The organism is Bdellovibrio bacteriovorus HD100 (assembly GCF_000196175.1).
Lineage (GTDB): Bacteria > Bdellovibrionota > Bdellovibrionia > Bdellovibrionales > Bdellovibrionaceae > Bdellovibrio > Bdellovibrio bacteriovorus.
In genome coordinates, this window is sequence record NC_005363.1 from 2,700,450 (window position 1) to 3,161,822 (window position 461,373).

The window sequence follows — 461,373 nt, forward strand, 5'->3', positions numbered from 1 at the left end:
ATCTATTTTTACTGCTGACACAATTGGTATGGGCCGCTCCGCAAACGGCTCTTTATGAACGTCCTTGTTACATTGACGAAGGCGACGCGCTGACGACCCATCTGCAAGTTGCAGACAGCCAGTGGATCATGACTCATGTGGCTTATGAAGAAGATGCGTGCAAACAGCCGTATCTGACGTTTGAGATCCAGTACAACACCGTCACGGTCGGCACTGCCGTTGACATGACTGTAACAGAGTCCTCTTACACTCCGCTGACGGAGGAAGTGGCTGAGGCTTTGAATATGGTGAGATACTGCGACTACACCGACTGGAAACGCGGTGAAAAGAAAGTGGTTTCCGGTTACTTGTGTGACGAGTACAAGGCACCGAACGTGGGAGACAAAACTTATTCAATCTTCAAGGCGGAACAAAAAGACGGAGCCGAATTACTTTATATCGGAACCGCCTCGGCGGACGGAAGTGGCAAGACACCCTCCCAACGTCATAAAAAGTACGAACCGCTTCCGTTCTTTAAGAGATAAAAAACAAAAAACCGGATGAAAATCCGGTTTTTTATTAACGCAATCCGCCTCCGTAGCGATGGCGGTTTGCGCCAAGCCGATCTGACTTCCCCATCAAGGGTTACTTCTTTTTGGTTTTCTGAACTTCAAAGATGTACGGATAGAAAAGACTCACGACTTTCCCCGCTCTTTGACTTTGCAGTTTTTCGAACTTCGCCTGACGAATGGAATTTTCAATACAAGAGTTCAAAGCTTCAGAGGCTGGACGAATACGGTTTTCCTTGAACTGGAAGTTCGTCACTGTGCCTTCAGAATCAAAACTGAAATCCACAACCACTTTACCCACCGGAATCGGCTGATTTGCAGCTTTGGCTTCAGCCATGGTCTGATCGTGACACTTTTTTAGCTCGCCGATCACAACATCTTTATTCGTGTGATGAGCGGATTTCAGATCCACCGTTGCTTCCCCCTGAGGGGCCGTCAAAGTGATGTTTTCAGAAGGCATCTGCTCTTGGATTTCAGAACCTGGAACGGGTTCAACCGCTGGAGCCTGAGCCCCCGCCTGCAAGGCCATCAAAGTCACTGAAGTCACAATCAAAGATTTCATTTCTATTTCTCCTCGACCGCGGACACCACCGCGGTCAGAACTTTTTTAGCATGATCCACTTGGGATTTCATGGTTTCTTTTTCTTTCATTTTGCCCAGCATCTCTTCCGGCGCAAAACTCAGGGTCTGGAAGAATTCAAAACTTTTTGCAATGGCGTCACCGTGATCACGGCGAATGCTTGGCGGAATGATCTCAAGCAATCGTTCAATCTCCATGGCCGCACCACCTGTGCCGGACACTTCACCCAGAACTGTGTAGAAGGTGTTGGTCATTTCCACACCCACTTTGCGGTAATCCGTTTTTCCCAGAGCGGAGTCGACAACTTTAAAGCGTTTTTGCACGAGCTCTTTCAAAGTACGGCGACGTCGGCCCCAGCCGAACTCACGCTGAGCTTTCACCAACAACACCAACGACGCTACAGAATACAATACTGCCCACAACCACGGACGATACAGGACGCTGGCCTCTGCGGCCGGCTGCCACTGCATCAAAGGATCCGGCAGACGGTTTTCAACCACTTTCGGAGCGTCGGCTTTTTTCCCGGCGTCGGCCATGCGTGAAGAAGAACCCACGGGCGCATTCGGATTGTTGGACACTGTCAGATTGATAGCTTGAGTGGTGCGGGTGTAGTACTTCTTCGTCTGAGGATCAAACATGCTGACACTCAATCCCGGCAAAACCATCTGGCCTTCCTGACGAGGAATCACCAGCACTTCAAATTCCTTATAGCTGCGCCCGTTTTTAAAGAACTTGGATTCCGACTTGCTGTCGTACTGCTCAAGGCCCGTTGGCAGGTTCAAAGCCGGAAGATCAATCATCTTCGCATTGCCAGCACCCTCAAAGCGGATTTTCAGACTGAACGGCTGATTCACCAACACCTGCGGATTTTCGACAGACGCATGCAGTTCAAACTGCCCCACAGCTCCGGTAAAGTCCGCAGGACGCCCTTCCACTGGCAAAGGTTTTACTTTCACCGGCACCGCGGCCGAGCTTTTGGTGTATTCGTAGGGCTTGCCATAGAAGCCAAACCCTTGAGTCGGCAGACGCACGCGGGATTTGATCTTGTATTCATCAATTGTCGCCGTCCCCGGTTTGATCGGGAACAGGGCGTGGGACGCCAGCAGGGCCTTTTTCCAAGGCGTGCCGTTGACGATTTCTTCTGTGAACTGGATGGAGGGAACTTCCTCGATGATCTCTTTCCAGTAGCCTTTCAGGCTTGGGAACTTCAGGCGATCCAGGGTCTCCATCTGACCACGGGTGTAGATGTACCAATTCACCGTAACCTGCTCACCTTCAAAGACTTCCGTTTTATCGACTTCAACAGAAATGAAAAAGGCCTCGTTCGGGTTGGTCGGCAGGCTGCGGAAAGCGGCCTCTGGCAAACCTGTGGAATTCGGATAACCACCATAGTCTTCCTGCTGCTGGCCTTGCATTTGCTGCTGCAAAAGTCTTTGGCGCTGACGCAACAACTGATCAAAGATCTCTTGTTCGGCCTGATCCATGGATTCAAACGGATCATCAAAGCCCGGAGGCGCCATTGACGGACGCTTCGGCGGTTTGCCGGCCCCCATGCTTTCCTGACCGACTTTGATCACGATGGGTTGGGTGCGGTGAACTTTGCCACCGATCACCACTTCAAAGGACCCCACACTCAGAGTGCCGGTCTTTTTAGGGCTGAGCTGATAGTGAAATTCTTTGCGACGCTGGGTCTGAAACTGCATCCCGGACGGCGTGTTCACCAGCTTCTGAGCTACGGCATTGCTTTGCCAGTTGTTCAAAAGATCAAACCCGTCCAGATCCGGCAAACGCGGGTCCTGGATGTCGACATCTTCACTGGAAGTCACCGCCACACTCAACGTGAACGTGTCGCCCAGGCCCATCTCGGTGCGATCCACAGTGGATTGCACGGTGGTGCCCGCGGCTTGGGCAAAAAGCCCGAAGAAAATAAAACTTAGAAAGAACAGGAAATTACCAGTCTTTGTCACGAGGCTGCTCCTTCACATCTTTGCGATTGTATTCAGCACGGATTTTTTCTTCCTGCTGTTTCAATTCGCCCAGGATCTTTTTCACGTCCCCTTCAGTCAGCTCTTTCCCGTTGAACGGACGAGGCTTGTACTTTTGGGACTGCTGAGGGGTTTTCCCCTCTTTTTGTTCCTGATCCTTGTCGCCTTCTTTAGGATCTTTACCATCCTGATTTTGATTCTGCTGATTCTTATCACCGTCTTGCGGCTGATCTTGTTTGCCTTCACCGCCGCCCTGACCCTGCTGTTGCTGGGTCAAAAGCTCGATGTTGGTTTTCACTTCCTTGGAAGAAGGAATGATCTCCAGGGCCTTTTGATAGACGGCCAAGGCTTCGTCCACTTGTTTAGCTTTGCCTAAAAGCTGCGCCTGATTAAAGCGCGCCATAAACACCAGCTCAAAATTCTTGTCGACCAAGGCCAGCTTCTCAGCTTCACGATAAGACTGCAGTGCCTTTTCCGCCTGCTGCATACCTTCAAAGCTCAAACCCAAATTCAAATGCAGCTGACTGACAAAGGGATCATAACGAAGCCCCTCAAGATACTTTTCCATAGCTCCCGGATAAGTCTGCGCCGTCAGGGCTTTATTCCCCTCACGATTCAACTCCAGAGTTTTAAGATGAGGCCTGCCCGGCCCACACCCTGTCAAAGCAACTGCGATTATGGATGCACCAACCAAGTGTTTCATGCGGGGGGCACCTCGTAACGACCTTTCCAGAACAGGAAAGAGTTTCTGCGTTCACCCAGGAACAGTTCTAGAAGCGCGATGATAATTCCCAACATCAACACTGTCTGGAAGCGTTCTTCGTACTGGGTGGCCATAGTCGTGTCGAACTGGGCTTTTTCAAGTTTGCTGATGTCTTCGACAAGCAACTTAGTCTGCTCGCCCCCAAATGTGGCGAAATAGAAGCTGCCCTGACCGGCTTCAGCCAGCGCGCGCAAGGCATCGCCTTTGACGGTCGTCAGGATGGTCTGACCTTGACGGTCTTTTTTATAACCTTTTAAAAAGCCCATGCCGTCACGAACGGGAATCGCCCCGCCTTTTTCCGTGCCGTAAGCCAGCGAGAAGATTCTGACACCTTCACCAGCCATTTTCTTGGCTTCATCCAATGCACCCTGCTCGTGATCTTCCCCGTCGGAGGCAATCAGGATCACGCGCGTGACTTTCACGGTTTCATCGGTGGAAACCCCACCGCGCTCGAAGGCTTCTTTGGAGATCTTCAAAGCTTCTGTGAAGTTTGTCCCTTGCGAGGACACAGAGCTGGGCTCCAGGGATTCCAGATACATTTTGATTGCGCCCGGATCGTTTGTCAGGGGCGACAACAACGCCGCCGATCCGGCAAAGGCCACGATGCCCACTTTATTTCCCGGCATCAGATCCACCAGACGGCTCAGTTCGGCTTTGGCTTGTGCCAAGCGGGACGGTTTCACGTCTTCGGCCATCATACTTTCAGAAACGTCGACGGCGAAGATGATCTCAACCCCTTCACTTTTGACTTCCTGTTGGGATTCACCCATTTGTGGGCGTGCCAAAGCCAGCACAAAACACAGCACGGCCAAAACCTGCAAAGTGGTTTTGATCGAACGCTTCTTGCGCGATACAGAACTTGAAAGGAACGGATACAGTCTTGAACCGATGGCGGCTTCCATCTTTTTTCGCGACATGCGATCAAAGATAAAGCCCACAATGATAATCACCGGGATCAGCCACAAATAATTAAATGCCGCAAGGTTTTCAAAGCGGAACATTATGGCACCCTCCTTAACCAGGAACGGCCCAAAAGCAGTCCGGCCAAATAAAGAACCAAAGCCCAAATCAAGAAGGGCGGGAATTTTTCAGTGTAGTTGGTGAACTTGTTCACATCGATCTTGGTTTTTTCCAAAGTGTCGATGTCACTAAAGACCTTTTGCAAAGCCCCTTCCGTGGTGGCGCGATAGTATTTACCGCCCGTATCAGAAGCCATACGACCCAGCAGGTCCTCGTTCACCGTGCTTTCAAATGGCTGATAGGTTTTTACCTTCTGACCAAAGATATCACGGGAATAAACCGGGATGCGCGTCGGACCGTCTTTACCGATACCGATGGAATAAACCTTGATGCCGTAACCCTTGGCGATCTCAAGACCCGTTTCAGGATCGATGGTGCCCGAGTTGTTCTCCCCGTCCGTCATAAAGATCATGACCCGGCTGCGGGCCTGGGAGTCTTTCAAGCGGCCGGCGGCATTGGCCATCGCCACACCCAAAGCGGTTCCGTCTTTGATTTTTGCACTCGACGCACTGGAGATTTCATTCACCCGCTGCAAGATCATCTGATAATCCAGCGTGGGTGGAACCATGGTGAAGGATTCACCGGCAAAGACCACCAGACCGATACGATCTGAAGTCCGCGCGCTGATGAATTTCGCGATGGTTTCTTTTGCGGCTTCCAGACGGTTTAAAGGTTTCATGTCTTCAATCAGCATTGAATCAGAAACATCCAGACAGATGACGATGTCGATCCCTTCCACATTCTTGCGGATCTTGGTGTTCATTTCCTGCGGACGCGCCAATGCGACAATCGCAAATACCAAAGCCAGGGATTTTAAGATCACCGGCAGGTGCATTAAACGCGTGCGCACAGTCGGCGTCACAGACTTTAACAGCTCAACCGAGCCGAACTGCAATGTCGGCGTCTTCTTTTTTCTTTTCCAGAAGTTCCAGATCAGAATCAAAACCAGCGGAAGCAGGAACCACAGGGCCCACAAGGAATGATAGATCATGAGGACACCCTTTCCATTTTCTCTACCAGAGTGCGGCAGTGGGTGGCCAGATTCAAAACGTCGCTGCTGGAAAGGTTCTGCTTATCCGCGAACGCGTGCTGATATTCATGGAACAGCTTCAGCAGGCCCTCGCCCGCTTCCACATAGACGTTGCGATGATATTTTTTAATATCCTTGATGACCAGACGTTCGCTCCACTCCAAAGCCGGCACGCGGAACTGGCGGGTCAGGAAAAGCTTAAACATCTTGTTGGTTTCAACCAGCACCTGTTCGATTTCTTCTTTTTTGGCGTCTTTGCCAAAGAAGACCGGATTGGTGCGCTGAAGACGGCGATAGTTTTGATGGAATTCAGACAGCGGTGTTAAGGCCGAGTCATGTTCACGCAGGCGTTCCAGCATATTGCGTCTTTGAATCACGCGATAAATCTTGGTGATGGCAATCAAAGCAATCACACCCAGGAATGCCGCTAAAATTCCCCAATAAAGCATCGGCACCCCAATGCTGGCAGGCCCGATCGGACCATAAGGTTCTTGTTTCACGGGCTGTTCACCCGGATTTTGCGGTGGCGGCGGAAGCACCGAGGTCACCGCGTATTGTATCGGCCCCAGATCCAGAGTCTGCACGCCGTCACTCAGTTGCAGGTTTTCAAAGGGAATGTTGCCAGCCGTGTAAGCGGTGGCCTTGATGTCGGCCACGGTCGGCGAGCGAAACTCAAAACCCAGAAGTTTAATCTGGTATTTTTGTTCCGGCTTCAGGACAAAATGAAGTTTTTCCTGTTGAAGATCGCGCGGGAATTCCCCGTCACACACCAAAAGAAACTCGCGCCCGACGGTGAGCTCGTTGTCTTTCAGTCCCTCGACTGCGGGAATTTCTGCCTTACACTGAATTAAAGCCATTATCTTCTCTTCTTAAAGAAGGCCACCAAAGGATTCACATAATCCTCACTGGACTTCACATCCACACGCTCCACCTGAGCCAGGCGAAGCAGACGATCCCGAGCCTCTTTGCGTTTGGCCACGGCCTCTTCATACTGGGCACGGAACGATTGCGAAGACGTGTCCACGGTGACGATCTCCCCGGTCTCGGCATCTTGCACTTCGATCACACCCATGGAAGGCAAAGAATACTCGGCCGCATCGTTCACCACACAGGCCACGACGTCATGCTTTCTTCCCAGCAAACGCAAGGACTGTTCAAAGCCTTGATCCATAAAGTCACTGAATACAAACACCGTCGCGCGTTTCTTCAAAATCCCCTGCAAATAAGAGAATCCGGAAGAAAGCTTCGTGCGATGGCTTTTGGGTTTATAATAGAACAAATCACGCAGCAGACGGTGCACGTGGCCCCGCCCCTTTTTCGGTGGAACGAAGTGTTCCACCTGATCACTGAAAAGCAACAAACCAATCTGGTCGTTGTTCTTCACCGCAGAAAACGCCAGGAGCGCTGCCATGTGGGTCATGACTTCGCCCTTAAAGTAAGGCCCGGTTCCAAAATCACTGGAACCACTGACGTCCACGGCCAGAATCAGGGTCAGCTCACGCTCTTCCTCGAAGGTTTTGATGTACGGCTTTCCCGTGCGCGCGGTCAGCGGCCAGGAGATCGAACGAACATCATCGCCCGGAACGTACTCCCTGAAATCTGCAAAAGTCATCCCCTGCCCTTTGAAGGCCGTGTGGTATTCACCGGCAAAGAGATTGTTCACAAGCTTTCTTGTGTTGATCTCGAGCAGTTTGACTTTCTTTAAGACCTCAGGAGGCAAGCTCACTATGGCACCTCGACCTGACTTAGGATTTCTTTGATGATGTCATCGGTTCTGATGTTTTCAGCCTCGGCTTCGTACGTCAGAATCAGACGGTGGCGCAGAACGTGGTACGCAATGGCTTTCACGTCTTCGGCGGTCACATAACCGCGACCCCGCAAGAACGCGTGAGCTTTCGCCGCACGATACAAGCTGATCGTCGCACGCGGAGAACCACCCACGTTGATCAGGTTCGCAATACGGCTCAAACCGTATTCACCCGGCTTACGGGAGGCCATGATCAATTCCACGATATAGTTTTTGATTTTGTTATCAACATAGATCTGATCCGCACGGTGAGCCGCACGTAAAAGGTCTTCTTTTGAAATCACCGGCTGCACTTCCGGTTTTTCGTTGGTGCCCATGCGGTTGAGGATTTCAAGCTCTTCGCCTTTACCTGGGTAAACGACGTTGATCTTGAACATGAAACGGTCCATCTGGGCTTCCGGCAGCGGATAAGTACCTTCTTGTTCCAACGGATTCTGAGTCGCCAGAACTAAGAACGGGCTTGAAAGTTTGTAGGACTCATCCCCGATGGTGACTTGTTTTTCAGCCATGGCTTCAAGCAGGGCGGATTGCACTTTCGCCGGCGCACGGTTGATCTCATCCGCCAGAACGATGTTCGTGAAGATCGGTCCTTTGCGCGGAGCAAATTCACCGGATTTGGGATTGAAGATCATGGTACCAATCAAGTCCGTTGGCAGAAGATCCGGCGTAAACTGGATGCGTTGGAAATCCAATGAAATGGATTTTGAAACGGTCGCGATGGTCAGCGTCTTCGCCAAGCCAGGCACACCTTCCAGCAGGATGTGGCCGCCGGTCAGAAGGCCCATCATGATGCCCTCCACCATTTCCTTTTGCCCAACGACAACCTTGTTGATTTCAGCCATCATTTTATCAATGAATTGGCTCTCTTGCTTGATTGCGGCATTCAGGGCCATGATATCGACTTCACTCACGTTCTTGCCTCCAGAGTAGATGAACCTCTCTATTTCACAATTTGCTCTGAATCTTCGCAAGCTTAGAGTGAAATCCCGACGAAAAACTATGCGCCGTTCCTGTGCTTGCCAAGGGTCGGGTTTAGTGGGACTAATTTTATATGATCAACAACAATACAAAAGTCTGGATATTCATTCTATCAAGCTCTCTGGCCCTGCTGGTTCTTGGCTACCAGTTCGGGGAACGTCTGGGGTTGTTGATTGGTTTCTTCTTTGCGGTTCTTTTGAACTTCTTTGTGTTCTTTTATGGCGAAAGCCGCGTGCTGGCAAAACTGAACGCACAACGAATCAAGGGCCAGGATTCTTGGGGCCTGATCGACAAGGTTCAAAAGATGTCAGCCCAACTGTCCATGCCGCCACCCGCGGTCTACATCACCCCACATGCGTCCGTGAATGCCTTCTGCGTGGGGCATTCCTGGAAGCGCGGATCTTTGGGTTTCACTGCGGGCCTTTTGCAAAAGCTGAGCGATGAAGAGCTTGAAGCCGTCGTCGCCCATCAAATCTGCCACATCCGCCGTCTGGATACGTTCGCATTCAGTGTCAGCAGCACAATGGCCAATTCCGTGGTAGGTCTGGGACAGTTCCTGGACAATCTGATACCTTATAAGCTTCAGTTCTTTATGCCCCTGCTGTCCCCGATTGGCTGGCTGATCATCAAGCTTGTGGTGGTGGAAAAGTCCTTCTTTGAAAATGATTTGATGGCTTCCGAACTTTTGGAAAGCCGCAACCGTCTGGGTGAAGTTTTGTGGCGCATGGAGGGTCTGGCTCAGACCCAGCCGCTGGACATCCCGGCCTGCACCAGCCACCTGTTTATGGTGAACCCGGAAGGTTTTAGACAAAAGAATCTGTTCCTGAAATCCCACCCGGCCATTGAGGTCCGTTTGCAAAAGCTGATGGGTTATTACCCCATCTAACTTGACAGGATTATCAGGGAACTCACATTCACAAAGAGGGTATTTATGAACGAAAAAATTGAAGCCTCCTTTTCAGTCCTAATTATGTCCGTCGCCTCTTCGGCGATTATGGCTATGGGTCTGGCTCCAAATCCTCAAAACGGCGAAGTGAGCAAAGATAAAAATATGGCTCGCTTTAACATCGACCTTTTGGTGGTCCTGCAACAAAAGACCAAAGGAAATCTGACTGGCGATGAAGCCAAATTTTTGGAAAACTTAATCAGTGATCTGCAAATGAAATTTGTGTCTATGTAAGGAGAAAACTGTCTATGAAGACGCTGTTGGTTCTTATTCTGTCTGTCGCAATGACCGCTCAAGCCCAAACGGGCGCGAAGGAACTCCCGAAAGATCCACCGAAGATGAATCTGAGCGCCGCCCTGCCGGGGAATCTGTTTGTTGAACTGGCCAAGGCCATCAACCCGGCGGTCGTAAATATCTCCACCACGGCAATTCCCAAGAACTCTCCGCGCATGCGCGACCCGATGCTGGATATGCTGGAACAACTTTATGGCTTCCGCATGCAGCAGCCTCAACAGCAGCAACAGCGCCCGCAGCAAATGGGCCTGGGCACCGGTTTCATCATCCGTGAAGACGGCCTGATCGTCACAAACAACCACGTGATCGCCGGAGCCGACATCATCAACGTTCAATTGAGCGAAAAATCCACAGACGTGTTTGAGGCAACCCTTGTCGGCAGCGACGAGCGCACGGACATTGCTTTGATCAAGATCAACCCTAAATCCAAACTGCCGGTGGCGGTTCTGGGTTCTTCCAAGGACGTGGAAGTTGGTGAATGGGTGGCGGCCTTCGGGAATCCATTCGGTCACGGTCACTCGATGACCAAGGGGATTATTTCCTCCAAAGGCCGCGACATCACAGAGATCAATAAAATCCCTCTGCTTCAGACTGATGCCAGCATCAATCCGGGGAACTCGGGCGGTCCGCTGGTGAACACCAAAGGTCAGGTGATCGGTGTGAACTCGGCGATCGATGCGCGCGCGCAAGGGATCGGTTTTGCGATTCCGATTGATGAAGTCAAAGCCATCTTGCCTATCCTGGAATCCAAGGGCCGCATTGCCCGTGGTTTCCTGGGCACAGCATTGGGTGACTTGGATCCGGAAGCGGCCGAGTACCTGGGACTGGGCGAACTGCGTGGAGCGGTGATCACAGCGGTGTCCCCTGGCAGCCCGGCTTTGAAGGCGGGTTTGAAGATGTATGACATCGTGACGGAGTTTAACGGCAAGAAAATCAGAACCTCTTTGGATCTGATGGATGCGGTGGCCGACGCCCCTATCGGTCAGCCGATTAAAACCAAGATCATCCGCAACAACAAGGAAATGACCCTGAACGTGGTGACGGCGGAACGTATCGAAGAAAAGCGTGCAGTTCGTGCAGCGACAAAAACCTATGCAGGTCAGAAAGCTCCGTTTGATCTGGGCTTCACGGTGATTGATCCAACCACAGAGCTTCGCAAGGAATGGGGCCTGCCGGATGATATGAAGCAGCCGGTGGTGATCGAGACGGAAAGAAACTCCAACGCTTCAAAGGGCGGTTTGCGCGTGGGTGATGTGATCTTGGATGTTAATAAACAGCCCGTCGACACCGCCAAGGACGTTTTAAAGGCTCTTAAAAAGGGCAAGAACACCCTTAGAATTGCCCGCAACACCCGTATTCAGATCATCAACATCGAGTAATTCTAAGCTCAGAAACTTTAATAAAGAGCAGCGCTTCAAAGCCCATCTTCGGATGGGCTTTTTTATTTTGCCGCTATATAAGTAAACACCTGCCTCAAATTGAGGCAGATCGCGGAACTTCCGTAAAAATATAAATAAATCCTCGACCTAGGTCTTTAGTTTTTCGCGGGTCCACCGAGAAGAAATACGGACCATAGTTTGGCTCCAAGATTGCGACAAAAAGGCCGGTCAAGCGGCTTTTAGAATGAGCAACTGTTATGGCAACAAGAACGGCAACAAGAAAGGGACTGTATGAAAGTCACCGAGGTGAAAGTTTTCCCCGTCAATGAGGACCGGCTGAAGGCCTACGTCTCGATCACTCTGGACAATTGCTTTGTCGTGAGGGATCTGAAGGTCATCCAAGGAACCAGCGGTTTGTTCGTGGCTATGCCCAGCAAAAAACGCAAAGACGGTCAGTTCCGCGATATCGCCCACCCCCTGAATCAGGAGACCCGGGCGATGATTGAAGACCTCATATTTGAGGCCTACGAAAAAGAACTAAAATCCATGGGCGAAACCCTGGTCAGTCTAAAACGCCAAAAAGCTCCTGGGAGCGACTACGGCAACGACGACTACTAGGTTTGACTTGATTCACCCTAGGGCCATGGGGCCGGGGTCGAGTTCCCTGCTCACGCACACCTGGCTGCCTAATGTGGAGGCAACCAGCAACGGCGGCTTCAAGTAAACCCCCTGGAATTCTTAGCCCGTCAGATCCCTGACGGGCTTTTTTATTAAAAGGTTCCCGGTTCTTTTCTAGGCCCATGGCGCGTTATCTTTCAACGCATAAAGTCTTTTCTTGATTTTGGGCCGCAATATCCGTAATTTGGGCCTTCGAACGCATCATCTTGCTGGGGTATCGTCAAGTTGGTAAGACAACAGATTTTGATTCTGTCATTCGCAGGTTCGAGTCCTGCTACCCCATCCATTTTTCCTTTAAAAAATAAGACAACATAGACACCAGGAAACTCGCTTCGGGCATTGCTACGTCTTCAGGGTAGCAGGACTCGAAGAGAGCAATCGTACCCGTTTGCGATCCGACCAACGGGAGGATTGTAAATGGGGCGGCAGGCCCGGATGGCCTGACGAGATTGCGGCCCCGGCTCTGGAAGGTTGGGCAGGAGCCCAACCTGGGAAGACCGAGTCCTGCTACCTCATCCATTTTTCCTTGAAAAATCAGACAACATAAACCTCAAGAATTCCACTTCGACAAAACTACAAGTTCGGAGTGCAACGATTCAAAGACAGCAGTCAGCTTTTAAGTCGCTCCTTAGTGTAACTCGCGTAAAGATTTCCCAACAAAGTCCTTAAAATTGCCAAGCCTAGCGGTCCTATATATATACTAATGTTTACAGGAAGCTGAAAAAGTAATGGACGTAACGTACGACGAGCTTATCCAAAACATTGAACACTGGCATGCAGCGACTCCACATGAAGCACTTGCTGAGGCCGAAGAGCGCAAACAGAACAAGAAGTTTGTGGGAACAACAGGATCTCATTTTGATGTCTCCGCCGAGCTAACACCAGTTGACATCTATTGCATTCTCAAAAGTAAATTTGGGGAGCCTAATGGCATTCAAATGCTCTTTAAGAAGAAAAATGATGTAGACAATCTTATTCATTGGGCTTGGGAGCTTAAATACAAAAATACCTACATACACATCACTGGTTTCTTCTTCCATTTTAGTGTGTTGATAAAAGGATCTAAAGATCCAAAAAATGATGATCAACAAAAGTTCCTAAAAGCTTTTTTAACTCTAAAAAAGAAGGTGAAACCTGAGATTGAGACAGTAAAATCCACCCTAGAAAAGTGGCTCATTTTCTCCAATCCTTACGTTCAATTCTCAGACATGGTAGAGGAAATTATTGACGAACTTGAAGCGGAGCCAAAACTCAAAAGAATCGAAAACAGACCCGCAAGATTCACGTCTTCTTTTCAAGAAGACGTGACGGCAAATTCAAAGCACTTTGCTGACACATTTAGAAGAAGAATTACATTAAAACTAATAATTCCAATTTGGATTGAGTCTTTTATTAATCTAATAATATTCCTCTGCGCAAAACCAAGTATCCGCGAAACTGAAGAGCTCACCAATTTCAAAATTTCCCCATGGAGAAATCGACTTAAAAATATCCATTCAATGTGCATGCACGTGTCTAAAGTCGATATGAGTTCAGAGAAAATTAAGCAAATTGAGCCTCTGTTCAAAAATAGGAACAGACTCTTACATGGAGGTATTGCACCTACTATAACTGGTAAACAAATGTATTTTGCTCAGGGGCACATCCCTCTGCTTGATGAAAATCTTTATATGACAGACTTTTTCCATGATATTTCGCTTCACGGCTTAGATGTAGATGAACTTTATAATGAAGTCGAATTGGCGCGGAACTTCATCGCTTTCATGCTGGAATTGATTGAACCAAAATTTGTTCGCATGATGTTACCAATTCTAAATGACTCGACACCTGGTTGGGATGAAAAAAGAAAGATCGCCGGCCAAGTTATTCCGAAGCATATAGTTGATATGTTTCCAGTGTTTGACCCCATCTCCACCGAAAAAGAAAAAAGCTAATGTCGAAAACCTTTAAGCTAACAAAATGAGAAATCAAGATAAAGGCTACTCAACCTCTCTTTAAAGCAACTCGAGCCCTATAAAAACCTAACTGCATTAGTTAGCAAAACACCCTTTGAGTGAAACCTTTCGATCACAACTTGCCCCCTCCCAAATTTACAAAACCCACCCCCTTCACCCCCACTTTCAAACACTTAATTTGCGTTTTTCCGGGATAAACAATAAATCATCTAGCAACCAAAACCCTGGAGAAACCTTTGAAAACCTTCAAACGTGCCCTGACTGCGATCGTTCTGTCCCTGGCTCCGTTCGTAAACGCTCACGCTGCTGTTTGCACTATCACCACGAGCGAAACCCCGTTTAAAGCCTCTAAAGAACAGCCGGACCGCGAATACGCGACCCTTGAAAAAGGCTCTGCCAATGGAGTTGATTTTTACCTGCGTGCCGCCCATGGCGTGGTTCGCCTGGAAGCTTGGAAGTCCGGGAAACTCGTAGTCAGCACCTTTGCTCAGGAAGGCGCTCAGTCCCCTTATGGCGATGCCCTGAACCTGGCGATCCAAACCCCTGCGGGCCCGGTTGAGGCTCAATGTGAAGGCTTCAACGCCCTGCTTGGCTATTAGAACCAGTTAAAACTACAAAAGGACCAAAAGCCCTTGCCCATCCCCCCGTTTTTATGGGAGTTTCGCCCGTCATCCCCTAAAAACAGGAAATACGTTATGCAAGACTTCATCCCCCCACAGCCCCCAAAATCCTTCCGCATCGTTCTGGAGCTGTTTAAGTCTGCTAAACGCCTTGATGGCGTCCTGCTTACGGCGATTAAAAACCAAAACGAAGACCTGAACCTGCGCGAGATTTCCCGCACAGAATTCAAAGAGCTTTTCAATACCGGTAAAATTCAGATCAAAGGCCAAAGAGCGACGCCATCTTCTTCAGTAGCTAAAGGCATCACTTACGTAGACATCCTGGGATTCAAAAACAAATAGCCCGCCTGAAGCCCGATTGCGGCGGTTTTAGGGTCTGCACCCATGAAGTCGCCCGACGGCATTTTTAAATTCATTTTCAGACTTATAAATCGCCAAGGCATTTTCAACCATCTCGTTGGCGGACATCGCCTGCTGATTGATATCTATCAAGCTGCGCAGCTTCTGCGCTTCCCGGGACGCTCGCTGCTCCCCTGCCGTCATCGCAATCCCGGCATAAACCTGCTTCACATCGGCCATTTCAACGGCGCTAAATTCTGGAAGCCGAGGATCCGTCCCGATATACACAAACGCAGTCTGCAAGGATTCCTCTCCACAAACCACATCCAGGTCCGAACGCCATACATATTCGGCCATCATGATGTTTTCACTTTTCAGGGCTTTTTGCAGAAGCAAGCGGAAGCGTGCGTTTTCGGGCTGAAGAATCATCGCCAAAGTCATCTCTGAAATCCGCATCGTGTCTGGAATGCCGTTGTCCGGGTCCGCCACCAGATGACCTTCCTGATAAATAGCCTTCACCGTGTCTGCGCTAAGATAAAGACCACGAGCCAAGCTGATATAATAAGAATCAGGCTTTACCGTGAATTCGATCATCATCTTGCCATAGCTTTCAGAAATATGGGGATCGATGGCCAGATAAAGGCCCTCCCCGGCAAACAGCCCTTTGCTGCCAGAGGTTTTGGACCAAAACTTGGAGGTCGCATAAGAAATGCGAGTCTGCAAAACCTGCTTTCGTCCTTGAGGCGTCGCCATCAAAGCCTGCGTGGCCGGGGCGTCTTCCTGATAGATGTCGAAGTAATGATATAGCCGCTGTTCGTGGCCAAAGGTGATCTTGGCATTTCGCAGGTCACGAGCCAATAAAGACTCGGCAGAGGACAAAGCCCCAGCCTGGGCTGACCAAGAAATAGACAACAGACAAATTGCGACGAAAAACGTCTTCACAGAATCTTCCTATTGAAAGAGTTGGCTTTTACAGCAAAGCACTCCGCACGCCTTCGAAGGAATGCAAAGCCCAGTCCAGCGACAAGTGAACATTACTAGCATCCAACCCTGCCTAACGCCGTGAAAACCGCATCTAGGGCCAGTCTTAGGCTCGATCTTCAACAAATTTATTATAAATCAGCAAAGTTCTTTACACTGTACTCTGACAAGGAGAACTGATGCGTCTATCCTTCAAAACGACCACGAGTGCCGCCCTGCTACTGACTCTGACAGCCTGCTCAAGCATGCCTGCGAAAAAAAACACCGAACCAAAAATGCAAAGCCTAGTGACGCCGTCATCCGCATTGGATCCCGTCAACGTCCGTGCAGAGGCTGACTATAACTTCATCATGGGCGATGTGCTAAGCCGCGAAGGAAAGTCCGAACAAGCCGTGGCCCTTTTTGAAAAGGTCGCAGCGCTGGATCCAAATTCGGCAGCCGTACAAATGCGCCTGTCAGCCGAATATCTCAAAGTGGGCAAGGTGAAAGAAGCCATCCTGAAGGCCGAACAAGCCGTTGCCAAAGATTCCAAAAATATCGAGTCCCTTTTGGTCTTGGGTGGGCTGTATTCCGCCGACAAATCCTATGACAAGGCGATTGCCCAATATAAAGCCGTCTTGCACCTGGAGCCCAAAAACAGCGAGGCGCCGATTTACATCGGGTCTTTGTATGCGGATAAAAAAGAATTCAAAAAAGCAGAGCAGTACTTCCACTCGCTGCTGAAAGACCCCGGCTATGAGACGCCGCACGAGGTTTACTATTACATTGGCCTGACCCATCTGGATCAGGAAGGTGTGAATCATCAACAGTCCGCAGAAAAAGCCCTGAAGAAGGCCCTGGAGATCAAACCCGGCTTTGAAGACGCGTTGATCTCGCTTGCGAATCTGTACCTGCTGCAAAACAACCGCGGAAAAGCGCTGGCTTTGTGTCTGGAATACCAAAAACAAGAAAACTTCAGCCCCAAGGTCGCTGACCTTATTGCGCAAATTTACATCGAAGACGGCGATTCGGAAAAAGCCTATTCCCAACTGGAGATGATCTCCGGAAATTCCGAGTCCTCGTTGGATGTGCAAATGAAGATGGCCCTGCTGTTGATTGAACAAAAACGTTTTAATCAGGCCGGAGCCAAACTGAAAGACATCGTCGCTCAATACCCGACGGCGGATTCGGCGCGCTATTACCTTGCGGCCGTTCAGGAAGAAACCGGTGACATGGAAAATGCCATCCGCAATTACATGCAGGTGCCGCATTCAAGCAAACACTTCAGTGAAGCGATCGTGCATGCAGCCCACCTTCTGAAGGGACAGGGCAAATTGAACCAGGCCCTGGTCATCACCCAGAAAGGCCTGCAAACCAAGGCGGACAAACCGCAGGTTTATACCATGTATGCCTCTTTGCTGGATGCAAAAGCAGACTATCTGGGGGCGGCCCAGGTGCTGGAACAGGGACTTTCAAAATACTCCAAGAATGTCGAGCTGCTGTTTCAGCATGCGCTGATTTTGGACCGACTGGGCAGAAAAGACACCATGATCGCACAGATGAAAAAGGTTCTGGAGATCGAACCCAATCACGTGCAGAGCTTAAGCTATCTGGCCTTTTCATTGGCCGAACTGAATCAGCATCTGCCAGAAGCTGAACGACTGGCAAGACGAGCTTTGGAACTGGATCCTAAAGACGGCTATGTGCTGGATACGCTGGGCTGGGTGTTGTTCAAACAAAAACGCTTCTCTGAATCCATTCAAGTCTTGGAGAAGGCCCACGAATACCAGGCTTCGGCCAGCATCATTGCCGAGCATTTGGCAGACGCTTATTCCATGCATTCCCAGGCAGACAAAGCCCGACAGATGTATGAAAAGGCGGCAAGCCTGACCACGGACCAAAAACGAGTCAGCAAGATTCGCAGCAAACTGCGCGAACTGTCGCTGTCGGTTTCTTACTTAAAATAAGCCTTACGAATCGCGCGTCCACACAGGACCGAGTCCCAGTACGCCAGTTCCCCTCGGCCCTCGCGGGCCACGATTCCGTAGGTTTTTTTATCGGCACTGATCCAAGGGTAAAAACCAAAGGCCCCGGGGCTGCTGTAAGCCTCGACCGGGCCGCCGTTGGTTTCAACCCAGTGATGGTAAGAATACTTCCAGTCTTCTTTGGCCGGAGAAAATGCGGCCTGCTTGCAGGTCGCCGGATGGGTGCAAACCGCATCAGCCCCCAACAGATCCTTGATCAGATAGGTGCCTTTAAGTATTTCCTGCAGGAAACGAGCGTAGTTTTCGACGTTCATTTCCGCACCACCGGCCAAAGCCAGATTCGAGTAACTGAGGCTGAATTTGTTCTTCAGTGTGCCTTCGATTTCTTTGCTCAGTTTTTTGCGGTTCAATTTTCCCAAGCCCGCACCGACCGCCAAAGCCTGCGCACTGCCCCCGCCGTAATAAAATTTACCCACATTGCCGGGGTTCACCGTGCTGTTGCTGCGGGCCTGGAAGCACGCCTCTACGGTCAGGCGCAAAGCACAGGGCATGACGTTGAACTGATCATACCCTCCGCGCATCAAGAGCAAATTCTTGTCTGGCTCTGCCAACACAGCTTTTTTTAGTTCGATGTAGTAGGCTGCAAAAATCCATTTTGAAGCCGAGGCGATTTTCATTTCATCTTGGCGTTCGTACTTTTTGCCTGGTGACCCCGCAACCAGAAGCCCTTGAGAGTTTCCAATTTCCCAGTAAAAGGGCTGAATGGATTTGCACTCTGGCGCCTGCAGGGCCACGCGCTGAGCTTCGGGCGCACCGGCCATAGAAAAGGAACCCGTTAAAACCAACTGCAAACCGATCCATAGTCTGGCGTATTTCATGATCACTCCCCATTTAAGGATAGTACTATTAAACTTGAACTGTTAGATTTAATTTCTGATTCGGAGAACCCATCCATGCTTCATCATTTCTTTCCTGAGCACTCTTTTAAAGCTCTGCTGTTTGACTTCGACGGCACGGTCGCCGACACCATGCCTGCCCACCTTGCAGCCTGGAACAAAGCCCTGGACAAGTATGATCTGTCGCTCAGTCGCGAGCAACACCTGTCCTGGGCCGGCCGACCCACGGCCCGCATTGTTGAGATGATGAATGAACTGCACCAGACCCGGATTGATCCAGAGCAGTTTGTGAAAGAAAAAGAATCCCACTATCTGGCCTCTTTGAACGATGTCACCCCCATCACTTCCGTGATGGAGATCATCGAGCACTATCACGGCAAACTGCCGATGGCGATTGTCACCGGCAGCCGCCGCAAGATCGTGGAACTGACGATGAATCAACTGGGCATTCAGAAGTATTTCGACACCCTGGTGTGCGCCGAGGATTACACGCAGGGAAAACCCGCACCGGACTGCTTTTTACTTGCCGCTGCGAAAGTCAACGCGGCTCCGACGGATTGTCTGGCTTTTGAAGATGCTGTGCTGGGAATTGAAGCGGCCCACACCGCAGGGATGAACTGCCTGAAGGTCACCGACAGTTACAGTCTTGTTCACACCCGCTAAAGACGATTCAAGAACGGCAGCAGCAGACGCAGCAAGGCCGTGGTCGTACGAACTTTGTCATATTGTTGATAGGGAATATTTACGACGGTCTCGCCGTGGTCGGCGCCATCCAGACGGACAAAGTCCACATCAGGAAGCTTGGAACTTTCAAATGGCACCATGCCGTCACTGAGGTCATAAGGTCCTGAGTAAAGTCGCACCACACAGTGGCCGAAGACTTGCTCCAGACATCCCATCGCCATAATATTGACGGCCGGAGTGAACAAACTCTTCTGCCCGTTTACAACTCCGCCCACGGTGATCATCGGAATGCGTGTGAGGGACAAGATCGCTTCGCTGTTATCTTTCATGAACTGCGAACGACTGGCAGTTCCCAGATAACGAATGGTGTCTGGCGAGGTGTTGAAAAAAGGAATCACCGTGCCCAGGAGCTTATCCAGATAAAGCGGATTATCAAAATACGCATCCGCAATCGGCGAACCATAGAACGGGCTTTGCAGAAACACGATCCCCGCCACAGAGTCCCTGTGATGGGGGAAATCCACCAGTGACTCTAGCAGTGCCAGGCCACCCAAAGAGTGTGTCAGTAACACGGCTTTTCTGCCAGCACGGGCGGACTGATCTAGTGCCTTGCGGATGTTTTCTTTGATTTCAGAAACCGATTTGGAAGAACTGGAAAGTCTGACCGAATTAAATTTATACACTTTCTGCAACAGATCCTGCTGGGTTCCCAGATAGTCCCCGGTCAGGCGGGCAAAACTGACTGAGGATCGGTCGTCCTCTTTCAAGAAGGCTTCAGACAAAATGCCCGGAACCAGATAGAAATCAAATGGGCGAAGTTGAGCTTGCTCGGTCAGACTTAGCTGCGAATTATCGGCGTAGGCCTTATGAAAGACCGAGGTCAGGTCGGCAGCCCGGCCCCACAGGCTGACCACAAGACCGAACATTAAAATAAAAACGGCTTTCAAACGACTTGGAACCATTCCCTGCTTATAGCGCAAAATGTGCCAGGCTTGCAGAGTTATTTATTCCATTTAAACTTAATAAAACGCCGTTCTACGTCACTCGACGACGCCATTGCGCCTTCAGATAGTCCCAGCCTCCGGTGCACCAAAGCGCCCAGACCACCAGAACCGGCTGAAAGAACAACCGAATCAGCCTGGCGGTGTCCGTGTTCAGACCGAAGGCATCGATCTGATAAACGTACTGATTGATGTTTCCTGGGAAGATCGCAATAAAGAACAAAGCCCCGGCCACGCCGACCTGTGCTTTGTAGCGTGTCAGCAAAAGAAAACCAAGTCCCAGCAAAATCTCGACAACACCGGATGCCACAACCACGAAGTCAGGATCAAAAGGCTGCCACTTTGGAACTTGTGCCAAAAACTCGGTGCGCAGCCAGGTCAGATGCCCCAGTCCCGCGTAGACCAAAAATAACCCCATCAGAATTCGCAATGCTAACTTCATCTTGCCACTGTTCATGTACAAACCTCGCAAGACAAAGCGTAACTGAGAAGAGCATCAAGAGGCACTTATAAAATCTGCATTTTGTCATACTTAGGAAGGCACCCTAAACTTTTTCCTATTTTCTGCGCAGTGACTTCCTTCGATGCCTATTTACCTGAACCGTCGATCAATGAGACCATGGCGTGGTAACCATCATCAGAGGAGCTATTATGTTTGCCGCAAGATATGTCCCTGGAAAAAAAGAACTTTCATTGGTCGAAGTTCCCAAACCCACACCCGGCCCACTGGATGTGATTCTGAAAATTCGCGCTGCCGGCATTTGTCATTCGGACCTGCACGTCTTGCACGGTGAGGTGCCTTACAAAGAAAGCTTCACCATGGGCCATGAAGCCTGCGGCGAGGTGGTGGAAAAAGGCTCGGAAGTCTTCGGCACTTTTAATCCCGGCGACCTTTACGCTGTTCACGGACCGAATCCATGCGGGCATTGCAACTATTGCCGCACTGGTCATGACAATCTTTGCAACGACCCCAGCAGAACCTTTATCGGTCTGGGACAAGACGGAGCTTATGCCGAATACCTGAAGGTCCCCGCCCGCAACATCGTCAAAGTCCCCAAAGGTATCAGCCCTGAAGTCGCGGCCGTCGCCACGGATGCGGTGCTAACTCCTTATCATGCCATCAAAACAAAGGGCGGCGTGGGCCTGGGATCCAAAGTGCTGGCGATCGGCTTGGGTGGCCTGGGAATGAACGGCGTTCAAATCGCCCTGGCTCTGGGGGCGGAAGTCACCGCCGTGGATTTAAAAGACGCCAATCTGGAAACCGCAAAATCTTTTGGTGTGCAAAAGGTTTTAAACTCCAAACAGATCTCGTCTTTGACGCCGCTGTCTTTTGATGTGGTGGTGGACTTTGTCGGTCTTGAATCGACCTTCAAGGATGCCCAGAATTTCGTAAAACCCGGCGGCACCATTTTGCTGATAGGCCTGGGATCCGCCCAAGTGCCACTGACGACGGCCACGGCCATCACCTTTGAAACAAAAGTGCAAGCGTCCTTCTGGGGCACTCACGTCGAAATGCAGGAGCTTTACGAACTGATCGCGGAAGGTAAAATCAAACCGCAGGTTGAAACAGCACCGATGAAAGAAGTGAATCACTGGCTGCACGAGCTGGAAGCCGGGCGAGTCAAATCGCGCATGGCATTGATTCCGTAACTTTTTTTACTTTCCGGATTTTTTGGCGATGGAAAGAAAAAAGGCGTTTTCTTTCTTTTTGTCTGTTTTGGCTTTCCGCGGGGTTTTCTTCGCGGAAGTGCCTTCGACCTTTTCAGACAGGGTTGATTTCACAGGCAGCCCCAGCAAAGGATTGCCTTTGCTGATTTCGCGCATCAACTGCTTCACCTCGTCTTCGAAATCCTCGGACTGGGCCGGAATGTACAACCAGTCCTTGTTGGCCGGATGATTTTCCAAAAAAAGATACTTTAAAAAGAAGGCACTTTGTTTTTTCTTTTCCACCGGAATGATGCAGCCATTCCACAACTCAAAGGGATAACTGACACCTTTATGTTCGTAAAGACCTTTGCGCTCTACCAAAATCAGCACCAGCTTCATATCCAGATAATACGCAAGCCCGCCGTGCTTCGGCAGACACTCGTAGCCGGGTGGCAAAAGGTCCTCGATCCAATAAAGATCATTCAGGGGCTGTTTCATTTCACCTCAATAAAGTGCCTTAAGGATAGATCCTTGCCTCAAATTTACCAAAAGGATACCGTTGAGTCATGAACAAACCCACCACAGACTTTTTCAACAAAGAAGCGGCCCAACGTTATGACGAGCGCAACAGCAAACTAAGCCGCATTTCTGACTGCATGCACTTTCTTTCCACGCTGATTTTAAAAGACCTGCCTGAAGAATCAGAAATCCTCTGCGTCGGTGTCGGCACCGGGGCTGAGATCATGACGTTGGCGGAAGCCTTTCCACAGTGGCGGTTTGTGGGGGTGGATCCCTCTGCCAACATGCTGGATGTATGCCGCGAAAGAATGACAAAAGCGGGTTACGCAAATCGCTGCGAATTCATCCACGGTTATGTGCAAGATGCACCGACAGACAGAAAGTTTGAGGCCGTCGTCAGCCTTTTGGTAAGCCACTTTGTCCCCCGCAATGAGCGATTGAACTATTTCCAGCACATGACGGACCGCCTGAAAGAAGGCGGCTTCCTGGTGAATGCGGAAATCAGCTTTGATCTGAATTCCCCCCAGTTCCCCGCCATGCTGAAAGGCTGGGAGGCGGTGCAAACGCTGATGGGAGCCACGCCTGAGTCGCTGGCCAATTTGCCAAAACAATTAAAAGAAGTTCTGACCGTCCTGCCCCCGGAAGAAACCGAGAGCCTGATTCGTCAAAGCGGCATCAAAGAGCCTGTTCAGTTTTTCCGCGCCATGATGATTTGTGGATGGTTCGGCAGAAATATTCGCGGTTCTTAGTTTGTTTATTGATCCAGCTCCCGGCCGCGTCTTTCGTGCTGTGAGAACTGCTCCGCTTTCACCAGCGACACGTCGATCCTTGGGTAAGGCACCAAGATCTTGTTTTCGCGAAAGCGGGCTTCAATCGTGGTGCGGATGTCGCTGGTGATCGTTTCGATCCTCCAGATATTGCGACACCAAAAACGCAGGTCAAACACCAATGCCGATTCACCAAAATCCTTTAATAAAGCATTCGGTAAGGGATCCTGCACCACTTCGGGGTGCTGCAAAGCCGCTTCAATCAGCACTTGTTTTACCAGGGCCACATCCGAACCATAGGCCACCCCCACCCTGATATGCTGACGGATTCTGCCCGAGGCCAGACTTTCATTTGTCACCTCTTCGGCTATGAACTTGGAGTTGGGAACAATGATTGTGACTTCATCCCGGGTTCGGATGATCGAAGAGCGAACGCGGATATCAATGACTTTTCCGGAAGTGTCCCCAACCTGAATGATATCCCCCAATTTAATGGGACGTTCAATCAGCAGAATGATGCCGGCGATAAAGTTCTGGGTGACATTCTGCAAGCCAAAACCAATACCCACCATCAAAACGGCCCCCACCGCCGCCAAAGAACTGATGGAAATACCCATATTATCAAGGGCAAACAACACCCCCATCACAACCAGCGCATAGCGCACAAATTTCGCGATAGAGTCCCGCACCCCACTGTCCACACTCCGTCGCGATAGCTGGTTCACCACGATCCTGCTGATCAGACGCGATCCAAAGACGGCCCCCACCAACAACAGAATGGAGATCAACACACTGGCCACTGATATTTCAGCCTCTTTAATCCGAAAAAGAGGCTCGTTGAGCATTTGCCAGATCTGTCTTAGCTGCTGGTACAATTCGGAATTTTCCATAGCCATCATTTTATGAAAGATCGCTGGTGAGGGCACCCTTCGCGCCACAGTTGTGCTGCCATCTTGTCACAAATCACTGTCACAAAATGAGACTTTACACAAAGTCCGGTTGATTCAGGTCCAGTTTCGACCGATATCTTTATTCTATGAGACGTATTTTTTCACCCGGCATAACCCTGCTTCTGATCTCTGCCTTCAGCCTGCCGATCTTTGCGCAAATTGCCGGTCCCATTCAGCGCCGCCCCTTTAGCGGCGACACCTTGGGGAAAAACGCCGTGATGTGCCTGATTGCCAAAAACATGGAAGTCCATGGCCACCGGGGTATTGATGGTTATCCCAACAACACCGTTGCTTCTTTCAAAGCCGCCTATGACGCCGGGGCTGACACCGCCGAGCTGGATCTGATGATCACCGGCGACGATCAAATCGTGACCGCCCATGATCCAATTCCAAATATCAAGGCCGAACGCTGCTCCCTGCACGGAAAGTCCCTTGAAAAAGCCGCGCTTCGAAACATGAGTTCCACCGAGGTGGCACAGATTCGCTGTGGAGAGCGCCACTTTTCTGAAGCCCGCACAGAGCCAATACCGCTGTTGCGCGATGTCTTTGATGCCTTCAAGGACTCGAAGGTCGCCGGAAAGCCCACCCGTCTGAATATTGAAATCAAATACTTCAAGGATCAGGTGCAATACTTCCCACCAGAGGATCAATATCTGGATCTCATTATCAAGGAAATCCGCCAGAGTGGCTGGAGCCAGGACCGCTTCTTTGTGCAATCCTTCAATCATCAAACGCTGAAGAATCTGAAAGCCAAAGCCCCGGACATCGAAGTGGTGCCTTTGATATGGGATGCCCGCGGAGCCCTGGATGCCGCCACCAACCTGGGCAGCCGCCTGGTCACGACCGGCTGGCCTCAACTGACACCTGAAGTGGTCTTTGGCCTGCATCAAAAAGGCATTCGTGTGGTGGCGTGGACGCCGAATACGGTGGAAGAATTAAAATGGGTTATCGCCTCTGGGGCCGATGGTGTGATCACGGATCGCGCGGACCTGTTCATGAAAATCCGCGACGAACTGTGCGAATAACGACGGCAGAATAGAATCAATAGTGATTAATACGGTTGCGATGACCTTCGCTGTCGATGACTTCGGACCTGTCACCGTCTTTTTTGTCCCAGCGTCTTTCCAGATACTCTTTGCTTTGATGATCCTCGATGTCCCCTTGGTTGAATTGCACGCCGTTCTCAATAAGGGGATTTTTTTCCTTGCTGAAATTACCCGCAATTGGAGACACTTCGGTGTTTTTCTTTTCATCCATAGACACCTCGCACCCTTCATCATATCAAATAAGTTCAGGTGCTGGCTCGGGACTAGTGGCAAAAAGCATTGCTGACGGGCGCGGCTCAAACATAGGTAATTACCTATGTTTGGTATAATGAACATCGTATTTTACATATAAAAACCTCCGTAATAGCTTGCATTTAACAAATTGGAGGTATCCTATGAAATCAATTTTCTTTGCAGCCGCTCTTCTTCTTGGTAACTCAGCAATGGCCTTAAATCTGGAGTGCACGGACAGCCCCTCTTTCACACAACGTAACTTCTTCATCAACCGTGACGGCGCCATCGGCTTTGACGGCACCTACATCACTCTGAACGCAGACTTCGGCTACTGGGGAAGTCATGGCAACTACGACCTTTCTCAAGTCACAGGGCGTGCAACGGATGCCAATAAAACACTGACTGGCATGACCTTGGCCATCAGTCCGAAGGCCGCGTGCACGAATCCTCACGGTGATCTTATGACGACGTCGTTCACATGCGGCCCGGTACAAGCCACGATCATTGCCAAGGGGGAAAGCACCTCCAATGAAAATGGAATCTTTGACCGTACCACCATCTCCAGTCAGCTGAAAGGTCAGGTGACGGCGTCATTGTCCGTCAATCCCAATGGATCTATGCTGCTAAAAGCCACCGTGACTTCTTTGGGTAACACCCCGATTGAACTGGAAGTTCCGGTTCGCGCCCCCAAATACTGCAATATCACCGGTGACAAAGTCAGCCAGGACAATTAATACATTTTCCAGAAAATCCACTAGGCACCTGCTGTCGGAATAGGCTAAAAGCAAGCCCTCAACAGACAGCAGGTTCCTATGAAAAAGATCCCCAAAAAACACCAGCCCCGCGGCTTTGAAATTCTTCACGAAGACCTGGATGTCATCGTCGGCAACAAAGCGGCCGGGGTTCTGACGGTGGCCGCGAAATGGGATCGTGACAACACCGTTCACAATCTGCTGAATCTGTATGTCCGTAAGGGCAACCCCCGCTCCAACAAGTGTGTCTATGTTGTGCATCGTTTGGATCAAGCCACCACCGGTGTTTTGATCTTTGCAAAAACCGAACAGGTTCAGCACTTTCTGAAAGACGACTGGAAATCCACGATCAAAACATACTACGCGATTGTTCACGGCAAGATGCCAAAGAAAAGCGGCACGATCACCAGTTATCTGGAAGAGGATGAAAACTATGTTGTCCATTCCAGCAAGGATTCCGACAAAGGGAAACTGGCGATCACCGAATATGAGGTTCTGAAAGAAACTGAGAAGTTCAGTCTTTTGAAAATCAACCTGCTGACCGGCAAGAAAAACCAGATCCGCGTGCATCTGGCTGGCGAAGGACATCCCATCGTCGGCGATCCCAAGTACGGAAAGCCCACGACGAACCTCAAAGAACTGCGTCTGCATTCTGCCAGTCTTGAGTTCACTCACCCGCACAGCAAAAAGCGCATCACCATCAAGGCTCCTGTCCCGAATTATTTCCGCACGCTCATTGATTACGAATATTAAAAGGCCAGTCTGATCCTGACTGGTTTGGCAGCGTAAATTCCCGGTGCTATTTTGAAGCCATCAGCTCCACACATTCGTACAAGGAGGTGGTTATGCGTTTCAAAATAATTTCACTTTTTGCGACGTTGTTATTGTCTTCATTCTCGGCTCAAGGGTACGTTCCCAACTCGCCCCTCACGACAAATGATCCTTCGTTCGGTATGACCGGAAAGTTCAATCCCGCCGGGTGGTCGGACTGGATCACCATTGGTGGTATTGGCACATCTGATCCAGCCAGTTGTTCCCTTTCAGGGTTTCGCAACATCGTGTTTGTAAAAGGCACCGACAATGCGCTGTGGTCGCGTTACTGGAACGGAGCCGAATGGTCTGAATGGTTTTCTTTAGGGGGCGTGCTGACGTCTTCACCTGCGGCGGCCTGCCAAGGTGAACAGATCTATGTCTTTGCCCGGGGCACCGACAACGCCCTGTGGGCGCGTTACTGGTGGGGATCTCAGTGGAGTGAATGGATCAGCATCGGTGGTGTGCTGACATCAGGGCCGGCGGTGACTTCATGGGAATTTGGCCGCGTGGATGTCTTTGTTCGCGGTACCGACAATGCCCTCTGGCACAAGTGGTTCGCCAGTGGCGCGTGGTCTGAATGGGAGTCCTTGGGTGGCATTCTGACTTCCGACCCTGCGGCGGCGTCATGGTCCGCCGGAAGAATTGACGTCTTTGTCCGTGGCACTGACAACGCCCTCTGGCACAAGTGGTTTGCGGGTGGCTGGTCCGGCTGGGAATCTCTGGGCGGCATTCTGACCTCTGATCCCGATGTGGCTTCTTGGGGTGCAGGAAGATTGGATGTTTTTGTTCGCGGCACTGACAACGCCCTTTGGCACCTGTGGTGGGATAGCAAATGGAGCTCGTGGGAGTCCTTGGGAGGCATTTTAACCTCCGGCCCCGGAGCTGCCGCATTGGCTCAGGGGTATCTGATCATTTACGTGAAAGGAACTGATCAGGCCCTCTGGTTTAAGACCTTTGCACCTTAACAACCTATTCATCACAAAAAACTGACACCAAGTGCTCCGTCGGAATCTGACGGAGCACACAATTGAAGAATCCCGTGAATAATTTTTATCCGGCCCTCTGCCCCCATAGTGATTCGTATTTGTCTGTGCTAAAGAGGGCTCTTAAAAAACCACGGAGTTTCCCATGAAATCATTGATTCTTGTTCTGATGACCCTCGTTTCCACTTCCGCGATGGCTGCTAAACTTGAAAAACTTCCCTGCGCTCAGTTTGCACAAGGTGCCGCGGAAGCTGATTATCTGCGTGACGCCACGGGCATCCAAGGCCACGAATTTGAATCTTCCATCATCGGCTACACAAAAATTGACAACCGTCAGTCTGCCGTGACAGTGGAAATTACTGGCGCCAACGACGAAGGTGACACTTGGACAACTCAATATGAAGTTGTCGTGCAGGCTCCGGCTTGTGCCCTTGTTGAAATCAGCGCGAAGTAAATAACCGCCGTCATAGTTCTGTTAAAAATCTGCCGACTCCACCTGTGGGGTCGGCTTTTTTTTTGCTTTCAACCCGGGTTGGATTGAAGAGCCCAGTGTCGGAATAAACCTACCCAACTATTGAAAAGTAATTGATAATCCGTTTATGTCCAACTTTAGCAAACTCAACCTGCTCATATTGGTTCTTTTCGGTGTTGTCATCGGCTTGGGCTGCTACTCCTTCATTTATGCCAAGGGTTATTCGTACATGTCTGACGATCCCAAGGCCTGTGTGAACTGTCATATCATGCGTGAAAACATGGATTCCTGGCAGAAGTCCGCCCATCACCACGTCGCCAAGTGCAATGACTGTCACCTGCCCCACAACATTGTTGGCAAATACGCTGTGAAAGCCCTGAATGGCTGGAACCATTCCGTCGCCTTCACCCTGCAGAACTTTCATGAGCCCATTCTGATCAAAGAACACAGCCTGAAGGTGGTGAAAAGTTCCTGCCTGAACTGCCATCAGCCCATGGTTCAGGCCATGGATCGCACCGATAAAAATCACAACGAGGAAGCCAACTGTCTGCACTGCCACCGCGGTGTGGGACACGTTCGATAGGAGTCTGGTATGAACAAGAACAAATGGATGTTTCTGGCCGTCGGCGGCGCCGCCATCGTCACGGTGCTGGTCACAGCCCTGCTGGTGAACATCTTTGAAAGAAAATCTGAAGAGAAAAATCCCTTCTATCGCGTTGTGGAAATCACAGATGATATCGATGATCCGGCAGTCTGGGGTAAGAATTTCCCGCACCAGTATGATTCCTATCTGAAAACCGCTGACATGACCCGCACCAAGTACGGCGGATCTGAGGCCTTCCCCCATATCCCCACGGACAAAGACCCCCGCGACGTGGTTTCAGCCCAGAAGCTGGATGAGGATCCCCGCCTGAAAATCATGTGGGCGGGCTATGCCTTCTCCAAAGACTTCCGCGAAGAGCGCGGTCACGCTTACATGCTGGTCGATCAGATTTTCACAGAACGCCAGAATGTGGTGAAACAGCCCGGCACCTGCCTGAACTGCCATGCGTCCACTTATCTGCTGTATAAAAAACTGGGTGACGGTGACATCACCAAGGGCTTTGAAGAAATGGGTAAAATCCCCTACAAGGACATCGTGCACTCCGTTCAGCACCCTGTGTCCTGCATCGACTGCCATGATCCTTCCACCATGGCTTTGCGAGTGACCCGCCCGGCCTTTATGGAGGGCATCAAGCTGGTCAAAGCCCAGCAGGGCATCAAAGAATACGATGTGAACAAAATGGCTTCCCGTCAGGAAATGCGCAGCTTTGTCTGTGGCCAGTGCCACGTCGAGTACTACTTTAAAGGTGAAGAAAAACGCCTGACTTATCCTTGGGCCAAGGGTCTGAAGGCCGATCAGATCGTGGAATACTACAAAGAAAACGGATTCAAGGACTGGGTGCATGCCCTGACCGGCGCCGAGGTATTAAAAGCCCAGCACCCCGAGTTTGAAATGTTTAATCAGGGCACACATGCACGTGCGGGTGTGGCTTGCGTGGACTGTCACATGCCTTATCAGCGTGTCGGCGCTATGAAAGTCACCGACCACCAGGTGCGCAGTCCGCTTTTGAATATCAACAAAGCCTGCCAGACCTGCCACAACGTGCCGGAAGCGGAACTGAAGGCCCGAGTTGAAACAATCCAGGATCGTCATATCTCTTTGCGGGATGTGGCCTTTGATGCGCTGGTGGACTACATCAATGATCTGAAAGAATTTAAAGACGAAAAGAACCCGTCGGAGACCCTGAAAAAAGCCCGCGCCCTGCAAAAAGAAGCTCAGTTCCTGTTCGACTTTGTCGAAGCTGAGAACTCGTCCGGCTTCCATGCTCCGCAGGAGTCTGCGCGCATTCTGGGCCTGTCCATCGAAAAAGTCCGGGAAGGCCAGAAGCTGCTAGCCACCCTTCGTAACAGCAAAGTGGCCGGAAAGTAGTTTCTCGTGCTTCGATCGGTCCTACGTTTTTTTGCTTCCCTGAAACTGGCGGTGGTTATCATCGCCAGTTTAGCTTTGCTGATCTCGGTGGGCACTTTCGTTGAAGCCCGCTTTGATGCGTGGACCGCCAAACAACTGGTGTATAACTCTGTCTGGATGTACGGCGCTCTGGGGTTGTTGGTCACAAGCCTTGTGGCGGTGATCGCCGATCGCTGGCCGTGGCAACCGCGTCATGCGGCTTTCATTTTTGCCCATGTCGGCATCATCATGATCATCTTCGGCGCCCTGCTGACTCAAACCTATGGTGTGGATGGCATCATCCGCCTGACCCGCACCGCTGAAGCCGTCAACGAAGTACAGCTTCAGGACACGCAGCTGACCGTCTATCGCTCGCGCACAGGTGACGGCTATGACAAGGTTTATTCCGAGGATGTGAACTTTCTAAAAAATCCCATCACCGCCAAAGAACCTTTTCTGATCAAAGCCAAAGGGCTGCATTTTGAACTGCTGGAGTCGATCCCTTATGGCCTGGCGCAAACCCGCATCGAAGCATCTCCGGCGGCGCAAAGCGGTTCGGCCGTGCGCTTTCAGCTGGCCAATGCCAATGTCAGTGAAATCGACTGGCTGATTCAGCGAAACGCCTTTGAGCGCGCCGAAAAACAAATCGGCCCCGTGCTGCTGACCATGGGAGGCCTGTGGGAACGCCGTCCTGAGATCAACGAAATCCGCCTTTACCAGAATGAAGACCAGCAGCTAAGCTATGCCCTTTACAGCAAAAACAGCCAGAATCCCTACAAAAAAGGCACCCTGGCAGAGGGCGATCGCATACAGACCGCGTGGATGGGACTGGAGCTTCGCACCCTGCAATTCCTGATCAAAGCGGTGCAAAAGTACGAAGTCCGCTCTATGGACCGCCCTACACCGGCCACCCGCGCGTCCCTGAAAGTCCGCTATAACGGACAGGAAAGTTTTCTGGTGCTGAATGATTACATCAAAGTCTTTACCGATGACTGGGTTTATCTGATCGCCTATCACAACAAGAAAATCCCTTTGGGTTTTGATATCGCCTTAAGAAATTTCAAAAAAACAGACTATCCCGGCACCATGCGGGCCATGGCCTATGAAAGCGAAGTGCAATTCGCCGATCAGCGCGCGACCATCTCGATGAATGAACCATTGAAGCATCAGGGTTACTATATTTATCAAGCCAGCTTTGAAGAGTCCCCAAATGGCGGCGTCACCGCTTCGATCCTTTCGGTGAATCGTGATCCGGGCCGCGTCTGGAAGTACCTGGGTTCACTGGTGATGTGTGTGGGAATTCTTCTGTTGTTTTACTTCCGCTATCGTCCGCATGTTCGTCCACGTTCCACCAACTAAGTGACTGAATACATATTGCCGCCGCGAGTGTTTCATACACAATAAACAGCTCAAGGAGGATTCATATGAAAAATCTGGTTATGGTATTGATGATGGTTCTGGGCCTTTCAGGCTTTGCGCACGCTGAAGAGCAGACCCTGGTGTCTTTGCCGGTTGAAATCGAATCGCTGGTTGAGATGTCCACCGCCGAGATGCCAGCAGAGACTGAGCTGCAAGGTGGCGGCGGGTCTACATCCCGTTACTGCTGCATGAATCGCGGCAACTATTGCGACATGGGTTACACAGATCGCTTTGGTCAGCCGTGCAAATGTTATACTGGAAACAACGTCTATCACGGGCACGTCTGTCGAAATTAAGGATTTATCCCCAGGCAGGCGGTGGGCCTGCCTGGACTATTCAGGCCGCACGGACATCCAGACGGTTCATCAGCTCTGGAACATCCAGAATCATGAATGTCTTCTTCACTCCGGCAAGGTCTGTGACTTCGACAATCTCTTTCATATGTCCTTGCAGGGTTTTGGTGGCCTCCGGAGCCAGGATGGTCGGAATACGGGCTTTATTGGCTTCATCCACGGTGTCAATGGACTCCACGGAATCCACCAGCAACCCGAACTTGCTTTGCTGACCTTTGACGATCAGGATCCTCGAATTCAAAGGATCTGCCGCCGGTTTCATGCCATAGAAGGCGCGCAAATCAACAATCGTCACGACGTCCCCGCGCATCTTCATCATGCCCACGACATACTCCGGATAACCCGGGGGCCGCATCAATTCCCCCTCGACTTTGGCGATCTCGTCAATGGAGCTTAAGCGTGTCGACAACAGAAAATCCAGACGGAAAGAGATGTAAGGTTTTCTTTCCGTCTTCGCCTTGGCGGCTTCGGCCTCTTTTTCCCGATTCCCGTAAAGTGAATCATGACCGCGGGTGATGGCGAGAATTTCCTGATCTGACAAAATTTTACTTTCATTCAGCAGAACAACGTTGGCCTTGTTATCCTGTGCTAACAAGCCCCGCATCATTTCCACTTTTTCCTGGGCAAACATCGGAATAGGCAGAACTTCCTCTTCAAAGAAGGTCACAATGCTGTCAACGCTGTCGACCAGGAATCCGACCTGAACCTTTTGCAGCTTCAAAATAACAATACGACGGGACTCCAGGTCCCTGCACTCATCGCCTTCAATTTTCAGGAACATGCGGAAGTCCAGAATAGGAATGATCGTGCCACGCAGGTTCACCATGCCGATACAATAGTCCACGGCCAAGACGCTGCGTTTGATTTCAGGAACACGAATGATCTCGCGAATGCCCGAGATGCTCAGTCCGAACTCCAAAGCCCCTGAGCGAACCGTGATGCACTGGTCCCGTTTGGAGGACTTGCGGGTCAGTTCCGTCGCGGTGCTGCGGCTTTGTTCCAGAATCTGCGGGATGTTTTCAATTTTCACCAGCGCTTCCGGATCCAGCACTTCAACGATGCGATCCCCGCCATTGAGCTTCAGCACGCTGCGGATGACCGACTTGCGTCCCTCTAAATGATTGTCGAACCGCGAGATGTCCCCTGTCTGAACATTCAGAATTTCTGACGTGGAGTCAAAAAGCAAACCGATGCGCACGTTATTGACATGCACGATCGCCACTTTTTTGACGCTGCCAGAGTTTGAAGTTTCAACATCCAGCAGGCGACCCATATCCACTATCGGAGTGACCGTGCCACGCAAATTGAACAGCCCGGTCAGATAATCCGGTGCCAGCGGCACCAGAGTGATTTTTTCGGGATAGTTGACCACTTCCTGCAAAGATGAAATCGAAATGGCCAGCTCCGCCGGACCCAGTCGGAAAGAAGCAAACATCTGCATATGAGAAGAATTTTTCATAGTTCCTTCCTAGGCCGTCTTGGGAAGTTTTTCGATGGAGTAGTCACCGTCCCCGGCGATCCTCATCTTGGTTCCCTGTTCCCCGCCGGGCTCAAAAGCCACAATGCGGATGCGGTGTTTTTCCAGCACTGCTTTTGCCGCCTTCAGATTCTCATCACCGACGACAAACTTGATATAATTCTTATCCCCGTCCATCATGCGTCCGCCTCCGGCCACAATGGCCTCCAGCTCTGACACATCGGCCATGGTCGCGCCCATTCTTTCCAGCATGCGGGGAATGGTCTGACTGACGTAGCGGGCCTCTTTGTCCTCTTTGAAGGTTTCCGGGTACGGCAGCAGACAATGAGCCAAAGCCCATTTGTTTTGCCGTCTCCACACCAGAGCAATGCCGACACAAGAACCCAGAACAGTCTTAAGCACCTCGCCATTTTCAGCGATCAGGATCTGACCAATTCTGACGTGGTGTTCGACCGGCAACATATCAGCCCTTCATATAGATCAGAGGTTTTTTGAAAATGAATTGAGTCTTGTGGCGGGCCAAAGACTCGGATTCCCCCAGAATCAGCATGCCTTCAGGCTTCAATGAACGGTGCATGTTTGAAAGCACCAGTTCCTGATCCTGATCATTGAAGTAAATCAAAACATTGCGTAAAAAGACGATATCAAACAACAGCCCCTTCGGGGCCGCCTTGTGCAGATTGTGCTGGAAAAACTCCAGATTGGCGCTGATCACCGGACTGATGCGGAAAGTTCCATCCGCCTGTTCGCGGAAGTACTTTTCGACAAACACCGGATTCCGTTTTTTCAGTTCATCCAAAGTCCGGTCTTTAAAGACTCCTGAACGGGCTTTCGCCAGAACGTTGGTGTCAATATCCGAACCCATGATTTTGTATTTAAAAGAGGGATGTTTAAAACGGAACTCTTCGCAAACCATTCCCAGGGAATGAGCCTCTTCCCCGGTGGAAGATGCGGCAGACCAGATTCTTAGAATTGTATCCGGGTTCTTTTTATACCACTCGGGCAGGTATTCGTTCTGGAAATAGTCCCACACGGTCTGCGTGCGGAAGAAGTGGGTCTCATTGGTGGTGACCAGATTCACAAAATCCTGAATCTCGACCTTGCCCTGTTCAAGCTGGTCAATATAGTCTTCCAGGGATTCAAGCCCCAGAAGACGCAGACGCGGTTTGATACGAGCTGTGAGCATATCACGCTTGCGCTCTTCCATCGTGATTCCGGTGTGTGTCTTTACCAAAGTAAGCAGCCTTGTCAGGGCGGCTCCTTCGAGTTTCTTCGCTGCTTCTGCCACGTTTACACCACAAATCTGGACACTGTTCTGTTCAGGTCATCGGCTTCCTTCACCAGGATGCCGGTGTTGTTGGCAATCGTCTCGGACGACTGCGCTGATTTTTCGGATTCAGCGGCAATATGCTGGATTGAGGCGCTGACACCTTTGGCGGCTTCGGACTGCTCTTCTGCTGCCAGTGTGACTTCCGAAATGGACTGGGTGGTCTTTTCGATACCCGCCACGATTTTACTGAAGGCTTCACCTGCCTGCTTGGAAATAGAACTGCCCTGTTCCACGCGTTTGGTGGATTCATTGATCAACTTGGAAATTTCTTTCGTCGCCTGGGAAGATCTTTCCGCCAGCTTACGAACTTCATCCGCAACCACCGAGAAGCCCAGTCCGTGTTCACCGGCACGAGCAGCCTCGATCGCGGCATTGAAGGCCAGAAGATTGGTCTGGCTGGCGATCTCGCTGATCACCTTGATGATCTCGCTGATGTCTTCCGAGGACTTGTTGATCAGCTCCATTGCTTCGATGGATTTGGAGATGGCCTGACTGCCCTGTTCAGCTTCTTTCTGAGTGATTTTGGCCAGTTCATTGGCCTGTTTCGTATTATCTGCAATCGACGCGATGGAAGCGGTGAACTCTTCAATGGAAGCGTTCATTTCTTCGACCGTCGCCCCCAGGCTCTGGGCCCCGGCGGCCACAGACGTGGACTGCTCCGCGATGGACTTGGAGGACGTGCCAAAGTTATTGGCAGAGGACACAACCATGGAGATCACCCCACGCAGGTCCACCATCATTTTCTGAATACCGTCCGCCAGCTGGCCGATGGCATCCGCACCTGAAACTGTGATCGGCGAAGTCAGGTCCCCCGCCGCGGCTTTATTCACCGTCAGCAACAAAGCATCGACTTTCATTTGGTCTTCTTCGGCTTTTCTTTTCACGGCTTGTTCCAGCTCTACCTGCTGGGTGATGTCACTGGCAAATTTCACAACCTTATAAGGTTTGCCATTCATATCCATGATCGGATTGTAAGTGGCCTGGATCCAGATGGATTTGCCACCGGCACCCACGCGCAGGTAACGACCGGAGTCGAACTCTCCCCGATTCAGTCTGGCCCAGAAGTTCGCATAGTCGGGCCCCGCCGTGTATTCGCTGTTACAGAACATGCGATGATGTTTGCCCTGGATTTCAGACAGACCATAACCGACGGTTTTCAGGAAGTTTTCATTGGCGGTGATGATCGTGCCATCCATGTTAAATTCAATCACGGCCTGGGCTTTGCCGATGGCCGAGATTTTTCCGGCATCTTCCGCAGCTCTCATTTTTGCGGCTGTGATGTCTGTGGCGAACTTCACCACTTTGAAGGGCTTGCCATCGGCATTGAAGATCGGGTTGTAAGAGGCATTGATCCACACTTCGCGACCGCCCTTGGCAAAGCGTTTGAATTCACCCGCTTCAAACTCGCCCCGTGCCAGCTTTTCCCAGAACATTTTGTATTCTGCAGAACTGGCATAAACGGGGTCACAGAACATGCGATGATGCTGGCCCTGGATATCACCCAGCCCGTATCCGACGGTTGCCAGGAAATTATCATTGGCGTTGAGGATGGTTCCGTCCAGATTAAATTCAATCACGGCCTGAGCGCGGCTGATCGCCGTCACCTTGCCTTCGTACTCGGATGTTCTGGCTTTCACCGCAGTGATGTCTGTGGCGAACTTCACCACTTTGCACGGATTGCCTTCATTATCAAAAATCGGATTGTAAGAAGCATTGATCCAGATTTCTTTGCCGCCTTTGGCGATGCGTTTGAATTCGCCGGCCACAAATTCACCTTTGGCCAAAGTCTGCCAGAATTTTTTGTATTCGGTGCTCATGCCATACTCAGGTTCACAGAACATGGAATGGTGATGATTCTGGATTTCGTCCAAGGAGTATCCCGAGGTCTTCAGAAAGTTTTCGTTGGCTGTGATGATTGTCCCATCGAGGTTGAATTCAATCACCGCCTGCACGCGGTGCAGAGCCTTGATTTCTTCGCGAAGGCTGTTGAGTTCATCAAGCTGGGGACTTTGTTCAACAATTTTACGTGCGGTACTCATCGAAGGTCTCTCCTTACAAATAGTCGACCTACAACTGTTCGGTAGGATCCCTGACCAGGAAGAGAGGAACATTTTGTTTTGTCTGAATCTTAATCTTTCCGCCCAATGGCGAGAAAATTAGAAACCAGCAATCAAACAAACTAATAAACATTTTATGGGCTTTAAGTTCCTAGAAATTTCAGAAAACAGGCTTAGTCTTGCCGGGCTGTAATAAATCCCCCGGAACCCGAGCATAAACTCACACGGACGGGGTACTTTTTTTCGTTCGAAAATATTTTGTTTACCGGTTTTTTACTGTTATTTTTTGAGACTTTAAAGCGCCGCCGGCAGCACGACTCGACCTGTTTCCTCATACGCCTTCAACAAATCCCGGCCCTGGTATTCTTCCATCCCCGTTTCACCGGAAAGAACCTTCAGCAGGGCCTCGCGGAAGGAGTCATTCAGAATCTGCAGATCCCGCAAAGCCGCACTGGCTGTATAACCCTGCAAAACCGCCTGAACGGCCTGGGTCTGAACTTTGTTTTGCAGCGCCTGGGGATTTTCATGAATCAGGGCGATGTTTTCATAATAGTCGGCATTGATGCTGTAACCTTCGTTGCGATACACACAGGCCAGCAACCGCGCATACCGGGTTTGTTCTGCATTCAGCAGATACTGCGCACGCAGGGATTTCATTTCTTCCTTGGACAGACTGTTTCTGGATTTGCACACTGACTGGATACGGGGGCTTAAAGCGGAAGAGTCAAACAGATAGTTTTGACGCTTGTCCATCTGGGCCTGAACACAGGAAGCACTGGTGCCACACACCGAATGCAGGCGCTGCACAACCTTAAAGAATCGATAGGCATTGAAAAGGCCGGCTTTGTTTTTCTCGGAATACAGACTGTGGAAAGAACGAATCGCGGTTCTTTCGATCAGGCTTTCAATCTGAGCCCGGGACAGGGACGGAATCAAGGCCTTGGCATTGGCGATAGAGCCGGAAACCAAAGGTGTCGCCCCGCTGGTTTCACCAAACAGAACCTCCTGCCCGTGGCCATCGATCGCCGCCTGGTATTCATCAGCCGGTGCCAGAATGTCCAGCTGTTCAGACTCCTGGGAAGACAACGTCTGTAAACCCCGAGGTGAATAAGAACCCACGCTGATCACCGGAGCAGCTCTTTCGTGCGCGGCAATTTCATTCGGGTGATCATTCCCCGCAGCCATGACCCAAATGATGCCCATCTGATCCACTTCGGTGGCCAGCTCCAGCACGGATTCGGAGGTCCAGCCCATGGAATTGGAAATCACCTGCGGTTTGACCGGAAGATCCTTGAGCTCTCTGACCGCGCCAAAATAAAACACCGCCGGAGAAACTCTCTTCAATTGCACATAGTTCACAACTTCTGAAACAGAGACCATGCCCTGGCCGTTGATTAAAGAGGCCACGCTGGTCCCGTGATGCCCCTTCATTGGGCGATTCCCGTTCATGGCGCGATCCACCGGGATATCAAAGGCCAGATTGATATGCTCTTTTTCAAACCCCACATCGTAGACGGCCACAGGAACACGCGGCAGATTCGGCATCTGCCGCATTTCTTCTTTCACCAGATCGGCTCCGATGTATTCCTGCGCCCAGAAAGGCGTCAAACGGCCGTCTTCCACTTCCACCGGGTGGCGTTTTTCCAACTCCACAAAAGCGCCGGCCCGAAGGGTGTTTAAAAGCACCAAAAGACAAGCCAGAATGCGGGATTTTTTATTTTTCATGGAAAGCCCCCTATGGGCCTTAAGAATGCACTGGGCATGCCCACCCAGAGCCAACACAACAAAGCCCAGACTCAGAAGCTGTCTAGCCCCGTGAATCCCGGCCGGATTTGTCACCGGGGACTGTCTCAGTCCGGGACAGCGGGAAAGACCAACTTCACCGTCGTGCCAGAAGCAGGACTGACCGAATGGTGCACAGAGGACACTTCCACCTGACCACCGAACAACTGCATGTATTCCGCAATCAGCGAAGTGCCAAAACCAGTTCCCTCTTCATTGCTGGTGCCTTTGTGCGAAAACAGTTTATTTCTTTTAAACAACAAACCGACTTCATTCGGATGTATCCCCGTACCCTGATCGCGGATTTCAAGCACCACGCAGTCATCCTGCTTCTGTGCCAACAGGCGTATTTCCCGCCCCGGTTCACAGAACTTGATGCTGTTGGAAAGAACATTGGAAAGCACCTGATTGATCAGCGCCGAACGGTCGGCGCGCACACAAAGATCGTTAGCAATTGCAACTTCGATCAGCAGTTCTTTTTCTTCAATCTGCCAGGAATAGTGGTTCACGGCCTCCCAACATGCCGAGGCCAGCTCGACCCGTTGCATTTCGGCGTTCTGCTTGAACACGTGATAGACTTCTTCCTGCCGGACAGATTTCAGAATTTGATTGAGTTTGTTGGTGGAACTGTTGATGCGGTCCAGATGCGCATCCGCGGCCTGGGCACTGACATGATCCTTGAGCATTTCTGAGTGATACAAAAGACCTGAAACCGTGTTCGCCACGTCATGGGACAGCACTCGCACCAGCCGGTGATAGCGCTCTTTGTCCTCGGCCGCCTGCTGGGCCTGACGCTTTTCTTCATCCAGCACGCGAATTTTGTAAGCCAGGCCCAAAGACAGCACAATCATCTCGCCGAGATTTGCCAGCAACAGCGAATACTGGGTGTAGATGTTGCCGGTGATGAAACCGTGAATCGAGGCAAACCAGATAAAGGTTCCGATCAACACCACCAGCCAGCTCAGCAGGAAATAAGACGCCAGCCTGTGACCATAGCGGATCAAAGAATAGAAGCCGCAGAAGATAAAAAACAGAATTCCCGCACCGATCGAAATGTCGATCAGATATCCCAGGAAAAAGAGCTCCCGGTATGTCGGCGCAAACAGACTTCCCACCATGGTCACCACCGACAAGGCGGCAAACAGGCGAAGCCCCCAATAACCGACCGTGAACTCTTTCTTGATGCTGAGGAATCTTTCAACAAAAAGACTGGCCGAAAAAAGACTGACCGAAGAAAAGAACATCAGATAGTTGGAAAAAACAAACTTGCTGTTCGGAAGCAGATAGCTGTCAAAGACCCCGTGCAGAACCAGGGCCGTCACCCCGAAACTGGCCGCGAAGAATGAATAGCTCAGATGATCTTTTTGCGTGGTGAACAGCCCCAGCAAAAGATTGTAGACCACCAGCGAAAAGATTCCGCCCAGATAGAAGTAAAAAATTGTGCGGGAAAGATCGTCCTGATGTTCCAGATCTGACGGGTCCGCCAAAAAGACCCGGGTGTTCAATGCGTGGTGCGAATCTCGTTTGATAAAATAGGTCGCGGATTCCTGGGGAGCCAGCTCGATGGGGAAAGCGCCGAAGCGGCTTTGAACGGCCCGTTCTGCCATCGGCAACCCGGGGCCAGAGGACCGCTGGCCAGGCTCGCCCTGCTTTTGCAGATACAAACGCCCCATCAGAGGGGCATCGAAATAGAGCACTTTGGATTGAACAGAGTCCTGATCATTGTGCAAAGAAATCTTAAACCACTGATCCAGTTCCGTGTAACCTCGCGCCAGCTCTTTGGCGCCGGCTCGATTAAAAACCACCGAGGCCGCAGTCTCGACGCTGGCGGCGGCCTCGCCCATTTCAACCTGGCTGGTGATATCCATCACGGCCGCCTGGGCCTGGAAGGCAATTAGAATAAGAAACGTACAAAAGAAACGAATGGCTGGCTCCAAATTATGTCAATTGACGCTAGTTTAGCTGTAATGACGAAATAGCAGCCAAGGATTGCAAGTTCAAGCTAAGCCTCAGTTAAGACTATTACAATCCAGCCACACTAAGACGACGCGTGCTTGTAGCTGCGATACTTCGGATACCAGTAGTTCTTATCGATCAACGACAAAAGCTCTTCATCAGAAACTTTCACCGCCACCTCGTCGGCCTGAGCCGCCTTCGCCACGGCAAAAGCGATGGTGCGAGAAACCTTTTCGATCTGAGAAAGCTCTGGCAGCAAAGCCCCTTTGCCATTTTGAGCCAGCGGAGAACAATCCGCCAAAGCACTGCTGGCCGCCATCAACATCGAGTCCGTCACACGACGAGCCCCGCAGGCCAAAACCCCCAGACCGATCCCCGGGAAGATGTACGAGTTATTACATTGGGCAATCGGGTAAATCTGGTCATTCATATGCACCGGCATGAACGGACTGCCCGTGGCCACCAAAGCTTTGCCGTCCGTCCAGCGCAGAATATCCGCCGGCGTGGCCTCCACACGCGAAGTCGGGTTAGACAGCGGCATCACAATCGGATGCTCGCAGTGGCTTTGCATGGTGCGGATGACTTCTTCGGTGAACAGACCCGGCTGTGCCGAAACACCGATCAGAATTGTCGGTTTGGCATTACGAACTGTGTCCAGCAAAGAGATTTCGTCGTTCGTAACTTCCCACCCGGCCAGGGTTTCAGTCTTTTGCACCAAAGGGCTTTGGAACTCGAGCAGATTAGGCATCTTGTCGGTCAAAAGACCGAACCGATCCACCATGAACACCCGCTGACGGGCCTGTTCATCACTGAGTCCTTCATGCTTCATTTCGGCGATGATCTGTTCGGCGATTCCACAACCCGCAGAACCCGCCCCCAGGAAGACCACGCGCTGATCGCGCAGACGGCCCCCGTTGGCGCGGCTGGCAGCAATCAGACACCCCACCGTCACGGCAGCGGTGCCTTGAATGTCGTCGTTAAAGCTGCAAATTTCATCACGATAGCGCTTCAGAATCGGCGAAGCGTTTTTCTGGGCGAAGTCCTCAAACTGCAACAGCACATCCGGCCAGCGGCGTTTCACTGCCTGCACGAAAGCATCGACAAAGTCCTCGTACTCTTTTCCCGTGATGCGCGGCTGACGCCAGCCCATATAAAGCGGATCATTGAGCAAAGCCTGATTGTTCGTGCCCACATCCAGCACCACCGGCAGCGTGTACGCCGGACTGATACCACCGCACGCGGTGTACAACGAAAGCTTTCCGATAGGAATACCCATACCACCGATTCCCTGATCACCCAGACCCAGGATGCGCTCACCATCGGTCACAACGATGACTTTGACTTTTTGTTTGGTCACGTTGCGCAGCATTTCGTCGATACGGTCCTTGTTCGGATAAGAGATGAACAGACCACGCGAAGCGCGATAGATTTCTGAGAAATGTTCGCAGGCTTCACCCACCACCGGCGTGTAGATGATCGGCATCATCTCAGTCAGGTGATTCACCACCAGGTGATAGAACAAGGTCTCATTGGTGTCCTGCAGGTTGCGCAGATAAACGTGTTTGTCGATGTCGGCTTTCAGCAGACGATACTGGGAATACACACGCTCGGCCTGCTCTTCGATGGTTTCAATGGTCTGAGGCACCAGACCGTGCAGATTTAAATGCGTGCGTTCCTCTTCGGAAAAGGCACTGCCTTTGTTCAGCAAAGACATCTCCAACAAAACAGTTCCAGAGTACGGAATATAAACAGGGCGCGCGTATTTATTGTCGGTTTCCACGAATAATCCTCAAGTAAAGGAAGGGTCGTTATGAGCATGAACCTACTCCTAGCCCGCGCCATAAGCAAGCGGTGGCCCGTGCATAATTTACCCAGTGAAATTCGTAAAAAGGCGCCGGCGGCCCTTGCCAAACCGCAGCCAGAGGACTATGCATGGGTCCATGATAAAAAGCCTTCTGTTGTCGCTATTAAGCCTGTTGTTTTCAGTTCAAAGTTTTGCGGCAGTGTTGCATTTTTACAGCAATCCCCGCGTGCCACAGCCTCTGTTCCACGTAACGCTGGAATATAAATCCTATGTGTACGAAGCCGACACCCGCGCCGGCGGCCGCCGCGTCCCGGCCCATCACCTGCCCGCCGGTCACATCCGCGTTGAAATACCCGATGAGCTGGTCAATGAACAGGCCCTGCTGGGGCAACTGGGACTGCCTTTTGATTATCAGTTTGTCTGGGACAATCAAAAGACCTATTGTTCAAAGCTGGTGGGAATTGCCCTGAACATGAAGCCCCTGCCAATGAGTTTCGCCGGGACCCACTATGTAAAATACTATCCGGACTGGATCCATCGCAATGACCCGGGCATTTCCCCGGATCAGATTCTGGAGTTCGGCCTGGAGCACGGGCGGCAGATTTACCCGCAATAGCTTCAAAACAGGACAGTTCCATTATTGCAACAATCAGTTGCAAATATGTCTCCTTACGCAACAATCCCAGCCATGGCAGGATGAGTCCATCACGAACACTCATCCCCTTGAAGGAGGATTTTATGACTGCAAGCAAATGGAACATCGACCCCATGCACTCCAGCGCCAACTTCACCATCAAACACATGATGATTGCGAAAGTTCACGGCGGCTTTGAAAAACTCTCTGGCAGCCTGAACCTGGATTCATCGGACATCACCAAGTCTTCGATTGAGGCTGTGATTGATGCCGCCAGTATCAACACCCGTGAAGCCCAGCGCGACACGCACTTAAAAAGTGCTGACTTCTTTGATGTTGAAAAATATCCGACCCTGAATTTCAGATCCACGAAAGTGGAAAAAGATGGCGATGACCTGAAAGTCACCGGAGACTTGACCATTCATGGCATCACCAAAGAAGTGGTTCTGGCCGTGGAAGGCCCGACGGCTGAAATGAAAGACCCCTATGGAAATATCAAAATCGGAATTTCTGCGACGACCAAAATCAAACGCAAGGATTTCGGCCTGAGCTGGAATGCGGCTTTGGAAGCCGGCGGTGTGCTGGTCGGTGACGATGTCAGCATCTCGTTGGATGTGCAGTTCGCGAAACAGGTTTAGTTGATTAAAGAATCTGGGGCCTTTAAGCCAGATTGCGCTTCAGGGCCCAGACGCTGATTTCAACGGCGTTTGAAAGATTCAATTTTCGCATCACATTGGTTTTGTGAGTTTTGATGGTGTGTTCAGAACACTCCAGGCACGCCGCCACTTCTTTGTTGGTTTTTCCTTGTGCGATCATGCGCACCACTTCCAGCTCGCGCGGAGTCAGCACATTCGTCAGGCGGGGCTCCCCCATTACTTTTTCAAGTGCCGGGCAAACATAGTCTTTGTCTTCAAGCAGAGACTTCACCGCGTCTTCCAGAACATCCATGGCAGAAACTTTGGACAGCATCACCTTCACACCCAGGCGTTGATATTGCGCCAGAGTTTCAGCGTCCTCGCACTGAGTGACCAGCATGAACTTCAGATCCGGACGAGCCGAAGCGGCCATCGTCAAAAGCTCCAGTCCGGATTGCCCGGGCAGCAGATGATCCAGCACCACATAGTTCACATCCAGGCTTTTCAGATTCTGCATGGCTGAGCCTACGGTGGAGGCTTCTCCCAGACACTGGATCTTTGCAGACAACGACGTCAACGCCACACGCATCCCCTGACGGGTCACCGGATGGTCATCAACAATAAAAAACGATACGGGATTTTGAAGAGTGTTCTCTAGTGTGCTCATGTCTTTACCAACTATTCTCTGCTCAGAGTAACAGGTCAACCAAATAACGGCAATTGTACACGGACCAGAGTCCCTTCTCCCTCTGCGGATTCTATGCTGAGCACACCCCCCATTTGGGTGATAAAGTCCTTCGTGAAGTGAAGACCGATTCCAAAACCACCACCTGCTGCCATCGATGGAGCTTTGGAACTAAACAATTCGTCGATCAGTTCCTGGGACATGCCAAGGCCATAATCCTGAATACTCAGCTCTACGTGGCGCTCGAGCATCCGGCCGGTGACATGCACCACTCCTTCACGAGGGCTGAAGCGAATGGCATTTGAAAGAATATTGCGAACAACCGCTTCCAGCACTTTGCCAGAACCGGACAGAAGAATTTCGTGCGCAGGAAGTGCCGTGTGCAGCTGGATATTCTTCTGCAGAAGCTGCGGCGACAACTGCTCGATGGCGGCCTTCACCCGGCCTTTGAAGTCGATGCCACGCTGACTTTCATCCTCGTGACTCCAGGCCAGCACATCCCGCAAAAGTCCCATCGAAGATTTGTTGGCGTCATGAATCCTCTGCAAAGACTCGACAGAGGATTGATCTTCACTTTTTCGCATTTGTCCAATGACCCCGGTCAGCAGCATCTGCACTCCGGAAAGCGAACCGGTCAGGTCATGGGAAAGAACCGTCTGCACCTTGCGGCTGAAACGGGTCATTTGAAGAATCTGCGCATTCAGCTCCCGCAGAGTGCGATTGCTTTCCTCCAGATCCGTCACATCCATCAACACATAGATTTTGGCGGTTTCAGGGCCCTTTTTCTTTAATTGCACCTTGTGCTCAGCAATGCGGAAAGTGCGACCGGCATAGGCAAAGGACTCTGCACAGTCAATAATCTCCTGAATCACCGGAATCTGACTGGCACGCTGGCCAATGTCATCTTCGCTCAACTCAAGGATCTTTTTAGCCGCCTGGTTGCAGTCCCAAAATTCACCATGGGTGTTTAGAACAATCACCGGATTGGGCAAATGATCAAACACACTTCTTTGCGCCAGAGTGCTGATTTCAAGAACATCCCCGCGCGCCACCGCATAGTTCAAAGCCAGCATGGAAGGCCAGATCCCTGCCACCGTCAACTGCATGAACTGCGGCTGCAGTTTGAACACTGTCTGCCCAAGGATTTCGGCTCCCACCGGAACTAGACTTGCCAGGAACATCACAAATGCGTGCCAGCGTCGCGGGCCTTTCTGGGTGGCCATCACCCAGAAATAAACTCCGTACAAGGCAAAAATCCAAAAGAACGAATACATCAGATTGGCTTTTTGCAGCGGACTTCGTTCAAAGATAGGAAGCCCCTGAAAACCATCCACCAAGCGGAAGTTAAAGAAGATCCATTCTTTCGCAAAAGGAAAGCCCATCATCGAAAGGGCATTGGCGACAATCACCACCGCCGGGAACAGATAAAGCACCCCATACCAACGGCGCACTTTTCCCCAAAGCTTGGGAAGGAAAATGGCCGTCCCCACCAGAGCCCAGGTCGCACACAGCGGTGGCAAAATCAGCTGCCGCATGTGAGTCAGGAAAATTTTAACAGACATATCATCAATCACCAGAACAGTGATGACGGAAAAAGCCCACACTGCATAGGTCACCTGAATACTCAGGATCAGGCGATGCAACAGCTGACGGCGATAGGGCCAAAGAAAACAGCTTAAGACCGTACAAACCGAGAACGACAGCATCAATGAAAGAAAAACCAGAAGAAACACCATGTTTAAAAATTCTAACCACGGGGCCCTGTGGGGGCAATTTCATTGACAGCTGACGCTGGGGGCCTAATGAGCCCCGCGACGGACTTTAAGATCCTTGATTATTTCTTGAGAGGATCTGGTGTCAGGCCGCTCCGTGCGAACGCCCCGCTGGCTTTCCAGAGGTTTGGTCCCGATCAGCTGCGAGATGAATTGGGACGTTCGGGCCACTGTATTGAAAATCGCCACCGGATTTTTATTCGGTGAACCTGCCAGCTCCGTGTCCTTGGCCAACATCCCCGCTGCCGAGCCCACGGCATAGATCGGCAGTTTCTCGCCGCCCGCATCAGCATACTGGCGAGCCAATACAGTCTCGGACAGACTCAGTTCTTTCAACGGGCCCAGGACGTCCACCAGTTCGGGACTCTTCACCACATTGGACAGCAGCTGGCCATTCAAATTTGTATACCCCGTGGAATCAATGATCATGTCGCCTTCAGCCTGGCTCACGATATTGTTTTTTGCATCCCGCACTGTCACCAGATAGCGGCCATTTTTAAGAAGCTCCACCTTTTCAACGTGACCAGGCAAACCTGAAACGCGGTTCTTCTGGTACTGGGGCACGATCATATCCACATAACGATCCCAGCCGTTCTGACTTTGGATGTATTCTTCCGCTGTACGGAAAGTATTGCCGATCCAATGAATCTTGAAATCTTCTTGAGTTTTAACATGAGGATTCAAAAGTCCTTCAATAGCGATGCGGGACCCATCTCCATTTCCAATAATGATCAGATCGCGCGGCATGTGCACCCCCTGCTTCTGCAGACGGCTTTCGCGCAAGGAAACCAGGAAAGCATCGGTGCTCATGATCGGGCGCAGGACTGCTGGCTCTGCCTGGTGTAGCTTTTGATATTCAGCGAAGGCCGTCTGATAGGAAGTGTCTTTAACCTTGGTGCCAACTTCGCCAAGGCCTGTTCCCAGGATTACGTTTTTGGCGCGCAGAGTGACACCCTGATCGGTCACCACTTCTATCATCACCTTGCCATCAACCAAGACCTTGTTTGCGGCAACCACGGTGGTTTCAAGCATCACGGGAACTTTTGAGACATACTGCTGGCTTTGAATGTGGGTCGCCAGCTGGGTCGAATGCGCATAAGTCTGCGAGGTCAGATGCGACAGACTGCCCACTCCTCCCGGGAAGTCATGCATGGACAGCCGATGAGCTTCGATACTGTTGATGTAAAAATCTTTTTCGGCAAAGGTCTTTGCCACCAGATCTGTTTTTTCAACCACCAGGGACTTCAAGTTGGTTTTTCCCAGCACCAAAGAAGCCGCAGCACACTGTGGGCCGGCGCCCAGGCACAAAACATCCAGTTCAATGGTTTTGCCTTTGAATTCCTTTTTTAGTGCCGTCGACTGACGGGTCATTTCCTGCATCAGGAATTCTGACACCTTCAGACTTTCCTTCTGTTCTTTGGCGACACGTTTTAAGGTCGCTGGGTCCTGTGGGAAGGGCTTGCCGCCACTTTCCTTCCAGACACTCGGCGCAAACACAGACTCACAGGTCAGTGCGGCCTGCGCTGCGGGCACCACCAGCATCAGCGAAATCAACAGGGATAAAAAACGTGTCTTGCTCACGGGAACCTCAAAAGCCAACGGGCAAAATCGCCCGAAGCCCTTAAAGCAACCGCTATGCCACCTCAACAACCATCTGAACTCGTCCAGAAGACACGCAACTGTTCAAGGTTTTTACAGCAGGCCCGTTTTCAGCCGAAGATCCGCCCGGCAAACAGAAGCCTTGCCGTCCTGAAGAAGCTGCCGCTGACTGCGGTCCACTGGTTATTTTCCTGAGTCACGTCAGCATTCAAGGTCAGAACCCCCGAGGGCATTCCAATCTGCACTTCATTTGAAATACCATTGGCCAGCTGACTGACCACGGTTCCGGGAATCTTCGCAGCCACCGCGGCACACAGTGACACCGTCAAAGGCAAAGCCTTGTGTGGCTGTCCGCTGGCAATCACCCGCATCGAGAAATTCATCTGGTCTGAGACCGGCGCACTGACCAGGGCGAGATAGGGAATGGCGATTGAATTTTTCGCTGCTTCCAGATCCGGCGCAATGCCCATTTCAACCGAACCCCGTCGGCGGATCAGATCCAGTTTTTCCAGCAGATCCACCGAGGCCTCCAATTGCGCTGGCGTTTCTGCCCCTGTCAGTCCCACATCTTGAGCCCGCACAAAGACACACGGATTTGCAGCATCCAGCAAAGAGACTTCGATGGATTCTGATTCGGAAATTTTCAAAGTGTCGCGCACACTCCCCGTGGGCAGCAGCTTCCCGGTCACGGCACCTCCGGGATGCTGGAACTCCAGGCGCACCGGGGCCGCCGTCCCGCTGACTCCGGGAATGGCAAAGTCACCTTCAAAAACCACCTCGCCGTCTTTCACGGGGAAATAGGAATGAATGACTTTGGAGGTGTTGGTATTAAAGATCCGCACACACGCCTCGCTGCCCGATGGTTTCACCCAGCCGGCCATCACCGCAAAGGGACCCACCGCCGAACTGACATTGCCACAATTGCCTTTGTAATCCACCTTGGCCTCGGTCACCGACACTTGGGCAAAGGTGTAGTCCACATCGGCCTCTTCACGTTCCGAAGGCGAAAGCACACAGACTTTGGACAGCGAAGAAATTCCGCCGCCCATGCCATCAAGTTGGCGACCGTGACTGTCCGGGCTTCCCATGCAGGAAAGGAAAATCTCATTCCAGAGCGCGGGATCCGAAGGCAGGTCGTCTTTTTTGAACACGACCACACGACTGGTGCCGCCTCGCATGTAAACTGCCGGGAAAGATCGCTGTGCCATTCATACGCTCCTTGGAAATACCTTAAGAACCCCGACCATCATCCAGTGATCTGACTTATGCCAGCAGGGAGTCCTGCCGAAAAGACTCCCATGGGTAAGATCATTTTGCCACTTCTTTTGCTGTTCTGTCAGGCGGGCTTTGCCGCTGATGATCTGTCGTCCTTTGCGGCTAACCTGGACACCACTTTGCGCTATCTGAACAACCGCGAAAGTGTGCCGTGCAAAACCGAAAAACCCACTCAAGCCAAGGTGACCACGGCGACCCTACAGGGTGACAAGGCCACTGTGATGAGTGAAGCCGATGCACAAAAATTGTTCAGCGAACTTAAATCCCAGGGCGACATTCCTTTCGAGTTTTCCATCGCCGGATGTGAAGAGCGCGCCCATGAAATGTCGCGCCTGATGCTGCTAAAAGGTATCACACCACTGAAGGTCTTTGCGTCGGTGAACGAAGATGAATCCCCCCGCCTGCGCCGCCCGAACCCCACCAAGAACGGCATGACGGTTGACTGGAAGTACCATGTGGCCCCGGTGGTGCTGGTTAAAAAAGGCTCGGAACTGGTGCCCTACGTGATGGACCCGTCTTTGGAAAAAAAAGCCGTGCCGGTTTCCGAATGGCAGGCCACCATGACCCGGCATAATCCCAAAATGAAGGTGAACCTGAAATTCACTCCGGCGGCGACTTACAACGACGCCGGCACCATTCGTGTGAACTTCAAAGACAATGATTTCAACAAATCCGTTCAGGGCACTTTGAAAGAATACAAAGTGCGCAGCAAGGACGTCGATGGCGAGGACAACCTGTGGTTTGAACTCATGCGCAACGAAGAGCGCATGATGATGATCGACGAAGGTTACTAATGCAGTGACCGATCACTTTGCGGATGACTGCTCAGTTCCACCAGACTGCGAATCAACTGGGGCACGGCAAAGGGTTTTCCCATAAAGGAATCAAACCCCTCCCCCAGGGCCTTGGCTTGGCTGCCCTTGTCCACAAACGCCGTCAGGGCCATCATCGGCACCTGCCGGGAAAAATGCGTTTCCCCGGCGCGTATTCTGTGCACGAATGAAAAGCCATCTTCCCCGGGCATACTAAGATCACAGACAATAAGATCGAACGCGCCCTCAAAGCGCAGGGCCTCTTCCACCGAGTCCGCCGCCACAACATCGGCACCATTGATTCTTAAAACAGTCTCCATGACCTGGAGTGAGTCTTTATCATCATCGACCACAAGGATGTGAGCTCCCAGCAAAGGCTTCATGTTACGCTGTGGCGGCGCCGGCACAGGCTCTTTGACAATCTCGCCTTGTTTGCTTAGTGCCGGAATCGAAAAGGAAAACTCAGAGCCTTTTCCTAGGCCCGCGCTGTGGGCGACAATCGTCCCCTGGTGCGCCTCAACCAGATGCCGGGAAATGGAAAGCCCCAGTCCCAGCCCGCCAAACTTTCGTGTGGTGGATCCATCAGCCTGACGAAATCTTTCAAACGCCCGAGGAATGAACTCAGCATCCATCCCCACACCTTCGTCTTTCACCGACACAGTAAAACTGGGGCCCTGGCGCAGAACCGCCACTTCAATGCGGCTTTGGGCGTGTGAAAACTTAATGGCATTGATCAGCAGGTTATTGACGATTTGTTTCAAACGTTCAAAGTCCCCTTGGATCATCGCCGTGGTCACACCTTTGGCGATCTCAATGTGTATTTCTTTTTTATCCGCCATCAGTCGAACCGCATCCACGGCCTGAGTGACCACGTCGACCAGATCCACCGGTTTCTTTTCCATGTGAAAACGCCCCAGCAGAATGCGTGAAGAATCCAACAGATCCTCGATAATGCGGGTCTGATTACGCGCATTTCGTTCGATGGTCTCAAGTCCCAGGCGGGCGTCCTTGTCCCCCGGACTTGCCTCCAGCAGAATTTCGGCCCAACCCATAATCGAATTCAAAGGCGTGCGCAGTTCGTGGGACACTGTCATCAGGAATTCATCTTTGGAACGATTGGCTTCTTTCAGTTCTTCGATGCGTTTTTGCAGATCGTTGTAGTTGTTCAGGTTCTCGATACTGACTGACACAGAGTCTGCAAGCGCCCGCAACAGCTCACGCTGTTCATCGGTGGGAAGCCTTTGATCCTTCCAGTAAGTGCCAATGGCTCCGATGGGGTCTTCGCGACGAATCGGCGTCATCATCAGGCTTTTCACAAAGGTCGGACGATAGGCGTCCAAAGGCACCCGCGGATCACGATAAATGTCTTCGATAATGACCGTTTCTTTGTGCAGCACGGCCCAGCCGGAAACGCAGGACTCCAGCGGGAAACGCTGTCCCTTCCATAAAGGACTGATGGCATCTTCGTCGGCATAAAAGCAGAAATCCCCGTCCTTTAAAACAAAGGTGGCACCGTCGGCATCGGCAATCTCCCGAGCTGCTGTGCGCACCAACTTTGTGATTTCATCTAAAGACCGGGCTGCAGACAGGTTCTGAATGACCTCCACCAGCTTTCTGACTCCACCATCATACGACATGAAACCTCCGAACAAGTGCAGGTTTCAGACTATGTGGGTTCAAAAAATTGTCCATCAAAGACAATCTTGAGAATCTTGAAGATGTAAACAAACAAAAAACTAGCTATCAAAAGCCCGTTGTAATCAAGAAGCTTTAACACCCACCTGGACAATCGTGGGCCGCAGAATCCTTTGGACATCCTGCGGTTTCAAGGAAACCAGAAATCCTCGCTTGCCACCGTTGATGTAAATAATATCCAGATCCAAAATGGTTTTTTCCATATACACAGGCATCTCGCGCTTGGTTCCGAAGGGCGAAGTGCCTCCCACCTGATAACCCGAATGACGGTCCGCCACTTCAGGTTTGCAGGGTGAAATCGTCTTTACGCCCAGCTCGCGCGCCAGTTGTTTGGTAGAGACCTGCAGATCCCCGTGCATCAGAACGACCAGGGGTTCCTTCTTTTCATTTTCCATGATCAGAGTTTTGATAACATGATGCTCGGGCACGCCAAGCTCTTTTGAGGAATGAGCAGTTCCACCTTTTTCTTCATAAGGAAAAAGATGTCCGGTGTACTGCACCTGATGTTTTTGCAGTTCACGAATAGCCAGAGTCACGGGGAATTTATCTTTGTCGCTCATGGGGTTAGTGTAACCCCGAAGGTCCGCTCAAATCATTCATTTTTCAGGCACAGATGACTCATTAAGTCCCCGGCGACATCCAGCCGGCGCTCTTTGCCATACATGCTTGCGACGTGATCAAAGACCTCCTGGTTCTTGGTGACCGGATAAATCTCGGTGCCTTCCCGATAGGTCGGCGTGTAGGAAGCCCCAAAGATTTTCACCCGCCCGGCGGTTCGGGCCAGCCCCAGGTACACCACCAGACCGGTTTTTCGCGCCAACCCCGCCTGTCCTGCCACGAAATTCCCCAAAGAGTACGCCACCAGAGTTTCACGGCCATCCTTGGTGACATATTTTTCCCACGGTTGCAGCACATGAGGATGAGATCCCAGGATCGCCGTCACCCCGGCCTCCAAATAACGTCTGGCAAAAGCTTTCTGCCGGGAATCCGGGGAATGTTTGTATTCCTGTCCCCAGTGCGGCAGCAGAATCAGCGCATCAACACTGGAATCTGACGTGATGTTTTTAATGAGCTCCACCATCTTGTCCGGATTCTTATAACAAAACAGCACCTGGTCTTTGCTGTCTTTGTGGCCGTTGCTCATTTCCGTGCAGCCCAAAAAAGCCACGCGGAAACCACCGATGGAGGCAATATGATGAAAAGCCCCGCTGCGCTCTGATGACATGCGAATGCCCACTGTGGGAATTCCCACATTCCGCGCGGCGCGGATGGTTTTATCAATTCCCAGCCAGCTGCGGTCCAACGAATGATTGTTAGCCACGGTCAGAAGATCATAACCCGAACGATAAAGATCCGACAAAATGCGCGGATGATAATTGAAGGAAAAGTTCGAGCCTGAATACACCACCTCGTCATAGATGAAACCGACATCACCGTGATCCTTGCCACGCTTGTCGACCCCCAAGGCGGCGGGCCCTTCCAGATTCCCGACACTGAAATGAGCTTTGGACATCAGTGGATCCGTACGCCGCCAGATCTGGTTGAAGTGCTGGGTGCCGTTCACCACCGCCCGGTACAAAGCCTCATGAACAAGAATGTCACCAACAAAGGACAGACCGATGCGCTCCTGACCGTCCTGACACTCGGTTTGAAAGCGCACCTGAGGGGCTGCCAAAGCCTGAGAGGTTTGAATGAAAAATAATGAAAACAATAAAAGAATCAGATGATGTCTTTGCATAGACACCACTTTTTACCGATTTCTTTAATGAAGCAAAAGAGCGCTGCCGGTGCTGAAGAAATACAGCGCTGGCAACGGGCAGTACACTAAAGCTGGGATCTGCCTTTCGCCATCTTCTGCGCGTACTTGAAAAACGGATTGTCAGAGCCCAGCTTCTTTTCCAGGAAAGCTTCGGCCTTTTGTGGATCGAGGGACTGAGACTGCAACCACAAGTCTTCAAAAAGATTTTGCGCCGCTGCCATGTTCAAAGAAGGAAAGCTGGAATCCTGCACTTCACCATAGCCCACCAGAAACAGATAGCTCCATAACGGCTTCATCGCCCGGTTGTAATGGCTTTCCATCAATTTTCCCTGCCAACCCAGATTTTCCTTGATCACCTTGGTCGACTGCGGCGAATCCAGCAGAAAACTGTCCAAAGCCTCCTGGCTGGAGCGCGGCAGCTGGATGCGCCCCTGCGAGCTTCCCAGATACGCCAGCATGTTCAGAAAAACTTCCTTCGAAAAAAAAGTCGCGCGGTTGCGGAACCACTTGGCATAAATGACCTCTTCACTGCGCGAAAGCTCTTCACGCAGAACCCACATCTCCGCCACGCGGTTGTCACCATCCTGGTCCCACTCCCAGCGCATTTTGGTGCGCGGGTAAAGTTCGGACCACAGGCTGGCGGGTTCTTTGCGATTTTCCAGCGGATACACCAGCAGGCATCCCCGCTGGTTGATTGCCTTCACCATCTGCGTTTTCTTCTTTTTTGAACTCATGGGGAAATTCTAGTCTGCACCTTGCAGAGGCGCAACCCTCTGAGCAGCGGAAAGTTTAATTGGCGGATTCGTCTTCTTCGCTGTCAAACTTCAGATCCAGAAAGTCCAGAAGTGAAGCATCGGCTGCCTTGGGAATGGCGGGAGCCACGCGATTCAAAATGCGGCGCTGACGACCGACAACATAGTTAGAGGGGCGATCAATTCTAAAACGACGCGGGTTCGGAAGTACCGCAGCAATCAAAGACGCCTGATAGGGATTCAGATTCTTGGCGCTGCGCTTGAAATACTTTTGCGATGCTGCCTCGACCCCGTAAACCCCCGGGCCCAGCTCGATCACATTCAGATAAACTTCCATGATGCGCTCTTTGGGCCAGGTTGATTCAATCAGGATGGTGAAGTAGGCCTCAAGACCTTTGCGAACCCAATCACGCTGGGGCCACAAAAACACGTTCTTTGCGGTCTGCTGGGTGATGGTGCTGGCCCCTTTTTTCCGTTTGTGGGTCTTGTTGTACTTCATCGCCTTTTCAATGGCGTCAAAGTCAAAGCCGTTGTGCTCAAAGAAACGATAGTCCTCGGCTTTCAGCACAGCCTTTTGCACGGAGGGGGCAATCTCTTCCAACGGCACCCAGTCCTTGTGAATGCCGACAAATTCTTCCCCCCACACCGAACTGACCGAACGAATTACCATCAAAGGTGTCAGCGGCACCGGTACGAAGCGATAAAGCAAAACGAATCCCAGACTGCTCACAAAAAAGAGCAGAACAGCTTTCACGATCCATTTTCTAAGAGTTTGCCAACGACTGCGCATGTTTTTACAAAAGACCTGGTTGAACCACCTCAATCCAATATTGATCCGGATCTTTGACAAAAGCGATGTTTTTCATACCACCCTCGCCCAGACGTTTTTGGAAATTCACACCCAGGGATTCAAAGCGCGCACAGGCCTGTTGAATATCCGGGACTGAAATACAGATATGGCCAAACCCGCGAGGCTCGGTATTGCCATTGTGGTACGGGGTGGTTTCCTGTTCTTCGGTGCCCCAGTTATGGGTCAGTTCCAGAACAGCCTCCCGACCAAAGGCATAACGGGCATTGGCTTCATTTTCAGTGGGAACATCGGTGCCTTCCGGAACATAAGCCAGGAAGTACAAAGAAAACTTCCATTCCGCAAAATCCAGTTTGCGCACCAGCTTCATCCCCAAAACGCGGGTGTAGAAATCCAACGAGGCTTTAGGATCTTTGATTCTAAGCATGGTGTGGTTGAATACATACTTCTGTGTTTCTTTGTCGGGGCTCACGCACACCCCAGGGATGTTTGACATGGAATTCTCCTAACCGTGGCCTATTCATAACATGCTTTTGACAACAGTACAAAAAGGCATTTGGTAGAGGGTAAATAGGTATAGATTGTTTCCCCTCTGGAACACCGATAAAATGGGTTTATGTTCCAACGACTTTTAAAAAACTGGGCTGTTCAGATCTTTCTTATTTTTGTTCTGTACTATTTGACAGGACGCCTGGGACTTTTGTTGGCGCTTCCACCCGGTTATGCGTCATTGGTTTGGCCCCCATTTGGTATCAGCATCGCGGCCCTGTTGCTTTTAGGAATCAATCGCTGGCCCGGAGTTCTGATTGGGGCCTTCCTGGTCAACGCCCGCCACATGGAAAGTATTTCAAATCTGCTGCTGCCCCTGGGGATCTCCATGGGCAATACAATTTCAGTGATTGTCGCGGCCCTGCTAATCCGACGATTTCTCCATTTCCCCAAACGCTTCTATCTTGAACGCGAAGTGATTCTGTTTTTGTTTCTGGCCGGTCCCGTCGCCGCCCTGCTTAGCGCCAGCGCCGGCGTGGGACTGCTCTATCTGAACGATGTGGTGTCGCAGAAAAACGCCTCGATGAACTGGATCTACTGGTTCGTCGGCGATGCCATTGGCGGGCTGATCTTTGCCCCGCTGGCCCTGATGTTCTCTACCCAGTCACGCCGCTACTGGCTTAAATCCGTCACCAAGGTTCTGGTCCCGGTGTGTGTGGCCTTTGCACTGATTCTTTCGGCTTCCCAGTATTTGACTCTGTCAGAGCAAGAAAAACAATCCGCGGAGTTCACCCGCAAGGCCGAGTTCACCTTCAACGTTCTGGAAAAAGATTTTAACGGCAACATCGATATGCTGGAGTCCTTAAAAAGCTTCTTTGACAGCTCAACATCTGTGACCCGTCAGGAGTTCCGGGACTTTTCAAGCACCCTGCACTCTCGCCGCCCCGAGGTTCAGGCTTTGGCTTGGATACCCTATAACCAGGACAAACCAGAAACTTTGCGCATCGAATACATCGAACCACTTCCCACCAACAGTCAGGTTCTGGGAACTGACTTTGGCACCCATCCCGACCGCCAGGCCCTGCTGAAAAAAGCCCTGGAAAAAAGACGCCTGATCACCTCCGGCCCCATGAATCTGCGCGAGTTCTATCCCCAGGCCCGCGGCATCTTTTTGCTTCTGGCCATTGGACGCCCCGAAGGAGTGCTGCTGGAGGTTCTTCGCCTGGATGGAATTTTACGGGATCTGACCGGTGTGCTGAACGATCCCAGCTATCGGGTGCTGATCGAGGATGTCACGCAAACCTCCAACCGGGAACTGATGGTGGATACATTAAGCGGCGGCCGCGACTTCCACGCTGACTTCAGATGGAGTTCCCACCTGGAGATCGGCGACCGCCTTTGGGAGGTCACCATCCAGCAGGACACGTCCCTGCGCCAGGGCTCGGCGTTCAATACCGCGGTGTTTTTGCTGACATCGCTGGTGTTCGTCTTTCTGATTTGCACACTGCTGCTGACCATCGCCAACCGGATTATCACGGTGGAAGAAATCGTGGATGAAAAAACCCAGCATCTGATTGATCTGAACGTGCAACTGAAAAAAGCGTCAGAAACCAAGTCCGAATTCCTGGCCAACATGAGCCACGAAATCCGCACTCCGCTGAATGTGATCGTCGGCATGTCCGATCTGCTGGAAGAATCCCCGCTGAACGAAGACCAGAAACACTATGTGGATATTTCAAAAAAGGCCGGTCACAACCTTTTAAGCATTATCAATGACATTCTGGACATATCCAAGATCGAGGCCGGCCTGCTGACGCTGGAAAAGACTGAAGTCGATCTGCACAGCCTGGTCAACGATATCACCGAGATGTTTGAGCTGAAGGCCCGGGAGAAAAATCTGGAGCTGTCCGTCTATCTGAGCGAAGACACGCACAGCATTTTCATGGGGGACCCGACCCGCATTCGCCAGGTGCTTTCCAACCTGATCAGCAACTCTTTAAAGTTCACCACCGATGGCTCGATCCGGGTGGAGGTGATGAAGAACCAGACAGAAATGGAAGGCAATCTGATCTTCCACGTCAGCGACACCGGTATTGGCATTCCGCGCGACAAGATCCCGCAGCTGTTTCAGCCGTTCACTCAAGCCGACTCCACCATCACCCGCAAGTTCGGCGGCACCGGACTGGGACTTTCCATCTCCAAGCGTCTTGTTAAGATGATGAACGGAGACATCACCGTTGAAAGTGAACTGCACCGCGGAAGCCGCTTTTCCTTCAGTCTGAATCTGCCATGGCTGCGGGACGTGCCGGCGGAAGGTGAACACACCGCCGAAGAAATCAGCCAGGTTCCAACCGGCCCTGCAGCAGAGCAGGAGCCCCTGTCCATTCTTATTGTTGATGACACGGAAGACAACCGTCTGCTGATCAAGGCGTACCTGAAAAACACTCCCCACCAGATCAGCGAGGCCTGCAATGGACGCCAGGCATTGGAACTGGCACAAAAGCAGCGCTTTGATCTTATATTGATGGATATGCAGATGCCAGTGATGGATGGTTTTACTGCCACCCAGAAGATCCGCAAATGGGAACAAGACCACCAGCGACCTGCTTCCACAATCTGGGCCCTCACTGCCTTTGCACTGAAAAATGAAATTGATCGCAGTCTTTCGGTCGGTTGCAATCTGCACCTGATCAAACCCCTGCGCAAAGCCGATCTGTTAAATCATATTCAAAAACTGAGCGAAGAACGACACCAGCATCGCTAGTGCGTCACGACAACGGTGGAGCCATGCTGCCACCGCCAACGCTGGCCCGACCCTTGCTATATGGATTCCCAGGTGACCGATGTCACCAGTTTCCGGGGGGAAATATTATGATCTGGCGGGGAATCACATCATTAATAGGAATGTCTTTATTATTATCGGCACCAGCCGCTTTGGCTCAAACGCCACCCGGCATCCGTATTCACAGCATTCAGGCCGTTGGCACTGGCTGTCCGGCAGGAACTTACAACGCCACAATCTCTCCGGATGCGCAGACGTTCTCTTTGCTTCTGGATAATTTTATCGCTGAATCCACCATGCACCGCCCGATTGTCCGACTGAACTGCGAACTGAAGGTGAACTTCCAGGTTCCCGCAGGATGGACTTTTGCTGTGACCTCTGCAGACTATCGCGGCTTTGCTTATGCAGAAGCCGGAACGATGGTGACTCATCAGGCGCTTTATTCATTCGACGGCAGCAAGCCCCGCAATGAGCGTCCGGGCTATGAAAACGGCGGCACTTATAATTTCCGCGCGCAGGAATTCCGCGGACCTTACAACGACACTTACTACATCCGTCACCAAGTCGACACTCGCGTCGCACCGTGGGCGGCCTGTAACGCCAACTCCATTCAGTCTTTGTACATCACAACATATCTGATGGCGCGCAACTTGAATCTGTCGTCACTGCTGACGGCCCAGATCACTCTGGACAGTATTGATGGTCAGGTGCAGTCACAAAGATACCAGTTGGCCTGGAAGACCTGCCGACCAAGCAATGGTGGGGTCCATCAGCCACCGGGGCGTGATCCTGGGCCGGGCCGACCGAACAATCCGGGAAGACCACCGCGTTTCCCATAACGGCTGAAGCACCGGCAGGTGCGCAAACTGAAACAACTTAATTTTTAACGAACTAACAATGTCATAATCACAAGGGGGATTTATGAAAGGTAAACTATTGATCGCAATCGCGGGGATGATCTCTGCCATGAGTCTGCAAGCCAACGCTCAGGAAATTCGCCTGGGTCAACCAGCCTACGGTGGTACCGGCTGTCCAGCAGGAAGCGCCAGTGTCACAGTCAGTCCGGATGCTTCAGCACTCAGTATCCTGTTTGACAACTATGTGGCGGAAGCCGGCAACGGCCGCTCCATGGATCGCAAATCCTGTAACATCTCTGTTCCAGTGACAGTGCCAAGCGGTTACAGCGTGGCGGTGATCCAGGTCGACTACCGTGGATTCAACTTCGTGCCTCGTGGCGGTATGTCCCGCTTTGATGCGGAGTACTTCTGGGCCGGCGCCCGTGGTCCTCGCGTCAGCCGCACATTCATGGGTCCGGTAAATGACAGCTACACGATCTCTGACGGCCTTCTTGCCAGCACTATGGTTTGGACGCCGTGCGGAGCGAACGTGAACTTGCGTGTCAACACATCCATGATGGCAAGATCCAACGGCCGTGGCGAACAGACCCTGGCAACAGTGGACAGTGCCGACATCAGCTCAGGCCTGGTCTACCACTTGCAATGGAGACGTTGCAGATAGTGACGGTGCAGGCAGTGACGTTGCAGATAGTGACGTTGCCGCTAATTTAAGAACCCCATCTGGGCTCCTGCAGAGCTGCTAAAAGTAGATGTCAATGGCGATAAAATACGCTAGGATCGGCTTTTAAAAGTGAACCAGGAGCCCAACCCCATGACAAAAACCGCTCATCATTCAGCCACTCTTCAAGTCCGCCAAGCCCTTTGGGCCCTGCAAAAAGAAGTTTTGAATTCCCTGAAAGAGCAGTTCGACCGCGAAGTGGGTTATCAGGCGGCTCCGACAGAATGGTTCCAGGTTTTGATGACCGCAGAACGATACATGTGGCTGCGCGAACTGACCTCCCTGATGGCTGATATCGATATTCTGACCGAGCTGGAACACATTGCGGAAGAAGATGCCGGTGTCGCTCGTGCGGAAATTGAAAAACTTCTGATTGATCACGTTGAAGAAGGATTCGGAAAGCAATACCGCGATCTTTTGATGTCCGGTGCCGGTTTGCTCCCGCTGCATTCCCAACTGAAGGCGCACCTGCAACAGTTGCCTGAAACCAAAATGGAAAAACATCAGACTGTGCATCACAGAAAAAACTGGCAGGAAACTCACCGCCAGCAGTCCCGCAAAAAACGCAACTAGCCTTTCACACACAGTACCTGTTTTAACACCGCCATGACCTCGACCAGATCTGTTTGATTTTTCATCACCTGGTCGATGTCCTTGTAGGCTCCGGGAATTTCATCAATCACCCCGGCATCCTTGCGACACTCCACGCCCGCTGTTTGTTTCTGCAAATCTTCAAGACTGAATCGACGTTTGGCTTCAGAGCGTGACATCCGCCGGCCCGCCCCGTGCGAACAGGAGTCAAAAGATTCCGCATTGCCCTTGCCGCGCACGATGTACGACCTTGCCCCCATGGAGCCAGGGATAATCCCCAGATCATCTTTACGCGCACGCACGGCCCCTTTGCGTGTGACCAGGACGTTTTCGCCATAGTGAACCTCCCGCGTGGCATAGTTGTGGTGACAGTTGACCTTGAGCGAGTGCGGCAGCGGGGCCCCTTTTTTGCCGACGTGATGAGAGATCACCTCCATCACCCGACGAAGCATCTCTTCGCGGTTTTCCAGAGCATAACTTTGCGCCCATTCCAGATCACGCATGTAATTTTCGTATTCACTGGTGCCTTCCAGATAATACGCCAGATCCGGATCCGGCAGTTTCACCGCCAGACGCGAAATTTCACTTTTAGCACCCCGGATGTGTTCCTCAGCCAGGCTTTTGCCGACATTGCGGGAGCCTGAATGCAGCATCACCCACACCGAGCCCTCTTCGTCCGTGCAGATTTCAATAAAGTGATTGCCTCCGCCAAGACTTCCCAACTGATGGGACGCGCGGTCTTTCAGGCGCAACAGCGACACGGACTCTGGCATGTGCTTCCAGCCCTGCCAGCTTTGCACCTCCTTGGTGAGGCGTTTGTTGGACTCATGCCCCAAGGGAATCACACTTTCAATGCCTGCACGCAACCGATCCAAATCATGCAGAACCATCTCGGGATTTACGTTCAGACGTGCCGCGATCATGCCACAGCCTATATCCACACCGACCGCCGCAGGGATCACCGCACCTTTGGTGGCAATCACGCTTCCGACAGTGGCTCCAATTCCCAGATGCACATCAGGCATCGCAGCCACGTGCTTAAAAACAAATGGCAACGATGCAACATTCTGAAGCTGCTTCAGTGCTTGTGACTCCACTTCGGAATCCGGAGACCAGATTTTTACCGGAACATGAGCAGACTTGATATTCGACAGGACTGGCATATTGCACTTCCTCCACCGGTGTTTGATCTGTGATAAGATTATCACATGTCGCAGCTGTTTTTTTTGATTATTTTTTTACTGCTGCCACTGGGGCAGGCAAGCTTTGCATCACAATCCTCACTAAGAATTGTGACCGAGCATTGGCCGCCTATTACCTATGAAAATTCCGGATCAGCTGAAGGCATGGCCGTGGATCTTACCCGCATGATTCAAAAGTCGGCCGCCCTTTCCCAGAGCATTGAAGTCCTTCCATGGCCCCGGGCCTACCATCTTGCGGTGACCCAGCCGAATGTTTTGCTGTTCACCGTGGCCCGCAATCCCGAACGCGAAAGGCTTTTCACTCTGGTGGGTCCCATCGCCAATGGCGAAATCGCGATTTACGTGCGCGGCACTCACGACCTCAGCAAAGTGACCCTGCAATCACTGAAAAAAAACTTCCGCATCGCCACCCATCGCGGCACTGTCTTTCAGAATACTCTGGAGCAGGAAGGCTTCCATAACATCGTGCCTGTGAATTCGTCCGTCAATGCCGCCAAGATGCTGATGGCGGGACGAGTGGACGCCATCTGCGATGATGAATTAGTCGTCACAGAGCTTTTCCGTCGGGCCGGATACAACTCCAACCCCTTCACCAAAGTGCTGTCGCTGACTCACAGTTCCTTTTACTTTGCATTTTCCCGAGGGACATCCCCTTTGACTATCACAAAATGGAAGACGGCCTTTGAAGAAATCAAACGCTCCGGGCAATTTGAACATCTTTATAAAAAATGGTTTCTGAATCTGAAGGCCCCCCCAGAGGTTTTTCTTTCACTGCCTCCGGCACACCCCGCGCTCTGGCTTGCTGAAAAGCCTGTTAAAGAACCTCGCGTGGCTGAGCTCCTGAAATTTCAGCCTCCCGAATTAAAATAAGAAGCATATTCACATCAACGTCATGCTCAAGTTTGATTTTCTTTTTCATAAGGCACCGGACCCGGAGTATACTGACGTCTATGAGTTTGCGCGAACATGTCGACGAAGTGCTGCGAATCAATCCGATGCCATCCCCGTGGCCTCGCATGTTCGTCTGCGCCTTCTCCACCACAATTCCACTTGTGATCGGTCTTTTCATGGGCCAGCTGCCGGTGGCAATCTTTGGTTCGCTGATGGGATTTCTGCTTCCGCTCAATGACCACCTGGGAACCCTGGGGCATCGACTGTGGACGATCACTCTGACCTTCCTGATGATGGCCGCGGGCCTGTCCCTGGGAATTCTAACCCACCAGCACAATGCCCTGTTCATACCCATTTTGCTGGGCCTGGTGTATTGGCTGGGACTGATGGGCGGAGGCAAAGGTGCCGAACTTGAACGGGCCCTGCTGTTTTCAATCTTTCAGGTTTTGGCGGGGGCCTATTCCGGAGCCCTGGAACATTACTTTGTGCCGATCGTGTCCTATGCTTTCTTGGGATACCTGTGTGTTGTCGTGACACTGGCGACTCTGGTTTTTTTACGCCGGCACAATCCAAATCCCTTCACCCGCCTTCGCACAACACTGAAAGAATCCATCACCACCGAAAAGTCCCGGCATCTGTATGCCGCCGGATATGCACTGGCAATTTTGTTCAGTTTGATTGCCGTGGATATTCTGAAGGTGGACCATGGCTACTGGGCCGTGGGGACGGTTCTGATCATCATGCGCCCGGAAATCAAACAAAGCGTTTACCGCAGCATCCAGCGTTTTTTTGGAACACTGGTCGGCGTGATTGTCGCAGATCTGATTATCTATTCTGTTCACTCACCCTGGCTGGCGATAGTGATTCTGGGTCTGGTCAGTTTCTGGGGGCCGTGGTCTATCATCCGCAGCTATTGGCTGGGTTCTGCGGTCATGGCCGTGATGCTTTTGATAATTCTGGATATGCCGAACTTGCAGCGGGGTGATTTGCACACCCCGACGGTGCGTTTGACAGCCACAGGCATCGGCTGCCTGCTGGCGCTGGCGGGCATCCTGCTGGTGAACCCGCAGGTGCTGTTCCGACGCCGCAGCTAGTGCTTCTTGCCGACGTATTTCGGGTTCAGCAGATTTTCCATTGAGAACAGTTCATCCAGTTGCGCCTGAGTCACCACGCCTCGCTCCAGGGCCACTTCAGCCACGTTGCGACCGGTCTCCGCACAGATTTTTCCGATACGGTCGCCTTCATCGTGACCGATGATCGGATCCAGATAAGTCACAATACCGATGCTGTTCATGACGTAGTCCCGGCAGCGTTCTGCATTGGCCGTAATACCCTTCACACATTTATGTTCCAGGGTTTCACAGGCATTCTTCAAAAGATCCAAAGACTCAAACAGACTGGAGGCGATCACAGGTTCCATCACATTCAGCTGCAGCTGCCCTGCTTCGGCCGCCAGGGTGATCGCCAGGTCATTGCCGATGATTTTGAAGCTGACCTGATTCACAACTTCCGGAATCACCGGATTCACTTTTGCCGGCATGATGGAAGAACCCGCCTGCATTTCAGGCAGGTTGATTTCTTTCAAGCCCGCACGCGGACCAGAACTAAGCAAGCGCAAGTCGTTGCAGATTTTCGAAAGTTTCACTGCCGTGCGTTTCAGTGCGCCAGAGATAATGATGTAGGCACCACAGTCGCTGGTGGCTTCGATGTAATCTTCCGACTGAACAAACGGATGCCCGGTGACCTCAGCCAGCTTTTGCACCGCCAAAGACGCATAACCCGGAGGTGTGTTGATGCCAGTCCCAATCGCGGTGGCCCCCAAGTTCACTTCCAGCATGAATTTCTGAACAGTGCGGATCAGACGACCGTCTTCTTTTAGTAAAGTGGCAAAAGCGTTAAACTCCTGCCCCAAAGACATGGGAACTGCATCCTGCAACTGCGTGCGGCCCATTTTCAAAACGCTCTGGAATTCTTTGCCTTTTTTCTCGAAGGCCAAAGCCAAAGAATCCAGCGCCGCCAAAGTTCCGTTCAGGTGTTCATACAGCGCCACTCGGAAAGCGGTCGGATAAGCATCATTCGTGGACTGGCACTTATTCACGTGATCATTAGGGTTGATCACCGCGTAGGTGCCTTTTTGCAGACCGCGTTTTTCCAATGCGATATTGGCAATCACTTCGTTGGCATTCATGTTGATCGAAGTCCCCGCGCCGCCCTGATAAACGTCGGATGGGAACTGCTGACCCCATTTTTTCGGGTCCTGCAAAACGATGTCACAGGCTTCAACCAAGGACTTGGAAACATCCGCCGGGATTGTGCCCAGTTCACCATTGGCCAACGCGCAGGCTTTTTTCACCAGTGCCAGACCACGCACGAAACTTTGATTGGCTCCGACAGGGATGCCCGAGATCTGAAAGTTCTCCATCGCCCGCAGGGTATGAATGCCGTAATAAGCTTCCGCAGGGACTTTCTTTTCACCCAGCAAATCTTTTTCTACGCGGAACTTTTCCATCACTAACTCCAAATCTATTTTCTATTGTCCAATTTCAAAACTTCACCGTGCATCATCACGCGGAATCCACTTTCGCTGATTCCGGCCCGTTCCCTTGCCGCTGCCAATTCCAGAGGCGGTTCAGCCAAGGGCTCGTCACTGAGGCGGAAAGTGCCCCAGTGTACCCCAATGCTCAGGCGGGAATGAAGGTCCTTGTGAATTTTAACTGCTCCATCCGGATCCACATGCTGCTGACCCATGAACCAGCGCGGCTCATAGGCGCCAATCGGGATCAGCGCCAGATCAACATTGCCAAACTTCGTGTGCACATCTGAAAAATCTTTCGAATACCCGGTGTCCCCGGCATAGAAGAATTTGAATTTTTCCGACTGCACATGCCAGCCGCCCCATAAACTCTGGTTGCGATCCCAGAGAGTGCGCTGAGTCCAGTGCTGGGCAGGAGTGAAGGTGATCGTCAAATCATCCAGAGTGATCTGATCCCACCAATCCAGTTCTTTGACGTTTTCAATCCCTTCGAATTTCAAAAGATCGGCATTGCCCAAAGGAACCAGGAACAAGGTCTTGCCTTGATTCTGTTTATTCAGATCACGCAGGGTCTTTAAATCCAGATGATCATAGTGGCAGTGAGATATCAGCACCACATCCACCGGAGGCAGTTCTTTTAGTTCAAACGGCAACGCGACCAAACGCTTCGGCCCCATAAAACTCACTGGGGACACACGCTCGGAAAACACCGGATCGGTGACAATGTTTTTTCCCTGAAGCTGCAGCAGAAAGGAGCTGTGCCCAATCCAGGTCAAAGTGGTTTCGTTCTTATTCTGACGCAAAAAATCCGTGTCGGTTTTTAACACAGGCGGATTGAACGGCGGCTCTTCGTGGCGGGGCCCCGTCAGACGTTCCCACTGCCACTTCCAGAAGCTGGCTTTGGGGGAATTGTCATAGTTATTGTAAAACTGGGTTGCTCCGCGATGCGGCTTCTGGGGGTCGTGATAACGGAAACTTTGGCACCCCAAAAACACAAACAACCCGGCCACAGTGATCATGGTCAGTTTCATGCCCCGCAGAGTCTCACCGAGCGGCTTTGTAGGCAAGAATTTGGTTGCCACCGACGCCCCAAGATAATACGACAGAGCTTTGACAAAATGACCGAACTCCCCAGCAAGGACACCCCTGTGATTCGTGAATTCTGGAAGCAGCAAAACCTCTCGCAAAAAGTCACCATCCTGTTCATTTTGACACTGATTTTCCGAGCTTTTTTTTCGCTCAACATCGGTCTGATTGATGACGAGGCTTATCACTGGTCCTGGGCTAAATGGCCCCAGCTTTCCTATTTCGACCATCCGGCCATGATTGCGTGGCTGGAGGCCATCACCACCAGCGCCTTTGGTGATACCTACCTGGGTGTGCGCCTGCCGGGCTTCCTGTGTTTTGTCGGCACAGTGATCCTGCTTTACAAACTGACACGGGATTTGTTTGACGACTGGGCGGCGATTTTTGTCGGCGTTGTTTTGCTTTGGTCTCCGTTCTGGGGCTTTGGCGGCTACGTGGCCTCGCCAGAACCTCCGTTCATGTTCTGCTGGGTGGCGGCGTCCTACGTGTTCTGGCAAGGCGTGCGTGAAGACGGCAAAGCCTGGAGTGTGAAAAAAACCTGGATCTGGCTGGGCATCCTGATGGGACTGGGCCTGAATTCCAAATTTATCATCGCACTGTTGGCGCCGGGTTTTGGCTTGTACCTGCTGGCAACACCTTCCCGCCGCAAAGACCTGCTGACACCTTGGCCGTGGGTGGGCTTGCTGATTGCAACTGTGCTGGCAACGCCGATCTTCCTGTGGAATCATCTGCACGAGTGGCCGGGCTTCAAGTATCAGTTCCACGACCGTCACACCGGCGCTAAATTTGACATCGGCCGCTGGCTGGTGTTCTTTGGTGCTCAATTGCTGTTTGCAACTCCGTTCCTGTACGTGATGATTGCGCTGGCGTTCGCTACTTCGTTCATCAAACGCCACGAGGCGCGCTGGAGATTCCTGCTGTGCCTGACCCTGCCTTCGATTGCGATCTTCTATCCACAGCCGTTGTGGGCTGAATACAAACCTCACTGGAGCGGTGCTGCGTACACCCTGCTTTTGATGGGCGCCGGAGCGATCTGGTCTCAAGGTTTGGTGTGGGGTCGTCGTCAGATTGTCCAGGCGCGAAGCAAAGTCTTCACCTGGGGTGTTGGCGTCTTCTTTGTGTTGCTGGCTTTGATCAGCTACACGCCGTTTGCTTACCCGTGGATTCCTAAAGCCTACAAACTGTTCAATCCGAATGGCGAGTGGCAGACCACTTATGATTTCAGCAATGAGTTCACCGGCTGGGAAGACCTGGGACGTTTTGTGAACCGTCGTCAGCGCGAAATCCACGCTGAAAGCGGCAGCAAACCCTTCATCGCGGCTCACCGCTATGAAAACACCGCGCAGACCACCTGGGGCACAAAACAAAAAGTGTACATGCTAAGTTCCACCGTCAGTCACTACACCGTGATGCAATCCCCAGAGGAAATGAACAACCTCAAGGGACAAAACGCGATCTTCGTCAGCACAGAAAAGTATCCGGCAGATCCGATGGAGTGGGCGGCCTGGGATGGCTGTGACAAGGAAACACTGAAGACGTTCCGCAACGGCATCCACGCGCGAACCTTCAACGTGTATTTCTGCCGCAACTTCCAGGGCATCACGAAGTAAAGCCGCACCAAATTAACGACATAAAAAAAGCCGCTCTGCAAAGCGGCTTTTTTTTTAGTTCAAAACATATTCAATTGGAACTGTGATCGACCAGGAACCTCTTTGAATTTCCTGCGGGAAGGGCTTTAAACCATGAATGCCTTTGACCAGATCCAGAGCCGCCTGGTTCAAAGAATCATAGGGTGTCTTTTCCACGATCTCTGTGGTCAGCAGCGAACCGTCCTGCGCCAACGTAAAGCGCATGGTGACCTTCCCCGTCTGACCCATTTTCTTGGCCAGCATTGGATAACGCTTACGGCGCTCCAGCAGCTTTTTGATCTCGTACAGGTAACGTTGCTCGGGGGACACTTCGATCCCGTTGGCTACCCCTTCACGGCCTTCCAATGCACCCTGCGCAGAAGTTCCCGCCAAAGACCCCGCCGCCTTACCCATCGGGACCGGCTCAGGAGCTGCTTCACTGACTTTTTCAGTTTTGATGGCCGGGCCTTCCGAGTTGTCAGCAACAACCGGGGCCTTCATCTTGGCGGCTTTGATCTGGGACTCTGGTTGCGGCGCCTGAACGCTGCCGCCATCCCCGTACTGGAGCTCCACACCGACTGGCAAAGGAACCACTTCCGGAGCCGCCATGCCCACCGCCAACGCAAACAACCCGCCATGCAGAAGCACCGACAGGGTCACGGAACGGTTGATAGTGAAAGATAATGAGAATTGTTTCTTGAACATGGCCTTGGGCAATTTATAGGTTCTTGCCCCCAAAAACTCAATACGGGGACCAAAAAATGGGCTCAAATGTAATTAATTTAGATCTGAGCTTTTGCTAATGAAAGCGAAATGAAAAAATGGACATTTAACAAGGGTGCTTCTAAAACCTAGGCCCTGATGACTTCCCTAAACCCGCACTTCACCTTTAATTACTCCCAGCCCGAGGAATACCGTTTTTCCCATGATTCGGTGTTTTTGGCGCGCCAGGTTTTTGAGTTTTTGCCGGAAGACCTGAGCAAAATGACGGCGCTGGATCTGTGTTCGGGTTGCGGGATCGTGGGCCTGGACTTTCTGTATCACTGCAAACAGGAACAGCGTGCCTACCCCGCCCGCTTTGATTTTATGGAAGTGCAGGAAGTTTACCGCGATCACTTTGAAAAAAACCTGACAGCCTTTGCACAGCAAAAGCCTGCAGTGAATTTCGTGAATCTGAACTACGAAGCCCTGCTGACACCTGAATTCAGCAGCCGCTATGATCTGATCCTGAGCAACCCACCCTACTTCCGCACCAATCAGGGAAAATTGTCGCCGTCAGAGTTTAAAAACCGCTGCCGCTTCTTTATCGATTCTGATTTTACTAATTTGATTCGCGGGATTGATGCCGCTTTAAATCCCGGGGGCCGGGCCTTTGTTTTACTGCGCGATTTGCAGGATCACGGTTGGAATCCGCTGGAAGAAGCCCGCAAAATCCTGAGCGGGCGCCGTGAAATAAAAAAGGTGGCCGATATTCGCGGCACACCTTTGATTTTGATCAACTAGCGGCAGAACACGGAGCCAATTGTCAGTGGCTTCAATGGGAAGATCTGCTCATGCTGAATCTGCCCGACCAGGTGACCGCTGATACCGTACACCAGATTGATAATGTACTTGCCGTCACCCGCGCGGTTTTCAACGCACTCGTAAGCCGGAGTGTTGTCCGGTTTGTGCAGAGAAGGTTTTAGTTTTTCACACACCATGTTCACCGCAAAATCACCGTCGAACGTCGCCAGCACACCCTGCTTCAAATTCACAACAGCGGTGTCCAGCATCTCAAATGAAACTGCCGTGTCGTCACCCAGATGACCGGAACACTTGGCAAAAACTGAAGGTGATACATCCGCCTGAGCGGAAACAGATACAAACAAAGCGACAAAGGCAAATACGATGGCTTTCATGGAAAACTCCCGGTTTTTAAAAATTCGAGGTTTATTTAACAAAATTCACCCTACTCCGAAAGGGCTTTTCCCGAACCCTACCGAAGTTTCATCTTTCTAACCGCCTAAATGACGGAAATAGCTGGGGGAATTGAAGAGTTTATAGTGTTCCGGCGGTAGCCGGGAGTGCTGAAGCTGCTCCAGCTTGCGCGCCTGCCGGCGCTCCAGCTCTGCCGGCGGGGCCGACTGCCGGGCTGCCGACAATAAAAAAGCCCCCATCCGTGAGGACAGGGGCTTTGGGTGTTTTTTCGTTTTACTGAAAAATCTTAAACGTAAGATCCGCGTTTGATTTTCTCAAGGATCAGTTTTTCTGTCTTGATTGGATCTTTCGGGTCAACGGAGAAGAAGGACTGCTGCTCGCAACGAATCTTTTCTTTGATCAACCAGCGCAGGATGTCCGCCAGATTTTTGTTCTTTTTGTCCAGGAAGAACGGATCGTTTTCCAAGGCATCTTTGGCTTTTTTCAAAGCGCGTGCTTCGGCAGGATCGGATTCTTTCACTTTGTAGTGAGGCAGATCGTATTTTTTCACGTCTTCCGGCAACACGCCCAGGAACTTCACGTTCGGAGCAGAGAAGTCGGCATTACGGATCAAAGACGCCGCGGAACCGGCTTTCAAAGTACGGAAGATGTTCTGCATGGTGTACGCATCGAGATCCCCGAAGAAGTACATTGGAACATCCAATTCTTCCTGGATCAGCTTTGCCCAGCCACGCACACCGTTGGATGGAACCCCTTGAGCACCCATCACGATACAGTTGTTACGTTTGGTGAAGCCCATGGTCACCAGCGTATTCGCGGTACCTTCGGACTCTACGATCAGACAGAAGTCGATTTTCTTTTTCGCCTTCAGTTTCAAAGCCTGAGGTTTGTTCTTTGGCTGGAACGGTGAAGTTCCCAAAGTGGAAAGGTCGATCACGGCCTTGTCCCCGTCTGTCAAAGTTTCCGTCACAACCAGCTGCTGGGAATAGGTCTGTCCACCACGGTCATTGGCGAAAACGTTCAGTTCTTCACGGTACACTTCCAGCATATCACCGATAAAGTCGATGATTGCATCCGATTCCGGCTGATCGTCGAAATCCAAAGGTTTCAGACGAGGGTTGCCTTTGATCTCACCTTTACACATGTAATAAAGCTCACGCTTTGTATTCACAGTGCCGGTTTCAAGATTGCGCAAAAGCATTTCCAAAAGGAACACCACACGCGCCAGTTTTTGCACGGAAGAAACGTTCAGCTCAGTACGGACAACTTTATCACCCGGAGTCAGGTAACCCACTTTGGCGTTGTACAAAGAGTTGTCCAAAGAAGTTTTCACTGCCTCAAGAACCGGACGCTTGGAAGACTCAAGATCTTTCAGCATCTTGTCCGCAAGAATGCGGGCCTCTTTAGGAATATCAATTTTCAAATCGCGAATGCTGAGTAGTTTTGCCATTACGCTTTTTTCCCAGTGGTTTTCTTAGTGGTTACAGTCTTTTTGGTGGTGGTTTTCTTGGTTCCTTGCGGCACCTCGGAAGCCTCTTCCACCAGGTCACTGGAGGAAATCACATCGATTTCTTCCTCGTCACCGTGAGCGATGCCTTTTTTCTTGTCGCGTTTTTTCTGCTCAAGAAGTTTGGATTCCGCCGCTTCCAGATCCGCCATCGCGTCTTCGGAATCACGGCCCAGAAGTTTCTTCAAACCCTCTTCGGCTCTTTTCTTACGGGACTCTGGCGCATTGATGATTCTTGCCAAACCTTCAACCAGGATCGGACCGAACTGTTCAATGTGGGCCAGCTTTCTTTCCAGATCCGCTTCCTTCACTTCTTTTTTGATGTGACGGGACAGCTTTTGACCAGCTTGGATCAAAGCCAGACGGATTTCCGCAACCAGTTCCTCGGAAGCGTCGATCGTTTCTTTGGAGGCATTTTTAAACTTGATGAACGGAGACACGATGGAAACCGCGAAGATGTACGGGCCCAGTGGCAAAGAGTCTTTAGGCTGACCCAGGCCATAGGCTTTCCAGTTCACAGATTCAATGGCCCATGTGATCGCGCAACCGGATTTATCAAATTGCAGCGGAACACGGTTGGCAAAACGAAGCAAAGTCACTGGAGAATCGTTTTGCTGATTGCGGTCTTTGAAACGCGCCAATGCCACTTCCACCACAACCGGCTTGAAGTCACAAATAGTCGGTTTACGAGTCACAACCGCAAAGAAGTCGATTTCGCCCAGACGAGTGATGGATTTGGACAACGCCTCTTCACCCACGGTCAGAACGGACTTGGTGCTTGGAGCCATCAAGTCTGTGTTTTGCACAGCCTGGAAGACTTTTTTGAAGTCTTCTTCGCTCAAGGCGGTCAAAGGCTTCTCAAGAAGACCTTTTGGCAGACCTTTTTTCACGAAATCAGAGATGGACTGATCAGAAATACGGGAAAAACCCGTTTTCAGGAACTTGGACAAAGTCGTTTTACCGAACAAAGTGGAGTGAGTGATGAACTCCCCCAGTTTGAAAGTGTGAGGATGCGGCAAAGACGCTTCCGGAACTTTCGGAACATCCGTGCTTACGCGAGTCACGGTTACAAAGTCCGCGTCCGTCAGCTTGTACGTGATGGTCATGTGAGGATTCACCAGGATAGTGCCCTCAATGTAGGTCAAAAGACCGCCGTCACCGTTCAGTTGAATACGTCCATCAAGAACGAATTCAACACGCGTGCCGTGTTCACGATCCCAATCCAAAGTTTCTTTATTCTTCAGAACACCTGTATTGGATTTGATGTCGACATCCACTTGCGCGGAGATCGCTTTACGCATTTTTTTGGTTTTGGAAACAACACTGACCCCACGGGCGTTGGTCATCTGCGCCCACGTCGTCGCCGCAGAGATACCGATACCTTGCTGACCACGGGAACACTGACCACGACCGAATTTGGAAGAAGCCAGATACTCACCGTAAACCTTGGCCAGGTCTTCACCTTCGATACCAGGGCCGTTATCCTCAACAACGATGCGAATCAAATCAGTATTTTTAGTTGAGCCTGCTCCCACTTTGGAGATCTCAACCAGTAGATCAGGCAGAATGCCGGCCGACTCACACGCATCCAATGAGTTATCCACGGCTTCTTTCAAGGTCGTCAAAACGGCCTTCAAAGGAGATGAGAAACCCACCTGCTGGAGGTTCTTAGCAAAATATTCAGCTGTGCTACTTTTGGTAATTTTGCTCACAGTTGCTTGGTCCTTACACGATGTTAACGAATTTTAATGAATGACTTTCATAGGTTAAGCCGAACGCAGGGGGTCAAAGCAAGACTTAAGGCTCGGTGATGCTTGGCGTAAATTTAAATGCGAGGAACTGGTAGGCTTTAAAAAGGGGGTCTGGAAGGGTCTAAAAACCCCCCTTTTTCATAGCTATCGATAGGCTTTTCCACGCCCATTTGACCAGATTTTCAGCCCGGAAGGACTGTTGACGTTCTGGCTGGCCGTAGATGAGTAGGTCAACACACGATTGTTGATATCCGTGTCACTCGCCACATTTGAAAGGTAAACACCTGAAATATCATTCCACACGCAGCCGGCAATCTGACTGCCGCCACCCGGAACAATAGAGATCGCAATATCCGCGGGCACACTGACAGCACTTGGAACTTCAATAGCTGCGCCCCCATTGCCGCCGTTGTATCCGTTGGTATCGGTGTTCAAATTGCCCGCGTCATTCATGTCAGCAAGACCACCGGCACCACCACCACCACCGAAGTGACCGCCACCGCCGCCACCGCCGAAGGTGACATCACACGCTCCGGCACCACCGCCAAAGCCCGCACCGAATCCACCGCGCCCGAAGAAGGCTTCGCCGGGATTGTTCCCCAGGGCTGAACCAATCAAACAAGTGCTTCCCCCCTGTCCGGCAGCTCCCTGAATGCGTGCGACTCCGTTAGATGGGGTGTAATCCCCCGCCGGAGAGGCTCCCCCCGCCACAGCGGTTGCCGCAGACCCACCACTGCCACCACTGGAGGCGCCGGCAGCTCCACTCACGGCTGCGGCGGCAGGTCCTTCCCCTGCACCTCCGGCTCCGCCGGCACCGGCATCACTGTCATCAGTGCCGCCGCGACCACCGCCACCACCACCGCCATAGATCATGCCGTTATTCAGAATAGTGACGTTGGCGTATTGAGCTTCCACTTTGAACGCTGTTCCTCCGTGCTGCCCCATGCGCAAAGAACCTGCAGTTGCCGCCGGAGCCAGTCCGCCCGCACCCGCAGCGCCAATGATCAAACCATCGTTGATCAAACGAACCCGCGCCGTTGCCGCCAAAGAACCCGTGCGCATTGCTGGCAGTGCGGGATCGTTGCTGGAGACTTTCACCGTTGGATTGACTCGCACGACAAAGGTGCGAGGCGAAGCTGCCACAGCTCCACTGTACTGAGCCACGGCCTGGTCATAAATATTGTAATTCAAAGTGTCCGCCGCAATCGGCGCCAGCACCACCGCATCGGTCATCGACACCGCAATGCTGGCTACGGATGATTCATTGGTACCGCCACCGTTATCCCGCACCTTCACGGTCACTGTGGCCGCAGCATCGACACCGGCACTGGCCGACAGATTCACCGTCAGACTGCCATCCCCCACCCGCGTCTGCGTGCAGTCGACGGTCAGGCGCGAAGTGTTTGAGTTGGTGCAGATCAATTCTAAATTCTGCGTGTCTTCATTGGCGGGGCCCACATCCACCGTGAGTGTGAAACTTGAAGCCGTCGCCGAACCCGGTGTCAGCAGGATTTCATGTGTGGTGGGAATAGACGTAATCACCGGAGCATCATTCACCGGCTGCACGATAACAGCAATTTCCTGCTCGACCACAGAATTACCCGCGCCGTTGCCGTCATCAAAGCGAATCTTTGCATAACAGGTTCCAAAGTATTCAGCACGCGGCTTGATACTGACGGCCCCTGTCGCCGCACTGATCACAAAATCTGTCGCCGGCGTCACCACCACCGAGGTGTCATTGCAAGCGGTGCCGGTCAGGCCCGTATAGTCCAAAGAATAAGTGCCGAAGCCTTCATCCAAAGAACTTACCGCCGCGGCGCCTAGCACATCCACCAGGGCCGAGAACGCAGGATCATCTTCGGTCAGCACGGTTGGTGTTCCAATCGTCAATGTCGGTTCTGTATTGGCAATAGTGATATCGATGAACTGCACATCGCTTGCAGCTTGAGGATCTTCTGCATGAATGGCCAGACGGCATGTCCCCACGTCCTCATCGCCTGGTATGCCTGAAATCGTCACCACTCGGCCATTTCCTGATGGCGTGGCCGTCAGCCAGGTGCAGGTGTCTGAAACATCCCGGGAGACAGTCACTGTCTCCGGATCAGGATCTGTGATCGCCACAATGCAATTGTATTCATCATCTTCATCCACATTGGCGGCACAAGGTGCAAGGCCCACTGCAATCAGAGGCGCATCCTGAACGTTGTTCACCGTGACCGCCACGTCGGCATAGCCGGTGGAAGGGAAAGAGTCCGTCAACGCAATACGGATCTGGCAAACACCCTGATAGTCCGCGGCCGGCCGGAATGAAAAGGCCCCGGTCACTGGATCAATGCTGTAATTTGTCGCTGTCGGAACCATCGCATGGTCCTCGCAGCGATCGCCCGCCACCGTCGGTGTCACCAAAGAATAAGTGCTGCCGGCCTCTTCAATGGAAGAAACATTGGCGCCTGAAATCACCTCGGCCAGCGCGGCGTCTTCAGAAATACTGTACGGACCGCCCGTCACGTTGATGATCGGTGGAGAATTCGTCACCGCTAATTCCCAGGCAAAAATCGCTGACTGTCCGGCAACGTCATCTTCAGCATACACCGCCACATGACAGGTGGTTCCGACTTCGGCAGCGGAAGGAGTTCCGGTCACAGCCCCGCTGTTGGCATCAATGCTCAACCAAGGTCCGCAGGTGGTGGCGGTATCCAGATGATAGGTCAAGGTCAAAGGCGAAGGCAGATCCACATCGGTGGCCGTGATCCCGCAGGCGTAAGCGTAGTTTTCACCGATACTTCCGGCACAAGCCAGGGTCGTGATGACCGGCACATCGTTCACCGGCTGCAGATCCAACGTCACTGTGACCAGTGCTGTTTCGTTCCCGGCCCGATCCACGACTTTGTAAGTGAAGCTGTCATCTATGTCGTTATTCAACGAGGGTATGTAAGTGCAATTCAAAACACTGCTGCCCCCGCAACCCGACACAGCCCCCCGGGTCGGCGCGGTCACAATCTGAATCTTGTACTGGTCATTGTCGCTGGGAGTATTCAGCACAAAAGGCGCGGACATGTCCTCGGTCACAGACACCGTCTGATCAGCGCCGGGTACCGGAGGCTGATCATCGATCAGGAACGATCCCAGTTGCAAAGTTTCCCGGGCATCGCGAACGACGGCAGTCAAACGCAGATGGTGAGTGCTGCCATCGGCCAGATGAGAAATATCCCAGTCAAAAGAGCCCGAGTTCGTCAGACGATCTTGGATCACCATCCATGTGGACCCACCATCAGCCGACGCCTCCAAACGCAAATAGTCCGGGGGCACATCCGCATCCGCGGTGGACCAGCGAACCGGAACAAGCGATGTTGACTTATAGGCCGCATTCAGGCTTTGAGTTTGAGTGAGCTTACTGGTGAGTATAGCCAAGTCGGCGTTCATACACGCCGCAAGTGACAAAAGAAGGATGATTGATAAACTAAGACGTACAATTATCATCATTAATATTATCGGAATTTTCTGGTAAAACTGGATTGTTTTGATATTAAAAAAGTGCCATGATCTATCTCACAATGAGAAATCGGTTTTTTTCTGGATGTCTTTTCATTGCTCTGCTTTATTCCAAAATGGCTCTGGCAGCTTCTTTGAGCGCGTCTCCTTGGAGCGGTCAAAAAATGATCAAGCTCGAGTACAACGAAAAACCTCTGGCCTATTCTCAAGTGATCAACACCACCTTTTTGGACAGCTCTTTGGCCCAGAACACCTGGATGCAGATCGCTCTGACCAACTCCCGCTTTCTAAACACCCGACTGAGCGGCACACAAGCATCCAAGTCCGAGTTCAGCGATCTGGTGTTTGAAAACTCTGACCTGAGCGGCTTTAAATGCACTCTTTGCACATTCATCAACACCACTTTCAAAAATTCCAATTTGGATGGGGCGCACTTTCTGGCGGGATCTTTTAAGAACACCCACTTCGTGGATTCAAATCTGAGCCGCGTTGATTTTGTCAGCACCCGCTTTGAAAACTGCAGTGTCGATTCCAAGACGGCGAAAACCGTGCACCCGGCAATGCTCATAAAATGGAAAATTCCCGTAAAGGAGCAGCCATGAAAGAAATCCTGCAATCACGGGCCTTGCAGATCTATGGCGCATTGCTGGCGCTGACTCATGTCTTGTCGGCGTACTTCTGGATGGACCGCTCTCTGGATCTGGTGGTGACTTCAGGTGAACGATCCGCCACCTTGTGCTGGCCCCTGATGCCTTACTGCCAGGATTTGCGCTTTGCCACCACCGCATCCGCAGCGAACTTTCTGCAAATTTATGCAGCTGTGGGACTGATCACCGCTGTTTTATTCTTCATCAAGAAAGTCAAACCCGCGTACTTCCTGCTGGCAGGACTGCTGGCAGTGAAGCTCTATTTCACCAGCTTGTCCTATGGGTTGATGGGAAACTATCACTACATGAGCTTCTTTGTTCAGGTGGCGTTCCTGTTTTTGCCTTTTAAAACCACGCTGATTCCGTTCTTTATCGGGGTCTTTTATTGGGGCGCTGGCATTTTGAAACTGGATCCGGAATGGCTTTCCGGTGTGGCCCTGATCACCCCGAGCTTTCTGCCTCCGACCCTGCAGCACGCCAGTTTGATTTATGCCGTCATTCTGGAATGCATTCTGGTGCTGGGACTTTTCAGCCAACGCGCCTGGATTCGCAACCTCATTTTCGTGCAGTTTGTGTTGTTCCATGCTTTCTCATGGCACATTGTCGGGTACTTCTACCCCCTGACCATGTTCCTGCTGCTTTCGATCTTTGTATTGATTCCCCTGAACAAAGAACCCTGGCAGGCCCTGTGGGATCGCTCCCTGCTGAATAAAAAATCCACGCTGGTGTTCACCGTCGTGCTGGCACTTTTGCAGGTGCTGCCACTGCTGCTGGTGAAGGACAGCGCAGCCTCGGGGGCTCCCCGTCTGATGTCATTGAATATGCTCGATGCCCGCATGGAGTGTGAAACCCTGTTGATTCGCCACCAGGACCGCGCGCAAGCAACCTATGATCCATTTGTCAAAGCCCCGTCGACGCGCACACAATGTGATCCGCTGGTTTTTCTTTCGCAGATTGAATCCCTTTGCCGTGACTCAAAGGAAAATTTTGACTTCTGGCTGCAGTCCCGTCGCACAACAGAAAGCGCCCTGCAAACGCGTTTGATCGTTCGCGATGCCTGCAAAAAGTCCCGCAGTGAACTTTTATGGGCAGAGGTGCTATGAAATCACTTCTGATTGGAATCTATTCCGTTCTGATCCTCACACTACTGATCCGGGCGGAATTAAAAACCTTACCCCTGCTGGAAAAAGATCTGAGTTTTCAGGAACTGGGAACGCCGGTTCAGGGCGCCACCCTGACCTATGAGCTCAGTGCAAGGGACGATCGTTCCGCCCTTTCCACGTATCGTGGCAACGCCCCTCGCACGGGACATGCCCGCTCGTCCCTGGAGCAATTCAAACCCTTCCAGTTAAAATGGCAGGTTCCGCAACTGAACAACGGCATTCACCGGGCCAGCAAAAGTTCTCCGGCCGTGGATGATTCAGGATTCTTTGCCGCTGATGACACTGGGTACTTGCGGGCCTATGACTGGAATGGAAACTTGCGCTGGCAGTTTTATTCCGGGGTCAGTTCGCGGGGCTTTCATTCCACCCCACTCACAGATCAGGACAGCATTTATGCCGGGGATTATGCGGGTTATCTGTACAGCCTGAATAAAGACACCGGCGCTTTGCGCTGGATCACCAAGACGGGGGTCACCATCGGAGCCTCGCCGCTGATGAACAACGGCATCTTGTACACCGGCGTGGAATTAGCTAAGCCTGACGGTTTTTTGCTGGCCATTTCCGCCCGCGACGGACGGTGGCTTTGGACTTCGCCTTTGATCGGCAATCACCCACATTCGTCGCCATCATTGAATCTGCCTCAAGGTCAGATACTGATGGGTTCCAACACCGGTGAAATGCAGGGATATGACCTTAAAAATGGACAGAAAAAATGGTCCTTTGCCACTGCCAGTGACATCAAATGTGCCGCTTTGATCCACGGGGACCGTGCGTACTTCAGTTCCTGGGACGGGAATTTTTATGCGGTGAAAGCCGGTACGGGTGCCTTGATCTGGAAAACCGCTTTGGATGAAGGTGGCAGCATGAGCTGCCCTTCGTTGAGTGCTGACGGATCTTTGCTGGCGGTCACGGGATACAAAAAGAATTTTGTGGTGGCAACCAGTGACGGGAAAATTCAATGGGAAAAACCAATTCTGGAGCGCACGACCCGGGCGCAATCAAGCCCGTTGATTATTTCCTATGCCCATCAGGAAGTGGTGGTGCTGCTTTGTGAAAATAAAAAAGTCTGTATTTATGATCTGAAGTCCGCGCGCCTGCTGCAGTCTTTGCCGCTGCAGGGGGATTTTTCGGGGGCACCGGTGTTTTATAAAAATCATCTGTTCCTGGCCACCACGGGCAAGGACGGCCTGCTGGTCTTTACTCAATAGCGATTCCGGCGGCTCCCAAACGCAGCTTGTAGCCATTTTTTTGAACCATTATATCTCCGTACTGCGAACCCACTGAACCCGTCATCTGCCAACCACTGGGATGCGTGGCCACGGTGACTTCGCCACCGGAACTGACTATGCGAGTGGCTTCTTTCACAATCGCATCAAACAGCAGATCTTTTTGTCCCTGATAGTCAGCAAGATTTGTGACCTGCAGAGTTTTAATGCCCGGCTCGGACGAACGAATACTGCAAACTGAGAACCCATATTCGTCGCTGGCGGTGCAAACCACCGGGACCGTACCCAGCCCTTTGATCACAGTAAATTGTGGCACGTAGCCTTGCACCACGGTGTTGTCCGAGTTCATTAATTGAATGGCAAATTGAAGTTCCGTGACGCCGTCGGCTTTTCCTGACGGGCCCACTAAGATTTCTGATTTGGCAAAATCACAAATCGCAGGATCCGTCACGACACCTGCAATAGGCTGTTTGTTGGTAATATCAATTCCCGGGGGCAACTTGGGCCCGCGCAAACCGGCTAAATCCTGCAGACTGGCTTCAATCGAACAGCCCGTCAGCAGCAGCATCAGCGGAAAAAGACATATCGAAAGGTTCCGAAACATTCCCTGCCTCCGATGGATCTGTCTATTATATCGGCAGGATTCCGGACTTTCTGTATATTACACTGCTTTCAGATTTCAGCGCCAATTCAAGAATTCTTTTGAAACATCCGAAATATCAAAGGTCTATGAGCATTCGGAACGTCATCTTTATTATTGCCGGGACTGTCGCCATCTCCGTTATTTCGGTGGTGTTGACTCTGCGTTTGACTCAAACCAAAACAGATTCCCATGTTGTTCCAGCGGCGGTTTCCACGGAGCTCCCTCAGCAACAGACACCGTCTTTGCCGAAGGCATCGCAACAACCAGCACCGCCTCCTGCGAAACCTTCCGTGGCACCACAAGTGGCAAAACAAGAAAGCTCTCCCAGCCTTGAGGCTTTCATGAAACCTGCGGCTTTCAAATCCGGCCCGGCAGAACAAAAGCCACTTTCCACTGACAAAGTCATCAGCACACTCATGAAAGACACTCCAGCTTGTCATGATGAATACAAAGAACACTGCACGGCCAACCGCTTTCTCGCAGAACATCCCCTGGCCTGCCTGCGCAGCAAGAAAGACCAGCTGTCCCGGGCTTGCTTTAATCAGTTGGCTGCGGTTCGGGACCGCTTCCATCAGGCGTGCGGGACCGATATCAAACGTTTTTGCACAAAAGAAGCCAGCTACTTTGTCTGCCTGAAACAACACATGGATGACCTGTCTGCCAGCTGCAAAAACAATATAGAACAGTCTTCGCGCCAGTAGTGTCTCGCTTTGATATAAAATCAGTATAAATGGGTAATACTTTTTACTCTGGACTAATGTCCTCTCTGAAATAACCCGATAAATAAGGTATTGAGCGACTATTCAACCTTGTATTGAACGTTTCGGAAGGACATAAGGTATGGATTTTTCAACACTCACTAAACTCACGGCCACAGTTCTGTGCAGCTTCAGTGTCTCTGCCTATGCCAGCGTCTCTTTGACAGAAGTGCCCCAGGGGTTGACCGTCCAAGGCCGCATCATTCAGCCCAACGGACTTCCACTGGAAGATTCGCATGTCTCATTTAATATCAAAGTTCTTTCTCCGGGGCCCGAAGCCTGCGTGCTGTTTGAGGAAAACCGCACAGTGAATATGAGTAACAGCAAAGGGATCATCAATTTCACTCTGGGGGCCGGTGAAAACGGCGCCACGGTCGTGAACACCGGTCCTTTGTTGGCGATCCATCAGATTCTGAAGAACTCGGCGGCAATCAACGGCCTCAGCTCTTGTGCTGCCGGATACACGGCCTATGTTCCACAGCCAGGGGACGCGCGCAAGGTGCGTGTGACCTTCACAGTCGGATCTGACACCATCACCCTATCCCCGGATTTCCAGATGCGTTCGGTGCCATTCGCACTGGAGTCTGAAAATGCCGTGGCCTTGAACGGCAAAAAAGCCGCTGACTTTATCCAAAAGAGCGCCAACGTGACTCAGGAAAAGGCCGACACTTTGTTCCTGCCCGCGAACTTTGACGGTTTGTTGGCTTTGCTGAATCCTGCGGCCAACGCCCCAAGCGTGGGCTCCATTGGCATTCCAAATTCCGATGGTTCAGCCGCTCCTCCGGCGCGGGACGGTCTTATGCGCTATGATGAAAACACCCAGACCGTGCAAGTCTCTGTCGGTGGCCAGTGGCAGCCGATCGTAACGGGCAACACAGCCGTGGGCTCCTCTAATATCGAGGACGGTTCCATCGGCACGGCAGATCTCGCACCCAATGCAGTGACTGCGGCTCAGATCACCAACAATGCCGTGACCACTGATAAAATTGCCGATGAAGCCATCACTTCAGACAAACTGATGAACATGTCGATCACCAATTCCAAAATTGCCGATGGTGCCATCACATTTAATAAGATCGCCAACGGCGCCATCAGCACCTCTAAAATCGTGGACTCTGCAATCACCTCCGCAAAAATTCTCGATGGCAGCATCGTGACTGCGGATATGGCGGATGCGGCCATCACCAGCGCAAAGATCGCCGATGGCACGATTGTGACATCGGATGTGGCAGACGCGGCTATCACCAGTGCCAAGATTGAAGACGGCACTATTGTCACATCTGATATTGCTGACGCTGCCATCAACAGCGCCAAAATCGCCGATGGCTCCATTGCCACCGCCGACATGGCAAACTCTGCCGTCACCACAGCAAAAATTGCGGATGGCAATGTGACGGATGCCAAGATCAACTCGGTGTCTGGCAGTAAGGTCACCGGAAACATTCCTGGCAACGCTGCGGGCTTCTATGGTTCTCTAAGTGGTGACGTCACTGGCGGACAAGCGTCCACCGTCGTTCAGGCCCTGCAAGGTCGTTCTGTCGCGAACGTAGGTCCCGGAGCAGGTCAGGTGTTAAAATGGAATGGATCCCAGTGGACTCCGCAAGCCGATAACAACTCCGGTGGTACTATCACAGGTGTTTGGCCCAGCACGGGCCTGACCGGAGGTGGTGGTTCCGGAAGTGTTTCGTTGGGTCTGACCAACACCGGTGTTGCCGCGGGCTGGTATGGTGGCTCCACGGCGGTGCCTTCCTTCTATGTCGACTCTCAAGGGCGCATCACGTCTGTCAGCAACGTTGCCGTCGCGGCCGGGGCCGCTTGCGGGGGCACTCCGCACGGCCGGGTCTATTTCTCCGGAGGAACGTGCAGTTCCGTCGGTATCTATCAGTGTTTCAACGGCAGCACGCTGTCCCTGGGGACCGTGTCTGTGCCGAGCAGTTGCGATGGTGATGGCGACGGATTCTAAGTGAAGGCACTGGCAACTTACTATTTAATTTTGATAGCGGTTCTGGCGGGCGGATATTTTCTGCCCCGGGGCCCGGAACTTTTTCCCCTGCCTAAAAATCGCCACCTTGTCTTCCCCTCCCAGGATCAGATCTTCAATCCCTCGTTTCCGGTTCTGGCGTCAGGAACGCAACCGCAGTTTCCCGCTTCTGAAATCATATTGCAGGAAAACCTGTTTGCCCCCTTCGTCGTTTTGCGCGATCAGAATCTGTCAGGTAAAAATCTTTCCAAATCCAATCTGAGTTTTGCAGATCTGCGCGGAGCCAATCTGCAAAACACCGATCTTTCTGCAGCACTGTTGTACGGAAGCAAACTTGACGGCGCCCTGTACAACCAATCAACGCGTCTGCCATTTTCATTTTCAACAGCCAGGGCCCTGGGCATGCGGGAGCAGCCGTGAAGTCCCTGCGCCTGGAACTTGAAAAGACGCCGCAACTGTGGCTGGTGGGCCTGAACCTCAGCCTGGAGCATCTGCTGACGGTTTTTTTCTGGCTGACCGAGCGGCCGATTCTATGGATTCTTTCCCCCTCCACTCCATCAGTGTGTTGGCCGCTGTTTTCACAGTGTGAAGTTTTCAAACCCGGACCTGTGACACTGCAAATACTGCTGGGGCTGTATGCAGGCCTCGCTGTGATATCGGGAACTCTTTGGGCCCTGAAAAAGAAACCGGCGCTGGCCATCAGTCTGATTTGGATCTTACTGGCGATGAAAATAGGTTTTATCCTGCAGGACTATCGCCTGACCGGGAACTATCACTACATTCCAACGATGGTGACGCTGGCCTTTCTGTTGATTCCACATCGCGCTCTGGCGCTGCCAATGACTTTCTTTGTTCTCTATTTTTCAGCCGGCATTCTTAAGCTGGACACCCAGTGGCTCAGTGGTGCTGCTATCAATGAACGCCTGTTCCCGACGTGGCTCACGCAAGTGGGAGTGTGGTATGTTCTGGTGCTGGAACTGGGACTGATTTTTTTATTGTTTGCGAAAAAAGACCGGTGGTTTTATTTCGTCTTTGTCCAGTTGGTGGTGTTTCATCTGTATTCCTGGCACCTCACCCGGTTCTTTTATCCGTCGGTGATGCTGCTGCTTCTGGGAATTCTTTTGATCACCCGGCCCCTGATTGCGGACTGGAGTGTGCGTCAGGCTTTCAGAAAAGTATTTCAGTCCCCGGTGGCGGTAAGTCTCACCGTGATATTTGTGGCCCTGCAACTGCCCCAATACTATCTGCCCGGCGACGCCGCCTTGACTGGCGAAGGACGCATGTATGCGCTGATCATGTATGATGGCCGTGTCCAGTGCGAACCCCATGTGACCCTGTGGAAAAAAGATCAAAGCAAAGACACTGTCCCACTCATGCCCCCTTGGCTCATGACCCGCACCGCGTGCGACCCGCTGGTTTACATGCGTTTGTCGGAACAGATATGCCAATGGGCCGCGAAAGACACGACGATTGTTCAAGCCGACTTCACCCTGCCCGTGCGCTATCAGGGCGACAGCGAATGGCAGCCGCTGGTTTCGGCCACGGACATCTGCAAAAAAAGACTGACCTACTCCAATTTCTTCCCCAATGCCTGGATTATGAAACTGCAAAAGGATTTCTCTGTCAGCGGCTCAAAATGAGACGTCTTATGCAAGACCCGCTCCTGTTTCAGAAGAATTCGTTTACCTTCACTGTTAAAACTCCGATAAGAAAACATGCTACCTGGACGTACCTTTACAGCATATAAGGCCTTGGCTGCGGGAATTCTATTCCTGCTGACCGGCTGTAATCTGACGGCCCAGCTGGAAAACCTCACGGCCTCTTCCGTGGCGCTGGAGTTCAACCCCAAAGTCAAAGGGGGCGAAACGCACCCCGTACGTCTGAACATCGGCGGCAATCCTCAGTACAACTCGGCAAAGATTTTCTACACTCTCGACGGCACGACCTGGAGTCTGCTGACGGAACTGCCTTCTGGTGTCACCGAATATTCCTGGGCGGTCCCGGCGGGCGACTATCCGTTGGCCTCTTTGCGTGTGATCCTGACAGACTCCAGCGGGAAGACGCTGGAGACCGAAAGTGGTCTGGCGATTGACTCCACACCTCCGGTCATTCCAGCCATCACCGACGAAACTCCGGCACTGTCGCGCGAAACCATGGCGCATTTCACACTGGCGGACTGCAGTGATGCGAAGTTCGTGAAAATCACAGAAAGCGCCACCGTTCCGGCATGGGATCAAACCTGGGTGCCTTGTTCAACGGTGAATTCGGCCCTGGCCACAGCCATGGACAGTGATCGTGCTTATCCGCTGCATCTTTGGTTTGCGGATGATGTCGGAAACGTCAACACCACGGTGACCTCGTTCACAAAAACCCGCGATCGCACTCCGCCGGATGTGGAGCTGACAAGTTTTCTTTCTGCCCAAAACATCAACGGTGGCAGCACACAGGATATTTCCTGGAACTACAGCGACGCCCATCCCGCAGCCAACCCGGTGTCCTTCTATTATTCACTTAACGGCGGCACCGACTGGACTGCCATTGCAGTGGATCAGCTGAACACCAGTCCGTATTCCTGGACAACCGGGGCTCTGAATTCAAATCAACTGCGTCTTAAGATCATCGGCAAAGACTCTTTGGGCAACGTGACCGAAGATGTTTCGCCTGTGTCACACCTGATTGACAGTCTGAATCCTGTCATAACTTTGAATATCACTCCGGATCACACTCAAGCCCACAAAGGCGGTGAAGTTCTGGTGTTTGACTGGCTGGCCACAGACGCCAATCTGGGCCCCAATCCGGTTGTTATCGCTTACACCGTCGACGGCACCAACTGGATCATGGTGAATAGTATTGCCAGCCACCCTTCCAGTGGCACCATGAATGTCGTTGTTCCAGCAGATTTGAACACATCGACCCTGGTGTTCGCAGCCCGGGCGACAGACAAAGTCGGCCGTATCACTGACGTCTTCAGCCAGGCCTTCACCATCGACAATGGATCTCCGGCCCTGACCTGGGCCAGCCCGGCTGACGGCAGCAATGGCATCAATGGAATCACGGCTTCCGGCGCCTGCGGAAGCGCCTCGGGGGACGGCGCTGTCGTGACATTGACTGGAGACATCGTCGGAGCCCCGGTGAACACCGCTTGTACGGCGGGCAACTGGAGCGTGGCTGTTGTCTTCAATTCAGGTTTTGGGGCAAAATCCATCACGGCCACACAAAGCGATCACGCTGGAAATTCCACAGCGGTCAGCCGCGCCTTTACACGCAATCAATTGGCGGCAAAGAATTATGACCTGAGCTTTATTGATCCTATGTACCGTAAATCCGGCGACGCTGTGGCTTTTGACTTCAGCAGCCTTGCTTTGGATTCAGAGGTCGCTTCGTGGAAAGTCTATTTCGTGGATGATGCGGATTCAGCCACCGAGGTTCAGTCTTTGACGGCGCCGACCAACAGCTACAACTACACCTTTACTTCCGGATCACAAAGACATGCCAAAATGCGTGTCACAGTGACAGACGTCCAAGGCAATGTCACAACAACAACATCCAACCCGTTCCAGGTCCTGACTGAAGTTGTGACAGTAATTGGACAGGAACCGGTCAATGGCAATGCGGCGGATGGTCTGCCGGGAATTGCCAGACTGGATGCCCCTTACGCCTTGACCCGCCTGGGTTCAAATTTGATTCTGGCAGATCGTTATTATATTCGCAGTATCGACACAACGGTTCCGGCAATGCCCATAGTCAGCACTCTGGTGGGTTCGGGTTACACTACGGCAAGCGCTGGTCCGGGCCGTGAGGTTTCCATCGGACATGCTGTCGGTATTGCCACAGATGGCACCTATGTTTATTTCTCTGATCATACGCGCCACTGCATTCTGCGCTACAATCCAAGCCCCATGGTAAAAACCGTGGAGGTTTTGCTGGGTGCCTGTGGAACTGCGGGCCGCCCTGCCGCCAACGAAGACCAAACAAAAGCCACCTCTCGCTTCAGCAGTCCGGGTGACATCAAATACCACAACGGTGCCTTGTACATTTCTGACACCGTCAACAGCTGTATTCGTCGGTTTGACATGAACGACACCGTTTCAGTTATCGCGGGCTGGTGCGGAACTGGCGGTTACACCCTGGGAAATCTGGGAACCAACCGTATCCGAAATATCGGTATTGATATCGACAACTCGGGAAACCTTTGGATTGCAGGCAACACCAATGGCACTCTCAGCTATATCTCCCTGACCGCCCCGTATGAAATGAAGGCATTTGCAGCAGGTCCCATGATCGGCGCCGACGTTCTGCAACTGGGCACGCCGTCACAAACCTCCATTCGATCTCCTTACGGAGTCAAAGCCTACAACAATGGCGCACGCAACAGTCTGTTTGTGTCGGATCAGTATTCCCAGGTCGTGATTGAGATTCCTTATGACCCCGCCAATCCTCAAAGCTTCATCGGATCCTCGGCCATTGTTGCCGGCCAACCGGGCCTGGCCGGAAATCAAGCCGGAGCTTTGGGCAACAACAAGTTGTTTGTGCCTTCCATGCTCTATATGGAAGGCAACGAATTGTATATTTCAAGCACCCTTGGCAGTCAGATCATGAAACTGAATGTGGACACCTATGATCTGACCACGTGGTTCGGCATTCCAGCTGAAGTCACAGACTTCAGAACAGCCGGAGGCATGCCAAAAATATCCAGTCCCCGATTCATAACTTCGGATGGCACCAATGTCTATCTGTCCTCTGCCAATTCCCTCCGACTGGTGCACCTGGCAAATCAAACCGTCACGACAATTGCCGGTAACAGCAGCCTGGGCGGCATCACCGACGGACCCTTGGGCACATCGCGCTTTTCACAGCCTTGGGGCGTTTACAAAGTCCCGGGTGGAATTTACAGCATTGATCGCTCTGCCGCGACCATTCGCTTCACCACCAATGCAGGCGTGACTCGCACTGTGGCAGGAACACCGAATGTGCATGGCTTTATCGAAGCGGCTTCCCAAGGAGACATCTCCAGATTCAACGGCCCGACGGACCTGTGTGCCATCGGAAATTCAATTTATCTGGTGGACAACGACAACGCTCGGGTTCGCCGATTGGACGTGATCGACATCAATGATCCGGTTACAAATCCTGCGACGGCTTCCATTGCGGGCGGTACCGTTGGATATCAGGATGGTGCTGGGGCCGCCGCACAATTCACAGAACCCATCGGAATTGGCTGCATCACGGGTGGAGCTCATGAAGGCGTTTACGTCAACGACACCCGCGCCGTTCGCAAAGTCACTCTGGCCGGAAACGTGACCACCATTGCCGGCAGTCTGACCCTGACAGGCGGCAGCGATGGCGTGGGTACTGCGTCCCGCTTTGATTCTCTGGTCGGGATGGATGTTGTCGGCAACACTCTGTATCTGGCAGAAAACACGGGCCGCCTCAGAATGATGGATCTGGACTCGGGAACGGTGACTTCAGTTATCAACAAAGACTTTGCCACTTCAACCCCGGCCGGGCGCATGTGGACGTATGTGAACAAAAGCGGCTTCTATGACGTCGTTATTATTGGAACTTCAGCGTATGTCACGCAGATCAACTTAAACACCCTTCTGCGTATCAGCCTGGTCAATGAAGAGATTGAACAGATGGTCGGCTATGGCCTGATTCGTGACAACTATAAGGCGGACAATGACGGATCCTATGCTCGCAATATCGCCTATGCCCGCGGCACCAATCAGGTGAAAGTGGGCGACGATCTTTATGTTGTGAGCTTCTACGACTCTGCAGTTTATAAGGTCGACATCAATGGCGTCGTCAGTCTGTTTGCCGGAAAACCCGGCACCCCCGGCAGCATTGATGGCCCTCGCTTGAGTGCTCGCTTCCACTCGTCTCATTACATCACTCACTACAATGGCAGTCTGATCGTTTCCGACTATGAACTGAACATCCTGCGCAAAATTGACCTGACCTCGGGAGTTGTTTCCACTCTGGCCGGCACCCTGGGTGAGTCCGGCAGCGTTGACGGGGATGCTTTGACAGTCGCGAGATTGAATCAACCCTATGGAATTGCGGTACAAGGGAACTATTTGTATTTCGCGGAAAGAACAGCGTCTTTGGTGCGAGCCATGAACCTGACGACAAATGAAGTTTTCACAGTGATGGGGACGGCAAATACCAGCGGTGCTGACGATGGCGACAAAACAACGGGACGACTGAACGATCCTTACGCTTTGACGGCACTTGGCAACTATCTGTATGTCACTAGCAACGATTCAGGAACTTTAAGAAAGATCGATATCACTGATCCGTATAACGCGACAGTCACCACCATTGCGGGCACAGATGGTATTCAGGGCTATGCCAATGGCACCGGAGCCGGAGTGCGCACATTCGCTGGCACGGGACTTACCAATGACGGGAAATATGTGTATTTCACTGAACGAGGCAGCAGCACAGTTCGCCGCCTGAATCCTGCCACCAACGAAGTCACTCTGTGGATGGGGAATCCTGACTTTACAGGCCATCGCGACGGTCCTATGCCTGATGCTCTGCTCTTAAAACCCATCCAGCCGCACTTCACTCCAGAGGGAATGTACATCTCCAGCGGTGACCATTACAATGTGCGATTGGCTAAATAAGATGCAACTTCGACTTAAATAAACTTATCCAGCACACCGTTAGCAATCTAAATACTGTCTGTAACTTGGCAAAACCAAAGAGTTGTGCCTAAACTCTTTTATATGCAGTCTTCATCCGGGCTCAGTCGTCATGCACGTTTTAAAATTCTGAGCGAGAACATCAGTGCACTTATCGAAGAAGAAGGACTTTTGGTGCGCCCTTATGGGCACGCCACCCTGCCTTACTTCAATCTCCTCACCGCTGAAGAGCAAGAGCAGGTTCTACGAGACATCCTGATTTACTTTCAAGTCTGCACCGACGTGAAATCCCAGAACGGCAGTTTGAAGGACACCCGATTGTTCACGGAAAAAGCCATCCATCGTCTGGGCGTCAGCGTGGATCCGTTTATTCTGGAACAAATTCAGCCCCATCACCTGATTGAAATCTACACGCAGGCGCAAACTCAGATCTTCCGCAGTCTGAAATTCTTTGAAGTATGCAGCTATTCACTTGAAGACCTTTATTGCCGCAAATGGTATCATCTGTACCAGCGCTCTCCGGAGGATCAGGAAAAACTCGAGTCAGACATCGGACTTTTCTATTCGCAAAGTCCGATGCGCACTTTAAAGGCGACCGCCCCGGAACACACCATCCGCGCAACCACTTCATTGGAAAGAAACGAAATCATTACGCAAATTCTGTGGCTCAGTCCCTTGTTTTCCAACACCAAGGCGGATTCCTATATTCTGGCAGTGGTAACAAGCCGACTTCCATAATATATAAAATACTTCCGGAGGAATTCCCATGGCGGTTATAATGAGGATGCTTATTTTAGCGCTGTTCCTGTCTGCGAACACATCTCATGCGACCAGCAAAACTACCATCACCCTCATCACTCATGAGGCTCCCCCTTATATGGCCGAAGCCCTGCCCGACAAGGGGGCTATTTTCTTCGCTCTTGCCAAGGTACTAAAGAAAGGCGGCTATGAGCTGAATGTGGTCTTTGCCCCCTCTTGGGTCCGGGCAAAAATGAAGGCGCAGACCGACCCGTTGATCGATGGTTATGCCCCCTATCGCGCCATTGAAAACGCCGATCTCTTCGAGTTTTCAGAATACAATCTTGAAAGCCCCTGGGTCTTGGCCGAGCGAAAAGACCATCCCATTGAATGGAACAAAGTGCAGGACTTGAGCAAATACGTGGCCGGAAATGTGCAAGGAGTCGAACTTCGCCCCGGAGTCAAAGAGCTGGCCGATCAGGGCAAACTGAAAATTGAAACGACCACCACCCAGAACAACAACATTCTGAAACTGGCGACCAAAAGAGTGGACTATATATTTTCAGATGCGTTTGTTTTTCGTTATTTGCTGGCCACCGACCCGAAGCTGAAAAAGTATCGAAACAAGCTGCAGATCAACTCCAAACCCATCGTCATTGAACGCTATGGGGTGGCCCTTAAAAAAACCAAAAACTCGGCAAAAATTATCAAGCTGATCAATGAGGGTTCGGACGAATTCAAGAAGCACATCGAAGACTATCTTCGTCAGATTGAAAAGGAAAAAACGCCTTAATAGGCATTTCTATTCTTGGTCGTCTTGTTCATTTTGGTCCTCAGAGGGGACCGGAGCAGAAGAGTTTTTTAGTTCCTCCAGCGCCATTTCCGCGCGGGTCTTATAGCCCTTCTTGCTATTGCAGTCCTTGCAGGATGGAACGCAGTTGTTCTTGTTGGATTTGCCGCCGCGGGCAATCGGAATCAGGTGATCCATTGTGAGATCGGCCGGTTTGAAACGCTTACCGCAGTGATAGCACAGACCTTTGCCCAGTTCCTGCTTCCACCATTGGCTTTGGCGAAGCTCCCGGGCCTTGGCTTTTTCACGTTTTTGATGCTCCGGAGGAGCGGCCGAAAAGAAGTAATCCATCCGCCTCTTTATAACGTATGAAACTGGACCTCGCAAGCCCCCGCCCGAACTCAATTTTAGGGCCCTTTCAACCGATATAAGCATGTGATTTCTTTAAGGAGTGGGATTTTATGTCTGTAAAAACCTTTAAAAAAGGCGAAGTGATCTATAAAGACGGCGATAAAATTACGGCCGTTTATCTGATCCAATCCGGTGGTGCGAATCAATGTTTGATCCGCGGGAAAAAGACCATCGACCTTTTCCAGTTGGGTTCTTCTCACATTCTTGGTGATCAGGTGATTCTGGGGCAAGCCACTCACCCCACGTCTGCGGTTGCGACCACTGAAACCAAGGTGCTGGAAATTCCGGTTGAAACCCTGAAGCAACAATACGAAGGCGCCCCACAGATGCTGAAGGTGATCATCAAGTCCCTAGCAGACCGCCTTCGTCTGGCGATGAATGATGTTCGTTCCAGTAAAATGGAAAAAGATTCGTCCCCTTGCCCTGAAGATCAGGTCGCCAAGGTGTACGGCGCGGTCTTCCACACCGCCAATCACAAAGGTGACAGATCCCAGGCCGGTCGCGTGATTGTGGACTGGAACATGATGAAGCAATACTGCCAGCGCGTGATGGGGGATTCCCCGAAACGCATCGAGCAGGCTATCAACATTCTGGTGAAGCTGAAGCTGGCGTTGTATGAAATGGGCAAAGACCCGACAAATCCGGATGGACCGGAGGAAATCCAGAAGGTTCACTTCCTGGATCTGGGCCTGGTCGAAAGCTTCTTTGAATTCTATCAGTACTACTATTTCAAAGGCGGAAGATCCGACCTTTTGAAGGTCGATGAACTGTGCATGCAGATGCTGGGCGCGATCCTGAAGCTGTCCGAAAATGAACAGCCGGACCGTTTTGGTATCGTCGGTGTTGATTTCGCCAAGTTCAGCGAATTCTGCAAAGAGGAAATCGGCATCAACCTGAACAACGACCACTTTGCCCGTCTGGAAGGCAAAGGTGTCTTCATGAAACGCAAAAACGCCGGTTCAGGCGTGGTCCTGCAATTTGAAGTCAAAGAGTTCCGCTCGATCCTGCAAAGCTGGAAGATGCTGCGCGAGATTGAAAAATGGAACGAAAAAGGCTTCGTCGACATGGACGAAAAAGAAGAAAAGCCGAAGAAAAAATCCAGTGGTCCGTCCTGCCCTGCGTGCAGTGTCGAGGTTCAGGCCGGAGCCAAGTTCTGCCACGAGTGTGGACATAAGATGACAGCGGCGGCGTAAAATGAGTGAATCTCTGATCGTTTTCAAAGCCATTCATAATGAAGCTGAAAAACAGAACCTGCTGCAGCGTCTGGTGAACAGCAATGAGTCGATTGTCCTGAGGGACAAATTCGATCGCAGCATCACCCTTCGCACCATGGGCGTGAACGACAAACTGCAGATCAAATGTCACCCCCCGGAATCCACAGCCATGAACACAGAGGATTCCGCCAGGTTCACCGCCAGCTTTTCAATCAAAGGTGAAAAATACCTGTTTGAAACCCATCCGGTGATCAACGACAACAATGTCACCCTGACGGTCCTGAATCTGTTCCATCTTCAAAAAAGAAAAAACTATCGCTATGTGATTCCGTCGGACTATTCCGCTGAGTTTGTGGTGACTTACCTGAATCAGTCCGTGTGTTCACACACCTGCCGTCTGCTGGATCTTTCCACCGAAGGCTGCGCTGTGGAAATCCCTCAGACCGAAGCTGATCTGCACCTTGAAGATCTTGTGGAAGCCGAAATCTTCCTGGGCGACCGCGACCCGATCGTCGTTCAGGGGCTGATTAAAAACATCCGTGTCAAAAATGACGAGACCCTGGTTTTAGGCGTGGAGTTCAACCACATGGCCAATGCCAGCGAGGGTAAGATTGTGGCCTCCCTCACCGACTTGCAACGCGATATCTATTTCCGTCGTACGGGTTAAGCCACACCCAGATAGGCCCACAGGGAAATCCCCGTGCCGACCATTCCCAAGATACACATGCCTGCAAAAAACACGTTTTGCAGGCTTTCTTTTTTCAGGATCAAGCTCATCGCCCCCAGCACCAGGCACAACTGGAAGAACAAACTGGACATATCAAAGCGGTCCCCGGCAACCGACAGCGTCGCCAGATGGGATTCCATTTCCTGGGCGCCGATAATTTTGCCCAGCTCGCCATTGATGTCCTGAACCCAGTTGTCCTGCCCCACGGTCTGAGACCCGCGAAGGATTTCATTTTTTTCTTTTTTATAGCGCAGAATGCGTTTCTGCAAAGTGACCAGATGATTGTCGATGGCCTTTTCAGTTCCCGGCTTCAAAGCTCCGGCCTGTTTCAGGCTTTCCAGCAGGGACTTTTCCCCTTCGACCAGCGTTTCTTTCACACTTTTCGACTGGTACCACATGTAAGCTGCGGCTTTTTCATTGGTTCCGATAATCTCATCATCCCCGTACTTGCCCGCAACCAGATCACTCACCGCCATGACCGCGGCAAAAACAGCGATCACAACACCACAACGAATTTCAAAATTAGAAGAATTATCGTCTGACATGACGAAAGATTTAAAAGCATCCTCTCTGTGTCAGTCAACTTTTTCTTGCCCCTTGAAATGACAAAATACACCGCTGCCTTTTCGGCAAAAGAAATATCATAGGGACTCAACCAAAAAGGAGTTTCCCATGAAAGTAAAAGACGTCATGCATGAACGCGCAGAATATATCAACCGGGACCGCACGGTGCGCGAAGCCGCCGAAATGATGGCTCGGGGGGATTACGGCTGCCTGCCCATCGAGGAAAACGACCGGATGATAGGCATGATCACCGACCGCGATATCACCCTGCGCGTGGTCGCCAAAGGGTTGGATCCGAACGTCACCAAAGTCAGCGAATGCATGAGCAAGGGAATTGAATATTGCTTTGAGGAGGACAACCTGCTGGATGTCGGCGAAATGATGGCATCCCAGAAGATCCGTCGCATGCCGGTGATCAACGATAAAAAAAGACTGGTGGGAATGCTCAGCCTGGGGGACATCGCCAGCAAGGCGCGGGACCAGAGCCTGTCCCACGAAATCCTGTCCCATGTTTCCCATTAGACTATTTTGAAGGATAATAAAGCTTATTGTCCCACATGCCTTCGTTGAAGTACTGGATGGTGGCTTTAAGCTTTTTTTCCAGCGCATGCCGGCGTGGTGAAGTCCCGGGCTGCTCCGCCGGGATCTCGTGCTCGGTCGCGCGGTCAGCCATGGCAAACATTTGCGGGGGGCCCTGCCCGGGCGTCCAGCGCAGGAAATAGTCTTTTGCAAACAGCAGATAGCGGCCGTCGATGAAGTTCACGGCCGTCTTGTCACCCGGGACGAAAATGGAACTTCCCAGGTAGTTCTGATCCTTGTCTGAAATTCCCAGGAAATCCAACACCGTCGGCAGAATATCGATCTGCTGCACGACCATCTTCGTGTCCACTTGCGGGAACTTAAAGCCCGGGTGATACAGGAACAGTGGAATGCGATAGCTCCCCTGTTCGTTTTCAAATTCGGGACGGTAGTGCATGGAGGCGTGGTCCGCTGTCACAATGAACAGCGTGTTTTTGAACCACGGTTTTTTCTCGGCCTCGGTAAAGAATTTTTCCAGGGCAAAATCGGTGTATTCAACCGTTTTCAGGATCTCAATCGGGCCTTCCTTGAAGCGCTCCTTATACTGTGGCGGAATCTTGTACGGCTGATGCGAGCTCAGCGTGAACACCGAAGTCATAAACGGCTGCGGCAGCTGATCGACCTGGGTCAGCATCCATTGCAGAAACGGTTCATCCCAAATGCCCCAGACACCGTCATCATCGGCAACATTGCCGTATTCGCGCGCACCGAAATACTTTTCCACCCCGGCACTTTGCATGAAGGAATCAAAGTACATGGTTCCATTGTGCCCGCCATGGAAAAAGCTGGTGGAATATTTGGCTGGTGCCAGCAGTGTGCCCAGGCCCAGGAAATAGTTCGAGGTAAAATGCGAGGAAATGAACGGCTCGTTCATCAACGCCGGGATGCCACCCATGATCGCCCCGACCCCTTCGATAGAGCGGCGGCCATTGGCATAGGCGTTTTCAAAGCTGAGTGATTTGGCTTTTAAAGAATCCAAAAACGGAGTGTAGGACTTTCCGTTCACCGGTCCGATGTATTCTTCACCGAAGCTTTCCAGAATGATGATCACCACATTCTGGGGGGCTTTCGGGCGGCGGCCTTCCATCAGGGAACCACGCAAAGAACCATTCAGCAAAGACAGCATTTCGTGTTTGTCGTCGAAATACTTGTCTTTGCTAAGGCCCTTGGCGCCGTAGCTTTTGATAAAAGTGAAAGTGGAATTCAGCACCAGATTGTTCAACAGCGGCGCGGTAAAGACATTGGCATTCACAAAGCTGACGGGTTTGGCCTGAAGCCCGCCACGGATACCGATCACAGAAATTGCCAGCGCCACGAAGCAAAGGAAGCCATGGGCCAGCCACAGCTTGGCTTTTTCTTTTCCGCCGTTCGCACTCCACTGCAGTTTTTCAAAACCTGACAGCGTCACTTTGCGCACCAGAAGAACAAACAACAGCACAATCAATGAGTTCACCAAAAACAGCAGCCAGTAGCTGCTGACGAAGTTCCAGACTTTGCCGGGGATCTCATTGACCACAAACAAGCTGTCAAAAGTGAAACGACGACCCACAAAATTGATGAACTCAGTATCCCCCAAGTTCAGAATCAAAAACGGCACCTGCAATAAACTGAAAATCACCCAGGTCTTCGTGGCCCAAATCCCGTTCCAGGCCCGTGGCCACGGCACAAAAGCCAGCAAAATCAAAGGAGCACTCAAGGTCAGAATGGCTGCCACATCAAAGCGCAGACCCACAATAAAGGACCACAAAATGTCCTGAACGGGTTTGTTTTTGAATAAACTCCAATTCCAAATAAGGAACTCGGCCCTTGCGAAGAAATAGAAGAGCACAGTCAGCAATACCAGAGAGAATATCTTAATCAGGCGATAGGACGGTCCAAACATGAAGCCATAGTACACTGGCTTAGCGCGTCATTCAATCCTCCTACACCAAAGCTTCGGCTGGCAGGTCCGCCTTTTCGGCCTGCCAAGGCGAAGGCTGGACAGAGAAGGGCCCCTCTGCTAGTTTCCCCTTCTATGACAGCAGAACAAATGAAAGAACGTTTAGAGAAGCATTATCCTCAATCCACGATCGAAGTTTTCGATCTGACCGGAACTCAGGATCACTGGGAAGTGTTCGTGGAAAGCACTGTATTTGCCGGCATGACCCGCATTCAGCAGCACCAGAACGTCATGGCTTGCTTTGGTCCAGAATTGAAGACCGGAGAGGTTCATGCCCTTTCAATCAAGACTAAGATTAAATCATAAAAAGGACCGTAAAAATGGCAACGACTCACGAAAGAATTGATCAGATTGTTAAAGGTAACAAAATCGTATTGTTCATGAAAGGGACTCAACAGTTCCCTATGTGCGGATTCTCTGCTCGTGCATGCGCAATCCTTCAGGATATGGGCGTTCAGTTCCACGATGTGAACGTACTTGATGACGACGAAATCCGTCAGGGCATCAAAGAGTACGGCAACTGGCCGACAATTCCACAGCTTTACATCAACCACCAGTTGGTTGGCGGCAGCGACATCATGATGGAAATGTACCAGTCCGGCGAACTTCAGGAACTTCTGAAGTAGTATGAGATGCAATGTCGCCCTGTGGGACCGCATTCTAAGATTTCTGTTCGGCGTGGGTTTGACCGCTTACGCTGTGGCAGGCGGTCCTTTCTGGGCGTACATTGGGGTCTATGGTCTGATCACGGCCGCTTGGGGCTTGTGTCCCGTCTATGCTTTCTTTAGAATCAGAACTCTGAAAGATTATCACCGCCCGATCAACGAAGAATAGGATTGTAGCACATGTCCACCACAGCTCTCCGCGACCTTGAAAGCATCTTGAAGAAAGACCAAATCAAAACCGACGAAGAGAGTCTGAAATACTGGGGCCGGGACTGGACAACCTATTTCGACATCAAAGCCAGCGCCATTGTTTTCCCTCACTCCACCGCTGATGTGGTTGCGCTGGTCCAATGGGCCCGTCAAAACAAAATTGCTCTGATCCCTTCCGGAGGCCGCACAGGTCTTTCCGGCGCCGCAGTCGCCACCAACGGCGAAGTGGTCGTGTCTTTTGATCAAATGAACAAAATCAAAGAGTTCAATTCCGTGGATCAAACCGTGGTGATTGAACCGGGTGTCGTGACTGAAGCTTTGCAACAGTTTGCGCATTCCAAACAGCTTTTCTATCCGGTGGATTTTGCAGCCCGCGGATCTTCCCAGATGGGTGGCAACATCGCGACCAACGCCGGCGGCATCAAAGTCGTTCGTTACGGCCTGACTCGTGACTGGGTTGTCGGACTGACGGTGGTGACCGGCACCGGGGACGTCCTGGAGCTGAACAACGGCCTGGTGAAAAATGCCACCGGCTATGATCTGCGCCACCTGTTCATCGGCTCTGAAGGAACTTTGGGCTTTATCACCGAAGCGACCATCAAGCTTGCTGCCAATCCCCCGCCAATGAATGTTTTGGTGATGGGTGTGACCGGCCTGGATGCTGTGATGAAGATCTTTGCGGAATTCAAAACGAAAACTCCGCTGGTGGCGTTTGAGATGTTCTCGGACAAAGCTTTGCGCAAGGTTTTGGACAGCACGGGTTTGTCGGCTCCGCTGGCGACCGAGTGCCCGTTCTATGTTCTGGCGGAAGTTGAAACCCGCAATGAACAGGACCAGGAACATGCTTTGGGTGTGTTTGAAAAGTGCCTGGAAGAAGGCTGGGTTCTGGACGGCGTGATTTCCCAGTCCGAAGTTCAAGCCAAGACCTTCTGGAGATACCGCGAGGACATCTCTGAATCTTTGGCGAAATATTCCCCGTACAAAAACGACATCGCGGTGGCGATTTCCAAAGTGCCGCCATTCATGGAAGACCTGGACCAGGTCCTGTCCAAAGCTTATCCGAACTGGGAAGTGGTCTGGTTCGGCCACATTGGCGACGGGAATCTGCACATCAATATCCTGCGCCCCGAGGGCATGACCAAGGAAGAATTCGTCAAGGAATGCCGCAAGGTCGACGTGATGGTCTTTGATGCGGTTAAAAAGTACAAAGGATCCATCTCGGCTGAACACGGTGTGGGCCTGACCAAAAAGACCTTCCTGAATTACACTCGCTCGGAAGCTGAAATCCAGCTTATGCGCGGGATTAAGAAAGTCTTCGACCCGGACAACATCATCAATCCGGGCAAAGTTATCTAGACCCACCCTAGGACCTGCACCCATGGCTCTTTCCCGTCTGCACTGATAGACTGAAAGGGCTGTGCGTAAGTTTATACTTCTTCTATTTTTGTTGTGCGTTTCGTGTACCAAACCGTTAGGTGAGGAAGATCCGTTGAATCAACCTTCAACGGAAGCTCCGGGCGCATTCAATCTTGCGACCATTCAGCGTTTTGATTCACAGTTGCTAGTTTCCTGGAGCACCTCCAAGGGCGCCTCTTCTTACGAATTAAAATACGGAACTGCTGCTGGCACTTACACAAACTCCATCAAAGCCAGCAAATCCCCGGTCGTGATTGAAAGCGGACTTGTGCCGGGCACGACTTACTATTTCCGCGTCACGGCCAGCAATGACATCGGCACGGTGGATTCCACTTCTGAAAAAAGTTATCCGTACATGGGTGCGCCCGGCGCCTTTGAGTTGCAGACTGTGATTCCAGGAAACACCGAAGTGACGCTGACCTGGGACGCCAGCCCGGAAGCTTCGTCCTACACCGTGATGTACGGCACCAGCGCCGGCAACATCACCACCTCGGCCGGAACCTCGCTGACCACGGCAAAGACCATCACTGCCCTGACCAACGGCACGACCTACCACTTCTCGGTCACCGCGAAAAATGCCGCCGGCACAGCCACATCCACGAACACCCTGAGCGCCACACCCAGCCCTCCGCCGTCCGCCCCTCTGAACCTGACGGCGACGGCAGACTCCAGCAAATGCACCCTTACTTGGGGAGCACCGACAACTGGAACGGCTCCCTTCCTGTACACCGTCCGTCGCATCACCAGCCCCACCACTGACGTTGCAGTTTGTACCGACACACCCCTTCTGACTTGCGAAGAAACCATTGCTGCTGGCACTTACGAATACACAGTGGAGGCCACCAACACCTCTGGCACCGGGACCAAATCCAGCGCCGTGTCGTGTGCTGTGGGCCTGCCGGGATCTTTTCAGATGCTGACGGCTTCTCCGGGCAATGGAACCGTGGCACTGACCTGGGAAGCCAGCAATCTTGCCACTGCTTACACCGTTCGTTACGGCACCAGTGCCGGTGATATTTCCACTGTCGCTTCGGCGGCCGCCACTTCGCCGTACACGGTGACTGGCCTGACGAACATGGTTCCTTATCACTTCTCGGTGACGGCGACCAATGCGCAGGGATCAAAAATTTCCACCAACACACTCAGCGCCACTCCGAACATTCCTCCGACAGTGCCACTGACTCCGACGGTGACAGTTCCCGAGGTTGGCAAATGCACCTTGAACTGGATGCCCCCGGCCAGCGGTGCCCCACCCATCACCTACACCGTTCGCCGCATTGTGAATCCAAGTGTGAATGTTGTTATTTGTGAAAACATATCAACCAGAACCTGCTCGGAAGAAGGCCTCTCCGGCGGGACTTACAACTACACTATCGAAGCGATCAATTCAGTGGGCACGGGCCCTGCCACCAGCAACATCGCCTGCAGTCTTGCCGCGCCGGCGGCCGTTACACTTTCTTCGATTACAGGTGGCAGTATTGGCAACAAAAAGATCACACTCACCTGGACTGGCGGAAGTGGCTCAAACTCATTCACGGTTAAATATGGCACCACGAATCCACCCACAACTGTGGCTTCCACCTCTGCCACCTCACCGTACATTGTCGAAAACCTGACCAACGGCACCCTTTACTATTTCCGCGCTGAAGCCGTAAATGCCTATGGGACGACCGCCTCTGCAAGCCAGTCAGCCACTCCTGTCAGCACGCAGCCGAACATCACGATACAAGGCCCGGCATTGGCAGTAAACACAGCCTTTAATGCCGTTACTTTTGGTGACACCTACACCAGAAAATTCACCATTGCGGACCCGGATCCTGAAGATACCATTGACTGCAGTGGCACCTCTGCGACCAGCTCAAACACCGGAGTCATACCCAACGGAAATATCTCCATGGGTGGCTCAGGATTGAACTGCTCTGTTTCAATTGCATCCAGCCCCGGAATCTATGGACAATCCGGTATCCTGCTGAATGCCACTGACGGCCAAGCGACCCGCACTCTGAACATCAGCATGCAGGCCCTGCCGACTCCGAGCCGAATCTACTCCTGGAGAAAACGTGGCAACTATTCTGGCCCGGCACTGACGGTTCGTCGCATCTCCGACAATAACACCACTGACATCTATTTTGATTCGCATGGAATGGTCGACCCGTATTTAACAACCTTTGCTGGCACGACCGGGCGTTTGGTGACATGGTACGACCAGGGTTCTCAGGGAAAACACGCCTACCAGACCGATCCAAATCGCCAGCCCGTTGTCACCCTGTCCGGCGGAATCCTGCGCATCACAGCCGACGGTGTTGATGATTCCATGATTGTTCCTGATTTTCCGACGCCAACTGCGATGACGGTTTATACACATTTTACCTTTACCACCCAGGCGACTGCAGCTTCACTTTTGTCATTTGGAAAAAAAGAGGCCCTGGGGCTGGAAGGGTTTGAAATTGGTCGCACGGCCGGAGGTGCCTGGACAGTCACTTCGGCACTGAACTCCTCCACACTAGAAACCACCAACGGCCCTGCCTTGAGCACAAGCTCGCCTGGCCAGGCGATGATACTGAATACTGGTGGGTCGGCGAAAAGAAATCTGATCACTTCCACGGCAACAACAGCAACCCCAACGACCTCAACAGGAACTCTATCGGGTTACGAGCCTTCCACAAATACGGATGCCTATCTTTTCTCAGGCGGAACGTCGGGGACGAATTTGCCAATCAAAGGCTACATAAGAGAACTCCTGATTTTTGATCAGGAGCTTTCCACTTCAGAAGTCAAAGCACTGACGACTCAGAACTAGTAAACCACGCGTGTGCGGATGGAACGGGAAAGTTTCTCGATATCCGCCGCCAGTGTGTGCGCCTGACTTGAATGCAAGTCCATGACCAGATAACCGATCTTTTCATCCGTCGACAGATACTGACCTTCGATATTCGCACCGGCTTTGGAAATCAAGCCGTTGATTTCACCCAAGACACCCGGCTCATTGCGGTGCACGTTCAAAATACGGGATGTCCCTTGCTTCACGGGCAGATCCACATTCGGGAAATTCACCGCCCCCGGCGAAGAACCGATTTTCAGATAACGACGGAAGCTTTCCGCCACTTCAAGGCCGATGGCATACTGGGCTTCTTCCGTGCTGCCCGCGATGTGCGGAGTCAGAATCACGTTGGGAATTCCCTGCAATGGGGATTTGAATTTTTCTTTGTTCGATGCCGGCTCTTCCGGAAACACGTCGATCGCACAACCCGCCAGATGTTTTTCCTGAAGGGACTTCACCAGATCGTCAATCACCACCACGGTGCCACGGCTGGCGTTGATCAGGAAGCTGCCTTTTTTCATCATCGACAGTTCACGGGCGCCAATCATGTCTTTGGTTTCCGGAGTTTCAGGCACGTGCAATGTCACAAAGTCTGAACTGCGCAAAAGATCTTCCAGCGAGTTCTGTACCATGGCATTCCCCAGTGGAAGTTTCTTCAGCACATCATAGAACAGCACTTTCAAGCCCATGGATTCAGCCAGAATGCTGACCTGACTTCCGATGTGACCATAACCCACGATCCCCAATGTTTTGCCACGGACTTCTTTCGAACCCACGGCAGACTTCACCCACTCGCCCAAATGAGCTTGGGTGTTTCGGTCGCCCAGTTGACGGGACAATGAAATCATTTCCGCAATGACCAGTTCCGCCACGGAACGAGTGTTAGAATGAGGAGCATTGAACACCGGAATACCCCGCTCGCGCGCGGTCAGAAGGTCCACTTGATTTGTTCCAATACAGAAGCAGCCAATGGTGACCAGATGCTTGTTGGAATCCAGAACTTTTTTGGTGACTTCCGTTTTAGAACGGATCCCCAGCACATCATAGTTCGGAAGAATTTTCAGCAGTTCGTCCTCGGAAGGAGCATGTGTGATAAGATCGACTTTGTAGCCTTCTTCCTCCAGCCTTTCCTTCGCAACGGTGTGAATGTTTTCAACCAACAAGATTCTTTGAGCGCTCATAGGGCCTCCACTAGAAAATGGTAACTCTGTTCCCGTCCTTCGTCACTATTCACGGTGACGAGGCGTGCTAATGATGGCTAATTAAGGGCCGTGGGGTATGCTAAAGTCCTATGGCAACAACTCGAGTATTCTCTCTACTTATCGTCGATGATGATCCACTGATTCATCAGTCGTTGAAGCTGTCCCTGCCGAACCATTGGAAGGTTTTCTCAGCTCCCACTTTGGAAGCCATTCAGTACGAGCGTTTTTATCATGCGGCTTTCGTCGATATGCATTTGGAGCCGGGCTCTACCAAAGCCGTGGGCCCGACGGTGATCGAAAAACTGGTCAAGCACAACAATCAACTGGAAGTCGTCGCGATGTCCGGGGACCTGAGCCGTCCCCTGATGGAAAGCTGTCTGAAAGCCGGCGCCCAAAGATTTTTAGCCAAGCCCCTGATGCCGGAAGAAATTCTGCTGGTGCTGGAAAAAATCGAAGCCCTGTGGGATCTGCGCAGTGTGGACCCTGCTGCCAACCGCAAATCCACGCGTTGGGTGGGAACGTCCCAAGCTTCACAAAAAATCAAAAAACGCATCGCCGATCTGCGGGGTGAAACCAGCCCTGTTCTGATCGAGGGTGAAACCGGCTGCGGTAAGGAAGTTGTTTCCCGCCTGCTGCATGAACAAGAAGGCGAACGCCCGTTCATCGCGGTGAACGTCGCCAGCATCCCCGAAAATCTTTTTGAATCCGAAATGTTTGGTCATATCAAAGGCGCCTTCACGGGCGCGGACCAAAATAAAGTGGGTCTGACTGAAGCGGCCCACGGTGGTGATTTGTTCCTGGATGAAATCGAGGCTCTGCCTCTGACCCAGCAGGCAAAACTTTTGCGCTTCCTGGAAACCGGTGAAGTTCGCAAAGTCGGCGCGAAAGAAACAACACAGGTGAAAACCCGCGTGATCGTGGCCAGCAACAAACCGCTGGAAAAAATGGTCGCCGCCGGAGAATTCCGCGAAGACCTTTTGTACCGTCTGGCGTCCCAGCGCATTCAGCTGACTCCGCTGCGGGACCGCCTTGAAGACATCAACGAACTGGCCGCGCACTTCCTGGATGCGGAACGCCCGCGCCGTAACAAGTCTTTCACTGAAGACGGACTGGAAGCTTTGAAAAAGTACAACTGGCCCGGAAACGTGCGTGAGCTAAAACGCGTGTGCGAACAGCTAAGCCTGACTTCGCCACTGCCTTTTATTCGCGGCGAAGATGTGGCGGCCTGGCTGAAGCCGGCAGCGACTGCGCCCAGCGCCCCGTCTTACACAGTCATTGATTTCAACAAAGGTTTAAACAATCTGGTCGAGGAATTTGAAGCCCACGCCATCAAGACCTGCCTGAAACAGACCACGGACATTGAAGAGGCTGCGCGCGTCTTGCAAATATCGCGTTCCAGCCTTTACAAGAAAATCAAAGACTACAAAATTGAAGAGGAACCTTCGTAATGGATTTTTTTGCTCTGGATCTTCCCATCCGCATTGCCATGCCAACGGCCTGGGAAAACCACATTTACCGCCAGACAGTTCTGATCGTTCTGTCGATCATCTTTGCTTCGGGCCTGATCGTCTTTTTCTTCCGTCAGAAGAACTATTACTTCGTTCAATCCTGGGCCAGCATCAAATCCTGGCTGATTGCCGCGCCACTGATGTTCCTTGCCATGGGGATGCCGGAACCTTGGCCCTTGGTGGCCCTGACCGCTCTGGCCATTCTGGGGGCGAAGATCTTCTTCCAGATCATGGGGATGTTCCATCGCAGTTACTTCGTGATGATTTGTTACGCCGGCATTATCGGATTGGGTATCTGTGCATGGTATGACCGTCTGGATGTCTATAATGCCATGCCAATGGTGGTGCTGGGGCTTTCCTGCCTGGTGCCTTTGGTGAAAAACTCTTACAAGCGCATGATTCAGTATATATCCCTGACCTTGCTGGCATTTATTTTCTTGGGCTGGTCGTTCATGCACTTGGGTTTGATTATGAAAATGCCGAACGGCGTTTTCCAGGTGATGTACCTGGTGATCCTGACTGAGTTCTGCGACAACACCAACTTGGCCGTCAGCCGTTATATTGGCGGCTGGAAAATGTTCCCGGGCATCAACCCACGCCGTACCGTCGGCAGTACCATTGTGTCAGCCCTGCTGACGCTGTTCCTGGCGGGCTGTATGCGCTTCTTGTTGCCGGATGGCTCTGAGAAGTACTGGTTGGCTTCAGGTTTGGTTGCATCTATGGGTGGTTTCGTCGGGGATTACCTGATGACGGTGGTTCGTCGTGATGCCGGCATGAAAACCGTGGGGCCGTTCATCATCGGCCGTGGTGACTTCCTTCACCGCATGGACCGTCTGATCTTTGTTGCCCCGATTTATTATTACGTGATGACGGTAATTCTATGAAGGACTGGAACTACGAAAACGAACAGTGGACCAAGCTTCCCACTTATCTGAAGCATCTGCCGCTTTTCACCCGCCACATTGACCTGTTCAGTGTGTGCATGCGTTTTCTGTGGTCTGTGATCCTGAAGAACATCCTGTACAAGTTCTATATCCGCCTGGAAGTCCGCGGCACCCCGTTTGCGGAAATTTACAGAACCCAGCCGAAACTGATCATTATCAGCAACCACGCCAGTCACCTGGATGCGGTGTCCATCGCCGCCTCCATTCCAAGACGTTACTGGCTGAATCTGTACATCGCGGCGGCGAAGGATTATTTCTTCAGCAACCCGGTGTTCATGTTCTTTTCCCAGCACTGCCTGGGTGCGATTCCGATTGACCGCAAAGACCGTAAGGGTGAGGCGATCAATCTGATTCTGAAACTTCTGACAGAGCTGCCACGCATGTGGCTGATCATCTTCCCGGAAGGCACCCGCTCCAAAGACGGTAAGATTCAGGAATTTAAACGGGGCGTTTCTATTTTTTCGGAACGCACCCAAACACCATTGCTGTTCACCTATTTGGATGGCGTGATGGAACTTTGGCCCAAGGGTCAATCCATGCCCCGCCCGGGAAAACTGATCCTGCACGTAGGTCCGGTTCATCCCCCAGGTCCGATCCAAGAGGTGTATGCTGCTTATAAGAGCTGGGTTCTGACAATCAACCCAGATGCTTTCCCAGCCGTTCCCGTGGAGGAAAAACCCCATGAGCCAGACAACGATTCAAATTGAAAACAAGAAGCTGAAAATCGGGCCCTATGAAGTGTGCCCGATCCCCACAGGCCTTTTCGGCCTGGATGGTGGTGCGATGTTCGGCACAGTTCCCAAAGTCCTTTGGGAAAGAAGCAATCCCCCGGATGAAAAGAACCGCATTTCCATGGAAGCCCGCGGTTTGCTGCTGAAGTCCCCCGGTTGCAACATCCTGATCGACACCGGCAATGGTGGCGACTTTGTCGCCAAGTACGGCGAAAAAATGGGCAGCAAATTTGCGGACCTGTTCAATATTCATTCTGACGGACCTTCTTTGTTGAAGTCCTTGGATTTCCACGGCCTGAAGCCGGAAGACGTTCACCACGTCATTCTGACTCACCTGCATTTTGATCATGCGGGCGGCGCCACCACCGAGAAAAATGGCAAGCTTGTGCCGACATTCCCGAATGCAAAATACTGGGTGCAAAAAGGCAACCTTGAAACCGCCAGTCATCCCAACGTGCGCGAAAAAGCCAGCTACTATGCTGCGAATTTTCAGCCGTTGCTTGATGCGGGTGTTCTGAACATCATGGACGGCGCCAAAGACAACTTCCTGCCGGGTATTTCCGCGATCATCAGCAACGGCCACACCCAGGCGCAGCAGGTGGTGAAAGTCACCGACGGCGCAACGACCTTGCTTTACTGTGGCGACATGGTTCCCACCAGCACTCACGTGAAACTGCCGTGGGTGATGGGTTACGACCTGCACCCCCTGACACTGATCGAAGAAAAACAAAAGTATCTAGGTGAAGCGGCCGACCAATCATGGTATCTTTTCTTTGAGCACGATCCTTACTGCGATGCTGCTCAGATCGAAAGACAAGGAAACGACTTTGCCGTTAAAACGAGATTTTGGCTTTAAAAGACTGTGGAGCGTACTGAAGGACACCGTCCAGCAGATGCGCGATGGCGAGCTGCAACTGGTGGCCGCCTCCCTGTCTTTTTCAACCGCTCTGGCCCTGGTCCCTTTCATCGCCGTTGTTCTGGCGACCTTTCAGTCCATCGGGGGCCTTGAGGCCTTTTACCCTAAAGTCGAAGCTTTGTTGCTTTCCAATATGAAGGAAGCTGCCGGCAGCGGTTTCACGAAAATGATGAAAGTCGTTTTAAAGAATGTGAACGCCGGCAAACTTGGAACTGCGGGTGCCGTGTTCCTGTTCATCACATCCATCCGTCTGATCCATGACATGGAAGTCGGCATTCACCGCGTGTGGAACCAGCGTAACACCAGACCCTTTTACAAGCGCCTGATCTATCATTGGGGCCTTGTCCTGGCGATCCCCGTGTTCCTTGCGATCTATGTGGGCTTTACTTCCTTGGAGCAGTTTCAGTTCGTTCACCGCGTGATTCCAGCAACAGTTTCAAACTCTCTGGTGCTGGTTGGGACTCTGTTCCTGGTTTACAAAATGGTGCCGGATGTGCGCGTACGCGCCAAGGCGGCGTTCATCAGCTCATTGTTAGCCTCTGTGACCCTGTTCGGAGTTCACAAAGGCTACGTGCTTCTGGCTAAAAAGTTCTTTGCTTACAACAAGCTTTACGGCTCATTCGCGGCCCTGCCCCTGTTACTGCTATGGATTCTGACCTTGTGGTACGTGATTCTGGGCGGCGTCGCTTTGTGCGCCAGCCTGCAAAAGCGTCACGTGGCCTAAGGGAAATCCCCGCCCCACAATGAAACAGCCACGCGATAGTTCATTTTTCTTTGCGAACGCAAAATGGAAAGTGCGGTATTAAGGCCACCTCAAAAGGCACCGAAATCTAGACCATGAAAGATCACCCGTGGAAACTGCTGAAGAAGTCAGATGGAAACACTCTGATCACGGTTCTGATAGGGCTGGGGCTGACGACTTTGATCGCCTTGAGTTTGGCTGATGTTTTCGCAGGCGCCTTTAAAACAAACAGGTCCATCACCCAAGCTGTTGAGGCCGAGCAGATTACAAATCTAATTCAATTATCGATGTCAAAGAAAGAGGCCTGTGAACAAGCCCTGTTACTGGATGCCGCCGGAACTCCACTTCCCTCGCGCACAGTCACTGAGATCAAAAGTTCCTTTTCTTTGACGGATTTAAGAATTCCCCAGGCCAGCGGCGGCAGTGTTTCGTTAGTTAAATCCCTGACGGATGCCGACTGCCAGCTGCCGCAGAATGCGGGGGCATGCAATGGAACCGTCGTTTCTAAAATCGAAGTTCGTCCCAAAAAAGATCCTGCAGGCAATGATATTTCTTCTATATCAAGTGACTTTCTAATTGGTGAGATTGCCGTGACCTATCGCAAGACCGGAGCCGTCACCGGAGCCTCAACCCTTACCCGTACCATCCCAATAGGCTTCAACGTAGACCCAGCCACTCAAAAAATCATTTCTTGTCAGGCCGGAGGTGGATCTACCACCGTGCAAATTCCGGGGGCCAATCAACCCACCAACTCCAACCCCAAACGTCGATGTGCAGCTGCTATTTACGCCGATCGTCCTTGGGCAAAAGAAAGATTATATTGTAAAACGCGTTGGGGTGGCGTTGCGGTGCTTTCCTGGGCTGGCGATAATTTAAAGGGACTGTCTAATTCGATTGCTTATTCCTCTCCGCATGGGGATAAACCGATGACTATCATTTACGATTCCTCGAGCGGGGCATTTCGGGATGCTCAGTGGGCCGATGATGGAGATGCTGAATCCTGCGTGGGAAAAAACTTAAAGGAAGTCGCTGTGGATGCAGAAAATCAGTGTGTGGATTAAACTCGTCAACCCGGCCCAATATCCACATTTATCCATGTGCGCCCTAATTTCATCCGAAAACCTTGTTAAAATACGCAGATCCTAGTCTGGTCGCCAGGGGCTGGGTTGAATATTCTAAAAAAGAAGACTTGGAGCCACTGAGTTCACCCAATTTGAAAGGGGGCTTTTATGGCGCGCATACTCATCGTCTACGAATCAAAATACGGTCAAACAGAAAAAATCTCTCGCTTCATTGCCGATAAAATGAAAGCTCGCGGACACAGTGTGGACCTTCTGGAGGCTCACGCCAAGAGCACAGACCTGTCTCACTATCGAACTATCATTGTCGGAGGCCCCGTCTATGCCAATGGCTATCCTCGGGCTTTAAGCAAATGGGTAAGAAATCATTCCGGTGATTTAAATATCAAACCGACTGCGTTCTTTTCGGTTTGTTTGGGGGTTATGCAGAAGGATCAAACCGTCCAAAGAAGTGAAGCCAGAATCGTGCAAGGCTTCTTCCGCAAAACAAATTGGCTGCCAAAGAAGTGGGCGATCTTTGCCGGAGCGCTGAATTATTCGCGCTACGGATGGTTCACAAAAAGAATCATGCACACCATCGCGAAACGATCTGGCGCTGACACGGATTGGAACCGGGACTACGAATACACAGATTGGAAAGAGGTTTCCCAATTTGCCGACGATGTTCTCGCAATACAAAACGAAGAACCCATGAATATGAATCTCGTATTTTAATACAGGAAGCTGAGATGATGAAAATGGTGATTCCGGTACGACTCGAACGTACGACCCTCTCCTTAGAAGGGAGATGCTCTATCCAGCTGAGCTACGGAACCACGGTCTCACTTGAAGTGAGGTTCCTTTATAGGGGTTTTACCCCGTGTTTTCAAGCACTTCTTTGGGCTTTCGGACTGTGGGGAATACTTTCCCCCCATCCAACAAGGCCCGACAAGGGCTTTGCGCTAATTTCTAATTTTATAGAAATATCAATAGCTTAAGCCAAAACCCAAGAATTCTTCTTTTCTGATCAGCGAGCCGCCAACAGACAGATTTTTTCCGCCAGTTCATAGGACTTCACAAAGGAAGGAATTGGCAGGAACTCGTATTTGGAGTGAAAATTCAAAGCGCCGGTGAAGAAATTCGGAGTCAAAATTCCCTTCGCGGAAAGTGCCGCCCCATCCGTCCCGCCACGCATGGGGATGACTTTGGGTTCTACGCCGATTTCCTTTAGTCCCGCAAAAATCAGATCAATCGCACGGCGGTCCTCGCCGATCGCTGAACTGATATTGCTGTAGGTGTCGGTGATCTTCAGTTGCACCCGGGCTGTCGGGTACTTGGCTTGAATCGATTCCGTGGCCTTTTGCATCTGCTCTTTTCGTCTCGCAAACGAGTTCAGATCGAAGTCCCGAATGGATGCCGTCAGTTTGGCTTCCTGTTGAGTCGCCATCATCCCGTTAAACCAGATATACCCCTCACGACCGGCGGTGTTTTCCGGCGTTTCAGCTCGATCAAAAAGTCCCATAAAATCCTGAGCCATCAGAATCGGATTTACCAGAACACCTTTGGCCGACATCGGATGAGCGGTCACTCCGGTGAAAGTCATGTCAGCCGTCGCGGCGTTGAAGTTTTCATAAACCACCTCACCCAATTCACAGCAATCAATGGTGTAGGCAAAGTCCACATCAAACCGGGACAGATCCATTGCTTTAGCCCCCAGCAGGCCAATTTCTTCATCGGGCACAAAGGCCACCACGATGTCGCCATACTGCTGGTCCTTACGCAGGTTCGCCAGCAAGGTCATCACCACACTGACGGCGGCTTTGTTGTCAGCCCCCAGAACACTGGTGCCATCGCTGAAGATAATGTCCTGCCCCTGGTACGGAAGAATCTCGGGGTGTTCAGAAACTTTAAGATAGATGTTCTCTTTTTTATTCAGACAAACATCTTCGCCGGTGAATTTCAGAATCTGCGGATGAATATGCGGGCTCAGTCCAACATCCACGGTGTCAATATGAGTTATGAAACCGATGCGCGGGCCGCCCTTTTTGGTTCCCGGCTTCACGGCTGTGACTGTGGCTTTTTGATCAACCACAATATTCTGCAAACCAAGGTCTTTCAGTTCCTGCGCAAGAAGTTCCGCAAGCTTTTGCTGCCCCGGAGTGCTGGGCAAAACCAGGGCATTGTCATCACTTTGTGAGCTGACTGCCAGATAACGAAAGAAACGATCGACCAGTTGTTTTTCAATTTGTTTCATATGCCGCCATTTTGACACAGGACTCGACCGAGCCGAAGCATTATCTCGACATTTTCCCCAGGTAAATATTGAAACCCCGTTCGGCCTGCTATGAGCTAGAACCTGGCGGTCATGGATGACCCAAGGAGAAGCCAATGAAAACAAAACTTATTCTTTCCGTGTTTTTGTTTGTGGGTATGGCGGCGACTTCAGCACAGGCCTGCAACGCCCCGATTTCATGTGTGATCAAAACTTATCTCGGTAACTATGTCACTGCCGTCGGTGGTGGTGGGCGCATTACCGACGTCATTCACACCGATGCGACCAAGGTGGGCTCGTGGGAGCGCTTTACCCTGGTGGATTCGTGCGATGGCAGCTCTGTTATCAACTATGGAATCAAAACGTCCAAAGGCTATTACCTGACAGCGGTTGGAGGAGGCGGTCGCATCACTGATGTAATCCATTCCGACGCCACACAATTGCAGGCTTGGGAAAAGTTCAAGCTGATCTCATTGGGGTATGGAGCCTATGCGATTCAAACCATCTCGGGTCACTATGTGACAGCCGTGGGTGGTGGCGGACGAATCACCGACACAATACACACCGATGCCACCCAAATTAGAAACTGGGAAAAATTCCGCTTTATCTGCCAATAACGGAGCACCAGCATGAAGTTGATTTTGATATTGATCACAATCGCCCTTCTCGGCTCACCGGGACAGGCGGCTGTCTGGACCGACACCAACCAATGGTCGGCAGAATGGGAAAACCAATACTCGGCCTGGGTGAAAAGTGAGTGGAACAGATACTTCTTTTCACGCAGGCTTTTGCCCAACGGACAGGCCAATCCCTACTATGGCCTGCGCGTGGATTGCGCCGACGCTGTTTATTCCATGCGCTTGATCTTTGCGTATGAACACCGGCTGCCTTTTGTCATTAAGGATCCGACTTATTCCAGTTCGCGGATCTCAAACAAAATGAGCCGCTGGGACCGGCTGCGCGAAATCGAACGCGTGCGCAGCTTCCTGCTTTATGTGCATGAAACCACCAGCACTCGGTCTTTGCCCGGGGACACCTATCCAGTTGCCATCAGTCGCAAGACGATCCGCTCTGGCGGGATTCTTGCGACCACCGCGGTCAACCACCACTCTTGGACCGTCAAAGAGATTCTGCCCGTCGGAGTTCCCTATCTTGTTTACAACTCGGTGGTAGGGTCCCACTCTGGATTCACAATGCAGGAAAGAAAGTCCTGGCCCAATGCCAACTGGGTCTTTGAAGGGAACTACAGTTCATCCAGCGGGGCGGGATTCCGCGCCTGGCGTCCGATTGCAAGCCTGAACCGACCGGTATGGGAAGTTCCGGGTTACAGCACCGAACAGTTCCAGATTTCATTGCAAAAATGGACGAAGACTCTGCAGTCCCGTCTGGCCACCCAGCAAGAGGGTGACACCGAAATGGTCAGCCGCCTGGTTGACAACGTCTGCGTGGGCTTTAAAGACCGGGTTTCCTATGTCAACGAAGCCCTGTCTTACAAACGCCAATACCCTTCTTGCATGTCGTATGAGGCCTTTGACATTTACTCCTCCCCCAGCCGGGATGAACGCATTTTCGATGATCTGATGCTGCTTAGACGCTCGTACAAGGAAATCCTGCAGCGCAATTCCGGCAGAGATCTGACATCTGAACAAAAGGACCAACTGGCAAAGATCTTTCCTTATATAAATCAAAGCCCCGCCAGCGAAGCCCGCCAGATGCCCGCTCAGAACATCACCGAAGATTCCGTCTGTGTGGTGAACTATCTTGCCAGTCGCAGTATGGATATGGCCGAATTCAAACGCCGGCTGTTTTTAGGCTGGCTTTCGAACAACCCCAATGAGCGCGGTGAATACCGCTGGGGCGTGCTGCGAGGCCCGTCGGATCACGCACGCTACTGTCCGTCCTGGGGTGGCTGGTCCCCGAGCCTGTGACCGCTAACCTTTGACGGGGCCTTTGTGCAAATTGACGTTGAATGAAATCACTTCGGTATTATAGCTGACATCGACTTCGTCCGCAGAGCGAATCGTCTGAAACAGCAGCTCAAGATGCGCCAGCAGGATATCACTTTGGCGCGGGGAGATTCGTTTGAAGAACGAACCGCGCTTGACTTTCTCCAGCTTAAAAAACGCCGCCCGTTCCTGGTCATAGACATCCAGCAGGGCGTAAATCTTTTTAATGGATTCCGTGCTGGCTTTGGGGAAGACAAACTCCGGGAAGGTCGCACTGAAAGCGCCGCCCTCTTCCATCAGCAGCTTTACGTCCTGCAAGTCCTGCAAAGCAGTCCCAAGATCCACAAAGCCATAGGCTTCGATCTGTGCTCTGGTCAATGGCGCCCGCGCCAAAGTCAGAAGCAAAAACAAAAAATAGTGATCGCGAGTCCTGCCCACTTTGGACACCTGTCGTTCGGTCAATTCCTGCTGGAAACCTTTTATGGAATTTTTTCCCGTGGCCCTGGACAACGGCCTCACTGCCGCATTCGGGGAAATAATACGGTCCATCTGCTTGGGGAAAAGCTCACGGCAATAGGCCGCAACCAATTCATCGCCATCCGCCTGAGGCAGCAATACCGCCAGTTGATTGATCACCTTGTCCGAAGGAGCAATCTGCCCGCCTTCGATCTTCATGTAATAGGAATAGTTGAAAACCAGGTCGGCCCGGCCCTCCAGGGCCATATAGAAAGAACGGGCACTAAGATAGCCCATCTTTTTCCGGATTGATTTAAGGGTTCCACCGACTGTTTCAGCCATGTTTCTCTTATCGGTAGAATGTCTAAAAATTTGAGAGATGCGCTGGCGTCTCATATTGAGATAGAAACTCAGCAATCAAAACGAACAGATCCCCGCGGGGATCCAATACATGGGGAATCACTATGAAAAAGATGATGATTGCAATGGGGTTGCTGCTTTCTGCTCAAAATGTCTGGGCCTTGACTGACACCAAAGGGGTTCCATGTGAAGCCCGCGTGGCCCAGATCACCAAGGCTTACTTCAATGTCGTGGACACCTCCAACCGCTTCGACTTTGTTGTGAGCAAAAAAGACAAGATCGAAGTGACATCCTATGATGTCATGACACCGGGGTCCTACAATCAAGAGTATATTGCCGATCTGGTGATCAAGTTTGACCGCTCCAACTATCGTTCGCCGGAAAAAGATCAAAAAATCCGTCTTAAGCTGACCGGAGAATTCGACTGTGACTATCTCAAAGTCCGCAGTATCAAATCTCTGGGTGGCGTTGAGCGCGTCGACTGACCGAACATAAAACAAGCCGGTTCCTGCGGGGGCCGGCTTTAATCCCTTACCAATTTTGCTTTTTTATCTCTGCCGACAGATAGTCAATGAACAGTCTCACTTGCGGAGCAATGAACTTTCGGTTGGTGAAAACGATATGCAGGCCGAATTCCGGCAAACTCCAATCAGACAGAACTTCGACCAGTCTCTTGGACTTAAGATGATCCTGCACCAGATACCTGGGCATCATTGTAATACCCAGATCCTGCGTGGCGGCCTCCAGCAACAAAAGTGTTTCGTTGGAACTGAAGGCGCTGGTGAACGAAAGCTCTTCTTGGCGGTCACCTTTTCTTAAGGAAAGCTTTGAATTTTTAAAGTGATCGTGGGCCATCAGACGGTGCTTGCGCAGGTCTTCCACTTTGCGGGGGGTGCCTTTGGCTTTCAAATACTTGGGTGTGGCCACCAGACAGCTGTGACAGACTCCCAATTGCTTTGAGACAATTCCCGGATCCAGGCTGTTGGTGATGCGGATGGCGAAGTCCACTTTCGATTCAATCAGATTGACCTGACGGTCGGTGACGACAAAATCAATCGAGATTTGAGGATAACGCTCCATGAACGGGGCAATCAGTTCGCGGTACTGTGACATAGCGAAGGAAACACTGGATGCGACACGAATCACACCTTTGGGTTCATCCAACGCAGATTTTGAGTTCACTTCGATATCAAAAGCGATGTCCTGAATCTGCCGGCATTTTTCCAAGTACATTTCACCACTGGAAGTTAATGAGACGTTCCTTGTGGTTCTTTGCAACAAACTGGTGCCGACCCAGTCTTCCAAAATCCCCACATAGCGCGTGACCATGGGCCGGGACATATTCAGATTGTCGGCCGCCTTGGTAAAGCTGCCCGTCTTGGCGACCTCTAAAAACACCTGTATTGCCGTTAATCTATCCATTGTTTCAATATATGAAACATTGTATTGCCAGCAAAGCTATTTATCTGAACAAATCAAGAAACTATACTGAGAACGTACCTAAACACTTCCAAAGGGGTTTTCTATGATTCTCGTTACAGGTGCTACTGGCCAACTGGGCCAACTGGTGATTCAATCTTTGCTTAAAAAAGTTCCCGCCTCTGAAATTGCGGCCGCCGTTCGCAATGTGCAGAAAGCGCAAAACCTGAAAGACCTGGGCATTCAGGTTCGTGAAGCCGACTACAACAATCCCGAAGCCTGGACTGCAGCATTGAAGGGCATTCAAAAGGTTCTGCTGATCTCTGGCAGCGAAGTGGGTTCCCGCATCCAGCAGCACAAGGCCGTGATTGACGCCGCGAAAAAAGCCGGCACCGTCGAGCTTCTGGTTTACACCAGCTTGCTACGTGCTGACACGTCCCCACTGGTGCTGGGCCAGGAACACAAGGAAACCGAAAAAATGATTCAGGCCAGTGGCCTGCGCTATTCCCTGCTGCGAAACGGCTGGTACACAGAAAACTATGTCGGCTCGGCGAAGTCCGCGGTCGAGCATGGAGCCGTTCTGGGCGCCGCTCAGGATGGTCGCATTGCTTCGGCTTCGCGTGAAGATTACGCCGAAGCCGCGGCCCAAGTGCTGACCTTGCAAAATCCAAAAGCTGTCTATGAGCTGGCTGGTGACACCAGCTATTCCCTGAAGGAACTGGCGGCGGAGATTTCCAAACAGTCCGGCAAGGAAGTAAAATACAACAACCTTTCCGAGGCCGACTATAAAGCTTTCTTGATTCAAGTGGGTTTGCCTGAGGGATTCGCCGGGATTCTGGCACAGTCCGACTCTGCGGCAGCGCAAGGGGGCCTGTACGATGAAAGTCATGAACTCAGTCAGCTGATTGGCAGAAAGACCACACCGCTGGCAGTCACACTGGCCGCCGCGTTGAAATAAAAAAGAGACCGTTATTAAAATGAACAACCGGGACTTTAGGTCCCGGTTGTTCATCATCTTTGCTTGCAACACCTGTTAATAGAACATTGGGTGACCAAAGGTTTCTTCAGACAGAATGTTCAAGTAGCGCATCGCCACCGCCTGCGGGAACTCGTTGTTCGAGTTGTATTTGGCCTGATACTCGACGATCAGCTGATACTTCTGCTCGATGTCCATCATTTTGACTTCCACCTTTAAGGCCTGCTCGGCGATCATGAACGCGTAAGCACTCATATTCTTGTTGGTGTCTTTCAGGAAATCACCGTCTTTGCTGCCCACGTACATCTTGTAGTACTTGGTGCCCTCGGCGTCCGCTTCTCTGAAGGTCATGTTGGCCGCCGCCAGTTCTTTGCGATACTGATCCGGCGCATAGTCACGCACTTTGGCCATCATGGTCGCAAACAGTGTGCGACCTCGGGCATCCGCAGGCATGGACTGATGCTTTTTGCTGAAGTCCATTGCCATTTTGATCAATTCCGCACTTGGGAATTTTCTGCACGGCAATTCATTCTGGATAGCTACAATCAGCATGTCATAGGTTCCGGTCAGAAGGCTCTTATAAGCTGGCTCGGATACACCGCCGCCACGAACCGCATTGTACTGATCAACAAAGAAGTTCATCAGAGTCAGAATATACGGCGTGGATGTGAAAGTGCCGCCGGTGTTCATGGTGGCGATAAAGTCCTTCACCTGATCACGCAGCTGATTGCCTGCAAACTTTTCCTGAACTGAACCTGGAGCTGCTGCTTCTGCACGACCCACCCACAACTGCACTGGATCCAGCTTGTCTTTCAAGAGCGCATCAAGATTGCGCTTGCAGGAAAATGCCGGAATGCGGGACCCCAGGGCCAGACGTGGCGCTTCTTTGGTCGAGAAGGCTTTGATTTCCAGGGCGGCCTCACCACCCATGGCTTCAGCCAGAACCTCGATCGCGACGATTCCAGTTTTTGTCTGGAAGATTTCGGAGCTGATTGGCGCCATCGGCTCATCAACATTCACACCCATCAACTGACGAACCGGAACTTTTTCGTTCTTGTCCGTCACCAGTGACACAGAATAGATTTTCAAGCGTCCCAGTTTGGATTTTGCTTCGATTCTTACCAGCGGCAAAGTCTTGATCAAATCCAGACGGTACAAGTCCCCGCCTTTTTCCCGCGTCACCTGATCAATGCGCCCCACGCCCTCATACTGAGTTTCACCAGGAGGAGGAGTCGGCTCAGACGGCGGTGCCGGTGGCTTTGGAAGATCCGGCTTAGTGCCAACCTCGGGCGCCGCAAAGCTGATTTGCGCCCCTGCCAAAACGAACAAGAGTACTCTACTCAGTAACATTTTCGAACCCCTTTCACTATTGTGATTTTTCGTTGTTAAGTTTTCCTGCTTCTTTTTTGCTCCCACAGGAGCATGTATTCACATCTAAAAACGTCCATCCAAGTGCCGCAGAACAGCCGGGTTCTGTCCGTAGATATCATCCACAAAGCGCACCACTTCGTCTGAATTCATCATCGAGGTCAAATAGGCCGTGTACACCGGCATGCGCTTGTAAGACGGCACCGGAATCTCGGTGGGTTTTGCCACCACCTCTCCAGGCCGGGCCATCATCGAAGCTATCGTCTGACGGTCCCATGGAGTGTCCTCCAGAAGGTATTCCGCCAGATCCAATGGTTTTTCCAGGCGCACACAACCGGAACTGAGCTGGCGCATCGGCGTATCAAACAACTCGCGCTGATTGGTATCATGCAGATAAATCGCAAAGCTGTTGGTCAAATCAAACTTCAACACCCCCAGGGCATTTCCCAGATGTGGAAGCTGCCGGATGATAATATCCGGGTCCACCGTACCAGCCGCAATCCCCTTCCAGTCAATCGTGGTCGGATCCACCTTGCGGCGGAAGCCACCAACCCACGCCTCATAATGGTGGGAGTCAAAGTACTCCCGAATCTGCTCACTGGTCAGATCCTTCAGATCGTTGACCTTGTCCTCATAAAAAATCGTCGGCGGCACCACCCAAAATGGATTGATGATCACGTTGACGATTTCATCCCGCATCGTCGGAGACTTGCGCGCCGGGCGTCCGTTGATGGTGCGGAAGCTCATCACCCGGGGCCAGTCGGTCGACTGATCCATCATAATGAAATACGACATCGCCAGATTCACGAAGATGTACTTTTTCTCGAAATACTGTGGAAACCAGCGCATCTTTTCCATGTCCACCTGAATCTGGCGCACTCGGTCCATGCAAGACACACTCAGGAAAGACCAGACCTTGCCTTTGGGCGAAATTTCACCATCCGGTCGGATCCTCATATTCCACTGAATATCTGTCACAGCCTTCAACAGATCGCCATCAAAGCGATCATCCATGTTCCTCATCGTGTATCCCAACAGCGCCAGCCGGCTCTTGATCTCGCGAATCACCGGATGAATCGAATACAATCGCAAAGGTGTCGTCACCGGCACAATGTCCTGCCAGGTGCCATCGATACAGTGTGGATAAATCTTCTGGATCGCCGCCTGCACACCTATATAAGGAGCGTTCTGCGGAGCCACCAGATCCACAAAGCTTTGGGCATTATTGCCCGCCGCCAATGCGATCATCTGAAACTGTTTGGGCGTCAAAAAATCCCTTCGCACCAGCTTTACATCACGACCCGCATTCACCGGATCGACACTGCCAATTTGCAGGTCACGCAACATACGCAAAAACGCCTGGTTGGCCTGAGGGCGCAGAGTCTTTTCCAGATTCCCCCCGTTGCGATACAAAGTTTCCAGTCGATCATTCCAGTAAATTTTCGGGTTCAAACCATGCTTCCAGATTCCCAAAGCGGCCTGGCGCATTTCCGAAAGACTGAGTTGGCTTAATGCCGAGCTATAGTCAACGGCTGCGCTTGCGGTCGCGGAAACAAGCATAAATAAAGTAAGAACCAGTGACGACACTGCCACTCGCATGATGTATCCCTCCTTGGACGATCAAGTTGATAGGCTATTGATGCCGTTTGATTCTGAACGTTTTATTATTGGTTGCTAAAGAGAATATGAGTCAGTTGCCCAAAATCAGTGGGGCAACTGATGGATGCGTGGCGCTCAGCACGAGATGCGGGCCGAAGCGAGGTTATTGCTCGGAGTTCTTCTGTGGACGCAGATCTTCCACCGAGGTTTTAGTCTCTCGAGGAACGGGCTTGCGGCGCGGTTCTTTTTCCTCGTAAAAGTCCCCTAGCAGACGGCGCATGGGCATTTCATCCATGGCCTTGAGGAAGTCATAAAATTGCACCACACGATTCTTCAGTTGATTGAGCTTTCGGATCATTCTCACCCCTTCACGGAAAGGAACGCCCTCTCAGTCTAACTGTCGCCAAGCAATTTCAGTGAATTACATCTGACAAGTCACAGGATCTGGACTGCGCTCTGGTCCAGACGCGCAGCCAATTAAAAGTATACTTTGATTTGAGACGGATCAAAGGCCGTAGTAATCAAAAACTCTACGCACAAAGAAGAATTCACTTTCTTCCATATCCAGCGGATCCTCGGGCAGATACAGAGCATCTTCCTCTGAGTCGGCATGCATATTCTGAAGCTTGGCAGAAGCCATCTGCCAGTATCTCTCTTGCCACAAAGGATTCGTGACCCGGGTGAAAAGTTCACTCAGCTCAAGCCCGCGGCGAACGGCGTCCTTATTCATTTTCTTCTGTCCTGGAAGAACATAGTCCACGGCTTTAAGAATATCTTCGGGATTGATCATCTCCAAAAGATAGTAAGTGGAAACACAGAGCGCCAACAGATACTGGCGGTATTCGGCCTTGGACTTGTTCATCCATGCATCTTCACCGCCGGATCGATAAATGACTTTCATGCGCTCATAAGCCGGAGATAGTTTTTTACCCAGCTGATCGCCCAAAGCCAGATCCAGGGTGACCACCAGGCTTTCCGCAAAGTTCAGGTAGCGGCTGATGTCCCTTTGTTCCGTCGGTGCCGGAGGCAACAGACGCCAGATCACGCGGTGATTCTGCTCATGAAAAAGAGAGATTTCATTAAAACGCATCAGGGATCGAATTTCATCCAGAGGATCTGCCACCTCGTGATGAAAATCCCGGAACCACACAAGCTCGGCGGCTGTCGGAGTGAACTCGATATTGTCCTTGAAAAGATCCTGAGCACTTAGCGAGCGCATGGTCGAACACACTCTGGCGGTGAAAGCACCCCCTAAGGAAAGATAAAGCTCGCGGCTTTTACGATACACCGAGCTGGCATTGAGCATGGCGCCATCAAATGGATAGTCTTCCAACAGCACTTTTGTGTGCTTTCGGGACACAGGCTGCTCACCCAGGATTTGCAGATCCTTGACGAACTGATTGATCTCTTGTTGTGTTTCAGACACCGGCTTTTTAATACTTGTGCGTTTTGCCATGAGGCTACATTAATGCAGCCCCTGGTCTATTTTCAACTTAATGTAAAGGCGGCGTGCGAGAATCCTCGTCCCGGTCCCGCTTATAGCGAGGGCGATCGACGGATGTCACTTTTGAACTTTTCAAGCCGGCTTCGCGAAGTTCCTGTTGGACCTCTTTGATCGAAAGGCCCAGTCCGATGGTGGCGATACCCGCAGCCACCAGATCCACCCCCACCAGCGTTCCAATAGTCCAGAAGGCTGACACAGGGAACGTCGCCATAATCAATCCCCCCAAAAGAAGCGAAATCAAACCACTGCCCGCGAACCAGCCCCAGCCCTGAGTACGCTCTGTCACCGCGCCAATAAATTTCGTCAGCCCACTGGCGATCAGCAGAAAGCTGACAGCCAAGGTCAACCCCAGAGTGTTTTCAATCGGATTTCGGGCAATCAAAGCCGCACACACCAAAGCCAGACATCCCAACCCCAAATGAGGCCAGAGCTGCCCGTCCTTGCGCCCTTGGATACCGTACACAATCTGTGCTACCCCCACGCAGAACAAAACCACCCCCAGGACCATCACCGAAGCCAGCGTAGCCGCCGAAGCAAACGCCAGAGCTGTGGCCCCCAGAATCAAATACACACTCCCCAAAAAAATAAGCTGAGTTGATATTCTTCTCATCGCAGACCTCCCGCTTTTTTACTCAATATAACAACGACAGGAGGAGCGGTATTGCAGATTGTTGACACTGTCGCCGGCTCAGGATCATGACCAGGACATTCGCTGCTTCCAAAAATGGAAACGGGCCCCGACCCTTCGGCCAAGTCCCGTTTCGGACGATCCCTTTTGGAAAGAAAACTTAAAAGATACAAATTAAGAAAAATCCAAATTTGCGCTTCAACTCCAAAAGTACCGTTTCATTTATAGTATAACTGAAAACCATCGGTGCAGTGATTGTGCTGCCAACAAGCACAGCTTTTTATCCAAGAAAACTCAGATCAGACCTCATCCACCTTTATACCTTCAGCGGCCATAATTCTCAGGGCGTTGGTCGTAGGACAAGGGCCCTGATTCAGATGATAGTGGAAAACCATTTTACCCGCGCTGTCGATATCTTCGCGGAAGTGCAGATTCATCACGGAAGGACTGCTTTGCTCCAGCACGGTCAGCTCCAGATCATGGGTGGAAATAAACCCCAAAGAGGTCTTTTCATTGGCCAGAGTCTGAATCACGGCGCGTGAACCAATTTGACGTTCCCGGTTGTTGGTGCCGCGGAAGATCTCATCAATCAAATAAAGCACCGGGGTGTCCGTGGCCGCCGTCAGCAAAATATCCCGCAGGCGACGAACTTCGGCATAGAAATAAGAATACCCATCCCGCAGGGAATCGCTGACCTCAATGCAAGTTTCCACTTTCATTGGCACGGTCTGATAGCTGTCGGCAAAAACAGGCGCCCCCATATTGGACAGAATCTGATTGATGCCCATGGTGCGCAGGAACGTCGACTTGCCTGACATATTTGATCCAGTCAAAAGCCCCAGTGATTTACTGTGCGGGAATCCAAAATCATTGGCCACGGCCTTGTTGCGATCCAAAAGAGGATGGAAAACCTGCTTGCACTGAAGATTCATCGCACCACTCAGCACCGGATAAGTTTGTGTCTGATACTTATCAAAGATCAACAAAGATCCCAGAACTTCAAATTCAGAAAGCTCTTCCACACACTGCGGAAAGTCTTTCACCATTTTCTGGCGCAGACGCTCCAGAAAATAAACCGACGTCACTGTCCACGGCAGCATTGCATTCAGAATGAAGTGTAAAATGGGATTCGTTTGTGTTCCCACAAACCCCAGCACGGTATCAAGCTTCTGAGAGGTTCGAGAAGGGCGCACCTTATAAATCTGCCCGCACAGCTGCGCCAGGGCCGGACTGCTTTCACATTTTTTTTCAATGGCCAGAAACAGGGGCGCCAGCGCCGAAAGATGGTGGGACAGCCCTGTGCCTTGCATAAACGCCCGCCCCACCGAACCCAGACTGAACAAGCTGAGCAATGGAAAGGCCGCAAACAAAAATGACGGCAAAGCTGTTTTTGTGGTGACGGCAAAAACCAAAGCAAGCACCGTCAGAACCCATAAGACGAGATTCGCCACAAGCAGCTTTATAAACTGCGGGCCGACGAACGAATTTTTCAAAAACTCCTGAATCTGCAAAGTGGAAAGATTCAGCTCGTTGGAATTGGCCTGAATCCCCAGGCGCGTAAAGAACCAGGCCTGCGGGCGAAGCGCTTGAATCTGCTGCTGTCTTTGTTGCAACTGCTCCGAATTCAAAGGTCCGACACTCATCCAATGCAAAAGACGGCGCAAACCACCTTCCGAAAAAGTTTCATCCAGCACAGTCCACAGGGAGTGCGACCCAACCAACCCCAGATCGCGGATCATTGGATACTCTGCAGAAACTTCCTGAGCCTGCTTCCAACTTCTGCCGGACATCTGTCCCAGGCAGCGTTTTTTCTGGCGCACCACGAACTGCTGCAGTCTTTGTAAATGCTGCAGATGACGGGCGATATTTCGAGTCCGAACAACAAGATATATGAAAACCAACAGAACCACTGCCGGCACGGCAAATCCGGCTCGGGCCTCAGAATTCATTGACAGTGGAACCAAGCTGGCAAAGAAAAGAAGTCCGGCCATAAGACGCCCACTCTGATGACGTTGCAGTTTCGCCTGCCATCTGGCCAGCAGCAGATTCAAACGCTGCTCTTTACGGTGCAGGACCTGGGCGTTATTCAAAGACTTTGTCATAGTGCCGGAAACGGATGCTGTGTCTGTCATGCCCTAATGATGCCGACCCCATTCCACACAGGCAACTCCAAAAGAAAAAACCCACCTTCCGAAGAAGGTGGGTTCACACATATTTTTACAAAAGCTGGCCCAGTTCATCTTGAGTCACAACCGGATAATCCTCGCCGTCGACAATCGGAGTATAATCCCAACCATCGTCCGCAGGATCATTCTGTTCCGGCTCAGTCACAAGTTCTTCTCCCTCAGAAGACTCACCACCGGAGACATCTCCGCTGCCAGTTTCTTCACCAACGCCTGGCTCCTCTGGTTGTTCAACAACAGGCTCTTCAACAACAGGTTCGGAAGGTTCTTCACCACTGCCACTGCCATTGTCTTCTCCACCAGAACCGGTGTCACCGCCGCCACTGCTGCCATCACCACCACCGTTATCAACTGGAGGTTCCGGCTGCACAATCGGAGTTTTGTAAGCAGACTTCAGCTTCAGCACAGGTTTAAGCAGACATCCACCATTTCCCTGCACCACCACGGATTTCAGCGCATCGAAGTCCACCACAATATTGTAGTGATGACCGGCCTCAAACTGCACCTTATTGGTCAGAATGATCTTCACGCCTGTTTTCTGGGCACTGGGCGTTTTCAACTCGCAGATGGAATCATCGCCTTTCACTGCGTAATGCCCCGAGGGCTTAAGAACCAGCCGAATCTGCTGAATGCGAATGCCCGCCGGAGCCTCCACATCCTGCAATGGCAGGGTCACCCCATTTTGCAGCTGCAACAAGTCCACCGGCCCCAGGCCCTTTGCCAGAATCAACCTTCCAGCCTTGCCTGCTCCGGCGACCACAACTTCCATGTGGTCAATATCAACCACCACAGATTTGAGGTCCTTGTTGGGCGCATCCGTCAGATTGAAACTGACGATAGCCTTTTCCGCGTTGCTTTGTCCCAGCCCAGAGGCTGACGAGTCTGACGGGGACTCTGACACTTTCTGACTGCAAGCGGCGATCACCACCATCGCGCCCAGGCTTACGGTCTTCATGAACACATTTTTCATACTACCCTCCTGGCAGAATCTTTCCCTCAATGTACACCCCACGGCCAAAAAATCCTAAATTGCCCGAAGTGGTCCATTCATTCTGGGAAGGCTGTCAATGACCTGGACAGTTTCTGGAACATTTAAGCCTTCCGTAGGAGTGAAGAAAATGCCCTCACTCTCCCCGGTGGATTTCGTAGATCCATTCACATTGCAACCTATCGTTTGCAAAGCGGAAGTTTTAGTCCTACTGTGGCCGCATTCAATGAATCGGAGACGCCATGGCCCTTTTACTCGTGAGCATCTGTCTAGCCGCCGTCATCTTTTTGTATTTCAATAACAACCCTCTGAATCACTCGAAAAAATTTATCTTCAGGCGCTTCGTCAACTGGTTCCCCCTGGGCATGAGCTATGCTTTTCTATACATGGCCCGCTACAATCTGAATGTGTCAAAGAACGCCATGGGCGACATGATGACGAAAGAACAATTCGGGATCATCTTTGCCGCCGGAACCATCGTTTATGGTTTGTCCTTTCTGATCAACGGTCCCCTGGTCGACCGCATCGGCGGCAAAAAAGGCATCATCATCGCCACCCTGGGTTCCGCGCTGATGAATCTGCTTATGGGCGGCGCCACATACCTCTATCTCATGGGCCGCCTGAAAACCAATATGGTTGTGGCCTTCTCGGTTTTGTATGCCTTAAACATGTTCTTCCAAAGTTATGGCGCGGTTTCCATCATCAAAGTGAAAGCCTATTGGTTCCATGTGCGGGAGCGCGGAGTCTTTGGCGCGATCTTCGGAACATTGATTTCATTCGGTGTCTATTTCGCCTTCGACTGGGGTCAGGCCATTGTTGATGCCTCCAAATTAAATCCGGAAGGACCGCGCACGGCCTTCCAGAATTTTATTCAGCACATCTTCGCCATTGATACCGGAGCCACCGATGCGACCTGGCTGGTCTTCACTATTCCGGCCTTCATTCTGATCGTGTGGGCCCTGATCGACATGGTGCTCTTGAAAGACTCTCCGAAAGAGGCCAACTTCGACGAGCTGGACACGGCTGACGCTTCCTCCGGCGATGACGACGACGTCAAAATCACCCTGGGCTTGATCTTCAAAAAGGTTTTTGCCAACCCCGTGATGATCACGATTGCTTTGGTGGACTTCACCTCAGGAGTATTGCGCAACGGAATCATGCAGTGGTATCTGATCTTCGCCAATGAAACCAAAGAGACCAACCCTGCTTTCTATGCCGGATCTGAATTCTTTATCAAAAACTGGGGTCTGCTGCTGTGTCTGACCGGAGTTCTGGGTGGATTTATCGCAGGCCTTGTTTCAGACAGAATGTTCCAGTCCCGTCGCGGGCCTCCGGCGGCGATTAATAACTTCATCATGATTTTCCTTCTGATCGCGATGTGTTTCTTCCTGACTAAAAACCCCACCCTGTTCGGACTGTCTGCCGTGCTGATGACCCTGGCGGTGATCGGCGTGCATTCCCTGATGTCCGGGACTGCGGCGGCGGACTTTGGCGGAAAGAAAATGACGGCGACAGCTTCGGGTATTGTTGATGGCTGTGTTTATCTGGGGTCCGGCCTGCAATCACTTTCCATTGGCTACCTGTCGGCTAAGAACTGGCACTACTGGCCCCTGTTCCTGATCCCTTTTGCGGCACTGGGATTGTTCCTGGCTTTGCGCATGTGGAAAGAGCTGCCGGAAGCCACCAAGAAGTACATTCTGGAAGTGGAAAAAGCGGAGGCCCTAAAACAGCATTGACTCTCTGGTCCAAAGGCTCTTTTTGTTACCTTTGTGCTAGTGATTGTGAAGCCCGTCTCTGGTAAAAAGCTCTAAATTGTTCTATATTGAAGGCAGCAAAAGGAGCTTTATCATGGAATTATGGTTTGTACTTGGATTTTTGGCAGTTGCCGGAATCTCCGTGATCATCTACTTCTGCCTTATGGTGTTCTTCCCTGAATGGGTTGGTATCACGGGCAAGATTGCCCTGCGTGCCGAACAAAGCCACCGCGAGGGTGAATCAGAAGACACTGGCAACACTCCTATCAAAGGCTAGGTCGCAGTTCTTGCGACCTAGTTGTTTTTATCCCTGAAGGCCCCCGGACTGAACCCGGTTTTCGCCTTAAAGAACCTGCTGAAATAATTCGGATCCTGGAAGCCCAAAGCAAGGCCCACTTCCGCAACAGGCATCGATGTATATCCCAGATAGCGCTGGGCTTCGAGCAAACAACGGTCATGAATCATCTCGCGAGCAGACTTTCCCAACAGACGATGCACCCGCATCGTCAAAGCTTTGGGTGAGAGTCCCAGCGCTTTGGCATAGAATTCAACATTGTGCTGACGACTGAAATTCAATTCAATCAAACGCTCAAAGTTGCCGAGGAACGCCCCTTCACTTTTTTTGACCACTGTTCTGCCAGAAAGACGGAACAAGGACAGAATCAAAATATTCAAATGACTTTTCAGGGCGCTGACATACCCCTGATCCCGGGATAAAAACTCTTCACACATCTTTTCACAATAGAAATAGAACTCTTTTTGCTGAGCCGCTGAAGACAGCCTGAGGTGCCCTGGCAATTCATGCAGACTCTGAAACAGCTCCCGGTCCATCGCATCCAGATTCAATGACTCCACATAAAACTCGAGGACGTAACCCTTGGCCCCCTGCAGATCCCAACGGTGCACCTGCCCCGGTTTTACGACAAAGACCGACCCCGCCTTGATGGGATAAGTTTCAAAATCGATTTCGTGCTGACCTCTTCCTCCGGCCACAACAACGACCTGAAAGAAATCATGACGATGAGGAAAGGGCACCGCCGGTTTTACGCGACCCTCCAGACGCTCGGCGCGAATGTCACCCCGCTCAGCTTTGACCACTCCCAATGACTTCATGGGATGAAGTGTCTTTATCGGTCGAATCGCTTTCGGCATGTCAAATCACCTCTCATTGTAAAACCTCACAGATCCGGGTTTTATTTTGTCCGTCTTATCATAACCCCGGTATAAAAACTCATCAACCAATGGAGGGTATCACAATGAAAAAGTATTTTTTATCTGCAGCCATGATCTTCAGCGCCGCCAGCCCCGCTTGGGCCGCCGAACTGACACCAGGAAATCTGGTGGGACGCTACAAAGTAGAGGCCCGCGCCGGGTTCCAGAAAGTTTATGCGAATTTCCGCGTCGTCAACACGACCGAATTCGAAGTCCAAAGAACATATCCCAATGGAAATGTGGATGAAGTCTGCAATGGCACTTTCAATCTGCTCAGCAGTGTAAAGTGGGATGAGGAGTTCCTGATGATGGCGGCAAAGAAGAGTTTCAAAGGCAGCTTCACCTGCCCGAGCGACCGCTCCAAAGAAGTCAGCTTTAACATCGACTTCGGCACCACGACAACGGAAGACCTGGCCCGCGGCACCAACGTGACAGTGACCAGTTCAATCGCACCCGGCATGCGCCTGAATGCCTACGTGAAAAAGCAGTAGGCTCAAAGATCCCAGAAATAAAAAAGGCGCCCTCTTTCGAGCGGCGCCTTTTCTTTTGGCTGTTTATAAAAACTTAGATCGGAGTCACTTCTGGTTCAGAGATCGCTTCGATATAAAGCTTATCCACACCGACCTGTACGCCGATACCTTTCAGAAGTTGCAAAGAGATATTCATCGCCAGTTGCGGCAATCCCACTTTCACAGCCGTGAACGCGCCCACACCACCGATGATGGCTGCCTCGCCCTGTGCCACCAGGTATTTACCCAGAATCACTTCCGGACTGGAGTTGAACAGGCTGATTTCTGAAGAGGCCCCTTTAAGTTTGAAGTAGCCGATTCCGGCTGTTGCGCCAATCCAATGATGCCCAATCGTCACCATCACATCTTGTCTGTAATGGGTTCCCTTGATGCTCTTACAATGAAGCGTCCCGTAAGCCACAGTTTTAAAATGGCCGACAATAACTTTGATACCCTTGGATGTCCCTTTAAAGGTCATACCGCAACCCCACAGGCGATTCCCCATGATACTGGCATCATTGTCCATGGTCACCGCATCCGTGTTGGCCTGGGCAAATGCTCCTGTCAGACCGATCGCCAAAAATAGAATCAACTTTTTCATACTTTCTTCCTCCTTGTTTCGTACAATGAATTGTCCGCTGTTCTCTATTCGGAAGTAATTCGCGAAACTAGGCAAGCTGTCAGACGAAACACATATCTTTACCGGCAAACACCTGCGTTTTTCCATACTTCCTCTGGTAACAGCATGCTGGACTCCTGTTGTCAGACAGGATATTGTGATCTCTCACATTTAGTTACAATCCGGAGCACCTATGATTGAAAACTGCAAGAACTGGCTTTCAAAAGATGTCCTTCCACTTTGGCTGAACAAAGGGGTTGATTGGGAACGCGGTGGCTTTGTTGAATCCTTTTCTTTAGAGGGCGAACCTCAGGATGTTCCACGTCGTTCGATGGTTCAAGCCCGCCAGATCTACAGTCTGCGCCTGGGTATGGAACTGGGCCTTTGCGATCAGCAGAAATCGCGCAAAGCCATTGAAATCGGCGCGGCAGCATTGATCCGCAATTACTCTTTGCCGTCCGGCGGTTTCATCCACTCTGCCACCAAGGAAGGCGAAGCCAAAAACACCACGCCGGATCTGTATGCCCAGGCTTTTGCGCTGTTTGGACTGGCGCACGCTTATGCCGTGAATCCACTTCCCGAGTACAAAGAGCGCTCCCGTCAACTGGTTCAATATCTTTACAACGAACGCCATCTGCCCCAGGGCGGCTTCACCGAACTGAGTGACAAAGGTGTGCAGTACGAAGCCAATCCGCACATGCACATGTTTGAATCTGCCGTTGCCTGGATGGCTGTTGACAGCGATCCCCTTTGGAAAAAGCTGGCCGACGAAATTCTGAATTTGTGTCTGACAAAATTCATTGATCCCAAATCCGGCACTTTGGCTGAACACTTCAATGCCGACTGGTCGCCGATTCTGGAAAATGGCAAATTTGTGTTTGAACCCGGCCACCAGTATGAGTGGGCGTGGCTGATGGGCCTTTACCAAGGCCTTACCGGCAAAGACCTGACGGCCGTGCGTGAAAATCTGATTGTGCTCAGTGAAAAGCATGGCATCTGGTCGGAGCGCAAATCCGTGATTGATGAAGTGTGGAGTGATTTGTCAGCAAAAACGAAGACATCCCGTTTCTGGCCTCAGTGTGAACGCATCAAAGCGGTTCTGCAAATGGGTCTTGAAAAGAAAGACCAGCGTGCGCAGTATGCACAAGCTGCTGATGAAGCCATGGCGACATTGTTTAAATTCTTTGAGACCCCACAAAAAGGTCTGTGGTTTGATACCTGGCAGGAAAGCGGCGAATTCCGAATTCAGCCAGCCAAAGCCAGCTCACTTTATCACATCATCGGCGCCATCAACGAATACGTGCGCCTGCGCCCGCAGCTGTAAAGCAAAAACCGCCCTGCCTAAGGGCGGTCTATTCTGATCAAAATATCCTCGACGATACTTTCCACCGACGATCCCCGGGTCATGCCCATGCGGTTCAGAACCACAATACTGAGTCTGTTTTCAGGACAAAGCCTCATGCAGGAAACCGTACGCAGATTCCATTCCACATCCGGGCGGCGCGCCTTCAGTGCCTCTTGAACTTCGGCCAGAAAAAGTTTGCGGGATTCCACAGCACTGTCAGCTCTGGATTCCGTCGATCTGGCTATGCACCCTGAACAAATTTCAACATTCTGCTTCAAAAAAATCGTCCCCTTTTGCCAAGTTTCTGACTATAGTGCGCCTCATGCAAGATCTTCTTATTATCCAGCACGAAAATGACACTCCTCCGGGCACCGTTCTGCTTTGGGCGAAACAACAGGGACTAAAACCCCACGTCTGGAATATCGCCACCGAACCGGCTCCGTTCAAGCCTGAAGACATCAAGGCTTTGATCATTTGCGGCGGCACCATGGACACATTTGAAGAAGATCTGCACCCGTGGCTGATTGACGAAAAAGTCTTTATCAAAAAATGCGTGAAGCTGGGAATGCCGGTCTTCGGTCTTTGCCTGGGCAGCCAGTTGCTGGCGGAAGTTCTGGGCGGGCGCGTGTATGCTGCCGGCAAATGGGAAATCGGCTTCGTGCCGGTGACTATGAAAGATCAGACCACTCCGTACACGATGAACGTCTTTCACTGGCATCAGTGCACTTTCGATCTGCCTCCGGGCGGCGAGTTGATGGCGACAAATGACTTTTTCCCGAATCAGGCTTTCCGCTGGGGCACCCATGTGGTGGCCACTCAGTTCCACCCCGAATCCACTTTGGAATGGATCCACGAGTGTGCTGATTCCGTGACACCGGAACACACGGGCCTGGTACAAACAAAAAAGGAGATGCTTGAAAGCATCTCCTTGCAACAGCCCATGCAGGACTGGTTCTTTAAAACTTTGACTCAATGGTACCAAGTCTAGTGATTAAACACGCGGCCGCACAGTCGTGCCGCACCCGTTTCACGCTGCTTATCCATAGAAACCATTTTTAGGAATCCGTTATCCACTGACAGTAATTTATAGTCACGCGTGAAGTAACCCATCTTGTGCTTCACTTTGGTTTCTGGATCTTCGTAGATACTGCGATCGATCACAGTGCGTGCAGGAATGTCCACACCTGTTTGACGTTTTACCTCAGCTTCAAATTCCGCAAAGAAGTCACGGCCCCACTTATCATAGCTGTCCGCCGAACTCTTGTCGTTGCGATAGTCGATCCAGCTTGGTGGCTTGTTACCATGCAGGATTCCGACAGTCATACCCATGTCGCCCCTCATGATATTGCCCTTTTCCCAGATATCAATGATATCGGTGCGTTTGATGGCCTTGAAAAATTTCTCGTACAAATAAGAATCACCGAAATCGCGCAGAACGATTTTACCCGTCGGCTTGTTACGCTCATCCAGCTCCACCAGGAAGTTCTGAGAGTGCGGGGAATCATAACGAATCCCGGTCGCCACAAAGAACTCTGCCAGCGCGCGCGCCAAAGGCTTATTGTAGTTTTCGTTCCAATAAGACGCCGGATCTGAAGAACCGTTGGCTTTTGCCAGCTCACGGCCCAGGTTTTCGTGCATGATCGAGAAGCCCGGAACATAGCGTTTGCCTGTGCCCGGAAGTTCTTCGTAAGAACGCACAATCATACCCATATCAAAACGTTTGATACCAAAAGCGATCGGTTCATCCAATACGATGGAATGCTGCAACGGCGGCTGCGACTTCAGACGCTCGATTACATAGTCAGAAATTTTACGGATCTGAGAAGCATCATCCCAGGTTTGTTTCTTGTCGGCCCAGTAGCCACCTGTCCGGTTCGTAGAAGTCTTCAAAGAAAACTCGGCCCCCGTCACAGGGTCCACCAGGATATAGCTGCGGGAAGCGGTCATATAACCTTCAAAATAGGCTTTCTTAACAGGCTCAATGCCGTTGCGAAGCAGGAATACCCGAACCGCCTTTTCCCAACGGGTGTCCTCGGGGTTTAAAACCCAACGCACATATTTTTCGCCATCACGCTCAAAGGTCAAAGCTTTGACGTAATCGGCATTGGCGTCAATCTTCAGATCGGCTTCCAGAATTCTGAGTGGAATTTCATAGTGGTGGATGACTTTCTTTTCATTGCTTCGTGTGGCCACCGCATTGGCCTTGGTTTCATACAAAACCAAGTCGCGCATCTCGTCGGTGATGGCCAGGGCAAGTTGAGACCACAGCATCGATGCAACAACAGCCGAGCCAACAAAAGTCTTGAATACTTTCATCTCAAAATCCTCCACGAATGGTTCGACAGTCAGGATTTCAAGTGTTGTTCCAACCCAAGCCTCAAAAAAACGGGGGAACAGCTTTCACTGTTCCCCCGCAGAAGTTTTTTTGTTTTACAGATGTCAGATTCCTGACAGTCTCAGAATGAGACTATCGCATTTTTGGCATCGTGGATTTGATCCAGTCAGCATAATAAACGGCGTTGGTGTAAACACCCACGCTGTCGCACAATGCACTGCCACGGCTGGTAACACCGAACAAATAAAGCTGCCCGTCTTGTTCCACGTAAGCCGGCCCGCCAGAATCCCCTGAACACGTGCCGTGACCTTTGGATTCATCCAGACGAACTTCAGTTTCTTGCACAGAAGAGATCGGCGCATCTGTTTCACGCAGGATGCCGTCACCAAACATTTCAACTGTCATGCAGTGTTTCAGGTCTTCATCGCAGATCACTTCACCGTACTCCAGAGCCTCGTCCAGATTTTTGACCTTTTTTGCATCTACCGGCTCAGTCACGACATCATTCACGCCATAACCCGCCAAATGCACCTTCAGACCACGACGAAGAATGCTGTCATCCTTCAAAAGCGGAACGGGCTTGTATCCCGGTGGCAAATCTCCACGGAATTTAATCAGAGCAATATCGCCGTAGTCGGTTTCTTTCTCTTCCTGCTCTTCAGGTTTGTAACTGCCATGGATTTTATAGTCCGTGACCGAGCGGGTGTAGAGCTGAACAATGTCCTGCTCTCGGGCCGCCATCAGTTCATCCGCGTTAACACCGAAAACCAGGCGAATTTTGCCAGGCTTCAGGCCAATCACACAGTGTGCTGCCGTCAAAACATAGTTTTCAGCGATAATGGAACCCGTGCAGATGCCGTTATTTTGCAGGTCCATAATGGCCACGATACCTGATGCCACTTTAGAACCTTCAGCAACCAAAGTTCCGCCCATAATACCTGTGGAATCTTTGGAACCAACCTGAGGACGATCAGAAAGTCCACAGGAAGCCAAAACAATGGCTACCAATGCCAATAGAATACGATTCAAATGTGCCTCCCCCAAAAGAGCGGCTCTTATATGTAGGACCTTACCAAACGGCAACACTTTTTTAAAAAAAGGCGAGGTGCCCGACATGTTCTTGAGTTCTCCCTATGAAAGAATAAAATTCAGGGTATGAAAAACTTTTACCAAGACGGCCCCCAGCTTTCGAACACCTTCCGCTCCGATGAAGCTCTTCAGAAGATCCTGAAGTCCCTGTTACCTGCTGACGCCCAGAAAGTGGCACTTCCTCACCTTGAACACCTGGGTGAACGAGCTGTCACCGACATGCTGACTTGGGCCCAAGAAGCTGAATCCCAGCCGCCGGTTCACGTGCCTTTTGACCCATGGGGTCGAAGAATCGATGACATCAAGACGTCGCACGGCTGGAAGGCCCTGGAAAAAGTCGCGGCGGAAGAAGGCATTGTAGCCACCGCTTATGACCGACGCTTTGGCGCCGCCTCTCGCGTATATCAAATGGCACTGCTGTATCTTTATTCTCCAAGCTCGGCGATCTTTTCTTGCCCGCTGGCGATGACCGATGGAGCCGCCCGTGCGCTGGAGCTTTACGCTGACGCCGATTTAAAAGCCCGTGTCCTGCCTCATCTGCTGTCCCGTGATCCCAAAACCTTTTGGACTGCGGGCCAATGGATGACAGAAAGAACCGGCGGTTCTGATGTCAGTGGCACTTCCACCGATGCGCACCCCTTCACCGGCACCAGCGAGTTTGGCGCGACCCATTCCCTGCATGGGACCAAGTGGTTTACTTCGGCGACAACGTCACAGATGGCGCTGACTCTGGCTCGTCCTGACGGGGCGGCCCCTGGGTCCCGCGGTTTAAGTTTGTTCTTCCTGGAGCTTCGCAATGACAAAGGCGAACTGAATCATATTCAGATTCACCGCCTAAAAGACAAGCTGGGCACCAAGGCCCTGCCAACGGCGGAACTGAGCCTGCAGGGAACACCGGCCCGCATGATCGGCGGCGTGGGCGAGGGTGTGAAACGCATAGCCAGCGTTTTAAATATCACCCGTATCTACAATTCCATCTGCGCTGTCGGTCACATACGACGCGCACTGGATCTGGCTCAGGATTACTCCGGAAAACGCCAGGCCTTTGGCAAACTGCTGAAAGACCACCCCCTGCACAAATCAACCTTGGATTCGCTGGAAGCAGACTTCCGCAAATGCATCGCTTTTAGCTTCTTTGTGGCAAATCTTCTGGGACAAGAAGAAGTCGGCGAAGCCTCCGCCTCTGAAAAAATTCTGCTGCGGGTCCTGACACCGATTCTGAAACTTTATACCGCCAAAAAGTCCATTCATATTTCCAGTGAGGTCGTCGAGATGTTCGGCGGCGCAGGTTATGTGGAAGACACCGGCATTCCCCGCCTGCTGCGTGATGCTCAGGTTTTCTCTATCTGGGAAGGCACCACCAACGTGCTGTCTTTGGACATGCTGCGCGCCTTTGAAAAAGATCAGGCCGGCCAGATTCTGGAGCAGTTCCTGGTTCTGAATGAGGCGGGCTCTGAAGAGCTGGTTCGCCTGCAAAAGCTTCTGACCCTGAGTGGGGAACAAAAAGAGCAACATGCCCGGGAAATCGCGTTCCTGATCGGCAACGCCGTGGCCCGTATCGCTATGAAGAAGTATTCTTTATAGTTCGCAGCTGTCCTTGGTCCTTTGGGATTAAGGGCAGCTTCCTTGTTTGCACACGCGGATCTTCCCAGTGAAATTGCCACTGGAGTGCTTTGGATCTCGCTTTAGCTTTGCACCACTTTTTTCGCGGAACTTGAATTCAAAAACACAAAATCTTGGAACCTGCGAGCTGTCCTGATTTAAAATCAGCTCTTCCTTTACAAAGCGAACAGCATCACCACTATTTGCCCCGGCGCCATAAAACAGGGTTTCATAGCTGCTGTCATCTTCAACACGTCCTGAGGGAGGGGCGGTGTCGCTTTTCTTCCGGGGTTGAGTATGATTGCCACGGTCACGTTGGTCGCAGACATACGCGAAGCTGACTTCATCCAGGGCCCTGCCATAGTTTGATCCCGCCAGGGAAACATCCAGACGGTACTTTCCTTCGGACAAGTCCTGTACCTGCTCATCCTTGCTGGTTTTTTGCTTCAGCAATTCTTCCGGGCCCGCGTAACAGAAAGTCACGGCATACTCGGCCCCCAGGGACTCACTTCCCAACGCGATATCAATATTGCGAAGCTGGTTGCCAAAAGAGTCTGTGGACGGAACAAGGCTGTCCCACTCGGGACCTCCTGCCACGCTTTGAACTTTGCCATTTTTGGTCTCTGCCACCAGCAGATCCCCATGATTTGATTTGCTACGACAGACACAGGCAGCATCCCCAGGCTTGATGTTTTCAGGATGGCAGACTTCCCCTGTGGAAAGGCTGAAGCACTCCTGCTCGCTGCCCGTTGAAACATGTCGAATACGGGCGTTACAGGCATAAAGCTGCTCGCCGGTTACACTGTCCACCACAGTCTGAATGTCCGTGGTGGTCCCTGATGCGGAAATAACGATGAAAACACTGAATAAAAACACCAGGAGCTTCATGTCTTACCTTTCACAGCGCAGACTTGGGAAGTCCCCTGACTGCATAGGATAACTTTTAAAGACCGGCGAATTCTTCTGCATCCGGACATCTGTCAGCTCAACATTTCCACCCGCAGGCTCCATGGTGGCCGTGAATTCCAGGACCAAACGCTGATGAAACTTACTTTTCCCCAGGCGCATGCAATTTGCGCCATCCGCGCAGGCACGGTCGTAATAAGGCGGCCAGACGGTCGAGGCGATAAGCCCTTCCAGACCCTCCATGGTTTGGGACAGACTGACAGTCTGATTGTTGCTGTGAAGACCGCCCATTCCTGCAAACGTCGGAATGATGCCCAAATCTCCCAATGTGGAGATGGCAGGAATGACATCCACACCGACGGTGGCGCCTTCAGTGTCAAACAGACGCACCAGCATCTGCTTTAGACCGTTCAAATAAATCGCATAGTCGTCCGTCGGATCCTGAAATGTCGCCACCAGACGATACTTGGCACCAGCTTGGAAAAGGCGATCCGGAATACGATAACTGACACCCTTCATCACGCCTTGCCAATTCGGAGGCACCAGCCCCCCGTCCCACCATTCTTCAATCAGCTCTGGGCGGGCTGATTCACGCAGGCGGAACAACTCAACCTGGCCCACGAAAGGTTGCATAAAGTTGGAGGAACTGGAACAGGTGACACCCGCACATGAACGGTCCGCTATATTTGACACCAGGAAGGAAAGATCAATCTGAGTCCTGTCTTCGCGGGAGCGAATAAACACGGGTCCCCAGTCACCATCCACCGTATAACTGGTCGTGAAACGAGGCACCCCAGCGCCAAAGTCTTCGGACAAGGGCAAAAGCCCGGGTTTAGGAGTGATACTAATATGAACAGGACGGCTGCCGACGTGGCGAACATCCGTTGTGGTCCCGGAATCATCTCCGGTCACAAGAGTGTCGAGGTTGGCATAGATGTCCTGAGCCTCAATGCCCATGGCATCAAGATAGGATGGATCCAGACATTCTTTTTTTAGAAGTGGCTGGACCGCATAGTCATTTTGCGCACGAATTTTAACAAAGCACATGCTTCCACGCATCAGTACAGCACTGCTATCGATACGGGTGACTTCGCAGAAAGGTTGCTTTTCATTTACAACCAAAGCACCACCACGGGTGTCGGCGACACGCAGGTCTATACAGCTGCGCAGGAATTTATACTGTCGCTCAAAGTTATCTTTGGTCACTTGCGGCTTGAATGAAGAAATAGATCTGGAATTTTGCAACTGACAAGAGCCTGGATCATAGGAATTGAAGATATAACTGTCTTTGACTTCGGAAGATGCGCCCCATTGGACAGCCCCCAGGGACAACATCAGAAAACGACCCGCTTCTTCCTGGCACTTCACCACGCGAGAACCCGTGATCGTTTCTTGTCCTTTATAATCCCCCCAAGAGTTCGTCTCGGGGGAAATATTGATTTGAATTTTGTCTTCATTTTCAACGATGCAGGCAGCACGGCCCCAGGGCCCGGCCAGCATTATTGTAAGACCCAAAAGGAGAGACAGGTGTCCCCTGCTTCCATGGCGTTTTGACGCTTTAACTTCCACATTCAACATACCTATCTCCCTTTTTAAATTCAGAACCTATGACTAATTAGTGACAGTCTTTGCAACCGTTTTCCAAATGAGCCATTTCAACTTTTGTGTGAGTGCAGATATCTGCACCATGCTTTTGCCATTTTCTGTGTTTGCCGTATTTGCTCAAACCGTCTTTTTCCTCAAACACATAACGGATTTTGCAGTACTTCGCCGCGCCACCTTTGTAGTCCAGCTCTTTGTATTGCTTGTCGATGATCTTCTTGAATGTAGAAGAATTTGCCGTCCAGGAATCAGACTCATACTCGTAGTCTGTGTACGTTGGGTTGAAGTTGGTCAGGAAATAGTCGTTAAACTGTGGCACGTAGTGCAGTTTATCGTCTTCATCTTTACAGTAACCTTCTTCACAAGATCTGTCTTGGGTATTACAGATGATGTAAGCCTTCATTTTCAGATCAGCAAGATCGCTGTAGCCATCGCCTTGAACTTTCAGACCGTAGTCTGTCACAGAAGCTTCAGCAAGAAGGTTCCATTTGGTTTCGAAGTGGCTGTAGTCGATCTGAGATCCACGATAGCAGATATCAACGAAGTACTTGGCATTGTAAAGCTCACTGCCCAGGTTGAAGGAAAGCTTTTCCAAAACCTTGTGGTAAGCTGTTTTTTCGTCAAACAACTTGTTGAAAGTCGTGCCAGAGCCGGAAACCACATCTGTGTGTGGATCCACGGAATCACCCCAAGGTCTCCAGTTCGCATGGAAATAGTTTCCATTTTTGCGGCCTTTGGACGTCGTGCACACGCAGTTGTTTTTATCATCTTCCTTGCCGCCACCTGGACCACCATGGCCAGGTCCACCGTGACCACCGGACCAAGTCATGAATTCAGGAAGTACAGATTTTGGTTTTGGACCGTGATGATCATCCTTTTCCTCTTCACCACCTTTACAATCCAAACCCACGCAATCTCCAGAGCACTTCTCATGAGTGATTGCAGTGTAACACGCGACTTTGTCGCCTTCATGTGGATCATGAGTGGTCAAACCAGCATTACACGGATAGATACTAGGACCTGAGCTGTTGACTCGGAAGCTGTAAGTAACCTGGATGGCGTTTGCCTGCATTGCCATCAGGGTGACGGCTGTCGTAGCCATCGCTGTGAACAAACGTTTCATGTTGTCTCCTTCCCATTTAAGGGTGTTGTTGTAATAAACTGAAAAATCAGTTCAGTTTAAAAATAATAGGTGCACTCAAAGGACGATTTCCGATGCCAGGCTGACGAGGCTGAACCTCGAAAGCGGAGGTCTGTCCGGCATTGTTGCGGCAAAGCACATAGCTAAGCGCCATCGGCTGATGAACTTCATCCAGTTTCACGGCCAGCAAGGCTGACTCGGCCGCGTCCCCACAGAAGGCGCCAAGCTCTTTGGCAAAAGCTTCACCACCAACGGGCGTGTAATAGTTAAAAACACTCTTAATATCCAAAAGAACATACCTCTCAGTTCCCAGATACTTCACAAGAACCTGCCGGTCGTTCAGCTCTTGAGAGATCGCATAGGTCTTGGAAATCTCTGTGAACAACTGCCGCAGCAGCGGAGAGGTCGTACCCGCGCAGTTGCGACAGTAAGGCTCTGGACGCTGACAGGCCGTCGGGTTCTGGCACAAGCTTTGGCAGTGTGACGACGTAGCGGTTTCACAGCTGATTTTCGTCATCTTCACATACTGACCGCCGGGCTGTTTTACGTAGCCACTTTCCACCAGGAAGGCCGATGCCGGCACAGTCAGAAGCACTATCGAAGTCAATAGAAGAACCGTCCACTTTTTCACTAGAAGCCCCAGAAGTTATGGCCGATGGTTTGACGGCAATCTTTGCTCATGCCGTACATGCCCCCGAACTTTTCATATGTTTTGAACTTTTTCCCATCTTCAGAACAGCTGTACTTCACACGCACTTTGCCATTGCAATAGTCCGACTGAATGATCACTGCCGATGAAGGTGTCGTGTTACCGTTGGCATCGGTCAGCTCTTCCATTTCCAGATGTTTCACTTTCTTCCCAGTGTATCTCTCGAAATAGTCAGCGGCCTTCGCAGCACAGATGTTCTGATAGCAGCCAACACCCGCCGCCAGTTGATCCACGCAATGATCTGGAATGCCACCATAGCGCTTGTAGGTCTCGACCACCCTGTTTACATCCACTTCCTGCAGTCGAGGGATATTGACTTTGTCTTTCTTGGCCGTGATATAGCGATGGATACTGCGGAAAAGATAAACGCCCAATTTGATCGGATTCAGAGGCATGCCACCACTGGATACGGAGGCACCGCCTGCCACGCCCACGAAGTTGATAGAACAGCCTCCGCAATAGGACTTGCTTACTGGAGGAGTGCTGACCATATCCCCTGGAGAACGACCCACGACATCGCCACCATCGCGAATTTTGCAATAGTTCACGGAAATTCCGTTAAAGGCATAGAAGCTAAAGTCCTTGGCACTGTTGGGAGCAATGGACACCGCACAGGGGGCTCCCATCAAAGGACCGAAGTCCGCCAGCAGAGCGACCTCCATTTTTTCCTTTTGAATCTTCGGATCAAACTTCACCGCACCGTTTTTAATAAGCGCATTCAAACTGGTCACTTTGGGTGGTCGGAAGTCCACATCAATGTACAAAGGCAGCGCGTTCCAACCGAACAGCGCGGTGCTGGCCAGATCAGCCATCAGGCGCTTGTTAGCCCGACGTGTCTGAAACCAAGGATCATAAACCTTACAAGCCTTCAAATCAGCATAGGGATTGAACACATCCGGAGTCGACACTGTGGAATTGACAGGCAAAAACGCATCCGCGTATTTTGCAACTGCGTACAGGTCGACCATAGATTTTATAAGCTTGCGCGAACAATCGATGGCCGAAGCGCAAATTGAATTGCCCGGCTCACTGACACGGGTTGCATCCCACACCAGCAAGGGCGCACCAAACTTCATCGGCTGCACATCCGCAGCGGCAATCGTCGCAGGAGGCGGAAGCTGAAGTAATTCCCGAGCCCACGCGTGGAAGCCATTTTTATTAACAGTGTAACCGGTGGCATTCCAGACTTTTTCACGCTCAAGGCTGTCACAGAAAGAAACGATGTTTTCAGCGACTTTATCAAAGTAACGAGTTGCATCGGCCAACTGGACCTGCGAGCCCTGGAATGAGCGCTGCATGACCTCCAGCTGCTGAACCTTGTCGATCCCGGTTTTCATAAAGTCCAGTCGCTGATCACCTGCCAAGCGAGCCTCGGTGCAAAGATAGTAAAGCTCATCACGATGCTGGTTGGAATAGGTCTTGGCAAAGGCCAGTGGACGCACAAACTCTGTCAGCTCCGCCGGAGTCATGGCCCCGCCAATGATATTTAGGAACTGGATGGCACTCTGAACACGGTTCTTCATCGAACCCCGCGCAGTCACATAGTTCTTGCGGAAGTTTTCAACCCAGTCAGACGCATCATCATAACTGCGGGTTCCCAGGAAATCGTCATTTACATCCCGGGGTCCACGATTCAACACGTCGTCTTCGGGACCTTTCGGAACTTCTTTACGATGTTCAGTTTCATCGCCATCGGGCCGAGCCAGTTCACGGATGCTGTTCATCGAAAGAGTGGCAGCATCACACTCGGGCTTTTCAATACTTTTACACCCGTTGGGGATCATCATGATGGATTCTTCAAGAGCAATGGAACGGAACATCTGGCCGTACTCAGGCGCCACTTGAAGTGGGATATTGGAATATCTCCAGGCAAAGGAAAGATAGATTTTCACACTGTTCCAGAAATCGAACCCTACGCGGCCGAATTCAACGGACCGAGGAATTTTCAAATCAAGCTGAATGATGGAATTACGCGAATCCAGCGTCGCATCAGCACTTTCACAGTCCGTGATGTACTTGTCCCTGGCAATAGCGGCCTGAGCCACAGACAACAAGACTGACTTGTCGACCTCAACAGAGTTCAACTGTTCCTGAAGTGCTGAAAATCTTTTGACATAAAAGCAGGCCACACGATCGACCTTTTTCATGGACATGAAGTGACTGCCATTGAACTTATCAAGACTTTCCCAGCGCAGACCGGCCCCTTCCGAGTTGTCCCAGATTCTGGAAAGATAACCGTTCAGCTCGGGGCAATAGGTTTTGTTCTGGCATTTTTCGGCAATGGCGTTATATCCGGTCAAGGTGGACGTCTTAAGGTTGGTCGGAAGCAGCGGAAGCTGCCCGGCCATTAGCTTATTCATGATCACTTTGGTCAGGCGGGTCACGGCAATACGAAACTGCTGCATGCCCTCTGCACTCATTGCTTCCGCATTCGAGCCAATATTTTTACCCAGGGAATACACAAGCTTCCCGGCATTGTATCCGTCCACCACAATAAAGGCGGACTCTGTGGGAACTTCAGAGTCTACGGCACATTGCGCACGATTGGTAATTCTCAACTTGTTCAGCTGAACCGGAGTTGACGTCGCCTGCGCATCTGCGCCCGATGCCATCATCCAGATCACCGCCATCAATATCACTTTGCCCATAGACCCTGCTTCCTTCATCTAAAATCTCTAGTTAAGACCACTGCTGCACGTGCTGACTTTGTTCAGCATCGTTGTATAGAACAACACGACCGTCTGATCAGCCGGAGAGAAGTTTCTTTTCACGGAGCCGTCAGAGTTCACCATGTTGTACAGATAAGTATTCACGAAACGATAGACTGCCGGAGTCACCAGAAGATTGGAGCGGCATTTGTAGTTCTTGTAAGTCACGGTGATGCTGGCATAACCGTTGTTGTCATTGCCGTTGTCATAGTCACCGATATAGATCGTGTCACCATCACCACCGTTGGCACGGCCATAACCAACCTGGAACTGCACAGTCCATCCCGAACCACTGCTGTCCTGACCTACGATTTTACAAAGATTGCCAGAGCAGGCGATTGCCATTTCATTCTCAATCTTTTTCTGCAACTCAGCTTCAGAGTACTGAGGCAGCGGTCGTGGATCAAACTCACCCGTGCCATCATCAAATTCATTCGCAGTCGCCTGGAAGGCTGTTGCCACCAATACCGCTGCAAGAAGCGCCTTGAGTTTCATACTTCACCTCGCCTTTCATTTTCCTTTTCCGTTTCCATGATTGGAAATTTTTTAGTGCGAGATCATTTCTACCAACGTGCCAAAAGCGTATTCAAACTACAGATCAGCAATTAAACAGAATGTAATTATCGTTCGCAGATGTTCGGCGAAAAAAAAGAAAAGGCCGCTGGTGTTCACCAACGGCCTTTAGCGAGAACACTTCTCTAACCAGGGGTTAGAAAGTGACTGGCATCATGTGAGGAATTTTCCCAGCGTCGGAATTTCCGATGATCATACCACGCACTTTGGAGTGACGAGTGGCTGGCTGGAATGGAAGTCCTTTGTAGTTCGGAGATTGAACTGCCGGCACCCAACGGCCGGAACCATTCACCATCCATTCGCGGAAGTACATGTTGATGTGAGTACCTTCAACCAAGTAGTCGATTGTGGTGCCCGCACCCGCAATGGCCATCGCCGCACGGAATGTGAACAGATTCTCTGCCATGCCTTCACCGAAGCTGCCGTATGCAGCCGCAAAGGCCTTAGGATCGGAGTTCATCGTTTTGTACATGGTTTTCAAAGCATAGTACATTTTGCTTGCTGCTTCGGCCGTTTTCTTGGTCGTGACGTTCACGCAAGAGCCAGGAAGACGTGCCCCACCATCCATCAAACACAGATCGTAAGGATCGTTGCGCTCGTTGAAGTAAGAGTAAATCTGATCCGTGGACTTGTCGATGAAGGCGTCCTGACTCATGGTCTGCGCCGCTCTCATCAGTCTCATGGTGTTTTCGTCACTGAAGTTCACGTTGAATTCAATGCCTGTATAACCAAGATCTGCATCTGGAACGCCCACCATCAGGGAATCCAGGCCGGTCTTTTTAACCAGAGCATAGATACCGGATCTTAGACGTTTGCCATTGGAGCTTTCATGCTTGAAGGCATAGGAATAAGTACCGAACATGCTTTCCATGCGCGCCTTGCTGTCCCAGTTTTGAACAGAGTACTTGGCACCATAGAACATGAAGTCTTTTTCTTTATGCTTGAACCAGAAGCGGCTGTCTTCGGAATCAGAGTAGATACCGTAGTGAACAACAGCGGTGTTGCGGTCCAAATGCATTTCAGATGTGGTGTAAGAGTTGATCTTACCTTTGCTGTACGTTTTGTCCCAAATGATTGGCAAAGCCAAAGATTTGCTGACAACACGGCCCGTCGCCACGGATCTGAATGTTTCAACCTTAACAACTGGTGCACGCTCAACCAAGTTTCTTGGTTTGTCGGCTGACAATGTCTCTGACGCCAAAACGTTCCCGCGGATCACGTCTTCGTAGGCTTTACGGCCGGTGTCGGTCGTCAAGTCAAACAGGAACGAGAATCCGTCGTCTGAAGATCTGAACTCACTCAAGCTCAGGGTCAGGATGGATACGTTGGTGAACATAGAGAAGCTGTTCAGCTTACCTTTGGACATTTTTACGTAAGCACGGTCAGAGCCGACTTTTTCCACGTAAGTTTCCCAAGTACCGTTCGCCAGCTTCGCAACCCCTGCGCCCACCGGACCGAAGCCCGCGCCTGCAGAGAAGATGATTCCACCGTGACCGATGTAAGTGATGCTGTCACCCGGATCCCAAGTGTCAAGATCGGCAGCATCCTTAGGAACAGACCAGCGACCACCCATATTACGGGCTTTGTCCAGAGTGCTCACATAGCGAACAGACTCTGTCTCTTTACCCATGATTGGCAGAACGCCGACATAACCCCAGAAGTGCTGACGCAAACCTGTGGCATTGTCGAACCAGAAGCGCACTTGCGCACCCAGCCCCACTTCGATCGCGCCGTAAACGGTTTTTTGGAAACCATCACGATAATCGCCATAGATCAGAGTATCGGAAGTTGGACGGTAGTCGTACTTCACAATAGAGCTTGGCTGCACGTTTCTGAAGTGTGGAGTCAGATTCACGATGTACTGACCATAATCGAAGCTCAGGTGGAACAGAGGCTTCAATTTGGCTCTGAGTTTGTTTTTCTCTTCTTCTTTGAATCCAGTGGAGCTGGAGGACGTCGCAGTGGACTCTCCGGTCGTGGACGTAGAAGTAGAGGATGATGAAGAACTGGAGGACGACGTCACTTCACCTGTTGTGGACGTCGTCACAGAAGTGGACGTTGCCGTCGTCACTGTGGTTGACGTGTCTGGATTGTAAGTGGTTGCAGTTGAAGTCGGTCCGTATGTACTAGTGCTTGGACCATAAGTCGTCGCAGTAGTGTATCCAGTTGAATAGCCGGTCGATGTATAACCAGTTGATGTATAACCAGTTGACGTATAACCGGTCGTGTAGCCCGTTGAGTAACCAGTCGTATAGCCCGTAGTATATCCTGTGCTATAGCCGGTGGTGCTACCTTTATGGCCATTGTGCCCATTGTGGCCGTTATTTCCGTTGTTTCCGTTGTTTCCGTTGTTTCCGTTGTTTCCGTTGTTTCCGTTGTTTCCGTTGTTTCCGTTGTTCCCGTTGTTCCCGTTATTCCCGTTATTTCCGTTATTTCCGTTATTTCCGTTGTTTCCGTTGTTCCCGTTATTTCCGTTATTTCCGTTATTTCCGTTATTTCCGTTGTTTCCGTTGTTCCCGTTATTTCCGTTATTTCCGTTATTCCCGTTGTTCCCGTTGTTCCCGTTATTCCCGTTATTCCCGTTATTCCCGTTATTCCCGTTATTCCCGTTATTTCCGTTATTTCCGTTATTCCCGTTATTCCCGTTATTCCCGTTATTTCCGTTATTTCCGTAAGAACCATTACTGCCTTTGGTTCCGTTCGTGCCGTAATTACCGTTATTACCGTTGTTACCGTTATTACCGTTATTTACGTTATTACCGTTATTACCGTTATTTACGTTATTACCGTTATTACCGTTGTTGCCATTATTTACATTGTTGCCGTTATTACCGTTGTTGCCATTATTTACATTGTTGCCGTTGTTGCCGTTGTTACCAAGAACCCCGTTGTTTCCCAGTACAGCATTATTGCCGTTGTTGCCATTGTTGCCATTATTACCGTTGTTACCATTATTGCCATTATTGCCGTTATTACCTAGAACCCCGTTACTACCGATAATTCCGTTATTACCGTTGTTACCGTTGTTGCCATTGTTGCCATTATTACCGTTGTTACCAATGGCCTGAATAACCTTGGAGTTAAGATTTACGAATCCTCCGCGGCCCCCAACTTCAACTACTTGTGTGTCTTTCTTGACGGTATTATTTGCCGGTTTATTCGCAAACGCTACGTTTGCAATCATCGACATACCCGCCAGGAAAATCACTTTCCCTGACATCCCACCCATTACGTTCTCCTTTTTTGCAGCCTTCGCCCGCGACAATGGAAAACAATCCACCGCTGCAGACAATGACCGGTTTAATTTTTCTTCGAGCTGACAGAATTTTTAGAACGCAGAAAATATTTTTGACACTTAAATAAATCATAATTTCAGCCATTTAATTGACACTCCAGAAATGTGTTATCCAACACTTCAATTTCCGTACTGCCTCGGGCTTATAAGCGGATAACTTGCAAAAGCGTAAAGAACTATTCCAAGAATTCTATGTTAAGAACCATATCCAATAATTTTTTAAGGAAACTTCACCCAGAGGAGAAAAGCGATGAAACTGAAAGAAAAGCTGAAGTTTGCGTTCAATCAGTCAAAAAAAATCATCATAATGACCTTCTTTACTCTGAATGTCGGCATCATGGTCGTCGATGGACTGCCGGACCAGAGCAAACTTGGCGAAAAATTCATGTCACTTGTGAAGCGTTATCAGGCCTTGGTGATGCTTTATCAGCCCTGGGCGATGTTTGCCCCGAACCCGATGAATACCAACGCATTCATAGAAGCAGACCTTAAGTTTGACGACGGCTCAACGGGCGTCTGGAAAATGCCACGTCCTCTGATTATTAAGGGCCCCCGCAAAGTTCTGACCGGAGACCGATATCGGCTGCTGGGACAAGAAACTCTGCTGCCCAATCAAAATGAGCTGGTGTGGTTTGATGTTTCACGATTTGTCACCCGGGAAGTAATGCTTGCAGAAAGCGCCGGAAAAAACCGCATCCTTAAAGAGATCACTTTTAAAAGATATCAAAGCCGAGTCACGCCTCCACCAGAAGCCCCCATGATCCCGCATGGAACTCTTAGCAACAAATACGATATTGAAACAATCTTCGTCTATACACCGACATTTGAAAGGATCCGCCATGAAGCTACGAACAATCACCAATAGCATTGACGAGTTTCTTTTCAAACCGCAGCCCGTCTACAGCGTCGCCCTTTTGCGAATTGGCCTGGGCCTGCTTTTGTTGTTCAACTGGCTGATGATCTATACGGACCTGGAGATTCTCTTCGGACCTGATGGGATTGTTTCACTGCAGACTGCACAACAATACGGAAACCCACTGCGCTTTTCCTTATTTGACTACATGCCGAACACGTACAAAGTCACAGCCACACTTGCCTTCGTGCATCTGCTGGCGGTCCTAGCTTTGACCTTCGGCGCGTGGACAAGGACGTCCATTCTTATAGCCTTTATCACGTTAATTTCTTTTCATCACCGCAATGGCTTTATCATGAACAGCGCTGACTCTGTTTTAAGGGTTTTTCTGTTTCTGCTCTTGTTCACGCCGTGTGCCGACGCCTTTTCTGTGGACCGCTGGAGACTCCGCCTGAAAGGAAAGGCACCTGAAGTTCCTGCCGAAAAGGCCCCTTGGGCCTTGCGGATGATTCAGATTCAGTTCTGTATCATCTATATCGCCACGGTTCTTTTCAAAATCAAAGGGGATCGCTGGGTGGACGGCACCGCGGTCTATATCGCCACCCGTCTAGACGACTTTGTCCGGTTCGAACTGCCCCTTCTGAACAGCATGGTTCTGATCAAATGCATTACTTGGTCAACTTTGTTGGTTGAGTTCGCCCTGGGAACTCTGGTGTGGGTGAAAGAGCTGCGCTATTGGGTCCTTCTTGCCGGCGTCGGTCTGCATTTGGGAATTGAGTTCACCATGTCCATTCCGGTTTTTGAATGGGCCATGATCGTAGTGATGATCAGTATGGTAGACTCCCGGGATATCGAACGGTGGATCGAAAGACTTCAAGAACACCGAAAAGCCACAACAAACCTTCCAGAGTCAGCAGTTTCATAGAATCCAGATACAAAAAAAGCCGCTGTCACCAGCGGCTTTTTTGTTTTTACTTGGCTTTAGCCATTATCTGCGGATGCCAGGACAGCATACTTGAAAACAACTTTCCCTCTTTCGCCAGAGTCAGCCAATCTTTCAAATCCTTCGGGTCCACCATGCAAATCATTGTGATAATCATGATCCATTCAAACATCGGGATATTCATCGAAAGCTCAATACCCAAATGCAGACCTATTCCCGCCAGAATCACCCAGTAACGCAGCTCCCGAATCCAGATCAGCGTCCCCAATGCCAACTCCACTGCCAGGGTCGACCAGGTCAAGAATTTGATGACCGCAAGATTATTTAAAAGTCCCAACGGCATTCGCACAAACTCGTCAAGACGAGTGGCAGTATAAACGGCTGTCCCGTCCGCCCACAGCGGACCCTTCATCTTGAACATCACAGTCGCGATATAGATGATGCTGAATTGAATCTGCATTAGACGCAGACCCCAGGGGGCCTTTTCCAATGGCTCTGCCGGCGCCAGGCCCTGCCGCACCTTCCACCAGCGATCCACCGACAGCCAGTCCCCACAAGGGGTCAGGAACAAAAGAAATAGGAAGTTGCGAATCACGATATCCGAACTGTTCAAAACAAAGACATTGCGGTTGTGGAACGAAATCAGGGTGAAAAATGCCACAGCAATTGAGGTGCGGGTAAAGATCCCCAGCAGGACCCCCATCACCGCCCCCAGATGAACCAGTGCCAGCAACGCCGGCACCCGCGGATCTGGCGGCAGCAGTTCAAACAGACTGAAGCGGAACGCCCCGCCCATCTTCAAAGAAGTCTCCAAAGAAAAGATGCCCTCCACACCCCAGAACGTGTCCAGATGGCTCCAAACCATGATCCAATTGATCAACAGAACCACTCCGAACAAAACTCTCAGCAGCGCCACAGTGTGCACGGGCTGGGGTTTAAAAAAGAAGTCATTCAAACCACTAGTGAGAGTTGCTAGCTTCATAACGAGGTCCTCCGGTGGGTTTAAAGTGGAATACACTTTCGCTGCTGTAAGCAGTGCTCAGCTGTCCATGAGGGATAAACACCTGGGTCGGCGGCTGAACGACGTTGGTGTGGCGATAGAAGTAAAGCTGTTCAAATTCGCGCTTGCGACCGAGTTGTTCAAGTTTGGCCACTTCACGCGCCACATAGCGGGAAAGATCAAACCAAAGCTCTGATTTTTCCATCGGCAACAGATTGTCCTGCTGGTACTTGCGATAGCGTTCACCGGCGGTGAATCGATCCCAGCTGTCCAGCTGTGACGCCCGCGGGAAGGTCCACTGTTCTGTTGAACCATCTTTGAATGTAATCGTCGCGGTTAAATAAGAATTTATCGACGCCGGATTGGGTGCAAACATGCTCCAGGGCTGATCCAGGCCAAAGAAAACCTGATACGGTGAAAGAGCCTGCAGAATGCGATCACCGACAGCGCTCCGGTCTGGCAAGGCTGACGTGACCACCATCACGATGTGCCCCATAATAAAGGCTGAAATCAGAACTTTCTTGAGTGCCGCCATGGCGAACCCCCCTGTTGTTGTTGACCAACATCAGGGTTTATCCGAGGCTCCCCGCCTTACACAACAGCATTCACCTTCATCTTAATTAAGAATTCATCAGCTAGATTTCAGCACTTTAAGATTACTCAAAAACTACTTCTTTTTACTGTCACTTTTGATCTCAACAGAATCAGCGGCCATTGTGTATTCAACGGTCACCTTCTGACCGACCTTTAAATCCCCCATCACCTTGGTGTTTGGGTTTCTTTCAATCTCCCAGCGGTCGTTGCCTTTTTGAACGATGATACGAGAATCAGAAAGCTCTACAATCGGACCCGTCACCTGATAGGTCTTGGCAGCAAAAGCATTCATCGAAAGCAGCAAAGCACCCAGCAAAACCATGTTTTTCATATCAGTTCCTTGAATAAGGTGTGTTTGATTACTATTAAAATCAGTCTTGGAAAAATCTCAAATGTGAACCATTAAAAGTGCCTAAGAACAGAGAAAGTGGAGCTATTCTGGAACGCCACCGAACAGGCGTCAATTTTATAGACAGGGGGACTTTTAACGGCACCTTCCACGGGCTCATCTCAAATTTAGGACACTGAAACAGTCAAAAACGCTGGCACATGCCTTGTAAGGAAGGTTCATGGAATTATTGAATGCTCCCGTAATTGAAAGTTGGAAATCATGAAGAAAATTGCAACCGCCCTCTTGATCACCTTCGTAGGACTTCAGAGTTTTGCTGAAAGCCTTTATGACAAAAAGATCAAAGACGTTCGTCTTTATGACATTTTTAAAAAAGAAGGCGTGCCAGAGGCGGCTTTGCAAAGAACTTTCGAATTCCTGGATGTTAATTCCGGCAAAACCATCAAGGTCAAAGCCAAAATTCGTGGTCGCGAAAAGACCTATATGAGCACCCGCGATGTGACGATCAAGTCTGACTTTGTAGCGGTCATTGATTTCTCAAAACCTTCCAGCCAAAGACGCCTTTACATCATGAACATGCAGACGGGTGCCGTGACCAAACACTTCGTGGCCCACGGTAAGGGTTCGGGCGTGAATATCGCGGCAAAGTTCTCTAACATCGACGGTTCCAAGATGTCCTCCCTGGGTCTGTATCTGGGCGGAAACACCTACTATGGAGGTCATGGCGAGTCTTTGAATCTGTACGGCTTGGAAGCTTCCAACAGCAATGCGGCTGAACGTGACATTGTCGTTCATGCTGCCAGCTACGTTTCTGAAGACTACGTAAAAAGCCAAGGCCGTTTGGGCCGCAGCTGGGGTTGCCCGGCAGTTGCTCCCGGCATTATCAAAAGAATGCTCAACAACTTTAAAGACGGCGGCTTGGTGTACGCTTACCACAAGGATCTGACAGCAAGCACACTAAAAGACCCCACCCTGCAAGTCGTGCAAGAGCACGTGGAAGAAGAAGACATTGATCTTCCGGAAGAAGAGGAGAGCGTTCGCAAAAACCCAACGGCGGCTACTCCAAAAACCAACAGCCTGCCAACCGGAATCGCCGAAGTTCAATCGGTTCCACTGGAACAATCCAGAGACTAAAAAACAAAAGGGCTGCAAACGCAGCCCTTTCTTTTTTCCTAAATCCAATCTCAAATTTCCAATATCTAATTTCTACTGTAGTCGTCCTGGTAGCGGACGATATCATCTTCCCCAAAGTAAGTTCCCAGTTGAACCTCCACAAACTCCAGCATTTCACTGGAATTGTTGCGCATGCGGTGCTTCGCCCCCAACGGGATGTGAACGTGACTGCCAGCCTTCACCGGAATCACCTGATCATTTAAAACCACTTCGCCGGACCCCTGAGTGATCGTCCAATGTTCCTCACGTTTGGCGTGAGACTGATACGACAACTGGGAATGCGGATTCACACGGATGATTTTGGATTTAAAGTTTTCGGTGTCCTTCAGAATTTCGAAGTACCCCCAAGGGCGATACTCATAGACATGCTCTTTCACCAGCGGGGACTTGGCTTGAGTCAAAGTCTCTACCACATGGCGCACATCCTGGGACTGGCCTTTTTTTACCAGCATCAGGGCATCCTTGGTATCCACAACAATCACGTCTTCCAAACCAATCATAGAGTAGTTCTTGGTCGGTTCGCCAAAGACGAAATTATCCTTTCCTTTGACATTGATGATGTCCTGACCTTTTTGCAAGGCGGCCACAGCATCCCAGGAACCCACGTCACTCCAGCCAAAATCCGCTGGCACACAAGCCAGCTCAGCTTCGCTCAGCTTTTCCATGATCGCATAGTCGATGGAAATGCTTTGCACCTGCGCGTAAATGTCTCCCAGATTAGAAGCATCGGCCTTCAGCGCGGAAATCTGATTCCACAAAGTCGGCTGATGTTTTTCAAACAAACTGGCCATGTGAGAAACTTTGAAAACAAAGATCCCGGCATTCCAGCTGAAGCCACCTTGAGAGATAAATTCTTCGGCTTTTTTCAGATCCGGCTTTTCATGGAACTTCACCACAGAATAAGCCTTCAATCCCGCCTGATCCTTCAAGCTGGTTGTCTTGGTCTGAATATAACCGTAACCAGTCTCTGGATAAGATGGTGTGATCCCCAATGTGACCACACGGTTTTCTTTCGCCACCGCAGAGGCAAATTCCACAACTTTCAGAAATGCATCTTCTTTGGTGATCAGGTGATCTGACGGGAAGACCCCGACGATCTCGTCCCCTTTTCCCTGATCCAGCAAAAGCTTGCACAGAGCTGCCACGGCCGGCGCGGTGTTTTTGCCCACAGGCTCGTAAACAACCTTAACGGCTTCGCCTTGGTTGGCGCCATCGCCTTGGTTGGCCTTCAGGTTTAGTTCGGTCAACGTCTGCAGGGCCTTGGAGGTTACAATCCATGGGCTTCCCATACGCAAACATCTTTTCAGGGTCAGAGTCTGTAAAGGCTCCCCGAAAATGTCGCAAAACTGTTTGGGCATCTGCTGACGGGATACGGGCCACAATCGTGTTCCGCTTCCTCCCGATAATATAACCGGTATCAAAACTACCTCCGAGATCAGTCCTCAATCTATATCACCAAAGGCAGTTTATGAGTAATTAAGACCTTACAATGGCTCAATTCGTCAAAAAACTGAGGCTTTTTAGCTGCTTAAAAGCCCGCTTCAAATCGAATTAAAGCCCCCCTAAATCTTTGCACACCCTGACTTCGAGGTAGAGTTCTGCACCGATTTCAAGTAAGACAGTCACCATGGTTAAACACACCAAAAAGCTTTTGGTTCAGTCCACTAAGATTCTTTTTTCGGCCGGCATCATTTACTGGCTGATCCAATCCGGAAAGCTGAACTTCTCTGCACTTAAAAACCTGCTGACACCGACCACGGCGTCTGTGGCATTGCTTTTGGTTTTGCTGAACCTGTTCCTGGCCAGCGAAAGATGGCGCACCCTGATCCGTTCCCAGGGCATGAGCGCTGGCCCCTTGAAAGTCTTTAAGCTCAGCCTGATCGGGTCGTTCTTTAACTTTGCCATGCCTGGCGGGGTCGGTGGCGATGTCATCAAGGCTTACTATCTCACCCGGGCCAATCCCGGCTCCAAAGTCATTGCCGTGACCAGCGTCCTGATGGACCGGGTTCTGGGTTTGTTTGCCATGGTGCTGTTGGCGCTGTTGGTGATGCTTTATGATCTGAACCACATCATGACCATCCCGACCCTGACGACCCTGTTCTGGTTCATTCTGTCCCTGTTCTTTGCGTTCGTGATCGCGCTGGCACTGATCTTTTCCCAAAAGATCTATGAAACCTCCCTGCTTAAGCGAGTCATCCATAAGCTGCCTTTGTCCGAAAAGTTCATGAAGCTTTATGAAAGCATGCATCTTTATGGCAAGGACGGAAAACGCTTCATGCTGGTGCTGTTCCTAAGCCTTCTGTCCCAGGGCTGCTCGATTGTGTTTTTGATCATTGCTGGTAATGCGGCCGGCTTCACAGAAGTTGCGGCGAAAACCTATTTCCTGGTGGCGCCACTGGGATACATGGCGACGGCGATCCCGATCTCGCCTGCCGGTGTGGGTGTCGGTCAGGCGGCGTTCTATTTCCTGTTTAATATCTATAACGGATCAACATCTGAAGTGGGTCCGACTGTGATAACGGCCTTCCAGGTCACCACCTTTGTGGTGAGCTTGCTGGGCGCCTTCTTCTATCTGCGCATCAAAGAACGTGTGGATGCCTCCACACTAGAGGACCTGGGCTAAATTAAAGCGTCAGGTCCGAGAGTTTTTCCAAAACAGTGAATTTGAAATGGGAGTACACGGCCTGATGGGCTTGCAAAGACTTTATCTCTTTGTCGGTCTTTTCTGAAGCCAACAGGTACAAACGCCCCACCCCGGCAGCAAAAGCCGCTTTCAGGTCCGAAGCACTGTCCCCAACCATCACGGATTTTGCCATATTCACACGCAGCTTGTTGTTCACTTTGAGCAGCATGCCATTGCGAGGCTTGCGAAGCCCTGCCAGCAAACGCCCGCGGGGACTGCCTGCCTCGTCGATAAACGCCGACCACTCACAGTCATCAATCCACGCCCCTTGTTGAGCCAGAAGCTGCATCATACGTTGATGCACAGACTGATACTGAGTCCAGCTGATCCAGCCTCGTCCCAAACCGGACTGATTCGTCACCAGCGCCACCCAATAAGACTGCGCATGGGCCTTGTTGATCAATTCGCAAATTCCCGGCAGCAACTGAACGGCTTCAGGGTCTTTGTTATAAGGAACGTTTTTAACAACCACATCATCACGATCCAGGAACAAACATCCTGCCCCGTGCTCACCATCCAGTCCCTGCAGCGCCGACCATTGTCCCCAGTGGGCTTTCAAACTCTGCAAAATCAGCTGCCACTTGTGCAGACTTAAGTCAGCAAAGGCATAGTCCCATTGATGGGATTCAGCCGACGATGCTTCCGCCCCCAACAAGACCCGTTGACCATTCAGAATTGCATCCAACGAGGTCAGGACCGATTTTTGATTGGACTGGAACATGACCAAATCTTCAGGACGTGTGACATACTTTTGCGCCAGCAGATCTTCCGCCGTGCGCGTGACGAACGGAATCTCCCCGGCAAAGTCCTGCACCAATGGCTGCTGCCATTGCGACAATGTGGCCGGATTCTGATCAGCAATAAAGACCAGACTTCCACCCAATTGAACTGTTTCAACAATCAAAAGCTCCAGGGGATGTGACATAGAGGCCCAGTTTACGACAAACCGCCCCTTGTGTCCTCGGGTTTCTACTTGCCGCCTTGCATTTATGCTTATTAAAATTCCTGCAGGAGGAAATCCATGACGGCCTTACTGAAGCAGATTTTTAATTTTCTAAAACTCCTCAACTCGGACACGGGGACCAACCAACTGGCTTCCGGCTTGTCCCTGGGAATGATTCTGGGATTCGCCCCTTTTATTTCCATCCAGACCTTTGCAGTCTTTGCGATCATCTTTATCTTCCGCGTGCAAATTGGTGCGGCATTCCTGGCGGCGTTCTTTTTCAAGTTCGTGGCCTTCATGTTTGACGGACCGGCTCACCACCTGGGTAAAGCCGTGCTTGAAACTGAAAGCCTGAAGCCGTTGTTCACCACCATGTACAACATGCCGCTGGTGCCGATGACCCGCTTCAACAACAGCATCGTGATGGGATCCATGATTGTTTCCATCCTTCTTTTGCCGTTTGCATTCTTCGCCTTCAAAGCGCTGATCCTGAAATATCGCGCCACCGTGGTCGCAAGATTTAAAGGCACGAAGTTCTGGAAGGCCTTCACTGCGACCAAGCTTTATAACTGGTACTGCACCTACGACAACCTTTACGGCTAGGACACACAGCACATGACAACACCTGAAACAACACCCGTAAAAAAGAAAAAAGAAAAAGGCCCGATCCGCTGGGAAGCCATCATTCCGTTTGTGATCATCTGTGCGGTGATTGGCCTGTACTTCCACTTCTTCTTCGATGCTCACCTGCGCAAGGGCATGGAATGGGCCGGATACAAAGCTGTCGGCGCAGAAGTGAATATCGCCAAAGTGGAAACCAGCTTCTTCGAGGCCAGCCTGCGCATTCAGGGTATCGAAGTCACTGACGCAGAAAAGCCAACCCACAACTCCCTGAATATCGGCGACATCCGCTTCTCAATGCTGTGGGATGCCTTGTTGCGCGCCAAAGTGGTTGTGAATGAAGCCGTCGTTGAACAAATCGCCTTTGGTGTGAAGCGTGCCCGTCCGGGCCGCGTGGCTCCACCAGAGCCGGTATCCAACGAACCCGGCTTTGCTGACAAACTGAAAGAACAAGCCATCAGCGAAGCCCAACAACAAGCCGGCGACAGCGTTCTGGGTGACGTGATTGCGATGCTGACCGGGACTGACGCGAACGTGCAACTGCAAAAGCTTCAGGATTCTTTGCCGTCCAAAGCCATGCTGGAAAGTTTTGAAAAAGACCTGAAAGCCAAACAAGCCACTTGGGATGCCCGCATGAAGTCCTTGCCTCAAGGAAAAGACATCGAGGCTCTGAACAAGCGTCTGAACAGCATCAAGTACAAGGACTTTAAAACTCCGCAAGAGCTGCAGTCTTCTTTACAGGAGCTGGATAAAGTCTTTAAAGACGGTGATGCCATGTACAAACAAGTGCAGGGTGCCGGCAATGATCTGCAAAAAGATCTAAAAGCGCTTGAGGCCCAGTACAAGGAAATCGAAAAGCAGGTCAAGACCGACATCAAAAGTCTTGAGCAGCATTTCCGCATTCCTAAGCTGGATGCCAAGTCCATGTCGATGGCGATCTTCAATCGTTATCTGGGACCGTACAAAGCCAAGTTCTTCCGCTACAAGGCCATGGCTGAAAAGTACATCCCGCCAAATCTGCTGAACAAGAAGGAAAAGGATCCGGAGGATATTCCACTTCAACCGCATCCGCGTGAAAACGGAATCAGCTATGAGTTCGGCCGTCCGAATTCTTATCCTCTGGTATGGATCAAACGCACGGCGGTCAGCTCTCAGGCGGGTCTGACTCCGGATGCGGGGAACATCAAGGGTGAAATCCTGGATATCACGACTCACCAGAAACTGATCGGCAAACCCACTGTGGCCTCTTTGTCCGGTGATTTCCCGTCCAAGGAAATCATGGGCTTCCTGGTGCGCCTGTCTTTGGATAATACCAAGCCTGACAGCATCGTTGATTATCGCTTCAAGGTGGATTCTTATTCCATCACCGGTAAAGAGCTGGTGCAGTCCCCGGATGTGCAAATTGCCTTTAATAAAGCCAAGGGCAGCATCGGCATCGAAGGCAAGATCGTGGGCCTGAAGGACATCTCTGTGAACATGGATAACAAGTTCACCCAGATCGAATACGCTGTTGGATCCAAGAACGAAATCGCCGACCAGATCCTGAAAGCAGTCTTTGCCGGCATCCCGGTGGTGACACTGACGGTGGATGGTCAGGGCATCTTCCCGAACATCCCCTTGTCGATCAATTCCAATTTGGGGCCGGAACTGCAAAAAGGATTTGAAAAACAAATCCAGGCCAAGATTGACGAAGCCCGCAAAAAAATCGAGGCCTACGTCAATGAAGAGATCGGCAAACAGCGCGCCCGCGTGGAAGCCGAGATCAACAAACTGCGCGGTGATCTGGATAAGGAAATCAAAAAAGCCGAAGGCCAGCTGAACGAGCAGAAAAAGCAAGCGGAAGCCCGCGTGAATCAGGCGAAAAAAGACGCCGAAAACCAAGGCAAGAAGCAGCTTGAAAAAGAAGGTCAGAAAGCTGTTGATGAATTGAAGAAAAGATTCGGACTTTAAGATTTCAAATTTTCTGACAACGCAAAAGACACCCCCAAAAAGGGTGTCTTTTTTTGTCTAAGATTTCAGCACGGTCCTGTAAAGATCTTCGACGGTAACACGTAACTTGCTGTTTTCACTTATCAATTTTCCTCACTTTTTCACTTTGCCTCTGTTTTAAGCATTCATTTTCATGCTAGCCTTGACGATGAGGTAGGTATGAAAGCATCGTTCAAAACACATTTAGCAGTTTTAGGTTGTGTGATTGGAACCCTTTCCGCGGGTTGCGCGAAAATGAATTTTGCGCCCGTCCCTGAGCAGGACACCACCGCGGTGACTCCACCGACCACAACTCCCAGCAAAACCATCTCGACCAGTGAGGTCGTGGCTTACGGCAACAAGCAGGTCGACTTCCTGTTTGTACTGGATGATTCCAATTCGATGCTTCCCGAGCTACGAAAGCTCGCGGCCCGGATGGCCACCTTTGTAAGCTCACTGGATGCCAGCAATATCGACTGGCAGATGTGCCTGACGACCACCAGAGGCGTTTCTTCCGGTGGCTCCCTGGTCTATGGCACCCCCTACAATTGGGCCAATTATACGCCCGCTGGCGGGGCTCCGGCTTACATTCTGAAAAAAGGAACGGCCAACCTGAATACCATCTTTAATTCCACCATTGATGTCCTGACCATCGGTGGAGGCAGTTCCGGTGATGAGCGCGCCATCAAAGCCGCCCATGACCATTTTGAAGCTGCGGGTACCCATGGATGTTATCGCCCGGGCGCCGCGATATCCGTCATCGTGATTTCAGATGAAGACGAACGTTCTGTGGGGGGCGTGGCCTCCCGAGTGAAAGCCAACGATGCTGCCGGCGTGCTGTTGCCCATGGAAGCTTCCGACTTGCCTGCCAATCTGGTGGCAAAATCCAAAAGTGTCTTCGGCCCGGATGTGCGCTTCACTTTCAGTTCAATCATCGTGAAACCCGGCGACAGCGCCTGTGAAGCCGAACAGGATAAAGACACTTCTCCAAGTCACCCTGGCCACTTCTATGAAGAGGCCTCCAAACTAACAGACGGTGGCGTGGGCAGTATTTGTGATTCCGACTACAGCGCCAACCTGAACACGTTCAAGGACAAGATCGTGAACTCGCTTTCCAACCTGAACCTGGAATGCGAACCGGTTCCTGAAACCCTGAAGGTCAGTATCGACGGCTTGAACATCCTGAACTACAAGATTGAAAAGAGCATTTTGAAATTCACCTATGCGCTGATTGAAGGGACGAAAATCGACCTGCAGTACGACTGCGTGGAAGGAATCCCTTAAACGAAAAAAGCCGCTCTACGGAGCGGCTTTTTTATTGGGCCTTACTGAGCAGGCTTGGCGGCCAGCAAAGACTGGACATACGCCACCGAGTCTTTGTTAAACCACTCGATGGATCCCACGACCTTTTTGACCAGCTTGTGGTCTGTGCCCAACACCAGGGATTCCGGCAGACGCGCCACCTGGAACTGTTTCATCAAAGAGCGGTCTTCGTCATAGACGATATGGATGTTGGCACCCTTCATTTCCGGGAAGGACTTCATAAAGACATCAATATCATTGCGACTGCTGTCTCCGGAAACTGCGATCAACTGCACGTCACCCTTGAATTCTTTGATCAACTTGATCAGAGAAGGCACTTCCTCAATACAAGGCCCGCACCACGACGCCCAGAAGTTCAGAATAACCACTTTGCCCTTGAAGGATTCCAGCTCCACCGGTTTGCCATCCAGATCCTTGGTCACAAAGTTAGGAACACCCTCTTTTTCCATAGCTTCGATCGTGGCATAGCCAGCAGGCGCCTGGTTGAGTTTGCTGGCAAAGAACTGTGTGTAGGCCCACAGGCCCGCTGCTGCCAGGATAAAGACAATGCCGAAGGCTTTAAGGTGCTGTTTCATGGGACTCCCCTTCCAGCTCAAAGAGTTAAGTGATCAAGGTAAAGACTGTCGCTGGGGATGGCAAGACGCAGTGGTGATAAATCAGCGAAACAAAGGGCTGCAGAAGCGAATCACAAATTAAAAATAATCTTACATTTGAAGCCGACTAATCCCGGCAGATCGAAATCAAGGATGGCGGAAAATAAAAAAGGCCCAAGTTTCCTTGAGCCTTTTTTGAAGATCTTAATCAGATCCCAGAATTAAGCGCGAGCTGCAGATGCTGCTCTGTCTTTTTTCTGAGCCTTTTTAACAGCTTTTTTCTTCGCTGCTACTGCTTTAGTGGAAGCTTTTTTAGCAGTGGCTTTTTTTGCCGGAGCTTTTGCAGCTTTCGCAGTTTTAGCGGACTTTTCAGATTTCTCTGCAGTGTCAGCTGTTTTAGCTTCGAAATCGTAGTCTACGAACTCAAGGAATGCCATTTCAGCAGTGTCACCTGGGCGACGACCGATCTTGATGATACGAGTGTAACCACCAGGACGTGTTTTGAAACGAGGAGACAAATCCTTCATGATAGTTGCAACTGCTTCTTTGTTAGGGAAACGGGACAACAACAATCTTGTTGTAGACAAATCACCTTTTTTGCCAAGAGTGATGGCTTTTTCAACGTGGCGACGTACTTCTTTAGCACGGTCAACAGTTGTAGTGATACGGCCGTGCTCGATCAAAGAAGTCACAAGACCTCTCAACAAAGCTTTTCTTGGGCCAGATTTACGATCGAAATGTTTTACTCTTCTTCTGTGTGAACTCATTTTATTCTCCGGTTAAACGGGCTGACCGTATCAGGTATCAGCACGATAGAACACTCTTTGGTTAGTTGGTCGAGTGTTGCTTTTTCAGGGCTCCGAGCCCTCGCAGCCCCGCAGGGCCGCGTGTTCAAACACCATTCGTGGTGTCTATTTTTTGGTTACTGTTGAGTCTCTCTCTTTTGAGGAGGTTGACTTGGATCCCAACCAGCCGGTGGCCAGCCTTCGATCTTCATGCCAAGGCCCAATCCCATTTCGCCCAGGATTTCTTTGATTTCATTCAAAGATTTACGGCCGAAGTTTTTGGTTTTAAGCATTTCCGCCTCAGAACGTACTACCAACTCGCCGATGTAGCGGATGTTAGCGTTTTTCAAGCAGTTCGCAGAACGAACAGAAAGCTCAAGGTCATCAACAGAACGGAACAAGTTCTCGTTCAGAGTTGGAGAACCAAGCTCGCGTGCTTCTTCCGCAGGCTCCATAGTCTCGTCGAAAGTCAGGAAGATTTGCAGTTGTTCTTTCATGATTTTGGATGAAAGAGCTACAGCTTCTTCTGGCTTCAAAGAACCGTCTGTCCAAACTTCAAGAGTCAATGCATCGTAGTCAGTTCTTTGACCAACGCGCGCATTGGAAACATTGTAGTTCACTTTTCTGATTGGGCTGTAAAGAGCGTCAACGCCGATAAAGCCAACTGGAAGATCAGTTTCTCTGTTCTCAACTGGTACATAACCACGACCGAAACTTACAACGATTTCCGCGTTGAAGTTTGCGTTCGCGCCCAAAGTAGCGATTGGAAGATCTGGGTTCAAAACTTCGATCTTATCGGTAGTTTGGATGTCCGCTGCAGTTACTTTGCCTGGACCTTTTTTGGAGATCTTCAAAGTCAAAGAATCTGCAGTGTACTGTTTAAAGCGCACTTCTTTGAGGTTCAGGATGATGTCAGTGACGTCCTCAAGAACATCTGGGATCGTAGTGAACTCGTGCAATACGCCTTCGAACTTAACAGCTGTAATTGCAGAACCCATCATGGAGCTAAGAAGAATTCTTCTTAGGGAGTTACCCAAGGTAACGCCAAACCCTCTTTCAAGGGGACGGATAATGAATTTAGCGTAGTCATCACGAAGAGAATCACGATCAACCTCAAATCCCTTTGGTTTGATCATTTCTCTCCAAAACTTATAATAGTGCTCTTGCATAGCTCCCCCGAGAGGTAAAATTATCTTGAGTAGTATTCAACGATCATGTTCTCTTCAACAGCAACTGCTACGTCTTCACGATTCGGAAGATCTTTAACAGTTCCAGTGAACTTAGCATGATCGGCTTCAAGCCATGCTGGCACAGAGCGTCTAGCTACCGCTTGGATAGCAGACTGGATCTTAGCCATTTCGCGGCTTGATTCAGCAACTTGAATAACATCGCCTTTATTCACAAGAATGCTTGGAATGTTAGCTCTTTTACCATTCAACAGGAAATGGTTGTGCTTAACAAGCTGTCTTGCTTCGCGACGAGAATTTGCGTACCCCAAAGTGTACACAACGTTATCAAGGCGAGTCTCGAGGAATTTCAGAAGCGCATGACCGGTCAATTCTTTTGCACGGTTGGCTTCTCCAACATATTTCACAAATTGTTTCTCAGAAACGCCATAGTATCTCTTGGCTTTCTGTTTTTCACGCAATTGAAGCGCAAATTCAGAGAACTTCAAACGAGATTGACCATGTTGTCCTGGCGGATAAGGTCTTCTTTCGAAAGAACACTTATCTGTGTAACAACGGTCACCCTTCAAGAAAAGTTTCACGTTTTCGCGACGGCAAAGCTTACAAACGCTTTCGTTAATGCAGCTCACGATATACTCCTTAGATTCTTCTACGCTTAGGTGGACGGCAACCGTTGTGAGGAACTGGAGTCACGTCTTTAAGAGACAAGATTCTCATTCCAGTAGCAGCCAATGCACGAATTGCAGGCTCACGACCAGCGCCTGGTCCTTTCAAGTAAACGTCCACAGATTTCATGCCTGCTTCCATAGCTTTCTTTGCAGCGTCTTCTGCCGCGACTTGAGCTGCAAATGGAGTACCTTTACGGCTTCCTTTGAAACCGAGGTGACCTGCAGAGGACCAGGACACGGTAGCACCGGTTGGATCAGTCATCGTTACGATAACGTTACCGAACCCAGCTTGGATATAGCAGTTCCCTTGAGGAACGTTTCTTTTTACTTTTTTCTTTGTAACAGCTTTTTTATCAGTGTTCATTTACGCAACCTCAATTATACGGCTTTTTTCTTGTTAGCTACCGTCTTCTTAGGACCTTTGCGAGTACGTGCATTAGAACGAGTGTTCTGACCACGAACAGGCAAGCCTTTACGGTGGCGGATACCACGGAAGCAGTTCAAATCCATCAAACGTTTGATGGATTGACCGATTTCACGGCGCAAGTCACCTTCTACTTTGAAGTTTGCTTCAACGATGCTACGGATTTTAGCAATGTGCTCGTCAGTCAGGCCTTCAGTTCTTAGTTCAGAAGGAATACCAACTTGCTTGCAGATCATAGCAGCACGAGGACGGCCGATGCCGTAAATATAAGTCAGTGCGATTTCAACGCGCTTATTTCTAGGTAAGTCGACACCAAGGATACGTGCCATGATTAACCCTGCCTTTGCTTATGTTTAGGGTTCTCGCAGATAACGCGAATAACGCCTTTTCTTTTAATAACTTTACACTTGTTACAGATAGCCTTAACTGATGGTCTTACTTTCATAATGTCTTCCCATACGCTTATAGTTTTCACCTTTATTAAAAAAGTGAAAATTCCAGCAAAAACACGAATGCGGTCCGGCACGCTAACACCGAAAAAACACAAAGTCTAGAGATAAAAATAATACAGCCGTCTATTTTATTATTTTTTCGATCTCTTTATAGACTTCTTCGGTGTCCCTATTTCCGTCCACTTCAGTATATTTGCCTGATTTTTTATAAAACTCTTTTAGGGGGCTTGTGAACTCTTCATAAGTCTTCAGGCGGGTCTCAATAACCTCTGCCTTGTCATCATTCCGTTGAATGACCTCACCACCGCACAAATCACATTTGCCCTCTACTTTGGAGGGCTTACTGACTATATGATAGACAGCGCCGCAATTTTTACAAACGCGTCTGCCAGTCAGCCTATCCATCAAGATTCTCATTGGAACCTCAAGGAAGATAGCCTTCCCGATGGATAGATTCATTTTTACAAGTAATTCATCTAGAGCCTGAGCCTGAGCCACAGTTCTAGGGAAACCATCTAAAATAAAGTTTTGGACGCCTTTTTGAAGGACTTCTTCAACCATGCCGATAACGATGCTATCCGGCACAAGTTGACCCTTATCCATAAATTCCTGGGCCTTTTTACCAAGGTCCGTCTGCCCTTTAATGGCTGCTCTGAATAGATCGCCAGTGCTGATCTGTGTCATTCCCTGGCGTTTAATCAAAAGCTCAGACTGCGTACCTTTACCGGCCCCCGGGGCTCCAAACAGGATCAAGTTCATTAGAACTGAACCCTTCTGCTACGGATCTTAGCACCCTTAAGGAAGCCCTCATATTTCTGAGTGATCATATGAGACTGGATCTGTTGAGCAGTATCCAAAGCAACACCCACCAAGATCAACAAACTGGTACCACCGAATTGGAATGGCACGTTGAACTGGCTAACCATGATGCCTGGAAGAATACAAATAGTACAAAGATAGATACAACCAACTACGTTCACACGCTCCAAAACTCTTTGGATATAGTCAGCTGTGGACTTACCAGCGCGAACGCCCGGAACAAAGCCACCGTATTTTTTCAGATTTTCTGCCACGTCGTTAGGATTGAAAACGATCTCCGTGTAGAAGAAGGAGAAGAAGACAATCAAAGCCACGAACATGATGTTGAAGATAGCGCCAGAAGGATTCAAAGAATCCTGAAGTGCTTTCAACCAAGGCGTGTTCACGAATTGAGCCATAGTCGCCGGGAACATCAACAAAGAGCTCGCGAAGATAGGCGGAATCACACCAGAGATATTAAGTTTGATAGGAAGATGGCTTGTCGGAGTCTGCATGGACTGCATACCACCGCCGCCTTGTCTTTGAGAGTACTGAACTGTGATTCTACGCTGAGCCACTTCCATATAGATAACGGCCGCGATAATTGCCACCATGAAGGCAACCAACAAAAGAACCAATGCAAAACGCATTTCACCAGTACGAACAAGCTCCCAAAGCTGTTGAGCACCACCTGGGATCGCAGCAGCGATACCAGTGAAGATGATCAGGGAAGTACCGTTACCGATACCACGCTCTGTGATCTGCTCACCCAACCACATGATAAAGCAGGTACCTGCTGTCAATGTGATGATAGTCATGATTTGGAACGGAAGGAATGCCACAGTCGGAGCAATCACAAGTGGATGTCCATCTGGGCTTGTGGAATTCATCAACCAAGTGCTGATACCATAACCCTGGATAATCGCCAGAGCCACAGTCGCATAACGAGTGTATTGGTTGATTTTACGACGACCTTGCTCCCCTTCTTTCTTAAGAGCTTCCAGATACGGAATCGCGGAAGTCAAAAGTTGGAAGATGATGGAAGAGGAGATGTAAGGCATGATTCCCAGCGCAAAGATACTGAACTGGGAAAGCGCGCCACCTGTAAACGTGTTAAATAGGCCGAAAATCCCCTGGCTTTGAGCCTGGAAGAATGAGAGCACCGCTGAACCATCCACGCCCGGCGTCGGAACGTGTACACCAATTCTGTAAATGGCCAAAAGAGCCAATGTGAACAAGATGCGTTTACGAAGATCAGAATTTTTTGCGATGCTCTCAATTGCAGACACTACTTAATTACCTCGACTTTGCCGCCAGCAGCTTCGATAGCTTTCTTGGCGCTTTCTGAGAATTTATGAGCTTTTACAGTCAAAGCTGTTTTAAGCTCGCCATTTCCCAAAATCTTAACAGCGCCTTTGGAAATAAGTCCAGCAGCGTGTAGAGATTCAGGAGTGACTTCTCCAGAAAATTTAGCAAGTTGTCCTACGTTTACAATCTCAAAGTTGTTAGCGAACGCTACGTTGCTGAAACCGAACTTAGGAAGACGACGGTGAAGTGGAGTTTGACCACCCTCGAAGCCTCTACGCACTGTTCCACCGGTACGAGCCAACTGACCCTTGTGACCTTTAGTAGCTGTGCCGCCCATGCCAGAACCGATACCACGACCGATTCTTTTTGGAGCATGCTTGGACCCAGCTTTAGGTGCCAATGTTTTAAGCAAGCTCATGATTACCCCTTAACTTCAACATCAATAAGATGTTGAACTTTCATGATATTACCACGTGCCGCAGCAGAATCTTTCACCTCAACAGTTTGGCGAATTTTCTTAAGACCAAGGACACGAACTGCATCCTTTTGATCCTGCGTGCATTTGATAGTTGATCTTTTCAAAGTTACTACGAATGTTTTAGCCATTTTTGCCACCAGTCCGCGTATTAAAGCTGTTGTTTCAACTGCTTCAAGCCGTCGATTGTTGCTCTTACAGCGTTGTGCGGGTTACGAGTACCAACACATTTAGTAAGAATGTCTTTTACACCTACAGATTCAAGAACGGCACGAACCGCACCACCCGCGATGACACCAGTACCTGGAGCTGCTGGTTTCATGATAACCTTTGCAGCACCAAATTTACCGATAACTTCGTGAGGGATCGTACGACCTTCCTTCAAAGCTACAGATTTAGCAGATTTTTTAGCGGATCTGCTTGCTTTACCGATTGCTTCTGGAACTTCACCAGCTTTGCCGGAACCGAATCCAACATCACCAGCTTTGTTGCCTACAACTACTAGAGCTGCGAAAGAGAAGCGACGACCACCCTTAACAACTTTCGTTACGCGGTTGATCGCTACTACACGCTCTTCTAATTCAGCTGCTTGAGCTTGAACTTTCTCCACACATCACTCCTTAGAAATTCAGGCCGCCCTCACGAGCGCCGTCAGCAAGAGATTTAACACGTCCATGATAGAGATAACCGTTTCTATCGAATACTACGTCCTTGATGTTTTTGGCAGTAGCAGCTTTAGCCGCTTCCATACCAACAAGTTTCGCCATATCGATACCGGATTTGTCCTCTTTACCCAAAGAAGAAACAGCCACCAGAGTGTTGCCATCTACGTCATTGATAATCTGAGCGTAAACGTGCTTACCGCTTCTGAATACGCAAAGACGAGGTCTTTCCGCAGTTCCTTTAACGGTCTTGCGGATTCTGATCTTCTTCTTGAGGCGATTTACTTTTCTTTCGCTTGTATGCTTACTAAATTTCAATTTCATACTTTACCTCAATTATTTACCAGCAGACTTACCGGCTTTACGTCTGATCTGCTCACCAGCGTAACGAACACCTTTACCCAGGTAAGGCTCTGGTGGACGGAAGGAGCGGATTTTCGCTGCTACCTGACCAACAAGCTCTTTACTTGGACCATTCACGGTCAAGCTGGTTTGCTTCTCAACTTTAATTTCAATACCTTCTGGAATATCGAAGATAACAGGGTGAGAGAAGCCCAAAGAAAGCTCCAACTTCTTACCTGCTACGTTCGCACGATATCCAACCCCTTGAAGCTCCAAGCCTCTAGAGAAACCCTTAGTCACGCCAGTTACTGCGTTTTGAATAAGAGCTCTGTAAAGACCGTGCATCGCGCGGCTTTCTTTTGTGTCGTCATTCGGAGTCAAAACCACTTTGTTGCCGTCGATTTTCGCGGAAACATTTGGTTTCATACCGATTGTCAAAGAGCTTTTCGCGCCTTTAACGACAACTTCGTTAGCAGGGGAAACACTCACTTGTACTGTGTTATCAAAAATAACGGGTGCTTTACCAATACGAGACATGATTCACCTACCAAAGTGTCGCAAGCAATTCGCCACCGAGCTTTTGCTCTGTAGCTTGCTTACCGCTCATGATTCCTTTGCTTGTGCTGATGATGGACATGCCCATACCAGAACGAACAGTTGGAATCTTGTCAGATTTAACATAAACGCGACGACCAGGACGGCTAACACGGTCAATATTATTGATCGCGTGGCCACCAGCTTCGTCATACTTCAAATAAACACGCATAATGCCTTGTTTGCTGTCTTTAGCAACTTTAAAGCTTCTGATGAAGCCTTCGTTTACCAAGATCTGAGCAATACCGGCTCTTACTTTTGAAGCAGGCATGTCCACTTTTTCGTGTTTTGCTGCTCCAGCGTTTCTGATCATTGTAAGGAACTGAGAAATTGTATCCATTCTGAACCTCTTACCAGCTGGCTTTCGTTACGCCAGGCAATTTACCGTCAAGGGCCAATTGTCTGAACGCAATACGAGACAAACCGAACTTTCTGTAGTTACCACGAGGGCGACCAGAGATCACGCAACGAGTGATAGTGCGGTTTGGGTTAGTGTCACGAGGAAGAGCCTGCAGCTTAGTGCGTGCAGCGGCTCTTTCTTCGTCAGAAAGCTTCATATCAACAGCTTTAGCTCTCAATTCTGCTCTGTATTGAACATACTTAGCAGCAAGAGCTTTTCTTTTATTATTTTTTTCAATGCTTGCTTTACGAGCCAAGTGACACCTCTTATTTTCTGAAAGGCATGCCAAGCGCTTCAAGTAGCGCTCTGCCTTCAGTATCGTTCTTCGCAGTTGTACAGATAGTGATGTTCATCCCACGAGTTTTATCTACTTTATCGTAGTTGATCTCAGGGAACACGATCTGCTCTTTCAAGCCCATGTTGTAGTTACCACGACCGTCGAAGCCTTTGTTAGGCAAACCACGGAAGTCACGTACGCGAGGTAGTGCCAACGTGTTCAAACGATCCATGAAAGACCACATTTTCTCTCTTCTCAAAGTCACACGAACACCCAATGGGATGCCAGCGCGCAATTTGAAGTTGGAAATTGCTTTCTTTGCTTTAGTGATAACAGCTTTTTGTCCAGTGATCGCTGTGATTTCATCAACCACAGTGTTCAAGATCTTTGGATTCTGAACAGCTTCGCTCAAGCACACGCTAAGAGTGATTTTCTCCAAGCGAGGAACTTGCATCACGTTTTTAACTCCCAGTTGATTCTTCAGAGCGGGAGCGATCTCTTTATTATATCTTGTATGTAAGCGATTCATCTCATACCCCTTATAGAACTTCCGGAGCCAAAGATACGATCTTAACGAAAGACTTTGCTCTCAATTCTCTGGCTACTGGGCCAAAGATACGTGTTCCGATTGGCTCTTTAGAAGCATTGATCAAAACTGCAGAGTTGTCGTCGAAGCGGATGTAAGATCCGTCTGGACGACGAAGTTTTGCTACAGTTCTAACAACAACAGCTTTAGCTACGTCACCTTTTTTAACTTTTGCATTTGGCAGAGCTTCTTTGATGGAAACAACGATAACATCACCAATGGATGCTACACGACGTTTAGAACCACCAAGAACCTTAACGCACATAACTTCTTTTGCGCCGGAGTTGTCTGCTACATTCAGTCTGGTTTGCATTTGAATCATAACAGTCTCCTATGCCTTCGCCGTTTCAACGACTTCAGCCAAAGCCCAACGTTTAGTTTTGCTCAGAGGACGAGTTTCACGGATCTTAACGATGTCACCAATTTTTGCCTGGTTCTTTTCGTCATGAGCCTTGAATACAGACGTCTTCTTAACGTACTTACCGTACTTAGCGTGCTTAACCATGCGGTAGATCAGAACAGAGATGGTTTTATCCATCTTGTCACTGATAACTTCACCTACGACTTCAATTTTACGGCCTCTAGAATTAGTTTCAGTCATTTCCTACCCCTATCTCGCCACTTTTTTTACGATCGCTGTATTGATTTTAGCGATGTCGCGGCGAAGACCACGGATTTGCACTGGGTTAGAAAGTTGCCCAATGGAATTCTTGATACGTGCCTGGAACAACTCTTCAGAAAGAGCTGCTCTTTTCTTTTTCAATTCTGCAACAGAAAGATCTTTGATCTCTACGAACTTCATACAACTACTCCCTTACCAAGAAACGAGTTTTGAAAGGAAGTTTGTGAGCTGCACGTTCGAAAGCTTCTTTAGCTTGTTCGCGTGTCACACCGTTCATTTCGAAAAGAACTTTTCCAGGAAGAACACGAGCAACCCATAGTTCTGGGTTACCTTTACCGCTACCCATACGAGTTTCAGCAGGTTTCTTAGTTACCGGGATGTTTGGGAACACACGGCACCAGATTTTACCACCACGCTTAACAGAACGGGAGATAGCGATACGACCAGCTTCCAACTGACGAGCAGTCAGACGACCTTCCTCAACTGCCTGAAGACCGTAGTCTCCGAAGTCAAGGTTAGCGCCTCTTACTGCAAAACCAGTAGCGCGGCCTACAAATTGTTTACGCCATTTTACTCTTTTAGGACTTAACACGACCTGCCTCCTCAACTTCGCGAGCAGATAAGATATCGCCTTTATAGATCCAAACTTTCAGACCGATGATACCGTATGCTGTCAGGGATTCTGCTGTACCGTAGTCGATATCAGCACGCAATGTATGAAGAGGAACGCTCTTCTCATTGTACCACTCTGAACGCGCAATCTCTGCACCATCAAGACGCCCGGAAACACGGATCTTGATACCTCTCACGCCGCCTTTGATCGCAGCTGCAATAGATTTTTTAAGAGCTCTTCTCCAAGAGATACGTTTCTCAAGTTGTTGAGCAATGCTCTCAGCAACGAGCTGAGCATCGAGGTCTGGTTTGCGCACTTCTTGGATGCTCAGGAAAACTTCGTTGGGTGTAAGTTTCTGAACTTCCGCTTTAAGAGCGTCGATACCACTACCTTTTTTACCAATAACAACACCTGGGCGAGCTGTGGAGATGATGATTTTAATCTTCTTCGCAGCACGTTCCATTTCAATTTTCGCTACACCCGCGTTCTTAAGTTTATCCTTAAGGAACTTTCTCAAACGGATGTCTTCGTGGAGGTTTTCATAATATTGTTGACCCTTCGCATACCAGCGAGAATCCCAAGTTCTGATAACACCGACTCTTAGACCAATTGGATTAACCTTCTGACCCACGACTATTTCTCCTCGAGTACTACGTTAATGTGGCTGGTCTTCTTACGAACACCGAACGCGCGACCTTGTGCACGAGGACGGAATCTTTTAAGAACTGGACCTTGATCAACCCAGATAGCTTTAACATAAAGGCTGTCTACATCCATAACCTTTTTGTATTCAGCATTGGCAACAGCTGATTCGATTAGCTTTTTTACCATACCTGCAGTTTTTTTGTTCAGGAAAGTAAGGGTTTTAACTGCCTCGTTCACGTCTTTACCGCGAACCAGGTCAGCAACCAATCTTGCCTTCTGAGCGCCAACTCTTGCATATTTCAAGCTTGCTTTAACTTCCATAATAAACCTCTATTACTTCTTCGCAGCAGGAGCAGCGGCTTTCTTCTCAGCGTGACCATGGAAAGTTCTGGTTGGAGCAAACTCACCGAGTTTGTGACCAATCATGTTCTCTGTGATGTATACAGGAACGAACTTTCTTCCGTTATGAACTGCGAATGTCAGTCCAATTGTCTCTGGAAGAATTGTTGAGCGGCGAGACCAAGTTTTAATAACTTTTTTATCATTTTTCTCAAGTGCATTGTCGATTTTCTTCTGAACATGAGTATCGACGAATGGACCTTTTTTAATTGAGCGTGCCACCTTTTACTCCTACTTACGTCTCTTGATGATTGAAGAGTTGGTTCTCTTATTGTTTCTAGTTTTGAACCCCTTACAAGGTTGACCCCAAGGAGTTACTGGGTGATGCCCTTTACCAACGCCTTCACCACCACCGAGTGGGTGATCAACTGGATTCATGTGCATACCACGTACAGAAGGACGGATACCTCTCCAACGAGAGCGACCTGCTTTACCTAGATTGATGTTTTCATTGTCAGTGTTACCAACTTGACCGATAGAAGCACGGCAAACTGTCAACACTTGTTTCAACTCACCAGATGGCATACGTACTTGGCAGTACTTGTCGCCTTTACCAGCAAGAGTCGCGCTTGCACCAGCACCACGGCAGATTTGACCACCTTTGCCTGGACGCAATTCGATATTGTGAATAACAGTACCAACCGGAATAGCACCCAAAGTCAGGGAGTTACCTGGTTTGATATCGGCTTTATCAGAAGAGATAACAGTATCGCCAACATTCAAACCTACTGGAGCAAGGATATAAGCCTTAGCGCCATCGATGTAGGAGATCAGAGCAATACGGCAAGTTCTGTTCGGATCGTACTCGATCGCGATAACTTTTGCTGCAACTTCAAGCTTGTTACGCTTGAAATCAACCAAACGGTATTTTCTCTTATGACCGCCACCTTGGTGACGAATAGTGATTTGACCGTGATTGTTACGCGCAGCTTGTTTCTTAAGAGGAGCTAGCAAAGACTTCTCTGGAGTAGTCTTAGTGATTTCTTTGAAATCGAAACCAGTCATTCCTCTGCGACCATGAGAGCGTGGGGCAAATGTTTTAATACCCATCTTTATACTCCCTCAAAAAGAGCGATCTTCTCGCCTTCAGCAAGCTTAACGTAAGCTTTCTTCCAGTAAGCGACCTTGGTTAGACCGAATTTAGTTTGCTTAGAGTGACCGCGGCAGACGCTAGTTCTTACGCTATCAACTTTAACTTTAAAGTTTTTCTCAACAGCGGCTTTTACTTCTGTTTTAGAGGACTTCAAGTCCACTTCGAACACGTATACGCCAGCAGCGTTGTGATAAGTATTTTTCTCAGTAATGAGAGGGGCTTTAATTACTTGTTTCATTACGCCTTCTCCAATGAACAACGATCTACGATTTTAGCCACAGAATCTTTAGTGATAACAGCAGCGTCGTACTTCAATAGATCAAACACGTTCAAACCTTCAACTGGGAAGTATTTGAATGTTGGAAGATTCTTGGAAGCACGGTTGAATTTGTCATCAACTACAGAGTCAACCAATACAGCTTTTTTCAAACCGAAAGCTTGCAAACGTTTGTTAAGCTCAGCAGTTTTACCTTCAGAAGCCATGCTGTCCACGATGAACAGTTTGCCTTCTTTTTGAAGGTGAGAAAGTGCCATGCTCAGACCCAAACGACGAACTTTTTTAGGCAGAACGAAAGCGTAGCTGCGAGGCTGAGGACCGAAAGCGGTACCACCACCAGGCATCAAGATAGAACGGCTGGAACCTTGACGAGCTCCACCAGTACCTTTTTGTTTAAACGGCTTTTTACCACCACCAGACACAAGACCTTTAGTCTTAGTCATGTGAGTGCCTTGACGACGAGCCGCCAATTGCCATTGAACTACTGTGTGAAGAACTTCCTTTTTAACAGGAGTTTCGAACACGTCAGCAGCAAGCTCAACGGAACCAACTTTTTCTTTTTTCCAGTTCAATACATTTACTGTAGCCATACTATTCTCTCACCAACTTAACCAAAGTGTTTCTAGCACCTGGAACTGGCCCTTTTACCATCAGAACGTTTTCTTCAGCGATGATCTGAACAACTTCTACGTTCTTAACAGTGACAGTTTCAGCACCCAAATGACCTGGGAATTTCTTACCCGGCATTACGCGACCTGGCCATGTTCTGTTACCAGAAGAACCCGGACGACGGTGGAATTTAGAACCGTGGGATGCAGGACCACCTGCGAAGCCCCAACGCTTCACGGAACCAGCGAAACCTTTACCTTTAGACTTGGAAGTGATTTTTACGAAATCACCTTTAGCCAAGCTGTCGATAGAGATTTGCGCGCCAACAACAGTGCCTTCTGGAGCAGCTTGACGAAGTTCTTTTACGAACTGAGCGCCATTTTCGAAGCCAGCTTTTTCAAGGTGACCTTTTTCTGCTTTGTTGGAGTTTTTAGCTTTTTTAGGGTGGCAAGCCACCTGGATAGCCTCGTAACCATCAGCTTCGTTAGTTTTGATTTGAGAAACAAACCAAGGCTCGTAACGAAGAACAGTAACAGGAACAGCTTCGCCGTTCTCGTTATAGATAGTAGCCATACCTTCTTTGAAGGCGAACAGGCCGTTCAATTTAAGACCTGCAGTATTTTGAGTTTCTGTAGTTTCGCTCACGTCTTACCTCTAAACCGCAGAAAGTTTGATTTCAACATCGACACCAGCAGAAAGATCCAGCTTCATAAGCTGATCTACTGTCTGTTGAGTTGGTTCTAAAATATCGAGCATACGCTTGTGAGTTCTCACTTCGAATTGTTCACGAGATTTTTTATCTACGTGCGGAGAACGCAATACAGTGTAGCGGTTGATGCGAGTAGGCAAGGGAATTGGACCCGCAACTTTTGCGCCTGTACGACGAGCAGTCTCAACGATTTCTTTCGTCGACTGGTCAAGCAATTTATGATCGAATGCCTTCAATCTGATTCTAATCTTCTGACTTTGCATATGGACACTCTTCTCTTTTATAAAGTATCGTAATTACTAGCAAATTTGTTAACGTTCAACGTCCTGATCCCATCGAAAACTTGCCCCGAATTAGCCCTTGCGGCCTGAATCGCCTTCAACGCGGGGGGTTTTTTGTAGATATAGACGCTATGAGTGCGCGAGTATGCGCACTTTGAAATATAATGTCAAAGGGAAATATTATTTTTTTTAATATCTTCCCATTTTATGGAGAATGTCCGTTTTTACCTTCGCAGGCACAATGGCATATTCCAAAAATTCCATACTGAAGCTGGCTCGCCCTTGGCTCAAACTGCGGACATCCGTCGCATAACCAAAGAGACTCGCCAGAGGGGCTTCGGCCGAAATAACCTGACCACCACCCTGCTTCACATTCATCGCCAGGATCTTTCCACGGCGGGCATTTAAATCACCCACAATGTTCCCGACGAAATCATCCGGACAAGTCACCTCTAGCTTAAAGATAGGCTCTAAAAGCTCTACAGAGGCTGCCTTAACCGCATCCCGGAATGCCAGGGAGGCAGCCGCCTTAAAGGCCATCTCACTGGAGGAATCGGGACGAACTTCAACTGAATTTAAGGTCCCCTTAATACCCAACATCGAGCAGCTTGCCAAAGGACCGACCTCAGCAGCTTCACGGAAGCCCGATTCGGCAGCCTTCAACATAGGGGCTGTAAATTCTTTAGACACAGCCACTTTACTGATGAACTGGATGCCATCCGCCTGAGAAATAGGCTCGATGGAAAGGGAGACTTTGGCAAAGTGAGTTTCGCCAGCAATCTCACGCTCGTAAACGTGCTCTGCTTTGGCGGCAACCGTGATGGTTTCACGATAGGAAACCTGCGGCTTACCCACGTTGGCCTGGATCTTATGCTCACGAAGCAAACGATCCACAAGAATTTCCAAATGCAACTCACCCATGCCAGAAAGCAGGATTTGCCCTGTTTCCGGATCCGTGCGCAGACGGCAGGATGGATCTTCTTTTTCAAGTTTAGCCAGGCCAGCCAGCATCTTTTCCTGGTCCGCAGAGGACTTCGCCTCTACCGCCACGGAAATCACCGGCTCTGGGAAAGTGATCGTCTCAAGAACCACAGCATGAGAGCTTTCACACAGAGTGTCCCCTGTGCCTGTGAACTTAAGACCGATAACCGCGCCGATATCCCCCGCCTTCAGGCTGTTGATTTCTTCACGGGAATTCGCATGCATTTTCACCAGCTTCTGAATGCGCTCTTTTTTCTGAGTGCGCGGATTCAAAAGCTGCTCCCCGACTTTCACTTCACCGGAATAAACACGGATATAAGTCAAAGTGCCGGCAAACGGATCATTGGCGATTTTGAAAGCCAAAGCAGCCGCGTGAGCATCAAATTCAGTTTTACAGATGATTTCTTTATCAGGACGCTCAGGATCGTGACCCACGATTGCAGGCACTTCCAGAGGCGACGGAAGGTAGTCAATGACCCCATCCAACAAAGGCTGAACACCTTTGTTTTTGAAAGCGGCTCCACAGAATACCGGGAAGGCTTTCAATTCAAGAGTCCCTTTGCGCAAAGCACGTTTAAGCTCTGGCACAGTGACTTCTTCTCCATTGAGATATTTCTCAAGAAGTTCGTCTTCAAATTCAACGATCTTCTCAATGACCTCTGTGCGGAAGCGGTTTACTTCCTCTTTCATGTCATTGGGAACATCGGTAATTTCGAAATGGTCACCCATTCCGGACTGATCCCACATGTAGGCTTTATTTTCGAGCAAATCAACAACACCACGGAAGGTGTCTTCCATGCCGATTGGAACCTGCACAGGGATTGGGTTCGCGTTCAGCTTTTCTTTGATCGTCCCGAAGGACATCACAAAGTCAGCACCAACACGGTCCATTTTATTTACGAAGCAAATGCGGGGAACTTTGTATTTATCAGCCTGTTTCCAAACGGTTTCGGACTGAGGCTCAACCCCATTCACGCCGTCGAAAACTGCGATCGCGCCATCCAATACACGCAAAGAACGCTCAACTTCAATAGTGAAGTCAACGTGGCCCGGAGTATCGATGATGTTGATTCTGTGATCTTTCCAGAACGCCATGGTTGCAGCAGACGTGATAGTGATACCGCGCTCTTGCTCCTGAACCATCCAGTCCATGGTGGCATCACCATCATGGACCTCGCCGATTTTATGACTTTTACCTGTATAGTAAAGAATGCGTTCGGTGGTGGTCGTCTTACCGGCATCGATGTGAGCCATGATGCCGATATTACGAGTGTACTTGAGATCAGCTACAACTTTAGGATCTTTAGCTGACATCTGAACAGATTACCAATTGTAGTGAGAGAATGCCTTGTTGGATTCAGCCATTCTGTGAACGTCGTCTTTCTTCTTAATAGCATTTCCTCTATTATTGTACGCGTCCAAGAATTCGCCAGCCAAACGTTTCGCCATGTCTTTCTCACCGCGCTCGCGAGAGTACTCAACCAACCAACGCATAGCCAAAGCCAAACGACGGGATGGACGAACATCTACTGGAACTTGGTAAGTAGCACCACCTACACGGCGGGAGCGAACTTCGATAGACGGTTTAACGTTCTCAAGAGCTTTTTTGAAAACTGCCAAAGGCTCTTCACCTTGAACTTTGCCTTCAAGCTCTTTCAAAGCACCGTAGAACAACTTTTGAGAAGTTGCTTTTCTACCTTGAATCATCATTTTATTGATGAACTTAGCAATTACTAGATCCTTGAAAACCGGATCTGGAATGATTTCTCTTTTAAAGGTCTTTTTACGACGTGACATCTCTCAATCCTTATTTCTTAGGTCTCTTAGTACCGTATTTAGAACGGGCGCGCAGACGACCGTTTACACCTTGAAGGTCCAATACCCCACGAACGATGTGGTAACGAACACCCGGCAAATCCTTCACACGACCACCGCGGATTAGTACAACGGAGTGCTCTTGAAGGTTATGGCCGATACCAGGGATGTAAGAGATAACTTCGAAGCCATTGGAAAGACGAACTTTTGCAACTTTACGAAGTGCGGAGTTCGGCTTCTTTGGAGTCGTTGTATAAACACGTGTACAAACACCGCGACGCTGAGGACAAGAGTCCAAAGCTGGTGATTTTGTTTGGTTTTTTTGAACAGTACGCTCACTTTTGATGAGCTGATTAATTGTTGGCACTTTATATACCCCTTAAAAACAATTATGCGGTTCTGGACGCTGGAACTTACATTTCGGTGACGCCCAGGTCAAGACTTTGTTGTTAAAATTACATTTATCCATGAAAAGCGGCGTGAGGTCCCCAATCCATGAGCTTTTTACCCTACGCCGGCCTGTGAAGCCGGCGATCAGGTGGTCTTACTTTAGCCTTGAGGCTGTACGGAAGACGTCATACCCGGCAATGCGACAAAGCCGATATCGTCATCTTCATGCACAGACACTTTCCAGCGTTTGTAAGATGTCAAACCAGTTCCCGCAGGAATCAGACGACCCATGATGATATTCTCTTTCAGGCCACGCAAATGGTCTGTACGAGAATTGATCGCTGCTTCCGTAAGAACTTTTGTAGTTTCCTGGAAGGACGCTGCTGAAATCCAGCTGTCAGTGCTCAAAGAAACCTTAGTAATACCAAGAAGAAGTGGGCTGCAAGTAGCAGGTTGACCACCCTCTTTGTTAATACGTTCGTTTTCTTCCATGTAAGCGTATCTTTCAACTTGCTCACCAGCCAGGAAGCGGCTGTCGCCGGCATCACGGATTTCTACTTTACGTAGCATCTGACGAACAATGACTTCGATATGCTTGTCATTGATACCAACCCCTTGAAGTCTGTAAACTTCTTGGATTTCATCTACAAGGTATGCAGACAAGGCTTTAGCACCCAGAACCGCCAGAATGTCATGAGGATTTGTTGGACCATCCATCAAAGCCTCACCGGCTCTTACGTACTCACCTTCTCTTACAGCAACGTGCTTACCTTTAGGGATGAGGTATTCTTTTTGCTCACCCACTTCAGGAGTTACGATCACACGTTGTTTACCTTTAACGTCTTTACCGAATGTCACATAACCATCGATCTCAGAGATGATAGCTGCTTCTTTCGGTTTACGAGCCTCAAACAATTCGGCAACGCGCGGAAGACCCCCGGTGATATCCTTCGTTTTCGAAGCTTCACGGTGCATCTTCGCGATTACGTCACCCGCATGCACTTCCTGCTGATCCGCAACTAGCAACTGAGCCCCAACTGGGATCAGGTAACGAGCCGGGATGTCACGACCAGGAAGATTCAATGTTTTACCAGCGCCATCCACTAGGAAGACAGTTGGTTTAACATCGGAAGACTTGGATTCCATGATAACTTTGGTCGCGAAACCAGTTACCGCATCCACTTGCTCCTGCATTGTGGAACCTTCTTCGATATCCTGGTATTGGATCTTCGCAGAAACCTCTGCGATGATTGGATTCGAATATGGATCCCATTCCGCAACAGTCTGACCTTTGGCAACTTTGTCGCCTTCTTTGAAGTTCAAAACAGCGCCGTATACGAGCTTGAAGTTTTCACGCTCACGACCTGCTTCGTCAATCACAAGAGCAGAACCGTTACGATTCATCACAGTCAACTTACCGTTACGGTTCGTCACTGCGTGAACGTTTTGTAGTTTAACAACACCGTCATAACGGGATGTGTGAACAGATTGTTCAACCGCACGAGAAGCCGCACCACCCAAGTGGAACGTTCTCATCGTCAACTGGGTACCCGGCTCACCGATGGATTGAGCGGCGATAATACCCACTGTTTCACCCAGGTTCACAGTCGCACCACGGGACAAATCACGTCCGTAGCACTTCACGCAAACACCGCGTTTAGACTGACAGATAAGAGCAGAACGGATGTCGACTTTGTCGATACCACGGCCTTCGATGATCTTAACGTCATTTTCAGTGATTTCCTGGTTAGCACGAACCACAACTTCGTTTGTCGCTGCATCAACAACGTCTTTCAAAGCTGTACGGCCCAGGATACGGTCACCGATGTTTTGTACGATTTCACCCGCTTCGTAAATCGGAGTGATTTCCAAACCATCTTCAACACCGCAATCGATCTCGGACACAACAACGTCCTGAGCAACGTCAACCAAACGACGAGTCAGGTAACCGGAGTTCGCTGTTTTCAATGCGGTATCGGCCAAACCTTTACGCGCACCGTGCGTGGAGATGAAGTACTGGATAACTGTCAAACCTTCACGGAAGTTTGCAGTGATCGGAGTCTCGATGATCTCACCGGAAGGTTTCGCCATCAGACCACGCATACCACCCAACTGACGGATCTGAGCTGCGGAACCACGGGCTCCGGAGTCAGCCATGATGTAAATTGGATTGAAGGAAGGACCCACAACCTCTTTACCATTCACGTTGAATGTTTGCTTTTCGATCGCGTTCATACCTTCTTTAGCAATTTTGTCTGCAGTCTGCGCCCAGATGTCGACCACTTTATTGTAGCGCTCACCATCTGTGATCAAACCTTCGTCATACTGCTGCTGAATCTCAGTAACTTGTTTTTCTGCGTCAGCGATCATCGGAGCTTTCGCCGCCGGGATCACCATGTCATCGATACCGATGGACATACCTGCTGCAGTTGAATACTTGAAGCCGTATTCCATGATCTTGTCAGCAAGGATGCAGGTCGCTTTTGCACCGGCAAGACGGAAAGTCTTGTCGATCAGGGCCGCGATCTGTTTTTTACCCATTGTCACGTTCACTTCGTTGAACGGAACTTCTTTAGGAACGATATCAGAAAGGATTGCACGACCCACTGTGGTCTCTTGCAGAGTTCCGTTGATACGAACCTTACATACTGCCTGAAGGTCTACCAGACCTGTTTCAAACGCGTATTGAGCTTCCTGAACGCTGGAGAAGGCTTTGCCTGATCCTTTGGCGCCCGGACGCATACGAGTCAACCAGTACATACCCAACACGATATCCTGGGAAGGATTGATGATAGGTTTACCGTTGGCAGGAGAAAGGATGTTGTTCGTGGACATCATCAGAACGCGTGCTTCAACCTGGGATTCCACAGAAAGTGGAACGTGAACTGCCATCTGGTCACCGTCGAAGTCGGCATTGAACGCCGTACATACCAACGGGTGCAGCTGGATAGCTTTACCTTCGTGAAGAACAGGCTCGAACGCCTGGATACCAAGTCTGTGCAGGGTTGGTGCACGGTTCAGAAGAACCGGGTGCTCTTTCACCACGTCAGCAAGGATATCCCAAACTTCAACTGTTTCCTGATCAACCAAGCGTTTGGCTTGTTTGATAGTGGTCGCAAGACCTTTTTCTTCAAGTTTGTTGTAAACGAATGGTTTGAACAACTCGAGAGCCATTTTCTTCGGAAGACCGCACTGATGAAGTCTCAGAGTAGGTCCAACGGTGATAACGGAACGACCAGAGTAGTCTACACGTTTACCCAAAAGGTTTTGACGGAAACGACCCTGCTTACCTTTCAACATATCAGAAAGGGAGCGAAGAGGACGTTTGTTCGGACCAGTGAAGGTCTTACCGCGACGACCGTTATCCAACAAAGCGTCCACTGCTTCTTGAAGCATACGCTTTTCGTTTCGGATGATGATGTCTGGAGCGTTCAGCTCCTGAAGACGTTTCAAACGGTTGTTACGATTGATAACACGGCGGTACAGGTCATTCAGGTCAGACGTCGCGAAACGGCCACCATCAAGAGGTACCAATGGACGAAGATCAGGAGGAAGAACCGGAAGTGCTTCCAACATCATCCACTCTGGCTTGTTGATGGAACCTTTGAAGGCCTCAACAACGCGCAGGCGTTTAGTCAATTTTTTGATACCAGCTTCAGACTTGGTGTCTTTAACTTCCAAGCGAAGTTTGCGGGAAAGGTATTCAGGATCGATTTTTTTCAAAAGATCACGAACTGCCTCGCCACCCATTCCGTATTTGAAGGATGGGCCGAACTCATTCAGAGCCGCTTGCAATGCTTCTTCAGTCAGTACCTGGCCTTCTTCCAATGTAGTTTCCATTGGATCGATAACCACGTGTGCTTCACAGTAAAGGACCTTTTCAACGTCTTTCAAAGAAAGATTCAAAAGGTTACCAATACGAGAAGGCAAAGAACGCAGGAACCAGATATGGGCTACTGGAGTCGCCAATTCGATATGACCAAGGCGCTCACGGCGAACCTTGGTCTGAGTCACTTCAACGCCGCACTTTTCACAGACGACGCCACGGTACTTCATACGTTTGTACTTACCGCACAAGCACTCATAGTCCTTGATAGGACCGAAGATTTTCGCACAGAACAAGCCGTCACGCTCAGGCTTGAAAGTACGATAGTTGATAGTTTCTGGCTTCTTAACTTCACCAAATGACCATTCACGAATCATTTCAGGTGACGCCAACGAAACTCGTACGGCGTCAAACGAAAGTGGATCTTTTGGTTTATCGAAAAAATTCAACAAGTCTCTCAAAGAACACCCCTGTTGTTAAATTATTAAACTTAGTGCTGCTCTGGTTCGTCTTTAGACGCAACCGGCGCAACTGGTTCTACCTCGATCACTTCTTCGTCACCAAAATCTTCATCTTGGTCACGTAGAATGTCAGACTCCATCAGCTCCACGTTCAGTGCCAGAGATTGAAGCTCTTTCACCAATACGTTGAAGGATTCAGGCAAGCCTGGCTCAAGGATGTTTTCACCCTTCACGATGCTCTCGTACATACGAGTTCTACCTGCAACGTCATCTGACTTAACAGTCAGGAACTCTTGCAGAGAGTATGCAGCACCGTATGCTTCGATCGCCCAAACCTCCATCTCCCCGAGACGCTGACCACCGAACTGAGCTTTACCGCCCAGAGGCTGTTGAGAAACGAGTGAGTAAGGTCCGATAGAACGAGCGTGGATCTTCTCTTCCACCAAGTGGTGAAGTTTCAGCATGTACATGATACCGACAGTTACCGGATTCGTGAACGGCTCCCCTGTACGACCGTCGAATAGAACGGACTTACCGGAAGAAGGCACTTGCGCTTTTGCAAGCAAACCTTTCACGTCAGATTCACGGGCACCATCAAACACCGGCGTACCCACGTGGATACCGTGCTTCATGCGCTGAACCATGGACTTCAATGAAGCATCGTCTGCTTTATCAAGTTTCGCGGAGATATCAGAGTCGCTGAAGATGTCTTTCATCTCTGTGCGAGCGTTCTCTGCATTCCACTTCTCAAGATGAGCACCCAGTTGTTTACCAAGGTTGTGCGCTGCCCAACCCAAGTGAACCTCAAGGATCTGACCGATATTCATACGAGAAGGAACCCCTAGTGGGTTCAGAACCATGTCTACTGGAGTACCGTCAGCAAGGTAAGGCATGTCTTCCGCAGGCAATACTTTGGAGACAACACCCTTATTTCCGTGACGACCGGCGAATTTGTCACCGACTTGCATTTTACGTTTGATAGCAACGTAAACTTTAACCATTTTGATCACGCCCGGAGGCAATTCGTCACCTTTACGAAGACGATCGATCTTTTCATTGAACACAAGTTTAACTGCATCCAACTGGTTACGAGCATTGTCGATGATTTTGTTCACCTGGAACTCAAGGTCTTGCTCAAGAGGGATGTAGTTCAACAATTCGAATGGAACTGTCTCTAGATCCGCCTCTGTGATTTCCTGACCTTTGTTCAACAACTTCTGAGAACCGTCTTCATTCAGAAGAACGCCTGTAGTGATTTTACCCACCAGGATGTCACGAAGTTTGGAGATAGCGTTATTTTTGATAACGTTCTGCTCAACCGCCAAGTCTTTTTCAAGCTTGCGTTTTTTCTCTTCGATGATCAACGACAAACGCTCATCGCGGTCTGCGCCTTCACGAGAGTAAACTTGAGCATCGATAACAGTTCCGTACACGCCGGATGGAGCGCGCAAAGATGTATCACGAACGTCGCCGGCTTTTTCACCGAAGATCGCTCTCAAAAGTTTTTCCTCAGGAGAAAGCTGAGTTTCACCTTTTGGAGTCACTTTACCAACCAGGATGAAGCCAGGGCGAACTTCCGCACCGATGCGGATGATACCAGAGCTGTCCAGGTCTTTAAGAGCTTCCTCACCTACGTTGGCGATATCGCGAGTGATCTCTTCCTTACCAAGTTTTGTATCACGAGCCACGCACTCGAATTCTTCGATGTGGATGGAAGTGTAAACGTCGTCTTTCAACAAACGCTCAGAAATAAGGATGGAGTCCTCGAAGTTGTAACCTTGCCATGGGGTGAACGCCACAAGGATGTTCTGACCCAATGCCAATTCACCAAGCTCAGTGGAAGGACCGTCAGCGATGATGTCGCCTTTGGAAATCTTGTCACCAACAGTAACGATTGGTTTTTGGTTGAAGCACGTATTTTGATTCGTACGCTGATACTTCGTCAGGTTGTAGATGTCCACGTTCGCACCCAGCTCGCCGCCTTTGGCGAAACGACGGATAACGATACGGGAAGCATCAACTTCCTCAACGATACCATCGTTTTGAGCAACGATGGAAGTACCGGAGTCACGAGCAACCAAACGCTCTACGCCTGTACCAACAAGTGGTGCGCGAGAACGAAGCAGTGGAACCGCTTGACGTTGCATGTTCGATCCCATCAAGGCACGGTTGGCGTCATCGTGCTCAAGGAATGGAATCAGGGAAGCTGCGATGGAAACCAACTGAGATGGAGAAACGTCCATCAAAGCAACTTTATCCTTGTCTACGATCTCATACTCACCGTCACGACGAGTGATGGTAGTCGCAGTCTGGATAGCTTTGTTTCCAGCTTCGTCACGAGCCGCCGGAGCGATGTGGTGACCAGCTTCTTCCAATGCAGAAAGATAGTTGATGTCTTTGGAAACCTGACCCGCTTCAACTTTACGGTATGGAGTCTCAATGAAACCATAGTTGTTGATACGAGCATAAGTAGCCAAGGAAGCGATCAAACCGATGTTTGGACCCTCTGGAGTTTCGATAGGACAGATACGTCCGTAGTGCGTAGGATGTACGTCACGTACTTCGAAACCAGCGCGATCACGAGTCAAACCACCAGGTCCAAGAGCAGACAAACGACGTTTGTGCGTGATCTCGGAAAGCGGGTTCGTCTGATCCATGAACTGAGACAACTGGGAAGAACCGAAGAATTCTTTAACTACGGCGTTCACAGGTTTCGCGTTCACAAGATCGTGAGGCATCATTGTTTCAACGTCCTGAAGGGACATACGTTCACGGATAGCGCGCTCCATACGAACCAAACCGATACGGTATTGGTTTTCAAGCAACTCACCTACGGAACGAACACGACGGTTACCCAAGTGATCGATATCGTCGATAACACCACGACCATTTTTCAGATCGATCAAAGTTTTGATGGTGCTCAGGATATCCTTGTGAGTCAGTGTTCTGTGAGACGGTGGGCACTCGTCCATGGAGATACCGAATCTGTGATTGATCTTGATACGACCAACTTCAGAAAGGTCATAAGTCTCTGGATCGAAGAACAAACGGCCGAAGAATGTCGTAGCCGCTTCCAAAGTCGGAGGCTCACCAGGACGAAGACGCTTGTAGATCTCAACCAAAGATTCTTCTTTGTTGGAGACTTTATCAACCAACAGGGTGTTGCGCAGGTAAGGACCCACAGTCAAACCGTCGAAGAAGATCATGAAGAAGCTCTCGATACCAGCTTCGATGGAACGCTTGATGATTGCAGCGTTCAGCTCAGCATTCGCATCAGCGATGATCTCACCAGTGGATTCATCGATCAATGGCTTCGCCAGAACTTTGCCTTCCAGATCTTCCGGAAGAACATCAAGCTCTGTGATATCAAGATCTTTGATTTTCTTAACGATCGCACGAGTGATACGACGACCCGCTTTAACCAGCGCTTCGCCAGTTTTTGGATCAACGATATCAGTCAATGCTCTTTGACCGGACATACGCTCGATGTCCAACTTACGGAAGAGCTTGCCGCCCTTAACGTAAACTTCATCAAGATCGTAGAAGTATTCCAGAAGCTGCTCAGAGTTGTAACCAAGAGCTTTAAGAAGGATTGTAACTGGGAACTTACGACGACGGTCGATACGTACGTGGATAAGATCTTTTTGGTCAAACTCAGCATCCAACCATGAACCACGATAAGGGATCACACGTGCAGAGTAGATCAATTTACCAGAAGCATTGTTTTTACCACCATCGTGATCGAAGAACACGCCTGGAGATCTGTGCAACTGGGAAACAACAACGCGCTCAGTACCGTTGATGATGAAAGAACCGTTGGCAGTCATCAATGGGATTTCGCCCAGATAAACTTCCTGCTCTTTCACGTCACGGATGCTGCGTGCTTCAGTTTCTTCATCAACATCGAAAACGATCAGACGAAGAGTCACCTTGATAGGAGCAGCGAAAGTCATACCACGCTGACGGCACTCGTCCACGTCGTACTTAGCTGGCTCTAGAGTGTAAGATACAAACTCAAGGCTTGCTGTATTGTTGAAATCTGTGATTGGGAAAACAGATTTGAAAACGCCATTAAGACCAGCATCGCCGCGACGATCTGGATCCATATCTTTTTGAATGAAAGCTTCGTAAGAAGACTTCTGCAGTTCAATCAGATTTGGAATATCAATGACTTGCTTATTTTTCGCGAATGACTTTCTAACTCGAATGTTAGAAGCCGTAACTGGAGTTTTTTCCAATGTACTCTCCGTGATAAGAAAATCGGACATTCGCTTCGGGGGGAATGTTCCAAGGCCCACATTAAATAAAAACGCAAGTATCTCAAACTACCCTAAGTTTTCAATAAAGCAAGTGATTCTAAAGGTTTTTGGCGCCTTTCCAAAAACTTCAGGCACTCCAAAAATGGCCGGTTATTGCGTCGTGTAAAGTCGAGTTTTGCAGCTAATCAGTAGCCCATAACAAGGACGCATCATAGGCTTAAAAAGTCGAAGGAAGGACCCCCATGTTTAGAGCGTTGTTCGCCTTAAGTTTGCTTAGTTTATCAGCATGTTCACACTCCATCAGCATGCGCGCCTCCCATTTCAACATGCCGGTGGTATCCAACGAACAGTGGCAAGGACATGCCGCCGTGGTCATGGCCTCGGAAACCCGAGTGACCCTGGTCAACGACATCAACTCAAACCCACCCCTGCGCGACAAGGTTCTGATCAACAGCGACATTGACGCCAGCGACTTCGTGACCGGCGCAAACAACGTCGGATTCGACGCAAGCGTGAGTGTTTTCAAAGGGATAGAAGTCTATCTGGAAAACTTCCTGTGGGGCGCAAGATTCCAGTTCCTGAACCACGGAACTCAAAACCGAGTGTGGGTCGGCTCCCTGATGGGCGCCTACGGAACAAAAAGTGAAACCACAACCGACGCATTTTACCTGGGCAACAACACCACCGACGCCAAAGCCGAGTCAGACATCACCACCTCCCAAGCCGGAGTCAGCCTAGGGTACAAATACGAGTACCTGGTCCCCTACTTTTCCTACATCTACGAATTCCACAAAGTCAAAACAAGCATCACCAGCACCAACGGAACCTTCGGCCCCTATGACGACGAAGGAAATCACAGTTACTATTCCGTGGGCCTAAGCACCCATCAAAAAGGCCTCCGAGCCGCCATCGAATACAGCCACATAGACATCAAATGGGACAGATCCGACCGCGAAAGCCAAGAAGCCTTCGGCGTAAAACTAGGTTTCGCCTGGTAAAAACAACCACCCAAAAACAAAAAAGGCCCCAACAGGGGCCTTAATAATTTCAAAAACCAAAAATCTAAGTCCAAAGCACCAAACGAAGGGGCTTTTTCGCATTTTGGCCACCGCAAGCCCCGTTAGGATTGGGCTGGGGGCTTAAGGGTGCAAAACCTGAGTTCCACAGCGCCCGAAAATCCAATCCAGCACTTAGAAAACTAAAAATAAAATACTACCGCAAAACAAAAAGCCCCCACCGCGCGAGGACTGTCCGAAAGGTTTTGCACCCCTAAGCCCCCAGCCCAATCCCAACGAAGGGTAAAGCGAGGGCCAAAATGCAAAAAGCCCCGTGTTTCCACGAGGCTTTCGGCATTAGTATAAACTAAGTGGCAGAAATTACTTAACAGTAACTTTCGCGCCCGCAGCTTCAAGAGCTTTCTTGATTTTTTCTGCGTCTTCTTTAGTAGCGCCTTCTTTAACAGCTTTGTTACCAGCTTCAACAAGGGCTTTAGCTTCAGCAAGACCCAAACCAGTCAAGCCACGAACTTCTTTAATAACGTTGATTTTGTTGGCGCCAGCGTCAACAAGGATAACGTCAAAAGCAGTTTTTTCTTCAACAGCAGCAGCAGGACCTGCAGCAGCAGCAGCAACTGGAGCAGCAGCGGAAACGCCCCATTTTTCTTCCAAAGTTTTTACTAGTTCTGCGATCTCAAGAACAGTTTTCGCAGACAACGCTTCAACGATTTGATCGTTAGTCAGAGACATTTTATCCTCCAGGGATATAAAAAATTATTTAAAAATTCAAATATTCAGCACCATCAGTCCCGAACCTTCGGGATTCAAGCAATTACGCTTGTGGAGCTTCTTCAGTACCAGCGGCTGCGCCGCCGCCCATTTTCTCAGCGTAAGCGTTAAGACATCTAGCAAGTGCAGAACCTGCACCCAACAATGTACCCAACAACATAGCGCGAAGCTGGTCTTTGCCCGGAAGTGTCGCCAAGAATTTAATCTTAGCATCATCCAAAGCAGCGCCGTCCATAACACCGGACTTGATTTGCAGAACTTCTACGTCCTTAGCGAAATCAGCCAATGCTTTTGCAGTCGCGTTCACTTCACCGTAAGAGAATACGATGGCGTTAGTACCTTTCATTGAATTAGCAAATGCTGTTTCAATAGCTGGGTGATCTTTGAACGCTCTTTTTGCAAGAGTATTACGAACAACTTTCATCTCAGAATCAGCAGCATTCAATTTTTTACGCAAGTTAGTTACTTGCTCAACCTTGATGCCTTTGAAGTCGACGATGAAAGCTCCCTTAGCCTTTCCGAATTTCTCCGTGATTAGCTTAATCTCCTGCTCTTTATCTGCGCGAGTGATCATATGTGAGCCTCCTTTCATTAGACTTTTTGCCCTTCTTGCGAAGGGGCCTGTGCGAATCAGGTCGGTTTGGAGGTCGCATGAACCTTTTTGCCTTATCTCGGTAGGCCCCTCACAAACGAGGGATTACATCCACTGAAAGAAACCTACTGTCTCTGATCGCAATAATTTTATGAACTAATACAAAATAACCAGATAAAAAACAAGGCCCTGAGCACGCTCAGAGCCTTAAAATTTACTAGTTAGCGCCAGTTGCAGCAGCTGCCGCATTTGGCTCGATCTTAACGCCTGGGCCCATAGTGGACGCTACAGCGATAGAACGAAGGTAGATACCTTTGGAAGATGCTGGTTTAGCCTTAACGATAGCTCCCAACAAAGTCATGAAGTTATCTTTAAGTTTAGCATCGCCCATGGATTTCTTACCGATACCAGCGTGTACGATACCTGCTTTATCAACGCGGAAGTCCAACTTACCTTTTTTCTCGGCAGTTACAGCTTCACCAACGTTCATAGTTACAGTACCGATTTTTGGATTCGGCATCAAACCACGAGGCCCCAGGATCTTAGCAACTTTAGAAACAGTCGCCATCATGTCCGGAGTCGCGATACATTTATCGAAATCCAACCAGCCGCCCTGGATTTTAGCTACCAGGTCGTCTGCGCCTACGAAGTCAGCGCCAGCTGCTTTCGCTTCAGCCTCTTTCGGGCCTTTTGCGAAAACAACAACTTTAACTTCTTTGCCCAAACCGTGAGGAAGAGCGATAGCTCCACGCACTTGTTGGTCAGATTGCTTAGGGTCAATACCCAAACGCAATGCTACGTCGATAGATTCATCAAATTTAGCTGGAGCTGTTTCAACAACCAGTTTGAATGCTTCTTCAACAGTGTACTTTTTTGCAGAATCAACTTTTTTAGCGACTGCTGCGAATTTTTTGCCTGCCATCTTATACCACCCTTACGCGATGTCGATGCCCATGCTTTTAGCCGTACCAGCAACTTGTGACATTGCGGATTCAACTTTCAAGCAGTTCAAGTCAGGCAATTTCGTTGTAGCGATTTGCTTGATTTGATCGTTATTGATTTTGCCAACTTTGTCCTTCTGAGGCTGCTTGGAACCGGATTCCAGTTTCAACGCCTTTTTGATCAAAGAAGACACCGGTGGTGTTTTTGTGATGAAAGTAAACGATCTGTCTTGGTAAACAGTGATGATGATAGGGATGATGCTATCACCCAACGCTTGTGTACGAGCGTTGAACTGCTTACAGAATTCCATGATGTTTACCCCATGCTGTCCGAGCGCCGGTCCAACGGGTGGAGCTGGATTAGCTTTCCCTGCCGGTATCTGCAGCTTGATCATTCCTGTAACTTTTTTTGCCATGACCCACTCCTGCAAGAGGTTGTGTTAATTAATATCCATCGGCCGCCCTATGCGGCTTCTGGTTATGGTTTTTCTACTTGAATGTAATCCAACTCAACTGGAGTCGGACGACCGAAGATGCTCACAAGAACTTTAAGCTTCGCTTTGTCCTCGTTGATCTCTTCAACTGTTCCCTGGAAGTTGGAGAATGGACCGTCAATAACAGTCACGTTCTCACCCACAGCGAACTTCACTTTCGGTCTTGGTTTTTCAGCAACGCCAGCCATCTGCTGGGTCACACGAAGAACTTCAGCCTCAGGAACTTCCGGAGGACGGGTTTTAGTGCCGCCCACGAAGCCCGTGACTTTAGACGAATTACGTACCAAATGCCAAGTCTCATCATTCAAAAACATCTGAACGAAGATATAACCCGGGAAAAATTTACGTGATTTGGTCTGTTTTTGACCTTTTACCAGCTCCACTACGCTTTCCGCAGGGATCAGGATTTCACCAAAGAACTCTTCCATTTTGGAAGATTTGATCTTTTCTTCGATGGCTTTTTTAGCTGTGTTTTCACAGCTTGTCTGAACGTTAACGATGTACCACTTTTTTTCCATGGTTCCGTCCTTACTTCATAAGAAAGTTGATTAAGAAGCCAGAGATCAGATCGAAGGAACTGATGATAACACTGGAGATAAGAACCATAACCACGCAAGCGATAGTCATGGCCGTTGTGTCCTTGCGAGAAGGCCAAACAACTTTACGGATTTCAGAAACTACTTCTTCGCCCCAAGTCTGAACGCGTGGGTTGAACTGAAGAGCGGCAAACAACGCGAAACCTGCCAAAACAGGGATCCCGTGGCGAACCATATCGGAGTCAGCAGCACGAGCCACAACACCGAATGCGCCGGCGAATGCCTTGATTAGAAGAGAGACGGTCAAACCGACCAAGATACCTGCAAGTGCAAAGCTGATAGTCAAAATCTTAGAGTTGGCCTTTTCCATTATTCCTCATCCTAAAGTTATGGAGTCAAAATTGGCAGGGGCGGAGGGATTCGAACCCACGACCTAACGATTTGGAGTCGTTCGCTCTACCGCTGGAGCTACACCCCTACTGATCTTATTGATGACAACCGACCGCACAGGATCGTTTCTCATCAATAATCTCCCTTGCGATACTATTTATGGGAGATTTTAGGACCAGTAAAAGCCATTTTTGACTTACTTTTTGGTACTGCCAAGAAACACCGAGGGGGACCCTTTTGTCAAGGAGTCCCCCGGGTGATTATTACTTAGCTTACGCTGCGTTATTACTCAAGGATCTCAGTAACAACACCAGCTCCAACTGTACGACCGCCTTCACGGATCGCGAAGCGAAGCTCTTTTTCCATAGCGATAGGAGCGATAAGTTCAACAGAAACTTCGATCTTATCACCAGGCATAACCATTTCAGTTCCAGCTTTCAAAGTACAAACGCCAGTAACGTCTGTAGTACGGAAGTAGAACTGAGGACGGTAACCGTTGAAGAATGGAGTGTGACGTCCGCCTTCTTCTTTAGTCAGGATGTACGCTTCAGCTTTGAATTTTTTGTGTGGTTTAACTGTACCTGGTTTAACAAGTACTTGGCCACGTTCAACGTCTTCTTTTTTAGTACCACGAAGAAGAACACCGCAGTTGTCCCCTGCTTGACCTTCGTCAAGAAGTTTACGGAACATCTCGATACCAGTTACAGTAGTTTTTTGAGTTGGACGGATACCAACGATTTCGATCTCGTCACCAACTTTAACAATACCACGCTCTACACGGCCAGTAACAACTGTACCACGACCAGAGATAGAGAATACGTCCTCTACTGGCATCAAGAAAGTTTTGTCTACTGCACGAACTGGAGCTGGGATGTAAGTATCACAAGCTTCCATCAATTTCATGATAGCTGGACGACCGATTTCGGAAGTGTCGCCTTCAAGAGCTTTCAATGCAGAACCTTTAACAACTGGGATATCATCGCCAGGGAATTCGTATTTAGACAGAAGTTCACGAACTTCAAGCTCAACTAGCTCAAGAAGTTCTTTATCGTCAACCATGTCAACTTTGTTCATGAATACAACTAGAGCAGGAACACCTACTTGACGTGCAAGAAGGATGTGCTCACGAGTTTGTGGCATTGGACCGTCAGCAGAAGAAACTACCAAGATAGCTCCGTCCATTTGAGCAGCACCAGTGATCATGTTTTTTACGTAGTCAGCGTGACCCGGGCAGTCAACGTGAGCGTAGTGACGGTTGTCAGTTTCGTACTCAACGTGAGTAGTGGAGATCGTGATACCACGAGCTTTTTCTTCTGGAGACTTATCGATTTGATCGTAAGCCATCGCTTGAGCTTTACCAGATGCTGCAAGAGTAGTCGTGATAGCAGCAGTCAAAGTTGTTTTACCATGATCGACGTGACCGATAGTGCCGATATTTACGTGCGGTTTATTACGTGTAAATTTCTCTTTAGACATTTATTCCTCCTGCAGAGATTTTTTATTTTATCTTAACCTTAAAAATTAAAAGCCAAATAAGTGGAGCCCATGATCGGAGCCGAACCGACGACCTCACCCTTACCAAGGGTGTGCTCTACCACTGAGCTACATGGGCACAAGCTCTGAAATTTGGAGCGGGAAACGGGTCTCGAACCCGCAACCCTCTGCTTGGAAGGCAGATACTCTAGCCAATTGAGCTATTCCCGCCCTTTCAGAACGCCCGAAGAAAATTTCTTCTCTTCTGTTTCAAAACTTTTCCGGGAAAACATTCAAAAAAAATGGTGGGCAGGGAAGGATTCGAACCTTCGTAGACATAAGCCAACGGATTTACAGTCCGTCCCCTTTAGCCACTCGGGCACCTACCCACTTGTGAATGCTTACCCAGAAAAATTTGGAGCTGGTTATGGGACTCGAACCCGCAACCTGCTGATTACAAATCAGCTGCTCTACCAATTGAGCTAAACCAGCCTTACTGAGATAACCGAAATGTTGTACGGAGAAAAAGAACGTCCGTCAAAGATAATTATTCGACAGATTACGATTTTTTTCGATTTCCGCGCGGCGCATGCTGTCTAAGGGTCTCAGTTAGTGCCATGGCCGTCGCCACTGAGGCATTATAACTCGCCGAAGAACTAGCTTGCGGTATGAATACTAATTCATCACAAAGACGCTCCGTTGTCACTCTCATTCCTTTGTCTTCGGAACCAATCGCCCAAACAACCTTGTCCGGCAGCTCTAATTCGAAAATAGATCGCTTTCCACGCGGGCTTAACCCATAGATCCAATAGCCCTGTTTTTTAAGTTCTTCCGCATAGTTAGCGAAGTTCGTCGTCTCTTCAACCGGCACATGCTCCACACCACCGCAGGCCACTTTATGTACCGTAGGCGTCAAACCGACAGCGCGGTCTTCCGGAATCAGAACACCTTGAGCCCCCACCAACCAGGAGGTTCTGAGAATCGCTCCCAAATTGTGAGGATCTTCAATGCCATCCAGAATCAAAACCATGGATTTATCCAGACCTTCCAGACTAGCCATATCAAATTCCGGGGCGCCATCCACAAAGATCGCAGCTCCCTGCTGGGACGGACCGAACTTTTCCAGCGCGGCTTCGGCCTTCAGCTCCACTTTGATATGATTTTTCAAAGCCAGTTCGTTCATATCACGCAGATCGCCCGAGTTCTCAAAGCCCTGGCGGAGCCAGAAGCCCTTAACCTGCTTAGGACGCACCTTCAGCACCTCGTTAATCGCATGCGTGCCGATCACCACACGCCAGTCACGCGGGATCTGATTTTCACGAGGAGCGTGAGCCTGTGGACGGCCCCCTTGCGGACGACCCGCGCCTTGAGGACGACCATGCTGTGGGCGACCACCCTGCTGAGGACGTTGAGAGTTGTTTCTGCCAGAGGGACGAGAGTTATTTTTCTTCATACATTGCCATCACAAAATCAGTGGCCGCTTCCTTGATGTTGGAAGCTTCCAGAATAGGGCGACCCACGACCAGCGCGGAAGCACCTGCACGCAGTGCCTCTTTGGGTCCCATGATACGTTTTTGATCGCCGGAATCCTGCATACTAAAGCGAATTCCCGGAGTGACAAGGTAAAGATCTCGGTTTTGTAAAAGGTCCAATTCGTGAGGGGAACACACGACACCGGACAAACCCGAATCCTTCACCAAAGAAGCCAGCTCCGTCACGTGCTGGGCGATCGGTTGAGATTTCATATTCACTGGCAGCGAATTTTGATCCCAGGACGTCAGAATCGTCACCGCCAGAATGCGGAACGGACGCTGTTGATTCAGCTCTTTTTCCACCGCTGCCATGCGGGTCAGAGCCTCTTTGCCACTCAGGGCATGCACCGTCACCAAAGACGCCCCCGCCTCAAAGCTGGCGCGCACAGCGGCCTCCATGGTGGAGGGAATGTCGAAGTGCTTGTTATCCAGAAAAATCGGGGCTCGTTGCGCCATTTCTTTGACGAAATCCATCCCGTAACGCAGGCACAGACGCGGCCCCAGCTTGATCCCCCCGACGATATCTGAAAGATCGTCGGCAATTTTCAGGGCCTGATCGCGGGTATCCACATCCAGAGCCAAAATAATCGGATTTTTCATGGGGTGAGCACGCAGATTTTTGTTCATGGAAACTCCTGGGAAGACGAACCCATCATAAATGCAATCCCCGCTTATGTAAAAATTATTCCTGCGGCATCAAAGATTGTATTTCATGTCCTGCGTTAGTAGGTTCGTCCCGAAATCAGAATTCATTAACTTACCAAGGAGATTACCCATGAAAGCTCTTCTTATCGCATTGGCCATCGTTGGCGCTGCTTCCTCTTCCCAAGCCGCTCTTTCCTGCGGTCAGTTGGTTTCCTACAAAGCCAAACTTGCTGAAGAAATGAACTGGATTCGTGAAAAAATGAGAAGCACAAGAAACTCTGACACTCTTGAGCTTTACATGGATCAGTACGAAGAGCTTTATGCTCGTTATCAGAACGCTGATAAAGCCATCAAAAACGAATGTCAGTAGTTCGTTAAGGAAAAGGCTGCCCGATTGGCAGCCTTTTTTTTGTCACTTGGTCTTTTTCTGCAAAACCACGTTGATGTCCTGGGCCAGATCCTGGAAATAGTCATTTTCACGCAGATGAATCTCGACTGAATCCAGGTTTTCGTCCGCCATGCGTTTGACGGTGCGTTTGATGTTAAAAAGCGGCCCGACAATTCTGCGGGTCATGCGGTTGAAGTACCAGAAACCCACCACCAGCCCCAGCAAAACCGGGATCAGCTGATAAACCAGGAACACAGTTTTGTAGCGGGATATAAACTCCTGCACCGACATCAGTGAAAAAGCGCCCGTTCCGGCCAGTTCCTGAATCTTTCCAATGAACATCCAGGCCGCGAAGAGCTGCCCCAGAAACAACACGGCCACAAAGACACTGACGTGCATAACCACATCAAACTGCACTTCACGATTGACGATCAATTTGCGGCGCGGACGGAATGTTTTCATAAGAAAATTATATCCCAGCCAAGCAGGTTAAACTCGTTAATTATAAGCAAGCCCCTCTGGAACGTTTCTGATTGAGAAACGTCCAAAAGTTCTTCAGTTCATTCAGCGGATGCGACTTAGGAAAAACTGCGCCAGCGCCTCGCGGTTGTATTTGCAGTGCCCCCCGGCCAGTGGCAGCCACGTCGCTGAAAACCCTGCGCTTTGAGCGGCCTTCACAAACTCGGCGGAGCCTTCTTGAAAGCCGAACTCGTCCTGCAAGCCCGTAGACACAAAGAACACCGGCCTGATCAGACCTGGGTAGCGAGTGAGCAGATTGAAGGGATTGTGGCTTTGCCAGTCCGCCTCATCAGCAAAGACCTCGCGGGAAATCCCCAGCATCAGATTCACCCGGGAGCGCAGGGCCTTGGTGCGGGCAATGTATTTGTCGATGTCTTCCGGGGAAGAATAGGGTCCGATCACGGTCAGCGCCGGACACAACAGGGCCACCTTGGAAAAGGTCGCCGGCAACTGCAGCGAGGCTTGTGAGGCATTAAAGCCCCCCATGGATTCCCCCATCAGCAGACGGCGTCCGCCGCCCAGGCCTCCGACTTTGCCTTCCAGAAACGGCATCATCTCATTTTGAAAAACCGGCAGCAGCGGGAACTTCTGGTTGTTGACCAGCAGCCAGATTTCACCAAACGAAATAGTTACGACAGACGGCTCATAACCCAACTGAGCCCAGCGCTTCAACACCCACGAAGTGTCGCGACGCTGATCAAAGAACTGCCGGGCATTCCCCCACAGACCATGGAAGTAATAAACCACATCCTGGGTTTTCGCCCGATTCCCGGTATGAACACAATAGTCATAAGAATCGCCCAAAGAAGTTGTTTGGGTTCCACAGACCGGCTGCGTCCCTGCAAATCCATTTGAAGCAAACACCACCAAAGAAAACGCCAGCATCCCTACTGCGAATTTCATCAGTCACCTCCGCACAAGAATAAGGCTCGCCGAATCAAGCCCAAAAGGCAACCCACGACCGCCACCCCAATTCCTGAACCTGCCCCCCAACACCAGACAAAGGAACAACCCAAACCCCAAAAAACAAAAAGCCAACCAAGGTATTACCCAGGTTGGCTCCCAAACAAAAAAAGGCCCCGCAGGGGAGCCTTTTTCAAACTTAAATATCCTCAACAAAGTCTTTTCCGCGCGCGCCCTCGAAGCCAACTCCTCTTCCCCAAAGAACCGGGAACCAAGGTTGGTCAAAAAGGTTCAGATCCGAGGCGGAGGTCGGCCCTCGCAGCGCAGGCGTGCTCCAAGCACGTCGGAGCGAGAAGGCCGATCTCCAACGAAGGAGATGGGCCTTTTTCACCGACCGGTATTAGAACAAGTTTAGGTTTGCGCTAAGAGCAACATTCGTTCTGTCTGCGCGGATGTCTTTTGGTGTGAACTGTACGTTTGGATACAGGTAGATATCACGAGTGATAGAGATACCGGTACCAACAGACTGATATGGCTCCAACTGGAAGTTGTCAGCATAACCTTCGTAGCGTGCGAACTGGAAGTAACCAAACACGGTTCTGAAAGAATAACGGTCGTTGAAAGTATACTGAAGGAACGGGAACAAACCGAAGCTCATGTCAGAGCGTTTGTATTTACCCGCTTTGGCTGCCGCAACCATGTTTGGATCATCCAGGTCCCCAGTGTAGAAGCTCTTACCCAAAGTAAAGCTTGTTCCACCATTCCACTTGGATTGACCGAAGTTCGCCAGAACTGTCTGGCTGAAGCTTGCTGCACCAAATGTTTTGGTCAGGTTGATAGAATCACTGTCTGTCGCATGGCTGTACTGCATGCTGGAGATCATCTGAGTGTCGAACGCGCGGTAACCACGGCTCCAGCTCAGGTAAGGAGTGGAAACTTCATAACGAGCCAAAGTGCCTTTACGGCCTTTACGAGTGTCTTCGGCAGGCTTCACGATATCACCGTGAAGAGGATCCACCACGGTCACGCCCGTACCGAAGCTGATATTGTCACGCTCACCCAAACGGTAGTTGACACCAACATCACCAGACAGAGTTGTCATGGCTTCGATAGTTGCGGAAGCACGGTAGTTTGGACGAACACCACTTAGAGGCTCTTCAACAGAACCACCAGAGTACGCCAGGCTGGATTTGAAAGACCATTTGGATTTGGAACCCAATTGAGCTCTCATGCGGGCGTCAGTGATTTCACTGTCGATGTCCTTTTCTTTTTCGTCAGCCTTTTTAAGGTCTTCCATTTTCACTGTGCTGGAATTTGTATTCACAGACGTGGTGGAAGTTTGTGCGAAACCAGAAACAGGGGCCATCAACAACCCTGTTGCCGCCAATACCAAGTAAGCATTCTTATTCATCATTTTAAACTCCGTTTGTAATGAACAGGCGACTGGTATAGCCCACTCCCAGAATGTGAGTCCATATTAAAAATAGGATATGAAAGAATGGTCCCAGTGATCAGGATTTAGACAGGGGATCTGCAGACGGAAAAGCTGTCTCTGCCAATATAGGCAAGGCAGAGACAGCAAATCCCTAGTGACGCGCGGGGGCGATTTGGCCTGAGCCTTTTTGTATGGAGCCTAAGCGCCAGTGCTTCTCGCCTTGGGAGGCCAACCATGTTTGTACGGCATCCGCCTGCCCTTTCTTAATCAACAGAACCAGCCCCACCCCCATGTTGAAGGTGCGATAGAGCTCTTCACCCGAAAGACCTGCGCGCGGAATGATTTTGCCAAAGACCGGAGCCATTTCATTCAATGCCGGCCAGCCGGAAATATCATAATCAAACTTTTCACTCATGCGCGGGATATTGTGAATGCCCCCGCCTGTGATATGGGAAGCCCCCACCATCGCCATCGGGAACCTACGGCGAAGCTCATTGACCAGCTTCACGTAAATACGTGTGGGCGTCAGCAGTTCCTGCATCAGATCGGTTTCATCTTCCTGCACCAGTTTTCTAAGCAAAGAATAACCATTGGAGTGAAAGCCTGACGACGCAATCCCGATCAGCACATCGCCTTCGTTCATGTCTTTTTCATCGTACAGATCCGCCGGTGACATCTCGCCCACGCTGAAGCCGGCAAGGTCATATTCATTCCCCTGATACACGCCGGGCATTTCGGCCGTTTCACCACCGATCAAGGCCATGCCGGACTGACGGCAGCCGTCGACCATTCCGGCAATCAGCTCTTCACTGACTTGGGTGTCGAGCTTTCCAAAGGCCATGTAATCCAAAAAGAACAGCGGTTTTGCACCGACACACAACAAGTCATTCACACACATTGCCACCAGATCGATTCCGATACCGTGGTGTTTGTTCAGGGTTTGCGCCAGTTTCAGCTTCGTACCCACTCCGTCAGTGCAGGAAGCCAGGTACTTTTCTTCGGTCAGCTTGTAGACAGCCGCAAAGCCGCCAATGCCCTGAAGAACCTGGTCATTGAATGTGGTCGGCACCAGGTTTTTGATTCTTTCAACGAAAGCATCGGCCTTGGTGATGTCAACTCCAGCATCTTTGTAGTCCATCAATTGCGTCGTCATAGCTCAATCTCCTAGTGTAAAAAGTGGCGGCGGCCGGTAAAGATCATGGATACACCCAGGCGATCAGCTTCAGCGATCACTTCCGGATCTTTCACAGATCCGCCGGGTTGAATGATGGTTTGAACTCCCAGTTTTGCAGACACCTGAATGGAATCAGCAAACGGGAAGAACGCGTCTGAAGCCAGTACCACGCCGGTAAGATCGGTGATGCCCTTGTCTGCCAGGCGCGAAGTGATCAGTTTTTCGATGCAGTCGATGCGGTTGGTTTGTCCTGATCCCATGGTCAGAAGCTCAAACTCGGGCCCGTCCTGACGGCAAAGGGCGATGGCGTTGCTTTTCAGGTTCTTCACCGCCAGCATCGCAAAAGCCGCCAGACGCTGCTGTTCCGGGCTGACTTGTTTTTGCGTGACGGTTTTCATATGGCTTAAATCAAAGCCGTCTGCATCCTGCAGCAGCAGTCCGCCCTCGATGGAACGCACCTGCATGGAGGGATTTGGCTTTAATGAAACCTCCATCACGCGGCAGTTCTTTTTCAGCTTTTCGCGAGCGCCTTCAGTGAAAGACGGTGCCAGAATCACTTCGACAAATTTTTCAGCAAAGAACGCGGCAATGTCTTCAGTCACCGGAACGTTCAGGGCGATGATCCCACCAAAGGAACTTTTCTCGTCCCCTTTCCAGGCTTTTTCCAAAGCCCGCAACGGGGTTTCGGCGACGGCCATTCCGCAAGGCGTGTTATGTTTCACAACCACCGCGGCTGGCAGGGCTTTTTCACCTTGCCAGCGGTGCACATCCTGCAAAGTCTTTAGGGCAAAGTCGGCGTCCAGATAGTTATTGTAGGACATCTCTTTGCCTTGCAGGGATTTGGCGTGGGCCAGACCGTCAGCAAACGGGTCTTTCAGCACCACCGCTTTTTGATGCGGGTTTTCGCCGTATCTTAGAGCCGCCCCGGAATTTTGCGTCAAGAATCCGGCGATGGCCATGTCATAGAAAGCGGTCATGGTGTAAACGGCAGCGGCACATTTTTGACGGAACTCCCAAGTGGTGGATCCATTGTTGCCGTTGAATTCTTTTAAGAATTCACTGTACTGGGACGGATCACACAAAACTGTGACCGAATGAAAGTTCTTCGCCCCGGCACGCAGCAATGTCGGGCCCCCAATATCGATGTTTTCGATGCACTCCTCAAACCCCGCCTGCTTTTGCAGGGTCGCGTGGAAGGGATACAAATTCACCACCACCAGATCAATGGGTTCAATCCCCAGCTCGGCGGCCTGGCGCACGTCATTTTCGTCCTGACGACGGAACAGAAGACTTGAGGCAATTTCAAAGCTGATGGTTTTCATGCGGCCGTTGAAGGCTTCGCCTTTGCCACTCAAAGTTTCCACCGCGGTGACTTTCAATCCGGCCTCAGTCAAAGCCTTGGCGGTGCCGCCGCTGGCAATCAGCTCGACATTCTGAGCTGCCAGATTTTTTGCAAGCTCCAGCAAACCGGTTTTATCAGAGACGCTCAACAGAGCTCTGCGGATTGGATTCATACCGTCACTCCCATTTCCTGATTCAGATAATTCACAGCACTTTTAAAAAATTCCAAACCCCAGGCTTCGCCTTCGTAAGGCAGGTGCCAATCATGCACGGCCGCTTCAGGGTGAGGCATCAGGGCAAAAACCAAACCGGACGGATCACAGACACCGGCGATCTGCGCCTGAGCGCCATTGACGTCTTCAGTGTAACGAAGCACTGCCTGATTCTGGGTCAGCAGACGCTGTAACAGACTTTCATCGCGACAGACAAAGCGTCCTTCGCCATGACGAATCGGCAGAGCGAATCTGGCGGGAAGATCGCGGGTCCAGATGCAAGGGGACTTTTCGTTTCTTTCCACTTCAATCCAGCGGTCAATGAAATGACCCTGCTCGTTTTTCACCAGGGCACAGCTGCGCTGAAAGTCAGCGTCCGGCAACAGGCCCAGCTTGATCAGTGTCTGAAAGCCATTGCAGATGCCCAGCACCGGGCGGGTTTTCACGAACTGCTTCAATTCGTTTTTCAGATTCATTTCAAGCTTCAAAGCCAGCACTTGACCGCTGCCCAGGTGATCGCCAAAAGAAAAGCCACCCGGGATCACCAGTGCCTGGTATTCATTCAAGCGCCCTGGGTTTGCCAACAGGTCATTGACGTGGACTTTGTCTGCTTCACCACCGGCCAAAGATACGGCTCGGGCTGTTTCATTTTCACAGTTGATTCCATCACCCCACAAAACCAGAAACTTAGGCTTGATAGACATTCAGAACTCCTTCAGACCAGATTTTTTGCAATTCGGACAAAGCGGTGTTTTGAGTGGCTCCCTGATGCTGCCAACTCATCACAGGATTCTCCTGAACTTCCCCCAGCAGTCTTTGCTGATGCGTGAAAAGTTCTTCAAACTGAGACTTATCAGCAGGCTTCACACTGACCACAAACAAGGAACCCGTTTCAGACCACAGTTCATTCCAAGTGAATGATTCCAGATTCAGCTTCATTCCCAGATTGTTGCCAAAGCCGCTTTCCGCCAAAGCAGTCATCAGACCGCCCTCGGAAATATCATGGCAGGACTGCAAAAGTGTTTTCTGATGGGCAGTAAAGATACGGAAATAAAGATCCTTGTTGCGGGCCAGATTCGGATATTCGGGTGCTGATTCCGGCACGGTGAATTCCTGGGAAAGAACTGAAGCATAAAGACTTTGTGTCGGCGTGCCCAAAAGATAAATCAGATCCCCAGCATTCTGGAAGAATCCGGGTGCTGTTTTCGTCGCATCCGGCACCTGTGCCATCGCGGTTACCAGCAAGGTCGGCGGTACGGAAATCTTCACGGTGTCCCCGCCCTTGGTTTTTCCGATAAAGTCGTTTTTCATACTGTCTTTACCACTGACAAACGGAGCGCGGTAAGCCAGAGCCGCATCGTAAAGCCCCGCACACGCACGCACCAGCTGCGCCATCTTGTGGGCCGCATCGGGATTGCTTGCTTTTGGAGTCGGGTCCGGCCAGCAGAAATTGTCGACCAAGGCCATCTTCGCCGGGTCCGCTCCGGTCGCCACCAGATTGCGCACGGATTCGTCCACCGCTTTTTGTGCCATCAAATAAGTGTCGTACCAGGAAAACTGCGGGCACAGTCCGTTTGAAACGGCCACGGCGTTGTTGTCATCCCCTCCGTGGACCGACAAATCCAGCACACCGGCATCGTTGGCTCCGGATTGGGTTTTGCCACCATAAGGTTTTACGCGGGTGGCTCCTTGCACTTCGTGGTCATAGTACCGAACTAAAGGTTCGCGCGAAGCCACGTTGGGATTAGCCAGAACTTTTTTCAGTGCCGCGGCCAGGTCGTTGCCAGTCAGAGGTGCTTTGCCTTCGGCGCGGAAGTATTCCTGATATTGTTTCGGTCCGTCGAAGTGGGCTTTCAGCTTCATGCGGCTGAGACCTTCATGCAGGAATTCCAACTTAAGTTTGGCCAAAGGTTCTTTGCCATGGAAGATGTCAAAAGATCCCGAATCAGTGAATTCGCCCAGAACAAACGCTTCAACACCCATGTGACGGGCCAGATTCATAAAGTCCATCAGATGATTCGGGCTGACAGCGTAAGACATGCGCTCTTGGGATTCGCTGACCAGCATTTCCCAATATTCAAGGCCCGAGTATTTCACCGGATGCAGGCCAAGATCCATGCGCGCGCCACCGGAATACTGGGCCATTTCCCCAATCGAGGAACTAACCCCACCCGCCCCGTTGTCCGTAATGGCTTGAATCCAGCCGTTGTCGCGGGCTTTCAGAGTGAAATCCAACAGACGCTTTTGCGTGATGCTGTCACCGATTTGCACGACGTTGGAAGCCACGTTGTCATGCAACGCCAACGAACTGAACGTCGCACCATGCACGCCGTCTTTTCCAAGACGGCCACCGGCCACCACAATCAGATCGCCGGGACGGATTTCTTTGGATTCGCTGGCACGGCCGTGAACAGTTTTGGGCATCACGCCCACCGAGCCCACAAAAATCAAAGGCTTCGCGGCAAACTCGCTGGCAAAACAGAAAGCACCGTTGATAGTCGGAATGCCGCTTTGATTCCCGCCCTCTTCAACCCCCTGATGGACACCGCGGAAGATGACACCGGGATCTTTTAACAGCTCAGGTCTTTGCGGAGAATCAGATGCAGGGAACAAGTTCGGAGTGGAAAGACAGAACACATCCGTGTTCGCGACGGGCTTTGCGCCCAGGCCGCACCCCAGAATGTCGCGATTCACACCTAAAATGCCCGTCAAAGCGCCGCCGAAAGGATCCAGCGCCGACGGGCTATTGTGTGTTTCGACTTTAACACACACATTTAATTTTGAATCAAAGTCGACAATGCCTGCATTGTCTTTAAAAACGGAAACCAGATAACCACAGTCATCCAGATCTTTGGTGGCTTTTTGGATATAGCTTTTATAAAGACTGGTGATTTTCTTGTCACCCAAGGCCGGGAAGTCGCCGCAGGCCTCGGTATAGTCCACTTCAGCAGCAAAGATCTTGTGCTTGCAGTGTTCACTCCAGGTTTGTGCCAGACACTCCAGCTCGACTTCCGTGATCTTGCCGTGCCAGCCATAAGAAGCTCGCTCGGCAGCCACTTCCGGGGAACTGAAATGAGTCAGAATGGTTTGAATCTCTTCATCACTGAGAGCCAGTCCACGTTCGTTGTTGATGCGCTGAAGGGTTTCAACGTCCAAATTCAAAAGCTGCAACTGGGGCGTGTGTTCAGAGGCCTTCCAAAAGTTTGGATAGGCTGCCCATGAATTTTCTTGTTTTAGGGCTGCGCCCGTCTGGATTTCTAGTTTGTTTAAAAGGGGATTGGCAAGATTCTGGAACAGAACCTTCTGAATCTGCTCTTTGGAAATATCCCCGCTGATTTCCATCTCCCACCCGCTGTGGACTTCCAGAGGGAACTCCTGCCAGGAAGAATTATGTTGCGCAGAAAACAACATCAACGCTTCGGTCGCAGTGCGGGCCATGTTGTCGGTGACTCCGGCCAGGAAACGGACTTCCACATAAGTTTTACCGTCCTGATAGTCCATAAAGCCGGTTTGCTGAACTTCCGAGATGGGATCAAAGAAGACTTTATCCATTACGGCTTGAAGAGGAAACTCTTTGGCGGCGCCGGATTTCTTTTCAAGCAGCCAGTACACGCGGCGCAGTTGCAGTTCGTTCACTGGAGCTTCCAGCGACAACGCCGATTTAAGAGCTTTTTCAGTGCTGTGATCATAGCGGCTGCGCACGGATATTCTTTGCATCTTTAAGTCTCCTCAAAAGGGCTTGTGGGGATCTGCCCCAAAGCCACAAGTTCCAGAAATTGAGTGTAAGTTTGATGTTCCAGCTTATGAAAACGCACGGACCAGTCGGCCAGGCTCTCGCCAGCTTCCAAAGGCAATCGCGACTGCATCAGTTGCGGGCCCGTGTCCATGCCCTCGTCCACCAGATGCAGGGTCACGCCACTTTCCTCCACACCGTCTTCAAAAGCGCGACGGATGGAATCAACCCCAGGGTACGCCGGCAGCAGTGATGGATGAATATTCACCACTTGTGAATTCCCACCATGCCAGCCATTGAAGGTCTGAAGAAACTCTAGACTTAGCAGACGCATGTAACCTGCCAGAAAGACCCAGTCGATGCGGTATTCACGCAGCAGGTTTAACACGCGCTGCTCGTGTTCGCGGCGGTCGCTTTGTTTTGTCACTACAAAATGGCGCACAGAAAGATTTAGAGCCTTTTCCAAAACACCCGCCCCGACTTTGTCTGAAAGGACAAAGGTGACTTCGACAGAATTCAGGGACTGCGCCTTTTTCATCAGAGCTTCGGCATTGGAGCCGGTTCCCGAGGCCAAGATTGCAATCCTGATTTTATTCATAGCCCGATATCCTGTCGCAGATACATGCCGTCAAAATTCACGGCCTGCATTTCTTGATAGACCTTTTCCCGAGCCTCTTCCCGGGTGGAGCCCAGAGCGGTGATTCCCAGCACCCGTCCGCCGACATTGACCAGTTGGTCGTTGATGCGGCTGACTCCGGCAAAATACAGATGACGATCCGGAGCGGAAAGAACCTTGGCCGTGATGGGATTTCCCAATTTCATCGGAGACCCCGGATACCCCTCGCTGGTTGCCACGACGTGAACGGACGACTCGGAGGCCAGTTCACACACTTCGTTTTTCAATTGATGGGTTACGGCCTTCATGATCAGACCGGCAAGATCTGTTTTCAGACGAGGCAGCAGCGCCTGCGTTTCAGGGTCGCCCATGCGCACGTTATATTCCAGAACGTAAATGCCTTCGTTTGTTTTCATCAAACCCGCAAACAAAAAGCCCTGATAGGGCAGACGCTTGTCGCGCAGGGTTTTCAGAGTTTTTGAGAAAATACTGCGGATCTCAGCTTCATCCGCTTCGTTCACGAAGTCACAGGGGCTGTAGGCACCCATGCCGCCAGTGTTGGCGCTGAAGGGATCCGACGACACGCGCTTATAGTCACAAGCCGTGCCCAGGATTACAAAGTCCTCGCCATCACACAACGCAAAGGCGGAAAGTTCTTTTCCAATCAGACATTCTTCCAACAACAATGGAAAACCAAAATGACGTCCCAGCGTGCGCACAGCTTCTTCAGCCATGTCCCAGGTGTTGCAAACCCACACGCCCTTGCCTTGGGCCAGACCATCGGCCTTGACCACCAGGGGACTTTTGAAGTCATGCTTCCCCACCGCCAGCAGAGCCTGGTCTTCCGAGTAGCTGACCTGACAAGCGGCGGTTCTGACGCCCGCGTCTTTCAGCACCCCTTTGCAGAAGAGCTTTGAAGATTCCAACTGCGCCACTTCCATAGAGGGGGCAAAGCAGGCAATACCGTGCTTTTGCAGGCGCAGCTTTAAGTCGGACAGAATCAAAGCCTCGGGTCCCACAACAACCAGTGAAACACCGTTATCGATGCAGAACTTTTCAATGGCTTCCGCGCTTTCACAGTTCACGCAAGAAAAGCCCGCCTGCTGCATTCCGGGGTTCCCCGGTGCCACCCACAGGTCTGTGACCAGAGGTGAACTTTTCAGTTTTTGCGCCAAGGCGTGCTCGCGCCCGCCTTTTCCGACGACGACCAGTTTCATGGTTTCTTCTCCAGCAAAGACAAAGCCTTTTGGTGCCAGAATTTCAAGTTGATGTTTTCGTCAAAAGGACGTGGTTTGTTAAGGACAGTGGCGATCTCGTTAGCCAAAGCCAGATACAGCCATGAACTGACCTGAATCTGTTCTGCATTCAACGCTGCGGGCCTCTGACCCAGTTCGTTTTCACAGATCGACTTCCAAGCTTCAGTTTTTCTTTCTTTGGCCAGGTCTTTGGCTTTTTTAACAGCTTCGCTCCATTCGGATCCCGCGTAGATCTGGCGCAGGAATTCTTTTGAAAGAGGCAGGCCTTCATAAGTCAGACGCAACTCATCCGGTCCGATGGAATCCACCAGCACCAGTCCGCGTTGACCGTTGTTTTCATGGGTAAAGGCAAACTCCAGCTTTCCGTCCCACAATTTGACTCCGAAGCTTGCAAAAAGTTTTTCCAGCTCGGCCGCCACGTCCTGCGTGTTTTTGCGCAAGGCTGCGTATTCGGCGTCGTTCACTACATTCATGGCGGCGACGTCGGCCTTGGACAGATAGCGATCTGTGGTTTCAAGTTTCGTTGAAACCTCCACCAGGGCTGGCATAAAGCTGTCAGCCGAAGTTGGCATCTTGCTCAGCTCCAGATCCGCAAGATACGCAGGATTCTTTTTCAAACGCCCTTCCAAAGAATTCCCCTGGCCCAGATGACGGCGGAAGATCACTTCCAGGGGCACCAGACACTGGGTCGGGCGAGACGCATACATGGAATAGTCATAGGCTTCACCCTTCCATTCCGGGCGCAGCACCTTCACCGGTTGCACTTCAATGGAGGTGCGGGAACGACCGGACAGATAGTGCGAAGAAAAACCTCTGGCCGAAAGATGTTCAAAGAACATCGAGGCCATTGCCGCCAGAGCTTCGCCTTTGTGTGGAATTTCGTCGGGCATTTCTCCCCAGTCGAAAATGGAATAGCGATTGCTGTATTCAAAAACAATTTTGTCGTTGTTCTGATAAAGGTCCTTTACGGAACCGCGATAGATCAGATTCATCGGCTTGCTCCTAAAACTTTCAGTTTGTTCCATTGATTCACAAAATTGGCCACGTTGTTGGCCCCCACCCAGAATCCGCCGTGGCGGGCCTTGGCATAAAAGTCCAACGCCAGGTTGGAGCTGGCCAGCTGTTCTTTTTCACACAGGAACAGATTCAACCCTTGCGTGTGCGGAAGCTCCCAAGGACTGACGATTTCGCCCAGACAGTTTTCGGCCTGAGCCGCCGTCCATTCGATCTGCAAACCGGTTTGAGTCTGAATTTCATCCAGGGCTTTTTGAATAGGTGAATAACTTTCCAGGCAGCGATTCCAGTGCAGACACAGGCGGTCTTTTGGAACTTTCGCCAGGCGAACGATGAAGTCTCCGATGGTGTTGGCATTTTCTTCTGTCACGGCTGCCACGGGAATTCCGCGCGGCATCTGAACAATCGACAAGAAGGCATCAAGGCCAGCAAAGGCCCCATTCACCGCCACGCCGAAGACCGGCTTGTCTGTTAAAGACGCCACGACACCTGGAAGATGGGCAGCCAAGCCTGCGCCGGCGACAAAAGCATCCGCACCGCAGGTTTTTACAATCTCGTGGACTCGGGCGGGATCACGGTGGGCGGAAGCCACTTCCATTTTCACGTCACCGCATTTTTCAAGGGAACGGCACAACGGACCGTACACACGTTCATCATTCGCACTGCCAAAAAGAACCTGAATTTTCATAGTTCACCACCTAAATTGATGTTCCGGGTCTTCAAAAAGTTTTCAGTTGAGACCGGAACGGGATAATCACCATCAAGACAAGCACTGCAAAGATTCTTCAGGCCCAGGCCTTCTTGCAGTCGATTCAGAGGCAGGAACACCAAGCCGTCCACCTCCAGAATCTTTTCCACTTCACTTTCACTGCGTTTGTGCGCCACCAGTGATTCCCCATCCGGGAAATCAATGCCATAGAAACAAGGATGACGGATCGGCGGACAGGTGCTGGCCAGATAGACCTTCTCCGCCCCGGCATCACGCAACAACCGAATGATGCGCGCGGAAGTGGTCCCGCGCACAATACTGTCATCCACCAGCAGAATTTTTTTACCTTTGATCTCACTTTGCACCGGTGAAAGCTTCAGATTCACCATCATCTTGCGAACTTCGGGTTCATTGACGATAAAGCTTCTTTGCACATAGCGGTTTTTAATCAGAACTTCGCGGTAAGGTTTTTCCAGCACTTCCGCCAGGCGGCAGGCTGCGGCCCGCGAGGTGTCGGGCACCGGGGCCACAACATCTATATCCAGGCCTTTTTTGCGGCACTCTTCAGCCAGGATTTCACCCAGCTTCAGCCGCACTTCATAAACCGGGCGGCCGTGCCATTCGGTTTCAGAACCGGCAAAGTAAATCCATTCAAACATGCACGGGCGCGGTTTCTTTTCACTTAAGACGAAAGAATGCAGATTGCGATCCTTGTCGACGAAAACCAGCTCCCCCGGGCGCAGATCGCGCCAGTATTCATATCCCAGTCCGAAAAAGACCTGCTTTTCAGAGGCAAAACAGTAATTGTACTTATCGCCCTTTTTCTGGCGACCGATCAGCAAAGGCCGAATGCCATTCATATCGCTGAAGGCGAACATGCCCTGATCAGCCAGCATCCCAATGGAGCTGTAGGCGCCTTGAACTGTTTGCAAAAGCTCTTTCACCGCTTCCGCCAGACTGGCGGGAAGATCCGGGTTGTCTTTGCGTGAAGAAAGCCCCACCGCCACCATGTGCATCAGGATTTCCAGATCGTTGCGCGAAAAGGTCCATCTTAGTTTTCGGTTGCGCAGATAATCCACGATTTCATCATAGTTCGTGACGTTGCCGTTATGGATCATGCCGATGCCATAGGGATAACTTAAGAAGATCGGCTGCAGGTCCTCTTTATCGACACTGCCAATGGTGGAATAACGTGTGTGCCCCAGGGCCATGGTGCCCTTCAGGCGCTTGCGGCGTTCGGTGGTGAAGACGTCCTCCACCAGGCCAAGATCCTTTTCCAGATGAAACTGCGAACGTTCAAAGTCATAACTCAGAATCCCCGCCGCATCCTGCCCACGGTGCTGAAGTGCGAAGAGAGCCGGATACAGTTTTTCGCCGGCCTGATCTTCACCAATGAGTCCTACAACGCCACACATGGAATGACCCCTTTAAAAAACAAAAACGGCGTCACTGGGACGCCGTTTTCTTTAATATTGATATTTGATTTTTTTTGCTGGCAGTTCGGGTGTACGGACACACGGAGGGTGTGCAAACGGGATTTCTCTCCCGAAGAGGGTCCCTTCGATGGGGGCCTAGGTGGCGAAGAATGTCTCAAAAACACTTGATGTGTCATGGTCTCTCTTTACGCTGATTGGGTGGAATGCAACCAACGCTAGCGACCGTGACAGAGTTCCGTCAAGACCCCTGACAGAATCCTGACAATTCAACACATCTTGCCAAAATCAGGGCTTACAATCCTGGGCATCGTTGCCGCCCTGGCAGCCCAGGGCTTTTTGAAGTTCAGGTTTGGCGTAATAAATCCTGTTGATTCGAAGATTTGCCTCCGGATGGCTGGAATGCCCATCGGAATGCTTCATGTCCTCCATGTAGGCGCGGATTTCTTCCAGCTGGGGACAGGACTCCACGAACTGATCCATTTTTCTGTCGACCGCTTCTTTTACGTTTTCACATGCAAGCCCAAAGAACATGGTCTGCGATGCAAAGGCGAACTCGCGGGCTTTCGATGCGTCCTGAATTCCGGAAACTTTCGATGTCAGTGCCTGAGCAGAAATCCAGTCGGAAAAGGCTTCCTGAATATGGCCCGAGCCTGAAATCTCGGAGCAATATTTGTAGCGATCGTAGTTCTTTTCAATGTTCTGACGGGAGTCCTCAAAGCGGGCATCGGTGGCATCGGTCGCCTTCGGCTCGCCGGTTTCTTCATCAATCTGACCGCCCCCCATTTCTTCTTTAAGGGCGTCCTCGTATTCATTGATTTCACGAAGCAAAGCCTCTTTGGTGGGGATGCTCACCTCAAGGGACTGTGGTGACTGCAAACAGCTGATCACGTTCTTAAATGGATTCTGCGCGCCCCGCACCGCCGCGTTGACCGTGGGTTGGTTGGCTTTCACAACAAGACTCATAAATTCCGGCAGCTTTGCACCTTCAGCGCTGAAATCCATTTCCATTGCACAAGGATCAATGCCATGACCAAACTCGTGGGCCAGCGTTGAAAACAAAGCCGCATCCGGAAGATTCATCATCTGGGGGCACACTGTGATCGTGTTGGTTTCAGAAGAATAATAGGCATTTGGAGACTCGCACCCGTCAGCCACCAGTTCCATGTAGCGCCCGTCGGTTTTGGCAGCACGATACTTGATCGCCTTCACCCGGGCGATCATGTTGTCGATCTGTTTTGCATTGCCAGAGTTCTTCTGCGCTTCCAGGGCTTTGACAACATGATTACGGGCGTCTTCGACAATCTTCAAAGTACGGGCCGTTTCTTTTTTCAGGCGTTCTTTGTTGCGCTGAAGCTGCTCTTTGCCCCCGGCGGCTTTTTCATCCATAAACTGGTTGGCATAGACGAAAGGATCCTTCACGGCGCTTTGCGGGAAGGTGCCCTTGGCACAATGCTCGGCAAAACTCAGATTGCCAACCATGGCCATATTGGGAACCTGACGGCCTTCGCTGTCCTGGTAAAGATAAAAATCCTGGGCTTTACCCGCCAGCTGACCACAGTAACCTTCGAACGTGCATGATGGCGACTGCGGCGTTTCGCAGGCACCACTGCGATCCGCGGACACTTTCAAGGTCTCGCGCATTTGCGAGATCTTGTTGATGGTCTCACGCATGGCGGGACTGACAGACTCCTGCGCCTGAACAGACACAGCGGCAAGAACAATCGCAACGAACCCCATGAACTTCATAATTTACTTTCCTTGTGCATGAGTGCGGATGTCTTCAATGTACTGAACAAAGCGGCCATAGTCGGCGCCTTCAGCACAACCCTCTTTACGGGTTTCTTTATTTGAGACCTTATTAATATAGATATACGTGCCGGCATGGCAGCGCTGCTTGCCAGCAGAAGCGGGGCCTCTTTCAACCTGCTTCCAGGCCGCTGCCACCTTGGGGGGAAGTGTTTTCCCCAAAGACTTGCCGTCAAAGGTGTAAATGCCTTTGTCCTTTTTCAGGATATCAATCTTGCGGATGCCCGATTTATTGGTGCGATCCAGAATGACTTCGTTCGCGAAACAGGAAGCGGACATAAAGAAAACGAGCAGGAAATATCTCATTGTCTCAGTTTATTAGGGAAGCCCCCGGTTTGCACCCGACGATGGTCAAGAAAGCCCTTGAACCGGAAGCTTTTCTGTTTAATAGCCCTCAACGACAATCAGTGTGCGGTATTTCACCGCCCGGATCACATTGCCCCGCCAGTCCCGGGCCACCGATCCGTTGGGTCGAATAACGGGAACCAGACCTTTTCCTTCCTGCACGATCCGCTCGTAGATATATTTTGCATTATCGCGATGCAGGCGGACACATCCGCCGGAAGCGCGGCGGCCCAGTTGGTAATTGTGCGCGGAATTTGCGGCATGCAGGGCAATTCCGCCGTTAAAGAAGACACTGAATTCCATATTGGTTTGCCAAGTTTGAGAGTAGTGATTGCGCACAATCGAATAAGGATAGAACCATCCCGGGGGCGTCGTGGTGAAGTATTGCCGCCCGCTTTTGGAAGTCTCCCATTGCTCCCTCCCCGTTGAAATTTTCCAGGTGTGAGTGTGAGATCCATTCTGAATCACCCGCATCGTCTGCGCCTCATAACCATAGGCGTTTTTATTGGCGACCAGAACTATCGGAAACTCCCTAGTCACATTCAGAGACTCGATGGAGTCAAAATCCCGCAGGCTCAGAACATCGGTGTTCATTTCTGTGCGCGGAAATCCCGCCTCGGCAGCGATCTCATCCGGGGTCATCAGGTCATCCAGCGGCTCTGGTTCAGCCATTGCATTCACAGACAGAACCAACACAAATGAAAGAATGAAGGATTTCATGAGACCTCCCGGTTTTCCACTTATGTTACCTCAGAACCGGGTGAAAACTCCCGGCGGGAAACGGAGCTTTCTGACACAGCACTTTCAATCGCCAGCCATTGTGGCAGTATCTTTGCCATTCACAGTGTTCAGCAGCGCAATACAACGGAGCACTGTTTGTTACGAAGGCCCGCCCAAGGTCCTGCCCGGTGGCAGCTTCCTTGTTAACCCCAAGGGAACATCCGCCGATAACGAGAAGCCATGTCCATCAAGATTAAGTTTCTGGTTATTACATCTTTGCTGCTGCTTCTGTCGTCGGCCACGATCTTTTGGATCAACCGCACCTCTTTCCTGGATGACAAGAGATCATATCTTTATTCCTCTGCCCTGGAGCGAATCCAGGATGCCACGGAAGTTATCAACGGGGGCTCTAACAAAGTTATGGAAAGACTGCAGACAGCCCTGCTCTTTTTTGACGGATCCGTCTTCAGTCCACAGATCAAAACAGCCGCTCAGCAACAAGGCTGGGGCAATATCCAGATCTATCGCACCATTGAAGGCAATGCCACATTCCTGGATGCTTTGAGTGAATCCCCAAGTCTGCCGGCTGCCCAGCTGCAATATCTGCAGAAGATGCCTGAAGGCAAAGTGCAAACGGACGTCAATCTGGACAGACCCGAGAACATGATCGTGTACTACCGCAAAGGGGATCTGCTGATTTACGGTCAGCTGACTTTTGAAGGCTTGAAAGACGCCAATCAAAAAAACACGCTGGGCTTCTGGCATCCACAGAAAAAACAATGGAAAGTACCGGTGGGCCTTGCCAATGTCTCTGAAGCCCACGGACCCATTACAGCTCAGCTGACGGGCCAGGGCAGCAGCGTGCGCGAAATCCAACTTAATGGAAATGACTATCTGGTTTCCTATACATGGATCCCGCAGCTGCAGGCTTATATGTTCCAGGTCTTCGACAAAGGCCAAATCTATTCGGTTCTGCAACAGACAATGAATAAAACCCTGCTGGCGTCCGCCCTGATAATCGTGCTGGGACTGATCGCAACCTTCTTCAGCGTGGATTCCCTGACCCAGAGTATTTCAGCTCTGGCCGGAGGCATGTCGTTGTTCGCCTCGACCGGCCAATCCAAGCCTATCCAATTGAAAACCAACGATGAAGTGGGCCGCATGGCCAAGGTCTTCAATTCGATGCTTGAAAAAATCCAAGGCCTGCTACGCCAGACCGAAGAAAAGGCCCGAATGGAGGCCGAACTGGAAACCGCCAAGGAAGTCCAGACCGTTTTACTGCCAAAACCCAAAGTCGACACCGATCACTTCACCCTGAAGGGCTTTTACCAGCCAGCGTCTGAGTGCGGAGGCGACCTTTGGTTCCACTTCAATGACGACAAACGACTGTTCGTATTTATTGCTGATGCCACCGGCCACGGAGTTCCCGCGGCGCTGATCACCGCCGCCGCCCGCTCGGTCTTGTCTTTATCCATGGCTGAAAACATGTGGGACCCTTCGAAAGTTCTGAGCATGATGAATCAGGTTCTGTGTGATCTGGCCAAAGGCGAAAAGATGATGACGGCCTTTGCCGCCCTTTATGACCGGGAGGCCGGCACATTGACTTACTCCAATGCCAGTCATGACTTCCCGATGATCAGCCCCCTGCCCCCTGAAGGCAAAAAGATCAAAAAGAACGATCTGGTGTTTTTGACTGATGCCAACTCCAAACGCCTTGGTGAAAGCCGCGAATCGCAGTTCCACACTGCCACCGTACCGCTGATGCCTGGCGGGGTGTTCTTTGCTTACACGGACGGACTGATTGATGCGGTCAACGGAACCGGCACAGCCTATGGCGAACGCGCTGTGATTAAGACCGCTGTGGATTGTACCAACCGCGGTTCATCAAAGAGCCTTCACGATATCATGCAAAAACAGATTGTGGAGTATATCGAAAATCAAGAACAGCCCGACGACATCACATTCCTCGGGCTGTATATCAAACAGACTTAGACAGAACGAACGGCACGGACGGTGCCGTCCACCAGATCACCAACTCTGAGAGAGCGGCTGTACATCACCTTTTCAACCTGCTGACAGATATCCCGGCGCACTTCCGCAGTTTTCTTTCTTTGCGGGATGGCGACCATGTCGGTCAGGTCTCTTTCAACGATCATCGCTTTTCTTTCAGGCAATGTCGCCAGGATGCGGTTGTAGAAGGCCGAATGAGTTTTGAACAAAGCCGCATACAGGGAGTCCACTTCGTAGCTGTTCAGAACTTCGGACAGAATGTCAGACGGTACCAGCTTCAGATCGTCGAAGGTCAGAATCACACGACGCAGACGCTCCAGCTCTTCCGGATTGTCATTGGCAAACAAAGCCAAAAGATCCATCTCTTCTTCCGGAGACATGCCACGGATGACTTTTGCCAGAACAGACGCTCCTTCAACTTTTGGTTCCGGACGCATGCGCATCTCAGTCAGCTTTTGATTGAAGGACGAAATCACGGCCTGCACCACATTGTGCGGCAGCTTTTCCACGCGGGAAATTTCAGCCAGAACCTTCACACGCTTTTCAGCATCCAAAGAACCAACGATCCCTGCAGTCACCTCCGCCGGGGAATGCAGGCAAAGGACCGCGATATTGGCTGGGGTTTCCTTGTCCAGAATCTGCTGACGTTCTTCTTCACGCATTTTCAGCACGAATGAGAATGGATTTGTTTCATCAGAGGACATCTCGTGCTCAACATAAGCCGCCAGAATCGCCTTATAAACATTGCGAACCGCAGTTTCAGACTCAGATTTCGTGGTGTTGCCTTCGCGCTCTTTCACCGCTTTCCCCAGACGAGCCCAGGCCATCGCCGGCACATCTGTGAACACGCGTTTGGAAGTGTCCCAACCCAGGAACTCCATCAACAACGAAGCATCGCCAGCGGATTCATTCAAGGTGAACTCTGTCACTGCACGAGATGCCAGTTGCGGGTATTGAGCCGCAATCGCCAGAATGTGCTGTTTCACGGCGTCCATATTGAACTGCGGCTCCACCACAGCGGCAGCGGCTGGTTCTGTTGCTGCTGCCACAACCTCTTCCGGCTTCTCTTCGCCATCCTGGTCTTTTTCAGTGTGTTTGTATTCGTGGTTTTCTTTCAGTTCCTTGCGCGGATCCTGTGCACGACCGCGTCTCCACGCCCAGAACATCAGGCCGGACAAAGCCAGCAATGACATGATCACGATCAGAGTCCACATTTTCCAGGTCAGCTCAGGCAGAATATCCGGCTTGGGCTCGGCCTTTGGCGGATCTGCCGGAAGCTCAATGCGTTTGACCGTGACAGAATCACCCGCGGTCGCATCCAGATGCAATTTGGAAGTCAAAAGCTCTTTAATGATCTTTTCTGTCTCGGGATTCACATTACGGGACAAAACCACAGAAATATCGGTTTTGGACTTCATCTCGTGAAGTTTATTGGTGGCTTTACCCAAAGTGGGAGCATCGCCCATCAAAGGCATGCCCGGCAGATACTGAACGTCCATTTCGTCATGGAACTCTTTCAGCTTCTTTTCATCACGGTCCATTTCGATGGCCACGACCAGAGTGTAGTCCGTGGGACGCAAAATCGTGTTCAGAACACTGCGCGCACGGGCTTCGTACACTGTTTCAAGAGATCCGATCTCTTCTATGTACTGGGCGAAGGACACCTGAGAAAACATCAACGACAGAAGAAGTGCAGAAAAACGTTTCATCATTTGATCCCTTTATCTTTCGCGAGAATGGCACCTGCCAGCATTTTAAGGTGCGGATACTGAGACTGCTTTTCGATCCTTTGGATATCTGCGGTGAACTCACTCACCACATTCAGCTCCTGAACAGCCACGAGGAAGCTGTCTTCCCAGACTTCATCCTTGCTCTTGGCGGCCTCCGCCAGATGCTTTTTCAGGTCGCCCTGAATCAGGGAATGATTCAGTACCAGTTGCTTGTACACAAACGGCTTCATCGCCTTTGGATAATTTGCATAATTTTTGTAAACACGGTTCAAAAGCTCCTTACGAGCCTCGCCGTCACGCACACGGGCCAGCATCTGCAGGCCTTCATTCACTTCGGTTTTGGAAAGCAGCATTTTGCCCAGCAAAACCCGGCCTTCACTACTGAGAGGCTCGGTCTGAATCAGCACATCCGCCACAATTTCACGGCGGAAAGCATCACGGCTGGTTTTGTGGAAGCTCTCAATTTTTTTCAAATCTTCAGCAGCCGGAGTCCCCAGACGCAGCAAGGTTTTTGCTGCAAAACTGTGGACCTGTGCCGCATCCCCGACAACACCCTTGTTGGCCTCAGTCAGGAAGTTGACAATTTTGGACTGCAGCGCCTGCACGTCCTTCTTTTCTTCCGCTTTCCACTGGATGTTGGAGACATCCAGCACATAGATACTGGCCTGGAAAAACTCTTTGTTTTCTTTCATTGTACGCTCTGGCCCAAACGATGCCATCAGCGTTGTGAAGTCGTGTTGCTTCCAAGCCTGCCCCGTCCTGGAGGACAAATGGGTGTTCACCGCCATAGAGTGGGACTTTTTAAGTTCATCCCAGGTCCCTTGACCCGAACGGATTCCCGCTTGGCGCGCCTGTGGCTTTTGGCTTTGCAGATAGCCTGCATAGCCCAATGCCGCGCCAACAACCAGCACGGCCCCCACGATGACACGTTTTTTGTTTGTGTTTTTATCAGACATCAGTCAAACCCCACAAAACGAAGACCCGCAAAAAGGGTCATAAAGCTATATTTGACGTTCTCATCTTCTGATGACGGCGCCGTCAGACTGGAACCCATGGAAACCTGCCCGATCAGCAGCAAATCAGACATCACCGGAATTTCAACGCCGCCCCGGATGGTCAAATCGATCAAAGAAGCATTGAAGTCATCCACCGCCAGATTGCTCAAGCCCAGGTTTGCGGCAATGAACGGAGTTGGACGCCAGATTTTTGCTTCCGAAGAACTGTCGACCACAACGCGCATGCCATTAACACCAAACATATAGTAACGACCACCCAGCGCGATGCGCGTAAAGGGCAGCTGCTTGCCTCCGCCGCCCGCCATCTCCATAAAGGACAAAGTCAGGGCTGTGTTCAAGGCCGGATTATTGATCGAATAGTTCACTTCCATCGTGGTGGAAGATTCGATGGACTTGTCAACACCAGCACTGGGGAACTGATACTTCAAAGAAGTCATGCCCATGCTGACATCCCAATCAGATGTCAGCGCCGCATGAGCCGGAACGTACAAGAATAGAAAAATCAGCGCCCCAAGAAACTTCATCAGCGAACCCTGTTTTCATTACGCTTTTCGATTTCCACGTTGGAAGCCGGATAGCGCATTTCGGCCCCTGTTTTTGGCAATGGAGCCATTCCCAGACGCTGATAGACGTCGGACAGATACTGATAAGCCACTTTGTTGTATGGATCGATTTTCAAACAGCGTTCCCAGGCGATTTTCGCGCCTTCAAAGTCCTTCTGCAGGTACTTGATGGAGCCTTTCAACAGCCACGCATTGTTCGAGTACTCATCCAGTTGCAACGCTTTGTCGATTTCGACAAGGGCTTTGTCATACTGGCCCTTTACAATCAACTGCTGGCCCTGGAAGACAAAACCCACCACCCGATCCGTGCGATCACGTTCGGCAGAGGGCATGCCTCCGGAAAGACGCGGAGAAAACAAAGCATCCTTATAGAATGAAGACGTGTTTTCCAGAAGCGCGACACGAAGTTTAAGCTCCTGCATTTCTGCCAGCAGCTCTTCCATTCTTTTGTCTTCAGGCTTTTTGTCCTTGTCCTCCGGCTTTGGCTTTTGTGGATCATTCTTTTTCTGATCCTCATTCTGAGCCAGCTCTTCCGCCTTCTTTTCCTCGTCGGACAAAGGATCCATACGAGTCGCCACCGCAAGGCTTTCCCCTTCGTTGACTTTGACCATGACTTCTTTTGTGCGATAGTTCTGCTTTTCAAAGATCAGGAAGAACACATCACCGAGCTTTGATTCCTCTTTCACCTGAAGAGGAGCGATGCCCAGAAGTTTCTTCTCCTGACTTTGCACGTCCTTGATGTAAACCTTGGCGCCGTTGGGATAGGACTTGATTGAATACTTTCCTGCGCATGCAGAAAGCAACACTGGCACCAGAGTTACAGACAACAATCCAAGTTGCCTTGCAGTTAAGATTTTCATTACCACCATCCATCCTAGATTCGGGGTCTGTTGACTTCCTACATTTTCTCGGTAAGCTCGTAAATTAACAACTTTATGAAGAGCTTACTAACCTTAGTCCTATTCCTAACTGTTCCCCATCTTGCGAATGCGGAATTTCAAGCGCCGGTAATCCGCGCGAAGATGTCCATGTTCAGTACGACTGTATCCGCCGGTGAACAGGTTAACGAAGAGCCTTTGGGGTCCATGTTAACGCTCCAGCCGATGGTTCTATGGAACTTTCCTTCCATCAACTCCCGCATGGGAATCCATTATATTATGGATTTCTCAAGCAATTACGGTTTCACCCCTATTTCCGGTATTGGGCTGACGGGATATTACTATTTGAAGGGTTTGCCGGCTTCTTACGAAACAACGCCGGATGATACGCTGGTGCAGAAGTCCAAACCAGGCTTCTTTACGTTCGCCAGCTTCACGCCGGTGAATTTCAACTTGAATAAAAAAGAATCCACCCCGAATGCGGGTGACGGTTTTTCTTTCAGTGCGCTTTTATATGAATTCATGCTGGGCGTGGGTTACGAATACCCACTTCGTCCCAATGCGCTGATCGCCGTGGAAATCTCCACCCGCGAGGCCAGCGGCGGAGACGGCAGTACAAAGTTCAGCTACTCCGGCCTGGGCCTGGGAATTTCCTTCACTACTTCCTACTATTGAAACAAAAAAAGCGGCCCTGAGGCCGCTTTTCTTTTTTGGCAAACTACTGAGTCGCCGCAGGATTCAACTCAGATTCATACTTCTGAGCCTTGTTTTCCAGATCCTGGATCTTTCTTTGCAATTTATCCAGCTGCTGCTGTTTACGACGCTGCTCCTGCTGCTCTTTGTGACGCTTCTGAGCCTCATCGTATCTTGCCTGGGCCTGCTTCATTTTTTCCTGCAGACTGGCTTCACGCTGCTGATGTTCGATCTCTTCCTTGGTCAGCTGCTTGGAGAACTGTTTTTGCTGAAGCTTGTAGGCCGCTTCGGCATCGTCCAGTGTCACCGCCACCACCACACGGCGGTTCAGGACCTTGTTGGCCGGGATTGACACCCCTGCCTTGTCCACTTCCGGCGCCAGAGGATGACTGGATCCGAAACCGGCTGCTGAAAGCAGCTTGGAGTCGACCCCACTTTCTTCAAAATAACGAACCACCGAGCTTGCCCGCAAAGAAGACAACTCCCAGTTGGACTTCACCAGACCGCTTTGAATCGCGTCGCTGTCGGTGTGACCTTCCACCGCAATCTTGTTCACGCCCTCTATTGAGCGTAAAGCACTGACCACCCGGCGCAGATTCGGCTTGGCCGTCTCTTTCACTTCCACCGCTCCGGAGTCAAACAACACTTCGCCGTCGAATTTCAACAGCAGGGTGTTATTGCCGTCCTTGATGATCTCCACGCCATTCAGGTCGCCGGAGCCTTTAAGGATGTTCATGATTTTTTGTTCAGCCAGCAATGCCGCACTGACTTCCTTGATGTTACCACCGAAGTACTTTGCCACTTCCTTACGAACCAGATCGAACTTTGTATTGTCAAAGCGGGACATCGAATACATAAGAACGAAGAATCCGAAGAGAAGCGTCATCATGTCGGCGTAACTGACAAGCCAGTTGGATTCGTCATGAGCCATTTCATGCTCATGCTCCTCCAAATGCACTCTGCTGCGTTTATTACGCTCTCCCATATTTACGCCGCCTTCTTCGCTGTATCCACTTTCAGAGCACCGTCATCCTCGCGCTGAGCAGGAGACAGGAAAGACTTCAGATATTCCTTGATAAACAAAGGGTGCTTCTTTTCGTGAACCAGAAGAATTCCTTCTTTGATGATTTCACGCAAGGTCACGTCGGCTTTGGAAACCGTCTGCAGCTTTTCGGAAATCGGGATCAAAATCAGATTGGCCACAACCAGACCATAGAATGTCGCCACCAGCGCGGTTGCCATCGCGGGACCGATACGATCCTGCGCACCCGGCTCACCCAGTGTTTGCAACAGGGAAATCATCCCCAGTGTCGCACCCAAAAGACCGAATGCCGGCGGGAAGCGGGACATCGTATGCCAAACTTTGATTTCTTCATCATCGCGCTTCTTTTTACCACGCAGGGCATTTGTCAGAACGTCTGCCAGCTCATCGTAGTTAAAACCATATTCCACCAACAACTTCACACCGTCTTTGATGAACGGATGAGTCTCTGGCTTCATCAACGCAGGAACGGATTTTGGGTCACGGCGATAGGCTTCCGAGATTTCCACGATAGTTCCAATGGTGCCCAGATAGTCGACTCTTTCACGACCCAGCATTTTGCGGGTGACGATCTTCAGGGCTGTCCAAAGACTCTTGAAGTTGAAGCTCAACAGAGCCACGGTCAAAGTACCACCGATTACAAGCACGATCCCGTGCACATCGGCGAACACCTTCGGATTCTTTGCCGCATCGAGGATTGAAAATACTGCAATACTGACTGCAGCCAAAATACCTAAAAGCCCCGCTATATTCATAGTTCCTCCGGAATATATACAATTGTCCAAGCATCGTTTCGGAGGCCTGAGTGAGACTCGAAACTGTACCAAGGCTTAGATTTGGGGGTGTTCCGCAGTTGAGACTAAATTACCTGTTCCGCAATTCTATATAATGAAGGGAACAGGGAGAGTGGAATGACGAGCCTTATTATTGGTGCATGTCTTGTGATCTTTGCGATCGAGGGACTTCTGATCAGTTTGGAGTACTTCAAGATGCAGAAGAATACAAAATTGCAATCCGCACTGGATAAAGCCAACAGCGACAAAGACCTTCTGGGCCAACGTCTGGCGCAGGCGGAGCGCGATCTGCAAAACGCGCGTGCTGAGGTTCAGGGCATTTATGTACTATGGAACAAATCTCTGGAATCCGAAAAGACCATGCGCCATGAACTGCATGTCGCCAAGACACAACTGACCTATCTTGCACAAAAAGTGATTCAGGGGGTTCCTGCTCCGAAAGTCAGCCCCCAGGCGGCGTACTGGGAAACTCAAGAGCGCACTCCGGAAGTGGCCGTTTCCAAAAACGTCCACCGGGAAAGTTATCAAGCCAATATGGATTTCATCTAGAGAGGACACTGCAAGAGCGCGTATTCCACCCCGCTCTTGCTGTTTTCCACAAACAGGTGTCTTCCCCCTGGAAGCACCGTCCACAATCCCCGCTCCGACATCGCCTTCACCGCCACCTTGTCAGTCACAGTAAACTTCTTTGCTTCCCCTGCCGGGGCGGCCACGGTCAGTCCGTATTCTTTCAAAATATTATAAGGTCTTTTTCGTTCTGCGTACCAGACTGCGCGAGGCTCCTGCTCGCCATAGACTTTGTACTCTTCGCGATAATCCAAAGGCTCCCCGGTTTCAACGGCCAAAGCCGCCGGCGCTCCTTGCAAATGAGTCAAAGGATAGAAAGCCCACTTTTCATCGCGCTCCAGCCAACCGCTGGTTTTAAAACCGATCTGCTCATAAGGTGCCACTACAAAGTCCGAAAAAGGATTGGTGCCGGCGTCCACTGATAGCCTTTGCGTTTCAAGACTCAAACGATCCGGAGCGACCTTATAGACCGCAAAGTCTTTGCCTTCACCGCTGGAATACGCCAGCAATCCGGGCTCGATACGCACACGGGCTTTGCCATTGGAATATTCCTGCCCGCACTTCAGCACACTGAGCATATTACCGGATTCGACTCCCATCAGGGTGTCCGGGGATCTTGGGACTTCGCGCGGAATCACACTCTGCCAGGCCTGGCTATTGTAGAACCCCAGGCGTCCGTTAGCTTCCAAGGAAACAAAGGTACTCTGATTCAGGCGTCTGAAGATCACATCAGACTTCCAGTTGTGGCCACAGACCCCCAGTTGGTTCAGCATTATTGCGCTGTCGCCCTCCATTCGGATTGGCAGCGTGCGCCCGCTATCAGTGCGCACAAAGGCCATATTGCCGAAAGTCGCAGCAAGGGAATATCTGGATTCTTCAAACGGATAAATAGCGTTGGCAATTGTCGACTTGGGTTCTAAATACGGAGTGAAGTCCTGAGTAAAACCCAATTTATTCACAATCCAGGTGTCGCCCTTGGCATTCAAGGTCAACGCACGATAGTCGCCGTCAGCAAAACGATCCATCGCTGCCAGCATCGAGGTCTGTTCAAAACGCCCGGACTTCATGGTCGTGCATTCCGGAAGCTTGGGGCGTGGCTTGCTGTTTTCAAAGATCATCGCCAGCACCAGCCCCAGGGCAATAACCACTGCCAGGATCACGGGGACTTTAATAAAAAACGGAATGGCTTTTTTATTGGTCATTTTTCACCTTGCTGCAATCCAGCTTCACAAGTCCACTGTTGGATCCCATGATCACATCCTTAAAGACGCACTTTTCATCCACCCGGACTTCATAGACGCCCTTACCCAGAACCAGCGGCACATTCGTCAGATGATTTCCCAGAAGGGCAAATCGTCCGTCATAGACATAAATGCCCCGCACTTTGGCATCTTCCACCACCAAAGCCCCGGCTTCCTGCACATCATAAGTGTATTCAGCATTGGGAACAATCAGGTAGTTTTCCAGAGTCTTTTCAAAGAACGGATCGCGGTAAAGGCGGATAGCCCACTTCCCCGTTGGCAGTGGAACACGCACATCACTGGTGAATCGCTTCACCACCTTACGATTTGTGTCCAGCAGCTCAATCTTCATCAGCTTTTCAACAAAGTTCGCCTGAAAGAAACCCTGACCACCCACCTTCAGCGTCACCTTCTTTTTCGGAGGGATCACGAACTCTGAAAACTTGTATTTGGGTTTCAAGTTCACGATCGCCAGATATTTTCCCGGCGGAACCTCAATCCCCTGGGACGCATGAAACTTGCGATAGATTTCATTCGGAGAGTCGGCCCGGAATAAAAACACCGTCGCGTTGGGCTGAGGACTGCTGACGAACAGATTCTTCCCCGGATTCAGCTGCTTGTCCAAGTCCTGGAACAGCTCTTCCAGCTTTTCTTCATCATCAGCCTGGGACATGTCACCAATACAGGCCAGCTTATCCAGAACATCCGGCTGGTTCTGTAAACCAAAAGCCACGACAAAGAATTTTAGATCGACGTCTTTTCCGCTGAGTTCAGCCGCGATTTTACAAGGATCCTGACCGCAGGTTTCCTCTCCGTCGGTGAAAAGAACCACCCGCTTCGGGCCCTTGTAATGCTCAACATCTTTATAGGCGTCCTTCAAGGCCTGTCCTATCGGAGTCATCCCCACCGGCTCAAAGCCTTTCACAATCCCTTCAATCGCACCCAGTTTGCTTTGTGCGGGTTCGATTGCCAGATAGTTGTCCTTGCAGTCTTTCTTGCGACGGGATCCAATCACCCGCAGACCACTGCTGGTCTTTTCGGTCCACTGGGACATCAGATAGCGGGCCAGCAGTTTTTTTAGAACATAGATTTTGGTTTTCTTCGGCCCCATCAACTGCCCCATGGAACCGGAGCTGTCGATGACATATTCCACCAGCGGAATGGCGGTCGATGGCAGATCTTCGGCCTTCACTTCGCCCGAGGCATTGGCGGGAATTTTGGAGGGATCAAAATCCATCTTATCAAGAAGATCCTCAGCTTTTAACTGCGTCATTCCCTGCGGCACGGAAGGTTCGTCCTTTTCCTGGGCCGAGGAGGCAAAAGCACACAAAGTCAGAACCAGCAGAATCAGCTTTTTCATCGTGGTTTCAGCATCTTTCCGACATAGTCTTCCATGCGAAGACCAATCATGATTCGAATGAAGTTCTGGCTTTCTTTGTAAGTGCCGCCTTCAGGAATACTATAAAAACCATCCGGTGCATTGGTCGGCGCCCCGGAGAAAGTCACCTGACTGGAGCTCATCCCCGTGCTGACATCCACCGAGAACCTCTTGAAGAAGGGAATAAAGCCCATGTGCACCAGGGTTGTCGCCCCAAGGGAAAGCTCCATCGCTGTTCCTGTAGAGCTGTCTCCCCGGGTGACTCCGCTGTCTTTCATCGAATAAGACGGGAAATAGGTCAGGTCGAAGTAAATACGGTTGAAGCTCCAGTCGAAGGACTTTTCTGAGTTGAAGATATTTGGACCAAACAGATAGTGGAAGTTTGCACCAAGCCCCATGCCAGAACCCGCACTGCTCAAAACATACTCATCGTCATTGGCAGTTTTGAAATCCGTGGACTTGGTCACAAGCTTCAGCGTGGGACGCAGCTCTTTCCAAATTGGCAGAAAACGGTAATGAATCGCAATCATGCTTTCGCGATAGGTGGTTTGTTTTTCTTCGCGATTGTAGGATTTCACCGGCACACTGCCACCGGAACTGCGGTATTCAAGACCGATCCTCCACAGGAAGTCGAAGTACCACATCAGATGAGTGTCCATGAAATTGTGTTCAAAGGTTTTGTACTGGTTGGCTTGGTTGGGAGAGGCACTTTCGATCTTCCCTTGATAAGGGCCGAAATCCAATTGTACATAACCCTGTTCGTAAGGATCCGGTTCGTCCGGCTGGAGGCCGCCTATTGGCGGGACTTCAGGTTCATCGTACTTTTTTTCCTGAAGCCGCGCCAGACTGACCACGCGGTCACGAACTTTCGGGAACTTGGTGATGGTTTTTGAGTCCAGCAGAATCAGGAACTTTCCATCCTGGATGTTTTCAACAGAGCCCCGGGAAATGACCTCGATGTCGTCATCCTTGATGCGCGCAATAACCACCAGGTCACCGACCCGAACCAGCGGTGTTGATGCGACGATCACCACATCATCATTAACCCCGATGATGGGCACTGAGTTCTTCCGGATCACATCCGGATTTATGATGCTGGCAAAGCAGACATTGGCGAAAATGAATATGCTGAAAAATAGATGAAGCCTCACAGGTAAATTCTATGAGGCCTCTCTGAAAGATACAATTCCAAAGCTAGCGTGCGCGGTAAATCCGGCCCTTGCTGCGACTGACAAGAAGGATCTGACCCGAGTCAAAACTGACAATACTGTCGACTGGATCCTGCACGGAATTCGCATAGACCTGATAGCTGTCCAGATCGATAGTGAACACCTGATTGGCGTCTTTCATGGTCCCGATGATCATTCGATCATCGGGACGGATCACCAGACGACGCCCCTGCCCCGGCACATCAAATGGCGAGCTGCTGATCTCATTGACCCCGACAAACTGAACATCCGCCGCCGTCGGAGTTTTAGCAGGCCCGTCGGTCAGGACGGCAACGCCACCCGTTCCAGACAGCAATGCCATCACCCGATGCGAGCTCACATCCACAACCAGATCCGTCGGTTTGCAGTCCTCATGCCCTGCAACCCCATCCCACAAAGTAATCTGGGCAACCAACCCAGGTGTTCCCCCTGAGCGGACATTGCTGACATTGAAGACAAACAGTTTGTGCGAAACAGATGGACTGGTCTGCTGGGTCGCCACGTACAGGCGTTCCAGATTTTTATTCAAGACCATTCCTGAAATTTTGGCGGTGCCGAAGTTGTAGATCTGAACAGCACTGGCCGGATTCAGATAGTCATAAAGCAACTTGTCGCCGTTGTCTGAAGCATAGAAGACATACGATGAATCCAAGGACTCAGTCAGACGCAAATCCGAGTTCAGGCTGCTTGTGAACAAATTCTGAGGACAGTCACCTATACACTTGTTTCCTGTACCCAGGCTTAAGCCCGTCAGATCCGTCGCCGGGATACGCAGTGCTTCTGTCGTCAGACCAAACGGACCTACACGCCCCGTTTGCGATGTGAGCAGAATATCAAAGCTGCCGGACGTCTTCACCAAAGCCATACGCTTGGTCTGAGTGCCTGCCAACCAAGGCAGATCTTCCATAAAGTTCCATGGAGGATTCACCAGGGTACCATTGGGCTTGTTCATCGCCCCATTCACCAGAGTCAGATCCCACAGAAAGTGCTTGGTGAACATGCCCAGTGTGTAGGTTCCCGCAAAGACCAGGTGATCGACGATGTTCGACCCCAGAGTCAGCGTCACCGGCACCTCGTTAAGCCAGTTCAGGGACAGCGGATTCATCGATGGCAGACTTTCGGGACGGGCCGCAAAAATATCAAAAAGTTTTTCCGCCAACAGGTAGTTGTTGCGGATCTTCACTTTCCATTCCTTGGTTGCCACATAGTTTCCGTCGGTGGCTTCCGCCCGGATCATGAATTCGCCAGCTTTCAGAGGGCCTGCACCATCCGGATCCACTGAGGCATCCGTGTCTTTGGCTTTGAATTCAAAGTTCGGACCCTCGTCATAACGAAGCTCATCGTTCACATACCAACGATAGAAAAGTGTATCGTTCGCATTCGGATCCGATGCCGAGATCGAGAAGGACACCGGCGCTTTTTCCGACGCCAGAACATCCGTTCCCGCTGGCAGGAAGCTGTTGATTACCGGTGATGTTTCAAACGGCGACAGCGGATTTTGCACTTTCAGATAGAAGCTGACCGTGTCCGTTTCCTGGGTTTTCAGGTCACGCACACGGACGCGCACCTGATGACCGTCCCCGCCTTCTGCAGTCACATCGGCCGGATAGGCCGGATTCCAGCTGATGATTCCTTTAGCCGAATCGATGCACATGCCGTTGGCTTCAGCGCACGGACGCGGAGAGGTCACCAGTGAATACTCCAGGGAGTTTCCTTGGGAGTTATTGACGATCACTGGATACTTAAACGGTGCTGACGGCATACTGGCCGCCGTGTGCGGCATAAAGTGAACTGGCGTTCCCGCCAGGTTCTGACGAGGGCTCACGAAGTAAGCCGGTGCCACGACATTGATTCTAAGCGGAGTCGCACTGGCAGAACGAGGCAACGTCAAACCATCGCGGTCCACATCGCCATTGTCATTCACGAACAGTTCCGCAGAGTGCTCACCAATATGAGTTCTTTGTGGGCACCATTCCATTTTATAGCGCTGGCGCAAAGCACTACCAACCAGCTCTGGCGCCCCTACCGGAGTCAGCTTTGGCACTGCCAAATCCAAATTCAAATTAGTCCCATCACCGCACTGAGAAACTGAGACATTGCGTTTGTAAGTGGCATCGTACGTCGCAATTTCGGGAGCCCAAGTTGTGCTGTTGGCATGGCACGAATAAGGATCGGCCACCACCGGATCCAATGTCGCATGCCGCAAAGGCACACCATTGGCGTCCCGGCACAGAGTCATCAGTGTTGAGAAGCTACCGCCACTAGGAACATAGGCGTCACTGTCGTAGAGGTAAATATCCTGACTGAAATAGGTGTCAGCAAAAATACGGAAGTTATTACCAGAAACAATTTCAGCAATCGATGGCACCTGATTTTTATTGATCAGGCGGATTTTATAGAAGGCATCCGTGGACTGCTGAATATCCGGCATCGTTTTGGCATCATAGACGCGCATTTTTACAACCAAACCATCCGTGCCTGAGAATTTTTTTGAGTCAGAATCCGTCGGATTCCACACCAGCTTGGCAGTGGTCTTGGAGCCAGGTCCCGGGGTGAGTGCTTCGCGTTTTTCGATGAAAACAGACAGACCTTCCGGCCTTGGCACCCACGTCGAAGTCTTTAAGTCATACACTTGGGCATCAAGATCGAAATTGACCGTCTGAAGCTCGGATCCTTTGTTGTTATCCACAGCATAAATATTGTAGATAGACTCGGTGGCTTCATTGAAATCCCCCAGAGTCAAAGGAGTGCCCAACGCAGCTCCGGTACCTCCGGCCAATGGTGTGAAACTGCTGTTCGTCAGCACCGGCTTGGTATTGATCTCTTTCACCACCAAAGTCACATTCGTCACAGTGCTCAGAGTTCCCCAAGGGGACCTTTCAACAGCCGTGACCTTGAAACTGAAGTTTCCGGAATAGTCACTCGGGTGTGGAGTGTAGCGGAAGTAACATCTGTTTGTCTTGAAATAGTTCCGATCCGCAACCGCTGGCAATGCAGAACACACATTGGTTCCTGTGCACGAAGAGTTTGCAAGACCCGTTGTTCTGCAGACGCTCCACTGCCCCACGGGCCCCGTACCGACGGCTTGAACAGAAAAGGTGTAATAGTCTTTCGGATCCAGAGGATACCAATAGTCATCCAGTGTGTAATACGGCGACGGCAGCTTCAAAGCGCTGTCTGCCACCTGAATCAAACCATCCTGAAGATTCGTACCCTGAGTCGCAACAATTGTCGGGCTGCTGACAATGATCGACGGATTGTTGACATCCGTGAACCGCAACGTCGCCTGACGACTGTTGGAAGCGGGGGCTGTGGTTGTCCATCCCAGATTCTCCACTCGGCGAACCCAGGCGTTGAGGGAGACCGTCCCAACCGACATCACCAGCGGATCAATCAACTCATAGTAGGTATAATTTGCCGTACGGACTCGCGTACCGGCCGGTAAATTAATTGCAGTGGTTCCTGTCGCGCGGAAGAACCTGACAACACCCTGATGTTCAAAGACACCGGTGTTTTCAACCTTTAGATTCGAAGCTTCCGCAGGCAGTGTATCCACAAAGGTATTGATAGCTTTTGCCGGAGCCCGGTATCCATCAAGGGCCCGCACTCGGAACTTACGATAGATATCCCCCTGATTGGAGGTTCCGCGCTGAACCATATGTTCATTCCAGTCATGAAGCCCCGGAGGATCCGGCAATGTCGGCGAAGTGGCCGAAGGAGTTCCGGAAACTGCGCGGACCGTAAAGACTGGCGCCCCGGCCAGCGTGTTGCTTGAAGTAAGCAAAGTGCCATCAGCAATCAGAATTGGTTTTCTCCAGACAGGAATCGAAACACTGCTCACTCCAACCGGCATGGCGATTTCATCCGGAGTTTCAAATTCCATCAATCGGCTTGCCGTGCGCACCACGGTGAACTTTGGAATTGTGATGGCCGTCGCAGTCGTCGGTCGGCTGAATGTCACGATACCACGATCATAAAGAGCCGTCGGATTTGTGACAGTGACTCCGGCTGGAACCGTCGTGCCGATCACTGTGACAGTGTTCGCTGCCGCTGTAGTGTCATTCGCCACCACTGGGAACAGAACCTCTAGGTCACCTGTGTTTATGGTGACGTTCACTTTCGGCCTAAAGACGATATTACTTCCTGGGACGGTGAAGGTATTCGATGTCGTAAAGGTTCTGGCCACAGTATCCGTCGCAGAGCGCATAAATCGCACATAGCCTGCCGCTGTTCCCGAGATGTCTGCGGACGTGTTCATAACACGGATACAGAATGAAGAGGCATTACGACGATAGGTGGGCTCTGTCATCCCCACCATGCGACGCAGGACTAGCATTTGATTGGTCCCGCAATCCACCACATTAGTCAGTGAATCAATGGCCCCTTTATTGGTGGCCGTGCCAGTCATACTGAAATCGTATGCCTCCAGCCACAACGGATCGTTGTCCCTGTCAGAAACTGTGTAGGTGATCGAATTCTGAATCTGATTTGTTCTGACCTGAACGGTCATGTCCCCCCCTGCCAGGCAGGGTTTGGTATTGCGGTCCGCAGCTGTCAGAGTCAGGGTCTTTGGAGCCGCGTTGCCGTTGTGATTGTCCTTCAAAGTGACAATGAAGGTGCCCGTTTTAAGAGTGTGCAGAGGCTTCCACAGGTAGGTGTAGCGAACCCGATCCGCCAGCACCTCCGGCGAACCGACTTGAGTAATGTAAGACTTCAACGTTCCGGCAGTTGTCACCGTCAGCTCATCTGGAGGCGACGCCGGATTCGGCCCGACGTTATCGGGGTCTTGGAAATCCAAATAAAACTGATAAGGGGCCGCGCCATCCGGCACCTCTTTCGCGCAGTAATCATACTCAATAGCGCTGCTGTTGACCGGATTCACTCCACCCAGCATGATCGGAGCCGCGTTGGTGTCTTTGACGGTGACCTGCACATTGGCCAGGGTCAGGCCGCCCAAAGCATCCGTGACTTCGAGTATGATGCTGTTTAGACCTTTTCGTGCGTCTTCATTGTTGGGTGTCCAACGAAGGGTGATTTCACCCGCATTGTTGATTTCTGTCGGAGCCATCTGTTCATTCAGATACAGCGGATTGGATCCGGAAATCGCCTCGGCCACAACTTTGATGGCATCGCCATCCTCGTCTTTGAATTTAACGGTACACACCCATTCGGTGTTTTCATTCACGGTCGGTGCACAATTGTAGCTGTAAATGGGACGACGATTGACGTTTTCAACCAAAACCGGCCAGTCGACACGGCTGATCTTTCCACCGTCAGACAAAATCACACTCATTGTGTAAGGATCTGGGCGGCCATCATCATAGGTTGGCTCCCAGCGCACGATGCCTTCTTCGGCCGTGCGCAAAGACCCCTCGAGCATCCAGGCGTAAAACACCTGATCCCCATCCGGATCCCTGGCGGTGGCGCGAATTTCAATTTTTTTGCCTTCTTCCACCCGTTGTTGTTGCACCTTGGTGGTGGCTTTTTCATCCAGGACTGGCGGACGATTCACGATTCCAAATGGATAAGGCTCTGCCGTGACGTCACCTTCGGTGTTGTACACGAACTCCACGCCGAAAGACTTCATAAACGTCAAAAAATCATAGCTGTTGGAAAGACCGTTACGGATAAAACGGTACAACAAATCCGGATTGAATTCCGGAGAAATTCCAAACAGAGCCAGTCGTTCCTCCCGGAACTTGACCACCGCCTCCGTGATTTTCTGAATTTCATCTGGAGTATAAGTGCTCAGATCACGGCCCGGATAAGTCGACAAAAGATTATAGACCAGCGTCGTATCAAGGCTTGGCTGGATAATCGCATCCGGATACACCACGGCATACCAAGGCAGAGTACGATACTCCATCACCACTTTCAGAACCATGGCTCCGGAAGGACTCAGCCCCTTGGGCATGATGGAACGAATATAATCCGGCTTGGCATCTGTGGTCATATCCAGCAGGTTTTTGGTTTTCTTTTCCGCCTGGACAAATTCAGTCAGATACAGGGAAAACTTTTTTGTGCTGGCCGGGTTGACCTTGGTCATATCAAACTGCAATAGACTGCCCGGAGGAATCACGATTTCACTCGATTTCCCCTGCTCTTCAAGGCAGCCTGTCAACCAGACTGCCGCCAGAATCAGCGCCAAAGCTTTTAAAATCATCCCCTGCCCCCGCAGAAATCAAACGTACTTAATAGAGTAAGAAGAAGTTCCCCACATCAATACCGTTGATCGGCGCATGACCGTCATGTCCCTCACTTGGAACCATGATGTCCATAGTGCCATCCCCATTCACATCCCCGGATGAAGTGTTCAAATAGAAGTAATTTGGTGACGTTTCGGTGTCCTCGTACTGGATTACATAGGGCTTCATGCGCCCTTGCGCATCCCCGACAACCACCGTATCCGGATAATCTGCAGAGTGCAGACCCACGCTGGAGCCGAAGAAGACAAGTCCACGTCCCAGTTGGCTGTTACCGCTGATTGAATCGTCATAGCCATACGACCCCAGAATCACGTCATCAAATCCGTCGCCATTGAAGTCGCCTTTTTTCATACGGCCTGTCATGACCTCACTGCCGACCATATCCCCACCTTTCGCATCCCAGGCATAGAAGGCCTGAGGTGCCGGTTTCGGTGTTCCCACGGAACGGATGCATTGCAGGCCCGCACCACCACCTGGCAGGTCCGGATCCGTGTACAACATCTGCTTGTTCAGATTGGTCTCCAGATAATCCCACATAGTTGTATTGTTATCAGAACCGCACAATGGGCCATAATAGACATAGGCCATACCACTGTCAGAGAAGCCTGATTTCGGTGACTCTTTCGGAGCCGTCACAATCAAGTCCTCATAACCATCGCTGTTCAGGTCCCCGGCTGAATCCAAACGATACCCGAAGTAACGGCCGATGCGGTTAACTCCCAGGTCCCCGTTCAAAATCGGCGGCATCAAACCATACACGCGGCCCGCAGCGCCATCCTGATCCAACGATGGATCCAGATTCTGGAACTGGTCGTCGTCAGTGCACGATCCACCCATATAAGTGGAGTTGTAATAGCTGTCACGATCCGCAGCCTGAATACCGTTGCTGCTTCCCTGATACAGGAATAAACGACCGTAGTTGGAACGACTGTCGGCATCATAGTAACAAGCCAGATCCTCCCAGCCCGGAGCTGAAACAACCAGGTCGTCGATGCCGTCTTTGTTATAGTCCATCACCGCTATGCTTGCGCCGAACATGTGACGAAGGCGATCGTAACCATAGTTCACGTTGCGCACCATCGGACTGTAAAGGTACTGCATCTTGCACGAGTGGCCCGGAGCCCCACTGCAGGCTTTGTTGGCAACCGCTGCCGCCTCTGTCCCATAGGTGTCGATCATGTAGTTTGAGTTCGACGACAAAAGATTCGTGTTCACCGTCGGTTCATTGTCCGTTGGCGTATAACCCTTGACCTTCGGAGTCTGAACCCCTGAAGAAGAGCCATACCAGATGAACACACGACCCATTTCAACAGCCTGAACACCGTTCAAACAGCTTGAATCTGCTTCGTCATAACACTGCCAGCCCTGCCCCGCCGCCGGCGGATCACCGAATGGAGGATTCACGTCGCTGATACTGGTCCCTTTGTTCATCGTAAAGAATGATGGAGCTGTCGGAACTGCCAGAACCAGATCCGAGTACCCATCTCCATTGAAGTCACCGTGATGAATGACCTTACGACGGTGAGGCGAAAGCTCATCCATCCCAAGGAACTCAGAGCCCCACGAAATCGGCGACCAGCGCGTTGTGATATACTGCGGATCACCGGCAGCCGGAAGCCACTTCGGATTGGTCACCGCCTGAAGCCCCCCACGGGAACCGTAGTAGGCCACAACCTGACCGCCTGTACCCGGATCCAGGAAGATCACGTCCGCAAAACCATCCCCGTTGATATCACCACCGTCAAAGGCGCGAATAGCCCAGCCGGAACTTAAGTTCGTCGGTTTGCTGATCAACTGTGGCAGGGCAATATCACTCAGTGTCACCCCTTGCGCCGGATTCACGGATGGATAGCAATAGTTTTCATTCTGATTCTGTGGTTTGAATACACGCGCCAGATTGCCCTTGCAATAAGACGTGGTGATCAACCCCAGATTGGATCCGAAGAACACCACCGCATCCGTCGTATAAGTTTTGCTGTTTGCCGAAGGACGGGATATCTGGGCCACTGCATCCGCATATCCGTCACGGTTGATATCACCGACGATGCGAATGCTTTCGAAGTTAAGGCTCTGCGGGCTGGCCGCGTGGTCCACCATTTTTTCTGCAGGCACAGAGTTCACAGAAGACAGAGGCTGACCTTTGGAGTAGTAGCCGAAGGCGGCTCCACCACCCAGCTTTGTCGACTTGTCCAGGTAAGATCCAACGAACACGTCATTCAGCGGCGTCAAACCGGAATAGTCCCCGTCAAAATTGCCCACAGCCACGGAGCGGCCGAAGTAGTCATAGGACTGCCCCTGATAGTTGTACAGATGCAGGAAGTTGGAGGTCAGCCCCACACCGGACAAACTTGTAAACACATAAGCTGCTCCGGAGTTGGTCGCTTTCGTTCCATCTCCCGTCGCACCCACGACAACATCTTTCAGTCCATCACCTGTGACGTCACCGACCGCCATCGCTTCCGGATAAAGTCCCAGATAGTAATTCGAACCAATGGAATTGGAGCGAATCAGTGTCGGGGCACATTTACGCTTGGTGAGATTGTTGTTCGTATCAAAGCGGTCACACTGGGAAGACCCGTCATTCCAGTCGCTGTCCTTGATATTAGGATCCACGGCATCGATACCCTTGAAGGCATCCATTTCATAAAGTTTGAACGGATTTCCATAAAAGACCCACAATGCGCCTGAATTGGTTTTGGAGCCATTATTGAAATAGCTGCTCGAAACCACTGCTTCCGCCCATCCGTCTGCATTCGTGTCGGAAGGACTTGTCAACGCCGTGTTGGTTGCATCATAGCGAGAATGATCACCGACCAGAGCGACAGATGTCCCGAAGCCACGTGAAGTCATTTTTACACCTGAGCCCACCTGATCATCTTTATAGAAGCTGCGCGGGAACAAAATGCGGAAGCCGGCTTTATTGGTCAGGCACGAGAAGTGTTTGTTCGTATCCATCTTGCGGTTACCGCAGAACCAGAACTGGTTGCGGTACGTTTCATCCTCTGTGGCTGATGCCGAAGGCGCTGACCGTCCGAAGTAAACATAGGCTGCTCCCGGAGCCGAGCCCACACCAGCCGCCGCATTATTGACCGGCAAACTGTAGTAATTGACCCCGCTTGGGAACGAGAAGCCAGAACTTCCCCAGCCACCTTCCGCTGGCGGAATTGCCGCGCAGGTATCCGGAGTCGAACAGCTGGCGGTCGTTGCCTTGATTTTCGCGCTTTGTGCCTGGATATACCGGTCTCCGGGCGCCCCTACGATCATGTCAGCGCCGCCCACCAGTTTCCCGGCAGAGTTGCGAATTCTGTAGCCACCATCCACATCGGCCCCGCCATGAATGGCATGACCAAAGCGGGCTCCATAATGCGGAGTCGGTGCATAGATCTTCAGGAAACGGAACTTGGGATGAGTGGCGTTCGGAATAGCCCCCGCCGTCGGAGTTTCATAACCGATACCGGATTTGGAACCAAAGTACATGGCCACAAACCCTGTTTCTGGCTCATACTTTGAATCCCCTGGCAAATTCGGAGCTGGTGTCCCGTCCCAGTTGCCACGTGGCGCCCCGATGGCGATGTCATCATATCCATCACCATTGAAGTCACCAACAAAGGAAACCGCGTGCCCAAATTCGGAATTGTTGCCTGTCGGTGAACGTCCCGCCTGATCCCAGTGCGACGAAGGCCACAAGGATGTATCCGGCCACAACATCACAGCGGAACAAGTCGCCCCCTCAACAAGGCCGTTACAAGTTTCAAAGTTTTGCTGCATGTCTTTGATTTTGGTCGGAGACTTCAAGCCCTCAGCACTTCCGAAGAAGACAAAGGCCGAGCCATCATACTCATAAGGGCTGTAGGAGGTATCCTGCCCTGGGGCCCCGACCACCAGATCCTGACAGGCGTTACCCAAACGAGTGTCCCCGTTCAGATTTCCACTGCCGGACATGGATTTTCCAAAGCGTGCGTAAGGTGTCAGATCCTCAAAAGTGATGATCTGCGGATCCAACCCGGGAACCGCCGGATTCTGCACCGGATCCGGGGACGTTTTCAGTTTGAAACTTGCTGAACCTGTCGGCTTATAAGAATAGTAAATATAAACCGCACCGGCATTGGCAGATTTCACCCCCAAAGAGGCAATGGACATGTTCGGCAGGCCGACGGCGAGATCCGGCTGACCGTCACAGTTGAAGTCACCGGAGGTCATGGATTCGCCCATGTAAGCCACACCCGCGTCCGCCGCCGCAACAGGAGGCATTTCCTTATAACCCGGAATACCCTTGATGTAGGTGCTAAGATTATCAAAAATCAGAGTTTCATTTTTCGCACCGTCATTATAGTTCACACGAATGGACAGATCCTCAATTTTACCGATCGTCCAGTTGGCCGAAGGCGAAAACACGATAGTGCCCGCGCCCACCAGCGGATCTGATACCGCTGTGTTACCCATGTAAACCCGGCTGACATAGTTTTCATTTTTGTATTCAGAATTCACGACCGGCGTCACCTTCGCAAATGGCAAAGCACCAATCGAAATCGGGCTCAGCTCATAGGCCGGTGTCGGGAAGGACGAGTTCGTGGAACCCGTCACCACTTTGGTGGGACGTTCATAGGTCTCATCCTGATACTTCACCTGAACGACGAAATGAAAGCGTGTCGATCCCGTCATGTTACGGAAGATATAGCGATTCTCCAGCGAAGTGCGATCCACCGCGGTCCAATTGGCAGTGTTTTCTGCCGTGGGATCCTCGTACTCTTTAAAGAAGATCTGATATTCAGCCACCTTGTTTGGATAGTCCCAAACCAGGATCAAATTGCCGTCGGCATCCTTGGAAACACTGCCGGCGCCAGTAAAGGGCTTGTAGGTGGTGACCGTGATCTCTTTATTGCCACCGACACTGTTGGTTCCATCAGTCGCCACCACTTTGAATGTATAGCTGGTGTTCGGCGCCAGATCACGAATGATCACAGAGTCCTGGAACGTTTCTGCCACCGCATCAGATGAAAGATTGTAATAGACTTTGTACTCGCGATAACGACTGTGCAACTGCCAGTAAACCCGGACCGCGGTTGGAGACAGCACTTCAACGCCCTCGGCTCCGGTAAAGTCACGCAGCAGACTTCCGGTCTCCAGCTTCTCTGTACAAGCCGCAAGGCTCAACAGACCCGTCAGCAGGACAGTTTTGAAAATCCTTTTAATAGAGAACATAGACGACTCCTGTCGAGAATGCCTTGCCGGATGGATGATTACGGCCTGGTGCAGCCAGTACAACATCGGAAACTCCGTCTCCGTTGATGTCACCGTTCACACTGTTGGATATGTAACTGTATTCATAAGCTTTGCGTTCGGGCAGATACAGCAGCATTGGCTCACAAAGAGGTGCTGAACCACCGTAACAGCGCGGGGTTGTTGTCGGCGTGGAATTGATCTTCAATCCCAGCAAACTGCCATAGTAAACCACGAAGGCCCCGGAATCAGCCTGCACCTCTTCCAGGTCATAGTCTTTGCCCGGCATGTTCACAATAATGTCGGCGTAGCCGTCGTTATTCACATCACCCACTCCGGCAAGGCCATATCCAAATCCGTCTCCGGAATCGAAGATGGCATCAGTTCCCAGGACCTCAAGTCGCTGAGGCTTTGGCTGGGACTGGCTGGTGTGCAGAGTGTTCTTGGCAATAGGGCTGGAGCCGGCCAGGAACAGATCCGTGGTGGCCAAGGACGTGGAGCCATAGAAAGCGTAAGCACTGCCCACCTGGCCGCCATAGAAGGAATAGACTTTTCCAGCCACCGGAGCCGACACCACGATGTCGACCACTCCGTCTCCGTTAATGTCACCTGCTGAGGCGACTTCAAAGCCAAAGCGCTCCGCCGCCGCGGCCGGATCCAGTTTTTGAATCGGCGTATAGCCCAGACCTCGCGCGCCACCCTTGAACAGATAGATGCGCCCCTTGAACGACGTCAAAGACGGATCACTGACAACCAGCTCGTCGCTTTCCTCGCCGGCCAGAACATCCAGAGAATCAGTCCCGACGATGCTCCACCCGAAGGTCACACCTGTGTCGGAGGAAGCCAGCATCTGCACTTTACAAACTTTGGGCAGCGTCTCACTGCATGGATTTTCCACCAGAACATCGGCCGCCGCTCCCAAATCGTCCTGCAGACGAATGGTTCCGGTCGCACGATTGGTCTGTGGACCCGTGGCAGAGCCGTAAATCACGAACACACGGCCTTTGTTGGCTGCCGACATGTTCACACCACCCGGGATCACGTCCAAACTTGGCGTCAGGTTGGTCGCTGTGCCCAGGGCAAAATCCCCGTACCCATCGGCGTTGAAGTCACCAAAGGCGACCGCACGGTTGATGGAGGCAAATGTACCAACAGACAATCCGGAAACCGGGAAGGACCCGTGCATATTTCCATCCGTATGGAAGGAAATCGTGTTCACGCCGCCGATACCGAATCGAAGGGGATTTTGCCCCACCGGTGCCAACGAAGGCGCATTGGCATAAACCACACCGCTGGAAGAGCCATAATAAATGTAACTGCCATAGGTGCCCAGAATCAGCAGATCGTCGTAAGCATCACCATTCACACTGCCAATGCGGTGGAATTCCCGGCCAAACCCTGAGTCGCTGTCCACAGCCAGCTTCAGTGGCGCAAGAGGCGTCGCCGGATTTCTTGATGGCTCCGGTGTTGTCACCAGACCACCGGCACTGCCATAAAAAATCACTAGTTCAACAGTGCTGGCCACGGAAATATGGGTAACCACATCAGCGTATCCATCCCCGTTCAAATCACCGACGATCTTGGCACGCTCATAGTGATAGTTCAGCTCTTTACTGAAATTCACATTCACTGTCTGATCCGGGTTCGTCACCGACGCGGCGAAGGAACCGTTGGAATTAAAGACAAAGGCCGCTCCGTTGTAATAAGACGGATTGGAAAGATAAGGGGCGCCAATAATCAGATCCCCGGTTTTATCACCGTTGAAATCCGCGCCAGCCATACCACCACCACCGATCTGCGCACCGGCGGTCATGTCTTTGGCATAAATAATAGAGGCACCGAATGGATTTACGCCACCGCTGTACCAGGTACAGTTGGTTGCGCAACCATAAGAATCATCATCGGACAACTGGGGAGCATCGATACGCACACCCGCTTCGGTTCCCAAGGTGGAAACGTCAGGTTTGTACAAATAGACCACACCGTGATTCACAATGCTCTTTTTACCATCACTGCTTGTGACCGTGCGGTAAGGCACACCCACCGCCAATGATGGAAGTCCTCGCGTGACATCCTCGATGTCCGCCACTGTTCCCAGGGAACGCCCGTACTGAACGCCCGCCTCAGAGGGACTGGTGTGCAGCGCCTGATTTTCACAATGCTCAAGACTGCCGGTCACGACATTGCGATTTTTCGCGTCACACGCCAAAGAGTTCACGGCATTCACCGTTTGCATCGGCTCCAAAATTCCCTGCAATCCCCCGGTCGTAAAGTCCGCCGACCGTGGAGTCATGTAGTAACCGAACACCACACCGGCGTTGGTGCGGCCAGAGACCGTTGATGTTGGTGCACCGACAAACACGGCACCGGAAACATTTGGAGTCGAGTTGGTTGTGCCGATCACCTTGGTCAAAGGATAACCATTCTGATTCGGCACCCCCAGCAGAGAATATCCGTACCCTTTCACCGTGATGTGAGAGGCACTGATTCCCTGGGTCGTGTCAGGGTAGGACTCTTTACACATCCAGCTGGTTATTTGCTGCAAGTCCGACCCGGAAGTCGGCTGCACACCTTTACATGCCAGGATTGAGCCGCGTCCCGCAGCACGGGCCGGCACCCCGATCACAAGATCATCACACTTGTTGAATTCAAAGCCTTTGTTCTTTGGTGCAGGTGAGGTTCTAAAGACATAGCCCCCGCCATTTTCGCAGGTGCGCGAGTTGTATGCCGAAGCCACTGCTCCGCCAAAGTCCTCGGCAACGCTTGTGCCGGCAAAAGATCCATCCGTCAGATCACCCGCACCGATGGTCTCAGCATCAATTTTGGCGTGGCTTTTCACCGCACTTGCAGGATAAAGCCCGAAGCGGTCTCCACGCAGAACGTGAATCTGACGTTTGCTGGCATTCGTCGTCACACCCATGGCCAGATCGTCATAACCATCATTGTTATAATCACCAAAGGTGATGGAATGCACATACGCTGTCGTGGAATCGCGATACTTCGCCGGACGACATTTGAAAGACGTCGGGTCACAAGTGGCCTCATTCAGACCATAAGCACTTCCGCCAGCGCCCGTCACCAGGCCTCGGACCGGATCACCGAAAACAACAAAGACCGCGCCATCGTTGGTCTGCATGGCAAGGTCATCACAGGTATGAATCTCTTTAAGCTTGTTCAAATCAGCCGGCGGCACCGCCGGAGTGTAAAGGTCGTCACAAAGACCCACACGATTGATCTTCGGATCGTTATCGGTGACACCTTCAGGCGGTTTATAGCGGCTGAAACAATCGCCATTCACATTCCCGACAGCGATGCGAATTCCCAGACGTGCATCTGAGGTCAGATCGGTGTAATAAATCAGCTGTGGATCCGGGAAAGAAGCATCCGCTGTCGGCACCACATCCGTTTTCAAACGCGGTTTGGGGCGAACGATATTTCCGTCAGCGTCGATCTCGTCCGGTGGCTGATACCCGTAAAACACAGAGACCGCACCCGTCGCATCATAGTGCCGTTCGCTGATATAAGGTGTCGCACGCGGAGCCGATACGGCCACATCTTTGTAACCGTCACAGTTAAAGTCACCAACCTGGATACCGTTACCCAACTCCTGCATGCCAAGCCCGCCACCGATAAGACGCGGCAACAAGGGAGCCTTGGCACCCGCCCCTTCCAGGCTTCGCACCAGAGGTTTGCTCAAGCCCGGCAGCCCATCCGGCTGAACATCCACAATGGTCACCTTGCCATCCGTTGCCGTAACCTTGGCGTAGATGTTCTTCACACCCGGATCAATTGGAATGATGGAACGGAAATAGTCATTGCCGCTCACTGTCGCCAGACGAATGTCTGTAAAGCGTTCGAAAATCTCGGTCTTGTAAGTAGAATCCCCGCCCTCAGTCCAGAACCACGGGAAGTTGCCCACGAACGCTGAGTTCATCCGAACCGCTGGCAGATTCGACAGCTGGGACTGAACCAGCACACACGGTGCTTTGGAATTCAGATACGTTTCACTCATGTTCGACGGTTCAAAAGTGCCGTCATCATAGAACGCCATCACCCAGAAGCAGTACTTCGCACCGCTGGGCAGGGAATTCACAAGAGAGGTGCTCTTATTGACCACCGTGGTGACCGCATTTGTTAGATCCCAGGATTCGCTTTCACGCTTTGCGAAGATCTTGTAAGTGACACCGTCTCCGTTTTTCACCCAGCTGACTTCCACAGAACCATTGGACTGGGACTGCAGGCCCGAGGAAGGAATGCCCGAGAAATTCGCGAGCGTCTTGACGGTCATGTAGCTGTCGAAACCAAACTCTTCATCTGTCGTTGCGTCCACGCCGGACGTAGAAAATTCATAGTAGCTGTCCGGAGTCAGACTGTTCAGTGTCGTGGTCGCGAACGTTTCAGTTTTCTTCGGGGTATTAAAACCTTTTTGATAGACTCGATATTCTTTGAATCGCGCCTGCAGAGGCCATGATAGTCTTACACTCGTTGGCGAAATAGCCACGGCGCTTTCCAAACCGTTGAATTTAGATGGCAAGTTGGTGCTTTGAAGACCTGCTTTCGCACAGGAAATCAGGACACCACATGCAACGTACAAAAGTAGTGATAGAAGACATTTCATATTAGATTCAGGCTAGCCTCACTTTCAGGTCTTGGAAATGCCGTTTGAAAGCGCACAGATGATGGTACAGTCCAGCTGGGAGCCCATTCTATCGACGTTTTTCAGGTCTTTAAGCCAGAGCAGAATCAGCTTGATACTCTTAAATGAAATCAGTGCAAGATAAGCGTCCCACTCGTGGCGATCCTCGTTCACCAAAAGGGGAACAGTTTCTGATTGCATGAACAGATCCAACGCGCCTGAATTCCAAATTTGAATCAGAATCTTGGATGAGTATCAGTGATGCATTTTGAAAATCTAAGGAACACCTGATGAACACAAAAGTAAACGGAAGCACGATTGAAATCTCTCTGGAAGGACCTATCAGCGAGAAAACCTCTTTGTTTGAACTCAACATTCAAAACTACAAAGACATCAAACTGAACATGTCCAAGGTGACATTCATCAACTCCATCGGCGTTAAGAACTGGATCATGTGGACTTGCCGTGTGCCGACCGATGCAAAGCTGTCACTGGATGAATGCCCGTTCGTCATTGTGAATCAAGTGAACATCGTTCAGGGTTTTCTGCCAAAAAATGCCCGCGTGACTTCTTTCAATGCACCTTTCCTGTGTGAAGACTGCTCTCACGAACACGTGATCAAACTGAGTGAGAACGTTCACTACAATTACGCTGGTGAGCAGGAATCAAAATTAAATTTGCCATCTGAAATAAAGTGTTCCAAATGTTCCGCGAAACTCGAACCGGATTTCATCGTGGATAAAACATTTGGATTTCTAAAAAAATAAAGCCTGTGAACCGGTCGCGTCTGTACATCGACAGATAAATCCCCCATAGTAGGGGAATGAAAAAGAAACTCGTATTAGCAGCACTTGTTTTGTTCATCGGAATCATAGCGGGCGTGGCCTATCTTGCGGGAATCCCAGGCCTGAGCAAAGTGGATGAAACCACGCTGGGAAAACCGCTTGCTGTCATTCGCGAGATCCGGACACAAGTCAGACATAAATATCCGGGAGATTTTTTCTGGCGCACGGCCAGTGATGGACAAAAACTTTTCAACGGCTCTGAAGTTTTCGTTGGCGAAAAGTCAGCAGCCGTTCTTCACTTCTCCGGCAACCGCCGCGCACGCCTCAGCGAAAACACCCTGCTGCGCATTTCCGAAGACTCTGGCGGTAGAAACAACCTGATCCTGGCCCTCAACGACGGTTCTTTCAATCTGCGCAGTTTTCCCAATGACAACACAGGCATCATCCTGCGTGTGGATCAGGCGGGTTTAAGAATCGGCCCGGGCTCGAAGTATGATCTGTATGTTAAAAAGAAAGAGCATGCGTTGGGCCTGGCCATGGCCGCAGGGCAGATTGCCATTGAGGGAGTTGAAGACAAAAAGATACTGACCCAGGGAGAAAGCGTTGTCGTGCGCAGTCGCGGGTCCGGCAACGCCCCCCCAGTGAGTGGCAACCAGGGTGAGACCAGCAAGGTGGAACTCTATATCGATCAGACCATTGATCCATCCATCAAGCTGCTGCAGCCAGTGGAAAAGCAAGTCGTCTATAAAAACGAAACCAACCAGTTCTTCGTTTGGGAAAGTGACCCGGCTGAACATCAGACGCTGGAGTATTCAACCCATCCCGATTTCTATCAGATAGACGGCGAGCTGACTGTGACGGGCACCAAGACAATCCCGGTGCCCGTCGCAAAACTGAGCGGAGATGTTTTCTGGCGCGTTGTCTCGTACAAAGAGGGTGTCCCCCACTTCTCCAGCGCCTCTTACTTCAAAGTCGCCAACCTGCAAAAGACCTCGCTGACCGAACCGCGCCTGACTTTCATTGAACGCGGAAAGTGGCAGCTGGATGTCTCGATCAACAACCCTGCTGCCAATGCTCGATACGAGTTTCAGGTCAGCCGCACGGAAAGATACCAGGATCTGTATGATGCCTTTGTCGGCCCAGCGCCGTTCCGGTCTCTGATTGACCAATCCGGTGACTTTTATTTGCGCGTGCGCCGCCTCTATGGCAACGATTTGGTTTCTGACTGGTCCGACCCCCTTAAACTCCATGTTCGCAGCCCTCTGACCGCGCCGATCCTTAAAGTCAGTTCGCACGGCGAAAAAGTGGGCGGGGTTGTTGCCGCCACCCTGTCCTGGACGGGTGAAGAGGCGGCTGAATACTTCCTGCTGCGCACTTCATTCAATGCTGACATGCGGGACTCCAAAATTACACGCCTGCCGAAATCAAAAACAGAATTTGAAATCAACGAATACCTGACACGTCCCTACTACATCAGCCTGCAAACAGAAGCCAAAGAAGGCGAAGTCTCTGCCGCATCAAATATCGTGACACTGCAGCCTTCGCCAACGGCCATGAAAAATCTGGCCGCCTCTGCGGCAGCCGCAAGAGCGGCGGAACTTCAGGCAAAGAAAAGTGAAGCCGCCGCCACAGCAGACCGCCAGAACGCGCTGAGCATCACGGCCCCGGAAGACAATCTGGTGGCCTATGTCGGAAAGCCCATCCGCTTTGAATGGAGCGGCTCCGCCCCGGCCCTTGAGTTTTCCACCGTGGCGAGTTTCACCCAGGACCTGGAAAAATTAAACACCTCTGGCCGGACGTCGACTGAAGTGACCCGGAAAAAAGCCGGATTCTTTTATTGGCGACTTATTGCCGCCAACGGAAAAACCACGCCTCCGCGCAAGATCACCGTGGTGCCGCCTTCTGATATCAATCTGGAAAAAGCCGAACTGCGCCTGATCGAACGCGGCCGCTGGGAAATCACGGCTAAAGTTCGCGATGCAAAAAACAATGAGCGCTTCGAGTTGCAGTTAAGCCGCACCGCTGATTTCCAAACCGTCACCGCTTCACGCACCGGCCCCCTGTCTGGGGGTGTTGAAGTCACCGATCCGGGCACCTACTATCTGCGCGCCCAGAAAATCTACACCGACAAACCTTCCTCCGGTTGGTCGAATGTGATCAGCACCGAGGTGCGCCCTCCTTTATCCGCACCCGAGCTGCTGAAAGAAAAAGAGGACCTGCTAAGTCCCGTCACGGTGCGTGTCACGATGAAGTGGAAGCCGGTGCCTCACGCTGCGGGATACATCATCGAAATGGCGGACACGCCCAAGTTTGGCAATGTGACGTTGAGTGTGAATCTGAATTCTCCGGAGTACGCCATTGATCACGCGACCAAAGAACCGAGCTATGTGCGGGTTCTGGCCCGCTCCAAAGAAGGGGAAATCTCCCCTGCCTCTGCGGTATTTAAGATCAAAGGCGTTCTGCCAGGCCCGTCAGTCGAACGCTACGAAATCACTTTTGCCAATATTGACGAAAAGCAGGCTCAGGACCAGCTGCACGTTCTTTGGAACCATCGCAAGAACGCAAAGAAGTACTTGATCGAGGTGGGCCGGAACGAAAGCCTGAAAGACGCCCAACGTTTTGAGACCCGCAATATCGAGTTCTTTATGCCCGTGCAAGAAGAGGGCTGGTACTATTTCCGCCTGATTCCCAAGTCAGAAAGTCCGGACTTCTTCGACACTCCATCTCAGGTTTACGGCGTGGAATATCGCAAACAGGCTGATCTTCTGGCGGCGGCTTTGGAAGCCCCGGCAAAGGGCAACAAGTTCAAAGCAGGCGATGCCATTCGCTTCGCCTGGGGGCAGATTCTGGGGGCCGCTTGGTACGAACTGGAACTTGCCAAAAACACGGATTTCAGCGGCAGTGTGGTTTATAAAGTGGAAGCCCGCGATTACTATCTGAACCGGGGCCTGAGCAAAGGACGCTGGTACTTCCGAATGCGTGGCCGCAGCTCCAGTCAGACTTCACCGTGGTCGGACGCCAGCTTCATCGAAGTTCAATAATAAAAAAGAGCTCCCGCCGGGAGCTCTTTTTTATTTTCAGCATTTCATTTCTTTACAATAAATTAGACAACCAGCTCGATGATCGCACGGAAACCATTGCTCCCAGCCATGGCCGCCAGGATATTGCGCAATGAAGTGATATTCTTTCCCTGGGCTCCGATCAGTTTTCCACGATGCTCCTGAGGGATATTGATGCAATATACGGTTGTGCGGTCCCCAGTTGTGAACCTGACGTCGATACCGTCAGCGCCACCAGCCATTTCCCTTACCACATCCTGTAACAAACCTGCGATACGCTCTCTAACCTGATCCGTTTGTGCTTCCGCCAGCGCCAACACTTTGTGCCTTTCGTTAACTTCCCAACCATGGTCAACGCTGGCCCCACAAAGGGCAACGTCCACCTTTAACGACAAGACTTCAAAGTGTTCACAGAGAAATGCTTCCCGAACAGTTCGGGGAAACACGAGATTTATTGATTCTTTGACCGGAATGAAAAAGGCCCTCGGAAGAGGGCCTTTAGCTTAATAGGATTTTGCGAACAAGACCCACTTTGTCGCGGGTTTGCCGGAGAAAATACAGTTGCCCTGTACCGGCTCCTGATCCAGCGGCATACAGCGCGGAGTCACTTTCAACTGCGCCAGCAGCTCATGCCCCATCCCGGCTTCACACCAAGGGACCTTGGCAAAGCCCGGAGCGGTGTTTTCACCACCAGAGAAGTACTTTTCAAAGTCCTGCAGGTTCGTGATGGTCTTGATGCTTTCATCGCGCATCTGTTTCGCACGCTCAAATAGACCATCTTGCATTTCCTGAAGAAGATTCGTGATGTTTGCCACGAATGCGTTTCTTTCCATGGAAGCTTTTTCTTTCGGACCACGGTCACGGCGACCGACAAAGACTTCGCCTTTTGCCATGTCACGAGGACCCACTTCAACACGCACAGGAACACCCTGCTTAATGTACTGCCATGCTTTTTCACCACCACGCATGTCACGATCATCGATCTTCACACGCACGGAAGAACCCACATAGTTCTGGGCTTTAAGGTCTTTTTCCAAAGCTTTTACATAGTCCAGCACCTGAGCACGCTCTTCGTCGTTGCGATAGATCGGAATGATCACCACGTGCAACGGAGCCAGTCTTGGAGGAACCACAAATCCATTGTCATCACTGTGGGTCATGATCAGACCACCGATCAAACGGGTCGAAACACCCCAGGACGTGGTCCAAGCGAACTCTTCCTTGCCTTCCGCACTCAGGTACTTGATCTCAGAGGCCTTGGCAAAGTTCTGACCCAGGAAGTGAGAAGTTCCCGCCTGCAGGGCTTTTTTATCCTGCATCAGTGCTTCGATCGTGTAAGTGTCCACCGCGCCCGGGAATCTTTCATCCGGAGTTTTCATGCCCTTGATCACCGGCATTGCCATGTATTGTTCTGCAAATTCAGAATAAACATTCAGCATCTGCAAAGTCTCTTCCTGAGCTTCCTTGGCCGTGGCGTGAACGGTATGGCCTTCCTGCCACAGGAATTCGGCAGTTCTCAGGAACATGCGCGTGCGCATTTCCCATCTCATCACGTTACACCACTGATTCACCAGAATCGGCAGATCACGATAAGATTTCACCCATTTTGCAAACTGGTGACCGATGATCGTTTCGCTGGTTGGGCGGATGATCAGTGGTTCTTCCAGTTCGCCATCCGGGATCAGCTTGCCGTTGCCATCACCTTTCAAACGGTGATGAGTCACAACCGCGCATTCTTTCGCAAAGCCTTCCACATGAGCCGCTTCTTTTTCAAGGAAGCTCAACGGGATCAAAAGAGGGAAATAGGCATTCACGTGGCCGGTGTCTTTGAACATGCGGTCCAAAACGCCCTGCATGTTTTCCCAAACGGCATAGCCCCAGGGTTTGATCACCATGCAACCGCGCACCGGAGAGTTTTCCGCCATATCAGCGGCAACGATCACCTGCTGGTACCACTCTGGATAGTTTTGAGAACGTGTCGGGGTAATTGCTGTATCTGCCATCTTACTGTCTCTTTCCTTCTATTCTTTCGTATCAATTCCGTAGGCTTTGATCTTTCGGTGCAGGTAACTTCTTTCCAGACCAATAACCTCTGCTGTGCGCGAAATATTGCCGCTGTTTTCGCCAATCTTGCGCAGCAGATATTCTTTTTCAAACTGGGCGCGTGCCTCACGGAAGGTGGAAAGATCCTGCATCTCCACCGCTTTTTCGTCGTCTTTGTCGATCAGACCTGCGAAACGCAAATCGTGAACGTCCACGAAATCGCCCGGAGTCAGAATGTACACGCGCTCAATAAAATTCTTCAGTTCACGAACGTTGCCCGGCCACTGATAGGCCAGCATTTTTTCCACGCCTTTTTCTGAAAACGCTTTTTTCGGATAACCGCTTTCGCGGGAAACGTTGTCAGAGAAATAGGAAACAAGCACCGGGATGTCCTCGGGATGCTCTCTCAGCGCAGGCACGCGGAAAGGAATCACGTTCAGACGATAGTAAAGGTCTTCACGGAAACGACCGTCCTTCACTTCTTTTTCAAGATCCTTCGAGGAGGCTGCGATCACACGAACATCATTTTCGATCAATTCCGTGCCACCCACTCTGGTATAGGTGCGGTTGTCGAGATACTTCAACAGCTTGGATTGCGCCGCCTGATTCAGCTCGCCGATCTCAGCAATGTAAAGTGTGCCGCCAAAAGCCAGATCCAGTTTGCCTTTTTTCGTGCGCTCTACACCCGGCATGGCGCCTTTTTCGATTCCGAAAATTTCTGAATCCTGAAGGTCCTCGGGGATGCCACCGCAGTTGATTTCAACAAACGGACGGCTGGCGCGGGAACTCATGTAATGGATATTCTGTGCGACAAGCTCTTTGCCTGTACCGGCTTCACCCTGGATCAGAACCCAGGAACTGGTCGGTGCCACACGCGCGATGATCTGCTTTGTCGCCACGATGCTTGGGGCCTCGCCGATCAAAGCGATGGATTTACGAAGCTTGTTCAACAGAAGCGCTTTTTCTTCCTTCTGCTGCTGGTAGCTCAGGATGTTGGAGATCACAATCAGGATCTTGTCCATGGAAAGAGGCTTTTCAATAAAGTCCCAGGCACCCAGTTTGGTCGCCTTCACCGCGGTTTCGATGGTTCCGTGACCGGAGATCATCACAAACTCCACGTGAGGAAACTCTTTGCGCGCCAGATTCAGAACTTCGATACCGTCGTACTTGCCCGGCATCCAGATATCCAAAAACACGATGTCCGGCTGAACGTCACGAATCGCCTGGATTCCCGATTCACCATCATGAGCCAAAGAAACCTGATAGCCTTCATCACGCAAAGATGCGGAAAGCACATCACGAATCGGTGCTTCGTCGTCAATAATCAAAATTTTCGTGTTCAGTGCCGTCATAACGACCTCTTTTCTTGCTAGGACTCAGACGGCTTCCATGCGCCGACTTCGTTCACTGGCATTTCAATAACCATCTTGATACCTTTGGGTTCATTGGCCGTGGCCCGAATAAACCCGTTGTGATCCTCGATGATCCTTTTCACAATGGCCAATCCTAGCCCAGTTCCGCCCTCTTTTGTAGAGTAGTATGGCTCAAAAATGCGACTTCGATCCGCCGCGGGGATGCCTTCGCCATTGTCCGCCACCGTCATGCGCACGGTTTTGATGTCTTTATCGTAGCGCGTGGTGATTTTCACGCTGGGCTGTGACTCTTTTGCAACAGCGGAAACTGAGTTATCGACCAAATTGACCAAAACACGCTTGATCTGGTCCGGGTCGAACTTGAAGTCCGGCAGTTCCAGGTCCTTGCTGAACTCAAAGTCGATCTGCGGGTGGGCCTGACGGTACAACCCCAGGGATTCCTCCACCACCGAGTTCAAATTCGCCACCACCGGACGGGCCTGCGGCAAACGGGCAAAGTTGCTGAATTCATTCACCAGATTTTTAAGTCCATCCACCTGTTTCACGATCATGGTGGTGCATTCGCTGAAGGCCGGATCCGTGATCGAGCCCCCGAACTTGCGCTGCAGACGTTCGGCAGAAAGTTTGATCGGCGTCAGCGGATTTTTGATTTCATGCGCGATACGACGGGCCACTTCGGTCCACGCCGCCGCACGCTGGGCGTTCACAATCGGGGACATGTCATCAAAGACAAGAATCTTACCGATGTCTTCGCCCTTTTCATCTTTCAACATCGACAAGGTCACCTGCAACGGAATCGCTTCCCCCTGAACATTCAGGCGCAGCTCTTTTTGCAAACTTTCGATCTTATGATCGTGCATGGTTTTTTGCAACTCCGCGAAGGTGCGGAAATACTCCAGCGTCAGCAGATCACGCACCGAATGCCCGATGTACTTTTCCGGATCCACACGCAACAGCTGGGCGGCATGACGATTGATCGTCGTTACAATCCCCGCCCTGTCCACCGAGATCACCCCGGCGCTGACGTTTTTAAGAACCGTGTCCGTGTACCGCGCGTGCTGATCCAGTTCGGCCAGCGTGCTTTCCAACGTCCCCGTCATCGAGTTGAAGCTTTGAATCAGGTCAGCAATCTCTTCAGAACCGGCTTTGACTTCCAGCGGAGTGTAATCCCCCCCGGCGACCCGGCGGGTGGCGCGGCCCAGTTGCACGATCGGCACTGACAGTTGTTTTGCCAGATAGAATCCGAACCAGGTTGCCGCCAGCAGGATCACGAAGGTCATCAGAACCAAAATATACAAATAGATCGACTTCAGCGGGTATTCCAGCGGATTGATATCGCGGAATTCATCATACGCTGTCGAGATGTCATTCATCTTGGAAATCAATGAAAGCGGCAGGAAGCTTGAAACGACAACTGCACCCCGCTCGGCGCCCTCTTGGACGGGCACAATCACGCGCACCAGATTGCCGTCACCAAATTGGTGAATGATACTGGCTTCGGCCTGAAGCTTGATCCCCTTTTGCAGGAACTCCAAAGACACTGCCGGCACCGTTGGTACGGTGTCATCTTCGGCCGACACCACCACGCGCTTGCCGAACAGGGATGGATAATACTCCACCGCATCCAGGCTGAAATCCTTGCGCAGCTGTTCCACTTTTTTTTCGATGGCACGCTGATCACGCAGCGGACGAAGAGAATCCGCAATCTGATGGGCGAAGTGATAGTTCTTTTTCTTGGCGTTGAAATAGTATGCGTTGGTGACTTCGATGGAGCTTTTCAGGACCCCGGCCATCTTCGCACTGAACCATTTGTCGAAGCTGGAGTTGATATAAAAGACCGAGATGATGAACATCAGCACGGTCGGAATGAAACTGAACGCCACAAAGGCCGCAACCAGTTTGGCCTTTAAACTTGAGCCAAAGACTTTGCCCTGTCTTTCCACGAAGACCTTCACGACGTTGCGGAAGATCATGAACAGCAGAAGCAAAAGCAGGATGATGTTGAAGTTCACCAGACCGAAGAAGAAGATACTGTGAACAAACGGAAGCTGCTGACTGGTGGCAAACAGGCGGATCTCAAACCACGTCAGAAGACCAAATAAAAACGACACCACAAGAACCAAAATGATCTCGCGGCGTCGCTTTTTAAACTCCTGGGGACCAGGAGGAAGAAACTCATCCTTAAGGGGCGTATTTTCCATAGGCCCCATGCTAGATTACTTTCTTACTTTTTTCTTCTTTTTTTGTGTTTTTGCCGCAGCTTTTGCAGGCTTCTTGGCCGCTTTCGCAGGGGCTTTTTTAGCCAACATAAGAGCTGTCTTCATGGCCGCAGGGATTTCCTGAGTCAGGCCGATCATTTCCATCGTCACCTGAGCCGCTTCTTCACCCTTGTTACCGTGATCACCACCCGCACGAGCCAGGGCTTGTTCTTCGTTTTCCGTCGTCAGAACGCCGAAACCGATCGGTTTTTTGTAATCAAGCATAAGGCGAGTTACGCCGTCAGTCACAGAGTTGCAAACATAGTCATAGTGAGAAGTGTCACCACGGATCACCACACCCAAAGCCACAACACCGTCACAGCCCGCTTCCAGGAAAGCCTGGCACGCCAATGGGATTTCCACCGCGCCCGGAACCAAAGCCGCAAAGATCTCTACGTCTTCACAGGCCTCCAGATAGCTGATTGCGCCTTCTTCAAGTTTAGAGGTGATTTCCTGATTCCAGCGAGCGGTGACAACACCAACTTTGATTTTTCCCATTATTTTGGTCCCTTCAAGTTTTCCATTGCGACAATTTCAACGATTTCAATATCAAAGGCCTTCAGGCCGACTTTCTTTTCAGGCTTATTGGTCAACAGGCGGATTTTGTTCGCGCCAATCTCACGCAGGATCTGCGCACCAATGCCGTAATCACGTTCATCCATCAACGGCGTCGTCGGACGGATGTCCTCAAGACCCACCAGAACATTCAGCTCCTGAGTCAGACCGGAAGTTCGGTTGTTCCCGCGCAGAAGCACGAAAGCACCGCTTTCTTCCTGGGAAATCGCCTTGATGCTTTCAAGCACGGACGAAGCCCCACGCTGAACCACCGCCATGAAATCACGGGTGAAGTTATCCACGTGAACACGAACCAGGGTCGGATGATCTTTCTTGATTTCACCTTTTTGAATCACCAAATGTTCCAACCCATCCACGGTGCTGCGGAAAACACGCGCCTGCATGTTTTCACCAAAAGACGCCGGCAGTGGAACGCTGTGCAGCTCTTCCACCAAAGTTTCATTCGCCAGACGATAAGCGATCAGATCCACGATCGTGCCAATTTTGATGTCGTGCTTTTTTGCGAACTCACGCAGATCACCCACGCGAGCCATTGTGCCGTCATCGTTCATCACTTCACAGATCACGGCTGCCGGATTCAAACCCGCCAGACGGGCCAGATCCACGCTGGCCTCTGTGTGACCCGCACGCTTCAAAACCCCACCCTGCTGGGCGCGGATTGGGAAGATGTGACCCGGCATGTGAATGTCAGAGGGTTTTGCATGAGGGTTCGCAGCCACTCGGCACGTCAGCGCACGGTCGGCAGCAGAAATACCGGTCGAGATCCCTTCAGAAGCTTCGATGCTGACCATGAACGCCGTTTTGTTCGGCGCAAAGTTCAGATCATCACGAACCATCAGTGGAAGCTGCAGACGCTCGACCTGCTGGGCTGTCAGACACAGGCACACCAGGCCGCGGGCTTCTTTCACCATGAAGTTGATATTTTGTGGCGTCGCGAATTCAGCGGCCAGAATCAGATCGCCTTCGTTTTCACGATCCTCGTCATCCACCAGGATGACCATCTTGCCGTTACGAACATCATCGATGATCTCAGGGATTGTATTGAATTCCATTGTTAGCCCTTTCTGACTTCCAAAGAACGTTGGATGGCGCGGGCCATGTAATCAGGCTCCACGTTGATACGGCTGCCCGGCTTAAGCAGTCCCAAGTTAGTGCGTTTCAAAGTTTCAGGAATCAAGCAGACAGACACCACCGAACCCTGCAGTTCGTTGACGGTCAGACTGACCCCGTTCAGGGTCACGCTGCCCTTTTTCCAAACGTAAGGCAAAATGGTTTCTGCCACGTTCACATCCAGGAAGAAGGATTCGCCCTCAAGATCCGCGCGGGTCACAGTCCCCAGACTGTCGACGTGACCGGTCACCAGATGGCCGTGAATGCGATCGCCAAAACGCAAAGATCTCTCAAGATTGACCTGTTTTCCCAGCCAGCTTTGTGGGTTCCATTCAAGAACCTTGATGGTCTCAGCCGCCAAAGCAAAGGTCATGGTTTGATCATCAAAAGCTTCCACGGTCAGGCAGGCGCCGTCGCAGGCAATGCTGTCGCCGAGCTTTATGTCATTGAATTCAGAAGGTTTTTTGATTTTAATACGATAGGCATTGGTCAGCTCTTCAGAGCTTTCAATGGGCATCACAGATTCTACGATTCCAGAAAACATAGGGGCCTCAAGCTTGTGGCCGAGACCCTACATCTTTCCCCTGCCCGTGGCAAGGAAAGTGGCACTTTTACACTCTAAGAAAGCCCTAGCCGCGGCCCGGTTTTCCCGGTTTTTGATTGCCAATGGGCTTGGACGGGGTCTGAGTGCTCGGCGTGGAGGAATCCACCGGCTGAACACCCGGATCCTGGGGCTTGTAATCCGCCGCATGGAACTGGAACAGTTTTACTTTGGCTCCAATAACCGCGTTATTGGCATTTTGTTCAATCACGCGACCACGGGAGATTTCATCACCCACCCAGTCGATCTCGATCTTGGCAACAGCCGAACCTGCCGCGGCCCCACCACCCAGGTACTTCGAGTTACAAGGCTCACCTTCCCAGTAGTAGTCTTCGTTATAAACCAACAACTGGTCGCCCGCTTCCAGGCCCACATCCAAACCACCCACGATCACCAGATGCGTGTCGTGATTGGCCATCACACGGGTATGCCATTCTTCCGATTTTAAACCGGCGTTCAGTTCACCCACGGCTTTGACCAATGCATTCTTGGTCACTTGCGCCAGCGGAGTCTGATAGTAAGCACTGGGCCCAATGGTGAAGGCACCGAAATTCAGGCCGAAGTTCACTTTGGTTTTGGTTTGTTTTGTCGTCACATTGGCGGCTGTCATGACTTTCGAGGTCAGCGGACGAGTCGCCATCATGGAAAGATCCAGCTGCGCCCACTCGACATTCAAGCCCGCCGAAGCCAGTCCATTCGTGGAATAGTTCCCAGCCGGGGTGAAGCCAACAGTCAGACCACCACCGCCGATCAATTCAAATGAATTCACCGCACCGGAAAGTTTCGCCTGTGGAATGTTCACCATACACCACGCGGTCTGTGCGTACTGCACATCGTAGTTGTCCTTGCCGACAGCTTCCGCGAACGCCTTCATCATCTGACCGTCCGCTTTGGTCAGATTGAAGAAGCTTTGATCCCCGCTGCGTGCCTGCTCCGGGGGAACAGCGATAGGAGGCGCATATCTTAGCGCGAATTCTTTGCTCTCCATGAGCACTCCGTATATCTGTTCGTTGGCAACAAATTGAAAATCGAAAGAACCGTTCGGGAAGATCAGAGGACTGGAGCGGATCGCGCCCATCTCCACAATCTTCTTAAGACTGCGCACCGGAACTTCAGCCTGCTTTTGTTCGCACTTCTGATTTCCCATAGTCATGGCCGCGCCGGCGATCATCACGCCTGCTTTGAAAATTTGTTTCGACCATTTTACTGTGCCTTGTGATTTCATGATATTCCCTTTCCACTCCATCTATCGAGGCGGTTCTTGCACAGTATACGGAATGAAAAGGCTGGACCTTAAACCGGGTGTAAGTTTGCGGACTCATTTGCAAAAACGAAACCGGTTTCACCTTGAGACACGCTAAGTGTTTGAAATTGTTCGCGAGCCTTGAAAACAGCAATTATAAAAAAATATTGCCTTGTCGAATGTTTAGACTGTTTAAGAAAAGTTGAATGGCGTGATGACTAGTGTGAATACTCTGAACGTCAAAACAATGATCACAAAAAAACGAAATACCAATAAAGAAATTTCGGACGGCTACTTCGCCGCCCGCTCCAGAACTGCAATGCTGCTGACAATTTCTTCCGACAACAGCACGAACATTTCACTCTTGATCAGCTCCCGGGCCTGCGATCTCTGCCCGGCATCCACCAGCGTCAGCACGGCAGAAACATAGTTGCAGAAAGCCTCGTGTTCTTTTTCCAGATGTTGAAATGCTGGCAGATGCGACAGGCTGCGCTTGTTGTCCCGCAACCAGAAAAGCAGGTCTTCATCAGGCACCTGCAGCTCTGAACCGTTTTCCACAAAATTTCTGAGGCTGAGTTTGTATTTGGCGTGAGCCAGAACGATGTCGTTAGTCTTCATGTAGGATTCCTCAGACGCTCTTGTCGGAGTGAATCCCTCTCACTGTATGATGCAGATCATGACTTTAGAAAAAATCAGGCAGTTTTAGAAGCTTCCGCCACCGGACAATGTGATAAAGTATTGGGTCTCGCTTTTATTAAGAGTGAAATCGTTTTTATCCTTACGATCCTCGAAATACTGGAACTGCTGAACACCTCCACCGATGCGCAAGCCACCCAGGCCGAAGGTGATCCCGGCAACTCCAAACGCCGCGTTGGAATTTTCAGAGGCAAAACGCAATCCCGGACCGGCATAAAGCTCAATCCCCAAAGTGCGGCTGCTGTTGTACATCTCGTAATTGAAAAGACCTGCGGTGTCCAAGCCATACACGGTGTTAATCTGAGAACCGAACTGGGTGAAAATGGAGTTTCTCCAGTTAAACCAGTTCACCGGATAATAATTCAACCCCAGATGAATTTCGCTGTAGGACTCGCCATCGCGGGAACCGGTTGAACCACTTAAGTCATAAGACACATAGGAAGCCTGGGCCGCACCAGAAAAGCCCATTGCCAGAATAAGCACGCCAATAAACTTTTTCATAGAACTCCATTTCTTTTATTTTTTCAAAAACTCGAAATCGCGATCCATCACCGTCTTGCGCCCGTCAGCCCGTGCATTTTCAATCGCCCGGTCACACAAAATACGCACGTGATCCGAAAGCACATCCATCACCGAAGCCGAAGTATTGTATTCAGAACGCGCCTGAATATAGTCCTTCAAACGAGAAGCGATGATCAAAACTTCCTGAGGAGCTGCGGCCAGACTGCCCGCTGGAGCTGACGATGTCGATGCTGTCGGGGATTTGACAATAATACGGGCCGGAGCGCGCTGATGGGATTCTTCAGCGGCCGCTGCATCTTTGGGAGCAACCTTTTCCACGGCCCCGGCATCGCGGTGTCTTGCCCCTGGCAGATGTGTTTCAAAACAAGGAACACTGCAAAAGACATAGCCCGTGCGTTCGTTATTGCAGGTGGAAACACTGCAGACGAAATATTTCGAACCATAATTGATGGGCTTCTTGCAGGAACTGCATTTACGCCAGAATGTGGTGGTGGCTTCCATAAAATCTCCTGCCACTATTGAAGCACACATTGGCAGGGCCTGAAAAACGAATTCTTATTGATTGCAGTGTGGGATTTTCTGGTCTGGCTCCAGACGGTTCTGCGTGCCCAGGTGACGGGCGGCTTCTTTGAGGGCGTCCTTGGAACCTTTGCTGCTGATCGGATAAACGGTGTAACCATCGCGGTACGTCGGCGTGTAATAGGATGTCAGCACCTGCGTGCGACCCTGCACATCGCGTCCCAAATGCAGATAGACAACGGCGCCGGTTTTCTTTTCGACGCCTGCCTGGAAGGCCAGGAAGTTCCCCAGGGAATACACAATCATCGTCAGACGACCGTCACTGGTGCGATAGCTTTCCCAAGGTTGCAAGACATGGGGATGAGATCCCACAACTGCCACAGCGCCCGCTTCCAGGAACCGCTTGGCATAAGCCGTTTGAGATTTGTCCGGTTTGTGGCTGTATTCCACACCCCAGTGCGGAAGCACAATCACACCGTCAACATCGCCACGAGCGCGCAACTGACGGATCAATGTTTCGACCTGCTGGGATTTGCCATAACAGGAAAGAACTTGGCTCTTCGTATCAGCAATCCCATTGGTGGCCTCGGTGCAGGCGACAAAGGCCATGCGATAGCCACGCACATCTGCCAAGTGATAGAAACTTTCGTTCGGCGCATAGGACGGTCTTGTGCCCACCGTGGAAAGGCCGATGTTTTTTGCGGCCTCAATCGTGCGATCCACTCCCCGCCATTGGCGATCCAAAGAATGATTGTTGGCGGTGCTGATCAGATCAATATTGGAACTTTTCAGATCCCGCAGAATCTGCGGATGGAAGTTGAAGGAAAAATTAGTTCCTGAATACACGTTCAGATCATAGGTGAAACCCTGATCGCCCACATCACGACCGGCCTTATCGATACCGACCGCTGCCGGGCCTTCCAGATTCACGGTCATGTAATCGGCCTTGTTGAACAAAGGAATGGCTTTGCTCCAAAGACTGGTGAAGTTCTGTTTCGGCAGAATGTTTTTGTAAAGAGCATCGTGAACCAGAATGTCCCCGGCAAACCCCAGCACCACGGAACCATCGGCGCAGTTCGCGCCTTTGTTCGCGTGAGCGGACGTTGCAAAGAGCAGACTGGCAATGAGGAAAGCTTTATTCAGACGCATAGCCCGTGAGGATGCCCTCGGCAGAGGGGTTTCTCAACCCACAGGCCTGTAACGGAAAAGAATGCAAAAGGTGTCTAAAACCCTGACAGTACTAGTCGTGGGAAAGGCCCGTAATCAGCAGTTCAGCCGTCGCCGGATTGGTCGCCAAAGGAACGTTATGAACGTCACAGATTCGCATCAGCATCGAGATGTCCGGGTCATGGGGATGCATGCCCAGCGGATCACGGAAAAAGATCACGCCTTGGCACTTGCCAGTCGCAACCTCGGCAGCGATCTGGGCGTCCCCACCCAATGGTCCCGAAAGCCTGCGTGTGACTTTCAATCCCGCGGCCTGGATCAGGCGGCCGGTATTGCCGGTGCCCACCAAAGTGAAGTTTTTGAAAGTCTCCAGATGATCACGCACGAAAGAAACCATCAGAGCTTTCTTTCCGTCGTGAGCAATCAAGGCCAATGTCTTTTTCTTTTGTTTTTTCATTCGTTCACTCTATTCCCGTAAAACTCAATTGTCATGTGATCGCTTAAGAAGCAAAAAGCCCTGCCTCGTTGAGACAGGGCTTGATGCTGTGTAGCCAGAAAAAACAACCAGGCACCTTAGAAGGTCAGGGTGCTTCCGTTGGCTTTGACGTGGATGGTGTCTCCGGCTTTGACTTTGCCCGAGATGATCTCTTTGGAAAGTGGATTCAGAAGTTCGGTCTGAATCACACGTTTCAAAGGTCTTGCACCGTAAATCGGGTCGTAGCCTTTCTTCGCCAGGAAGTCGATGGCCTCCTGATTGAAGTCGATGCCGATCTTTTTTGCTCTCAGTCGCTGTGCGACCAGATCCAACTGCACCTTCACGATGCCGGAAATCTGCGCTTCGCCCAGGGACTTGAACATCACGATCTCATCAATACGGTTCAGGAACTCTGGACGGAATCTTTCACGCAAAGCTTCGTTGACCGCTTCACGTTTCTGATTTTCCGACATACCCGGATCCAGAATCGACTGCGATCCCACGTTCGAGGTCATGATCAGCACGGTGTTTTTGAAATCCACCGTGCGCCCCTGACCGTCGGTCAAACGACCGTCATCCAGAACCTGCAACAGGATGTTGAACACATCCGGATGGGCTTTTTCAACCTCATCCAGCAGCACCACACTGTACGGACGGCGACGGACTGATTCCGTCAGCTGGCCACCCTCTTCATAACCGACATAGCCCGGAGGCGCGCCGATCAAACGGGACACAGCGTGTTTTTCCATATATTCACTCATGTCGATACGGACAACGGCTTGTTCGTCATCGAACAGGAATTCGGCCAAGGCCTTCACGGTTTCAGTTTTACCCACACCTGTCGGACCCAGGAACATAAAGGTTCCGATCGGACGGTTCGGGTCTGAAATCTCGGCCCGTGCCCGGCGAATGGCATCGGCCACAATCGTCAGGGCATGATCCTGACCCACCACACGGTGTTTCAGAGAATCTTCCATGTGCAGCAGTTTCTGGGATTCACTTTCCAGCATTTTGCTGACTGGAATACCCGTCCACTTCGCGACGACTTCGGCCACATCTTCAGGACCGACTTCTTCTTTCAGCATGCGGTTTTCTGAAGAGGATTTCGCGCCTTCCTTGCTGCGCTCCTCCAGGGCTTTGAGTTTTTTCTCGGCCTCAGGAAGCTTTCCGTATTTCAGTTCGGCCGCCTTGCCCAGATCGCCCTCGCGCTCGGCTTTAGCCACGGCCACCTTCAGGTCCTCGATGTCGGCTTTGAGTTTTTTAATGCCCTCAATGCCGCCTTTTTCAAATTCCCATTGTTCCCGCAGCAACTGGTTCTTGGCGTTCAGCTCGGTGATTTCTTTATCAATCACCGCCAGACGCTCGCGGGCGCTTTCGTCTTTTTCTTTTTTCAGCGCCTCTTTTTCAATGCGCAACTGCATCAGCTCGCGTTCGATCTTGTCGACTTCTTCCGGCACCGAGCGGGTTTCAATACCCAGCTTGCTGGCCGCTTCGTCGATCAAATCGATCGCCTTGTCCGGCAGGAAACGGTTGGTGATGTAACGATGAGACAATTTCACCGCCGACACCAAGGCCGCATCCGTGATGCGAATACCGTGGTGGACTTCGTACTTTTCCTTCAGGCCACGCAAGATGGTGATGGCGTCTTCAACACTTGGTTCCTCGACCATCACAGTCTGGAAGCGTCTTTCCAAAGCCGCATCCTTTTCGATGTACTTGCGATACTCATCCAAAGTGGTGGCACCAATACAGCGCAATTCACCGCGCGCCAGGGCCGGCTTCAGCAACTGCCCTGCATCCATGGCGCCCTCGGTTTTACCCGCGCCCACCAGGGTGTGCAGTTCGTCGATGAACAGAATAATCTGGCCATCACTGGAGGTGACTTCTTTGATCACCGCTTTCAGACGGTCCTCAAATTCCCCGCGGTACTTAGCGCCCGCGATCAACGCCCCCATATCCAGGGACATCAGTTTTTTGCCAATCAGATTGTCCGGCACGTCCTGTTTGATGATACGCAAAGCCAGGCCTTCGGCAATGGCGGTTTTACCCACCCCAGGCTCCCCAATAAGGACCGGGTTGTTTTTGGTGCGACGGGAAAGAACCTGCACCACACGGCGGATTTCTTCATCACGCCCCACCACCGGATCCAGCTTGCCCTCGGCCGCCAAAGCGGTCAGATCACGGGCATACTTGTTCAGAACCTCGTACTTGTTTTCAGGATCATCATCCGTCACTTTTTGTTTTCCGCGAATTTCAGTCAGGGCCGTGCGTGCCGCCTCCGCCGTGACTTTGTTTTTCTTAAACAGCCCGTTCAGCTCAGAGTCCCCGCCTTTAAGCATGGCCATAAAGAAGTGCTCGGTGGAGATATAGGAATCACCCCACTCCTGAGCTTCGGTTTCGGCCGCCTGAAAGATCTTTTCAAGGCGAGGGCTGGCAAACATCTTTTGCCCGCCGCCCGTCACCTGAGGGAATTTATCAATTTTGGTCCGCAATTCCGCAAGGAACTGGGCCTGAGGAACATTCAATTTGTCGAGAATGCGCGGAACTATGCCTTCGGTCTGCTGCACCAGCTCCATCAGAAGGTGTTCCGGCTCTACAGAGGGGCTGCTTTTGCGCTCAGCCAATCTCGCGGCGGCCTGCATGGCCTCCTGGCTTTTTCGCGTCATTTTTTCAATATCGTTGCTCATAAACCCTCCATCTGGAATAAAGGATGAGTCTTATTTCAGCAATGTCAAGGCGGTCAAAGTGGCAGGTATCGTAAATCCCAAAGGTAAAGGCAAATCGCAGCCACGCCTGCATCCATCCATTAAAAAAGACCGCGTCAACCCCAAGGACTATCTGGAATATGACACACGCTTTTCCTGTGAGGACTGTTCCCACTTTGACGGCGAAAAAGTTGTCTGCACCATTGGGTACAATCCCCTTCATCACCTCAAAGCCACACAAACACATCAGTATGAACTGGCCGGCAACATGGCCTTCTGCCGTTTCATCGAGATAGACTGAAAATTCTGTTCCTTTGCACGCCAGCAGCGGGTTTGCGCTCAGCGCCCAGCCTCAGCCTTTTATCCCCATTCAGAAAATTGACTCAGCCAAAGTCCTGACAAATTCGATTTTTCCCTCTGAAAGTACTGTGTACAAATGATTCAGGACAATCCTACGTCCTGAATCCCCGATCTGTCTTACGGCCAGTATTGTGAAAAACAAACAAAACCCGCCCGACGTCCTGTCAAGAGCTCATACCAAATCCCGATCTAATGCACATCAACGATTCACTCAGAAGGAGTCAAGAGAGATGGTCACTCTCTTGCTGAACCGAAAGGAGGGCCTTCAAGGATGAAACTGAAATAGAACAATAGATTGTTCACGCGCAGAGCGCAGGAGCAGAAAGGCAAAGCCCTGAAAGCGGACTGAGCAAAGCGAGGGTTAAAGCCCAAAAACAAAAAGGCCATTATAAGCACCGACTCGGATGTCAGTGCCGGCAAAGCGAAAGTAGGTTTCGCTGATGCCAACAAAACAAATCAAGGAAGGTAATGAATATGAAAAATAAATATTAACGGAGGAATTTAAAATGGGAATGAGAGTAACAACAAATATCAGCGCACTTAATGCTCAACGTAACTTGGTCGGTTCTCAAAGACAGATCAACGACTCTATGGCGAAACTTGCTTCCGGCAGCCGCATCAATAAAGCTGCTGACGACGCTGCAGGTTTGGCGATCTCTGAAGGCTTGAAAGCTCAGATCAGATCTGCGGCCCAAGCTCAGCGCAATGCGAACGATGGTATCTCCATGGTTCAAACTGCAGAGGGTGGTCTGAACGAGATCGGTAACATCGTGGTTCGTCTTCGTGAGTTGGGCATCCAGGCTGCTTCTGATACAGTTGGTGAAACAGAGCGTGGTATGTTGAATAAAGAGGTTCAACAGTTGAAATCAGAAATGCAGCGTATTGCTTCTGTAACAACTTGGGGTACTACAAAACTATTGGATGGTTCTTCTCCGAAGTTCGATTTCCAAGTAGGTTTGTTCAACAACTCTGAAGAAGATCGTATCTCCTTCAACGCTTCTGAAAACGTGGCTACTTTGGATGCTCTGGGTCTGTCTGGTGTGGACTTCTCCACTAAAGAAGGCGCTCAGGAAGCTTTGGGTATGCTGGATAATGCACAGACTTCAATCTCTGGAACTCGCGCCAACCTGGGTGCCCTTCAGAACAGATTGACTTCTACAGTAGACAACTTGGGTGTTGCTCAAGAGAACTTGTCTGCAGCTAACAGCCGTATCCGTGACACAGACGTTGCTCAGGCATCTTCCGAGATGACTCGTAACAACATCTTGTTGCAAGCTGGTACATCCACTTTGGCTCAAGCCAACCAGTCCAACCAATTGGCTCTTAAGCTGATCGGCTAGTCTGAAAGCTAAAAGTTCAAACTTTATACCCGGAGGGTTTACGCCTTCCGGGTTTTTTATTTTTGGGGAAGCGGCGGCCGCCGAGCTCCCCTTTTTCATTTTTAATGTTCAAAGTTTTTCCAGCCAGACCTGCCTAGATAATTAGCATCAGAAAAGTGTAGAACTTTTTTACCAATAATTTCAAATATTTAGCTAAAGTCTAGGTGAAAACCTTCCGAAAAATATGGAAGAAGCATGGAGGTTTTGTATGGCTAAACATATCACAGCAAGATTGATGGTCGCTCTTTTCGCCACCGCAGCTCTTGCCGCCTGTGGCAAACAGGGAGGTTTCGAGTCATTGCCGGGAACTGGCAACACCAGCCAGGGGTCCAGCGATGACGGCAACTCCGGTCAAAGTGGCACACCCGCTCCGACAGAGCCGGCTCCTCCAAGTGCTTACGACAAAATGGATCTGAATGGATATGTGGGCGGCGGCACCTATGAAAATGAAAAGGTGCTTGGTATCGACAAAGCCAACAACGCTTTGCTTCTGTATCTCCCCCTGCCAGGTGCCTTCAGCAGTCTTTATATAGATGTGCCGCAAGTGAAGGGCGTTCAGATCAAAACGGTCATGGATTCCCAGCAAAAAGCGCGTGTGGCGGTCAGCATTCCGCTGAAACTGATCGTTAAAGATCGCGTTACAACCCTGCCGGCGACTAAATTGCCAAATGGTAACAACCTGCCAATGATGCCAAGCGGAGAGCTTCCATCCCTTGGGCTGGGGCTGAATCCGAACTCGGACAACAAGGTTTATCTGTATTTCGGTGTGAATGCGGTCGGAATGTTTATCGAAAGTTCCTTGTTCCCGGCGTTTTTGGGCCTGACTTACCCTCTTAAGAACGCTGCCGCGACCCGCACCCTCGGTTATTTCACGATTGTCCCTAAATCCGGCGCCTATAATGGCGGCCTGTTCCTGTCCTTCATCCTTCCAAATGATCTGGCCAAGATCATCGATGACCACTTGAGTGGGGTTATCAAGTAAACAAGACCGTCCCCACCGTCATTCTATTTTGATTTGCATGCCCCCTTAATTCTCGCTAGTCTAAGGGGGCATTTCCATTATTGAACCAGGACATTTCAGGGAGCGAATCATGGCAAAGAAAAAAGCAAAACCTGCGAAAAAAGTAGCTAAGAAAGCAGCGAAACCTGCTAAAAAAGCTGCCGCAAAAAAAGTAACTAAAAAAGCTGCTAAACCAGCTAAAAAAGCGACTGCAAAAAAAGCGGCTAAGCCGGCTAAAAAAGCAGCTCCAAAAAAGGCCGCTAAACCAGCTAAGAAAGCCGCTCCTAAAAAAGCTGCTGTGAAAAAAGCTGCGAAGCCTGCGAAAAAAGCCGCTGCTAAAAAGCCAGCTGCCAAGAAACCTGCTGCAAAAAAATCAGCTGCTCCTAAAAAAGCTGCTGCGGCTGCTGTAGGCGGTATCGCTGCTGTTGAAGTTCTTAAACCTCAGGTTGAAGACATGACAGCGGACTTTGACGATGAAGCTGAAATCGACAGCATGATCGACATCGAAGAAGAAGCTGTTTCTGAAGATGACGAATGGGATGATGAAGAAGAGTCTGAAGAAGGCGAAGGCTCCATCGAAGAAGAAGACGAGGAAATCGAAGAAGACATCACTTCCAAAAACGATGATGATGGCGACGATGACGATGAAGACGACGAAGACTTCGGTGATGACGAAGGTTACTTCTAGTCGCTGCGCACACAGCAAATAAAAAAGGGAGTCTTTGACTCCCTTTTTTATTATCATCAGGGCATGTACAAGCACCTCTACAAACGCTTCCTTGATGCCCATCCGGACCAGATCCATTTTGCCTGCCACAGTCACCACTACTGGCCCGATGCCACCCGTGAAGCCCACCTGCAGTACTGGGATGATTCCTGCAAATATGTCGACAACAAATGGAACCACATTTTTTCCACCAAGGTTCCCCAGGCACAAAAGCTGATCGCCGAAAGTCTGAACCTGTCCCATCCTGAGCAGATTGTCTTTGCTCCGAACACACATGAATTTGTCTTTCGTCTGCTGAGTTCTTTGAACTGGGATAAAAAGCTGCGCATTCTGACCACTGATTCTGAATTTTACAGTTTCGACCGTCAGATCAACCGCCTGTCTGAAATGTCCCAGTTCGAAGTGGTGAAAGTACCCACCCTGCCCTTTGAAACCTTCCATGAAAGATTTGAAGCCGCGGCAAAATCAACACCGTGGGATCTGGTCTTTGTCAGCCAGGTGTTCTTTAACTCTGGGCTGGCTTGCGATATTCACCGTCTGGTGAAATCCGCTCCGTCCGACAGTTTGTTCGTGGTGGATGGCTATCACGCCTTTATGGCTGTGCCGACGGATCTAAAAGCTCTGGAAAGCCGCATCTTCTATCTGGCGGGCTCTTACAAATACGCCCAAGGGGGCGAAGGGGCTTGCTTCCTGTATGTCCCTCCGGGCACCCGTCACCGTCCGTTTCACACCGGCTGGTTTGCTGAACTTTCAAAGCTTTCTGCCGTGGGAAATGAAGTGGGTTATCCGACCGATGCCCTTCAGTACGCGGGCAGCACCATGGACTTTTCGGCGCTGTATCGCCTGATTGCCTCACTAGAGACCTTCAAAAAAGAAGGTCTCAGTGTCACGGCCATTCACAAGCACATTCAAAACAACCAAAAAGTATTCTTGCAGGAACTGGAACAAAAAAAGCACCCGCTGCTGAACCGTTCACGCCTGATGGCTTTGGATCTGGATCATCACGGTCACTTCCTGACGTTTGATCTGCCGACCACCGAGGACTGCCAGAAACTGGTGCAGGGACTGGATGCCCGCGGAGTGCACGTGGATTCGCGCAAGAACCGCCTGCGTTTCGGCTTTGGGTTGTATCACGACGCCGAAGATGTCCGCAGCGTGATTGAGCGTCTGTAGAAAGGTCGAGGCAGCCCTCGCCGTCATTGAACAAGCCGAAGAATTCTCTATTCTTTATTAAGGAGTCCGAAGAAGGGAATTCACGTGGCTGACCTTGAGAGTAAAAGAATTTTTCTGATCGCTTCTGCCAAACCGGAGGAAGCAGAAAAAATTGAAAGCACCCTGAACCGACACATTCAGAATGCCACCGTTTTCACGGCCACCGACGGCAGCGAAGCCCTGTTCAAAGCCGAAAACGTGATACCGAATGTGGTCATCGTGGATTCCGAGATTTCCAAAATCAGCGCGCTGGATCTGACACAAAAACTGATTCAGAAAAAAGAGCGCATCGCCGTCATCATTATGTCTCCGTTGCCGGACACCGATCATTTTGTGGACGAGGTCGTCACAGGCCAGGTGCACATCCTGACCCGCCCGACCGACGAAGCCACTTTCGTTGAGCACCTGACCCGCGCATTGAACTGGATCGTGAACGGCGACAACGCCAACTATCGCATGAAATTCCTGGCGGCCCATCAGATCCTGATCCGCGAAGGTGAAAAGGCCGAATCCGTTTATCTGGTGAAACGCGGGCAACTGAAAGCCTATAAGACCGACAACGGCGTTGAAACCCTGCTGGGCCATATCAACCCCGGTGAATTCGTGGGCGAAATGGCCTACATCAATGGCGAACCCCGATCCGCCAATGTCATGAGCCTGACTAACTGCGAACTGATCGAAATCCCCAACAACTGCCTGGATGTGGTACTGTTTTCAAAACCCGCCTGGTCCAAGGCGCTGGTGAAAACACTTTCCCTGCGACTGAAAAATTCCAACGAAGACAAAGTTCAAAACTAAAAAAGGCCGTCTTGCAACGGCCTTTTTCTTCTAATCTCAAATTTCCAGTTTCCAGCGTCTATCTTGGTGTCAAAGCAGACTTGTTCTGAATCATCTTTTCCATCAGACCGTTCAGGCTGTTTTTTTCCTCATTGGAAACGACATTCCAGAAATTCACGATCCGCGGATACCACTGAGGGAAGATGTCCTGGATAGCCTGCTCGCCTTTCGGCGCCAGACGAATCACAAACGAACGACCGTCAGACTGATGCCCTTCACGAACCACCAATTCAGCTTTTTCCAGACTGTTGATCAAACCTGAAATCGTGGCTTGGGTTACACCCACTTGGTTGGCCAGCTCCGAAGGACGCAAACCTGCAGGCGCGTTTCTGAGCAAGAACAACAGCATAAAGCGGCCGCTGGAAAGGTTGTATTTGGAAAGCAGACTGTCCAGGCTGTTTTCAATCTCGCTGGCCACTTTCAGGAACAGCAGATTGGAATACACCGCCATCGAATCCGGCTCTGCCGCCACCGGCAGTGTTGTCAAAGATGTATGAACCTCTTCACGGGACGGGAGATCTTGAATGAATAATTTTGCCATAAGGCCTCCAATATCTGAAATCAAGGGCGGGAAATGTTCCCGCCCGGTACTGAACTATTTAGCCGGAATCATGCCTTTGTCGTCATGGTTCTCGGTTTCTTCAATCACGGCATCGCTTGATTTTTCTTCCATCTTTTTCTGGGAAGTGAATCTTGCGCCAAAGTTATTTGCCCACACACGGAATCTGTCCACGTAAGTGAACACCGCCGGCACCACAATCAAAGTCAGGATTGTGGATGAAATCATACCCCCGATGATCGCAACCCCCATCGCCGTGCGCGTTTTGGAAGCTGCATTCATACCGATCACCACCGGAACCACCCCGGCGATCAAAGCAAAGGACGTCATCAGGATCGGACGAAGACGGGTTTTACCAGCCAGAATCAATGCTTCACGGCGGCTTTTGCCCTCTTCCATCATCTGCTTGGCAAAGTCGACAAGCAAAATACCGTTCTTACCCGCCACCCCGATCAGCATGAAGAACCCGAAGATCGCAAAGATCGTCAGAACTTCACCGGTCAGGAACAGAGCCAGGAAGGCACCGCACAGGGCCAGTGGCAACGCCACCATGATCGTGATCGGCGTGATGAAGGATTCATACAAGCTCGACAGGATCAGATAGATGAACAGAATCGCAAAGCCCAGAGCCATCACTGTGGATGTCATCAGTTCCTGCATGTTTTCCGCATCACCACCGAAACCATAACGAACACTTGGAGGCAGAGCGTTTTCACCCGTGCTCATTGCTGCCACGGCCGAATTCACCACATCACTCAGACCCGCGCCCGGCGCCAGACCTGCCGTGATCTGAATGTAACGACCACGGTCCTGACGTTCGATGGAAGCCGGTCCGGATTCCACTTCACCTTTGGCGATGTCACTCAAACGCACCAGTTTTCTGTTCACGTTCGGGATGTAAACGTCGTTAAACGTTTTCATCAGGTCACGCTGGTCATCCTGCAAACGAACACGAACTTCATATTCACGACCACGTTCGCGGAATTTTGCCGGAGTCAAACCTTCCACCTGGGCACGAAGCTCGCCCCCCATGGTGCTGGTATTAATACCGAACACTTTGGCAGCGCCTGGCTTCAGATGAACCTGCATTTCAGGCTTACCCGGGCGATAGTTTGAGTCGACGTCCTTTAGACGGGGATCCTTCTTCAAAAGTTCATACATTTTTGTGCCGGCTTTTTCCAATTCCACCGGATCCGCAGAAATAATGTTCAGAATGAACGGCTGACCACCCATACCGCCGGTTGCGTCATATTTTTTAACGACCGGATTTGCTGAAGACAGATGCGTCAGCTGACCACGGATCTTGTCACGGAACTGCTCTGTTGTCAGAGGTCCGCGCTCTTTACCGTCTTTCATGCGCACATAGAAGCTGGCTTTGTTGGACTCTCCGTACAAGCTGCCCACAATCATTGTTGTGAAACGAACTTCCGGGTTGTCGTGCAGGATCTTATCGACCTGACGAGCCACCTCTTCCGTACCGTCCAAGCTGGTGCCCGGCTGCAGTTCCAAAGTCACAGAGAACTCACCCGAGTCATCATCCGAAATGAACGCGCCCGGAACTTTTGTCACTGTGTAGATACTCAGGAAGAACACCACCATGGTCAGACCGATAGTCACTTTCGGCCAATCCAGGGACACATTCAAAAGTTTTACGTACAGGTTTTCAAGCATGGTTTGGAAACGGTCGAAACCTTTCACCATGCGGCCCAGAGTCTTGTCATAAAGACCCGCAGGCTTGTGTTTGTCGTGACCACCACCGTGACCGGATCCACCAAAGTATGCTGTCAACATCGGGATCAAAGTCATCGCCACAAACCAGCTGATCGCCATCGAGAACACGACAGTCATACCGAACTGCTTCAGGAACTGACCGATGGTTCCGGACATCGTACCCACTGGCACAAACACCGCGATAACCACCAGAGTGATCGCCATAACGGCCATCTGGATCTCAGTTGTTCCTTTTTCCGCCGCCGTCAGGGACTCTTCACCCAGTTCCATACGACGATAGATGTTTTCAATTACCACGATCGCGTCATCGATCAACAGACCGACCGCCAGGGTCAAAGCCAGCATGGACACGATGTTGATCGAGAACCCGGCAATCTTCATGACCATGAACGCACCAATCAAAGAGATCGGTACCGACAAGGCTGTGATGAAGGTTGAACGCGGGCTTCCCAGGAAGAAGAACACGGTAATAACTGTCAGAAGAATACCGATGATGATCGTCTCATAAACGTCATACAAGTTGTCCGAGATCTTCACGGAAGCGTCTGTCATGACCGCGACAACCGGAGCACCTTCCATTTTTTCAAGCTCTGGCTTGATACGTTCCATCTGTTTGATCACGTCCTGAGCCACTTTCACAGTGTTGGAACCGGACTGACGATACACCTGAAGGAACAAAGACTTTTCACCGTCCACGTATGCACGGGATTTTTCATCGGCCAGGGTGTCAACAACCTTACCCAGATCCGCCACGCGGGTCGGAACCTCATTCCCGTAAAGATTTACCAGAGTGTCAGAGATTTCCGGAACGGATGAGAACTCACCCAGACCACGGAAGACCATCTCTTTTTCGCCCTGATTCACCTTACCGGAAGGAATGTTCTGACCGGAAGCGCCCACTTGCGCTGCTACCTGAGATACAGAGATCTCACGGGCACGCAGTTTTTTGCGATCCAGAAGAACGTGAATTTCACGCTCACGGCCCCCGATGATCTCGATGGCACCCACGTTACGAACCTGCTCAAGGCGCGGCTTCACGAACTGGTCCGCGATATCAAACAAAGCCGCATCGCCAAGGTCTTTGGCAGTCAACGACACTGTCAGGATCGGCGTATCCGCCGGGTCAAAACGTTTGATCAGAGGATCTTCAACGTCGTCAGGCAGTTTGGCTTTGGCAAGGTTGACCTTGTCGCGCACTTCCTGCTCGGCGTGTTTAACGTCCACTTCACTGTTGAACTCAACGATAACCTGGGAAACACCCTCCAGGGATTTGGAGGTCAGACGTTTGATACCGGAAATCGTGCTGACTTCCTCTTCAATAGGACGGCTGACCAGGGTTTCAATTTCGGCAGGACCCGCACCCGCATAAACGGTTTGCACGGTTACAACCGGAATGGAAACGTCCGGATAAAGATCCACGGACATGGACTTGAAGGAGGCCCAACCGACAACCACCATGGCGATGGTCACGCAGGTGATAAATATAGGACGGCTGATGGATAACTTAGGTAAACTCATGACTATTTCCCTCCTTCAGGAGAGGCCTGGTAAAGCTTGATTTGCGCCTGCAAACCAAGAATATTTGCTGCTGATTTTACTTTGCTGATTGCTGACGTTGTATAGTCCTGTTCAAACAACAGAACCTGATACGTGGTCGTGCGACCCTGACGAAGGCGCACGCGCTCGTTTTCAAGCTTCGCCTTCTGAGCATCTTCAATGCGAGACAACAAACGAAGGTTGTCACGTGCATCCTGAAGATTGCGGGTCAAATTGGTCCAGTCGATTTCCTGGGCATAGTAAGCGTACTCACGGTTCAATTCCGCCGCACGTTCGGCTTTGCGGGCACCGGCTTTGGTGTCAGATGCCGCACCAATATTCAAAGGCATGCTGAAACGAACACCCACAAAAGCGGTGTCTTGGTCCGTTTTACCGGATTCTTTCATCGCCTCGTTGTATTCTTCATCGCGGCCGTTCATTGCATAGTTACCGTAGATGTCCAAAGACGGACGGTTTCTTTCCAGGGTGATCACGGCATTGGCGCGGGCCGCTGCCAACTGAGCGTTGGTCGCTTCCACATCGGCGCGACTGCCTGGACGAGCTGCCGGAATCGCCAGCTGCTCCAATGATTTATAGTTCACTTTTTCAAGAGTCTCCACTTTGGCCGTGGCTTCGCGGTTCAGGAATTTATTGAACATGCGTTGCGCTTCCAAGTATTCATTCTGAGCCACTTGCAGTTCCAAAGTACGTGCTTCAACCAGCGCACGCGCCTGCAGAACGTCAGCTTCCTCACCCAGATTCATTCTTTTTTTGCGGCTGACATAATCCAAGATACTTTGCGCAGCTTGTTTTGCCTGCTCTTGAATCGTCACCACATCCTGCCAGGCCGCAAGCTTCCAATAAGCTGCTTCTGCACCAGCAAGGATGTTCAGGGACTGCCCCTGGCTGGAGAATTTTTCGGCGATGTTCTGAGCTCTCAACGCCTCTTCATTGGCCTGAGCGGTACGACCGAATCCGTTTGCCCACAAAGGCATGGACAACTCCAGCTTCGGAGTTGCATCCCAATATTTGGACGGATTGATCGGAGACGTTGGCGCCAGCCCCTCAAATTGGGTGCGCGTCATATCATAAGACAACTTGGTTTGAAGACCGAAGCTGAACTGCTGACTTACACCCAGGGAGTAGTACTGACTTTTTACTTCGTCATACATCTTGGGATTGCCGGGCTTGCCGTCATAACCCCAGCGGGCTTCTGCAAAAAGCTTCGGGGTGAAGATCAAATCAGCCTCACGGGATTTTAACTGGGCACCTTCTGACTGCTCAGCGCTGCCTTTATAGGCTGTGCTGTCCCCTTTCACCTGATCGAGATACTCGTTCAGGGTCAGTGCGGAGGCCGAAGCTCCGTGCAAAAGAGTCCCACAGATAAGGAACTTCGCTCCCCATTGTATGAGCTTGTTTTTTTCCATATTAGTTCTCCAAAGTCCTATTACTGACTGGTTGAATATGTAATCGCTTACATACAAGTTTGTACCCCAACGATGATAAGTATGCAATCAATTACTTAATTGAATATCAATTGACCTTATGATACAGTATCCTATAGATAGTGATTTTAGGTATTTAGGGGGTTTTCCATGTCTGACACATCTCAACTTAAGACTGTTCAGGACGAAAGTGCTGATGGCCAAAAGGGTAAAAAGCGTGACAGAAGTGCTTCTGAAGAGCGTCTGATTTCTGCAGGCATCGAAATCTTCTCCAAGCATGGTTATGATGGCTCCACTACGAAGTTGATTGCCAAAAAGGCTGACGTAAACGAGTCCCTGATCGGTCGTTACTTTGACGGCAAGGAAGGTCTGCTACTTACCATCGTTGAACGCTTCATCGAAGAGGTCCGCACCGAGGAACTTGCCTACCCACCTCAGGACACCCTGGCTGCTGAACTCAGCAAATATGTCGACTTCAAGGTGGGCAAAAGCCACGATCGCGACTGCCTGGGTAAAATCATCATCTGTCAGTGCCTGACCGACAATAAGTTCCGTAAAAAAGCATTGGAACGCATCCCTATGTTTGCAGATCCCAAGCTGATCGAGCGCTTGGAACGACTGCAGAAGATGGGACAAATTAAAGAAAGCGTCACTCTGGAAGAAATCGCCGAAGAGATTGAAACCTATTTGCACGGCGCCTTCCTGTTTGACCTGATTCTTTCCGAAACCCCGCAAGAGATCGTCACCAAGAACGCCCTCAGATTCATCAGCCACTACACTGCGGGTATCGGCAAATCCTAGAAGAAGTATTTCAGGTTCAAAAGGGCGCTTCCGATAGCGCCTTTTGTTTTTGCCGTGTCCGTACCGGACGACAGCTTCAGTTCTGTCGTCGTGGAACGTCCAATATATTCGATCACGAAATTATCCGCAAAGAACCAGCCCAGGCCAAACAGAACACCCACTCCGTTGGTCGCCTCGCCGTCACCCGTTCCTGCCGGGGTGAATTTATTGATACCATAAGCAAGACCCAGCGGAAGATAGAAGGATTCCCAGCGATACAGTGTTCCCGCATAAAGGAAATGTGTCTGGAATTTGGAAGTGCTGCCGGTTGCGCTGTAGGTGACTCCGTTTAAGGTCATCTTGTCCAGATCACGCTCCCCACCCAATGAGATACCACTGATAAAACCCCAGGAATGTTGAGGAGCGTACCAAGCGTTGAATCCAACCTCGACAGCGCCTTTGTATTCCAGGTCATAATCAATATCTGTCGGAGTTCCCGAAACGGTTCCGTCACCGGAAAGTTTCGCCAGATAGTTCGGGCTGTACCCGATCTGAACGCCATATCTCCACTCGGCGTTGGCCGTCGTGGAAAGACCCAAAATCATCATCACTGCTGCTAATAGTCTCATGCGGTTCTCCTGAAAATGCACCTGAACCGATGATCTGTTGGGGGCCCAAAACAAGTAAACACAAATTAAATTGTTTAGGACTTAGGTTCTGAAAAAAGAAAAAGGCCCGTCGTTTTACCGACAGGCCCTTGGTGATTTTGGTTTTGATTACTCTGGCATTGGCAGGTCAATAATCAGACCGCCATCTGGTGGTGGAGGCGGAGGAGTTGTCACCGGATCCAACGGCGCTGGCTGTTGGGACTCCTGCTTTTTCTTCTCTTCCTCTTTTTTCTTTTCTTCGTCTTTCTTTTTCTGTTCGTCCGCTTTGCGTTTTTCCTCGTCCTTGCGCTTCTGCTCTTCCTGCTGTTTGCCGGAATCTACAGACGGCAGAGAAGGAGTCGTCGGAGCTGTTGGCTTGGAAGGCTGTTGCGGGATCGGCTGTGGCTTTTCCTGCTGCTTGCGGTTTTCTTCTTCCTTACGACGTTGTTCGTCGGCCTTGCGTTGTTCTTCCTGCTTGCGAGCTTCTTCCTGTTTACGAGCCTGCTCTTGCTGTTGCTGCTGCTGGCGACGAACTTCGTCGGCCTTGCGCTGTTCTTCCTGACGACGTTTTTCTTCAGCCGCTTTCTTTGCAGCTTCCGCTTTGGCAGCTTCGATACGGCGCTGTTCTTCAATACGGCGACGTTCGGCTTCGGCACGAGCCCGGGTTTCAGCATCGTGTCTTTCCATACAGATACGGGCTGCCGCCACGCCGGACTGACCCTTACCGCGGAATTCTTCGATAATACATTTATTAAGAGCGTTGTTCGTGCCGTTTTTGCAAAGTCTTAAAGCATCGTATTGCAAACGCGCGTTTTCAACTTCCTGGCCACCCTGACGGTAAAGCTCAGTCACACACTTATCAAATGTGGGATTCACAGTCTGACGGCAGATGAACAAAGCATATTCACGATATTCAGGTCCAAAGGACTTACGCACATTTAAAGTACAATCCTGAACCTGATAATTGGAACCCACGCCATTGGCACAGAAGAAACCAGAAAGTTCGACATTGTCATCTCCAAAGCGACGACTCAGATCCACAGTACAGCGCTGGAATTCCGCATCCGTACGACCATGCGAACAAGCCGCATCCGTATTGGAACTGAAAGTTCCCAACTGGGAATACAGACTATCCGAACACTCGGCAATGCTCACCACACGCACAGATCCCGGCGGCGGGGGTGCTGGGGGATTGTTGTTGCCATTTCCACGCTTGATCCACGCATTGGCAGAGCTGGCCATGGCAAGAATTGTCAATAATGTTACAGAAGCGCGTTTCATATGAACCTCTATTATCCAAGGCCTTGAGTTGCAATGCCTGCGCCAAAACCATCTCAAATCTGTACGTTTTGGAGTATTTTACCTGCGCACAACTTTGACAGCAGTGCCGCTTTCTGCGGCGACAACGCCGGTAGTTCCAAACAGTTCCGGGGGCTTAAACGACAAAAGGCCCGCAAAGGGCCTTTTGAAGAGAGAAAGAAAACACCCGGAGTGGAAAGAGAGAGGAACCACTCCGGGTTGCTAGTACAAACTATTTCATCGGCTTCGTGTGAACCGCGAATTTCTCGAATTCGCCGTACTCATGAAGTTTGTTATAAAGGGTCTTGATCGTGATACCCAGGTTGTTTGCCGCCTGAGTTTTGTTGCCACCGAAGTGAGCCAACGCTTTCAGGATGTAACGCTTTTCAAGCTCATGCAAAGTCATCGCCGGATCGTAAGCGATAACGTCTTTTTCAGCTTCACCGTTACGGATGTTTTCCGGGATATCATTCAGCATGATCATGTGACCGTCAGACAGGATCTGAAGTCTTTCACACACGTTCTGAAGTTCACGGATGTTACCCGGCCACTCATAGCGAATCAGAGCCTTCATCGCTTCTTCATTCACAGAACGACCACGGTTCAGGTAGGCGTGCTGGGAGTTGTTCAGGAAGTGATTTACCAATGCAGGGATATCTTCCTTACGACGACGCAGAGGCGGAGCGCTGACCACGATCGTGTTGATGCGATAGAACAAGTCCTCACGGAAGTTGCCACGAGTCACTTCCTGATCCAACTCACGGTTGGTCGCACAGATCAGACGGATATCAACTTTGATTGGGTCTTTGCCACCCACACGGTAAACTTCACCTTCCTGAATGAAACGAAGAAGTTTAGCCTGGATCGCCGGATCCAATTCACCGATTTCATCCAGGAACAGAGTCCCGCCGTTAGCCGCTTCAGCCAAACCGATTTTGCGGTTGTAAGCGCCAGTGAAGGAACCTTTTTCGTGACCGAACAACTCAGACTCAAGCAATGTTTCGCGAAGGGCACCGCAGTTGATTGCAACAAACGGTTTGTTCTTACGACCGGAGCGATCGTGGATGGCGCGGGCGATCAGCTCTTTACCAGTCCCGGATTCACCAAGAACCAGGATGTTGGCTTGGGATGGAGCTACACGGTCGATCATCTTCATCAAACTGCCCATCACTTCGGACTGATAGACGATGGTCTTGTTTTCAACCACTTTGGAAGTTTGATTTGTGTTCCACATAACTTGGTTTGCATTCTGAGAAGAGGGCAAAACAGTCGTTGAGTTGTTTTCGTTCATAGCTCCACCTTTCGGTTTACGTACTTTTTAAAACTGGGTGGGCGTCTCAATTTGAATATCTCGCTTTGATACGCCGCGACAACGCATTGAGTTATAACTTTGGTCGTGTAGTAATTGCAATAAAAATAATGCACGACGTTAACTTTTTTTTAGGGTCTCAGCCCTAATATAGGAACTTTCAGGGGTATGGCGAAGGCATTTAAGCTTTCCGAAAATATAGATAAATACCTGAAATACATGACTTTTATAAAGTCTGCCTCGCCCCTTACGATCAAGCACTATTCCCTGGATCTGATGCAGGCCTTTAATTATGAAGATCCCTCAGTTAAGGCTAAATCAATTTCGGAGTCCGAATTACTTTCCACGGCCCGGGCGGCCTTCAACCAATGGGCGCATCTGTCGCTGGCCTCTAGAAACCGCAAGGCCGCTACTCTGAAAAGCTTCTTTTCCTGGGCCTTTGAAGAAAGCCTGACCGAGAAGGATCTGTCGGTGCAGATCACCTGCCCGAAAGTCCCGAAGAAGCTTCCGCATTTCGTAAGCGTGGATGAAGCCCTGTCTGTCCTGAAAAGCTTTGATAGCGAGACGAAAATTCCCCTGAAAGAAAAGGTTCTGTTCCTGCTTCTGTATGGCGGCGGCTTGCGTGTCAGCGAAGCCTGCAATCTGAAGTGGAGCGAAGTGCAGACCTCGCAGAAAGTTCTGCGTGTGAAAGGAAAGGGATCTAAAGAGCGAGTCGTCGCTCTGCCCTCTTTGACCGTGGAAGTTTTGCTGAAGTGGAAAAAGGAAAGCTCTTTTGATGAATACGTCTTTGGCGAAAAGCCTCTAAATTCCCGCACCGCTTACGAGATGGTCCGCCAAAGTGGTATTCGCGCAGGGCTTTTAAAACCACTGCATCCCCATGCGCTTCGCCACAGCTTTGCCACTCACCTGCTAAGCAGCGGAGCGAATCTGCGCACTCTGCAAGAACTTCTGGGTCACGAAAGCCTGCAAGCCACAGAAAAGTACACCCATCTGGGCATCGACCAGCTGGCCCGCACCATGGAAAACCTGCATCCATTGGGTAAAGGAAAGTAAGCTTTAAAGAGTGGCGTTCACGATATAGTGACGAACCATCTGTTCAACGTTCTTCAGTTCATCATCCACAGTCTGACGATAGGACACCAGCTGATTACTGTCGGCCATGTTGGTCTTAAGGAAGGGCGCCATCCAGGGTTCGGCATCCACCACACCCTGCTGCAGAAGAAACTTCAGATAGAAATGCATTTTCACGATCAGCGGATCCTGGGCCGTTTCAAGCGCGCGCAGCGTGTGTCCCAGAAGATTGAACAGGAACTCGGAATGGCGGTCGCCTTCCTGACTGACTTTGCTGACACATTCCAAAATGTGCAACGCCAGCTCCAGACGGTCATAGTCCGTGCGAAGTCCGGCAAAATCGTTAATCAGCGTTGCTTCCTGCAGGACATGCAGTTTGCCTTCTTCCGCGGATTGTTTGTAAGTCAGACTGACAAAGTGAGTGGGTTCCAGCACGCCACCGCCGAAACGTTTTTTGCTTTTCAGCGCTCCCCGGGCCATGAAGGACAGCTTTTCGCCTTGAGTGGATATGGCATGCAGAATCAGATCCGATTCGGAGTATTTCATTTTCTTGAGAATAATGAAGCGATTCTGGGCTTGGGTCACACATTCCAACTTTGCTGGGCTTTGATATCTTCATACGAAGATATCAGCAGCTTGGCAAAGTCTTTTGTCGCCAGCAATTCCGGCCCGACTACCAGCAGTCCGCGCAGGCAGTCAGAACTGGGAGCCGGCTCCCACCAGTGACGGAACATTTTGATGGCATTCCATTGGCACATGTTGGTGGTTTCAAGTCTCTTCCAGCCTTCCTGGGCGGAAAGCCCCAGTTTGCTGAAAACTTTTTGCGCCACGGCTTCGGCACTGACGTCAGAAAACACGCACAGCGCCCGGTCATAAAGTCTCGCGGTGCCTGGTTTCAGAAAAGACGGCGCCACAGCGGCCATTTCAGATTCAAATTTTTCAACCAGAAGCTGATTCACACTGCGACCGTCGCGAGCCGAGCTCAGCTCTTTGACGAAGTCCACTTCCGACCACGCCTGGTTCTGCACCTGCAAGGCCGGAGAACGAAACCGCTCACCCAACACGGCCACACTCACTGTGGGTGTATAGGAACACAAACGAACCGTGTACGGACGGATCTCGACAGATTCATGAAAATGTCTGGCATGGGAAACCCGGAAAGAAAAGATGCGCTTTTCATTCAATAGACGATCCAGCTCATCGGCAAAGGGATACAGCTCCCCTGTGACCGGATGATCCTCGCTGAACAAAACAAAGCAGGTGTCTTTCTTCAGACTTTCCACCCACTCTTTCACATCCGTGATCTGAGAGTGAGAACGCGCATTCACTTCGTAGGTCTCTTTGTAATAGTAACCCAGCAAACCTTCAAAGACAGAAGTCTGCCCCTGAACAACACCGATGGCTTTTTTGTGGGACATAAAGTGAGCTGTGCTCTGAGAAATTTCGTAAACGGCCTGAGAAAGGCCCTGATAGGCACGCGCACGAATTCGCGGCTCCAGCCCCAAACAGGTTTTCACTTGATCGTTCAACTCTTCCCAGGTCTCAGGGCGCACAACATCGATGAGCATACTTCACTCAAGGCTAGCAGATTCCCCGACAAAAGAGAGTGAGACAAAGGTCTTATTTTAAGACGTCGTTTTGAGAAACCTGCCAAGGAACATTACAATGAAATGGTTTTTCGGGAGTTCGTTTATGCGTCTATTGATTGTTTCGATTCTGGGTCTTTTTGTCTGTTTGCTTTCTCCCGTCGCGCAAGCCCGCGACCTATTCGAAGCACGCCTGTCCTATGGCATGCTGAATTCGGATCCGGATCTGAATTCATTGTGTGTGGGCTGCGCCAGTTCTGCTCCCAGTGTCACTCCATTTTATGGTCTGGGCGCGGACGGAATTGTCACACTTCCTATCCCATTGCTTCCTGGCATCGGTATACGCTATGAAAATATGGAGTTCTCGACATCCAAGTCAGGACTGGACTACACCGCCCACTTCAGCCGAACAGCGCTGCTGCTCAATTGGCGTCCCATTGATAATCTGATCTATCTTGGCCCAATCCTCACATACGGCCTTTCACATTCCACCGACCTGAAAGTCACGGAATTTGGTGTGAAAAAAGCCAACTACTCCGCCGGTTCCCCCAGCTCGTACACAGTGGGTTTAGAAGCCGGCGTAAAGCTCATTGGCTTCTCATTGGGCGCTGAGGTTGGATATCAGAATTTCCAATGGAATGATGCGACAGACGCGACAGGTAACGCACCCTCTCAAGATATCAATATGAATGGGACTTACGGAAAATTTATCCTTGGCTTTTCCATTTAAGTATTGAAATCATGGCCCCTCTGATACACTTAGTAGTGCGAGGTGCCCTCATGACAAATAAACGTATCGAATGGCCAGTGGCCTTGTTCTTAGTTCTAAATCCACTGATCACACTCATCCTGGCCCCCATTTATTTCTACAATTTCGGTTTCCAATGGGACATTCTTCTTTTCGCTTTGGTTTTTGCGGCAGCAACCAACCTGGGTATCACTGCGGGCTATCACCGCTTGTTCTCCCATAAAAGCTATGATGCTCACCCAATTGTAAAAGCCCTGTTCCTTTTGATCGGTGCTTCCGCTTTCCAGGGTTCTGCATTGAAATGGTCTTCCGACCACCGTCGTCACCACACGCACATTGACGGCGAAAAAGATCCTTACAACATCAACGAAGGTTTCTGGTACGCCCACATGGGCTGGATGTTCTTCAAGGACTCCGTGGATCAGAAAATCCACGCTCCGGATCTTGAAAAAGACTGGATGGTGAAATTCCAGAACGATCACTATGTTCCCATTGCGATCCTGACTGGATTCATCTTCCCGATGCTGGTGGGCTGGGCGATGGGTTCCTGGTTGGGTGGTCTAGTGATCGCAGGGGGCCTGCGCATTGCTCTGACTCAACAGTCGACTTTCTTCATCAACTCTCTTTGCCACACTTTGGGTAAACAGACTTATTCCAAAGAAATTTCTGCCCGTGACTCCTGGTTCGTGGCGATTCTGACTCATGGTGAGGGTTACCATAACTTCCACCACAAGTTCCAGATCGACTACCGCAACGGGATCAAATGGTACCACTGGGATCCGACTAAATGGGTGATCCGTACTTTGAGTGCCATGGGTCTTGCGACCAAACTGCGCCAGATCTCTAATGTTGAGATTCTGAAAGCCCGCCTGCAGGCGGAAGCGGCCGAGCTGACCAAACACGGTTTTGCTGAAGAAAAGCTGGCTCAGATGAAAGAGAAAATCCTGGAAGCGCAGAACAGAATGAAGAAGCTGCGTGAGGACTATGAACAGTTCAAAGTGGATGCCGTTCGCAAACGTGAAGAGCTGAAAGAGGCTTACGACCACAAGCTGGAAGAACTTCGCCGTGACATGGAAATTGCCAGACTGGAATTCCAGATGGGCATGAAACAATGGCGCGTGTATCTGCGCTCTGTCTAGATCCGGTTGTCATTATTGACATAGGCGTTGACGCCAGCACGAACCCACAACTTTAATTGGTTGTGGGTTTTGTTTTTTCAGGAGGTTGTGATGCTTAAAACTCTTTCTGCGGTGATCTTGAGTGCGGGGCTGACTTTGTCCCTGCCCGCTCTGGCTGACGGCTTTGCGGCGGTTTTTAAAGCGAAATACCTGCCAAAAAAGCTGGCCTCGATCAGCCCCGGCAAAACCACCAAAGCCGAAGTCACCAAATTGCTGGGTAAGCCATTAAAGACTGAAAACAAAGACACGCTGCTATTTTATAAAACAGGCAGTTTGGACTATGACACCACGATTGAAGTTAAAAACGGCAAAGTGCAGTCCTTCTATCACCGCATTCCTGAAGGCAAAGTGCATCTGAAGGACGTGCAGGCCCTGCTGCCGGAAAACGCACGTAAAGATGAATCCGAGGTTGGCCACGGTGAAGGCACCGAAACCCAGATTGAACATGACGGGGTTCGCCTGGCGGTGAAAAACACCAAGACCTCCCCGATCGTGTCCTATTTTGAATCCGCAAAACAGTAAGCGAAAATCCTAATTACTCACACTTTTTTCTCTTGTTATAGAAGAACCAGTGGAACTTTGATTCATCCGGAAGTGGCTTGTTATCCACGGTCATGGGCTGCTTGCGGTACTCTTGATGTTTCTTGCAATCAGCTACGCGGTAAGCCTCGTTGATAGCCAGCATGTCCTGGAAGGATGGCAGATAGCCTTTTTTCTGATAGAACTCTTTTTCTTTTTCATAGATGTTCTTTTCAAGCAAAGTCGCTACCGCTTCAAACTGCACGTTCGTTTTGATGCTGTCGACAGGCATGTACTTCGGCAAGGTGTCTTTCGCCACACCGAACTGACGAACCATTTTGGCAAAGTAAGCCTTCACACTGTGCTGAGGTGCCCAGTGGAACGTATAGTCCTTATCAATCATCCAGCCATAAACACTTTGCATGACCGCATCCTGCATACGCACCTGACGAAGCAGAGGCATAAAGCGGTATTCAGCGACGAAGTCGAATCTTGGATCCACTTCGATATCATAAGGCGAGAACAAAGAAGTTTTGGTCACCCCCAAAGAACGCGGGTAGTCCGTGTTTTTGAACTTGGAAACTGTGCTGCGATACTTTGGAACGATGAACTGACCACCGGAGGCCTTGTCGTAAGCCATGCGGATAACTTCAGAACAGAACAAGTCTGAATAGTCGTCATCATTCATGGCAAAGTCATAGCGGATGCCTTTTTTGCGATCCAATGCGCCTTTGGCGTGGTCATACATGAAACGAGCGGCTTTTTTTGCCAGGACCTCATCCGGCTGACGATACAGCGCCACTCGCGCATCTTCGGCCTGACGCCATTTTTCCAGCGGAGTCACAATCACCCCGTACTGAATCAAAGCTTCAACGATGTACTTTTTCCCGGCCTTGTCTTCACCGACAACTGCCAAGTGCGAGAAATTGCCTTCTTCGTCAGAGATTCGCGCAATCATCGCGGACACATAGGACTTGCCACGGATCAACAGCACGTCGCCGCTTTTTAGCTCAAAGCCCGAGAATTTCGGATTTGTCCAAGTATGCGGCTTTTCATTCACCATGATCGGGGTCTTTTTAAATGTGAAAACCTTGTTGGTGTAAAGCCAGTCCAAAAGATACTCTTCCGAGAAGCGCGCATACTGGAAGCCTTCACGCATTTCCAGAATACACTCTTTGCTCAGTTCGTTGCGGGATTCGAACTCCTGCAACTTGTCATGCAAAGCCACACGGATCTGGAAGACAGTGTCCATCACCTCAGGGCCGATGGATTTCAACTGCTCCACTTCCGTGGCATTTTTGGGCAGGAAGTGATCTGCCGGCAGATAATACAGATAGTCTGTGACCTTGTTCACAAAGCTAGCACAAGTCTTTGCGTTAAAAACCTGAGGATTGCCAATGTCAGCCAGAACCTTGCGGCTGCCGGTGATCAGTTCATCCGTGCTGGCCGGATGGCGATAGGTTTTAACTTCAGACTTAAATGGCGAAGTGCAGGCCGTAACCAAACCCACCGCCGCAGCGGCACCCAATAAAACGAACCTCTTCATAAATAATCTCCTAATTAGTCCCTTCCTTTTTCGGTCACTTAGGGAACAAAACTAACTGGACCAAAGAATAATAAGCGCCCCGCCCCTCCCTTGGTCCCGTATTCTTGGTCGCCCATGTGTACGATAAGAGCTTTGCTTAGATTTACATCAGATATTTCAACTTAGAGGAGTCAGCATGAGCGGCAACGGCGCTATGAAGCAGGAATTTTTCCAGATCGATGAAAACACACGTAAAAAAGTGATTCGTCAGGATCGCAATGATATTGAGCCTGGAGCCTGCTTCCTTAATATTCCCGGTCGCAATCTGGAAGTTCTGAACATCAGCGCTTTTGGTTGCGCTGTTTTGGTTCCAGGAGCCGAGTACGCGGACCTGAAAGCCTGGTGGGACAAAAACCCGCACTTTGAAGCCGACGTTATCTACAAAAACATCCAAACCCAGAACGTCTCCCTGCGCTGGGCACGTTCTGAAAATCACAGCAAATCAGTGACAGGCGAAATGATCGTGGGCTTTGAGGTTCTGGGTGAACCTTTAAAAGTCGACCGCATCAAGGCATTGGAAGTGTCTTCTGAAGTCATCAGCGCCCAGACTGAATATGCCATGCATCTGGCGCAACTGCCGGCAGAATTCAAAACCTTTGTGTACGAAATGAAAGACTGGCTGGAAAAGCTCAAGTCCCGCATCGACAAACTGGAACAGGAATCCCCGGTCGACAGCTGGAAAGAAGCTCAAGACTATCGTATGACGATTGCGGACTCGGTGTCCGACTATCTGGGCCAGGTCATTCCAATGAAATACGCCGACGTTCCCAAACTTGTGAAAAACTTCACTCCGGAGCAAATGAAATGGGCTACGGACTTTGCCAGAGAACAAGTAGGTCACCTGGTTTACGGTGCTCCGTTTGCAAACCGCGCTTACTTCAAACCCCGCGGTTATGCCGGTGACTATGAAATGATGAATCACCTTTACCGCGATGAACTGGTGGGTAAAACCCTGTTTGACCAGTGCATGCACAAATACTTCATCGACGAACCTGCAGGTGCGGCGGTGAAAAACCGTGGTCAGTACCTGTTTGAAAAGATCACTCAGTTGTTTGAGCGCACTCCACCGACGACTCCTGTAAAAGTTCTTTCCGTGGCCAGCGGTCCTGCGATGGAACAGCAAATCTTCCTGCAAAACGCGGCACCATTCTATGGCCGTCCGGCGGAATTCACTTGCCTGGATCAGGATGAAGAGTCTTTGAAACATGCGCAAAGACAGTTGCACTCTGTCGAGCGCTTTGTGAAATCCGGCTTTAAATTCAAATTCAACAACATGGCGATCCGTAATGTGATCGCGGCGGGCTGCCCAGAATCGGACTACGATCTGATTTACTCTGCAGGCCTGTTTGACTATTTCACAGAGCCTGTGGCTCAAATGGCAGCACAAAAAATGCTGGCGTCTGTAAAACCAGGTGGCCATGTCGTGATTGGCAACTTCAGCAAGGACAATCCTTGTGTGCCATTCATGGAGCTGGTTTTGGACTGGCATCTGATTTACCGCTCTGAAGAGGACCTGCTGCGTATTTTCAAAGGCATGGGTTCCAAGATCTGGGTGGAAAAAGAGCCTCTGGGTGTAAATCTGTTTGTAGTGATTCAGAAATAGAATCTTTGAGGAACTGAATGCTGGGGAAAGAAATCACCACCTCTCAAATGCGCGAATTTGAAGTGGTTGAAGAAATCAGATCTGTCCTGCGAGTCATCGCAAACTGGATGGCCGTGCCTTTGTTCATGGCCTTCTGGATTTCCGATCTGATTTACGTTCCCCAATTCAAGTGGCTGTTCCTGGGGCTGCGTCTGACCATTATACCACTGTGTATGCTGGCCAAGTACGAGCTGCGCAAAGAGCAGAGCTTTACCCGAGCCCAGTGGTTTGCCGCCTTGTATGCCGGTCTGGTGGCACTACCCATTAACATCATGATTTATTTCATACCGGACGTGGGCACCGGATACTATGCCGGCCTGAATCTGGTGGCGATCGGGGGACTTTCGTTCATTCCGTTTTCCACAGGCTTCTTTGTCGCCACCGCCTTGGGCATCTATCTGCCCTACTATCTGTTCACCGCCTTGAAAATTCAGACCCTGCCTGACCTGTGGCCGGTGGTTCTGAATTCATTCTTTATTATCGGCTCAATTGTGATTTGCTTCTTGATTCGCTTCTTCCACGAACAGCTGCGCATGCGCGAAATCAACAGCCGTCTGGCCTTGAAGGCCGAGATCGCCAACCGCGATCACATCATCAAATCAAAGACCGAAGAAGCCGTCCGTTTGAACACCCTCAGCACTCAGTTCAGCCCGCAGGTGGTGCAAGCCATCCGTGAAGGCAAAGTGGATCTGGAAAAGGGCGTTCGCCGTGCGCAGATTTGCGCCATCTTCGTCGACATCGTGGGCTCCACCGAGCGCGTGGTCCGCCTGGATCAGGCCAAGGTGGATCTGGTTCTGGCCAGATTCATGGACACCGTCGTCAGTATCTTCCTGAAATACGACATCACTATCGACAAATTCCAAGGTGATGGCATCCTGGCCTTTGCCAACGATCCGATCCGCTATGGGGACTACACACAAAGAACCTGTCTGGCTGCCCTGGAAGTGCGCGAAGCCCTTCGGCAGGACCGCGAGTTCTATCTGATGAACTGGAAAAAAGAAATGCAGATTCGCATCGGTATTTCTGCGGGCTACGCCAACGTCGGCTTCTACGGTAATAAAAAGTTCTTCCGTTCCTACACGGCGATTGGTGCCCCCCTGCCGTTTGCCTCCCGTCTGACAAACCTGGCTGAACCCGATCAGATTCTGATTGATTCGGACATCGCTCAGACCCTTCAGTCTGAAGGGTTTGCCGTGAAAAACATCGGCGAGCGCGTGATCAAAGGCTTTGAGGGCGACACTCACTATGTCTTTGAACTGAATCAGGCCCCGGTTGTGCGCAAGGATGTTTCAGCAAGCTCCTGCCCTCACTGCCCGGATTCAATCCTTTATTTGGATACGAATGCCCAGGGCCACTTCGTGATGAAGTGCCGCGCTTGTGGTTATGAGGCCGCCGAAGCTCAGGCTGTCGGCGCTTTATAATTCCGTCCAACCCCCTGTTGACGATCTAGACAGGGCGATGACCGTTTAGGCCTTTGACACCGGCAATCCCATAACGAGACAACTCACCATCCCGCAAGTCATTGATATTTGTGGAATCCCCATTGGCAGACCTCTTGCTCTTTAAGGCCGTGAGGAGGCTTCATGAGAGCTACCACACCCCATTTGTACAAAATGCTGTTTCTAACCCTTTGCTTTAGCATGGGCTGGAATATGAAACCCGTGGACTTCCATTTGGACCTGGCTTCCAAGGAAGAAAAGGGACTGGCAGCGCCATTTAATCTGAACGCCTCCAAAGCCAAAGTGGAAAACAAAAAGGAAGAGGAAACAACCTCAGAGCCGATTCCTATTATTGAGCATGCACTCGACAAGATTGAAAAAACCAAAAGCTTCCAAAGCCTGTTTGGCTGGGGTGACAACGTTGCCAACCGTAACTGCGACACCTGTCAGGACGAAATCCGCAATATGCGCTACATGCAGTGCAATGCCCAGAACAACTATCTGGAAGCAGAAATGAAAACGGCCGCGGAATCACAAAGCAGTCTGCTGGGTGATCTGATTCGCGCCCCGATCAAACCAAACTCCATCATCAAGGCTTCGTGCATTCAGATGGGCATGAACACGAAATTTGGTGTCAGCAGCAAAACCTTCCGTCAGTGCAACGCCGCCGGGGCTGCCCGCCAGGCCTTCCGCCCTTGCATCTCTGAAAATTACTTTAAGATGGTGAACAACAGTTTCGAACTGGTCAGTTCCTGCATGAAGGACTTTATTGCTCCAGGCAAGGATGAAGAAACCCAGAATCTGGATGTGCGTGCCGTTTATGCTTTGATCAATATTGAGTCCGGCTTCCACGTCAACGCCATGAGTGGCACCGGTGCCGGAGGTATCGGCCAGTTCACCGCTCCAGCCATCCAGGATGTGAACTCCAACGAATTGAATGCCGTTCGCATCTCTTTGGAAGGCAACAAAAACCCATTGTGCAGCCGCCTGTCCATGGAGCTTTTGGATAAAATGGAACCGATTCGTCCGGGGAAAGCGCAGTCCTGCGAGCGCATCTCTTTGAGAAACGGCAATCCGATGAAAAACATGATCTATACGTACGCTTACCTGAAAGGTGTCAAAGCGGACATGAACAATATGATCTTCGAAAACAAGAACTACAAAAATAAATTCCGCATGTCTGAATACGACCTGAACAAGATCAAACGTGCTTTGATGGTTTGGTCCCATAACACGGGTCCGGCAGGCACCTGGACACCGGCAAAAACTTTGCTGAACACATTCTACAGAGGCAAGACCGTAACGAACGCCGATCAGTTCATTCAGCAAATGCAGCAGTACATGCAAAAATTCCCGGCCAGCGCCAACAAATCCAGCGCACGCCGCAAGGAAACGTCCCGTTATTTCCCTGAGATCACAAAGACTTTGAATAATATCGAAAACGCAGTAGGAGGTGGCACATGCGTAAACTAGTGATGATTCTGGCTTTCGTTCTTGCCGGCAATTCCGCAATGGCTTTTCAGGATCTGCAAACGTACCGCGCGACGGACGAGCTGATCAATGCCATGCAGCTGGAAGGTGACACCTCAGTGCGTTTGCGCCAGCTGGAATCCTACAAGGACTTCCTGTACAGCAGACTGAATACTATCGAGCTGCCTGACATCGACACCACGCCGGAGACCGATCCCCGCCTGGAAGAGTACCGCAGTCTGACCGAGTTCGATAACTATGTCGCCCTGATCCGTATGCGTCAGGTGTCGGCAAAGTCCTGCAATGCCACAAAGGTGCATATTGAAAACTCCACCAGCCGCGACGGCGGTGTGGTCCCGGAAGCGGTGGAAGCCCTGAAGATCCTTTCCGCTCTGTGCACATAGCAATCAGCAAAAACAAACGGCGGGCCTCCCCGCCGTTTTCCTTTTATAAAGTGAAACTTTTCATCAGCTTTGCCGCAATCGGATTGTCGATCTTGCGGTTGGCCGCCATCAGCCAGATCTCTTCATAAATCCCCGGCAGCGTCCCTAATACCACCAGCTTTTTTTCCCGGATCAGATCCGAGGCCGCAACCTCCACTATCGGAATCAGTCCCACCCCTTCCTGACCCAGCAACTTTTGCAAACTGGTGTCCTGAGTTTCAGCGATACGGTCCACGCGAATTCCATTCACCGAAAAATAGTGCTCAAGATCCCGGCGCAGACGGCTGTGAATAGTTGGGAAAATAAACGGCTGACCTTCCAGGGAATACGGAAAATCACGGCGCAGATGTTTGTACTTCGCCGAAGCACACACCACCACATCAAGCTTGGCGATGGATTTGGCATACACCGTCTGAAAATCCACATTCGGAGGATAGTTGGACAGCAGCAGATCAATCTGGTGCGCACTCAGCTCCCGAAGCAAATCATTACCCGCCCCCTCCAGAACCGAAACCGCACAGTTCCCCTGCTTATAGGCCTGCAACACCACTTCAGAAATGATAGGTTTGGGCACACTGTCCAGGGCACCGATTTGTACGTGCACACGGTTGTTCTGCAGACGGTCCTGCAAAACCTCCACCATTTCCGCCCCCAGGCGAAACACCTGATCGGCGTATTCAAAGGCGATCTTCCCGGCTTCTGTCAAAAACAGGCGTTGCTTGCGCCTTTCAAAAAGATTCTTCCCTAAGGACTCTTCCAGCTGCTTTAATTGAATACTAAGAGTTGGTTGTCCCATGTTCAGCTTTTCGGCGGCCTTGGCGATACTGCCCTCTTTGGCAATAACGTGGAAATAGTGCAGATGATGGTAGTTCAGCCATTGAACCTGATTTTCGATACGAACCGGCATATTTCACCTCATTGCTTTTAGCGAATAACTTGATAAAGAATATCTAATTTTTAAAACATCCAAAAGTCTTTATACTGCGCTCTGGAGGTTTTACCGTGTCCGAAGTTTTATTGTTCCCATTTGCTGAATATTGGTGGTTTTACGCGGGCTTTATCGCCTTTGTCATAGGTATGCTCGCCCTGGATTTGGGTGTATTTCACAAACACTCACATACGGTGAGTTTCAAAGAAGCCACGATCTGGTCGATCGTTTGGGTGTCCATCGCGATGCTCTTCAACGTCGGATTGTACTATTACACCCTGCACCTGTACCCCGAGAATCCCGCCATCGCCAAGCAGGTGGGGCTGGAGTTCCTGACAGGCTATGTAATTGAAAAATCCCTGTCTATCGATAATATCTTCGTCTTCGTTGTCGTATTCGGATTCTTCTCGATTCCGCCCAAGTACCAGCACCGCGTGCTGTTCTATGGTATCCTGGGCGCCCTGATCTTCCGCGCGATCTTCATTGCTCTGGGCTCAGTCCTGATGCAATACCAGGCTGTGGTTCTGATCTTCGGTGTGTTCCTGATTTTCACCGGTATTAAGATGATGTTCCAGCCGGACAAAGAAGTCGACCCATCCCAGAACTGGCTTATCAAATGGCTTAAAAAGCACATCCGCGTAGCCGATCGCATGCATGAAGATCACTTCTTCATCAAAGAAAACGGCGTGAAACTGGCGACTCCGCTGTTCATTGCCCTGGTGTTCCTGGAATTCACAGACATCATCTTTGCGGTGGACTCGGTGCCGGCGATCTTTGCCATCACCAAAGAACCAATGCTGGTGTTTACTTCCAACATCTTTGCGATCCTGGGCCTGCGTTCCCTGTACTTCCTGCTGGCTGGCGTGGTTGATAAATTCCACCTGCTGAAGTACGGTCTGGCTCTGACTCTGGTCTTTGTGGGCTTAAAAATGGTATGGCTGAACAAATTGTTCGGTGGCCACTTCCCTATTGGCATCTCTTTGGGAATCATTTTCGCTTTCATCGGTGGCTCTATTGCCGCTTCCCTGATGTTCCCGAAAAAAGAATCTTAATTTCGGGTCCGTTGTCGCATTAATTTGCACGGCGGACTGGACAAGCCCCCTTAAAACAGTGATCCTGTTTGTGAGGGGGCTTTATGACCAGACGACTGTTCCTTGCTCTCAACGCTACCGATCCTTTGGCAGACACCTTTCTGCCGACCTTAAAGAAACTCAAAATTAATGCTGATCGACGCGACATGACCGTGAAGTGGGTCCCGACGGACAACTACCACGTCACTATCACGTTTTTAGGCGAACGCCCCGAAGAAGAAGTTCAAAGGGTGGCCGATGCGCTGGCGCACGTGTGCCAGAACTTTGCCCCGTTTGATCTGAAGATCGAGGATGTCGGCGCTTTTTCAAACGAACACGATGCACGCGTACTGTGGCTGGGTGTGCAGAACAAAAGAAGTCTGAATCAATTCAAAGAAGCTCTGGATCGCGAGCTGGTGGACAAAAATCTGCTGCCGCAAATTGAAGAACGGGCATTTTCCCCGCATCTGACCTTCGGAAGACTTCGCAACCCGCGAAGTGTGAAGGACATGATCTCGCCGTTTAAACGCAAAAGCTTCGGCAAAATTCATGTCACGGAAATCGTACTGTATGAATCAACTTTGCAAGGGGCCTTCCCTGTGTACAAGCCCCTTGCCCGTTGCCAGCTGACCGGAAGCGCCGACCTAGCGGATGGCGTTCCCGAACAAACGGATATAGATATTACTTTCACGTAGGTGAACAGTCACATCACCCCAGTGAGAACCAGTTGTCGACGGATGGAAAATCACGCGGATCGTGCACTGCTGACCCGGCATCAGAATCTGCGGGCAGTTGGTGTCCACGCGATACGCGAAAGAACCCTGAACGCTGATACCACGAATGAATGTGGAATCAGGACCGTTCGCCGTCAGAATGAAATCCTGAAATCTTGCCGAGTGAACAAAAGAAGTCCCGAAATTGTAGTTAAGATACTGATCCTGAGCTTTCGCCTCTACGTTCAGTGGCTGAACCGACACGTCTGCAAAAGCAAAGACTGGAGCGAAAACCAACGCCAAAGACATCAAAAACTTTTTCATAGAATCCCCCTCTATGACCTAAGTCTGGCAGGGGAACCGAAGTGCGGGCAAACAAAAAGGGAGTCTTTCGACTCCCTTTTTGACGCATTGTAGATGTAAAAAGTCACCAGGCACCTTTTAGAGAGAAAGTGGCGCCCCGACAACGAAGTCGGATGGGCCATTTTCATCAGCCGTTAGATGCCGGCTTTGTGGCGTTCTTCGTCGTCGACGTGAGTCAGGATGCCGCCCTTAAGATTTGGACGGTATGCCAGGTGATTGATGTCGTAGATGAAGTTTGCACCATTCACGCCCGGAGTCTGCCATTCAGGGCCCAGACGGATTGCATCCACCGGGCAGGCTTCTTCACAGAAACCGCAGAATACGCAGCGAAGAATGTCGATCTCGTAGCTGATCGGGAATTTTTCGACTGTTGGGTCGTTGTGTTCCGCCGCCGTGATCTTGATACATTCTGCAGGACAATTGGTCGCGCAAAGCATACAAGCCGTGCAACGCAAAGAACCGTCTTTTTTAACCGTCAGAACGTGATTGCCCTTGAAACGAGGAGAGTACTCATACTTCTCCTCTGGATAGTTCAGGGTCATCATTTTCTTCTGATTGAACAAGTTCTTCAGCAAGTGCTTCATGGTCGTTGCAAGACCACCCAGAATCCCCGGCAGGAACCACTTGGACTTTTCAGAGTTGTTTTGCATTACGCTCATAGGCTACCTCTTCTGAACACGAACTCATTCTTTTTACGGGCTTCCAGTGTCACCTGATCGTCACGCTGATTGTTCGGCATGAACGTCGCGCTCACCGCTGGGATCGCCAGGTTCTTGCCAACCATCAACAACGCCGCTTCAGTCAAAGTCAGTGCTTCGGAAACAATCGTCGTCGCTTTTTTGAACTTCTGCTCAAGACCTGCGTGGTTGATGAACGTGCCGTCTTTCTCAACAAATGTTTTTGTCGGGATCAACCATACGTTGCCAGTCAATGCCATCAAAGCGTCCTGTTTGGTCGCCTGCAGCCAGATCAGGTTGGAAGCTTTGGAAAGCTCTTTCACGCGATCTGCGAAATCAGGGAACGCATTCATGTTCTCCGGACCCGCCACCACAACGGTTTTGATCGCTCCGGAATTCAAACCGGAAGTCAGATCCGCCCAGGTCGCCGTGATTCCGTGCTTTTCCAGAACTTTCAGCAGGCCTTTGGTGTTCGGGTTTTTATCCCCGCGCAACAACAATCCGTCAAAGCTTTCAAAGGATTCCTTGTTGTTGATCCAGAAGAAGACTTTCTTGGTTTTGAACTCGTTCACGAACGAGGAAACGATCGCATCGAATTCTTCCAACGTGTACTGAGCCGTCAGAACCAGCGCCAAAGAATCACCCTGTGAGTTCTTCAGAACCTCATTGGCATTCTTCGCCGCCGCCCCTGCTGTCATCTCTGTCCAGCCGGAAGCATTGCGAACCTGCGCCTTCAACAGACGATGTTCACGGTTGACGAACTTGTAGATGTCACGACCTTCATCGCACATCCAGTGACCGTTCACCTGCTCATTATAAACAGGCTTCACGCGGAAGAAACCTTCCTTGTTATAGAAGACTTTTACGTTACAGCCGGTAGAGCAGCCATTACATACAGTTTCAGCATCTTTTAGATACCAAACGCGCTGACGGAAACGGAAGTCCTTGGACGTCAACGCACCCACCGGGCAGATGTCGACAGTGTTCAAAGAATACTTGTTATCCAAAGGCATGCCATCGTGAGTGCCGATTTCAGTGCGGTCACCACGGTTGAACAGGCCCAGTTCGTTGGTTTTGGATACTTCCTCAGTGAAACGAACACAGCGGGAGCAAAGGATGCAACGCTCGGAATCCAGAACAACTGTCGGACCCAGGTCTACAACCTTGTGTTTCTTTTGTTTGTGTTCGGCCATTTCAGGATCGTACTTGCCGTACTCCATGTACTGGTCTTGCAGACCGCACTCACCTGCCTGATCGCAGATAGGGCAATCCAACGGGTGATTGATCAAGTGGAAGTCCAAGCCCCACTTCACAGCGTCTTTCACTTTTTCAGACGTGTTGTTGATCTTCATGCCCTCAGTAACCATGGTGTTACAAGCGATCTGAACGCGTGGATTTCCTTCGATCTCCACCATGCAAAGACGACAAACACCGGCTACGGACAATCCCGGGTGCCAGCAATAGTGAGCGATACGATCGCCAGACTGTTGCATGGCTTCGATGATCGACGTGCCTTCTTTTACTTCGACTTCTTTGCCATTAATGGTGCATTTCGGCATATGTCGTTCCTTTTACCTTAGAGCGTCCTTCGCGAACGTAGAATTCAAACTCATCACGGAATTTAGTTACAAAGCTGAGAACCGGCAAAGCCGCTGCATCGGAAAGCGCGCAGATGGTTTTACCTTTCATGTTGTCAGCCACTTTGATCAACAAATCGATGTCCTGCAAACGGCCGCGGCCTTCCAGAATCGAATGAAGAACTTTATTCAGCCAGCCTGTACCCTCACGGCAAGGCGTGCACTGACCACAAGATTCGTGAGCATAGAAGTGAGTCAAAACACCCAGCATATCAACCATGCACTGGGAATCGTCGATCACGATCACCGCGCCGGAACCAAGCATTGTGCCCAGACCCGCCAGGGATTCGTAATCCAAGTTTGCTTTCGCCACTTCTTCAGCTGTCAGAACCGGAGCGGAAGAACCACCCGGAATAACCGCTTTCAGTTTGCGGCCCGGCTTCATACCGCCGCCCTCTTTCATGATCAGGTCCATCAACGGGTAACCCAGTGGAACTTCGAAGTTGCCTGGAGTCATCACGTTACCGGACAAAGAGAACAATTTAGTACCAGCGGATTTCTCAGTACCGTGTTTGCGGTAGGCCTGAGCGCCGTCTTTAATGATGTATGTTACTGCAGCCAGAGTCTCCACGTTGTTCACGATGGTCGGCTTTCTCAGGTAACCCTGAACTGCCGGGAATGGCGGTTTCAGTTTTGGCTGGCCTTTCAGACCTTCCAAAGAAGAAATCATGCCTGTTTCCTCACCGCAGATGTAAGCGCCTGCGCCACGGTAAACATCCAGATCGAAGTCAAAACCAGAACCCAGGATGTTTTTACCCAGCAGGCCGGCAGCGTAAGCCTCTTTGATTGCCTTGTTCAGGCATTCGATCGGGAATACGTATTCACCACGAACATAGATGTAACCTTTGTGGGAACCGATCGCGAAAGCAGAAATGATCATGCCCTCGATCAACTGATGTGGAGCACGCTCCATCATCATACGATCCTTGAAAGTCCCCGGTTCACCTTCATCGGCGTTGCAAAGAAGATAGCGTGGCTCGCCATTTTTCGGCAAAAAGCCCCACTTCATACCGGTCGGGAAACCCGCACCACCACGACCACGCAAACCCGAAGCTTTCACTTCATCGATGATGGCCTGAGGTTGCATTTTAAAAGCTTTATGAAGAGTTTCGTAACCACCCTTGGCTTTGTAGCCCGCCAGAGTTTGATATTCAGGCAGGTGGTAGAATTCTGTAAGCATTTTTACTTCAGACATTATTTCATACCTCTCAACAGGTTCATCGCAGTCTCAGGAGTCAGCTTTTCGTGATAGCTGTCATTCACCTGCATCATCGGCGCAGTTCCGCAGGAACCAAGGCACTCGACCTTGGAAACTGTGAAACGACCGTCCGCAGTGACCTGATCGAACTTCACGCCCAGTTCATGACAGATGTGTTTTGCCATCTCACGACCGCCCTCAAGAGCGCAGGAGATGTTCGTGCAAACCTGCACGTGGTACTTGCCCACGGGCTTCTGGTTGAACATGGTGTAGAACTTAAACACTTCATTGATACGTGCTTCCGGAATATCCATCACCTGAGAAAGTGTGCGGATGATTTCCGGCGTGATGAAGCCGTTGTTTTCTTTTTGAGCAATGTAAAGGCTTGGAATAATAGCGGACTCTTTCGCCTCGTAGCGAGCCAGTTCACTTTTTACTGCAGCCAAGCCAGAATCAGACAATTTAAACATATTCAATATCCTTATCTATCCAGCTCACCGGCGATCAAGTTCATAGAAGCAACCGTTGCAATCGCATCCGCCAGCATCGCGCCCTTAACCACAGTCGGGAAAGACTGGTAGATCGCAAAGCAAGGTGGACGAACTTTCAAACGGTACGGATTCGCGGAACCATCGCTGACCAGATAGAAGCCCAACTCACCATTGGCTGCTTCTGTCGCATCATAAACTTCACCCACTGGTGGGCGAAGACCTTTGATGATCAGCATGAAGTGATTCATCAAACCTTCGATGTTGCCGTAAACGTCTTTTTTCTCTGGAAGAACGATGCCTTTGTCGCGGATTGTGTAATCGCCACCTGGAACGTTTTTGCAGACTTGTTCAATGATACGAACGGACTGACGCATTTCCTCGAAACGAACCAGGTAACGGTCATAGATGTCACCGTTGGTTCCCACTGGAACATCAAAATCCAAAGCGTCGTATCCATAGTATGGCTGAGCTTTGCGCAAATCCAGGTTCACACCGCAGGCACGAAGCATCGGACCTGTGTAACCCCACTGAATTGCATCAGCAGCAGATACCGGACATACGTTTTTGGTACGCTGGATGAAGATTTTATTGTCGATAACCATATTGGCCATCTCGTCTGTGCCCTTGCGGATTTCTTTTACAAGAGCCAGAACCTCGTCGAACCAGCCTTCCGGCGCATCCTGAGCCATACCACCGATACGGGTCATGGATACTGTCAGACGGGCACCGCAAAGTTTCTCGAACAGACCGTAAACTTTTTCACGCATACCGAACATATAGAAGAAGCTGGTCAAAGCCCCCAAGTCCATCGCGCCGGTACCGATTGCGATCGTGTGATCGATGATACGGGAAAGTTCAGCCAGGATCACACGCATCGCCTGAGCTTTCGGCGGGATTTCCACGCCCAAAAGTCTTTCAACCGCTTTGCAATACCCGATGTTGTTCATCGGAGCAGAACAGTAGTTCAGACGGTCGGTGTAAGGGATCACCTGATTGTACGGGTGAGTCTCTGCCATTTTTTCGAAGCAACGGTGCAGGTAACCGATCTCGTTGTTGCAACGAACGATCGTCTCGCCGTCCATTTCAGCCATCACACGCAAAGTTCCGTGCATCGCCGTATGGGAAGGACCGATGTTCAATGGAAGATATTTGTCGTTCAATACGTCGCCAGGGGAACCCGGCTCGTTGTTGAAGTGAATCGGCAGGGAGTTCGTGCACGCCTGCTGGTTGTTCGCATCGTAGTCCTTGCGCAGAGGATGACCCACGAACTGGTGGTGAGTCAGGATCTTGCGCAGGTTTGGGTGACCTTCGAAGATGATACCGAACATATCGTATGCTTCACGTTCAAACCAGTCCGCGCCACGGTAAGCAGGAATTGCAGTGCCGATGGACTCGCCCTCACCCACTTGCGCTTTCACACGCAGACGGGAGGAGTCTTTGGAGTTGAACAGGTTGTAAACAACGTCAAAACGCTTTTCACGGCTTGGGTAGTCCGCACCGCACACGTCCATCAGGAAATCGAACTGGCCGCTTTCACGAAGGAACAACAAAAGCGCCGGAGCGTCTTCTTTAGGAACTTCAATCACGTCATCGCCAACAGCGTGAGTGAACTTGAAGTTCTCAATTTTAAATTTGCCAGCCAGAAGCTGTTTCAGATTTTCAAGCTTGTTCATATGGGCTCTTCCAGTTGTCTTTCCAAGGACGAGGTTGATTTGTCGCAATCATACGCTGCAAAGCCATGATACCGTCCATCACCGCTTCTGGTGTTGGAGGGCAGCCTGGAATGTAAACGTCGACAGGGATGACTTTATCAACGCCCTGAAGAACGTGGTAAGCACGATAGAAACCACCGGAGCTTGCACAAGCGCCCATGGACAACACGTACTTAGGTTCCAGCATCTGCTGATAGATACGCACGATCACCGGAGCCATTTTCTCAGTGATGGTTCCCGCAACGACAAGCAAGTCCGCCTGACGTGGAGAGAAGCGCGCCACTTCCGCACCGAAACGAGCCAAGTCATACTTGGGACCCATCACGGACATGAACTCGATACCGCAGCAAGCAGTACCGTACGGCATTGGCCACAGAGAGTTTTTTCTTCCCCACGCAACAATAGCATCAAGCTTTGACGTGAAAGCAAAACCCCGCGACATATCATCTACAGCTTGGGTTCCGGTCATCCCATCGTGAGATACCAAACCCTGCACTTGTTCATTGTGCATAAATACACCTCTGCAATTTCATTTAGCTATCATTAAGTAGTTACTGAAAAACCGTAATCCTGACAACTAGATATATATATTGGCGGCCCTCGCCGATTTCTTCAACGCACCTTTCCAAAGTGAGCCAAATGAAATTGATTCTCCTGTCGTTTAACCACAAACTTTAGGGAGCTTAAACAATAGGAGAAAACCCACATGAAGAAGATGGCACTGTACGTTGCTTCTGCCATTCTTGTTTTGTCCGGAGTGGCATCTGCCAGCTCCCAAAAGCAAGATTTGCTTATTAAACTGGCACCTGGCTTCGTTGAATTGGAAATTCAGGGCGCAAAAGTCGAAAAACTGAGCGAATCCTGGGTTCGCGTTCAAGCTCCCCGCCGCATGAGCCTTCAATCTTTGGAAAAAAATCCGGCCATCGAGTACGTTCAGCCGAACTACAAAATCTCTCTTTTGGAAGACTATAAAATCGAAGACCCTCTTCGCCGTGCCGCTTTGGCAAAAATGCTTTCAAGAAATCCTCAGCTTCGCGCAGCCGCTCGCCAGGACAACCCGGCGATTCCTGACGCTCCGCAACCAGCGACAGGTGCAGATCCTTTGTTCTCCAAACAGTGGGGCATGCTGGATATCGGCGTGGTTGACGGCTGGAAAGTGACCAAAGGCAATCCGGAAATGATCGTGGCGGTTATCGACACAGGTGTCGACTACACACACGAAGACCTTCTGCCAAATCTTTGGAGAAACGCTGGCGAAATCCCTGACAACGGCATCGACGATGACGGAAACGGTTACATCGACGACGTGATCGGCTGGGACTTTGTGACCAACGACAATAAACCTTATGATCTTGCCGTGGATTCTTTGGACGGCTTGTTCAAAGGTGGCAACCCTGGTCACGGCACTCACTGCGCTGGTAACGTGGCCGCTCGTGGTGACAACGGCAAAGGTATTGCCGGCGTGGCTCCGAACGTGAAAATCATGTCCTTGCGTTTCATCGGCATGACTGGTGGCGGGACCACAGCTGATGCGATCAAATCCATCCGCTATGCGGTTGATAACGGCGCAAAAATCATGAACAATTCCTGGGGTTCGGAAGGTGAAGAGCCTGGCGCTCCTGAAAATCAGGCTTTGCGTGATGCGGTTCAATACGCTCAAGACAAAGGTGTGCTGTTTATCGCAGCAGCTGGCAACGGCCACAAAGGCGTGGGCTATGACAACGACACCGACAAGCTTCCGGCGTACCCGGCGTCTTATGACCATGACATCATCATCTCTGTGGCGGCTTTGGATTCCAACGACCGTCTGGGTTCATTCTCCAACTGGGGTCAGAAGTCTGTGGATATCGGTGCTCCGGGCGTGAAAGTTTATTCCACGACGGTGGCACAGAGCTACAGCGACACTGTGATCGACAAGTTCGGCTTCAAAGCCACTTGGGATGGAACGTCCATGGCAGCTCCGCACGTTGCGGGTGCGGCGGCCTTGTACTGGTCTGCTCACCCGGAAAAATCCTGGCAGGATGTGAAAGCGGCGATCATCGGATCTGCTCGCAAGATCAATGCTCTGGATCGTAAGTCCGTGTCAGGCGGCAAGCTTGATGTGAAAGCTTTGATGAGCTACTAAGTTCTGAACTTCAAAGCCCGGTGCCGACAAAGCACCGGGCTTTTTTTTGCCCTAAATCTGTCGCTGCACAATTTTATCCTGCCTTCTGTTCTTATCTAAAAAACTTTCCGCTTCTTAATTTGTAAATCTTCTTTCGATCCAAAACAGTTAATGAATACCGTCTCCATCCCGGAGCACCTATTTATGAACAATCGAAAGGATCTCGTATGCGCGCGCTGCTTTTGTCTTTCATGGCCACATCCCTGGTAACCACCTCAGCTCTTGCCGCAAAGTTTGACGTCGACAAGGCTCACACCAACGTTTCCTTCACGGCTCCGCACCTGATGGTGTCCAAGGTCAAAGGCCGCTTTGACAATGTCTCCGGCAGCTTCCAGTTCGACGAAAAAACCATGAAGCTGAACGACATCATGGTCACCGTAAAAACAGACTCGGTGAACACCAACGAAGCGGACCGCGACAAACACTTGCGCAGTCCTGACTTCTTTGACGTCGCAAAGTTCCCGGAAATGACGTTCAAATCCACCAATGTAAAATACGAAAAAGACAAACCCGACAAAGTCGAAGGCGAGCTGACCATTCGCGGGATCACCAAAAAAGTCACACTGGATGTCGATTACAACGGTGCAGTCACTGACCCGTGGGGCAATCGTGTGGTCACCTTTGAAGCCGAAGGCGAGGTCAACCGCAAGGACTTCGGCCTGAACTGGAACAAGGCCATGGATAAAGGCGGCTTTGTTGTGGGCGACAAAATCAAAATTGAAATTGATGGCGAAGCCAAGGTCGCAGCCGTCCCAACAGCCCCAAAAAAATAGAGGCCCTCATGCAAAACTCCAGCTTTTCCCACAAGGTGGGCATGGGCCTGCGGGCCCCGCATTTTCCTTATCTTGAACAGCGCCCCTCCACCGAGGTGGCGTGGTTCGAAGCGCAGACTGAAACTTACATTCACACCCACGGCCGCTCGCTGGAGATGCTGCAAACCATCCGTCAGGACTATCCCGTGGCCCTGCACGGGATTTCGATGAACATCGGAGCCCCTGAGGGCATTCGCGTGGATTATCTGCAGGGACTGCGTGAGCTGATTGAGCGTGTGGAGCCGTTCATTGTCTCGGATCACATGTCGTGGAACTCCATCTCGGGTCAGAATTTCCACAATCTGCTGCCGATACCATTTACTGAAGACAGTCTGCAAACACTGGTCAACAACATCGATTTTGTGCAGAACTTTCTGCGCCGGGCTTTGGTGCTTGAAAACATTTCGACTTACATCAGCTATCATCACAGCCACATGAGCGAATGGGATTTCATTTCTGAAGTCAGCAAACGTTCCGGCTGTGCGCTGCTTTTGGATGTGAACAACATCTATGTGAATTCCCGCAATCATGGTTTTGACCCGAAATACTTTATGAACCACATCCCACTGGATCGCGTGGCACAAATCCACCTGTCCGGACCGAGCGATTACGGTGACTTCCTGTACGACACCCATTCCCAGGAAATCCCGTCGCAAGTATGGGATCTGTTTAAAATGCTGGCGCCGCAGGTTCGTCACCTGCCGGTGCTGATTGAACGAGACGATGACATTCCTGATTTCCGCGAACTGGAAGTCGAAGTGATGAAGGCCGCTTACATTCTGGAGAATTCCTATGAAACTGAGCGAACTACAGAGTCTGTTTAAAAGAAACATCCTGGCACCGGAAGCCGATCCAGGATATCTGGAATTTCTGAAGCCTGCTGGAAAACTGAGCCTGGAGCAGGCGTTCCAGATCTATCACCGCACCTATGTGGTGCGACTGACCGAGGCCCTGCGCAAAACTTATCCCGCCGTAGCGTGGGTTCTGGGCGACAATTTCTTCAATGAACTGTGCCGAAAGTTCATCGAGGCGCAACCGTCAGTGGCTTACAACCTGGCTGACTATGGAGAATCTTTTTCGGGATTCATCCAGGAAACCTCCACCGCCAAGGGCATTCCTTTTTTGCCGGATCTTGCCAAGTTTGAGTGGATCTACAAAGAAGTCCAGCACGCAGCCACTCCGGAACCCCTGCCCGTTGAAACAATTCAGGAACTGCTGAATTCAGACGACGTGAAAATTCACATGATAGATGCCATGGAGCTCTTTGAAAGTGACTATGCGGTCTATGATATTTGGGAGCACCGCTTCGAACCCGCCTACATGTTTGAAGATGTGAACTGGAACACGCCGCAGTGTCTTTTGATTCATAAAAAACAACAAAAGGTGCTGGTGCAGGAACTGCAACCCGTGGAAGCCCAGATCCTGCGCGCGCTGACAGCCGGACGGACAGTTTCAGAAGCCCTGACCCCGCACGCCAACTCTCTCAGCCCGGAAAGAATCGCCCAGCTCTTTGAGATGATGATGAGAGCCGGGATCATTGAAGACGTCATGTCGGCCGAGGCCTACTAAGAGGCCTTTCCGATCACTTCTGTCGCCATACTGCGCACCATGTGCTGAAGGGTGTTGGCCTGAGCTGACATTTCCTCTGAGGTGGCGGCGGTTTCTTCCGCTGCCGCCGAGAACGCCTGCGTCTGACGCTCCAAAGAACCCATCGCCTCATGGATGGCACGTATGCCCTCGGACTGATGCGAAGTGGTTTCAGAGATCTCCTGGTTCAGCACATTCACTTTTTGCACCGAGCTGACAATGCCATCAAGCACGCGGTCACTGCGCTCAGCCAGCTCCAGGGACACTTGCGTCTGAGTCACGCTGCTGGTGATCACCGACTTTACTTCTTTTGCGGCCTGGGCCGACTTCAGCGCCAGACTGCGCACGGCCTCCGCCACGACAGCGAAACCTTTCCCCTGCTCTCCGGCACGGGCGGCTTCCACCGCGGCATTCAGCGCCAGCAGATTGGTCTGGAAGGCGATATCATCAATGATGTCCATGGCCGAAGTGATTTCACCTGAAATCTTCGACATGACATTGATGGCTTCAATCAGTTTTTTGACTTCCATGGCCCCTTGGGACGCGCCACTTTCAGAGCTCCTTGCCAGATCCGCGGCCGCGCGGGCTCGTTCCTGATTGGCCTGGACGATTTCGTTCAGATTTTTGATCGAGCCCATGGTTTCTTCAATGCGTGCTGCGGACTCCACCGCTCCTTGCGCGACATTTTGTCCTGCGCTGGAAAGCATGTTGGAAGCCTCCAGCACCTGCTGACTGGCGTCGTTGGTGTCATTCACCGTGCGCGCCAGGAAGTTCATCAAACGGCTGGCAAAGACAAAGAACAAAGCAAACGCCACAACAAAGGCAATCGAGAAACCGATCAGCACTTTATTGCGGAAGTTGGCGATGGCCACCTCCACGTCATCGACGTAAACGCCACTTCCCACAATCCACTGCCAAGGTTTGAAGTTTCGCACGAAGCTGATTTTAGGCTCCGGATTCGGAGAACCCGGTTTCGGCCACAGATAAGGAACAAAACCCTCCCCTTCTGCGCTCTTTCCTTTTTCCGCAAAAGCCACAAACAGATGGAAGCCATTCGGGTCTTTGAAGCCCGTCAGGTCTTTGCCATCAAGTTCCGGCTTGATCGGATGCATCAGCATGGTGGGATGAAGATCGTTGATCCAGAAGTACTCATTGCCGCTGTAGCGGAGCTTCGACACAGCTTTCAGCGCCTGCTTCTTGGCCTCATCTTCGCTTAGTATTTTTTGCTGATACTGGTCGTGATAGAACTCCAACACCTTGGTGGCAATATCGACAGTGGCTCGAATCGCCACGCGGCGGTCTTCATACATGCTTTCACGCACCAGTGGAAGAACGTAAAACAGAACAATCGCCCACAGTGGAATCATAGCGCCGACAAGGAGTGCCAGCGTCTTATAGCGATAACTGCGAGTCTTCCAGAGCTTATTCCACATAGTCCGATCCCCCTAAGGTTGAAGTCGTAGGGAATTATCGGATTCGCTTTAGGATACTGAATATTCCGGGAGTTATTGCGAGGAACTTTATCCTAAGTGTCTCATTTCAATCCGTACCCCCACCTTCGCCGGGGGTTCGCCGGGGGTTGACTCCGGGAGGCAACAGCTCGTCCCCCATCAATGACTGCTCGGACGGATAGCGCCGGGAATAGCCAATCAGGTCCTTGTGATAGGAAAACAGAATACTTCCGCTTTGCAACAGATCAATCAGGTACTGCACATGCTCAAGTCCCACGGCAAAACACCCCTCGCTCCAACCCAAACGCCGGTTGCGGGCGATGAACTCATCACTGACGTAGCTGGCTCCGTGCAAAACAATCTGGCGCAATCGTGAGTTGTTGTTAGAACGATCTATGCCGTCGAGATAAAGCGACAGTCCGTTTTTGGGACTGTTGTACGTTCCTTTGGCGAAATAGAAACCCAGGGAGCTTTTCCAGGAATCCGGAAGATTTGAAAAGCTGCGTGTTTCCAATATGCCTGAACGGATGCCGTGGGCCACATAGAACTTCTGCACCAACCCTGTGCGCAGATCCAGCAGATGCAGGCGTTTTTCCGTGCTGGGACGGGAATAGTCCACCAACACGGCATAGTCAGTATTGGGAATGCGGCCTTCGTTATAATCAAACATGCGGAAAATAAGATCCAGTGGCTCGCGAGGGACGGCCTGCTCCAGCAGGACATCGAACAGAAAACGTCCATTGGCGGCTCGGCGATTGAACATGGATTCTGCCACACTCACCGAAGCTGAAAGCAGTAAGAACAACGCCACTAAGTATTGGTATATTCGTGATGCGTAAGTCATCCCCCCACTCTCTAGGGTGAAGGTCCTATCGGCAAATTAAGAATCAGAAAGGTCAAAGTTACGGCCAGGGAATGTACGGAACATCCCGGCAGACGATTGGCAATCCCGCGGCCTGCAAAGGCGCGGCAACCTCATCAATCTCGGCGGAGTCATCCAAAAGCATGATGTGAGATCTCAAAACCGTGCGCGAGAGAAACTCACTCGACACTTTGTTTTTGGCTTTTGATTTTTGCGCATGCACCGGAGTCAGGGCCGCCATGCGACGAACCGACTCCAGAATGTGTTTTACCATGCAGTTGTAGCGGGGCTTCTGATCCAAATCGATAATCTGTTTATCTGCATATTCTGCCAGCTGCATATAAGCCTTGGCTTTGTAAAGCTCCAGCAGGCGGGATTTCATGCCCGCGATATCGGGGCGACGATAGTTGTGCAAAGAATCGGTGCCTTCAGGGTTCTGCGCTTGAAACTTCGGAGTTTCAGACATCGAAATAAAATCCTGGCAAAGGATAGGAATTCCCGCCGCCTGATAAGGCGCTGCCCAGGCATCAGCAAACGGGACTGCCACAGACAGCTTTCGCTCCATCCAGATCAGCTTGTCTGAAACGGCCTTGGACTTGCCGTTAGAAAGCTTCATGTACAGGGGCTTTCGTTCCTTGTTCAGAACCATGGCCTCGTGAATATGCTCTGACAGACAAGGGCGTATGTCTTTCAGTCCGGCCCAGGACAAGGCCGGAATCATGAAAACCGCTAAGCTGAACAAAATCACTGGGAAAGACTTCATGGGCACTTTATAACACACACCAGTCCAGGGCCCGGCCCTCGGGCCACGCCCCTGTAAATAAACCTCGACTGTCCAGAAATTGGTCACCGGTCCTTAACAAAACCCAGGGCATCTTCTAACCTTGAATGAATGCCTGGTTTGCGACTTTTCATTCTTATATCAGTTCTTTGGACAGCCTCCCAGGCGCTGGCCGATTTTTCGGATTGTTACCTTATTAACGAATGCAGCAAGTTCCGACGGGACCCCGCCAGCCCGGCGCCGGGGGGAAGCCAGATTAAGATCAACCCATCCGCAGTCCCCACGGAAAAAGGTCTGGGTCTGGAAGCCATCTATTTCAATCCCTCCGCGGACTTTTCGATAGTTCGGGGTAACGGCAAGGTCGGAGCGGCCCTGTCCCCTTCCAACAGTGAGGAAACCTTCTTCGGGGCCCCCGGCTTTGAACTGATGGATGATCTTTGGGAGCGCAAACACAAACAGGAAAAATACCCGAACCAGAAACTGACCCTGGCCTCGGCCTTCGATATCGTCGATCGTAAAGGCAGCGGACACCGCCGTTACAGCCTGAAAGTCGGCGCCATGGGGAAGTACAACACCCAAAGCCAAAATGCCACTCTGGGAGGTGGTATCAACGGGATCTGGGGCCCTTTTTCTGCCGGCTATTCCGTCTATGATGATCAAACCCAACTGGAATACAGCGAAGAGCTTAAAAAAATAATCAAATACCGGGTCAACACCTACAACGTGGCCCTGCATTTAAGCTCGCTGATTTTAAGCTACTCCAATTTACATCTGGTTGAAGAAAAAGAAACCTATGAAGCCCGGGTGCAGACTTACACCGCATCCCTGGCATTGGGAAAATTCATCTTCACAGGTTCCAAACGTGTCGAGGATTCCCCGGCCTGGGCCTATAACTATGAAACCAAAGAACTGGAAGAAAAGCAGATCAAAGAAGAATACTTTGGCGGTGTCCAGTATGCCCTGAGCCGCCGCTTTATGATCGGGGCGCTTTACAACTACTATCTTCTGCGAGAGGGCTCCGTCACGGCGACTTTGTTCTTCTAAACGCCCGCCAGTTCAAATCCCGGAATCGCACTTATGAGCAACTCTGAAGCCTCCACGGTCACCGCCTGCACCGGAATTTCCCGCATCAACCCCGTAAGACTGCGACAAGGACCGATGTTCACAAATTGATCGACCTGATGATCCTGTGCCAGCTTTTGCACCGCCCGGCTCCAGTGAATGGGCTTGGTGATGCTTAATAGAAATTCCTGCTTGATCTGTTTGGGATCAGTCAGGGGCTGGGCACTCAGACTTGAAAAAATCGGCACGCGAGGAAGCTCAGTGTGCACGCTTGCGAAGTCCTTTTCCACCGCCTGCACATAAGGCAGAATATAGCGTGAATGCACGGGGTAATCCAAAATACGCATGACGTTCCAACCTTTGTCTTTAGCATATCTTTCCACTTCATCCAGATCAGCATACCGGCCCCCGATATTCAGAAATCTGGGTGTCAGACAGGATACATCCACGTTGTTTTGTTCAAACCACACATAGTCCTGTTCCGTAAACGGCGCAGTTTTGGGTGCCAGCACCGCGATGTTGCGGCCGATCTTATCAATCCCATCAATGCTGCGGGTGAAATGAATGTGATTATAGACGGCATCTTCAAAAGTGTACGTCCCGGCAAACACCGCCCGGGCCAGATCCCCGAGGGAACATCCCATGACCCAGTCCGGATCACCGCTTTGTTCGCGCAGCCGACGAGCCACACCAGTTTGTATGCAGCAAATCGCCACCGCGGCCAAACTGATGTTTTTTAAAGAATAAATATCCTCGGCAGGGAGCTCGAGAAAATCCTTAAAGTTGAAACGATGACCAAAACGCTCCTGAATAATCGCTTCGGCCCGACGAAAACACGCCTGCACTTCTGGCAGATGTAAAAAACGATGACGATCCGACTTTCGCAACAAAGCATTCAAGCCGGGAAAGAGAAAGGCTGTCGCCATTATCGCAACTCCATTTCGGTTTCAGTGTGACGATTCCATTTTCGCACCGGGAACGCGCGCTGATAGAGCGGAGCAAACTCGGACATCTGGTCCTGGGTTGCAATCAGGGAAAGCACCCGGCTGGCGGTGTGCTCAAAAACCACTTCCTCGGTCTGGCGAACCCATTTCAAAAGTTGCGCATCCATAAAGGCCCGGTCGCCGATTTCTTCATGCACCATGCGGGTGTGCTCGGCCTCGTCCTGCAAGATCGCGGAAATTGTCTGGGCCACCCCCACATTGTCAGTTCCGCGCATGAGATCGGTGTAGTGACGGAACACCCGCATTTCCAATCCCCAGGCGCCATACAGATAAAGCTGTTCGGGTTCCGGAATCTGGCGCATCATCAGACTGAAATACCGGGTCAGATAGCGCTCCAGCTCATGACACAGACGCCGCTCCAACTGGCGATACCCGGGAACAGCCAGCCATTTGCGTCTTTCCAGCACGACACTTCTTTGCAACAAACGGGCGTGGCGCAATTCATCGCTGACATGTGCGGGCATTAAATCCGGCATCGGCAGATCGCGGGAGATGAAAATCTTCTGCATATGCAAAGAGGCCATCAATTCACTGTGCCCCAAGGCGTGAACCCAGGCCACCTGCGCAGACGGACGGTCCGCAAGGACCCGAACCAGCTTTTGACTGGCACGAATGACCGGATCTGCCTGGAATTCATGACTTTGAAACTCTTGCACCAGTACGGTCATGCGCTGAACCATCAGCAAACACATTTCCTTTTCAATGACCTGAAGCTCTTGCAGGGACAGGCGGTCTGCCTCTGGTAAAGTGGCCAAAAACTTTTTGCCCAGCTGAATGTGCCCGACTTCGTCCGCCAAAACTTCCTGCATGCCTTCGCGAATTCTGGGGCTGCTGGTGCCTTCAATGTAGGCCGAATAAATCTGAAAAGGAAACTGTTCAATGGTGATCGCCCCATGCACATAGGCAGCAAAGCGGGATTGCGCCTGCAGCAAAACCGGATTGGCAAAAAAGCCCAAGACAAAACTTTCCGCCACAGACCGCAGGCGCTGGCGCAGATCTTCATAGCGCCCGTCTTTCGCCAGCGGATAAGGTCGCAGTGACAGAATGACATCGCGGTGGCGGGCTTCATCGGCGGCATGCTCCTGAATGTCGGCCACAAAGTGCCGCGGCGTGGAGGCTGAGATATTTCCCAGAACCTGCTGTGCAGCCAGATGCTCCATGTGAGCCAGAGTGCTCAGCCAGGCCGATTCCAGATGTGGATCTTCCGTCACCAGTGAAATGAGATATTGAATGGATTCAGTGAAGTTTTTCATAGCGTCCCAAGGAATACTTTGGACACTAAAACAAAGGCAAGGCAGGGACTCTGCACTTGCCAGTAAACAGTGTATGAAAATCAGGTAATCAACTGACGGACTATTCTTTCTTCTTCAATGCACCCATGCAGATTCAAGGGATGGGGGATCACCATGAATGATAATTTTATGAATGAGGACCTGGTTAAAACCAAGGTCACTTACCCGATTCTGTTCAAACGCCTGTGGCCTTATGCCCGTCGCGAAAAAGGTCTTTTGTTCATGGCGATCTTTGCGGTCGCCGGCGGCGCCACCGTGGCCCGCCTGATTCCACTGTTGATTGGACAGGCCATCGACAAAGGTGTCGTGGGTCGCGATCTGTCGATTTTCACCAAAGTGGCTTACGCGTACCTGGCACTTGAAATCATGCGTTCGGTGTTTTCTTTCGGAAATGCCTTTTTATTCCAGTTGTTCGGAAACCGCATGCTGTACCACCTGCGCGAAGATCTGATGAACCACGTGCAAAGACTGCCGATGCAGTTCTTCAACAAAACACCCAACGGGCGCATTGTCACGCGCCTGACCAATGACGTGATGTCCTTGGGCGAACTGTTTTCAGAAGGTGTGATTTCGGTCTTCACCAACGCGGTGATCATCGTGTCGGTGGTGATTGCGCTCAGCCTGATTTCCTGGAAGCTGACCGTGGTGTCGCTGTTTCTGGCGCCGTTCTTTATCTGGGCCACGTTCCACCTTTCAAATAAAATCCGTGCGATCCTAAGCGAACAGAAAAAGAAGCTCTCCACGATCAACGCTTTCCTGGCTGAAAATCTGAACGGCATCAAAGTGATTCAGCTCTACAATCGTGTCACCCGCAATCGCGACAAGTTCAGCACCCTGTCGGTGGACTATCGCGACACCAATATGCGCTCGATCAAGGCCTATGCCCTGATGCAGCCGGTGATGAATCTGTTCAACGCCGTGACCATCACCTCGGCTTTGTATTTCGGTGGTTACTTAAGCGCTGAAAACTCGATCGCCATTGGTTCCTTGGTGGCCTTCCTGATGAACATCCAGGACTTCATCCCGCCATTGCGAGAGATTTTAGAGAAATACCAGCAGTTCCAAAACTCCCTGACCAGCGCCGAACGTATTTTCACGCTGATGGATGAACCGAAAGAGCACGAACTGGCCGCCCTGACCAGCCCGGGATCTTTGCGGGGGGAACTGGAAATCAAGAATCTGAACTTCCAGTACGAAAGCCATCTGCCGCTGGTTTTGAAAAACATCAACCTGCACATTAAAGCCGGAGAATCCGTGGCTTTGGTGGGGCGTACCGGCAGCGGCAAGTCCACGTTCATCTCGCTGTTGCAGCGATTCTATGATGCCCCGGAGCAGACGGTCTTTGTCGATGGTCTTGCCCTGGAAAGCATCCCGCGCGAGGAAATCCGCCACCACGTCGGCGTGGTTCAGCAGGATAACTTCATCTTCCGCGGCAACATCCGCGACAATATTGGCCTGGGCGACCCGCGCATCACAGAAGAACAAATCCGCATGGCCTGTGAAAAAACCGGCTATATGGCTCTATTGACCCGCACAGGCCGCGATCTGCTAAGCCCGGTGGCAGAACGCGGAGCCAACTTGTCGGTCGGCGAACGCCAGCTGATCGCCTTTGCGCGCATTCTGGCCTTCAATCCGGATATTTTAATTCTGGATGAAGCCACCGCCAACATTGACTCTGAAAGTGAACACATCATTCAGGATGCGACCAAAGAGATCACCAAAGGCCGTACAAGCATCATCATTGCCCACCGTCTTTCAACGATTGAACAGTGCGATCGCATTATTGTTCTGAATCAGGGGGAAGTGGCCGAGATGGGCTCGCACGAAGAACTTATGCAAGCCCAGGGCATGTATTATCAGTTCGCGTCTTTAGGTTTGAAATCCACCTTGATCGACGCATCCGCAGCGGGCACCGCAGTTCCATAGAAACGGATCACGTTGCTGGCGGCCAGATAGTCCCAACCATTGGTGGTGTCACGCGGAATGCTGACACCATTGATGCTGACTGTGATGGACTCTTCCAAAGGCACTTTTGACAACTTAAAGTCCGTCAGGATCTGATAGATTCGTGAACGGATGTTCCCCACTGCTGACGAAAGATTCGTGCTGCAGATGGATTCTTTCACCCCGCCGGAAGTGTCCGCCAAGCCCATATAGCTCAAACCCGCAGATGCAAAGTCATTGAAGGTTTTGCACTGGGACGTCAAACTTAGGACGCCGATAAAATTAAACACCCACGAACGGCTGCCATCCACCCACGGCTCTTTGATACCATCCAATAAATTGGTGTAATAAGTGATGCCGGCAGAAGAACTGGATTTACTGAAGTCATCCTCATCCGACAATGCGATCACCACCAAAAGGGCGTCATTGCGGAAGAAGCCTTTGCCTTCATTGGCCAGATAATTTGCTGACAGGGCATTTTCCATGGACTCAAGACCGCGCTCCAGATTGCTGCCGGCCTCTCCCACGATCATGCGGTTTTTCAGGCTGTTGACCAGATCCGGAGTTTTCGAAGTCACGTATTTCGGACTGCCGATAAACTTCCCGCCATCAGGTGAAGTGCCCCCCATGCTGGTGGTCACCACGGCCATGTGATAGTCCATTTTCAATGTATTGAGTTTGCTGACCAGATCCGGAACCTGTTCGCTCAAGCGCTGCTGATGTTTCAGCATGGATGTGGAATTATCCACGATCCACAGAATATCCACCTTGTTGTTGTACGTGATGCTTTGACCGAAGTTGTCTTGGGTTTCAGGAAGATCGAATGACACATTCTGTGCGCAGGCCATCAACAAAGATGACGCTGCCGCGACAACAAGAAGCTGAAAGTCCTTTTTCATACAAAAGATCCTCTCAAAGGCTGCTTTTATGCAGCCTTCGTTGTGAAATTCTTGATCGATTCACGGGCGGACTGGCTCAGAGTCGTAAACTTCACGCCATACTTCACCGGCTCTACGGCCGTGCCGCTGTCCTTCACGTATTGTTTGCTGACGATCTGGCAAACCGCATTGAATGGCGGAACACCGTCGCCCGGCTGAAAATGCAGGAACAGACTTTGCCCCGGTTGCAGATTCGGAGTGTCGATCAGGACACCCGCCCCACCGGCACTGATTTCCAGAGCCTGACCGCGGAAAACTGTTTTGTTGTTATGAACAATCAAAGACGCACCATAAGAGGCGCGCACATGACGACGGCGGAAGAAGATCTCAGCCACGTCAGCTTCCTTGGAGTCTTTCATCACACGGATGCTTTCTGCAGAGAAGTCTTCTACTTCGGCCACTCTTTTCCAGGATGGAAGTTTCGAGTGCCAGATGTAGTCGTACTCGTACAACGCTTTTTCCTGCAGCATCTGGATCAACTCCAGTTGGCAGAACGGGCCGTAGTTATTGCCCTCTTTCAAGATAAACCATTCTTTGTCTTTCAGAGCGAGCTTGCTCAGCAAGGACGCCGGAGACGCCGAAGGTCGAGTCGCGGGCTTTTGAGCCAGTTTTGCAGAAAACTCCGGATGCTCCAGTAGCATCAGCCACTCACCCAGCGCTTCGTCATAGATGTAATCCGTCCACTGGTTCTCTTGGCTTTCGATCTTTTTTAAAACTGTCTCAAGATTGAACGGCCCGATATGAGTCCCATTGTTCGAAAGATAATACTGTTTTCCCATGCTCTCGATACTCCTGTTCCGCACTATTCGGCACAAACAGAAGATGACTTAACTGTAGGAAATTAGACAATTTGTTGGAAATTTGTTTGGGAAATTTCGTCGAAGTTCTGGACAATAAATAGAGTTAAAGGCTTCCTCACAGTTACCCGACAAGATTACTGCCTGTTAAGAAATCCGCATCTTAAACCGAATAGAGTTTATGGAATTCATACAGAAGAAAGAAATGAAAACACGAAAAAACATCCTGATCGTGGACAACAACTGTGAGCTTGAGCAACTGGTGAAAGAACCACTGCTAAAGCAGCTTGAAAACTCGGGGTTTTCCCCGGTGGTGGTCCGTGCAAAGGATGGCGCCGAAGCTGCGATCAAGTCCGAAAACCAAAAGTTCGACGTCGTGCTGATTGATACCGAAGTGCCGCGCCTGATGGACGGCGGTTTCGTTTATGGTATCCATACTTATAAGAACACCCAGGATGCCGAGCTGATCGTAATCTCACAACGAGACTCTTCGGATCTGCCGGAAAGTCTACAGTCTTCAAAATTCTTTAAAAAGCCTGTTTCTCCGAATGAACTGATCAGCGCGATGATTTCTGTTCTGAATGCCCAACACCACGGGACCGGCGCGAAAGAGCCTGCCACGGCGGCGGCGGCCTCCAAGTATGCGGTGGACGTGCGGGTGATTAATGCTGTCATCAAGGCCACCACTCATGTGCTGGGTCAGTTTGGCTGTGCTTCTGTGAAAATGGAAAAAGCCGGCCCCAAGTCTCCGCATGACCCGATGATGGGGGAAGTGTCTTCTGTAGTGGAGATCAAGTCCCAGGCCTTCCAGGGACATCTGTGCATTTCATTTGATAAAGGCAGCTTCCTGGAAGTTGTGTCCTCGATGCTGATGGAAGAACAAACCGAACTGAACAAAGACAATCAGGATGCCGTCGGAGAGATCAATAACATCATCTTTGGTAACGCCAAGGCGGAAATCAGCTCCTATGGCGTGCAGATGACCGTGCCGAAAGTTCTTTTGGGCAGCGGCCAAAATGTGCCGTGCGCTCAAGGCTCCGCCGGGATGATGATTCCTTTTGCCACTGAAAAAGGAAAGTTCTACATCACCGTCGTCGCCCTGCCGCTGGCCAAAGCCGCTTAATCCATTCCAATCGCCCGCTTCCATTCCGGAGTGGGCTCAATCAGTTTTCTTTCTTTCATATCAAACAGACCAAACGTAAAGACCGCTTCGCTGGCCACACTGCCATCGTCCTTGATCATCTGCTGTTTCATCTGGGCGATCTTGCCTTTGTAGCCCAGCATCTCCAAAGTGATCGTGATGGTTTCACGCAGCAAAACCTCGCGCTGGAATTTCAGATTCACTTCCAGAATCACCGGGCCCTGCTTCATTTTTTGAATGTCTTTAAAGCCGTAACCGCGACTGGTGATCACTTCCCAGCGGGCTTCTTCGAACAATGCCAGATAAGTGGCATTGTTCATATGACCCAAAGAATCCACATGGTGCTCTTTAATAGTGACCTTATAATTATTCAAAACAGACATGGAAAGCTCCTTAAGACTATTTCAATGCTTCACGAACATAGGCTGATGCCTGATCCAGGGCCCACACCACCACTGCAATCACGACAATGATACAACCCACTTCCCGCCACATCGCCTGCCCCTGGTACTGCACCAGCATCGTGCCGATACCGCCCCCACCGACCAGACCGATGATTGTCGCCATGCGCACGTTGATGTCCCAGCGATAGACCGTAAATGAAATATAAGGCAAAAGCACCTGAGGAACAATCGCATACCAAATAGTTTGCAGTTTATTGGCCCCCGTGGATTCAATAGCTTCAATCGGGCCTTCTTCAACAGACTCAACCATCTCGGAATATTGTTTGGCCAGTGAAGCAATCGAATGAATCATCAATGCCAGCATGCCGGCAAAGGGACCAATCCCCACCCACACTGAAAAGATAATAGCCCAGATCAAGGCTTCGATCGAGCGAGTGACATTCAGGAAAGTTCGCATGGCAAAATAGATCACCCGCGCCCAGGGCCCCTGCATGATATTTTTGGCGCAGACAAAGCTGAGCAAAAAAGCCACCGGGATCGCGAGCGTGGTAGCCAGAAACGCCATAAAGATGGTTTCAATGATGTTCAGCACCGCTCTTGGCAAAACATCCCAGTTCGGGTCCAACAAGCCCTTGAACAATCGCACTGCACCCGCAAAACCATTCTGATCAAAAAGTTCTACAAACGAAAATTCAGTCTTGATCACGGCCACTGTCAGCGTGGCCAACAGTGATACCAGCAACTGCCAGCACCAGAACGTACGATACCAGGGGCGATCGTCTTCAACAGCTTGATGAGATCCGAACAAGCTTGCGCCCAGCGTGACGACTTTACGCGACGAAAGAGCCAGACTGATTCCACACCCGACAACAAAGAACAACAACGCCAAGGCTGAAACCAGGCCCAACTGCAAAAGCTGCTCTTCGGAGGTAACAAACAACGCTGCCGCCAGAAGGCACAGCAAAAACCCAAAGACAATGCCGTCAAATATCGTTCGGCGCAACATCCTGTGCTCCTTCCCCGTAAATACGACGGAACCATTCTTCGGTGATTTCTTCAGGCTTTCCGCGGAAGACGATCTCGCCGTCTTTGAGCGCCACCACACGGGTGGCGTACTTTCTTACCAAAGACAGAAAATGCAGATTGGCGATCACGGTGATGCCCATCTCCTGATTGATCCTGCGCAAATAGTCCATGACCACATGGCAAGTCGCCGGATCCAAGGAAGATACAGGTTCATCCGCCAAAAGTAGTACCGGCTTTTGCATTAACGCTCTGGCAATAGCCACGCGCTGCTTTTGTCCGCCCGACAACTGATCCGCCCGCAGCGAGGCTTTTTCAGCGATCCCCACCAGACGCAAGTTTTCTTTCGCCTCTATTCGTTCGGCATCGGAAAACATCCCCCACAGACTTTGCCAGGTGGACTTTGCCGCCAGTCGGCCCATCAGAACGTTTTTCAAAACACTTTGACGTGGAATCAGATTGAAGTGCTGAAAGATCATCGCCATCTTGCTGCGCACACTGCGAATCTTTTCGGCATCCTGCACCTGTCCGATTTCCTGGCCCGAGAAATAGATGTTCCCGGATGTCGGCTCCTGCAAACGGTTCAGACAGCGCAGCAATGTGGACTTGCCGGAACCACTCAGCCCGATCACCACCAGGAATTCCCCGGGGTGAACTTCCAGATTGATGTTTTTCAGCGCCTGCACCCCGTTGGGATAGGTCTTGGACAGGTTTTCAACGCGCAACAGGGGCTCACTCACAATCACTTCCCTTCCGGAGCCAGCGTCGACAGCATCTCGCGAACGCTGTCATAATCACTGTCGGTGGATTTTTTCAAATTGGTTGCCCCCAACATCAAGTCCAGGGACTTTTGCCCTTCAGGAGTGGCGGCAAATTGCAAAAGCGTGTCGACGATCTTTTCTTTCATTTCTTCCGGCATGTCTTTGCGGAAGACGATCGGATCATTCGGAATAGGTTCGGACAATTCGATGATCTTCACTTTTTGTTCGATATCAGGATACTGGGTTTTCACCAGACGGCGGGCGTCTTCAAGCTGCCCATTTTGTGGCGGACTGTAATAAGTCGCCCCCGCATCCACCTGCCCCTGATAGATCATGGTCACCACCGAATCATGCTTCATCGCAAAGACCGTGTCTTTGGGTTCGATCTTGCGGTCCTTCAGGGTTTTCAACGGCAGCAAGTAACCCGATGTCGATGCAGGATCCACGAAGGCCACCTTTTTTCCCTGCAGATCTTTCAGTGTTTTGATTTTCCCATCAGCCCGGGCCAGGAACTGCGATTGATAGGTCGCGGACCCATAACGAATCACTGTCAGGCGGGCTTCCACACCGTACTGTTTGTGAGCCAGATAGTATCCATAAGTGTTGATGGCAGCAACATCCGCACGCTTGGTGCCGAAAGACTCCACCACCGCCACAAAGTTTTGCGGAATGGTGATTTGAAATTTATAGGGAGTGTTCTTTTCCAGATAATCCTTCAGAATCTGCGAATTGTCGGTCAGAACTTTGGCATCAACGGCAGGGACCAAATGAAATTTGATCGGATTTTCGACCGTCCCCAAAACATCTTTCTTCAGATGACATCCACCCAGTACAACAGGCCCCCACAGAACCATGCCCAGAAGAAGTTTCTTCATGCTGTTTGCCTCCCAAAATCATTATAGAAAACCCCGAAGCACGGGCAAGAAAAGTCTTTGATTTCACTGGACTTGTATGGCTAGATGGCCCCTATGCTGGAACAGATTCTTGTTAACATTCAGGACCTCACAAAACAGGGCAAAACCAGTCTTGCGGTCTTCGACCTCGACTCCACTTTATTTGATGTCAGTCCCCGCCTTGAAAGAATCCTTCTGGATTTCGCGGCCTCGCCATTGAATCAAAAAAAATTCCCTGAACAAGTGGCGTTGCTAAAGAACATCAAGACCCTTCGAACCGACTGGGGCATCGTCGGCGCCCTGACCCGTGCCGGACTGGACGGTCATCATCCTGAATTCCAGGAGGCCGTGAAAGCCTACTGGCAGAAAAGTTTCTTCTCGAATCACTACCTGCAGTTTGATGCCCCTTATGAAGGTGCCGTGGAATTTGTGAATGCAGTTTCAGATGCCGGCGCCCATGTTGTGTATCTGACCGGCCGGGATGTGGAACGCATGGGGGGAAGCTCGGGCGAAGTGATCGCTCAGTGGGGCTTCCCGCTGAACAACACAGCTGAACTGGTTTTGAAACCTCACCGCAGTATGGATGATGCCAAATTCAAGACCGACTGGTTTCTAGAGGCCGAAAGAAGAAGTTACGAGGCGATTTACTTCTTTGAAAATGAACCGGTGAATCTGCATCTGCTGGCCCAGCACTGTCCCAAGGTACAGATGATCTTCTTTGAAAGCACTCATGCCGGAAAGGCGGAGCCGCCTGAAAATCTTCCGCGTATCATGAATTTTCTGCTGAACCAGAAGGAGTCCTGATGCTTTACGTGGTGGCCACCCCCATTGGCGATGTCAGTGAAATTTCCCTGCGCGCCCTTGAAATCCTGAAAAACTGCGACGTGGTGATTTGTGAAAGCACGAAAGAGGCTTCCAAGCTTCTGCGTGCCCATGGCATCACGGGCAAATCCTACGAAGTTCTGGATGAACATTCCACCCCTGAAGACAAAGCCGCGCTGGTTCCACTGTGTGCGGAAAAAACCGTGGCCCTGGTTTCTGACTGCGGAACTCCTGGGTTCTGCGATCCGGGGGCGGACCTGGTGCGCCTGTGCCGCCAGAAAAATGTGCCGGTGAAATCCGTGTTGGGCGCATCCGCCCTGATGGGATTGCTGTCTTTAAGCGGTCAGCGCATTGATGAATTCGTGTTTCGCGGCTTCCTGCCGGCTGAAAACGAAGCCCGCGCCCGTGCCTTGAAAGATCTGACCAAAGAAAAGCGCGCCATCATTCTGATGGACACTCCGTACCGCCTGAAAAAAACCCTGAACGACATGAAAGAGCACTTTGCTCAACGTCGCTTCCTGTTGACCATGAATCTGTCCCAGGAAGAAGAGATCGTCCTGGAAGGTCCGATTGACAAACTGATCGGCGGCCTGAAAGCCGACAAGGCCGAGTTCATGCTGCTGGTGTATCCGGTCTGATTGATGAGTCAGGAACTGCTGCTTCCCATTGACAGTTTCGTCCCCGAGATTCAGAGCCTTCTGAAAAATGGCCAGAATCTTGTCATCACCGCAGCGCCGGGTGCCGGTAAGACCACCCGTCTACCTCCGGCCCTGCTGCAGGTGACTTCCAAAAAAGTCATCGTGCTTGAACCGCGCCGTATGGCGGCCATCGCTGCTGCCCACCGAATCGCCGAAGAACAAGGCTGGCAGGTCGGTGAAGAGATCGGCTATCAAGTTCGCTTTGCCAATAAAACTTCGAATAAGACGCGTTTGGTTTTTATGACCGAAGCACTGCTGGCGCGCCAGATGATCGACGACCCGGAGCTTTCCGATGTCGAACTGGTGATTCTGGATGAATTCCATGAACGCTCCATGCACGTGGATCTGGCTTTGGGCCTTTTGCGTGAACTGCAGGAGCTGGGCCGTGATATCAAAATACTGGTGATGTCCGCGACCCTGGAAGCCGAAAAAATCGCCAGCTATCTGGGCGACTGCCCGATTGTCAGTGTGCCGGGAAAATTGTTTGAGCTGGACGTACGCTATCAAAAGGGATCTCAGCAACTGCAAACCTTTCCGCAGTTCTTTGATGCCGTTGCGCAAACTGTGAAAGACGCCCAACTGCAAACTCGTCACGACATTCTGGTGTTCTTGCCGGGCGTGGGTGAAATTGACCGCGCCAAAGATGCTTTGCAAAGCTGGGCCGACAGCAAAAACATCGAACTGGTTCCACTGCATGGGTCCTTGAATCTGGAAGACCAGCGACGTGCCTTGAAAAAGACCTCACAACAACGGGTGATCCTGTCCACCAATATTGCGGAATCCTCGGTCACCATTGACGGCGTGAACACAGTTATCGATTCCGGCCTTGCCAAAAACATGAAGCAGGATCACCGCACCGGTTTTTCCCGCCTGGAGCTGGGACGTATCAGTCTGTCCAGCGCCATTCAGCGTTCCGGCCGGGCCGCCCGTCAATTCCCGGGTGTCGCATATCGCATGTGGAATAAAATGGATGAGCTGTCCTTCGGTAAAAGCGAAGTGGCTGAAATCCAGCGCGTGGACCTGACAGAAAGTTTGTTGTTCCTAAGTGCTCAAGGTGTCACTGATTTTGATTCTTTCAGCTGGTTTGAAAAACCTCAGAAAGTGGCCATTGAAAACGCCCTTCGATACCTGCGCATTTCCGGCGCCGTGGACGACAACAACAAAATCACAGCTTTGGGTCGCAAGATCCTGCACTTCCCACTGCCCGTGCGTCTGGCAAAACTGATGCTGGTGGGAATGGATCTGGGCGCCATTGAATTGGCGTCAGAGATGGCCGCCTTGCTGCAAGAGCGTGACATCCTCAGACGTGAATCCGTCGCTTCCTTCCTGGGTGACAATCTGGAATGCGACCTGAGTGCGCGTCTGGAGGTTTTGCATCAGTTCCGCCAAAACAAAAAGGCCCCTGCAGGCAGTGCCTATTTCTCTTTGCAAACTGTGGATCAGGCGGCTCGCCAGATTCAGGAACTGGCCAAGCGACTGCAAAAGTCCTCGGACACCCCGACAGCAGCTCTTAAGAAAGACCAGCAGCTGGCACTGACTAAGAAAATACTGCTGACGGCTTATGCTGATCGCCTGTGTCGACGACGTGGCAAAACCGAACGCGCCCTGATGGTCGGCGGTCGCGGCGTGAAGCTGCAAAATGAAACTCTGGTGAAAAATTCGGAATTCTTCGCCGCTCTGAATGGCGTGGAAGGCAGTTCCGACGCGGAAACCATGGTCAGCCTGGCCTGCGGTGCTGAAAAAGATTTTGTCTTGGATCATTTCCGCAATGACATTGTGAAAACCCGCGATGTGTCCTTTGTCGAAGAAAAAGGTCAGTTCTTCACCCGCGAATACCGATCCCTGTACGGTCTGCCCCTGGAAGAACCTTCACTGAGCCCCGCCTCCGCAACCGAAGTTTCTGAAAAACTGCCGCAGATTCTGGCCGACAAATTTGATCTGGTTTTAAAAACCAACGAAGCCCTGTCACACTGGTGGGAACGCCTGCAGTTCCTGCAACAGCAAGAGGAGCTGAATCTTGATATCGAAAAGCTGAAGGTTGAAGCCTTCACGCAAGCCTGCATGGGCGAAAGCAAAATGCAGGCGGTGATGGAAAAAGATCTTTGTTTCTTCTTTGAAAGTGTTCTGCCACCGGAAACCGCAAACACCCTGCGCCGGGAAATCCCTGACCGTATTGAAGTTCCCAGCGGCAGCAAAATCCGTGTGATTTATCCTTCCGACAAACCACCGTATCTGGAAGTGCGCATTCAGGAAGTCTTCGGCCTGATGCAGACACCGAAGGTCTACAAACAGACGATTCCCATCACCTTGCATTTGCTGGGACCGAATTTCCGTCCGGTGCAGGTGACTTCAAATCTGGAAAGTTTCTGGAAGAATGGTTACCCGGAAGTGCGCAAAGAACTGCGTATCAAGTATCCGAAGCACCAATGGCCCGAAGACCCGGCCGACGGAATCCCCGAAGCCAAAGGCCGCCGCCGCCACTAAAAGGTACCTGCTTACCTTTGCATAAGCTATGCATCATTCTTGAAGTATGGTCTTCACGTAAGCTTGAATCTTGGGCGAAAGATAGTCCTTCGATGTGGGATCGAAGATGTAATAAGAGATGATTTCGGCAAAGGATTCGTGCGTATTTGTCATGGAATACACTGTTGGGAAGCCATAGTGGATGCCCAGCTCGCGATCTTGAGCATAAGCCAGGGCACTTTGTTTGTTTCCAACCAAAGCCAGAATATTTTTAAAGTCCAACTGCGACTGATGATAGTCCACGCCACTAATCACATGGTTCTTGCCGTCCCAATGCCAGCCGACGCTGTCATAGAATTCCTGCGAGGTTGAGATATGCCCCAGAGCCACATCAAAGACATGCACCAGTTCATGAAAGACATTGATCTGCTTGCGATCCACTTTCGCATGAGGGTCCATGAAAGATGTGCCGGTAAAGAACGAGTCTGAAAAACCAATCACGTTGGTGACCGGATTCACCCACAACAGGGCCTTATCGGGACTGCGATAGAATTCCGCCCGGCGTTTTGAGATGTTGTTAAACCAGTTCGCGCCATAACCCACACGGTGGATTTTCGTGATGCCCTTGGTTTTGATCACTTCCAGCAGATAAGACAGGCGCGGATCATTGATGTTGGCCAGGTACTCCCCGACGATTCGTTTTTCAGTCTCTGTCCAGGGTTTAAAATCCACAGCCTCGCAGAAAGAATGATGCGGGAACTTGTCGTTACAGGTGAACTGATCCTCAAAGGTCATGACATCCAGAGCACTTTGAGGACGAGCTTGAGCCTGAGCCACAGAAAGACAGGTGACCAACCCCAGGACAAGGGACAAAAATGGGCGAAACAGGGGCATGCGGCCTCCAATATAGGAACTCTGAACCATCTCAAACGATTCTAATATTGATGGGAGCAATGGCGATGCCATCGGAGCCTGGATGGCTTGGATTTTGGGCAAAAAAAAGGCCTCTTTCGAGGCCTTTTACTTAGTGAACTTTAGCTTCTGCCGGAATGCCTTCACAGGCACAGGTGCCTTGTATTTCAGCCTGCTCTTCTTCCTTGGCTTCAACTTGTGCCAGGAAAGAAGCACAGCGGAAGGACAGATCGAACAGAGTGTCCACGTCGATCACGAACTTCTCATCCCCGAATTTTACGGAGACCCAGTTTTCAGCTACTTCTTCGAAAGCAATTTGCTCTGCTTCGATGAATTTAGTCGTTTTCATTAGCCCCTCATTGAGTAGTAACCGATGACCAAACCCGGCTCGAACGCGAACGGAACCGCTTCAAGATTTGGTTCATCAGTCAAACGGCCTTGCTCTTTACCCGCCACATCTTCTTTAGCCATGAATGATGGCAAAGGCAGACGTGGAGCTTGTTTCGCAGCCATGTAAACCTGATTCTGATAGGCTTCATCTTTCAAAGTGATCTTGTCGCCCACTTTGATGATCTGCGAGCCGATGTTCACTTTCTTGCCGTTCACAAGAACCTTGCCATGAGATACCAACTGTCTTGCCGCAGGAATGCTGCTGGCGAAGCCCAGGCGGAATACCACGTTGTCCAGGCGTTTTTCCAGCAAGTTGACCAAAGCTTCAACCCAGTTGGTAGCTTTGGATTTTTTGGCCTTGTTGATCAAACGACGGAACTGCTCCTCGCGCAGACCATAGTGGAATCTCAACTTTTGTTTTTCCTCAAGTTGCAAAGCGAATTCAGAGTACTTTCGGCGTTGCAAGCCGTGCTGACCTGGAGGATAGGGGCGTCTTTCAAGAGCGCCCGCCTTCCCCATACCGGGAAGTTCGGTCAAAAGTCTTCTCTGTCTTTTAAAACGTGGCGTTTTACCTTGTCTGTTCATAGATAATTTCATCCTTCAATGTCGTCAGACGATTTAAAAGCACCCTGAGTGAAAGAACAGCATTTCGTTGAAAATGGACGTCATTGAAAACGTGAGGAAAGCGGATTGAAAAGAAGATGAGATTGAAAACGAACTGAAGTGCCAACTGAAAACGAAAAAAGCCCCCATGATGGGGGCTTTATAAAAAAAGCCGGTCAAAAAGGTTCAGCCGCTTATTCGGATGGGCCTTTTTCACCGGCTGTGGCGGTTGGGCTTACCAACCGCTCAGTCGTCTGCGACTTCTTCTCTTACGTACCGGAGCAACTGTACCGTTGCTTTCCTGGTGCGGAGTCGAAGTTGGCACCGTCTGGATTTGTTCTGTCTGCTTCATAGCCGAACTCCTTTCGCCTAGATTAAGATCACCCTTAGTATCTCAGAAACGCATAGCGGCAAGCGAACCATTTAATATGAAGCTTGAGTCATGAAAACCGGATGAGAATAACTTGGAGCTCAAAACAGACCACGCGCCCCCCCCAGGAGGCCGACCAGAGTATGCTGTAAGCATTTGAAAAAAGACGGTTTTTTCTCCTTCGAGGTGGTGCCCCTAAAACGGCCCCACCCATGCCAGAACGAAGATCAGGACCAAGGGCCAGATCAGTGACACCCACGGACTAAGTACGTAAACCAAAGTAAAAATCACAAATAAAAGGTCTCAGATTACCAAGAAAAGAGGGGGACACCCCCAGGGATCTCAAATCACTTCAGCGTCGCCACAGGCCCAACCACAGTGGCACCTGCAGGCACCTCGCGGATCACAACAGCGTTCGCGCCGACAAGAGCGCCGTCGCCGATGGTGATCGGCCCCAGGATCTTGGCGCCTGTTCCGATCAGCACTTTGTTGCCAACCGTTGGGTGACGTTTCACGGGATCAAATTTCAGTCCGCCCAAAGTCACTCCGTGGAAGATGATGCAGTCATCACCGATCACCGCGGTTTCACCAATCACCACACCAAAACCGTGATCGATCACCAGACGTTTTCCCAAAGTGGCGCCGGGATGAATCTCAATGCCGGTCAACCAACGGGAAATCTCGGCCACCAGACGGGCCAGGAAGAACAATTTCACACCATAAAGTTCATGAGCGATACGATGCAAAGCCACGGCCTTCGGGCCCGGATACAGCAAAGCGATCTCCCACAGGGATTTTGCCGCCGGGTCGTAGTTTTTATAAGTGCGCAGGAATTCCAAAATGCCGCTAATCATCGTGCTTCTTTTCTAGTATTTCTCATTCATATCATCGAGCAGGAAATAGCGATCAAACAGTTCGCTATAACGGGACCACTTTTCACCGGAACCGCGCTCGTTGTCCATCAGGGTCTTCACGGTAGCGACCTTGCTGTCGAAATCATCCACCATGGCCACCACCATCGCCTCCAGGAATTTCGGACGCTTGGGCGATCCGTATTCCAGTTTGCCATGATGACTTAAGATAATGTGCTTGCAGATGTCACGCAGTTCTTCAGAAAAACCCAGGATACGTGAGGACTTCTTGTCTATCAGCTCACACGCGATCTGCATGTGCCCGATCAGACGACCACGATCCGTGTAGGAAATTCCATTGTCATACGACAGCTCCCACACCTTGCCGATGTCATGGAAGATCGCACCGAACAAAAGTAAATCACGATTCAGGAACGGATAGTGCGTGCCCATGAAATCCATGATTTTACAGATGGAAAGAATATGCTCCAGCAATCCACCCATCCACGCGTGGTGAATGCTTTTAGCGGCCGGCGCACGAAGCACCATCGGGCGGATCTCGGGATCTTCCAAGGTGTCCGTCACCAACTGGCGCAGATAATCGTTTTTCATCGAGCGCACAAGTTGAGTCAGTTCGGCCATCATGTCTTCAGCATTGCGGGCGGTGGCCGGAATGAAATCCGCCATATCCACTGTCGAAGCCTCAACCCTTTCCAGGCGATGCACGATCAGCTGCTTGCGATGTTGAAAGATCTGAACCAGACCTTTCACTCTTAGAATGTCGCCGATTTCAAATTCACGGGCCAGTTCATCCACGCGGTCCCACAGGCGCGCGTCGATAGTGCCCGTAGCATCACCCAACTGCAGACCCATAAAAGGACGGCCGTTTTTACCGACGGAAACAGTCTTTTCCTTTACCAGGAAAAGAGAGTCGACATTGCTTTTATCCTGAAGACTCTGGACAGTTTGTTTTTCCATCAGCGCTCCTCGCAAAAGAATTGGGGCTGTTGAGAGTTGGTGAATCGAACCTGGGCCAGATGCACATCCGCCCCTTTTTCAGCCGCGAACAGGAAGCTTCCCCCCAGCACACTCAAGTATCTGTCTTGCGTGCTGTTGACCTTCAGTCCTTCGGCCTTCATTTTTTTGAAGAATTCATCGGTGATATCAAAGTACTGATTGCAGCCGGCCCCGAAGATCTCGCTGCCAAGACGGCGCTTGCGTGCCTTGCTTAAGAACAGCACCTTTTTGCCGGTGGCATCGGTGAACTCCGGGAACTCAAAACCGACATAAAACGTGCCCCGACGGTCGGTGATAAAGCGCGAAAGATCAATCGTGCCTCCACCCCGCGGAAGCTGGATCTTAATGGCTTCGCCTTCAACCACACCCGGATTTTTTTCAACCAGATAAACCGTCAATTCAGAAAAGATCAGGTTTTTTCCCAGAGAGGTCGCCCCTTCAACAGCAGGCTTGAACTCCAGAAGGTCCCAGGCTTTGGTGGGAATTTTGACTTCTTCAGGAACATCCTCGAACTTGATTTCCTGGTATTCAGACACGTGGTAACCGGGCTCCTTGGTACAGGCACCCAGCAAAAGAAACATCCAGATGCTTGCGGCCTGGACGGAACGTTTCATCACTCAGACTCCAGTTGATCCCTCAACTCCAGAAGTGGCAGATAGTTTGGCTCGGCCTGCAAACCAGCGCGCACATAATCGTAAGCCATAGGACGGTTGTTGCTCTTCACCATGACCCAAGCCAAACCGTACAATGTCGGAGCACTTCGTTTGTCAGAGCTATAGATGTGAGTATACGCGGTCTGGGCGCAATTCACATCCTGCGTGATAATGCAGATGTCACCCATCAATAGATTTTTCACAGAAATCTGGGACAGCTCCGGCATTTTCAGGATTCCCAAAGCTTCCGGCAGACGGCCCACTTTGGAAAGATAACTGGCCTGAGTCACCAGAACATACGGATCTTTCGGAGCTTCGGCCAAAGCCTCTTGCAGAACTTTGGAGGCATCTGAGTCACGATTGACTTCCATCAAACAGACCGAGCGCAGGGCTTTGAGTTCGGCGTGCGGGGATTGCTTTTTAAAGGCTTCCGCGCAGTACTTTTCCAGATAATCCCACTGCGTGAAACGCCATTCCACCTGCAACGGATGGATGTAGTTGCGGGCCTGACCCGGCATCTCTGCCAGGAACTGCACAACGGCACGGTTCACACCGTCCACATCACCCATCAGACTTTGTGCATACACCAGGAACAACAAAAGCTCCTGACGAAGATATCCGGTCTTTTGGATATTGGCCTTGATATCACCCACCAGTTGATTCAGGAAGTTGGGATCATTGACGGTTTTAGCGTACTCCACCGACGCCATGGCTTTACCAAACAGCGCCAGTACTGAACCCGGATTTTTGCGATAGATGGCATCGAAGTCACGCATCGCTTCGCCATAGTTACCTTTTTTAAGCTGGATGATCGCCAGATTCAAAAGAGCAGATATATTAAACGGCTCATGCCCGATGGCTTTTTGCAAAGTGTCTTCAGCCTGCTTCAGATCCCCGTCCATCATATAGGACACGGCGATCCCCAGATAGGCATCGACGATTTCGCTGCGGCTGCGGTTTTCCTGAACCAGGGCTCTTTCCAGAATGCGACGGCCCATCAGACTTTGACGGTCCTCGGAAATCAGCACAGTGGCCATCTGCACCTGTGCTTCGGCATCAGGTTCTTTCAATTTGGAAGCACGCTGATAGGATTCCAGGGATCTTTCGTACAAGCCCAGGGACTTGTAACGCAAAGCCTGGCTCATCAGTTCTTCATAGCCCAGGGATTTGTTTTTATCTTTCTGGGAAAGCGTGACGAAGACCACACCAGCCACGGCCACCGCCGCCGCCAGGATTCCCCAGCGCATAAGATTGGATTTTTCGCGGATTTTACCCTGCAATCGGGTGTCGCCCGTGGCGCCATAACTTTTTGCGGCTGTCGCAGCCACCGCCGTGCGGTTGGCCGGAGTCTGCACCACCGGAGTCACATCTTTGATGTCGCGAATCGGTGGCGGAGTCAGATCCAGATGCGGCACCGGCGTCGGTGTCAGGTCATCGGTCACTGGCAAAACATCAGTCCTTGTCATCGTGTGATGAGCAATGGACTGGGTCATGGTCTGTTCAGAGTGGGAGTCCTGCTCTTCACGGATGTTTTTGACGATATCCATGAACAGCTTGTTTTCACGGATGTAGCTCCAGCGGCCTTCCGGCTGACGAACTTCATCGATGATGGAAACCTGTTTAGAACGCAATTGTTCGGTGACTTCTGCCAGAGTGAATGGGCCCAGAATCCTTGTGGAGGATTTAACCAACCAGTTCTTTTCTGTGCTGCTCATCACGTTGTCACCGCTCATAGGTTAAAAAGGTGCCTTGGTTAGAAGAAGTTTAAGATCGTCGTTCGTCAGGAACAAACCCGCACCCAGATAGCTGGAACGTGCACCCTGTTGATCGAAGGCATCGTTGATACCACCAGTAATAAAGATACCGCGATACAAGTTATACGTCAGACTGCTGCGCACGTTGGTTTCGCTGAACTGGAAGGCTTCAGCTGTGAACTTCAACTTACGACGGAAGAAGTAGTAATCGATACCGAAACCACCGTTGTTTTCGATCAGACCCCCTTTAAGAGTCAGATCCCAGAAGTTCTTTGCAAACAAAACAGTGAACTTGATCTTGTTGCTGTAAGTTTTCTTTTCAGTATAGGAACCTGGTCCCACATCACCCGCGCCCGGGCCAGTGACTTCGGTTTTGGTCGTTTCAACCACACCGGCAGGGTCATCCACCACACCGATATAATAGTAGCGGTCCAGACCCGGCTGGATCTGCACACCAATATAAGACTTGGTGGCGCCAACTTCGTTCAGGTATTCCCCGCGGAACTCAAACGCAGTTTGGATACGGTTCGCAGAATCAAGCATTCCACCCAGACCATCGATCGCTGAAGTCAGGTTTTCAGAAGTCTGTTCGTCGCTGATAAGTTTACCCAATGCGCCCTCACCCTTGTTGATACGGGTGGTGATGTCATCCAGGTTTTTGACCGTGTTGGAAAGCTTCTTCCAGGTCTCTTTCAGGCCGGAATCGCTTTTGTCGTTCATGACTTCCTGAAGATTCGCGGTGATGCCGTGAATGTCATCCACGATATCGCCGATCTTATCCTTGTTCTCGGTCGTCATCTGCGCCAGATCACCGGTCAGTGTCTCGATATTTTTAACGATACGACCCAGAACGTGGGCACGGGTGCCATCTTCAGAAGTCGCTTCTTTCAGATTCTTCGCCACTTCTTTCAGGGAGCTTGCCACATCAGAAACCTGAGCCATCAGGTTTTCCATGCCCGCCCCGTCTTTAATAGACAGGATCTGAGCATTATCTTCCAACGGAGGATCGGTCGGTGAACCCGGGTAAACTTCGATGTGCTTGTCACCCAAAATACCCTGGGCCTTGATTTCCACAGAAGCGGAAGTCGTCAGCGGCACTTCAGATTTAATAGTAATATCAATGCGGGCCATGCCGTCCTGCAGACGGATGTCCTTGATGACACCCACCGGGATACCGGCAGAACGAACGGCGGAGTTTTTAACCAGACCACCGGCGTTGGGAAGAAGGAACCAGGCTTTTTTGGAACGACCAAGATAAGATGGATCGTCGCTGACCTGCATAGACATGACCGCGATGAGTGAACCCACCACAATCACCATTAATCCGACTTTAAATTCTGCAGCGCGAAGCCAATTCATTGATGTTTCATTCCTTTATTCACAAACTTCTTCACCAGTTCGATGTCCGTGTTGAAGAAGTCCTCTGGAGTACCAAATAACAAAACCCGGCCACTATCCAACATCGCGATGTGGTCGGCAATCCTAAACGCAGCGGACAAATCATGTGATACCATGATAGAAGTCACACCCTGTTTTAACTTATGGGTACTCAGGATCAAATTATCCACCATTTCTGTCAGAATGGGATCTAAACCCGTGGTCGGTTCGTCATAGATCAGAATTTCTGGATCTAGGGCGAGAGCTCGCGCCAGGCCCGTTCTTTTCTGCATCCCCCCGCTGATCTGGCTGGGAAGCTTGTGGTAATGTTTGGACTCCAAACCTACCTGATGCAGCTTCTCTTCGGCTATACGAAGGACTTGGGCCGGCTTCAATTCACGTCGGTGTTCAAACAACGGGAAGCAGACATTTTCCAGAACCGTCATATCATCAAACAATGCAGCGGACTGAAACAGCACCCCGAAGTTGCAGCGGAATTTCGTCAATTGATCCGGGTTCAGAGTTGAAAGATCCGTGCCCAACACCTCAATGGTCCCGGAGGTGGGTTTGAACAAGCCCAACAAGTGCTTCAGCATCACGCTTTTTCCGGTTCCGGAAAAGCCGATGATCGCTGTCAGACTGCCTTTGGGAATCTCCAGGTTGATGCCTTTCAAAACGAACTCATGCCCGCCATCAAAGGACTTTTTCACATCACGCAGTGAAATTGCTGATTCATTCGCCATTATGTAATCCCCACAAGACTGTAGAACAGACGGATCATGTTGGTCGCAAAGTAATCCAGAATGATAATGCCCACCATACTTTGCACGACGCCTTGATTGGTGGCTTCACCCACCCCTTTGGCTCCGCCCGTGGTGTTGAATCCGCGGTAGGTGCACATCAGCGCAAAGTAAATACCGAAGACCATGCCTTTCAAAAGACCCTCGTTGATATGGCGGATTTCAATAAAGTCAGCGATCTTTTGCCAGAACACCGCCTCATCCAAACCGACCATTTTCACACACAGGAACCAGCTGCCCAGCATGGCCACAAAGTCAAAGACCGCCACCAGAAGTGGCATACAGATAAAGGCCGCCACCAAACGCGGCGACACCAGATATTGTTTGGTGTTCACACCCATCACATCCAGGGCATCGATCTGCTCGTTCACACGCATGGTGCCCAGACGGGCTGCCATCGCACCACCTGCTCGGGCCGCCACAATCAGACCCGTCAATACCGGACCCAATTCGCGAGTGATACCCAACGCCACCGTCGGACCCACCATATTCACGGCATTGAACAGCTTAAAACCCAGATACAATTGCAAAGACAACGCCAGCCCCGTGAAACCACCCGTCAGACAAATGATGCCGATGGACTGGTTTCCGATAAACTCCATGTGTCGGATGATTTCAGCAAATCGCGACGGTTTGGCAAAAATCAACCGCACACTTTCGTTGAAGAAAAGGATGATCTTTCCCGTCGAGGATACCACTTCAGAAAGGGTCCCCATAAAGTACCGCCCGACTCCGGCAATCAATTTATACAGTTTTTGCGACAGGGTCATCGTTGGCCTCTGCTTTCCTCAAACACAAATCCGACATCCAGGCCGGAGTAAATACGTGGCACGCGCTCGCCCACACTTGTCAGCATTTCCCAGGTGATGCTTTTGGCCTGAACCGCCAGCTCTTCCGGGGACAGGAAACTGCCATCGGAAGCAAATCCGAACAAGGTCACTTCCTGATCCTTAAAGTCTTTCAGATCTTTTCCGCGCACCACTTCCGTCACATCCAGCATCAGATAATCCATACAGATGCTTCCGACAAGGGGAACCCTTTTGCCTGCAAAAACCACAGAAGACTGGTTGGATAAAATACGATGGTAACCATCGGCATATCCAATGGGGACCACAGCAATGACAGAATCCTGCTTGGCCGTCCAGGTGCCGCCGTAAGAAACAGTTTCACCGATATGAAGCTGTCTGTAGGTGGCCACATGAGATTTCAAACTCATCACCGGTTTTAGGCCCCCGAAGCTGTTCTGACCCAATGGATTGTAACCATAGATCATCAGCCCCGGGCGCAGACCCCAGTTTTGCATGAACAGCGGATGATCCGCCGGCGTGTTCCCGGCGTCTTTCATCTGCAGGGCACTCATGATCCCGGCCGAGTTCAAAGCATGGCAGAAAATATTAAAAGGCTTAAACACCGTGCTGACCCGATTCAGATCACGCAACTGGCGGGCACTGATGCCTTGAGAATCCGTGGCATCTTCGCCGTTAAACAGATGAGTCACCAGGGCTTTCAATCGGATCTTCTTGTTCTGCCACAGGCGATCGAATAGCTTTTGTGCTTCTTCGGGACGGAATCCCAGACGATTCATGCCGGTGTCAAATTTCAGGTGAATCCCCACGGGGTCCGAGGCCACGGCCTCCAGATGATCAATCTGCTCCCAGGAACTCACCACCGGTGTCATGTTGTATTCGATGATTTTTTCTGCCCCTTCGCGATCAAAACCGCGGAAGACCAGAATTTCAGCATTCACACCGGAACGACGAAGCAGCAGACCTTCTTCAATCAGACACACACCCAAGTGCTTGATGCCCAGACTTTCAAGGAAACGCGCCAATTGCACGTCCCCGTGGCCATAGGCATTGGCCTTGACCATGGGACACAGAAAAGGGGCTTGCGGAAAGGCCTTCTGCAGCACTTGGATATTGTGCTTCAGATGATCCAGATTAATTTCCGCAAACGTGCGACGGTACATTTCCATTCTTAGTCTCTATTCCGCTGTCACTTCAAATTCAGGCTTGTGGGTTTCCGGAGCCTTGAACAAACAAATTTTATTTCCGCCCTTGTCGTTGATGTGAAGCAAAGCCTTCGTCGCGGATTCATCCAAGGATTTGGCGGAATCACACAGGGAAGGATACTCACTGACACCTAGGCTGATGGACACCTTCATGCCGTTATCCATGAACGATGTGCCTTCAATGATCCGGCGCAGACGTTCTGCGCGCAAAGCCGCACCCTTTTTCGGGCAGTGCGGAAGAATCATCGCAAACTCATTCACCCCCGTACGGCAGGTGACGTCATTGGTTCGGCTGGTCTTAGTGATGATGGTTGCCACAGCTTTTAGCAACTCATCTCTCACCGCTTCACCCAAAGATGATTCAATCTCATAAAAATCATCCATCGAGATTTTAACAACGGACAAAGGCTGCTTCAGGCGGCGGGCGCGTGACACCTCATCGCCCAGAACTTTCTGGTAATAATTGCGGTTATAAACCTCAGTGACGAAGTCCTGCACTTCCAGGGAATCGACTTTCTTTTCCAGAGAAAAGTGCGAATAACAAAGCGATAAAAGCGTGAACTCTTCGTTCATGCGCGCAACTTCTTCAGCCGGCAGCTGGCCGGAATAAACAAACACACCTTCCAAAGCGTTGTGCGCATACAGCGGCAAAGCTTTCGGCGGGCTGAAGTGGAATGCTTCCACCAGCATTTCAGTAAAGCGCGGAGGCAACAGGCCAATGGCCATTTGCGAGCTCAGCTCTTTCATGTCGTTGGATTCCAACTGCACACCGACACCCTGAATATCAGAGCCCGGAATGCCACTGGCGTGAGTCGCCACAAAGGAACGAACCGATGGCAGGAACTTGAAGAAGACACACAAACTGCCCGGCAGCTGATTCAGATATTTCTGGATCAGATCCTCTTTGCTTTGTGCGGAACGATATTCGCCGATACGGGTTGAAATGGAAACCGGCGGGGCTTTTTCAGCCTCGGCCTGTTTCATGCTTTTCACCGCCGCGGCGTGGACTTCTTCCATGCGCGATTCAGCTGATTTCAAATCATCAAACAGCTGTTCGTTCTGATAGGTCAGATATAGTTTTTCACAAGCACGGTCCACCGCCCACACCACACGGGATTCCAGGGCTGCGGCATCGTCCGAAATCACATCCACGAAACCGTGGCTGTTGTACTGAGCCAGAATGTCGAACTGGGAAATCGAGCTGACCGCAATAAAGCGGATCTCGTCGTTGATACCCTGAACGATGCTGACAAAATCACTCAGCGAACCCGCCAGGGCCGCTGTGGAAAACACCAGAATATGCGGGGCGCTCTCTTTCAGTCTTTGTTCCAGCGTCTCGGGATCCTGGAAGAAATAGGCATCATAGCCGGCTTGTGAAAGATACACTTTCGCCGACGCCCCCAGATCCACATCCGTGGTGAAAACAAAAACTGTAAACTGAGAACTGTAATCGCGAATGTTCAATTAAATCCTCTTTCCAGGGCGGCGAATTTCAACATGATATCCGTCGAGCTTGGATTCTTTTTTGGCAGCAGCCATTTTCGGCGGAACGATAAAATTCACCGGAGTCAGTTCATCATCCATATCAGCAAGGCTGGCACCGGCAGCAGGCTCGACCGGAATCGCGGTGCTGGTCACCGGTTCTGTCGCCGCAGCCACAACAGTTTCAGCGGAAGCTTCGGCTGCATCGGCCGCCACTAGAATTTCCTCTTCCACTTCAACTTCCTCCTCAGCCTCTTCACCCAGGAAACCGTCGATGAAGGTCAGTTCATCGCTGGCAGGCTGGGATTTCTTTTTCACCGTTTTCTTCACGATCTTTTTAACCATCACTTGTTCTGCCGCAGCGACCGGTTCCGCTTTGGCGGGCACGACTTCAGGCAGCTCTTCCAGCAGGTTGTCGATGTTCACATCCAGTGGGGACGCCGCAGGCTCCGGCTGCACCGTGGTTGCCGCGACGAAATTCGCTTCGGCTTCGGCGCGCTCCGGGGATTCTTCTTTCAGGCGAGGCAGTTCTTTCATCACAATCACTTCTTCCTCCTCCTGCTTTGGTGCCACCGGGGCCTTCATCACGGCAAGGCCCATGGTTTTCTTGAACAGGATCATCACTTTCGTGCCCTGCCCGCGCTGGGACTCGACTTTCACGTCGGCGTTGTGCTCTTTCAGAATTCCGAAGGCCACCGACAAACCCAGACCCATGTGATTCTGGAACGAGCGGGTTGTGAAGAACGGATCAAAGATCTTTTCGATATTCGCAGGTTCGATGCCCTCACCACAGTCCTCGATGTCCAGATGAGTTCCGCTTTCGGATTCGTACAGGGAAACCTTGATTTCCTTTTTCGCCATACGCTCCATGGCTTCCACCGAGTTGGTCATGATGTTCACCATCGCACGGGTCACCCCATCCACATCCAGATCTTTTGCGTGGGTGTCCTGAATGTCTTTGGTGATCTTCACACCTTTTTGTGCAAACAGCGTATCCAGCTGTTTCAGTGCACGCACCAGCGGGCCTTCAACACGCATGGCGTTTTTTTCTTTCACTTCTTCGCCAGCGTAGCCCAGAAGCTTGTCCAGCACGGAACGGGCCGCGCGGGTTTCGCGCAGAATGGAGTCCGTGCTTTGCACAACTTCACTTTCCGGAGATTTTGAAAGAATGACTTGAGAATAACCCAGGATGGAAGCCAGAGGTCCGCGCATCTCATGCGCCAGCGCTGAAGCCACACGCATCGAAGCATCCAGACGCTCTTTGTGAGCGACCTCCGGATCCTGTGCGATGACTTTTTCAACCACCGGAGCCGGAGCCGGTTTTGCCTTCGCTTCTGCCAGCTGGGTTTCCAAGGTTTCAATTTCTTTTTCTGCAGGTGAAATCACCCACAGGGCGGCGGCCGCCCCCACCAGCACCAGGCCCGCGCCCAGAAGCAGGAACTGCCACCACAATCCGGTGCGCCCCTTCATCGCCTCTTTCAGCGGAGCGGAACTGAGCACATACAGATTGCTTTGCGGGATCATTTCAAACATGCCGTAAAGATCCTGACCGGAAGCAAGTTTGAAAACAGAACTGCCGTGGGAAGAACCGCTTTTTTGCGCTTCACGGAAGACAGGATCATCACGCATCACAGTGCCCAGGTATTCAGGCACCGAGTGGCCCACCGTCAGGCCCGTGGCCGTCACAATTGAAAATGCACTCAACGAACCTTTTTGCGCGTCGATCAGGGACTGGAAGGTTTCCCCTGAGCCGATCAAAGCATAAGCGCGTGTGCCTTCCAAAAACACCAGCGCCACATAACGACCGCGCTGAGAATCCTGGAATGGCTTCACATAAAATCTCATGTCGTTGCCGCGCGCACCGATGTTGCCAATGGCCGCTTTCACGAACTCTTTGTTCCAGTTGGCGGCTTTGGAATTTTCACGAACGGACAAAGCTTGCGGATCCAGCTCGGACCCACGCACAGAGAACGCCGCCACCGCATAGTACGGCGACAAAGAGTTCCAGTTCATTTTTCCTTTTTGGAAGCTTTCAGAATTCAAACCAGAAACAAGGCGCTGCAGGGATTTCAATTCCACCGTCAATGAATGGTTGATGGCCCCCAGCTGGGTGCGGGTCTGCGCTTCAACCCAACTCATTCGATCTCCATAGACAAAACTGTCCGTCCGCCACAAGACAGCGCTGATGAAAACAGCCGCCACCGCAATCAGAACGACGATGAGTTTAACTTTCATTGAGGCAGTTCCTTCCTGTAACTTCTCCGCGCTCTTCCAAGAGCGAGATACCTTTGATTTTATTGTAGTTTTAGAAACTGGTAAGAATCAAGCAAGAGTCCTTTGCAAATGCCACTAAAAGGGGTAGAAGATCCCCACTATGAGTACTCACCGCTGCGACATTTTGATTATCGGCTCTGGCACTGCTGGCTTGGCTTTGGCTCTGAAGCTTTCGGAAAATGGAAAAGTGATCGTGCTGGCCAAAGAAAGCGCCGGCGGGACGAACTCGGCCATGGCTCAAGGTGGAATTTCCGCGGTGATGTCGGAAGAGGACAGCTTCGAGGCTCATCTGCAGGACACTTTGACCGCCGGAGCCGGCCTCTGCAAAGAAACTGTCGTTCGCAATTACGTAGAGCAAGCCCCTGATCGCATTAAAGATTTAACAAACTGGGGCGTTCATTTCGACGTCCGCAGACGTGGCTCTGAAGAAACCAACGAAGTGGATTTGACGCGCGAGGGCGGACACAGCAAAAGACGCATTCTTCACTTCGAGGACCAAACCGGTTTAGAGATCCATCGCACTTTATTGGCGCGAGTTCGCGAAAATCCGAACATCACCCTGATGGAAAAGTATTACGCCATCGACCTGATCGTGAACAAAGAAGTCGACCCTGCGGACATGGATCCGGTGACCTGCATAGGCTGTTACGCCCTTAGCAAGGACACCGGAGAGGTGCATACTTTTATAGCAAAAAACACCGCCCTAGCCACAGGGGGTGCGGGTAAGGTTTATCTTTACACTTCCAACTGGGGTGGCGCGACCGGTGACGGCATCGCGATGGCCTACCGAGTGGGCGCCCGCATCGCCAATCTGGAATTCATGCAGTTCCACCCGACGTGCCTGTTCCACCGCGAATCCCGCAACTTCCTGATTTCTGAAGCTCTGCGTGGCGAAGGTGGCGAGTTGATCGACAGCAAGGGCAACGCCTTCATGCGCAAGTATCACGAGCTGGGCTCGCTGGCTCCGCGTGATGTGGTGGCTCGTTCGATTGACAACGAAATGAAGAAAACCGGGGCCGAGTGCGTGTATCTGGACATGACCAAACTGGATCGTGAATTCCTTAAGCAGCGCTTCCCGACTATTTTCAACAAGTGTTTGGAATTTGGCATCGACATGAGCACACAGCCGATCCCGGTGGTGCCGGCCGCGCACTACCTGTGCGGCGGAGTTTTGACAGATGTTTCAGGGCGCACGGACATCACCGGTCTGTGGGCCATTGGCGAAACCGCCTGCACCGGTCTGCACGGCGCCAACCGTCTGGCCAGCAACTCTTTGCTGGAATGCCTGACCACGGCTCACAACTGCGCTGAGGAAATCAAAAAGCACTGGGACAGTTACAAGCTGACCGACAAAGAACCCAAAGCCTGGACTCATCCTCAGGAATCCAATGATGACGAGATGATCGTGATCAACCACATGTGGGACGAAATCCGCCGTCTGATGTGGAACTATATGGGGATTGTCCGCTCTAACAAACGTCTGGAACGCGCGCAGCACCGTCTGAAAAACATTCTTTCAGAGACCAAAGAATATTATTCGAACATGAAGATCCACCCGGACATTCTGGAGCTTCGTAACATCGCGATCGTAGCGGATCTGTCAGTGGAATGCGCTTTGCGCAGACATGAGTCCAGAGGCATCCATTACAATCTCGACTATCCGGAAAAGAGCAAGACCGCCCAGGATACAATCGTGGTTCGAGGCCTGAATTGACTTGCCCGTCCGGGGCGAGTCACGGCAAGCTAAGACAGTATGTACAAACGATCTGAAGGCTTCTTTAAGGGCTACCAAGACATCAATCTTTTCTTCCAGATTTGGGACAATCCCGAAGCCCGCGGCACCGTGATCATCACGCACGGCCATGGCGAACATTCGGAATCCTATCACCGACTGATCAAAGCTTTTGAAAACGACAAATGGAGTTTTTACGGCTGGGATCTGCGTGGTCACGGTCGTTCGGACGGACGCCGCGGTTACGTTGCGGAATTTGACGATTACTGCAAGGACTACAAAATCTTCCTCGACATGGTTATGAAAGAGGAAAAGGTCAAAAAAGGTCCGGTGATTTTGTACTGTCATTCCATGGGTGGCTTGATTCAGCTGAAAACCCTGCTGCAAAATTCCGATATCGACTGCACCGCGATGGTGATCAGCGCTCCGCTGCTGGGCCTGACAGTTCCGGTTCCGGCGTTCAAAGCCAAAGGTGCTGGCATTCTGAACAAACTTCTGCCGCAGATCACGATGGGGAATGAACTTTCCAACGACATGCTGACACGCGATCCGGATGTGATTCGTGAATACGAACAGGATGCTCTTCGCCACACGCGTGTGTCTCCGGGTGCATTCCTTGGGTTCCTGGATTCTTTTGAATTCGTCAACCCTCGTGCCAATCAGCTAAAGAAACCGGCCCTGGTGATTGTGTCTGACGCCGATCCGGTGATCAGCACGTCCGCTGCGAAAGCGTTGTACGAACATCTTGGGACCACTCAAAAAGAGCTTTACGTCTATCCGGGCGGCAAGCATGAATTGATCAACGATACGATCCGCCAGACCGTGTATGCGGATATCAAAAAGTTCCTCGACGGTTTTTTGGAGTCTAAGTAATGAGATATATTCTGGCCTTGGCCACTGTCACAATCCTGTCCGCCTGCGCTTCCACTTATGAAGTGACCCCGTCCGGTCGCACCCTGCGCACGTCTGACGAATACATGCAAGTTCTGGAAGACAACTCGGACAAACTTCGCACCTACAACGGCTTTTACAATGTGCTGGATGTCGAAGGCATTCAGCTGAATTCCAAAGTCGCGGCAGCCCAGCTGGATCAGAGCATGCGCCTGTATCAGTGGACGGAAGAAAAATACGCAGAAGAAAAAGCGAAGTTTGAACAGCGTCTTTCCAAGCAGTCTGAATTCTTTGTGACCTTCTTTACACCAGAAAGAAAGAACGACGATCTGTACAAAGCTGACACTGTGTGGAGAATCTTCCTGGATGTGGACGGCCGCCGCTTCGAAGGCAAAGCCACAAGAATCAAACTGCCGCTGGCTGAAATCCAGGGTCTGTACCCGATTCACAACCGCTTCTCGACCCCTTACACCTTCACGTTCCCGGTCCCGATGATTTCCATCGAGGGCAAGGACCAGAAGCTGACCATCACCGGCCCGGTGGGCTCAGGAACTTTAAGCTACAAATCTTCAAAATAAAAAAAGCCCGCTGTGAAAGCGGGCTTTTTAGTTTTAAGAGCGCTTGAACCGGCGCATGACTTCCATTTCAAACAGGGGCTTCGCAAGTTTTGCGATCTTCAAGCCCACCCCCGTCAAGCCCGATGGTTCCACCACTTCCAGATCATGCAACACAGCTTCGCGGATGACTTCGGCATACTTGCCCGGAGTCATTGATTCCGACGGAATCACAAAGTTTTTGGAATACAGAGTTTCGATTTCATCAAACATGCGGGTTTTGATTCCCGGAGTGATCAGCAGCAATGTACTGACGCCGGTGTCTTTCAGCTCCAGTCGGATGCAGTTGGTGAAAGCCATCACTGCCGCCTTGGATGCCGCGTAGGTCGATGCGCACGGGAAATTCATGTACGCCGAAACGCTGGAGTTATTGATGATCTTTCCGCGCTTTCTTTTCAGCATGCCCGGCAGCACCCCTTGAGTCAGGTGCACCAGAGCGTTCACGTTCACCTGCAGCATTTTATAAACATCATCGATGGGTTGCTCTTCAATCAGACCCCCGGTCAATACACCGGCGTTGTTGAACAGAATATCCACGGGCACATCTTTGATCTGTTCCAGCAGGTGTTCAACACCTTCACGGGTCGACAGGTCTGCTTCCCAGATGTTCACGGACTTGGCGCCCAGGGATTCAAACTCTTTGATCACTTCGTCGTCTTTTTTTCTGAGCACCAAATGCAGGTTGGCTTTGTCTTCAGCACAGATTTTCGCAAAAGCACGGCCGATTCCACGACTGGCTCCGGTGATCAGGACATGACGGTTGGTGATTTCCATAAGTGCTTATCCTTCCTTGATAACTGTGCTGGGGCTTAAACCCCAGGACTTCAGAATCTCGATTTCTTCAGCGGCCGAGGTGGCTTTTTTGAATTTCGCCCCGGACTGACCGCTTACTCGCTTCTGACACGCAGGCCAGGTGCGGTGACGATAAACCAAGCCCCCCAGATTGCTCAGATAACTAAAGGCTTCTTTCTTCTTTTCACCAGGGCCCTTCATTTCTGGAAGGCTGGTGTCAGCAGGAACCTGTAAAAGATCATACGGATACTGATCCAGGCTGCCAGAGTACAAAGACACATAGTCGTTTTTGGAAAACGCCACGGCAATGCGGTCGCAACGCTCATTCCCCGGGATTCCCACGTGACCGCGGGAATAGTGCCATTCAATCTTGCCCTGAGTTCCGCGGGCGGCAACAACATGGGACAGATCTTCCCAGATATCCTGATTGGAAACTTCGCCGCCTTCGGCTGTTTTCCAGCCGCGACGACGCCACCCGTGGACCCACTGGGTGATCCCACGGATCAGATAGGTGGAGTCCGTATAAAAACGCACTGGCACCTTCATGTGGGCAACGGCTTTTAAAGCCTCAAGGGCGGCTGTCATCTCCATGCGGTTGTTGGTGGTGGATTTTTCACCATCCCCCAGCTCCTGCACCTGATTGTCAGGGTAAAGAATCACACTGCCCCAGCCCCCAGGGCCGGGATTGCCGGAGCAAGCTCCGTCGGAATAAATCATGATATGATCGCGAGTATTTGTAGACACGCCCAACATCCTTACGAGCCGGGGCTTTTCTGTCAATGCCCTGTGCGTAGTTGGCGTAGGAATTAAAGCCGCCTTGATTCATTCCGGCGCCCCCTACAGTCCCGTTCGCCCTAAGCGTTCGCACAGAAGTTCGAGACGCTTTGTCTTAGGACCCCTGTATTTTTTTGAGACAAGGTCTCCCCTGATATTCCACAATGAGTAGAATAATAGTCAGATATCCGGGGGGATGTGTGAAAAAGAATAGGTTGGCGGCTTTGGCCGGGGCGTCTATGTTGGTTCTTTCTTTTCAGAACTGTGCTCCGCAAAGTTTGCGTTTTGATATGGACTCTGAAACGGCCTATCGAATTGACGGTGAACTTCCCGAAAATGCCAAAGTGTCTGAGTTCCAAGCGGAAGAATCTGTGGAATACCCATCGACACAGTTGGTTCTGGTGGTCGATAACTCTCAAACAATGAAGCAATCACAGGAAGAACTGGTGGCTCGTATCGACAGTCTGCTGGCCTCTTTGGCCACGAAAAAGGTGACTGTGCAGCTTATGTCCACCTCCAGTTATCTTAACGCCTCTGGCTCTTTGATTTATGGAAGCCTGAAAACAGGCAGTGAAGTTTATGTGAACGACATTTCAGAGCTGGCTGCCAATGACACTCAAGCCATTACTAAAACGATTTATGGCGGAAGTCCACAGTCTATCGTGCTGGACCCCCGTGATTCGGCGTCTGTTCGTCAGTCTCGCGTGAATAGTATCAAACAATCCGTGCTGAATATGGGAACGGCGGGAAGTGATAATGAATCCGCTCTGTGTTCGATTGTTCAGTTCGCGGCAAACAAATATCAGAAACCCGCGACAAATGAGAAGGTGGTCTTCTTCGTGCTGACGGACGAAGACAATTATCAAGGTCGTCATTGTATGAATGATCTGGTTTATAACTATGACCGCACGATGTCTGTCGTTTATAAAAGAGTCAGCATTCCATTTACATTCACTGGGGTGGGCTATCGTGACGGAGTCAGCACAAACGTCGAAACGCGCACTTTCTATGGTTACAACTATCTGGCAAAAGGACAAAGTGAAGCAGGCTTGGCAGGACAGAACTGTCAAGGCGAGGACTTAAAGCGTGTTCAGGACAGTATGGCTGCGCTGGTTGGCAAGACGGCCTCTTATAACGGGGTGAATTTCCATTTTAACGAGGTTCAGCTGACAGAATGTAAATACACCGAAGTCGTTGCCACATACTATGTAGAGGAAAACGAAGGTTTAACGGATTATTGTTCTCAGGCCTATCGTGGACATGCGAATATCATGGCTTATCTTGCTTCCATTTACCCAGGGACTGCTGCGACTCAGGCCTGTAAAATGACGGGCCCAACAGGGGTGCGCCGTGGGATCGTACGCTCGGGGTATTTGCTGGAGGGCGGGACTGATATAGCCCAGAACTTCCTTCGCGATATTTCCAAGACGGCTCTGCAAGGAAACTACTTTATGGCGGTGGTGGGCAATACCCACGGTCAAAGCTGTGAGCTGAAAACGGGACAGTCTTATGCGGAAACCTTTGAACGCCTGCAAAGCTCCAGTCCTGGCGTTGTGCAGACCTATTCCCTGTGTCAGGACGATGACGGTTATAAAAAAGCCTTTGATAAAATCGCTTCGTCTGTTTCGTATATCAGCCAGGAGTTTCCTTTGGAGATTCCAGAGGGCATGAAGATCCGCGATGTGCTGTTAAAGAGAAAGAGCGGTGCAGAGCTTGAAAAGGTCAAGGCCGATCAGTACGACGTGGCTGGTGGTAAAATCAAATTCACCCTGAAACTTGCCAAGGGAGACAAGCTGACAGTCGTCGTCTTCTAAGACGCAGAGAGGTCCCCGGAATTGGCCCGGTGACCAAACCTTGGACAGTGACCTTGGGTCCTATTGCAGCTCAGGTCTGATTTTAATGGCACCCGATTCGCAGTTGAAATGGTTCTGAGGTGCCCTATGTCTTTTGCTATTCGTCCTATTCTTGGATTTCTGATCAGTGCTCTGATGGCAGCGCCTGCGTTTGCCAACAATGCTTCTGTGACATCAGCAACATCCGTGATACAAGCCCCGAAAAAGGACGGCCGCCGCTGGAGTGGCTTTATCAATTCCAGCTATTCCACCAATATGATCGACTATGAAGACGGCACCCGTGGGGAATCCATGGACTATATGGCCCGTTTCAACCTTAAGCTGAACAACACTTTCACTGCCCGTGTACAGGGTGGTTATGCGCAAGACTTGAAAGACTCCCAGAACGACTCTTTCAGCAACACCACTTTCAGTGTGAATCGCACCCCGTTTGCCTTGGGTAAGCGCCTGTCCATGAACTATCGCGCAGGGTTGGTCGCCCCGACTTCCAAAGACGCTCAAAAAAGACAAAACATGATCACGGCCCTGACAACGGGAACGACTTTCATTGTCAACCCGGACTATCTCATTTCGGGACTGGATATCACAGCGACTCTGGGTTTCAATCGCAACTTCCACCAGTATGAAACGGCTCTGGATGGATCTGTGAACACAGAATATTCATCGAACCAGGGTTTGTCCTTTGCTTACTCTTTTGCCAACGGCATTTCACTGTCTGCGGACTTCGTGCATATGAACACCTGGTCTTACCAGCGTGTGATGCGTGATTCTTTCGATTTCTCTCAGGAAATCGGCTATGAAATCAATCCAACCTTCTCGGTGGCCATGGGTCACACCAACAGCGGTTCGACGTTGAAACCGAATGGAACTGATTCCAACATCGAGATCCTGGACGAAGATTCTTCCATCGTTTACGGATCCGTGACTGTTGTTTTCTAAGGGTCATCATGAAACTGTGGCTGGTAGTTCTCATTCTGATTTTGAGTTTCCAGCCGCGGGCCCAAGCGCAAAGCCCGTCCCCCGGATTTGATATTGTTTTTGATATCGACTGGACCACCTTTTACAGCATTAAAAACCCTGACGAGCACAAAGGCGACCCTCAGCTGCGCACGGTTGAAGGCAACACCTATCGCCAAACTGATTTTTTACCTGAAATAATCGAAGCCCTGATGCATAGACATCCGGATGTGCGGATTTCGTTCTTCAGTGGCGGCACCAAATCCCGTAACGAAACCCTTTTGTCCCAGGTGTATTTGTCCGACGGCAGATCCCTTTTGCAGGTCGCCCACCGCGTTTTTTCCAAAGACCACCTGCAGGTGGTTTCTCAGGATGAGACACTGTCTTTTCCATCCCGCTTTAAAAAGAACCTCAGCCTTGTGATGCCTGAGGCCCTTCCGGCCCGCACCATTCTGATTGACGATCAAACTGACTTTGCCGTGAAACCCCATAAAGCCGTCAGCTCTTTGGGGCTCTTTGACTATTTCAAAAGCTTCGATCCGTCTCTTGCCGGGAAACCCTACGCTCCGGCCTCTTTCGAAGCCTGGAACATGGAAAGAAACAAAGCCTTGCTGTGGCTGGCCATGCTGGATACCGCGCTGGAAAACGCCCGCGTTCACGGGGACCTGGCGACGGAGGCACAGATCCAGTGGAATCAGCACCCGCAAAACCGATTCACTCTGGAAAAGGGCCGTACTCTGATCGCCCACCCCAAAGCCCCTGCCTGCGGGCGCGTGTTCTAGATCACTTTTCTTTTTTCACCAGATTTTTCAGCTTCACATAGTACAGATTCTTGAACGGATCATATCCCAGGGAATAAGCCGTGGGATAGTGCCCGCTGATCATCACCTTGTCCGGCACCGGAATCAAACTGGCAAACCACGTTGTCGCCTGGATGAACTCTTTGGTCATCATCGGCTCGATGAAGTTCATTTCTCCGTTGTAAAACCCATAGATCATCGTGCTAGTAAACGGCTGCCCGTTGTATTCAGGCGAACGCGGATCCACCCAGTGCCAGCCCATCTGCGGAACCCCTGCCGGAGTCGGAGTATAAAATGGCGGAATCAGCTCGGGTGCGGGTTGTTTCAAACACACGGCTTCATCTTCACCCTGACAGGTGATCTTTTGACGGTCCTCGGAGCTCATCATATAAAAGTGAAAATCAAAGTGCGGACGGCCATAGACTGATTCTGGTTCATGCCCGTGCGGCATCCAGTCGAGCATCACATGATTGTACGGAGGCAACGCCATCGTCGTCGGCAGAGCCACCACAAAGACCTCAGGGGCATGTTCGGAAAGACCGTCCATAGCCTCCTTCGGGAAGGCCACCCCAATAGAAAGAGGTTCTCCCAAATCAGTGGTTTCAATGAAGGTTCTCACCTCCCCATTCCCCATCGTCGTTGGAGGTCCCCAGACCACCACCACCGCATTCGCGCTGATTCCAAACAAAAAAACTGAAAGCCAAAGAGTGAGCAGCTTCATATTCTTCCTCCTTGAAGATATACCCATAGCCAATCCCCAGAACCATTCCGAGACAAGATCCTGTGTAGGGAATCAGGTGTTTGCGGCGTCTCAAAATGAGAAACGCCCGAATTGTCCCCTGATCAAACTCTGGACACCTTTCGGGGCTGAAATGCAAATAGTTCAAACTGAGGTGGTTTCACCGTGGCACCTTCAATGCATTTATATCCTCTTAGGAGAGAGTCATTTCCCGAAGACCCTTATATTCGATATGGGTCCCGAGAGGTGACATTTTAGGAATGGAGAGAGTTATGTCTAACAAGTCTCAATACGCAAAGGCCTTCACAGCCCTGCTGGCTCTGGCAATCTTTGCTACTGGTTGTACAAAGAAAAGGGACGCCGCTTTGCCGGAAGAAGCCCAGGAAAACATCTTTGCGATCAGTGACATCCCTGAGCTGCAAACTGAGAACTCTCAGTATGAAGTTCAGACTGATGACAGTCTCTCCACTCTAAGCCTGGGGGATTCCTCCAAAGCGACGGCGGAAAAAGGTGTGGTTGCGGTTCGCGACTCCCAGGTTCCAAAACGTCTTAAATATATGTTTAAAGGTCTGGAGATGTCAGGTCAGGCTGGCCAGAAGTACTCCATCACTTTCTCTGTTGATAAGCAGTTCGTGACAGCTTACAAAATCGTGACTGACACTGCTGAATTGTCCAACCTGGAAAAACACCTGGCTCAGGTGAAAGAGGAAGTTCAGCTTCAAAAGCAACTTCAGAAATCCAAAGACAACAGCAAAGCGAAGTCCATGGTGGCTTCCTTGAAAAAGATCCGTTCAGAAAAGCAGGCTCTTCTCTCCCAGAAGTCTGCTACTCTGCTGGTTCCTTTGTTCAAATTCAAAATCAATGGTTACGGTGTTTTGCAAAGAGTTAAAAATCAGTTGAATGAAGAGACCTCCACTCTTCGCATGAAAACAACTGATTGGGCTGATGCTACTCACATTCAGGTGTCCATCAACCCGGCGGACCGTATGCCAGTGGGTATCGACGCGGCTTCTCGCGGCGACCTGGACCGCACGTTCGTAATGAACAAAATCAACAACAAGTTGATGACTGCGGGCACATTGAACTCGGACTATCAGATTCCGGTGAACATGGAAAAAGACACCCGCATCCTGACTTTGCTGGATGTGGATGCTTTGCATGTGTTCGAAGTGGGTCAGGTTGGCAAAACTGTCCTGACTGATTCCCAGCTGGCTCAGTTGAAATCCGGCGCTAAGAACTCCAACGTTCGTCAATGTACTGAAGACATCGTCAAAGCTCTTCCTGCGGAAGCCCAACAGAACTGTATCCTGGTTCTGCGTTACGATGTTCCAGTAACATATGTACGTCCGGAACTGCCAGTTGTTGACTACGAAGGCAACCAGGACGCGACGATCTCTTTCAAAGAGGTTCGTGCTGGTGACTCTGTAGGTCTGGTTCAGATCGCACAAAACGTACAAGCTAAAAAAGTAGAGGCGAACACTCAGTTCGACCCGCGCACTACAATCAAAATTGCTGATGTAAAAGGCAAAGAGTTCTTCTATAAGCGCACGATCGAAGACGTGGCATTCTCTGCTGCTTCCCCAGGTCTGGCGGCTGGTATGGCCGGTTCTTTGACAATCGTTAAGTTCGACCTTGAAGAATCCCGCGTAGTGGTTCGTAAAGCGGACCTGATCGCTAACTACAAATCCGGCACGAACGCAGTTGATTACGAAGAACTGATGTCTTTGCCGGTGAAATACCTGAAACTGGAAGAGAAGGACGCTACCGGCGCGAAATACGCAATGGCCCGCCTGGTTGAAACTTCCCGTAAAGATGCTGACTACATGGAATTGGACTGGACGAAGAATTCTCTTCCACAGGACAAATCCCCATATGCTGCTATCTACGAAGGTTGCTTGACTGGCATCGCTGATGCTCAAGTGATGGACGTGAACATGAAACTGGATCAGGGTGTGTTGAGCTTCACTCAGCAGTACTCCACAGGTCTACGCTGGTCTTGCATCGGCGACTTCATGGCCTTTGATGATTACAACGGCACACCTGGTTACCAGGCAGCGGTTCGCGTGAAAGAGCGTGTCTCCTTCAAATTGAACGACGGTTCCACAGACAAAGCTTTTGTTGAATCCATCCCGTTCTCTGCTCAAAATGCAATGGGTTACGGTGTTTGGACTGTCGGTCAGGCGAATCCTGACAAAAACAACCTGCGCGGTCGCGAAGGCACTGAAAAATCTTTGCCAATGGTTCACGACTTCAGAAACGGCAAGAAACTGGTTTACACAGTAACGGGTCTTCCGACTGACAACCCGGAAATGCGCAAGCTTTACATCGAAGCGACTGAAGAGCTGGTGAAGGCATGGAACTTCGCTTACAAACAGGCCTTCAAAGGTTCTGCTTTGCAGCGTGATGGCGACTATATCGAAATGCAAATCGCTGGTGAAAACGGTGTAGAGGCTCACTTGGGTGACCTTGATAAGAACATCATCCACTTCGAGAACAAACCGGCTGACCACGGTATCCTGGGTGTATCTCAAGTTGGCTTCAACCCTCGCTCTGCGATCGTGGTTGCGGACTCTTTGATCCTTTATGCTGGTAACATGCTACAAAGCGTGGGTGCGGACTTCCGCAACATGAAGATCAAGGAAAACTGGGACAAAATGAAAGAAGACTTCCGCGAACAGGCTCGCGCTCAGCTGGCAAAACAGCAGGCTGAAGAAGCGGAAGCAGCGAAGAAAGCCCAGACTCAGCAAGGCACTGCTCAGGATAAAGCTGTAGCGGCGACTCAGTTCACCCGCAACATGGTGAACATGGTTAAAGGTGCTCAGACTGATGTTAAATCCAAAATGAAGGCTAAAAACATCGGCGCTTCCATGAACATCCTGAAAGCGGCGGTGGCTGAGCGTAAATCTTTGGGTGGCGACAGCAACTTCAAGTTCTCTTCTCCACAGACTCAGGACGCCTGGATGAACAAAGTTCACAAGGCGTTGTCTGAGAAACCTGGCATGACTCCTCGTGAAATCGAGACAGTGATGGCTCGTGAAATGCTGGCGTCGAAAGGTTCCAAGCTGTCTGCTAAAGAAAAAGCGACTTTGGCTAAAACTGTAAAAATGGGTGAAATCCACGCCAAAATGATGGCAACGATGCAAGATGCACCAGGTTGTATGAAAACATCCGCTGAACTGGCTGATTCCAGCTTCATCGCGATGCCATTCAACCAGGCGCTGAAAATCGAGATCATCAATACCCTGGGTCACGAGATGGGTCACTCCCAGGGCTTGACTCACAACTTCATCGCTTCCTTCGACAAGGCGAACTTCGCCAATGAAGACGGCACTGAAAGCAAACGTAACTACTCTTCCATCATGGACTACCTGACTCCAGGCAAGTTCAACTGGGATGGTCTGGGTACTTACGACATCCGCGCTCTGCGTGCTTCGCACCTGGGCTTGGTTGAAGCGACTCCGGAAATGATCGCGAAACTTGAAGGCAACGCTGCTTCCAAAAAGCTTTTGGTTAACGGCAAGTACCTTCACGTCAGCACGATCAAAGCCAACTTCGCTAAGAATGGCTGGGCTAACTTCAACAAGTACCAGGTTCAGGGCGTTCTGAAAGAGTACATGTACTGCACAGACAAAGACGTTGGTTACGAGCCTACGTGTGAGCGTCACGACTTCGGTACTTCCGCTCAGGAGATCGTTGAATCCAATATCAACGACTGGGAAAGCATGTACGTGAATTCGTTCCACTCCTGGGACCGTCTAGTGTTTGATGTTGGAACTTCCATCCGCGCAAGCTCCATGTCCTCTTACTACCAGTTCCGTATGCGTAAGTTCATGGACGAATTGTTCTACATGCTGGTTGTTGACAACAGAAACCCTGCGATCCAGGACTACGTACAGGCTTCTTTGAAGACGTACCTGTTCTACACGCAGCTGATCAACACTCCGGATGCGAACTCTTTGTTCCAGAGCGCGGACCGCTTCATCGCGGTTCCTTATGAGAAGAAAGAAGTGAACGAAAAAGGTGAAGAGACTGGCAAGACTTCCATGGATGTGGCGATCGTTGAAAAACGTGCGATCCAGGATATCTCCACCACGAAAGACCGTCTGGACACTGTGGGCCTTGAGTACGAAAAAATCACGGCCATGGAAATGCTGACTATGAAGGGCTACCCTTCATACAAGTACTACTACAACAGCATCCAGTTCTCGTTCCTGGATTTCGAAAAGTACATCCTGGGCATGAGCGCTGAAAACAGCCTGTTCGTGAACACGATCACTGGCATGATGCTGGATCAGTTGCAGCCGACGTTCTCTAACGAAGACGTGACTTTGCAGCCAATCCAGGGTGAAAAAGCGACGGTGACAGCCTCCATGAGATTCTATGCTGGTATCTACGGCATCCTGAATCTGGAAGCGTCCACTTTGCGTGACAAAGACAACTTTGCAACTCTGTTCAAAGTGGGTAGCAGCCTGGGTAAAGCACCTTCTGACAGAACTGCTTTGAGCCAGCTGGGTGTATCTGAGAAATCCAAAACACGTCTGAGCTTCTGGGCTTTGGACAACGCTTTGGCTTCCCAGACTTTGGTTGACGTGGCAGCTCAGAAAAACTTCTTCATCCAGAATGCCGAAGTACTGAACCCACTGATGCAGAACATGGCGATCCTTCAGCTTCAAAACCTTCTGTCCCAAGGGCAGATGGAAGCGAAACTGACTGAGGCGAAGACGGCTCTGACTGCGAAACTGAACGAGCTGAACAAGGATGGCAAAATCGTTTCTGCGGAAATGGTTAAAGCCAACCCGAACCTGAGCATTGAAAAACAGGTTGAGCTGATGGCTCAACTGAATGAACAGGTGATCTCTATCTCTGTAGCGGTTCTGACCAAACAACAGGGCGCTCAAGAGGCAGCAGGTGAACTGGCGGCTCAGACAGCTCAATTGGCAGAAGTTCTTCCTTTGCTGGCTCTGGACTTCAACGCTTTGAACGAAGCAATGAAAACTGCGGGCGAAGCTCTGAGCAAGCAGCAAGGTCTGGAAGTTCTGGCGCAACTGGGTGACATTTCTTCCCAGTTGGTTGATGGCGGCGGTCTGGAAGTTTCCTACGGCATCATCATGAAGAACCTTGAGTTCTTGAACAAGCTGACTCTGATGACCAACCCAGAGTACAACAGATAATCAAAAGGCTCTCCTGGCGCGGATTCCTCTCTCTCCGGAATCCGCGCCTTTTTTTTGCCCAAAATCCCAATAAAAAAGGGAGGCTTCAAGCCTCCCTTTTTCTTTTCTTACGTTCTTGCTTTCGGGAACAATCCTTCGCCCTTCGTGAAGAGCTTTTTCAACCAGACACCGAAGCTGTCTTCCGGACCCGGCAGACGTTCGGCGATGATCAATCCTTCGCCGCGAAGTTTGGCCACCAATGCCTTCATCTGCTTTTCAGATTCATCCGTATGAGTGAACTTCACACCATAACCGGGAATATCAGTAAGGGTGTTCTTGTAAACCACCGTCCCGTTCACCTTGATGTGCTGACTTTGATAGGTCCAGTCCATCTCTACCGTGTCGTTTTCATTCAAAGCTGGAGCGGAGGAAAGAAACAAACCACCCTGGGAAATACTTTTGATAAAGGCCTTCTGCCCGTTGGCGGATCCCATATGATTAAAGTGGTAACGAGGAGCCGCCTCCCACCAGCGCATGCGCGGATCGAAATACACCTTCTGAACGGAAGGCACCACGAAGTAAGCCACCACCAGCACATCGATCAAAACCACCACCAGCAGAAGCACCAGAGTGCTCATGTTCATGTTGGTCCAATAGCTATAAATATTTGAAAGCAGAATCACCAGCAGACATCCCAGATAAGCCCAATAGCTCCAGCGGCGGCAGATGAAAATAAAGATCCCCGCCAGCACCGGCACCAGAACATAAAGAGCCACCAAAGGCTTTGGCAGAACTTCAAACCAGTAGGTCCACTGCTGAGACAGCGTCCTTCCAGAACGAAGTGCATTCAGCAAAAGGTTGCCCGCCGGAGCCAGGATGTGAAGCAAAGCAAGGATGATGAGGGACCATGGTTTTGTTTTCATATCAAAAATGATATGGAACCCTCAATTCCTAGACAAGGAAATAGTTGTCGATGCTTTTTTCAAGCCGTTCGTTCAACTCTTTCAGGCTGCCCAGCGCTTCGATCTTGACCACTTCGTCCACAGGATAAACAACCGCCAGTTTCACCTGCTGGACATTGTCCAGATACTTCATGCGATACAAAGCCCAGGTGTAGGCCTCCAGCTGCCTGAAAGCCGTGTCGGAATACCGTTGGGATCCGGTCTTGTAATCCACCATCCACAACGTACCATCAACAACACCCCAAAGATCGATCTGCCCCTGCATCAGGGCTTCTTTATACTTCAGAGCAAAGCCCCACTCGACGAACCCCTCATTGATGATTCGTAAAAGCGGCAATTCCGGGGTCTTCGCCAAAAACTCCAAGGGCTTTTTCAGGTCCTCATCTGAAATCTTCAAAAGCTCATCAAATGACGTGAACTTCAAGGCCTCAAACAACCGATGCGCATTGGTTCCCTGCTGAGCCCGGGCCAGTCCCGCCCCCAGTTGAGAAGCCTTCGGCGTGTAACCTCCACCAGCCTGCACTCCCTCGGGTGTTACCAGTTCAGTGACCGAGATGTATTTTCGTTTTTCAGAAGCTTCGGCCTGCCACTGCGGGCGCAGGTCCTTTTCCGCGAGGTCTTGTTCAGACATCTTGACGGGTTGAGGATTTTCACTGCGTACAACGTAAGAGAAATCTTTTTCCTCGTGAAGACCTTCTTCCAGATTCAGCGGGCAATGGGCCGCCCAGGATTTCTTCCCGACTTTTTTATCCCACAACAGTGTCACACCGGATTTTGCCCGGGTCAGAGCCACGTACAAAACACGGTTGAACTCTTCAGTTTCACGTTTGCGAAGTTCTTCCACAATCTGATCGGCCAGCACACTGCCAGCCATAGCTTGAGTTTCTTCGTTGCGCACTTTCAGGGACCATAAGCCGGTTTTTTCATGAATGCTCAGAACCGGCGCATGACTTGCGCGCGGGTCATTGCCCATGCCCGGCAAAATCACCTGATCAAACTGCAAGCCCTTGGACGCGTGCACGGTCATAAAGTTCACACGTTTGGGCTCAATCACCGGAGTCGCATCCGCGTCCTCGCCCCCTTCATCCGTGGACAGGGTTTCCAGGCTCGAATCCAGGAAGTCCAGATAGTTAAATCCCGGACGACGCTCTTCCTGCGAAAGCAAGGACACCACCTTCCACAGATTCGCCTCGCGACGGCCCGTGGAATCAATGCGGGCGGAATAATCAAACAATCCCAGATCAATCAGCGCCTTTTTCAAGGTCCAGGACAGGCCTTTGACTTCCGCCTGAGCCAGCAGCGCCTTCATCACCCGCAACGGATGAATCTCGGGCTTTTGATCCAGGTTTTTTTGCGCCTCTTTCCAGAAAGAATGACGGAAGGAATGGCAGTAAGAAAGAATCTCGCTGTCCGGCAGCGCCAGCCATGGGGATCTTAAAAGCGCCACGAAATTGGCATTGTCATGAGGATTCACCAAAAACTTCAAAACCGCCAAAGCGTCCAGCACCTCACGGCGCTCGTAGAATCCGCTGCCGCTGTGAAGCTGCAAAGGCACGCCGTATTCCTGCGCAACTTTGGCAATGTCTTCCAACGTTCTATGAGTTCGGCCCAGAACACAGATTTGCTCCGGACTGGTGCCGGCTTGCAATAGTTCCTGAATGCGCGCGACGGTGGCCAGAATTTCGGCCGAGGTCTCGTCCTCGTCACCAGTTTCAGACAGCACAACCTGCACGACTGGAACTTCCGGGCCTTTTTTCGGCTTCTTTTCATCCGGGGTCATCGCAGCAAACTGCGAACCCAGACGAGTGAAATAATGATTGAAGAACTCCAGCACTTCCGGGGAAGACCGGTAGTTCACAAGTTTGACTTGCACGTCGCCCTGCTGGGCTTCGATTTCAGCCACCTTTTCCCGGAAGACCTCGGAGCGGGCGCCACGGAAAAGATAGATACTTTGTTGTGGATCCCCGACGATGAACACCGGCTTTTCGCCGACAAGATGGCGCAACAGCTCCACTTGCACGGGGCTGGTGTCCTGATATTCATCGACCATCCAGAAGTCCCATTCTTGCGAGAACTTCACGGCGGCCTCCGGCTGATCCAAAGTGATTTTGGAGGCCAGGGTTTCAAGGTCACTCATGGACAGCAGACCGCTTTCCAGTTTCGTCTGCATAAAATCGCGACAGAAATTCTGCGCCAGCTCTTCAAACAGGGCGCAATTCTTTTCATGGCGATCCCAGTATTCGGGACGGTAACGAGGCTCGGCCAAAAGACGGTCGACGCGATCACGCAGTTCCTCCAGCTCTTCATTCAGACTTAAGCTGAACGGCGGGGTCGCTTTGCGGAAGACAGGCTTGCTGATGTTTTCCCAGAAAGATTCCAGACGGGCAAAGAAGCCCTCCCAATCACCGTTCGAGGCATTCCAGTCAAAACCGGTCATTGCACCGGCATAATCCACCCACTTGTCATTGCTGGTTTCCTGGGAAATTTCCAGACACACCCGGCGCAAAGCCCCGCCGATATCAGCCACAAACTTGGCGGTTTCTTTTTCCATCTCACCACGGCGGATGAAGGTCATTCCCGGAAAGATCACCTGTTCGCCGAAATATTTGAGCAAGGCCCCTTCCAGAGTCTGAAAGTCATATTCTTCCAAAAGTTCCTGCAACTGCGGATTTTCCAGCAGGTACTTGCGCATGATCTTGCGTGCGCCCTTGCGAATCTCGGATTCGCTCATGATTTTATAGTCCGGAGTCAGTCCGATGGCGGAACCATAGCGGGACAAGAACAGGCTTAGCACCCCGTGAATGGTTGAAATCTGCACCTGGGACTTGGAGCTGACAAACTGGAACAAACCTTTGTTCTTTTCATCGGTCTCCTCTTCAACCAGCGCTTTTCCAACAAGACGCTCTTTCAGTTCCTGGGTGGCTTTGCGGGTGAAGGTCGTCACCACGATCCGTGGGAACTTTTTATGCTTGGCTTTAAAAGCTTTCGCAAAATCCAGGAAGGTCTGGGTCAATGTCGTTGTTTTCCCCGCGCCGGCACCGGCACGCAGGATGATATTTCTTAATTCAGGTGTGGTGCCCGACATTGTCGCCTCCACTCACAGCTAGTACAGGTTTTGAAATCAGCCGGCTTCGCATCACATTCACCATTCTTGATGCGCCCCAAAGTCGTCATCAGAATCTGGCTGAACTCGGTCAGATAGCGTTCTTTGGCCTCGAAGGTGGCGTTTTTATCCTTGCGCTTATTGGCCGGGTAAAGAACGCCGGCCAGGTCATCGACCTTGAAGCCCTTGCGCTCAAAGTTTCTGAAAACATAATAGAACAATCCGATGACTTCACCTTGCACGTCCTGCACCAGGCCCTTTTCCAGAACCCACATATAGAACAGAAGCTGCAATTCATGGTTCTTCAACCATGAACCGTGGGCGGAAATCCCGCCCGAAGAACTTTTATAGTCAACCACCACCAGTTGCTTGCCACCGTCACTGTCAATACGGTCAATCTGACCGGAAATACGGAAGCAGTTGTCACGAGCCTCGGTGGAAATATCCCCGGACTGCGGATCCAGATAGAACTCAAAACGTTTTTCACGTCCGATGGTGCGGGTCTTCTTAAACTCTTCACGCCAGCGCTTTTCAAAATCCAGGAAGCGCAGTCCCAGTTGTATGTGTTTCTTTTTCAGCGGCGTCCACAGACGCTCGTCTGCGAACACCAGCTTCTTTTCCACCCGCACGGTTTCAAGCAACTGATCCAGCTCTTCAACCTTCCAGTCAAAGCGCATGGGCTCAATCGTCAGCTTTTCAAAGATGGCATGGGCTAACTGCCCGCGGGTGCGGTGATCCACGTCCAGATCAATGTCCGGCAGGTCTTTTAATTTGAAATATCTTTGTGCCGCGAAGATAAACGGACACTCCAGGAAGCTTTCCACCGCCGACGCCGAAATGCGTGGCAATTCTGGCGATGTAATTGTGGCAAAGGGAACTTTCCCCAGATCCTGAAGGATTCTTTGTTCCACCAGCTCTTTTCTTCCGGCCAGCAGCGGACGTTCCCCCCGCTGTGTGGAATGTTGCAATTCATCCCAGCGGGTTTCCAGGGGCACCGTCAGCTTTTCATGCTCGCCTTGCAAACTCATCCAGAAGGTGGCTGGTGAACACAACGAACCACTCAAGTCCGTGGCACCGAAGCAATAAAGGTCTTCATCACTGTCGGCTTCTGCCAAAAGGCGCAATTCAAACTCCAGATCGCTTTGGTCCGGATTATCCAGATAGAAACCAATGTCTTTGGCTAGTTCAAAATAGTCTTGTCCTGAAAGCTGGGTCTTGTTGCGCCCCTTCAGAGCTTCATCGGTCAGACCCACGAAGATACGACGACGGGCTTTTTCACTGTGGGCCGACATCAGCTTCGTCACCATGATCCCGCGAGGCTCACCTTTTTCCAAAGTGTATTCCTTGGCCGCGACGATGCTTTCAAGATAGCTCAGCCATTCTTTCCAGGTCAGGGATGTGCCGGCCACAGCGTTTTGCAGAAGTTCACGCAAAACAACCTGCACGATATCGGTTTCATCGGAATTCCAGGACAATAAAGCTTTAGCGACAAATTCATCGCGCTTTAAGAAACCGCCCAGATCCATCTGTTCGAAAAAGACCTTATGCACGATTTCATTGCGCGCCAGATCCTCATTGACATAGAGGCTCTTAAACAGGGACCGGAACTCCTCGTAGCGCAGTTGTTGGGCCTCTTCTTTTTCAAAGAATGAAATCTCCAGATCCGAAGTCGACAGTCGGCCGCTTTTGGATCTGAGCAGCGCCAGCCAGCGGGTCACCGAAGGCAGGCTTTGGGCCTTGTGAGTGATGTCTTTTTGCGCGGGAATCCCCTCTTCAGCCAGATACGCCTGAAGCACGGGCCAATAGGTTTCAATGTCCGGGGCAATAACGGCGATATTTTCAGCGACGATGCCCTGATCCAGCCACTGACGGACCTGACCAACACTGTGTTTGATTTCAGCCAGCATGCCTGAGAAGCGCAGAACTTCGGACTTCTTTTCCCCACGCACCACCGCCGGCAGCTTTTGCACTGCCGTGCTCATCGCACGCAGGTCTTCATAAGGTTGCAACAGGAAGTGGAAGTCCGACCGCCAGGCAGGGGTTGGTTCTAGCACCACGACATCGACAGCGCGTGAAAGCGCCTGCAGCAGCTCAGCCTCCACCCGCGTGATCTCTCCGCTGAGATCCACGATCAAGGGCATGCTCCAGACTCTTTCCAGGTCATTGAAGTTTTGCAGGTACGCGGTGATCCAGTCCGCCGTGATCACACGGTGTTCCTGAAGCAGCTTTAGCGCGCAGAAACGCGCGCGTAAATACCATTCCTTCCAGCGGTTCATGGCTTCCGGATGACTTTCAAACCATTCCGTCAGACGAGATGTGCCTTCCGGATGAAAGATGACAGCCGCCATCTGATCGATATAACTAAACACAGTGTCTTCGGCAGAGGAATTCACACCCAGAACATCGGCGTGTTCATCCATGATCGTGCGCAGAAGAGATCTGGCAAACGGATCACTGACCAGACGAAGCCCCGGATCCAGACGCTTCAGCAGCATCTTCCACAGGTCACTGGCACGCAGAACGGATTCATCGATGTACTGGCCATCACGGCCCAGGATTTTCTGCTGAAGTTCAAATTTGGTGCGCAGATCCGACACGAGCCAGGATTGCTCGCGGGGATTGTAATTGGCGAAGATCTCAGAAATCTGAGATCTGCTTTCAATGGAAATTACTTTCAGCATCAGTACTACCGGCGTTGTTTCAGTTTTCTCTTCTTGCCGCTAGTATCCGTGAATTTGAAGTTAGCATCAAAGCTTAAATCAATGCTGAGGCCCACCATGATGCGATTGTCAGCACTCTGACCCGGATAGACACCCAGCTCTTCTGTGTAACTTGCAGCATCAAGACGGAAAATAAAGAAATCAAAGCCCGCACCATAAGAGAAATAACCCTGATTGATACCGGCGCGCAGATCCAGGAACGGAATTGAAATCTCGGTCCCCAAATGCAGCTTTTTACCAATCTGAATTTCCGGATCCAGAAGGTGCTGACCTTCCAGCGCGACAATCCAGTCAAGGCCCGGAAGATCAAATCCCAAGGACACCCCGGCCCCCAGATTCTGAGGAATGTGCGATGGAGCATCATTGCCCGATGTCTTTTCGAAAGCTGTGTTACCCACATCTTTCCAAACCACCGTCAAAGTCGGATTCAGTGGAGTGTCGGCCTGGGTCATCAGTGCGATGTCCACGCCATAGCCAGTCCCTTTGTTGTTAAACTCATCCATGATGGCACTGAGATCGCCCGCATTCGCCACAGTCGTCAGCCCTAGCTCTTGCACATCCCCGCCCCAGCGGTTCACACGCTTCATCGCAAGCCCCAGATAAGTTTTCGGTCCCAGCGGATAAGCCCCGCCGATATAGTAGGCCGAGTCATTGCGGAAGTAGGTGGTGAACTCTGGATAACCCGGATTGTGCAGTTCTAACGAAAGAGTGTAATCCGTATAGTAACCAAAGCCGATGTACGGCAGGGCAATCGCGGCACTGCCTGTCCCCAGGAAATGGAAACGTCTGCCGAACAAGCCGTTGTAAGTCGACGGATCATTCGCGTCGATGCCTTCGATGGCATCCAGATCCTCGGTGCTAGGCACCCGACCACCCAAACCAACACTCAAAAGATGAATGTCCAATCCTTCGATTTTACCCATTGCCGCAGGATTCGTGAACAGCGCCTCGGACCCCTGCACTGTGGTCAGTATCGTGCCCCCCATCCCCATGGAACGGATAGGCCGGTACATCTGATTGATTTCTTGCGCCTGCAGAGGCAGACCCAGAAGCAAAAGAATGAAAGACGCCAGGAGCTTCATCATCAGAACCCCGGAATCTTCAGACGAGGGCAGCAGGCCGCCGCGTCGGGATAAACTTTGGTTGGATCACAAGTGCCGAATCCCATGCCGTTGGCATCCATCAGCACGCGGATTGTATAAAGTAATTCGGGTGTCACGGCCGCTTCATTGGTGGCCGTGCAGTTCCCCGCCCCGGCTACAGATTCACACTGGGTAAGCGCATCCTGCAGGGCTGTTAATGTGGAATTGTCTCCGGAAAGAACCGAAGCCAGCGCCGAGATGTTTTCAAAAATCAGTCCTATTCCTGACGCGACTTTTTTGGCTTCTGTATCAGTGACTGAACGGGTGGGCGCCACCACCGGAGCCGGAATTGCCAGAGGGTTTTGTGGACTTGGACCTGGTTGATCCCAGCCATCGGTGGCTGTGGCTGTGCCAGGAGCTCCCGAATAGTTATGGCAAACACTGAAGTCCGTATTATAGACACCGTCAGCGACGCCATCATTGGTCGGATCCAGTTTCGCTCCCAGAGTTGTCCCGATACGGGCAATTCCCAGTATGGTCATGAAAAGATTCTGATCCTGCGTGCGTTCAAGCACTGTTCCCAGAGACGAGATGATTGTGATGGCCTGATCACAGGACGCTGTATCCAGAGTGTTGCCACCAAAAATAGAAACAAAGAACGGGAAAATATTGGCCGATGGACTATTCTGCATCCCGCTGATGATATCAACGAAAGTGAATCCACACTTGCCGGCATAGGCCCCTGCCAGAGTTTCTTTCACACTGACTTTGGCAGCATAAGAAGGCGAAATCTGATTTTCGATAATATCAATAGCTTCGTCCCACTCCAGGGCATCGAGCTTTTTCTTGGCCTCATAATAAAGTGCATCGTCTGAATCCGTGTCAGAGACATCGGTCAGCAGATTGGGCTGCGCACAGGAGGTGGTCAGTACCAGGCTCAGCAGAATTATGAAAGCTTGTTTAACACATTTCATGCTTCATCCTTAAAACCGGTATGCGAACTTGACGGTGTATCGTCTGTCTTCTTTCGGTGAATCTGAGGTGCCGATCTCTTCGCCGTAGGTGGCAAACTGCCACTGAAAACGTTCGGAGGCGAGCTCCATACCAGCGGTCCAATACCTTTGATTATATCCGGCACGGGCAAAAACCACATCCCCGAAGTTCAATTCGAGACCGCCGTGGATCAATTTGGCCTTATCCTCTTCATCCCCTGATGTTAATAAACCACGGTACTCCACCGTCCATGCCGAGCGAACATAGTTAGAATGAATCGGAAAGATTGCTGCCGCGACATCAATGTCCTGCTTCACCAAATTGGGACGGTTGGCTGTGTCCAATCGGACACCATGTGCCTGATCGAAACTGGTGCCACCCACATCACGAACCACCGCTGCCAGCGTTGGAATCATTTTCCAGGGAGCTGCCAAAATCAAACCGACATCTGTTGAAAGCCCCACACCTTCACTGGCGATGGAGTCATAACTCATAGGACCCGTCGCTGATAAAACAGGATCATCCACTTCCACGCGGCTGATCAGTTTAGTGTTGAAGCCAAGCTTCACCCGGCCGTCAAAGAAGCGGAAATTGAAACCGAGTACGAAGGCCAAATCATTGCGATAGTATGCATCCACAGTGCTGCCATCGGCCGACATTGTCGCATCCAAAGTGTAATTGCCATAAATGCCGACACCGAAGTTTCTTCCCACAAAGGACGGCATAACCTGAAGTTTGGCGTGATAAGGAGTGCCGCGCTTTTTATCCAAAGCACCCAGCACGTCTTCAAGGCTGTAGGGATTTGAAAAAGACTGGTCCGCATAGAAACCTTGAGTCTCGGAGCCAAATTCAATCTCTGGATCGAAGATCGTCCCATAGAAATCACGCAGTTTACCCAACGCTGCGGGATTCACCAGCAAAGCGGTCTCATCATTGGTGACAGCAAGGCAAGCCCCACCCATTCCCAGGCAGCGCACCCCACTGTAAAAACTATGACGCTCACGTGCGTTCACGTCCGGCGTGAACACCATCAAAAGAAACATTTGAATGAGCGCTATCCACAAAATCCGTTTCATAGATACCTCGTTTAAAAACATCGAATCAAGTCATCAGACTTATCGGACGTTTTCGGGCTCACATTGAGACGTTTCAGAAAAATACATTCAAACGTCCGGCTTACATAATTGTTACGAATTCAGGACCAATGTCGATTGTGAGTTAAGGACCCCGGATGAATTCCGATAAGTTCTCTGTACCTAAGACCAAGGAGTATCCAGGATGTTTTCGAAGAAAGTCGCAACAATGATTCTAGGATTGAGCGCAGCTCTTCTCACGGGATGTGAGGCTGAACAAACTGAAAAAGATATGATTGCCGAAGCCCAGTTCTGTCTGGACGAAGCGCGAGATGCGGCTTCTGCCAATGCCTGCATGAGCAAAATCAACGGCATCACCTCTCCGAACGCCTATACATTAAGATGTGCTGCCGGGTTTATCTCTTCCGGTATCACTTCCGCCGCCAATCTTTCCTCGGCCCTGACTGCGATCAGTGACGGTGGTGGCCCAACAGACATGCTGACCGCCCTGAACTTTGGCGACGTCAGCCTGGTGAACAACACGGCAGAATACTGCAATCAATCAGGTCAAAAAGGTCTGGCTTTGATCGGCGCGATGGCGAAAAGTGCCACGGCTCTTTCAAATGCAGCGGAACTTCTGAACCTGGGTTCTTGCGGTGGTGACCTGTCCGGCTGCGACACTGCGGCGATTGAAGGTGCTATCAACGACATTATTGCTGATCCGAACTCCCCGGCTGCTGTGGAAGCCATCGAAGCTATCGGTTCATCTATTCAGACAGTATATTCCGTAACTTGTGGCGGAACCAATAACGCCAACACAGACATCTGTGGTGATATCAACCAAGCGGCCGCCACTGCCGGCATTGACATGTCCACCGCCGACATCAACGCCATCGGCCAAGCCCTGCTCGCCCAATGGCAACCATAAAAGGTACCTGCTTACTTTTGCAGAAGCTCTGCAGCAAAATAGAAAACGGCCCACTTTAGGGCCGTTTTGCTTTTTCTAAATCTGTATTTCGGACAAATAACTCGATGCTTCTGCAGAACTGCGGTGGGCCCTCCTGTGGAGGGTGCCGCAGAGGTACCTTTTAGAAGTCGAGGTTAAGGCGGGTCATGTAGACGCGGCTTTCTACGGGGGTGTTGCGGGTGCCGACGTCATCTGCGTAACTTGCGAAGTCCAGGTTGAAGATTCCCAGCTCAGCCGAGATACCTGCTGTCCAGAAAGCCTCTTTCAAGCCCACACGATAATGACCTTTCCACCAAGTGGATACGGTCCAGTCGAACTCAAAGCCCAAGTGAACACCTTTTCTCCAGTTGAAATCCGGATGACCCAAATCACGCACATCCAGCACGCCGCGACCACCAAAGATCCACATGCTTGGATATTCCCAGCGCGTTCCGATGTCCACCACTCGATAAAGCTTCTCAGGAGTACCACTTTGCGCTTCTTTGTTCAGAAGCTTCAAAGAAGAACCAAAGCCTGTTTCTGCCACGTTTCGAACCACCAAACCCACTGTCGGGCTGGCCAGACGAAGCACTGACCACAAACCTGAATCCGGCAGCTCTGGCGTCCACAAGAAGCCGATGTCGGCATCAATAGTGTAACCTTCCAGCATGTCTTCTTTTCTGATGATCTCATCGCCACCAGCAAAGTCCGTCGCGCTGATCGGACGGCTGTAGAAGCCACGATTCACAAACTTACCGGTCACACCCCAGGAAAGGCGGCCATGATTCACACCTTTCATGTCATCCGCATAGGACAGAGCCAAAGTGGTGTCGGCATAGACGGTCGTGTTGACTGTCGGCCCCACCTGCTGGTGCATGGCCATTTCCACAGACAGATCCGCAGGGATCAGGGCGATTCCCCAGTTGGGACGAACCCAGAAGCCTTCCATCGGCGCGATACGCATGGAATAGACCTCGCCATAGTTCTTTTCGATCAGCTCCAGATAAGCCTGCTGCTTTTGCTGCTCGGTCTGATTGCTGCTTTCGATATCCTGGAACTCGTTATAGAAGTCCATCGCCCCCGGCGTTCCACCGGCCGTCAAAGACAGATTGATCTGCCCGTCCTCACGACGAGCCAGACCTGCGGGATTATAAAAGATGGCGGAGTAATCATTGGCGACCGCGACAAAAGCATCACCCATCCCAAGGGCGCGAGGAGCCTGATAGTGGTGGTGAATGGTGGTGCTGATGCTTTCAGCCTGCGCAGATACAGTGGTGATCATCGCAGACAGACCCGCGAGGAACAGGAATCCTCTATTGAACATAAATTTTGCCTCCAAAATTCTTACCATTGATTGTAGACATAATTTATACTTTGTCTTATGCGAGTTTTTCTAAGCCTCCTTTTTTTGACCTTGGTCGTGAGTTCAATTCAGAGCCTTGCGGCGCCTGCAACGACGACCACTATAGAAACATCTCCTCTCTCTGCTGAGGATGATCCCGATCTGGCAACTGTAAAAGTCTCAGATTTCGCCGAACGCAAAGAATTTCTGATTCAGACGGCGGTGGGATATCAGAGTGGAAACTATCTGGAACGCGACGAATGGTCCCAAGGCCCTTACCTGGCACTGCGCTTTGCTTTGATTAAACAATCGCCGCTACCGGCCTGGGACTATGAAATTTCCTATAACACTGAGGAATTCCTCGGCATTGGAGTGGGTCATCGCTGGTACTTCGCAGAAGAAGACCGTTACCTGCCTTACGCCCGTCTGGGTGGCAACGCCTATCTGGAGTCCTCGGATGGTGTGACGGGTTTGATTGAAATTCGCCGCTGGCGGGTGCATGCCGGGATCGGCGCTGGTGAAACGTTCACCGGCGAAATCGGCACCGGGTTTTCAGTGACCGGACCGGATATCTATGCCCAGTTCGGATACAACTTTCAATTCTGATTTTTTAGTTCTTCCAGCCACTTCAGCACCCGGTCCACTTCGCGCAACAAATGCTGCTCGTCGCGGTTGTTGTGCAGAACAAAGTCCGCCTGCTGCTCTTTGAACTGAATGGGAATCTGGGACGCGATCCGCATCTCGATTTCATCCTCGCTCCAGTTCTGGCGGCGCAGACGCTCTTTTTGTTGCTCCTTCGTGCAGGCCACCACAATCACACCATCAAACTGATCCTTCGCGCGAGTCTCAAACAACAAGGGGATATCATAGATGGCGAGCTTGTGCCCCATGTCCTCGTACAGACGACGACGACGGCGGGTCTCTTCGCGGATCAACGGATGAGTGATCGCTTCCAGCTTGTGCAAAAGCTCGGGGTGACCGAAGACCTTCTGCCCAAGCTTGCGTCGGTCCAGGGCTCCGTCGGCAGTCAAAAACTCTGGACCGAACTCTTGTATGACGGACTTAAGTCCAGCAGAGCCCGGCTTCACGACTTCCTTGGCAATTTCATCAGCATCCACCACCGGAATGTCGTGAGTTCGGAGCATTCTGCTGACCGTGCTCTTGCCACAGGCTATACCTCCGGTCAGTCCAATCCATTTCATATTTGAAACTCCTTAAGGATTATTTTTATTTTACCGATAGTCTTCTCAAAGGGGAACATGATTTCATGTCTCAAGCTGTGGAACAGTTCGGAAAATACATTCTTCTAGAGAGACTCGCCGCCGGCGGAATGGCGGAAGTGTATCTTTCTAAATCCACAGGTGCCGTGGGCGTCAATAAGTTCGTCGCTATCAAGCGCATTCTTCCCCAATATTCCGATCATCAGGACTTTATTGAGATGTTCAAGGAAGAGGCAAAGATCGCCGTGAATCTGAATCACGGGAACGTTGTCTCAATTTACGATTTCGGGGTCGAAAGAGCCCAGTTCTTCCTTGTCATGGAATACGTCGAGGGCCGCAACCTTCGCCAGATCCTGAATGAACTTAAGAAAACCAACACTCAATTCACCATCGAGCAGATCGTATACATGATCAAAGAGGTGGCAGCTGGTCTTGACCACGCTCACCGTTGCATCGATGGCACCACCGGCAAACCACTGAACATCGTTCACCGCGACATGAGTCCGCAGAACATCATGGTCAGCTTTGAAGGTGAAGTGAAGATCATCGACTTCGGTATCGCCAAAGCGGAAACGCAGATGGAAGCCACCAAAGCCGGTACTCTTAAAGGTAAATACGGTTACATGAGCCCTGAGCAGGCCGATGGTCAGTCCATCGACCCGCGCACGGATATTTTCTCCATGGGTATCGTCCTGTGGGAGCTTCTGGCCAACGACCGCCTGTTCACTTCCAACAGTGAAGCGGCGATCCTGCGCAAGATCCGTGAATGTCAGGTGCCTTCCATCAGAAAGATCAATCCTTCCGTTCCACCGGAGCTGGAAAGAATTGTGAACAAGGCGCTGGCCAAAGACAAAAGCCTGCGCTATCAGACTGCGGCGGCCTTCCACCGTGACCTGAACCGTTTCCTGAATACTCAGTATCCAGAGTTCTCCCCGCACGACTTCAGCGTGTTCATGAAGAATGCCTTCTCGGCCGCCTTCCTTGAGCAGCGTCGCAAGCTGGTTGAGTTCGCCAAGATTCAGTCGCAGCCTTCTTCTGAAGACAAAACCATTGTCACTCAGACAGACATGCGCACGCCACAACGTCCTCCGGCTTATGCCCCTCCCGCGGAAGCAGCCGAAGGCGAAGAGCGTCTGGATCTGGACACGTCCACTGATATTCGTGTGAATCTGGACAATCTGAAAACGCCACCAAAACCTTCCATGCCGAAGGTTCCAGGCGCAACAGACACCAACATCACACAAACCCGCACGTCGGCAACAGGCACTTTTGCCTCAGGCCCGGGCACCATGACTCGCACACCTTCCAGCGTCTCCCCGATGGGAACACGCACGTCCATTGGCAGACCGGCGCCAAGTTCTTCCATGGAAGACATCACCGGTATCGCGATGAAAGCGGTGGGTGCATTGCTGGTTGTCGTGGGCTTGTGGTGGGGTTACACCAATTTCGTAGCAAAAAAATCTCCGGGTAAATCCGGTGCGACAGCAGGTCTGACACCGAAACCGGCCACCGCGGGCAACGCCCAGGCTGCCGGCACCCTGCAACAGACTGAACTGGCTGCCACCTCTCCGGAATACACTGTCACCATCTATTCCAATCCGGGCGGCGCCCGCGTGGTGATTGATGGCAATGACACGGGTGAATTCACACCGGTGCGCAAGACCGTGAAAGCCAACACTCCTTACAGTCTGCGACTGGTGAAGGAAGGTTACACGGATCTGGTGACAACCATCACTCCCACTTATGAGGCGTACTCTTTCACTGGAACTCTTCAACGACTTCCACGAGTGGCTTCCCTGATTATCAACATCGTCAACGGCGGTGCTAATCCGGAACTTCGTATTGCCGGCGTTCCAGTCAGCATCAAACCGAGCGGCGACGCTTATCTGATTCAGGCTGAAGTTGGTGTCAAAATACAGGCTAGAAACAAGACGACAGGACTCTCTGCAGAAACCACAATTACGGTTCCAGCAGACCAGAGAAAAATTGTAGATTTATATCTGAAATAATCACTTCGTCGCAAGTCACGGCAACCAGGAGTTTTCATCATGACGAAGCCCACCACTTTGGGTCATTCCATTCTAAGCATGCGCAGCCGCAACCCTCACCACGTGGCTGTCAAATACAAGGTCAACGATTCCTGGAAAGAAAAAAGCTGGAATGAATACTACTCCGACATCGAAGCCGTCGGCTGTGCCCTGCTGTCTTTGGGAATCAAACCCGGTGACCGAGTTGCCATCATGGCCAACACCCGTGTTGAATGGTCCACAACGGATCTGGGCATCTTTGGTATCAAGGCCATCACCGTTCCGATCTATCAGAACAACACCGCCGACGATGTGGAATACATTCTGAACAACTCCGAATCCCGTATCCTGATTTGCGAAAGCCGCGGCCCTTTGAAAACCTTTGAATCCGTCCGATCCAAATGCCCGAAAGTGGAAAAGGTCATCGTCTTTGACGAGACCTGCCCGAACCCGGATGTGGTCACGTGGCCGAAGCTTTTGCAGATGGGAAAAGACTATCTGGCAAAACACCCCAGCCAGTTCCAGGAGCTGTGTGCATCCCTGACTCAGGAAGATATCGCCACGATTTTGTACACTTCCGGAACCACCGGCCGCCCGAAAGGGGTGGTCATGACACACCTTCAGGCCATCAGCGAAGTCAGTGAAGCATTCCCTCTTTGTGGCGCCACCGAAGCTGACACCTCCTTGTCTTTCCTGCCCTATGCCCACATTTTGGGTCGTATTGAGCACTGGGGTCACGCTTACATCGGATTCACCCTGGCCTTCGCAGAAAGCTTGGAGAAGATCCGCGGCAATTTGACCGAAGTGCGCCCGACATTCATGATTTCTGTTCCGCGCATCTTTGAAAAAATCTATGCGGCAGTCATAGCCCAGATCCAAACCCAGCCTTTGAAAATGAAAGTCTTCAACTGGGCCCTGGAAATTGGCACCAAAGTCGGCGAATACAAAATGAGCGGCCAAGTTCTGCCGCTGGATCTGCTGGTTAAGTACGAACTTGCAAAAAAACTTGTCCTGGACAAAATTCCGACGGCATTCGGTGGTCGCCTGCGCTTCGCCATCAGTGGTGGTGCGCCGATCCCGCGTGAAATTGCCCTGTTCTTCCACGCCGCGGGCATTCTGATTCTGGAAGGCTATGGTCTGACTGAAACCACAGCCGCCGTTACGGTCAATACACCTTTCAACTATAAATTCGGCAGCGTCGGCCGTCCCATTGGCGAAGTGAAGCTGAAGATTGCGGAAGATGGCGAGATTCTGGTAAAGAGCGACAAGGTGATGAAGGAATACTATAAAAATCCTGAAGCCACCAAGGAAGCCTTCACCGATGGCTGGTTCCACACCGGCGACATTGGAGAAATCCTGCCTGGTGGTGACCTAAAAATCACTGATCGCAAAAAAGATCTGATTAAAACCGCAGGTGGCAAGTACGTGGCACCGCAGCGCCTGGAAGGACTGCTCAGTCTGTCCCCATACATTGCCAACGTTTTGGTCCACGGTGACCAAAGAAAGTACATCGTGGCTTTGGTCACACTGGACCGCCCGACTGTGGAAAATCTGGCCAAGGAAAAACAGGTCAGCTATTCCGACTGGAATTCCTTGGTACAGTCCCCGTTTGTGCAGGATCTGATCAGGAAAGCTGTGGCCGAAACCAACTCGCAGCTGGCGAGCTTTGAAAGCATCAAAAAATACGTCATTCTTCCCAATGAATTTACAGTGGAAGGCGGCGAACTGACACCGTCCCTGAAAGTGAAAAGAAAAGTGCTGGATCAACGCTTCAAGGACAAAATCGAAGAGCTCTATCTATGAGGACCCTGCTGGTCACCTCGGCGGTGACGTTTGTTCCGCACAACTACGACAAGCTGACGTTGCCGTTGGCACAAGAGCCTCATATTGAGGCTCTTGTCGTTATAGACAACCGAAGCTGGGACATTCTGCTTAAAGCGTTCCTGTTGATGCTGACTCTGGCCGCCCCGCGCATGGGCTGGCAACTGCTGATAAACTTCTTCGACAACTCTCTGAAACGAAAACAGCAGGCCTATGAGGCCGCTGGAAAAAAGGTGTACGTCGTCAAGGACATCAATTCAGAAGAATCCCTGGCTCTGCTGATCCGCCTGCAGCCAGATCTGATTCTGAATGCGCGCACGCGTTCATTTTTCAAAAAGAAACTGCTGGCCATTCCCAAAATGGGATGCCTGAACATCCACCATGGACTGCTTCCGGATCAGCGTGGGCTGATGTGTGATTTTTGGGCCCATCTTTTAGACACCCCGGCAGGATTTTCCATTCATGAAATGACCTCGAAACTGGATGACGGCGCCTTGCTAAAGGTCGTGGAAGTTCCCTCCGATAAAAAGGATTATCTAAAGTCCCTGGATCTTGGAGCGTCATTCGAAGCAAAAGCAGCCTCGCAGATCCTTCAGGAGTTCGCCTCCCAAGGTAAGATTCAGGGTCTTGAGAACCAGAAAACTGAAAGAACTGTTTACAGAAGCAATCCACGCTTGCGTGATTTTTACCGGCTTCGTTCAAAAGGAGTCAGAATATGAAAACCATCATTGCTCTGCACGGAAACCCCGGCCATCCCGAGGACTGGAGCCTTTTGCAAAAGAGTCTGGATCCCAACGCCTACAGACTGCTGGCGGTTGAAGCTGACAGCGAGGAATGGATCCGCCTGCTGACTCAGGACAAATCCAAAAAAATTCTGCTGGGTCATTCCTGGGGCGGCTATCGTATTCTGAAATCCCTGCCAAAGTATCAGGACTATGTTGAACAGGTGGTGCTGGTCACTCCTTATATCAAACCGGAGCGTCCCCTTTCGGCCGTGGCCAAGGGACTCTTACAGTTGCCGATTCTGGGCGACAAGCTGATTCAATCGAGCCATACAAAATCCAAAGACGGTTTCTTTGCTGATCTGATTCATCCCCTGAAAGCCGATGCTCTTCCGTATCTGGCCAAGGTTCAAGAACGCCTGCAGGACTGGAAGCTGTGGCAAAAAACTGTCGCCAACAAAATGAAAATGGAAGCTCAGCCGTGGTCCTCGGGTGATGTCTGCAAAGTTCCGGTGACGGTGATCTATGGCCGCCAGGACAAGATCAGTCAGGATTACGCACAGAATGAAATCGTCTCTAAATACCCGTCCCACAAAATTGTCCATGTCGACAATGCCGGACATGGACTGCTGTGGTCTCACGTTCAGGACATTCTGAAAGTACTGACGACAGAAGCCAGCAGCAATGCTTCAGACTCTGACAGCAAGATCGGCTACTATCCAGGTGAAGACGGACGAAACAACGTCATCACCTACATGGAAAAACACCTGAGCGAATTCCCAGAACGCGTGGCTTTGCGCTGGGCCAACCCGCAAGCTTTAGCGCAGTGGAACGGGGATCCGAAAACCCCGATCAAACACGATGAAATCACCTATCGCCATTTCGCCGCCCGCATCAACTCGTTTGCACGGGGCCTGATGGATATCGGCATCAAAAAAGGCGACCGGGTTATCATCTTCCTGCCGATGAGTCTGGACATGTACACCGCCATGTTTGCGGTTCAGCGTATTGGCGCCATTGCCGTGTTCCTGGATTCCTGGGCACGCAGTCACCATCTGGGTGCTTCCGCAGAATGCGTGGGCCCGAAAGCCATGATCAGCTTTAAAATGGCGTTTGATCTGGTGGAACAGGTGCCGGAATTCAAGTCCATGCCGATCCGTGTTCTGTACGGCCCTGGCGACAAGTTCACGCACAAGTTTGAAGAGCTGCTGAAAGCAGATCCTTCACCCATTGAACCGGTGGAAAGCGAATTCACCGCTTTGATCACTTTCACCACAGGATCCACAGGAAAGCCCAAGGGTGCCAACCGCACTCACCGTTTCCTTTCGGCCCAGCACCATGCGCTTTCTCACGTGATTCCGTACACCGAGAAAGACAAGGACATGCCGGCCTTCCCGATTTTCAGTCTGAACAATCTGGCTTCAGGTGTAACCACCATTTTGCCAGCGTTGAATCTGGCGGCTCCGGCGGCCCACGACTCGGCATTGCTGGCGTGTCAGATTCTGCATGAAAATATCAACTGCACGACCCTGTCACCGAGTATGCTGGTGGGGGTCGCCAAGTTCTGTAAAGAAAACAACATCCAGCTGACCGGACTGCGCCGGGTGGTGACTGGTGGAGCGCCGATTTCCAAGGATGACGTCAAAGCATTCTATGAAATCGCTCCGCAAACCGATCTGTGGATTTTGTATGGTTCGACAGAAGCAGAACCGATGGCCCACATTGAAGGCCGCGACATGCTGAAAGAAAGCAATATCACCGACCCTGAAATCATCGAGGAAGGTGTGAACGTCGGTCATATCAGTGAAGACATCGACTATCGTTTCATCCGTATCAAAGATGGTCCCATCGAACTGAAGGACTCCCCATGGTCCCAGATCGAGGTTGCCAACGGTGAAGTGGGTGAATTCATCTGCACGGGGGACCACGTCTGCCGCGACTATTACAACAATCCAGAGGCCTTCAAGACCACAAAAATTATGGATGAAAAGAACCGCGTATGGCATCGCACAGGCGACTTGGCTTACATTGATCCCGACAAGAACCTGTGGATCGTGGGCCGGGTGAACAACGCCATCGAACGCGCCGGCAAGTACTACTTCCCGGTTCGTGCCGAAGTTCTGTTAAAGCGTATGGACTTCACCTATCGCTGTGCTTTCCTGGGTATGGATGATGCGAAGCTCGGCCAGGCCACTTATGCGGTCGTCGAACTGAAAGAAGGCATCGACGCGGCAACTTTTGATTTTGCCACTGCGAAAAAAGAAATCCAGCGTGTCTTTGAAAAGAACAAAATCCCGGTGGATGAGATCAAATTCGTCAACAAGGTTCCGATGGATCCGCGCCACCATTCCAAAGTTGAATACAAAGTGCTGCGTGACCAACTGAAGGAACCAGGAGTTGTCATTGGCTAAGTGGTGGATCCTGGTCAAAGAAAGATTCAGTCCGGCCTCTTATGTGCCCATGATATTGCTGTTCACGTGGGCCAACGGGTTGTATCTGACCAACTCGCTAGAGCAGGACTGGAACTGGTCCCGCTTCGCCGTGGTTTTTGTGCTGCTGCTGTCGTTCTTTTTCCGCATGCGCCTGTTTGATGAAATCAAGGACTATGAAGTCGACCTGAAGATCAACCCCACCCGCCCTCTGGCGCGCGGGGTTTTGTCCGTAGCGCAGGTCAAAAAAGCCCTGTTGGTTCTGATCGTGCTGGAACTGGTGATCGCTGGTTCTTTGGGGCTTTCACCTTTCCTGGTGCACGCCATTGCCATTGGCTACAGCCTGATGATGTACGAAGAGTTCTTCATCGGGGATCTGCTGCGCCCGCATCTGACGACATATGCGGTGTCTCACACCTTCGTAAGTGCCTTGTTGGGATTGTCCGCGGGCGTTGCCATGACCGGCATGGATCTGACCCAGCTAAAGACCGAACACGGTCTGTTCTTTTTGATGAACTGGTTCTTTTTCAACTTGTTTGAATTTGCCCGAAAGACCTTCGCCCCTGAAGAAGAGCGCGACCATGTTCCCAGCTATTCCAATATTTTTGGGTGCACCGGAGCCTGGGCCCTATCAATAAGTCAGGCGGTTTTGGGTGTGGCTTTGATCTATTTCCTGCATCCCAGCCTGTGGCCACCGATAGCCTTGACCCTGTATGTGGCTGTGAGCCTTGCCTATCTTTTGCGTAAATCACGCAAGACAGCGGCCTTCTTTAGAAATATCAGCGGCGTTTATCTGCTTGTTCACTACATCATCCTTATTTGTATCTTGGGAGTTTAACCATGCTTGTCACCCCCAAATCGACCCTGTTTTTTGCAAAGAACGAAGCCGGTGGTAAAGGCTTCAATCTTTATCTGATGTCCCAGGCCGGCTTGCCGGTTCCTGAATGGGTGGTTTTTGGCAAGCGCTACTTCCATGAATTCCTGCAGTCCGCGGACGTGAAAGTCCGTCTGGAAGGAATTTTAGACCGCCTGCTTCGTCAGGAGCTGACACCCGCTTTGGCGGAAAAAGAAGTTCTAAGTTTGTTTGAATCAACTCCCCTGCCGGCAACGGTTGAATCTTCTTTGGAAGAAGCCTTGCATTCCCTGGGGTCTGACAAGGTCTTTTCCGTGCGTTCTTCCGCCGCGGACGAAGACAGTCTGTCGCATTCTTTTGCCGGACAGCTTTCAAGCTATCTGTATGTCTCTGGCAAAGCCGACATTCTGAAATACATTCGTCAGTGTTGGGCTTCGGCGTTTTCTGAACGCGGTCTGGTGTACCGCCTGGAAAACAAAATTGATCTTAAGAAAATCTCGGTGTCTGTGGTTCTTCAGCGCATGATTGATCCGGATAAATCCGGTGTTTTGTTCACCTGTGACCCCGTGGCGAAAAAAACCGACACCTTCGTCGTTTCCTCGGTGTATGGCGTGGGCGAGGGCCTTGTTTCCGGAGCTTTGGATGCGGATTCGTTCTGGCTTGATGCCAAAAGCGGAAAGATGCTGCGTGAAGAACTGGTCGAGAAAAAAGAGATGATGAAAAAGTCCGCCTCCGGTCATTGCGAAATGAAGCCGGTCAGCGCGGATAAAGTGAACACCGCCTCTTTAAATTCTGAAGAAATGAATGGCCTGTACCGCTTGGGACAAAAAATCCAGGAACAATACCACCGGCCTCAAGATATCGAGTGGGCCGTGGAAAGTGGCAAGATCTATATTCTGCAGACCCGTCCGGTCACAAGCCTTGATCAGGATCTGATTGGTTATCCGAACCTTTGGGATAACTCGAACATCATCGAATCCTATGGGGGATTGACGTCGCCATTGAGTTTCAGCTTCGCACTGAGAAACTACAAAGCCGTCTATGTGCAGTTCTGTGAGGTTCTGGGGGTTCCCAATGACATCATCAAGGACATGGACTCGTACCTAAGCTATATGCTGGGGTCTTTGAACGGACGCGTTTACTATAATCTGTTTAACTGGTACAAGCTGGTCGGTGTCTTGCCGGGCTTTAAACAAAACCGCGAGTTCATGGAAACCATGATGGGTGTTTCTGAAGCACTCAGCGATGAAATCGCCAATCGTATCAAGCCCCATCCTTCCTGGGACACTCCGGTGGGCCGCCTGCGCAAGGCGATCACGGGCTTTAACTTTATCAAATACCACTTCACTATTCAGACAGTCGTTGACGACTTCCTGACCACCTTCCACAAGGACTATGACCGTTTCCGCGCCATGCCGCTAAAACGCATGCGCGGAGATCAGTTGATACGCGTGTACATGGATGTGGAAAGAAACATGCTGGGCCGCTGGAAGGCGCCGATCATCAATGACTTCCTGTGCATGGTGCACTTTGGTCTTTTGCGCAAACTGACGACCACCTGGCTGAAGGAACTTGATTCCACCATTCAGAATGATCTTCTGGCTGGCGAAGGCGGACTGGAAAGTGCCGAACCCACCAAGGCGTTGTTGCGACTGGCAGCAAAAGCCAACCAGAATGAAGGCCTGCGCAAACTGATTGAAGAAACCGATCCGAAAGAAGGCCTTGAAGCCCTGAATCAGTCTCAATACACCGAGTTCTATAAGCTGGTGCTGGACTATCTGGATCGCTTCGGCTTCCGCTGCATGAGCGAAATGAAACTGGAAGAGATCGATCTTCTGACCGACCCAAGTTATCTGTTTGTGTGTCTGAAGAACTATCTGAAATCCGGTCAGGTGGAAGCCCATGACGACACTCACGAAAAGAATCTGCGTCAGCAGGCCGAAGCCAAAGTGGCCGGGCATCTGACGGGCATAAAACAGAAAATCTATTTCTGGGTTCTGAAACACGCCCGCAAAGCGGTGAAAAACCGCGAAAACACCCGCTTTGCCCGCACCCGTATCTACGGGATTGCGCGCACGATCTTCCAGACTATCGGTGAAGACCTGGCTTCCTTGGGCGCTCTGGAGAATTCCCGTGATATCTTCTGGCTGACCATCGAAGAGGTCTTTGGGATTTACAACGGCACCCTGCCGTCATTCGATCTGAAAGCCTTCGTAGAACTTCGCAAGAAGGACTATGCCCGCTTCACTGAAGAAACCGACCCGCGTGTTATGACCCGTGGAGCGGTTTATTGGAACAACACATTCATCAAAGAAGAAGACCTGTCACAGGTCAGCAGTGAAACTGGCGACTGGGATCTGAAAGGTCTGCCGTGCTGTCCGGGGGTGCTTGAAGGTGTGGTGAAAGTCATCATCAATCCAAGCGACAACCTGGATCTGAATGGCGAGATTCTGGTCACTGCCCGAACCGATCCAGGATGGGTGCCACTGTATCCGTCGATTTCAGGTCTGCTGGTGGAACGAGGAAGTCTGCTTTCGCATTCCGCCATCGTGGCCCGAGAAATGGGAATCCCGGCGATCGTCAGCATCCCAGGGCTGACCAAGAAACTGAAAACCGGAATGCGCGTGCGGATTGACGCCAAAGCCGGAACCATCAAAATCCTGTCAGAATAGCGGCGCTGCTTCAGCTTGCGCACCTGCCGGTGCTCCAGCACTGCCGGCGAGTCCGAAAAAAAAAAGGGCTGCGAAATTTATCGCAGCCCTTTTGCTTTTTGGGGAAAGCATTTTTAGGGACTAAAGTTTCAAAGTTCCCAATTCAAACTGTTCAAGACCTTTGAAGATCATCTTCAGCTGATCAGAGAACACTGTGGACTTGCGGGAATCCAGATCCACCGTCGTGCAGGGAACTGCGCCAACAAGTTTCTTCAGAACTTTACATTTCACTGTCGTGGAGCAACTGGTGTTGTTGCAGGCCACAGGTGTGCCGTTGAAGAAGCTCAATGTCGGGTTGGTCATGAAAGCTTGAGTGTCAATAGCCTCAGAACAAGCTCTGCGGCGAACGCCGGACTTGTCAGAAGGACACATCCAGTCCTTCACCGCTTCAAGAAGATCAGCACGGGAAGACTGCAAAGTCAGTGGCTTCACAGTTGGAGTTAACAATGTGAAGTGAATCATCGCTTGAGGAATCAAAGCATCCACCGGAGAGAACACTTTATAGAAGCCCAAACCACGGCTGAATGTACCGAAAGAATCCACATAAGGAGAGTTCACGGGCTTCAAACGCAGACATTTTTTTGTCGTGCATTCCAGGGTCTGCTGAGTGATACGGGACGTGGTTCCGATACGAGTCAGGTTATCTGGATAATAGCCAACATCGTGATAGTACCAGTTGCCGTCAGTCATCATCTCTTGGAAGTCAGAGGATGCGAAAGAACCAAACACCGGGCGACGCCACATTTTTGCAGCCGCCGGGGCCAACAGCCAACCCGAGTTGCAGGAATGGAACACCACAAAGGCATTCGGCGCCAAAACGCTGCCCAGTTGTGCGAACTCTTCGTCTTCATGATCCAAACGGTCCCGTTTGTCCTGAAGGCGGAAACCATTATAGGTATTGGCATGTCCATAGAACTGTAAAGAAGAAATCGGCGCATTCAAATACTGCAGAGCCAATACCAGGCGTTCTTTACCCAGATCGTCGTTGTCAGCCTTACGGAAGCCAAAGCCTGCATTAGCCAGCATCGCGCTTTCCGCGGACAGGGATTCATTCACCGCGCTGATAATCACGCGCTGTCTTTGTGGAAAACGGTCACGGGAGACTTTAGCGCCAATGATCGCAGACTGAAGGAACTGTGTCCCCTGGTCATTACCAAAACCCGCTACAAATACGTCAGTAGGAACGCCTGCACGAAGCTTTGCCGGTTCAGAAGCAATCAGATAGGCCGCACTTTTTTGCGCCCAGGAACCCGCCACAAAAGCCAGAGCTCCCACGAGAAGCTTGAATTTCATTTTGACCTCACAAGTTAAAAACAGAGGCCACGTTCTACCACAAACACGAGGCGATCTAAACATTCTGTGATAATTCACAAAGCCGCCTGAAAAGAGTTCAGTAAAACGTCACATTGTCAAAAACTTAGACAGCAAAGCCCGTCGTAAAGCCTGCGTTTTCCCTCTGAAATGGGCATAACTCTCGCACCTGTCCCCGTGTGACTTAAAAATGGAGATTATATGAAAATTCTGAAATCGTTCGTCCTTGTAGCTTTGAGTCTTTCCGCCGTGAACGCTTCCGCTTATGGCCTGGAGTGCACGACTCAATCCCATATCATGGATTATTTGACTTTAGACCGCGATGGCGGTGAAGAAACCATCACCGTGAACTATCTGAGCGAACAAAAAGAACGCTTCCTGGTGATCAAGCACACGAAAGAACACATTGTCGCCGTCAAAGGCCAAGTCAGCGAGTCGAACCCAAGAAAAGTCGAACTGATGTTGGATGAATCCGGCAACGGCCAGATGGCCCTTTACGGACAAACAGCCGACGTCAGCTGCACCGAAAAGTAAATAAGACAAGCAACCGGGAACCAAAGGCGATTCAAAACGGTTGCTATGCAAGGCGGAGGTAAGCCCTCGCAGCGCAGGCGTGCTCTAAGCACGTCGGAGCGAGAAGGCTTGCCGACAACGCAGTCAGAGCGGCCGTTTTCAACCGCCGACTTTTCTAAATATATGGAACTGGTAAACGCCAGTTCCATCTTTGTTTTGGGCCCAGACATTCTTGTCGCCGAGCTCTTCCCACCCCTTCAGATCAATTGCCGTTGGCGCACGCATAAAGGATCGGATCACCATCTGGGTGCCGGCTTTGCTATCTGTGTTCAGTCTTTGCAAAATCTGATTGGCATCGCGCTGTTCAAGATAAGAAATCGTGTCGGACAAAGAGATAAAGTCATAGGCATGCTTTGGCAGCTCTTCCAGAAGATTGCCGTGTAAATAGCGCACTTCGGTTTTCGACTTTTTCACCGCCGCAACAATGTGTTCGTGCGCTTCCAAGGGAAGGCCTTCTTCATAGGCAATACGCCCCAGGAAAAGGATCTGCATGAAATAGTTTTTGCGAACCAACTGCGTGCGGAAGATACGGTCAAACTCTTCCATGATAAACTGCCATGGAGCGCGCTGTTCGGTCTTGTGGTCGGCGCGACCACTGAAATGGCCTTTGTACAGGTATTTATTAAAGACAAATTCACTTGCCGCCACACGTATAAAGCTGTTCCAGCGGATTTTCGGCCAGTGCTTTTCATAAAGCTCGATCTGTTCAGAGAGAGTCTGTGCGGCAAACACCTTACTGAAATCACACTGCAAGACATCACGGAACAAATAACCCAGCTTCTGGAAGTGGGATTCCCAGCGGCCCAACAGAATGAAACCACGCGGTTTCCAACCTTCCATGCGCTCTTGCCAGTAACTGGTGGCTGCGGCAGATAAGGTCAGACGCTTGAACAGCTCTTCACGACTGTCGCCTTCGTCATGCCCCCCTTGCAAAGCCCCGCGATAGCCCATCAGGAACAGGTATTCCTCATAGCTCAATGTCTTCATCGCCTGCAGGCGCAGCTCGCACAAATACAACTGACTGACCGACATGTCGATCACATCCAGATTCTTCGGGTTCTTCGCAATCAGCGGCAGACAGCGAGCCCCGGATCCAGCGATGCTGAATACGCGGTTGGCGCCTTCGGGCAACAGTTCAAATTCAATGCGCGTATCTTCGTTGGACAGGGTGTAGTTCAAATCAGAGAAGTATTCTTTTGCCATTGCTGACTCCCTTTAAAAAGGCAAACTGCCGGTAAATTCCAAACGCAAACCGACAACATAACCGCCGGTGATTTCTTCATACATATCGTAAAGCCCGCCGTCTTTCCCCTGATAACTCTGGGCAAAGATGGTGGAGGTAAAATAGTCCGTCCAGTTATAACCATAACTGCCATTCACAAAAAGATCCTTGGTGGTATCGTTCTGATAAAGCTGGAAGAACACGTCATGACGGTTCGGATTCCACTGCGCACTGACGTAATAAGACACCTGAGTCTGCGTCCCCGTCAGTGTGTTGACCTCATAAGCCGTCACCTGTGGCAGCACCACCCAGTTCCCCAGGAACAGATCCATCCCCACCGTACCAAAGCTGCGATCACTTTTGATCGTGTCCGGCAAAGTGGTGTCGTCCACATAGCCGTACTCAAATTTGGGAACTGCGGTTTCAAAGGCATAGTTGGCGGTGAAACCATAGTGATTGCGATTCAGAATCTGTGCAGACACCAACGACAGACCAAAACCTTTGACGTCCATCTTCAAACGGCCACCAAAACTGGTGTTTTTTTCTTCCACAGGCTCTGGTGCCGGGATGGGATAGGTGGACTCTGCCACATCCCCGATTCCGACCAGATCCAAAGACCACGTTTCACGGGCATAAGAAAAAGACGCCCCGGTCGGATGAGTCAGCTGATCCTGGAAAGGATCAAAGAAAAGCCTTGCCCAGCGACGGCCCGACCATACATCGAGAGAAGGCAGGGACCACATTTCACTCCAGCGGATGGCCTGACGGCCCACACGCACATAGAAAGAATCCAGCTTGAATTCCAGATAGGCTTCCTGCAAGTATCCTTTGGACGGAGACCGGCGAATATAGGCCTGATCTTCGTTGCCTTCAAAGTCGCCGAAACCTTCAATGAAGATTCCGAAGGGCCCCAGGTTGCTGTTGAGTTTGCCTTTCAGAATCAAACGATTGGCAAGTTCGTCCTCTTGACCACGGATATACTCGTAACGAGGCGCAAACACCAGGTCTGCCCTCGCCCACGGAGTCATCATCAGAAGTGCAAGAAGAACCAGAAATCTCACTTACTTCATGCTCTCCATATTGCGGACCGTGAAGAAGGAATCACTGAAGTCCCTCTTGTCCATGGAAAGAATGCGGATGTAGCTGATTTGTTTGTTGGTGTCTTCGATTTTCAAAGTCGTCGGACGGAAGGCGCCCGAGATGTTTTTGTAATCTTCAAAAGCCGCGCGCTTCAAAACGGTCTTTCCATTCAGACCCAGGTATTCCGCACGCAAGGGAGCAAAGGAGCCTTTCTTAAGCCACAGGCGAACCCATGCATAAGTCAGATTGTCTTTGTTCCCCTTTAAAAGAAGTTGAACTTCGTTGGTATTTTCACTTTCTTTGGTCACATCATAGTCCCCATACCAGCGGGTGCGGGAGATGTCCCCGTTTGCGACTTGGCCGGACAGCTTTTGCGCCAAAGACAATCGCATGGAACGCTTCAGATTCGGAACATACGCGTTGAAATCACGGTCCAGCATCAGCATATTGCGGCCCTTGTCGCGGGCCGGTTCTTTGGTGACGATCAGGGTTTTGTCCTGACCTTTCAAATAAACCTGGAACACCGAGGTGTTTTCAGAGGTTTCAACCTTGATTTTCATTTCATAGGATTCAGCAGGGTTGCGGATATTGTCCGCTTTTTTTACCCATTCTGCAGGATTTTCCGCCAGGGCATGCAAAGAGAATAACAAGCTGCTGATCGCCAAAAGTGTCTTCATGACATCTCCTTATTTTTTTCTTTTAGACAACGCCAGTTCGCGGGTCAGTTCGATTTCCTTGTCGGTGATGATTCCGGTATGCCCCTGAATCGCCGCAAGTTTAACCCCGTGGCGTTTCGCCATCTGATATATCTGTTTTACTTTGTGCCACTCGATATCGCGGCCCATAGTGAAAGGCTCGTACTGACCTTCCAAAGTCAGCAGCGCTGTTTCCGCCAGACACGCATACACCGTGTTCCCCGGAAGACCCATATCAAAATTCATTTCCACTGGTCCCGGCAACACCACTTCACCTGATTCAATAATCAGTACATCGGGACGCTGTTTGGCATCTTCAATGTCGAAATCCAATGGACGAGAACAGTCACACACCACCGCTCCTGGCTTCAAGCGCATGACATCGACGATTTTGTGATCAAATGCTGACGTTGCCGTCACCAGGACATCGGCATCCGCCGCCAGCTCATTGGCATCGGTGGTGATAGTCACCTCGCAGTTTGGCGACATCTGCTGGATTTCCTGGCGCAGCTCTTCCAGACGGTTGAGTCGTGGAGCCACCAGACACAGGCGCTTAAAGATCATCGACAGCAACTTCGCCGAAACTTTACCGATGGAGCCGGTCGCCCCGATCACCATCGCCATGCCATCGACATAGCCCGTGTTCGGATCCTGCTTCAACAGACGCATCTTCTGCACCACATCCGCCAGTGCCCATAACGTGGCCGAGGCACTGAGGCTGTTCCCGGTGGTGACCGGAATCGGGCTGTTTTGATTGATGGTGATTCCCTGATCGCCCACAATTTTGGTGTAAGCGCCAAGGCCGATCATTTTCGCGCCTCGATTGGCGGCATCGTAACAGATGCTTTCAATCTTGCGATAGATCACTTCCGGGTCCGAATTCTTCAGCACCTTCGGGGTCGCTGGCAAGGCATAGATAATCCCGTTGATTTCCTTGCCGTTGCTTTCACTGATGATGTGTTTGATATGACCATAGACGAACGGCGGCGCTTTCGCAGCCATACGGTCAAACGGATCATTCCAGGTTTTTGGCATGTGCTTCAGCACGCCCAGTCCCGGCACATGCATAAAGTCATTATGAGAAAGCGCATGAATCACGAAGGCAAAATCCGGCTCCGGCTGGCTGAAGACCTTATTTCGAACCGCATTGAAGCCTTGAGAGATCTTTGTCTGCGTCGATGAGTTTCTGGTCATCACGTACTTGCGCGCCACCTGACGGATCTCGACGTCCTCGGTGATGAGCTGTTCCCATTCTTCGATGGACAAAGCCGCCGTGCGTTTGTGCGACAAGCGCAGCATGGCATCCAGAACAGAATAGTTCATGTACGGATGCACCCGGTAGTTTTCAGGGAACAGATTGATGATACTGCGTGGGGAATACTTTTTGGCTTCTTCCTCCATCGCCGGGTGCGCTGACCAGATCACCAGATCCTTGCCGCGCACAAAGTCCGTCGCCTGATCGAACAAAAGCAACATCGGCAGATCACAGAACACGTACTGCACATTTTCAACCTGCGCGGCCAAAGAAGACCGGCTGATCTTTTGCATCTTGGTTTGCGCCAGCGGCGTGTTTCGCTTCATGTCTTTGATGTTCGCCACATTCAAAGCCAGCTTTGAAAGAGTCATCAAACCCGGGAAGGGCTGAATCATCCATGGCAGACCCAATAGCGAGTACGCATCGCCGATATAGACTGATTTGCGGTAACGGTGACGGATGTATTCTTCAAGCTCCGTGCAAAGCACTGCTGTGGGGAAGAACGTCCCGCGTTCCGGCTGAATGACTCCGGATTCGATATGTTTCACCAAAGAATTGATATTGGCGATTTCACGCAAACCCGTCCCGTCACACAGAGGTACCGGGGACGGCGTTGCCATGATTTCCAGGTATTGACGGTGAACATAGCTTTTCTGATCCAGCTTGATCACTGGTGGCAAGCTGGTCAAGGCAAAGGCATCCACCTGATTGCGCAGGGTTTCGATCAGTCTGACAACCGCATCAACCGAGAAGTTGGCACTGAAGCGCTGAACTTCATAGTGATCCCCGGCAAAGTCAAATTCATAAGCGGCATCCCAGTGCGGGCGTCCGAAACTGATCTCAGCGATTCGATACGTACGCTTCATATCCGCTCCAGAATTTTTGTTCGTATTGGAAGAATTCAGGACACCATGTTTCACCCAGGATTTCCCGGGTGCTGGTGGTGTCATATATCGGGAAGTTCATCAGGTAATGCAGCTCTTCTTCCGGAAAGCGTGCGATGAAACTGGAAAGCTTCAGCACCAGGGCTTCGGAAATCTTATCGACCAGGATCACTCCTTTGTGAGGAATTGCCTGGGACTTCAAGGCCGAAAGATAAAGATCACGAACCGCCAACCCCTGATTCGGGGTCACGTGGAAACTGTGATACCCCTGAGGTTTGGTCTGCACCGCCCACTCACAGAATTTCACAATGGCTTCAGCACACTTGTCGACCGGAACCAGCGGCAAACGGGTTTTGTCATTCCCCGGAAGAGGCAATGACGTCGGAATGGATTCAACCACCGAGCGGATTTTATTGAAGGCCTCCGCCGAATGATAAGGACCATCGATGCGCTCGATACGGCCCGTTTTGGTGTCCCCGACCAAGACGCCCAAGCGCAGGTTGATACGACCGGTGGTGTGAACCATCGGCCAGTTTTGCAGAACCTGTTCTCCATGGGCTTTGGATTCCGAATAAGCATCCGGAAAAGTCTTTTGGAAGTTCAAATCGTTGGGTTTCACCACCGTCAACGGGGAATTGATCCCGGCCGCCACGGTGCTGGTGTTCACGAAGAAGGGAATTTCAAGAGATTCGGCCACCTTCAAAGCCGTGCCCATGGCCGAGATATTGTGCTGATAGCAATCCACTTTGGATGCGGTCAGCTCATACAGTCCAGCCATGTGCAGGAACAGCGCGTATTTCTTTTTGCGAAGAGCGTCCAGATCCAGGCCCGCATTCCACTGACAAAGGTCTCCCTGGACTTCAGTCTTGCCTGAACGGGACAACACGTCCACTTCGAATTTTTCGCGAAGCAAAGGAATGACCTGTTTACCCAGGAAGCCAGTGCCTCCGGTAACAAGAATGCGTGGTTTGGTCACGATGACCTCCGAATAGAACTATTGTCGGACCATGACTGGCAGTCCGTGATGCAGGCAACGAACTGTGATTTCCTGAACATCTCTGAGAAGGATCTCGCCATCCCCAAAGAAAGTCAAAGCGCGCTGGGGATTCTGGCTCTTTAGTCTGAACTCTTTCAGCTCGAAAGACTTAAAGACCGGAGATTTCTCGACGGAACCGCGACGAAGATGGTAAGCCGCCAAAGTGTGCCCAGGAATACTGTTGGTTTCAGAAAGAAGCAGGTTCACCGTACCGTCTGTATTGGAGGTAAACGGCGCCGGAACAAAACTGGAGCCGATCTTTTGCTGATTATTGATCAGAACGATCGGCGAAGACGTTTCGACATTCACTTTGCCAGGAATTTCAATTTCCAGACCCCAGCCTTCCGGATTCCAGGTGCGAATCGCTTCGGCGGTCATCATGGAATAAACACTCGGCCCCATTTTTTTGACCGCGTGATAACTTTTCTGTGCAAGGAAACGATAAGCCTTTGCTGACTTCGGACAATTCGCCAAGGTCTGCAAGTGAGAACGGAATTTATTAGCCAGTTCGGCCGCTTTGGCCGGAAGTCCCAGACCTCCGTTGGTCAGCATGTAAGCGACTTGTTCACCCGAGCTGACTTCAATCACGTCGATGTTTTTCACAACACCTTCAAAGATATTGCGAACAGCGGTATCAATTCTGGTGGATACACCAATTTCATGAGCCAAATCGTTGGCGGTGCCGGAACGAACAATGGCAATCGGAGGAATCTGCGCGCCGTTTTGATATTTCATGATGGCCTGAATCGCCACGTTGATAGTGCCGTCACCACCGCAAATGATAAAGTAATCCGTTTTCTTCGCTTGCTCTTCCTGAACAAAGTCAAACATCTCTGTCATCGTCGAAGGACGACAGAAACGCAGATCGCAGCGGAAAAGCGCTTCACGCACTTTCGCCTCGATCAACTCTGCATTCACAGAGCCTGCTTTGGAATTAACAAGGACGGACACTCTCATATTATTGGTTCTCCGAGAGGACTATATAGCAAACCTCATACCCAACTTGTATCAACCTGAGAAGCATTCAATTGGATCTCACCGTATTTATTCAGCTCCAAAACGTCATTTTGGCACCGCTGACCAAAAAGTGATCACTTTGAGACAACATTCCCTCAGATCTGTCTGCTCTCCCTCATATCTTCCATTACCGGAACGTCATCTTATGAGGACTCCTTGTATCTCGTGGAGCACTAAAAGCACCAGGTGCTCCAAAAGTACTCTGATTATCTTGAGCGCTCTTTAACAAATCCCGAAAAGTATTATGAAACACGACGTGAAAACCTCGTAAACGGCACGTAGAAGGTACGCACTATGTTCAAGAAAATCTCAACTTCGCTCGCACTTCTCATTCTGGCCTTAACCACGTCGGCATGCACGATGAGTCTGGATCGCTTCGGCCAGCTCATTTCCCCATCCATCGGAGACGATGATCCATCGCCTGCGGTCTCGGTTATTAAAGGAACCTTTCCGCTGGGACAACCGGCCTTCAACCTTCAGGACAAATCATTTTTGAGTGCCGCACCCGGAAACAAGTTTGTTGGTGCCTCTCTGTTTGACCACAAAATTTATGTTTTCACTGCAGAGGGAAAAACACTGAAAAGCATTTCTCTTCCTGCCGCCTCGAAGTGGCCGGATGGTGAAATAACCTCTTTGGGAGTGGACTCTACAGGCTTGATCTATGTTGGTCTTGTCGAAAGAAGCGGGGGCACCGCAATTCGCGAATACATTCAAAAATACAATCTTGATGGAGTTTCTCAGGGTGTCTTTAAAGACTTTGTTCAAGAAGGCGGCATCTTCCCTTCTGCCCAAGACATTGCATTTGATTCTTCTGACAATGTTTATCTGGCTTTGAACTATTTCTACCAGATTCGCAAATACAACAAAAACACCGGTGCCCAAATGGCGGCTTACGGAGCCGGCACATCCGGCAGCGCTGATGGCGAATTTTGGGGTAACACCAAATTCACTCTTGATTCCTCTGGGAACGTTTATGTCGTGGATACCTGGTCAGATCGACTGCAAAAATTTCTGCCCAACGGAAGCTTCGACAGCAAGGTCACCTGGCCGACACAAATCCTGCCGGTCGCACCAGCAACGGTTGCATCCAGCAACGTCGCTGACCTGACACTTTTATCCAATGGCAACTTCCTGATCAGTCAAAGCGACAGCAACGGCTATCTTATTTCATTTGATCCGACCGGAGCCTTGCTCTTTATCACTGATGGAAGCGCCGGAGCCACACAGTTCACGAGCAGCCCCGTTGTCTTTGCCGAAGCTGGAAATGAAGTCTATGTCATGAACAGTTCTACAACCCGAGTTTACAACAAAATCACGGGAGCTTTGGCCCGTAAATATGATCCCACCTTATCGAATGCACTTGGACTGGCCCGAGACACCCTGGGTAACACTTATGTCAGCGATATGGGTGGCATCAAGCGCTTTGACACTACTGGGTTCAGTGACCTGTCCTTTGCGGCAGGCACTATGATGTACGATATCGACATCGACAGTCAGGGTATCATTTACGGCTCTAACCTGCTTACTGGAAAAATCATGAAGTACAATCCGGACGGAACATCGGCTGGCGAGATCACTCCAACAGGCACAACGTACTTCCTGGATATCGTTTACGACAAAACGCTGGAAGCCGATGTTATCTATCAGACAGATGCCACCAATGGTGTAATTCGAAAGCTCACCACAGCGGGAGTGGAAATTGGAACCATTGGAGCAGGACAGATCATTTCACCCATCAGTGTTGCGGCAACCAGTGATGGTGGTGTGATTGTTTCAGATGCACAAAATACGGGTCCAGGCGCCCCATTCCGCGCATTGGTGAAAATCAACCCGGATAACAGCGTAGCTTGGACAATTTTGCCGGGTGCCGCAGGTAATATCACCACTATCCTCGGCATTGCCGTAGACAAAGACGGCAGTATTTTAGCAGCGGATGCCGCTGGAAATAAAATCGTTCGCTTCTCTGCTGACGGCGCGCACATGACCACCTATGGTCAAGCAGGTGCTGCCGCCGGAGAGTTTACAATGCCAATCGACATCATGGTCGACGCTGGCAGCAACTTCTATGTTTCAGAGGCCGGCAACAGCCGGGTGCAGAAATTCAACTCATCAGGAGTGGTGCAAGCAGAATAAAAAAAAGCGGCTTAAAAAGCCGCTTTTTCGTTTTATGTGGAACGCAGAAGTTCCGGAATTGATTTCTTCAGAAGCTTTCTTACCGGCCACAAACTTGCCACGACGGTGGCGATCATCGGCAAGAGCAACGCCTGCAGATAGTGGCTGGGCTGAATATCCAGGAACACAAAGAACTGACGAGTGATCCCCGGGGCCGGTGGCATCGGAATACCCTGACGAAGCAAGGTCGCATCCACCAAAATTGCAATACAAATTCCCAGGAAGCCGCCCAAGATCCCCAACAAACTGTTTTCGATCATCAGGATCTTGAACAAGCGACTGCGTTTTTCTCCGTTCGCACGCAACGCTCCCATCTCGCCCGCTCTTTCCAGTAAGCCTGTGGAAATCACATTGAAAATCCCCATGGCCACAATCACCAGAATGATCGAACGGATGAACGAGAACTGAGCATTCAGGAAGTCCACCGAGTTCTGATAGTAGTTTTTGTCCAGAATCTCAAAGGGCACGGCTTCCAACGACGGATTGGCTTTGCGCAAATCCGCATCCACCGCCGGCCACGCCTCAACCCCTTTTGTCGCCAGCGAGAACATCTCGACACGAGTGGTATCAAGCAGTGCCTGCGCCTGCTTCAAATCCACACGATAGAAGGAATCATCGATGACTTTTTTACCCGTGAAGAAGATCCCCGCCACCGTCAGGTCCGCCCCGTTCAGCTGACCATTCACCGTCTGGGTCAGCAAAGTCACCACATCACCCGTTTTTGCGTCGATGCTTTCTGCCAGACCTTTTCCAAGGATGATCTGATCCTGACCTTGCAGATCATGGCCTTCGATAAAGTTCATTTCAGTGAAGAACTTGTTTTCACGCTCTGGAATCACGCCCTCACCTTTACCGCCCAGGGTGATGCCACCTTTGACGATGAAAGAATAGAAGGACACACGCGGGAAAACTTCGGTGACAGAAGCAGAACTGCGAATCTGCTTTTCGATTTCATCGGCGTTTTCAAACCACAATTTCCACGGGGTTTCGTGAACTTTACCGAAATAATTCTGCGGGAACACCTGACCGTAACCATAGTATCCATGAATCACGTTTTCACGGTACTGGTTCATCACGCCGGTGTTAAAACCCTGATAGATCAACAAACCTGCAGCGCCCAAAGCCACCGTACAAAGACTGGCCCACGTGCGGCGAGGATTTCTGAACAGATTGCGCCAGGAGATTTTCAACAGTTCCAACATTATTTAGCCTCCTGGTTTTTCGTGTTGTCGATCATGCCGTCTTTCATGCGATACACGGATTTGGCAAAACTGACCAGATGCGAATCGTGAGTCGAGAAAATGAAGCTGGTGTTTTCAGACTTCTGCAGTTCTTTGAAGGCGTTGATGGTTTTTTCTGCAGTCACCGAATCCAGATTGGCCGTCGGTTCATCAGCCAGTACCACCGCAGGCTTTTTGGCAATCGCTCGCGCAATAGCCACACGCTGACGTTGACCACCGGAAAGTTCCAGCGGTTTTTTCTTGGCGTGGTCGGCAAGTCCCAACAGATCCAAAGTTTCCATCGCCACCTTCTGGGCATTGGCGTGGTTGTAACCCAAAGAAGGCAGGAAATAAGACGTATTTTCAAGCACCGTCAAAGTGGGTATCAGATAGAAAGACTGAAAGATGAATCCAACCTTGTGCAGGCGCACGTTTTCTTTTTCAGATTCAGGAAGATGAGTGACGTCTTCGCCCGCGAACTCAAGGTGTCCATTGCTGGGGGTATCAATCAGACCCAAAAGATTCAGCAAAGTGGTTTTACCCGTTCCGCTCGGGCCCACGATGCAGGTGAAACAGCCTTTTTCCAGTTCCAGGTCAATGCCTTTCAAAACCGGCACTTGCTTGCCGTTCCAAAGGTATGAATATTCCAGGCCCTTAAGACGATACAGAGCACTCATGTTGCTGACTCCTTGAAGTTAAAGATAGAAGCGGAAGCCGATGGCGATAAAGGCGCCGGACAGATTCAAGTCACGCTGCTCGCCTGCGGCCGTGGTGACTTTGTCACCGCTGTTCACCGGACCTTTGAAAGTGGTGACAGATTTGGTGTATTCCAGATTTTCGATATTCAGCTGACGATAACCCATTTCAACAACAATGGTGGTGGTGTCGGTCAAAAGACCTTCATAACCCAAAGAGGCATTCAACAAAGTGGCTGAGCCTTTGGCTTCAACATCATGGTTGGAGACACCCGGGAAAGCTGTCTGACCGTCGGTCGTCAGGGTGTAGCTGTTCTTCATGGTCACACTGGCTGCCCCCACACCCAACGCCACAAAGGAGCGGGATCGGGCATTGCTTTGCAGGTTGAATTCAACGCCGATCTTCGGGGCATAGCCCAGAACCTGGCTGTCAGCCGTGTAGAGTTCTGTTTCAGATGCGTTGGTCGCAGAGGATCCTTCAATTGCACTGGGTTTTAGTATTTCAAGACCGAAGCGCAAACTGATGTACTGACGTGTGTACAGGAAGCCGAACTCACCGCCATAGTTGTAGCTGGAGCCGCCACTGTAGCTGACTCCGGTCGCTTCACCGTCGAAGGCCCCGGTGCCAATCGCTGACGGCCCCGCCGACACATCAAAGTAGGCGGCGAAAGTTTCGTTGTTGATATTGAAAACACGGGCCTGCGCCGAAGTTGCAGAAATCAGCAGTGCCGCGAAAAGAAGTCCCCGCACGATCACGACTACTCCGTGATCAGGTCAATGACGACCTTGCTGGTGCTTTTTTTACCCGCGACCTGATAGACGCGAACTTTGGTGTTCTTTTTCAGATCCAGAGTCAGATTCAAAGAACTGTCGACCGGATCCAGGCTCATGTTGGTTTTCACCACCGCCAAAGAGCCTTTCAGTCTTTCAGCCAGACGTTTTTGATCGATATTGGCATTCGGCATCTGAGCAAAGTCCACCACCAGACGCTGAGGATTTTTCTTCAGCTCTGCATAGTAATAACCCGGCCAGCCGCGCAGCATGCCGCCGTTGATATCACCGACATCAATCACGATGCGCTCGACTTTTTTGCCCGCATCCGCCGTACGGCGAACATCCATCAAGGTGAAACCGGTACCGGCAAGACCACCGAAACTGACACCTTCACCAGAAAGAATTTTGGAAGCCGCAGGTTTACTTTGTTGTTTGGAGATGGCTGCTTGAGCAGGCAAAGCCAATAGAGCGGCCAATACACATCCAATGTACTTCATCATGATCGACTCCTTTCGAACACATCCCTTAAGCCTAAAGGGGAACGCCCCTTCTGCCAACCCCAAATCCCCATTTTTACCCACCCTCGCCCCGTCTCAAACCAGGAACCTTTCGCGGCGCAGGGTGACGCTTTTGGGCCCCGTTTTTGTAAAAAGGGGGGCTGAGGTCGAATATATGGAGGCTGGATAGATTCTCACAAGGCACAGAACTTGGATCCCTAGGCATTGTTGAAAGATTTTTTAACCTTGGAGTGCTTTATGAAAAAGCTCATAACTTTGGTTCTGACGGTATTTGCGTTGGCAGCCTGCCAACCGGATAACAATGGTGGAAACAACACCGTGACCAACCCCGGTCAGATTGCGACCACACCACTGCAGTTGAACTGTATCAACGGAACGACTTACTGTAATAACAACGCCTATTACAACTATTCCGGCTTCATCCCTTATCCGGGCCTGTACAACTATGCTTACAACTATTCGACCATCTTTGCTCAGCAGGGATTCTGTGGTTGTCCGAATGGATATCTGCCAACTTACAACGGCACATTTGGTTTGGGCTGCGTTCAGCAACAGCTGATCACTCCTTACTGGAATGACTATTTCTTCTGGTCTTACGGATACGGCTGGGGCTTCGGCTACATGTCCATTCCGTCAGCTCCGCAGATGACGATCAATCATCCGCAGTATTCCAATATTCCAACGAATTCTAACAGCTTCTCCAGCTGCTCTCAGACCCTCACTCAGAGCTGCGTTTTGAGCCAAGGGAACACTTGCGGTGTCGGGGCGACATGCCGTCAAGTTCTGTCCGGTTCGAATCTTGGAGTTTGTGTTAAAAACTAGAGAGGCGCGGCACTTCTCGACCGTTTTAACGGACTAATATGCCGCATCATACGCCCCCTTTGGAATAACCACCAAAGGGGGCTTTCCATTTTTACCCGAAGAGAATTTTAGACGGCGGCCTTAGGGAGAGGGGGAAGGCTTTCTTGGGGCACGGGCTCCTGCCCTCTGCCGGCGCTCGCTTCGCGACCATCCCTGGGCCGGAGGCCCCAATAAAGCCTTCCCCCTCTCCCCAATGCCTCTTTCCCGGCTTGTTCGGGTAAAAAACTTGAAATCCCCCTTTGCTGGTCACTCCTGCATTATTCACGGTCCTCACAGTTTGGGCTCTGGGTGGTCTTTTCGTCGGGGTTTGGGAGTTAAAAAGTACTGTCGTTTGACCCGTCTGGTGGCGTCGGGTTGAGTCATTTTTTTATCCGGGTTTTTAGCTTTATTTCGGGTCTGTTTCATGGAAGAAAAGAAGGGTGTTTTTACTCTATCCATGGAGGTTCCTATGAATACGACTAATCCTCTTTTGCAACCCTTCAAGAACAAAGATCAGGCTGTGCCTTTTGATTTGATCAAAGTTGAGCACTATGTGCCGGCGGTTGAAGAAGCCATCAAGATGGCTAAAGAAAATGTGGCTAAGATCAAAGCCAATCCGGAGGCTCCGGATTTTGAAAATACGATTGTGGCTTTGGAAGCGGCCAGCGTTCATGCTGATCAGATTTCCACGATCTACTCCAACCTGGAAGTGGCTCATGCGGATGAAGCGCTTCAGGCTTTGGCTAAAGATATTTATCCGATGCTGACGGCTTTAAGCTCTGACATCTCTTTGGATTCTGAGATCTTTGCGCGCGTGAAAGCTGTTTATGACAAGCGCGAATCCTTGAACCTGAATCTGGAACAGACTCGCCTGCTGGAAAAGACTTACCTGTCTTTCACTCGCAACGGGGCTTTGCTGAATGCGGCTGACAAAGAGACTCTTCGTCAGATCGATCAGGAGCTTTCTGTTCTTGGTCCGAAATTCTCTGAGAACGTTTTGAAAGCGACCAATTCTTTCGAAATGCTTTTGGATAAAAAAGAAGATGTTGATGGTTTGCCTGAAGGCACACTTGAAGGTGCGGCGGCTTTGGCGAAAGCCAAAGGTCACGACGGCAAGTGGATATTCAATTTGCAGATCCCTTCTTACCTTCCGTTCATGACTTATGCAAAAAACCGCGCGCTTCGCGAGAAAATGTGGAGAGCGTTTTCTTCCAAAGCCTTCAAAGGTGAATTCGACAATCAGGCCAACGTTCTGAAAATTGTTGAGCTTCGTGACAAGCGCGCGAAAGTTTTGAAATTCACCACGCATGCTGATTTCGTGTTGGCAGAGCGTATGGCGAAAAATCCAAAAACTGTTATGGACTTCCTGAACAAACTTCTGGCGGCTTCCAAGAACGCGGGCCTGAAAGACGTTCAAGAACTGACAGAGTTCGCGAACAAGCTGGATGGTCTGACAGAGATCAAACCTTGGGACGTGGCTTATTATTCTGAAAAGCTGAAAGAAGAGCGTTATGCTTTCAACGAAGAGGACCTGCGCCCTTACTTCAAACTTGAAAACGTGGTTGAAGGTGTGTTTGCTCACGCGAAGAAACTTTACGGCCTGACGTTCAAAGAAAACAAAGAAATCCCGGTCTATCACCCGGAAGTGAAAGCTTACGAGATCTATGAAGATGCTTCTGGCAAATACATGGGTCTGTTCTATACGGATTACTTCCCGCGCGAGACCAAAAAAGGCGGCGCTTGGATGACTCAGTTCCGTTCACAGGGTCTGATCGACGGCGAAATGAAACGCCCGCACGTCAGCATCGTGTGCAACTTCACGCAGCCGACTCCGACCAAGCCGTCACTTTTGACTTATGACGAAGTTCGCACGCTCTTCCACGAATTCGGTCACGCTTTGCACGGCATGCTGTCTGAGTGTACTTATCCTTCCCTGAGCGGTACCAATGTCTATTGGGACTTCGTGGAACTTCCTTCCCAGATCATGGAAAACTGGGTGGGCGAAAAAGAGGGCCTGGACATCTTTGCCCGTCACTACGAAACCAACGAACCAATGCCGGCGGAGCTGATCGAGAAATTGAAACGCTCCCAGAAATTCCAGGCGGGTTACATGTCCTGCCGTCAGCTGCAATTCGGCCTGATGGACATGGCATGGCACTCGACGGACCCGGGCACTATCAAGGACGTGGATGCGTTTGAAGAGCTGGCAACGGCCGAAACCCGTCTGTTCCCGAAAGTGGATGGCGCGAATTCCTCTTGCAGCTTCGGCCACATCTTTGCTGGCGGTTATTCTGCGGGTTATTACTCTTACAAATGGGCAGAGGTTCTGGATGCGGATGCCTTTGAGTACTTCAAGGAAAAAGGCCTGTTCAATCAGGAAGTGGCCAAGAAGTTCAAAGACAACGTTCTAAGCCGTGGTGGCACCGAGCACCCGATGGATTTGTACAAAAAATTCCGCGGTCGTGAGCCGGATCCAAACGCTCTTTTGCGTCGTGATGGACTGATTTAATGAAGAAGAGTTCGATGGACAAAGAACACAAACAGAGCAAGCTGGTTTTGAAAGAAAACGGCAGCATTGGTTTGGTCTATCGCCTGGAGACTGCGCAAGCGGTCTCTTTGGCTAAAAAGGTCGCGGAGTTTTTGAAAGAACGCGGCTTTGAAGTCTTCACCTGCCCCGACCAAAAAGTGGTTGCAGGCACGAAGGCGGCTAAAACCAAAAAGCACATGGACGATCTGAAACTGGTGATCGTACTGGGCGGTGACGGGACTTACCTGCGCGCCGTTCGTTTGCTGGAAGGTCGCAGTGTTCCTATTCTGGGCTTTAACATGGGCTCTTTGGGGTTCCTGACGGCTCACAGTGCGGATTCCTGCTTTGATATCATCGAAAAAACTCTGGAAGGGAAAATGGTTCAGCGTCCGCGCTCCATGATCTATTCCAAAATTCTGCGCAAAGGAAAGGTTCGTGCCGAGTACCATGCGCTGAACGACATGGTGATTGAAAGGGGCTCGATGTCCCAATTGATCAACACGGCGATTTATTCTGAAAAGTTCCTGGTAAGTCAGGTGAAGGCCGATGGTTTCATCGTGGCCAGCCCTTCGGGCTCCACGGCGTACAATCTGGCTGCGGGTGGCCCGATCTGCCATCCGGAATCCCCGGTGTTTGTGGTGACTCCGGTGGCGCCGCACAGCCTGACTTCCCGTCCGTTGTTGTTCCCGGATGACCGGGAGCTTTCTTTCCGTCTGGAGGGTAAAACCCAAAAGGCCCACTTCATCGTGGACGGACAGAAGATGACGGAGCTGACGGCCGATGACGAAGTCATCGTCAGCCGTTCCTGTTATGACCACTGGATGGTTCGTGAAGCCAATCACAACTATTTCCATTTGCTGCGCGAGAAACTGAAATTCGGCGATCGAAACTGAGCTTGAGGAAAGATTATGTTACTTGAGTTGAAAGTGTCCAATTTTGCGATTATCGAAAACCTTCATGTCTCTTTCAAAGAGGGACTGAACATCATGAGCGGTGAAACCGGCGCCGGTAAATCCGTTCTGCTGAAAAGTCTGTCCTTGTTGATGGGTGGCAAAGGTTCCAGCGACACCATTCGCACAGGCGCCACCCAGGCGACCATCGAGGGTTCGTTTGATATTTCCGCCCGCCCCGACATTCAGAAGATGTTGCATGATATGGGAATTGAAGCGGATGAACACACCCTGATCGTTCGCCGCGTGCTAAGCTCTGGCGACAAATCCAAAGTGTACCTGAATGGCAGCCTGAGCACCCTGAACAGCCTGCGCGATATCGTGGCGCCGATGGTGGAACTGGCGGGTCATTCAGCGCCGCTGATTGAAATGACCGGTCAGCATGAAAACCGCAATCTGATGTCCAAACACTATCATCTGGATCTTTTGGATCAGTACGCGGGCACCTGGGACAAACGTTTGTTGTTCACGGAAAAATTCAACCGCTATCACGCGATCTTTGCTGAAATCAAAAAACTTGAAAGCGATGCCAAACAAAAGGCCCAGCGCCTGGATTTTTTGACTTATCAGCGTGATGAAATCGCCAATCTGGATCTGTCCCCGGGCGAGGACCACGAACTGGAAGTCGAAGTCAAAAAACTGAAGAACTCAAACCGCATAGGTGCGTTCGTGGATCAGGCGGAATCGGCTCTGTACACAGACGATGATTCCGCGATCAGCCGCCTGAATGCGATCCTGAAAAAAGGCCTAGAGATTTCCAACGTCGACCCGCAAATCGCGGCGAAGCTGGAAAACCTGGAACAGGCCAAGACTTTGATTGATGAAAGCATCTATGATCTGCGCCAGTACGCAAACAAGATCGATGCCGACCCCCAACGTCTGGAAGAAGCCGAAAGCCGCCTGAGCGATCTGCGCAAGCTGCAGAAAAAATACGGCGCGACCGTCGATGACATCCTGAAAGCTTTGATGGAGATGGAAATTGAAATCTCCAACCTGCAAAACTCTGAAAGCCGCGTCGAATCTTTGAAAAAAGAAGCTGCTGTTATTTTGAAAGAGCTTGAAACCCTGGGTGCGGATCTGCACAAACGCCGTCAAAAAGGAGCCGAGCTTCTGGCCGACAGCGTGAACGCAGAACTGCTGGATCTGAACATGAAAGGTGTGACCTTCCACGTGATGACCGAAAAGCTGCAGGAACTGGCGTCCACGGGCTTGAGTGATGTCGAGTTCCTGAGCCAAACCTCCAGCAAAGACGCCAAACGCCCATTGGCGAAGTTTGCTTCAGGTGGTGAGTTGAGCCGTATTCTTCTGTCTTTAAAGCGTGTGGTGGGTTCCAGCAATCAGCCGCGCACTTATCTGTTTGATGAAGTGGATACCGGCGTGTCTGGCGAAACGGCAGAAAAAGTCGGTCGCAAGCTGCGCACGATTGCCAAAGGACAACAGGTTGTCTGCGTGACTCACCTTCCTCAGGTGGCGGCCTTCGGGGATATTCACTTCTTTATCCAGAAGTCCCCGCAAAAGGATTCTGTTTCTATGGTTGTGTCAGAACTCAAACAAAAAGACCGAGTTCAGGAAATCGCCCGCCTTATCAGCGGTGAAAAGATCTCCAAAACATCCCTGGCCCACGCCGAGCAACTCTTGGCAGAAGCCAAACAAAACTAAGTCCAAAGAAAGGCTGCCTCCGGGCAGCCTTTCTTATTTGTAAGTTCCCCCCTCCTAAGCCGATCCCCTACCATTGAAGCCTACACTCATATTTTAAGGAGCACGGACTATGATTCTTGTTATGGGAGCTACAGGTCACATCGGTTCAAAAATCACCACTCACCTTCTTGCCAACAGCCAACAAGTGCGCTGCGTGGCCCGCAAGTTCCCGAACAAAGACGCCTACCGTGGCGCAGAACTGGCACAAGGGGACGCCAATGACGTCAGCTTTCTGATGGACTGTATGCGCGGCTGTTCTGCCGTGTTTACGATGATTCCACCGGACATGAGCGCCAAGGAAGTGCGCTTTTACCAGAACAAATTCGGTGAGGTGATCGCCGAAGCCATCGAAGAAGCCGGAGTTAAAAAAGTCGTGAATCTTTCCAGCGTCGGTGCAGACCTGGAAAGCGGCACCGGCCCGATCCTGGGACTGCACGACCAGGAAGAAAGACTGAACTCCATCACCCGAGCCGACATCATGCACTTGCGCCCGACTTACTTTATGGAAAATCTGCTCAGCGGAATTCCCAGCATCATTTCCATGAACCGCTTTTTTGGAACCATTTCCAGCGAAGTCCCGGTGCCGATGATTGCCACCCGTGACATTGCCGCACGGGCCGCCTTCCTACTGATGCATCCGGAATTCAAATCCCACAATGTCGAATATCTTCTGGGTGAACGGGATGTCACCTTCGACGAGGCCCTGCGTATTCTTGGCCAGGCCATCAAAAAACCTGAAATCGAATACGTCGAGGTTCCTGAACAGGAAATGAGAAACTACCTGATTGGCGCCGGACTGACCGAGGACTGGTCAGATGCCATGCTGGAAATGAACCGCTCCTTTAACAATGGATCGATCGCCGGCACTGTCAACCGGGACAAAAAGAACACCACCGCAACATCTTTGGAGGAGTTCGCCCGGACAACATTCCTGGATGCCTACACACGCGCCCAGCGCACTGACGCTGACAGAAAATCCCGACCATCCTCGGAGCGTGAGGCCAGACCGTAAGGTCTTGTGCTTCCCAACTCCCGGAAGATGGTGATAGCCTTTTCGAATGAAAATAAGTGTCTTGGCTATCGCACTTCTGGGAGTATCCTGCATGCACAAAAATTATCTTGATTATCCGAAACCTGAAAAGATCACAACTCAGCTGTCCAAACACGGCGACATCCGTATGGACGACTATTTCTGGCTGCGCGAGCGTGAAAATCCCAAAGTCGTCGACTATCTGAAGAAAGAAAACGCCTACACTGCAGAAATGATGAAACCGGCACTGGAGCTAGAGGAAAAAATATTTCAGGAGCTGAAGTCCCGCGTGAAAGAAGACGAATCTTTCGTGCCTGCTAAAGACGGTGACTATTGGTATTCAGCAAGATTTGAGAAGGCCCAGCAGTATCCGCTGCACACCCGCCACAAAGGCAGCCCGACAGGGCCTGAAGAAATTCTGATCAACGTTCCGGAACTGGCAAAAGGTCACACCTATTTCAGCTCGACCGGCCCGCGTATGAGTCCGAACCATAAGATGATGGCCTATGCGGTGGATACCGTCGGTCGTCGTTTCTATACAATCCATTTCAAGGATCTGACCACCGGGAAAGTTCTGGCGGAAAAAATTGAAAATGTCACTGGCAACCTGAGCTGGGCCAATGACAACGAAACCATCTTCTATTCTGAACAGCACCCGGAAACCCTGCGTTCCGAGAAGGTCTATCGCTACAACATCAAAACGCACAAGAAGGATCTTGTTTACCACGAAAAAGACGACACCTTCAGCGTTTACGTTTACAAATCCCTGTCTGAAAAATTTATCTTCATCGCGTCTTACAGCACTCTGACGACCGAGACACGTTTCATGTCGGCGGACCACCCGCTAGGAACTTTCAAGGTGTTCAACCCGCGCGAACGCGCGCACGAATACTCAGTGACGGATGGTGGCGACAAGTTCTATATCGTTTCTAACAAGAACGCGCGCAATTACAAATTGATGGTGGCAGACCTGGAGCACACCGAGGAGAAACACTGGAAGGAACTGATCCCCCACCGGGATGACACCTATCTGGAAAGCGTCACCGTGTTTAAAAGCTTCATCGCTTTGGATGAACGCCATAACGGGCTTACCCAGGTGCGTATTGCCGACCGCAATGCCCAAAACCCTTACGAACTAAAATTTGCGGATCCAAGTTACCTGGCGTCTGTGGGAGACAACCGCGAATACGACACCGAATGGCTGCGCTATAACTATGAATCCATGCGCCTGCCGGATTCTGTTTATGACCTGAACGTTAAAACCAAAGAACAGGTGCTGAGAAAGGTGAAGGAGATCCCGAACTACAACGCCGACTTGTATAAAACCGAGCGTGTCTTCCTGACGGTTCGTGACGGCACCAAAGTTCCAGTGTCCCTGATCATGAAAAAGGATTTTAAGAAGGACGGCAAGTCCTCGATGCTGGTCTACGGCTATGGCTCTTACGGTGCGAACATGGACCCTTGGTTCAGCAGCAATCTGTTCAGTCTGGTGGATCGTGGTTTTGTCTATGCCAAAGCCCACATCCGTGGGGGTTCCGAGATGGGCCGTCACTGGTATGACCAGGGCCGCACACATTCAAAGATGAACACCTTCAATGACTTTATTGATGTGACCGAAGCCTTGATCAAAGAGGGCTATTCCTCGGCCGAACACACTTTCGCCATGGGCGGAAGTGCCGGCGGCCTATTGATGGGAGCGGTGATGAATCTGCGCCCGGATCTTTACAAGGGCATCGTGGCGCAAGTGCCGTTCGTGGATGTGATCTCTACGATGCTGGATGATAGCATTCCCCTGACCACCAGTGAATACGACCAGTGGGGCAATCCGAACGTGAAAGAGGATTACGAATACATCCGCAAGTATTCCCCTTATGACAACGTCAAGAGCCAGGCTTATCCGAATGTTTTGGTGACCACTGGCTTCCACGATTCTCAGGTGCAGTACTGGGAGCCGGCGAAGTGGGTGCCGAAGCTTCGTGAACACAATAAAGGGACTTCGATGATTCTTTTGAAGACCGACATGGAGTCAGGTCATGGAGGGGCTTCCGGCCGCTTCGATCAATTGAAAGAAACGGCCACGGAATATGCGTTTATTCTGATGGTTAACGGAAATAAGAATTAGTCTCTTACATCCTGCACGATGATCAGCGCACTGAAAGTGTTGAACTTCACAGTTTCGCCGGTCTTCTGGCTTGTCCAGTACTGAGAATTGATGTACTTCACGCTGCCATCCTCATTCAACACCGGAGTTCCGTCCGGATTGATTTCAGGGATGGTGGCGCGCTCAGTTTCCTTCACACGGTTGAACAGCTCTTCAGCGGTTTTAGCATCCTGACGGGTGCAACCCCCAGAAGCGCGGCCTCCAAGATAGTCCGTGTATTTCTTGTAAACTTCATGCAAAGCCAAACCGTTGTCCACGTCATAGAAGATCGCAAACGGCATGGATGAATCCCAGGAACTGGAATGGTGATCTTTGGACAGGAATTTCGGTGTGTAATAGCCTGTCGGCGTCTGAGACCAGTAAGATTTCGCCGGAGCGCCCGTGCACTCTTTGTTTTTACGTTTCAGCTCCAGACCTTCACGGCCTGTGGAAACTTTGGAATTGATCACAACACGGCCATACTCATACACGCGCATTGTCTGGGCGGTGCGACCATGTTCAGCCTTATTGATCACGATCACATAGCGGAAATCGCGCAGCCAGGGCTTGGAATAGAAATCCTGCTCGCTGAAGGCCTGCTGCTGACGCAGGTATTCCGGCAGACGCGGCGTAATAGCTTTTTCATATGAATATACCTGGCTGTATTCCTGGTCTTCATACTTACAGTCATTAAACGCGTTTTTCACCTTACCCCAGAAAGAGGCCGAGGCGGATTGACTGACAACCAGAGCCGCGGCTACGACTCCGTACTTCATAACGTTCTTCATAATCACTCCGTTCTTTCTTTAAAAGACGAAGTTCATACAGCAAAGACTCTGCCACATTTTGAGACACTGATCTGAAAGCTGGAAGCTTTGAATGGAAAAGCCCCCGGAAAGGGGCCCTTAAAAGTCACGTCGTAAAGAAGTTCAACAGCGGGTGCTTGGGAGTCCTAAAAACCCTCAATGGTGCCCACCTGGCGATCGTCATCAAAGGGGATCACCTCGCTGGCGGCAGATTGCTTCGCTGCCTTCTTTGGCAAGGGCTTTGAGGATTGAGAGGTTTTCACAACAGCAGCTCCATTCACCGGAGCCGAAGCTGCCGCAGGGGCCACGGCAGTCAGGCTTCCTTTGCCATGAATCACTTCGTTCAATTGTGAAGTCAGCTTCTGCGATGTCGCCGCCATCGTGTCGATCTCGGCGCTGGAAGCAGCGATCTCTTCAGCGGAAGCGGCATTGCCTTGTGCCGCCTGATCCAGCTGGTTCATGGCTTTGCTGATCTGCTGAATACCGGCCGTCTGCTCGGTGCTGGCTGTGGCGATTTCAGTGTTCAGGTCAGATACTTTTTTAACGGAGGTCACAATATTATCCAGAACCAGGCCGCTGGAACTGGCAATCTGACTGCCCTCTTCCACCTGCTGCACGGACTGTTTGATCAGCTGGGTGATGTCTTTGGCGGCAGAGGCACTTCTTTGTGCCAGCGCCCGCACGGCTTCGGCCACGACGGCAAAACCTTTCCCCTGCTCTCCGGCACGAGCCGCTTCCACTGCCGCATTCAGGGCCAGCAAGTTGGTCTGGAAAGCGATATCATCAATCACATGAATGATCTCTTCAATCTTGCGAGAGGAAGCGGAAATCTGCTCCATGGAAGAAATCAGTTTTGAAATCTCACCCTGGCCTTTTTCCGCCACTTCACGGGAGGAGGCCGACAGACTGGCCGCCTGCTTGGCATTGTCAGAGTTCATCTGCACCATCGAGGAAAGTTCTTCCAAAGACGCCACAGTTTCCTCCAACGAAGCGGCCGCCTCGGTCGAAGACTGGGACAGACTCGAGCCCGCACTGGTCATCTGAGTCACCGCACCCGCCACATGATTACTGGCTTCGGTCAGCTGCTCAGAAATGGCAGAGATCTGTTTGGACATGCGCGCCGCGATCCACAGCAACGTGCCCGAAATCAGAATGTTTCCGACGATTGTCGTCAGAATATTCCACATCTTCACAGATTCCTCGGCCGCATGCGCCAGCTGTCCTTCGGTGGCAGCTTTGCCTTCATAGATTTTTAAAGCCGCCTCAGTAAATTCGCTGACCGGCACCCCAGCGACTGTATAGTCGCCTCGCAAAAGCTCTTCAGCCCTTTCCAGGCCCGCGGCGTCTTTGCTTTTGAGGTTCTTCAGGATGTCCTCCATGATGGCAAGAATCGCCGGGAACTTGTCCTGAGCTTTGTCGAAGAGGACTTTTTCTTCGGCAGTGAAAGAAGTCTTCATGTATTTTTCATAATCTTTGCGATAGGAATCCAAAGCCTTAGCAGCCAACTCCAGTTCGCCGTCGATCTCTTTGCCTGTCTTGAAAAGACTTAAAGCCGAGTACGCACGGAACCCAAAGGCGTTTCGGGAAATGCGCATGTCCGTCAGAATCAGAATATTGGGAATGATCTCGTTGTGCGAACTTTTCAGAAGCTCGTTCACCCGGCCCACACCGTTGACGGAAATGACCCCCACCATACAGAAGGCCACAATGGGAAGGGCCGCTGCAAATAAAAGCTTTCCTTTGATGCCACGAAACCAGGATGTGATGTTGCCCATAGATGTATGATCCTCCACTACGTTCTGATCTACTCTTCGTTTTGATCGGAGCTTTACTGAAGGGCTCGGGCCTGTTTGTTAACGGAAGGTAATTTTTTAGACCTGGTCGGTGGACACTGCTCTCGCCTGTTCAGGCGAGAGCTTTTGACCTATGCAAGGAACTAGACCAGTTTGCGAAGCACGTAATGGAGGATGCCCCCATTTTTGTAGTACTCAAGTTCAACTGCGGTGTCGATACGAGAGCGCACTTTCACGTCCTCTTTCTGACCGTTGGCGCGATGAATGGTCAACATCAAATCCTGCTGTGGCTTCATGCCGGATTCAATGCCGGAAATATCGAACGTCTCTGAGCCATCCAGATGCAAAGTCTTGCGATCCGTGCCCGGATGGAACTGCAGAGGCAACACCCCCATACCAATCAGGTTGGAACGGTGAATACGCTCGAAACTTTCCGCGATCACGGCTTTCACACCCAGAAGACGAGTGCCCTTGGCAGCCCAGTCCCGGGAAGAACCCGTGCCGTACTCTTTACCGGCGATCACCACCAAAGGCGTCATCGTGGACTGATACTTTACCGAAGCATCGTATATGGCCAGCGTTTCACCGCTTGGCACGTACTTGGTCATGCCGCCTTCCACCCCCTGAAGCATTTCGTTTTTAATGCGGATGTTGGCGAAAGTCCCGCGCACCATCACCTCGTCATTACCACGACGGGATCCGTAAGAGTTGAAGTCTTTGGCATCCACCCCATGGGACATCAGATAGCGTCCTGCCGGAGAATCCTTTTTGATACTTCCCGCCGGAGAAATATGGTCCGTCGTGATTGAATCACCCAGGATTGCCAAAGGACGAGCGCCCTTCACGTCATGAACCGCTTCCGGCTTCAGGGCCATGCCCTCAAAGTACGGGGGGTTCTTGATGTAAGTGCTCTTTTCCCAGTTGTAGACCTGGGAAGACGTGGTGTTGATTTTTTGCCAGTCTTCGGTGCCAGCAAAAACATTTCCGTAACGCGTGTCGAACATTTTAGTTTCAACGGTTTTGTTGATGGTGTCCTGAATCTCCTGACTGCTTGGCCAGATGTCCTTCAGATAAACAGGCTTTCCAGATGAATCATTGCCCAAAGAATCGCGGGTGATATCAATCATCATGTTGCCCGCCAATGCGTGCGCCACCACCAGCATCGGAGACGCCAGATAGTTGGCTTTCACATGCGGATTGATGCGGCCTTCAAAGTTGCGGTTTCCGGAAAGAACCGACGCCACAACCAGATTTCCTTTTTCAACCGCCCCCGCCACCGGAGGATCCAGCGGTCCGGAGTTCCCGATACAGGTCGTGCAACCGTAACCCACAAGATTGAAACCCAGCTTATCCAGATAAGTTTGCAAACCGGCGCGCTCCAGATAGTCCGTCACCACCTGAGACCCGGGAGCCAGGGATGTCTTCACCCACGGCTTCACGGTCAGGCCCTTTTCCACGGCTTTCTTCGCCACCAGACCGGCGCCGATCATCACCGATGGATTGGAGGTGTTCGTGCAGCTGGTGATCGCGGCAATCACCACGTCCCCGTGACCCAAAGAGTAGTTTTGAGTGTCGACGGTCACCGCCGAAGCGGATTTGGTCGCTTTGTCGGCCTCCACCTGGAAACCCGCCACCAGTTGTTTTTTGAAATCTTCAGCAGCGCCAGCCAGAACCACACGGTCTTGCGGGCGCTTAGGGCCGGCCAAAGAAGGCTCGACAGTGGACATGTCCAAGTGAAGAGTGTCGTTGAAGTGATAGTGCTTCTCCGCTTCTTCCGAACGCCACAACCCGGTTTCTTTCGCATAGGCTTCAACCAAAGCAATGGTCGCGGCATCCCGACCGGACAGACGCAGATACTTCATAGTTTGCTCATCCACCGGGAAGAATCCGCAGGTTGCGCCGTATTCAGGTGCCATGTTGGCAATCGTCGCCCGATCCGCCAAAGACATGGTTGCCAGACCCGGGCCATAGAATTCAACAAACTTTCCAACCACACCTTTTTTACGCAGCATTTGCGTGATGGTCAGGACAAGATCCGTCGCCGTCGTGCCTTCCTGCATTTTTCCATCAAGCTTAAAGCCGACCACTTCCGGAATCAGCATGCTTAGAGGCTGTCCCAGCATCACCGCTTCCGCCTCGATGCCACCCACACCCCAGCCCAACACAGCCAGACCGTTGATCATGGTGGTGTGACTGTCTGTGCCCACCAAGGTGTCAGGGAAGGCATTAGCCCCCTCAGGCCCTTGATTGGACCACACGGTTTTACCCAGATATTCCAGATTCACCTGGTGACAAATACCTGTGCCCGGCGGAACCACTTTGAAATTCTGGAACGCGTTCTGCCCCCACTTCAGGAAGACATAACGTTCGTGATTGCGCTCAAACTCCATTTTCACGTTTTCATCAAAGGACTTCGGCGTACCGAAGGCATCGACCATCACCGAGTGGTCAATCACCAGATCGACCGGCACCAGCGGGTTGATTTTTTTCGGATCACCGCCCAGAGACTTCATCGCATCCCGCATCGCCGCCAGATCCACGACCGCCGGCACCCCGGTAAAGTCCTGCATCAGCACTCGCGCCGGGAAGAATGAAATTTCGCGGGTCAGGGATTCGTTGCTCAGGCTCAGCAGGGAATCAATGTCCTCTTTGCTGACATGCAGCCCATCTTCGTGGCGCAGAAGGTTTTCCAAAAGGACCTTCAGCGACACCGGAAGTTTTTTAATGTTGGGATGCTGGATTTTGTGAGCGTTGAAAATGGTGTAGCTCTGTGAGCCCACCTGAAGTTTCGATTTCGTCTTAAAACTGTCTTTGGATTGAATGAACATGAGAGGCTCCTTCCTCTCAATTCCACTCCCCTCTTAGAAATTTATCAAGCCAAAAAGCCCCGATCTGGGTTTTCACATCGCTCACTTTTCCCTCGAGAACAAGCTGCATAAGGTCTGCGGGTTTTACTTCGACAACCTCAATAAACTCACCCTGATCCAGACGCTGCTCCAGATGAGTCAGGTCCCTGGCCAGATACAAATCAATGTGCTCGTTGGAATAACCAATGACAGGATGGATTGTGGTCAGGAACTTCCAGTCTTTGGCTTCATAGCCGGTCTCTTCGAGCAGTTCTCTTTTTGCCGTCAGAAGGGTTTCTTCGTTGTGGTCTCGTTTTCCGGCAGGAAACTCGAGAAAAACTTTTTTAACCGCGTGACGGTACTGATGAATCATCACCACATTCCCATTTGGCAAAAGCGGAATCATCATCGCGGCGCCGGGATGCAGAATGTACTCACGGGTGTAGGTGCGCCCGTCGGGAGCCTGCACCTGATCCTGTTCAATTTTGAGGTATCGTCCTTTAAAAATCTGACGCGTGGACAGCGTCTTTTCTTCCAAATGCTTCATGGTATTCAGAGTCTCATACCGACACGCTGAAGTCGCTCCATTTCGTCTGGACCAAAGATGGTCCCGCCTTTTGTCCAAAAGGTGTAGAATGGGTGTGGCTCATAGGTGTTGAAATAGTGAGTGTTGTATAGAATGTGTTAAATCAAATTGAAAGATCAGGAGGATCACTATGAGAGCTTTGAATAAGGTGGGACTGTTCATGTCCACCGCTCTTCTTGTTTCAGTTATGTTTGCCCAGGACGCAAATGCACAACGCCGCCTCAGCCGTGGCCCCAGCCTTTCAGGCGACATGGCTTTGGGTATTGGTATTTCCACAGTCTCTGCCGGACAAAATGACATGGACTCCCTGATTGATGCGGCTCGCGCCAGCGCGGCCAACGCCGACACCAAAGCCATGGGCAGCGCCTGGGAATTTTATGCCAACTGGTCTTATCGTTTCAGCGGCACCTCTTACGCTTTTGTATTCCGTCCGTCTTACTTCATGCAGGGCACAGAAGGTTCAGGCACTGACGGAAGCTACGACTACAAGTTGACGGGCTACACAGTGTTCCCGATCTTCCGTATCTATCCGCTGGAAAACTCCTTCATCAAGTTCTACATGCAGACAGGCCTGGGTTACGGCAGCCTCAGTGGTGAAATCACCGCCGGCACCAAGAATCTGGATTTCAAAGGCAGTGCCTTTGGTGCGATGGGTGGTATCGGTGTCGACTTCTGCTTCACCGAAGCCCACTGCCTGACAGTGGAAGGGAATCTGCGCTATATGCCGATTGAAAGAAATCTGACGACGGGTGGTAATTGTACCGGGGCCAGCGATATTCCTGGGGTAAGTCAGTGCGGCGGGGACTCGGAAGTGGAGCGCAATGGAAAAGACCTTGCGACCACTATGTCAGGTATTCAGGGCCTGATTGGCTACACCATGAACTTCTAGTAAAGATCCTGTCTTATTTCCGGACTCGTTCCGTCAAAAGCCGCCTCATCGAGGTGGCTTTTTTTATTCCCACTATGAGACTTAAGAAGTGCCCGTTTATTGCCGATATTCTAACAGCATGAACACACGGGACGTGAGTAAAATCGCCATATTAGGGATGATCGTGATGATCCTCTCCGCCTGCTCGGACGCCAGTCCCGAGGTCTCTGTTTTGCGTTCTATGGAAAGCCTGGAATTCAATCCCAACCACGTGGTCACCTCCAGTCTGACCAGCGTGCCCCTGCAGGCCACTTGCGCCAACTTCATCGGAAAAATTGAAATGAGTCTGGACGGCGGCGCCACCTGGATCACTCCGACCAGCTATGACGGTACGGCTGCCTCAGCTTGTGTCAACGGCAAGTTCAATGTCAGTCTTTCAAACTTAAAGGCCCCATGGAGTTCTTTGGCCATTGCCGCCGGCCAAACCTTGAAAGTGAAATTCCGCGCGCAACCGCGTCCCAATAATTTTTTCTATAAAGAAGTGACCGTGCTTTATTCACCTTCTTCCACCCGCAGTCAGGAAGTCCTGATTGGCAGCGCCGAACAGGCCGGCGGTGGATACCGAGTGAAAAGCCGTCTCCGTCATCAGCAGCAACACGTCGCTGCCGGTGGCAACTTCAAAATCAAAGGGAGAATCACTGAATGAAAAATCTGATTCCCTCCCTCTTTCTGATTTTGTCAGGTGTTGCCGTTCAGGCTGCGTCCCCTTCACCGGGACCGCTGTTCACCTATGAAGGTCTTTTGACCGACGCCGGCAGCACAGCCATCACCACAACCCAGACAGTGCAGTTGCAGATCATCTATCCAGCCAGCTGCGTGGTCTTTGAAGAAACCCACAGCATCACGCCCGGCTCCAGCGGCGAGTTCAGTGTGATTGTCGGCAGCGGAACCCGCACCGACTCCACTGGCAACACCGCCGATCGCATTTTTGCCTCTTCAGGCAATGTGACCTGTGCCGACACCAGCTCTGTCGTGGCTTCCGGGTTCACGACACGCTCTTTGCGCGTGCGAGTCGGCGGAACAGATCTGACTCCGGACGTGGCGATCAACACGGTTCCTTTTGCCATCAATGCGGCACGCCTGGCCGACAAGACGGCGACGGACTTTGTGCAGATCAGTGCCTCCACGACACAAGCCAATGCCGACAGTGTGTTCAGCCGTTACAACACTCTTAACAGCGTTCTGAATTTGTTTGCCACACCTGGCACCAACGGTCAGCTTTTGATCGGAACAGGCACAGGCTACACGCCCGCGACACTGACTGCGGGTTCGGGGATCAATATCACCAACGGCTCTGGCAGCATCACGATTTCTGCCAGCGGTGGTGGTGGATCCGTGACCTCCGTCACGGCTTTGTCGCCGTTGGTTGTGGGCGGCACCGCTGCTGTTCCCGAAATTGCCTTGCCACAGGCAAATTCCACCACAAACGGTTTCCTCAGCTCGACCGATTGGCAGGCTTTCAATAACAAACAAAACAAAACCCTTTCCAGCGGCAACATCTGGGTGGGCAATGTGGTTGGCTCTGCTGCAGAAGTTTCCGTCAGCGGCGATGCCACCTTGAATTCTTCAGGCGTTCTAAGCCTTGCCAATGTCGGCACTGCGGGAACTTACGCCAAGGTCACCACTGATGCCAAGGGCCGCGTGACATCGGGCTCGGCCCTGACGGCGGCGGATATTCCCTCTCTGGACTGGAGTAAAATCACTTCGGGACTGCCGGCCACTCTGGGTGGGTACGGGATCAGTGATGCGGTAAAGAACATGGGTGGTTCTCCAAGCATCCAGTCAGGAACTGATGCCGCCCGTCCGGCTCCGGGCACAGCAGGCAGAATCTATATTTCTTCTGACACCAATCAGATCTATCGCGACACCGGCTCTGCCTGGAACACTCTGGGCGGCGGCGGAGGTGCGGCTCTGCCTATCAGCCTGACCACCGAAGTCACTGGCATCTTGCCAATTGCAAATGGCGGTACCGGCTCTTCTTCCGTTGCCGGGGCCATGTCTGCCCTTTCCCCGCTTTCGACCAAAGGGGATCTTCTTGTTCACAATGGCACTGCCAACGTCCGCCTGCCCGCGGGAGCCTCGGGTCAGGTACTGGCTGCTGACACCACAGATGCAAACGGTGTGAAGTGGGTCACGGCCCCTGCGGGTACCGTGACTGCTGTGACTGGAAACGCCCCGGTTATGGTTTCAAACAACACAACGACTCCATTGATATCAGTCAGTGATGCCACGACCAGCACCAAGGGTGTTGTGCAAATCGGAAACGGCCTGAATGTCACTTCCGGCACTGTCAGTGTCAATCCAGGCTCATTCCCGTCAGTGGTTCCAGTCACCAAGGGTGGTACCGGGACGGGCACCTTCAACGCCAACAAACTGGTTTACACCAACGCCTCAGGCTCAGCCTTTACCGAGTTTGCCTGCGGCATTGGCATGGCCATCGCCTTTGATGGCACAGGTATCGCAGGCTGTTCAAGTTACAGCTCTTTGGGAGTCATCGTGAACTCTGGAAACTCGCTTGGCATCCCTATGGCTGTCGGTACGAACGATGCTTTCAGTCTGTCTTTTGAAACCAACAACACCCCACGGATGACGATTGATGACGTCGGTCGTGTCGGTGTGGGCACAACCGCACCGACGAGCGCGTTGCACGTGATCGGCACCGGAGAAGTTGCGCGCTTTGTGACGTCGGCGACCGGTGGGGTCGTGATTGACTCCACGGCACTGAACTACAATCCCTCTCTGATCTATAGAAAAACCAACATCAACCGCTGGTCGATGATGGTGAATGCCGCCTCTGAAACGGGAGGCAACGCCGGCTCCAACCTGAGCATTCTGCGCTATGACGACACCGGCGCCACCCTGGGCGCGGCAGTGACCATTGATCGCGCTTCAGGCTTTTTTGGTATTAACACGGCGGCGCCAGCCTACAACATTCATGTCACGGGAACTGCCGGCTTAAGCACAGGCTCTGCGTGGACTGTCGCATCTGATGCGCGCCTCAAGGACGTGCATGGCGACTATGAGTTCGGCTTGAGTGAAATCCTGAAGCTGCACACTGTTCGCTATAACTACAAAAAAGACAATGCCGCAAAAATCCCGTCGGATGTTCCGATGGTGGGTTTCATCGCGCAGGAAGTTCAGCAGGTCATCCCGGATGCGGTGAAAACCCGTGCGGACGGCTATCTGGAACTGAACGTGGATCCGATTCACTGGGCGACAGTCAATGCCGTCAAAGAACTTCACGGCATGTGCAAAGCCACTGAGGAACAGCTGAACACCATCACTCGCCGTGTGTCTTCTTTGGAAGAAGACGCTGCTGTGAAAGACCTGCGCATCAAAGCTCTGGAAGACGAAAACAAAAATCTCAAAAAAGATCTCGAACTGATCAAAGCCAAACTCGGCCTTCAGTAATCTCATATCGAAACTGCAAAACATACCAATATCATACGACGTGTGGGTGATACTTCCACAGTTCTTACAATTTTGTTAATCTTGTGGATAGCTGATTGTTGAGGTACGTAATGACTAAATCACTGTTCTTGGCTGTGCTGTTGGTGTCCCCATTTGCACTGGCAAAAAAACAAAATGAACCCAATATTCACACGCGTGGTCTGCTTAAGAAAATCACGTGCAGCTATCACGGAAGCGGAAAAACCCCAACTGGGGAAAGCATCGGCTCGGTGGATTTTGCCGATCCGGAAAAAACTGTTTGTGATCCCCTGGGAAGCGGCTCTGCCAACAACAGCGAAAACGGACTGTTTGCGAAATTGTTCGTAAAAAGCCCGGAAATGTCCAGCCCCGTTAAAAGTGTGATGGACTATTACAACCAAGGTGTGAAGCTGGATCAGGATCTTTATTTTTCGGATGTGAATGTCCCGACCCGTATTTTTACAGATGGCTTTGCCACCAAAAACGGCGAAGTGCTCGTGGATGCCAGCGGCAACAAGCTGATCGAAAACTTTGCCATCGAATACACCTCTGTTCTGAAGCTTTCAGACCAGGATCGCGAAGGCCACTACGAGATTTCACTGCTGTCGGATGACGGCGCCCGCCTGTTTGTGAAAGAGGCTGGTGTGTGGAATGAACTGGTGAACAACGATGGTGTGCACCCGACCCGCCTGGGCTGCCCTTATCGCACAGTGGAAATGAAGAAAGACACCGAACTGCCGATCCGTATTCTGTACTATCAGGGGCCCCGCTATCACATCGCCAACGTAATGCTGTGGAAGCACCACAAGAAAGCGCAAAGCTGGAAAAAACCCTCTTCCCATTCACTGTGTGGCATTCAGAGCAATAGTTTCTTCTATAACCCCAAAACCGGAAAAAAACAGGCCGCGGTGAAGGTTCTGGAGGCCACCGGCTGGGATGTGGTTGCTCCGGCAAACTTCCACATGCCTCCTTTGAAACCCAATCCATGCGTCGAACCTGACTTCGCCATCAGCGACTTTAAAGTGGCCTCCCTGGCGGCTCCAAATGCAGAGATCACCTGGTCGACAAACTTCCCGTCTACCAGCCAGATCTATATCGTCAATATCTTCACGGGTGAGGAAATGTACACGACTGTTGATACCGAGATGGTCACAAGCCACAAAGCTGTCTTAAGCGGCCTGATCCACGGTTTGCAGTATCAGATCCAGGCCATCAGTGTGGACGCCAAGGGCAAAGAGGTCCGCAGCCCTGCTGTCATGCTTCTGCCCTAGGCATGAACCGGGCTCGCCGACAATGCCCGCATTGAGCCCTTGTTGACGCGCTGTCAACACGTCATTTATCAGCCCCCGCGGTTGAGGGGCATCCCTGTTGATTTTTTACCTGGGACCTGATTATCTGTCCCATATGGAAACAAAATACTTATCAGGTTTCGGAAATCATTTTTCCACAGAAGCTCGCCCGAACTCTTTGCCTCAGGACCAGAACTCTCCGCAAAAGGCCCCGGCGGGTCTTTATCCTGAACAGCTGAGCGGAACCGCTTTCACAGCTCCTCGCCATTCCAATATGTTCTCCTGGCTTTACCGGATCCGTCCGTCCGTGATGCACAAACCTTTTGCCCCGCTGAAGGATCTGACGGCGAAGACCTTCTTCAAACCTCAGCACATCAACCCCAATCAAATGCGCTGGAATCCGCTGGCAGACACTTCCGCGAAACAGGATTTCGTGGAAGGCATCCGCACCGTGTGTGGTACAGGTTCTGTGCACGAACAACGTGGTTTGAATGCGCACCTTTATTCTTTCAACAAGTCCATGGACACGCGTTACTTCATGAATGCGGATGGTGACTTCCTGCTGGTTCCGCAAAAAGGTGCTTTGCATGTAAAAACCGAAATGGGCTTTATGGAAGTTGAACCCGGCGAAATCGCCCTGGTTCCCCGCGGAGTGAAGTTCCAGGTGAATCCGCTGAAAGACGGCACCACTTGCACCGGCTATATCGGTGAAAACTTTGGTGCAGCTTTCAGACTGCCGGACCTGGGCCCGATTGGCGCCAATGGTTTGGCGCACCGTCGTCACTTCCTGACTCCGGTGGCGGCGTTTGAAGACAAAGAAGGAAAGTTTGAACTGGTCGGCAAATTTGCCGGCGAACTGTGGGGCGCTGAAATCGGTCACTCGCCACTGGATGTGGTGGCATGGCACGGAAACTTTGTGCCGTTCAAGTATGACCTGCGCAAATTCAACACCATCAACACCGTCAGCTACGATCATCCAGATCCATCCATCTTCACCGTGCTGACTTCACCAAGTGAAGTGCCGGGCACCGCGAACGTGGACTTTGCGATCTTCCCACCGCGCTGGATGGTGGGTGAACACACCTTCCGCCCACCGTACTTCCACCGCAACTGCATGAGCGAATACATGGGTTTGATCTATGGCGAATACGACGCGAAAACCGCTGGGGGTTTTGTTCCTGGGGGCGGCAGCTTGCACAACTTCTATTCCGCCCACGGACCGGATGTCGATGCCTTTGAAAAAGCCAGCAATGTGGATTTGAAACCACACAAGATTGAAGCCACCATGGCCTTTATGTTTGAATCCCGTTCGCCGTATATGGTGACAGACTTCGCGATGGGGAAAGACTTCCTACAGGGCGATTATCAAAACTGCTGGCAGGGTTTTAAAAAGTACTTCAAATAAAGAAAAAGCCGGGGCAGCCCGGCTTTTTTTATTTCATTCGTGCGTGGAAAATACGAGTGTCATATTCAATCCGCACCATTCCGTTTTTTTGATACTTGTCGAACAAAGCCTGCAGCTCCGCTTTCATGGCCGGATAAACTTCGCTGTCCGCCTGAGGCATATATGACGAAGACAACAGACGCCCTAACAAGCCATCAAAATCCAGATCCTGATAATTGAAGATCACATGTTCGTTGTAGGCCCCCAGAAAACTTTCAATCTGCTTCTGATCAATGTTGTTGTGACGAACCTGCTTATAGTCTGAACCGTACTTCGCAATCAGCGCTTCATAGTCCACGTTAAATCCCGTGCCCGTCATGCGACGATCATTCCAGATCAACGCCGCGGTTCCCGGCGATTTCAGAATGCGTTTGAATTCTTTCTGCGTCGCCACTGGCTCAAACCAGTGAAAGGCCTGAGCGGCAATCACGAAATCCACGCTGTCGGCAGGCAGCCCGGTGTTTTCCGATGAACCATTCACACTGCGAAAGTCAGGATAACCCACCAGGTTCTTTTCGGCAGCAGCCCGCATTTTGGCGTTGGGTTCAACCCCGTACACGGTGTTGCCATGGTTTAGAAAGATCTCGGCGGAAATCCCAGTTCCCGAACCCACATCGGCAACCGCACTTGCCGCGGTCAGCCCCAATTGGTCGGTGAAAAACTTAAGAAGTTCAGAAGGATACGAGGGTCGAAACTTGACGTAGTTATCAACCCGGTCGCTGAATCGTTGAGTCGGTTTGAAATCCATATCCAGATTCTGTCGCAGCGCTTCGGAAAAAGTAAGCAGGTACCTTTTAGTTGGCCCTCCTGCGGAGGGTGCCCCAGCAGGTACCTTTTAGTTTATGATGTCCATTTTCTTTTGGATTTTAATTGGGGTCAGGTGGCCGTTGCCGGATTCGGTGTGCCCGATCAGCTCGACAGTGGCTGTGACTTTTTCGGGGCTGCCAATTGGCAATCCGCCGCACTTGATCGGACAAGTCAGATCCAGAATTTCGTTATTGGTCATGCGCACCGGGATGCCAATGGCATCCAACTGATAATCAGAATAGGTGCAGGTGTAAGAACGCACGGAAGATTTGAATGTCACCTGAATCATCGCCGGAGCAAAGAATTCACCACTGCGGTTGGCGATGCGAATCTGAGGAATATCAATATACGGCGAAGCGATGTCACGACGGTTGGAACCATCCTGATAAGACATGCAGCTGATGGAGGTGGAGTGAATGACGAAGGCCTCTTTTTGCACTGTCATTTCCACAGATGCCTGAGTTGTCACAGCGAACAATAGTACCAAAGCGCTGACGGTTAATCTCATAAATCCTCCTCAGAAGGCAGATACACCCATTCGCCCACGCCATTTTTCAGGCAGAAGACTTTCACACGCTCTTCAAACCACGAACCCAGATTCACCGAACGCACCGAGTGGCCGTTGATGGTTTCCGTGTGATCATCAAAGACGTGCATGTGTCCAGAGACAATCAGATCAAAAGGCTTTTCCGCATAGGCCACTGGTGTGTGCTTGCGGATCATTGAGATTAGCTCCCCTTCGTTGGAAACACGATAGTGTCCACTGCGCTCCCGGCTTTTTTTGCTGGCTTTGTTCCCGATATGATCCCAGAACTTGCCCGGTAAAATATTGCCCAAAGGTTTGATGTAAGGATTGCGGATGATGCTGCGGTATTTGAGGTACTTTTCGTCATTCAGATTGATCAGATCCCCGTGCTCACAGCGCACGCGAACCCCATCAATCAGATAGTACTGAGCCTCGACAAAAACTTCGATCCCCAGATGCTTTTGGAAGTAACCTTCCACATGCACGTCGTGATTGCCTTCAATGAAGGTGATGCGGGCCCCGGCTTTGCGAAGGTCCCCCAGTGTCTGCATCAAAGGCTCGAACTTTTTGGCGAAATAAGTGTGCCCACCGACCCACAGATCGAAGATGTCCCCGAGCATGAAAAGGTGAACTTGCCGGGGATTGCCCGCCAGCAAAGAACGCAAAAAGCGCAACAGGATTTTCCCATTGCGCTCTTCAGCGGTTTTCAAGTGAATGTCGGATATGAACCAGGCTTCCACTATTCTTTATTCAGATCGAATCCTTGTTTCTTGCGGATGAAGGCAGGAACTTCAAGATTCTGGCTGGAGAACGGAGAGCTCAGGACTTCACGAGCCATGCGGCGCGCTTCTTCCAAAGACTGCTGTTCGTGATCCACGTTCATGGATAGTTGTTCCGGGTTCGCGTGCTTGGATTTCAAGTCCTGGCTTTCTTTGAAAGCGCGGGCTTTAGCCAGCAACATGTCACGCGGAGACAAAGATGATTCCACTTGCGGCTGGATCGGGGTTGCAACTTCCTGTTGTACAGGAACCTGCTGAGCCTGAACCGGCATCTGAGGCATCATGTTTTGTGCTGCCTGCTGAGCCATTTGTGGAGTCACGGCAGCTACAGGGGGAACAACCACAGTCTCAGTAACCTGAGGAGCTGCCTCTGTCTGCTGTGGTTGATGCGTAAAAGACTGAACCTGAGTTTGAACCGCAGTGATCGGCGGAAGTTCAACCGCTGGCATCTGAGGCATAACAGGCATTTGTGGCATAGTCGGCATCACCGGCATTTGCGGGAACTGAGGCATTTGTGGCATCTGCGTCATCTGTGGCATTTGAGCCATCTGTTGCGGCATTTGCGGCATCTGCATGTTCATGCCACCGAAGTGAGCTGCGTTCTGGTTCAGGAAATTCTGCATTTGATTTACCTGAGCCATGTCGTTCACAAGTTTCACTTCGTGAGAGTCGAAACCAGTTGCGATCACAGTCACACGAACTTCATCGCCCATGCTTTCATCGATAACCGCACCGAAGATGATTTCTGCATCTTCATGAGCCGCTTCAGTGATCAGAGTGGAAGCTTCGTTCACTTCGTACAGGGACAGGTCAGAACCACCCGTTACGTTGATGATGATGCCTGTCGCGCCATCGATCTTAACATTTTCCAGCAACGGAGAAGAGATCGCCGCTGTGGCAGCTTCAACCGCACGGTTGTCACCTTTCGCAGCGCCAGTACCCATGATTGCAATGCCTTTGGAAGACATAACAGTGCGGATATCAGCGAAGTCCAGATTGATAAGACCGCGGATGTTGATCAGATCAGAGATACCTTTAACTGCCTGAAGAAGAACTTCATCAGCTTTTTTGAAGGTTTCCAGAAGCGGCGTTCTTTCCGCAGCGATGGAAAGAAGTTTCTGATTCGGGATCACGATCAGAGTGTCCACGTTTTCTTTCAGATCCGCCAGGCCGCCCTCTGCGTGCTTGCCGCGTTTTTTACCTTCGAACAGGAACGGCTTGGTAACCACACCGATAGTCAAAGCGCCAAGTTCACGCGCAATCTTCGCGACGATCGGCGCGCCACCCGTACCAGTTCCGCCACCCATACCTGCAGTGACGAACACCATGTCCGCGCCTTCCAATTTTTCAACGATCTCATTGTAGGATTCGATCGCAGCTCTGCGACCCACATCCGGATTTGCACCTGCACCAAGACCTTTTGTAAGGTCAAGACCCAGCTGGATCTTATTCGGAGACTTGCTGGCGTTCAGGGCCTGGATGTCTGTATTGGCAACGATGAACTCAACACCGTTCATGCCGGATTCGATCATTGTGGCCACCGCGTTGCTACCGCCACCGCCGACGCCCACTACTTTAATATTTGCACCGATATTGATATTTTCTTCCAACTCAAACATTTGATCCTCCCCACAGAATCATCCGCCGTCGCCGAGGCTTGGGCGAACTCAGGCTATAAATTTAAAAAATCTGTCCAAAAAATTCTTTGATCTTCTTGGTGATACCGTCCAGCGATTCACCAATGTTCACTTCCTGTTGCTGTTGGTGCGTCTGAAGCAGGTCTTTTCTCTGCCCCAATGCATACTGCAACAGTCCGACAGCGGCGGAGAATTCTCCAGACTTCACCACATCCGTCAGACCACCGATTTCACGAGGAGCCCCTCTGCGAACCGGAATATCAAAGATAAACTCTCCCATTTCGATCAGACCATCCAGGTTGCTTGCGCCACCTGTAAGAACGATCCCGCCACCAAGCATTGGCATCAGGCCGCTCATACGAATGTCATTGGCAATCAGGTTCAGAGTTTCCTCTGCACGAGCTTCAATAACATCCGCAAGGTCCTTGCGAGGAATCACGCGGGATTTTCTGCCGCCGACACCCTCGACCTCAACAGTTTCATTTTCATTCACCATGGAAGCCATGGCACAGCCATGCTTCTTTTTCAACTCTTCCGCCGCGAACTGCGGAGTTCTCAACCCCACCGCCACGTCGTGAGTGAAGTGCTGGCCACCCACTGGAATTACAGAGGAGTGAGCCACACTGCCGTTGACGAAGTAAAGGGCGTTACAAGCGCCGCCACCCATATCAACCACGCACACACCCAGATTCTTTTCATCGTTGGACATCACCGCCGTTGCGGATGCCAGCTGGGAAAGAACCAGGCCTGCGATTTTCAAACCGGCTTTTTCAACACATTTTACAGTATTATTGATGGCACTCTGACCGCCGGTCACGATGTGCACATTGGCTTCCAAGCGGATGCCGGACATGCCGATAGGATCCGTGATCCCGTCCTGGCCGTCGACTTTGAATTCTCTTGGAAGTACGTGAAGAACAGAACGATCCGTTGGAACCGCCACTGCCTTGGCAGCTTCGATCACGCGGTCAATTTCAGAGGCCGTGACTTCGCGGTTCTTGATCGCGACCATGCCCTTGGAATCAAATGAAGAAATGTGCGAACCAGCAACACCCACCCACACTTCGGAGACGGTGTAACCGGACATCAATTCTGCTTCTTCTTTGGCTTTTCTGATGGAATCAGTCGTGGCTTCGATATTGACTACGACACCCTGGCGGATCCCAGTATTGGGAGCGGTGCCTACGCCTGCGACTTCGATTTTTCCTTCGGGATTAACTGTGCCGATGACAAAAGAGACCTTGGTAGAACCAATGTCCAAGCCAGCCAATACCGGAGCTTTGGGTTTTGATGTACTCATCCTTAAGTCCTCACGGATGCCTAAACTATAAAAGTTTCAGGAAAGACCACCCGTTAAAATCATTTTAAGGGGCTTCTAAGGGGGCATCTACCCGACTTTGATCGGTCTTCCAGACTTAAGCTTAGGGATCCTTACGCAACCTGACAAGGACTTTCTTTGACAGATTCGCGTCTATGACGCGCGCGTCAAACTGGCGGGATTCGAGATAATCGACGACTTGGCTGACTCGTGCAGACTTCAAAGATACTTGGTCTTCGCCCATCTTCACCTGGATTCCCGTTTTGATCATGGTCATCCAGAAACCTTCTTTATTGTCGTAACGAATTTCAGAAATTGTTTTTCGGCTGAATGATCCTTCGGCAGGAATCTGCTCAACCACATCAACAGCCTTCTTGCGAAGTTCTGTTTTTTTCACAAAGCTTTCACCGTCAAGCAACACAACATCCGGAGCCTGTTTGCTTTCGACCGGATCCAGGAACGTTCCATCTTTGATAATAGGAACAAGCTTCCCACCCTTGGCCATGAACAGAAGCTTCACTTCGTGCGGGCGCACGCGCACCGACAACGTCGTCGGCCAGCTTCTTTTAATGTTCAAACCCTCCACCCAGTTCAGGGCATCAACTTCACGGGATACTTTTTTTAGTTTGATATTCCAAAGGGACACTCCCTTGTAACGGGCAAGACTTGCTTCCAGTCGATCCACGTGAGGTCGCAAAAACTGCTCCTGCCCCGCAGGTGGATTTTCAAGCACAACCTCGACTGTACGAATGTTGAAGAATCCGTTTTCATTCAGATAAAAAAGCGTCCCCGCAAGAGCTGCAGGCAGAACAATGAATCCAAAGATGAGTTTAAAAACGAGCTTCTTCACAGTCGGAAATCCTCTGCTGTCGTGAATTTTAGATTAGCAACAAGATCGCCAACAATGAAACGCTGTCCGCAAAACAAGACCAAGGTCTTTGACTGGACCTTTGGGCACTTTGCTTTTCGATCAGTAACAAAACGAGCTTTCGTCTATATTGTTTTCCACCTCTTCTCCGATAGATAGCAGGCGAAGGAGACTCTATGAAATTTGGCAGCAAGGTAATTCTGAATGTGGCGATATCCTGTGTGGTCTGCACACTGGCTGCGGTTGGCATCTCTTCTTCCAAAATACATGAGCAAGGACGTGAGCAGCTGGTCGACAAATCCCAGGCCATCCTGTCCCGTCTTGAATCCATGCGCAGTTATGTCGCCACCTCCGGAAATCTGAAAGAAGACTTCGCCGCAGCGGTTGAAAAATATCCGGACGGCAATCTGCCTGAAGACGTGCGCAAACAATTGCTGCGCAAAGTTCCCATCGTGGCTTCCATGGCTGTGGGTTTTGAAAACGCGGAAAAGGACGGATACAAATTCCGCGTGTTCACCGCGGCTCCGCGCCGCGAATCAAACAAGGCCACCGCATCAGAACTTGAGATCCTGAAACGCTTCGAAGCAGATCCAAATCTGAAAGAAGTTGTCGAAGGGGACGACCGACAGGTGGTGGTTTACCGTCCTGTGCGCCTGTCCGAAGCCCAAGGCTGCCTGCTGTGCCACGGACACCCTTCCAAGAGCCCGTGGGGCAATGGCAAGGACATCCTGGGTTTCCCAATGGAAAACTGGGGCGACAACAAACTGCATGGTGTCTTTGCTGTGACCTCCTCCACCGACCGTGTGGCGGAAGCCGCCATCAACACGACTTATTCAATCCTGTTATGGGCCCTGCTGATCACCGTGGTGATTCTGGCCGTGTCCTACGTGCTGCTGCGCTCACCTCTGGGCGCACTGATGGAAGCCATCGGCACTCTTAATCGCGCCGGCACTCAGGTCTCCACCACCGGCAATGAAATCTTCAGCTCCAGCCAGAGCCTGAGCAATTCTGCCGTCAAAGCCGCGGCTTCCATCGAAGAAACCTCGGCGTCAACTGAAGAAGTGTCCAGCATGGTCAAGATGAATTCCCAGCACGCCTCCAAGGCCCGTGATCTGGCACACACCGCTCAGGAAAAAGCGCGCATCGGAGAACGAGAGGTTCAGAAACTGACCACTTCGATGGATGAAATCACCTCCAGCTCCAAAAAGATCGAAGAAATCATCACCGTGATCGACGACATCGCCTTCCAGACCAACCTGCTGGCCCTGAATGCCTCGGTCGAGGCCGCCCGTGCCGGTGAGCATGGAAAAGGTTTTGCCGTCGTCGCCGACGCGGTTCGCAGCCTGGCACAACGAAGCGCCACTTCCGCCAAAGAGATCTCCAATCTGATCAACGACAGCGTTGAAAAGATTGAATCCGGCCACGAGGTCGTTCGATCCAGTGCGGAATCTTTGAAAGAAATTGTGACAACCATTGAAAAGCTGTCGGCCCTGAACACAGAAATTTCCGGAGCCAGCTCGGAGCAGGAACAAGGGATCCTACAAATCAACAAAGCACTGACAGACATGGATAAGATCACGCAAGCCAATGCCGCCTCGGCTGAAGAATGCGCCGCCGCTTCAGAAGAGCTGACACGTCAATCATCCGTCATGGAAGAAGCAGTCCAGCAACTAAATGTTATTATTAGCGGAAACACAGACAAGTCCGCATCCTGATACAAAAATAAACAAATGATGACGGGAATCATAGACCCGCAGATTTAAAGTGCTATCCTTCGAAGCAAGGAGGATAGCATGACCACTCATTCACTTCTTATTGCCGACGAACTGGAACACAAGGATGAAGCATCTTTAAAAAGATCCCAGGTAAACCGTCGCTTCGCCTCGGACCTGTCTGTCCGCCTGAATTGCCCAGTGTCATTGTTGTACGTCAAAACTCTCAAGGACATCCCGGGACGCCTGGCGCTTTCCTATGCGGAAAAAGCCAAGGTCATCAGTCACAAGCACCATCAGTTGGCTCCGGTCATGAAAAACTTTGCTTTACCAGGAAAACTGATTGTGAAGTTCGGCTCGCCGGTAAAAGAGATTTCCGGTGCATCGAAAGACACTAACACCATTGAAGCTTTGATTCTGGGGTCCCGCGCACTGAAGGGCATGGATCGTTTCTTCCTGGGAAGTGTCGCTGAAGAAGTCGTGCGCAATGTAAAACGCCCGGTTTATATCCTGGGTCCCGGCACTCAGCGTGACGACTACTCTCTGCCCACAAAAAAAGAACTGCGCATTGCCATCGTCACCGATCTGACGAAAAAGTGCCGTGCCTCGGAAACTTATGGCGTCAGCCTTGCCAAGCGTCTGGGCGCCCACGTGGTGCTTTATCATTCGGTCGCAGAAACCCTGCGCTCTGTCGAACAGTACATGTTCGCCGCCGGTGAAGCCACTCCCAGCATCGACACTATCTATGCCGATATCAAAAGAGATGCACAAAACTCGATGGAAAAGAAACTGGAACGACTGCGCAGCAAAGGCATTTCCTGTGAAGGAATCATCGAACAGGAAAAGACTCCTCTGGTGAAGGTCTTCCTGGAAGGCCCGGCAGGCAACTGCGACTTGATCTGCATGGGCGACGAAAGCCAGGGCGGACTTTTAGGCGCACTTCTGGGCTCAAATCTTCGCGACATGATCGCAAACGCCCCCGTTCCGGTCATTGTTGTCCGCTCTTAACGAGGGTGTCTCAGCATGAGACACCCTTTTTTCGTCTTCCCCATTTTGTCATGTGCGCAAGCTGTGGACGCCCTTCCTTGCCTGATTCTTAACTGGCGCTGGACGGCACTTTGCAGTTTTTGCGAGTATGAAACTCAAAGCCCTTTTCTGCCTTGGCCTGCTGGTTATGTTTGGGAGCCCTTCAGTTGAAGCGGCCACCAAACGCATTTGCACCATGACCCTGAACTCCGCCGACGAAAAAGAGGCGCTAAGGCAGCTTTATGCGTCCGAGGACGTGGTGATCACCGAGCTGGTTCCTGCCGAAGGCAAGAACCCCCGCTGGCTGCAAAACGCCTGCGAATCCGGCATCCAGTGCGACGTGCTTTTGATTTCCGGCCACTTTGGCGGCGTGTTCTTTGGTGAAGGCAACAGCACCACTTTGGATTTAAAAGAAATCGAACGACTGAGCTGCGAAAACTCCTGCCCGGGGATCTTAAGCAAACCCAAGGATGTCTTCCTGATGGGTTGCAACACCTTATCCAGCAAAACACCGGACAAACGCTCGATCGAAGAATATGTGGAAGTTCTGATCAAAAACGGCTTCCCCCGTGACCTGGCAGAGCGCGTGGCTTTTTCCCGCTATTCGGAATATGGCATGAGCATCAGTCAAATCTTCTCTTCCGCCTTCAACAACGTCGAACGCCTGCACGGCTTCACCAGCACCGGCCCCCTGGGGAAGGTCGCGGCTCCGCTTTTGAAAAAAGCCCTGCGCGACACCAGTGCTCAGACCCTGTTTAGCAAAGGCCCGGACACCAAGAAACTCAATCAGCTTTTCGCCGGCAGCAGCTATCGCATTGTCTCTCCGAAAACCGAGTCTGATCCAAACTACAAAGCCCTGACTTGCAACGCATATTCCGATAGCATCAACGAAAACCGCGAGGCCATCCATTTCCTGTCCAAAAAACTGCATCTGAAAAAATACTATGAGCCTCTTTTGGAGGCGACTCAAAACCCGCTGTTCATGTCGCTGTTGCAGGACACCCTGCGCGCGTCTCCGGAGGCAACCCGCAATTTTGAAAACTTCTTCCTGGAAATCGGCGCGGCCCGCTCTTTGCCGCTGAAGATGAAAATGCAATTCCTGGATCTGCAGGCGCAACTGGGTCTTTTGCCCGCCACGGTGAAGGCCGAACAGCAGGAACGGCTGATCCGCCAGCGCTTGGGGGATGGTTTGAACTTTATCGTCACCGATCAGTTCTGCGCCATGAAGGATCTGCTTAAAAGCACCGAACTGAAAGCCGGCTGGTTGCCTTACACCTCCAATGCCTGGCAGTTTATTCCCCGTCTGTCGCAGTGTTTCGGCAGCTATGACATGGGCATCGAAGGACTGCTGAAAGAGATGATGTACAGTAACGAATCTCCGATTCGTCGCGAGGCCCTGCGTGCCCTCAAAGGCCGTTTGTATTCCCATGACTTCAGTCAGTTGCTGAAAGCCTCTGCTCAATGGCCCCAGCGCGACCGCCTGGACATGAGCTACAGTATCGGCTTGAAAGCTCCGACGGAAATGCTGCCACCGATAGTTGAAACTTGTCTGGCAAAAGCCGCCACCGGTGACAATGCCGAATCCCGCGATGGTTATCGCTGGTACTGCCTCAACCAGTTCGAGCAGCTGATTGACAATCCTTTGAAATGTCATCTTGTTGCACGCAGCTTTGAAACACAAAGCGTGACCGGTTTGGACTGGAACTGTTTGACCCGATTTAACCACGAAATCCACCTGGGGTCGTGCCTTGAAGCGGCCGATCGCAACGCCGATATTGAGAGTTCCGACAATGTTCGCTGGTACTGCTGGTCCAAATTGTCTGAACAAAAACAATTGAGCCGGTCCGAATGTCTTGCTTTGGCCTCTTCAATGAAAATTCAAGGAAATCGCTTCAAGGCCAACTGGAACTGCATGAATCGTATCGCAAATTGACCTCGGGGCCCGCCAGGTTTACAAAGTAAACTCTGGAGGCCACGCATGAAAAACACCCTGCTCTTTTCTTTTTTGCCACCGGCTTCGGTCCTTGAACGTGCACTTAGCCAGTTCAAGGCCACCATTTCCGCCAAAGAACTTTCCGTCGAAGAAATGCTGGATCAGGTTCACAAGATCCAACCAGCCGCCATCGTCGTGGTCCCGCGCCAGAAAATCACCGCTGAAGTTATCAAAGCCCTGCCGGATTCCGTAAAGATCATCGCCACCTCCAGTGTGGGTTTTGATCATCTGGATATCGCGGCCGCCAAAGAGCGCGGCATCCTTCTGAGCAACACCCCGGATGTGCTGACGGAATGCACGGCGGATCTGGGTATGATGCTGCTTTTGAATGCCTGCCGTCGCGGCCGTGAATATCTTTCCATCATGCAAGAGGGCTGGAGAAAAACCTACAGCCAGACCGACATGCTGGGCCTGCAAGTCAGCGGGAGAACTTTGGGCATTCTGGGCATGGGTCGCATCGGCCGGGCCCTGGCAGACCGCGCCCGCGGCTTTGGTATGAAGATCATCTATTGCAACAACAAACGCCTGCCGCCGGAACTGGAAAAAGATGCGGTGTATTTCAAAAACTTCCACGACATGCTTCCGCATTGTCAGATCATTTCTTTAAATGCACCCAACACACCGGAAACCAAAGGTATCATGAACAGCAAAAGTTTTTCCCTGCTGCCTAAAAACGCCGTGCTGGTGAATGTGGCTCGCGGAACTTTAGTGGATGAAGACGCATTGATCAAAGCCCTTGAAAGCGGACACCTGTTCGCGGCCGGACTTGATGTGTTCTGCCACGAACCGGACTACAATCTGCGCTTGCGGGATTTTCCGAATGTGTTCTTAACTCCGCACATGGGAAGTGCGACGGTGGAAACCCGATCCGCCATGGGTCACCGGGCCTTGGACAATGTCACCGCGGCGCTGGAAGGCCAACGCCCCGGGGATTTTTTGTATTAAAGCTGATTCAGGACTTCCAGTCCCAGTTTCCAGCCGTCTCCGGCACCGAGGGTGACAAACACGTCGCCCTCTTTCAGCATGCCCAGAATTTTCTGAGTCGCTTTATCATCGCGCACAAAGTACTGGGCATGTTCGTGCTTCATCTCGGAAGCCAGTTTTTCACTGGTCACCCCCGGGATTGGCGCTTCACCTGCAGGATAGATATCTGTCAACAGAACCTGATCAGCCTCCATAAAGGCCGTGGTAAAGTCATGCCAGCAGTGCTGTGTGCGGGAATAACGATGTGGCTGGAAGAACACCACCAGTCTTTGCTTCGGATACTTTTCCCGGAAGGCCTGCAGAACCGCGCGCACTTCTGTCGGATGGTGACCATAGTCATCATAGACTTTGATGCCTTTTTTCTCGCCTTTGAAGTGGAAACGACGATCCACCCCTTCATAGCGCTGAAGACCCTTGGCACAAGTTGCAAACGGAATCCCGGCTGCCACACCCGCACAGATTGCCGCCACGGCGTTCAGGGCATTGTGACGACCTGGAACTTTCAAATCAAATTCGCCCACCAGGTGTTTGGTGCCCAGCAACCGGTCATTGCGGTGAACGGCATAGTGACCATGTTCGCCCGTCACCACCAGGTCATTTTTTTCGTCAAAGCCATAGAACAGGATTCTTTTCGGGAAGTTTTCAAAGATCTGACGAACCAACGGATCATCCCCGCACACGATGACTTTGCCATAGAACGGAACTTTCAGGGCAAAATCGTGGAAGGACTTCTGCACATTTTCAAAGGTCTTGAAGTGCTCCAGATGGTCCGAGTCAATATTGGTGATGATCGCGATTTCCGGAGACAGCTTGTGGAAGCTGCCGTCGGATTCGTCGGCTTCCGCCACCAGCCATTCACCAGAACCCAGCATCGCCGTGGATTTGATCAACTCAAAGCGGCCGCCGATCACAATCGTCGGACTTAAGTTCGCTTCCAGGAAAATCGCAGACGTCATGGAAGTGGTTGTCGTCTTGCCGTGAGTTCCGGCCACCGCGATACCGCGTTTCAGGCGCATGATTTCCGCCAACGCCTCGGCACGCGGGATCAGCGGGATCTGACGGGCGCGGGCTTCTGAAATCTCGGGATTTCCGTACTGAATCGCACTGGAGTATACCACCACGTCAGCGTCACCCACGTTGCTGGAGGCGTGGCCTTTGAAGACCTTCACACCCAGTTCTTTCAGTCTTTCGGTGTTGGCGTTTTCCGCCTGATCACTGCCCGACACTTTCGCGCCGATATTGTGCAACAGCTCCGCGAGGCCGCACATACCGATGCCTCCAACACCTACGAAATGGAATTTGGCGTGCTGTAACTTCATTGCAGGATTTCCTTTGCGATCACGGTCGCAGATTGAGGGATGTAGAAGTTCTTTATATTCCGAACCATTTGTTCACGCAAAGCTTTATCGGCCCGCAAAGATTGGACTTCTGAAATCAACCTTTCCGGCGTTAAATCTTTCTGCAAGATCATGCGACCGGCATTCTTTTCGACCAGACTTTCTGCATTCTTTTGCTGGTGATTGTCCGCAGCTGGCAGCGGGACAATGATGGGAATGATACCAAAGGCCGCCGCCTCGGCAATAGAGCTCGCCCCACCTCGGCAGACAATAATGTCCGCCCACTGATAGTACTTGGCCATGTCATAAATGAATTCAAACGGCTGCACTTCACATGGCGCGTTCTTGTATTTTTCAGACACCGCCTGGAAGTCGGCACTGCCCAATTGGTGAACGACAGAAAGATCCTTCACCCAGTCCCCGCCGCCCAGAACCGCATCGCTCAGGCAGTTGTTGATGATGCGGGAGCCCTGGCTGCCGCCAAAGGCCAACAGGTGAAACTTTTGATTCTCCGAAGAATCATGCACCGCCGCTTCGATCTCGGCACGAACCGGCATCCCGGTTTGAATGATGCTGTCACCCTTCAGATGCTTTTTGGCTTCGTTGAACACCACAAAACATTTGTCGACGAAGCGGGACAAAATGCGATTGGCCATTCCTGGCATCGCATTGGGTTCCCACACCGCCGTGTTAAAACCAATAATGCTGGCGGCCAGCACAAACGGGCCGGAAGCGTAACCACCCACACCGATCACATACAAAGGCTTCAGTTGCCCCAGTAAACGGATGGACTGCCACAGACCCACGGGGATCTTCAGCAGGGTTTTCATTTTTTGAATCGGACTTTTTACATTCAATTGACCGGATTCGATCAGATGCAGAGGGAAACCCTCGCGGGGAACAATCTTGCTTTCAAGACCCCGGGCCGTGCCGACAAAGTGCACTTCGATGCTGGGATCGAGCTTTTGCAAAGCCCGGGCGATGGCAATACCCGGATAGATGTGTCCGCCAGTGCCTCCGCCGGCGATCACGATATTTTTCTTAACAGTCATTTTAATTTTTCACCTTTGAAGCTGTCCAACGGGAACCAAAGCGACGGGAAAACTTGTCTTCTTCGAAAGAGTTCTCGATGTTCAGAATAAGACCAAACATAAAGCACAAGGACACCAGGGAGCTTCCACCGTAACTCAAGAACGGCAGAGTCAAACCTTTGGTGGGAAGAAGCCCCATCACCACCCCTGCATTGATAAAGACACTCAAGCCAAATGTCACTGACAAACCCAGAGCCAATGCTCTTTTGAATGGCTCCTCAGCTTTGACCGCAATCTGCATTCCGCGGAAAACAACAAAGCCGTACAGGGCCAAAATCAATACGAAACCGACAAAGCCCATCTCTTCCCCCAGCACGGCCAGGGTGAAGTCTGTGTGCGCTTCAGGAAGGAAGAACAGTTTTCCCTGCCCCTGACCCAAACCCGCTCCGGTCAATCCCCCCGAGTGGAAGCTCAGCATGCTTTGAATCACCTGGAAACCTTTTTGCGCCGGGTCCGCCCAAGGATCCAGGAAAGCCAACACACGCGCACGACGGTAAGGCACTGTCATCACCAGGAAATAGAACGCCGGGACCATCACCGCCACTGCGCCGATGATGTATTTCCACTGCAGACCGAACGCAAACAGCAACGTGACTGCCACCATCACGATGATGGCAAAGGTTCCAAAGTCAGGCTGTTTCAGCAACAAAGCCATCGGGGCCACCAGGGCCACAAAAATCCAGTGCCACTTCACACGCCCCAGGAAGTTTTCCTGACGGCACAGCAAACTTGCAAACCACACACTGAAGGCAATCTTCAGAAGCTCGCCCGGCTCAAAGCGCACACCCAATGGCAATTGAATCCAGCGGGTCGCACCACCCACTCGCACACCCAGGCCCGGAACAAAGGTCGCGAGAACTCCCAGCGTGGCCACGAACCACAAAGCCCAGCCATACTTTTCGATATAGCGAAAAGGAATGTGGATGGTTGCCACCAGAATACCCATGGCCAGAACCGTAAAGATCAATTGTCGTTTGAAGAAGAACAGACCGTCGCCGTAGGATTCGATCGCGAAGATGAAACTGGAGGAATAAACTTGAACCAGCCCGATTCCCAAAAGAGTGATGATAGCAAGAAACAGGCTGCTGGACAGATATCTCAACATAAACGTGGACTCCCCGAGAAAGTGGCTTCACGAGCCACTTTCTAAGTTAATCAGAAGTCCAGTTTAAGGTCTATCGGGACGGAAAAAAGCTGGACCCGATTACTCGGAGATCACTTCGGCGTCAGACTGCTCAGCTTCCTGCTTGGAAGGAGTCGTCACCGGCGCTTTTTTTACAGCCGCTTTTTTCTCCGCACGTCCGGACGTAGCGCAGCAATAGATCACACCGTTCTGATCGGAAGTGTTTTTGTAGTTGGTGATGGAGAAGTTGCGGTTGGCGTCGCAGCGGTTGGCCATTTTCATGCTCAGCTCGACATCAAGATCGTGGTAAACGTCGCCACTTAGGAATTCACAGAACATGCCTGTGCTGGCTGCCATCTTTTCACGCTGTTCCTGGCGGGCTTTGAAAGATCCGGAAGCACAACCGGAAAGAATAAGTGCTGATGTGGATAATGCAAAAAGCAGACGACGAGACACGGGAGCCCTCCTGGCAATGTTAATACTCAAAGGGCCTCATCCTCGAGGCCCTTTGCTTGTTTCTTGATTGTAAATTATCAGTGAAACTTTCTCACGATTTCTTTGAAATAATCGCCGCGTTCTTCGAAACTGTCAAACATGTCAAAGCTTGAGCAACCCGGAGAAAGCAGGACAACGTCCCCGATTCTCGACTTTTGGTAAGCGATCAAAACCGCCTCCTCAAATGTACCGATCAGGAAGGTTTCAGAGAAGTCACCAAGGTCGCGATTGATACGTTCTTTGGCTTCCCCGACCAAGATCAGGGTTTTCACCTTGCGTTTCACGGACGTGCGCAAAGGCTCATAATTCAGATTCGTATCTTTACCACCGGCGATCAGGATCACGTTTTCATCAAAAGTGTCCAAAGCGCGCAGGACCGCGTGCACGTTGGTGGCTTTGGAGTCGTTGTAGAACATCACTCCGCCCACTTTGCGCACGTACTCGATACGGTGAGGAAGACCGGTGAAAGTGTTGATCACTTTCTGAACCGCTTCACGGGTTGCACCATGTTCACGGGATGCCAGGATCGCCGCCATGATGTTTTCCACGGAATGTTTACCGCGCATTTTCATGCCCTTGATGTTGAAGCTTTCGATCTCTGGACCGGTGCGAACACGGATTTCGTCGCCGATATTCACAGCGCCACCGATGTTCATGATTTGAGGCTCCAAAGCCGGTTTGCGCGAGAAGTAGAAGATACGACCGCGCTGAACCGCCGGATCACGAGCCAGTTCAACAACCGCGTTGTCATCCGCATTCAAAATGCTGGTGGTCGCCTGGTTGGTGTTTTTGAAGATACGGCGTTTTGCGTTTACGTATTCTTCCATGGAACGGTAACGATCCAGGTGGTTTTCAGCCAAGTTCGTGAACACGATGTTGCCCGGATTGAAAGTGTCACAGTGTTCAAGCATGAAGCTTGATACTTCCGCGATCACCACTTGCGCTTTGTCATCCAGACGCAGGTAATCCACCAGCGGCTTTTCATTCGCTCCGCCAACCCAGGTTTTTACGCCGGATTCAGTCAGAATCGCCTCAGTGATTTTCGCCACTGTGGTTTTACCGTTGGTCCCGGTCAGGCCGATGATCGGCTCTTTGATGAAGCCGGCAGAGAATTCGAATTCACCGGTGATCTTGATGCCTTGGGAACGGGCATAATCAAAGATCTTCAGATTGCTTGGAACACCCGGGGAAAGAATCACCAGATCCTGTGCAATGAAGGTTTTCGGACTGTGGCCGCCCAGTTCAAACTTGATTGGCAGCTCACCCAGTTGCTCCAGCTGAACAGAAAGCTCCGGCTTGGATTTGTGGTCTGTCACTGTCACTTGTGCGCCATGTTTGGTCAGGAAGTGAGCCAGGGAAACCCCTGTCTTGCCCAATCCCACAACCAAAATGCGTTTGTCTTTTAAATCACTATACTCTTTATACATCTTCTTACCTCAACTTCAGAGTGGCCAAACTTAATACTGCAAGCAAAATGGAAATGATCCAGAAACGAACAATGATCTTGGTTTCGGTCAATCCGCCCAATTCAAAGTGGTGATGAATCGGCGCCATTTTGAAAACTCTTTTACCGGTCATTTTGAAAGAGATCACCTGAGTGATCACTGACAATGCTTCGACCACGAAAACCCCGCCCAGGACAAGCATCAACAACTCATTTTGAGTGATGACAGCCATCGAGCCAAGGAAACCGCCCAGGGACAACGAACCCACGTCCCCCATGAAGACTTGCGCCGGATACGCATTGAACCACAGGAAGCCCATGCCCGCAGCGACGATGGTCGCCGCCACAATGCTCAACTCCCCGGCACCCACCACGTGGGGGATTTGCAGATAGTTCGCGATCGAGAAATGGCCCGTGACGTAAGCAAACAGACCCAAAGTCGCCGCCGAAATCATCACCGGAACAATCGCCAGTCCATCCAGACCGTCGGTCAGATTCACAGCGTTCGCGGTACCGACAACAACCAGGGCTGCGAAGATCACATAGAAGTAACCCAGATCAATGGAAACAGATTTCATGAATGGAATGGTCACTGCGGTGCTCAGACCGTGGAAGTGAACCAGGGCCGCCACCACAAGTCCGCTGATCAAAAACTCGCCAGCCAGACGGATTTTACCGGACAGACCTTTGGAGTTCTTTTTGCTGACTTTCAACCAGTCATCCATGTAACCGATCAAGCCGAAGCCCCAAGTGACAATCAGAACACCCCATACCAGCGGGTTCATCATATCCACCCACAACAGGCACGGAATCAAAGTGGAAAGAAGAATCAGACCACCACCCATGGTAGGTGTGCCGGCTTTCTTTTTATGGGTCTGAGGACCGTCGTCGCGGATCGCCTGGCCAAAGTGCTTCAACTGAAGACGTTTGATAAAATGCGGACCCCAAATCCAGCACAGCAAGAAGGCTGTGAAAAAGGCAATGAAGGTTCTGACCGTGATGTACCTGAATACGTTCAGTGGCGAGAACTCATCTGCCATTGAATAAAGCCATTGGTAAAGCATGCTGCGCTGATCCCCTGTTGTGACCTAAAAATTTAAATTTGCTAGGAACTTAAAGGGTTTAGCATATTCGCTGGACAAAAATCAAGCGGAAGTTCATAAGTATATGTAATCATTGATGTTTAATAAATTATCTGAGATATGACAGGGCTCATGTTTACGGCCCCCGAAAGTGCTAAGATGAAGGCATGCAAGGAGGTCGTTGTGAAAATTGCGTTGAAAGACCATATGTCCCGAAAGCTCATCACTGTCAGCAAAGACGCCACAGCTGCGGAGGCATTGCGCCTGATGAACAACTATTGGATTCGCCATCTTCCCGTGCTGGATGAAGAAGAGGACTATATCGTCGGCATGCTGTCGGAGCGGGATCTGCTGCGCTCGCCACACTCTGAAACTCCCGTTGAAAAACTTATGAGTTCCCCGCTGAAAACTTTCCCTGTCGAAGCGCCCATGAAAGCCGTGGTCGATGCGATGATCGAAGAAAAGGTTTCAGCCTTTCTGATCACAAAAGATGATGAAGTGGTGGGCATTGTGACTTCGGAAGACATGCTGGTGCTGCTGGATCAGATCCTGAAAAAAGATGAATCCTCAGACGCCCCCTGGGTCCTGGGAGATCTTTTCGCAAACCCACTCCTGCAAAGAACCGCCTACCTGGTAGGCCAAGCCGGCGTCTGATTTTTATTGTTTTTCGGCGAAGTCGAGAGGCTCGCACGGGAAAACGAAGCGTTCCAGCTTTGTCCCGCGCGAGGCTTTGACGACGGCGATATCACCAGTTTTTAGGAAACCTGCCAGATCCTGGCCGGAAGAATCTTTATAGTCTTTTTCGATCAGCGCCAGGTTTTTGTATCCGGCGCTGCTCAAACCCTTGGCGAAGGCATCAGCGTCATCGCCGATAAAATAAACTTTATCAAAGCCGGCTTGTCCGACCCAGGTGCCCAGCTCTTCATGCAGATTTGCGGATGCAGATCCCAGTTCCCGCATCTGACCGAAGACACCGACTTTGCGGCCCGGAACTGTCAGAAGTTTCATGTTGTCGATCAACGCCTTCATGCTGTCGGGATTGGCGTTGTAAGCATCAAAGATCATCTGCGCACCGGACTTCAGGTGCACCAGTTGATTGCGACCCCAGTTGGTCTTGCACGCAGGAAGCCCCGCCCACACCTGTGCCGGAGTCATGCCGACCGCCAAACCCACACTGGCTGCCGCCATCAGGTTCGTCAGATTCTGCGCACCGAAGACCTGAACACGCGCGGTGCCCGCCTCCCCGCCGATAGAACCCTTGATGGAGATCTCACTCATGTTCATGGACGAAATCATCAGATGCACATCGGCACGAGGATCTTCGGAAGAGAATGTCAGGATGCGCGCCTTCGGGAACTTGTCGCGCGCTTTGACGTACATGTTGTGAGTCTGGGTGTTGTCGAGGTTATAAATGCGCACCGTCTGATCACCGGCGGCTTCATAAATTTCCTCTTTGGCTTCCGCCACCTTTTCAATGGTGCCGAAGAATTCCATGTGCGCACGACCCACCATGGTGCAGACCACCACATCGGGCTCTGCAATATGCACCAGCTCGGTGATTTCACCGGCGTGATTCATGCCCATCTCGATGATCGCCACGTCTTTATTCGGCGGCAGTTGCAACAACGTGAAAGGAACACCCCAGTGATTGTTAAAGCTTCCTTTGTTGTAGTGAACATCCATGGAAGAACCCACCAGCGCTGCGGTAAATTCTTTGGTCGTCGTTTTACCGTTGGAGCCGGTGATCCCGACAATGCGGGCGCTGGATTCATGACGGGCCCAGTTGCCAAGTTTTTGCAAAGCTTTGAGGGTGTCGGGAACCAACAGGATGGTGGCTTTGTCTTTCAGTTTTTCTATCAGCGCATTTTCTTCATGCACCAGCAAACCGGAAGCGCCTTGTTCAACGGCTTTATCCAGGAAATTGTGAGCGTCAAAGGCCTCGCCTTTAAGGGCGATGAAAAGCTGACCCTGCAACTGCGCACGGGTGTCGGTGCCTATGCCGGCGAAATTGGTTTCTTTCTGGCTCAGGATTTTTGCACCTGTGACTTTGACGATGGTTTGCAGGTCCATGGCTCTCATGTTTATCTCCCTTGCAAGGCCTCTTCGGCCACCTTCACATCACTGAAGGGGAACTTCTGGGTTCCGATAATTTGATAATCTTCGTGGCCTTTGCCGGCGATCAGAATCACGTCGCCTTCCTGGGCTCGCTTCAGGGTCTGGGTGATGGCATCCTTGCGGTCCACCACCGTTGTGGCTTTGGCTTTGTTGGCTCCGCCCACTCCCGCCAGAATGTCCTGGATGATGGTTTGCGGGTCTTCTGTGCGCGGATTGTCCGAGGTGATCACGACTTCGTCTGAATACTTCAAAGCCATTTCAGCCATCAAAGGCCGTTTGCCTTTGTCACGATCCCCGCCGCAGCCAAAGATCGTCCAGATGCGGGATTGCGACTGCAGGTTTTCGCGAACCTTGGTCAAAGCCATCAGTACATTTTCCAGAGCGTCCGGCGTATGGGCATAATCCACAAAGACAGAAAGATTTTTATCATTCGGCACGGACTGCAAACGCCCCGGCACGCCGGTGAAACGATCCAAAGCTTCAATGCAGATATTCAGCGGAAGTCCTGCCGACAGTCCGGCCCCCAAGGCCGCCAAAGCATTCATCACATTGTGAGTGCCCGACATCGGCAGACGCACTTCCCCTTCCCCGACCGGAGTCCACACTTTGAAGTGAGTCAGGGCAAAGTCCATCTTCAGAATTTCATAACGAATGTCAGAATCTTTTTCACCGTAAGTCCACAGCACCGCCGGATCCGCCACACGCAAACGGCGACCGAACTTGTCAGCGGTGTTGACGATGGCAAAACACGGACGCTTGTGAGTCTTCCACAACAAGTCCGTGAACAGGCGTTGTTTCGCCTCCAGATAGCTTTCCATCGTGTTGTGATAATCCAGATGATCGCGGGTCAGGTTCGTGAAAATCACAGTGTTGAAAGGAACGCTGTCCACACGGCGCTGATCCAGAGCGTGCGAGGAAACCTCCATCGCTACCGCCAAGGCCCCTGCCGAGCGGAATTCACGCAGGCGCTTTTGCAGAAAGACCGGATCCGGCGTGGTCATTTCTGAAGGCCACACCTGATCGCCCAGATGATGATTGACCGTGCCGATCACGCCAGTTGGAATTTTGCCGTGGTTCAAAATGGCTTCGGTCATGTAAGTGACAGAAGTTTTGCCGTTAGTGCCGGTCACCCCGACACAGAATAATTCCTGCCCTGGATCCCAGTAAAAACGACTGGCCAGAACATCCAGCACTTCGCGGGAGTTTGGCACCTGTACCACGACCCCTTCATAACCCTCAGGGATTTTCGCTTTGTCTTCCACCACCAGGGCCGCAGCCCCTTTTGCGACGGCATCAGGAATAAAAGTGTGCCCGTCCAGTTTGTTACCGCGAATCGCGACAAACACCGAACCCGGCACCACAAGGCGTGCGTCGTTGAAGACCCCTGTCACTTCAATATGAGAGAATGCGTTTTCAGGAATCCCCGGCAGAATGGAAAAGAGATGTTGCAGTTTCACGCACTAAGAGTAACTTAGGTCTCAGATATGAGACAACTCGGAAAACTACATTGCCAAGAAATAAATCATAACGACGATGCGCCATGGGTCATCTTCTTCCATGGTTATGGCGCTGATGCCAACGACCTGTTTTCTCTAGGGGAAATCATTCCCACAAAGAAGACATACAACTGGTTATTTCCAAATGGAAATCTGGAAGTGCCCATCGGCCCGGCCTGGACGGGACGCGCCTGGTGGACAATTGACATGATGGAAATTCAGCGCGCCCAAGAGCGCGGCGAACACCGTGACTTCAGCAACGACACACCGAAAGGCATGAGCAAAGCCTATGACCTGGCCATGGAGATGATCCGCCAGATGAAAGTTCCATGGAACAAAATCGTGCTGGGTGGATTCAGCCAGGGCGCGATGCTGGCGACAGAGATCTATCTGCGCGCCCCGGAAACTCCGAAGGGTCTTGTGATCATGTCCGGAACACTGGTTCATCAGGACGAATGGAAACAGTACGTTCCCAATCGCGCCGGCCAGCGATTCTATCAAAGCCATGGCATCAACGATGCGGTTCTGGGCTACAAACAGGCTCAAAAGCTTGAGACCCTGCTAACCCAAAACGGCATGAAAGGATCCCTGCAAGGGTTCCGGGGCGGTCATGAAATTCCAATGCCGGTGATCACCCAAATCGGGGAATATCTGAACACGATTCCGTAATTGCAACGTGACTTCGCAACAGCCACGGTGAAAATAAGAGCATGAAAACTCTGATCACCCTGGCTTTTCTTTTGACGTCCTTTTCTGCCTTTGCTCACCGCCTAGTCCTGGAGGACCCTTCTGAAATTCAAACTTTGGAAGAAGCTGATTTCAATCTGGGCCGCGTGCTGTTTTCCCTTCCCGGCGCCGATAATAAAAAGCTGCTGGAACATCCCGCTTACAACTCTTTGGTGGCTGATCTGGAAAAGGATCTGGAAGCCTTAAAAACTCAGGATTCAAAACTGGGTGTGGGAATGAACTATGTTCACCGTCTGTTTGATATTCGCTGGCTGAAATCACCGGCGGCAAGATTTGAGCTGGTGGGTGTCGTCAATCGCATGGATCGCGCGGTCTTTAATCCCGGCACTTGTGGCGAGGTCCGTTTGATCTATCGCCTGGCCTATACCAAAACTCAGAATCAAACCCTGATACAGTCCCGCCTGCCAATGACCCTGAACGCCGTCTTTAAACTTCCGGCCACCCCGAACTGCCAGGCCGTCGCCAAACAGTGGTCCTCTCAACAAAAACCGCCACTGAAACCCTGGGTGACTTTGGCAAATCTGAAGTCCCTGGAGGTCAATCTGCAAGCCGTGCGCTGGCCATCGACCATCCGTGGTGACATGGGCGGACATGCTGAATACTTCCTGCGGGTGTACCGCCTGCAAAACAATGTCTTTGTGGCTTCCGCGATGGAAAACACTCCGGATGTAGCCCGCCTGCAAAGCAATTCCGCTTTGCGCGCAGAACTGCTGGCTTGGATCTCCACTCCGGAAAACATCAAAGCCCTGGATGCCGGGATTTTGAATATTCCGGAAAAGTTTCTGACCACCAAAAGCTCTTCCTTCGCTTTGCACGGGATGAACCGCCTGGCCAACCGCCCGTTTGATCAGATCTTCAAAAAAGAGGACTTTAAGAATCTGAAGCTGACTGATCTGGAAAATATTTATGGCCCTTCTTCCTTCCGTCGCCGCCTGAATGACCTTTCCTGTGCTGGCTGCCATCAGGGGCGCACGATTGCGGGCTTCCATTTTCTGGGGAAAGATCCAGAGTCGACGATCTTTGCCAATTCTGTCTTTTCTTCCCAGTCCCCGCACATGATGCAGGAACAAAAGCGCCGTCAGGTCTATTTCCAAAATATCTTCCAGGGAAAGGCGGCCGACAACTCCAGGCCGTTTTCCGAGCGGGACCCGAAGACCCCGGGAGCCATGAATGCTCACTGCGGCTTGCCGGGTTCAGAGTATCAGGCATGGACTTGCGCCGCAGGTCTGAAGTGCATGGCGGTGGTGACACCGGAAGGTTCGAAAGAAATCGGCGAATGCCTGCCCGAACAGCCAATGGCGGGAAATCCCTGCGAGCCCGGCACCGTTTCACAAACGGCGAACTCTCACGGCGATAAGATGAAGGCCGGAACCAGAACATCCTGCCCCTCCCACCAATACTGCCAGACCACTAAAGTAGGATTCCCTGGTGGGATGTGTTCCGGAGGCTGCGAGCAACTGACCTCGGGTGAAGCGTGCGGAGCCATTGCGGTTCTTCAGGGATTCAATGACTGCCTGGCCCGTCATCGTCCTTTCGGAGAGTGCCTGGCGCAGAACACCCGACCAGCGGGATTGCAGGCTTGCGATGACACGATTTCATGCCGTGCCGATTACATCTGCAACAAGACCCAATCAGGAAAAGGCGTCTGTATTCCACCCTACTTCCTGTTCCAACTGCGCGTGGACGGCCACCCCAAACCGATCTAAGTTTCTTTTCACAGACGAAGGGCCCATTGCGGCCCCACTGTCTGCACCCTCATGCGGTACCTACGACCAGACCGATTCTTGCTCGGTGGAATGGTCAAAAATCCTTGATAATCTATGACCCTATGTTCAATTCAAAAGCTTCCAAGGGCAAAAAATTTATCGACCAGCAGATTGTCAAACTGGCCGACGGCGAAATCCTTTTCCGCGAAGGGGATCTCAGTCGCGAAATGTACATCGTGCAAAAAGGCGCCGTCGAAGTCTTTAAAAGAGTCGAAGGTCAGACGATGATTTTAGGTCGCGTCGACCGCGGCAGCATGGTGGGTGAAATGTCCCTGCTGGAGTCCCTGCCTCGATCCGCTTCAGCTCAGGCTGTGGGCGAAACCACACTGCTGATGTTTGATCCGGGCAGCTTTCTGCTAAAAATCCGTCGTGATCCGACATTTGCTTTTGAGCTTATGAAACAACTGAGCGGTCGCATCCGTTCGACGAATGAAAAGCTGATTACACTGATGGCCGCTGAGCAGTTATCCAGGAACGATCTGCAAGAAATCGCGGAATCCACCTTATGATTATTGATGTCACCACAGAAAAGATGGTGGTCATTTCAGATCTGCATCTGGGGAATCCTTTTTCTGAAGCGAAAAAATCCCTGATTGAATTTCTGTACTGGGCGGCTGAAAACAAATATGACGTCTGTATCAACGGCGACGGACTGGAAATCGCGCAAGTGTCCTTCCGCAAGATGGCAGAGGACGTGCCCGAGGTCTTTCGCGCCGTCAAAGCCATCACCAAGGCTGGCAACCGCGTATTTTACGTTGTGGGAAACCACGACATCGTCCTTGAAAACTTTCTGGAAGACTGGGGTCCTTTGACCCTGGCGCCTTTTTTGAACGTTCGGTGCGGCAAGCAGCGCATCCGGATCGAACACGGTCATCTGTATGACCCGTTTTTTGTCAAGCGCCCGGACCTGTACGAGTTTCTGACCTGGCTGGGCGGCTTTGCCCTGATGGTCAGCCCTAGAATTTATAAAGCCTGGATCAAATTTGAAGAACTGAAATCCCGCCTGCGCCGTCGCTTCCGTGGCAGCAGCGAGGTTCCGTGCCTGCCCGGGGAACATCCGGATTTTGTGATTGCAGCTGAAGAAATCTGCTCGCGTGGTTTTGATGCGATCATCTTTGGTCACACTCACCATCCGGGCACCATTGATCTTCCACAAGGAAGGTACTTCAACAGCGGTTCCTGGATGATTTCACCAACCTATATTGGCATCACCAGCCAAGATGTGGTTCTGAGTCAGTTTGAAGCCGACAAGGGTGCTTAGCCGCTTTTAAAGGCGGCGTGCAGGATCGCCCAGCTCTGCCAGCACATCCCAGCCGAACTTTTCCAGTTTGGAATCACCGATGCCATAGATGTTTTTCATCTCGTCCAGGGTGCGCGGATTTTTCACCGCCAACTGCCGCAGGGTCAGATCTCCAAAGACCACGAAGGCGGGCACATCCAGCTCTTTCGCTTTTTCACGTCTCCAGCGTTTAAGAACTTCCATGCGTTTTTCCTGCATCTCATCCAGCACGATATCGTCGGTGTTGATGATCTTTTTGGACTTGCTGGAGGCTTTTTTCAGCTTGGTGACAACCTGATCCACCTTCGCCAGCGGAGTCACAGATTTCTGGATACGACGGGCTGATTTCGGGTCACAGCTGTCACAGTGCCCGCAACGCTCAATACGCTGGGAGTCTTTGTAATAGGTCAGGATCTCGGCGTGACGGCACTCACCACCTTCGGAATAGTTCACCAGGGCGTCCAAGTTTCTCCAGCGCGCGTCTTTGATTTCATCCGGCGCTTCGGAACTGTGAATGAAGAAGGACTGCAAACCCTTGTCTTTCTTTGAATACAACGTCAGACAGGTCGAATGCTCGCCATCACGGCCCGCACGCCCCATTTCCTGATAAAGAGCATCGATATTGGCGGGAATCTGGAAATGCACCACCAGGCGCACATCCGGTTGATCGATTCCCATGCCGAAAGCATTGGTCGCCACCAGAATGCGCAGCTCCCCTTTGGCATAAGCTTCCTGGGTGCTGGTGCGAACTTCGGAAGTCAGGCCAGCATGGTAGTAGCCAACGCTTTTACCGAACTTCTTCTGCAGAAAGGCCGCAATACTTTCAGTCACTTTACGAGTACCGCAGTAAACGATGATCCGGCCTTCAGGGGTTTGTTTGATACTTTGAAGCAGCAGCAGAAGTTTTGCGTCTTCGTCTTCACAAAGCTCTACCTGATAATACAAATTGGAGCGATAGAACCCGTGGACCATGCGCTCGGGCTTTTGCAGTTTCAGATGTTTAGAGATGTCATCCAAAACAGTCGGAGTCGCCGAGGCGGTCAGCGCCAGCACCGGTACATCCGGGCACAGTTTTTTCAAAACATTGAGCTGCGCATATTCCTCGCGGAAGTCATGCCCCCACTGAGAAACGCAGTGAGCTTCATCAATTGCAAAAAGTCCGACGGTGCGGTTTTGCACCCAGCGATGGAAACCTTCTTTTTGCGCACGCTCCGGGGAAAGATATAAAACAAAGGCGCCGCCCTTGTTGATTTCGGCGAACACCTCGCGTTTGTCATCATCACTTTGTCCGGAATGCAGGGCGCCTGCCGGAATGCCGTATCGACGCAGCGATGCCACTTGATCCTTCATCAGAGCAATCAGCGGGGAAATAACGATGACAAGTTTTTGCGTGGCCACGGCAGGATACTGATAACACAGCGATTTACCGCCGCCGGTCGGAAGGACCGCCAACACATCACGGCCGCCCATCACCGATTCGATGATCTCTTTTTGCCCGCGTCGGAAACCGGAAAGATTGAAGTATTTTTTTAGCTGGTTTTCCTGCGGGCTGACGGCGATTTCCATAAACGACACTTTCATTCAAAGACCCCTTGATTTCAACAAGATTGCACGGCTTCTTGTGCTGCCGCGCAAACAGGCAGCAATTTCCAGGCAGGGCTGTAAGTGCCCTGAATCCCTCAGGAGTTTCCAGCAATTTCCGAAATCCAGTCGGAAAAATTTTGCAAGACCTCTCCGGCTATTTATGCGAACCTATAAAGCCGAAGGAGTTTTTATGAAGGCACTCTCAATTCTACTGATTCCTGCGCTTTTTTTGGGTTGCACCTCCCCTTCCCCGAAAGAGGCTCCAGCAGCGGCTGTTAAGGCCGCCCCCGCAGAACCTTATCCGGACAAAGCCGTCTGTTTTCTGCTGATTGATGCCCAAACCGGACAAATTCAAAAATCCGTGAACGAGGAAAACTGCCAGGTGCAACGACCGGCCTGTTCGACTTTCAAGGTTCCTTTGGCGGTGATGGGGTTTGATTCCGGCATCCTGAAAAACGAAAGCACGAAGTTCAAATGGAACGGCAAGAAGCATTCGATTGCGGAATGGAACAAAGACCAAACCGCCGCTTCGTGGATGAAAAACTCGACCGTTTGGTATTCCCAAATGCTGACCGGAAAAATGGGCTTTCAAAAGCTGAAGACTTACCTTCGCAAATTTGACTATGGCAACCAGGACATTTCTGGCGGGATTAAAACGGCGTGGCTGACGCCGGCGTCGTTCACCCCGGAGGAAAAGGGTTTCTCTTTGCGCATTTCCGGATTTGAGCAAACTGATTTCCTGAAAAAACTTCTGTACGACAAGCTGCCGGCCACCAAACGCTCGCAGGAACTGACCAAGAAAATCATGTTCCTTGAAAAGACCCCGAAGGGTTACGACTTCAGCGGAAAAACAGGATCCGGCTATACAGATGAAACCTTAAAACGCCGCATCGGCTGGTTCGTGGGAACTTTGACAACCGCCGACCGCCAGTATGTCTTTGCAACCAACTACATCGACACTGTCGACGTAGAAAACGCCGAATACGGCAGCCGCTTCGCCAAACAACTAACCATCGACCTGCTAAAAGAAGAAAACCTCTGGTAAAAAAAAAGGTACCTGCTTACTTTTTCCGAAGCGGCGCATCTGGCGCAATGCTTCTGCAAAAGTAAGCAGGTACCTTTTGGTTATTTCATGATGACGGTGATTTCTTTGCTTTCGGGGACTTGGGAGCCGGCGGTGGGGAAGACTTCACTGACGGTGCCTTGGCCCACAAACTTCACTTTCAAATCCTGGCCGCTGACTTTGCGAAGAACTTCGCGGGTGGTCAGGTTCATCAGGTTTGGAACTGTGTCGCCAGTCTCTACGTTTGTGACTTTGTCCAGTTCGGTCGCTGTCAGGATCGCTCTTGGAGCTTCGGCTTTCTTAACAATTTTAGGTTCGGAAGCCACTCGGCGAACTTTCGGATTCACCGTGGATTCTTCAGCCAACTGCAAAGGGGCAATGCCTTCTTTGCGAACAGCATAAGAGGCAATTCGAGAAAACACCGGAGCTGCCACTGTGGCCGCGTAATACGATTTGCGCGGGGAATCGACCGCCACATAGATCACAAACTTCGGATCGTTGGCTGGGATGAATCCGCCAAAGCTGGAGATATAGGCGCCACGCAGGTAGCCGCGCCCGTTCGGATTTACTTTCTGGGCCGTTCCAGTTTTGCCCGCAACCATGAAACCATCCACACGCGCATTGCCACCAGTGCCACCCTTTGTGGTTACGCCCACCAACATGGCACGCATTTGCGCCGCCTGCTCTGCGGAAAGAATACGACGGATGGGTTTTGGCTGGACTTCAACCAGCTCGCCGGTTTCCGCATCGCGCATGCTTTGCACGATGTACGGCGTATTCAGGACACCCCCGTTGGCAATCGCCGCAAAAGCGTTGGCAATCTGCAAAGGTGTTGTTGAAATCCCGTGACCGAAAGAGATATTGGAAAGCAAGTGCTGTCTCCAAGGCAGAGACTGCACCATCCCGCGGGCTTCACCCGGCAGATCCACACCCAAGCGCTGACCAAAACCGAAATCAAGCAGGCCCTGGCGCAAACGCTCCTGACCCATTTTGAAAGCGATCTTGGTTGTACCCACATTCGAGGACACCGCAAGAATTTCGGAAACAGTCAGGTCTTCGAACTTCTCTCTGGTTTCCGCTTCTTTGATGATGCGATCACCCACCCGGAAGCTTCCTTTTTCACAATAGAACTTGGTGTTGGGCTGAATCAGTCCATCACGCAAAGCTGCGGCGATCACAAAAGCTTTCATCGTGGACCCGGGCTCAAACGCGTCGGTCACAATCTTGTTGCGACGATATTCTGAAGGGGATTTTGCAGCCTTGTTCACATCAAACGTCGGAGCAGATGCCAGTGCCAGAATTTTGGAAGTCTTTGCATCCAGAATCACACCCACCGCATGATCAGCTTCAAACTGGGAAACCGCATTGGCAAGTTCACTTTCCAGACGGTACTGCAAATCGGAATCCACGGTCAGTTTCAGCTCAGTTCCTTCCGGATTTTCGATGAACATCAAACCGTCGTTGATCAATGGACGCCCACGGGCATCCCGCTTCACCAGGACTTTTTTCTTGTTCCCCATCAAAGCCTGATTGTAGCCAAGCTCCAGTCCTTCAAGCCCCTGCCCTTCACTGCCCAGGAAACCCAGAGTTTGTGCCAGCAAAGTTTCATTCGGATAAACACGGCGCCATTCCTCAACAAAAGAAAGACCACGGATGTCCCAGGATTTGATTTCGTCGGCCTTGTCCTGCTCCAGCATGCGCTGAATCCACACAAAGCGGCGGTTGCCATCCTTGATTTTGGCATACACAGATTCCGGAGACTGATTCAAAACTTTCGCGAGCTTTTTGGCGACCTGTTTGCGGTTTTCCAAAAGTTTCGGATCGGCATACAGTGAATAAGCCGCCGCCGACATGGCAAGGTCACGGCCATTGCTGTCAACAATCGCCCCACGGCGTGCCGGCAAAGAAACCTTGGTTTGGAACTGACGGTTCTGCAAAGCATTCAAACGGTCATTGGGAAGAAATTGAAGATAGGCTGCGCGCATCGCCAAAGCGGACCACAACACCAGAATTCCGACGAAGATGACAACAATACGTGATTTCAACTTACAGATCCTTTTTTGCGATGCCTTTTTCAGCCACAGTGTTCATCTCAGAAGCCAGTGGACCGGTCAGATGAATGATCTGATTGGCCTGAACCTTTTTAAGAGTGAATTTTTGCTGAGCCACGGAATCCAAAAGCTGAGGACGCGTGATTTTTGCCAAAGAGATTTCCTTGGTGCGTTTTTCTTCCCAGACTTTTTTGTGTTCGCGGGTCAGCTTCAGAACGCTGTAACCCATACGGCGTTCTTCCATCTGCAGGAACACGATTGAAAACAAAGTAAAGATGACAATAAGAATACTGAAGAAAGGTTTTAGCTGCTTAAAGTTTTGTGAGCTCATCCTGAGCACTCCTCTCGAATATTCTCAGCTTCGCAGAGCGTGAGCGAGAATTTCTGTCACACTCTTCCTGAGTGGGAACAATTACTTTCTTAGTCACCGTGCGGCCCAAATCCTCGGACTCACGGAAAATATTTTTTACAATACGGTCTTCCAGAGAGTGGAAAGAGATCACCGCCAGTCGCCCGCCGGGATTCAGCGCGCGAATCATTTTCGGAATCGCCTCTGCCACCACTTCCAGTTCGGAATTCACCGCCAGTCGCAAAGCCATGAAATACTTCGTGGCCGGGTGATGGCCTTTAACCTGCCATCCGTCCACGCGTTCAATCAGCCCTGCCAGGGCGCCTGTTGTCTGGAATGCTTTTGTTTTGCGGTCATTGACGATCGCACGCACGACTCGGGAAGGGCGATAGACCTCGCCGTATTCCTTGAAGATTCGAATGAGCTCATCCTCAGAAGCCGTATTAATAAGCACCTCAGCCGTCAGTCCCTGCTGCTGGTTCATTCTCATATCCAGGGGGCCGTCGTTATAAAAACTAAAGCCTCGTTCTCCCTGGTCCAATTGCGGAGAACTCACACCTAGATCTAAGAGCATCATATCAAAGTTATTTAGATTGTGTTCTGAAAACTGCGTGAAATTACCATGGATTACGTTTAACTGGCCCTTCTCGACTTCAGTCTGGAAGCGGCTTTGCGCAAAGGCAATCGCTGCCAGATCTTGGTCCATGACCGTGGCTTTCATCTGGGGGTAAGCATACTTTAGCGCCATGTAGTGACCGCCCCGGCCAAAAGTCCCGTCGAAGTAGCTCAGTTCTTTTTTGTCTCGCAGAGGATAAAACGCCGCCAGCACTTCCTGAAGCAGAACAGGATAATGTTCAGGAGAGAATTCAAAGGGAAGCTCGACCTTCGGCGGGATGACTTCTTCCTGACGTTCAATTCGTTCACCGGATTTGGGCTTGTACTTCTTCATGGGCGCGCGCTTTCGCTATAGTTTTCGGGCTATTAGATGATTCAAGGTATGAATTATTCTATTGAGCGTCAAGTCGCTTTGCCTTAACCTGTTTTTAAGGCTTCTTCGTATTGAAAAGGATTTCGATGCTTATCAACTGCCCCCGCTGTGGTTTTCAACAACCTAAAGACAAGTACTGCGCGCAGTGTGGCGTTGATATGGAAAGCTTTAAGCCCGCAACTCCACCGGCGTGGAAGCGCTTTTTTGGCAATCCCCTGATTCAATTGTCTTTGGTGGTCGTTGTTGCCGGCGGTGTTGGCATCACTCTTTATAAAAAAGGCCAGCAAAACCTGGAGCGCCGGGTGAGCTATCTGAAATCCACAGTTCAAATTAATTCCGCTGGCGGCCCGGTGGATGTGCCACCGCCAGAGGACACCGCAAACTTTGCCCAACAGGAAACTCAGGAAGCGACACAATCTTCTGAAGCTGCTGACGGCACCATCGATGCTTATAAAGTGGAACCAACCCCTGCCGCTGTCACCGCGGTGGCTGCACCTGCCGCTCCGGAACAGACAGATCGCACGGGCCGCGCAGTCGCCAAGGCCGGAGCCCACCTGATTGTCTATTACACCGAAGTTTCTCGTGGCCGCCTGAATGCCATCTTTGGCGCCAGCCGCTCCACCGGGCAGTTCATGAATTTCAACGAGTATTCCGCAGGCATTCTGCCGGACTTTGAGAAAAACGTGATGAACCGCCCTGACATCAAAATCCTGCACAAGGAAGACCGCCCTCTGACCGCCTCCAGAACTTTGCAGTGGTCTTACACACTGAAAGACCGCAGAAATCCAGCCATTGAAATCGGCCTGACCACGTTCTTTGAACTGAACGACTTTGATAACAACAACCTGCGCGGCAATCTGGAGATTCAAAGAAACTGGCGTGAGCCGGCTCCCGGCGGCGGATTTGAACTGCAGCGCAAGTCCTTCCCGGCGATCTTTGAAATCGGCGGCGAGACTGGTTTCTTCATGTCTGGCGTGATGCCTCCGATGTCCAACATGGGCCCGGAAGAAGACCAGCTGATGAGTTTTGATATCTACAAGATCCTGCGCTCCCCCCAATTCCGTTCCGGCGAGAGTGACTTTGTGATCTTTGTTGAGTTCGAAAAAGGCAACTGATTCACCAAAGGCAGTAGCATGGCATTTCAACAGGAGCTGAGGCACCACTATGGCCCTCAAGTACACATCATTGACAGCCCTTTCCTTAACGGTCTTTTAGCCAAACTCTGCCACCCCGACACCTATCAGCCCGAAATCAATCGCATCGTGGAAGTGCTTTACACCCACATGATCTCCATCACGATCAACAACGAATTTGCGATGGAAAAATTTGAGCAGGAAACCCGCATGACCGCGATGCACCCGGATAAAAAGCTGTCGGGTTCCCGCATCAACCCGGGGCAGAAGGCTGTCAGTGTGAATCTGGCCCGCGCCGGAACTTATCCCAGCCACATCTGTTACAACTTCCTGCATTTTTCCCTGCCGGGACAAAACGTGCGTCAGGACCATATCTTTGCCGCCCGGGTGACAAACAGCAAAGATGCGGTCACTGGAGCTGAGTTCGGCGGCATGAAAATCGGCGGCGACGTAAAAGACGCTCATGTGATCTTCCCGGACCCCATGGGGGCCACGGGCAATACCATGGTGACAGCCATTGACCACTATAAGACCCATATTGAAGGTCCAGCCCGCAAATTTATAGCCCTTAATTTGATTGTGACGCCTGAGTATTTGAAGAATGTACTTGCCGCGCACCCCGAGGTCGTAATCTATGCCTTAAGACTTGACCGGGGACTGTCCCCTCAGGCAGTTTTAGATGCAACTCCGGGACAGTATTGGGACCAGGAACGCGGCTTGAACGACAAACAGTATATCGTTCCAGGCGGCGGTGGCTTTGGCGAAATCATGAACAACTCCTTCGTGTGAGTTGGAGAAAGGATGACCATGACTAATCTTTCATTGAAACCTTACATCACTGAAGAGCAGATTCAGCAAAAAGTGAAAGAGCTTGGAGCGACCCTTTCCAAGAAATACAAAAACGAAAAGGTCGTAGCGATCTGCGTTTTGAAGGGTTCTTTCATGTTCTATTCTGATCTGGTTCGTAACATCGAAGCAGACATCACTTGTGAATTCTTCGGCGTGGCTTCTTACCACGGTGGCACTTCTTCTTCTGGCGAAGTGAAAGTGACTTTGGATCTGGCGGGTCCGGTTGAAAACTGCCACGTGATTCTGGTGGAGGACATCGTCGATACAGGTCTGACCATGAACTATCTGAAAAACGCGATCCAGTCCCGCAAACCAAAGTCTTTGACGACGGTGGCGTTGTTAGAAAAGCCGGATGCGTTGAAAGTAAAATGCGATATCGACCACGTTGGTTTCAAAATCGCCAACGACTTTGTGGTGGGTTATGGTTTGGATTACCAGGGTTACTACAGAAACCTGCCTTACATCGCACAAGTTCAAAACTTCCAGTAAGCAAGACGACTGCACAAATGAAAAAGGAGCCCGCAAGGCTCCTTTTTTCGTTTCAGCAACATTTCTCCCTCAGGGACAGAGGTCCTTTTGAATCAGAGGGTCGGGAATTTGGCGGCTGATTTCACAAATTCTCTGGTCAAGAATTCCGAAGACATCCCAGTTTGAAAACAGGTTTTGAGCTCGCCCCTTGACCACACCAATTTGCTTCCACTGATTCCCGGTTCTCACAAACAACGGAGCCCCGGAATCCCCCGGCTGAACTCGTGCCCGTGATTTGGACTCCAGATACCCACTCCAGGTTTTGCTGATGTTATTCAGAGGGGCCATTCTTCGGGTGTCATTAGTGGAAATCTCCTCAAACGGGTTGATGGTAACCACCGTAGGCACGTAATCATTCAACTTACTCAATACGGAACCCACTTGCTGCTGAGAAAACAAACCAGCAAAAACAGTCCCGGGAATCACCCGCAGGTCCTGCTCAAAAACAACAACGGCAATGTCTTCGGCGGGCCCAATTTTCAAGCGAACCTTTTCAGTCTTCAAGCGACTGGTGAGCTGATGGGGAAGGTATATCTTCCCGTGAATACGTTCCCTGATTTTAGAGCCGTAACCGACACGACGACGCTCGCCATCCGGACGTGTGACATAGAGATACTCTCCGATCTGAACGTCAAACTCCCGCTTTTGCAAAGCTTCGGCTTGAAAAACGCAATGAGCGGCCGTGATCATCACACGAGGACTGACCAGGTTGCCGTTACAAAATCCACTGAGTTCTTCACGGGCTTTTTCATCATATTGGGTGACACTATAGAATACGACGGAATCAAAATCCGGACTGATGGCAGGTTCTGCATGAGTCAACGCCCACCCATTCAGTCCCATTAACAATGATAAAAGAACAGACCCCATCATCCCCCCTCTGCGCAAATCAGAACTTGCAGTTCATTTCAGCCAGAACCTTTTCCTTAAAAATGGTCTTCACTGAATCCAGTGCATACCCCAAAGAAATGTCCTTCAGATCCGGGGACACCTTCAGCATCAGCACCTGGTAGTCCTGACCTTCCGGCCCCATCGCCGCCAGCTTTTCCTTTTTCGTCAGAACACCATCACGGTAAGTGATACTAAGACCCGGACGCGCCACCAGAACGCCTTCTTTCAACGGCAACTGAGTCGCTGCGATTCGGATGGAGTCCTGAATGCCGGTTTCTTTATCCGAACGCAAGGAAACAACCACGGCACCCTTGCCGTCTTTTTGCCTTTCCACGGAGTAGTCACAAGACGTTGCATCCGTGTTCAGAAGATTGGAAAAACCCAGAACTTCTTTGGTCGATTTGGACACTTCCGTCGCGGCGAAAGTCACGGTCCCAAAAAACAGAATAACGGCGCTAATGGCAAAGAGGTGCTTTTTCATAGGGCGCAGTATAGGGGGGCTTTTTCCCCCTTGAAAGAGGCAATAAACGGCCCTTCGAAAATCCCAAAGAGCCTTCTAATTTCATACACTTAGCCACCATGAAAAAGCTGCCTGTCAAAACTTCACACAGGCCTTTTCAAAGCTTTTAGCGCATCAGAATGCCGACACCGAAAAGTACGTACAAAAGCGAGGACCCGTAGTTGATCCACTTCATCGAAATCTTCTGTGTGAGTTTTTCACCAAACACCACCGCCAAACCATCAGCAAACATCATCCCGGCCGTGGTACCCAAGGTGACCAGCAGAATGTTTTGATACTTCGCTGCCAAGGCCACCGTGCTGAGCTGGGTTTTGTCGCCGATTTCAGCGAAGAAGAATAAAATGGTCGTTGTCCAGAAGGCTCCCCATTTCATATTGTCAGCATTGGAGTCATCTTTGTCCGGAATCAGAATCCACAGGGCAAAACCAAAGAACGTCAAAGCCAGGGCCCAGTTCAACCACTGACCTGGAACGGTGGCCGCGATCCACTCCCCGGCCCAAGCCGCCAGGGCGTGGTTTAAAACTGTCGCGGTGAAAATCCCAGCCATTACATGCCATGGCTTTTTGAACTTTGATGCCAAAACCAGCGCCAACAACTGAGTTTTATCGCCCATTTCTGTGGCGGCGACCAGTAAGAATGAATTGATGATTGCTTCCATGTGCCCTCGATACGGTTATGACCGTGGGGGCTTGCTTCAAAAAGAAAACGAGACCACACGGTGCTTTGTTAAAAACACTCGTGTCAGTCTCGTCAACAGAAGGACTTTTGGGGTCCTTAGGCATTTAAACCGGAGTTCATCACTCAGTATGTCGGTTTAAATCAAATCTTGGGAAAGATTGCGACTACTCCCTAACTACCCGGCCAACTTACGAAGACGGCAATTGAAAGTCAAAAGAAAACTCCCCGCAACTTGATGTTGCGGCTGACATTCTACACCTTGGCGAATCGGACCGAAAACTCTATAACTGGGGGGATGAAGACATCAATAAAAACGCAGTTGATTCGCTCGCTTGTCGCGGCCCTGACGGCCTTGGGCCTTTTGGCTTTTTTACTTTGGTACACTCAGCGTCCGCCGACGTTGGGTGGTGACTTTAAACTAAACCACAACGGCAAGACTTGGCAGTTTTCTGAAAACGCAAAAAAACTGAATCTTCTTTATGTTGGCTACGCGAAATGCCCGGACGTGTGCCCGATGGCGCTCAGCTATTCCGCCCAAGCCTTCAAACAACTCACTGAAAAAGAGCGTGAAAATGTGCAACTGATCTTTATCAGTGTGGATGCAGAAAACGACACGGCAGAGTCGGTGTCAGTCTACGCTCACCAATTCAATCCGGAGTTCATCGGTCTGACCGGCACCACCGCTGAAATCGATGCCGCGATCAAACCGTTTGGCGCCAGCTACATCGTGGAAAAAGATCCGAAGTCCTATCTGGGTTATTCGATCTCGCACACCGACCGTGTATTTGTTTTGAATAAAAAAGGCATTGTTGTCGAAAGCATCCAAAGCCCGCGCTCTGCCGATGAAATTATAACTAAAATTAAGGAGAACCTATGAAAGCCATCGTACTTGCAGTCCTGACAGTGGCCTTGAGCCCTGTGACATTTGCCGCAAAATCCGTAGTTACTATTTCTGATGCCCGCATCTTTGCGCCAATCAAAGGCACCAATGCGACAGCCGGTTATGGCGTAATCACGAACACGACCGACAAGGAAGTGACTGTCACAGTTGAAAAGATCGAGCCATTCAAGGCAGTTGAAATGCACGAAACCGTGGAAAAAGACGGTCGCATGGCCATGCAGAAGGTGGAAAAGCTGACCATCCCGGCGAAGAAATCCGCGGAACTAAAACCCGGCGGCAACCACATCATGCTGTTTGACCCCACCCGCGAAGTCAAAGCCGACGAGACACTGAAAGTGTCCCTGAAGGTGAACGGCAAGACTGAATCCTTCGACTTCAAAGTCATCCCCCGCGTGGAGACCAAAAAAGAAGAACATCACCACCATCACTAGTCCCAACAGTGATTGAAATAGAAAAAGGCGGAGCATTCACTCCGCCTTTTTTCTTGTATTGGACCTCGACGTTGGGACTAAACCAATTCAAATTAACTTAACAATCTAAAGTATGTTTATTATTCATCCGAACTATGTGGCCGGAGGAATAATGCCAGCACGCCACTTTATATTTACCAGTATCTTCATCTTCTCCTCGTCCGTCTTTGCGCAAGAGCCAACTTCTCCTGAGGTCACAAGTGAACCTGTTGCAATTTCGGAAGTAAAAGAAGTGGCCCCGCAGACAACGGTTCCGGCAGTACAAGCCGAACCTATTGCCGCACCAGTTCCAGTTGCTCCAACTCCGGCACAAGCTCCTGCTCCAGCTGTCGACCCAAAAGTCGAAGCTATGCAAAAGCAGATCGAAGAAATGCAGAAGCAACTTCAAACTCTTTCCGCGCCAAAAACAGAGTCTCCGACACCCCCGCGGCCTTTAGAGAGCTCAAAATCACCTCAAATCTCTGGAGAAAAGGCACTAACAACTCCGCCACTGACTTTCCCGGAATTTGAAGTGCTACGACCAAGAGACGTATCTTTAAGTTGGCTATATAGGAACGACTCCATCGAAAGAGACGAATCCCAAGGCGGTTCCACGAGCAGCTCCAAAATCAAAATGACGAAGCTACAAATAGAGTTCACAAGAAACTTCTCAAAGTTCGAACTGGGTGCTTTTTTGAGCACTGAATATGCAGAAAATGATGACTTAAACGTAAGTACGGCTATCGGAGGCCCACTCATTAAGATCAACTTCATCGAGAACGCTCCAGGGCACAACTTCATTCCATACTTTGCCGGATACTACTGCCTTGCCGGCTACGAACGTAACAGTTCAACATCCTCAAAACTGGAGCTGTCTGGAAATGGCTTGGCTTTTGGCTTTGGTTTTAACTGGTTCCCCTTCGGCGAACTCTTCGCGCTGAATGCTGAGCTAAGCCAGCTAAAGGGCGAAATCGACAACGATGCGAATCCAAAACTAACAGTCGAGGAAGAACAAACCTCTCTGCAACTTGGCTGGAGAATCTACTTCTAAAGAAAATCCAATAAAGAATAAAAAAAGGCGGAGCAATCACTCCGCCTTTTTTCGTTTTAGACCTAGCGCAAGTCAAATAGTAGGAATTCGGTTTCCTTCAAGGCTTTGATCTTCAGGTTCTCTTCCTCGACGACCAGGGCATCCCCTGATTTCAGAATTTGACCGTTCACGTCCAGTTCACCTTCGGCCAATTGCAGCCAGGCTCCCCGTTTGGAACGCAAAGCGAATTCCTGCTCATACCCTTCGGTAAAGACCGACGCATACAGATCCGCATCCTGGTTGATCTTCTGACTGCCCTCGCGGCCGTCTTTGGAAACGATCAGTTTGAACTGATTCAGTTTCTGTTCACGGGTGAAGGACTGCTGGGTGTAACCCGGAGTCGCTCCAACCACGTCAGGCATGATCCAGATCTGGAACAGCTGAAGATCCTCCGTCTCGGACGGATTGTATTCGCTGTGGCGCATACCGGTTCCGGCGTGCATCGTTTGAATTTCTCCGGCTTTAATCTGACCGACGTTGCCCAGACTGTCTCTGTGCTCCACGGCGCCTTTCAGCACATAAGTGATGATCTCCATGTCACGGTGCGGGTGCGCAGGGAATCCGGAGGATTTGGCAATCCAGTCCTGATTGATCACACGCAAGTCCCGGTAACCCATGAACTTTGGATCGTAGTAGTCGGCGAAAGAAAACGTGTGCATGGATTTCAGCCAGCCACCGAACTCTGCATAGCCTCTGTCCTCGGATTTGCGTTGATACATCATAATGACCTCCCACTTGAAACGGAGACTTGGTTGATTGTTGTCTGCTTTAGCTTGGGCAGGAACTCCATTTCTTCGTAAATAATATTACACAACTAGACGATCTAAAAAAATTATAATTTTTTGATTAACATGATCTAATTTTTTGATATACTTTTTGAGGTATGACACTGGATCAACTGCAAGTACTTCAAACCATAGTTAAATCGGGAAGCTTCCGGGCCGCTTCCCAGGAACTGCATCGCGCGCAAAGTGCGGTCAGCTATGCCATGCGCACTCTTGAAGGTGAGCTGGGCTTTAAAATTTTCAGCCGTGACCAGTACCGCCCGACATTGACCCCGCAGGGCCGCGCTTTCTTAAAGAAAGCCGACGACCTGATCCTTCAGTTCACTGAGCTGGGGGAAACTGCAGAATTATTGAAAAGAGGACATGAACCGATCATCCGTCTGGCCGTCAGCGCTCTGTGGCCCCTCCCGAACTTGGTCAGTGCGCTGAAGGAATTCTCCTCCCGTTTCCCCCAGACGGAGATCAAAATTATCCACGATGTTCTGAGTGCCGATGAACATCTGCTGGAGGATCATGCCGACATTTCCTTAGGCACAATTTTCAACGACAAAGGGCTTCTCATCACTGAGGAGCTTTTCACTGTGAACATGGTGATGGTGTGTTCGGCCAAGCATCCGCTGGCGAAGCTGAAAAAAACCACCACCGAGGATCTGAAGAAATATCCTCAGATTGTTCTTTCCAGCACAGTGAAAAGCTCCAATCGCTCGGGAGGTGTCGTGAATCCCGCCAACACCATCAGCGTTCAGGATCTGCAAACGAAGAAGGCCTTCTTAGAGGGCGGCTTGGGTTACGGACGCATGCCAGATTTCGCAGTTAAAGAGGAAATCAAGCAAAAATCCCTCGTGACACTGGGGCAAAAAGCGATCCCGCTTCACGCCAGCATCGGTCGACACTCCGCGAAGGAGCTTGGCCCGTGCGGCAAATTCCTCTGGGACTATTTTTCACGTGGACAAGGCAAGAAGCTAAAATAGAATGTTCAGCGACACAGGGACCATAACTTTCCCACAGTACGGTACCCGCAAGGAGGCAGAATGAAGCAGTATCACGATCTCATCAAAACAGTTCTAGAACATGGCGTGAAAAAAGAGGACCGCACAGGCACCGGCACTATTTCCATGTTCGGTTATCAGATGCGCTACAATCTGCAAGAGGGCTTCCCTCTGCTGACCACCAAAAAACTGCACACGCGCTCGATCTTTCATGAACTGCTGTGGTTCCTGAAGGGTGAAACCAACATCAAGTATCTTCACGACAACAAAGTGACGATCTGGGATGAATGGGCTGATGAAAACGGCAACCTGGGCCCGGTGTACGGAAAACAATGGCGCTCCTGGGAAACGGCCGACGGCCGCACCATCGATCAGATCACCAACGTCGTAGAGCAAATCAAAAAGAATCCGAACTCCCGCCGCATGCTGGTGGTGGCGTTCAATCCGGGCGACGTTGACAAGATGGCTTTGCCGCCATGTCACGCCTTCTTCCAGTTCTATGTGGCGAACGGAAAGCTTTCCTGCCAGCTGTATCAGCGCAGTGCTGATATCTTCCTGGGCGTGCCGTTCAATATCGCCAGCTACGCTTTGCTGACCCATATGATCGCGCAAGTTTGTGATCTTGAAGTGGGTGACTTTGTTCACACCCTGGGTGATGCGCATCTTTACCTGAATCACCTTGAACAGGCGAACCTGCAACTGACCCGTGAATTCCGTCCACTGCCTCAGTTGAAACTGAACCCGGCAAAGAAGGATCTTTTCGACTTCACTTACGAAGACATCGAAATCATCGGTTACGATCCGCACCCGGCCATCAAGGCTGAGGTGGCAGTATGATTTTGACTCATGTGGTGGCCTGTTCGCAGAACCGTGTGATTGGCGCGCAAGGGGGCCTTCCCTGGAGTCTGCCCGAGGACATGAAGTTCTTCCGCGAAACCACCAAGGGTCATATCATGATCATGGGGCGCAAGACGTTTGATTCTTTCAACGGCCGCGCCCTTCCCAACCGCTACCACATAGTGGTGACACGCGACCCGTCCAAACAAAGCTTCAACTCCACCGAATCCAGCCCCGTGGTTTTCGTTGCTTCCATCGAAGAAGCGGTGAAACACGCCGAACCTTTGACTGCAAAATGGGGCGACGAGGTTTTCATTATTGGCGGCGGCGAAATCTACAAACAGGCAATGCCGATCACGGACAAAATCTATCTGACGCTGATCCACCGCGAGTTTCCGGGGGACACTTATTACCCTGAAATTGACGAAAAGGTGTTCACTCAGACTGAGCGACGTGACATCGAAACGCCTATTCCTTTTTCGTTTCTGACTTACTTGCGCAAGTAGGGTCCAGAATCAAGTCTCATGTTGAGACTGATTCAATTTGGACTCTACCAACGCGATATTTTTTCCGAGAATAGAGGTAAGACGCTAATCCCGGAGTGCCTTATGAGCTCAACAACCGCAAAACGATTCAGAACCAAAGAGATGGCTTCGATCGAAGTGTACGGCCACATCGGCATCCTGGTGGCGAAGCTCAGAAACATCTCCCAGACCGGCGCTTTCCTGGAAGTTTCCCAAGGGGACTATGTCCCACAAAAAGGCGACCTGCTGAACCTTACAGTCAAGTTAGACACTGTCGATCGTACGCACAACGTGGCGGCCGAAGTGATCTGGAGCAAAGGACTGGGACTGGGTATTTGCTTTATCAACAAGGATCAAATCCTTGAAAGAATGATGGCCAAAGCCGGCTCCTTCTAATAAGATCTCTGCAACATGCAGATCCAAAACTCTCACGACCTCAGCTCTTCCAACACCCTTCAGTTGCGCTCATTAGCAGAGCGTTTTGTCGAGCTGTACACGCCTGCGGATCTGTCCACCCTGCTGATGAATCCTGAACTGAAGAACCTGCCTTGGAAAATCCTGGGTGGCGGCAGCAATCTGGTATTGCCTTCACAGATCGAGGGACTGGTTCTGAAAGTATCTAACCTCGGACGCAAGCTGATTCACGAAGATCCGGATTACTGGTTCGTCAAAGCCCAGGCCGGAGAAGTCTGGAACGACTTCGTTCAGTGGACCCTGGAAGAAGGCTATTGGGGCCTTGAGAATCTGTCTTTGATTCCTGGCACAGTGGGTGCGGCCCCGATCCAAAATATCGGCGCCTACGGCGTAGAGGTTAAAGACACCCTGTGGGAAGTCCACGCCCTGGATTTGCAGACTGGTGAACCCAGAGTCTTCAGTAATAAAGAATGTCAGTTTTCGTACCGCGACAGCTACTTCAAACAAGAAGGTGCGGGCCGCTATCTGATCTGGGATGTGACCTTCCGTCTGCCAAAGAAAAATGTGCTGCACTTGGAATACGGCGACATCCGCAAAGAAGTTGAGCGCAACAACTGGCCTCAGGATCCCCGTCACGTGGCCCAGGCCGTGATCAACATCCGCCAAAGCAAACTGCCGGATCCAAAAGTGATCGGCAATGCCGGAAGCTTCTTCAAAAACCCCATCGTCAGCAAAGAACTGCGCGATGGCTTGCTTTCCAAACACAACGACCTGGTCAGCTTCCCGTACGAAGACCGCTACAAACTTGCGGCCGGTTGGCTGATTGATCGCGCGGGCTGGAAGGGCAAAAAGCTGGGCCCTGTGGGCATGTATGAAAAGCAGGCGCTGGTTCTTGTAAACCACGGCGGTGCGACCGCAGATGACGTGTGGAAGCTGGCTCGCCAGGTGTCTTCTGACGTTCACACCCAATTCGGCGTCGAAATCGAAGCCGAACCCATCCGCTGGTAACAGACACTGCTCACGACAACATCAGTGCATGTATTTTTCTGCGATAGTGGCGACAGATCCTCGTGGACCGCTTCTGCGGTCCTGAACCTAGACTTTAGTCTCAGCTCCCCTACCAAAGCCTTGTACCCTAACACATAAACCTCTCACAATATGGTATCTGAGTTCTGTCTCAGAAACCCAAGGAGGGGTTATGAAGAAGACCACCATGTGGATGGCGGCCGTTGCCATTTCCGCTATCAGCTTTTTGCCGCTGCAAAACGCACAATCTGTAGATACCACTCAATATTGGATGAAGGTTCGCGCGGAAGACAAATTCCAGCGAAGCCTGGTTGCCAATACCGGTGCTTCCATTGAAGCGACTCGTGAAGACTATGTGATCGCCGTCGGCAGTCTGGAAGAAAAAAACGCCGTCGAAGACCTGGGACTTCTTGAAGTCAGCTTCCCGATGACCGACGCCATGGACTTCCCGGCGAAAGACGCCGCCTTCCACAACTATGCGGAAATGACCGAGAAACTTAGAACTCTGACGTCCCGGCACACCGACATTTCCCAAATGAATTCCATCGGAAAGTCCCTGGAGGGCCGTGATATCTGGGCCATCCGCATTTCCGGCGATCTTGCCAATGCGGACACTTTGCCAGCGGCGATCTTTATGGGTGGTCACCACGCGCGTGAACATCTGTCCATCGAGCTGCCACTGTACTATGTGGAATACCTGCTGACCGAATACGCCAACGGCAATCCACGCATTCAGCGTTTGGTGAATGCCCGCGATCTGCACTTCATCCCGATGGTCAATCCGGACGGAGCTGAATTTGACATTTCCACGGGCAGCTATAAATCCTGGAGAAAAAACCGCAGACAAAACAGCAACGGAACTTACGGTGTGGATCTGAACCGCAACTACGGTTACGGCTGGGGCGGCGGTGGAGCCAGCACCAACCCGAGCAGCGACACCTTCCGTGGACCATCGGCCTTCAGCGAACCCGAAACTCAGGCAATTAAAAACTATGTTGAGTCCCACGAGAACATCACAAGCCTGCTTTCCTTCCACACGTTCTCGCAGCTGATCCTTTATCCTTGGGGTCACCAGTACGAAGGGATCTCCAACACTCGTGACAAACAGGTTCACGAAGTGATGGCAAAGAAGATGGCGGAGTGGAATGGCTATGAGCCCAAACAAGCCTCTGGCTTGTACATCGCCAGCGGGGACACGACGGACTGGGCTTACGGGGAACACAAGATCATTTCATTCACTTTCGAACTGGATCCGGCCAACAGCGGCTGGGGCTCGGGCGGTTTCTATCCAGGCGCGCAGATCATCCCGGAAGTGCAAAGAAAGAATCTAGAACCGGTTCTTTACATGATCGAACACGCTGACAATCCCTATCGCGTGCTTGATGGCAATGGTCCGATCTTCAAACCCTAGTTTAGCGAATCAAAATTAACTCTGAAAAAGGCGGCGCAAGTCGCCTTTTTTATTGCTGTTCGACATGGAATCCGTGACATAAACTTAGCGAAGGTCCAAAAAAATTCAATTGGACTGTCAGAATATGCCAGACCGACTTCATGCTTGATGTATGCCAAATATCAGCTATCAAATCATCCCGCTTCACCACGTGTGCGAAACGCAAAAAGATCTTCTGAACGATGTATATGGCCTGTGGGAGGACACCTTCGGTCGTGTTCTTACCCGTGCCGGAGTCGAACTGGATCACGACGATTTCTTCCGCTGTCATGCTGCGGGAGTGCTGTTGTATAAGAATGAAATAGTCGGCTTCAACCTGTTCACCACATTCGATCTGAATCTGCGTGCTCATCAAAATCACAACTATTTCAAAGAACTCGATCCGCAGTTTGTGAAGTCGGTCACCAAGCAGGGCAACAAAATCATGACTATGGAATACTTCACCCTGGCACCACTGTGGCGCAAGCAGTCCCAGGAAATACCCTGGGGCGAGATTCTGACCGGGCTGGGTTTGTTCTATATGGATCAGTCCCCGGCGGACTTTGTCGTGGGCACACCAAGGGTGGATCTGAAGGTCGACACCATGTGCGAACGACTGGGGGCGAGCATTCAGGGGCACATCGAAAAGATGAACTACAAGTGCGCGATCGCGGTGTTTGAGAAAAAAGAGGCACGAAGCTTTGAAAACCCGCTGACCCATCACTGGGTGCGCAAGCTGTGGGCTAAATACACACACCACAAGGCTGAAAAACACGCAAAACAGCAACAGAAAGAGGCGACAGCCGAAGAAACCTCTGCCTCACCGCCTCCATTTGAGCTGACCCTTGCCGAGGCGGCAGCCTGATAATAGACTCTAGGCCATCCCAATACCCGGAGGTATTCAAGTGGCCTATCACGTTCACAGCGACAAACCGTATTTTGACCTGATCATCGGAGACAAAACCTTTTCATCCTGGTCCATGCGTGCGTGGCTGGTGGCGGTGCAATCCGGTTTGCCATTCCGTGAAATCAACATCACTTTGGATCAGCCAAAAACGGCGGCACAGATCGCAAAATTCTCTCCATCCGGAAAAGTGCCGGCTCTGAAACAAGGCAAAATTGTCCTGTGGGATTCTTTGGCGATTGCGGAATACCTGAATGAACTTTCTCCAGAAGCAAAATTGTGGCCTGAAGACATCGGTGCCCGCGCGCTGGCCCGCACCTACGCGGCAGAAGTGCATTCCGGTTTTGCGTCCCTGCGATCCCAACTGAGCATGGATCTGAAACACTCGGAAGAAATCCGCCATTTGACTCCGGCAACCATCAGTGACATCAACCGCGTCCTGGAAATGTGGACCACCGCTTTGAAAGTCAGCGAAGGGCCTTACCTGTTCGGGGACTTCTGCATCGCCGATGCCTTCTTTGCGCCGATTGTCTTCCGCTTCCTGTCTTACAAAATTCAGATCAAAGACAAGATGGCCAAAGCCTATATGAAGAACATCCAGGACCACCACGGAGTGCAATTCTGGGTCGAGGAAGCTTTAAAAGAGAAAACTCCCCGTAAAGTCTTTTGACACCCGGGAAAAGCTTTCAACAAGCCCCCACAGCCCCTTTACATATAGACGCGAAAAGGTGAACTTCTGATCCCATGAAGTTCACCTTTTTTTCTTTTCTGCTAGTTCTTTCCACATGCTCCCAGGCCCTGGCAGCGCGCGCGATTGTGATGATGAAGGATGCTTCCGCTTTCCAGCGCACGCTGAACACCCGCGGCACCTGGTCCCAGTCCCTGCCGGGCAAAATCGAAAAAAGCCTGCCACAACTTCACACTTTCATCGTCGACACTGAAAACCCCGCCGACATCGAACGCCTGAAGTCCGCTCCGGGTGTGGCCTATGTCGAAAAGGAATACTTCCACCCGGCTCCCCCACGAGTCAGTGAGGGCGCCGTTCTTGCCAATATCGATGTCGTTACCCCCGGCAGCCCTTGGGGCATTGAAGCGGTGAAAGCCCCGCAAGCGTGGAGCAAATCCAACAAAGGTGATGGCATCCGCGTTCTGGTTTTGGACAGCGGAATGAATGCGTCTCATCCTTCGCTGGCTCCGAACTTTGAACGAGGCCGCAACTTCACGGGCGAAGATGGGATCTATGATTTCTATGATCGCACAGGTCACGGCACCCATGTGGGCGGCACCATTGCAGCTGCTGAAGATGGCAATGGCTTTTCCGGTGTTGCACCGAAAGCAAAACTGCTGGCCGCCAAAGTCTGTGTGGATTCAGGTTGTTCCAACACCGCTATCGTCGCCGGGATTTCCTGGGGGATTGATCAAGGTGTGGACGTGATGAATCTTTCATTGGGAAGCTCGGGTGGGTCCCCGGCTGAAAAAGCCGCTTTGTTGCGTGCGGATCAGGCCGGGATCACCGTCGTGGCGGCCACGGGGAACTATGGCATCAACGAAGTCTTCTTCCCCGCCTCCGCCCCGTCGGTGATCGCGGTGGGCGCTGTAGACAAAAATTTGAATCACGCGGTGTTTTCACAGTACGGCCCGGAAGTGTCTGTGGTGGCTCCGGGGGTTCAGATCGTGTCGACCATTCCCGTGGGCTCGGGTCGATCCAGCACTGTGACCCTTGCGGAGGCCACGGGACCACAAACACTGAAGGCCTATCACTTTAAGGGCACGGCGGTTCCTTATACTGAGCAAACACGTGCTGTCGTGGACTGCGGCTTGGGTGATCCGGCGGACTTTGCCGGGAAAGACGTCAAAGACAAACATGTGCTGGTCACTTTAAACCGCGTCACTCCGATCGAAGACCAGATCCGCAATGCCATGCGCGCCGGCGCCACCAGCGTGATTGTCGCCAACGACAGACCGGGCCTGATAGAAACGCGCTTGTTTGAAAAAGACAATGTGTTGTTTGCAGTGGGCTTTTTCGTAGAGCAGGCCGTGGGTGAAAAGATCCGCGCCTTGGTTAAAACATCGCCTGAAACTTTGGTCAGCCTGAAGTCTGAGCTTACAAGTTACAAAGAAACCTTCGGGACGTCGATGGCCACTCCGCACGTGGCCGGTGTAGCCGCTTTAGTGAAGGCTGCGAACAAAAAACTAAAGCCCTCAGAGGTGAAGGCTTTATTGATGAAAACCGCCACACCGATGCCGCCCAACGAAGACAATCGTTATGGCTCGGGCCTGGTCAATGCCGAGGCCGCGGTGGAGGCGGCTCTGGAAATCAAATAACTCTTTTCACAGCCATTTTAACCAGCGACTTGTCTGTCATGCGCTTTTTCACTGCGCGCAGCAGACTGTCCAGATTCACCTGAACATTGTCATTAGTGTCGACACAGACACCGCCCACCCATGTCTGATCATTCACAACATGAATGTCCTGATGGCTGGCCGCAGTCACATCGACTTTGTCACCGTCAACTTTGATTTCAGCCTGAACTGATTCGCTGGCACCCTCGCCGAATTCCGATTCATCCCAGTCTACTTTGATCACGTGGCTGTTGCTGACCTTGATCAGGCACAGGCCTGTTTTGCGGTTGATGATGCTGATATCCCCACTGCCAGAGGACTTTTTATCGCTGAACAGGCTGTCCAAAGCACCGGCATACACGTCGGACGAATTCAGTGATGCCAGGACCAGGCCCTTCAGATCGCCGGTCTCCTGCTGAATTTGCTCTTGCGGCATCAGTTCCTGAATCCAGGATTTAAACTGCGAATCCGGCAGTTTCTGCAGCTTCTGAATCAAAGTTTTTGAATGGCCGTGATAAAGCGCTGCCAACTGCACCCGGAAATCAGAAATCGGGTTAAAGAAGCTCCAGTTTTCCAGCACCTTCATGCCCATCTTGTCTGTCTGGCTGCCGAAGTGAGCAAAGATTTTCATAATCGCCCGTGGAGTGCTGGCCTGGGACTGTGTCAGCAGCACGTCACCGGAATTCCAAAGCTTCAGCAGATCCTTGGCCTGAATTTCACGGTCTTCCGGCAGATTGATTCTCAGGGTTTGCCCGTCCAGGGCCAGAACGCCTTCACTGCCCTCAACATTCAGAGCGCTGATTTCCACGCGGTTGAAGTTGAACAGCATGCCGTTCTTTTTTCCGAAATTGCGGGCATGGAAATAAGCCACGAATTGCAAAGCCTCGTGAGTGTTTCGGCGCAGAAGCTTTTCCGCTTTGCGTTTTCCCACCAGGAAGTAAGAATCTTTGACTATGCGGAAAGTTTTTCCCGAGCCATCAAGGCGGGTGCCCACCATTTCGATGGCCGGCAGCTGATCCTGCGGGAAGTACTTCGTGCGGAAGGACGCCAGATCTTCCGCCGAAGTCGGCAACTGATAACTTTGGCTGAGACGCTGGAAATAGTCCTTGAAAGTCTTCTCTGCCGACGGGGCCAGGGAAGGAATCAAGGTGGAGTTCAGGCACGACAGCATCTGCTGCTCATCGGGTAAAATGCAGGAGTCCTTATCCGCAGCCGCCGCCACAGAACCTGACGTCATCACAAAACCCGCCACCAATAGTTTTATAAGACCTGACTTTGCGCCCATGATCCGACCTCTCTTTATATATGAGTCTTAACAGAGCAAAGCCTGTGCCCTTTAATGGCGGTTTAAAGGGCAGCCAAGGACACTCCCTTTGTGCACCTGACTATTTGCGCTTCCAAAGAATGTCGACTGTCAAATTATGAGACAGTCATTTGATTTCAGGCGGCTCTTATTTGCATATAAATCTGGCCGGAACCTTGCTTTAATGCCCAGTGCTTATTGGAGTGCGAACATGATGAAGCTCTTGTTGGTTGTAGCTGCGATGATTGGATTGGGTGCTTTCCGTGCGGAAGCCACCCCGCTTTGCCATGTGGCGAAGTCCACCAAACTTGCCATGGATCAGCGCGATGACCTGCGCTTGAAATGTCTGAAACAAAAAAAGAACCAGATCAAAGTTTCCCAGTGCCTGGGTGTGGCTGCCTCCATGGAATATTCCACCAATGCGGAAGAAGCCCGCCTGGTGTGCCTGTATGATCTGCGCCAACAACCCAACCTTAAAGAATGCCACTCGATCACCAAGTTGATGGAGTTCCCGGACTCGGGGGATGAAGCCCGTTGGGAGTGCCTGCGCAAGTTCAATCGCACCATCACCAAAAAGCAATGCCAGAAACTGGCTCAATCCATGAGTTATCCGGCCAACGAACAGCGTGCACAAATTTACTGCGAGCAAGAACTGCAGTAGATTTGTCCGGTTTTGAAACGAGATCTAGGCAACATCACTGACCCGGTCTAACATGGATATGTGGTAAAGACGTTGCTGGGATCTCTTGTTTCAATCTGTTTTATTCTGACCGCTGGCTGCAGCGGCAGTTCCAGCACGGAATCCAGCTTTCCGCACTCAAACTCCCGAACGTATTTCAAAAGCACGGCAAAGATCTCGATGGAAGTTTATTATGAAACGGGGTCTGAACCCTTCACGGGAACCACCCTCAGTGGAATGAACTACTGGCAGATTCTGGAAGACAATCTGACGGCGATCTTCCAGTATCGCAGTGCTGCTCCGACCATTGCCGTTCCAAAAACTCTGGCCGAAATGACGGCGATCCCGGCTCAAGGCAAGACAGAGTGGACTGGCATCGATATCGTCAATCTGCACAAGCAGTATCACAGTCAGCTTCCCACCCGTGCAGATTCCCGTTTCTATCTTTATTTCCTGGACGGCAACTACAGCACCGGATCCGGCCCTGAAACCGGAGTCATAGGCGTCAGCCTTGGCGGGACCCCGATCATTGCGATCTTTAAAGATGTCGTGCGAAGCTCGGGGGCAAATCCCAACGGCGTGGTTCCCAAATACGTGGAGCAAAGCACGCTGGTGCACGAAATGGGGCACGCCCTGGGATTTGTGAACAACGGCGTTCCGATGGTCACAGTTCATCAGGACACGGCTCATGGAGCTCATACAACCAATTCGGATTGTGTGATGTATTGGATGAACGAAGGCGCTTCGGATCTATCGAACTTTCTTCAGAACTACATCAACTCGGGCGACACAGTGATGTGGGGTCCTGAAGTTCTTCAAGACGCCCAAGCCTATAGTGAATAAAACCTCGCATAAATCTTCATTATTTATTTACAAACATTACAGAATTGCAAAAAACCAGACTTGCCCCCGCGTCCAGTCAATCCTATTCTGTCCACATGGAACTAGGTCCGCAGAAAGGCTTTTCGTTGAACATGATGTCATCTGAAGAAAAAACGAAGAAAACTAAGATTATTGTAAAGGCTCCCACACAAGAACGTTCTCGCCAGACAGTAGCAACAATCCTGGATGCCTGCTCCCGCCTCTTGGTCAGTGAAGGATTCTATTCCATCACGACCGATAAAATTGCCAAAGAAGCCGGTGTCAGCATCGGTTCACTGTATCAGTTCTTTGGTAACAAAGAGTCCGTTGTTCAAGCTGTTGTGAAAAACATTCTTGAAGAAGACAAACGCATCTTCAGTGAGAAAATGCGTGCCATTTCCCCATTGCCACCTGAGCAGCGTGTGAAGGGCATGATTGAACTGGCTGTTGAAACCACTCGTCGCAACTCGGAACTTCGCTCTAAACTGACCACCATTCAGTACTATGTTGCCGAAGCTGCTTACATGTCCGAGACGATCCGTTTCTTCCAGGAGGTTGTTCGTTACAATCTTCCGCAGATCCCGGGCCGCGACATGGAAAAGATCTCTTACATCATGGTGAACGCCTTCATCGGCCTGACCAACACGATGGCGATCGACAATCCAACTGCCATCCACGATACAGCCGTTGTGGAAGAGATCTATCAGCTCTTCCACAAATACCTGGATCTAAGCGGCCCCGCTCCGGTGGCAGCTGTGAATCGCAATAAAGGTGATTTTATCTAAGCCATCCGCACATTCGAAAATAAAAAAGCCGGGAGACAATCCCGGCTTTTTTTATTTCCAATTTCCAATCTCTAATTTCTATTTTCTTTTATCTTCCATCGCCACCATGCGGTCGCGGCGGGCCAGGGTGATCAAAGCGACATTGTATTTGTCCTTTGGAACCGCGATCACCGTCTTAGCCGGGATCGGGTGGCCTTTGCGGGCCTTGAAGGTCAGGTGGGGATTGAAGACCTGGGCCTTGCGATCATCACCATCAAACCAGGCCACAATCTCTTTGTACTTCACAGACACCGGCAGCTTCAGATCCTGGGAATCCAGCGGCTTGGACCACACCACAGAACCGAAATACTTGCCCGCGTTCTTTTCCACTTCCAATGCCGCCAGGAAGCTTGCATAGAAGTTGCGGGACGCAAAACCAAAGGTCTTGCTGGATTTCACATCCGTCACCAACTGCCCCAGCTCACGGGTGCCGTACTTTTCAGTCAGCTTGCGCACACCGGTTGGACCGTGATTGTAACCTGTCACCGCCAGCGGCCAGGAGTTCAGCATGGAATAGTTCTGACGAAGAAGTTTCGCCGCCAGTTTTGTTGCTTCCATCGGATGATTGCGGTTGTCCACCGCAGTTGAAATCATCTTATAAGGACGAGCCGTGTAAGGCATGATCTGCCACAGACCACTGGCCCCCACTTTGGAGCGCGCCATGATGTTGAAAGAACTTTCAACAAACGCCAGACGCGTCAGTTCCACCGGAACTTTGGCATCACGGAAGATTTTTTCCATATCCTCGATATAACGACCGGAATAGAAGATCGCCTCCTGCATGCGGTCCTTTTGACCCAGCTGGAAACGCAGGCGCTCCGCCGCTTCCGGGGAATTCAGCTTCAGCGCAATTTCCTTTTTAACTTCATCAACGCGCTTTTGCTTCGCACGCTCTGTTGTCAGGCCCGTCAGATCAACGATCTCGTAAACCTTCTCAACGTTTTCAGAATCGTGAATCACACCCTGGTTGGTGGAATATTTAGTATAGATATCAATCCAGAACTGAACTTGCTTGTCCATGCCTTTGGGAATGGAGAATGCGGTCTCATGGTAACCCAGTGACGCGGTTTGATCGGAAAAGACCGGAGCACGCCAAGGACGGCTTTCTTCCGGGCTGCGACCCAAAACCTGCGGCACCACCTGCTCAGCAATATTTCCCTGTGCCATTGCCACAGGAGCGCCTAGCATAAAAACGTATAGAACTGAGACACTAAGTTTCATCATGGGAGGTCCACCTTCCACCTTTTCAATCGGCTTATTTTACAAGATAGATAAGTAAATTATCAAAAAACGCGCGAATCTTCGTCTCATCCGTGGAACCGTTGTAAACGAAAGAGAAAGTCACAACTCGCCCGTCTTCCAAACCCGCATAACCCGCTAATGAGACCACGCCTGTCAGGAATCCCGTTTTCGCACGCACCCAGCGTTCTGCCGGAGAATTCTTCATGCGTTTTTTAAGCGTGCCATCAACCCCGGCGATCGGCAAGGAGGTCAGGAACTCGGGCTGGACCCGGAAATCGTTGCGTAAATGCTGCAGGACCTTCCACATCGCGAAAGAGGACAGCTTGTTCTGGCGCGACAAACCTGAAGGAGACTGCAGATTGTATTGCTCTGCCGGCACACCCAGACTTTGCATGTGCTCATTGATAACAAGCACGCCGTCGGCCAGCGTCGCCCCTTTTGTTTTTTTCACCGCCCCCAAATTCTTGGTCAGCATCTCGGCAACATAGTTGTTTGAAAACTTGTTCATGTCGGCAACCATCTGCTCAATCGGTTTGCTTTCCGATTCAGCCACCAGTTCGGCCTTCTCTGGTGTGACACCGTTCCTGATCGTACCGGTGAGTTGAATTCCTCTTTGCGCCAGGAAAGCTTTCAAATTGTATCCTGCCCAAAGGTCCGGCTGCGTGATGTTCTTAAAGACCACCACTTCCTTCAAACCCTGACCAATGCTGCCACCCACGTGAATCACATCACCTGGGAATTTCTTGTCTTCATCGCGGTCCGCCAGCAGATTGTTCGCGGAACCGCTCACCGTCTTGGCCTTGTTCACCAGGCGGATATAGTCATTTTCCGGATCAATCGTCACTTCAGCACCGTTACCGGCCCCGTTGGCACGCACAAAGATATTCACCGAATTCCAGTTGAAACTCATCGCCCCGACCGGCGCATCGTAAGCGCGATCCACACGCTCTTTCTGACGGCTCAAGTCGTAACGGACTCTGTCAAACAGAGAGTCGTCCACGACAATATCGCCTTCAATCTTTTTGATTTTGGTACGGGTAAAGGCATTCACCAAATACCACATATTTTCAGAGACAAAAGAAGGATCCCCGCCGCCTTTAAGATACAAAGTCCCCTTCAAGGTCCCGCTTTTAAGATCCCCGCTGGTCAAAAGCTGAGTTTTGAATTTAGTCCCCGGAGGAAATGAAGCCAAAACCGCGGAAGCCGTCGCAATTTTCGAAATGGACGCCGGGACCATCATCTTGTTCCCATTCACATCCAAAAGAGTCTTCAGCTCTTCCCCTTCACCGATGGTCGCATAAATACCCAAATCTTTGGTGTTCACGCCGTACTTCTTAGCCAGCCCCTCAAACTCTTTGGAAATATCCTTAAACTTATCATCCGCGTGAACATTGAAAGAAATCAGCGCAACGACCAAAGAAATCAATAAAGCTTTCACTCAACTCTCCCCATAAAAACCAATCCAGATAA

General features: G+C 50.9%; 413 protein-coding genes and 7 tRNA genes (1 of these 420 cut by a window edge). 165 read left to right on the plus strand and 255 right to left on the minus strand.

Annotation, left to right across the window (positions count from 1 at the left end):
- On the plus strand, nt 1-524 hold the 3' portion of the coding sequence (locus BD_RS12755; protein WP_011165175.1) for a hypothetical protein. The gene continues 7 nt to the left of window position 1, outside the view; the window shows 524 of its 531 coding nt (coding positions 8-531); its start codon lies beyond the left edge, outside the window; the stop codon is at nt 522-524.
- 100 nt (nt 525-624) lie between these two features.
- On the opposite strand, the gene BD_RS12760 is transcribed toward BD_RS12755, so the two are convergent.
- Genes BD_RS12760 through BD_RS12795 form a run of 8 tightly spaced genes read right to left on the minus strand, consistent with a single transcriptional unit; the run spans nt 625 to nt 8,626 of the window.
- Nucleotides 625-1,110 (minus strand): hypothetical protein, encoded by a 486-nt coding sequence (locus tag BD_RS12760; RefSeq protein WP_011165176.1) that lies wholly within the window; start codon nt 1,108-1,110, stop codon nt 625-627.
- A gap of 2 nt (nt 1,111-1,112) precedes the next feature.
- Nucleotides 1,113-3,095, minus strand: a complete 1,983-nt coding sequence (locus BD_RS12765; protein WP_011165177.1) for a BatD family protein — start codon at nt 3,093-3,095, stop codon at nt 1,113-1,115.
- Nucleotides 3,079-3,816, minus strand: a complete 738-nt coding sequence (locus BD_RS12770; RefSeq protein WP_011165178.1) for a tetratricopeptide repeat protein — start codon at nt 3,814-3,816, stop codon at nt 3,079-3,081. The genes BD_RS12765 and BD_RS12770 overlap by 17 nt, the downstream gene beginning before the upstream one ends.
- Nucleotides 3,813-4,877, minus strand: a complete 1,065-nt coding sequence (locus BD_RS12775; protein WP_011165179.1) for a vWA domain-containing protein — start codon at nt 4,875-4,877, stop codon at nt 3,813-3,815. Before BD_RS12775 ends, BD_RS12770 begins: the two co-directional genes overlap by 4 nt.
- Nucleotides 4,877-5,887: a vWA domain-containing protein gene (locus BD_RS12780; RefSeq protein WP_011165180.1), complete on the minus strand. Its 1,011-nt coding sequence runs from the start codon at nt 5,885-5,887 to the stop codon at nt 4,877-4,879. Before BD_RS12780 ends, BD_RS12775 begins: the two co-directional genes overlap by 1 nt.
- Nucleotides 5,884-6,783: a hypothetical protein gene (locus BD_RS12785; RefSeq protein WP_011165181.1), complete on the minus strand. Its 900-nt coding sequence runs from the start codon at nt 6,781-6,783 to the stop codon at nt 5,884-5,886. The genes BD_RS12780 and BD_RS12785 overlap by 4 nt, the downstream gene beginning before the upstream one ends.
- Nucleotides 6,783-7,652 (minus strand): DUF58 domain-containing protein, encoded by an 870-nt coding sequence (locus BD_RS12790; protein WP_011165182.1) that lies wholly within the window; start codon nt 7,650-7,652, stop codon nt 6,783-6,785. The genes BD_RS12785 and BD_RS12790 overlap by 1 nt, the downstream gene beginning before the upstream one ends.
- Entirely contained in the window at nt 7,652-8,626 is a 975-nt protein-coding gene (locus BD_RS12795) for an AAA family ATPase (RefSeq protein WP_038451994.1), read from the minus strand. Before BD_RS12795 ends, BD_RS12790 begins: the two co-directional genes overlap by 1 nt.
- A gap of 158 nt (nt 8,627-8,784) precedes the next feature.
- Here BD_RS12795 and BD_RS12800 point away from each other — a divergent pair, with 158 nt between their 5' ends.
- The 8 genes from BD_RS12800 to BD_RS12835 all read left to right on the plus strand — a co-directional run bounded on the left by BD_RS12800 (nt 8,785) and on the right by BD_RS12835 (nt 14,925).
- Nucleotides 8,785-9,597, plus strand: a complete 813-nt coding sequence (locus BD_RS12800; protein ID WP_011165184.1) for a M48 family metalloprotease — start codon at nt 8,785-8,787, stop codon at nt 9,595-9,597.
- Between the two features lie 45 nt (nt 9,598-9,642).
- A complete protein-coding gene (locus BD_RS12805) occupies nt 9,643-9,891 on the plus strand; it encodes a DUF1844 domain-containing protein (RefSeq protein WP_011165185.1) in 249 nt (82 codons plus the stop codon).
- Nucleotides 9,892-9,905: 14 nt separating this feature from the next.
- Nucleotides 9,906-11,330, plus strand: a complete 1,425-nt coding sequence (locus BD_RS12810) for a trypsin-like peptidase domain-containing protein (protein ID WP_011165186.1) — start codon at nt 9,906-9,908, stop codon at nt 11,328-11,330.
- Between the two features lie 291 nt (nt 11,331-11,621).
- On the plus strand, nt 11,622-11,948 hold the full coding sequence (spoVG, locus tag BD_RS12815) for a septation regulator SpoVG (RefSeq protein WP_011165187.1): 327 nt from the start codon (nt 11,622-11,624) through the stop codon (nt 11,946-11,948).
- Between the two features lie 270 nt (nt 11,949-12,218).
- Nucleotides 12,219-12,294, plus strand: a tRNA-Gln gene (locus BD_RS12820).
- A gap of 442 nt (nt 12,295-12,736) precedes the next feature.
- On the plus strand, nt 12,737-13,942 hold the full coding sequence (locus BD_RS12825) for a hypothetical protein (protein WP_011165189.1): 1,206 nt from the start codon (nt 12,737-12,739) through the stop codon (nt 13,940-13,942).
- A gap of 257 nt (nt 13,943-14,199) precedes the next feature.
- On the plus strand, nt 14,200-14,562 hold the full coding sequence (locus tag BD_RS12830) for a hypothetical protein (protein ID WP_011165190.1): 363 nt from the start codon (nt 14,200-14,202) through the stop codon (nt 14,560-14,562).
- 96 nt (nt 14,563-14,658) lie between these two features.
- Nucleotides 14,659-14,925 (plus strand): hypothetical protein, encoded by a 267-nt coding sequence (locus tag BD_RS12835; RefSeq protein WP_011165191.1) that lies wholly within the window; start codon nt 14,659-14,661, stop codon nt 14,923-14,925.
- A 27-nt stretch (nt 14,926-14,952) separates the two neighbouring features.
- On the opposite strand, the gene BD_RS12840 is transcribed toward BD_RS12835, so the two are convergent.
- On the minus strand, nt 14,953-15,864 hold the full coding sequence (locus BD_RS12840; RefSeq protein ID WP_011165192.1) for a hypothetical protein: 912 nt from the start codon (nt 15,862-15,864) through the stop codon (nt 14,953-14,955).
- Nucleotides 15,865-16,082: 218 nt separating this feature from the next.
- Here BD_RS12840 and BD_RS12845 point away from each other — a divergent pair, with 218 nt between their 5' ends.
- A complete protein-coding gene (locus tag BD_RS12845) occupies nt 16,083-17,849 on the plus strand; it encodes a tetratricopeptide repeat protein (protein ID WP_011165193.1) in 1,767 nt (588 codons plus the stop codon).
- On the opposite strand, the gene BD_RS12850 is transcribed toward BD_RS12845, so the two are convergent.
- Entirely contained in the window at nt 17,837-18,745 is a 909-nt protein-coding gene (locus tag BD_RS12850; protein WP_048349764.1) for a hypothetical protein, read from the minus strand. The genes BD_RS12845 and BD_RS12850 overlap by 13 nt on opposite strands.
- A gap of 75 nt (nt 18,746-18,820) precedes the next feature.
- Between BD_RS12850 and BD_RS12855 the strand changes: the two genes are divergently transcribed.
- Nucleotides 18,821-19,426 (plus strand): HAD family hydrolase, encoded by a 606-nt coding sequence (locus BD_RS12855; protein ID WP_011165196.1) that lies wholly within the window; start codon nt 18,821-18,823, stop codon nt 19,424-19,426.
- Here the strand turns inward: BD_RS12855 and BD_RS12860 are convergent.
- Complete coding sequence (locus tag BD_RS12860; protein WP_231839175.1) at nt 19,423-20,409, minus strand: hypothetical protein; 987 nt, start codon at nt 20,407-20,409, stop codon at nt 19,423-19,425. The genes BD_RS12855 and BD_RS12860 overlap by 4 nt on opposite strands.
- 73 nt (nt 20,410-20,482) lie before the next feature.
- Entirely contained in the window at nt 20,483-20,890 is a 408-nt protein-coding gene (locus BD_RS12865; protein WP_226987814.1) for a DoxX family protein, read from the minus strand.
- 209 nt (nt 20,891-21,099) lie between these two features.
- On the opposite strand from BD_RS12865, the gene BD_RS12870 reads away from it, so the two are divergent.
- Complete coding sequence (locus tag BD_RS12870; protein WP_011165199.1) at nt 21,100-22,098, plus strand: zinc-binding dehydrogenase; 999 nt, start codon at nt 21,100-21,102, stop codon at nt 22,096-22,098.
- Nucleotides 22,099-22,104: 6 nt separating this feature from the next.
- Here BD_RS12870 and BD_RS12875 read toward each other — a convergent pair whose 3' ends face one another.
- Complete coding sequence (locus BD_RS12875; RefSeq protein WP_011165200.1) at nt 22,105-22,593, minus strand: hypothetical protein; 489 nt, start codon at nt 22,591-22,593, stop codon at nt 22,105-22,107.
- A gap of 68 nt (nt 22,594-22,661) precedes the next feature.
- Here BD_RS12875 and BD_RS12880 point away from each other — a divergent pair, with 68 nt between their 5' ends.
- A complete protein-coding gene (locus tag BD_RS12880) occupies nt 22,662-23,363 on the plus strand; it encodes a class I SAM-dependent methyltransferase (protein WP_011165201.1) in 702 nt (233 codons plus the stop codon).
- Between the two features lie 5 nt (nt 23,364-23,368).
- Here the strand turns inward: BD_RS12880 and BD_RS12885 are convergent, their stop codons facing one another.
- Nucleotides 23,369-24,271 (minus strand): mechanosensitive ion channel family protein, encoded by a 903-nt coding sequence (locus BD_RS12885; RefSeq protein WP_050792945.1) that lies wholly within the window; start codon nt 24,269-24,271, stop codon nt 23,369-23,371.
- 146 nt (nt 24,272-24,417) lie between these two features.
- Here BD_RS12885 and BD_RS12890 point away from each other — a divergent pair, with 146 nt between their 5' ends.
- On the plus strand, nt 24,418-25,356 hold the full coding sequence (locus tag BD_RS12890) for a glycerophosphodiester phosphodiesterase family protein (protein ID WP_011165203.1): 939 nt from the start codon (nt 24,418-24,420) through the stop codon (nt 25,354-25,356).
- A 16-nt stretch (nt 25,357-25,372) separates the two neighbouring features.
- Here BD_RS12890 and BD_RS12895 read toward each other — a convergent pair whose 3' ends face one another.
- A complete protein-coding gene (locus BD_RS12895; protein ID WP_226987815.1) occupies nt 25,373-25,588 on the minus strand; it encodes a hypothetical protein in 216 nt (71 codons plus the stop codon).
- A 184-nt stretch (nt 25,589-25,772) separates the two neighbouring features.
- Between BD_RS12895 and BD_RS12900 the strand changes: the two genes are divergently transcribed.
- The 8 genes from BD_RS12900 (at nt 25,773) to BD_RS12935 (ending at nt 32,336) form a co-directional block, all read left to right on the plus strand.
- On the plus strand, nt 25,773-26,345 hold the full coding sequence (locus BD_RS12900; RefSeq protein ID WP_011165205.1) for a hypothetical protein: 573 nt from the start codon (nt 25,773-25,775) through the stop codon (nt 26,343-26,345).
- 78 nt (nt 26,346-26,423) lie between these two features.
- Nucleotides 26,424-27,116, plus strand: coding sequence for an RluA family pseudouridine synthase (locus tag BD_RS12905; RefSeq protein WP_011165206.1), 693 nt, complete (start codon nt 26,424-26,426; stop codon nt 27,114-27,116).
- Nucleotides 27,117-27,208: 92 nt separating this feature from the next.
- Complete coding sequence (locus BD_RS12910; protein ID WP_011165207.1) at nt 27,209-28,141, plus strand: DUF346 domain-containing protein; 933 nt, start codon at nt 27,209-27,211, stop codon at nt 28,139-28,141.
- Between the two features lie 163 nt (nt 28,142-28,304).
- On the plus strand, nt 28,305-28,613 hold the full coding sequence (locus BD_RS12915; protein WP_011165208.1) for a hypothetical protein: 309 nt from the start codon (nt 28,305-28,307) through the stop codon (nt 28,611-28,613).
- Nucleotides 28,614-28,758: 145 nt separating this feature from the next.
- Nucleotides 28,759-29,214, plus strand: a complete 456-nt coding sequence (nrfH, locus tag BD_RS12920; RefSeq protein WP_011165209.1) for a cytochrome c nitrite reductase small subunit — start codon at nt 28,759-28,761, stop codon at nt 29,212-29,214.
- Nucleotides 29,215-29,223: 9 nt separating this feature from the next.
- Nucleotides 29,224-30,603, plus strand: a complete 1,380-nt coding sequence (locus tag BD_RS12925) for an ammonia-forming cytochrome c nitrite reductase subunit c552 (protein WP_011165210.1) — start codon at nt 29,224-29,226, stop codon at nt 30,601-30,603.
- Between the two features lie 6 nt (nt 30,604-30,609).
- Nucleotides 30,610-31,980, plus strand: a complete 1,371-nt coding sequence (locus BD_RS12930; RefSeq protein ID WP_011165211.1) for a cytochrome c biogenesis protein ResB — start codon at nt 30,610-30,612, stop codon at nt 31,978-31,980.
- A 65-nt stretch (nt 31,981-32,045) separates the two neighbouring features.
- Entirely contained in the window at nt 32,046-32,336 is a 291-nt protein-coding gene (locus BD_RS12935) for a hypothetical protein (RefSeq protein WP_011165212.1), read from the plus strand.
- Nucleotides 32,337-32,376: 40 nt separating this feature from the next.
- On the opposite strand, the gene BD_RS12940 is transcribed toward BD_RS12935, so the two are convergent.
- The 7 genes from BD_RS12940 to BD_RS12970 all read right to left on the minus strand — a co-directional run bounded on the left by BD_RS12940 (nt 32,377) and on the right by BD_RS12970 (nt 42,775).
- Nucleotides 32,377-33,852, minus strand: a complete 1,476-nt coding sequence (locus BD_RS12940; RefSeq protein ID WP_011165213.1) for a chemotaxis protein CheW — start codon at nt 33,850-33,852, stop codon at nt 32,377-32,379.
- Between the two features lie 9 nt (nt 33,853-33,861).
- Nucleotides 33,862-34,332 (minus strand): chemotaxis protein CheD, encoded by a 471-nt coding sequence (locus BD_RS12945; protein WP_011165214.1) that lies wholly within the window; start codon nt 34,330-34,332, stop codon nt 33,862-33,864.
- A 1-nt stretch (nt 34,333) separates the two neighbouring features.
- The gene (locus BD_RS12950; protein ID WP_011165215.1) at nt 34,334-35,158 is read right to left on the minus strand and encodes a CheR family methyltransferase; all 825 of its coding nucleotides are present in this window, start codon (nt 35,156-35,158) and stop codon (nt 34,334-34,336) included.
- Between the two features lie 2 nt (nt 35,159-35,160).
- On the minus strand, nt 35,161-37,239 hold the full coding sequence (locus tag BD_RS12955; RefSeq protein ID WP_038450068.1) for a methyl-accepting chemotaxis protein: 2,079 nt from the start codon (nt 37,237-37,239) through the stop codon (nt 35,161-35,163).
- Nucleotides 37,240-37,551: 312 nt separating this feature from the next.
- Nucleotides 37,552-38,982, minus strand: coding sequence for a S8/S53 family peptidase (locus tag BD_RS12960; protein ID WP_231839176.1), 1,431 nt, complete (start codon nt 38,980-38,982; stop codon nt 37,552-37,554).
- A 125-nt stretch (nt 38,983-39,107) separates the two neighbouring features.
- Nucleotides 39,108-40,907 carry a sensor histidine kinase gene (locus BD_RS12965; protein WP_231839177.1) on the minus strand — a complete coding sequence of 600 codons (1,800 nt, stop codon included), beginning with the start codon at nt 40,905-40,907 and terminating at the stop codon, nt 39,108-39,110.
- A gap of 170 nt (nt 40,908-41,077) precedes the next feature.
- The gene (locus BD_RS12970) at nt 41,078-42,775 is read right to left on the minus strand and encodes an NAD-dependent malic enzyme (RefSeq protein WP_011165219.1); all 1,698 of its coding nucleotides are present in this window, start codon (nt 42,773-42,775) and stop codon (nt 41,078-41,080) included.
- Between the two features lie 160 nt (nt 42,776-42,935).
- On the opposite strand from BD_RS12970, the gene BD_RS12975 reads away from it, so the two are divergent.
- The gene (locus BD_RS12975) at nt 42,936-43,415 is read left to right on the plus strand and encodes a C40 family peptidase (protein WP_144313866.1); all 480 of its coding nucleotides are present in this window, start codon (nt 42,936-42,938) and stop codon (nt 43,413-43,415) included.
- A gap of 122 nt (nt 43,416-43,537) precedes the next feature.
- Nucleotides 43,538-44,071 carry a YceI family protein gene (locus BD_RS12980; RefSeq protein ID WP_011165221.1) on the plus strand — a complete coding sequence of 178 codons (534 nt, stop codon included), beginning with the start codon at nt 43,538-43,540 and terminating at the stop codon, nt 44,069-44,071.
- Between the two features lie 22 nt (nt 44,072-44,093).
- Here BD_RS12980 and BD_RS12985 read toward each other — a convergent pair whose 3' ends face one another.
- The 4 genes from BD_RS12985 to BD_RS13000 all read right to left on the minus strand — a co-directional run bounded on the left by BD_RS12985 (nt 44,094) and on the right by BD_RS13000 (nt 49,332).
- The gene (locus BD_RS12985) at nt 44,094-44,735 is read right to left on the minus strand and encodes a response regulator transcription factor (RefSeq protein ID WP_226987818.1); all 642 of its coding nucleotides are present in this window, start codon (nt 44,733-44,735) and stop codon (nt 44,094-44,096) included.
- Between the two features lie 35 nt (nt 44,736-44,770).
- Nucleotides 44,771-46,489 carry an ATP-binding protein gene (locus BD_RS12990; protein WP_011165223.1) on the minus strand — a complete coding sequence of 573 codons (1,719 nt, stop codon included), beginning with the start codon at nt 46,487-46,489 and terminating at the stop codon, nt 44,771-44,773.
- Nucleotides 46,490-46,552: 63 nt separating this feature from the next.
- Nucleotides 46,553-48,106, minus strand: a complete 1,554-nt coding sequence (locus BD_RS12995; protein ID WP_231839178.1) for a hypothetical protein — start codon at nt 48,104-48,106, stop codon at nt 46,553-46,555.
- Nucleotides 48,107-48,234: 128 nt separating this feature from the next.
- Entirely contained in the window at nt 48,235-49,332 is a 1,098-nt protein-coding gene (locus BD_RS13000; RefSeq protein ID WP_011165225.1) for a 2-methylaconitate cis-trans isomerase PrpF family protein, read from the minus strand.
- Between the two features lie 90 nt (nt 49,333-49,422).
- Between BD_RS13000 and BD_RS13005 the strand changes: the two genes are divergently transcribed.
- Nucleotides 49,423-50,193, plus strand: coding sequence for a protein-glutamine glutaminase family protein (locus BD_RS13005; protein ID WP_144313867.1), 771 nt, complete (start codon nt 49,423-49,425; stop codon nt 50,191-50,193).
- On the opposite strand, the gene BD_RS13010 is transcribed toward BD_RS13005, so the two are convergent.
- The 6 genes from BD_RS13010 to gloA all read right to left on the minus strand — a co-directional run bounded on the left by BD_RS13010 (nt 50,190) and on the right by gloA (nt 55,721).
- Nucleotides 50,190-51,848: an ATP-binding protein gene (locus BD_RS13010; RefSeq protein WP_041583601.1), complete on the minus strand. Its 1,659-nt coding sequence runs from the start codon at nt 51,846-51,848 to the stop codon at nt 50,190-50,192. The two genes, BD_RS13005 and BD_RS13010, sit on opposite strands and share 4 nt — an antisense overlap.
- Nucleotides 51,849-51,971: 123 nt before the next feature.
- Nucleotides 51,972-52,466, minus strand: a complete 495-nt coding sequence (gene ybaK, locus BD_RS13015; protein WP_011165228.1) for a Cys-tRNA(Pro) deacylase — start codon at nt 52,464-52,466, stop codon at nt 51,972-51,974.
- 32 nt (nt 52,467-52,498) lie between these two features.
- On the minus strand, nt 52,499-53,644 hold the full coding sequence (locus BD_RS13020) for a CapA family protein (RefSeq protein ID WP_041583602.1): 1,146 nt from the start codon (nt 53,642-53,644) through the stop codon (nt 52,499-52,501).
- Between the two features lie 86 nt (nt 53,645-53,730).
- Nucleotides 53,731-54,399 carry an AlkZ-related protein gene (locus BD_RS13025; RefSeq protein WP_011165230.1) on the minus strand — a complete coding sequence of 223 codons (669 nt, stop codon included), beginning with the start codon at nt 54,397-54,399 and terminating at the stop codon, nt 53,731-53,733.
- Nucleotides 54,400-54,454: 55 nt separating this feature from the next.
- Entirely contained in the window at nt 54,455-55,207 is a 753-nt protein-coding gene (mtgA, locus tag BD_RS13030; protein WP_011165231.1) for a monofunctional biosynthetic peptidoglycan transglycosylase, read from the minus strand.
- Between the two features lie 4 nt (nt 55,208-55,211).
- Nucleotides 55,212-55,721, minus strand: a complete 510-nt coding sequence (gene gloA, locus BD_RS13035) for a lactoylglutathione lyase (RefSeq protein WP_011165232.1) — start codon at nt 55,719-55,721, stop codon at nt 55,212-55,214.
- A gap of 120 nt (nt 55,722-55,841) precedes the next feature.
- Here gloA and BD_RS13040 point away from each other — a divergent pair, with 120 nt between their 5' ends.
- The 4 genes from BD_RS13040 (at nt 55,842) to BD_RS13055 (ending at nt 60,644) form a co-directional block, all read left to right on the plus strand.
- Nucleotides 55,842-58,478: an ATP-binding protein gene (locus tag BD_RS13040; protein ID WP_011165233.1), complete on the plus strand. Its 2,637-nt coding sequence runs from the start codon at nt 55,842-55,844 to the stop codon at nt 58,476-58,478.
- Nucleotides 58,479-58,618: 140 nt separating this feature from the next.
- On the plus strand, nt 58,619-59,335 hold the full coding sequence (locus BD_RS13045; RefSeq protein ID WP_041583603.1) for a DUF4360 domain-containing protein: 717 nt from the start codon (nt 58,619-58,621) through the stop codon (nt 59,333-59,335).
- Between the two features lie 82 nt (nt 59,336-59,417).
- Nucleotides 59,418-60,014 (plus strand): DUF4360 domain-containing protein, encoded by a 597-nt coding sequence (locus BD_RS13050; protein ID WP_011165235.1) that lies wholly within the window; start codon nt 59,418-59,420, stop codon nt 60,012-60,014.
- Between the two features lie 150 nt (nt 60,015-60,164).
- Nucleotides 60,165-60,644 carry a hypothetical protein gene (locus BD_RS13055; RefSeq protein ID WP_011165236.1) on the plus strand — a complete coding sequence of 160 codons (480 nt, stop codon included), beginning with the start codon at nt 60,165-60,167 and terminating at the stop codon, nt 60,642-60,644.
- On the opposite strand, the gene BD_RS13060 is transcribed toward BD_RS13055, so the two are convergent.
- Nucleotides 60,641-61,825 (minus strand): RtcB family protein, encoded by a 1,185-nt coding sequence (locus BD_RS13060; RefSeq protein ID WP_050792925.1) that lies wholly within the window; start codon nt 61,823-61,825, stop codon nt 60,641-60,643. The two genes, BD_RS13055 and BD_RS13060, sit on opposite strands and share 4 nt — an antisense overlap.
- Nucleotides 61,826-61,870: 45 nt before the next feature.
- Between BD_RS13060 and BD_RS13065 the strand changes: the two genes are divergently transcribed.
- Nucleotides 61,871-62,734, plus strand: a complete 864-nt coding sequence (locus tag BD_RS13065; protein ID WP_011165238.1) for a substrate-binding periplasmic protein — start codon at nt 61,871-61,873, stop codon at nt 62,732-62,734.
- Nucleotides 62,735-62,814: 80 nt separating this feature from the next.
- On the plus strand, nt 62,815-63,849 hold the full coding sequence (locus tag BD_RS13070; protein WP_011165239.1) for an FUSC family protein: 1,035 nt from the start codon (nt 62,815-62,817) through the stop codon (nt 63,847-63,849).
- On the opposite strand, the gene aspA is transcribed toward BD_RS13070, so the two are convergent.
- Both aspA and BD_RS13080 read right to left on the minus strand, forming a co-directional pair.
- Complete coding sequence (gene aspA, locus BD_RS13075; protein ID WP_038450101.1) at nt 63,846-65,264, minus strand: aspartate ammonia-lyase; 1,419 nt, start codon at nt 65,262-65,264, stop codon at nt 63,846-63,848. The genes BD_RS13070 and aspA overlap by 4 nt on opposite strands.
- 14 nt (nt 65,265-65,278) lie before the next feature.
- The gene (locus tag BD_RS13080; protein ID WP_048349876.1) at nt 65,279-66,319 is read right to left on the minus strand and encodes an MBL fold metallo-hydrolase; all 1,041 of its coding nucleotides are present in this window, start codon (nt 66,317-66,319) and stop codon (nt 65,279-65,281) included.
- An 87-nt stretch (nt 66,320-66,406) separates the two neighbouring features.
- On the opposite strand from BD_RS13080, the gene BD_RS13085 reads away from it, so the two are divergent.
- Entirely contained in the window at nt 66,407-67,984 is a 1,578-nt protein-coding gene (locus BD_RS13085; protein ID WP_011165242.1) for an ArnT family glycosyltransferase, read from the plus strand.
- 54 nt (nt 67,985-68,038) lie between these two features.
- Here BD_RS13085 and BD_RS13090 read toward each other — a convergent pair whose 3' ends face one another.
- Complete coding sequence (locus BD_RS13090; RefSeq protein ID WP_144313868.1) at nt 68,039-68,707, minus strand: energy transducer TonB; 669 nt, start codon at nt 68,705-68,707, stop codon at nt 68,039-68,041.
- Between the two features lie 156 nt (nt 68,708-68,863).
- Here BD_RS13090 and BD_RS13095 point away from each other — a divergent pair, with 156 nt between their 5' ends.
- A complete protein-coding gene (locus BD_RS13095; protein WP_011165244.1) occupies nt 68,864-69,505 on the plus strand; it encodes an RsmD family RNA methyltransferase in 642 nt (213 codons plus the stop codon).
- Here BD_RS13095 and BD_RS13100 read toward each other — a convergent pair.
- From BD_RS13100 to BD_RS13115, 4 genes are all read right to left on the minus strand, one after another.
- On the minus strand, nt 69,502-69,900 hold the full coding sequence (locus BD_RS13100) for a hypothetical protein (RefSeq protein ID WP_048349768.1): 399 nt from the start codon (nt 69,898-69,900) through the stop codon (nt 69,502-69,504). The genes BD_RS13095 and BD_RS13100 overlap by 4 nt on opposite strands.
- 305 nt (nt 69,901-70,205) lie before the next feature.
- Nucleotides 70,206-71,369 (minus strand): DNA topoisomerase VI subunit A, encoded by a 1,164-nt coding sequence (locus BD_RS13105; RefSeq protein WP_011165247.1) that lies wholly within the window; start codon nt 71,367-71,369, stop codon nt 70,206-70,208.
- The gene (locus tag BD_RS13110; protein WP_011165248.1) at nt 71,369-73,138 is read right to left on the minus strand and encodes a DNA topoisomerase VI subunit B; all 1,770 of its coding nucleotides are present in this window, start codon (nt 73,136-73,138) and stop codon (nt 71,369-71,371) included. Before BD_RS13110 ends, BD_RS13105 begins: the two co-directional genes overlap by 1 nt.
- Before the next feature lie 183 nt (nt 73,139-73,321).
- Entirely contained in the window at nt 73,322-76,600 is a 3,279-nt protein-coding gene (locus BD_RS13115; RefSeq protein WP_041583604.1) for an Ig-like domain-containing protein, read from the minus strand.
- A 116-nt stretch (nt 76,601-76,716) separates the two neighbouring features.
- Here BD_RS13115 and BD_RS13120 point away from each other — a divergent pair, with 116 nt between their 5' ends.
- From BD_RS13120 to BD_RS13130, 3 genes are read left to right on the plus strand one after another with little or no spacing between them, the layout of a single operon-like run.
- Nucleotides 76,717-77,271 carry a pentapeptide repeat-containing protein gene (locus BD_RS13120; RefSeq protein ID WP_011165250.1) on the plus strand — a complete coding sequence of 185 codons (555 nt, stop codon included), beginning with the start codon at nt 76,717-76,719 and terminating at the stop codon, nt 77,269-77,271.
- Entirely contained in the window at nt 77,268-78,419 is a 1,152-nt protein-coding gene (locus BD_RS13125; RefSeq protein WP_011165251.1) for a hypothetical protein, read from the plus strand. Before BD_RS13120 ends, BD_RS13125 begins: the two co-directional genes overlap by 4 nt.
- Entirely contained in the window at nt 78,416-79,687 is a 1,272-nt protein-coding gene (locus BD_RS13130) for an outer membrane protein assembly factor BamB family protein (protein ID WP_011165252.1), read from the plus strand. The genes BD_RS13125 and BD_RS13130 overlap by 4 nt, the downstream gene beginning before the upstream one ends.
- Here BD_RS13130 and BD_RS13135 read toward each other — a convergent pair.
- Nucleotides 79,677-80,309, minus strand: a complete 633-nt coding sequence (locus tag BD_RS13135) for a hypothetical protein (RefSeq protein ID WP_011165253.1) — start codon at nt 80,307-80,309, stop codon at nt 79,677-79,679. The genes BD_RS13130 and BD_RS13135 overlap by 11 nt on opposite strands.
- Before the next feature lie 125 nt (nt 80,310-80,434).
- On the opposite strand from BD_RS13135, the gene BD_RS18275 reads away from it, so the two are divergent.
- The 7 genes from BD_RS18275 to BD_RS13170 all read left to right on the plus strand — a co-directional run bounded on the left by BD_RS18275 (nt 80,435) and on the right by BD_RS13170 (nt 91,265).
- Nucleotides 80,435-81,049 carry a hypothetical protein gene (locus BD_RS18275; protein ID WP_011165254.1) on the plus strand — a complete coding sequence of 205 codons (615 nt, stop codon included), beginning with the start codon at nt 80,435-80,437 and terminating at the stop codon, nt 81,047-81,049.
- A gap of 139 nt (nt 81,050-81,188) precedes the next feature.
- The gene (locus tag BD_RS13145; RefSeq protein ID WP_011165255.1) at nt 81,189-83,069 is read left to right on the plus strand and encodes an autotransporter outer membrane beta-barrel domain-containing protein; all 1,881 of its coding nucleotides are present in this window, start codon (nt 81,189-81,191) and stop codon (nt 83,067-83,069) included.
- Complete coding sequence (locus tag BD_RS13150) at nt 83,070-83,507, plus strand: pentapeptide repeat-containing protein (RefSeq protein WP_011165256.1); 438 nt, start codon at nt 83,070-83,072, stop codon at nt 83,505-83,507.
- On the plus strand, nt 83,504-84,727 hold the full coding sequence (locus BD_RS13155; protein WP_011165257.1) for a hypothetical protein: 1,224 nt from the start codon (nt 83,504-83,506) through the stop codon (nt 84,725-84,727). Before BD_RS13150 ends, BD_RS13155 begins: the two co-directional genes overlap by 4 nt.
- Before the next feature lie 75 nt (nt 84,728-84,802).
- Nucleotides 84,803-89,716, plus strand: coding sequence for an NHL repeat-containing protein (locus BD_RS13160; protein WP_011165258.1), 4,914 nt, complete (start codon nt 84,803-84,805; stop codon nt 89,714-89,716).
- Between the two features lie 102 nt (nt 89,717-89,818).
- The gene (locus BD_RS13165) at nt 89,819-90,472 is read left to right on the plus strand and encodes a hypothetical protein (RefSeq protein WP_041583606.1); all 654 of its coding nucleotides are present in this window, start codon (nt 89,819-89,821) and stop codon (nt 90,470-90,472) included.
- 46 nt (nt 90,473-90,518) lie between these two features.
- The gene (locus BD_RS13170) at nt 90,519-91,265 is read left to right on the plus strand and encodes a substrate-binding periplasmic protein (protein ID WP_231839180.1); all 747 of its coding nucleotides are present in this window, start codon (nt 90,519-90,521) and stop codon (nt 91,263-91,265) included.
- 9 nt (nt 91,266-91,274) lie between these two features.
- On the opposite strand, the gene BD_RS13175 is transcribed toward BD_RS13170, so the two are convergent.
- Nucleotides 91,275-91,613 (minus strand): HNH endonuclease, encoded by a 339-nt coding sequence (locus tag BD_RS13175; protein ID WP_041583607.1) that lies wholly within the window; start codon nt 91,611-91,613, stop codon nt 91,275-91,277.
- Nucleotides 91,614-91,723: 110 nt separating this feature from the next.
- On the opposite strand from BD_RS13175, the gene BD_RS13180 reads away from it, so the two are divergent.
- Nucleotides 91,724-92,866, plus strand: a complete 1,143-nt coding sequence (locus BD_RS13180; protein WP_011165262.1) for a cyclic nucleotide-binding domain-containing protein — start codon at nt 91,724-91,726, stop codon at nt 92,864-92,866.
- A gap of 1 nt (nt 92,867) precedes the next feature.
- Entirely contained in the window at nt 92,868-93,554 is a 687-nt protein-coding gene (locus BD_RS13185; RefSeq protein ID WP_011165263.1) for a PilZ domain-containing protein, read from the plus strand.
- On the opposite strand, the gene BD_RS13190 is transcribed toward BD_RS13185, so the two are convergent.
- On the minus strand, nt 93,551-94,159 hold the full coding sequence (locus tag BD_RS13190; protein WP_038450131.1) for a DUF4337 domain-containing protein: 609 nt from the start codon (nt 94,157-94,159) through the stop codon (nt 93,551-93,553). The two genes, BD_RS13185 and BD_RS13190, sit on opposite strands and share 4 nt — an antisense overlap.
- Before the next feature lie 127 nt (nt 94,160-94,286).
- Here BD_RS13190 and BD_RS13195 point away from each other — a divergent pair, with 127 nt between their 5' ends.
- A complete protein-coding gene (locus BD_RS13195) occupies nt 94,287-94,700 on the plus strand; it encodes a CBS domain-containing protein (protein WP_011165266.1) in 414 nt (137 codons plus the stop codon).
- A gap of 1 nt (nt 94,701) precedes the next feature.
- Here BD_RS13195 and BD_RS13200 read toward each other — a convergent pair whose 3' ends face one another.
- Entirely contained in the window at nt 94,702-96,639 is a 1,938-nt protein-coding gene (locus BD_RS13200; RefSeq protein WP_041583763.1) for an LTA synthase family protein, read from the minus strand.
- Nucleotides 96,640-96,786: 147 nt separating this feature from the next.
- Here BD_RS13200 and BD_RS13205 point away from each other — a divergent pair, with 147 nt between their 5' ends.
- The 5 genes from BD_RS13205 (at nt 96,787) to BD_RS13225 (ending at nt 101,787) form a co-directional block, all read left to right on the plus strand.
- The gene (locus BD_RS13205; RefSeq protein ID WP_226987824.1) at nt 96,787-97,002 is read left to right on the plus strand and encodes a BolA/IbaG family iron-sulfur metabolism protein; all 216 of its coding nucleotides are present in this window, start codon (nt 96,787-96,789) and stop codon (nt 97,000-97,002) included.
- A gap of 14 nt (nt 97,003-97,016) precedes the next feature.
- A complete protein-coding gene (grxD, locus tag BD_RS13210) occupies nt 97,017-97,322 on the plus strand; it encodes a Grx4 family monothiol glutaredoxin (protein ID WP_011165269.1) in 306 nt (101 codons plus the stop codon).
- Nucleotide 97,323: 1 nt separating this feature from the next.
- On the plus strand, nt 97,324-97,530 hold the full coding sequence (locus BD_RS13215) for a YgaP family membrane protein (RefSeq protein ID WP_011165270.1): 207 nt from the start codon (nt 97,324-97,326) through the stop codon (nt 97,528-97,530).
- A gap of 11 nt (nt 97,531-97,541) precedes the next feature.
- Nucleotides 97,542-98,927 (plus strand): FAD-binding oxidoreductase, encoded by a 1,386-nt coding sequence (locus BD_RS13220; RefSeq protein ID WP_011165271.1) that lies wholly within the window; start codon nt 97,542-97,544, stop codon nt 98,925-98,927.
- 133 nt (nt 98,928-99,060) lie between these two features.
- Nucleotides 99,061-101,787: a fibronectin type III domain-containing protein gene (locus BD_RS13225; RefSeq protein ID WP_231839181.1), complete on the plus strand. Its 2,727-nt coding sequence runs from the start codon at nt 99,061-99,063 to the stop codon at nt 101,785-101,787.
- On the opposite strand, the gene serA is transcribed toward BD_RS13225, so the two are convergent.
- Nucleotides 101,784-102,989: a phosphoglycerate dehydrogenase gene (gene serA, locus BD_RS13230; protein WP_011165273.1), complete on the minus strand. Its 1,206-nt coding sequence runs from the start codon at nt 102,987-102,989 to the stop codon at nt 101,784-101,786. The two genes, BD_RS13225 and serA, sit on opposite strands and share 4 nt — an antisense overlap.
- Nucleotides 102,990-103,099: 110 nt before the next feature.
- On the opposite strand from serA, the gene BD_RS13235 reads away from it, so the two are divergent.
- From BD_RS13235 to BD_RS17990, 7 genes are all read left to right on the plus strand, one after another.
- Nucleotides 103,100-104,458, plus strand: coding sequence for a sigma-54-dependent transcriptional regulator (locus BD_RS13235; RefSeq protein WP_011165274.1), 1,359 nt, complete (start codon nt 103,100-103,102; stop codon nt 104,456-104,458).
- A complete protein-coding gene (locus BD_RS13240) occupies nt 104,458-105,402 on the plus strand; it encodes a phosphatidate cytidylyltransferase (protein WP_011165275.1) in 945 nt (314 codons plus the stop codon). Before BD_RS13235 ends, BD_RS13240 begins: the two co-directional genes overlap by 1 nt.
- Complete coding sequence (locus tag BD_RS13245) at nt 105,399-106,169, plus strand: lysophospholipid acyltransferase family protein (RefSeq protein ID WP_011165276.1); 771 nt, start codon at nt 105,399-105,401, stop codon at nt 106,167-106,169. The genes BD_RS13240 and BD_RS13245 overlap by 4 nt, the downstream gene beginning before the upstream one ends.
- Nucleotides 106,144-107,049, plus strand: a complete 906-nt coding sequence (locus BD_RS13250) for an MBL fold metallo-hydrolase (RefSeq protein ID WP_050792926.1) — start codon at nt 106,144-106,146, stop codon at nt 107,047-107,049. Before BD_RS13245 ends, BD_RS13250 begins: the two co-directional genes overlap by 26 nt.
- The gene (locus BD_RS13255) at nt 107,021-107,833 is read left to right on the plus strand and encodes a YihY/virulence factor BrkB family protein (RefSeq protein ID WP_226987826.1); all 813 of its coding nucleotides are present in this window, start codon (nt 107,021-107,023) and stop codon (nt 107,831-107,833) included. Before BD_RS13250 ends, BD_RS13255 begins: the two co-directional genes overlap by 29 nt.
- Nucleotides 107,834-108,030: 197 nt before the next feature.
- Nucleotides 108,031-108,912 carry a hypothetical protein gene (locus BD_RS13260; RefSeq protein ID WP_157865717.1) on the plus strand — a complete coding sequence of 294 codons (882 nt, stop codon included), beginning with the start codon at nt 108,031-108,033 and terminating at the stop codon, nt 108,910-108,912.
- 168 nt (nt 108,913-109,080) lie between these two features.
- Complete coding sequence (locus tag BD_RS17990; RefSeq protein WP_011165280.1) at nt 109,081-109,644, plus strand: flavodoxin domain-containing protein; 564 nt, start codon at nt 109,081-109,083, stop codon at nt 109,642-109,644.
- A 24-nt stretch (nt 109,645-109,668) separates the two neighbouring features.
- Here BD_RS17990 and BD_RS13270 read toward each other — a convergent pair.
- Together BD_RS13270 and pepT are read right to left on the minus strand one after the other, a co-directional pair.
- Nucleotides 109,669-109,745 (minus strand) — tRNA-Arg (locus BD_RS13270).
- A 191-nt stretch (nt 109,746-109,936) separates the two neighbouring features.
- On the minus strand, nt 109,937-111,163 hold the full coding sequence (gene pepT / locus BD_RS13275) for a peptidase T (RefSeq protein WP_041583608.1): 1,227 nt from the start codon (nt 111,161-111,163) through the stop codon (nt 109,937-109,939).
- A gap of 134 nt (nt 111,164-111,297) precedes the next feature.
- Between pepT and BD_RS13280 the strand changes: the two genes are divergently transcribed.
- Both BD_RS13280 and BD_RS13285 read left to right on the plus strand, forming a co-directional pair.
- A complete protein-coding gene (locus BD_RS13280) occupies nt 111,298-111,798 on the plus strand; it encodes a fascin domain-containing protein (protein ID WP_038450143.1) in 501 nt (166 codons plus the stop codon).
- 12 nt (nt 111,799-111,810) lie between these two features.
- On the plus strand, nt 111,811-113,109 hold the full coding sequence (locus BD_RS13285; protein WP_011165283.1) for a hypothetical protein: 1,299 nt from the start codon (nt 111,811-111,813) through the stop codon (nt 113,107-113,109).
- A gap of 3 nt (nt 113,110-113,112) precedes the next feature.
- On the opposite strand, the gene BD_RS13290 is transcribed toward BD_RS13285, so the two are convergent.
- Nucleotides 113,113-113,925, minus strand: coding sequence for a hypothetical protein (locus BD_RS13290; protein WP_011165284.1), 813 nt, complete (start codon nt 113,923-113,925; stop codon nt 113,113-113,115).
- Nucleotides 113,926-114,047: 122 nt separating this feature from the next.
- Here BD_RS13290 and BD_RS13295 point away from each other — a divergent pair, with 122 nt between their 5' ends.
- Nucleotides 114,048-114,428 carry a hypothetical protein gene (locus BD_RS13295; protein ID WP_011165285.1) on the plus strand — a complete coding sequence of 127 codons (381 nt, stop codon included), beginning with the start codon at nt 114,048-114,050 and terminating at the stop codon, nt 114,426-114,428.
- 46 nt (nt 114,429-114,474) lie between these two features.
- Here BD_RS13295 and BD_RS13300 read toward each other — a convergent pair whose 3' ends face one another.
- Nucleotides 114,475-115,365: a LysR family transcriptional regulator gene (locus tag BD_RS13300; protein WP_011165286.1), complete on the minus strand. Its 891-nt coding sequence runs from the start codon at nt 115,363-115,365 to the stop codon at nt 114,475-114,477.
- Between the two features lie 103 nt (nt 115,366-115,468).
- On the opposite strand from BD_RS13300, the gene BD_RS13305 reads away from it, so the two are divergent.
- Nucleotides 115,469-116,320, plus strand: a complete 852-nt coding sequence (locus tag BD_RS13305) for an SDR family oxidoreductase (RefSeq protein ID WP_011165287.1) — start codon at nt 115,469-115,471, stop codon at nt 116,318-116,320.
- Nucleotides 116,321-116,395: 75 nt separating this feature from the next.
- Here BD_RS13305 and BD_RS13310 read toward each other — a convergent pair whose 3' ends face one another.
- The 7 genes from BD_RS13310 to BD_RS13340 all read right to left on the minus strand — a co-directional run bounded on the left by BD_RS13310 (nt 116,396) and on the right by BD_RS13340 (nt 124,590).
- On the minus strand, nt 116,396-117,688 hold the full coding sequence (locus tag BD_RS13310) for a beta-sandwich domain-containing protein (RefSeq protein WP_226987827.1): 1,293 nt from the start codon (nt 117,686-117,688) through the stop codon (nt 116,396-116,398).
- Nucleotides 117,689-117,772: 84 nt separating this feature from the next.
- The gene (locus BD_RS13315; protein ID WP_011165289.1) at nt 117,773-119,305 is read right to left on the minus strand and encodes a L,D-transpeptidase family protein; all 1,533 of its coding nucleotides are present in this window, start codon (nt 119,303-119,305) and stop codon (nt 117,773-117,775) included.
- Between the two features lie 163 nt (nt 119,306-119,468).
- Nucleotides 119,469-119,663 carry a hypothetical protein gene (locus tag BD_RS13320; protein WP_038450157.1) on the minus strand — a complete coding sequence of 65 codons (195 nt, stop codon included), beginning with the start codon at nt 119,661-119,663 and terminating at the stop codon, nt 119,469-119,471.
- 147 nt (nt 119,664-119,810) lie between these two features.
- The gene (locus tag BD_RS13325) at nt 119,811-120,761 is read right to left on the minus strand and encodes a hypothetical protein (RefSeq protein ID WP_011165291.1); all 951 of its coding nucleotides are present in this window, start codon (nt 120,759-120,761) and stop codon (nt 119,811-119,813) included.
- Nucleotides 120,762-120,798: 37 nt separating this feature from the next.
- Nucleotides 120,799-121,419, minus strand: coding sequence for a DUF308 domain-containing protein (locus BD_RS13330; RefSeq protein ID WP_011165292.1), 621 nt, complete (start codon nt 121,417-121,419; stop codon nt 120,799-120,801).
- Between the two features lie 317 nt (nt 121,420-121,736).
- Complete coding sequence (locus BD_RS13335; protein WP_011165293.1) at nt 121,737-123,569, minus strand: MutS family DNA mismatch repair protein; 1,833 nt, start codon at nt 123,567-123,569, stop codon at nt 121,737-121,739.
- A gap of 85 nt (nt 123,570-123,654) precedes the next feature.
- Complete coding sequence (locus BD_RS13340; protein ID WP_050792928.1) at nt 123,655-124,590, minus strand: DUF4382 domain-containing protein; 936 nt, start codon at nt 124,588-124,590, stop codon at nt 123,655-123,657.
- Nucleotides 124,591-124,850: 260 nt separating this feature from the next.
- Between BD_RS13340 and BD_RS13345 the strand changes: the two genes are divergently transcribed.
- Nucleotides 124,851-126,344 (plus strand): MFS transporter, encoded by a 1,494-nt coding sequence (locus BD_RS13345; protein WP_011165295.1) that lies wholly within the window; start codon nt 124,851-124,853, stop codon nt 126,342-126,344.
- Between the two features lie 112 nt (nt 126,345-126,456).
- Nucleotides 126,457-126,639 (plus strand): hypothetical protein, encoded by a 183-nt coding sequence (locus BD_RS13350; protein WP_011165296.1) that lies wholly within the window; start codon nt 126,457-126,459, stop codon nt 126,637-126,639.
- 17 nt (nt 126,640-126,656) lie between these two features.
- On the opposite strand, the gene BD_RS13355 is transcribed toward BD_RS13350, so the two are convergent.
- On the minus strand, nt 126,657-127,475 hold the full coding sequence (locus BD_RS13355; protein ID WP_144313870.1) for a helix-turn-helix domain-containing protein: 819 nt from the start codon (nt 127,473-127,475) through the stop codon (nt 126,657-126,659).
- A gap of 143 nt (nt 127,476-127,618) precedes the next feature.
- Between BD_RS13355 and BD_RS13360 the strand changes: the two genes are divergently transcribed.
- On the plus strand, nt 127,619-128,065 hold the full coding sequence (locus tag BD_RS13360) for a hypothetical protein (protein ID WP_226987828.1): 447 nt from the start codon (nt 127,619-127,621) through the stop codon (nt 128,063-128,065).
- 73 nt (nt 128,066-128,138) lie between these two features.
- On the opposite strand, the gene BD_RS13365 is transcribed toward BD_RS13360, so the two are convergent.
- Nucleotides 128,139-128,684, minus strand: coding sequence for a hypothetical protein (locus BD_RS13365; RefSeq protein WP_038450166.1), 546 nt, complete (start codon nt 128,682-128,684; stop codon nt 128,139-128,141).
- Nucleotides 128,685-128,895: 211 nt separating this feature from the next.
- On the opposite strand from BD_RS13365, the gene BD_RS13370 reads away from it, so the two are divergent.
- A complete protein-coding gene (locus BD_RS13370) occupies nt 128,896-130,026 on the plus strand; it encodes an AGE family epimerase/isomerase (RefSeq protein WP_011165300.1) in 1,131 nt (376 codons plus the stop codon).
- A 17-nt stretch (nt 130,027-130,043) separates the two neighbouring features.
- Here the strand turns inward: BD_RS13370 and BD_RS13375 are convergent, their stop codons facing one another.
- A complete protein-coding gene (locus BD_RS13375; protein WP_011165301.1) occupies nt 130,044-130,325 on the minus strand; it encodes a hypothetical protein in 282 nt (93 codons plus the stop codon).
- A gap of 44 nt (nt 130,326-130,369) precedes the next feature.
- Between BD_RS13375 and BD_RS13380 the strand changes: the two genes are divergently transcribed.
- The gene (locus BD_RS13380; RefSeq protein ID WP_038450170.1) at nt 130,370-131,035 is read left to right on the plus strand and encodes a type 1 glutamine amidotransferase; all 666 of its coding nucleotides are present in this window, start codon (nt 130,370-130,372) and stop codon (nt 131,033-131,035) included.
- On the opposite strand, the gene BD_RS13385 is transcribed toward BD_RS13380, so the two are convergent.
- Entirely contained in the window at nt 131,032-132,363 is a 1,332-nt protein-coding gene (locus tag BD_RS13385) for a hypothetical protein (protein WP_226987829.1), read from the minus strand. The two genes, BD_RS13380 and BD_RS13385, sit on opposite strands and share 4 nt — an antisense overlap.
- 151 nt (nt 132,364-132,514) lie before the next feature.
- Complete coding sequence (locus tag BD_RS13390; RefSeq protein ID WP_231839182.1) at nt 132,515-133,411, minus strand: S1 family peptidase; 897 nt, start codon at nt 133,409-133,411, stop codon at nt 132,515-132,517.
- A 126-nt stretch (nt 133,412-133,537) separates the two neighbouring features.
- Between BD_RS13390 and BD_RS13395 the strand changes: the two genes are divergently transcribed.
- The gene (locus BD_RS13395; RefSeq protein ID WP_011165305.1) at nt 133,538-135,055 is read left to right on the plus strand and encodes an acyl-CoA dehydrogenase family protein; all 1,518 of its coding nucleotides are present in this window, start codon (nt 133,538-133,540) and stop codon (nt 135,053-135,055) included.
- A gap of 27 nt (nt 135,056-135,082) precedes the next feature.
- On the opposite strand, the gene BD_RS13400 is transcribed toward BD_RS13395, so the two are convergent.
- From BD_RS13400 to BD_RS13430, 7 genes are all read right to left on the minus strand, one after another.
- Nucleotides 135,083-135,961, minus strand: coding sequence for a hypothetical protein (locus BD_RS13400; protein ID WP_011165306.1), 879 nt, complete (start codon nt 135,959-135,961; stop codon nt 135,083-135,085).
- A gap of 3 nt (nt 135,962-135,964) precedes the next feature.
- Nucleotides 135,965-137,557, minus strand: a complete 1,593-nt coding sequence (locus BD_RS13405; RefSeq protein WP_011165307.1) for a hypothetical protein — start codon at nt 137,555-137,557, stop codon at nt 135,965-135,967.
- A gap of 37 nt (nt 137,558-137,594) precedes the next feature.
- Entirely contained in the window at nt 137,595-138,704 is a 1,110-nt protein-coding gene (locus tag BD_RS13410) for a hypothetical protein (RefSeq protein WP_011165308.1), read from the minus strand.
- 46 nt (nt 138,705-138,750) lie between these two features.
- Nucleotides 138,751-139,353: a hypothetical protein gene (locus tag BD_RS13415; RefSeq protein WP_011165309.1), complete on the minus strand. Its 603-nt coding sequence runs from the start codon at nt 139,351-139,353 to the stop codon at nt 138,751-138,753.
- On the minus strand, nt 139,353-142,079 hold the full coding sequence (locus BD_RS13420) for a hypothetical protein (protein ID WP_041583610.1): 2,727 nt from the start codon (nt 142,077-142,079) through the stop codon (nt 139,353-139,355). The genes BD_RS13415 and BD_RS13420 overlap by 1 nt, the downstream gene beginning before the upstream one ends.
- Nucleotides 142,080-142,106: 27 nt before the next feature.
- On the minus strand, nt 142,107-142,634 hold the full coding sequence (locus BD_RS13425; RefSeq protein ID WP_011165311.1) for a hypothetical protein: 528 nt from the start codon (nt 142,632-142,634) through the stop codon (nt 142,107-142,109).
- Nucleotides 142,635-142,848: 214 nt separating this feature from the next.
- Nucleotides 142,849-145,941, minus strand: a complete 3,093-nt coding sequence (locus BD_RS13430; protein ID WP_157865718.1) for a hypothetical protein — start codon at nt 145,939-145,941, stop codon at nt 142,849-142,851.
- Between the two features lie 316 nt (nt 145,942-146,257).
- Here BD_RS13430 and BD_RS13435 point away from each other — a divergent pair, with 316 nt between their 5' ends.
- On the plus strand, nt 146,258-146,872 hold the full coding sequence (locus BD_RS13435; protein ID WP_011165314.1) for a hypothetical protein: 615 nt from the start codon (nt 146,258-146,260) through the stop codon (nt 146,870-146,872).
- Complete coding sequence (locus BD_RS13440) at nt 146,847-147,785, plus strand: HTTM domain-containing protein (RefSeq protein ID WP_041583611.1); 939 nt, start codon at nt 146,847-146,849, stop codon at nt 147,783-147,785. The genes BD_RS13435 and BD_RS13440 overlap by 26 nt, the downstream gene beginning before the upstream one ends.
- Nucleotides 147,786-147,831: 46 nt before the next feature.
- Here BD_RS13440 and BD_RS13445 read toward each other — a convergent pair whose 3' ends face one another.
- The 3 genes from BD_RS13445 to BD_RS13455 form a co-directional block, all read right to left on the minus strand.
- On the minus strand, nt 147,832-148,785 hold the full coding sequence (locus tag BD_RS13445; protein ID WP_231839183.1) for an HTTM domain-containing protein: 954 nt from the start codon (nt 148,783-148,785) through the stop codon (nt 147,832-147,834).
- Complete coding sequence (locus tag BD_RS13450) at nt 148,763-149,338, minus strand: hypothetical protein (RefSeq protein WP_011165317.1); 576 nt, start codon at nt 149,336-149,338, stop codon at nt 148,763-148,765. The genes BD_RS13445 and BD_RS13450 overlap by 23 nt, the downstream gene beginning before the upstream one ends.
- A 132-nt stretch (nt 149,339-149,470) precedes the next feature.
- Nucleotides 149,471-149,728 (minus strand): hypothetical protein, encoded by a 258-nt coding sequence (locus BD_RS13455; RefSeq protein ID WP_011165318.1) that lies wholly within the window; start codon nt 149,726-149,728, stop codon nt 149,471-149,473.
- A 279-nt stretch (nt 149,729-150,007) separates the two neighbouring features.
- On the opposite strand from BD_RS13455, the gene BD_RS13460 reads away from it, so the two are divergent.
- Nucleotides 150,008-150,880 (plus strand): murein L,D-transpeptidase catalytic domain family protein, encoded by an 873-nt coding sequence (locus tag BD_RS13460; RefSeq protein ID WP_231839184.1) that lies wholly within the window; start codon nt 150,008-150,010, stop codon nt 150,878-150,880.
- A gap of 65 nt (nt 150,881-150,945) precedes the next feature.
- Here BD_RS13460 and BD_RS13465 read toward each other — a convergent pair whose 3' ends face one another.
- Nucleotides 150,946-152,340: a mannose-1-phosphate guanylyltransferase/mannose-6-phosphate isomerase gene (locus BD_RS13465; RefSeq protein ID WP_011165320.1), complete on the minus strand. Its 1,395-nt coding sequence runs from the start codon at nt 152,338-152,340 to the stop codon at nt 150,946-150,948.
- Between the two features lie 206 nt (nt 152,341-152,546).
- On the opposite strand from BD_RS13465, the gene BD_RS13470 reads away from it, so the two are divergent.
- Nucleotides 152,547-153,542, plus strand: a complete 996-nt coding sequence (locus BD_RS13470) for a lysylphosphatidylglycerol synthase transmembrane domain-containing protein (protein WP_011165321.1) — start codon at nt 152,547-152,549, stop codon at nt 153,540-153,542.
- A 1-nt stretch (nt 153,543) separates the two neighbouring features.
- Here BD_RS13470 and BD_RS13475 read toward each other — a convergent pair whose 3' ends face one another.
- A complete protein-coding gene (locus BD_RS13475) occupies nt 153,544-154,527 on the minus strand; it encodes a D-glycero-alpha-D-manno-heptose-1,7-bisphosphate 7-phosphatase (protein WP_011165322.1) in 984 nt (327 codons plus the stop codon).
- Between the two features lie 96 nt (nt 154,528-154,623).
- On the opposite strand from BD_RS13475, the gene BD_RS13480 reads away from it, so the two are divergent.
- From BD_RS13480 to BD_RS13490, 3 genes are all read left to right on the plus strand, one after another.
- Nucleotides 154,624-155,148: a DUF2062 domain-containing protein gene (locus BD_RS13480; protein WP_011165323.1), complete on the plus strand. Its 525-nt coding sequence runs from the start codon at nt 154,624-154,626 to the stop codon at nt 155,146-155,148.
- Nucleotides 155,149-155,160: 12 nt separating this feature from the next.
- Nucleotides 155,161-157,116: a TIGR03545 family protein gene (locus BD_RS13485; RefSeq protein WP_011165324.1), complete on the plus strand. Its 1,956-nt coding sequence runs from the start codon at nt 155,161-155,163 to the stop codon at nt 157,114-157,116.
- Nucleotides 157,117-157,314: 198 nt separating this feature from the next.
- Complete coding sequence (locus BD_RS13490; RefSeq protein WP_011165325.1) at nt 157,315-158,418, plus strand: hypothetical protein; 1,104 nt, start codon at nt 157,315-157,317, stop codon at nt 158,416-158,418.
- 41 nt (nt 158,419-158,459) lie between these two features.
- On the opposite strand, the gene BD_RS13495 is transcribed toward BD_RS13490, so the two are convergent.
- The 34 genes from BD_RS13495 to rpoB all read right to left on the minus strand — a co-directional run bounded on the left by BD_RS13495 (nt 158,460) and on the right by rpoB (nt 184,997).
- Nucleotides 158,460-159,032 (minus strand): TlpA disulfide reductase family protein, encoded by a 573-nt coding sequence (locus BD_RS13495; protein WP_041583612.1) that lies wholly within the window; start codon nt 159,030-159,032, stop codon nt 158,460-158,462.
- Nucleotides 159,033-159,271: 239 nt separating this feature from the next.
- Nucleotides 159,272-159,817: a 50S ribosomal protein L17 gene (rplQ, locus tag BD_RS18475; RefSeq protein ID WP_011165327.1), complete on the minus strand. Its 546-nt coding sequence runs from the start codon at nt 159,815-159,817 to the stop codon at nt 159,272-159,274.
- Nucleotides 159,818-159,972: 155 nt separating this feature from the next.
- A complete protein-coding gene (locus tag BD_RS13505; RefSeq protein ID WP_038448232.1) occupies nt 159,973-161,004 on the minus strand; it encodes a DNA-directed RNA polymerase subunit alpha in 1,032 nt (343 codons plus the stop codon).
- A gap of 20 nt (nt 161,005-161,024) precedes the next feature.
- On the minus strand, nt 161,025-161,651 hold the full coding sequence (rpsD, locus tag BD_RS13510; RefSeq protein WP_011165329.1) for a 30S ribosomal protein S4: 627 nt from the start codon (nt 161,649-161,651) through the stop codon (nt 161,025-161,027).
- A 10-nt stretch (nt 161,652-161,661) separates the two neighbouring features.
- A complete protein-coding gene (gene rpsK, locus BD_RS13515; protein WP_011165330.1) occupies nt 161,662-162,054 on the minus strand; it encodes a 30S ribosomal protein S11 in 393 nt (130 codons plus the stop codon).
- 14 nt (nt 162,055-162,068) lie between these two features.
- Complete coding sequence (gene rpsM / locus BD_RS13520) at nt 162,069-162,443, minus strand: 30S ribosomal protein S13 (RefSeq protein ID WP_011165331.1); 375 nt, start codon at nt 162,441-162,443, stop codon at nt 162,069-162,071.
- A gap of 2 nt (nt 162,444-162,445) precedes the next feature.
- The gene (gene rpmJ, locus BD_RS18085; protein ID WP_011165332.1) at nt 162,446-162,559 is read right to left on the minus strand and encodes a 50S ribosomal protein L36; all 114 of its coding nucleotides are present in this window, start codon (nt 162,557-162,559) and stop codon (nt 162,446-162,448) included.
- Between the two features lie 130 nt (nt 162,560-162,689).
- Nucleotides 162,690-163,325 (minus strand): adenylate kinase, encoded by a 636-nt coding sequence (locus BD_RS13525; protein WP_011165333.1) that lies wholly within the window; start codon nt 163,323-163,325, stop codon nt 162,690-162,692.
- Complete coding sequence (gene secY, locus BD_RS13530) at nt 163,325-164,653, minus strand: preprotein translocase subunit SecY (protein WP_011165334.1); 1,329 nt, start codon at nt 164,651-164,653, stop codon at nt 163,325-163,327. The genes BD_RS13525 and secY overlap by 1 nt, the downstream gene beginning before the upstream one ends.
- The gene (gene rplO, locus BD_RS13535; protein ID WP_011165335.1) at nt 164,653-165,090 is read right to left on the minus strand and encodes a 50S ribosomal protein L15; all 438 of its coding nucleotides are present in this window, start codon (nt 165,088-165,090) and stop codon (nt 164,653-164,655) included. Before rplO ends, secY begins: the two co-directional genes overlap by 1 nt.
- A 2-nt stretch (nt 165,091-165,092) precedes the next feature.
- Complete coding sequence (rpmD, locus tag BD_RS13540) at nt 165,093-165,278, minus strand: 50S ribosomal protein L30 (protein WP_038448233.1); 186 nt, start codon at nt 165,276-165,278, stop codon at nt 165,093-165,095.
- A 20-nt stretch (nt 165,279-165,298) separates the two neighbouring features.
- Nucleotides 165,299-165,757, minus strand: a complete 459-nt coding sequence (rpsE, locus tag BD_RS13545; RefSeq protein ID WP_011165337.1) for a 30S ribosomal protein S5 — start codon at nt 165,755-165,757, stop codon at nt 165,299-165,301.
- A gap of 10 nt (nt 165,758-165,767) precedes the next feature.
- Nucleotides 165,768-166,133 (minus strand): 50S ribosomal protein L18, encoded by a 366-nt coding sequence (gene rplR, locus BD_RS13550; protein WP_011165338.1) that lies wholly within the window; start codon nt 166,131-166,133, stop codon nt 165,768-165,770.
- A gap of 12 nt (nt 166,134-166,145) precedes the next feature.
- Complete coding sequence (gene rplF / locus BD_RS13555; protein WP_011165339.1) at nt 166,146-166,688, minus strand: 50S ribosomal protein L6; 543 nt, start codon at nt 166,686-166,688, stop codon at nt 166,146-166,148.
- Nucleotides 166,689-166,695: 7 nt separating this feature from the next.
- Nucleotides 166,696-167,085: a 30S ribosomal protein S8 gene (gene rpsH / locus BD_RS13560; protein ID WP_011165340.1), complete on the minus strand. Its 390-nt coding sequence runs from the start codon at nt 167,083-167,085 to the stop codon at nt 166,696-166,698.
- Between the two features lie 10 nt (nt 167,086-167,095).
- Complete coding sequence (gene rpsN, locus BD_RS13565; RefSeq protein WP_038448234.1) at nt 167,096-167,401, minus strand: 30S ribosomal protein S14; 306 nt, start codon at nt 167,399-167,401, stop codon at nt 167,096-167,098.
- Between the two features lie 10 nt (nt 167,402-167,411).
- Entirely contained in the window at nt 167,412-167,951 is a 540-nt protein-coding gene (gene rplE, locus BD_RS13570) for a 50S ribosomal protein L5 (RefSeq protein WP_011165341.1), read from the minus strand.
- A gap of 10 nt (nt 167,952-167,961) precedes the next feature.
- Complete coding sequence (rplN, locus tag BD_RS13575) at nt 167,962-168,330, minus strand: 50S ribosomal protein L14 (protein ID WP_011165342.1); 369 nt, start codon at nt 168,328-168,330, stop codon at nt 167,962-167,964.
- A gap of 9 nt (nt 168,331-168,339) precedes the next feature.
- Nucleotides 168,340-168,609, minus strand: a complete 270-nt coding sequence (rpsQ, locus tag BD_RS13580) for a 30S ribosomal protein S17 (protein ID WP_011165343.1) — start codon at nt 168,607-168,609, stop codon at nt 168,340-168,342.
- Nucleotides 168,610-168,618: 9 nt separating this feature from the next.
- Entirely contained in the window at nt 168,619-168,810 is a 192-nt protein-coding gene (gene rpmC / locus BD_RS13585) for a 50S ribosomal protein L29 (RefSeq protein ID WP_011165344.1), read from the minus strand.
- 4 nt (nt 168,811-168,814) lie between these two features.
- On the minus strand, nt 168,815-169,222 hold the full coding sequence (rplP, locus tag BD_RS13590; RefSeq protein WP_011165345.1) for a 50S ribosomal protein L16: 408 nt from the start codon (nt 169,220-169,222) through the stop codon (nt 168,815-168,817).
- Nucleotides 169,209-169,874, minus strand: coding sequence for a 30S ribosomal protein S3 (rpsC, locus tag BD_RS13595; RefSeq protein ID WP_011165346.1), 666 nt, complete (start codon nt 169,872-169,874; stop codon nt 169,209-169,211). The genes rplP and rpsC overlap by 14 nt, the downstream gene beginning before the upstream one ends.
- A gap of 2 nt (nt 169,875-169,876) precedes the next feature.
- Entirely contained in the window at nt 169,877-170,209 is a 333-nt protein-coding gene (gene rplV / locus BD_RS13600; protein WP_011165347.1) for a 50S ribosomal protein L22, read from the minus strand.
- 12 nt (nt 170,210-170,221) lie between these two features.
- Nucleotides 170,222-170,509 carry a 30S ribosomal protein S19 gene (gene rpsS, locus BD_RS13605; RefSeq protein WP_011165348.1) on the minus strand — a complete coding sequence of 96 codons (288 nt, stop codon included), beginning with the start codon at nt 170,507-170,509 and terminating at the stop codon, nt 170,222-170,224.
- A gap of 9 nt (nt 170,510-170,518) precedes the next feature.
- Nucleotides 170,519-171,337: a 50S ribosomal protein L2 gene (gene rplB, locus BD_RS13610; protein WP_011165349.1), complete on the minus strand. Its 819-nt coding sequence runs from the start codon at nt 171,335-171,337 to the stop codon at nt 170,519-170,521.
- A gap of 2 nt (nt 171,338-171,339) precedes the next feature.
- The gene (gene rplW, locus BD_RS13615) at nt 171,340-171,618 is read right to left on the minus strand and encodes a 50S ribosomal protein L23 (protein WP_011165350.1); all 279 of its coding nucleotides are present in this window, start codon (nt 171,616-171,618) and stop codon (nt 171,340-171,342) included.
- Entirely contained in the window at nt 171,618-172,247 is a 630-nt protein-coding gene (rplD, locus tag BD_RS13620; protein ID WP_011165351.1) for a 50S ribosomal protein L4, read from the minus strand. Before rplD ends, rplW begins: the two co-directional genes overlap by 1 nt.
- Before the next feature lies 1 nt (nt 172,248).
- Nucleotides 172,249-172,911 carry a 50S ribosomal protein L3 gene (rplC, locus tag BD_RS13625; protein WP_011165352.1) on the minus strand — a complete coding sequence of 221 codons (663 nt, stop codon included), beginning with the start codon at nt 172,909-172,911 and terminating at the stop codon, nt 172,249-172,251.
- Between the two features lie 9 nt (nt 172,912-172,920).
- Nucleotides 172,921-173,238: a 30S ribosomal protein S10 gene (gene rpsJ, locus BD_RS13630; protein ID WP_011165353.1), complete on the minus strand. Its 318-nt coding sequence runs from the start codon at nt 173,236-173,238 to the stop codon at nt 172,921-172,923.
- Between the two features lie 207 nt (nt 173,239-173,445).
- Nucleotides 173,446-175,551: an elongation factor G gene (gene fusA, locus BD_RS13635; protein ID WP_011165354.1), complete on the minus strand. Its 2,106-nt coding sequence runs from the start codon at nt 175,549-175,551 to the stop codon at nt 173,446-173,448.
- Nucleotides 175,552-175,560: 9 nt separating this feature from the next.
- Nucleotides 175,561-176,034, minus strand: a complete 474-nt coding sequence (gene rpsG, locus BD_RS13640) for a 30S ribosomal protein S7 (RefSeq protein ID WP_011165355.1) — start codon at nt 176,032-176,034, stop codon at nt 175,561-175,563.
- 10 nt (nt 176,035-176,044) lie between these two features.
- Nucleotides 176,045-176,419, minus strand: a complete 375-nt coding sequence (gene rpsL, locus BD_RS13645) for a 30S ribosomal protein S12 (RefSeq protein WP_011165356.1) — start codon at nt 176,417-176,419, stop codon at nt 176,045-176,047.
- Between the two features lie 182 nt (nt 176,420-176,601).
- Nucleotides 176,602-180,729: a DNA-directed RNA polymerase subunit beta' gene (rpoC, locus tag BD_RS13650; RefSeq protein ID WP_011165357.1), complete on the minus strand. Its 4,128-nt coding sequence runs from the start codon at nt 180,727-180,729 to the stop codon at nt 176,602-176,604.
- A gap of 29 nt (nt 180,730-180,758) precedes the next feature.
- Nucleotides 180,759-184,997, minus strand: coding sequence for a DNA-directed RNA polymerase subunit beta (gene rpoB, locus BD_RS13655; protein WP_048349775.1), 4,239 nt, complete (start codon nt 184,995-184,997; stop codon nt 180,759-180,761).
- A 296-nt stretch (nt 184,998-185,293) separates the two neighbouring features.
- Between rpoB and BD_RS13660 the strand changes: the two genes are divergently transcribed.
- A complete protein-coding gene (locus tag BD_RS13660) occupies nt 185,294-185,986 on the plus strand; it encodes a hypothetical protein (protein WP_144239974.1) in 693 nt (230 codons plus the stop codon).
- 378 nt (nt 185,987-186,364) lie between these two features.
- Here BD_RS13660 and rplL read toward each other — a convergent pair whose 3' ends face one another.
- The 14 genes from rplL to pyrF all read right to left on the minus strand — a co-directional run bounded on the left by rplL (nt 186,365) and on the right by pyrF (nt 193,357).
- A complete protein-coding gene (gene rplL / locus BD_RS13665) occupies nt 186,365-186,733 on the minus strand; it encodes a 50S ribosomal protein L7/L12 (RefSeq protein ID WP_011165361.1) in 369 nt (122 codons plus the stop codon).
- A gap of 82 nt (nt 186,734-186,815) precedes the next feature.
- Nucleotides 186,816-187,346 carry a 50S ribosomal protein L10 gene (rplJ, locus tag BD_RS13670; protein ID WP_226988014.1) on the minus strand — a complete coding sequence of 177 codons (531 nt, stop codon included), beginning with the start codon at nt 187,344-187,346 and terminating at the stop codon, nt 186,816-186,818.
- A 235-nt stretch (nt 187,347-187,581) separates the two neighbouring features.
- Complete coding sequence (gene rplA / locus BD_RS13675) at nt 187,582-188,286, minus strand: 50S ribosomal protein L1 (protein ID WP_011165363.1); 705 nt, start codon at nt 188,284-188,286, stop codon at nt 187,582-187,584.
- Nucleotides 188,287-188,298: 12 nt separating this feature from the next.
- Nucleotides 188,299-188,721, minus strand: a complete 423-nt coding sequence (gene rplK / locus BD_RS13680; RefSeq protein ID WP_038448239.1) for a 50S ribosomal protein L11 — start codon at nt 188,719-188,721, stop codon at nt 188,299-188,301.
- A 62-nt stretch (nt 188,722-188,783) separates the two neighbouring features.
- Nucleotides 188,784-189,317, minus strand: coding sequence for a transcription termination/antitermination protein NusG (gene nusG, locus BD_RS13685; RefSeq protein WP_011165365.1), 534 nt, complete (start codon nt 189,315-189,317; stop codon nt 188,784-188,786).
- Between the two features lie 10 nt (nt 189,318-189,327).
- On the minus strand, nt 189,328-189,705 hold the full coding sequence (gene secE / locus BD_RS13690) for a preprotein translocase subunit SecE (RefSeq protein WP_011165366.1): 378 nt from the start codon (nt 189,703-189,705) through the stop codon (nt 189,328-189,330).
- A 32-nt stretch (nt 189,706-189,737) separates the two neighbouring features.
- A tRNA-Trp gene (locus BD_RS13695) sits at nt 189,738-189,813 on the minus strand.
- A 197-nt stretch (nt 189,814-190,010) separates the two neighbouring features.
- Nucleotides 190,011-191,201, minus strand: a complete 1,191-nt coding sequence (tuf, locus tag BD_RS13700) for an elongation factor Tu (RefSeq protein ID WP_011165367.1) — start codon at nt 191,199-191,201, stop codon at nt 190,011-190,013.
- A gap of 61 nt (nt 191,202-191,262) precedes the next feature.
- A tRNA-Thr gene (locus tag BD_RS13705) sits at nt 191,263-191,337 on the minus strand.
- A 15-nt stretch (nt 191,338-191,352) separates the two neighbouring features.
- Nucleotides 191,353-191,429, minus strand: a tRNA-Gly gene (locus BD_RS13710).
- Between the two features lie 72 nt (nt 191,430-191,501).
- Nucleotides 191,502-191,587 (minus strand) — tRNA-Tyr (locus BD_RS13715).
- 27 nt (nt 191,588-191,614) lie between these two features.
- Nucleotides 191,615-191,690, minus strand: a tRNA-Thr gene (locus BD_RS13720).
- Nucleotides 191,691-191,757: 67 nt separating this feature from the next.
- Nucleotides 191,758-192,651 (minus strand): TrmH family RNA methyltransferase, encoded by an 894-nt coding sequence (locus tag BD_RS13725; RefSeq protein ID WP_011165368.1) that lies wholly within the window; start codon nt 192,649-192,651, stop codon nt 191,758-191,760.
- Nucleotides 192,638-193,357, minus strand: coding sequence for an orotidine-5'-phosphate decarboxylase (gene pyrF / locus BD_RS13730; protein ID WP_011165369.1), 720 nt, complete (start codon nt 193,355-193,357; stop codon nt 192,638-192,640). The genes BD_RS13725 and pyrF overlap by 14 nt, the downstream gene beginning before the upstream one ends.
- A 148-nt stretch (nt 193,358-193,505) precedes the next feature.
- On the opposite strand from pyrF, the gene BD_RS13735 reads away from it, so the two are divergent.
- On the plus strand, nt 193,506-193,745 hold the full coding sequence (locus BD_RS13735; RefSeq protein WP_011165370.1) for a hypothetical protein: 240 nt from the start codon (nt 193,506-193,508) through the stop codon (nt 193,743-193,745).
- Between the two features lie 42 nt (nt 193,746-193,787).
- Here BD_RS13735 and BD_RS13740 read toward each other — a convergent pair whose 3' ends face one another.
- From BD_RS13740 to BD_RS13810, 15 genes are all read right to left on the minus strand, one after another.
- Nucleotides 193,788-194,225, minus strand: coding sequence for a methyl-accepting chemotaxis protein (locus BD_RS13740; protein WP_011165371.1), 438 nt, complete (start codon nt 194,223-194,225; stop codon nt 193,788-193,790).
- Between the two features lie 102 nt (nt 194,226-194,327).
- On the minus strand, nt 194,328-195,185 hold the full coding sequence (locus tag BD_RS13745; RefSeq protein ID WP_011165372.1) for an alpha/beta hydrolase-fold protein: 858 nt from the start codon (nt 195,183-195,185) through the stop codon (nt 194,328-194,330).
- A gap of 400 nt (nt 195,186-195,585) precedes the next feature.
- Entirely contained in the window at nt 195,586-196,599 is a 1,014-nt protein-coding gene (locus BD_RS13750) for a hypothetical protein (RefSeq protein ID WP_011165373.1), read from the minus strand.
- A 172-nt stretch (nt 196,600-196,771) separates the two neighbouring features.
- On the minus strand, nt 196,772-197,773 hold the full coding sequence (gene purM, locus BD_RS13755) for a phosphoribosylformylglycinamidine cyclo-ligase (RefSeq protein WP_011165374.1): 1,002 nt from the start codon (nt 197,771-197,773) through the stop codon (nt 196,772-196,774).
- Nucleotides 197,774-197,784: 11 nt separating this feature from the next.
- The gene (gene purH, locus BD_RS13760) at nt 197,785-199,308 is read right to left on the minus strand and encodes a bifunctional phosphoribosylaminoimidazolecarboxamide formyltransferase/IMP cyclohydrolase (protein ID WP_011165375.1); all 1,524 of its coding nucleotides are present in this window, start codon (nt 199,306-199,308) and stop codon (nt 197,785-197,787) included.
- The gene (locus tag BD_RS13765; protein WP_038448244.1) at nt 199,305-200,051 is read right to left on the minus strand and encodes a phosphoribosylformylglycinamidine synthase subunit PurQ; all 747 of its coding nucleotides are present in this window, start codon (nt 200,049-200,051) and stop codon (nt 199,305-199,307) included. Before BD_RS13765 ends, purH begins: the two co-directional genes overlap by 4 nt.
- Nucleotides 200,035-203,064: a phosphoribosylformylglycinamidine synthase subunit PurL gene (locus tag BD_RS13770; protein ID WP_011165377.1), complete on the minus strand. Its 3,030-nt coding sequence runs from the start codon at nt 203,062-203,064 to the stop codon at nt 200,035-200,037. Before BD_RS13770 ends, BD_RS13765 begins: the two co-directional genes overlap by 17 nt.
- Before the next feature lie 2 nt (nt 203,065-203,066).
- Nucleotides 203,067-203,678, minus strand: coding sequence for a phosphoribosylglycinamide formyltransferase (gene purN / locus BD_RS13775; RefSeq protein WP_011165378.1), 612 nt, complete (start codon nt 203,676-203,678; stop codon nt 203,067-203,069).
- Nucleotides 203,675-204,913, minus strand: a complete 1,239-nt coding sequence (purD, locus tag BD_RS13780; RefSeq protein ID WP_011165379.1) for a phosphoribosylamine--glycine ligase — start codon at nt 204,911-204,913, stop codon at nt 203,675-203,677. Before purD ends, purN begins: the two co-directional genes overlap by 4 nt.
- A complete protein-coding gene (locus BD_RS13785; RefSeq protein ID WP_011165380.1) occupies nt 204,910-205,944 on the minus strand; it encodes a phosphoribosylaminoimidazolesuccinocarboxamide synthase in 1,035 nt (344 codons plus the stop codon). The genes purD and BD_RS13785 overlap by 4 nt, the downstream gene beginning before the upstream one ends.
- A complete protein-coding gene (locus BD_RS18430; protein ID WP_011165381.1) occupies nt 205,941-206,654 on the minus strand; it encodes an AIR carboxylase family protein in 714 nt (237 codons plus the stop codon). The genes BD_RS13785 and BD_RS18430 overlap by 4 nt, the downstream gene beginning before the upstream one ends.
- The gene (gene purF / locus BD_RS13795) at nt 206,651-208,090 is read right to left on the minus strand and encodes an amidophosphoribosyltransferase (RefSeq protein ID WP_011165382.1); all 1,440 of its coding nucleotides are present in this window, start codon (nt 208,088-208,090) and stop codon (nt 206,651-206,653) included. Before purF ends, BD_RS18430 begins: the two co-directional genes overlap by 4 nt.
- 306 nt (nt 208,091-208,396) lie before the next feature.
- Nucleotides 208,397-209,857 carry a hypothetical protein gene (locus BD_RS13800; RefSeq protein WP_011165383.1) on the minus strand — a complete coding sequence of 487 codons (1,461 nt, stop codon included), beginning with the start codon at nt 209,855-209,857 and terminating at the stop codon, nt 208,397-208,399.
- Between the two features lie 3 nt (nt 209,858-209,860).
- Nucleotides 209,861-210,223 (minus strand): hypothetical protein, encoded by a 363-nt coding sequence (locus BD_RS13805; protein WP_011165384.1) that lies wholly within the window; start codon nt 210,221-210,223, stop codon nt 209,861-209,863.
- 78 nt (nt 210,224-210,301) lie between these two features.
- Nucleotides 210,302-210,982, minus strand: coding sequence for a L,D-transpeptidase (locus BD_RS13810; protein ID WP_011165385.1), 681 nt, complete (start codon nt 210,980-210,982; stop codon nt 210,302-210,304).
- Between the two features lie 240 nt (nt 210,983-211,222).
- Between BD_RS13810 and BD_RS13815 the strand changes: the two genes are divergently transcribed.
- Nucleotides 211,223-212,974, plus strand: a complete 1,752-nt coding sequence (locus BD_RS13815) for a SpoIIE family protein phosphatase (RefSeq protein WP_011165386.1) — start codon at nt 211,223-211,225, stop codon at nt 212,972-212,974.
- Here the strand turns inward: BD_RS13815 and BD_RS13820 are convergent.
- From BD_RS13820 to BD_RS13835, 4 genes are read right to left on the minus strand one after another with little or no spacing between them, the layout of a single operon-like run.
- Entirely contained in the window at nt 212,971-214,704 is a 1,734-nt protein-coding gene (locus tag BD_RS13820) for a FliG C-terminal domain-containing protein (protein WP_011165387.1), read from the minus strand. The genes BD_RS13815 and BD_RS13820 overlap by 4 nt on opposite strands.
- Nucleotides 214,701-215,678 (minus strand): hypothetical protein, encoded by a 978-nt coding sequence (locus tag BD_RS13825; RefSeq protein WP_011165388.1) that lies wholly within the window; start codon nt 215,676-215,678, stop codon nt 214,701-214,703. Before BD_RS13825 ends, BD_RS13820 begins: the two co-directional genes overlap by 4 nt.
- Nucleotides 215,678-216,262, minus strand: coding sequence for a hypothetical protein (locus BD_RS13830; protein WP_011165389.1), 585 nt, complete (start codon nt 216,260-216,262; stop codon nt 215,678-215,680). The genes BD_RS13825 and BD_RS13830 overlap by 1 nt, the downstream gene beginning before the upstream one ends.
- Nucleotides 216,262-217,161, minus strand: a complete 900-nt coding sequence (locus BD_RS13835) for a tetratricopeptide repeat protein (RefSeq protein WP_226988015.1) — start codon at nt 217,159-217,161, stop codon at nt 216,262-216,264. The genes BD_RS13830 and BD_RS13835 overlap by 1 nt, the downstream gene beginning before the upstream one ends.
- Before the next feature lie 168 nt (nt 217,162-217,329).
- Between BD_RS13835 and BD_RS13840 the strand changes: the two genes are divergently transcribed.
- Nucleotides 217,330-217,854, plus strand: coding sequence for a hypothetical protein (locus BD_RS13840; protein WP_144313786.1), 525 nt, complete (start codon nt 217,330-217,332; stop codon nt 217,852-217,854).
- A 43-nt stretch (nt 217,855-217,897) separates the two neighbouring features.
- On the opposite strand, the gene BD_RS13845 is transcribed toward BD_RS13840, so the two are convergent.
- Both BD_RS13845 and BD_RS13850 read right to left on the minus strand, forming a co-directional pair.
- Nucleotides 217,898-218,857 carry an OmpA/MotB family protein gene (locus BD_RS13845; protein WP_011165392.1) on the minus strand — a complete coding sequence of 320 codons (960 nt, stop codon included), beginning with the start codon at nt 218,855-218,857 and terminating at the stop codon, nt 217,898-217,900.
- Between the two features lie 2 nt (nt 218,858-218,859).
- The gene (locus BD_RS13850) at nt 218,860-219,669 is read right to left on the minus strand and encodes a motility protein A (protein ID WP_231839185.1); all 810 of its coding nucleotides are present in this window, start codon (nt 219,667-219,669) and stop codon (nt 218,860-218,862) included.
- 156 nt (nt 219,670-219,825) lie between these two features.
- Here BD_RS13850 and BD_RS13855 point away from each other — a divergent pair, with 156 nt between their 5' ends.
- Complete coding sequence (locus BD_RS13855) at nt 219,826-220,257, plus strand: hypothetical protein (RefSeq protein ID WP_011165394.1); 432 nt, start codon at nt 219,826-219,828, stop codon at nt 220,255-220,257.
- Here the strand turns inward: BD_RS13855 and BD_RS13860 are convergent.
- The 7 genes from BD_RS13860 to BD_RS13890 form a co-directional block, all read right to left on the minus strand.
- A complete protein-coding gene (locus tag BD_RS13860) occupies nt 220,254-221,477 on the minus strand; it encodes a hypothetical protein (RefSeq protein WP_011165395.1) in 1,224 nt (407 codons plus the stop codon). The genes BD_RS13855 and BD_RS13860 overlap by 4 nt on opposite strands.
- The gene (locus tag BD_RS13865) at nt 221,467-222,876 is read right to left on the minus strand and encodes a vWA domain-containing protein (RefSeq protein ID WP_011165396.1); all 1,410 of its coding nucleotides are present in this window, start codon (nt 222,874-222,876) and stop codon (nt 221,467-221,469) included. The genes BD_RS13860 and BD_RS13865 overlap by 11 nt, the downstream gene beginning before the upstream one ends.
- Complete coding sequence (locus BD_RS13870; protein ID WP_231839186.1) at nt 222,873-223,973, minus strand: hypothetical protein; 1,101 nt, start codon at nt 223,971-223,973, stop codon at nt 222,873-222,875. The genes BD_RS13865 and BD_RS13870 overlap by 4 nt, the downstream gene beginning before the upstream one ends.
- A gap of 115 nt (nt 223,974-224,088) precedes the next feature.
- The gene (locus tag BD_RS13875; RefSeq protein WP_011165398.1) at nt 224,089-230,265 is read right to left on the minus strand and encodes a hypothetical protein; all 6,177 of its coding nucleotides are present in this window, start codon (nt 230,263-230,265) and stop codon (nt 224,089-224,091) included.
- 28 nt (nt 230,266-230,293) lie between these two features.
- Entirely contained in the window at nt 230,294-235,510 is a 5,217-nt protein-coding gene (locus tag BD_RS13880; protein WP_011165399.1) for an FG-GAP repeat protein, read from the minus strand.
- The gene (locus tag BD_RS13885) at nt 235,497-240,146 is read right to left on the minus strand and encodes an FG-GAP repeat protein (protein WP_011165400.1); all 4,650 of its coding nucleotides are present in this window, start codon (nt 240,144-240,146) and stop codon (nt 235,497-235,499) included. Before BD_RS13885 ends, BD_RS13880 begins: the two co-directional genes overlap by 14 nt.
- A gap of 24 nt (nt 240,147-240,170) precedes the next feature.
- Complete coding sequence (locus BD_RS13890; RefSeq protein ID WP_038448264.1) at nt 240,171-240,365, minus strand: hypothetical protein; 195 nt, start codon at nt 240,363-240,365, stop codon at nt 240,171-240,173.
- Nucleotides 240,366-240,454: 89 nt separating this feature from the next.
- Between BD_RS13890 and BD_RS13895 the strand changes: the two genes are divergently transcribed.
- On the plus strand, nt 240,455-240,931 hold the full coding sequence (locus BD_RS13895) for a hypothetical protein (protein WP_011165402.1): 477 nt from the start codon (nt 240,455-240,457) through the stop codon (nt 240,929-240,931).
- A 56-nt stretch (nt 240,932-240,987) separates the two neighbouring features.
- Nucleotides 240,988-243,990: a phage tail protein gene (locus BD_RS13900; RefSeq protein ID WP_011165403.1), complete on the plus strand. Its 3,003-nt coding sequence runs from the start codon at nt 240,988-240,990 to the stop codon at nt 243,988-243,990.
- Nucleotides 243,991-244,052: 62 nt separating this feature from the next.
- On the opposite strand, the gene BD_RS13905 is transcribed toward BD_RS13900, so the two are convergent.
- From BD_RS13905 to clpB, 14 genes are all read right to left on the minus strand, one after another.
- On the minus strand, nt 244,053-244,328 hold the full coding sequence (locus BD_RS13905; RefSeq protein ID WP_038451621.1) for a KH domain-containing protein: 276 nt from the start codon (nt 244,326-244,328) through the stop codon (nt 244,053-244,055).
- Nucleotides 244,329-244,511: 183 nt separating this feature from the next.
- Nucleotides 244,512-246,011: a proline--tRNA ligase gene (proS, locus tag BD_RS13910; protein ID WP_011165405.1), complete on the minus strand. Its 1,500-nt coding sequence runs from the start codon at nt 246,009-246,011 to the stop codon at nt 244,512-244,514.
- Between the two features lie 18 nt (nt 246,012-246,029).
- Nucleotides 246,030-247,403 carry a sigma-54-dependent transcriptional regulator gene (locus BD_RS13915; RefSeq protein ID WP_011165406.1) on the minus strand — a complete coding sequence of 458 codons (1,374 nt, stop codon included), beginning with the start codon at nt 247,401-247,403 and terminating at the stop codon, nt 246,030-246,032.
- A 17-nt stretch (nt 247,404-247,420) separates the two neighbouring features.
- The gene (locus BD_RS13920) at nt 247,421-249,625 is read right to left on the minus strand and encodes a sensor histidine kinase (RefSeq protein WP_038448268.1); all 2,205 of its coding nucleotides are present in this window, start codon (nt 249,623-249,625) and stop codon (nt 247,421-247,423) included.
- A 15-nt stretch (nt 249,626-249,640) separates the two neighbouring features.
- On the minus strand, nt 249,641-250,180 hold the full coding sequence (ribH, locus tag BD_RS13925; protein WP_011165408.1) for a 6,7-dimethyl-8-ribityllumazine synthase: 540 nt from the start codon (nt 250,178-250,180) through the stop codon (nt 249,641-249,643).
- Nucleotides 250,180-251,310 carry a 3,4-dihydroxy-2-butanone-4-phosphate synthase gene (gene ribB / locus BD_RS13930; protein ID WP_011165409.1) on the minus strand — a complete coding sequence of 377 codons (1,131 nt, stop codon included), beginning with the start codon at nt 251,308-251,310 and terminating at the stop codon, nt 250,180-250,182. The genes ribH and ribB overlap by 1 nt, the downstream gene beginning before the upstream one ends.
- A gap of 2 nt (nt 251,311-251,312) precedes the next feature.
- A complete protein-coding gene (locus BD_RS13935; protein ID WP_011165410.1) occupies nt 251,313-251,912 on the minus strand; it encodes a riboflavin synthase in 600 nt (199 codons plus the stop codon).
- Nucleotides 251,913-251,997: 85 nt separating this feature from the next.
- Nucleotides 251,998-253,194: a hypothetical protein gene (locus BD_RS13940; protein ID WP_231839187.1), complete on the minus strand. Its 1,197-nt coding sequence runs from the start codon at nt 253,192-253,194 to the stop codon at nt 251,998-252,000.
- A gap of 309 nt (nt 253,195-253,503) precedes the next feature.
- The gene (locus BD_RS13945) at nt 253,504-253,830 is read right to left on the minus strand and encodes a CZB domain-containing protein (RefSeq protein WP_011165412.1); all 327 of its coding nucleotides are present in this window, start codon (nt 253,828-253,830) and stop codon (nt 253,504-253,506) included.
- 84 nt (nt 253,831-253,914) lie between these two features.
- Nucleotides 253,915-254,409, minus strand: coding sequence for a hypothetical protein (locus BD_RS13950; protein ID WP_011165413.1), 495 nt, complete (start codon nt 254,407-254,409; stop codon nt 253,915-253,917).
- 15 nt (nt 254,410-254,424) lie between these two features.
- Nucleotides 254,425-254,931 (minus strand): hypothetical protein, encoded by a 507-nt coding sequence (locus BD_RS18090; protein ID WP_157865719.1) that lies wholly within the window; start codon nt 254,929-254,931, stop codon nt 254,425-254,427.
- A gap of 54 nt (nt 254,932-254,985) precedes the next feature.
- Complete coding sequence (locus tag BD_RS13960) at nt 254,986-256,098, minus strand: CapA family protein (RefSeq protein ID WP_011165415.1); 1,113 nt, start codon at nt 256,096-256,098, stop codon at nt 254,986-254,988.
- Nucleotides 256,099-256,189: 91 nt separating this feature from the next.
- Nucleotides 256,190-256,573 carry a methylglyoxal synthase gene (locus BD_RS13965; protein ID WP_011165416.1) on the minus strand — a complete coding sequence of 128 codons (384 nt, stop codon included), beginning with the start codon at nt 256,571-256,573 and terminating at the stop codon, nt 256,190-256,192.
- A gap of 116 nt (nt 256,574-256,689) precedes the next feature.
- Nucleotides 256,690-259,278 carry an ATP-dependent chaperone ClpB gene (clpB, locus tag BD_RS13970; protein WP_041583613.1) on the minus strand — a complete coding sequence of 863 codons (2,589 nt, stop codon included), beginning with the start codon at nt 259,276-259,278 and terminating at the stop codon, nt 256,690-256,692.
- Between the two features lie 58 nt (nt 259,279-259,336).
- Here clpB and BD_RS13975 point away from each other — a divergent pair, with 58 nt between their 5' ends.
- From BD_RS13975 to BD_RS14000, 6 genes are all read left to right on the plus strand, one after another.
- Nucleotides 259,337-259,597, plus strand: a complete 261-nt coding sequence (locus tag BD_RS13975) for a hypothetical protein (RefSeq protein ID WP_157865720.1) — start codon at nt 259,337-259,339, stop codon at nt 259,595-259,597.
- A 565-nt stretch (nt 259,598-260,162) separates the two neighbouring features.
- Nucleotides 260,163-260,996: a flagellin N-terminal helical domain-containing protein gene (locus BD_RS13980; RefSeq protein WP_011165421.1), complete on the plus strand. Its 834-nt coding sequence runs from the start codon at nt 260,163-260,165 to the stop codon at nt 260,994-260,996.
- 247 nt (nt 260,997-261,243) lie between these two features.
- Nucleotides 261,244-262,017: a hypothetical protein gene (locus tag BD_RS13985; RefSeq protein ID WP_011165422.1), complete on the plus strand. Its 774-nt coding sequence runs from the start codon at nt 261,244-261,246 to the stop codon at nt 262,015-262,017.
- 109 nt (nt 262,018-262,126) lie between these two features.
- On the plus strand, nt 262,127-262,723 hold the full coding sequence (locus tag BD_RS13990) for a hypothetical protein (protein ID WP_011165423.1): 597 nt from the start codon (nt 262,127-262,129) through the stop codon (nt 262,721-262,723).
- Between the two features lie 63 nt (nt 262,724-262,786).
- Complete coding sequence (locus BD_RS13995) at nt 262,787-263,935, plus strand: aminotransferase class V-fold PLP-dependent enzyme (protein WP_011165424.1); 1,149 nt, start codon at nt 262,787-262,789, stop codon at nt 263,933-263,935.
- An 84-nt stretch (nt 263,936-264,019) separates the two neighbouring features.
- The gene (locus tag BD_RS14000) at nt 264,020-264,772 is read left to right on the plus strand and encodes a cyclic nucleotide-binding domain-containing protein (RefSeq protein WP_011165425.1); all 753 of its coding nucleotides are present in this window, start codon (nt 264,020-264,022) and stop codon (nt 264,770-264,772) included.
- A 58-nt stretch (nt 264,773-264,830) separates the two neighbouring features.
- Here the strand turns inward: BD_RS14000 and BD_RS14005 are convergent, their stop codons facing one another.
- The 3 genes from BD_RS14005 to BD_RS14015 are packed head-to-tail and all read right to left on the minus strand — an operon-like array spanning nt 264,831 to nt 270,064.
- Nucleotides 264,831-265,352, minus strand: a complete 522-nt coding sequence (locus tag BD_RS14005) for a MarR family winged helix-turn-helix transcriptional regulator (RefSeq protein ID WP_011165426.1) — start codon at nt 265,350-265,352, stop codon at nt 264,831-264,833.
- A gap of 54 nt (nt 265,353-265,406) precedes the next feature.
- Nucleotides 265,407-268,619, minus strand: a complete 3,213-nt coding sequence (locus tag BD_RS14010; protein ID WP_011165427.1) for an efflux RND transporter permease subunit — start codon at nt 268,617-268,619, stop codon at nt 265,407-265,409.
- 2 nt (nt 268,620-268,621) lie between these two features.
- Nucleotides 268,622-270,064, minus strand: coding sequence for a TolC family protein (locus tag BD_RS14015; RefSeq protein WP_231839188.1), 1,443 nt, complete (start codon nt 270,062-270,064; stop codon nt 268,622-268,624).
- Between the two features lie 168 nt (nt 270,065-270,232).
- Between BD_RS14015 and BD_RS14020 the strand changes: the two genes are divergently transcribed.
- Nucleotides 270,233-270,883, plus strand: a complete 651-nt coding sequence (locus BD_RS14020; protein ID WP_011165429.1) for a TetR/AcrR family transcriptional regulator — start codon at nt 270,233-270,235, stop codon at nt 270,881-270,883.
- Here BD_RS14020 and BD_RS14025 read toward each other — a convergent pair.
- From BD_RS14025 to BD_RS14035, 3 genes are all read right to left on the minus strand, one after another.
- Nucleotides 270,880-271,491 (minus strand): hypothetical protein, encoded by a 612-nt coding sequence (locus BD_RS14025; RefSeq protein WP_011165430.1) that lies wholly within the window; start codon nt 271,489-271,491, stop codon nt 270,880-270,882. The two genes, BD_RS14020 and BD_RS14025, sit on opposite strands and share 4 nt — an antisense overlap.
- Nucleotides 271,492-271,638: 147 nt before the next feature.
- Nucleotides 271,639-272,790, minus strand: a complete 1,152-nt coding sequence (locus tag BD_RS14030; RefSeq protein WP_231839189.1) for a hypothetical protein — start codon at nt 272,788-272,790, stop codon at nt 271,639-271,641.
- 250 nt (nt 272,791-273,040) lie between these two features.
- Entirely contained in the window at nt 273,041-274,042 is a 1,002-nt protein-coding gene (locus tag BD_RS14035) for a sigma-54 interaction domain-containing protein (protein ID WP_144313928.1), read from the minus strand.
- Nucleotides 274,043-274,285: 243 nt separating this feature from the next.
- On the opposite strand from BD_RS14035, the gene BD_RS14040 reads away from it, so the two are divergent.
- Nucleotides 274,286-275,170 (plus strand): tyrosine-type recombinase/integrase, encoded by an 885-nt coding sequence (locus BD_RS14040; RefSeq protein ID WP_011165433.1) that lies wholly within the window; start codon nt 274,286-274,288, stop codon nt 275,168-275,170.
- 3 nt (nt 275,171-275,173) lie between these two features.
- Here the strand turns inward: BD_RS14040 and recO are convergent, their stop codons facing one another.
- Nucleotides 275,174-275,773, minus strand: coding sequence for a DNA repair protein RecO (recO, locus tag BD_RS14045; protein ID WP_015092087.1), 600 nt, complete (start codon nt 275,771-275,773; stop codon nt 275,174-275,176).
- Nucleotides 275,770-276,756 carry a hypothetical protein gene (locus BD_RS14050; RefSeq protein WP_011165435.1) on the minus strand — a complete coding sequence of 329 codons (987 nt, stop codon included), beginning with the start codon at nt 276,754-276,756 and terminating at the stop codon, nt 275,770-275,772. The genes recO and BD_RS14050 overlap by 4 nt, the downstream gene beginning before the upstream one ends.
- A gap of 124 nt (nt 276,757-276,880) precedes the next feature.
- Between BD_RS14050 and BD_RS14055 the strand changes: the two genes are divergently transcribed.
- The 3 genes from BD_RS14055 to BD_RS14065 all read left to right on the plus strand — a co-directional run bounded on the left by BD_RS14055 (nt 276,881) and on the right by BD_RS14065 (nt 279,222).
- On the plus strand, nt 276,881-277,504 hold the full coding sequence (locus BD_RS14055; RefSeq protein WP_144313929.1) for a porin family protein: 624 nt from the start codon (nt 276,881-276,883) through the stop codon (nt 277,502-277,504).
- A gap of 50 nt (nt 277,505-277,554) precedes the next feature.
- Nucleotides 277,555-278,661: a fatty acid desaturase gene (locus BD_RS14060; RefSeq protein WP_011165437.1), complete on the plus strand. Its 1,107-nt coding sequence runs from the start codon at nt 277,555-277,557 to the stop codon at nt 278,659-278,661.
- 90 nt (nt 278,662-278,751) lie between these two features.
- Nucleotides 278,752-279,222: a hypothetical protein gene (locus BD_RS14065; RefSeq protein WP_041583614.1), complete on the plus strand. Its 471-nt coding sequence runs from the start codon at nt 278,752-278,754 to the stop codon at nt 279,220-279,222.
- A 13-nt stretch (nt 279,223-279,235) separates the two neighbouring features.
- Here BD_RS14065 and BD_RS14070 read toward each other — a convergent pair whose 3' ends face one another.
- Nucleotides 279,236-280,765 carry a YiiX/YebB-like N1pC/P60 family cysteine hydrolase gene (locus BD_RS14070; protein WP_011165439.1) on the minus strand — a complete coding sequence of 510 codons (1,530 nt, stop codon included), beginning with the start codon at nt 280,763-280,765 and terminating at the stop codon, nt 279,236-279,238.
- A gap of 175 nt (nt 280,766-280,940) precedes the next feature.
- On the opposite strand from BD_RS14070, the gene BD_RS14075 reads away from it, so the two are divergent.
- The 4 genes from BD_RS14075 to BD_RS14090 all read left to right on the plus strand — a co-directional run bounded on the left by BD_RS14075 (nt 280,941) and on the right by BD_RS14090 (nt 285,759).
- On the plus strand, nt 280,941-282,407 hold the full coding sequence (locus tag BD_RS14075) for a class I SAM-dependent methyltransferase (RefSeq protein ID WP_011165440.1): 1,467 nt from the start codon (nt 280,941-280,943) through the stop codon (nt 282,405-282,407).
- A gap of 17 nt (nt 282,408-282,424) precedes the next feature.
- A complete protein-coding gene (locus BD_RS14080) occupies nt 282,425-283,867 on the plus strand; it encodes an adenylate/guanylate cyclase domain-containing protein (protein ID WP_011165441.1) in 1,443 nt (480 codons plus the stop codon).
- 162 nt (nt 283,868-284,029) lie between these two features.
- A complete protein-coding gene (locus BD_RS14085) occupies nt 284,030-285,358 on the plus strand; it encodes a transglycosylase SLT domain-containing protein (protein WP_011165442.1) in 1,329 nt (442 codons plus the stop codon).
- Complete coding sequence (locus BD_RS14090; RefSeq protein WP_226988022.1) at nt 285,346-285,759, plus strand: hypothetical protein; 414 nt, start codon at nt 285,346-285,348, stop codon at nt 285,757-285,759. The genes BD_RS14085 and BD_RS14090 overlap by 13 nt, the downstream gene beginning before the upstream one ends.
- A 43-nt stretch (nt 285,760-285,802) precedes the next feature.
- On the opposite strand, the gene BD_RS14095 is transcribed toward BD_RS14090, so the two are convergent.
- A complete protein-coding gene (locus BD_RS14095) occupies nt 285,803-286,705 on the minus strand; it encodes a LysR family transcriptional regulator (RefSeq protein ID WP_011165444.1) in 903 nt (300 codons plus the stop codon).
- Between the two features lie 95 nt (nt 286,706-286,800).
- Here BD_RS14095 and BD_RS14100 point away from each other — a divergent pair, with 95 nt between their 5' ends.
- Both BD_RS14100 and thpR read left to right on the plus strand, forming a co-directional pair.
- A complete protein-coding gene (locus BD_RS14100; RefSeq protein ID WP_011165445.1) occupies nt 286,801-287,778 on the plus strand; it encodes a TerC family protein in 978 nt (325 codons plus the stop codon).
- Between the two features lie 83 nt (nt 287,779-287,861).
- Nucleotides 287,862-288,491, plus strand: a complete 630-nt coding sequence (thpR, locus tag BD_RS14105; protein ID WP_011165446.1) for an RNA 2',3'-cyclic phosphodiesterase — start codon at nt 287,862-287,864, stop codon at nt 288,489-288,491.
- Here thpR and BD_RS14110 read toward each other — a convergent pair.
- From BD_RS14110 to BD_RS14140, 7 genes are all read right to left on the minus strand, one after another.
- On the minus strand, nt 288,441-288,833 hold the full coding sequence (locus BD_RS14110; protein ID WP_011165447.1) for an Ig-like domain-containing protein: 393 nt from the start codon (nt 288,831-288,833) through the stop codon (nt 288,441-288,443). The genes thpR and BD_RS14110 overlap by 51 nt on opposite strands.
- Nucleotides 288,834-289,006: 173 nt before the next feature.
- Entirely contained in the window at nt 289,007-289,531 is a 525-nt protein-coding gene (locus BD_RS14115; RefSeq protein ID WP_011165448.1) for a NuoI/complex I 23 kDa subunit family protein, read from the minus strand.
- The gene (locus tag BD_RS14120) at nt 289,528-291,108 is read right to left on the minus strand and encodes a 2Fe-2S iron-sulfur cluster-binding protein (RefSeq protein WP_041583615.1); all 1,581 of its coding nucleotides are present in this window, start codon (nt 291,106-291,108) and stop codon (nt 289,528-289,530) included. The genes BD_RS14115 and BD_RS14120 overlap by 4 nt, the downstream gene beginning before the upstream one ends.
- Nucleotides 291,089-292,381, minus strand: coding sequence for an NADH-quinone oxidoreductase subunit NuoF (gene nuoF / locus BD_RS14125; protein ID WP_011165450.1), 1,293 nt, complete (start codon nt 292,379-292,381; stop codon nt 291,089-291,091). Before nuoF ends, BD_RS14120 begins: the two co-directional genes overlap by 20 nt.
- Nucleotides 292,381-292,854, minus strand: coding sequence for a complex I 24 kDa subunit family protein (locus BD_RS14130; RefSeq protein WP_038448291.1), 474 nt, complete (start codon nt 292,852-292,854; stop codon nt 292,381-292,383). The genes nuoF and BD_RS14130 overlap by 1 nt, the downstream gene beginning before the upstream one ends.
- Nucleotides 292,855-292,865: 11 nt before the next feature.
- Nucleotides 292,866-294,548 (minus strand): NADH dehydrogenase (quinone) subunit D, encoded by a 1,683-nt coding sequence (nuoD, locus tag BD_RS18435; protein WP_011165452.1) that lies wholly within the window; start codon nt 294,546-294,548, stop codon nt 292,866-292,868.
- The gene (locus tag BD_RS14140; RefSeq protein ID WP_050792947.1) at nt 294,535-295,056 is read right to left on the minus strand and encodes an NADH-quinone oxidoreductase subunit B; all 522 of its coding nucleotides are present in this window, start codon (nt 295,054-295,056) and stop codon (nt 294,535-294,537) included. Before BD_RS14140 ends, nuoD begins: the two co-directional genes overlap by 14 nt.
- 237 nt (nt 295,057-295,293) lie before the next feature.
- Here BD_RS14140 and BD_RS14145 point away from each other — a divergent pair, with 237 nt between their 5' ends.
- From BD_RS14145 to BD_RS14160, 4 genes are all read left to right on the plus strand, one after another.
- The gene (locus BD_RS14145) at nt 295,294-296,712 is read left to right on the plus strand and encodes a S8 family peptidase (protein ID WP_011165454.1); all 1,419 of its coding nucleotides are present in this window, start codon (nt 295,294-295,296) and stop codon (nt 296,710-296,712) included.
- A gap of 206 nt (nt 296,713-296,918) precedes the next feature.
- On the plus strand, nt 296,919-297,524 hold the full coding sequence (locus BD_RS14150) for a YceI family protein (RefSeq protein WP_011165455.1): 606 nt from the start codon (nt 296,919-296,921) through the stop codon (nt 297,522-297,524).
- A gap of 8 nt (nt 297,525-297,532) precedes the next feature.
- A complete protein-coding gene (bufB, locus tag BD_RS14155; RefSeq protein ID WP_038448293.1) occupies nt 297,533-298,387 on the plus strand; it encodes an MNIO family bufferin maturase in 855 nt (284 codons plus the stop codon).
- Entirely contained in the window at nt 298,356-299,132 is a 777-nt protein-coding gene (locus BD_RS14160; protein WP_050792929.1) for an HvfC/BufC N-terminal domain-containing protein, read from the plus strand. Before bufB ends, BD_RS14160 begins: the two co-directional genes overlap by 32 nt.
- On the opposite strand, the gene BD_RS14165 is transcribed toward BD_RS14160, so the two are convergent.
- The 3 genes from BD_RS14165 to BD_RS14175 all read right to left on the minus strand — a co-directional run bounded on the left by BD_RS14165 (nt 299,129) and on the right by BD_RS14175 (nt 302,226).
- Complete coding sequence (locus BD_RS14165; protein WP_011165458.1) at nt 299,129-300,583, minus strand: cache domain-containing protein; 1,455 nt, start codon at nt 300,581-300,583, stop codon at nt 299,129-299,131. The two genes, BD_RS14160 and BD_RS14165, sit on opposite strands and share 4 nt — an antisense overlap.
- Before the next feature lie 106 nt (nt 300,584-300,689).
- The gene (locus BD_RS14170; RefSeq protein WP_144313787.1) at nt 300,690-301,412 is read right to left on the minus strand and encodes a murein L,D-transpeptidase catalytic domain family protein; all 723 of its coding nucleotides are present in this window, start codon (nt 301,410-301,412) and stop codon (nt 300,690-300,692) included.
- A 91-nt stretch (nt 301,413-301,503) separates the two neighbouring features.
- Entirely contained in the window at nt 301,504-302,226 is a 723-nt protein-coding gene (locus BD_RS14175; RefSeq protein WP_144313788.1) for a hypothetical protein, read from the minus strand.
- Nucleotides 302,227-302,355: 129 nt separating this feature from the next.
- On the opposite strand from BD_RS14175, the gene BD_RS14180 reads away from it, so the two are divergent.
- The gene (locus BD_RS14180) at nt 302,356-303,288 is read left to right on the plus strand and encodes a hypothetical protein (protein WP_011165461.1); all 933 of its coding nucleotides are present in this window, start codon (nt 302,356-302,358) and stop codon (nt 303,286-303,288) included.
- Here the strand turns inward: BD_RS14180 and BD_RS14185 are convergent.
- A complete protein-coding gene (locus tag BD_RS14185; RefSeq protein ID WP_011165462.1) occupies nt 303,285-304,232 on the minus strand; it encodes an ACP S-malonyltransferase in 948 nt (315 codons plus the stop codon). The two genes, BD_RS14180 and BD_RS14185, sit on opposite strands and share 4 nt — an antisense overlap.
- Nucleotides 304,232-305,563, minus strand: coding sequence for a ferritin-like domain-containing protein (locus tag BD_RS14190; RefSeq protein ID WP_011165463.1), 1,332 nt, complete (start codon nt 305,561-305,563; stop codon nt 304,232-304,234). Before BD_RS14190 ends, BD_RS14185 begins: the two co-directional genes overlap by 1 nt.
- Nucleotides 305,564-305,716: 153 nt before the next feature.
- On the opposite strand from BD_RS14190, the gene BD_RS14195 reads away from it, so the two are divergent.
- Complete coding sequence (locus tag BD_RS14195; RefSeq protein WP_226988023.1) at nt 305,717-307,528, plus strand: ABC transporter ATP-binding protein; 1,812 nt, start codon at nt 305,717-305,719, stop codon at nt 307,526-307,528.
- Here the strand turns inward: BD_RS14195 and BD_RS14200 are convergent.
- Both BD_RS14200 and BD_RS14205 read right to left on the minus strand, forming a co-directional pair.
- Nucleotides 307,459-308,445, minus strand: a complete 987-nt coding sequence (locus BD_RS14200) for a hypothetical protein (RefSeq protein WP_011165465.1) — start codon at nt 308,443-308,445, stop codon at nt 307,459-307,461. The genes BD_RS14195 and BD_RS14200 overlap by 70 nt on opposite strands.
- Before the next feature lie 26 nt (nt 308,446-308,471).
- Nucleotides 308,472-309,263, minus strand: a complete 792-nt coding sequence (locus BD_RS14205; RefSeq protein ID WP_048349779.1) for a GYF domain-containing protein — start codon at nt 309,261-309,263, stop codon at nt 308,472-308,474.
- A 223-nt stretch (nt 309,264-309,486) separates the two neighbouring features.
- On the opposite strand from BD_RS14205, the gene BD_RS14210 reads away from it, so the two are divergent.
- Complete coding sequence (locus BD_RS14210) at nt 309,487-310,404, plus strand: chemotaxis protein CheX (protein ID WP_226988024.1); 918 nt, start codon at nt 309,487-309,489, stop codon at nt 310,402-310,404.
- Here BD_RS14210 and BD_RS14215 read toward each other — a convergent pair.
- From BD_RS14215 to phnD, 4 genes are read right to left on the minus strand one after another with little or no spacing between them, the layout of a single operon-like run.
- Entirely contained in the window at nt 310,401-310,805 is a 405-nt protein-coding gene (locus BD_RS14215; RefSeq protein WP_011165468.1) for an acyl-CoA thioesterase, read from the minus strand. The genes BD_RS14210 and BD_RS14215 overlap by 4 nt on opposite strands.
- A 16-nt stretch (nt 310,806-310,821) precedes the next feature.
- Entirely contained in the window at nt 310,822-311,832 is a 1,011-nt protein-coding gene (gene phnE, locus BD_RS14220) for a phosphonate ABC transporter, permease protein PhnE (protein WP_041583616.1), read from the minus strand.
- Nucleotides 311,810-312,595, minus strand: coding sequence for a phosphonate ABC transporter ATP-binding protein (gene phnC / locus BD_RS14225; protein ID WP_011165470.1), 786 nt, complete (start codon nt 312,593-312,595; stop codon nt 311,810-311,812). Before phnC ends, phnE begins: the two co-directional genes overlap by 23 nt.
- Complete coding sequence (phnD, locus tag BD_RS14230) at nt 312,592-313,485, minus strand: phosphate/phosphite/phosphonate ABC transporter substrate-binding protein (RefSeq protein ID WP_011165471.1); 894 nt, start codon at nt 313,483-313,485, stop codon at nt 312,592-312,594. Before phnD ends, phnC begins: the two co-directional genes overlap by 4 nt.
- 93 nt (nt 313,486-313,578) lie before the next feature.
- On the opposite strand from phnD, the gene BD_RS14235 reads away from it, so the two are divergent.
- Genes BD_RS14235 through hrpB form a run of 3 tightly spaced genes read left to right on the plus strand, consistent with a single transcriptional unit; the run spans nt 313,579 to nt 317,507 of the window.
- The gene (locus BD_RS14235) at nt 313,579-314,307 is read left to right on the plus strand and encodes an HAD family hydrolase (RefSeq protein ID WP_144313789.1); all 729 of its coding nucleotides are present in this window, start codon (nt 313,579-313,581) and stop codon (nt 314,305-314,307) included.
- On the plus strand, nt 314,307-314,963 hold the full coding sequence (gene rsmI, locus BD_RS14240) for a 16S rRNA (cytidine(1402)-2'-O)-methyltransferase (RefSeq protein ID WP_011165473.1): 657 nt from the start codon (nt 314,307-314,309) through the stop codon (nt 314,961-314,963). Before BD_RS14235 ends, rsmI begins: the two co-directional genes overlap by 1 nt.
- Nucleotides 314,964-314,966: 3 nt before the next feature.
- Entirely contained in the window at nt 314,967-317,507 is a 2,541-nt protein-coding gene (gene hrpB / locus BD_RS14245; RefSeq protein ID WP_041583617.1) for an ATP-dependent helicase HrpB, read from the plus strand.
- Between the two features lie 33 nt (nt 317,508-317,540).
- On the opposite strand, the gene BD_RS14250 is transcribed toward hrpB, so the two are convergent.
- From BD_RS14250 to BD_RS14315, 13 genes are all read right to left on the minus strand, one after another.
- Complete coding sequence (locus tag BD_RS14250) at nt 317,541-318,380, minus strand: hypothetical protein (RefSeq protein WP_231839191.1); 840 nt, start codon at nt 318,378-318,380, stop codon at nt 317,541-317,543.
- 130 nt (nt 318,381-318,510) lie between these two features.
- The gene (locus BD_RS14255) at nt 318,511-318,747 is read right to left on the minus strand and encodes a hypothetical protein (RefSeq protein ID WP_011165476.1); all 237 of its coding nucleotides are present in this window, start codon (nt 318,745-318,747) and stop codon (nt 318,511-318,513) included.
- The gene (gene rpsD / locus BD_RS14260) at nt 318,747-319,373 is read right to left on the minus strand and encodes a 30S ribosomal protein S4 (protein ID WP_011165477.1); all 627 of its coding nucleotides are present in this window, start codon (nt 319,371-319,373) and stop codon (nt 318,747-318,749) included. The genes BD_RS14255 and rpsD (BD_RS14260) overlap by 1 nt, the downstream gene beginning before the upstream one ends.
- Nucleotides 319,374-320,108: 735 nt before the next feature.
- A complete protein-coding gene (gene cysE, locus BD_RS14270; RefSeq protein ID WP_011165480.1) occupies nt 320,109-320,615 on the minus strand; it encodes a serine O-acetyltransferase in 507 nt (168 codons plus the stop codon).
- A 12-nt stretch (nt 320,616-320,627) separates the two neighbouring features.
- Nucleotides 320,628-321,590, minus strand: a complete 963-nt coding sequence (locus tag BD_RS14275; protein ID WP_011165481.1) for a 3'-5' exoribonuclease YhaM family protein — start codon at nt 321,588-321,590, stop codon at nt 320,628-320,630.
- Entirely contained in the window at nt 321,590-322,243 is a 654-nt protein-coding gene (locus BD_RS14280; protein WP_038448308.1) for a hypothetical protein, read from the minus strand. The genes BD_RS14275 and BD_RS14280 overlap by 1 nt, the downstream gene beginning before the upstream one ends.
- Nucleotides 322,243-324,015, minus strand: coding sequence for a tetratricopeptide repeat protein (locus BD_RS14285; protein ID WP_011165483.1), 1,773 nt, complete (start codon nt 324,013-324,015; stop codon nt 322,243-322,245). Before BD_RS14285 ends, BD_RS14280 begins: the two co-directional genes overlap by 1 nt.
- Before the next feature lie 3 nt (nt 324,016-324,018).
- Nucleotides 324,019-325,395, minus strand: coding sequence for an MlaD family protein (locus BD_RS14290; RefSeq protein WP_011165484.1), 1,377 nt, complete (start codon nt 325,393-325,395; stop codon nt 324,019-324,021).
- On the minus strand, nt 325,392-326,156 hold the full coding sequence (locus BD_RS14295) for an ABC transporter ATP-binding protein (protein ID WP_011165485.1): 765 nt from the start codon (nt 326,154-326,156) through the stop codon (nt 325,392-325,394). The genes BD_RS14290 and BD_RS14295 overlap by 4 nt, the downstream gene beginning before the upstream one ends.
- Nucleotides 326,156-326,983 (minus strand): MlaE family ABC transporter permease, encoded by an 828-nt coding sequence (locus BD_RS14300; RefSeq protein ID WP_011165486.1) that lies wholly within the window; start codon nt 326,981-326,983, stop codon nt 326,156-326,158. The genes BD_RS14295 and BD_RS14300 overlap by 1 nt, the downstream gene beginning before the upstream one ends.
- Entirely contained in the window at nt 326,980-328,188 is a 1,209-nt protein-coding gene (gene alr / locus BD_RS14305) for an alanine racemase (RefSeq protein ID WP_011165487.1), read from the minus strand. Before alr ends, BD_RS14300 begins: the two co-directional genes overlap by 4 nt.
- 9 nt (nt 328,189-328,197) lie before the next feature.
- Complete coding sequence (locus BD_RS14310; protein ID WP_011165488.1) at nt 328,198-329,688, minus strand: GGDEF domain-containing protein; 1,491 nt, start codon at nt 329,686-329,688, stop codon at nt 328,198-328,200.
- On the minus strand, nt 329,689-331,941 hold the full coding sequence (locus BD_RS14315; RefSeq protein WP_011165489.1) for a sensor histidine kinase: 2,253 nt from the start codon (nt 331,939-331,941) through the stop codon (nt 329,689-329,691).
- Between the two features lie 139 nt (nt 331,942-332,080).
- Between BD_RS14315 and nadB the strand changes: the two genes are divergently transcribed.
- From nadB to BD_RS14330, 3 genes are read left to right on the plus strand one after another with little or no spacing between them, the layout of a single operon-like run.
- On the plus strand, nt 332,081-333,694 hold the full coding sequence (gene nadB, locus BD_RS14320; RefSeq protein ID WP_011165490.1) for an L-aspartate oxidase: 1,614 nt from the start codon (nt 332,081-332,083) through the stop codon (nt 333,692-333,694).
- A 39-nt stretch (nt 333,695-333,733) separates the two neighbouring features.
- Nucleotides 333,734-334,585 (plus strand): alpha/beta hydrolase, encoded by an 852-nt coding sequence (locus BD_RS14325; RefSeq protein ID WP_011165491.1) that lies wholly within the window; start codon nt 333,734-333,736, stop codon nt 334,583-334,585.
- A complete protein-coding gene (locus BD_RS14330; RefSeq protein WP_011165492.1) occupies nt 334,585-335,181 on the plus strand; it encodes a hypothetical protein in 597 nt (198 codons plus the stop codon). The genes BD_RS14325 and BD_RS14330 overlap by 1 nt, the downstream gene beginning before the upstream one ends.
- Nucleotides 335,182-335,214: 33 nt before the next feature.
- Here the strand turns inward: BD_RS14330 and BD_RS14335 are convergent, their stop codons facing one another.
- A complete protein-coding gene (locus tag BD_RS14335; protein WP_011165493.1) occupies nt 335,215-335,991 on the minus strand; it encodes an SDR family NAD(P)-dependent oxidoreductase in 777 nt (258 codons plus the stop codon).
- A gap of 6 nt (nt 335,992-335,997) precedes the next feature.
- The gene (gene rnhA, locus BD_RS14340) at nt 335,998-336,762 is read right to left on the minus strand and encodes a ribonuclease HI (protein WP_050792930.1); all 765 of its coding nucleotides are present in this window, start codon (nt 336,760-336,762) and stop codon (nt 335,998-336,000) included.
- Between the two features lie 221 nt (nt 336,763-336,983).
- On the opposite strand from rnhA, the gene BD_RS14345 reads away from it, so the two are divergent.
- The 3 genes from BD_RS14345 to BD_RS14355 all read left to right on the plus strand — a co-directional run bounded on the left by BD_RS14345 (nt 336,984) and on the right by BD_RS14355 (nt 340,375).
- Entirely contained in the window at nt 336,984-338,597 is a 1,614-nt protein-coding gene (locus BD_RS14345) for a hypothetical protein (protein ID WP_157865721.1), read from the plus strand.
- A gap of 126 nt (nt 338,598-338,723) precedes the next feature.
- Nucleotides 338,724-339,575 carry a hypothetical protein gene (locus BD_RS14350; protein ID WP_011165496.1) on the plus strand — a complete coding sequence of 284 codons (852 nt, stop codon included), beginning with the start codon at nt 338,724-338,726 and terminating at the stop codon, nt 339,573-339,575.
- Between the two features lie 8 nt (nt 339,576-339,583).
- Nucleotides 339,584-340,375, plus strand: coding sequence for a hypothetical protein (locus BD_RS14355; RefSeq protein ID WP_011165497.1), 792 nt, complete (start codon nt 339,584-339,586; stop codon nt 340,373-340,375).
- Nucleotide 340,376: 1 nt separating this feature from the next.
- Here BD_RS14355 and BD_RS14360 read toward each other — a convergent pair whose 3' ends face one another.
- Entirely contained in the window at nt 340,377-341,114 is a 738-nt protein-coding gene (locus BD_RS14360) for a DUF5602 domain-containing protein (protein WP_231839193.1), read from the minus strand.
- A gap of 290 nt (nt 341,115-341,404) precedes the next feature.
- Between BD_RS14360 and BD_RS14365 the strand changes: the two genes are divergently transcribed.
- Nucleotides 341,405-346,303, plus strand: coding sequence for a zinc-dependent metalloprotease (locus BD_RS14365; RefSeq protein WP_157865722.1), 4,899 nt, complete (start codon nt 341,405-341,407; stop codon nt 346,301-346,303).
- A 107-nt stretch (nt 346,304-346,410) separates the two neighbouring features.
- On the opposite strand, the gene BD_RS14370 is transcribed toward BD_RS14365, so the two are convergent.
- From BD_RS14370 to BD_RS14395, 6 genes are read right to left on the minus strand one after another with little or no spacing between them, the layout of a single operon-like run.
- Nucleotides 346,411-347,205 (minus strand): PilZ domain-containing protein, encoded by a 795-nt coding sequence (locus tag BD_RS14370; protein WP_011165500.1) that lies wholly within the window; start codon nt 347,203-347,205, stop codon nt 346,411-346,413.
- A gap of 28 nt (nt 347,206-347,233) precedes the next feature.
- Nucleotides 347,234-350,329 (minus strand): UvrD-helicase domain-containing protein, encoded by a 3,096-nt coding sequence (locus BD_RS14375; RefSeq protein ID WP_080559008.1) that lies wholly within the window; start codon nt 350,327-350,329, stop codon nt 347,234-347,236.
- Nucleotides 350,305-353,028 (minus strand): PD-(D/E)XK nuclease family protein, encoded by a 2,724-nt coding sequence (locus BD_RS14380; RefSeq protein WP_011165502.1) that lies wholly within the window; start codon nt 353,026-353,028, stop codon nt 350,305-350,307. The genes BD_RS14375 and BD_RS14380 overlap by 25 nt, the downstream gene beginning before the upstream one ends.
- Before the next feature lie 5 nt (nt 353,029-353,033).
- Nucleotides 353,034-354,152, minus strand: coding sequence for a hypothetical protein (locus BD_RS14385; RefSeq protein WP_011165503.1), 1,119 nt, complete (start codon nt 354,150-354,152; stop codon nt 353,034-353,036).
- The gene (locus BD_RS14390) at nt 354,152-355,123 is read right to left on the minus strand and encodes a hypothetical protein (protein ID WP_011165504.1); all 972 of its coding nucleotides are present in this window, start codon (nt 355,121-355,123) and stop codon (nt 354,152-354,154) included. Before BD_RS14390 ends, BD_RS14385 begins: the two co-directional genes overlap by 1 nt.
- Nucleotides 355,124-355,132: 9 nt before the next feature.
- A complete protein-coding gene (locus tag BD_RS14395) occupies nt 355,133-356,218 on the minus strand; it encodes a PorV/PorQ family protein (protein ID WP_231839194.1) in 1,086 nt (361 codons plus the stop codon).
- 202 nt (nt 356,219-356,420) lie between these two features.
- Between BD_RS14395 and BD_RS14400 the strand changes: the two genes are divergently transcribed.
- Nucleotides 356,421-357,143, plus strand: coding sequence for a hypothetical protein (locus tag BD_RS14400; RefSeq protein ID WP_011165506.1), 723 nt, complete (start codon nt 356,421-356,423; stop codon nt 357,141-357,143).
- Between the two features lie 160 nt (nt 357,144-357,303).
- Here the strand turns inward: BD_RS14400 and BD_RS14405 are convergent, their stop codons facing one another.
- A complete protein-coding gene (locus tag BD_RS14405; RefSeq protein WP_011165507.1) occupies nt 357,304-358,485 on the minus strand; it encodes a PorV/PorQ family protein in 1,182 nt (393 codons plus the stop codon).
- 96 nt (nt 358,486-358,581) lie between these two features.
- Here BD_RS14405 and BD_RS14410 point away from each other — a divergent pair, with 96 nt between their 5' ends.
- The gene (locus tag BD_RS14410) at nt 358,582-359,109 is read left to right on the plus strand and encodes a hypothetical protein (RefSeq protein ID WP_231839195.1); all 528 of its coding nucleotides are present in this window, start codon (nt 358,582-358,584) and stop codon (nt 359,107-359,109) included.
- On the opposite strand, the gene coaE is transcribed toward BD_RS14410, so the two are convergent.
- Nucleotides 359,100-359,705, minus strand: coding sequence for a dephospho-CoA kinase (gene coaE, locus BD_RS14415; RefSeq protein ID WP_011165509.1), 606 nt, complete (start codon nt 359,703-359,705; stop codon nt 359,100-359,102). The two genes, BD_RS14410 and coaE, sit on opposite strands and share 10 nt — an antisense overlap.
- Nucleotides 359,706-359,770: 65 nt before the next feature.
- Between coaE and BD_RS14420 the strand changes: the two genes are divergently transcribed.
- The 6 genes from BD_RS14420 to BD_RS14445 are packed head-to-tail and all read left to right on the plus strand — an operon-like array spanning nt 359,771 to nt 370,247.
- The gene (locus BD_RS14420; RefSeq protein WP_011165510.1) at nt 359,771-361,732 is read left to right on the plus strand and encodes a protein kinase domain-containing protein; all 1,962 of its coding nucleotides are present in this window, start codon (nt 359,771-359,773) and stop codon (nt 361,730-361,732) included.
- A gap of 39 nt (nt 361,733-361,771) precedes the next feature.
- A complete protein-coding gene (locus BD_RS14425; RefSeq protein ID WP_011165511.1) occupies nt 361,772-363,553 on the plus strand; it encodes an AMP-dependent synthetase/ligase in 1,782 nt (593 codons plus the stop codon).
- Complete coding sequence (locus tag BD_RS14430) at nt 363,550-364,290, plus strand: formyltransferase family protein (protein ID WP_011165512.1); 741 nt, start codon at nt 363,550-363,552, stop codon at nt 364,288-364,290. The genes BD_RS14425 and BD_RS14430 overlap by 4 nt, the downstream gene beginning before the upstream one ends.
- On the plus strand, nt 364,287-366,704 hold the full coding sequence (locus BD_RS14435) for an alpha/beta fold hydrolase (protein ID WP_011165513.1): 2,418 nt from the start codon (nt 364,287-364,289) through the stop codon (nt 366,702-366,704). The genes BD_RS14430 and BD_RS14435 overlap by 4 nt, the downstream gene beginning before the upstream one ends.
- On the plus strand, nt 366,697-367,560 hold the full coding sequence (locus tag BD_RS14440) for a UbiA family prenyltransferase (protein WP_011165514.1): 864 nt from the start codon (nt 366,697-366,699) through the stop codon (nt 367,558-367,560). The genes BD_RS14435 and BD_RS14440 overlap by 8 nt, the downstream gene beginning before the upstream one ends.
- 2 nt (nt 367,561-367,562) lie before the next feature.
- Entirely contained in the window at nt 367,563-370,247 is a 2,685-nt protein-coding gene (locus tag BD_RS14445; RefSeq protein ID WP_011165515.1) for a phosphoenolpyruvate synthase, read from the plus strand.
- Nucleotides 370,248-370,367: 120 nt separating this feature from the next.
- Here the strand turns inward: BD_RS14445 and BD_RS14450 are convergent, their stop codons facing one another.
- Nucleotides 370,368-371,579 (minus strand): hypothetical protein, encoded by a 1,212-nt coding sequence (locus BD_RS14450; RefSeq protein WP_157865723.1) that lies wholly within the window; start codon nt 371,577-371,579, stop codon nt 370,368-370,370.
- Nucleotides 371,580-371,798: 219 nt separating this feature from the next.
- On the opposite strand from BD_RS14450, the gene BD_RS14455 reads away from it, so the two are divergent.
- Nucleotides 371,799-372,131, plus strand: coding sequence for a hypothetical protein (locus tag BD_RS14455; RefSeq protein WP_011165517.1), 333 nt, complete (start codon nt 371,799-371,801; stop codon nt 372,129-372,131).
- 138 nt (nt 372,132-372,269) lie between these two features.
- Here BD_RS14455 and BD_RS14460 read toward each other — a convergent pair whose 3' ends face one another.
- The 6 genes from BD_RS14460 to BD_RS14485 are packed head-to-tail and all read right to left on the minus strand — an operon-like array spanning nt 372,270 to nt 379,299.
- On the minus strand, nt 372,270-373,373 hold the full coding sequence (locus BD_RS14460; protein ID WP_011165518.1) for a BtaA family protein: 1,104 nt from the start codon (nt 373,371-373,373) through the stop codon (nt 372,270-372,272).
- A 12-nt stretch (nt 373,374-373,385) separates the two neighbouring features.
- The gene (locus BD_RS14465; protein WP_011165519.1) at nt 373,386-374,453 is read right to left on the minus strand and encodes a hypothetical protein; all 1,068 of its coding nucleotides are present in this window, start codon (nt 374,451-374,453) and stop codon (nt 373,386-373,388) included.
- Nucleotides 374,454-375,149: an outer membrane lipoprotein-sorting protein gene (locus BD_RS14470; RefSeq protein WP_011165520.1), complete on the minus strand. Its 696-nt coding sequence runs from the start codon at nt 375,147-375,149 to the stop codon at nt 374,454-374,456.
- 9 nt (nt 375,150-375,158) lie between these two features.
- Nucleotides 375,159-377,288 carry a dehydrogenase gene (locus BD_RS14475; protein WP_011165521.1) on the minus strand — a complete coding sequence of 710 codons (2,130 nt, stop codon included), beginning with the start codon at nt 377,286-377,288 and terminating at the stop codon, nt 375,159-375,161.
- The gene (locus BD_RS14480) at nt 377,263-378,282 is read right to left on the minus strand and encodes an SDR family oxidoreductase (protein ID WP_011165522.1); all 1,020 of its coding nucleotides are present in this window, start codon (nt 378,280-378,282) and stop codon (nt 377,263-377,265) included. The genes BD_RS14475 and BD_RS14480 overlap by 26 nt, the downstream gene beginning before the upstream one ends.
- Nucleotides 378,283-378,300: 18 nt before the next feature.
- The gene (locus BD_RS14485) at nt 378,301-379,299 is read right to left on the minus strand and encodes a diacylglycerol/lipid kinase family protein (RefSeq protein ID WP_011165523.1); all 999 of its coding nucleotides are present in this window, start codon (nt 379,297-379,299) and stop codon (nt 378,301-378,303) included.
- 354 nt (nt 379,300-379,653) lie between these two features.
- Here BD_RS14485 and BD_RS14490 point away from each other — a divergent pair, with 354 nt between their 5' ends.
- Nucleotides 379,654-381,492: an NHL repeat-containing protein gene (locus BD_RS14490; protein ID WP_011165525.1), complete on the plus strand. Its 1,839-nt coding sequence runs from the start codon at nt 379,654-379,656 to the stop codon at nt 381,490-381,492.
- A gap of 32 nt (nt 381,493-381,524) precedes the next feature.
- Here BD_RS14490 and BD_RS14495 read toward each other — a convergent pair whose 3' ends face one another.
- Genes BD_RS14495 through BD_RS14510 form a run of 4 tightly spaced genes read right to left on the minus strand, consistent with a single transcriptional unit; the run spans nt 381,525 to nt 384,720 of the window.
- The gene (locus BD_RS14495; RefSeq protein WP_011165526.1) at nt 381,525-382,733 is read right to left on the minus strand and encodes an ABC transporter permease; all 1,209 of its coding nucleotides are present in this window, start codon (nt 382,731-382,733) and stop codon (nt 381,525-381,527) included.
- Nucleotides 382,733-383,428 carry an ABC transporter ATP-binding protein gene (locus BD_RS14500; RefSeq protein ID WP_011165527.1) on the minus strand — a complete coding sequence of 232 codons (696 nt, stop codon included), beginning with the start codon at nt 383,426-383,428 and terminating at the stop codon, nt 382,733-382,735. The genes BD_RS14495 and BD_RS14500 overlap by 1 nt, the downstream gene beginning before the upstream one ends.
- 18 nt (nt 383,429-383,446) lie before the next feature.
- The gene (locus BD_RS14505; RefSeq protein WP_011165528.1) at nt 383,447-384,202 is read right to left on the minus strand and encodes a hypothetical protein; all 756 of its coding nucleotides are present in this window, start codon (nt 384,200-384,202) and stop codon (nt 383,447-383,449) included.
- Nucleotides 384,203-384,204: 2 nt separating this feature from the next.
- Complete coding sequence (locus BD_RS14510; RefSeq protein WP_144313790.1) at nt 384,205-384,720, minus strand: hypothetical protein; 516 nt, start codon at nt 384,718-384,720, stop codon at nt 384,205-384,207.
- A 255-nt stretch (nt 384,721-384,975) separates the two neighbouring features.
- Between BD_RS14510 and BD_RS14515 the strand changes: the two genes are divergently transcribed.
- The 6 genes from BD_RS14515 (at nt 384,976) to BD_RS14545 (ending at nt 393,905) form a co-directional block, all read left to right on the plus strand.
- Nucleotides 384,976-385,560, plus strand: a complete 585-nt coding sequence (locus BD_RS14515; protein WP_011165530.1) for a hypothetical protein — start codon at nt 384,976-384,978, stop codon at nt 385,558-385,560.
- Between the two features lie 487 nt (nt 385,561-386,047).
- Entirely contained in the window at nt 386,048-388,087 is a 2,040-nt protein-coding gene (locus BD_RS14525) for a M3 family metallopeptidase (RefSeq protein ID WP_011165531.1), read from the plus strand.
- Nucleotides 388,087-388,998, plus strand: coding sequence for an NAD(+)/NADH kinase (locus tag BD_RS14530; RefSeq protein WP_011165532.1), 912 nt, complete (start codon nt 388,087-388,089; stop codon nt 388,996-388,998). Before BD_RS14525 ends, BD_RS14530 begins: the two co-directional genes overlap by 1 nt.
- A gap of 15 nt (nt 388,999-389,013) precedes the next feature.
- On the plus strand, nt 389,014-390,714 hold the full coding sequence (gene recN / locus BD_RS14535) for a DNA repair protein RecN (protein ID WP_011165533.1): 1,701 nt from the start codon (nt 389,014-389,016) through the stop codon (nt 390,712-390,714).
- Between the two features lie 109 nt (nt 390,715-390,823).
- Nucleotides 390,824-391,765: an NmrA family NAD(P)-binding protein gene (locus BD_RS14540; RefSeq protein WP_011165534.1), complete on the plus strand. Its 942-nt coding sequence runs from the start codon at nt 390,824-390,826 to the stop codon at nt 391,763-391,765.
- Between the two features lie 46 nt (nt 391,766-391,811).
- Entirely contained in the window at nt 391,812-393,905 is a 2,094-nt protein-coding gene (locus tag BD_RS14545) for a S9 family peptidase (RefSeq protein WP_011165535.1), read from the plus strand.
- Here BD_RS14545 and BD_RS14550 read toward each other — a convergent pair.
- The 4 genes from BD_RS14550 to BD_RS14565 form a co-directional block, all read right to left on the minus strand.
- The gene (locus BD_RS14550) at nt 393,902-394,711 is read right to left on the minus strand and encodes a L,D-transpeptidase (protein ID WP_041583618.1); all 810 of its coding nucleotides are present in this window, start codon (nt 394,709-394,711) and stop codon (nt 393,902-393,904) included. The two genes, BD_RS14545 and BD_RS14550, sit on opposite strands and share 4 nt — an antisense overlap.
- Nucleotides 394,712-394,875: 164 nt before the next feature.
- Entirely contained in the window at nt 394,876-396,504 is a 1,629-nt protein-coding gene (locus BD_RS14555) for a HAMP domain-containing methyl-accepting chemotaxis protein (protein ID WP_041583619.1), read from the minus strand.
- Between the two features lie 161 nt (nt 396,505-396,665).
- Nucleotides 396,666-399,350 carry an aconitate hydratase AcnA gene (acnA, locus tag BD_RS14560; protein ID WP_011165538.1) on the minus strand — a complete coding sequence of 895 codons (2,685 nt, stop codon included), beginning with the start codon at nt 399,348-399,350 and terminating at the stop codon, nt 396,666-396,668.
- Between the two features lie 16 nt (nt 399,351-399,366).
- Nucleotides 399,367-399,915 carry an NUDIX domain-containing protein gene (locus BD_RS14565; protein WP_011165539.1) on the minus strand — a complete coding sequence of 183 codons (549 nt, stop codon included), beginning with the start codon at nt 399,913-399,915 and terminating at the stop codon, nt 399,367-399,369.
- Between the two features lie 169 nt (nt 399,916-400,084).
- Between BD_RS14565 and BD_RS14570 the strand changes: the two genes are divergently transcribed.
- The 5 genes from BD_RS14570 (at nt 400,085) to hmgA (ending at nt 407,005) form a co-directional block, all read left to right on the plus strand.
- Entirely contained in the window at nt 400,085-400,843 is a 759-nt protein-coding gene (locus BD_RS14570; protein ID WP_011165540.1) for a hypothetical protein, read from the plus strand.
- A gap of 118 nt (nt 400,844-400,961) precedes the next feature.
- A complete protein-coding gene (locus BD_RS14575; protein WP_231839196.1) occupies nt 400,962-401,528 on the plus strand; it encodes a hypothetical protein in 567 nt (188 codons plus the stop codon).
- Nucleotides 401,525-404,293: a tail fiber domain-containing protein gene (locus BD_RS14580; protein WP_011165542.1), complete on the plus strand. Its 2,769-nt coding sequence runs from the start codon at nt 401,525-401,527 to the stop codon at nt 404,291-404,293. Before BD_RS14575 ends, BD_RS14580 begins: the two co-directional genes overlap by 4 nt.
- 110 nt (nt 404,294-404,403) lie before the next feature.
- Nucleotides 404,404-405,582, plus strand: a complete 1,179-nt coding sequence (locus BD_RS14585; protein WP_011165543.1) for a PA14 domain-containing protein — start codon at nt 404,404-404,406, stop codon at nt 405,580-405,582.
- 133 nt (nt 405,583-405,715) lie between these two features.
- Entirely contained in the window at nt 405,716-407,005 is a 1,290-nt protein-coding gene (gene hmgA, locus BD_RS14590) for a homogentisate 1,2-dioxygenase (protein WP_226988036.1), read from the plus strand.
- Nucleotides 407,006-407,033: 28 nt separating this feature from the next.
- On the opposite strand, the gene BD_RS14595 is transcribed toward hmgA, so the two are convergent.
- From BD_RS14595 to BD_RS14620, 6 genes are all read right to left on the minus strand, one after another.
- Nucleotides 407,034-407,792, minus strand: a complete 759-nt coding sequence (locus BD_RS14595) for a class I SAM-dependent methyltransferase (protein WP_011165545.1) — start codon at nt 407,790-407,792, stop codon at nt 407,034-407,036.
- A gap of 87 nt (nt 407,793-407,879) precedes the next feature.
- Nucleotides 407,880-408,359 carry a hypothetical protein gene (locus BD_RS14600; RefSeq protein ID WP_011165546.1) on the minus strand — a complete coding sequence of 160 codons (480 nt, stop codon included), beginning with the start codon at nt 408,357-408,359 and terminating at the stop codon, nt 407,880-407,882.
- Nucleotides 408,356-409,117 carry a UDP-2,3-diacylglucosamine diphosphatase gene (locus BD_RS14605; protein WP_011165547.1) on the minus strand — a complete coding sequence of 254 codons (762 nt, stop codon included), beginning with the start codon at nt 409,115-409,117 and terminating at the stop codon, nt 408,356-408,358. The genes BD_RS14600 and BD_RS14605 overlap by 4 nt, the downstream gene beginning before the upstream one ends.
- On the minus strand, nt 409,117-410,775 hold the full coding sequence (gene ftsZ / locus BD_RS14610) for a cell division protein FtsZ (RefSeq protein ID WP_011165548.1): 1,659 nt from the start codon (nt 410,773-410,775) through the stop codon (nt 409,117-409,119). Before ftsZ ends, BD_RS14605 begins: the two co-directional genes overlap by 1 nt.
- A gap of 61 nt (nt 410,776-410,836) precedes the next feature.
- Nucleotides 410,837-412,093, minus strand: a complete 1,257-nt coding sequence (gene ftsA, locus BD_RS14615; protein ID WP_011165549.1) for a cell division protein FtsA — start codon at nt 412,091-412,093, stop codon at nt 410,837-410,839.
- 121 nt (nt 412,094-412,214) lie between these two features.
- On the minus strand, nt 412,215-412,961 hold the full coding sequence (locus BD_RS14620) for a cell division protein FtsQ/DivIB (protein WP_011165550.1): 747 nt from the start codon (nt 412,959-412,961) through the stop codon (nt 412,215-412,217).
- 194 nt (nt 412,962-413,155) lie between these two features.
- Between BD_RS14620 and BD_RS14625 the strand changes: the two genes are divergently transcribed.
- The 4 genes from BD_RS14625 (at nt 413,156) to BD_RS14640 (ending at nt 418,655) form a co-directional block, all read left to right on the plus strand.
- Nucleotides 413,156-414,694: a methyl-accepting chemotaxis protein gene (locus BD_RS14625; RefSeq protein ID WP_011165551.1), complete on the plus strand. Its 1,539-nt coding sequence runs from the start codon at nt 413,156-413,158 to the stop codon at nt 414,692-414,694.
- A 78-nt stretch (nt 414,695-414,772) separates the two neighbouring features.
- Nucleotides 414,773-415,699, plus strand: coding sequence for a universal stress protein (locus BD_RS14630; RefSeq protein ID WP_011165552.1), 927 nt, complete (start codon nt 414,773-414,775; stop codon nt 415,697-415,699).
- A gap of 127 nt (nt 415,700-415,826) precedes the next feature.
- The gene (locus BD_RS14635; protein WP_011165553.1) at nt 415,827-417,650 is read left to right on the plus strand and encodes a hypothetical protein; all 1,824 of its coding nucleotides are present in this window, start codon (nt 415,827-415,829) and stop codon (nt 417,648-417,650) included.
- Nucleotides 417,651-417,695: 45 nt separating this feature from the next.
- Nucleotides 417,696-418,655: a 2-hydroxyacid dehydrogenase gene (locus tag BD_RS14640; protein WP_011165554.1), complete on the plus strand. Its 960-nt coding sequence runs from the start codon at nt 417,696-417,698 to the stop codon at nt 418,653-418,655.
- Here the strand turns inward: BD_RS14640 and murC are convergent.
- The 6 genes from murC to mraY all read right to left on the minus strand — a co-directional run bounded on the left by murC (nt 418,652) and on the right by mraY (nt 425,248).
- The gene (gene murC, locus BD_RS14645) at nt 418,652-420,013 is read right to left on the minus strand and encodes a UDP-N-acetylmuramate--L-alanine ligase (protein ID WP_011165555.1); all 1,362 of its coding nucleotides are present in this window, start codon (nt 420,011-420,013) and stop codon (nt 418,652-418,654) included. The genes BD_RS14640 and murC overlap by 4 nt on opposite strands.
- A complete protein-coding gene (gene murG / locus BD_RS14650) occupies nt 420,010-421,083 on the minus strand; it encodes an undecaprenyldiphospho-muramoylpentapeptide beta-N-acetylglucosaminyltransferase (RefSeq protein WP_011165556.1) in 1,074 nt (357 codons plus the stop codon). The genes murC and murG overlap by 4 nt, the downstream gene beginning before the upstream one ends.
- A 1-nt stretch (nt 421,084) precedes the next feature.
- Nucleotides 421,085-422,227 (minus strand): putative lipid II flippase FtsW, encoded by a 1,143-nt coding sequence (gene ftsW / locus BD_RS14655; RefSeq protein WP_011165557.1) that lies wholly within the window; start codon nt 422,225-422,227, stop codon nt 421,085-421,087.
- Nucleotides 422,228-422,326: 99 nt separating this feature from the next.
- The gene (locus BD_RS14660; RefSeq protein ID WP_144313791.1) at nt 422,327-422,701 is read right to left on the minus strand and encodes a hypothetical protein; all 375 of its coding nucleotides are present in this window, start codon (nt 422,699-422,701) and stop codon (nt 422,327-422,329) included.
- Nucleotides 422,702-422,778: 77 nt separating this feature from the next.
- Nucleotides 422,779-424,167, minus strand: coding sequence for a UDP-N-acetylmuramoyl-L-alanine--D-glutamate ligase (gene murD, locus BD_RS14665; protein ID WP_011165559.1), 1,389 nt, complete (start codon nt 424,165-424,167; stop codon nt 422,779-422,781).
- Nucleotides 424,168-424,171: 4 nt separating this feature from the next.
- Entirely contained in the window at nt 424,172-425,248 is a 1,077-nt protein-coding gene (gene mraY / locus BD_RS14670) for a phospho-N-acetylmuramoyl-pentapeptide-transferase (RefSeq protein WP_011165560.1), read from the minus strand.
- Between the two features lie 177 nt (nt 425,249-425,425).
- Between mraY and BD_RS14675 the strand changes: the two genes are divergently transcribed.
- Entirely contained in the window at nt 425,426-425,920 is a 495-nt protein-coding gene (locus tag BD_RS14675; protein ID WP_231839197.1) for a CBS domain-containing protein, read from the plus strand.
- Nucleotides 425,921-425,923: 3 nt separating this feature from the next.
- On the opposite strand, the gene BD_RS14680 is transcribed toward BD_RS14675, so the two are convergent.
- Both BD_RS14680 and BD_RS14685 read right to left on the minus strand, forming a co-directional pair.
- On the minus strand, nt 425,924-427,345 hold the full coding sequence (locus tag BD_RS14680) for a UDP-N-acetylmuramoyl-tripeptide--D-alanyl-D-alanine ligase (protein WP_011165562.1): 1,422 nt from the start codon (nt 427,343-427,345) through the stop codon (nt 425,924-425,926).
- Between the two features lie 2 nt (nt 427,346-427,347).
- Nucleotides 427,348-428,838 (minus strand): UDP-N-acetylmuramoyl-L-alanyl-D-glutamate--2,6-diaminopimelate ligase, encoded by a 1,491-nt coding sequence (locus BD_RS14685; protein WP_011165563.1) that lies wholly within the window; start codon nt 428,836-428,838, stop codon nt 427,348-427,350.
- 27 nt (nt 428,839-428,865) lie between these two features.
- On the opposite strand from BD_RS14685, the gene BD_RS14690 reads away from it, so the two are divergent.
- The 4 genes from BD_RS14690 (at nt 428,866) to BD_RS14705 (ending at nt 432,651) form a co-directional block, all read left to right on the plus strand.
- Entirely contained in the window at nt 428,866-429,546 is a 681-nt protein-coding gene (locus BD_RS14690; RefSeq protein ID WP_011165564.1) for an alpha/beta hydrolase, read from the plus strand.
- Nucleotides 429,547-429,587: 41 nt separating this feature from the next.
- Nucleotides 429,588-431,330: a hypothetical protein gene (locus tag BD_RS14695; protein WP_011165565.1), complete on the plus strand. Its 1,743-nt coding sequence runs from the start codon at nt 429,588-429,590 to the stop codon at nt 431,328-431,330.
- 122 nt (nt 431,331-431,452) lie between these two features.
- Nucleotides 431,453-431,899, plus strand: coding sequence for a Crp/Fnr family transcriptional regulator (locus tag BD_RS14700; protein ID WP_144313792.1), 447 nt, complete (start codon nt 431,453-431,455; stop codon nt 431,897-431,899).
- Nucleotides 431,896-432,651, plus strand: coding sequence for a UDP-2,3-diacylglucosamine diphosphatase (locus tag BD_RS14705; RefSeq protein WP_011165567.1), 756 nt, complete (start codon nt 431,896-431,898; stop codon nt 432,649-432,651). Before BD_RS14700 ends, BD_RS14705 begins: the two co-directional genes overlap by 4 nt.
- A gap of 6 nt (nt 432,652-432,657) precedes the next feature.
- Here the strand turns inward: BD_RS14705 and BD_RS14710 are convergent, their stop codons facing one another.
- Nucleotides 432,658-434,250 (minus strand): RecQ family ATP-dependent DNA helicase, encoded by a 1,593-nt coding sequence (locus tag BD_RS14710; protein ID WP_011165568.1) that lies wholly within the window; start codon nt 434,248-434,250, stop codon nt 432,658-432,660.
- A gap of 193 nt (nt 434,251-434,443) precedes the next feature.
- Here BD_RS14710 and BD_RS14715 point away from each other — a divergent pair, with 193 nt between their 5' ends.
- Entirely contained in the window at nt 434,444-435,298 is an 855-nt protein-coding gene (locus BD_RS14715) for a penicillin-binding transpeptidase domain-containing protein (protein WP_231839198.1), read from the plus strand.
- Nucleotides 435,299-435,378: 80 nt separating this feature from the next.
- Here the strand turns inward: BD_RS14715 and BD_RS14720 are convergent, their stop codons facing one another.
- From BD_RS14720 to rsmH, 3 genes are read right to left on the minus strand one after another with little or no spacing between them, the layout of a single operon-like run.
- On the minus strand, nt 435,379-437,361 hold the full coding sequence (locus BD_RS14720; RefSeq protein WP_011165570.1) for a penicillin-binding transpeptidase domain-containing protein: 1,983 nt from the start codon (nt 437,359-437,361) through the stop codon (nt 435,379-435,381).
- Between the two features lies 1 nt (nt 437,362).
- Nucleotides 437,363-437,698, minus strand: coding sequence for a hypothetical protein (locus tag BD_RS14725; protein WP_011165571.1), 336 nt, complete (start codon nt 437,696-437,698; stop codon nt 437,363-437,365).
- On the minus strand, nt 437,679-438,665 hold the full coding sequence (gene rsmH, locus BD_RS14730) for a 16S rRNA (cytosine(1402)-N(4))-methyltransferase RsmH (RefSeq protein WP_011165572.1): 987 nt from the start codon (nt 438,663-438,665) through the stop codon (nt 437,679-437,681). Before rsmH ends, BD_RS14725 begins: the two co-directional genes overlap by 20 nt.
- Nucleotides 438,666-438,790: 125 nt before the next feature.
- On the opposite strand from rsmH, the gene BD_RS14735 reads away from it, so the two are divergent.
- The 3 genes from BD_RS14735 to hpt are packed head-to-tail and all read left to right on the plus strand — an operon-like array spanning nt 438,791 to nt 441,175.
- Nucleotides 438,791-439,819, plus strand: coding sequence for a hypothetical protein (locus tag BD_RS14735; protein ID WP_011165573.1), 1,029 nt, complete (start codon nt 438,791-438,793; stop codon nt 439,817-439,819).
- Nucleotides 439,820-439,837: 18 nt separating this feature from the next.
- Nucleotides 439,838-440,626: a uracil phosphoribosyltransferase gene (locus BD_RS14740; RefSeq protein WP_011165574.1), complete on the plus strand. Its 789-nt coding sequence runs from the start codon at nt 439,838-439,840 to the stop codon at nt 440,624-440,626.
- A 12-nt stretch (nt 440,627-440,638) separates the two neighbouring features.
- The gene (gene hpt, locus BD_RS14745) at nt 440,639-441,175 is read left to right on the plus strand and encodes a hypoxanthine phosphoribosyltransferase (protein WP_011165575.1); all 537 of its coding nucleotides are present in this window, start codon (nt 440,639-440,641) and stop codon (nt 441,173-441,175) included.
- A gap of 69 nt (nt 441,176-441,244) precedes the next feature.
- On the opposite strand, the gene BD_RS14750 is transcribed toward hpt, so the two are convergent.
- The 3 genes from BD_RS14750 to BD_RS14760 form a co-directional block, all read right to left on the minus strand.
- Nucleotides 441,245-442,057: a trypsin-like serine protease gene (locus tag BD_RS14750; protein ID WP_038448382.1), complete on the minus strand. Its 813-nt coding sequence runs from the start codon at nt 442,055-442,057 to the stop codon at nt 441,245-441,247.
- Between the two features lie 46 nt (nt 442,058-442,103).
- The gene (locus BD_RS14755) at nt 442,104-442,586 is read right to left on the minus strand and encodes a hypothetical protein (RefSeq protein ID WP_011165577.1); all 483 of its coding nucleotides are present in this window, start codon (nt 442,584-442,586) and stop codon (nt 442,104-442,106) included.
- 145 nt (nt 442,587-442,731) lie between these two features.
- Complete coding sequence (locus BD_RS14760) at nt 442,732-443,283, minus strand: TMEM165/GDT1 family protein (RefSeq protein ID WP_011165578.1); 552 nt, start codon at nt 443,281-443,283, stop codon at nt 442,732-442,734.
- Nucleotides 443,284-443,598: 315 nt separating this feature from the next.
- Here BD_RS14760 and BD_RS14765 point away from each other — a divergent pair, with 315 nt between their 5' ends.
- The 3 genes from BD_RS14765 to BD_RS14775 all read left to right on the plus strand — a co-directional run bounded on the left by BD_RS14765 (nt 443,599) and on the right by BD_RS14775 (nt 445,704).
- A complete protein-coding gene (locus BD_RS14765) occupies nt 443,599-444,180 on the plus strand; it encodes an SCO family protein (protein WP_144313793.1) in 582 nt (193 codons plus the stop codon).
- Nucleotides 444,177-444,635 (plus strand): copper chaperone PCu(A)C, encoded by a 459-nt coding sequence (locus tag BD_RS14770; RefSeq protein ID WP_011165580.1) that lies wholly within the window; start codon nt 444,177-444,179, stop codon nt 444,633-444,635. The genes BD_RS14765 and BD_RS14770 overlap by 4 nt, the downstream gene beginning before the upstream one ends.
- 112 nt (nt 444,636-444,747) lie before the next feature.
- Nucleotides 444,748-445,704 carry a type IV pilus assembly protein FimV gene (locus BD_RS14775; RefSeq protein WP_231839199.1) on the plus strand — a complete coding sequence of 319 codons (957 nt, stop codon included), beginning with the start codon at nt 444,748-444,750 and terminating at the stop codon, nt 445,702-445,704.
- A 62-nt stretch (nt 445,705-445,766) separates the two neighbouring features.
- Here the strand turns inward: BD_RS14775 and BD_RS14780 are convergent, their stop codons facing one another.
- Nucleotides 445,767-446,465 carry a pirin family protein gene (locus BD_RS14780; protein ID WP_011165582.1) on the minus strand — a complete coding sequence of 233 codons (699 nt, stop codon included), beginning with the start codon at nt 446,463-446,465 and terminating at the stop codon, nt 445,767-445,769.
- Nucleotides 446,466-446,626: 161 nt separating this feature from the next.
- On the opposite strand from BD_RS14780, the gene BD_RS14785 reads away from it, so the two are divergent.
- The 9 genes from BD_RS14785 to BD_RS14825 all read left to right on the plus strand — a co-directional run bounded on the left by BD_RS14785 (nt 446,627) and on the right by BD_RS14825 (nt 454,976).
- On the plus strand, nt 446,627-447,499 hold the full coding sequence (locus BD_RS14785) for a LysR family transcriptional regulator (protein ID WP_038448389.1): 873 nt from the start codon (nt 446,627-446,629) through the stop codon (nt 447,497-447,499).
- A gap of 60 nt (nt 447,500-447,559) precedes the next feature.
- The gene (locus tag BD_RS14790; RefSeq protein WP_011165585.1) at nt 447,560-448,354 is read left to right on the plus strand and encodes a thymidylate synthase; all 795 of its coding nucleotides are present in this window, start codon (nt 447,560-447,562) and stop codon (nt 448,352-448,354) included.
- The gene (locus BD_RS14795) at nt 448,351-448,860 is read left to right on the plus strand and encodes a dihydrofolate reductase (RefSeq protein ID WP_011165586.1); all 510 of its coding nucleotides are present in this window, start codon (nt 448,351-448,353) and stop codon (nt 448,858-448,860) included. Before BD_RS14790 ends, BD_RS14795 begins: the two co-directional genes overlap by 4 nt.
- 102 nt (nt 448,861-448,962) lie before the next feature.
- Nucleotides 448,963-449,274 (plus strand): PilZ domain-containing protein, encoded by a 312-nt coding sequence (locus tag BD_RS14800; RefSeq protein WP_144313794.1) that lies wholly within the window; start codon nt 448,963-448,965, stop codon nt 449,272-449,274.
- A gap of 15 nt (nt 449,275-449,289) precedes the next feature.
- Nucleotides 449,290-450,300 carry a UDP-N-acetylmuramate dehydrogenase gene (murB, locus tag BD_RS14805; RefSeq protein ID WP_011165588.1) on the plus strand — a complete coding sequence of 337 codons (1,011 nt, stop codon included), beginning with the start codon at nt 449,290-449,292 and terminating at the stop codon, nt 450,298-450,300.
- A 190-nt stretch (nt 450,301-450,490) separates the two neighbouring features.
- Nucleotides 450,491-451,729, plus strand: a complete 1,239-nt coding sequence (locus BD_RS14810) for a M14 family metallopeptidase (protein WP_011165589.1) — start codon at nt 450,491-450,493, stop codon at nt 451,727-451,729.
- Between the two features lie 151 nt (nt 451,730-451,880).
- Nucleotides 451,881-452,612, plus strand: a complete 732-nt coding sequence (locus BD_RS14815; RefSeq protein ID WP_011165590.1) for a hypothetical protein — start codon at nt 451,881-451,883, stop codon at nt 452,610-452,612.
- Nucleotides 452,613-452,652: 40 nt separating this feature from the next.
- The gene (locus BD_RS14820; protein ID WP_011165591.1) at nt 452,653-453,321 is read left to right on the plus strand and encodes a glutathione S-transferase family protein; all 669 of its coding nucleotides are present in this window, start codon (nt 452,653-452,655) and stop codon (nt 453,319-453,321) included.
- Between the two features lie 74 nt (nt 453,322-453,395).
- On the plus strand, nt 453,396-454,976 hold the full coding sequence (locus tag BD_RS14825) for a S8 family serine peptidase (protein WP_011165592.1): 1,581 nt from the start codon (nt 453,396-453,398) through the stop codon (nt 454,974-454,976).
- Here the strand turns inward: BD_RS14825 and BD_RS14830 are convergent.
- Entirely contained in the window at nt 454,969-456,279 is a 1,311-nt protein-coding gene (locus BD_RS14830) for a hypothetical protein (RefSeq protein WP_011165593.1), read from the minus strand. The two genes, BD_RS14825 and BD_RS14830, sit on opposite strands and share 8 nt — an antisense overlap.
- Before the next feature lie 229 nt (nt 456,280-456,508).
- Here BD_RS14830 and BD_RS14835 point away from each other — a divergent pair, with 229 nt between their 5' ends.
- The 3 genes from BD_RS14835 (at nt 456,509) to BD_RS14845 (ending at nt 458,622) form a co-directional block, all read left to right on the plus strand.
- The gene (locus BD_RS14835; RefSeq protein WP_041583620.1) at nt 456,509-456,958 is read left to right on the plus strand and encodes a hypothetical protein; all 450 of its coding nucleotides are present in this window, start codon (nt 456,509-456,511) and stop codon (nt 456,956-456,958) included.
- A 60-nt stretch (nt 456,959-457,018) separates the two neighbouring features.
- The gene (locus BD_RS14840) at nt 457,019-457,819 is read left to right on the plus strand and encodes a zinc metalloprotease (RefSeq protein ID WP_011165595.1); all 801 of its coding nucleotides are present in this window, start codon (nt 457,019-457,021) and stop codon (nt 457,817-457,819) included.
- A gap of 95 nt (nt 457,820-457,914) precedes the next feature.
- Nucleotides 457,915-458,622: a TetR/AcrR family transcriptional regulator gene (locus BD_RS14845; RefSeq protein ID WP_231839200.1), complete on the plus strand. Its 708-nt coding sequence runs from the start codon at nt 457,915-457,917 to the stop codon at nt 458,620-458,622.
- Between the two features lie 78 nt (nt 458,623-458,700).
- On the opposite strand, the gene BD_RS14850 is transcribed toward BD_RS14845, so the two are convergent.
- Both BD_RS14850 and dacB read right to left on the minus strand, forming a co-directional pair.
- Nucleotides 458,701-459,885, minus strand: a complete 1,185-nt coding sequence (locus BD_RS14850) for a lytic transglycosylase domain-containing protein (protein ID WP_080559010.1) — start codon at nt 459,883-459,885, stop codon at nt 458,701-458,703.
- Nucleotides 459,886-459,916: 31 nt separating this feature from the next.
- Nucleotides 459,917-461,341: a D-alanyl-D-alanine carboxypeptidase/D-alanyl-D-alanine endopeptidase gene (dacB, locus tag BD_RS14855; RefSeq protein ID WP_038448394.1), complete on the minus strand. Its 1,425-nt coding sequence runs from the start codon at nt 461,339-461,341 to the stop codon at nt 459,917-459,919.
- Between the last annotated feature and the right edge of the window lie 32 nt (nt 461,342-461,373).

Bases quoted from the DNA above. Each gene is read 5' to 3' on its own strand.
- BD_RS12760 (WP_011165176.1), bottom strand. From the start codon at position 1,110: ATGAAATCTTTGATTGTGACTTCAGTGACTTTGATGGCCTTGCAGGCG.
- BD_RS12770 (WP_011165178.1), bottom strand. From the start codon at position 3,816: ATGAAACACTTGGTTGGTGCATCCATAATCGCAGTTGCTTTGACAGGG.
- BD_RS12775 (WP_011165179.1), bottom strand. From the start codon at position 4,877: ATGTTCCGCTTTGAAAACCTTGCGGCATTTAATTATTTGTGGCTGATC.
- BD_RS12780 (WP_011165180.1), bottom strand. From the start codon at position 5,887: ATGATCTATCATTCCTTGTGGGCCCTGTGGTTCCTGCTTCCGCTGGTT.
- BD_RS12785 (WP_011165181.1), bottom strand. From the start codon at position 6,783: ATGGCTTTAATTCAGTGTAAGGCAGAAATTCCCGCAGTCGAGGGACTG.
- BD_RS12795 (WP_038451994.1), bottom strand. From the start codon at position 8,626: ATGGCCCTGAATGCCGCAATCAAGCAAGAGAGCCAATTCATTGATAAA.
- BD_RS12800 (WP_011165184.1), top strand. From the start codon at position 8,785: ATGATCAACAACAATACAAAAGTCTGGATATTCATTCTATCAAGCTCT.
- BD_RS12805 (WP_011165185.1), top strand. From the start codon at position 9,643: ATGAACGAAAAAATTGAAGCCTCCTTTTCAGTCCTAATTATGTCCGTC.
- BD_RS12810 (WP_011165186.1), top strand. From the start codon at position 9,906: ATGAAGACGCTGTTGGTTCTTATTCTGTCTGTCGCAATGACCGCTCAA.
- spoVG (WP_011165187.1), top strand. From the start codon at position 11,622: ATGAAAGTCACCGAGGTGAAAGTTTTCCCCGTCAATGAGGACCGGCTG.
- BD_RS12825 (WP_011165189.1), top strand. From the start codon at position 12,737: ATGGACGTAACGTACGACGAGCTTATCCAAAACATTGAACACTGGCAT.
- BD_RS12835 (WP_011165191.1), top strand. From the start codon at position 14,659: ATGCAAGACTTCATCCCCCCACAGCCCCCAAAATCCTTCCGCATCGTT.
- BD_RS12845 (WP_011165193.1), top strand. From the start codon at position 16,083: ATGCGTCTATCCTTCAAAACGACCACGAGTGCCGCCCTGCTACTGACT.
- BD_RS12850 (WP_048349764.1), bottom strand. From the start codon at position 18,745: ATGAAATACGCCAGACTATGGATCGGTTTGCAGTTGGTTTTAACGGGT.
- BD_RS12855 (WP_011165196.1), top strand. From the start codon at position 18,821: ATGCTTCATCATTTCTTTCCTGAGCACTCTTTTAAAGCTCTGCTGTTT.
- BD_RS12860 (WP_231839175.1), bottom strand. From the start codon at position 20,409: ATGGTTCCAAGTCGTTTGAAAGCCGTTTTTATTTTAATGTTCGGTCTT.
- BD_RS12865 (WP_226987814.1), bottom strand. From the start codon at position 20,890: ATGAAGTTAGCATTGCGAATTCTGATGGGGTTATTTTTGGTCTACGCG.
- BD_RS12870 (WP_011165199.1), top strand. From the start codon at position 21,100: ATGTTTGCCGCAAGATATGTCCCTGGAAAAAAAGAACTTTCATTGGTC.
- BD_RS12875 (WP_011165200.1), bottom strand. From the start codon at position 22,593: ATGAAACAGCCCCTGAATGATCTTTATTGGATCGAGGACCTTTTGCCA.
- BD_RS12880 (WP_011165201.1), top strand. From the start codon at position 22,662: ATGAACAAACCCACCACAGACTTTTTCAACAAAGAAGCGGCCCAACGT.
- BD_RS12885 (WP_050792945.1), bottom strand. From the start codon at position 24,271: ATGGAAAATTCCGAATTGTACCAGCAGCTAAGACAGATCTGGCAAATG.
- BD_RS12890 (WP_011165203.1), top strand. From the start codon at position 24,418: ATGAGACGTATTTTTTCACCCGGCATAACCCTGCTTCTGATCTCTGCC.
- BD_RS12895 (WP_226987815.1), bottom strand. From the start codon at position 25,588: ATGGATGAAAAGAAAAACACCGAAGTGTCTCCAATTGCGGGTAATTTC.
- BD_RS12900 (WP_011165205.1), top strand. From the start codon at position 25,773: ATGAAATCAATTTTCTTTGCAGCCGCTCTTCTTCTTGGTAACTCAGCA.
- BD_RS12905 (WP_011165206.1), top strand. From the start codon at position 26,424: ATGAAAAAGATCCCCAAAAAACACCAGCCCCGCGGCTTTGAAATTCTT.
- BD_RS12910 (WP_011165207.1), top strand. From the start codon at position 27,209: ATGCGTTTCAAAATAATTTCACTTTTTGCGACGTTGTTATTGTCTTCA.
- BD_RS12915 (WP_011165208.1), top strand. From the start codon at position 28,305: ATGAAATCATTGATTCTTGTTCTGATGACCCTCGTTTCCACTTCCGCG.
- nrfH (WP_011165209.1), top strand. From the start codon at position 28,759: ATGTCCAACTTTAGCAAACTCAACCTGCTCATATTGGTTCTTTTCGGT.
- BD_RS12925 (WP_011165210.1), top strand. From the start codon at position 29,224: ATGAACAAGAACAAATGGATGTTTCTGGCCGTCGGCGGCGCCGCCATC.
- BD_RS12935 (WP_011165212.1), top strand. From the start codon at position 32,046: ATGAAAAATCTGGTTATGGTATTGATGATGGTTCTGGGCCTTTCAGGC.
- BD_RS12940 (WP_011165213.1), bottom strand. From the start codon at position 33,852: ATGAAAAATTCTTCTCATATGCAGATGTTTGCTTCTTTCCGACTGGGT.
- BD_RS12945 (WP_011165214.1), bottom strand. From the start codon at position 34,332: ATGTTGCCGGTCGAACACCACGTCAGAATTGGTCAGATCCTGATCGCT.
- BD_RS12955 (WP_038450068.1), bottom strand. From the start codon at position 37,239: ATGAGTACCGCACGTAAAATTGTTGAACAAAGTCCCCAGCTTGATGAA.
- BD_RS12960 (WP_231839176.1), bottom strand. From the start codon at position 38,982: ATGAAAAATAAAAAATCCCGCATTCTGGCTTGTCTTTTGGTGCTTTTA.
- BD_RS12965 (WP_231839177.1), bottom strand. From the start codon at position 40,907: ATGGATATCACCAGCCAGGTTGAAATGGGCGAGGCCGCCGCCAGCGTC.
- BD_RS12975 (WP_144313866.1), top strand. From the start codon at position 42,936: ATGATAAAAAGCCTTCTGTTGTCGCTATTAAGCCTGTTGTTTTCAGTT.
- BD_RS12980 (WP_011165221.1), top strand. From the start codon at position 43,538: ATGACTGCAAGCAAATGGAACATCGACCCCATGCACTCCAGCGCCAAC.
- BD_RS12985 (WP_226987818.1), bottom strand. From the start codon at position 44,735: ATGAGCACACTAGAGAACACTCTTCAAAATCCCGTATCGTTTTTTATT.
- BD_RS12990 (WP_011165223.1), bottom strand. From the start codon at position 46,489: ATGGTGTTTCTTCTGGTTTTTCTTTCATTGATGCTGTCGTTCTCGGTT.
- BD_RS13000 (WP_011165225.1), bottom strand. From the start codon at position 49,332: ATGGCACAGCGATCTTTCCCGGCAGTTTACATGCGAGGCGGCACCAGT.
- BD_RS13005 (WP_144313867.1), top strand. From the start codon at position 49,423: ATGGGTAAGATCATTTTGCCACTTCTTTTGCTGTTCTGTCAGGCGGGC.
- BD_RS13010 (WP_041583601.1), bottom strand. From the start codon at position 51,848: ATGTCGTATGATGGTGGAGTCAGAAAGCTGGTGGAGGTCATTCAGAAC.
- ybaK (WP_011165228.1), bottom strand. From the start codon at position 52,466: ATGAGCGACAAAGATAAATTCCCCGTGACTCTGGCTATTCGTGAACTG.
- BD_RS13020 (WP_041583602.1), bottom strand. From the start codon at position 53,644: ATGCAAAGACATCATCTGATTCTTTTATTGTTTTCATTATTTTTCATT.
- BD_RS13025 (WP_011165230.1), bottom strand. From the start codon at position 54,399: ATGAGTTCAAAAAAGAAGAAAACGCAGATGGTGAAGGCAATCAACCAG.
- mtgA (WP_011165231.1), bottom strand. From the start codon at position 55,207: ATGCGCAGTCGTTGGCAAACTCTTAGAAAATGGATCGTGAAAGCTGTT.
- gloA (WP_011165232.1), bottom strand. From the start codon at position 55,721: ATGTCAAACATCCCTGGGGTGTGCGTGAGCCCCGACAAAGAAACACAG.
- BD_RS13040 (WP_011165233.1), top strand. From the start codon at position 55,842: ATGTTCCAACGACTTTTAAAAAACTGGGCTGTTCAGATCTTTCTTATT.
- BD_RS13045 (WP_041583603.1), top strand. From the start codon at position 58,619: ATGTCTTTATTATTATCGGCACCAGCCGCTTTGGCTCAAACGCCACCC.
- BD_RS13050 (WP_011165235.1), top strand. From the start codon at position 59,418: ATGAAAGGTAAACTATTGATCGCAATCGCGGGGATGATCTCTGCCATG.
- BD_RS13055 (WP_011165236.1), top strand. From the start codon at position 60,165: ATGACAAAAACCGCTCATCATTCAGCCACTCTTCAAGTCCGCCAAGCC.
- BD_RS13060 (WP_050792925.1), bottom strand. From the start codon at position 61,825: ATGCCAGTCCTGTCGAATATCAAGTCTGCTCATGTTCCGGTAAAAATC.
- BD_RS13065 (WP_011165238.1), top strand. From the start codon at position 61,871: ATGTCGCAGCTGTTTTTTTTGATTATTTTTTTACTGCTGCCACTGGGG.
- BD_RS13070 (WP_011165239.1), top strand. From the start codon at position 62,815: ATGAGTTTGCGCGAACATGTCGACGAAGTGCTGCGAATCAATCCGATG.
- aspA (WP_038450101.1), bottom strand. From the start codon at position 65,264: ATGGAAAAGTTCCGCGTAGAAAAAGATTTGCTGGGTGAAAAGAAAGTC.
- BD_RS13080 (WP_048349876.1), bottom strand. From the start codon at position 66,319: ATGAAACTGACCATGATCACTGTGGCCGGGTTGTTTGTGTTTTTGGGG.
- BD_RS13085 (WP_011165242.1), top strand. From the start codon at position 66,407: ATGACCGAACTCCCCAGCAAGGACACCCCTGTGATTCGTGAATTCTGG.
- BD_RS13090 (WP_144313868.1), bottom strand. From the start codon at position 68,707: ATGTTCAAGAAACAATTCTCATTATCTTTCACTATCAACCGTTCCGTG.
- BD_RS13095 (WP_011165244.1), top strand. From the start codon at position 68,864: ATGACTTCCCTAAACCCGCACTTCACCTTTAATTACTCCCAGCCCGAG.
- BD_RS13100 (WP_048349768.1), bottom strand. From the start codon at position 69,900: ATGAAAGCCATCGTATTTGCCTTTGTCGCTTTGTTTGTATCTGTTTCC.
- BD_RS13105 (WP_011165247.1), bottom strand. From the start codon at position 71,369: ATGGCAAAACTACTCAGCATTCGCGATTTGAAAATTGATATTCCTAAA.
- BD_RS13115 (WP_041583604.1), bottom strand. From the start codon at position 76,600: ATGAACGCCGACTTGGCTATACTCACCAGTAAGCTCACTCAAACTCAA.
- BD_RS13120 (WP_011165250.1), top strand. From the start codon at position 76,717: ATGATCTATCTCACAATGAGAAATCGGTTTTTTTCTGGATGTCTTTTC.
- BD_RS13125 (WP_011165251.1), top strand. From the start codon at position 77,268: ATGAAAGAAATCCTGCAATCACGGGCCTTGCAGATCTATGGCGCATTG.
- BD_RS13130 (WP_011165252.1), top strand. From the start codon at position 78,416: ATGAAATCACTTCTGATTGGAATCTATTCCGTTCTGATCCTCACACTA.
- BD_RS13135 (WP_011165253.1), bottom strand. From the start codon at position 80,309: ATGTTTCGGAACCTTTCGATATGTCTTTTTCCGCTGATGCTGCTGCTG.
- BD_RS18275 (WP_011165254.1), top strand. From the start codon at position 80,435: ATGAGCATTCGGAACGTCATCTTTATTATTGCCGGGACTGTCGCCATC.
- BD_RS13145 (WP_011165255.1), top strand. From the start codon at position 81,189: ATGGATTTTTCAACACTCACTAAACTCACGGCCACAGTTCTGTGCAGC.
- BD_RS13160 (WP_011165258.1), top strand. From the start codon at position 84,803: ATGCTACCTGGACGTACCTTTACAGCATATAAGGCCTTGGCTGCGGGA.
- BD_RS13165 (WP_041583606.1), top strand. From the start codon at position 89,819: ATGCAGTCTTCATCCGGGCTCAGTCGTCATGCACGTTTTAAAATTCTG.
- BD_RS13170 (WP_231839180.1), top strand. From the start codon at position 90,519: ATGCTTATTTTAGCGCTGTTCCTGTCTGCGAACACATCTCATGCGACC.
- BD_RS13175 (WP_041583607.1), bottom strand. From the start codon at position 91,613: ATGGATTACTTCTTTTCGGCCGCTCCTCCGGAGCATCAAAAACGTGAA.
- BD_RS13180 (WP_011165262.1), top strand. From the start codon at position 91,724: ATGTCTGTAAAAACCTTTAAAAAAGGCGAAGTGATCTATAAAGACGGC.
- BD_RS13185 (WP_011165263.1), top strand. From the start codon at position 92,868: ATGAGTGAATCTCTGATCGTTTTCAAAGCCATTCATAATGAAGCTGAA.
- BD_RS13190 (WP_038450131.1), bottom strand. From the start codon at position 94,159: ATGTCAGACGATAATTCTTCTAATTTTGAAATTCGTTGTGGTGTTGTG.
- BD_RS13195 (WP_011165266.1), top strand. From the start codon at position 94,287: ATGAAAGTAAAAGACGTCATGCATGAACGCGCAGAATATATCAACCGG.
- BD_RS13200 (WP_041583763.1), bottom strand. From the start codon at position 96,639: ATGTTTGGACCGTCCTATCGCCTGATTAAGATATTCTCTCTGGTATTG.
- BD_RS13205 (WP_226987824.1), top strand. From the start codon at position 96,787: ATGAAAGAACGTTTAGAGAAGCATTATCCTCAATCCACGATCGAAGTT.
- grxD (WP_011165269.1), top strand. From the start codon at position 97,017: ATGGCAACGACTCACGAAAGAATTGATCAGATTGTTAAAGGTAACAAA.
- BD_RS13215 (WP_011165270.1), top strand. From the start codon at position 97,324: ATGAGATGCAATGTCGCCCTGTGGGACCGCATTCTAAGATTTCTGTTC.
- BD_RS13220 (WP_011165271.1), top strand. From the start codon at position 97,542: ATGTCCACCACAGCTCTCCGCGACCTTGAAAGCATCTTGAAGAAAGAC.
- serA (WP_011165273.1), bottom strand. From the start codon at position 102,989: ATGAGCGCTCAAAGAATCTTGTTGGTTGAAAACATTCACACCGTTGCG.
- BD_RS13235 (WP_011165274.1), top strand. From the start codon at position 103,100: ATGGCAACAACTCGAGTATTCTCTCTACTTATCGTCGATGATGATCCA.
- BD_RS13240 (WP_011165275.1), top strand. From the start codon at position 104,458: ATGGATTTTTTTGCTCTGGATCTTCCCATCCGCATTGCCATGCCAACG.
- BD_RS13245 (WP_011165276.1), top strand. From the start codon at position 105,399: ATGAAGGACTGGAACTACGAAAACGAACAGTGGACCAAGCTTCCCACT.
- BD_RS13250 (WP_050792926.1), top strand. From the start codon at position 106,144: ATGAGCCAGACAACGATTCAAATTGAAAACAAGAAGCTGAAAATCGGG.
- BD_RS17990 (WP_011165280.1), top strand. From the start codon at position 109,081: ATGGCGCGCATACTCATCGTCTACGAATCAAAATACGGTCAAACAGAA.
- pepT (WP_041583608.1), bottom strand. From the start codon at position 111,163: ATGAAACAAATTGAAAAACAACTGGTCGATCGTTTCTTTCGTTATCTG.
- BD_RS13280 (WP_038450143.1), top strand. From the start codon at position 111,298: ATGAAAACAAAACTTATTCTTTCCGTGTTTTTGTTTGTGGGTATGGCG.
- BD_RS13285 (WP_011165283.1), top strand. From the start codon at position 111,811: ATGAAGTTGATTTTGATATTGATCACAATCGCCCTTCTCGGCTCACCG.
- BD_RS13290 (WP_011165284.1), bottom strand. From the start codon at position 113,925: ATGGCTGAAACAGTCGGTGGAACCCTTAAATCAATCCGGAAAAAGATG.
- BD_RS13295 (WP_011165285.1), top strand. From the start codon at position 114,048: ATGAAAAAGATGATGATTGCAATGGGGTTGCTGCTTTCTGCTCAAAAT.
- BD_RS13300 (WP_011165286.1), bottom strand. From the start codon at position 115,365: ATGGATAGATTAACGGCAATACAGGTGTTTTTAGAGGTCGCCAAGACG.
- BD_RS13305 (WP_011165287.1), top strand. From the start codon at position 115,469: ATGATTCTCGTTACAGGTGCTACTGGCCAACTGGGCCAACTGGTGATT.
- BD_RS13310 (WP_226987827.1), bottom strand. From the start codon at position 117,688: ATGTTACTGAGTAGAGTACTCTTGTTCGTTTTGGCAGGGGCGCAAATC.
- BD_RS13315 (WP_011165289.1), bottom strand. From the start codon at position 119,305: ATGCGAGTGGCAGTGTCGTCACTGGTTCTTACTTTATTTATGCTTGTT.
- BD_RS13320 (WP_038450157.1), bottom strand. From the start codon at position 119,663: ATGATCCGAAAGCTCAATCAACTGAAGAATCGTGTGGTGCAATTTTAT.
- BD_RS13325 (WP_011165291.1), bottom strand. From the start codon at position 120,761: ATGGCAAAACGCACAAGTATTAAAAAGCCGGTGTCTGAAACACAACAA.
- BD_RS13330 (WP_011165292.1), bottom strand. From the start codon at position 121,419: ATGAGAAGAATATCAACTCAGCTTATTTTTTTGGGGAGTGTGTATTTG.
- BD_RS13335 (WP_011165293.1), bottom strand. From the start codon at position 123,569: ATGACAGACACAGCATCCGTTTCCGGCACTATGACAAAGTCTTTGAAT.
- BD_RS13340 (WP_050792928.1), bottom strand. From the start codon at position 124,590: ATGAAAAATGTGTTCATGAAGACCGTAAGCCTGGGCGCGATGGTGGTG.
- BD_RS13345 (WP_011165295.1), top strand. From the start codon at position 124,851: ATGGCCCTTTTACTCGTGAGCATCTGTCTAGCCGCCGTCATCTTTTTG.
- BD_RS13350 (WP_011165296.1), top strand. From the start codon at position 126,457: ATGGAATTATGGTTTGTACTTGGATTTTTGGCAGTTGCCGGAATCTCC.
- BD_RS13355 (WP_144313870.1), bottom strand. From the start codon at position 127,475: ATGAAGTCATTGGGAGTGGTCAAAGCTGAGCGGGGTGACATTCGCGCC.
- BD_RS13360 (WP_226987828.1), top strand. From the start codon at position 127,619: ATGAAAAAGTATTTTTTATCTGCAGCCATGATCTTCAGCGCCGCCAGC.
- BD_RS13365 (WP_038450166.1), bottom strand. From the start codon at position 128,684: ATGAAAAAGTTGATTCTATTTTTGGCGATCGGTCTGACAGGAGCATTT.
- BD_RS13370 (WP_011165300.1), top strand. From the start codon at position 128,896: ATGATTGAAAACTGCAAGAACTGGCTTTCAAAAGATGTCCTTCCACTT.
- BD_RS13380 (WP_038450170.1), top strand. From the start codon at position 130,370: ATGCAAGATCTTCTTATTATCCAGCACGAAAATGACACTCCTCCGGGC.
- BD_RS13385 (WP_226987829.1), bottom strand. From the start codon at position 132,363: ATGAAAGTATTCAAGACTTTTGTTGGCTCGGCTGTTGTTGCATCGATG.
- BD_RS13395 (WP_011165305.1), top strand. From the start codon at position 133,538: ATGAAAAACTTTTACCAAGACGGCCCCCAGCTTTCGAACACCTTCCGC.
- BD_RS13400 (WP_011165306.1), bottom strand. From the start codon at position 135,961: ATGAAGCTCCTGGTGTTTTTATTCAGTGTTTTCATCGTTATTTCCGCA.
- BD_RS13405 (WP_011165307.1), bottom strand. From the start codon at position 137,557: ATGTTGAATGTGGAAGTTAAAGCGTCAAAACGCCATGGAAGCAGGGGA.
- BD_RS13410 (WP_011165308.1), bottom strand. From the start codon at position 138,704: ATGAAACGTTTGTTCACAGCGATGGCTACGACAGCCGTCACCCTGATG.
- BD_RS13420 (WP_041583610.1), bottom strand. From the start codon at position 142,079: ATGGGCAAAGTGATATTGATGGCGGTGATCTGGATGATGGCATCGGGC.
- BD_RS13425 (WP_011165311.1), bottom strand. From the start codon at position 142,634: ATGAAACTCAAGGCGCTTCTTGCAGCGGTATTGGTGGCAACAGCCTTC.
- BD_RS13430 (WP_157865718.1), bottom strand. From the start codon at position 145,941: ATGGGTGGGATGTCAGGGAAAGTGATTTTCCTGGCGGGTATGTCGATG.
- BD_RS13435 (WP_011165314.1), top strand. From the start codon at position 146,258: ATGAAACTGAAAGAAAAGCTGAAGTTTGCGTTCAATCAGTCAAAAAAA.
- BD_RS13440 (WP_041583611.1), top strand. From the start codon at position 146,847: ATGAAGCTACGAACAATCACCAATAGCATTGACGAGTTTCTTTTCAAA.
- BD_RS13445 (WP_231839183.1), bottom strand. From the start codon at position 148,785: ATGAAGCTAGCAACTCTCACTAGTGGTTTGAATGACTTCTTTTTTAAA.
- BD_RS13450 (WP_011165317.1), bottom strand. From the start codon at position 149,338: ATGGCGGCACTCAAGAAAGTTCTGATTTCAGCCTTTATTATGGGGCAC.
- BD_RS13455 (WP_011165318.1), bottom strand. From the start codon at position 149,728: ATGAAAAACATGGTTTTGCTGGGTGCTTTGCTGCTTTCGATGAATGCT.
- BD_RS13460 (WP_231839184.1), top strand. From the start codon at position 150,008: ATGAAGAAAATTGCAACCGCCCTCTTGATCACCTTCGTAGGACTTCAG.
- BD_RS13470 (WP_011165321.1), top strand. From the start codon at position 152,547: ATGGTTAAACACACCAAAAAGCTTTTGGTTCAGTCCACTAAGATTCTT.
- BD_RS13475 (WP_011165322.1), bottom strand. From the start codon at position 154,527: ATGTCACATCCCCTGGAGCTTTTGATTGTTGAAACAGTTCAATTGGGT.
- BD_RS13480 (WP_011165323.1), top strand. From the start codon at position 154,624: ATGACGGCCTTACTGAAGCAGATTTTTAATTTTCTAAAACTCCTCAAC.
- BD_RS13485 (WP_011165324.1), top strand. From the start codon at position 155,161: ATGACAACACCTGAAACAACACCCGTAAAAAAGAAAAAAGAAAAAGGC.
- BD_RS13490 (WP_011165325.1), top strand. From the start codon at position 157,315: ATGAAAGCATCGTTCAAAACACATTTAGCAGTTTTAGGTTGTGTGATT.
- BD_RS13495 (WP_041583612.1), bottom strand. From the start codon at position 159,032: ATGAAACAGCACCTTAAAGCCTTCGGCATTGTCTTTATCCTGGCAGCA.
- rplQ (WP_011165327.1), bottom strand. From the start codon at position 159,817: ATGAGTTCACACAGAAGAAGAGTAAAACATTTCGATCGTAAATCTGGC.
- BD_RS13505 (WP_038448232.1), bottom strand. From the start codon at position 161,004: ATGCAAGAGCACTATTATAAGTTTTGGAGAGAAATGATCAAACCAAAG.
- rpsK (WP_011165330.1), bottom strand. From the start codon at position 162,054: ATGAACACTGATAAAAAAGCTGTTACAAAGAAAAAAGTAAAAAGAAAC.
- rpsM (WP_011165331.1), bottom strand. From the start codon at position 162,443: ATGGCACGTATCCTTGGTGTCGACTTACCTAGAAATAAGCGCGTTGAA.
- rpmJ (WP_011165332.1), bottom strand. From the start codon at position 162,559: ATGAAAGTAAGACCATCAGTTAAGGCTATCTGTAACAAGTGTAAAGTT.
- BD_RS13525 (WP_011165333.1), bottom strand. From the start codon at position 163,325: ATGAACTTGATCCTGTTTGGAGCCCCGGGGGCCGGTAAAGGTACGCAG.
- rplO (WP_011165335.1), bottom strand. From the start codon at position 165,090: ATGAGCTTGCTTAAAACATTGGCACCTAAAGCTGGGTCCAAGCATGCT.
- rpmD (WP_038448233.1), bottom strand. From the start codon at position 165,278: ATGGCTAAAACATTCGTAGTAACTTTGAAAAGATCAACTATCAAATGC.
- rplR (WP_011165338.1), bottom strand. From the start codon at position 166,133: ATGAAATTGAAATTTAGTAAGCATACAAGCGAAAGAAAAGTAAATCGC.
- rplF (WP_011165339.1), bottom strand. From the start codon at position 166,688: ATGTCTCGTATTGGTAAAGCACCCGTTATTTTTGATAACACAGTACAA.
- rpsH (WP_011165340.1), bottom strand. From the start codon at position 167,085: ATGGATACAATTTCTCAGTTCCTTACAATGATCAGAAACGCTGGAGCA.
- rplE (WP_011165341.1), bottom strand. From the start codon at position 167,951: ATGAATCGCTTACATACAAGATATAATAAAGAGATCGCTCCCGCTCTG.
- rplN (WP_011165342.1), bottom strand. From the start codon at position 168,330: ATGATTCAAATGCAAACCAGACTGAATGTAGCAGACAACTCCGGCGCA.
- rpsQ (WP_011165343.1), bottom strand. From the start codon at position 168,609: ATGACTGAAACTAATTCTAGAGGCCGTAAAATTGAAGTCGTAGGTGAA.
- rpmC (WP_011165344.1), bottom strand. From the start codon at position 168,810: ATGAAGTTCGTAGAGATCAAAGATCTTTCTGTTGCAGAATTGAAAAAG.
- rplV (WP_011165347.1), bottom strand. From the start codon at position 170,209: ATGGAAGTTAAAGCAAGCTTGAAATATGCAAGAGTTGGCGCTCAGAAG.
- rplB (WP_011165349.1), bottom strand. From the start codon at position 171,337: ATGGGTATTAAAACATTTGCCCCACGCTCTCATGGTCGCAGAGGAATG.
- rplW (WP_011165350.1), bottom strand. From the start codon at position 171,618: ATGAAACAAGTAATTAAAGCCCCTCTCATTACTGAGAAAAATACTTAT.
- rplD (WP_011165351.1), bottom strand. From the start codon at position 172,247: ATGGCTACAGTAAATGTATTGAACTGGAAAAAAGAAAAAGTTGGTTCC.
- rpsJ (WP_011165353.1), bottom strand. From the start codon at position 173,238: ATGCAAAGTCAGAAGATTAGAATCAGATTGAAGGCATTCGATCATAAA.
- fusA (WP_011165354.1), bottom strand. From the start codon at position 175,551: ATGTCAGCTAAAGATCCTAAAGTTGTAGCTGATCTCAAGTACACTCGT.
- rpsG (WP_011165355.1), bottom strand. From the start codon at position 176,034: ATGTCACGTCGTAAAAAGACCTTTAAAAGAGAAATCATTCCAGATCCG.
- rpoB (WP_048349775.1), bottom strand. From the start codon at position 184,997: ATGTCCGATTTTCTTATCACGGAGAGTACATTGGAAAAAACTCCAGTT.
- BD_RS13660 (WP_144239974.1), top strand. From the start codon at position 185,294: ATGCGCGCCTCCCATTTCAACATGCCGGTGGTATCCAACGAACAGTGG.
- rplL (WP_011165361.1), bottom strand. From the start codon at position 186,733: ATGTCTCTGACTAACGATCAAATCGTTGAAGCGTTGTCTGCGAAAACT.
- rplJ (WP_226988014.1), bottom strand. From the start codon at position 187,346: ATGATCACTCGCGCAGATAAAGAGCAGGAGATTAAGCTAATCACGGAG.
- rplA (WP_011165363.1), bottom strand. From the start codon at position 188,286: ATGGCAGGCAAAAAATTCGCAGCAGTCGCTAAAAAAGTTGATTCTGCA.
- rplK (WP_038448239.1), bottom strand. From the start codon at position 188,721: ATGGCAAAAAAAGTTACAGGAATGATCAAGCTGCAGATACCGGCAGGG.
- nusG (WP_011165365.1), bottom strand. From the start codon at position 189,317: ATGGAAAAAAAGTGGTACATCGTTAACGTTCAGACAAGCTGTGAAAAC.
- secE (WP_011165366.1), bottom strand. From the start codon at position 189,705: ATGGAAAAGGCCAACTCTAAGATTTTGACTATCAGCTTTGCACTTGCA.
- tuf (WP_011165367.1), bottom strand. From the start codon at position 191,201: ATGTCTAAAGAGAAATTTACACGTAATAAACCGCACGTAAATATCGGC.
- BD_RS13725 (WP_011165368.1), bottom strand. From the start codon at position 192,651: ATGAAGAAAAATAACTCTCGTCCCTCTGGCAGAAACAACTCTCAACGT.
- pyrF (WP_011165369.1), bottom strand. From the start codon at position 193,357: ATGAACAAAAATCTGCGTGCTCACCCCATGAAAAATCCGATTATTTTG.
- BD_RS13735 (WP_011165370.1), top strand. From the start codon at position 193,506: ATGAAAGCTCTTCTTATCGCATTGGCCATCGTTGGCGCTGCTTCCTCT.
- BD_RS13740 (WP_011165371.1), bottom strand. From the start codon at position 194,225: ATGAAAACATTCCGTCCGCGCCGCAAATTGATCGTCAATCGTGAAGTG.
- BD_RS13745 (WP_011165372.1), bottom strand. From the start codon at position 195,185: ATGAAATTCGCAGTAGGGATGCTGGCGTTTTCTTTGGTGGTGTTTGCT.
- BD_RS13750 (WP_011165373.1), bottom strand. From the start codon at position 196,599: ATGATGAATAAGAATGCTTACTTGGTATTGGCGGCAACAGGGTTGTTG.
- purM (WP_011165374.1), bottom strand. From the start codon at position 197,773: ATGACGACGCAATTGATGGACTACAAAGATGCTGGAGTTGACATCACC.
- purH (WP_011165375.1), bottom strand. From the start codon at position 199,308: ATGAATCCAATCCGCAGAGCTCTGTTGAGCGTCTCTGATAAAACCGGT.
- BD_RS13765 (WP_038448244.1), bottom strand. From the start codon at position 200,051: ATGTCTATCAAGCCTAAGTTTCTGGTTTTGTGGGGTGATGGAATCAAC.
- BD_RS13770 (WP_011165377.1), bottom strand. From the start codon at position 203,064: ATGCAAAGAATATCCGTGCGCAGCCGCTATGATCACAGCACTGAAAAA.
- purN (WP_011165378.1), bottom strand. From the start codon at position 203,678: ATGAATAAAATCAGGATTGCAATCTTGGCCTCGGGAACCGGCTCCAAT.
- purD (WP_011165379.1), bottom strand. From the start codon at position 204,913: ATGAAACTGGTCGTCGTCGGAAAAGGCGGGCGCGAGCACGCCTTGGCG.
- BD_RS13785 (WP_011165380.1), bottom strand. From the start codon at position 205,944: ATGAATCTGATCTATCGCGGTTCCGTAAAGGACCTTTATCAGAACAAC.
- BD_RS18430 (WP_011165381.1), bottom strand. From the start codon at position 206,654: ATGAAAATTCAGGTTCTTTTTGGCAGTGCGAATGATGAACGTGTGTAC.
- purF (WP_011165382.1), bottom strand. From the start codon at position 208,090: ATGTGTGGCGTTGTAGGACTCATTGGTGAAGATCAGGCCGGCGAAAAA.
- BD_RS13800 (WP_011165383.1), bottom strand. From the start codon at position 209,857: ATGAAGTTCATGGGGTTCGTTGCGATTGTTCTTGCCGCTGTGTCTGTT.
- BD_RS13805 (WP_011165384.1), bottom strand. From the start codon at position 210,223: ATGAGATATTTCCTGCTCGTTTTCTTTATGTCCGCTTCCTGTTTCGCG.
- BD_RS13810 (WP_011165385.1), bottom strand. From the start codon at position 210,982: ATGAAATCCTTCATTCTTTCATTTGTGTTGGTTCTGTCTGTGAATGCA.
- BD_RS13815 (WP_011165386.1), top strand. From the start codon at position 211,223: ATGTCCATCAAGATTAAGTTTCTGGTTATTACATCTTTGCTGCTGCTT.
- BD_RS13820 (WP_011165387.1), bottom strand. From the start codon at position 214,704: ATGATGAAACGTTTTTCTGCACTTCTTCTGTCGTTGATGTTTTCTCAG.
- BD_RS13825 (WP_011165388.1), bottom strand. From the start codon at position 215,678: ATGTCTGATAAAAACACAAACAAAAAACGTGTCATCGTGGGGGCCGTG.
- BD_RS13830 (WP_011165389.1), bottom strand. From the start codon at position 216,262: ATGAAGTTTCTTGGGGCGCTGATTTTTCTATTCTTGTACGTTCCGGCT.
- BD_RS13835 (WP_226988015.1), bottom strand. From the start codon at position 217,161: ATGAAAATCTTAACTGCAAGGCAACTTGGATTGTTGTCTGTAACTCTG.
- BD_RS13840 (WP_144313786.1), top strand. From the start codon at position 217,330: ATGTTCAGTACGACTGTATCCGCCGGTGAACAGGTTAACGAAGAGCCT.
- BD_RS13845 (WP_011165392.1), bottom strand. From the start codon at position 218,857: ATGGGAGAGCGTAATAAACGCAGCAGAGTGCATTTGGAGGAGCATGAG.
- BD_RS13850 (WP_231839185.1), bottom strand. From the start codon at position 219,669: ATGAATATAGCGGGGCTTTTAGGTATTTTGGCTGCAGTCAGTATTGCA.
- BD_RS13855 (WP_011165394.1), top strand. From the start codon at position 219,826: ATGACGAGCCTTATTATTGGTGCATGTCTTGTGATCTTTGCGATCGAG.
- BD_RS13860 (WP_011165395.1), bottom strand. From the start codon at position 221,477: ATGACCAATAAAAAAGCCATTCCGTTTTTTATTAAAGTCCCCGTGATC.
- BD_RS13865 (WP_011165396.1), bottom strand. From the start codon at position 222,876: ATGAAAAAGCTGATTCTGCTGGTTCTGACTTTGTGTGCTTTTGCCTCC.
- BD_RS13875 (WP_011165398.1), bottom strand. From the start codon at position 230,265: ATGATTTTAAAAGCTTTGGCGCTGATTCTGGCGGCAGTCTGGTTGACA.
- BD_RS13880 (WP_011165399.1), bottom strand. From the start codon at position 235,510: ATGTTCTCTATTAAAAGGATTTTCAAAACTGTCCTGCTGACGGGTCTG.
- BD_RS13885 (WP_011165400.1), bottom strand. From the start codon at position 240,146: ATGAAATGTCTTCTATCACTACTTTTGTACGTTGCATGTGGTGTCCTG.
- BD_RS13890 (WP_038448264.1), bottom strand. From the start codon at position 240,365: ATGCAATCAGAAACTGTTCCCCTTTTGGTGAACGAGGATCGCCACGAG.
- BD_RS13895 (WP_011165402.1), top strand. From the start codon at position 240,455: ATGAACACAAAAGTAAACGGAAGCACGATTGAAATCTCTCTGGAAGGA.
- BD_RS13900 (WP_011165403.1), top strand. From the start codon at position 240,988: ATGAAAAAGAAACTCGTATTAGCAGCACTTGTTTTGTTCATCGGAATC.
- proS (WP_011165405.1), bottom strand. From the start codon at position 246,011: ATGGCAGATACAGCAATTACCCCGACACGTTCTCAAAACTATCCAGAG.
- BD_RS13915 (WP_011165406.1), bottom strand. From the start codon at position 247,403: ATGACGGCACTGAACACGAAAATTTTGATTATTGACGACGAAGCACCG.
- BD_RS13920 (WP_038448268.1), bottom strand. From the start codon at position 249,625: ATGGAAAATACGCCCCTTAAGGATGAGTTTCTTCCTCCTGGTCCCCAG.
- ribH (WP_011165408.1), bottom strand. From the start codon at position 250,180: ATGGGAAAAATCAAAGTTGGTGTTGTCACCGCTCGCTGGAATCAGGAA.
- ribB (WP_011165409.1), bottom strand. From the start codon at position 251,310: ATGGAATTCAATACAATCCCTGAGATCATCGATGATGTTCGTAACGGC.
- BD_RS13935 (WP_011165410.1), bottom strand. From the start codon at position 251,912: ATGTTTTCTGGAATCGTAGAATCTGTGATGCCCATTGAAAGCTCTGAA.
- BD_RS13940 (WP_231839187.1), bottom strand. From the start codon at position 253,194: ATGAAATCACAAGGCACAGTAAAATGGTCGAAACAAATTTTCAAAGCA.
- BD_RS13945 (WP_011165412.1), bottom strand. From the start codon at position 253,830: ATGAAGACTAACGACATCGTTCTGGCTCACGCCAAATACAAACTCAGC.
- BD_RS13950 (WP_011165413.1), bottom strand. From the start codon at position 254,409: ATGAAAAAGTTTATTGGCGTGCTTATTCTGGCAATGGGCTTTTCTGGT.
- BD_RS18090 (WP_157865719.1), bottom strand. From the start codon at position 254,931: ATGGAAGCCACCACCACATTCTGGCGTAAATGCAGTTCCTGCAAGAAG.
- BD_RS13960 (WP_011165415.1), bottom strand. From the start codon at position 256,098: ATGCGTCTGAATAAAGCTTTCCTCATTGCCAGTCTGCTCTTTGCAACG.
- BD_RS13965 (WP_011165416.1), bottom strand. From the start codon at position 256,573: ATGAAAAAACAAAAGAAAAAGACATTGGCCTTGATTGCTCACGACGGA.
- clpB (WP_041583613.1), bottom strand. From the start codon at position 259,278: ATGAGCAACGATATTGAAAAAATGACGCGAAAAAGCCAGGAGGCCATG.
- BD_RS13980 (WP_011165421.1), top strand. From the start codon at position 260,163: ATGGGAATGAGAGTAACAACAAATATCAGCGCACTTAATGCTCAACGT.
- BD_RS13985 (WP_011165422.1), top strand. From the start codon at position 261,244: ATGGCTAAACATATCACAGCAAGATTGATGGTCGCTCTTTTCGCCACC.
- BD_RS13990 (WP_011165423.1), top strand. From the start codon at position 262,127: ATGGCAAAGAAAAAAGCAAAACCTGCGAAAAAAGTAGCTAAGAAAGCA.
- BD_RS13995 (WP_011165424.1), top strand. From the start codon at position 262,787: ATGTACAAGCACCTCTACAAACGCTTCCTTGATGCCCATCCGGACCAG.
- BD_RS14005 (WP_011165426.1), bottom strand. From the start codon at position 265,352: ATGGCAAAATTATTCATTCAAGATCTCCCGTCCCGTGAAGAGGTTCAT.
- BD_RS14010 (WP_011165427.1), bottom strand. From the start codon at position 268,619: ATGAGTTTACCTAAGTTATCCATCAGCCGTCCTATATTTATCACCTGC.
- BD_RS14015 (WP_231839188.1), bottom strand. From the start codon at position 270,064: ATGGAAAAAAACAAGCTCATACAATGGGGAGCGAAGTTCCTTATCTGT.
- BD_RS14020 (WP_011165429.1), top strand. From the start codon at position 270,233: ATGTCTGACACATCTCAACTTAAGACTGTTCAGGACGAAAGTGCTGAT.
- BD_RS14025 (WP_011165430.1), bottom strand. From the start codon at position 271,491: ATGAGACTATTAGCAGCAGTGATGATGATTTTGGGTCTTTCCACGACG.
- BD_RS14030 (WP_231839189.1), bottom strand. From the start codon at position 272,790: ATGAAACGCGCTTCTGTAACATTATTGACAATTCTTGCCATGGCCAGC.
- BD_RS14035 (WP_144313928.1), bottom strand. From the start codon at position 274,042: ATGTGGAACACAAATCAAACTTCCAAAGTGGTTGAAAACAAGACCATC.
- BD_RS14040 (WP_011165433.1), top strand. From the start codon at position 274,286: ATGGCGAAGGCATTTAAGCTTTCCGAAAATATAGATAAATACCTGAAA.
- BD_RS14050 (WP_011165435.1), bottom strand. From the start codon at position 276,756: ATGCTCATCGATGTTGTGCGCCCTGAGACCTGGGAAGAGTTGAACGAT.
- BD_RS14055 (WP_144313929.1), top strand. From the start codon at position 276,881: ATGCGTCTATTGATTGTTTCGATTCTGGGTCTTTTTGTCTGTTTGCTT.
- BD_RS14060 (WP_011165437.1), top strand. From the start codon at position 277,555: ATGACAAATAAACGTATCGAATGGCCAGTGGCCTTGTTCTTAGTTCTA.
- BD_RS14065 (WP_041583614.1), top strand. From the start codon at position 278,752: ATGCTTAAAACTCTTTCTGCGGTGATCTTGAGTGCGGGGCTGACTTTG.
- BD_RS14070 (WP_011165439.1), bottom strand. From the start codon at position 280,765: ATGAAGAGGTTCGTTTTATTGGGTGCCGCTGCGGCGGTGGGTTTGGTT.
- BD_RS14075 (WP_011165440.1), top strand. From the start codon at position 280,941: ATGAGCGGCAACGGCGCTATGAAGCAGGAATTTTTCCAGATCGATGAA.
- BD_RS14080 (WP_011165441.1), top strand. From the start codon at position 282,425: ATGCTGGGGAAAGAAATCACCACCTCTCAAATGCGCGAATTTGAAGTG.
- BD_RS14085 (WP_011165442.1), top strand. From the start codon at position 284,030: ATGAGAGCTACCACACCCCATTTGTACAAAATGCTGTTTCTAACCCTT.
- BD_RS14090 (WP_226988022.1), top strand. From the start codon at position 285,346: ATGCGTAAACTAGTGATGATTCTGGCTTTCGTTCTTGCCGGCAATTCC.
- BD_RS14095 (WP_011165444.1), bottom strand. From the start codon at position 286,705: ATGCCGGTTCGTATCGAAAATCAGGTTCAATGGCTGAACTACCATCAT.
- thpR (WP_011165446.1), top strand. From the start codon at position 287,862: ATGACCAGACGACTGTTCCTTGCTCTCAACGCTACCGATCCTTTGGCA.
- BD_RS14110 (WP_011165447.1), bottom strand. From the start codon at position 288,833: ATGAAAAAGTTTTTGATGTCTTTGGCGTTGGTTTTCGCTCCAGTCTTT.
- BD_RS14115 (WP_011165448.1), bottom strand. From the start codon at position 289,531: ATGAGCGTAATGCAAAACAACTCTGAAAAGTCCAAGTGGTTCCTGCCG.
- BD_RS14120 (WP_041583615.1), bottom strand. From the start codon at position 291,108: ATGCCGAAATGCACCATTAATGGCAAAGAAGTCGAAGTAAAAGAAGGC.
- nuoF (WP_011165450.1), bottom strand. From the start codon at position 292,381: ATGTCTGAAGTAAAAATGCTTACAGAATTCTACCACCTGCCTGAATAT.
- BD_RS14130 (WP_038448291.1), bottom strand. From the start codon at position 292,854: ATGTTTAAATTGTCTGATTCTGGCTTGGCTGCAGTAAAAAGTGAACTG.
- nuoD (WP_011165452.1), bottom strand. From the start codon at position 294,548: ATGAACAAGCTTGAAAATCTGAAACAGCTTCTGGCTGGCAAATTTAAA.
- BD_RS14140 (WP_050792947.1), bottom strand. From the start codon at position 295,056: ATGACCGGAACCCAAGCTGTAGATGATATGTCGCGGGGTTTTGCTTTC.
- BD_RS14145 (WP_011165454.1), top strand. From the start codon at position 295,294: ATGAAGAAGATGGCACTGTACGTTGCTTCTGCCATTCTTGTTTTGTCC.
- BD_RS14150 (WP_011165455.1), top strand. From the start codon at position 296,919: ATGCGCGCGCTGCTTTTGTCTTTCATGGCCACATCCCTGGTAACCACC.
- bufB (WP_038448293.1), top strand. From the start codon at position 297,533: ATGCAAAACTCCAGCTTTTCCCACAAGGTGGGCATGGGCCTGCGGGCC.
- BD_RS14160 (WP_050792929.1), top strand. From the start codon at position 298,356: ATGAAACTGAGCGAACTACAGAGTCTGTTTAAAAGAAACATCCTGGCA.
- BD_RS14165 (WP_011165458.1), bottom strand. From the start codon at position 300,583: ATGTGGAATAAGCTCTGGAAGACTCGCAGTTATCGCTATAAGACGCTG.
- BD_RS14175 (WP_144313788.1), bottom strand. From the start codon at position 302,226: ATGAAGTCTTTCCCAGTGATTTTGTTCAGCTTAGCGGTTTTCATGATT.
- BD_RS14180 (WP_011165461.1), top strand. From the start codon at position 302,356: ATGCCTGGTTTGCGACTTTTCATTCTTATATCAGTTCTTTGGACAGCC.
- BD_RS14185 (WP_011165462.1), bottom strand. From the start codon at position 304,232: ATGGCGACAGCCTTTCTCTTTCCCGGCTTGAATGCTTTGTTGCGAAAG.
- BD_RS14190 (WP_011165463.1), bottom strand. From the start codon at position 305,563: ATGAAAAACTTCACTGAATCCATTCAATATCTCATTTCACTGGTGACG.
- BD_RS14195 (WP_226988023.1), top strand. From the start codon at position 305,717: ATGAATGATAATTTTATGAATGAGGACCTGGTTAAAACCAAGGTCACT.
- BD_RS14200 (WP_011165465.1), bottom strand. From the start codon at position 308,445: ATGAAAAAGGACTTTCAGCTTCTTGTTGTCGCGGCAGCGTCATCTTTG.
- BD_RS14205 (WP_048349779.1), bottom strand. From the start codon at position 309,263: ATGGGAAAACAGTATTATCTTTCGAACAATGGGACTCATATCGGGCCG.
- BD_RS14210 (WP_226988024.1), top strand. From the start codon at position 309,487: ATGAAAACACGAAAAAACATCCTGATCGTGGACAACAACTGTGAGCTT.
- BD_RS14215 (WP_011165468.1), bottom strand. From the start codon at position 310,805: ATGTCTGTTTTGAATAATTATAAGGTCACTATTAAAGAGCACCATGTG.
- phnE (WP_041583616.1), bottom strand. From the start codon at position 311,832: ATGTTGCGCCGAACGATATTTGACGGCATTGTCTTTGGGTTTTTGCTG.
- phnD (WP_011165471.1), bottom strand. From the start codon at position 313,485: ATGAAGAAACTTCTTCTGGGCATGGTTCTGTGGGGGCCTGTTGTACTG.
- BD_RS14235 (WP_144313789.1), top strand. From the start codon at position 313,579: ATGCTGGAACAGATTCTTGTTAACATTCAGGACCTCACAAAACAGGGC.
- rsmI (WP_011165473.1), top strand. From the start codon at position 314,307: ATGCTTTACGTGGTGGCCACCCCCATTGGCGATGTCAGTGAAATTTCC.
- hrpB (WP_041583617.1), top strand. From the start codon at position 314,967: ATGAGTCAGGAACTGCTGCTTCCCATTGACAGTTTCGTCCCCGAGATT.
- BD_RS14250 (WP_231839191.1), bottom strand. From the start codon at position 318,380: ATGCCCCTGTTTCGCCCATTTTTGTCCCTTGTCCTGGGGTTGGTCACC.
- BD_RS14255 (WP_011165476.1), bottom strand. From the start codon at position 318,747: ATGAAAACGACTAAATTCATCGAAGCAGAGCAAATTGCTTTCGAAGAA.
- rpsD (WP_011165477.1), bottom strand. From the start codon at position 319,373: ATGAACAGACAAGGTAAAACGCCACGTTTTAAAAGACAGAGAAGACTT.
- cysE (WP_011165480.1), bottom strand. From the start codon at position 320,615: ATGATTAGCGGCATTTTGGAATTCCTGCGCACTTATAAAAACTACGAC.
- BD_RS14275 (WP_011165481.1), bottom strand. From the start codon at position 321,590: ATGGAAAAACAAACTGTCCAGAGTCTTCAGGATAAAAGCAATGTCGAC.
- BD_RS14280 (WP_038448308.1), bottom strand. From the start codon at position 322,243: ATGAAACGTTCCGTCCAGGCCGCAAGCATCTGGATGTTTCTTTTGCTG.
- BD_RS14285 (WP_011165483.1), bottom strand. From the start codon at position 324,015: ATGAGCGGTGACAACGTGATGAGCAGCACAGAAAAGAACTGGTTGGTT.
- BD_RS14290 (WP_011165484.1), bottom strand. From the start codon at position 325,395: ATGAATTGGCTTCGCGCTGCAGAATTTAAAGTCGGATTAATGGTGATT.
- BD_RS14295 (WP_011165485.1), bottom strand. From the start codon at position 326,156: ATGGCGAATGAATCAGCAATTTCACTGCGTGATGTGAAAAAGTCCTTT.
- BD_RS14300 (WP_011165486.1), bottom strand. From the start codon at position 326,983: ATGACCCTGTCGCAAAAACTGTATAAATTGATTGCCGGAGTCGGGCGG.
- alr (WP_011165487.1), bottom strand. From the start codon at position 328,188: ATGGAAATGTACCGTCGCACGTTTGCGGAAATTAATCTGGATCATCTG.
- BD_RS14315 (WP_011165489.1), bottom strand. From the start codon at position 331,941: ATGAAAGTTAAACTCATCGTCGTTCTGATTGCGGTGGCGGCTGTTTTC.
- nadB (WP_011165490.1), top strand. From the start codon at position 332,081: ATGAGTACTCACCGCTGCGACATTTTGATTATCGGCTCTGGCACTGCT.
- BD_RS14325 (WP_011165491.1), top strand. From the start codon at position 333,734: ATGTACAAACGATCTGAAGGCTTCTTTAAGGGCTACCAAGACATCAAT.
- BD_RS14330 (WP_011165492.1), top strand. From the start codon at position 334,585: ATGAGATATATTCTGGCCTTGGCCACTGTCACAATCCTGTCCGCCTGC.
- BD_RS14335 (WP_011165493.1), bottom strand. From the start codon at position 335,991: ATGGAAATCACCAACCGTCATGTCCTGATCACCGGAGCCAGTCGTGGA.
- rnhA (WP_050792930.1), bottom strand. From the start codon at position 336,762: ATGTTGGGCGTGTCTACAAATACTCGCGATCATATCATGATTTATTCC.
- BD_RS14350 (WP_011165496.1), top strand. From the start codon at position 338,724: ATGTCTTTTGCTATTCGTCCTATTCTTGGATTTCTGATCAGTGCTCTG.
- BD_RS14355 (WP_011165497.1), top strand. From the start codon at position 339,584: ATGAAACTGTGGCTGGTAGTTCTCATTCTGATTTTGAGTTTCCAGCCG.
- BD_RS14360 (WP_231839193.1), bottom strand. From the start codon at position 341,114: ATGAAGCTGCTCACTCTTTGGCTTTCAGTTTTTTTGTTTGGAATCAGC.
- BD_RS14365 (WP_157865722.1), top strand. From the start codon at position 341,405: ATGTCTAACAAGTCTCAATACGCAAAGGCCTTCACAGCCCTGCTGGCT.
- BD_RS14370 (WP_011165500.1), bottom strand. From the start codon at position 347,205: ATGAAAACAAAACCATGGTCCCTCATCATCCTTGCTTTGCTTCACATC.
- BD_RS14375 (WP_080559008.1), bottom strand. From the start codon at position 350,329: ATGTCGGGCACCACACCTGAATTAAGAAATATCATCCTGCGTGCCGGT.
- BD_RS14380 (WP_011165502.1), bottom strand. From the start codon at position 353,028: ATGCTGAAAGTAATTTCCATTGAAAGCAGATCTCAGATTTCTGAGATC.
- BD_RS14385 (WP_011165503.1), bottom strand. From the start codon at position 354,152: ATGATGAAGCTCCTGGCGTCTTTCATTCTTTTGCTTCTGGGTCTGCCT.
- BD_RS14390 (WP_011165504.1), bottom strand. From the start codon at position 355,123: ATGAAATGTGTTAAACAAGCTTTCATAATTCTGCTGAGCCTGGTACTG.
- BD_RS14395 (WP_231839194.1), bottom strand. From the start codon at position 356,218: ATGAAACGGATTTTGTGGATAGCGCTCATTCAAATGTTTCTTTTGATG.
- BD_RS14400 (WP_011165506.1), top strand. From the start codon at position 356,421: ATGTTTTCGAAGAAAGTCGCAACAATGATTCTAGGATTGAGCGCAGCT.
- BD_RS14405 (WP_011165507.1), bottom strand. From the start codon at position 358,485: ATGTTCAATAGAGGATTCCTGTTCCTCGCGGGTCTGTCTGCGATGATC.
- coaE (WP_011165509.1), bottom strand. From the start codon at position 359,705: ATGAAATGGATTGGACTGACCGGAGGTATAGCCTGTGGCAAGAGCACG.
- BD_RS14420 (WP_011165510.1), top strand. From the start codon at position 359,771: ATGTCTCAAGCTGTGGAACAGTTCGGAAAATACATTCTTCTAGAGAGA.
- BD_RS14425 (WP_011165511.1), top strand. From the start codon at position 361,772: ATGACGAAGCCCACCACTTTGGGTCATTCCATTCTAAGCATGCGCAGC.
- BD_RS14430 (WP_011165512.1), top strand. From the start codon at position 363,550: ATGAGGACCCTGCTGGTCACCTCGGCGGTGACGTTTGTTCCGCACAAC.
- BD_RS14435 (WP_011165513.1), top strand. From the start codon at position 364,287: ATGAAAACCATCATTGCTCTGCACGGAAACCCCGGCCATCCCGAGGAC.
- BD_RS14445 (WP_011165515.1), top strand. From the start codon at position 367,563: ATGCTTGTCACCCCCAAATCGACCCTGTTTTTTGCAAAGAACGAAGCC.
- BD_RS14450 (WP_157865723.1), bottom strand. From the start codon at position 371,579: ATGAAATTCAAGCTTCTCGTGGGAGCTCTGGCTTTTGTGGCGGGTTCC.
- BD_RS14455 (WP_011165517.1), top strand. From the start codon at position 371,799: ATGAAAATTCTGAAATCGTTCGTCCTTGTAGCTTTGAGTCTTTCCGCC.
- BD_RS14460 (WP_011165518.1), bottom strand. From the start codon at position 373,373: ATGGCAAAAGAATACTTCTCTGATTTGAACTACACCCTGTCCAACGAA.
- BD_RS14470 (WP_011165520.1), bottom strand. From the start codon at position 375,149: ATGAAGACACTTTTGGCGATCAGCAGCTTGTTATTCTCTTTGCATGCC.
- BD_RS14475 (WP_011165521.1), bottom strand. From the start codon at position 377,288: ATGAAGCGTACGTATCGAATCGCTGAGATCAGTTTCGGACGCCCGCAC.
- BD_RS14485 (WP_011165523.1), bottom strand. From the start codon at position 379,299: ATGAGAGTGTCCGTCCTTGTTAATTCCAAAGCAGGCTCTGTGAATGCA.
- BD_RS14490 (WP_011165525.1), top strand. From the start codon at position 379,654: ATGTTCAAGAAAATCTCAACTTCGCTCGCACTTCTCATTCTGGCCTTA.
- BD_RS14495 (WP_011165526.1), bottom strand. From the start codon at position 382,733: ATGTTGGAACTGTTGAAAATCTCCTGGCGCAATCTGTTCAGAAATCCT.
- BD_RS14500 (WP_011165527.1), bottom strand. From the start codon at position 383,428: ATGAGTGCTCTGTATCGTCTTAAGGGCCTGGAATATTCATACCTTTGG.
- BD_RS14510 (WP_144313790.1), bottom strand. From the start codon at position 384,720: ATGATGAAGTACATTGGATGTGTATTGGCCGCTCTATTGGCTTTGCCT.
- BD_RS14515 (WP_011165530.1), top strand. From the start codon at position 384,976: ATGAAAAAGCTCATAACTTTGGTTCTGACGGTATTTGCGTTGGCAGCC.
- BD_RS14525 (WP_011165531.1), top strand. From the start codon at position 386,048: ATGAATACGACTAATCCTCTTTTGCAACCCTTCAAGAACAAAGATCAG.
- BD_RS14530 (WP_011165532.1), top strand. From the start codon at position 388,087: ATGAAGAAGAGTTCGATGGACAAAGAACACAAACAGAGCAAGCTGGTT.
- recN (WP_011165533.1), top strand. From the start codon at position 389,014: ATGTTACTTGAGTTGAAAGTGTCCAATTTTGCGATTATCGAAAACCTT.
- BD_RS14540 (WP_011165534.1), top strand. From the start codon at position 390,824: ATGATTCTTGTTATGGGAGCTACAGGTCACATCGGTTCAAAAATCACC.
- BD_RS14545 (WP_011165535.1), top strand. From the start codon at position 391,812: ATGAAAATAAGTGTCTTGGCTATCGCACTTCTGGGAGTATCCTGCATG.
- BD_RS14550 (WP_041583618.1), bottom strand. From the start codon at position 394,711: ATGAAGAACGTTATGAAGTACGGAGTCGTAGCCGCGGCTCTGGTTGTC.
- BD_RS14555 (WP_041583619.1), bottom strand. From the start codon at position 396,504: ATGGGCAACATCACATCCTGGTTTCGTGGCATCAAAGGAAAGCTTTTA.
- acnA (WP_011165538.1), bottom strand. From the start codon at position 399,350: ATGTTCATTCAATCCAAAGACAGTTTTAAGACGAAATCGAAACTTCAG.
- BD_RS14565 (WP_011165539.1), bottom strand. From the start codon at position 399,915: ATGAAGCATTTGGAAGAAAAGACGCTGTCCACGCGTCAGATTTTTAAA.
- BD_RS14570 (WP_011165540.1), top strand. From the start codon at position 400,085: ATGAGAGCTTTGAATAAGGTGGGACTGTTCATGTCCACCGCTCTTCTT.
- BD_RS14575 (WP_231839196.1), top strand. From the start codon at position 400,962: ATGAACACACGGGACGTGAGTAAAATCGCCATATTAGGGATGATCGTG.
- BD_RS14580 (WP_011165542.1), top strand. From the start codon at position 401,525: ATGAAAAATCTGATTCCCTCCCTCTTTCTGATTTTGTCAGGTGTTGCC.
- BD_RS14585 (WP_011165543.1), top strand. From the start codon at position 404,404: ATGACTAAATCACTGTTCTTGGCTGTGCTGTTGGTGTCCCCATTTGCA.
- hmgA (WP_226988036.1), top strand. From the start codon at position 405,716: ATGGAAACAAAATACTTATCAGGTTTCGGAAATCATTTTTCCACAGAA.
- BD_RS14595 (WP_011165545.1), bottom strand. From the start codon at position 407,792: ATGGATTTCAAACCGACTCAACGATTCAGCGACCGGGTTGATAACTAC.
- BD_RS14600 (WP_011165546.1), bottom strand. From the start codon at position 408,359: ATGAGATTAACCGTCAGCGCTTTGGTACTATTGTTCGCTGTGACAACT.
- ftsZ (WP_011165548.1), bottom strand. From the start codon at position 410,775: ATGTTTGAGTTGGAAGAAAATATCAATATCGGTGCAAATATTAAAGTA.
- ftsA (WP_011165549.1), bottom strand. From the start codon at position 412,093: ATGAGTACATCAAAACCCAAAGCTCCGGTATTGGCTGGCTTGGACATT.
- BD_RS14625 (WP_011165551.1), top strand. From the start codon at position 413,156: ATGAAATTTGGCAGCAAGGTAATTCTGAATGTGGCGATATCCTGTGTG.
- BD_RS14630 (WP_011165552.1), top strand. From the start codon at position 414,773: ATGACCACTCATTCACTTCTTATTGCCGACGAACTGGAACACAAGGAT.
- BD_RS14635 (WP_011165553.1), top strand. From the start codon at position 415,827: ATGAAACTCAAAGCCCTTTTCTGCCTTGGCCTGCTGGTTATGTTTGGG.
- BD_RS14640 (WP_011165554.1), top strand. From the start codon at position 417,696: ATGAAAAACACCCTGCTCTTTTCTTTTTTGCCACCGGCTTCGGTCCTT.
- murC (WP_011165555.1), bottom strand. From the start codon at position 420,013: ATGAAGTTACAGCACGCCAAATTCCATTTCGTAGGTGTTGGAGGCATC.
- murG (WP_011165556.1), bottom strand. From the start codon at position 421,083: ATGACTGTTAAGAAAAATATCGTGATCGCCGGCGGAGGCACTGGCGGA.
- ftsW (WP_011165557.1), bottom strand. From the start codon at position 422,227: ATGTTGAGATATCTGTCCAGCAGCCTGTTTCTTGCTATCATCACTCTT.
- murD (WP_011165559.1), bottom strand. From the start codon at position 424,167: ATGTATAAAGAGTATAGTGATTTAAAAGACAAACGCATTTTGGTTGTG.
- mraY (WP_011165560.1), bottom strand. From the start codon at position 425,248: ATGCTTTACCAATGGCTTTATTCAATGGCAGATGAGTTCTCGCCACTG.
- BD_RS14675 (WP_231839197.1), top strand. From the start codon at position 425,426: ATGAAGGCATGCAAGGAGGTCGTTGTGAAAATTGCGTTGAAAGACCAT.
- BD_RS14680 (WP_011165562.1), bottom strand. From the start codon at position 427,345: ATGAGAGCCATGGACCTGCAAACCATCGTCAAAGTCACAGGTGCAAAA.
- BD_RS14690 (WP_011165564.1), top strand. From the start codon at position 428,866: ATGAGACAACTCGGAAAACTACATTGCCAAGAAATAAATCATAACGAC.
- BD_RS14695 (WP_011165565.1), top strand. From the start codon at position 429,588: ATGAAAACTCTGATCACCCTGGCTTTTCTTTTGACGTCCTTTTCTGCC.
- BD_RS14700 (WP_144313792.1), top strand. From the start codon at position 431,453: ATGTTCAATTCAAAAGCTTCCAAGGGCAAAAAATTTATCGACCAGCAG.
- BD_RS14705 (WP_011165567.1), top strand. From the start codon at position 431,896: ATGATTATTGATGTCACCACAGAAAAGATGGTGGTCATTTCAGATCTG.
- BD_RS14710 (WP_011165568.1), bottom strand. From the start codon at position 434,250: ATGAAAGTGTCGTTTATGGAAATCGCCGTCAGCCCGCAGGAAAACCAG.
- BD_RS14715 (WP_231839198.1), top strand. From the start codon at position 434,444: ATGAAGGCACTCTCAATTCTACTGATTCCTGCGCTTTTTTTGGGTTGC.
- BD_RS14725 (WP_011165571.1), bottom strand. From the start codon at position 437,698: ATGAGCTCACAAAACTTTAAGCAGCTAAAACCTTTCTTCAGTATTCTT.
- rsmH (WP_011165572.1), bottom strand. From the start codon at position 438,665: ATGAAGAAGTACAAGCCCAAATCCGGTGAACGAATTGAACGTCAGGAA.
- BD_RS14735 (WP_011165573.1), top strand. From the start codon at position 438,791: ATGCTTATCAACTGCCCCCGCTGTGGTTTTCAACAACCTAAAGACAAG.
- BD_RS14740 (WP_011165574.1), top strand. From the start codon at position 439,838: ATGGCATTTCAACAGGAGCTGAGGCACCACTATGGCCCTCAAGTACAC.
- hpt (WP_011165575.1), top strand. From the start codon at position 440,639: ATGACCATGACTAATCTTTCATTGAAACCTTACATCACTGAAGAGCAG.
- BD_RS14750 (WP_038448382.1), bottom strand. From the start codon at position 442,057: ATGGGACTGAATGGGTGGGCGTTGACTCATGCAGAACCTGCCATCAGT.
- BD_RS14755 (WP_011165577.1), bottom strand. From the start codon at position 442,586: ATGAAAAAGCACCTCTTTGCCATTAGCGCCGTTATTCTGTTTTTTGGG.
- BD_RS14760 (WP_011165578.1), bottom strand. From the start codon at position 443,283: ATGGAAGCAATCATCAATTCATTCTTACTGGTCGCCGCCACAGAAATG.
- BD_RS14765 (WP_144313793.1), top strand. From the start codon at position 443,599: ATGAAGACATCAATAAAAACGCAGTTGATTCGCTCGCTTGTCGCGGCC.
- BD_RS14770 (WP_011165580.1), top strand. From the start codon at position 444,177: ATGAAAGCCATCGTACTTGCAGTCCTGACAGTGGCCTTGAGCCCTGTG.
- BD_RS14775 (WP_231839199.1), top strand. From the start codon at position 444,748: ATGTTTATTATTCATCCGAACTATGTGGCCGGAGGAATAATGCCAGCA.
- BD_RS14780 (WP_011165582.1), bottom strand. From the start codon at position 446,465: ATGATGTATCAACGCAAATCCGAGGACAGAGGCTATGCAGAGTTCGGT.
- BD_RS14785 (WP_038448389.1), top strand. From the start codon at position 446,627: ATGACACTGGATCAACTGCAAGTACTTCAAACCATAGTTAAATCGGGA.
- BD_RS14790 (WP_011165585.1), top strand. From the start codon at position 447,560: ATGAAGCAGTATCACGATCTCATCAAAACAGTTCTAGAACATGGCGTG.
- BD_RS14795 (WP_011165586.1), top strand. From the start codon at position 448,351: ATGATTTTGACTCATGTGGTGGCCTGTTCGCAGAACCGTGTGATTGGC.
- BD_RS14800 (WP_144313794.1), top strand. From the start codon at position 448,963: ATGAGCTCAACAACCGCAAAACGATTCAGAACCAAAGAGATGGCTTCG.
- murB (WP_011165588.1), top strand. From the start codon at position 449,290: ATGCAGATCCAAAACTCTCACGACCTCAGCTCTTCCAACACCCTTCAG.
- BD_RS14810 (WP_011165589.1), top strand. From the start codon at position 450,491: ATGAAGAAGACCACCATGTGGATGGCGGCCGTTGCCATTTCCGCTATC.
- BD_RS14815 (WP_011165590.1), top strand. From the start codon at position 451,881: ATGCCAAATATCAGCTATCAAATCATCCCGCTTCACCACGTGTGCGAA.
- BD_RS14825 (WP_011165592.1), top strand. From the start codon at position 453,396: ATGAAGTTCACCTTTTTTTCTTTTCTGCTAGTTCTTTCCACATGCTCC.
- BD_RS14830 (WP_011165593.1), bottom strand. From the start codon at position 456,279: ATGGGCGCAAAGTCAGGTCTTATAAAACTATTGGTGGCGGGTTTTGTG.
- BD_RS14835 (WP_041583620.1), top strand. From the start codon at position 456,509: ATGATGAAGCTCTTGTTGGTTGTAGCTGCGATGATTGGATTGGGTGCT.
- BD_RS14845 (WP_231839200.1), top strand. From the start codon at position 457,915: ATGGAACTAGGTCCGCAGAAAGGCTTTTCGTTGAACATGATGTCATCT.
- BD_RS14850 (WP_080559010.1), bottom strand. From the start codon at position 459,885: ATGATGAAACTTAGTGTCTCAGTTCTATACGTTTTTATGCTAGGCGCT.